Consider the following 329106-nt stretch of genomic DNA (forward strand, 5'->3'; position numbering starts at 1 on the left):
CGCGCGCAAGATGATGGATGGGGGCGAGGCGGCATCCCGGCTGCTCGACGAGATCGAGGCGCATGCCGAAGGCGCCCGCGCGCAACTGCCGGAACTGGCCGGGCCGGTCTGGGAGGCCAGCGAAACCCTGCGTGAGGCCACCGAATGGCTGGTGGGCCAGGGCGACATGACCGAACGCTTTGCCGGTGCGGTACCCTATCTGCGGGCCTTTGCCCGGGTTCTGGGCGCGCATTACCACCTGGCCGCGGCGCTGGCCGACAAGGGCGGCGCGCGCGAGAAGCTGGCGCGGTTCTACATCAACGCGCTGCTGCCCGAGCATGACAGCCTGCTGGTGCAGGCGCGCAACGGCGCGGGCGATCTCTACGCGCTCGACCTCGACGAACTGGCGGCGTGATGGACCGGGCGCCGGGGCTGGCGATGCGTTACCCGTGGGACGAGCCGCCCGCGCACGGTACGGCGATAGAGATCGCCGAGGGCGTGTTGTGGATGCGGTTGCCGCTGCCGATGAAGCTGGACCATGTGAACGTCTATGCGCTGGATGACGGCGATGGCTGGACGGTGATCGACACCGGGTTTTCGTCAAAGAAGACCCGCGCCATCTGGCAGACGCTGATCGACGGGCCGCTGGCGGGCAAACCTGTGCGCCGCGTGGTGGCAACCCATCATCACCCTGATCACATCGGCAATGTGGGCTGGTTCCAGTCGGAACTCGGCGCCGAGTTGGTCACCACCCGCACCGCTTGGCTGTTTGCGCGGATGCTGACGCTTGATGTGCAGGAGACCTGGCCCGAGGAAACGCTCGATTATTACCGCAGCGCAGGCATGGCGCCCGAGGTGCTGGCCAAGCGGATGGCCGAGCGGCCGTTCAACTTTGCCGACATGGTCTATCCGATGCCCCTGGGGTTCACCCGGATCAAGCAGGGTGACGTGTTCCGCATGGGCGGGCGCGATTGGGACGTGCATATGGGCAATGGCCATGCACCCGAACATGCGACCTTCTGGAGCCGAGACGACAATCTGGTGATCACCGGCGACCAGATCCTCAGTTCGATCAGCCCCAATATCGGGGTCTATGCCACCGAGCCGCTGGCCGACCCGCTGGCCGACTGGCTGGAAACCTGCGAGCGGCTGGCGCCGCTGGCCCGGCCTGAGCATCTGGCGCTGGGCGGGCACAAGCTGCCGTTTACCGGTTTGCCGATCCGGATGCGGCAGCTGATCGACAACCACCACGGCGCGCTGACGCGGCTGCTGAACCATCTGGACACGCCCAAGGCGGCGTCCGAATGCTTTGCGCCGCTCTTCAAGCGCACCATCGGCGAGGGCGAATACGGGCTGGCGCTGGTTGAAGCGGTGGCGCATGTGAACCATCTCTACCATACTGGGGACGTGATCCGGACCCGCCGCGCGGACGGGGCCTGGCTCTACCAGCGCAAGGGGTGAGAGATGGAAAACAAGATCGAAACTTCGGCCGAATATGCCGAGGCTGAGGCGATGCCGCGTTGTCACGAGGTGCATGCGGACCCCGACAGCGAGCCATGCGAACCCGTGGTGCCCGAGACGTTGCAGCGCCCCACAACCGGCAAGAGCTCGGCGCAATGGGCTTATGAGCGGCTGATCATCTACATCCAGAACTTTGAAAAGCAGCTCGACGCCACGCAAGAGGTCGCCATGGGCTTTGTCGGTGGTGGGGTCGGTGTGCTCAGGATTCAGGGTATGGGCTATTTCGACCCGGATATGGTGACCTTTTACGGCGTCGACGAGGCCGGCGCGCGCACCCAGTTGGTGCAACATGTCAGCCAGCTGAACGTGACGCTGCGTGCGATGCCGGCGGTGGCGCGGGACGAACCGGCGCATCGCATCGGCTTTCGTTTGGCGGCGGATCTGGAGAGCAAGCCGGAATAAGCTTGCCAGATGGGCAGTTGCGCCGTTCAATACCCGCAATTATTGCGGGAGATTGAGCCGTGTCTCATTTGTCAAATGTCGTTTCAGCCTGGCGCCGGTCATGGTCGCGACGTGCGCTTTTTGTGCCCCTCTACGCGGCCCTACGCCTGTTGGCGCTGGCCCTGATCGCGCCGTCCTTGGCGGGGCTGATCAACCTTGCCGTCGCACTGTCTGACCAGTCTGCGCTGACCGACCAAGACATCGCGCGGTTTATCCTGTCGCCAATGGGATTCGCGGCAACGCTTGGCGTGCTGAGCGTGCTGCTGGTGGCAGAGGTGCTGAGTTTCTCGGTCATGGCGGCGAGCCTGCGCAGTCTTGAGGCTGATGTTTGGCGCACCGGCAGCGCGGCCTTTGCGCTGGTGTTTCGCCGGGTGAGGGCGCTTTTGAGCTTTGCGGTTCTGTTCATCTTGCGGCTGTTGCTACTGATCGCGCCGTTTGCGGCGCTGGCGGGGCTGGTCGCGTGGTGGAAACTGACCGACTATGACATCAACTATTACCTGACCTTTCATCCGCCCGAGTTCTGGGTGGCGGTGGTGCTGATCGGGCTGATCGTGCTGCTGCTGGCCGGTGCGCTGATCCTGCGCCTGTCGGGCTGGGCGCTGGCGCTGCATCTGGTTCTGTTCGACGGGATGCGCCCACGCGAAGTCTTTGCCGAGAGCACCCGCCGGATGGGCGTGCGGCGGACCAGGCTGAAGATCGAACTGGTGATCTGGGCGGCGATCCGTATTGCCATTGCCGCCGGTATCGCCGCTGTGGCCAATCTGGCGATGGCCGTGATCCCGATCCCGGCCGAAGGCGGCTTGCGCCGGGCCCTGATCCTGATCGTACTGGTGCTGGGCCTTTGGGCGCTGGCCGGTCTGGTGCTGTCGGCGATTGGCCTGGGGGCGCTGGCCAAGGTTCTGGACGGGTTTTATGGCGGTGAGGCGACGGTTCCCACGCCCTCGGCGCGCATAGGCCTGCGCGGCCGTCTGATAGGGGCCGCGGGCATTGCGGCGATTGCCTTGGGGATCGGCGCCTGGGTCGGCGACGGGCTCTTGACGCAACTGACAGCCGAGGACGACGTGACCGTCATCGGCCACCGGGGCGCGGCGGGATCGCGGCCGGAAAACACCATGGCCTCGGTCGTGAAGGCGATCGAGGATGGGGCCGATTGGGTCGAGATCGACGTGCAGGAAACGGCCGATGGCGAGATCGTGGTGATGCATGACAGCGATTTCATGAAGCTGGCGGGCGTGCCGACCAAGATCTGGGATGCCACGATGCAGGATCTGGAAGCCATAGACATCGGCGGCTGGTACGCGCCGGAGTATTCGGTCGAGCGGACGCCGACCCTGCGAGCGGCGCTGGAAGCGGCCCGGGACAAGTCCCGGGTACTGATCGAACTGAAGTACTACGGACACGATGTGGATCTGGAAAACCGGGTCATTGCCCTGGTCGAGGAACTGGGGATGCAGGACCAGATCGCCACCATGTCGCTGAAATACCCGGCGGTACAGAAGATGCGGGCGCTGCGCCCGGACTGGCGCACCGGAGTTCTGGCCGCCACTGCGGTGGGCGATCTTGCCGGGCTGGAGGGCGATTTCATCGCCGTCAGCACCGCCAGTCTGCGCCCGTCGCTGGTGCGCGCGGTGCATGCGGTGGGCAAGGACATCTATGTCTGGACCGTCAACGAGCCGCTCTTGATGTCCAAGATGATCTCGCTTGGGGTCGATGGGCTGATCACAGACGAACCGGCCTTGGCGCGCGAGGTGCTGGAGGTGCGGGCGACGCTGAACCCGGCGGAACGGGTGCTGTTGTGGCTGACCCAGGAAATGGGCTGGGAGGCGGATGCGAAGGAGTATCGCGATGAGAGCCCGTAACCTTGTGATCGGCTGCCTGCTGGTCGCGGGGCCCGTGGCGGCGCAGGATATCGGGCGGGTGGTCGAACTGCCCGCGCATCGCTCCTTCATGACCACGCGGAGCGAGGCCGTGCTGGCGCCGTTTACCACCGATGGCTGTTCCGGCGGATTGAGTGCCGGGTGGACGCTGGTTGCCGAGACCTTTCCCGATTTTGCCGCGGCGCAGGGCGATGTCCCGCCGTGGGAGGCCTGCTGCATCATCCATGACCGCGCCTATCACGACGGCGGCGGGGCGGAGGACGCCGAGGCCAGCTATGACGCCCGGGTGCAGGCGGACGAGGAATTGCGGTCCTGCGTGCGCGAGACAGGCGAAAGCCATCTGGAGGCGCTTGCCATCCGCTATGACACCACGCCCGAGACGGTGCGCCGAGCCTATGGCACGATTGCCGACGCGATGTACATGGCGGTGCGGTTCGGTGGCGGTCCCTGTTCCGGGCTGCCGTGGCGCTGGGGCTATGGTTACCCGCAATGCACACCTTTCGATCTTGCCCTGCCTGCGCGCGAATGACGTCGTGACAGGGCGGCGAGAATCCGTTATCCAGCGAAAAACACGCGAATAGGAAGACCGCTATGGCTGATTTCAAACCCGGTTCGATGGACATCACCACCCAGACCCAGACTTTTGAAGGGTTCATCAAGGCCACCATCCGCGTGGCCGTGGTGATTTTCTGCATTCTGCTGTTCATGGCAGTCTTCACCTCCTGATCCGGCGGGAGCCTTCCGTGAAAACCTTGATGCTTGTCTGTGTGCTGGCGGCCGGTACGGCGGCCTGTACGCGCCAGAGTGCGCCCTTTGCCGATGATGCAACCGTGGCGGCCGTGCGCTATCGTGAGCCGGGACCGGCGAAGCTGACGCTTTACACCATGGTCAACAACCGCTCGGGCGCGGGGGCGCATACGTCGCTGATGATCAATGCCAGCGAGCGGGTGATCTTTGATCCGGCGGGATCGTTCTGGGCCGATCTCGTGCCAGAACAAAACGACGTTTTGTACGGGATCACTCCGGCGGTCGAGCGCGCCTATCGCGGATCACATGCCCGCGAGACCCATCACGTGGTTGTGCAAGAGCTGGAAGTGACGCCGGAACAGGCCGAGGTTGCCTATCGGCTGGCCCGCCAGATGGGGCCAGTGCCGGGGGCCTATTGCGCCAACTATACCGCACAGCTTTTGCAGCAAATTCCGGGGTTTGGCGACATCAAGGTGACCTTTCAGCCGACCAAACTGGCCGATCAGTTCGGTTCGCTCTCGGGCGCTGTCACGAACAGGTATTACGAGCAGGACGACGCCGACCTGCAAAAAGGCTTGGCCGCCAACAACGCCAAGCTGAACCAGCCGGGCTGAGCCTCGTCTCAGCCCAGCAGGTAGAGCAGGCCGTAAAGCGTGCCTGCCCCTGAAAAGATCGCGACCAGCACGTTTTTCGACCAGTATCCGGCGGCAAGCGCCACTGCGGCGGCGCTAATCCGGGGCACATCGGGCTGGCCGCCGGTGGCCTGTGGCCAGATGACCAGCGGCGCGATCAGCGCGGGCAGGATGGCCACGGCGGTATAGCGCAGGTGCCGCAGCAGCCAGCCGGGCAGCGGACGGTCGCCCACCAGCCCGATAAAGACAAAGCGCAGGCCAAAGCTGCCAAAGGCAAGCCCGGCGATGACGATCCACATGGTTGTCGGGTCGATCTCGGTCATGTGTTCTTGCTCCGGCGTGCCAGCATCACTTCGGCCTGCGCGCCGGCCATCATGCCGGCGGTGCCCGCGATCAGCAGGCCTAGGTTGAACGGCACACCGGCTGTCAGCAACGCGGTCACGATCGCCACCAGCGCCGCGATCACATGCGGCAGGGTGCGCAGCATCGGTCCGATCATTGCCAGGAAGGTAATGGGCAGGGCGAAATCCAGCGCCCAGCTGTCGGGGGTGCGGGTGCCCAGCACCGCACCCAGATAGGTCGCCAGATACCAGGCGGGCGCCAAGGGTGTGACGGTACCAAAGAAATAGGCCATCCGCTGTGGCACGGTCAGGTCCGGCTCGGTCTCGAACCGCACCATGGACAGGGCATAGGACTGGTCCACCGTGAAATAGGCGGCAACCGCCCGCTGCCACAGCGGTGCGGCGCCCAGATAAGGCGTCAGCGCGGCGGAATACATCGCCACCCGCAGATTGACCGCCAGCGCAGACAACAGGACGATCAGTGTCGGTGTGTCATCGAGCAAGAGTTGCAGCGCGGTGAACTGCGCCGCACCCGCAAAAACGGTGGCGGTAAAGGTCATCACCTGCACCAGGTTCAGCCCGGCCTCGGTCGCGAAAACGCCGAACAGCGTGCCAAAGGGGGCCGCCACCATGATGAAGGGTGCGCCGTCGCGAAAACCCTTCCAGTAGACGGATTTGGATGTGGTGAAGGACATTCCTAGATCCTAAGGTAAGCCCGACCGCTGTACCGAGCCAAGGAAAGGGTTGCAATTGGCTATCTCGGACGACCTGTCAGATTACATCATCGCCCCCGACCCGGGGGCCGCCCGGCTGACCCGCGCAGTCGAGGGTTTGGACCAGACCGGCGCACCCGCGCGCCTCTCGGTGGTCGAGGAACGCCCGCTGACCATCTTCCTCAACAGTCAGGAGATCGTGACCGCCATGACCATCGGGGATTACCCCGAGTATCTGGCGCTGGGCTTCCTGCGCAATCAGGGCATGCTGAAACCGGGCGAAGAGATCACCGGCGTCGATTTCGACGAGGATCTGGAAACCGTCGTGGTGCGTACGGCGGTGGAAACCAGCCACGAGGAAAAGCTGAAGAAAAAGACCCGCACCAGCGGCTGTGCCGTGGGCACCGTGTTCGGCGACATGATGGAGGGGCTGGAGGAGGTGCGCTTGCCTCAAGTGGAGGTGCGTACATCCTGGCTCTATGATCTGGCGGCGCGGATCAACCGCACGCCCTCGCTGTATCTGGAGGCCGGGGCAATTCATGGCACGGTGCTGTGCCGCAAAAGCAGGCCGCTGGTCTATATGGAGGATGTGGGCCGCCATAACGCGGTGGACAAGATCGCGGGCTGGATGCTGTCCACGGGCGAGGGGGCGGGCGACAAGATCCTCTATACCACCGGGCGGCTGACCTCCGAGATGGTGATCAAGACTGCGATGATGGGCATCCCGGTGCTGGCCTCGCGGTCGGGCTTTACCGCCTGGGGGGTCGAGATCGCGCGGCAGGTCGGCCTGACCCTGATCGGCCGGATGCGTGGGCAACGGTTTGTCTGTCTGTCGGGGGCCGAGCGGTTGGTCTGGGATGCCGACCCGGCCAGCGTGCCGGTCGAGGATAGGAAACATCGCAGGAAGAGTGCGGAGGCGGGCGAATGACCGCCGCTCTGGGCGTGATCCTTGCCGGTGGGCTCGCCACTCGGATGGGGGGCGGCGACAAGGGGCTGTTGCCACTGGGCGGGCGGCCTCTGCTGGGCCATGTGATCGACCGGCTGGAGCCGCAGGTCGGAGGGCTGGCGCTCAATGCCAATGGCGATCCGGCGCGGTTTGCGGAATTCGGCCTGCCGGTTCTGCCCGACACGGTCGAGGGGTTTGCCGGGCCGCTGGCGGGCGTGCTCGCCGGGCTTGACTGGGCCGCAGAACAGGGGGCCGACAGCATCGTCACCGCCGCTGCCGATACGCCGTTTTTCCCATGTAATCTGGTGGCGCAGCTGATGGCCTCCGCCGAGGGGCAGGTGCAGCCGCTGGTGCTGGCCACGACCCCGCGTGAGGGCGCGGCGCTGAAATCGGGGGGCAAGGTCAACCGACACCCGACCTTTGGCCTCTGGCCCGTGGCGCTGCGCGACGACCTGCGCGCGGCGCTGAACGACGGCCTGCGCAAGGTGGTGTTGTGGACCGACCGGCATGGCGGGCGCGAGGCGCTGTTTGAGGCAGAGCCGTTCGATCCCTTCTTCAACGTCAACTCGCCCGAGGATCTGGTCCGGGCCGAAACCCTGTTGGAGCGCGCATGAGGGTCTATGGCGTCACCGGCTGGAAGAACGCAGGCAAGACCGGCCTGATGGAGCGGCTGGTGGCCGAGATCACCGCGCGCGGCCTGACGGTGTCGACGGTCAAGCATGCGCATCATTCGTTCGACGTCGATCATCCGGGCCGCGACAGCTGGCGGCACCGTCAGGCGGGCGCGTCCGAGGTGATCCTTGCATCACGCTATCGCGTGGCGCAGATGACCGAGTTGCGCGGCGCGGCGGAACCGCCCCTGGCCGAGCTACTGGGCCGCCTTTCGCCGGTCGATCTGGTGCTGATCGAGGGCTACAAGCGCGAGGGACACCCCAAGGTCGAGGCGTTCCGGGCCGAGGCGGGCACAGCACTGATCGCGCCGGGTGATCCGACCATCCGCGCGGTGGCGAGCGACACGCCCCTGACGCTCGACCGGCCGGTGTTCGATCTGAACGACACAAAGGCGATTGCCGGTTTCATCCTGTCCGAGGTCGGGCTGTGAGGCCCTTTGACACCATTGCCATGGTCGACTGGTCGGGCGGCAACGATACCGGCCCGCGCCCGCGCAAAGATGCGATCTGGGCCTGTGTCGCCGGGGAGGAGCCCGTCTATCTCAGGAACCGGGGGCTGGCCGAAGGCTGGCTGTGCGATGTGATCGAGACCGCTCTGGCCGCCGGTCGGCGGCTGATGCTGGGGTTCGATTTTCCCTTTGGCTACCCGGCGGGCTTTGCCCGGGCGGTGAGCGGGTCGGACGATCCAATGCGCCTGTGGGACTGGTTCGAGGCGCGCGTTGAGGATGCACCAATGGCCAATAATCGGTTCGATCTGGCCGGAGAGATCAACCGGGGGCTGGGCGGCAAGGGACCGTTCTGGGCCAACGGACTAAAACGCGATATCGACGGGTTGCCGCGCACCAAGCGGGTGTACCGCAACCCGTTTCCCGACCGACGCGCGGTGGAGCATCGTGCCCGAGGCGCCTTTACTTGCTGGCAGATGGCCGGGGTGGGCGCGGTCGGCGGTCAGGTGATGATGGGGCTGCCGGTGCTGGCGCGGTTGCGGCGTCATTTTTCCGGGAGGGTGGCTGTCTGGCCGTTCGAGCCGTTGGACAAGCCGGTTGCCTTGGTGGAAATCTGGCCTTCGTTGACTTTGGGCAAGGCGCCTGAGGGCCGGATCAGGGATGCGTGGCAGGTGGAGCGGGTGGCGGATGATCTGGCCGCCCTGCCGCAGGCCGAGCTTTCTCGGCGGCTGGATGTGACCGCGCCCGAGGAAGGCTGGATATTGGGAGTGGACCAGGGATGACCGGGTTGAAACCGCCGCCGCTGCGCAACGATTGTTTCGCTCTGCCTGCCGGGGTCGAATGGACGCCAGTCGATGCCGCGCTCGATATGTTGCGGGACAGGCTGGGGCCGGTGACCGGGGTCGAGCGGCGCCCGCTGGCGCAAGCGCTGGGCGCGGTGCTGGCGGTGGACGCGGTGGCGCGGCGGGCTAGCCCGCCGCAAGCCAACAGCGCGGTCGATGGCTATGGCTTTGCCGGGGCGGTGCCCGAGGGCGCGCATGTGATGCCGCTGGCGGACGGTCGGGCGGCGGCGGGGGTGCCGTTTGATGGCGTCTTGCCCACGGGCCGCGCGTTGCGGGTGCTGACTGGCGCGGCGCTGCCCGAGGGGGTCGAGACCGTGATCCTCGAAGAGGATGTGACGCTGGGCGACGGTGAGATCGCCTTTCGCGGGCCGTTGAAACGCGGCGCCAACACCCGCAAGGCAGGTGAGGACGTGGCAGCGGGCGCGGTTGTGCTGCCCGTAGGGCGGCGGCTGACCCCTGCCGACCTGGCGCTGTTGTCGTCGGTCGGCATCGCCGAGGTGGCAGTAAGGGTCACCCTGCGGGTGGCGATCCTGTCCACCGGCGACGAGTTGACCGAACCGGGGGCAGAGGCCGGGCCAGGCCAGATCTATGACGCGAACCGGCCGATGCTTTGCGCGCTGGCGCAGCGGCTGGGATACCGGGTGTGCGACATGGGGCGGGTTCCGGACGACCGGGCGGCGTTGCGCGCGACCTTGGACCGGGCAGCGCAAGAGGCCGATGTGATCCTGACCAGCGGTGGTGCCTCGGCGGGGGATGAGGACCATGTCTCGGCCCTGTTGCGCGAGGCAGGCGCCATGCAGCAATGGAGGATCGCGCTGAAACCGGGGCGACCGCTGGCGCTGGGCTTATGGCAAGGCAAGCCGGTGTTCGGTCTCCCGGGCAACCCGGTGGCTGCGATGGTCTGCGCCATTATCTTTGCGCGCCCGGCGCTGGCGGTTCTGGCAGGCGAGGCCTGGGCCGAGCCGCAGGGTTTTGACCTGCCCGCGGGCTTTGAGAAGAGAAAGAAACCCGGACGGCGCGAGTACCTGCGTGCCCGTGTGCGGGCTGGCCGGGTGGAGGTCTTTGCCTCCGAAGGGTCGGGCCGGGTGAGCGGGTTGAGTTGGGCCGAGGGGCTGGTGGAGATCGGCGACGATGGCCGCCATATCAGACCCGGCGATCTGGTGCGGTTCATCCCCTATGGCGGGTTCGGATTGTGACCCTGCGCATCACCCGGGGCTTTGACGAAAGCGAGCGGCCAGAGGCCGCGCGCCTGTTCTGGCAGGCCTTCGCGGCCAAGCTGGGCCAGGTGCTGGGGCCAGAGGACAGGGCCTTGCGCTTTCTCCACCCGGCGCTTGATCCGCGCTTCGCACTCGGCGCGCGGGACGGGAAGGGGCAGATGCTGGGGCTTGCCGGGTTCAAGACCGCCGAAGGCGGGCTGGTCGATGCAGGGATGGGCGATCTGGCCCGGGTTTATGGCTGGGTCGGCGCCTTGTGGCGGGGGCCTTTGTTGGAACTCCTGGAGCGACCGCTGCAACCGGGCGTGTTTCAGATGGATGGCATCTTTGTAGATGAGCGTGCGCGGGGCCAAGGGGTTGGCAGCGCCCTGTTGGCGACGATCCGGGCCGAGGCCGAAAGGTCTGGCGCGGGCGAGGTGCAGCTGGATGTCATCGACAGCAACCCGCGCGCAAAGGCGCTGTATGAACGGGTGGGTTTCGTGGCCACCGGCACTGAACACACCGGGCCGCTGGCCTGGGTGTTCGGATTCCGCTCCGCCACCCGGATGCGCCTGCCCTTGACAGGATAGGGCGCGGGGTCAGTCGAAGGTTCCGGCGACGCGCCCCAGCAGCATGAAGGCGCGGGCGGTGCGGGTGTCGCCAAGCGCCGAGATCTCGCTATCGGTCGCCTGGGCCTCGAACCCGGTCAGCATCCGGTCGAAGAGGCGCAGGAAGTGATGCGCGGCATCGCGAAAGATCGGGTCCTGCTTCATGCGGCCAGCGGTCAGTGCCAGCGACGAGCGATCCCGGACGCCGCCGAGACCGGCCACCGCGCGCCCGCGTGCGCCTTGGGCGAACTGGCGCCAGACCTCGGGCCGGGCCATGTCGGGGCGCAGGTCGTCCATATAGATGCCTTCCTGGCTGAGCAGGGTCAGAACATCCTGGGACGCCTGGATCAATTGCGCGGCCTTGCGATCCTTGAGCGCGCGGCGCAGCGCTGCGAAGCCCTCGGTATCCTCGGCGGTTTCCGGGAAATGCAGCGCGCGGATCAGATCCTCGGTCGACAGCGGCGGCGACAGCGCCTCGGCCGGGGTGCCAAGTTCCAGTGACCCCTGGTCGCCTAGAGGCTCGACCGGAACCGAGAGCGGCACCGGGGGCCTGTCGCGGCGGGAGGTGTGGAACGTCGCCAGCGCAGTTTCGGTCTTCTTCGCGGCGGCGGCGATTTCGTCCAGCTTCTTGGTGACAGAGGGTTCGTGGCCCGCCGCATGGCGTTGCTGTTGCGTGATATAGGCCTGCCGGATCGCGTCGATCGCGGCTTGCAGCCGCTGGCTCTCTTCGCGCATGACGCGGCTGGCCCGGGTCGCGGTCGCCGCGACCCAGATCATCGCAACCGGCAGGAAGACGGCCATCATCGACACGATGACGCCAACCCCCTGGCCGGATCCGGCCTCTGCGATGAAAAAGATGTAGACCGACACCAGCAGCCAAACAGCCGTCAGCGCCAGCGCCACGATTTCGACACCCGTGACATTAGGCCGCCTGGGCCGGTCATAGAGCCCAATCGGAGAAGGGCGGGCGGGGTCGCGGTCTGGCGTTTTGCCGGACATGTTCAGGCTCCGTCAGGAGTACTCGATACTCAGGATCTCATAGGCTTTGATGCCGCCGGGGGTGTTCACTTCGACGCTGTCGCCTTCGTCCTTGCCGATCAGGGCACGGGCGATGGGCGATTTGATGTTCAAGAGGCCGTTTTCGATATTGGCCTCGTGCTCGCCCACGATGCGCCAGGTCTTTTCCTCGTCGGTGTCTTCGTCCACCAGCGTCACGCGGGCGCCGAACTTGACCGAGCCGGACAGTTTCGCCGGGTCGATCACATCGGCCAGCGACAATACACCTTCCAGCTCCTTGATGCGGCCTTCGATGAAGGACTGTTTTTCACGGGCGGAATGGTATTCGGCATTTTCCGACAGATCGCCATGCTCGCGCGCCTCGGCGATTGCCTGGATGATGGCCGGACGCTCGACGCTCTTGAGTTGCTTCAGTTCGGCCTCGAGCGCGGCATGGCCCGAAGGCGTCATTGGGATCTTTTCCATCTCTTCTCGTCCACGCAGAAATTGCATCGCCCCGCCGCACGATGCGTCGGGGCGACAGTTGGGTTGCTGTTTACCTGACCCAAACCGGGCGTGGAATGCAAGAGGGGACTAGCGTTGGTTGGGCAGAACCCCGCCTTATGCGTAGCTGATCACCTCGAACTCGATGCCATTGTCATCGTCGAAGTAAAACCGCCGCCCGGGTTCGTAATCGGCGTGGTTATGTGGGGTGAAGCCCGCGGCGCGCACCCGTTCCTCGGTCGCGTCGATATCATCGACCAGAACGCCCACATGGTTCAGCCCGCCGATCACATCATAACTAGTCTCGGCTGAGGCGACCGGCGCGGGTGGGGCGTAAAGCGCCAGATAGGTGTCGGCATCGCCCACATGCACGGTATAGCCGCCGGCGATTGCCGCGCCCTCCCAGCGGGTTTCCCAGCCGAACACCGTGTTCAGCCAGGCGGCGGTTGCCTTGGGATCGGCGACGGTGAAGTTTGCGTGTTCCAGTGTGGCCTTCATGAAAATCTTCCTTTTGCTCTGTTGCCACGGGTGAAGATAATTTCTAAACCTAACTTTAGGTCAAGGTTTTTGCAGGAAAAAATATGCCCGCTTCCGAAGGTCTATCTATCGGCGCATTGGCGCGGCGCACCGGATTGGCGGTGTCGGCGATCCGCTATTACGAAACCCAGGGTCTGATCGCGCCTTGGCGCAATGCGGGCGGGCAGCGGCGCTATCAGCGGGCCGATCTGCGGCGGCTGAGTTTTGTGATGATCGCACAGCAGCTGGGGCTGACCCTGCCAGAGATTCGCGATGTCTTGGCCGGGCTGCCCGGCAACCGGACCCCCACGCGCGCCGACTGGACCCGCATCAGCACTGCGATGCGCGACCGTCTGAACCAGCGAATCGCAACGCTGGAGCGGCTGCGCGACAATCTGGACGGCTGTATCGGTTGCGGCTGTCTCAGCCTGCCCAATTGCGCGCTCTATAACCCCGAGGATCGGGCCGCGAGCAAGGGGCCGGGCCCCCGTCTCGTGCTGGACGAGACCGGGGGCCTCTGACCCCGGATCAGCCAACCACTTCGCCGATCAGCATCTGCGGCGCCTTGTTGTAGAAATTCGGGATATCCGCCACGACGGGTCCGGCGGCGGCCATCGCCGCGTTCATCGCGGCCTGGTCGGCAAAGACGATGGTGGCAATCGCATGAAACGGCGGCGGCGTGTCGGGGCCGCCTGCCAAACCCTTGGTCACAACCGTGTTCTGGATGTGGGCGCCCATGTGTTTGGCGACCAAACCCATATGGGTGGTAAGGTAGTAGTCGTAATCGAAGCTGGTGTCGTCGCGGGCGGGATAGGCGACTTGCAAGGATACGGGCATTCACTCTCTCCAGATAAAGGGGTGTGGACAGAGTAGGGCGATTCCCGAGGATGCGGCAAATTATCCTGAAACGCCCGCAAGAACCCTGATCGGGCGCGGGAATTGCTGCATGTGCGAATAAAACCTCGCGTTTCAATTGACGCTTGACCTGCATAGCCTGTAATCAAGCGCGAAACTTTATTGCGTCCGGCCCGCGACCGGAGAGCCAAACCAAAGCCAAGGAGCGTCACGATGGCCGAGATTGAACGCGAAGCGATGGAATATGACGTGGTGATCGTCGGGGCGGGTCCGGCGGGCCTGTCGGCGGCTATCCGTCTCAAGCAACTTGATGCCGACCTGAACGTCGTTGTGCTGGAAAAGGGCTCGGAAGTGGGCGCGCATATCCTGTCGGGCGCGGTGCTGGATCCCTGTGGTCTGGATGCGCTGATCCCCGACTGGAAGGAGAAGGGCGCCCCCCTGAACGTGCCGGTGAAAGAGGACAACTTCTATGTCCTGGGCGAGGCCGGGCAGATCCGTGTACCGAACTGGCCGATGCCGCCTCTGATGAACAACCACGGCAATTACATCGTGTCGATGGCCAATGTCTGTCGCTGGATGGCCGAACAGGCCGAGGAACTGGGTGTCGAGATCTTCCCGGGCATGTCCTGTTCCGAACTGGTCTATGGCGACAATGGCGAGGTCAAGGGCGTGGTTGCCGGTGTCTTCGGCCTGGAGGCCGACGGCTCTTACGGCCCCAACACCGAGCCGGGGATGGAGCTGCACGGCAAATATGTCTTCCTGTCCGAAGGGGTGCGCGGTTCGCTGGCCAAGGAAGTGATCGCCAAATACGACCTGCAAAAGGGCAAGGAGCCGCAGAAATTCGGCATTGGCATGAAAGAGATCTGGGAGATCGACCCGGCCAAGCACCGCGAAGGCACCGTGACCCATACCATGGGCTGGCCTCTGGGCGGCAATGCGGGCGGTGGCTCGTTCATCTATCACCTGGATAACAATCAGGTCTATGTGGGCTTTGTGGTGCACCTGAACTACAAGAACCCGCACCTGTTCCCCTATATGGAATTCCAGCAGTTCAAGCATCATCCGATGGTGGCCGAGCTGCTGAAGGGCGGCAAGCGCGTCGCCTATGGCGCCCGCGCCATCACCGAGGGCGGATACCAGTCGATGCCCAAGATGGTGGCACCCGGCGTGGCGCTGCTCGGCTGTTCGGTCGGCATGGTCAACGTTCCGCGCATCAAGGGCAACCATAACGCGATGCTGTCGGGCAAGGCTGCGGCAGAGGCCGCGTATGACGCGATCCAGGCGGGCCGCCAGTCGGACGAGCTGAGCGATTACGAGACCGAGGTGCGCACCGGCGCCATCGGCAAGGACCTGAAAAAGGTGCGCAACGTCAAGCCGATGTGGTCCAAATGGGGGCTGGTGCCCTCGCTGGCGCTGGGCGGGCTCGACATGTGGACCAACACGCTGGGCTTCTCGTTGTTCGGCACCCTGGGCCATGGCAAGACCGATGCGGCTGCGACCGAAGAGGCCAGCAAGCACAAACCGATCGACTATCCCAAGCCCGATGGCACGATCAGCTTTGACCGGCTGACCAACGTGTCCTTTGCCGCCACCAACCACGAGGAAAGCCAGCCCTGCCATCTGCGGCTGTCCGACCCGGATGTGCCGGTCAAGGTGAACCTGCCCAAATACGCCGAACCGGCGCAGCGCTATTGCCCGGCGGGTGTCTATGAGGTGGTCGAAGACGATGGCGGCCCGCGATTCGTGGTCAACTTCCAGAACTGCGTGCATTGCAAGACCTGCGATATCAAGGACCCGAGCCAGAACATCACCTGGGTTACCCCGCAGGGCGGCGACGGGCCGAACTATCCCAATATGTGATGGGGCCTCTTCACAGTGGACAGCGCCGGGCCCTGCCCGGCGTTTTCTTTTGCGCACGAGCAGGCAAAGACATGCCGTTGAGCGATTGTGACCAGCCTCCCCGTGCTTCGGCCATTGCACCGGACCCTGCTACGCCCTAGCTTTGGACAAGGCAGCAGGAAAGGTGGACCCTTGGCGATTTCTCTGGTCAGAAAGACGGTGCTGGCGGCACTGCTATCGGCAGTTTCTCTCCCTGCGGTCGCGGATGTGGCCGCCGGGTCCTATTTGGCCGCCCGGCAGGCCGCCTATACCAACGATTTCGAAGCGGCGGCGGAACACTATGTCCGCGCGCTTGCGACCGATCCTAAGAATCCCGCGCTGTTGGAAAATGTGGTGCTGTCGCAACTGGCCCTTGGTCGGATGGATCAGGCAGTGACCATCGCCGAGCAGATGGAGGCGATGGGCCTCAAGAGCCAGGTCGCCAGCATCGCTGTGATCGCGAACCTGCTGGCCGAGGGAAAGTTTCAGGAGGTCCTGGACCGTGACTCCGAAAGCCGCGCGGTGGGCAAGCTGGTCGACGGGCTGATTGCCGGCTGGGCCCATATGGGCACCGGGTCGGTGGCCAAGGCGCTGGCACAGTTCGATGTGGTGGCGGACGAGGCGGGCCTGCGCGGGTTTGCCTATTACCACAAGGCGATGGCCCTAGCCTCGGTCGGCGATTTCGAAGGCGCCGAGGCCCTGTTTTCCGCCGATGATGGCGCCTTGACAACGATCTCGCGCAGGGCCGCCATCGCCCGGGCGGAAATTCTGTCGCAGCTCGACCGTAACGAACAGGCGCTGGAGATGCTACGCGATGTGTTCGCCAGCGGTTTCGATCCGGCGCTGAGTGACATCGCAGACCGTTTGGCAGCCGGGGAAACCCTGCCGTTCTCGCTGGTGCGTTCGGTCGAAGACGGGCTGGCCGAGGTGTTCTTTACCATCGGGGCCGCCCTGAACGGCGAGGCGTCCGACGATTATACGCTGGTCTACATCCGCATCGCCGTTTTCCTGCGCCCCGATCACATCGACGCCCTGTTGATGACGGCCGGGTTGCTTGAGGAAATGGGCCAGTTCGACCTGGCAGAGGCCACGTACAAGAAAATCCCGTCCGACAGTCCCGATTACCATGCCGCCGAACTGGGCCGGGCCGAGGCGCTGCGCCGCGCGGCCAAGCCCGACGCCGCGATCGAGGTGCTGGAAAAGCTCGCCAAGGAATACCCGAACCAGCCCCAGGCCTATATCTCTCTGGGCGACCTGCAACGCCAGCAAGAGAGCTATGACAAGGCCGTGACCGCCTATGACAGGGCGCTTGAACTGACCGAAGGCGAGGCGCCCAACCTCTGGTTCCTGCACTATGCCCGTGGCATCTCTCACGAGCGCCTGGGCAACTGGGACAAGGCCGAAGCCGATTTCCGCGCTGCACTGGCGCTGAACCCGGATCAGCCGCAGGTGCTGAACTACCTTGGTTATTCGCTGGTCGAGAAAGAGCAGAAACTGGACGAGGCGTTGGACCTGATCCAGCGCGCGGTCGCTGCGCGTCCCGACAGTGGTTATATTGTCGATAGCCTTGGTTGGGTGCTGTTCCGCCTCGGTCGCTATGACGAAGCGGTGGGCCATATGGAACGTGCGGTCGAGTTGATGCCGGTGGATCCGGTGGTCAACGACCACCTGGGTGACGTGCTTTGGGCCGTGGGGCGGGTGCGCGAGGCCGAGTTCCAATGGCGGCGCGCGCTGTCTTTCATCAAGCCCGAGGATACCGATGGCGAGGCCGATCCCGACCGGATCCGCCGCAAGCTGGAAACCGGTCTGGACGCCGTTCTGGCCGAGGAAGGATCGCCGCCCCTGAAGGTGGCCAATGGCGATTGAGGCCTTTGCGCCGGCCAAGATCAATCTGACCCTGCATGTGACCGGCCAGCGCGACGATGGCTATCACCTGCTCGATTCGCTGGTGGTCTTTGCTGGTATCGGCGACACGATCCGGGTGGTACCCTCGGATGCGCTGACACTGGAGATCGACGGGCCAGAGGCTGGCGGGCTGTCCGCCGAGCCAGACAACCTGGTGCTGCGCGCGGCGCGGCTGCTGGCGCCCGGGCGCGGCGCCGCGATCACCCTGACGAAACGGTTGCCGGTGGCCTCGGGCATCGGTGGCGGGTCGGCGGATGCCGCCGCCACTTTGGGGGCCATGTCGAAATTGTGGGATCTGCCAATGCCCGGAGCGAAGCAGGTGTTGACGCTTGGCGCCGACGTTCCGGTCTGCTTGTCCACCTCGCCCGCCCGCATGCGCGGGATCGGCGAGCGCCTGGACCCGGTGCCGCCGCTCCCGGAAATGGATATCGTGCTGGTCAACCCGCGCGTCGCGGTTTCGACGCCCGCCGTCTTCAGGGCACTGGAAATCAAGGAAAACCCGCCGATGGAACCGGATCTGCCGTGCTGGCGCGACCTGCCCGCGTTCATTTCCTGGCTCGGCGGTCAGCGCAACGATCTGGCCGCGCCCGCCACCGCGCAGCAGCCGGTGATCGGCGATGTGCTGGACGCCCTGCGCGACGCAGGGGCGCTGTTCGCTAGCATGTCCGGCTCGGGGGCCACCTGTTTCGGTCTCTTCCCGCCCGATGGGCATTCCGCCAAGTCGGTTGCCAAGGCCGTGCTGTTTCTTGAGCATCCAGAGTGGTGGTGTACTCACGGGCGTGTTCTTTAGCCCGCCCAGCCCTTCATTTCGCCCAAAATACTCCGGGGGTGAGGCCCGCGAGGGCCGAGGGGGCAGCGCCCCCTTTGCCTCAGTTCAGCCGTGAGACCACGTAATCGGCCAGGTCGCTCAGCATGGTGCGAATCTCGTGGCTGGGCAGCACTTCCAGCGCCGCGCGCGCCTTGGCCGCCCAAGCCTGAGCATCCGCTCGCGTGGCCGCCAGGGTGCCGTATTTCTCCATCAGCGCCAACGCCTGTTCCAGGTCGCCTTCGGCCTGCTTGCCTTTTTCGATGGTGCGCACCCAGAACGCGCGCTCTTCGTCGGTGGCCTGCGCCACCGCCTTGATCACCGGCAGCGTCAACTTGCGCTCGCGGAAATCGTCGCCCACGTTCTTGCCCGTGGCCTTGGCGTCGCCTTGATAGTCGAGCAGATCGTCGGCGATCTGGAACGCGATCCCGAGCGCGTCGCCATAGTCGAACAGCGCCTTGACCTGCGCTTCGGGCGCGCCCGCGATCACGCCGCCAACCTCGGTTGCCGCCGAAAACAGTGCCGCTGTCTTGCCGCGCACAACCTTCAGATAAACGCTTTCATCCGTTTTCAGGTCGGTCGCCGCAGTCATTTGCAGCACCTCGCCCTCGGCGATGGTCGCGGCGGCATTGGCCAGAATATCGAGCACCCGCAGCGAGTTCGTCTCGACCATCAACTGAAAACTGCGGGCAAACAGGTAGTCACCCACCAGTACCGAGGATTTGTTGTCCCAGAGCAGGTTGGCGGTGGGGCGTCCGCGCCGCTGGGCGCTTTCGTCGACCACATCGTCATGCAGCAGGGTGGCGGTGTGGATGAACTCGACGGTCGCGGCCAGCTTGATGTGATCGCTTCCCTGATAGCCGCAGAGCCGCGCCGCCGCCAGCGTCAGCATCGGGCGCAGGCGCTTGCCGCCCGCCTCGACCAGATGGGCGGTCACCTCGGGGATGCGCGGTGCGTGTTCCGAGGCCATCCGGGTGCGGATCAGCGCGTTCACATCCTGCATTTCCGAGGACAGAATAGCGGCCAGCCGGTCATGCGGTTTCGTGTTCACCTTGGCGTCCATCTTCGTTCTTCTTTACAAGGCTCGACAATGGCGCAGCCTTGCCCTTACATCCATCCCCATGAAAGAGCTAATACGCAGCACCGACCCGACAGTCATGGCCTTTGCCTCCGCCCTTCTACAGGGCGAGGATATAGACTGCTTTCAGATGGACGTAAATATGAGCATTCTTGAAGGCGGGATAGGGATTTTTCCCCGTCGGATGATGGTCAGGGAGGAAGATTACGACCGAGCGGCAAGGGTGATGCAGGACAACGGTATTCCGCTGGGGAAATGACGGATTTCCAGGACGATCAACTGAGTTGCGACGACTTTCTGGGGGGGCGATTGCGACTGTTCCAGCCGGTTGCCGGATATCGGGCTGGGGTCGATCCGGTGTTTCTGGCCGCCTCGGTCCCGGCGCGGCCAGGGCAAACTGTGCTGGAACTGGGCTGCGGCGCAGGCGCAGCGATCCTGTGCCTGGGGCGGCGGGTAAGCGGGCTGGACCTGACCGGAATAGAGTTGCAACCGCCTTATGCGGCGTTGGCGCGGCGCAATTCGGACCTGAACACCATCCCGCTGGACATTGTCGAGGGCGATATCTCGGCGATTCCTGCTGCTCTGCGGCAGCGCCAGTTCGACCACGTGATCGCCAACCCGCCCTATTACCGCCCGGGGGCACATAGTTCGGCCAGTGACGCGGGGCGGGCGATGGCGCTGGGCGAGGGAACGCCGCTTGCTGCCTGGGTGGACGCCGCTGCGCGGCGTCTGATCCATCGCGGCTATCTGCACATGATCGTCAAGGCCGACCGCCTGCCCGACCTGCTGACCGCCTGCGACAGTCGGTTGGGGTCGATCGAGGTGCTGCCGCTGGTGCCGCGCGCCGGGCGCGCGGCGGAATTGGTGATCCTGCGCGCCCGCAAGGGCGGAAAGGCGGCGTTCCGCCTGCACCATGGACTGATTCTGCACGAGGGTGCGCAGCACCCCGGCGACCGGGATCACTATGTGCCGGAGATCTCCTGCGTTCAACGCGAAGCGGCGGCGCTTCCATGGCCTGAGGCTAGGTGAGCCGGCTCCGGCCGATATTTCAGTTTTGTGACAGATTTCCGTCGAGGCCGCGTGACAGGGTGATCGGGATGTGCTCAACTTGATCTATCCACAACTGAGAGGAGGATCGCCATGAGTGTGAGCGCGCATTTGACGGAACTGAAGAAGAAGCATGCAACCCTCAGTATCGAAGTTGAAGAAGCCCAGCGTTCGCCCGGTATCGACGACCTTCAGATCACCCAACTGAAGAAACAGAAGCTCAAGATCAAGGAAGAGATCGAGCGTCTTTCGACCTAATTCGCAAAGCTGGCGCGCGCTGCGAGCAGCGCGCCGCCGGTGATCAGGATCGCGGCCAGGCCCAGTGTCCAGCTGGGCGCCGCGATCCCTGTCAGAACCAGCACAAGCGTAGACAAGAGCGGGGCCGCATATGAACTGGTGCCCAACAGTTGGATGTCTCCACGCTTGACCCCGATATCCCAGACAAAAAACGCAAGGCCTACTGGGCCCAACCCGAGGCCGATTGTGGCCGCCCAGCCGATCGCACCCTGCGGCCAAGATGTTATTTCAAAAGCGAAATGCAAAGGCCACGAGGCCGCAGCAGTGGCCAGGCAAAACACCGCGACCGAACTGGTGGGCGCGTCCCCGATGCGGCGTGACAGGACCGAGTATCCCGACCAGGTCAGGGCACAAAGTAGGGCCAGGCCGTATCCCGGCAGATAAGCGGTGCTGAACCCCGGCCCGCCGCCGCCGGTGATGATCAGCGCGGCCCCGGCAAAGGCCACCAAAGCGCCCAGGAAATGATCGCGTCGTAATTGTTCGCCCGGCAGCAGGCCTGAGAAGAGCACGATCAGCAAGGGCCAGAGATAGGCGATCAACCCGGCCTCGGCCGCAGGGGCCAGCCGCAGGGCCGAGAAATACAGCGCGTGGTAGCCGAAAAGCCCAAGCGTTCCAAAAACATAGACCTGCCACCGCACGCCGCGCAACTGACCAAGGCCGCCGGTTGCAGCCGTCCAGATCAGCCCGAGCGTGCCGCCGATCGTGAAGCAGATCGCGTTCAGCAACAGTGGCGGCGTGGGGCTTGATCCAACCGTGAGCAGGGCCAGCAAGGCCCACAGAAGAACGGCGACAAAGCCGATGGCGGTGGCGCGGATGCGGGTCATTGCGGCGCGATCTCTTCGATAGGTATGATGGTGAAGGCGTCGGAGATATGCGCGGTCTTGTCAATCTCGGCCATGAACCAGTCGCGAAAGGCGGCGATCTGGGGGCGGGTTTCGGCGCCTTTCAGGCAAAGGAAGCGGAAACGCCCCTGTGATTCAATCGCTGTTTTGAAGGGCGCGACCAGGCGACCCTCCTCCAAGTCCTTGATAATCATCGCTCTTCTGGCTAGTGCAACGCCCGCACCCGCAACGGCTGCATCGACGGCGTGGTCGGCGTTGGAAAAATGCGTGCCGTGTGTGGGAGTAAAGGAGATGCCGACCGCGCGGAACCAGACGGGCCAGTCGACGGGCGGGCGGAGGAAAGCGATAGAATCGTCGAAGATGAGGGGAGCTTCGATCAGGCTTTCGGGGGTCGTGTAGCGTTCGGAAAGCTCGGGCGACATCACCGGCGTAAGCCATTCTTTGCGTACCGGAAACGAATAAAGTCCTTCGTCATCAAGGCCATAGCCGAAGCGGATCGCGACATCCACATCCTCGCGCGCGAGGTCCATAACGCGCAGGGTTGCCGAGAAGCGCAGATCGATCGTGGGGTGTTTACGGGCAAAGTCATAGAGACGGGGCGCCAGCCATTTCGCGGTGAGCGCGGGGCCCGCGGTGACGGTCAGGGTGGTATTGTCCTGCATCCGCCGAACACTGCGCCATGTATCTGTAAGTATCTGAAAACCATCACTTATTCCGGGGGATAATGCGCGGCCGATCTCGGTGAGTTCGACCGCACGGTTGAGGCGGCGGAACAGGGGTTGGCCGACGTGCTCCTCCAGCGACTTGATCTGAAACGACAGCGCGGCAGGGGTGACATTCAGCTCTTCGGCAGCCTTGGCAAAGGACATGTGCCGGGCGGCGGCCTCGAAGGCGCGCAGGGCGGTGAGGGGTGGCAGGCGGTCGATCATAGAGTAAGAAAATCTTGACTGAAGTAAGAGAAACTCTCGTTTGTGACTTTGATTTTCTGGAGACATATTGGGGTCAAGTCAAGAGAAACTGAATCAATGAAAAGGAGCCCGAGATGATCGAGATGACGACAAACCCCGCTGCCCGCCGGGCCATGGAGCGCGCGCATCAGGAACGCGCCCGCGCCATCAGGAACGCCTGGAGCTGGCTGTTCGGTTCCCGCTGACCGCTGCGCGCGCGGACTTACGGGATGATCGGGGTCGACCCTGCCGGGTTGGCCCCGATCCTGTTTTGTACCGGAAAATGACCGTTTTGTACCCGCTGCAAACGGGCGATTGACCGTTTTGTACTGGGCGCAGAGGCGCCTCAGCCGCTTGCGAGGCGGAAGATTTCGACCGGTTCGCGAATGCCCTTGAGGGTGACTTCGCCCTTCGATTCGACGGCGTAGTCATCCTCGACCGCGATCGAGGCGCGGGGGCTGAGCAGGATCTCTCCATCCTCGGCCTCGTCGCAGAGACGGGCGGCGAGGTTCACGGCAGTGCCCGAGGCGGTGTAGTCGAACCGTCCCTCGTAGCCGACCATGCCGACGGTCGCATATCCCATAGCGACGCCGACGCCGAACCCCAGCCGGTGCCCCAGCCGTTTCCAGCCGCGGCAGAGATCGGCCATGCGGTCGCGCATGGCCAGCGCCAGCCGCACCGCCTCGCCCGCCGGATCGTCGCAGGGGAGGGGATCGTTGAACAGCACCATGATGCCGTCGCCCATCCGGTGATCGACCCCGGCGCCATGGGCGTTGATCAGCTTGCCCATCTCCTGATGATAGGTTTGCAGCACCTCGATGGTCTCTTCGGGTTCGGCGGTTTCGCAGAAGGCGGTAAAGCCGCGAATGTCGCAGAACAGCACCCCCAACAGGGCGCGGTGGCTGGACAGCATCTTCTCTGACCCCGAAGAGACCACGGTGTCGGCCACGGCGGCGGGCAGGAAGCGTTTCAGGCGGCCCATACGTTCGATCTCGCCCACCTGATCCTCGACCCGGGTCTCCAACTCGGCGTTCAGCGCTTCGAGCGCCTTGAACTGGCGCACGTTCTCGATGGCGATGACGGCCTGGGCGGCGAAGGTTTCGACGAGGGCGATATCACGGTGCTGGAACGAAGCGGCCTCGTGGCGAAACAGGTCGATGCATCCCACCGCCTCGCCGTTGAAAAGCAACGGAACCGACAGCATCGAGCGAATGCCGGTTGTGTCCACGAAACGGCGGGTCAGCGTATCGCCTTTTGTATAGCTTGCTTCTTTGGTCAGATCGCCCACGGCCCGGGACTTGCCGGTTCGGACGGCTTCCGCCGCCAGCGACTCTCCGTCGACATCCAGGAACACCTCGTCAGTTTCCAGGTCGTTTTCCAGCGTGCTCCATTCAGCCCGCAGTTTCAGCAGGTGCCGGTTTTCATTCAGCAGCAACAGCGTCGCCCCCACTGCGTTGCACAAGCGGGCGGCGCGACTGAGGATCGCTTCGAAAACCGGGCTTTCATCGTCCCGGCTCTGGCTGATGATTTCGAGGATTTCGGCCGAGGCGCGTTCGCGTTCCAGCCGCTCCTGCACCTCGCGGAACTGGCGCACGTTTTCGATGGCGATCACCGCCTGCGCGGCGAAGGTTTCGACCAAGGCGATCTGGTCAGGCGTGAACGGGTGGATTTCGCGGCGATAGAGGTTGATGGTTCCGATTGCGCGCGTACCCCGGATCAGCGGGATCACCAGATACGAGCGGATCTTTTCCAGTTCTGCCAGTTGCGCGCGGCGGCCTTCGGCGGTGTCAGGCAGGTCCAGGGCCGACAGATCCTCTATCTGGATGATGCGCCGCTCTGTGATCGCTTGAGAGGTGGTGAGGACCGAACTTTGGATTGGTTCGACCTGTGTGTTCCAGACCCGCGCCATTTCGGGACCGGCACCGCGATGTGCCGGGACGCGGAAATGCGTGCCCTCGTCGTTGACGAGGCTCATGAAAGCCAGCGGTGCATCGCAGAGCCGGCAGGCGTTCGCCAGGATTGCGTCGAACACCGGGGTCTCATCTTCGCGCGACTGGCTGATGACGCCGAGGATCTCGCCGCTGGCCTTTTCGCGCTCCAGCCTTTCCTGCACTTCGCGGAACTGGCGGACGTTCTCGATGGCGATCACAGCCTGGGCGGCGAAGGTTTCGACCAGCGCGATTTCCGATTGGTCGAAAGGTTTCACCTCGCGCCGGAACAGGGTCAGGTTTCCGATCCCCTCGCCGCCTCTGGTCAGGGGAACGAACAGAACGCTGCGGACACCGGATTCGTCCACCATCGCGCGCACAACCGGGCTGTTTGCCTGATAAAGCTCGCTTTGCCCCATGTCCTCGAACGAGATCAGGCGGTTTTCCATGATGGATCTTGCCGCGTAGGACAGGCTGGCATCCATCGGCATCCGGCCCGTGTCGTAGAGTTCGATCGCGGCGGGAAACATGCCTCTGTGTGCGGCCAGTCTCTGGGCCGCATCCTGCCGGGTCCCCAGGATCAGCCCGGCGAGCGGCGCGTTGCACAGGGCACAGGCGTTTTCGAGGATCGCCTCGAAGACCGGTTTCTCGTCCTCGCGGCTCTGGCTGATGACTTCGAGAATTTCGGCCGAGGCGCGCTCGCGCCGCAAACGCTGCTGCACTTCGCGGAACTGGCGGACATTCTCGATGGCGATGACGGCCTGGGCGGCAAAGGCCTGAACCAGGGCGATCTGGTCATCGGAAAACGGCGCCACTTCGCGGCGATAGAGCGAGATGGTTCCGAGGCACGTCTCGCCGCTTGTGAGCGGGACCACAAGCAGGGTTCGCATCCCCTCGGTCTCGACGGCATGCACGCGCAGGGGCTGGCCTGCGGCGTAGAGTGGGCCGGCGGCCAGATCCTCGATATGTACGACGGTCCTTTCCGTGACCGCGCGCGCCGTGTCCGACTGTGTCGGGTCGAGCGGTAGGGGGCTGGACTTCATCACCGCGACGAATTCCAAGGAGGTGCCGTGGAACGCGACCAGTTCCAGAGCGGCCGCATCCGGCGTGATCAGGCGGATGTAGGCCAGCGGTGCATCACAAAGCCGCGCCGCGCCGTCGAGTATGGCGTCGAAGACCGGTGTTTCGTCGTCGCGGGATTGCGAGATGACGCTGAGGATGTTCTTGGTGGTGGTTTCCCGTTCGAGACGGGTCTGGACCTCGCGGAACTGGCGGACATTCTCAATGGCGATGACAGCCTGGGCGGCGAAGGTTTCGACCAGCGCGATTTCACCGGGGGAAAATGGGCGCTTTTCCCGCCGGTAGAGCGTGAAGGCGCCAATGCCGATGCCTTTGCTGACCAAGGGCACGGAGATGAAGCTGCGAAAGCCTTCTTCGTCGACCATCTTGCGCCGGTACATTTCCCCGGCGCGGTACATTTCGGACCCCTGTGCATCCGGAACATGCTGCGCCTTGCACTCGTTGATGGCGCGGGCCACTGCGAGCCGCTCCGGGTCAAGCGGAAACGGGTTCTCGCGCAACCAGTCAATCATGTCGGAGTGCATTCCGCTCCACGCCTTGATCTCAAGATGCGTGCGATCCCGGTTTGGCAGAACCAGAAACCCGAAGGGCGCGTCGCACAGGCTCAGGGCTTTGTCCAGGATCACGTCGAACACGGGCTGATCGTCGTCGCGCGATCGGCTGATGACTTCAAGAACGTCGCGGGTCGCGGTCTCTCGCTCCAGCCGGGTCTGGACCTCGCGGAACTGGCGGACATTCTCGATGGCGATGACAGCCTGGGCGGCGAAAGTTTCGACCAGCGCGATCTCGTCCGGGGCAAAGGGGCGCACCTCTTGCCGAAACAGCACAAGGCAGCCGATGCCCCGGTCGCCCGAGCGCAGCGGCACGGCCAGCAGAGTGCGCATGTTCTCGGTATCCACGGCGGCAAGCGTCATCGGGTTGCCGTAGCGGTAGTTCTCGGATTCGCGCAGGTCGTGGATATGGATGACCTTGCCGGTGCGGACCGCCTCGACGTGATAGTTGGGGGCATCCATCGGCCAGACCCAGCGATCTGACGGGATGACGCGTTTCGAATTGCCGAAGGTCGCGACCTCGCGAAGGTGGGCACCGTCAGGGTCGACGATATCCAGATCCGCCAGGGGCGCATGGCACAGGCGCGCGGCGCTTTTGAGGATGACGTCGAAGACCGGCCATTCGTCATCGCGGCTTTGGCTGATGACCTGAAGGATCTCGGCCAGAGCGGTTTCTCTTTCCAGGCGGGTCTCGACCTCGTGGAACTGGCGCACGTTCTCGATGGCGATGACGGCCTGGGCGGCGAAGGTTTCGATCAACCTGATTTCGTCATCGGTAAAGGCCTGCACTTCGCGGCGGAATAGCGTGATGCAGCCGATGGCCCCAGCCTCGCCGAGGAGTGGGACGCAGAGGATCGTTCGCATGCCTTCCGATTCGACCATCGCCACGCGACCCGGGTCGCCCTGCCGGTAGAGGTCGGTATCGGTCAGGTCCTCGATATGGACCACGCGTGCCGTCCGCATTGTCACCGCTGGAACCAGATGGCTGTCCAGCGGTCTTTCGGCCGTTCCCACGGACAGGTGCCGCAGCCCCTCACCGAAGTGCGCAACAAGGTGCCAACGGCTGCGCGCGGCATTGAGCAGGCACAGATTGGCAAGCGGCGCCCCAGAAAGATGCGCGGCCCTTTCCAGAATTGCTTCGAACACGGGTTGAGCATCCGCGCGCGACCGATGCAGAAGGCCGAGAATGTCGTGCAGGGCCTGTTCGCGCTCCGAGATGGGAGCGTTCGCTGACGACCGATGGGGCGGCGTGTCTGGAGGCGGGTGAAGGGCCAAATCCTGTGCTCCGGTCATGCGGTATGCCTCAGGATAAGGCCGTCATGGTCCCTGCGCCTAATTTTTTCGAGCGATACGCCCGGGTTGAACGAAAAAGGCCGCCCCAGAGGGCGGCCTGTCCTTGCGGCTGGACCGGCGTTTAGCCGAAGAACTGGGCACCGTTGGCCGAAATGGTCGAGCCGTTGATGAACTGGGCGTCGTCGGAGGCCAGGAAGACCACGCAGCGGGCGATTTCCTCGGGCTCGCCCAGGCGGCCTGCGGGGATCTGGGCGATGATCGACTCGCGGACCTTTTCCGGCACCGCCATGACCATTTCGGTCGCGATGTAGCCGGGGCAGACCGCGTTGGCGGTGATGCCGGCGCGGGCGCCTTCCTGGGCCAGGGAGCGGACGATGCCGATGTCGCCTGCCTTGGTCGCGGCATAGTTGACCTGGGCGAACTGGCCTTTCTGACCGTTGACCGACGAGATCACGATGACGCGGCCGAACTTGCGCTCGCGCATGCCGGGCCAGACCGGGTGAACGGTGTTGAACACGCCAGTCAGGTTGGTGTCGATCACTTGCTGCCACTGTTCCGGGGTCATCTTGTGGAAGGGCGCGTCCTTGGTGATGCCTGCGTTGGCGACCACGACGTCGATCGGGCCCAGATCGGCCTCGACCTTGGCGATGCCTGCGGCGCTTTCCTCGTAGCTGGCGACGTTCCACTTGTAGGTCTTGATGCCGGTTTCGGCGGTGAAGGCGGCTGCGGCTTCGTCATTGCCGGCATAGGTGGCGGCGACATTGTAGCCTTCGGCCTTGAGCGCCTTGGAAATCGCGGCGCCGATGCCGCGCGAACCGCCGGTGACGAGTGCTGTACGTGCCATTGAAGAATCCTCCAGATCTGAATTGGCTTGATAATGGTGTTACGCTGCGAGGTTGAAATGCGCAACATTGTTTCGCGGAGAATTTCCGCATTGCAGAGTAACAATATTGTCGCAGGTGCAGCATGTTCTTGGAATGCCACGAAAAAGGGCGCCTGACGGCGCCCTGTTCCTATGGCCGGTTCGGGCGATCAGTCACGCTCCACACAGAGGGCGACGCCCATGCCGCCACCGATGCAGAGGGTCGCGAGACCCTTCTTGGCGTTGCGGCGCTTCATCTCGAACAGCAGGGTGTTCAGGACGCGGCAGCCCGAGGCGCCGATCGGGTGACCGATGGCGATGGCGCCGCCGTTCACGTTGACGATGGCCGGATCCCAGCCCATGTCCTTGTTCACCGCGCAGGCCTGGGCGGCAAAGGCTTCGTTGGCCTCGACCAGGTCCAGATCCTCGACCTTCCATCCGGCCTTGGCCAGCGCCTTGCGGCTGGCGTGGATCGGGCCGACGCCCATGATCGACGGGTCGAGCCCGGCGGTTGCGTAAGAGGCGATGCGGGCCAGAGGCTCGATCCCGCGCTTTTCGGCGTTCTCGGCGGTCATCAGCAGGGTGGCCGCGGCGCCGTCGTTCAGGCCGCTGGCATTGGCGGCGGTGACGCTGCCATCCTTGGTGAAGGCGGGGCGCAGTTTCTGCATCGCCTCGATGGTGGCGCCGTGACGGATGTATTCGTCACTGTCCATCACGATGTCGCCCTTGCGGGTCTTGATCACGAAGGGCACGATCTCGTCGGCGAACTTGCCGGCCTTTTGCGCGGCTTCGGCCTTGTTCTGCGAGGCGACGGCGAATTCATCCTGCATCTCGCGGCTGATCTGCCACTGTTCGGCGACGTTCTCGGCGGTCTGGCCCATGTGATAGCCGTTGAACGCGTCCCACAGCCCGTCGCGGATCATGGTGTCGATGTATTTCATGTCGCCCATCTTGTGACCGGCGCGCAGATGCGCGGCATGGGGCGAGAGGGTCATGTTTTCCTGACCACCGGTGATGACGATGTCGGCGTCGCCGAGCAGGATGTGCTGGGCACCCAGCGCCACGGCGCGCAGGCCCGAGCCGCAGACCTGGTTGATGCCCCAGGCCGAGCTTTCCTTGGGCAGGCCCGCGTTGACATGGGCCTGGCGGGCGGGGTTCTGGCCCTGGGCCGCGGTCAGGACCTGACCGAGGATGGTTTCGCTCACCTCGGACTTGTCGATGCCGGCCCGTGCCACGACCGCTTCGAGCACTGCGGCGCCGAGGTCATGGGCGGGGGTGTTTGCGAAAGATCCGCCAAAGCTGCCGACGCCGGTACGAGCGGCCGATGCAATTACGATGTTGGTCATGTGATCCGATCCTTTGCCGTCATGGTCTGGTGGGAAATCTGACGGCAAACGAGTCATATGTCGACTCTGGAGCGCAGCTTATTCCCCGATGAAGCGCCCTTGACATAGCGTAATGCTGCATGTGCAGCAACGGACAGCTTGTCTCACATTCGCGCGAGATCGGAGGGGGTTTGTCAGGCAGTGGCCTTGGACGTTGGATTCGCACGCTTTTTGCCCCATTTCGGGGTAACGGTGGGGGCTGCGTAGAGATAACCCTGAAGGCAGTTCACGCCGTTTTCGACAAGAAAGGCGGCGTCGGCCTCTGTCTCGACCGATTCCGCGATGATCAGCATCTCGAACTCGCGGGCCAGCGCGATGAGGGCGCGCACGATGGCCTGATTGCCGTGGTCGCCGCTGACCCCGCGCACAAAACGGCCGTCGATCTTGACCGCGTCGAAGAAGAAGTCGCGGAAGGCGTTGACGTCGATGGGGCCGTCGCCGAAATCGTCGAGCGCAAAGGCAATGCCGCGCGGTTGCAGCCGGTCCATCAGGTCGATCACCAGTTCCGGTGTCGCCATGGCCGAGGTCTGGTTGATCTCGAGGATCAGCCGTTCGCCGAGCGACGGGTCGCGGGACAGGTGCTGCTCCAACGTCTGCATCCAGGACTGAAAGCCGATGGAGCGGGCCGACATGTTGATCGACAGGCGGATGTCCTGCTTCTCTCGCAGGAGGCGGAGCCCGGTGTCGAGTGCGATGCGATCCAATTCGCGGCCGATCTCGGTGTTTTCAACCTGGGGTATGAAATCGCGGGCGGGGATCTGGCGGCCGGTCTCGTCAAGCACGCGAATGAAGCCTTCCCAGAAGGCGACGGTGTGCGGCGGACGGGCCTGTAGCACCGGCTGGTAGGCCAGCATGCAATCGCCGTGGCGGACCGCGTCGGTCGCCATTTTGACCGCCGAGCGGTCGCGCCCGGAGATCGCGGCGCTGAGCGGGCTGTCGGTGCCGGGCGGCAAGTCGGCCAGTCGGGTGCGGCGGTTCTGCATGACGGTGGTTCCATCCCATGGGTCGGCGGCGAGCCTGCCCAGAGTTTGTCAAAACCGTGAATCGGGGGTTAAGGCGCGCGTTTTCTTAAAATGCGAGATATCGCCCCTGTGCCCCGGGGCGGATGGAAAAACGCCCCAAGTTCAGCGTGTTGGGTGCCTGCGGAGTGATCGTGTCGCTGCCGTGCGGGTCGGCCGAAATGGCTAAAATCCGAGATTTCTGCCCGGATCAGGTGCGAAATCCCGGCGTGCCGCGGTCCTGCGGGTGGCGGGCGAGGTGCTTGGCCTTGATCTGTTCCGAGGTGTCGCGGCTGCCGTCATGGCTGTATCCCGGCGGCGCAAAGGCATAGGCAAGCCGCTGGCGTAAGGTCAGGCCGGGTTGCGTGATGTCGCGCAAGATCCCCAGCCATTCGTGGAACGCCACCCGCAGCGGGTTGAACGTGCCGAGGTTGTGGACGAGGCCGTAATCGACCTTTTCATCCTCCTGCTCGGGCACAAAAGTGCCGAACATCTTGTCCCAGATGATGAACACGCCCGCATAGTTGCAATCCAGATAGCGGGGGTTGCGGCCGTGATGCACGCGGTGGTGGCTGGGCGTGTTCATCACCGCCTCGAACCAGCGGGGCATCTTGCCGATCGCCTCGGTATGGATCCAGAACTGGTAGATGAGGTTGAGCCCGCCTGCAAAGAGGACCAGCGCGGGGTGAAAGCCCAACAGCACCAGCGGCGCCTTGACCACCATCATGAAGGTGAAGGTGCCGGTCCAGGTCTGCCGCAGTGCGGTGGTCAGGTTGTAGTGCTGGCTGGAATGGTGGTTGACATGGCTGGCCCAGACCCAGCGGATTCTGTGGCCAAAGCGGTGAACCCAGTAGTACCGAAGGTCATCCAGCACGAAACAGGCGATCAGCGCCCAGACCGAAGTGCCGAGGTCGAGCGGCGTCAGCCGCCAGAGGAACATGAAGAAGCCCCAGGCAATGAAGCCCAGGATGATGCCCTCGGCCACCGATCCGGCGCCCATAAGGAGCGAGGTGACGGCATCGCGGGTCTCGTACCGGCCGCCGCGCTTCTTCATCGCGATCCACAGGAACTCGATCAGGATGGCGGCGATGAAGAAGGGAACCGCCAGTTGCGTGGGGTCGGGAAAGCTGAGCGTGTCGGTCATCTGGGGGTCATCCTGGCCTGCCAGTCGCGGCGTTCGTCGGGGGAAAGGTGCAGCGTCACCTGCGGCGCGGTGAAATCGTGGAACAGGACGCGGAGGCCCTGTGGGTGGTCGAATAGGTCGAAATCGCGCAGGTGGCGGCCCACGGTATCGGCCCCGAAGGACCACAGAAGGCCGGGGCCCTGTTCGGTCTCGACCAGGGCGGCGTGGCCGTCATGGGCGACGGTGACGCCGAGGATCATGTCGTCGGGGAAATGCCGGTGCCAGGCGGCGCGCGCATCCTCGGGCAACAGGACCGCCCGGTCCGAGCGACCGGTCAGGTGCAGGATGACGGCGATGGCCGATATGCCGCCGATCACCAGGATCAGCAGGATTTCAAGTGGCATGAGTTCCTCCGTGACACGCAGAGTGGAACCGGAGCGCGGCGCTTGTCAAAGGGTGGCGTGACGTCAGCGCGGGGCGAGGCGGGCCAGACTGTTCCGTGTTTCCGCGATCAGCCGCGCGATCAGGTCGGCGGCGGTGATGTCGCGGCCGAGCGTCAGGGCCTGACCACAGAGGTGGAACGATACCTCCTCATCCGGGGCGGCGTCGAGCAGCGGGGCCGAGAGCGCATACATCTGGATGAAGCCGGGCAGGGGGTCGTGGTGCTGCGCCATCTCCTCGGCGTAGCGCGAGCGGAGCGCGCGGGCGCAGCGCCCAGAGAAGGCGTCGGTGGCCATCGTGTCGGCCTCGGTCGCGGTGCGGAGCCGGTCGCGCCAGGCGGTTGCGGTGGCTGCCTCGGGGCAGCGGAGAAAGGCGGTGCCCATCTGTACGCCGGATGCCCCCAGCGCCAGCGCGGCGGCGATGCCGCGCCCGTCGGCGATGCCGCCCGCCGCGATCACCGGCACCGAGACCGCATCGGCCACCTGCGGCACCAGCGCCATCGTGCCGACGCCCTCGTAAGGTCGGGTCACGCGGTGCGAGCCGCGGTGACCGCCTGCCTCCCAGCCCTGGGCGATGATCGCGTCAAAGCCCGCACGGTCCAGCGCGCGGGCCTCGGCAGCGGTGGTGGCGGTGCCGACGAGGATAATCCCGGCACCCTTGAGCGCGGTCAGCACGGCGGCCTCGGGTATACCGAAATGGAAGCTGACCATGCGCGGGCGGAGCTCCAGCATCAGGTCGAGTTTTTCGGCGTCGAACCCGGGCTTGAGGTCGGGCAACTGCTCGGGCGGGGTGCCGAGGTTGTAGCGGTCATACCAGGGCTTCAGGCGGTCCCGGGTGCGGGCGAGGGTCTGTGGATCGGTGCGGGGCGCATCGACGGTGAAGAAGTTCAGGTTGAAGGGGCGGTCTGTCAGGGCGCGCAGCTCGGCCACTTCGCGCCGGATCCGGTCCAGCGGTTTTTCGGCGCAGCCCAGCGAGCCGAGCCCGCCTGCATTGCACACCGCAGCGGCCAGCGCAGGCGTGCAGGTGCCGGTCATCGGGGCCTGGATGATCGGGTGTTCGATCCCCAGAAGGTCACACAATCTCTGGTCGGGCCACATACTGTTTTCCTCCGGCGTGCAGGCCCAAGCAGGGTAGCATGAAATACTCCGGAGGTCGCGGCCTAGCCGTCGGTGCCGATCACAGCTGAGATGATGGCGCGGGCGCTGTCCGAGTTCCAGTCGGCATCGCCGATCAGGCGGGCTATCTCCATGCCGTCGGCGTCGATCAGCACCGTGATCGGCAGGCCGATCACCGCCATTTCACGCGCCAGCGCCTGTTTGGGGTCCTGGTGGCGGGGCAGGTTGTCGACCCCGATCTCGCCAAAGAACTTCTCGATCCCGGCAGGCGAGTTGCGGCCGGTGGCGATGGTCAGCACCTCGAAACTGTCGCCGCCCAGTTCGGACTGGAGCGCCGAAAGCTGCGGCATTTCCTTGCGGCAGGGGGCGCACCACGTGGCCCAGAAGTTCAGGAGAACCACCTTGCCCTTGTAATCGCCCAAAGTGGCCTCGCCCGCTCCGTCGGCAAGCTGGAACGGCACCTGAGACACGGCGCGACGTTCGGGCAGCACGATCAGTTTCTTCAGGTCGCCGTCGCGCAGCGCCTCGATCTCTGCACGGTCGGCGGCGAGGCCGGCGGATGGGTTTGCGCCCAGCGCGGCGGCGGTATAGACGAGGGCGAGCAACAGTTTCTTCATATCCCCTCCGAAGGGTTTAGCACGATGACCGACAAGACCTCGAACCAGATGTGGGGCGGCCGCTTTGCCGCCGGACCGGACGCGATCATGGAAGCAATTAATGCCTCGATCGGGTTCGACAAGCGGATGGCGGCCCAGGACATCGCGGGCTCGCGGGCCCATGCGGCCATGTTGGCGGCCACGGGCGTCATTACGAATAGTGATGCCGAGGCCATTCGGGAAGGGCTGCTCACCGTTTTGTCAGAGATCGAGGGCGGTTCGTTTACCTTTTCCACCGCGCTGGAGGACATTCACATGAATGTCGAGGCGCGGCTGAAGGACATCATCGGCGAGCCGGCGGGGCGGCTGCACACGGCGCGCTCGCGCAACGACCAGGTGGCGACCGATTTCAAACTGTGGGTGCGCGACCAGTTCGACGCCGCCGAACAGGGGCTGTTGGCGCTGATCCGGGCGCTGCTCGGTCAGGCCGAGGCGGGGGCCGATTGGGTGATGCCGGGGTTCACTCATCTCCAGACGGCACAGCCGGTGACCTGGGGCCATCACATGATGGCCTATGTCGAGATGTTCGGCCGCGATCTGAGCCGGGTGCGCGACGCTCGCGCGCGGATGAACGAATCGCCTCTGGGCTCGGCGGCGCTGGCGGGAACGTCGTTCCCCATCGACCGGCATATGACGGCGACGGCGCTCGGGTTCGACCGGCCTACGGCCAATTCGCTGGACGCGGTCAGCGACCGCGATTTTGCGCTGGAGTTCCTGTCAGTCGCCTCGATCTGCGCCATGCACCTGTCGCGCTTTGCCGAGGAGCTGGTGATCTGGTCCAGCGCGCAGTTCCGGTTCGTGATCCTGTCTGACCGGTTCTCGACCGGGTCGTCGATCATGCCGCAGAAGAAGAACCCCGACGCGGCCGAGCTGATCCGGGCCAAGGTGGGGCGCATCTTTGGCGCCAATACCGCGCTGATGATGGTGATGAAAGGGCTGCCGCTGGCCTATTCCAAGGACATGCAGGAGGACAAGGAACAGGTCTTCGACGCCGCCGACAACTGGATGCTGGCGCTGGCGGCGATGGAGGGGATGGTGCGCGACATGACCGCGAACCGCCCGTCTCTGGTCGCCGCTGCCGGGTCGGGCTTCTCGACGGCGACGGACCTGGCAGACTGGCTGGTGCGGGTGCTGGGCCTGCCGTTCCGCGATGCGCATCATGTGACCGGCAGCCTGGTGGCGCTGGCCGAGAAGAAGGGCTGCGATCTGCCGGACCTGAGCCTCGACGAGATGCAATCGGCGCATGCGGGCATCACGGCGGATGTCTATGGTGTGCTTGGCGTGGAAAACTCGGTAAACTCGCGCCAGAGCTATGGCGGCACGGCGCCCGCGCAGGTGCGCGCGCAGATCGCCCGCTGGAAGGAGATGCTGGCATGAGTGCGATCCGCCTGGGCCTGATCGTTGCGCTGGGCGCGCTGCTGTCGGGCTGCGGCGCCGATGGCGAGCCGGAAACGCCGGTCGCGGGGCTGGGCGGGGCTGAACGGACGATGGTTGCGTCCGCCTGACACCGGCGGGCTGGACCGTACCGGTCCGTGCCCTAGATCGAGGCGCAAGACGAGGAGATGACCTTGACCCCGTTGCGCCTGATCTTTCTCGCCCTCGCGATCTGGGGGGCGATCCATCCCATGTGGTATTTCCTGCAATGGTTCGCCGAAAACGGCGTCGACCTGGGGGCGATGGTTGATGCCTGGCACGCCAATGCCGCCAGTTCCGGGCTGGTCTGGGACCTGACGATCTCGGCCGTGGCGCTGACGGTCTGGGTTCTGGCCGAGACCTGGCGGACCCGCAACTGGACCGGTCTGCTGGCTGTGCCGGCCACATTCGGTATCGGGGTGAGTTGCGGCCTGCCGCTCTACCTGTTCCTGCGGTCGCGGTAGAGGGGGCGCTGCCCCCGTCGCGCTTTGCGCGACTCCCCCGGAGGTATTTTCGACCAGAAAGAAGCAGGGGCGCGTTTGGGCTTCTTTCTGGTCCTAAATACTCAAAATTGCGGGACCGATTGATCTGGATGGGCGTTTCGGGATAAGCGCGCGGTATGGATCATTTTCTCTATCGCGACGGCGCGCTGTACGCCGAGGATGTGCCCCTGACCGACATCGCCGCCGCGGTGGGCACCCCGTTCTATGTGTATTCCACTGCGACGCTGCTCAGGCATTTCCAGCTCTTCGACGAGGCGCTGGAAGGGACCGATCACCTGGTCTGTTACGCGATGAAGGCGGCCAGCAACCAGGCGATCCTGCGGACATTGGCGCAGGCCGGGGCGGGGATGGATGTGGTCTCGATGGGCGAGTATCTGCGGGCGAAGGCCGCTGGTGTGCCGGGCGAGAAGATCGTGTTCTCGGGCGTGGGCAAGACCGCGGAGGAAATCCGGGTCGCGCTGGAAGGCGGTGTTCGCCAGTTCAACGTGGAATCGGAACCCGAGATGGAGGCGATCAACGCCGTGGCCCTGAGCCTGGGCAAGGTGGCACCGATCACCATCCGGGTGAACCCGGATGTGGACGCCAAGACCCATGCCAAGATCGCAACCGGCAAGTCCGAGAACAAGTTCGGCATCCCGATCGCGCGAGCCAGCGCGGTCTATGCCCATGCCGCCGCGCTGCCGGGTCTGGAGGTGGTGGGGATCGACGTGCATATCGGCTCGCAACTGACGGATCTGGCACCGTTCGAGGCCGCCTATCAGAAAGTTGCCGATCTGACCGAGCGGTTACGTGCCGAGGGGCATGACATCCGCCGACTGGATCTGGGCGGGGGCCTGGGCATTCCCTATACCCGCTCGAACGAGGCGCCGCCGCTGCCGCTGGACTATGGCGCGCTGATCAAGCGCACGCTGGGGCATCTGGGCTGCGAGATCGAGATCGAGCCAGGCCGCCTGATCGCGGGCAATGCCGGGCTGATGGTGTCCAAGGTCATCTATGTCAAATCCGGCGAGGGGCGCGATTTCCTGATCCTTGACGGGGCGATGAACGATCTGATCCGCCCGGCCATGTATGACGCGCATCACGATATCGTGCCGGTGATCGAACCCGAGCCGGGGGGCGATCCGCAGCCTTATGACATTGTCGGGCCCGTCTGCGAGACCGGCGACACCTTTGCCAAGGGACGGCTGATGCCGCCGCTTGCCGCCGGTGATCTGGTGGCGTTCCGCAGCGCGGGGGCCTATGGCGCGGTGATGTCGAGCGAGTACAATACCCGGCCGCTGATCCCCGAGGTTCTGGTGAACGGGGATCAATTCGCGGTTATTCGCGCAAGGCCGAGCTTTGACGAAATCATAAACCGCGATACCATTCCCTCGTGGCTTTGACGCGGGTGACCCGCGCGGGCCCCGAAGGAGGCCCGTTTTGAAACGCAACCAGAGCCAGATCCTGCCCTTGCGCCGCCTCGTGCTGACGGCGACAAGCGCGGGCATGATCGCCGAGCGTCTGTTGCGCGCGTTCTGGCCGCTGTTCTCTCTCCTGATGCTGGGGCTGTCGGTGCTGATGCTGGGGCTTCAGGACATGGTCCCGGTCGAATGGACATGGGCGGGCGCGGGCAGTTTGGGTCTTGGCCTGCTGTGGGCGCTGGTCCGGGGCGCGCGGCGGATGCATTGGCCCGACCGGGCCGAGGTGCTGGCGCGGCTTGACGCGACCCTGCCTGGGCGGCCGGTGCAGGCCCTGCTGGATCATCAAGCGATCGGGGCGGGGGATGCCGCGTCGGTCGGGCTGTGGCGGGCGCATCAGGCACGGATGGCGGCGCGGGTGGCCGGGGCGCGGGCGGTGCCGCCCGATCTGGCCCTGCGGTCGCGCGATCCGCTGGGGCTCCGTTACATGGCGGTTCTGTGCCTGGCGGTTGCGGTGGTCTTTGGTTCGGTCCGGCAGGTAAGCTCGGTTGCGGGGCTTGCCCCCGGAGCAGCCGCCGCAGCGGCCGGGCCCAGCTGGGAAGGCTGGATCGAGCCGCCGCGGTATACCGGGTTGCCGACACTGTACCTGAACGATCAGGTGGCGGATGCGCTGGAGGTGCCGCAGGGCACGCGGATCGTTTTGCGGTTCTATGGCGAGCCGGGGCAGCTGAGCCTGGCCGAGACGCTGTCGGACACGCCCTTGGCGCAGCCCGAGAACCCGGAACAGTCGCTGACGGTGGTCCGCAGCGGCACGCTGGAGATCGAGGGGCCGGGAGGTCGCGGATGGCAGGTTGCGATGCAACCGGACCAGCCGCCCGTGGTCGAGATCGCGGGTGAAGCCGAAAGCGGCGCGGGCGGTCAGATGGTCATGCCCTATGCCGCCGCCGACGACTATGGCGTGACGGGCGGGGAGGCGCGGATCACGCTGGACCTGGCGGCGGTCGACCGGCGTCATGGACTGCGCGTGGCGCCTGAGCCGCGCGAGGCGGTCACGATCGATCTGCCTTTGCCGATCTCGGGCGACCGACGCGATTTCACCGAGAACCTGGTCGAGGATTTCTCGCAACACCCCTGGGCGCATCTGCCGGTGACGATTACGCTGGTGGCACAGGATGCCGCCGGGCAGGAGGCCGAGACTATACCCTATGGCGTGGCGCTGCCGGCGCGGCGGTTCTTTGACCCGCTGGCGGCGGCGGTGATCGAGATGCGTCGCGACCTGCTCTGGTCACGCGAGAACGCGGCAAGGGTGGCACTGATCCTGCGGGCGGTTTCGCACCGGCCCGAGGAAGTATTCAAGTCCGAAACCGCCTATCTGCGGCTGCGGGTGATCCTGCGGCGGCTGGAGGCGCTGAACCGCTACGGCTTGCAGGTTTCGCAGCAGGAAGAGATCGCGCAGGCGCTGTGGGATCTGGCGCTGCTTCTGGAGGATGGCACGCTGAGCGACGCGCTGGAGCGGATGCGCCAGGCGCAGGAACGGCTGAGCGAGGCGATGAAGAACGGCGCCAGCGATCAGGAGATCGCCGAGCTGATGCAGGAGCTGCGCGAAGCGACCGAGGATTACCTGCAACAGCTGATGCAGCAGGCGCAGCGCGATGGCGACAGCCAGGAGCGGGATGGCCAGCAGGGCCAGGACCAGCAGAGCCTGCAAATGACGCAGGACGATCTGCAACGGATGATGGACCGGATTCAGGAACTGATGGAACAGGGCCGGATGGCCGAGGCGCAACAGGCGTTGCAGGAGTTCCAGCAGATGATGGAAAACATGCGCGTGACCCAGGGGCAGGGCCAGAACGGCCAGTCCGAGGGACAGCGCGCGATGGAGGGGCTGGCCGAAACGTTGCGCAACCAGCAGGGCCTGTCGGATCAGGCGTTCCGCGATTTGCAGGAACAGTTCAACCCCGGCGCGCAGGCGGGAGAGAACCAGCAGAACGAAGGCCGCAGCGGGGGGCAGGGCAGGGGCCAGAGCCATGAGGGACAGGGCCAAGCAGGGCGCGAGCCGGGCAGTGGTCAGGATGGCCAAGGTGGCCAGCCGGATCAGGGTACGCTGGCCGACCGGCAGCAGGCGCTGCGCGACGAGCTGGGCCGCCAGCAGCAGAACCTGCCGGGGCAGGGTACGCCCGAGGGCGACGCGGCGCGCGAGGCGCTGGGCCGCGCCGGCCGGGCCATGGAGGGCGCCGAAGATGCTTTGCGGCAGGACGACCTGCCCGAGGCGATCGACCGCCAGGCCGAGGCGATGGAGGCGCTGCGCGAGGGCATGCGCTCGCTGGGCGAGGCGCTGGCGCAGGAACAGCAGCCGGGGCAGGGCAGCCAGGAGGGCGACATGCGCGCCCAGAACCGCGACCCGCTGGGTCGAACGCCCGGGTCGCAGGGCGGCATCCACACCGACGAGAACCTGCTGGGCGGCGAGGATGTCTATCGCAGGGCGCGCGAGCTGCTCGATGAGATCCGCCGCCGCTCGGGCGAGAGGGAACGACCGCAGATCGAACTGGACTATCTCAAGCGTCTACTGGACCGGTTCTGACAACAGCCCAGGCTATCACTTTGAGTGAAGTACTCCCGCCGAGAGCCGAGATTCTTCGACGAAAAACCTTATGGGCGCCTACGGACAGGTCGCAGCGGTATCAAGGGCGCGGTGTAAGCGCCACCACCTGTGCATCGAGCCATAGCCGGGCCTGATCGACCAGCGCGACATAAGCGCTGATCATCGGATCGGTTTGCGGCACGCTGCGGGCGATTTGCGGGGCATTGGCATAGAGCAGGAACAACACCGCGCCAAACAGCAGCATCACGGCCAGACCCCGCTTGAACCCACCCGAGCTGCGCTTGCGCGTCCGTTTGGAGGAAACTGGCGCCGGAGCGGCCGGAACGGAGTCTGAGCCGCGCAGAGTGGAGTTGATCTCTTCGATATCGGGCAGCAGTCCGCGCCGAGATCCGGCGGCGTCAGTGTCGTCGTCCTCCGGTTCCTCACCGCGTATCCGAGCCATGCGATCCTGCGCCTCGCGAGCGCGCCGTTTGGGTTCATCGCCCGGATAGGCGTCGAGGCCCAGATCCGGTTGGCTTTCCAGGGCTTCCGCCTCTCGGGCCCGAAGTTGGGCTTCGCGCGCGGCTTCCTGGCGCAGGATATCCGAGATGTCCGGGTCAATGCCGCGTCCGGCTTTCTCGCTTGGGGCCGGTTCCGCAGGAGTCTCGTCATCCTCGTCGTCGTCATCGAACACATCCGATGGGCCGTAGTCCGGTTCGTCTTGGTATTCTGTGCCATCGTCGTTTTCGACGTTGAAGCCGGACGGAAGCGCCTCGTCCTCGCTGTCAGAGGTGTCCGGCATCGGCGTGCCGGCTGGCGGCTGGAACCATGTATGGCCGCAGTTCGAACACTGAACGTCGCGCCCTTCGGTGGGGATCACCTCGTCGGGCACTTCGTATTGTGCGTCACAGTTCGGGCATGTCAGACGCATACTGTCTCCCGGTTTTCATTCTGCCTGAGCTTGTTTTTCCCCGGATCATAGGCGGTTGAACCGATTGCGGAAAGAGCGATTTGGCGCGGAACCGGTGATGTGTCGCCTATTGGACTCAGGCGGGCATTGAAACTGCATTCCCCATCGGGCAAGAAAGGCGGTGAACCGGCAGGGGGCAGTGTTTTGATCGAGTTGGAGAATGTGGGCTACAGCTATGGTGGCGGCGAGCTTCTCGGCGATATTTCGGTCGATCTGTCGCCGGGATCATTCCATTTCCTGACCGGACCGTCGGGATCGGGCAAGACCACGCTGCTGAAGCTGTGTTACGGCGCGTTGCAGGCCACCGCCGGGCAGGTGATGGGCTTTGGCCAGGATCTGCGCAAGCTGGACCGCGACCAGATGGCGTTGTTCCGGCGCCGTATCGGTGTGGTGCATCAGGATTGCCGGTTTCTGGACCACCTGCCGCTGGCTGAGAATATTGCGCTACCGCTGACGGTATCGGGCCGCGGGCTGGCCGGACAGCAGGACAATCTGAACGAGCTGATGGCCTGGGTCGGGCTGACGAAACGGGCTGAGGCCCTGCCACCGGAACTGTCAGGCGGCGAGCGCCAGCGCGCGGCGTTGGCGCGGGCGGTGATCATGTCTCCCGATGTGGTTCTGGCGGACGAGCCCACCGGCAATGTCGACTGGGAGATGTCGCAGCGGCTGTTGCAGCTGCTGATCGAGCTGAACCGGATGGGCAAGACCATCCTTATCGCGACCCATGACCTGAGCCTGATCCGCGCCGCCAAGAGCCAGGTGCAGGCGCGGGTGTTGCGGATTTCGAACCGGCGGTTGCAACTGGCGGGGGCGGACCTGTGAGCGAGGGAACCATCCGCACATTGATCATGGTCGACAAGCAGGCCGACCGGGTGGTGCCACCGTCGGGGTTCACCGCGCAGCTGACCCTGTTCGTGTCGGGTGCGATGGCCTTTCTGGCGGTGTTTGCGCTGGCGCTGTCGCTGGCCTCGGGGCGGTTGGCGGATCGCTGGGCCTCGGAACTGGCGCGGGCGGCGACGCTGCGTATCAACGCGCCGGGCGATCAGGTCGCGGCGCAGACCAAGACGGCGCTGACCATCCTGCGCCAGACGCCGGGCGTGGCCGAGGTGCGGGCGCTGAGCCGCGAGGAGCAGGCGGCGCTGCTGGCGCCCTGGTTCGGGGCGGATCTGCCGCTGGACGCGCTGCCGGTGCCGCAGCTGATCGAGATCCGGGGGGCTGAGCCGGGATATGACGTGCAGGGCCTGCGGCTGCGGTTGGCGGCCGAGGTGCCGGGCGCGGTGCTGGACGACCATACCCGCTGGCGGGAACCGCTGGTGGATGCGGCCAATTCGCTGCGCCGCCTGGCGCTGGTGTCCATCCTGCTGATCGGTGGCGCCACGGCGGCGATGATCACGCTGGCGGCCAATGCGGCGTTGGCGGCCAATGCGCAGGTGGTCGAGGTCCTGCGGCTGGTGGGCGCGCGCGACCGTTACATCGCTGGCGCCTTTGTGCGCCGGTTCACCCTTCGCGCGCTGATTGGCGCGGCGGTGGGTATGGTGCTGGGCATGGCGGGTGTCATGCTGTTGCCCGAAGCCTCGGACGAGGGCGGGTTTCTGACCGGGCTCGGGTTCCAGGGGCTGGGCTGGCTCTTGCCGCTGGTCATTCCGGTGCTGGGCGCGGGGGTGGCCTTTGCCGCCACCTGGGCCGCGGCGCGGCGCACGTTGAAGGAGCTGAGCTGATGGTGCAATGGCTGCGTTCGCTGGTCTTTGTTGTCCTGATCTATCTGTGGATGGCGGTGCTGGGCCTGGTGTTCACCCCTTATGCGCTGGTATCCAAGCGCGGGGCGCTGAAGGCCTGCAAGCTTTATGCCCGGTCGACCATCTGGCTGGCGCGCTGGATGGTGGGCATTCGGGGCGAGGTACGGGGACCGGTACCCACGGGCGAGGTGGTGATCGCGGCCAAGCACCAGTCGTTCCTGGACATCCTGCTGATCTTTGACGCGGTGCCGCATGCCAAGTTCATCATGAAGCGCGAGCTGTTGTGGACACCGATCATCGGGGTCTATGCCAAGCGGCTGGGTTGTATCCCGGTCGATCGCGGCAAGCGCGGCGCGGCGGTGGCCAAGATGGTCAAGGATGTCGCCAAGGAGTTTTCCGAACCTGGCCAGCTGGTGATCTATCCGCAGGGGACGCGGGTGGCGCCGGGAGTCTACAAACCTTACAAGGTGGGCAGCGCGGTTCTGTACGAAGGGTTGCAATATCCCTGCGTGCCGGCGGCGACGAATGTGGGCCTGTTCTGGCCCCGCAAGGGAATCCGGCGCAAGCCGGGACTGGCAGTGGTGGAATTCCTGGAACCGATCCCGCCGGGCATCGCGCGGGGCGAATTCATGGCGCGGCTGGAAGAGGCGGTAGAGCAGCGGTCCAATGCGCTGATGGAAGAGGCCGGACGGGCGGCCGGCTGAGTCGGATCGCGTGGCGACCGGAGGCAGGGGGCGCTGCCCCCTCTTGGCCTGCGGCCAATTCACCCCCGGAGTGTTTTCGACCAGAAAGAAGCTGCATTGGGTCAGGTGGCGCCGAGGCGGTCCCAGAGTGCCGTGAGCGTGGCCGGGTCGAGGTGCAGCCCGAGATCGCGGGTCAGCAGGGTGGTGAGATCCGCGCGGTCGGTGATTTCGCGCCTGTCGAGCCTGCCGTCGCTGTCGCGGGTGCGCATCCGGTTGAAGGCGCCGATGCGGGTTGCGCCATCGAAGCCCGAGAGCAACAGGTTGTTGCGAAACGGCATTTTTTCCCAGGTGGCGCACAGGTGATTGGCGGCCTCGATATCGGCGTCGCTGACATGGGCCTCGTCAAAGCCGTAGAGGATGAAGGGACCTTCGGGTGTGTCGCGTTGCAGCAGGCGCTCGCCGGTAACGGGATCGGTGCGGAAGCGGTAGGTGCCGTTCGGTGCGCTCTGCGCTGCGTCGGTGTCGATCAGCAGCGGAACAAGCGGGCCGGGGCCGCCGAAGCCCGCGTCGGCGAGGTAGCGGCGCCCGTCGAGCGTGACCATCAGCGCCACATGGCTGCGCGGCCCGGCGGTGGGCCTGCCGTTGCGGACCCGGGCTAGCAGGCGGCGGGTTTCGAAGCCGCAGGCCCGGAGTGCCGTGCCGAAGAGTGCGTTCTGCTCGAAACAGTAGCCGCCGCGCCCGGCGTGCAAAAGCTTGGCCGCCAGCGCCCGTGGCGCGAGGTCGGGGGTGCGGCCCAGAAACGGGTCGATGTTCTCGAAGGGAATGCCGCGCAGCTGCGCCTGCTGGAGCTGGTGCAGCCCGGCGGCGGTGACGGGAACGGGGGCGAGACGGATGCGGCTCAGGTAGGCGGGCAGGTCGAAATCAGTCATGGCGGGCACCTCGGGCCGGACGATGCGGCGCGGCGGCGGAACCGTCAATCCAGGACGTGGAATTCGACCGGTTTGTCGAAACCGGCTACCTCGCAGGTGAAGGGGGTGCCGGTGAGGCCGATGGCGATGGTCCGGAACTGCGCCGAGCACAGCGTTCTGGCGTCACGCGACGAGGCCTCGTGCAGCATGCGGGCGCAGAGGTTCACCGCCGGGCCGATGGCGGTGAAGTCGAGCCGGTTGCGGCTGCCGACATTGCCGAAGAACACATCGCCCATGTGAAGCGCCGCGCGAAAGGCGATCTGCGACGGGCCGGTTTGTTCCGCAAGCGTTTCCCGGGCCTCGGTGACGGCGGCCATCGCGCTTTGGGCGGCGGCCTCTTGCGCGGTGAGGTCGTCGGGCGTGGGAAAGATCACCAGCACCCCGTCGCCGAGAAACTTGAGGATCTCGCCATTGTTGCGGGTCACGGCGGTGTCGATCACATCGAAGAAGCGATTGAGCACTTGCAGCACCTCGGCCGAGGCGGTGCGGTTCGACAGCGCGGTGAAGCCCTTGATATCGGCAAAGAGAATGACGGCGGAAATGGTCTCGCCATCGCCGCGGACGATCTGGCCGCTCAGCACCTTGCGACTGGTGGCGTCGCCGACATAGGTGGCGAGCGTGATCTGCTTGTCGAACCGTTCGGTGAAGAACTCCTTCATCCGGGCCAGCGGCGCCTGAACCCGGCGCAGGGCGGTAATGTCTTCTTGGCTGAACCCTTTGGCGGTCCGGGTGGCAAACTCGATGCAGCCGGAGATCGTGCCGTCAAAGTTGATGAGCGGCAACACCAGGATGTCGGTATAGCCCGAGGCCCGGAACGCGGCGGCATAGGCGGTATCGGTCCCGGGGTCCTGGCGCGCGAGTTCGAAGCGCATGGAGCGCCCGGTCGCGATGGTGCGCGAGATCGGGGTCGCGGCGAAATCGCTGCTTTCGAAATAGGCGTGGCGGAAGGTGACCCGGCGCACGCCGTTCCGTGCGGTCCAGCGGATCTGGATGCCACGGATATCGGGGTGGATGAACAGGCCGTTGACGATCAACACGTCAAGCGGCAGACCGGCCGCGCGCAGACGGGCGGCGCTTTCCTCGACAACGGCCTCGATGGGCTTGGGCGGTTGTGCGCCGGCCATCAGCCAGCTTGAAAAGGCGGCGAGCTTGACCTGATCGACCATGACACCCCTTTCCCCTGAGCGGTTCGATCATCCGGTTCGGATCGGGGCATCATGCCTGAAAGTGTCGAAAACTCAAAACCCGTCCGCGCGTGCGGCTCTATGCGGCCATTTCCGGGGCAGGAGCGCGGGGCGGCGGTGGGCGCCGCCCCACTCTTGCGGATCACGAATGGATCGGACCGTCGCCACAGGCAAGCGCTGCCTCGCGCACCGCCTCGGAATAGGTCGGGTGCGCGTGGCAGGTGAGCGCCAGATCCTCGGCCGAAGCGCCGAATTCCATCGCGACGCAGACCTCGTGGATCAGCTCTCCCGCTGCCGGGCCGATGATATGGGCGCCGAGGATGCGGTCGGTGTCCTTGTCGGCGAGGATCTTGACGAAGCCTTCGCCCGCGAAATTGGCCTTGGCGCGGCCATTGCCCATGAACATGAACTTGCCGACCTTGTAGGCGCGGCCCTCGGCCTTGAGGCTTTCCTCGGTGGCGCCGACATTGGCGACCTCGGGCGTTGTGTAGATCACGCCGGGGATGACGCCATAGTTGACATGGCCATGCTTGCCCGCGACCTGTTCGGCGGCGGCCATGCCCTCGTCCTCGGCCTTGTGGGCGAGCATCGGGCCTTCGATCACGTCGCCGATGGCGTAGATGCCGGGCACGTTGGTCTCCCAGTCCTTACCGACCTTGATCTGGCCGCGCTGGGTCATCTCTATGCCCAGCTTGTCGAGGCCCAGACCGGTGGTATAGGGTTTGCGCCCGGTGGCAACCAGCACGGTATCGGCTTCGATCTCGTGCTCGGTGTCCTTCTTCATCAGCTTGTAGGTGACCTTGGCCTTGCCCCTGGCCAATTCGGTCTTTTGCACCGCGGCGCCCATGACAAAGTTCAGGCCCTGCTTTTTCAGGATGCGCTGGAAGGTCTTTTGCACTTCGCCGTCCATGCCGGGGGTGATCACGTCGAGGAATTCGACCACGGTCACCTCGGCACCCAGGCGGGCATAGACAGAGCCCAGTTCCAGTCCGATGACACCGGCGCCGATCACCACCATGGATTTCGGGATCTTGCCCAGTTCCAGCGCGCCGGTGGAGGTCACGACGGTTTTCTCATCCACCTCGACACCCGGCAGCGAGGCGGGCTCGGACCCGGAGGCGATGATGATGTTCCTGGCCTCGTGGGTGTCGTCGCCCACTTGCACCTTGCCCGCGGCGGGGATGGTGGCCCAGCCCTTGATCCAGTCGATCTTGTTCTTCTTGAACAGGAATTCGATGCCCTTGGTGTTGCCCTCGATCACCTCGTCCTTGTAGGCGAGCATCTGTTTCCAGTCGACCGAGGGCGCCTTGCCCTTGAGGCCCATCTTGGCAAAGTTGTGCTGCGCCTCGTGCAGGCTGTGAGAGGCATGCAGCAGCGCCTTGGAGGGGATACAACCCACGTTCAGGCAGGTGCCGCCCAGGGTTTCGCGGCCTTCGACCACGGCGGTTTTCAGGCCCAGCTGGGCGCAGCGGATGGCGCAGACATAGCCGCCGGGGCCGGCGCCGATTACGATAACGTCATAACTAGCCATTTTATCTCTCCTTCGTGTGCGCCGGGCGGGCTGTTGCGGCCCGGTGCCTGAAATGTCGTGCCGTCGCCGGATCAGACCGGTGTCAGCAGTTTCACCGTGATATGGGCGATGCCGCCGCGTTCGTGATGCATGGCCAGTTCCTCGCTGTCGAAGAAGGCCTTGGCCGAGGCGAGGTTGGTGATCTCGAACAGGGCCACGGCATGGTCGGCGCGTTCGGGGTCGCGCCAGACGTGCAGGTCGCGGATGCCCGCGGCCTTGCGCATTGCGCGATCCTCGCGGAATACCTTGAGCCAGGAGTCGAAATCGGCCACGTCGGCCTGCCAGAGGGCATGGGTTGCCATAGCTACTTTACCAAACGCGTAGCGCACATAGAGAAGCAACCAGAGTTCTCTTCATGTACATAGGAGTTCGTCTTGTGGTCCATTTCCCTACTCTGTTTCCTTGGCTTTCTTGTCCTTTTTGGCTGCCGGAGCCTTCGCGAGGTATACGCAGTTTCAACGCGGCTGCCTTGGTTCACTTCGGCTTTCGTTCTTGAAATGCCTTTTCCAAACTCGACCTCAATCGCTCTCTTTCGTCTACCTCGGCTTCGCTGGCGCGCTGTTTGGAAGAGTGCCAAATCGCAAACCACAAAAGGACGAAAAGAGAAACCAATCCAAGCAGCAGATAGGGCCAAGCTACAGCAACCATCTCGAAGGCTGCTGCCACCAGCACAAATGCCCCCAAAGCGGCAAGCCATCCCAGTGGACTAAACGCAAGACCCACGCAAACGAGTGCAAATGCGAAAAGGACTTGTTCTAGTTCCACTGGTCCGTCACTCCACTCCGCTACCCGGATCACAGATCCATCAGCAAGCGGCGGGGATCCTCCAGCGCCTCTTTCACGCGCACCAGGAAGGTCACGGCGCCCTTGCCGTCGACGATGCGGTGATCGTAGCTGAGCGCCAGGTACATCATCGGGCGGATCTTGATCTCGCCGTTGATGACCATCGGGCGGTCCTGGATCTTGTGCATGCCGAGGATGCCCGACTGCGGGGGGTTCAGGATCGGCGAGGACATCAGCGAGCCGTAGACGCCGCCGTTCGAGATGGTGAAGGTGCCGCCCTGCATCTCGGCCATGGAGAGCTTGCCTTCGCGGGCGCGCTTGCCCTTTTCGGCGATGGCTTTTTCGATCTCGGCAAAGGACATCTGGTCTGCGTCGCGGATGACCGGCACCACCAGCCCCTGCGGCGTGCCGGCGGCGACGCCCATGTGGACATAGTTCTTGTAGACGATGTCCTGGCCGTCGATCTCGGCGTTGACCTCGGGTACCTCTTTCAGCGCGTGGCAGCAGGCCTTGGTGAAGAAGGACATGAAGCCCATGCGCACGCCGTGCTTCTTCTCGAACGCGTCCTTGTAGGTGTTGCGCAGCGCCATCACCTCGGTCATGTCCACCTCGTTATAGGTGGTCAGGATCGCGGCGGTGTTCTGGGCGTCCTTCAGGCGCCGGGCGATGGTCTGGCGCAGGCGGGTCATGCGGACGCGTTCCTCGCGGGCGGCATCCTCGGCCAGGGTGGGGGCGCGGGGGGCTGCGGCAGCAGGTGCCGGTGCGGCAGGCGCGGTGGCAGCGGGTGCTGCTGCGGCGGCGGCCACGGCGGCGGCGACGTCCTCTTTCATGATGCGGCCGTCGCGGCCGGTGCCGGTGACCTGGGCCGGGCTGATCCCGGCCTCGGCCATCGCCTTTTCAGCCGAGGGTGCATTGGCCACGTCCTTGGAGGCGGCCAGCGACGGGGTGACGGCGGCCGCAGGCGCCGCAGGCGCGGGAGAGGCGCCCGAGGCGCTGCCCGAGATCACCGCCAGTTTCGCGGCGGCATTCACGGTGGCACCTTCGGGTGCCACGATTTCGGCCAGAACACCGGCAGCGGGTGCGGGGACCTCGACCGAGACCTTGTCGGTTTCCAGCTCGCACAGCATCTCGTCCTGCGCGACGGTATCGCCCACCTTCTTGAACCAGGTCGAGACAGTGGCCTCGGTCACTGATTCACCCAAAGTGGGCACCATCACGTCGACCGACCCGCCGGAGGCGGCGGGGGCGGCGGCAGGGGTCGCAGCGGCGGCGCCTTCGCCCGCGGTGATTGTGGCCAGCAGGGCGTTGACGCCGACGGTCTCGCCTTCCTTGGCCACGATCTCGCCCATCACGCCAGCGGCGGGGGCCGGGACCTCGACGGTCACCTTGTCGGTTTCCAGCTCGCAGAGCATCTCGTCCACGGCCACGGCATCACCGGGTTTCTTGAACCAGGTGGCCACGGTGGCCTCGGTCACGGATTCGCCAAGCGTGGGGACACGAACTTCGATCGTCATCGGTTATTTTCCTTCGATGCTCAGCGCTTCGTTCACGAGCGCCTCTTGTTGGGCTTTGTGTTGGCTGGCCAGACCGGTGGCAGGCGAGGCCGAGGTGGCACGGCCCACATAGGTCGGGCGGGAGTGCTTGGCGCCGATACGGGTCAGCACCCATTCGATATTGGGCTCGATGAAGGACCAGGCGCCCTGGTTCTTGGGCTCTTCCTGGCACCAGACCATCTCGGCCCCCTTGAACCGCTCCAGCTCGGCGATCAGCGAGTGGGCGGGGAACGGATAGTACTGCTCGATCCGGAGCAGGTAGACATCGTCGATGCCGCGCGCGTCGCGCTCTTCGAGCAGGTCGTAATAGACCTTGCCCGAGCACATGACGACGCGCTTGATCTTGTCATCGGCGACCAGCTTGGTGTCCGAGTTGCCCTTTTCCGCGTCATCCCACAGCACCCGGTGGAAGCTGGAGCCGGTGGTGAAATCCTCGGCCGTGCTGATCGCCAGCTTGTGCCGCAGGAGTGACTTGGGCGTGAACATGATCAGCGGTTTGCGGAAGGTGCGGTGGATCTGCCGGCGCAGGATGTGGAAGTAGTTGGCCGGGGTGGTGCAGTTGGCCACGATCCAGTTGTCCTGGCCGCACATTTGCAGGAAGCGTTCCAGGCGGGCGGAACTGTGCTCGGGGCCCTGGCCCTCGAACCCGTGGGGCAGCAGCACCACGAGGCCGGACATGCGCAGCCATTTGCTTTCGCCCGAGCTGATGAACTGGTCGAACATGATCTGGGCGCCGTTGGCGAAGTCGCCGAACTGTGCCTCCCACAGCGTCAGCGCGTTGGGTTCGGCGAGGCTGTAGCCATATTCGAAACCCAGCACCGCGTATTCGCTGAGCATCGAGTCGATGACCTCGTATTGCGCCTGACCGTTGCGGATGTTGTTGAGCGGGTAGTAGCGCTCTTCGGTTTCCTGGTTGATCAAGCCGGAATGGCGCTGGCTGAAGGTGCCGCGCGTGGCGTCCTGGCCCGCCAGGCGGACCGGATAACCCTCGGTCAGGAGCGAGCCATAGGCCAGCGCCTCGCCCGTGGCCCAGTCAAAGCCCTTGCCGGTGTCGAACATTGCCTTCTTGGTGTCGAGCAGGCGTTCGACCGTCTTGTGCATGGCGAAGCCGTCGGGCGCGCGGGTCAGGGCGTTGCCGACCTCGGCCAGGGTTTCCGGCGAGATCGAGGTTTCGCCGCGCACGTATTCCTCTTTGTTCTTGTCCAGATGCGACCAGCGCCCATCTAGCCAGTCGGCTTTGTTGGGCTTGTAATCCTTGCCGGCTTCGAACTCTTCGTTCAGATGCGCCTGGAAGGCAGCCTTCATGTCCTCGATCTCGCCCTCGGGGATCAGCCCGTCGCGGACCAGACGCTCGGTGTAGAGGCTGAGCGTGGTCTTGTGGGTCTTGATCCGCTTGTACATGATCGGGTTGGTGAACATGGGCTCGTCGCCCTCGTTATGGCCGAACCGGCGATAGCAGAAGATGTCGATCACCACATCCTTGCGGAACTTTTGCCGGAACTCGGTGGCAACCTTGGCGGCATGAACCACCGCCTCGGGGTCGTCGCCGTTGACGTGGAAGATCGGTGCCTCGACCATCAGGGCGATATCGGTGGGATAGGGGCTGGAACGGCTGAAATGCGGCGCGGTGGTAAAGCCGATCTGGTTGTTCACCACGATATGCATGGTGCCGCCGGTGCGATGGCCGCGGATGCCGGAAAGCTGGAAGCATTCCGCCACCACGCCTTGACCGGCAAAGGCGGCGTCGCCATGCAGCAGCACCGGCATGACCGAGGTGCGGTCCTTGTCGCCGAACTGGTCCTGCTTGGCGCGGGCCTTGCCCAAAACCACGGGATTGACCGCCTCGAGATGCGAGGGGTTGGCGGTGAGGCTGAGGTGAACCGTGTTGCCGTCGAACGCGCGGTCCGAGGAGGCGCCGAGGTGGTATTTCACGTCGCCCGAGCCGTCGACATCCTCGGGCTTGAAGCTGCCGCCCTGGAATTCGTTGAAGATCGCGCGATAGGGCTTGCCCATCACGTTGGCCAGGATGTTCAGGCGGCCGCGGTGCGGCATGCCGATGACGATCTCGCGGACCCCCAGCGCGCCGCCGCGCTTGATGATCTGTTCCATCGCGGGGATCAGCGCCTCGCCGCCGTCGAGGCCAAAGCGCTTGGTGCCCATGTATTTGACATGCAGGAACTTCTCGAAACCCTCGGCCTCGACCATCTTGTTCAGGATGGCCTTGCGCCCTTCGCGGGTGAAGGAGATCTCCTTGCCGTAGCCTTCGATCCGTTCCTTCAGCCAGGCGGCCTCTTCGGGGTCCGAGATATGCATGTATTGCAGCGCGAAGGTGCCGCAATAGGTGCGTTTGACGATGTCGATGATCTGCCGCATCGAGGCATGGGTCAGGCCCAGCACGTTGTCGATGAAGATCGGCCGGTCCAGATCGGCATCCGAGAACCCGTAGGTGCGCGGGTCAAGCTCGGGGTGCGGGGTGCCCGCGCGCATGCCCAGCGGGTCGAGGTCGGCCACGAGATGGCCCCGGATGCGATAGGCGCGGATGATCATCAGGGCGCGGATCGAATCCAGCACGGCGCGCTTGACCTGCTCTTCGCTGATCTCGACGCCCGCGGTGGCGGCCTTTTCCTTGATCTTCTTGCCGGCAGCCTTGCCATCAACCTCGGCCCATTGGCCTGTCAGCGCACCGGTCAGGTCGTCGGCGGGCATCGGCGGCCAGTCGGCGCGCGCCCAGCTGGGGCCGTCGGCCTCTTTCTTTACATCGGTGTCCGCGTCGCCCATGGCGCGGAAAAATTCGGCCCAGGCGGCATCGACCGACGCGGGGTCGTTGGCGTATCGGGCATAGAGCTGTTCGAGGTATTCCGCATTATGCCCCTGCATGAAAGACGAGGCATGAAACTGGGAGTTGGGCGATTGTTCGGTCATTTTTGTACCTCATAAGGGTTGGGACCGTATTGATTGGTGCCCGGCTGGCTGGGCCGGGTCAGCCACCACAGCACCAAGAGCGGCGAGACGATAAGGACGGCGAGCGTCGGGATCAACAAAAGCAGCGTGGCGCGGGTGAAGAGGAGGTCGAGCGAGCCGCCAGCGGCGAAGCTGGAGGCAATGCCGATGCCGAAGACCAGGATCAATCCGGCGCCGATCATCAGCAAAATGGGAAACAGCGCAAAAAGCCCGCTGCGGCCGGTGTCGTGCATCCGGCGAAAGGCCACGGCCAGATGCGGCAGGAACAGGGCGAGCGAGAACAGCGCGCTGATGGGGCCGGTATTCTCGATACTGGCGCTGGCGCCGGTGTCCGAGGTTTCGACCGTGGTGGTCACGGAATCGAACAGCGCCGCGTCGAGCAGGGTTGCCACCACGTTGCCCAGCACCATGAACAGGAAAAAATACCAGTACTCCGGGCGAGAGGCCCGCCCGGAGAAGGTGAAGTATTTCGAGAAACACGTTCCTATGGATTGACCGAACGTCATGTGTCCTCCCGATTTCAATGCCGCCCCGCGTGGACGCGGGGCTGGCGGGTTACTTGCCGATGGCGGCCAGCACGGCCTCGCCCAGGGTTGCCGGGCTGTCGGCGACGACAATCCCGGCCGAGCGCATGGCTTCGATCTTGTCCTCGGCGCCGCCTTTACCGCCGGCGACGATGGCACCTGCGTGGCCCATGCGGCGGCCCGGAGGGGCGGTGCGGCCCGCGATGAAACCGGCGACCGGCTTCTTGCGGCCCTTCTTGGCCTCGTCCTTGAGGAACTGGGCGGCCTCTTCCTCGGCGCTGCCGCCGATTTCGCCGATCATGATGATGCTTTCGGTTTCATCGTCGGCCAGGAACCATTCCAGCACGTCGATATGCTCGGTCCCCTTGATCGGGTCGCCGCCGATGCCCACGGCGGTGGACTGGCCCAGACCGATATCCGAGGTCTGTTTCACCGCCTCATAGGTCAGGGTGCCCGAGCGGGACACCACGCCGACGCTGCCGCGCTTGTGGATATGGCCGGGCATGATGCCGATCTTGCAGGCGCCGGGGGTGATCACGCCGGGGCAGTTGGGGCCGATGAGGCGCGAGGACGAGCCTTCGAGGGCGCGCTTGACCTTCATCATGTCGAGCACCGGAATGCCCTCGGTGATGCAGACGATCAGCTCCATCTTGGCGTCGATCGCCTCGAGGATCGAGTCGGCGGCAAAGGGCGGCGGGACGTAGATGACGGAGGCGTTGGCCTCGGTCACGGCCTTGGCCTCGTGCACCGAGTTGAAGACGGGCAGGTTCAGGTGGGTGCTGCCGCCTTTGCCGGGGGTGACCCCGCCAACCATCTTGGTGCCATAGGCGATGGCCTGTTCCGAGTGAAAGGTACCCTGCGAGCCGGTGAAGCCCTGGCAGATGACCTTGGTATTTTCGTCGATGAGGACTGCCATCTTGGCGTTCTCCTTTGAAATCTGTCGTAGGGTGGGCAGACTTGCCCACCATTCATTGGGGGATGGTGGGCGGGCCGCCCACCCTACGTTCAGCCCTTGACCGCTTTCACGATCTTCTCGGCACCGTCCGACAGGTTGTCGGCGGCGATGACGTTCAGGCCGGAGGTGTTGATGATCTCCTTGCCCTTTTCGACATTGGTGCCTTCGAGACGGACGACCAGCGGAACCTGAAGGCCCACTTCCTTGACCGCGGCGACCACGCCCTCGGCGATCACGTCACAGCGCATGATGCCGCCGAAGATGTTCACGAGGATGCCTTTGACGTTCGGGTCGGAGGTGATGATCTTGAACGCCTCGGTGACCTTCTCCTTGGTGGCGCCGCCGCCGACGTCGAGGAAGTTGGCGGGCTCGGCGCCGTAGAGCTTGATGATGTCCATGGTGGCCATCGCCAGACCGGCGCCGTTGACCATGCAGCCGATCTCGCCATCGAGTGCGATGTAGTTGAGATCGTATTTGGAGGCTTCGAGTTCCTTGGGGTCTTCCTCGGTCGTGTCGCGCAGTTCGGCAATGTCCGAGTGGCGGTAGATCGCGTTGCCGTCAAAGCCCAGCTTGGCATCGAGCACCTTGAGGTCGCCCTTGTCGGTGACGATCAGCGGGTTGATTTCCAGCATCTCCATGTCCTTCTCGACGAAGGCACGATAGAGCAGGCCCATCAGCGCCACGCACTGTTTCACCTGAGCGCCTTGCAGGCCCAGGGCAAACGCAATGCGGCGGCCGTGATAGGGCATGTATCCGGTCACCGGGTCGACGGCGAAGGACAGGATCTTTTCCGGGGTACTGGCGGCCACTTCCTCGATATCCATGCCGCCCTCGGTCGAGCAGACAAAGGAGATGCGGCTGGTCTGACGGTCGACCAGCAGCGCCAGGTACAGTTCGGTCTCGATGCCCGAGCCAGCCTCGATATAGATGCGGTTCACCTGCTTGCCGGCGGGGCCGGTCTGGTGGGTGACGAGCGTGCGGCCCAGCATCTTCTTGGCTTCCTCGGCGGCCTCTTCGACCGACTTGGTCAGACGGACGCCGCCTTTTTCACCGGCGTCGGCCTCTTTGAACTTGCCCTTGCCGCGACCACCTGCGTGGATCTGGGCCTTGACCACCCAGAGCGGCCCGTCCAGTTCACCGGCCGCGGTCTTGGCATCCTCGGCCCGGAGAACCACGCGGCCGTCGGACACCGGAGCGCCGTAGCTGCGCAGAAGTGCCTTGGCCTGATATTCATGGATATTCATAGAATCTGTCCCGTCTGACTGCGATTACCCAGCATATAGGGTTGTCTAATGCCGATCCTTAAAGGGTTTTTTGACGCCCCCCGGGTTTTTGAGGAAGATTTTCGACATTTGTGATCACACGTTGAAAATGTGTGATCACATATCTGAGCGCCCTTGAGTGCCTTTGATTCGCGGTTGCAGAAAACTTGGTTTCTATAGCCGTTAGAGGGTTTGGGGCTAACGGGTGGCGGCGCTATCCGGACGCAGAGGCGGTTGATCTGCCCCGGGGCTGGAGCTAGCCTGTGGGGCAAGCGCGGCAGATGCGCGGGCAGAGGGGCAGGCATGTATTTTCGCGACGCCGGAACCGAGCGTGTGACCTGGGCGGTGGTGGCCACCTGTCGCGAGAGCCTGGTTCTGACGCTGAGTTTCGTGACCCATCATCTGGCGCAGGGGGCGGCCTATGTCGAGCTTTATCTCGATGCGCCGGACCCTGGGCAAGAGGCGGCACTGGCGCGGATTCCGGGCTGCCGGGTCACTGTCTGCGACGCGGCATATTGGCAGGAAACGCTGGGCGGACCGCGCCCGCCAGCCAATGAGAAACGGCAGTTGCGCAACGCCGGACGGGCCTATGCCCGCGCCGAGGCGGACTGGATCGTGCACCTGGATGCGGATGAGTTCATTGAGGCGGACGTGCCGCTGGCCCGCATTCTGGGCGCCTTGCCGGACACGGTCGACTATCTGCATCTGCCGAACCTCGAGCGCGTTTTTGACGCGACCCGCCCGCAGGCGCAACTGTTCGACGGTTACATGCGGGCGCCGCTGGTGCGGGGGTGGCCAATGCAGGCCGAGGTTCTGGATCCTGAGATGCAACCGATGCTGCATCGGGGGATCGTCGCGCATTCCCAGGGGAAATCGGTGGTGCGCACTGGCCGCGACTGCCTGATGGGCATCCATTCACCCCGTGCCCGGAGCGGACGCGACGCATTGTTGCTCTGGCCTGCGACAATGGCGCGGGTGCTGCATTTCGACGGGCTGACCGGGTTCCACTGGATCATGAAGCTGTTGCGGGGCTGGTCGGATCGTGGCGGTGGTGCGGCCGCGCATGGCGGGCTGGTGCCGTCCCGTCAGGCTCAGATCGGGTATGTGGACGAGAATCGCGGCGATATGTTCGCGCTGCTGCAACTCCACCAGAAACTCAAGGCGCTGCCGCCTGCGGATCTGGCACGCATGGAGGCGCTGGGTCTGGTGCGTCGGCCGCAGATTGACCCGGGCGCGGCGCTGCGCGCCATAGGCCGGGCGGGTGACCTGTCGGTTCGGGCCTTTGACGATGGGCTGGACTTTGATGTGCCCGACCTCGACCGTCATCGTACGCGGTGGCGGCGGCTCTACCGGATGCATTTCGAAGATCAAGGCTCTGTCCCGGCCTGAAAAGGCTGGGATAGGCGGGGTGCGAGTGGGAAGGGTGTTAGTTGGGTGCCAGTACCCGGGCTACGGGTTCGGTTTGACCCCAACGCAGCAGGGCAAGCGCGCCCAGGCCCAGCGCCCATTCCACGCCCGTGACCGCGATCAGCATCGCATCCGGTGCGCCGTCAAAGCCGATACCGAACAGACGGCCCAGCCCGTAGCCCAGGTAGATCAGCGCCGAGAGTTGCAGCGCGGATGTGGTGTGGCGGCCGCGCAGCGCGGCCGCCAGCACGACGAGGCCCGACAAAAGCAGCAACATCCCGCCCGCGCGCAGGTCCGAGCGGATCAACACGACATCGGTAAGGTTTTGCCCGGAACTGGAATACAGAACCTCGGGCGCAAAGCCGAGCAGGGCGCCGATCAGGATCAGGACGGCAGCGGAGACAAGCAGGAAGATCTTGACGAGATTGGACATGGCAGGACTCACTTTACACAATGTAAGATGAGTGATTGAATGGGGTAGATTCTTACATCGAGTCAAGCAAAATCTTACACTATGTCAAGTAAACGGGAACAAACCCGCCTGTTGCTGCTGGAAACGGTTCTGTCGCTGCTGATGGCCCCCGAAGGGTCCCCGATGCGGATGATCGACGTGGCACGGGCCGCCGGTGTCACGCGGCAGACGGTCTATGACCACTTTACCAACCGAACCGACATGCTGATCGCGGCGATCTTGCATTTTGGCGATACGCTGGAGGTCGATGCCCGGCTTGCCCCCAGCCGCGCGGCGCCGGACGGGCGCAGCCGTCTGGCGGCTTATACCACGGCCATGCTGGAGTTCTTCCCGGCGATCTATCCGCTCAAACAGGCGCTGGAGCGGTTGGGACCGGCCGACGAGGAGGCAAGGGCCGCATGGGGCGACCGCATTCGCGCCATGAAGGAGGGCTGTGCCGCGGCGGTTGCGGCCCTGCGCGCCGATGGCGATCTGCTGGTTCACCTTTCCGAGGAGCGGGCGGCGGACTTGTATTTCACGCTGCTCAATATGGATGGCTGGGCGCATTGCGTTCTGGAAAACGGCTGGAGCGCGGCGGATTACCTGGCCGAGATGCAGCGGGTGATCGCCCTGGCGCTCGTCAGGTCGTAGGCCGGGCTGCCAAAGGAAAAGGGCCCGGATTTCCGGGCCCCATCGCAAATCTGTCATTGGAAAAACCGGATTGTGCCGGTGTTTTCCGAACTGCCTCAGGCCAGCGAGTTGTCGATGCCCTTGCAGGCCTCGACCAGGCCTTTGACCGCGTTGACCGAATTTTCGAACATGTCCTGCTCTTCCTTGGTCAGCGACACGTCGATGATACGCTCGATGCCGCCGGCGCCGATCACGGTGGGCACGCCCACATACATGCCCTTGACGCCCAGTTCGCCGTCGCAATAGGCGGCACAGGGCAGAACGCGCTTCTGATCCTTCAGATAGGCCTCGGCCATTTCGATGGCGCTGGTCGCCGGGGCGTAATAGGCCGAACCGGTTTTCAGCAGGCCAACGATCTCGGCGCCGCCGTCACGGGTGCGCTGCACGATGGCGTCAAGTTTCTGTTGGCTGGTCCAGCCCATCTTGACCAGGTCGGGCAGCGGGATACCGGCTACGGTCGAGTAGCGGACCGACGGCACCATGGTGTCGCCATGGCCGCCCAGCACAAAGGCGGTGACGTCTTTCATCGACACGTTGAATTCTTCGGCCAGGAAGTGGCGGAAGCGGGCCGAGTCGAGCACGCCTGCCATGCCGCAGACCTTGTTCGCGGGCAGGCCCGAGAACTGTTGCAGCGCCCAGACCATCGCGTCGAGCGGGTTGGTGATGCAGATGACAAAGGCGTCAGGCGCGTTGTCGCGGATGCCTTCGCCGACCGATTTCATGACCTTGAGGTTGATGCCCAGGAGGTCGTCGCGGCTCATACCCGGCTTGCGCGGCACACCGGCGGTGACGATGCAGACATCGGCGCCCGCGATATCGGCATAGGACTGGGTGCCCTTGAGCTTGGCGTCGAACCCTTCGGAGGGGCCGGATTCCGCGATGTCGAGCGCCTTGCCCTCGGGCGTGCCTTCGGCGATGTCGAAGAGGACGACGTCACCCAGTTCCTTCAGCGCGACGAGGTGGGCGAGCGTGCCGCCGATCTGACCTGCGCCGATGAGCGCGATCTTGGGTCTGGCCATTTGGAGTATCTCCGGTCCGGTTGAAAATCGACGTTGTGCTAGTGCGTAATGCGGCATCGCGCAAGGGTTCTGCGACGCGGCATCACGGCGCATTTACCCTGTCCGGTCGGGGTTGGTTGCGCTAAAGCTGTTTCTGCACAGGGATTTATGGGGCAAAGAGCGTGCCGGAACTGGATATCGGCTTTTTCGCGGTGACCATCCCGGCGGTGATTTTCGCCGGAATATCAAAGGGCGGCTTCGGCTCTGGCGTCGCATTTGCCTCGGCCTCGATTCTGGCGATCTATCTCGATCCGGGGCAGGCGCTGGCGCTGATGTTGCCGTTGTTGATGGTGGTCGACCTGGCCACGCTTGGCCCTTATTGGCGGCGGTGGAGCTGGCCCGATGCCCGTTTGCTGATCCTGGGGGGCATGCCGGGTGTGGCGCTGGGCGCGTGGCTGTATCATGCCACGGACGCCGATCTGCTGCGGCTGCTCATCGGCGGGATCTCGGTGGCGTTTGTGGTCTGGCAGGTGGCGCGGGGGCGCGGCTGGGTGCGGGAGTTCGCCAACCGCCTGCCGCCGTCCGCCGGGCTGCTGGCCGGGGCGGTGGCGGGATTCACCAGTTTCGTGAGCCATGCGGGCGGGCCGCCTGCGGCGGTCTACCTGTTGTCGCAGAAGCTGGGCAAGACCGAGTTCCAGGCCACCACGGTTGTCACCTTCTGGGCGATCAACATCGCCAAGTTCATACCCTATGCCTGGCTGGGAATGTTCACGCTGGAGACCGCCTGGGCCGATGTCCTGCTGACGCCTTTTGCGCTGTTGGGCGCCTGGCTGGGCGTACGGGCGCATCATATGGTGTCCGAGCGGCTGTTCTTTGCGCTGGCGCATGTGATGCTGACGGTCACCGGGGTCAAGCTGATCTGGGACGCGCTGACCTGAGCGGTGGGGCGGGGGCGGCGGGCCCCCGCCGGTTCAGGCGTCGTTGCCGGAGGCGGGCAGCGCCTCGGTCAGTGTTTCATAGGCCTCGCCCGAAGCGACCATGCAGGTCATGCCGTTGGGCAATGTCACGATGATGGTCCAGGTGCGGGTCTCGTCAGAGGCAAACACCTCCATCACCGAGCCTTGTTGCACCAGGCCGATACCGCGGCGCGCCTCGCCGTATTTCTCCGTCAGGTGTTTCAGGACCACGGCGCGCGGGGCGCAGTTCTGCCCTTGGGTCTGAGCGTTCACCTGCTGGGCCGCAAGGGCCATCAGGCCCAGGCCCATCGTCATCTTGAACATGGTATTCTTCATGGGTCTTCCCCTTTCCCCAGGGTCGCCCGGCACGGCCTGCTGTGCCCGGCTCCCCGATCCAGTGGGAAAAAGCCTGCCGATAACCTGCTGCAAACCGGTTAACCCTGCGTGCGGGACCCGCAACGCAGGGCATATGCTGCAATGCGGCGATTTTTGCCTTGAACATTCCGGTAAAAAATGCCCCTCTCCGCGCAACAATATTGCTTTGGGAGAGACTCATGGACCCGCGCCAGCGCCCTTATCGTTCCGTCCTTTACATTCCCGGCTCCAAGGAGCGGGCGCTGGACAAGGCACGCAGCCTGCCGGTGGACGCGATCATCTTTGACCTTGAGGACGCGGTTGCCGCAGACGAAAAGGACAACGCGCGCGAGACGCTGAAGGCGGCGCTGGCGCAAGGCGGATACGGCCAGAAGGTGCGGATCGTGCGGATCAACGGGCTGGACACGCCCTGGGGCCGGGCTGATGCCGAGGCGGTGCGCGAGATGGATGCCGATGTGGTGCTGCTGCCCAAGGTGGGCGAAGCGGCGGATGTGGACGCGCTGGCGGCGATCACTGGCGACCTGCCGATCTGGGCGATGATGGAAACCCCGCGCGGGATGCTGAACGCGGCCCAGATCGCTGCGCATCCGCTGCTGACCGGGTTTGTGATGGGCACCAACGATCTGGCCAAGGAGTTGCAGACCCGGTTCAGGGCCGACCGGCTGCCGATGATGACCTCGCTGGGCCTGTGCCTGCTGGCGGCCAAGGCCGAGGGGCTGATCGCCATCGACGGCGTCTATAACGCGTTCAAGGATGACGAGGGGCTGGCCGCCGAATGCGCGCAGGGCCGCGACTTGGGGTTTGACGGCAAGACGCTGATCCATCCGGCGCAGGTGGATATCGCCAACGCGGCCTTTGCCCCGTCCGAGGCCGAGATCGACCTGGCCCGCCGCCAGATTGCCGCCTTTGCCGAGGTCGAGGCCAGCGGGCAGGGCGTGGCCGTGGTGGATGGGAAGATCGTGGAAAACCTGCACGTTGCAACTGCCCGTGAAATTCTGGCAAAAGCAGAGGCGATATTGTCTTTGCAAGCAGGATAACCGTTATGGGCTTCGTTCTTCTGATCCTTGGTGTGGCACTCTGGTGGGGTGCACATCTGCTCAAGCGGGTCCGGCCTGCGCAGCGCGCCGCGATGGGCGATCGTGGCAAGGGGGTCGTGGCGCTGGTGCTGCTGGCCTCGGTCGTGCTGATGGTGATCGGGTTCAGGATGACGCCCTATGTGCATGTCTGGGCACCGCCCTCTTACTTGACCCATGCCAACAACCTGCTGATGCTGGTGGCGATCTGGATGATGAGCCCGGCCGGTACCAAGGGCAAGCTGCTGCACAAGATGCGGCATCCGCAACTGGCCGGGTTCCGGGCCTGGGCGGCGGCGCACCTGCTGGTCAATGGCGATCTGGCCTCGATCATCCTGTTCGGTGGCCTGTTCGTCTGGGGCATCGTCGAAGTGGCCGTGATCAATGCGGCCGAGCCGGAGTGGACCCCGGGTCCGCAGGGAACCCTGGCAAAGGATGGCATGTTCTTTGTCGCGTCTGTCGTTCTGTTGGGCGTGATCGGATATATCCACGGGCTGGTCGGCCCGTCGCCCTTCCCGATGTAAGGAACCTCAAATGTCGAAACTTTATCGCCTCCTGACCGAGGAGGACACGTCGGCGTTCTGCCACAAGGTGTCGGACGCGCTGGCCAAGGGGTGGGAGCTTTATGGCTCTCCTGCTTATGCCTATGACGCGGCCAATGGCATCATGCGCTGTGCGCAGGCAGTGACCAAGGATGTCCCGGCCGACTACTCCGCTGACATGAAACTGGGACAGCAATGATGGCAAAGACCAATCCGGGCCGTTTCTTTGAAGACTATGCCGTAGGTCAGGTTCTGCACCACGCGGTGCCGCGCACTGTGACCAATGGCGAGCGCGCGTTGTACCATGCGCTTTATCCGGCACGCCATGCACTCTACTCCTCGGATGCGTTTGCGCAGGCATGCGGGTTGCCGGGCAGCCCGATCGACGATCTGGCGGCCTTTCATGTGGTGTTCGGCAAGACGGTGCCGGACGTTTCGCTGAACGCGGTGGCCAACCTGGGTTATGCCGAGGGCCGCTGGCTGAAACCGGTCTATGCGGGGGATACGCTGCGCTCGGTCTCCCAGGTGATCGGGCTCAAGCAGAACTCCAACGGCAAGACCGGGGTGGTCTATGTCCGCACGCGCGGACTGAACCAGCGTGACGAGACCGTCATGGAATACGTCCGCTGGGTGATGGTGCGCAAACGCGACCTGGAGGCGCCCGCGCCGGAAACCGTGGTGCCCGAACTGAAAAAGGCGCTGGCGCCCGCCGATCTGGTGGTGCCCGAGGGGCTGGATTTTTCGACCTATGATTTCGCGCTGGCGGGCGAGCCGCATCGCTGGGGCGACTATGCGGTGGGCGAGACCATCGACCATGTGGATGGTGTCACGGTGGAAGAGGCCGAGCATATGCTGGCCACCCGTCTGTGGCAGAACACGGCCAAGGTGCATTTCGACCTGACCTTCCGCCCCGAGGGGCGGTTGATCTATGGCGGGCACGTGATCTCGATGGCGCGCGCGCTGAGTTTCAACGGGCTGGCCAATGCGCAGATGATCGTGGGGCTGAACGGCGGGGCGCATGCCAATCCCTGTTTTGCGGGCGACACGATCAAGGCGTGGAGCGAGGTGCTGGACAAGGCAGAGACCGGGGTTCCCGGTGTCGGCGCGCTGCGTCTGCGTCTGGTGGCGACCAAGGGCGGTGCGCCGTTCGAGTTGCGCGATGAGGCGGGGAAGTACCGGTCGGACGTGCTGCTGGATCTCGACTATTGGGCGCTGATGCCCGTCTGAGGGCTGGTTCCAAGGCGGATTGAGCGACCTATACGAAAGAACAGAACGGGGTCCGTGCCAACGGATCCCGTTTTTGATATAATTGAGCCTTGAAGTTGACGGACTCGCAACCGAAAGGAATCGACCCGTGACAGAACGTTACAAGGAATATGATTTTCATCGAAAGAATATAGGAACGACGTTGTCTATGGATGCGCCGATGGCTCATTGGCTGTTACGCTTTGCGTTGTCGGCAACGTTTCTTTTTCACGGTGCAAACAAAGCCACACAGATTCCGACCGCCGCCGAGACGTTCGGTTTGTCGACCGGGACGATGACTATGGTAGCCTCTGTGGAATTCGCTGTACCGGCTTTTCTGGCGCTGGGTGGTCTGACAAGTTCCCAGTTGGGCGACGTGCTGACCAGGTTGGCGGGCTTACTGGCAATCGTCATTCTGGTCGGGGCGATCTCGGTGGTGCATTGGGGACAGTGGAGTTTTACACCGAGTGAAACCCATCCCTATGGCGGAATGGAGTTTCAGGTTACACTGATCGCTATCGCGTTGTTTTTTGTGTTCAGAGGCAACAGCGCCTGATTGCACAAGGCCGTGCCGTCGCGCGGAGCCGGTTCCCGAAATCGTGATTGGCTCCTTTATCGCAGGACAGATTGCCCAGCCTGTTGTAGCCTGCTTGCCATGCGTTTTTTGCTTTCGCCGTTGGCGGTTTTGATCTCTGGCCCGGTCGTAGCCTGCGATTTGGCGCTGGCCTTGGCTGTGGACGTGTCGGGTTCGGTCGATGCCGAAGAATACCGCACCCAGATGGATGGGTTAGCGTTTGCCCTGAATGATTCTGTGATCTCCGAGGCGCTGGTGCGGGCCCGGGCGCGGCTGATGCTCGTGCAGTGGACCGGCGTTTCCCGGCAACAGATCACCATCCCCTGGACAACGGTCGATACATTCGAGGCGCTGGACGCGTTTGCCGGGCGTGTCGCGAACGACCCGCGTGTCTGGCGGAACTACTCCACCGCCGTGGGCGAAGCGCTGGAAACCACGATGGAGGCGTTTGCCGAGGTGGGCGATTGCACGCGACATCTGATCGACCTGTCCGGCGACGGGCCATCAAACGAGGGGATAGAGCCGAAAGCGCTCCACCCTTATTTGCGGGCTTTGGGGATCACGGTGAACGCGATTGCCATTGAACAGAGCGAGCCGGACCTGACCGCCTATTATTATGAAAACGTGATTGTAGGAGAGGGCGCTTTTGTCGTCACCGCGTCGGGATTCGCCGATTACCCCGAACGCATCCGGAAGAAGCTGTTGCGCGAAGTCACCCAGCAGAACGCGGCTTTGGAATGAGGTGGGTTGGATTCGTGATCACAAGTCTTCCCGCTGCTATCGCTCACATTCCGGTCGATAGTGGCGAAATGTGATCACGCTGTTTATTTGCGTGATCACAAAAGCGAAATTCTGGGTGGCAAGGACAAAAAACCGCGCCATTTTGCAGTTGCAGCGCGTGACAGATCGAAAAAAACCGGTAAAACCAAGCGCAGCCAACGGAAAGGAGCCACCATGGCCGATGTCAATCGGGGCAACCGCCCGCTTTCGCCGCATCTGTCGATTTATCGTCCGCAGCTGACCTCTGTCACTTCGATCCTGACCCGGATTACCGGCAACGCGCTGATCCTTGCCGCGCTGCTGATTGTCTGGTGGTTTCTCGCGGCCGCGACCTCGCCCGAGTATTTCGCCGTTGCCGACGGGGTCATCACCTCGCTTCTCGGCGATCTGGTCATGGCGGCCTCGCTCTGGGGGCTGTGGTATCACACCCTGGCGGGTATCCGGCACCTGATCTGGGACTATGCTCTGGGTCTGGACCTGCCGACAGCCGAGAAACTGGGTTGGGCTGTTGTGATCGGCTCTTTTGTCCTGACACTCGTGACCCTCTTGGTCATCGCATAACGGAGGCCGAAGATGCGCTATCTTACCGACCGTAAACGCGCCGTTGGCATGGGTTCGGCCAAATCGGGCGTGCACCATTTCTGGATGATGAAGGTACAGGCCGTGGCGCTGCTGCTGCTGATGCCGCTGTTCGTCTTTACCTTTGGTCCGATGCTGGGTGAACCGCACCAGGCGGTGCTGGAATACTTCTCGCGCCCGTTCCCGGCGATTGTGGCCGCCCTGACCCTGGTCGTCGGCTTCAAGCATTTCGCGGACGGCGCCCAGGTGATGATCGAGGACTATGTGCACGGGCTGATGCAGAAGGTTCTCATCATTCTGGTGATCTGCCTTTCCTATGCCGCTGCCGCGACCGGCCTTTTCGCCATCGCGCGCATCGCACTTTAAGACCGGAGCTTGGATAGAATGGCTGCTTACGCATACGAAACGCACGAATATGACGTTGTCGTGGTCGGCGCCGGTGGGGCCGGTCTGCGCGCAACGCTGGGTATGGCCGAACAGGGGCTGCGCACCGCTTGTGTGACCAAGGTGTTCCCGACCCGCTCGCACACCGTGGCCGCGCAGGGCGGGATTGCCGCGTCGCTGTCGAACATGGGTCCAGACCACTGGCAGTGGCACATGTACGACACCGTCAAGGGGTCGGACTGGCTGGGCGATACCGACGCGATGGAATACCTCGCCCGCGAGGCGCCCAAGGCGGTGTATGAGCTGGAACATTACGGTGTGCCGTTCTCGCGCACCGAAGAGGGCAAGATCTATCAGCGCCCGTTCGGCGGGCATACGACCGAGTTCGGCGAAGGACCGGCGGTGCAGCGTACATGTGCGGCGGCTGACCGGACCGGCCACGCGATCCTGCACACGCTCTATGGCCAGTCACTTAAGAACAACGCGGAATTCTACATCGAGTATTTCGCCATCGACCTGATCATGTCCGAGGATGGGCAGTGCCAGGGCGTTGTCTGCTGGAAACTGGATGACGGCACCATGCATGTCTTCAACGCCAAGATGGTGGTGTTGGCGACGGGCGGTTATGGCCGCGCCTACTTCAGCGCCACTTCGGCGCATACCTGCACCGGCGATGGCGGCGGCATGGTGGCCCGTGCGGGCCTTGCGCTGCAAGACATGGAATTCGTGCAGTTCCACCCGACCGGGATTTACGGTTCGGGCTGCCTGATCACCGAAGGCGCACGCGGCGAGGGCGGTTATCTGACCAACTCGGAAGGCGAGCGGTTCATGGAGCGTTATGCGCCCCAGTACAAGGACCTGGCGCCGCGCGACTATGTCAGCCGTTCTATGACCATGGAAATCCGCGAAGGCCGCGGTGTGGGCAAGGATGGCGACCATATCCACCTGAACCTGAGCCACCTGCCGGCCGAGGCGCTGGCGGAACGCCTGCCGGGCATCTCGGAAAGCGCCAAGATCTTTGCCGGCGTGGATGTGACCAAGGAGCCGATCCCGGTTCTGCCGACGGTGCATTACAACATGGGCGGCATTCCGACCAACTATTGGGGTGAGGTTCTGAATCCGACCGCCGCTGACCCGAACGCAGTTGTTCCGGGCCTGATGGCCGTGGGCGAGGCGGGCTGTGCCAGCGTTCACGGGGCGAACCGGCTTGGGTCGAACTCGCTGATCGACCTTGTGGTGTTCGGCCGTGCCGCCGCGATCCGGGCGGGCAAGGTCGTGGACCGCGATGCATCGAACCCGGTGCTGAACATGGCTTCGATCGAAAAGGCGTTCGACCGGTTCGACGGGCTGCGCCATGCCAAGGGCAACATCGCCACCGCCGATCTGCGGCTGGAGATGCAGAAGACGATGCAGGCCGACGCTGCCGTTTTCCGCACTGCCAAGACCATGGCCGAAGGCGTCGAGAAGATGACCGCCATTGCTGCCAAGATGGATGACCTGAGCGTGACCGACCGCAGCCTGGTTTGGAACAGCGACCTGATGGAAACGCTGGAACTGACCAACCTTATGCCGAACGCACTGGCCACCATCGTCGGCGCCGAGGCACGTAAGGAAAGCCGGGGCGCCCATGCGCACGAGGATTTCACCACCCGCGACGACGAAAACTGGCGGGTTCACACCGTGTCCCGTGTCGAGGGCAACAAGGTGGATCTGAGCTATCGTCCGGTTGTTGTCGATCCGCTGACCACCGAAGAGCAAGGTGGCATCAGCCTGAAGAGAATCGCGCCCAAGGCGCGGACGTTCTAAGGAGACGGACCCATGGCTGAATTCAGACTCCCCAAGAACTCTCGCATCACCACGGGCAAGACCTGGCCCAAGCCCGAGGGAAAGAACGTTCGCAAGTTCCAGATCTATCGCTGGAACCCGGACGACGGGCAGAACCCGCGGGTCGATACCTATTTCGTCGACATGGACGATTGCGGACCAATGGTTCTGGATGCGCTGATCTACATCAAGAACAAGATCGACCCGACGCTGACCTTTCGCCGGTCGTGCCGCGAGGGGATCTGTGGCTCTTGTGCGATGAATATCGACGGGATCAACACGCTGGCCTGTATCTATGGCATGGACGAGATCAAGGGTGACGTGAAGATCTATCCTTTGCCGCATATGCCGGTGGTCAAGGACCTGATCCCCGACCTGACGCATTTCTATGCGCAGCACGCCTCGATCATGCCCTGGCTGGAAACCAAGACAAACCGCCCGGCCAAGGAGTGGAAACAGTCCATCGAGGATCGCAAGAAGCTGGATGGCCTTTATGAATGTGTGATGTGCGCGTCCTGTTCGACCTCGTGCCCCAGCTACTGGTGGAACTCTGACCGCTACCTTGGCCCAGCGGCGCTCTTGCATGCCTATCGCTGGATCATCGACAGCCGGGACGAGGCGACGGGCGAGCGTCTGGACGACCTGGAAGACCCGTTCAAGCTGTATCGCTGCCACACGATCATGAACTGCGCCAAGACCTGCCCCAAAGGGCTGAACCCGGCCAAGGCGATTGCCGAGATCAAGAAGATGATGGTCGAGCGCACCGTCTGACCTCCGGTCAGAGAACGTATTAGCGGGCCCGCCTCTGGCGGGCCTGTTTCTTTTTTAGGGCGCGAACAGCCTTGCTTTTTCTGCATGTCGAGCCTGCGCAACTATGCGATGCATTCGATCTATTCCATGCCTAGGTTGGACCGCAGGGAGGGGCCACATCTGAAACAAGGATGACGCCCATGCATATCGCAAGCAAACCCACCGACACGCGCAGCCCGGCGCAAGAGGCGCTCGCCCTGCTGGAGCAGGCCTGGGCCTATTACACACCGGAGAAGCAGCCGGTGCAGCGTGAAGAGCAGTTGGAGTTGTTCCAATACGCCAATGCCGCCTGAGGCAATGTTGCCAGCACGAAGCCAGACCGATAGGACGGGGTCATGCCCGTCCTTCTTCTCATTCTGGCGCTAGGGGTTCTTGGCTACTTCCTGTGGCGCGCGCGTACAACGACCCTGACCCGAAACTGCCGGTGGCGATTGGATCGCGATGCCGGTGAATGGGCTTGTGCATATTGCGGCCGACGTATCAACGGCCCTGTGGATAAGTTCCCAACCTGTTGCGTTCAAACACTGAAACGGGGTCGGTGAAAAAATTTCGGCGAGATGAGAATTTTTTTGAAACGACTCAAAGATGGCCCGATATGCGGTTCTAAGACGCCAACGCACGCGCCTCTGTCGTAAGGGACGCACCCTATGGTTACGCAGCGAAGGTAACGTCTCCACCTTTGCCTCACGGCTTAGCCGTGCTTGTTGAAGATGACCATGAACGCTCTCGCAACCGGGCTGTTGGCCCGCGAAGGCGCGACTCTGTCCCGCGCCGAAGCTATTGCCCTGACCAACCGTTTCGATCGGCCGACCCTTGTGATCGACACCGAGGCTGTCGCCCGCCAGTTCGCCGCTCTGGCGCAGGGCTTGGGCCGCGCGCGCATCCATTATGCGGTCAAGGCCAATCCGCTTCCCGAGATCCTTGAAACGCTGGTTGGGCTGGGCAGCAATTTCGATGCCGCCTCGCGCGCCGAGATCGAGCTGTGCCTTGCCGCCGGTGCTTCGGCAGAGCGGATTTCCTTTGGCAACACGGTCAAGAAACCGACCGATATCGCCTGGGCGCACGCAGTTGGGGTAACGCTTTCTGCCGCGGATGCCGAGGATGAGCTGGACAAGATCGCTGCGCATGCACCGGGTGCGCAGGTATATATCCGGATGATCGTCGAAGCCTGCGAGGCCGACTGGCCGCTGAGCCGCAAGTTTGGCTGTGCGCCTGACAAGGCGATTGCGGTGCTCGACTATGCCCGTACCGCCGGGCTGAAACCGGTTGGCCTGTCGTTCCACGTCGGTTCGCAAACCCGCCGCGCCCAGATGTGGGTGCCGGTACTTGATCAGGTCGCCGCCGTGTGGCATGCGGCCCATGAGGCTGGCCATCGTCTGAGCCTGCTGAACATCGGTGGTGGCTTTCCGGCGTTCTACGGTCAGGAAGTGGATGCGCCCGAGCTGTATGCCGCCGAGGTGATCCGCCTGATGCGCGTTCGATTCGGCGATGTCTCCCATGTTATGGCCGAGCCAGGCCGGGGCATGGTGGCCGAAGCGGGTGCGATTGCCGCCGAGGTATTGCTGGTGTCGCGCAAATCCACCAACGATCTGCATCGCTGGGTCTATCTGAACATCGGCAAGTTCTCGGGTCTGGCCGAAACCATGGACGAGGCGATCCGCTATCAGTTCCTGACCGAGCGTGAGCACGAGGCAACCGGTCCCTGCATTCTGGCCGGTCCGTCGTGCGACAGCGCCGATGTGCTCTACGAAAAGAAGCCGGTGCATTTGCCCTTGGGCCTGCGCGTGGGTGACCGGATCGTGATCCGCAATTGCGGCGCCTATACTTCGACCTATGCCAGCGTCGGTTTCAACGGCTTCCCGCCGCTTGACGTTGTCACGATCTGAAGGCTCCAAGTCGGCGACGGCCTTGCGTCGCCGACTGCGCGGCGGCTTTATGGGGGAACAACTGACAGGTGACCCCCATGACCCAAGCGCCCCCTGACGCCGAAGCCCGCCGCGCGATTTCGCCGGTGATCTGCTATCCCACCGATACGCTACCCGTGCCCGATCTGGGGTTGTACCGTTCTGCGCGGGCAACGGCCGGGAAAGTCGGGGAGGTCCTGGTTCCGCCGCGCGAGGGCCGGTGTTTCGAGGTAAAGGCAGGGCAGTTCTTTCGTATCAGTTCGGTCGAGGGACCGCAGGTGGGAGACTTGAACCTTCACAACCTGCATGACCTGAAAGAGCGGTTCTTTTCGGGCAAAACGCGCGCCTTGCACGGGACACATGTTACGACCGGTGAGCGGCTGTGGTCGAACTTGCCCTATCTGCGCCCAATGGCGACCATTATTGAGGATACGCTGGGCTGGTACGGGATCGACCCATATGGCGGCTCGGTTCACGATGTTATCGGCACCCGGTGTGATCCCTATACCGGCAATCTGCTGGCCGGGGGGCATTATCACCATTGCTGTCATTCGAACCTGACGCGGTCCCTGGCCAGCCATACCGGCCTGCCACTGGGCGAGGCGGAAATGCTGGTGCATGACGTGTTGAACGTCTTTATGTGCACTGGCTTCACCCGCGATACCGGGCAGTACTTCATGAAGGCATCGCCGGTGCGGCCGGGCGATTTCCTGGAGTTCTTTGCCGAGATCGACCTGCTGGGTAATCTGAGCGCCTGCCCTGGGGGCGATTGTTCGTCCGAACACTCGTCAGATACGGCCGCCTGCCATCCCTTGCTGGTGGAGATCTTTTCGCCGGTACAAGGCGCGTTGGGCGGCTGGTCGAGTCCGCCGGTCAACGCCTATGACCGAAGCCACGGACGCTGACAGGTGGGCGCGGCCTGTGGGCCGCGCCCGGTCTGTTGGATGTCAGGACGGGAAAGCCGCGTTCAGCGCGATTTCGACCATGTCTCCAAAGCTGGTCTCGCGGTCGGCGCTGGGGAGCGCCTCGCCCGTGAGCAGATGATCGGAAACGGTCAGAACCGCCAAGGCACGGCATTTGTGACGGGCTGCCAGGATATAGAGTTCGGCTGCTTCCATTTCGACGCCGAGAATGCCGTGCCGAACCATCTGTTCATTGAGGTCGGGCCGCTCGTCGTAGAACACATCGGACGAATAGATCCCGCCGACATGAGTTTTCACCCCGCGTTTTTCGGCCGCTTTGGCCGCGGCGTTGAGCAAAGACCAATCCGCGCAAGGTGCATAGTTCAAGTCGCGGAATATCCCGCGTGACGGGGTGCTGAGGGTCGAGGCTGTCATTGCCAGGATCACATCGCGAACCGCCACGCTGTTCTGCATACCGCCGCATGAACCGATGCGGATCAGGGTCCGAGCGCCGTAGTCGCGAATCAACTCGTTGACATAAATCGAAAGCGACGGCATTCCCATACCGGACCCGTGAAATGTTACACGGTTCCCGTTCCATAAGCCGGTAAAACCGAGCATTCCGCGCACTTGGTTGACCAGTTTAACATCGGTCAGAAAAGTCTCGGCAGCCCATTTAGCCCGAAATGGATCACCTGGAAGCAACACCGTTTCAGCGATGTCTTCTTTTTCAGCGCCAATGTGAATTGTCATTTAGTGGCGGTTTCCAATTTAGATTTCCAGGTCGGAAATATCTGCGCCGGCATGAAGAGCGTCGTGAATCCACTGCGGTTTCCGACCGCGGCCCGACCAGGTCTGCTCCGGGTCTGCAGGGTTACGGTACTTCGCTGTTGCCTTGGTGCCCTTAGTCGATTTGCGCGGTTCGCTGGCTAACTCAGAGAGAGAAAAGCCAAATTCAGCCGCAGCTCTTTCAGCAGCTTTCAGGGCTTCCTGCCGTTCTTTGTTTTCGGCTTCTTTAATAGCAGCATCCAACTTTGACCGAAGTGCTACTAAGTCCTTTCGCGACATTCCGGTAAGATCGATTCCCATCCTGGTCTCCGTTTTTGTGTTTTTAGCGCTAATAACGCAACGTTATTAGCGTCACGTTAAACACAATTTAAGACGCATTACAGCATCAATTTACAGGGAACCTTAGAAATTACTCTGCCGCGATGTCGTTTGATCCGACCAGCGTCACGATATCCATCATTATCGAATTTAATTCGAAATCCTTCGGCGTATAGACTTTCGCAACACCCATCGCTTTCAGTTTCCGGGCGTCATCATCAGGAATAATGCCGCCCACAAGTACAGGGATATGACCCAGTCCAGCTTTTTGCATGCCGTCCATTACATCCTGAACCAGAGGCAGGTGGCTACCAGACAGGATCGAAAGGCCAACCACATGGGCATTCTGATTTTGCGCCGCGCTGACGATTTCCTCAGGTGTCAGGCGGATGCCGTCATAGCTGATATCCATGCCGCAATCGCGGGCGCGGAAAGCAATCTGTTCCGCACCGTTCGAGTGGCCATCGAGACCCGGTTTGCCGACAAGGAACTTCAAGCGCCGGCCGAGGCGGTCGCTAACCCCATCGACCTCGGCGCGGATAGTGTCGAGCCCTTCGGTCTTGTTCGAGACCGAGCCGGAGACACCGGTTGGGCCGCGATAGGTGCCATAGGCCTTGCGCATTTCTTCGGCCCATTCGCCAGTCGTGACACCCGCCTTGGCGGCCGCGATGGACGGCGCCATCACGTTGGATCCAGTTTGGGCGGCCTCGCGCAGCGCTGCTAGCGCCTTCTGCACGACCACGTCGTCCCGGTCGCGGCGCCAGGTATCGAGCCGCGCGATCTGTTCCTGCTCGACCGTGGGATCGACGACCATGATGCCGCCATCCTCGGTTTGCAGGGGCGAAGGTTCGCCTTCGGTCCAGCGGTTGACACCTACAACTACGGTTTCGTTGCGCTCGATCCGGTTCAGGCGCTCGGCATTAGAGTCGACCAGTCGGGATTTCATGTATTCGATCGACGCGACTGCGCCACCCATAGAGTCCAGGTTGGCCAGTTCGGCACGGGCGCCTGCCTTCAACTCTTCGACCTTAGCATCCACGACCGGGTTGCCGTCGAACAGGTCGCCATATTCCAGAAGATCGGTTTCATAGGCCAGGATCTGCTGCATCCGCATCGACCACTGCTGGTCCCAGGGGCGGGGCAGGCCAAGCGCCTCGTTCCAGGCGGGCAACTGCACGGCACGGGCGCGGGCTTTTTTCGACAGGGTCACGGCCAGCATCTCGATCAGGATGCGATAGACGTTGTTTTCTGGCTGCTGCTCGGTCAGGCCCAGGCTGTTGACCTGCACGCCATAGCGGAAGCGGCGGAATTTCTGGTCGGCGATGCCGTAACGGGTTTCGAGGATTTCGTCCCAGAGATCGACAAAGGCGCGCATCTTGCACATCTCGGTGACAAAACGGATGCCTGCGTTCACAAAGAAGGAGATACGGCCGCAGAGCGCCGGGAAATCCTCGGCCGGGACACGCGGTTTCAACTCGTCCAGCACGGCGATGGCGGTGGCCAGCGCATAGGCCAGTTCCTGTTCCGGTGTCGCGCCCGCCTCTTGCAGGTGATAGGAACACACGTTCATCGGGTTCCATTTGGGTACGTTGGTGTAGCAGTATTCGGCCACATCCGCGATCATCTTGAGCGAAGGTTTTGGCGGGCAGATATAGGTGCCGCGGCTGAGGTATTCCTTGATCAGGTCGTTCTGGACGGTGCCTTGCAGTTTCGCGATGTCGGCGCCCTGCTCCTCGGCCACGGCGATGTAGAGCGCCAGGAGCCAGGGGGCGGTGGCGTTGATCGTCATCGAGGTGTTCATCTGCTCCAGCGGGATCTGGTCGAAGAGAACCCGCATGTCGCCCAGATGACAGACCGGAACACCGACCTTGCCCACTTCGCCGCGCGCCAGTACGTGGTCGCTGTCGTAACCGGTCTGGGTCGGCAGGTCGAAAGCCACGGAAAGGCCGGTTTGCCCCTTCGCCAGGTTCGACCGGTAGAGCGCGTTGGATTTCAGGGCGGTCGAATGTCCCGCATAGGTCCGGATCAGCCAGGGACGATCGGCTTTGCGCTCGGCGCTTGCGGTCTGACTGTCTTTCTGCGTCTGCGACATGAGTGACATCCTTGATTCTGGAGCGGCAATAAAATTACTCTGAGAGGTTCTAAATCGTAATTTTTGAGACATGTCAATTCGCTGCGTCGCGGCAAAAGTGGGAAGTGTCAGGCGATTGTGAGACAGGCAGTTTGGTGGCAGGGTGCGCATATGACCGAGACTGTTGAGCTTCCGCTTTGGCTGTTTGCGCTGATCGTGCTGTTCGCAGCGGTCACTTTTGCGTCGCATTTCCTGTTCCCGTCGGTGCGATGGTTTTTCCGTCGCCGGTTGGAGCGCGCGGTCACTCGGCTGAACACGCGATTGGCGCGGCCGATTCAGCCGTTCAAACTGGCGCGGCGGCACGACATGATCCAGCGGTTGATCTATGACCCCGAGGTTGCTCGCGCGGTTCAGGCCCACGCTCAGGAAGAGGGCATTCCCGAGGCGGTCGCCTTTGAACAGGCCCGCAAGTACGCGCGCGAGATCGTCCCCGGCTTTTCCGCGTTTGCCTATTTCAGTTTCGCGATCCGCCTTGCCCGGTTCCTGTCAAACTCGTTTTACCGAGTGCGGTTGGGCCATCTGGACGCCGAGGCGCTGAAAGCGATCGACCCAAACGCGACGGTGGTCTTTGTGATGAACCATCGCAGCAATATGGATTACGTGCTGGTGACCTACCTCGCGGCTGACCAGTCGGCGCTGAGTTACGCGGTGGGGGAATGGGCCCGGGTCTGGCCATTGAGCCGCCTGATCCGGGCGATGGGAGCCTATTTCATTCGGCGCAGATCGCGCAGCGATCTCTATCGCAAGGTGCTGGCCACCTATGTCCGTCACGCGACCAAGGCCGGTGTGACACAGGCGATGTTTCCGGAGGGCGGGTTGAGCCTGAGCGGAGGGCTTGGCCGCCCCAAGCTCGGCCTGTTGAAGTACATCGTGGACGGCGCCGAGGCTGCTGGGCCTGACGTGGTGTTTGTGCCGGTTTCACTAAACTATGACCGGGTGCTAGAGGACACGATCCTGACCGCTGCGGCAAACAGCGGTGAGCGGCGGTTCCGGGCGCGGATTGGGGTCATCTCGATATGGGCGCTGAAACAGTTCTGGCGCAAGCTGACCGGACGGTTCCATCGGTTCGGCTATGCGGCGGTGAGTTTTGGAGCCCCGCTTTCCCTGAGTGCGTTTCGCCAAGACAAGGAAGGCGATATCACCGTGCCTTTGGCGCGGGAGCTAATGCTGCGCATTGGCGCAGTTGTGCCAGTCTTGCCTGTGCCCATGGTCGCCTGGCTTGTTCAGCAGAGCGGGCCAATGACCCGCAGCGCGCTGGCTTCGGCGTTTGACCAGGTTCTGGCGCGGCTTCCGAATGCCCATATCCATTTGCCGCGTGACGACCGCCACTATGCCATTGAAGTGGGGCTGCGCCTGCTGGTCGACCGGCGGATCGTGGTGGAGCGGGACGGGCGTTTCGGGCCGGGGACCGAGCGACAGGAGCTTTTGACGTACTACGCGGCCTCGATTGCGCATCTCATGGATGGGAATGCTGCGTACGCGAAGGAACTTTCTGCAATTGCTGGGTCATAAAATTACAAAAATGGCGCAAATGCTGTTGCAATGTTGCGCGTCCGTTAGTACTTCATCCTCAGGGCCGCGATTCTGCATTGCGGCAATGACTTGATAAAGGAGGCCGAGATGGCTTTGGATACCGACAGCGGCATCGCGTCCTACGAGGCGCCCGAGAAAGACCTCTATGAAATGGGTGAAATCCCCCCGCTGGGGTTTGTTCCCAAGAAGATGTACGCTTGGGCGATCCGCAAGGAACGGCACGGCGAACCCAATACCGCGATGCAGCAGGAAGTCGTGGATATCCCGGTGCTCGACAGCCATGACGTTCTGGTGCTGGTGATGGCCGCAGGCGTCAACTATAACGGCGTCTGGGCAGCCTTGGGCAAACCCATCAGCCCCTTTGACGGCCACAAGCAACCCTATCATATTGCCGGTTCCGATGCCTCGGGCATCGTCTGGGCCGTGGGCGACAAGGTCAAGCGCTGGAAAGTCGGCGACGAGGTTGTGATCCATTGCAACCAGGATGATGGCGACGATGAGGAATGCAACGGCGGCGATCCGATGTATTCGCCCAGCCAGCGGATTTGGGGCTATGAGACCCCCGACGGGTCGTTTGCCCAGTTCACCCGCGTGCAGGCGCAGCAGCTGATGCCGCGCCCCAAGCACCTGACCTGGGAAGAAAGCGCCTGCTACACGCTGACGCTCGCCACCGCCTACCGGATGCTGTTTGGCCACCCGCCGCATGACCTGCAACCGGGTCAGAACGTTCTGGTCTGGGGCGCATCTGGCGGTCTAGGCTCTTATGCGATCCAGCTGATCAATACCGCAGGCGCGAATGCGATCGGCGTGATCTCGGACGAGGACAAGCGCGATTTCGTCATGGGGTTGGGCGCCAAGGGCGTGATCAACCGCAAGGACTTCAAATGCTGGGGTCAGCTGCCGACCGTCAACACGCCGGAATATGCCGAGTGGCTGAAAGAGGCGCGCAAGTTCGGCAAGGCGATCTGGGACATCACCGGCAAGGGTGTGAGTGTCGACATGGTCTTTGAACACCCGGGCGAGGCGACCTTCCCCGTGTCGTCGCTGGTGGTGAAAAAGGGCGGCATGGTGGTGATCTGCGCCGGGACCAGCGGGTTCAACTGTACCTTTGACGTGCGTTACATGTGGATGCACCAGAAGCGTTTGCAGGGTTCGCACTTTGCCCACCTCAAGCAGGCGGCCGCCGCTAACCGGCTGATGCTGGAGCGCCGGCTTGATCCGTGCATGTCCGAGGTGTTCACCTGGGCCGACCTGCCCGAGGCGCATATGAAGATGATGCGCAACGAGCACAAACCCGGCAACATGTCGGTTCTGGTCCAGTCGCCGCGCACCGGCCTGCGGACTTTGGAAGAGGTCCTCGACTCTCGCGGCTGACGCCGCACACGGAATACGCCGACAGGATGGCCCGCGAATCACGTCTGTGGATCGCGGGCTTTTTCATTTTCTGCCCAAGCTTTGCGGTTTCAGAGGCTTGCAAACACCTGCCTCGCTATTTTTGGGGAGTGGAAACCAGTGAATTTCTTAACGGAAGCAGCACATGCTATAGTTGAGTTAACGCTTCGTTAATCATTTCGGGGAGAGTCTGGTGCAACAGAATGAATGGATCCTGGACGTACTATCGGACCTCAAATCTTTCGCGATGGCGAATGGTCTGAACGCGCTTGCAGAACAGCTTGACGACACCAAGCTGATTGCCGCTGCCGAAATCGCGTCCAAGCACGAAGAGGCGCTGGCGCTTGCAAATGGGCGGAAAGGTCGATTTGGAACCTATCTTGGAGGAACTGGACGCTGCCAGCGCGCTTGACGGGCTAGAGCAGACCAACAGGAGGTTGCGAGATACACTTGGTATCAATCACATCGTCTATCACTGGGTGGACAGTGCCGGCGATCAATACGGGTGCACAACCTATCCGCAATCATGGGTGGATCGCTATCTGGCCCAAAACTACCATCGGATTGATCCGGTAATTCTTGGCTGTTTCCAAAGGTTTCACCCGGTCGACTGGAAGCGGTTGGACTGGTCCGGCAAGGCGGCCAAAGCGTTTCTGAAGGACGCGATGGAACATGGGGTCGGCAACCAGGGCTTTTCGATCCCGATCCGTGGGCCGAACGGGCAGTTCGCCCTTTTTACCGTTAACAACTCTTGTGATGATGAGACCTGGGCTGACTTTACAGCGACCTATTCCCGCGACCTGATCCTGATCGCGCATTACTTCAACCGCAAAGCGCTGGAGTTCGAAGCCAACCGTCAGCCGGAGTTTTCGCGTACCCTTTCCCCCAGGGAAGTGGATGCGATGACCCTGTTGGCGTTGGGGTACAATCGGGCCCAGGTCGCGCATTCCCTGTCGATTTCTGAACATACCTTGCGCGTTTACATAGAGAGCGCACGGTTCAAGCTCGGCGCCTTGAACACAACTCATGCGATAGCGACGGCGATGAGTCGAGGGTTGATCGTGGTCTAACTTGGTGAACGGTTTGCTGACCAGATATTAACCAATCGCATGTACCCCTTTTGTTCCATATCGGACGGCAAGGGGACAAAGATATGCTGCGGTATTTGTATGCGGACGAGTTGCACCGGTTTCCCAAGCTGGCGAGGTCGATGTTTCTGGACCGCGCCGATCAGTTCAAGACCCGGTTAGGCTGGGATGTCAATATCAACGAGGCCGGAGAAGAGCGCGATCAATACGACGATCTGAACCCGCTCTACGTGATCTGGGAAGAACCGGATGGCAGCCACGGCGGGTCCATGCGGTTTCTGCCGACGACGGGACCGGTGATGATCAACGATGTGTTTGGCCACTTGACCGGAGGCAGCCCGATTTGCAGCCCGCTGATCTGGGAGGTGACACGGTTCTGCTTATCACGTCGGGCCAGTTCGGTTGTCGCGGGCGCGATCATGCTGAGTGGTGGCGAGGTGATGGAAGGGTTCGGATTGACCCATATTGCCGGCGTGTTCGACGACCGAATGATCCGCATCTACCGTCTGATCGGATCCTCGCCCGAGGTGCTGGGCAGCGAGGGCGAGGGCCGCAATCGGGTCTATGTCGGTTTGTGGCCCTATTCTCCGGCGGATTGCGAGCGTGTGGCGGCGCGCGCGGGTGTATCGCGTGAGCTGTCGCGCATGTGGTTCAATGCGGCGTTTGGGACGGATCGGCAGCGCCGGAAACAGCGGACGGCGTAATCCTGACGTTGCTTTCGGACGGTACTGGTGTGGCGCGCCCCTCGCCTGTAGGGTCGCGCCATGACAATGAACGCGGTCACCTATTCCGACGACCAGGCCAGTGCCTATGACGCTATCGCCGAGCTGCTCCAAGCGGCGGGCGTCGACCTGGATGATGATGCTCTGTTGCGCCCTCCGGAAGGCGGTGCAACGGGCGTGATGGCTGTCATCGGCAAGGCGGGGTCGGGAAAAACGATGCTGCTGGCCGAGCTGTGCAAGGCTTTGGCGCAGGCTGGCGTGCAGGTCGTGTCCGGAGACTACGAAGGCCGCAAGAGCAAGGACCGGCGCACGCTTGCGATACTGGCGCCCACCAACAAGGCCGCCAGCGTGCTGCGTCTGCGTGGAGTTCCGGCAACCACGATTCACCGAATTCTCTATACCCCGGTCTACGACCCCGACTACGAGCGGATCGCCGAATGGCTGGCCGGAAATGGCGAGCGCCCCGAGGTGGAGGGTCTGAGTGAAGAGTCGCTCGACCGGGCGGCCGCGTTTTATGCCCGCAACAGTTCGATTCCCGGCGCGCTTGCGGCCGCTGGGCTGCGGGGGTCTGACTTCATTACCGGGTGGAAGCGGCGAGATGAGCCGTTGGACATCGGGTTCATCGACGAGGCGTCGATGCTGGATGACCGGCAGTTCGAGGACTTAAAAGAGATTTTCCCGACATTGATCCTGTTTGGGGATCCGGCACAGTTGGCGCCGGTGAACCAGTCGGGTTCGATGGTGTTTGACCAGTTGCCCGAACCCCGAAAGCTGAACCTGAGCCGTATTCACCGGCAGGAAGCGGATAGCCCGATCCTGGACCTTGCCCATGCGCTGGCGGATCCGCAGGTCGATTTCGAGACCTTTGAGCATATGGTCGAGGAGAAGGCCCGCCAGGACGAGCGTGTTGTCTGGGGACAAAGGGTCGAAGTCGATCTGATGGCCCGCAGTCCGGTTCTGGTCTGGCGCAACGCGACGCGCATTCGTCTGATCAATGCCTTTCGAACGGTCTATGGCGCCCCCGAGCAAGAGCTGATGGAAGGCGAGCCGCTGATCTGCGATGGAATTGAGCTGCCGCTGAAGCACCGCAAGAAGCGGCTGGATCTTGAGGCGCGCGGGCTGATCAAGGGCGCGCAGGTGATCTATCTCGGGCCGGGGCGCAAACCGGGGTTCTCGCGCCTGCATGTGATGGGCGCTGAGGATCCTCAGGTGTCGGCGGCGTCTATCGTCAAGATCGAAAAACCCGACGAGGAAGAACCCTTTATCCCCTTTGCTGCCCGCATGGGGGCCACGTTTCTGCATGGTGCGGCCGTTACCATACACAAGGCGCAAGGGTCGCAATGGGATACGGTTCAGGTTTTTGCCCCGGATATCTTTGCCGCCGCCCGCGCCGGTCGGGTTGAGGCTGGGCAGCCCTTGTGGAAACGTCTCGCCTATGTGGCGATCACCCGGGCACAGGAACGGTTGATCTGGGTGGTGCGCAACCGGCTGTCGAAACCGACGCAGCCGCTGCGGGTGGATGACCTGCGCCAGACCGAGGCGCCCATCCTGAGATTGGAAGAGGAGATCACGCTGTGAGAAGCATTCTGATTACCGGCGCCAGTTCAGGTATTGGCAGGACAACGGCCGAATTGTTCCTGGCCGAGGGGTGGACGGTCGGAGTGTTGGCGCGGCGCGGCGATCTGTTGGACGTATTGGCCAACGGTCACGAGCGGGCCATTCCCCTGGTCGCGGATGTCACCGATCCAGAGGCCGTTGAGGCGGCGTTTGACCGGTTCTGCGCTCAGGCCGGGCGACTGGATGTCCTGTTCAACAACGCCGGGATCTTTGCGCCGGGCGGAACCATCGACGAGATTGCACTGGAGGACTGGTTCCGTTCGGTGAACGTCAATCTCAACGGGATGTTTTTGTGTGCACGCGCGGCATTTGCCAGGATGCGGCGGCAAGAGCCTCAAGGCGGCCGGATCATCAACAACGGTTCGATCGCCGCGCATGCGCCGCGGCCCAACTCGGTGCACTATACGGCGACCAAACATGCGATCACCGGCCTGACCCGCAGTCTTTCCTTGGACGGTCGGGGATATGGAATTGCGGCGGGTCAGATCGACATAGGCAACGCTCGGACCGAGATGGTCGCGGGCCTGAACAAGACTGCGCTGGAACAGGGGCGCGACCCGGATCCGACAATGGGTGTTGCCGATGCCGCGCGCTCGGTGCTGCACATGGCCAGCCTGCCGGCCGATGCCAACGTTCTGTTCATGACGGTGATGGCGACGACCATGGCCTATGTAGGCCGGGGGTGAGCCCCGCGGGATCAGGTTCCGCGTAGTGCCCGGAAGGCAGCCGAGGCGCCCCAGCCCGCCGCGATTGCGATGGCCAGTGACATCAACCCGTAGACAATGGGCTGCTGCCGCGACAGGTTGAACAGGAACCGTTCCAGCCCGACCTTTTGCACGTCGATCGTGGTTTGATAGGTGGACACGACCTTGCCGCCCCGCGTCAGGAATATCCGGGCCGAATAATTGCCTTCGGTCAGGTTTGCGGGCATGTCGATTTCGGTCCGGAACAAGGTCTGTTCGTCCACGGCCACGGTGTTTTCCCGTATGGAATAGAGCCTTTCGTTCGCCCGGATACGCACTACGGCTTCGGCGAATTCCTGGGCATTCTGGATGTTCATGTCAGCCCCGACCGAGCGGATTGCCCGCTTGATCGAGATCTTGTGGCGCAAGTCCTCGGTGTCGGATATGGCCTCGTGAAACGGGCTGCTGGTCGCCACGGCATAAAAGCTGGGCGCTGAATCAACCAGAACGCTGTCGGCATTCACCCAGATCCCAAGCTTCTTTTCCTTGCGGCGTACGAGCACGGGGGCCGAAGGCCCGGAGACCGAGACGATAACCTGAAGGGGATCACCGTCCGGGATTGGTGTCTCTCGCTTGATCGCGCCAAAGATCAGGATGTCGGAGCCGTCGAAATTGGCTGTGATGGCAACGCGGTCCCGGCTGAGGCCAAGAACGACCTGCTCTTCGGTCGCCTGGGTGGACGCAGGGACGATCAGCGCGGCCAGGAATGCCAGAGAGGTGAGCACGCGCATCTCAATGTCCTCCGGCGGCGCCAAGCGAATAAAGTTCGCTTGGCATCAGAAGAAGGTCCAAGGCCAGTTTTCCGCAGACGGCCAGGACCAGGCCCGCCAGAAGAATGCGCAGCTGTTCCGCCTTCATCTTGCTGCCGATAACTGTGCCAATCTGCGCCCCGATAACCCCGCCAACCAGCAACAGCACGGCCAGAACGACATCCACCGTATAGTTGGTGGTGGCGTGCAGCATGGTCGTGAACGCAGTAACAAAGATGATCTGGAACAGCGAAGTGCCGACAACGACCTTGGTCGGCATTCCAAGCAGGTAGATCATTGCCGGGACCATGATGAACCCGCCCCCGACGCCCATGATGGCCGATAGGACACCGACCAGCAGTCCGACGGCTAGTGGCGGAATGACCGAGATATAGAGGCCCGAAGTGCGAAACCGCATCTTCAGCGGCATGGCATGAATCCAGCCGCGCTGCCGTCTTTTCGGGGGGGCGCCGCCGGGTCTGCGCGATTTGCGGATGGCGTTCAGGCTTTCGACGAACATCAGCCCGCCAATGACGCCCAGAAAGACGACGTAGCAAAGCTTGACCAGCAGATCGACCTGACCCAGGCTCTTGAGGTGGTTGAACAACACAAGCCCCAGAGCGGCCCCGATCAGCCCCCCGATCAGCAGGATCGTCCCCATTTTCAGGTCAACCGTCCGCCTTCGGAAATGCGCCAGAACGCCCGAAAACGAGGACGCGACGATCTGGTTGGCCTCGGTGGCAACGGCTACTGCGGGAGGAATGCCGATAAAGAACAAAAGCGGCGTCATCAGAAAGCCGCCGCCGACCCCGAACATGCCCGACAGTATCCCGACCATCCCACCCAGGCCCAGAAGCAGAAAGGCATTTACTGAAACTTCGGCAATGGGGAGATATATCTGCACGCTCAGAATCCGCCTGGAACAGAAAGATTGAAATGGTCACCCGGTTCGAGCAGCAATTCGAACCCGATCTTGGTTGATACCGACAGTACAAGGAGCGACAGCAGAACGCGAAGTTGTTCCGCCTTGAGATAGGCGCCGATGCGGGTGCCCAACTGCGCGCCCAGCACCCCTCCGATCAGCAGAAACAGGGCCAGCACGATGTCGACAGAATAGTTGGTGGTCGCATGCATCATTGCCGTAAACCCGGCAACGAAGATGATCTGGAACAGCGAGGTGCCGATCACCACCTTGGTGGGCATGCCCAGGACGTAGATCATCGCCGGGACCATGATGAAGCCGCCGCCAACCCCCATGACCGCGGATAGGACACCGACGCCAAAACCCACCAGAACCGGCGGGATCGCGGAAATATAAAGGTTCGACGTGCGAAAGCGCACCTTCAGCGGCAGGGATTGGACCCAACCGCGTTGTCTGCGTTTGTATGGCGCGGTCGGCACCGTGGCACGCGACCGGCGTATCGCGTTGATGCTTTCGATGAACATCAGCCCGCCGATGACACCCAGAAACAGGACATAACAAAGCTGGACCGCCAGATCGACCTGGCCCAGGCTTTTCATCAGATTGAACAAGACCATTCCTGCGGCCGCACCGAACAGCCCCCCCAGCAGCAATACGCCGCCCATTTTCAGGTCAACTGTCCGCTTTCGAAGATGCGCCAGAGCGCCTGAGATTGAAGACGCCACAACCTGATTGGCCGATGTTGCCACGGCGATTGCGGGGGGGATACCGATCATGAACAGCATGGGCGTGATCAGAAAGCCGCCACCAACGCCGAACATGCCTGACAATACCCCCACGAACCCGCCGATCCCAAGCAAGACGACCGGGTTCGCTGACACTTCGGCGATGGGGAGGTATATCTGCATGTTTTTTGTTAAACTGCTCGCCCCCCATAAATCAACGAAGAATGCCGCCATGCAGCGAACAGGACTGAAATTACCTGTCGATCTGGCCCTATCAACGCTCTTTCACGTAGGGTTCGCCGCCTGCGCGGGGCGGAATCGCCTTGCCGACGAAACCGGCCAGGATGACCACGGTCAGAACATAGGGAAGCGCATCCATCACCTGCACCGGGATCACAACGCCGCCGAGGTCGATGTTCTGGAACCGCAGGGCGATTGCCTGCAATAGGCCGAACAGCAAACAGGCCCACATGGCATGCCAGGGCCGCCATTTGGCAAAGATCAGCGCCGCCAGTGCGATAAAGCCTCGCCCGGCGGTCATGTCCTTGACGAATCCAGCCTGGAGCGCCGTGGCCAGATAGGCACCCGCAATGCCGCAGAGCACGCCACAGATCATTACGGCGGCATAGCGCAGGCCCACAACGGAAACCCCCGCGGTGTCCACCGCGGCAGGGTTTTCGCCGACAGCCCGCAGGCGCAGGCCGAACCGGGTGCGGAACAACACCCACCAGGTCGCGGGAACCGCCAGGAAGGCGATGTAGACAAGGATCGAGTGACCGGACAACAGCTCGGAATAGACTGGTCCGACCACGGGAACACCGGCCAGGGTTTCGCTGAGCGGCCAGTCAATCGGACCAAACCGGCCGCCCCCGATCAGAGAAGGTGTGCGGCCGCCCTGCTGAAACCAGTCCTGCGCGATCAGAACGGTCATGCCCGCGGCGAGGAAGTTGATGGCGACGCCGGAAATAAGCTGGTTACCGCGAAAGGTGATCGAGGCGAGCCCATGCAGCCCGGCCAGCACCAGCGACGCCGCGATACCTGCCAGAAGGCCCAACCAGACCGAGCCGGTGACGGCGGCGACGGCTGCGGAAAAGAAGGCGGACATCAGCATCTTGCCCTCGAGCCCGATGTCAAAGATGCCGGCACGTTCCGAAAACAGGCCCGCGAGGCACGCCAGCAGCAGCGGCGTGGCCAGGCGGACGGTGGAATCGAGAACCTGGATGATCGTCAGAAAGTCCATCACGCGTTGCCTTTCCGAAGGGCCAGGAAGATCTTTTCAAGCGGCATCCGCACCATGTTGTCGAGCGCCCCTGTGAACAGGATGACCAGCGCCTGAATGACGACGATCAACTCGCGCGGAATATTGGTCCACAGCGCCAGTTCCGCGCCACCCTGGTAGAGAAACCCGAACAGGATCGCGGCCAGGAACACACCAAACGGGTGGCTGCGCCCCATCAGGGCGACGGCGATGCCGATGAACCCGGCGCCCTCGGTCGAGTTCAGTACCAGCCGCTCGGCCTCTCCCATCACATTGTTGATGGCCATGAGGCCGGCCAGCGCGCCCGAGATCAGCATGGCGATCATGGTGATCTTGTAGGGCGAGATGCCAGCGTAAAGCGCGCCGGTCTCGGAATGGCCATATGCGCGGATCTCATACCCAAGCCGTGTCCGCCAGATCAGCGCCCAGACCACGACACAGGCCAGAACCGCAACCAATAGAGAGACGTTGGCAGGGGCCGCCTTGGAAAAGTTGATACCGATCGGGGCCAAAAGCTCGTGCAGGGTCGGGAGATGGACACTCTCGTTAAACCGCGCGGTCGCTGGGTCCATGGAGCCCACCGGGCGCATCACGTTGACCAGCATATAGTTGAGAAAGGCCGCGGCGATGAAGTTGAACATGATCGTGGTGATCACGATATGGCTTCCCCGCCGGGCTTGCAGATAGGCCGGGATCGCCGCCCAGATCGCACCAAACAGCATCGAGGCCGCGCAGGCCGCCAGCAGCGCGATGGTCCAGTGGGGCCAGGGGACGTAGAGACAGACCAGAGCCACGCCAAGGCCGCCGAGCATCGCCTGCCCCTCGCCGCCGATGTTGAAAAGGCGAGCATGAAAGGCGACGGCCACGGCCAGACCGGTAAACATGAAGTTGGTGGCGTAATAAAGCGTATAGCCCCAGCCATAGGTCGATCCCAGCGCGCCCGATACCATCATTTTGACGGCGGCCACCGGATCTTCGCCAATGCCGAGAATGACCAACGCCGACAGGATCGCGGCCAGGATCAGGCTGATCAGCGGGATCAGCACCACATCGGCCCATTTGGGCATCTTGTCCATCAGGCGGCCTCCCCGTTGACACCGGCCATCAAGAGGCCCAGTTCCTTTTCGTTGGTTTCATGCGGCAGGCGTTCGCCCATGATATGGCCGTCGAACATCACCGCGATCCGGTCGGCGAGACCAAAGATTTCCTCCAGCTCGACCGAGACCAGCAGCACCGCCTTGCCCTGATCACGCAGGGCGACGATCTGCTTGTGAATGAATTCGATGGCGCCGATATCGACGCCACGCGTGGGCTGACCGACCAGCAACAGGTCGGGATTGCGCTCGATCTCGCGCGCCACGACGATCTTTTGCTGGTTGCCGCCCGAGAAGTTCTTGGCCGCGAGCCACCCGTCGGCGGGGCGGACATCGAATTTCTCGATCTTGCGGGCGGTATCGGCGCGCAGGGCGGCGTTGTTCATGAAAATGCCAGACTGATAGGCCGGGTCGTGGTGATAGCCAAATGCCACGTTTTCCCAGGCGTGGAATTCCATGATCAACCCCTCGCTCTGACGGTCTTCGGGGACATGGGCCACATGGGCGGCGCGGCGGGCGCGGGCGTCGGATCCCGGGCCACTCAAGGGCAGGGGGGTGCCGTTCAGCCGGATCGCACCGCTGCCCGGACGCATTCCGCCCAGCACCTCGAGCAGTTCCGACTGCCCGTTGCCCGCGACACCGGCAATGCCCAGGATTTCGCCCGCGCGCACGGTCAGGTCGATGCCCTTGACCCGTTCGACGCCCTTGTCATCGACCACGCGCAGGTTTTCGATCTCCAGGATCGGTTTGCCGGGCTGGGCGGGCACCTTATCGACACGCAGCAGCACCTTGCGGCCCACCATCAGCTCGGCAAGATGCTCGGGGCTGGTCTCGCTCGTCTTGACGGTGGCGGTCATCTCGCCGCGCCGCATCACGCTGACGGTATCGGTTGCCTCCATGATCTCGCGCAGCTTGTGGGTGATCAGGATGATCGTCTTTCCCTCATCCTTGAGCCGGTGAAGGATGCGGAACAGCTGATCTGCCTCGGCCGGGGTCAACACGCCGGTCGGTTCGTCCAGGATCAGGATTTCCGCTTGGCGGTACAAAGCCTTGAGGATTTCAACCCGCTGCTGCTGGCCGACGCCGATCTCTTCGATCACTGCGTCGGGGTTCACGTTCAACTCGTATTCGGCTGCCAGTTCGGCCAGTGTCTTGCGCGCCTTTGCCAGCGAAGGCTTCAGCAGGCCGCCGTCTTCGGCTCCGAGGATGATGTTTTCCAGAACGGTAAAATTCTGCACCAGCTTGAAGTGCTGGAAGACCATGCCGATCCCGGCGGCAATGGCCGCCTGGCTATCGGGGATCTCGGTCTTTTTGCCGTTGATCCAGATCTCGCCCTTGTCGGCCTTGTAGAAGCCGTAAAGGATGCTCATCAGCGTGGATTTTCCAGCGCCGTTTTCTCCGATGATCCCGTGGATCGTGCCGGGGGCAACCCTGATCGAGATATCCTTGTTCGCTTGCACAGGCCCAAAGGCTTTGGATATCCCTTTGAGCTCGATGGCGGGGACTGTCATGTCTTGTCCTCGATGGCCGAAAAGGCGCCTGTCCGAAAGCGGATGTCATCGCGAAGACGATCCGCCGGAGGAAACAAGCGGCAGGTGAGTGCGGGCCGGCGGACCGGCCCGCGTTCAGGATCAGAAGTTCACAGCCGGGCAGCTGTCATTCTCGTAATAGCTGACGACCTTCAGGTTGCCGTCGATGATGTCCTGACGTGCCTTGTCGACCGCAGCCTTCATCTCGTCCGAGATCAGCGGCGCGTTGTTGTCGTCCAGCGCATAGCCGACGCCTTCTTCGGCGAGGCCCATGTTGAACACGCCGGTTTCCAGGTTCTCGCCCGCCTTCATCGCATCATAGACGGCCACGTCCACGCGCTTCAGCATCGAGGTTAGCACCTTGCCCGGATGCAGGTGGTTCTGGTTGCTGTCGACGCCGATCGACAGGATACCTTCATCAGCGGCGGTTTGCAGCACGCCGACACCGGTGCCGCCAGCGGCGGCATAGACAACGTCAGCCCCCTGGCTGATCTGCGCCTTGGTCAGTTCCGAGCCCTTGACTGGGTCGTTCCAGGCCGCAGGCGTGGTGCCGGTCATGTTGGCCACGATCTTTACATCGGGGTTCACGGCCTTGGCGCCCTGGGCATAGCCGCAGCCGAAATGACGGATCAGCGGAATGTCCATGCCACCCACAAAGCCCACGGTGCCCGATTTCGAGGCCATCGCGGCCAGCATGCCGACCAGATAGGAGCCTTCGTGTTCGGCAAAGCCGATCTGACGAATATTGGGTGCGTCAAGCCAGGTGACGTCGACCGCGACAAACTTGGTGTCGGGATAGTCTGCGGCAACGGCGCTCAGCGGATCGGCCATGGCAAAGCCCATGGTGATCACCGGGTTCGCGCCTGCCTCGGCAAAGCGGCGCAGGGCCTGCTCGCGCTGGGCCTCGGATTGCAGTTCGATCTCGCGGAAGCTGCCGCCGGTTTCATCAGCCCAGCGCTTGGCACCGTTAAAGGCGGCTTCGTTGAAGGATTTATCGAACTTGCCGCCCAGATCAAAGATCAGGGCAGGTTCGGCCAGCGCGGCGCCCGCTGTCAGCGCGACGGCTGCGGCGGCGCCCATCAGGGTTTTCATGAGGGTCATTTTGTACTCCCGTTGGTTATTTTTCCGGGGCGGTGGACAAATCCGGACACCCCGCTCATAGCGAGCAGAACTGCTGTGATGACGATAATTAAGGCCGGTTGCAATAGCGCGGGTCAACCGCTTTTTGACCGCATGGTCCGCAATTCGTGATTGCCGTCAGGGCAGAGCGCGTTCCATCATGATCGCATCCACCATTTCTCCGTCTGGCCGTCTGTAGTAACCCTTGCGCCGTCCGCAGGGGGTGAAACCGCATCGGTCATAGAGCGCGATGGCCGCCGGATTGTCGGCGGCAACTTCCAGCAAGGCCCGTGTCGCGCCCATGCGGATGGCACTGGACAGCCAGTCATGAACACAAGCGCTGGCCAGACCTTGGCGGCGTCTTTGCGGCTTCGTGGCGATGGTCAGCATCTCGGTCTCGTCCGTGACCACCTGGAACACCGCGAAACAGTCGGTTGTTCCGATCACACGCACGCGGTCGCAGTTCAAAAGGTCGGCGAACTCACCCTCGGTCCAGGGGCGCGACTGGTCAAAGGCCCGGGCATGGGCAAGGGCCAAATCAGCAGGTGTCATTGATCCAGCAAGACGGGCGCCGTGTCGCGCGACGGCGCGGCGTCGGCCGGCCTGACATAGACCGGAGAGGGCGGGGTGGTGGTTGCACAGGCGCGAGAGGCGGCGAGTACCGCGATGGCCCGGATCAAGTCGAGTGCAGAGACATCTGTGTGCAGCGGCCCCAACAAGGCGGCTTCCGCGTGAGAGACCAGGGCGGGTTCAGCCCCCTCGGGACGGATGTAGTACTGTTCCCGTGGCGCCGGGATTGCAACGATCTGTCCCGCCGGTGTCACCGAAATTCGCGCATCGAACCCGTCAATCCCCACTGCAGGGATACCCAAGGCCAGAGCAAGGCCGCGCGCGGCCGAAACGGAAATCCGGATGCCGGTGAAGTTTCCCGGGCCAACACCCACGCCGATAGCGGTCAGGTCACGCCAGGTCTTGCCAGCCTCTGACAGGATCTCTTCGAGCAACGGGAAAAGGCGTTCTGCCTGTCCACGGCCCATATCCTCGGTCCGTGCGACAACGATCCGCTCGCCCACCAGCAAAGCGGCCGCGCAATGCGCGGCCGATGTGTCGAATGCCAGAACGACCGATTCAGACGGCAACGGGGCGCACCTCGGTCACCTCGGGTATGTAGTGGCGCAGAAGGTTCTCGATCCCCATTTTCAGTGTCAGGGTGGACGAGGGGCACCCGGCGCAGGCGCCTTGCATGTGCAGATAGACCACGCCCCGGTCAAAGCCGTGGAACGTGATGTCGCCGCCATCCTGGGCAACTGCCGGGCGCACCCGGCTGTCAAGCAAGGCCTTGATCTGATTTACGATCTCGGAATCCTCGCCGCTGTGATCGGCATGGCCCGAAGCGGCTTGTGCATTCGCTGCCATAACGGGCTGGCCGGACTGGTAATGCTCCATCACCGCGCCTAGGATTGCCGGTTTGATATGGTCCCAGGCAACCGCGTCAGACTTGGTGACAGTCACGAAATCGTTGCCGAAAAACACACCGGTCACGCCATCCACCGCAAAGATTCGCGCCGCCAGAGGCGATTTTTCAGCGGCCTCGGCCGAAGGGAAATCTGCGGTGCCTGCGTCCAGAACGGTCTGTCCGGGCAGGAATTTCAGCGTTGCCGGATTGGGTGTGGATTCGGTCTGGATGAACATGGTCGGAATTCCTTATCTCTCTGGTCAGATATGAGGCCAGACCCCACCAATGTCAATCTTTGGAACGGTTCTAAAGTGTGGTGGCCAGGGCAATTGCCTGGTCAAGCCGGTCGTCACCCCAGAACAGCTCTTCGCTTACGACAAAGCTGGGGGCGCCAAACAAACCCGCTTGAATGGCTCTTTCCCCCTGAGCAAACAGGGCTTTCTTGGTCTCTTCTGCCCGGGCCTGCTCCATCGCGTGCAGCGGTAATCCGGCTGTTTCCCAGCACTCGGCCAGAACCGCGGGGTTGGATATGTCTTTTCCTCGTCCGAACTCTGCCGAGTAAACAGCGCGGGCGAATGGCGCGATGCGGTCCAGTTCCCGGGACACCAAAGCCAGGCGCGCGGCCGCCAGTCCATTTTGGGGAAAGGGATCCGGCCGGACAAAGGGCAGGCCGCGCATTTCGCAAAGCCGTTCCATGTCCCGCCACATGTAGCGGCCTTTGGACGGGTAGAGGTTGAACGGCGAGCTTGTCCATCCCTGCGCGGCAAAGATCGGCCCCAGCAGGAATGGCTCCCACACCACAGTTAAGCCATGCCGCTGCGCGGCCTCTTCGATCCGCATGGCCGATAGATAGGAATATGTCGACGCGAAATCGAACCAGAAAACGATACGCCGGGCCATTGCTGGGCCTTTATGTGATCGCTTCGAGCTTTTCCTTGCTCAGATCGCCGGGAACGATGGTGATCGGGATCGGCAGGCTGCCCGACGACCGGCTCATCTGCGAGACAAGCGGGCCGGGGCCCTTCTTGTCCGTGCCTGCGCCCAAAACGAGGACACCGATTTCCGGGTCTTCCTGGATATGGGCGATGATCTCGGGGACGGGTTCGCCTTCGCGGATCACCAGTTCGGGCTCGACGCCCTGCTTGTCGCGCATCCATTTGGCAAACACTTCGAAATGCGCGTGGATGCGTTCGCGGGCCTCCTCGCGCATCACTTCGCCAACGCCGATCCAGTGATTGAACTCATCGGGCGGAATAATCGACAGAATGGCAACCCCGCCGCCTGTATGGGCGGCGCGCATCGCTGCGAACCGCATCGCGTTCAAGCATTCGCGGCTGTCATCCAGTACAACTAGGAACTTGCGCATGTCGGTCCTCCACAATCCCGGTCAATCTGCCTCAGGGGTCTGACGCTGTCCATCGCTTTTCCCTGCTGCCCGTCTGGCTACGTCCGTGGCGTAAAGGGTCAGGACCACGGCAAGGACCGACAATCGAAACAGATGCGCGGCTGCGACAAAACTGGGATCGGCACCTAAGGCAACGCCGAGGATGATCATCGTTTCGAGACCGCCGGGAGAAAAACCCAGAAGTACATCCAGCAGCGGCAAGCCGGAAAGAAATGTGGCAGGGAGTGCCGCCAGGACTGCAAGGCCGGTGGCCAGCCCGACAATGGCCAGACCCGCCGCAAGGCTGCGGCGCAGGTCGCACCAGCCCATACCGCCAAATCGGGTTCCGATCAGGCTTCCCATCAGAATCAGGGCAGCTTGTGACGCCCAACCGGGCAGTCCACCCGATGTCCAGCCGCCCAAATGAGTTGTGGCAGCAACCACAATTCCGGCGATCAACACGTGGGCGGGGAGTTTCACGCGTTTCAACAGGGGCGCCAAGACTAGCGCCGCGACAAATTGGCCGAGAATCCAGGTGGCTGGGGTAACGATCTGCGCCTGTGGCAATCCCAGCCCAACCTCGATCCCGGCCAAAGTGGCCGCCAGGGGAACCAGCAAAGTCAATGCCATCAGGCGTATCGAGGCCAGCACCACCGGCCGTGTCAGGGACAGGTGCAGGCTGTCGGCCAGTGCCACCACTAGGCTCAGATGACCGGGGGCCGAGGCCAGAAAGGCCTCGTCCCGGTCGATTGGCAGCAGGCGTGGGATCAACCAGCGCCCGGCCCAGGGGGTTATCAGGGTCAGCGCGGCGAGCAGGCCAAAGGCCACCGGCCAGCGTAGCATCGCGTCGATGCTGTCAGGTCCGACCATCGAGCCGATACTGAGACCGACAATCAGAAAGCCGCCATCACGCAGCACGGGCGAGATCTGCGGGCTTAGTCCAAACAGACCGGCGAGCGATACCGCAATCGCCGGTCCGGCCAACAATGCCATCGGCATGTGGAACAACGCTGCAATCAGGGCCCCGCAGCTGCCCAGTGCCAGTGTCAGCAGGTTCTGGCGTAAGCCAAGTGTCAGCGCGGTCACGCGGTTGTTTTCGCCCAGTCCCAATAGAGCTCGCGCGCGCGACGGGCGACAGGGCCAACCTGATACTGCGTATCGTCCAGCGCAGTGACGGGTGTCACCTTGCTCATGTTGCCGGACATGAAGACTTCATCGGCAGCATGGAAATCAGCGAAAGTCAGCACGGTTTCGTGCACGTTGTAGCCATCCGCGCGCAGGTTCTTCATGTGCCGGGCCCGTGTGATGCCAGCGAGGAAGGTCCCGTTGGCGATGGGGGTAAACACCTCACCATCCTTGACCATGAAGATGTTGGCGGTGGCGGTTTCGGCGACATTGCCCATGGCATCCGCGACCAGAGCATTCGAAAACCCCTTGGACCGGGCCTCTTGCAGCATGCGGGCATTGTTCGGGTAGAGACAGCCAGCCTTTGCATTGACAACCGCGTCTTCCAGCACGGGGCGGCGGAACCGAGTCGTTGTCAGCGTTGCCGAGGCGGTGGCGGGTGCCATCGGGATCTCTTCCAAGCAGATCGCAAAACCGGTGGTGTCCGCATTGGGAACAATCGCGGTGATGTCGCCGTCGATACCCCAGTACATCGGCCGGATGTAGACGGCCTTGTCCTTGCCATAGGTCTTCAGGCCCTCGCGCACGATCTCGACCATGTCTTCGGTCGAGACGGTGGGTGTGACCATCAGCGCCTGGGCCGAACGGTTGACGCGCGCACAATGCGCCTCAAGGTCGGGGGTCATGCCGTCGAAATACCGTGCCCCGTCGAAAACGCCGGAACCCAGCCAGGCACCATGATCCGCAGCGCGCATGATCGGCACGTCGCCGTCATGCCAGGATCCTTCGAAATAGGTGCGGATGTTCTTGCCAGTTGCCATGGTCGCCTCCTTCGGAATGCCGTCACGTTAGGCGCGGTTGGGTCAGAGGTCCAGACCTGTTTAGAGCCCCGTCGCAGGCAAGGCATCGCGCCGCACCATCGTGCGTAGGGCGAAGTTGGAGCGCAGATTTCGAATCCCGGGAATTTTCATCAGTCGGTTTTCCAGGAACCTGTCAAAGGCCGCCAAATCGGCGGCCACGACCCGCAGAAGAATGTCACGCGACCCGGTCATGAGGTAGCATTCCATCACCTCGTCGCAGCGCAGGATCGCCTTTTCAAAGGCGTCCACCGCCGCCCGGTCCTGCTTTTCCAGTTCGACCGAGACGAAGATGGAGACCGATAGCCCCAGTTTCGCGGGGTCTACTGTCGCGCTGTAGCCGGTGATCACCCCATCCCGTTGCAGGCGGTCCAACCGCCGGGCGCAGGGCGTGGGCGACAGGCCGACCTTGTCCGCCAACTCGGTGACGGTCATCCGGCCATCCTTTTGCAGTGCGCGGACGATCCTGTGGTCGATCTGGTCCATTTGGGGAAAATCTCTATTCCGGAGGTGATTCTTATAGTTTTCCTCTAACCTGATCTCACTCACCACGCAATCTTGGTGAAAAACGGCGACCGGTCTGTGGCAGTTTCCGGCCAGGATATTCGGAGGATTCCATGCAGATTACCGCCGTAGAGGCACCCGACCATCAAGAGGTGGTGCGGATCGAGGACCGGGCCAGCGGGTTGGTCGGGTATATTGCCATTCACTCCACCCTGCGCGGCCCGGCTGCGGGCGGGGTGCGGATGCGCCGCTATGCGCAAGAGGTTGACGCGCTGACCGACGCGCTGCGCCTGTCGCGCGGCATGACCTACAAGAACGCCGCGGCCGATCTGGCCCTGGGTGGCGGCAAGGCGGTGATCATCGCCGACTCCGCGACACAGAAGACGCCGGAACTGCTCGAAGCGTTCGGCATGGCAGTCGACTCGCTGGAAGGCCGCTACTGGACGGCCGAAGACATGGGCATGAGCCCCGCCGATATGGCGCGGATCGGTACCCGCACGAGGTTTGTCGCCGGGCTGGCCGATGGGGCATTTGCCAGCGGTGACCCTTCGCCGGTTACCGCGCGCGGAATATTCTATGCGATCCGTACAGCGGCGAAACACCGTCTGAGTTCCATCGACCTGACCGGTCGTACCGTCGCGGTACAGGGGCTGGGTCATGTCGGGCAATATCTGTGTGGCTACCTGCATCAGGCCGGGGCGAAACTGATCGTGACCGATATCGATAGCGCCCAGGTAGCCCGCGTGGCAGAGCTTTATGGTGCGACCGCCGTTGCCCCCGATGCGATCTACGGCGTCGATGCCGACATCTTTGCCCCCTGCGCCATCGGTGCGATCCTGAATGCCGAGACGATCCCGCAGCTGAAGGTTTCCGTTGTGGCTGGTGGCGCGAACAACCAGCTTGCCACACCGGATGATGGCAAGCGGCTGCACGTCCGTGGCATCCTTTATGCGCCCGACTACGTCGCAAACGGCGGCGGCATCATCAATGTGGCGACCGAGATCCAGCAGATTTCGGGGCGCGAGGCATGGGTGGCCGAAAAGCTGACAGCGCTCGACCGGACGATGGACCGGATCCTGACGCGCGCCCGTACTCTGGCCGTCAGCCCGGCAGAAGTCGCCGACGCGATCGTCGACGAGATCTTGCAGCCGAAAGCGGCGTAACTCGAACAGATTGGCCCCTTCTTGGGGGCCGATCTATCCTGCTTCGGCGACGAGGGCGTGAAGGTCCAGCGGGTCGCTGCCCATGGCGAGGCTGCCATCGGGCAGGCGCGGCCATTCGTCAACAGGACGGTCACGGTACAGCTCCACCCCGTTTCCGTCCGGGTCTCTCAGATACACTGCTTCGCTGACCCCGTGGTCGGCCGCGCCATCCAGCGGCACGCCCGCCTCAAGCACCTGGCGCACGGCTGTGCCAAGGGCCTTTCGATCGGGGTACAGGAAGGCCGAATGGTAAAGACCCGTTGCCCGCGCGGGTGGCTGCGGGCCGCCCCGGCTGTGCCAGGTGTTCAGCCCGATATGGTGGTGATATCCGCCAGCCCCGAGAAAGGCGGCGCTGTCACCGAATTTCTGCTGCAACTCGAACCCCAGGACATCGCGATAGAACGCGATGGACCGGTCGAGGTCGGATACTTTCAGATGAACATGGCCGACACAGGTGCCAGCCGGGGCGGTATAGGTCATGGCGCGTCTCCTTTCCCCTGAATATCGGGCGAAGACGCGCCATGCGAAAGGACTAAATCCCGCGCAGATCACCTGCACGGGCGCACATCATCCGCGCGCGGACGAGACCATGCCCACGATGTCGTAGGTCTGCCGCAGGATCGGTTCGGCGATCGCGCGGGCGCGCTCGGCGCCACGGGCCAGGATGCGGTCGATCTCGGCCTGATCGTTCATCAGACGTGCCATCTCGGACGAGATCGGGGACAGTTTCGCAACGGCCAGTTCGGCCAGCATCGGCTTGAACTCGCCAAATTGCTTGCCACCCACATCCGCCAGCACCTGTTCGACGCTCTGGTCGGCAAGGGCGGCATAGATGTTGATCAGGTTGCGAGCGTCCGGCCGCCCCTCCAGCCCGTCGATCTCCGAGGGCAGGGCGTCGGGGTCGGTCTTGGCCTTGCGGATCTTTTGCGCGATGGCGTCGGCATCGTCGGTCATGTTGATCCGGCTCATGTCGGAGGGGTCGGATTTCGACATTTTCTTGGTGCCGTCGCGCAGGCTCATCACCCGGGTTGCGGCGCCCTCGATCACCGGTTCGGTGACCGGAAAGAAATTGACCCCGAAATCGTTGTTGAACTTGATCGCGATGTCGCGGGTCAGTTCCAGATGCTGTTTCTGGTCCTCGCCCACCGGCACATGAGTGGCGTGATAGATCAGAATGTCGGCGGCCATCAGCGACGGATAGGCAAACAGGCCCAGCGAGGCGTTCTGCTGGTTCTTGCCGGCCTTGTCCTTCCATTGCGTCATGCGCTGCATCCAGCCCATGCGCGCGACACAGTTGAAGATCCAGGCCAGTTGCGCATGTTCGGGCACCTGGCTTTGATTGAACAGGATCGACTGTTCCGGGTCGATCCCGGCTGCGATAAAGCCTGCACACAGCTCTCGCGTGGAATGCGCAAGTTCCTTGGGGTCTTGCCAGACGGTAATCGCGTGAAGATCGACCATGCAGTACACGGTCTCCATCTCTGGTCCCTGCATATCCACAAATCGCTTGAGCGCACCAAGGTAGTTACCAAGATGCAGGTTTCCCGAAGGCTGAATGCCGGAAAACACGCGCGGCGTGAATTTGGTTTCGGTCATGATGGGGAACTCCCGTCTGGAAAATTCGGCCCCCGTCGCTTACCCATGAGGCAAAGGGACGTCAACAGCCGGGAAAGGCCCGCCCATGAGCAGTGATAACGATACATCGCCCGTGAACCCCCTGCCGCCAGTCGTGGTGGCGTTGGTGCTGTTCATCATCGGGATAGAACTGGCCTTTTCGCTTGGCGCGCGGGGGATTGTCGGGGGGCCGCAGGCGGTGGGCTGGCGGCTGGCCGCGATGCAGTCTTATGCGTTTTCACCGGATATCCTGGCCTGGATGTGGGACTCCGGACGCTGGCCTGTCGAACATGTGATCCGGTTTGTGACCTATCCGTTCGTCAATGTGTCCTTTACCCAGTCGCTCTTTGTGTGCGTGTTTGTGCTGGCGATGGGCAAGATGGTGGCCGAAAGCTTTGGCAGCGTTGCCATGCTGGTGGTGTTCATCGTTTCGGGTGCCGTGGGCGCGCTGGGCTACGGTGTCCTCACCGACTCGCCGGTGGCGCTGATCGGAGGCTTCCCGCCGGTCTATGGGCTGATCGGCGCTTTTACCTGGCTTTTGTGGCGCAACCTTTCACGGGTGGGGCAGAATCAGGCCCGGGCATTCAGCCTGATAGCGTTCCTGATGGGGGCGCAGCTATTGTTCGGGCTTCTGTTTGGCGGTGGCCTCGACTGGGTGGCCGACCTTGCCGGATTTGCAACCGGTTTCGCGCTGTCCTTCTTTCTGGCGCCCGGTGGCTGGTCCCGTATCCGGGGCCGGATCCGTCACGACTGACGGTCCGGCCATCGGAGGTTACTTCTTCAGCGGGCAGGTGCTGATGCCGAAAATGCTGTACAGCGGGCAACTGCCGACCAGGCCGGTCAGAAGCGGTACAATGCCAATCAGACCCCACATGGTCTGTGGGCCGACGACAGTGAGGGAGAGCAGGATCAGCCCAAGGATGATTCGGGCTGCACGATCAAGGGTGCCTTCGTTACGGGTCATGTCCGGGTTCCTTCCTGGATGATATGGATGCCCCGGTTCTGTACGATCACGCGCCGCGTGTCGGTGACAGAGTCACCGTTCTTCTGCGGCAATCCGTTCCAATCCGGCGCGGTCCCGCAGTTTGACGCGCCCACGGCCGAGCTCGACCAGCCCCTGTCTGGCAAACTCGGCCAGTCGGCGGCTGACAAAGGCCCGGCCCGATGCAGTCTCGGCTGCCAGCGCCTCGTGCGTGGCGGCCACGGTATCTCCCTGCGCAAGCCGCAACAACGCACGGGCCAGGCGGGTGTCGAAGCCTGTCAGCGCGACGTCTTCGACAAGGTGTTCGAAATCGGCAAAGCGGCGGGCGACAGCATGCAGGATCTCTGACCGGAACGCTTCGTCTTCGGCCATTGCGCGGCGAAACTCGGCGTGGCCGATCAGGGTTCCCCGCACGCGGGATTCTGTCACGCCTTCGGCGCTGTAGCCGCGCCCTTCGGTCAGGCAGGCAAAGGTTTGCAGGCATACATCACCAGGACCCACCCGGTAGAGAACCACCTCGCGCCCGTTGACGGCGGTCAGGGTCACGCGGATCGACCCTTCGTCAAGACGTAGAAAGCCCGGGCATTCCTGTCCCGCCCGAAACAGGACTGTGCCGGGAGGGCAGTCGAGCTGGCTCATGACCGCCTCAGTGCGCGGCGGAATTCCGACAGGCGGAACGCGCCAATCAGGTGCCCGACCCCGAAATAGACAATCGCGGCAAGCAGGATAAGCGCCAGCAGTCCGAGATAGCGCCAGCCCGGCAAGGCCAGAACCCAGCCAAACGGGATAAGCACAGCATAAAGCGCCGCGCCCATGATCAGCGAGGCGGCCAGAATTCGGCCAGCCCGGCGATTGAAACGTGCATCGAAACGGGCCACATCGCCCATCCGGCGCGCCCCAGTGGCGAGGAGTGCCACCATGGCCCAGCCTGCCGCGCTGGCGGCAATCGCCGGGGCGATCCAGCCGACGATAGGGTACAGGCCAAAGGCCAGCCCGGCGTTCACCACCATGGCCACCACCGCATAGCGGAACGGGCTTTTGGTGTCTTCGCGGGCGAAGAACAGCGGTTGGTATACTTTTTGCAGCATAAAGGCAGGCAGGCCCAAACCGTAGATCGCAACCGCAATCGCGGTTGCAGCGGTGTCCTCGGGGCCAAAGGCGCCACGTTGAAACAGGACCGAGACCAGGGGAAGCGGTATCACCACTAGGGCCACCGCCGAAGGCAGGGTCAGGATCAGCGAGAACTCTCCGGCCCGCGAATACGCATCGCGCGACCCATCCTTGTCGCCCGCGCGCAGGCGCCGGGACAGGTCGGGCAGTAACACCACACCGACCGCGATACCGACCACGCCCAGCGGCAATTGGTAAAGGCGGTCAGCGGTGAACAGCCAGCTGACCGCGCTTTCGGTGCGCGAGGCCACCAATTGACCGACCACCAGGTTGATCTGCGTAACCCCCATCGCCAGAGCGGCGGGAAAGGCGACACGAACCAGCTGCCGCATCTCGGGGTCAAGGCGGGGCAGGCCGGGGCGCAGACGGATATCCGCCCGCTCGGTTGCGATCCAGACCAGCGCCAGTTGCGCCACACCCGCAGCCGGGATCACCCAGATCAGCCAGTTGATCACAGCGCCACCAAGAATTGAGCCCGCAAGCATTGCCGAACAGGCAAAAACGTTCAGCAGCACAGGTGCGGCGGCGGCGGCGGCAAAACGACCCGTCGCGTTCAGAACGCCCGAGAACAGCGCCGCGAGGGACATGAAGAGAATGTAGGGGAACACGATCTTGCCATAGCCAACGGCGAGATCGAACCGCGCATCCCCCGTAAAACCGCTCGCCGTCAGCCAGATCAGGCCGGGCATGAACACCATCGCCAATCCGACCAGCGTCAGGACAGCCGCTGTCAGCAGGTTCAGCGCCTTTTGCGCAAAAAGAACGGCGTCTTCATCCGCCTCCAGCCGTTTGGAGAACATCGGCACAAAGGCGGCGTTAAAGGCGCCCTCGGCAAAGAAGCGGCGGAAAAGGTTGGGCAGGCGAAATGCGGCGACAAAGGCGTCCATCACCGGGCCGGGGCCGATAAATGCCGCCAGCATCATTTCGCGGACAAAACCGAGAATGCGGCTGGCCAGCGTCCAGAATCCGACCGTGAAGAATCCGGACATGAGACGAATGGGCTTCATGATGCGGCCCGTTTCGCGCCTTCGGAAATCGCCTCGCGCAGTTTTTTCTCAAGTGCGCGCTGCTTGCTCTCTGAATAGTATTTCAGCCCGAACATGTCCTTGACATAGAAGGTATCGACAACCTGTTCGCCATAGGTCGCGATGACCGCATTGGCGATATAGACATTGGCCGCCGCCATCGCGCGCGCCAGATCATATAGCAGGCCGGGCCGGTCGCGGGTGTCGACCTCGATGATGGTATAGATCTCGGACCCGTCGTTGTCGAATGTGACATGGGTCGGGACGTTGAATGCCTTCTCCCGCTTCTTGATCTTGTCGCGGGATTTCAGCGCCTCGCGTGCCACCACTTCGCCCTTGAGTGTCTTGAGGATCATCTGGCGCAGTCGGGGCAGGCGATTGTCTTCGTAGGGATGCCCTTCAGCGTCCTGGATCCAGAAGGCGTCGGTTACATACCCGTCTTTGGTGGTATAGCTGCGGGCGTCGACCACGTTTGCTCCCACCAGCGCCAGCGCGCCTGCCATCCGGGAAAAGATACCTGGGTGGTCGGCCATGGCAAAGCAGGCGCGGGTCGCGTCGCGGTCAAGATCCGGCTCAAGGCGAATCTCGACGGCACCCGGATCGCCGCTTTGCTCCAGCGCGCGCAGCATTTCGGCAAATTCGACATGGGTGGACAGGTTCAGACCCTGCCAATACGGATCGTAATGGCGCCCGGTTTCTGCCTTGAGGTCCTCGCGCGGCCAATCGGCAAGCGCCTCGCGCAGCGCCTTCTTGGCCTCGTTGCCGCGGCCCTCGCGGTTGAGGTCCTCCATCCCGGTTTCCAGCGCGCGCTTGGTTTCGGCATGCAGGGCGCGCAGCAACGTGGCCTTCCAGTTGTTCCAGGTATTGGGTCCCACCCCCCGGATGTCGCAGACCGTCAGCACGGTCAGCAGATCGAGGCGTTTTACGGTCTGCACCGCCTTTGCAAAGTCGCGCACGGTGCGGGGATCCGAGATATCGCGTTTCTGCGCCATGTCGGACATCAGCAGATGATACCGCACCAGCCATTCGACGGTATCGCAGTCCGCCTTGTTGAGGCCGAGCCGTGGCGCCACCTTGCGGGCGATCTTGGCGCCCAGGATGGAGTGATCCTCGGGGCGCCCCTTTGCGATGTCATGCAGCAGTAGGGCGGTGTACAGTACCTTGCGGTTGACGCCCGCTTTCAGGATGGACGAGGCCAGCGGCAGCGCCTCGACCAATTCGCCTTTTTCGATCTGGGCCAGGTTCACGATGGTCTGAATGATGTGCTCGTCCACCGTGTAGCTGTGATACATGTTGAACTGCATCATTGCCACGATCGGCTCGAATTCTGGAATGAAAGCCGACAGAACTCCCAGTTCGTTCATCCGCCTGAGCGCACGTTCCGGATTTCCGTGCTTCAGCAGCAGATCGAGGAACAGGCGTTGCGCTTCCTTGTCGTTGCGCATGTCGTCGTCGATCAGGGCAAGGTTGGCGGTGACCAACCGCATGGCGTCGGGATGAATCAACATTCCGGTGCGCAGGCCCTCTTCGAAAAGGCGCAACAGATTGAGCTTGTCGGACAGGAAAGCCTTAGGATCGACGACGTCCAGCCGTCCGTGCACGACCTTGTATTCGGGCTTGATCTTGGGCCTGCGCCGGAAAATCCGTTCGAGGATAGGCGCGCTTTTCATGTGCTGCGCCTCGAGCTTGGTCAGAAATATCCGGGTCAGCTCGCCTACGCGTGTGGCTTCACGGAAATACTTCTGCATGAAGACTTCGACACCGCGCCGGCCTGCGCGATCCTCGTAGCCCATGCGCTCGGCGACCTCGACCTGGAGGTCAAAGGTCAACTGCTCTGTGGCCCTGCCGGTGACGATGTGTAGATGCGCCCGCACGGCCCAGAGGAAATGTTCGGCCTGCACGAAGGTCTGGTATTCCGCTGGAGTGAAAAGACCCAGAGGCACAAGTTCGGCCGTGTCCGTTACCCCGTAGACGTATTTCGAGATCCAGTAGAGCGATTGCAGATCGCGCAGCCCGCCCTTGCCTTCCTTGACATTGGGCTCGACCATATAGCGTTGCCCCTGCTTGCGGTGCCGGGCATCGCGCTCTTCTAGCTTGGCCTCGATGAACTCGCGCTCGGTATTCTTGAACAGGTCCGATTTCAGCTTCTTGTCCAGCGAATGGGCCAAGGGCCGGTGGCCAGTCAGAAATCGGTGTTCCAGCATGGCAGTGCGGATGGTGAAGTCTTCGCGTCCCAGGCGGACACAATCCGCCACGGTACGCGAGGAATGACCGACCTTCAGCCGCAGATCCCAGAGCATGTAGAGCATCGATTCGATTACGCTCTCGGCCCAGGCGGTGATCTTGTAGGGGGTCAGGAACAGCAGATCGACATCAGAATGGGGGGCCATCTCACCACGCCCGTAACCGCCTACTGCCATAACCGCGATGCGTTCGCCCTGGGTCGGGTTGGCCAAAGGATGAAGCAGGCCAGAGGCCACATACATCGCCGTCTTGACCAGCCCGTCGGTCAAGTAGGTATAGGCGCGGGTCATCGGACGCGCCGCAAAAGGTTGGGCAGCGAACGCATCTGCTATCGCTGCGCGCCCGGACTTTTGTGCCTCCCGAAGGATCGAAACCACCGCCACGCGCAAGGCGGCGTTGTCGGCGGCGTCCATCGCCGCCGCCTGGACCTGTGCGAGAACGGCCTCGGCGTCAAAAACCGAGGCCGGATCGCATACAAGATCTCCCGTCAGGTCCGGGCAGATCGGGTTGACAGCCCGGTCCGGCTCAGAGGCCGGCGCCGGAGAAGCTTTGTGGGGCAGGGTCAATCACAACCACCTGTTTGTTCTGAATCGTGGCAACGGCCAACCCCCGCTCATTAGTCCCATCCGGGCGCAGGCGGAAGATACCTCCAACACCCTGGAAACCGGCGCTTTGCGTCAGGGCGGCGCCTGTGAGAGCGTCCGCCTTTCCAGCGCCGACCAGCGCACCAATGGCTGCAATGCCGTCATAAGCGAGCCCACCGATAGGATGCGGGGATCCACCATAAGCGGCCTGATACCGCGCGTTGAATGACGCCGACTTGGACGGATCAGGCAACGTGAACCAACCGCCCTGTACCCCCGGCAATTCCAATGTCTGAGACGGAATGTCCCAGCGAGTCAGGCCGATGAATTGTTTTTCCGCAGGCGAAACGCCCGCTTCGGGCAGCAATTGCGAAAAGAGCGGCAGAGCGCCCGCGGTAGTCGCTGTGAAGAAGACCGAATCGGCGCCGGCCCCGTCAACCATTGCCTTAACCTGTGGCACGGCGGAGATGACGCCTTGCTGCGACTGTTCGAACGGAACGGATCCAGCCAGTTTCGCCCCAGTCTGGGAAATGGCGTTGATGATCGCGGCTTTTCCTACCTGACCCGCTTCGTCGTTGCTGTGCACGACGACAATGTTCCCCTTGCCTTGACGGGCCGCGAAATTGGCCAACCGGTTCGCCGTGTTGTCGAAGGTCGGTCCAAGCACAAAGACGTTCCCACCGGCAATCTTGGTGTTGTTAGAGAAGGAGAGAACGTTGATGTTTTGGTTCAGCACCGCCAGGCCGGCTGCGTTTGCAGCTTGGGCATAAACCGGGCCAAGAATGATTTTGGCGCCTTCGCTTACGGCCTGTTGAGCAACCGCTGCGGCTGTGTTGGCGTCGCCCGCCGTATCGTAGACGCGCAGGTCGATCTGCACGTTTTGCAGGTCTCCGATGGCCATTCTGGCCGCGTTCTCAAGGCTTTGGGCCAGCACGGCATCGCCGGATTGGACTGACCCACGCGGCACAAGCAATGCTACCGGAACCGGTTTGGAGGTATTGATGCTCGGTCCCCCGCTTCCAATCGTGCCGGTGTCGCATGAGGCCAGCAGCACGGCAGCCGCAACTGCCATAGCGGAACGGGCCAGTTTGCGAGCGGGGTTGAAAATGGCAAACATCTAATAAATAGCTCCCTAATCCGGCGGCGGACCGCCGCGTTGGTCGAGCCGCGATAATAAACGTCACAAAACACGGGTCCAGCGTTGAATTACCAAAAGCTCAGATTGCCCGCAGGTTTGTACTTTGTCGGAACACCGATCGGTGCCGCGCGCGACATCACGCTGAGGGCGCTGGACGTGCTGGCATCGGCCGATGTCATCGCGGCCGAGGATACACGCTCTCTCAGACATTTGCTCGACATTCACGGCGTGCCCCTCGATGGCAGGCGGGTCATTGCCTATCACGACCACTCTGGTGTCGGGGCGCGGGAGAAACTGCTGGAGGCGCTGGCCCAAGGAAGGTCGGTCGCTTATGCGTCCGAGGCCGGGATGCCACTGATCGCGGATCCGGGGTATGAGCTGAGCAAGGCCGCGTCCGAAGCGGGGTACATGGTGACATGCGCCCCGGGGCCGTCAGCGGCCCTGGCCGCGCTGACCCTGGCCGGGTTGCCGACCGATGCGTTCTTTTTTGTCGGTTTCCTGCCCAATTCCACGTCGGCGCGAAAAACACGGCTTGAGGTCCTGCGCGATGTTCCCGGGACACTGGTTTTCTACGAATCGCCCAAACGCGTGGGCGACAGTATTGCCGACATGTGCGCGGTGCTGGGGGGTGAGCGCCCGGCGGCGCTTTGCCGGGAGTTGACGAAAAAGTTCGAAGAAGTACGGCGGGGCAGCTTGGAGAGCATAGGTGTCTCGTTGGCGGATTCCCCGGTGAAAGGTGAAATCGTCCTGCTGGTGGACCGGGCGCGTTCGGATCCAGTTAAGGAAGTCGATATAGAACAGTCCTTGATTGAAGCACTGGAAAGTCATTCGGTGAAGGATGCGGCCGATCTGGTGTCGCGCATGCACGGCGTGCCGCGGCGGCCGGTCTACCAGATGGCGCTGAAGCTGGGAAAACGATGATATGACGTCTCGCACCCGTCGCGGTCTGCGCAATCACCTGACCGGCGACGCGGCGGAAACACGGATTGCGCTGGAATACGAGCGACGGGGCTGCCGCGTGGATCGCCGCCGGTGGCGCGGTCAAGGTGGAGAGATTGACCTGATCGTCCGCGCGGATCACGAATTGATCTTTGTCGAGGTCAAGCAAAGCCGCGACTTCGACAGTGCCGCGGCCAGCCTTGGGGCCCGGCAGATGATCCGGTTGCAAGAGGCGGCCGCAGAATTCCTGGCGGCAGAACCGCTGGGACAATTGACGCCCGTACGCTTCGACGTGGCGCTGGTCGACAGTATGGGCCGGTTTCAAATCCTCGAGAATGCCTTTGGTCATGATGGATGACCATTGAACCCTGCTGCCGGCTGCGCCATGTATCGGACAGCCGCTAGCGAGGGACACAACATGAAGATCGCCTTTCAGATGGACCCGATCGGGGCCGTGAACATCAACGCCGACAGCTCGTTCCGGCTGGCCGAAGAAGCGCAGGCACGGGGGCACGAACTGTTCTACTACGGTCCGGACCAGTTGGCCTATCAGGAAGGGCGGATCACCGCGCGTGGCCATGACATGACCGTGCAGCGGGTGGCGGGAAATCCGGCGGTGCTGGGACCGCTGCGCGAAGTGGATCTGGCCGATTTCGACGTGGTCTGGCTGCGTCAGGATCCGCCGTTTGACATGCACTACATCACCTCGACCCATCTGCTGGACCGGCTCAAGGGCCAGACCCTTGTGGTGAACGACCCGTTCTGGGTGCGCAACTATCCCGAAAAGCTGCTGGTTCTGAATTTCCCGCAGCTGACCCCGCCAACCGCCATTGCCCGCGATCTGGACACGATCCGTGCGTTCAAGGCCCGGCATGGCGACATCATCCTGAAACCGCTTTATGGCAACGGCGGCGCGGGCGTGTTCCGGCTGGACGAAAACGACCGCAACCTGTCGTCGCTGCACGAGCTGTTCACCGGCTTTTCGCGCGAGCCCCTGATTGTACAAAAATACCTGCCCGCCGTCCGAAAGGGCGACAAGCGGGTGATCTTGGTCGATGGCGAGGCGGTCGGCGCGATCAACCGCGTGCCTGCCGAGGGCGAGACGCGGTCGAACATGCATGTGGGCGGGCGCCCGGAGAAGATCGGGCTGACCGAGCGCGATCTGGAAATCTGCGCCACCATCGGGCCGCTTCTGCGCGAAAAAGGGCAGATCTTTGTCGGCATCGACGTCATTGGCGACTATCTGACCGAGATCAACGTGACCTCGCCCACCGGCATCCAGGAACTGGAGCGGTTCGACGGCGTCAACATCGCCGCCCGCATCTGGGAGGCGATCGAGGCCAAGCTCTGACGCTGAAGTGGTGGCTCAGGCAAGCGCCTTTGCTGCCACCCGGAAACTGAGCGCTTCGGCCACATGCGGCCGCCTTACATCTGTTTCCCCTGCAAGGTCCGCGATGGTGCGGGCCACCCGCAGGATGCGGTGATAGGCCCGCGCCGACAGGCCGAACCGATCCGCGGCCTTGAGCAGCAGGTCTCGGCCCTCGGCATCTGGCGTGGCGATTTCGTCCAGAACCTTGCCTTCGGCATCGGCGTTCTGACGCATGCCGGATTGTCCGGTGAATCGCATCGTCTGAATTTCGCGGGCGGCCGCGACCCTGGCCGCGACCTCGGCAGATCCTTCGGCGCTGGGCGGCAGGTCTAGATCGGTAAAGGCAACCGGCGGCACTTCGATGCGCAGATCGAACCGGTCCATCAGCGGGCCCGAGATGCGGCCAAGATATTCCTCGCCACAGCCCGGTGCGCGCGAACAGGCGCGTGCGGGATCGGTCAGATAACCGCATCGGCACGGGTTAGCCGCCGCCACAAGCATGAAGCGGCAGGGGTATTTAACATGCGCGTTGGCACGGGCGACCATCACCTCTCCGGTTTCAATAGGCTGTCGCAGGGTTTCCAGAACGGTCCGGGAGAACTCTGGCAACTCGTCCAGAAACAGCACCCCGTTATGCGCTAGGCTGATCTCGCCGGGTTTGGCCCCCTTGCCGCCACCGACAATGGCCGCCATCGAGGCGGTGTGATGCGGTTCGCGAAAAGGACGTGTTCGGCTTATGCCGCCTTCGTCCAGCAATCCGCACAGCGAATGGATCATCGAGGTTTCCAGCGCCTCGATCGCGGTCAGCGATGGCAGGATGCCGGGAATACGGGCCGCCAGCATGGATTTCCCGGATCCCGGCGTGCCCACCATGATCATGTGATGTCGCCCGGCTGCGGCAATCTCAAGCGCGCGTTTGGCGCGCTCCTGCCCCTTGACGTCGCGCAGGTCGCGCAGGAATGCCGGGGATTGCACTTCGCCCGGTTGCGCCGCGTCGATCGGGGCCTGTCCGGTATAGTGGCGGATGACGGCCGCAAGGGTTTCGGCCCCGATCACCTTTGCCGCATCAACCCAGGCCGCCTCGGCACTCGACCCTTTGGGGCAGAGCAGCACCCGGCCTTCCTCGGCCGCGGTCATTGCTGCGGGCAATGCGCCTGTCACCGGGATCAGGGTCCCGTCGAGCGACAGCTCTCCCAGTGCCAGCGTGCTTTCCGCCGCATCCGCCGGTACGATTTCCAAAGCGGCTAGCAGGGCCAGCGCGATGGGCAGGTCGAAATGGCTGCCCTCCTTGGGCAGGTCGGCTGGCGACAGATTGATGGTGATCCGCTTGGACGGCAGGGCAATGGCCATGCCGCTCAGCGCGCTCCGCACCCGGTCACGCGCCTCGGACACCGCCTTGTCCGGCAGGCCGACGATGGAAAACGCCGGCAAGCCGGGGGTGACGGCACATTGCACTTCGACCGGGCGGGCCTCGACTCCCTGAAAGGCGACAGTATAGGCGCGCGCGACCATTCGTTCCTGCCTTTTGGTTAACACATCGTTGCTACCGCGCGGCAGGTTTAAGAAAGGTTAACCGGCTGCGGTCATCGCGATGAATTTTGGCCAGGCACCGGGGTCGGCAACAGTCTTGTCGCGGCAGAACGGGTTGCAAAAGCCCCAGATCCGGCCGTCCATTTCCAGATAGTCGGTGACCGGCTTGCCGGAATAGGGGCAGTTGGCGTTGATCGATGGGCCGTTTGCCACTGCACGGGCCGAGCCGCTGGTGCCGACCGGCCAGGGCGAGGTCGGCAAGTCCATTGCATAGGGCATCGGATCATAATTTACGGTCGCCCCCATCGCGCGCCATTGCCGCACGCTGGTGTCGCTGAGCAGTTCCAGGCAATAGGCGCGGCTGGCCGCACTGACGGATAGGCCATAGCCCACGATCCGCGCCGCCACCGGCGCATAGAAGACATCGGCCAGAGAGTAGCGACCAAAAAGTGGACCGGTATGCGCGCCGGAGACAGATCGGGCATGTGCCCAAAGGGTTTCAATGCGCTCCAGATCCGCGCGGGTCGCCTCGGAGGGCTCGAACCCCTGGTAGATGTGCAACAACTGCATCGGACACTGACCGCGCAGCGCCGTAAAGCTCGACACCATTTCCGCGCAGAGCCAGCGCGCGGTCGCACGCTGCGCCGGGTCCGAGGGCCAGAGCCCCGCGTCCGGGTGCCGTTCGGCCAGCGTTTCGGCCATGGCAAGGCTTTGGCCGACCACGACCCCTTCGGGGGTACGCAGCGTAGGCACCTGGCGCGCGGGCGCAACCTGGGCCAGATCCTGGGCCATGATCCCGGAATAGAGCCCCACCATATGTGACCGGTAGGGGATGCCGAATTTCTCGAGCATCAGCCAACCGCGCAGCGACCAGCTGGAAAACATTCGGTCGCCCATGAAAAGATCGTATGTCATGGACCTAGGTTAGGCAGCACACTCATGTCGCGTAAAACGCTGTTTCGTGGTCCCACGCATCACACGAGATGATTGATCCGGCCGACGTGCCAACCGTCCGGTATTCGGGCAATCTCGGTGACCGACAGGTTGTCGATCCGGTGCGAAAACGCCTGTTCCGCCGTGATTGCCAAAGCGCGTTGCACCTGGGTCAGGATCATGCCGAAATGGCCCACCACGATCAGATCGGATCCGGGATGCGACGCGATCAGCGCATCGACCTCGGTGTTCACGCGGTTGCAGACCTGGTGCCAGCTTTCGCCGCCGGGCGGGAATATGTCCCCCGGCGTTTCCCAATACGCCCGGGCAAGCACCGGGTCCTCGGCGTCGATCTCGGCATAGCGGCGCAACTCCCATGCGCCAAAGTTGATTTCCCGCAGGCCGGCGCGGTGCGGCAGCCGATGCCGGTCGCCCTGGATGGCACTGGCGGTGTCGGCGGCGCGGATCAGGTCAGACGAAACAACCAGCGCGTCCTGTGGTAAATGTCCCGAGAGGCGCGCCAGCAGGTCGGTGTCGCTCAGGTCAGCGGGCAGATCGGACCAGCCGACCATCGATTTGGCATGTGTGGGTCCGTGCCGGATCAGATGCAGCCGGGTCATGGCAACTGTCCCTTGAGGACCAGAGGCAGGCCCGCCGTCACCAGCACCACAAGATTGGCCTCTGCCGCAAGCGCGATGTTGAGCCGCCCCTGTGCCTCGCGAAACTGCCGGGCCAGCGCATTGTCCGGAACGATGCCATGCCCAACCTCGTTCGTGACCATGACTAGCTGTGCCGGGCAGGTGCGGATTGCCTCGATCAGGCGGCTCTGCGCGGCCTTCAGATCGGCACCGGCCAGCATCTGGTTGCTCAACCACATCGTGGCGCAATCGAAAAGACAGATGTCGTCAGCGGACAGCGCCGACAGGGCCGGTCCGGGTTCAAGCGGCTCCTCGATGGTCTCCCACCCGGTGCCGCGTTGCACCAGATGCCGGTCCACCTTGCTGCGCATCTCCTGATCAAACACTTGTGAAGTCGCGAAATATTTCCGGGATTTCCCAGTCGCTACAACCAGTTCCTCTGCAAAGGCGGATTTGCCGGATGCCGCACCGCCAATAATCAAGGTGTATTTGGGATGCAAATTTCTTACCTTTCAGGTGATCCGCAATCCTGGGTTCTGCGTAAGGACAATACGACCGAGGTAAAAGTCAAGTTTGGCGCCGGACATTGGGGAGTGATGAATGGCACTGGATAATAGCCCAAGAGATACAAGCATGTCCCGGCAGGCGATGAAGGCCGAGTTGCTGGACGCCGAAACGGAATTGAGATTGGCGTATGCTTGGCGAGACCAACGGGACGAACAGGCGCTGCACCGCCTGATCACAGCATATATGCGGTTGGCGATCTCGATGGCGGCGCGGTTCCGCCGCTATGGTGCGCCGATGAACGATCTGATCCAGGAGGCGGGTCTGGGGCTGATGAAGGCCGCTGACAAGTTCGACCCGGATCGTGGCGTCAGGTTTTCGACCTATGCGGTCTGGTGGATCAAGGCCAGCATTCAGGACTACGTTATGCGCAACTGGTCGATGGTCAGGACCGGATCGACCAGCAGCCAGAAATCCCTGTTTTTCAACATGCGACGGGTTCAGGCCCGGCTGGAGCGCGAGGCGGCGTCGGATGGAATTGCGCTCGACCAGCATCAGTTGCACCAGATGATCGCATCGGAAATCGGTGTGCCTTTGCGCGATGTCGAGATGATGGACGGTCGGTTGTCCGGGTCAGACTTTTCGCTGAACGCGACGCAGGCCTCGGACGAGGAAGGGCGCGAATGGATTGAGGCACTTGAGGATGATGGCGCACAGGCGGCCGAACTTGTCGAGCACGCCCATGATAACGCCCAACTGCGTGAATGGTTGCTGACGGCGATGAAGGCGCTGAACGACCGCGAACGGTTCATTGTGCGCGAGCGCAAGTTGCGCGAAGAGCCGCGGACACTCGAAAGCCTGGGTGAGGAACTAGGCCTTAGCAAGGAGCGGGTGCGTCAGCTTGAAGCGGCGGCCTTTGCCAAGATGCGCAAGAGCCTTGAAGCGCAGTCGCGTGAGGTGCAACACTTCCTGGCATGAAAGCCATTGCGATTCCGGGCCTTGCCCTTGTTCTGTTTCTGGTCGCGCCAATAAAGGCGGCCATGTCCAGTGATCTGATCCCGGCGGATGTCTTGAACGACATGCGTCAGGCCGATGTGGTGATATTGGGAGAGACCCACGACAACCCGCAGCATCACCTTGTCCAGGCCGAGGCGGTGACGGCACTCGCCCCATCTGCCGTGGTCTGGGAAATGCTGTCCGAAGAGGGGGCGGCCCGGCTGACACGCAAGGCGGTCGACGATCCCGAGGAACTGGCGCGTATCCTGCAATGGGCTGAACTGGGTTGGCCGCCGCTGGCGATGTATCTGCCGGTGTTCCAGGCCGCCGATGCGCCCGTCTATGGCGCTCTGGTGCCGCGCACGGCGGCGCGCGCGGCGATGGAAACCGGTGCGGCTGCGGCGCTGGGCGCGGATGCCGCGCGATTCGGTCTGGGAGTTCCGCTGCCGGACGAAGAACAGGCGGCCCGCGAGGCGGATCAGCAGGCATCGCATTGCAATGCGATGCCACCCGAAATGCTTCCGAAACTGGTTGCGGTTCAGCGTTTGCGCGACGCAGTTCTGGCCCGCGCGATCCTGCGGGCTTACGAGGAAACCGGCGGCCCGATTGCGGTGATCACCGGCAATGGGCATGCCCGCAGCGATCGCGGCATTCCGGTCTTCCTTTCCCGGGTCCAGCCCGGGCTGCGTGTCTTCACGCTGGGCCAGTCCGAAGAGGGGGCCATCGAAGGGACCTTCGACGCGGTGATCGACAGCCTGGCAGCGCCGCGCGAAGACCCCTGTGCGGCATTCGACAAGAGCTGAGGCCGGGGATTATCCGCTGGCACTTGTGCGCTACCTCTCCTAAGTTCGGGCCGATCCTTGGGGAAAAATGGCGCGGACATGCTAGCATCCAAACGTATCCTTCTGATCATCGGCGGCGGCATCGCCGCCTACAAGACGCTGGACCTGATCCGGCGCTTGCGCGAACGCGGGGCGGCGGTGACGCCCGTTTTGACGCCGGCTGCCGAAGAGTTCGTCACTCCGTTGTCGGTCTCCGCGCTGGCGGGCGAGAAGGCGTATCGCGACCTTTTCGACCTGACGGACGAGGCCGAGATGGGGCATATCCAGCTGTCGCGTTCGGCCGACCTTGTGGTGGTCGCTCCGGCCACTGCCGATCTGATGGGCAAGATGACGGCCGGTCTGGCCAACGACCTTGCCTCTACCCTGCTGATGGCGACAGATACGCCGGTGCTTGTTGCGCCCGCGATGAATGTGCGCATGTGGCAGCACCCGGCGACCCGGCGCAACCGGGATCAGCTGGCCAGGGATGGCATCCGGTTCGTCGGCCCGAATGAGGGCGACATGGCCTGCGGAGAATACGGGCCGGGCCGGATGGCCGAACCGCTGGAGATCGTGGCAGCAGTCGAGAAAGCCCTGGGCGACGGTCCATTGAAGGGGCGGCGTATTCTGGTGACCTCCGGTCCGACGCACGAGCCGATCGATCCGGTGCGCTACATTGCCAATCGGTCTTCGGGTGCCCAAGGGACAGCCGTGGCTAGCGCTCTGGCCGCCTTGGGGGCCGAGGTGATCTTTGTCAGCGGCCCGGCAAGCGTGCCGCCGCCCCAGGGCGTGCATGTGGTGCGGGTGGAAAGCGCGCGCGAAATGGATGCGGCCGTCGATGCGGCCCTGCCCGTGGATGCCGGGGTGTTCGCGGCAGCCGTGGCGGACTGGCGGGTCGCCAGCGCCTCGGACCGCAAGCTGAAGAAATCGAAAGACGGGCTGCCGGTGCTGGAGTTCGCCGAAAACCCGGACATCCTGAAACGCGTGAGCCGGCTCGAGCAAGGCCGCCCGAAACTCGTGGTGGGGTTTGCGGCAGAGACCAACGACGTGGTCGAGAACGCGACGGCCAAACGTCTGCGCAAGGGCTGTGACTGGATCGTTGCCAATGACGTCAGCCCGGCAACCGGCATCATGGGCGGCAGCGAAAACGCGGTCATCCTGATTTCGGATAGCGGGGCCGAAGAATGGCCACGCATGGGCAAGGACCAGGTGGCCGAAAGGCTGGCGCTCCGGATCGCCGAGGCGCTCGGTCGTGCGGGATCATGAGGGAATAAGATGGTTTCGATACGGGTAAGCCGAGACGAGGGCACGGATACGGATATTGCATTGCCCTCGTACGAAACCGCAGGCGCGGCTGGCGCCGATGTGCGGGCCAATCTGCCGGATCGCGGATATGTCGTGCTGGCGCCCGGGGCGCGGGCATTGATCCCGACCGGGCTGCGGGTCGAAATACCGCAGGGATACGAGATACAGGTTCGCCCCCGGTCCGGCCTGGCGTTGAAACATGGAATCACCCTGCCCAATACGCCCGGCACCATCGACAGTGATTACCGTGGCCCGCTGGGGGTGATCCTGCTGAATGCCGGAACCGAACCGTTCACGGTTCAGCACGGTGAGCGAATTGCACAACTGGTGGTCGCCCCCGTGCTGCAAGCTGTGTTCGAGGAGGTGGAAACCCTGGATGAAACCGCCCGGGGCTCAGGTGGGTTCGGATCGACGGGGCGCGGCTGATGCTTCTGGTTCTGGGGATTGCGGCAGTTCTTTGGGGCGTAGGCCTGGCCATGGGCGTATCGCGGCAGGCCCGGATCGGCCTGATGGTGGCGCTGTTTGTGCTGGTGATGCTGGCGCAGTTCGCCCTGCCGGATGGCCATCCCGTTCGCATGGCGACCGGGCAATCACCCGCATTGTGGCTGCTGATCGGCGGCTTTGCCGCCTTGGCCCTGGCGTATGGGCGATTGCTGGCCTGGCTCAAGTCGCGGGCGCAACTAGAGACCGTGGCAACCAAATCCGCCCTGTTCTCCGAAACGGAACTGGACCGGTATGCCCGCCATATCGTGCTGCGCGAATTGGGCGGGCCGGGGCAGAAAAAGCTGAAACAGGCCAAGGTGCTGGTCATTGGCGCGGGCGGGCTGGGTGCGCCTGCGCTTCAATATCTGGCTGCGGCCGGTGTCGGCACTATCGGGGTCATTGACGACGACGTGGTCGAGAATGCCAACCTGCAACGGCAGGTGATCCACCGCGATGCCGATATCGGCATGCCCAAGGTGTTTTCCGCCAAGGCGGCGATGGAGGCGCAGAACCCCAATGTCGTGGTCCGCCCCTATCACAGGCGGCTGACCGAAGAGATCGCGGAGGCACTCTTTTCGGAATACGATCTGATTCTCGACGGCACGGATAATTTTGCGACACGCTATCTGGCGAACCGGGTCGCGGTTGCGCAAGGCAAACCGCTGGTCTCGGGCGCGCTGGCGCAATGGGAGGGGCAACTCAGCGTTTTCCACCCGGCCGACCACGGCCCATGTTACCAGTGCATCTTTCCAGAGGCGCCCGCACCCGGTCTGGCGCCGTCGTGTTCCGAGGCGGGCGTAATCGGCCCGCTGCCCGGCGTGGTGGGCGCGATGATGGCGGTCGAGACGATCAAGCTGATCACCGGGGCCGGAATGGCCCTGAAGGGAGAGATGCTGATCTATGACGCGCTTTACGGGGAAAGCCGCAAGATCCGTCTGACCCGGCGATCAGATTGTCCAATCTGCGGCGGGTCGACGCAAAGCTAGCGTAACACATGCACCGCACATTTGGCGTGTCGCACCACCCGGTCGGCCGTCGACCCCAGCAACAGGTTCTCCAGGCCCGGCTTGTGGGATGCTATGACGATGCAGTCGATGTCATGCGCGGCAGCATGATCGACAATGGCGCGTCCGGCATGTCCTGTCGCCATGACCGCCGAGGCGCCCGGCAGACCGGCTGCCATTTGTGTCAGAGCCTTTTGGGCATCGTCGTGGCTGCGCGCCAGAACTTCGGCGGGAATCTGTGCGGTGACATAGGCTGGTATTGCTTCCATCACGTGGAAAACGGTGAACTTGGCTTTTTCACTGGCCAGTTTGCGGGCGGCCAGAAAGGCCGCCTGCGTGTCGTGACCGTCGTCAAAAGCCACCGGAACAAGAATGTTGCGGTACATCTGGTCCTCCTCCCTTGATCGACCGGATCAGATCGGTTCGGACTTGGCCGAACGGGTCGTCTTTCTGGCCAGTTCCTTGGCCTCGCCAATCGTTTCCTCGACGGCTTCGGCCTCGGTCTTGGTCACGTAGTCCGCGCAGCGCGACACGGTGTCGAACCATTCGCGGGCATCCTCGACCAGCCGCTCGACGGAATGGCGTTGCCATTCGACCATCGCCTCCATCGTCTTGGCCGGGTCTGGCCGCTCTGCCGAGGTTGCCGTCCGGGCGGCATCCAGCGCCGTTCGGATCGCTTCATGCCGGCGTTCGAACCAGTGGCGGGTAAATCGTTCGGATTCGCTCAGCAGTTTCTCCTGGGCATCCCAGAACTGTTCCATCTGAGGTGAGACCAGTGCATTCATCGGTGCCGGAGCTTGCAGGGATTTAAGAATGTCTGCAAAGGCTTCGGGGGTGGGAAAGGCGGAAGTCTTCTTGGCCATGGGTGATTCTCCCGTTGCGGAAAGGCGCACCCACTCTGGCAGAAGCCGCGGATCTCCACCTTAAGCCAGATCAAGTTTCAGTGCGCCTGTCGAAAGATTTCAACCCAATGCTCGGTCGAGGTCGGCAACCAGGTCTTCGGGATCCTCAAGGCCGACCGACAGACGGAAAATGCCATCCCCGGCAAAGGCGCGGTAGGCCTCGCGTTGGCGGCCTTCGAGCCGGAACGAGCTGTCCATCAACCCTTGGGTTCCCATCCAGAAGATCAGGCTGCGGTGATGGCCCAGCGACACTGCATAATGGATGATCTCCATCCGCTCGATCATTTGCCGCGCGATCCGCTCACCGGTTGCGGCATCGCCGACCTGGAACGAGATCATCGCCGACATGTTGGACATCTGCCGCGCCGCCAGATTCGCCTGCGGGTGCGAGGGCAGGCCCGGATAGATGACGCGGGTCACCCTCGGGTCCGCCTCCAGCCACTCGGCTACGGCCTGAGCGCCTGCGGCATGCGCCTTCATTCTCAGCGGCAGGGTCGCCGCGCCGCGTGCGATGAGCCACGCGTTGAAAGGCGAAAGGACCCCGCCATGATGAATGGCGGCTTCGACTCGCATTTTCGAGACCAGATCGGCCCGGCCACAGACCGCACCCGCAACGGCATCGCCATGACCGCAGATGTACTTGGTCACCGAATGCATGGTCAGATCGACCCCCAGCGCCACGGTATCCATCCCGATGGGCGAGGCAAAGGTGGCGTCGCAACTCAGCAACGCGCCCGCTTGCCGTGCCAGCGCGGAAACGGCGGCCAGGTCGGTCAGGCGCCCGATGGGATTGACCGGTGTTTCTGTGTGAATGAGCCGGGTGTTCGGGCTGATCGCCGCTGCCACCGCCTCGAGATCGGTCATGTCCACGGTGCTGACGGATATCCCCATCCGGGGCAGGGTGTCTCGGGCCAGTTCCGCCACGCCAGCATAAGAGACATCCGACACGATCACGTGGTCGCCAGCGGACAGAAAGGTGAAAAAGATAGCAGAGGCCGCAGCCATGCCGGAGGCGGTGCACAAACAGGCCTCTGTCCCCTGCATCGCCGCGATCTTGGCCTCGAGCATTGCCACAGTCGGGTTGGCCCAGCGGGAATAGGCATAGGGGCTGTCGGGGGTCAGGTCATGGGCGGAAAAGCCCGAAACATCCTCGGACACAAAGGTCGATGACATGTGAATGGGCGGCGCCGAGGCCAGTGTGGCCGGATCCGGCGCCTCGCCCGTGTGTATGGCGGTGGTCATCGGGCCTGTCGGGCGATTGGTCTTGTGCATGGGTAGTCCTCCTTGGCCCCGAGGGTGAGGGGCATGAAACCTACATGCAAGCCGGTTTGCGACATTGCCCCTCTGGACCATCCCCGCGCGCGCTCCTAGCTTGAGCCGCAAAGGAGATCCCGATGACCAACCCGCTTCTAGCCGAATGGCAGACACCGTTCGAAATCGCCCCGTTCGACCGGATCAAGGATGAAGATTTTGCCCCCGCGCTGGAGGAGGCGCTGGCCGCCCACCGAGCCGAGATCGCGGCAATTGCCGAGAGTTCGGCATCACCAAGCTTTGCCAATGTGATCGAGGCACTGGAAGCGGCTGGCAAAGCGCTGGACAGGGTGCTGGGCGTGTTCTTTACGGTCGCCGGGGCCGACAGCAATCCGGCCCGCGAGGCCTTGCAGCGCGACTTTTCACCGAAACTGGCCGCGCATTATTCCGAGATCTCGGCCAACAAGGCGCTGTTTGCGCGCGTCGCTGCCGTGTGGGTGGCGCGAGAGACACTGGATCTGACAGACGAGCAGAACCGCGTGCTGATGCTGACCCATCGCGGGTTCGTGCGATCCGGCGCGGCGCTGAGCGGCCCGGAAGAGGCGCGGATGAAGGAGATCAAGGGCCGGCTTGCCACCCTTGGGACTCAGTTCACCCAGAACCTGCTGGCGGATGAGCGCGAGTGGTTCATGACCCTCAGCGAGGCCGATCTCGACGGGTTGCCCGGCTTTGTGGTGGATGCCGCCCGCGCCGCCGGTGCCGAGAAGGGGCTGGGTGGCCCGGTTGTCACCCTGTCGCGCTCGCTGATCGTGCCGTTCCTGCAATTCTCGCCCCGCCGTGACCTGCGCGAACGCGCCTATCGCGCCTGGGTTGCGCGCGGCGCCAATGGCAGTGACACCGACAATAGGGCGATTGCGGCCGAGATCCTACGCCTGCGTGAAGAGCGTGCGCGGCTCTTGGGCTACGACAGCTTTGCGCAGTACAAGCTGGAAACCGAGATGGCGCGCGAACCGGCCCGGGTGCGCGATCTGCTGTTGCAGGTCTGGGATCCCGCCCGTGCCCGCGCCGAGGCGGATGCGCAGGTGCTGACGGCAATGATGCATGCCGATGGCGTTAACGGTGATCTTGAACCATGGGACTGGCATTTCTACGCAGAGAAACGGCGCAAGGCAGACCATGATCTCGATGAGGCTGCGCTGAAACCCTTTCTGCAACTCGACCGCATGATCGAGGCGGCCTTTGCCTGCGCCAACCGCCTGTTCGGTTTGGAGTTCCGGCCGCTGAACGTGCCGCTCTATCATGCCGATTGCCGCGCCTGGGAGGTGATCCGCAATGGCCAGCATGTGGCCGTCTTTATCGGCGACTATTTCGCCCGCGGCTCCAAACGTTCGGGCGCCTGGTGTTCGGCGATGCGGTCGCAGGCGCGGTTCCCGCAGGTGCAGGCACCGGTTGTGATCAATGTCTGCAACTTCGCCAAAGGGGATCCCGCGCTTTTGTCCTATGACGATGCGCGGACATTGTTCCACGAGTTCGGCCATGCCTTGCACCAGATGCTGTCCGACGTGACCTACGAGAGCATATCGGGCACTTCGGTGGCGCGCGATTTCGTGGAACTGCCCAGCCAGCTTTACGAACACTGGCTGGAGGTGCCCGAGGTCCTGCGCGAATTCGCCACCCATGCCGAGACCGGGGAACCGATGCCGCAGGCGATGCTGGAGAAGGTGCTGGGCGCTGCCAATTTCGATCAGGGCTTCCAGACTGTGGAATACGTGTCCTCGGCGCTGGTGGATCTTGCGTTCCACGACGGACCGGCGCCGGTCGATCCGATGGAGAAACAGGCCGAGGTACTGGCGGCGCTGGGCATGCCGCACGCCATCGGCATGCGTCACGCGACCCCGCATTTTGCCCATGTCTTTGCCGGTGACGGCTATAGCTCGGGCTATTACAGCTACATGTGGTCCGAGGTGATGGATGCCGATGCCTTTGCCGCCTTCGAGGAGGCGGGTGGCGCGTTCGATCCCGAACGGGCCGAGGCGCTGGAGCGGCATATCCTGTCGACCGGCGGATCGCGCGAGGCCGAAGAGCTCTATCTTGCCTTTCGGGGCCGCTTGCCGGGGGTCGAGGCCCTGCTGAAGGGCCGCGGTCTGATCGCGGCCTGAGATTTTTCGTCAAAAATCTCGCCTCCGGCGGGAGTATTTTCAGCGAGATGAAGGGGCGGGTTAGGCCCCTTCAATAGCCCTGTTCGCGATCAACCAGATGCAAGAAGGGTTCACCCTGCTCTCCGCGCCGGATGTTCTCGCAGATCACTTGTGCGGCGGTCACGGGGCGGGTTTCCGAGGCAATATGCGGGGTGACCGTGACGTTGGGATGGGTCCAGTAGGGGTCGTCGGATGGCAGCGGCTCGGTCCGGAACACATCGAGCGTCGCGTGCCCGACCTGCCCGCTGTCGAGCGCTGCCAGCAGAGCGGCATCGTCAATCAGCGGCCCACGGCCCGGATTGATGATCCGCGCCCCGCGCGGCAGCAGCGCCAGCGTCTCGGCTCTCAACGTGTTTTCCGTGGCCGGTGTGCTGGGCAGCAGGAGCACCAGTATCTCGGCCGCGGTCAAAACCTGGGTCAGCCCCTCGCTGCCGTGCAGGCAGGTGATGCCGGAGACGTGCCTTGGGGATCGGCTCCACCCCGTGACCTGGAAACCGAGTGCCGACAGCGCCAGCGCCGAGGCCTGTCCCAGGGCCCCCAGTCCCAGAATTGCCACCGACCGTTCGCTGGCCAGCGGCGGCACGTCCTGCCGCCATTCGCCTTTCAGGCCGTGGATATGGGCATCCATTCCCAGATGGTACCGCAGGACATGTCCGACCACCCATTCCGTCATACCCTGGGTCAGGCCATGATCGACCATACGGGCAAGCGGGACGGTCAGTGTCATGTTTCCCGCGATGCTTTCCACCCCGGCCCACAGGCTCAGCACGGCCTTGAGGCGGGTATAGGGTGTAAAGTCGCTAAGGCCGCCATTTGGGGCATAGACGACATAGTCGACCTCTTCGGGCGGGAATTCCGTGCGCAGGTCGAAATCGATACCCAACTCACCAAGATAGGTTGAAAGAAGCGGCTCATAGACCGGCCACAGCGCAGGACGCGCGGAAAAGAGTACGTTTACGGCCATTTGGGATCCTTTTCGGGGTCAGCGTGGTCGGTGAATATGGGCGCTGTGTACAAGACCAAAGGCCACCATCAGCACCAGCATGGCCGAACCGCCGTAACTGACCATGGGCAAGGGCACGCCTACGACTGGGGCCAGTCCCATCACCATCGACATATTGACCGCGAAGAACAGAAAGAAGTTCAGGGCGATCCCCATCGTGACCAGAGACGAGAACCGGTCGCGGGTGGCCAGTGCGGTGACGATGCAGAAAACGATGATCAAGGCATAGAGCGACAAAAGCGAGAAGCCGCCAATGAAACCGAATTCCTCGGCCAGCGTGGTAAAGATGAAATCGGTGTGTTTCTCGGGCAGGAAGTTCAGCCGCGATTGAGTGCCTTGCATGAACCCCCGCCCGGACCAGCCGCCCGAGCCCAAGGCGATCTTGGACTGTGTGATGTGATATCCGGCGCCAAGCGGGTCGGAGGACGGATCCAGGAACGTGTCGATGCGGCGGAACTGATAGTCTTTCAGCAACTGCCAGTCGGTGCCGCGGCTTTTGAAAACAGCGGTGATCAGACCCACGCCAGCCGCGATAACCGCCGCGAAATAGGCCCAGTGGACACCGGCAAGAAACATCAACCCGCCGCCCGCCGCCAGCAGCAGGATCGCTGTACCAAGGTCGGGCTGTTTCAGAACCAGCCCGGTGGGCACAAGGATGATCAGGACCGGGATCAGAACCCACAACGGGCGCGACGTCTTCTTCCCGGGAAGCCAGTCGTAATAGGCCGCCAGCAGCATCACCAGCGTGATCTTCATCAACTCGGACGGTTGCAGGCGCATGAATCCAAGGTCGATCCAGCGCTGGGCGCCCATGCCGACCGCGCCGAAGAGCTCGACGAAGACGAGAAGCAGCAGCGAGATGCTGTAGGCGACAACCGCCATGTTGCGCCAGAACCAGATCGGAACCAGCGCCACGACAGTCATCACCGCAAGTCCCACGGCAAACCGTTTGATCTGGGGTTCCGCCCACGGGCTGAACGACCCGCCGGCCACCGAGTAGAGCATCAGGAAACCAACGGATGCGACCGAGATCAGCAGCAGCGTCAGCGGCCAGTTCATGTAGAGAATTTTGCGCAGGCCCGAGGGCGTGGATTTGACCGAATACTCGAGATAACTCATGCGCGGTCCTTGTCTTCAGGCTTGGCGGCAGGGCGCAACTCGCGTTGCAGCCTCTCCTGCTGGGCGGAAACACGGCTGCGGTCCTTGGCGGGGTAGGCTTCCAGCGGGGGAAAGCCATCGTACAACGCCTGGAGGATGATGTCGCGGGCAATCGGTGCCGCAGCGGCCGAGCCGCCGCCACCATGCTCCACAACAAGCGAGACGGCGTATTTCGGCTTGTCGAACGGGGCAAAACAGACAAACAGCGCGTGGTCGCGGCGCTCCCACGGCAGATCTTCGTTCCGGATCACACCGGCGGCCCGCTCGGCGGCGGTGATGTTTCGCACCTGGCTGGTCCCTGTCTTGCCCGCCATGCGGAATTCGTCGGTCAGGATGCGGCTGCCATAGGCCGTTCCGCGCCGGTCGTTACTGACCGAGTACATCGCGCGCCGGAGCTTGCGCAGGTTGTTCTGGTTCACGGCCATCGGCTCACCGGCGCCCGAGGGCTGTTCGACACCGTCGATCGACTTCACCAGGCGCGGGTCGACCTTGCGCCCTGTGGCGATACGGGCTGTCATCACGGCCAGTTGCAGCGGAGAGGCGAGCATGTAGCCCTGGCCGATAGAAGCGTTGGCTGTGTCGCCGATCAGCCAGTCCTGTTTGTGGACCCTGTTTTTCCAGTCCTTGTCCGGGGTCAGCCCGCGCGCAACTGCGGACATCGGGATATCGTGCCTGATCCCTAGGCCGAATTCCTGTGCCATGGCAGAGATCTTGTCGATGCCCACCTTGAGGGCAACGTCATAATAATAAACGTCACAACTCTGTTTGAGCGAGTTTTCCAGATCCACATGGCCGTGCCCGCCACGTTTCCAACAATGGAACCTGCGACCGCTTACCTCAAGGTACCCCGGGCAATATACCGTATCCTCGGGCCCCAGAAGGCCGGCCTCCAGCGCAGCCATCGCCGTGATCATTTTGAAGGTTGAACCCGGCGGGTAGGTCCCCTGCACAGCTTTGTTGGCCAAGGGTCGGTATGGATCTTCGGTCAACGAGCGATAATCGGCTATCGAAATGCCGCGCACAAAGAGATTTGGGTCGAAACTGGGGGCCGAGGCGATCGCGCGCAGGTCGCCGGTCTCGCAATCAATGACCACTGCTGCGGCGCTCTCACCGCCGAGCCGGGCCTGGACATATGCCTGCAACTGATTGTCCACCGAAAGTTGTAGGTCCGCGCCGGGTTGCCCCTCGCGCCGGTCCAGTTCTCGCATCACGCGCCCGGTGGCATTGACCTCGACCCGCTTTGCGCCGGCCTTTCCGCGCAGCAACTCTTCTTGCTTGGCTTCCAGTCCGACCTTGCCGATCTGGAAACGGGGAATGCGCAGAACCGGCTCTGGGTCCTGTATCTGGCTTAGGTCATAATCACTGACCGGCCCTACATAGCCCACCACATGGGCGAAATCGCCCCCTTGCGGGTAGACGCGAGTCAGTCCGACCTCGGGTGTGATTCCGGGCAACGCGGGGGCGTTGACCGCAACTTTCGAGATGTCTTCCCAGCTGATCTGATCGGCAAGGGTAACCGGAAGGAAGGGCGGCGAGCGGCGCATTTCCGCCCGCGCCCGCTCCAATTCCTCTGGATCCAACGGGATGAGCTTTTGCAGATTGGAGATCACCTGCTCGACATCACCAGCATCCTCGCGCACGATTACAACCCGGTACGAGGGGGTGTTTTCCGCAATGATCCGGCCATTGCGATCGAACAGCTCGCCGCGGGTCGGTGGAATCAGGCGGATGTTGATCCTGTTCTCTTCGGCCAGCAGGCGGAACTGATCGGCTTGATCCACCTGCATGTATCGCATTCGGGCGGCCAGCCCACTGATAAATGCCGCCTGGAGCCCGCCCAGCAACAACGTTCGACGGGTCATGGTGCGGTGCACCTTGTCCAGATCACGAGGAGGACGTCTCATTCTAACGGGCTCCCAGGGCTTCGGCGTCGATCGGTGCCAATCGACGGACACCGAACAGAGTTTGGCTGACCGCAACAACCAAAGGATAAAACCCGATGGTCAGCAGCATCTGAGTGGCAGATAGAAAGAAGGGTGCGCGTTCGACTGCGGTCAGGGTAAGCGCCAGACGGTAAGACAGTGCGAGCCCAACCAGCAACATCGAAACTGAAATCCATTCTCCGACAAATCCGGTTTCTCCCTGTCCGGACATTCGGTTCCGCAGAAACATCGTTGCCGCTACGCTCAGGGCGGATAGCAAGCCGGGAGGACGTAACAACAGCATATCCGCCAAAAGCATGACTAGCGCGATAAGAAGCATAGGCACATAATCGGGGCGTCTCAGCGCCCAGGCCAGTGTCAATGCGATCAAAAGATCGGGACCTGCCCAAAATCGGGGTAATGTATCGAGCGGCAACAGTTGAAAAAACAGGATCGTCAAGCTCAGACCAACGTAGACCACGCGCATGGTCCAGATCCGGGACGGTGACAGGCTATCCATCGGTCCCCTCCCTCGGAGCCTCGGGCGCCTGTTGTGGCGGCAGTTCCGGACCAACGATTCCGCCGTGGTCTTCCACTTTTTCCGTCCCGTGATGGCGCAGAACCCGCAGGAATTCCAGCCGTTCGTAATCGGCCGACAACCGGACACGGAGCCGCCCTGAGGGATCCTCGGCGACCTGCCCGACAAGAAGCCCGGCAGGGAAAACGCCTCCGTCGCCGGATGTGACCACCCGGTCTCCGGGGCGCACCATCTCTCGGTTTTCCAGGAAATCGACCACCGGCGCCGGGCTGTTGTCGCCGACGACCAGCGCGCTCTGGCCGGATGGCTGGATCGTGACGGGGATCGCGCTTGCCGCATCGGTCAACAGTATGACACGCGCGGTGTTCCGGCCAACGCCGGAAATCCGGCCAACCAGCCCGATCCCGTCCATGGCGGCCCAGCCGTCGACGATCCCGTCGCGCGCGCCCACGTTCAACAGCACCGATTGCCGAAACGGCGAGCCGCTGTCGGCCATGACCACGCCGGTGACAAAGGTCAGCCGGGGATCAAGGCGGACATTGTTCAGATCCAGAAGCCGCGCGTTCTCTTGCTCCAATTGCAGGGCGGCTTCTTTCCAGGCCCGCATCTGCCGCAGCTCGCTGCGCAGTTCGCGGTTCTGCTCGCTCAGCCGCTGATAGCTCTGGAAATCGCGAACCAGATTGATCAGGCCGGTAACCGGGGTCATGGCCCAGTCCATCGAGGGCACTACCGTATCGACCACCTGTGCGCGAAAGCGCTCGACCCGGGGGCTGTCAATTCTCCAGACTAGGAAGATCCCGATCAGGCACAACAAGATAACCCCGAGAAACAAGCGGCGCAGGGGGGCGAAATAATCCTCTCGCTGTGAGCGGTCCTTGGCCACGAAGCTCTTCTCCGGTGCGTAAACGGCCGCCTCAAGGCGACCCATGTCCCTGGATCGTGTCCCGGAATCTGCGCGCCTTAGCTGTCGTAGTCAATCGCGTGGCGCAGTTGCTTTTCATACTCCAGCGCCTTGCCGGTGCCGAGTGCGACGCAATTCAGGCTTTCGTCGGCGATCGAAACCGCCAGCCCGGTCTGTTCACGCAGGGCCAGATCCAGATCTCCCAGCAGCGCGCCACCGCCTGTCAGCATGACGCCCCGGTCGACGATATCGGCGGCCAGGTCGGGCGGCGTGGTTTCCAGCGCGGTCATCACCGCCTCGCAGATCTGCTGCACCGGTTCGGCCAGCGCCTCGGCCACCTGGGCCTGGCTGATCTCGATCTCCTTGGGCACGCCGTTTAGCAGGTCGCGACCCCGGATCAGCATCGACTGGCCGCGCCCGTCATCGGGCATGCGCGCGGTGCCGATCGAGGTCTTGATGCGCTCGGCGGTGCTTTCGCCCACCAGCAGGTTCTGCTGACGGCGCAGATAGCTGATGATCGCCTCGTCCATCCGGTCTCCGCCGACGCGGACCGAGCGGGCGTACACGATGTCACCCAGCGACAGCACCGCGACCTCGGTGGTGCCGCCACCGATATCGACAACCATGTTGCCAGTCGGGTCGGTGATCGGCATGCCGGCCCCGATGGCCGCTGCGATCGGTTCTGCGATCAGGCCCGCGCGGCGTGCGCCGGCGCTCAGCACCGATTGACGGATCGCGCGTTTTTCCACCGGGGTGGCACCATGGGGGACGCAGACGATGATCTTGGGTTTCGAGAAGGTCGAGCGTTTGTGCACCTTGCGGATGAAATGCTTGATCATCTCCTCGGCGGTGTCGAAATCGGCGATCACGCCTTCGCGCATCGGCCGGATCGCCTCGATGCTGCCCGGGGTCCGGCCCAGCATCAGCTTGGCATCCTCGCCCACGGCGAGAACCTTCTTGACCCCGTCCTTGACGTGATAGGCCACCACCGAAGGTTCCGACAGGATTATACCACGCCCCTTGACGTAGACCAGCGTATTGGCGGTTCCCAGGTCGATGGCCATGTCCGCAGCGAACAGACCACTCAAATTGTCAAAGAACCCCATTGCGGTTGATCCTGCTCTTCTCGATTGTTGCGATTGCCCGCGACTCGACGGCTCGGGGCCGAATGACTTATAGGGCGCGGACGCAATGTGGAAAAGGGCCGAATCCGGCTCAATCAGCGCCAATCCGCCACGGAACGGCGGGCAAGACCAATTAAAGGGACGAAATGCTGTCGTATCAGCACATTTACCATGCCGGAAACCTGGCCGATGTGCAGAAACACTCTGTTCTGGCGGTGGCGCTCGACTATCTGACCCGCAAAGACAAACCGATGGTCTATCTCGAATCTCATTCGGGCCGCGGGCTTTACCACCTGGATGCGGAAGAGGCGGTCAAGACCGGCGAAGCGGCGGCCGGAATCGCCAGGGTGCAAAATGAGAACTGGTTCGCGCCGGAACATCCCTTGGCCCGTGTCCTGCACAAGGTGCATCAGGCCCATGGGGCCGAGGCATATCCCGGGTCGCCATTGATCGCCGCGCATCTGCTGCGTCCTGGCGACAAGCTGCACCTTGCCGAATTGCATCCGCAGGAACGTAGGGCCCTTGAACACGCAATGGGCCAGTTTCCGGCGCGCATCTATCCGCAGGACGGGTTCGAGATGGCCCAATCGCTGCTGCCGCCCACCCCAAGGCGGGGAATGCTGCTGATTGACCCAAGCTATGAGCTTAAGAACGATTACGAGCGGATGCCCGGAATCATCGGCCGCCTGCACCGCAAATGGAATGTCGGCGTTATCGCGCTTTGGTACCCGATCCTAGCCGATGGTCGCCACAAACCGATGCTTTCCGCGCTTGAACGGCTGGGCCTGCCGGGCGCCCTGCGGCACGAGGTCCGTTTTCCGCCGGTTCGCGAGGGGCACAGGATGGTCGGGTCGGGCATGTTTCTTGTCAATGCGCCCTTTGGGTTGACAGAGGAAACGGCAAGACTTTCGGCGCTGTTCTCGCGACTGTGACACGACACGGGTTTGCAGGGGGTCAAAGGGCGCCTCAATAACCTCATCGCACGGCTGGTCGACACTGTTAAACCACGCGACGGCAACATGCGTTACCTTTCTCGACCGCCATGTCTGTCGGGCCGACACAAGGTTGACCGCCGCCGACCTTTCTTCGGATGCCTCTATTCTGTGTCGACCCCGCGCATTCCAGGCAATGGAAACGTTTGGAAGTGCGGCATCTTCTAGTCTACTATCATTTTCGGGGAGGGACCCGATGGATCGAAAACTGGCAGCTGTTCTGGCGGCGGACATGGTGGGCTATAGCCGACTCATGGAGACCGACGAACAAGGCACACTTGCGCGGTTGCGGACCCACCGTATCGAACTGATCGATCCGTCAATTACTCTTAACCGGGGCAAGATCATCAAGACGACGGGCGACGGGATGCTGGTCGAGTTTTCCAGTGCCCGCGATGCGGTTGCCTGTGCGGTCGAGGTGCAGACACGCATGTGTCGACGCAACATGGATGTCCCCGAGGACCGGCGCATCCGGTTTCGCATCGGCGTCAATCTAGGCGATATCATCTGCGAGGACGGAGACATCTTTGGCAGCGGCGTCAACGTCGCCGCCCGTCTGGAGCAAATGGCAGGCGTAGGCGAAGTGCTGGTCTCCTCGGCGGTGTATGATCAGGTCTGCCGGCAGATGGAACTTCAGTTCCAGGATATGGGCGAATTGTCCCTCAAGAATCTCAGCCATCCCGTGCGCGCCTATCGCGTCGCACTGGAGCTGCCATCTATCCCGTCAACCATGTCCCAGGGATCTGACGCGGAACAGACCAAGGTGGTCAAGCCGACGATCGCCGTTCTGCCCTTTGCCAATATGAGCGGGGATCCGGAACAGGAGTTCTTTGTCGACGGGCTGACCGAAGATGTCCTGACCGAGCTCAGCCGACGACACGAGCTGTTCGTCATCTCCCGCAACTCCAGCTTCGTCTACAAGGGAAAGGCGGTGAACCTGCGCGAAGTGGCCGAAAAACTGGGCGCGCAATACATCGTCGAAGGCAGTGTCAGAAAGGCCGGAAACCGCCTGAGAGTCACCGTGCAGCTGATAGACAGCGACCGTGACACCCATATCTGGGCCGAACGCTATGACCGGGAAATGGACGATATCTTTGCCATTCAGGACGAGATCACAGCCGCGGTGGTTGCGACACTGCCGGGCCGGATCGAGGCGTCGAAGACGGATCAGATAGCGCGCAAGAAGCCATCGAACCTGGCGGCTTATGAATGCGTATTGGCCGCAAAGGTGCTGCACCACCGCAGCACGCCCGCCGACAACGAGGAGGCGATCCGGCTGATCGACCGGGCCATCAGCCTTGATCCCGAATACGCACATGCGCACGCGTGGAGCGGGTGCATTCGGGGCCAGGCCTGGGGCTATGGATGGAGCGACGATCCCGCCGACATGCTGGCACAAGCCGAAGTCGCCATCAGGAAAGCGGCCGAGCTGGACGACAACGATGCCGATGTCCATCGCCTGATGGCCGCCATCCAGATCATGCGCAACGATTTGGGCAAGGCCCGGTACCATCAGGAACGCGCCTTGTCGCTCAATCCCAATTACGACCTTGTTGTTGTGCAGATGGGAGAGCTATTGACCTGGATGGGCCAGCCCGAGGAGGGTGTCGAATGGATCGAAAAGGCCATGCGGCTCAATCCGCACCATCCCGCCCGGTTCTGGAGCCATTTGGGCAAGGCGCATTTCTGCGCCCGCAACTATGATCAGGCGATCGACGCATTCCATCACCTGGGGGCCTTCGACGTCTTGCAGAATGTATTCCTGGCCGCATGCCATGGGTGGCGCGGCGACGAGGCCGAGGCCCGCCGCCATGCCGATCTGGTCCTGGCCTCTCAACCGCAATTCAGCGCCGGGGAATTTCTGTCCATGACCCATTATGGCCGCGACGAAGATCGCGACCATCTGCGCGAGGGAATGGCGCGGGCCGGACTGTCATAAGGTTCGGGCCCGCGCATTGCGGGCCCGGCGCTTCAGGTCAGATCCTTGTAGCTGATTTCCCTCGTATCCGCGCCGGGGCCGGCCTTTTCCCGGCGCACCATCAAGCGGTTGAGCGCGTTGATATAGGCCTTGGCGCTGGCCACCACGGTGTCGGTATTGGCCGACTCGCCGGTGGCGATCATGCCGTCCTCTTCCAGACGCACGCTCACGGTCGCCTGGGCATCCGTGCCTTCGGTCACCGCATGCACCTGATAGAGTTGCAGATGCGCCTCGTTGGGATGCAACGCGCGGATCGCCTTGAAGCTGGCGTCCACCGGCCCGTCGCCATGCGCGGTGGCGCTGACATCCTTGCCGTCGATCTCCATCTCGACCGTGGCTTCGGCCGGGCCGCCAGTGCCGCAGATCACTTTCATCGACACCAGTTGCAGATGGTCCTGTTCGGCATTCTCGCCCGACCGCATCAGCGCGATCACATCGTCGTCGAACACCTCTTTCTTGCGGTCGGCCAATTCCTTGAACCGCACGAAGATGTCCTTGAGCTGGTTATCGCCCACCTCGTACCCAAGGTGTTCCAGCTTGTCGCGCAGCGCGGCGCGCCCCGAATGCTTGCCCAATGGCAGCGAGGTGCCGGAAAGGCCGATATCCTCGGGCCGCATGATCTCGAAATTCTCGCGGTTCTTCAGCATCCCGTCCTGGTGGATGCCGCTTTCATGAGCGAATGCGTTCTTGCCCACGATGGCCTTGTTGAACTGTACCGGAAAGCCCGAAACGGTCGCCACCCGGCGCGAGATTGCCATAATCTTGGTGGTGTCGATTCCGGTGTGCCAGGGCATGATGTCGTGGCGGGTCTTCATCGCCATGACCACTTCCTCCAACGCCGTGTTGCCGGCGCGTTCGCCCAGCCCGTTGATCGTGCATTCGATCTGTCGGGCACCGCCGGCCACGGCGGCCAGGCTGTTGGCCGTCGCCATGCCCAGGTCGTTGTGGCAATGGGTGGCAAAGATCACCTGGTCGGCGCCGGGCACGGTCTCGATCAGGCGGCGGATCAGGCTCGCCGATTCCTCGGGCGCGGTATAGCCGACGGTATCGGGGATGTTGATGGTGCTGGCGCCCGCCTTGATGGCGATCTCGACCACCCGGCACAGGTAATCCCATTCCGTCCGGGTCGCATCCATCGGCGACCACTGCACGTTTTCGCAGAGGTTGCGGGCGTGGCTGACCGTTTCATGGATCTTCTCGGCCATTTCATCCATGGTCAGGTTGGGAATGGCCCGGTGCAGAGGCGAGGTGCCGATGAACGTATGAATGCGGTTCTTCTCGGCGTGTTTCACCGCCTCCCAGCAGCGGTCGATATCGGCAAAATTGGCCCGCGCCAGCCCGCAGATGCGGGCATTCTTGGCGCGGCGGGCGATCTCGCTCACCGCCTTGAAATCACCTTCCGAGGCGATGGGGAATCCGGCCTCGATAATGTCCACGCCCATCTCGTCGAGCATCTCGGCGATCTCGAGCTTTTCGGTATGGGTCATGGTGGCACCGGGGCTCTGTTCGCCGTCGCGGAGCGTGGTGTCGAAAATCAAGACGCGGTCTTGGTCGGTCGCATGTGTCATGGGATGTGTCTTTCCGTATCTGTCCTAAGCCTGATGGCGCGCAAGCCTCCTCCTCTGAGCGGGCGCGCCGAAGGGCACGCTCAGAGGCGGATTAGGATCAGTAGACCACGCAGTTCGCCGCCACGAATGGCGGTACCGGTCTTGGATATGTCTGCGCGGTTGATCATGACGAGAGGTTATACAGGCCGCATCGCGAATGGAAAGAGTGAAAATGCCCGGGCGGAAACTCCGGCCGATCATGTTGATCGCCATTCGTTTCCCGCTAGCTGACGAGGCATGGAAAAAGCGCTTGTCATAGGGGCCTCGGGCGGGATCGGTGCAGCGGTTGTGGCCCAACTCGATCGGCTGGGGGGCATGGTTACCCGGCTATCCCGGTCAGCCGATGGGTTCGACCTCACCGACGACCATGCCGTTGCAACGCGACTGAAGGGGCTGGATGGTCCGTTCGATCTGGTCTTTGTGGCGACGGGGGCATTGGAAATCGACGGAAATCGGCCTGAAAAGTCGCTGCGCGCGATTTCGGCGCGCGCCATGCTCGATCAGTTCGCGCTGAACGCGGTTGGTCCGGCCCTGGTGCTGCGCGAGGCGTCACGGCTCTTGCCGCGAGATCGCCGCGCCGTCTTTGCTGTCCTGTCGGCCCGGGTTGGGTCCATTGAGGACAACCGTCTGGGTGGCTGGGTCAGTTACCGGGCGGCAAAGGCCGCACTGAACCAGATCGTTCGTACCGGCGCCATCGAGCTCGCGCGCAGCCACAAGCAGGCCATATGCGTCGCATTGCATCCCGGCACTGTGGCGACCGCGTTTACCGAGCGTTATCTGGGCCGTCATCCCGCTGTCCCGCCAGATCAGGCGGCATCGAACCTTTTGAGAGTGATTGATGGCCTGACGCCCGAACAGACGGGCGGATTCTTCGATTGGGCGGGAAAGGAAATCCCGTGGTGAACCGTCTTATCCTGGTGTTGGGAGATCAACTGAGCGAAAGCCTGTCGGCGCTTGCGTCGGGGGACAAGGCCAAAGATCTTGTTGTCATGGCCGAGGTGACCGCCGAGACGGAGTATGTCCGCCATCACCCCAAGAAAATCGCTTTGGTGCTGGCCGCCATGCGCAAATTCGCCGACAGGCTGCGCGCCTTGGGATGGACCGTGGCCTATACGCGACTGGATGATCCGGAAAACGGTGGGTCGATACCCGCGGAACTCTTGCGCCGGTCCGACGAGACCGGTTCGAGAGAGGTTCTTGTGACCACGCCGGGGGAGTGGCGTCTGATCACGGCACTACGAGATTTGCCCCTGACCGTGCGGTTCCTGCCGGATGAACGTTTTGTATCCCGCGGTTCCGATTTCCGGGACTGGGCCAGGGGGCGAAAACAGTTGCGCATGGAGTGGTTCTATCGCGACATGAGGCGCAAGACCGGCCTGTTGATGGACGGGGACCAGCCCGCCGGCGGAAAATGGAACTATGACGCGGAAAACCGCAAACAAGCACCGAAAGACCTGGCTTTCCCGGACCCCATGCGGTTTGAACCCGACGCAATAACCCAAGAGGTTCTGGCCCTCGTCGCAGACAGGTTTGGCCAGAACTTCGGCACCTTGCATCCTTTCTGGTTTGCAACCGATCACGCTCAGGCACGCGTGGCGCTGGATCATTTCATATCACAGGCCCTGCCGCTGTTCGGCGACTACCAGGATGCAATGTTGTCGGGGCAGCGGTTTCTCTACCATGCTGCCATTTCACACTATCTGAACATCGGCCTGCTGGAGCCATTGGAGGTTTGCCAGGCCGCCGAGGCGGCCTGGCAGCAGGGCAGGGTTCCGCTGAACTGCGCCGAGGGTTTCATCAGGCAGATTATCGGCTGGCGGGAATTCGTGCGCGGCATCTACTTTCTCGAAGGCCCGGAGTACACCTCGCGCAACCTGCTGGACCATCATCGCGATTTGCCGCCGCTTTATTGGGGGGCGGAAACGCGCATGCATTGCATGGCCGAGGCTATTTTACAGACACGGGAGGAAGCCTATGCCCATCACATCCAGCGCCTGATGGTCACGGGGAACTTTGCCCTGCTTGCGGGCGTGGACCCGCAGAAAGTTCACGAATGGTATCTGGCGGTCTATGCCGATGCTTTCGAATGGGTCGAGGCCCCCAATACGCTGTGCATGAGCCAGTTTGCCGATGGTGGCATCGTTGCCTCCAAACCCTATGTGTCGAGCGGGTCTTACATCAACAGGATGTCAGACTACTGCGGTCAATGTTCCTATGACGTAAAGGCCAAGATCGGCGAGACGGCGTGTCCTTTCAACCTGCTCTACTGGCATTTCCTTGACAGGCATCGCGACCGGTTCTCCGATAATCCCAGAATGGGCAACATGTATCGGACATGGGACCGCATGGAGGATACGCATCGGCAAACGGTTCTTGCCGACGCCGATACGTTTCTCTCGAGACTGGATGCGGGTGAAACGGTCTAGCCGCCTGATGCGGCCGGTGCCGCCTCTTTGCGGTTCAGGGCGCCATTGTCCCAGTCGCCGGTCTCTTCCTGGCCGCTGGCGTATTTCATGGTGCCTTCGCCCTGACGCTTGCCATTGCGGAAATGGCCCTCGTAGACATCGCCATTGGCATAGGTGGCCACGCCCAACCCGCTGATCTTGCCGCCTTCCCACTGGCCCTTGTAGCGGAAGCCATCGGCCATCACGATCTCGCCATCGCCTTCTCGCTGCCCGTTCACATATTGGCCGGTATAGACCGAACCATCCGGATAGGTCGCCTTGCCCTGGCCATGGCGAACACCATCCTGCCAGCCGCCTTCATAGCGATATCCATCGGCATAGGTCATGACACCCTGGCCATGGTTGCGCGCGTTTTTGAACTCGCCCTGATAGACAATTCCATTGGCATAGGTGGCCGTGCCCGTGCCTTCGATCACGCCCGCGACCCAATCGCCCTCATAGCTCGATCCGTCGGGATAGGTGATCTTGCCCTGGCCATCGGCCAGGTCGGCGCGGAAATTGCCTTCGTAGACCGAGCCGTCGGGATAGGTCACACGCCCCTGGCCTTCGATCTGCCCGGCAACCCAGGCACCGGTGTAGACATAGCCGTCGGTGCCGGTAAAGGTGCCCTGTCCCTCGCGTCGGTCTTCAGCGAACTGGCCCTCATAGATATCGCCGTTTGCATAAGTGACCTTGCCCATCCCCTGACGGCGACCGGCCACCAGCTCGCCTTCGTAGACGTCGCCATTGGCTTGCGTCAGCGTTCCAGTCCCGTTGATCTGGCCATCGGCCCAGAGCCCGACATAGACCAGCCCGTCGGGCAGGGTCAGCTTGCCCTCTCCATGACGCTGCCCCGCCAGGATCTGACCCTCGTAGATCGCGCCGTCGGGATAGGTGATTTTGCCCATCCCCTCTTTTTCGCCATCCACCCAGTCGCCGTCATAGACATAGCCGCCGGGGCTTTGCATCACGCCTTTGCCGTGGTGTTTCGCATCGCGAAATCCGCCTTCGTAGCGGACACCGTTGGCATAGGTGGCGACACCCTGGCCATTGATCACGCCGTCGCTCCACTCGCCCTCATAGGTGCCGCCGTCGGAAAAGGTGATCTTGCCCATGCCTTCGGGTTTTCCCTTGGCGAACTGCCCCTCATAGACGGACCCGTTCGGAAACCGCGCGACACCCCGGCCGCGGATTTCTCCATCGACCCAGTCGCCCGCGTATTCATAGCCGTTAGGCAGACGGTATGTGCCGGTGCCATGCTGAAGCCCGCCCCGGAACGTACCCTCGTAGACGCCCCCGATATCATCCTGCGTTGTCAGGACCTGCGCGTCCTGCGCAACTGCAACTTGTGAGACAGCCATTGCCGTAACGAAAGCGATACGTCTGGGGATCTTGGTCATTCCTGTGCCTCTGTCTGCCTTGTCGGCCGTCTGATGCTGTGCGGCACCGCAAAATTACGGCAGGCTTAGGGCAGGAGCAATGTCTTTTGGCGCATTTGGCTTTCCCTCGCGCGTCGATCTGGTAAATCGGCTATCCGAGGGACAGGCTGAGAGGGCAAGATGGCCGGGCGTTTCCGAATAACTTTGGCGCAACTCAACCCGACGGTCGGTGATCTGGCCGGCAATGCGGCCAAGGCCAGACAGGCCTGGGCGCAGGGGCGCGATGCAGGGGCGGACCTGGTTGCGCTGCCTGAAATGTTCATCACCGGGTACAATACCCAGGATCTGGTGTTGAAACCGTCATTTCACGAGGCCGCCATTTCGATGATCGAGACACTGGCCCGCGATTGCGCAGACGGCCCGGCCCTGGCCATCGGCGGCCCCTGGGTCGAGGACGGCAAGCTCTATAACGCCTACCTGATCCTCAAGGGTGGCAAGATCGCCAGCCGCTCGCTCAAGACCCACCTGCCCAATGAAACCGTGTTCGACGAGGTGCGCATCTTTGACGCCGGACCGCTGGGCGGGCCCTATTCGGTGGGCAACACCCGCATCGGCAGCCCGATCTGCGAGGATGCCTGGCACGAGGATGTGGCCGAGACCCTGGCCGAGACCGGGGCCGAGTTTCTGTTGGTCCCCAATGGCTCGCCCTATTTCCGTGACAAATACGACGTGCGGGTCAATCAAATGGTGGCGCGGGTGGTCGAGACCGGGCTGCCGCTCATTTATCTCAACATGGTGGGCGGTCAGGACGATCAGGTGTTCGATGGCGGCACCTTTGGCCTCAACCCCGGCGGCGCGCTGGCGTTCCGCATGCCGGTGTTTGACGAGACCGTGGCCCATGTCGATCTGGAACGCGGGCCCGAAGGCTGGCGCATCGCCAAGGGCGAGATCGCGCCGCTGCCCGATGCCTGGGAGCAGGACTACCGCGTGATGGTCGAAAGCCTGCGCGACTACATGCGCAAGACCGGTTTTTCTAAGGTTTTGCTGGGCCTCTCAGGCGGCGTCGATTCCGCGCTAGTGGCGGCGATCGCCACCGATGCGCTGGGGGCCGAAAACGTGCGCTGCGTTATGCTGCCGTCGGAATACACCAGTGCCGAGTCGCTGGCGGATGCCGAGGCCGTGGCGCAGGCGCTGGGCGTGCGCTACGACTATGTGCCGATCTCGGAAAGCCGGGCGGCAGTGACCAATACGCTGGCGCCGCTCTTTGCCGGGACCGAACCGGGCCTGACCGAAGAGAACATCCAGTCCCGCCTGCGCGGCCTCTTGCTGATGGCGCTCAGCAACAAGTTCGGCGAAATGCTGCTGACCACCGGCAACAAGTCCGAGGTGGCGGTGGGCTATGCCACCATCTATGGCGACATGGCGGGCGGCTACAACCCGATCAAGGATCTCTATAAGACGCGGGTGTTCGAGACCTGCCGCTGGCGTAACGCCAACCACCGGCCCTGGATGATGGGACCGGCGGGCGAGGTGATCCGGCCTTCGGTCATCGACAAGCCCCCCAGCGCCGAACTGCGCGCGGATCAGAAGGACAGCGACAGCCTGCCGGATTATCCCGAGCTGGACGCGATCCTCAACATTCTGGTCGATCAGGACGGCTCGATCGCCGATTGCGTGGCCGCAGGGTTCGACCGCGATGTCGCCCGCCGGGTCGAGCATCTGATCTATATCAGCGAGTACAAGCGGTTCCAATCGGCCCCCGGTGCCCGGCTGACCCCGCGCGCCTTTTGGCTGGACCGGCGCTATCCCATCGTGAATCGCTGGCGCGACCCGAGTTGATGCCACGTTGCGAACAATGAAGCCACAGAGGGCGATATTGTCCCCGGTCTGATTCCGATTTGAGGAGAATTTGACCTAAATATGACATTTTATAGGCAAGGGATCGTAGGCGATGGCAAACTCGCCAGAGTTGCCGCCCTTTGCCTATGAAACAGGCGCAAACCGGGGCGGAGAATACTCGTATCTGGGATGTGTGCCATGTTGAATCCTTTGAATGCCCCCCCGCAAGGGGTGAAAATGCTTAAGTCTCCACCGCTGAAGATTAATGAAGCCGAAATAGATCAGGTCGTTCAGGCGGTAATGCGGGAAGACGCATTTAAGCCAAAGACCAAACCGCGCAAGACCCTTCCGGAGATCGCTCCGGCTGTGCCCATGCGGGAACAGATCGAGGACGGCGCAAAACGCAAACCGCTCTACCAGCCGAGATTTCGGCACTCGGCCGCAACTCTAGCTCTGGCACTGACGATCAGTTGGCCCTGGCTGCTGCCAACCTTGTTGGGGCTTGCGATCGTGCTTCCGGTCATTGCCTGTCTGACGCTCGGTTGTGATCGCATTAGCAGGATCGTCGTGGTCGGCTTTGCCCGGTTATACCGGTTAAGCCCTGTTAAGGCAGAAGCGCTGCGCAGTTGGTCGATGCGGTGTGTCGCCGGACTGGAGAGACTGCTTGCGCGTCTGCCAGATCGTTGGACTGCCGGACTCTATTTACCGGACTTTGGACCCACACCAAACAGTTCTGACTGGATGCAGAAGGACCCGTTCGAAAGAATTCGTCTGGAACAGGCAGAAATCTGACCCGGGCGTAGTTTCGGAACATTTCCCTATGCCGCCACAATTCAGCCCGAATGGTGCCCGATTTGCCTTTTTAAAGTCGATATAGGCAAGCGAAGACCACAGAAATGGCGATTTTGCCCGAGCAGTGAAGACCGTCTGGTATAAACAGACGTGGGGAAGAAACTGAACTCGCTCGGGAACAGTCCAATGAAAGCGCCTAATTCGCTGCACCTGTCCTCTGTCAACTTGACCCAATCCGAGGGGCTTGATGCCGATGATCAGATGATCGACGCAAAGATCCGCGCCCTTTTGGAAAGCGACGTATTGAGTCCGCGACAACAACCAGTCCGGGAATCCGTTCGGGAACAGCGGCAGGCCCCAGATCAGGAGCAATCTGTCCGTCCGGATTCCGGACTGACGTTCCGCTATTTTTTGGACAATCCACCGGGATGGCGGGTTTCACTGGCAATACTTTTCTTGACCATTCTGGTTGGTTGGCCGGTTTTGCTGCTGGGGTCTCTAGGATTGTTAATGGCAGTCCTTGCGATCTCGTACTTCACGCTGGGCCATGATCGCGCGACCGAGATTTGCCTTCAAGGTTATGAGTTGCTCTACCAATACAAACCCGGACATGCCGAATACTTGCGAGACTGGGCCGCAAGGCAAACTACGGCTTTGGAGCGTTTGCTGTCATATTTGCCGGAAAGCTGGATTTCGGGGTTGTACCTACCAGATTTTGAGGCTGAAACCGGTATACCGGAAAAGATGCAAATGGACCCGTTTGATAGGCTTTACGAACGCCTGCGCAGCCCAGATGCCGAGCCGTGAGTGCAGTTTTGCCACAACTGTCCGGGATGTGATCTGGCGCGGCGATTTTCATCCTTCCGTCCGGGTGGGGCGGGCTACATCACGGGCAACGATTGCCTCTGAATGATCGAGCCTAAATGCCCGGACCTCGCCTGACCGATTTCTACTCTGATCTTGCCCTGCCCAAGCAGGTCGAGGTGGTTGTTATTGGTGGCGGCATCGTGGGGGTATCTGCCGCCTTGGAACTGGCTGAGCGGGGCGTATCGGTCCTGCTCTGCGAAAAAGGTCAGATCGGGGCCGAGCAGAGCTCGCGCAATTGGGGGTGGGTGCGGTTGGGTATGCGCGACCCGCGCGAGATTCCGCTGATGCAGGCCGCGCTGGAGATCTGGGGCGGGTTGGATGCCCGGCTGGGCCGCAGCACCGGTTTTGTCCGCTCGGGTATCCTGTTTGCCGCGTCCGGGCGGCGTGACGCGGGAAATCTGGAACGCTGGGCGCGTCATGTGGACGGGCTGAGCACGCAGGCGCGGATGATCGAGGGCGGCGAGATCGCCACCTGCCTGCCGGGCCACCGCAATCCGCCGCGCACGGCGCTGCTGATGCCGCAGGACGGCCGGGCTGAGCCGCAATGGGCAGCCCCGGCGATTGCCGAGGGCGCGCGCGACCGGGGCGCACAGATTCTTACCGCCTGTGCGGTGCGATCTCTGGATGTTGAAGCGGGACGCATCTCGGGTGTCTACACCGAACGGGGCAGGGTGGCCTGTTCCGGTGTCATCCTGGCGGGTGGCGCGTGGTCGCGTCTCTTTGCGGGTAACGCTGGCATCTGCCTGCCGCAACTCAAGGTGCTGAATACGCTCCTTCGCAGCTCACCGGTCAACGGTTTGCCTGACACGGCGTACTGGTCGGACCGCTTCACCATCCGCCGCCGGGCCGATGGCGGCTTTACCATTGCCGACGGGACGCAGAATACGGTTGACCTGGTGCCTGACAGCTTTCGGTTGGCGCGCCGCTTCTTGCCCGCGTTCCGGCAGGAGTGGCGCTCGCTGCGTTTCCGCGTTTCGCGCCGCTGGCTGGAGGAGGCACAATATGCCCGTCACTGGTCGCCGTCTGACGTGACCCAGTTCGAACTGACCCGGATTCTCGACCCCGAGCCGTCGCAGAAACACATCCGTCATGCCTGGGCCGCTGCCCGGCACGCCTTTCCCGCGCTGGAAGGCGCGGAGATCATGCAAAGCTGGGCCGGGATGATCGACGTGACACCGGATGCCATTCCGGTCATCTCGAATGTCGAGCAGATGCCGGGCCTCTACATCGCGACAGGCTTCTCCGGGCATGGATTTGGGATAGGGCCGGGCGCCGGGCGGCTGATCGCCGATCTGGCGACCGGCGAAACTTCGGTGGTCGATCCGTGGGAATTTCGCCTGTCGCGGTTCACCGACGGCAGCCGCATTGCGCCCGACCCGGGCTATTAACCCATCAACTGATAGCTTACCGGAACGAAGCGGAAGCCTTCGCCACGGGTCTCGACATAGCCAATCGCCGGGAACGGCATATGGTATCCGATCATCGGAACGCGGTCGGCAGCCAGCATGCCCAGGATATCGCGGCGCGAGGCGGTGGCCTGGGCCTTGTCCATGTCGAACATGACCTCCCATTCGGGATGCGCGAACGACCAAACATAATGGTTGGCCAGATCCGCCGTCAGCATGAGCCCTTGCCCGTCGCTCTCCAGCATGTATCCCATGTGGCCGGGGGTGTGGCCACGAGCGTCCACTGCAGTAACGCCGGAAACAACCGAGCCGCCCGGCTCGACAAAGGTCATCTTCTCGGCCAGCGGCGTCACGTTGGATTTCACCAGATCGCCAACCCGGTTACCGGCCTCTGCCTTTGACCAGAATTCGTATTCCGTGGTGCCGGTGACATAGCGGGCATTCGAAAAGGTCGGCGCGCCATCGGTCATCATGCCGCCGATATGGTCGGGGTGCATATGGGTGATCACGACCACGTCAATGGCATCTGGGGACACGCCAGCCGCATCCAGCGCCTTGACGATACCGCCCTGGCCGAGGCCGGTATCAAACAGCACCAGTTCCGCACCGGTATCGACCAGCGTCGGCGTGAAAAAGAACTGTGCCATGTCCGCAGGAATGAAATTCTCTGCCGATACCCGGGCGAAATCCTCATCACTTGCGCCACCGCCAAAGATGCCTTTGGGATTGTCCCGGGGCAGGCTGCCGTCCAGCAAGGTGGTGATCCCGAACCCGCCCAGTTTGAACGATCGGGCAATCGGCGCCGCTGCCTTGCCGCCATGCGCGGCAGCAAGCGCCGGTCTGGCGGCGGCCGCCAATGGAAGAGCGGATGCCCCCGCCAAGGCGGCGCGGCGCGTGAACTTGATAGTCATCGAAACACTCCCAGGGTTGAACGAACAGAGAAAAGCTTAGGTCGAACACCCGGTTCGGCAATGTGGGAAAATGCGCGGAGACCTGTGCAAGAATCGCAATGGCCCCTAAGGTGGTGTCATGGTGACGAACAAGACGGTTCCCACAGGCGCGGACGTCGATCTTTTCCTGTCCGCGATTAGTCCGGAGGCGAGGCTTGCGGATGGCGTGCGTCTGGACGCCCTGTTTCGCGAGGTGACAGGTTTTCCGCCGGTGATGTGGGGGCCGTCGATGGTGGGTTACGGGCGATATCACTATCGCTATGCGTCGGGGCGCGAAGGCGATTTCCTGGCCACCGGGTTCTCGCCCCGCAAGGCAGCGTTCAGTATCTATATCTTGCCGGGTTATGCGGACTTCTCCGACATCCTTGCACGGTTGGGAAAACACAGGACCGGCAAATCCTGCCTCTACGTCACAAGACTGTCGGATATCGACCTCGATGCTCTGGCCGAGCTGATCGAGGCGGGGCTCGAAGATCTCGCCCGCCACTGGCCGGTCTTTCCGGCCTGAACACCCGCGCCGCTGGACAAAATGCCGCCTCTGTGACAAGGGACGCGGCAACAGGAGATGTCCATGACCACCACCCGTTTTGCCCCGTCGCCCACCGGCTATATCCATGTCGGCAATCTGCGCACCGCGCTGATGAATTACCTGATCGCCCGCAAGTCGGGCGGCACCTTCATCCTGCGGATCGACGATACCGATCCCGAGCGGTCGAAAGAGGAATATGTCGACGCGATCAAGCAGGACCTGGAATGGCTGGGCCTGCACTGGGACCGGGTCGAGCGGCAGTCCGAGCGGCTGGACCGCTATGCCGATGCGGCTGACAAGCTGCGCCAGATGGGCCGGTTCTATGAGGCGTTCGAAACGCCGACCGAACTGGACCTCAAGCGCAAGAAGCAGCTCAACATGGGCAAGCCGCCGGTCTATGACCGGGCCGCGCTGGACCTGACCGAGGCGCAGAAAGATGCATTGCGCGCCGAGCGCGGCAATGGCGTCTGGCGGTTCAAGCTGGACCAGCAGCGGATCGAGTGGACCGACGGTATCCTGGGTGACATCTCGATCGATGCGGCCAGCGTGTCCGACCCGGTGCTGATCCGTGGCGATGGCCAGGTGCTCTATACGCTCGCCTCGGTGGTCGACGACACCGATATGGGCGTCACCGACGTGGTGCGCGGCGCCGACCACGTGACCAATACCGCCACCCAGATCCAGATCATGGCGGCGCTTGGGTTCGATCACCCGCGTTTCGCCCATCACTCGCTGTTGACCGGCCCGCAGGGCGAGGCGCTGTCCAAGCGCCTCGGCACGCTGGCCCTGCGCGACCTGCGCGAACAGGGGGTGCAGCCGATGGCCCTGCTCAGCCTGATGGCGCGGCTCGGATCGGCCGATCCGGTCGAGATGCGGAACGACATGGCCGAGCTCATCGAAGGGTTCGACGTGACCCGGTTCGGGGCCGCGCCAACCAAGTTCGATGTGCAGGACCTGTTCCCGCTGACCGCCCGCTACCTTCAGGGGCTGCCTTTGTCATCGGTCGCCGATGCCGTGGCCGCTGCCGGTGTTTCCTCGGATCTGGCCGAGGCGTTCTGGTCCATGGCGCGCGAGAACATCACGACGCTGAACGATCTCGAAGGCTGGTGGATCCTGTGCCGCGACGGCGCCGAACCTCTGATCGAGGACGAGGACCGCGCCTTCATCGCCGAGGCCATGGCGCTGCTGCCCGAGGGTCCGTTCGACGGCGGGACCTGGGCGGCCTGGACACAGGCCGTGAAAGAGGCCACGGGCCGCAAGGGAAAATTCCTCTTCATGCCCCTGCGCAAGGCACTGACCGGGATGGAGCGGGGCCCGGAAATGGCAACGCTGCTGCCCTTGCTGCAAGTCATCCGCGCCCGCGGCTAGGTTTGGAGCGAAGAAAAAAAGCGGTGGGCTGTTATGCCCGCCGCGTTCAGGCCATGGTTTCGATGGTCGCCGAAACCGCCGCCAGATGGCTGTCGACAAGCGCCGTCTCGGACGGCTTCAAGACCTGATGCCGGGGATAGCGGGGCGCCGCGCGGTCGTTGATGATCGGCGCCTCCCAACCGTCTGTCGTGGCAAAGAAACGCTCTACCCCGGCCTCTCCGAAATGGCGCAGGTACCCTTGGACCACCACGTCGATGTAACTCAGCAGGATGGGGTGCCGCGTGCTGGGCAGGCTCTGTTTTTCGGTGGCCACCGCATAAACGGCGATGTCGACCGGTCGGGTCAGGTCATGTGACACCGCGCCGGTCACCGGAACCCGGTCATAGGCCCATTCGCGCGCATCCAGCGCCGCCCAGTCGTCATTTGGAACATGGGCGATCATACCTTCGATCTCGCAATCGGGATCGGGGGTGGCCGTCAGAAACGCCACCTGGCGCAGATCGGTGTGCCGCCATCCCCGCCGCCATCCCTTCAGCCGCGCCGGTCGCGGGTCGGGAAAATCATGCGTCGTAAGGTTCACCAGGCTGCCGTAGCCAAAGAAATAAGGGTCTGGCATCGTCCATTCCGGAAAAACAAGCAATTGATGTATGTCAAACAGGTTTTTCCGGGGATGTGCAATAAACCTGCATCGAATATCCCATTGGGGAGGAACCCACATGCGCATCACCAAGCGGACCAACATCGCCGTTCGGCTGTTGATGTATTGCGCCGCCCATCAGGGTCGGCTTGTCACCAAGTCTGAAATCGCCGAAGTCTGCAACATCTCCGAAAACCATCTGGCGCAGGTGATCAACCAGCTCAGCCAGCTTGGCTATCTGAACACGCAGCGTGGCCGCAACGGCGGGATGTGCCTGGGCATGCCCTCGGATGCGATCCGCATTGGCGAGGTCTTTCGCCATGTCGAAGGCAACCTGCCGATGGTCGAATGTTTTGCCGATGCCGACAACAGCTGCCCGCTGACCGATGCCTGCCGCCTGAAACTGGCGCTCAGGGATGCGGCACAGGCGTTCTATGCCTCGCTGGACGAGATCACCCTGGATGCGCTGGTCTGTGACAACACCGACTTGCTGAAGATCCTCAATCCCGTCGTGTGCGCCCGATAATCACTCGCGCGCGCGCAGCACTGCCGCAGAGCGGGCAGCCAGCGGCCGCCAGGCAAAGATCAGCCCGGCAGCCGTTGTCACGATGACTCCACCAGCCACGATCATCAGGGCCGAAGGCCATATGATCGTAAAGCCGGTTTCAAAGACAAACGTACCAACCGCCCAGGCGCCCAGAAGCCCGGCCGACAGGGCAATCGCGCCCGCGACAGCCCCCAGCAGGGCGCTGCGCAGCAGGAAGCTCCACAGGATAAGCCCGCGCGTCGCCCCCAGGGTGCGCAGGACCGCGGCCTCGTAGAGCCGCGCCCCCTGGCCAGCGGCGGCCGCGCCGATCAGGACCAGAAACCCGGTCAGCAGCGATGTGCCGGCCCCGTAAGAGGTCGCTGTCGCCAGCCCCGCCAGCACGTCCGATGCCCGGTCGATGGCATCGCGGACGCGGATTGCGGTGATGTTGGGATAGGCCGATGCCACGTCCCGCAGGATCGCGGCTTCGGCCCGCTCCTCGGCATAGACCGTGGCGATATAGCTGTGTGGGGCACCGGCGACCGAGGCGGGGTTCATGGTCATGACAAACCCCATACCGGCGGTCGAGAAATCCACTTCGCGGAATGACGCGATCGTGGCCTCGATATCCCGGCCCAGGATGTTGACCGTCAGCGTGTCCCCCAGGTGCAGCCCCAGTTCTTCTGCCTCTTCGGCGGCAAAGCTGATCAAGGGCGGGCCTGTGTATCCGGCGGTCCACCACTCCCCGGCGGTCAACCGGGTGGTTTTGGGCAGCGCTTCGGCATAGGTTATCCCCCGGTCGCCGCGCACCACCCAGTGGTTTCCCGCGACCTCTTGCGCCGGTTGGCCGTTGATCCGCGTGATGACGCCGCGCAGCATGGGTGCGCTCTCAACGCGGGTCACAGACGGATCCTCGTCCAGCCGCGCGTTGAACCCGTCGATCTGGTCCTTCTGGATATCGACAAAAAAGTACGATGGCGCCACATCCGGCAGGTTGCCGGAAATGGCAACGCGCAGGTTGCCGTCGATCTGTCCGACGGCGGACAGAACCGACAGCCCCAGACCCAGCGACAGCATGACCGGGAACGCGCCGCCGCGCCCGGTTGAAATGGCCGCCAGAGCCCAGCGCATCGCCGGTTTTCCGCGCACCAACGGGGCCGCGACCCGGGCCAGGAACCGCGCGGCGCCGGCCGCCAGCGACAGCAGGACCAAGGCGCCGCACAAGCCGCCAATGGTCCAGAGCGTCAGCCGGGCCGACCCGCTGAACCACATCGCCAATCCGACGAGCAGACCCAGTGCCGCCAGAATTGTCAGCAGATACGGCCAGCGCGGAAACCATGACGCCTGGCTGAGCGCCTCGCGAAAAAGGGTGGCGGCGCGAATGTCCTCTGTCCGGGCCAGCGGCCAGAGCGTAAAGATGAAAGCCGTCAGCAGACCATAGATCGCGGCCTCTCCCAGCGGGGCGGGGTAGATCGCAAAAACGGCCGGTACCGGTAGCTGCGCCGTGATCAACGGCGCCAGCAGCACCGGCACCAGCCCGCCAAGCACCAGCCCCAGAACGATCCCCAACAGCGAAAGCGCGCCGATTTGCAGGAAATACAGCTGAAAGATCGTCCGCCTGTCCGCCCCCAATGTCCGCAAGGTCGCGATGGTGGCGGTCTTGTCGGCAAGATAGGTCCGCACGGCAACCGACACCCCGACGCCACCGACCGCAAGGCCGGACAGGCCTACGAGGATCAGAAAGGCGCTCAGCCGCCGTGTGAAATCGGCAATCCCCGGGGCGCCGTTCCGGGCGTCGGTCCACCGCATACCGGTTTCGGTGAACTGGCTCTTGGCCTCGTCCGCGGTCTGGCGCAGATCGGCCCCCTCAGGCAGGCGCAACCGGTATTTTGTCGTGAACAACGTGCCCGGTTGCAGCAGGCCCGAACTGCCAAGATCACCCGACAGGACCAGCGTGCGCGGGCCCAGCGCGAACCCGTCCGCCAGTCCGTCGGGAATACTGCGGATTGTTGCGCGCAGGACAAACTCCTGCTCGCCCAACCGGAACCTGTCGCCCGGGTTCAGGTTCAGCCGGTCAGACAGCGCGCGTTCCATCGCCGCGCCAGGCAGCCCGTCGACCGTAGCGAATGCATCGGCGAGCGGCATGGGCGGATCCAGAACCACTTGCCCCAACAAAGGATAGGCCGCGTCAACCGCCTTGACCTGGGTCAGGGCTCGGTCTGCCGCATCGCCCGATCCGACAACGGCCATCGACCGGAAATCCACCAGTTCCGATATCTCGGCGCCCGTGCCTGCCATCCAGTCCCGTTCCGCATCGGTGGCAAAGCGATAGGTGAACCGCATCTCTGCATCGCCACCCAGCAGGGCTGCCCCCTCGCGCGCAAGACCGGTCTGAATCGCACTGCGCACCGAACCGACGATGGCGATGGTGGCCACACCCAGAACAAGGCAGGCCAGAAAGATGCGGAATCCGCGCACGCCGCCACGCAGGTCCCGCCGCGCCAGCCGAGCCGCAAGGCGCAGGCTCATACGCCCGCCTCGGTGGTGGAATCCGCAACAATGCGGCCATCGCGTATGCGCACGATCCGGTCGCACCGGCGGGCGAGCGCATCGCTATGCGTGACCAGAACCAAGGTCGATCCATGCCTGTCGCGCAGGCCAAAGAGCATCTCGATGATCGCGGAGCTGTTGGCCTCGTCCAGGTTGCCTGTCGGTTCGTCGGCCAGAAGGATCGCGGGCCGAGGGGCCGCGGCCCGCGCCAGGGCCACGCGCTGCTGCTCGCCGCCCGAGAGCTGAGCCGGATAGTGCCCCGCCCGGTGCTTGAGCCCCACCGCCTCCAACTCGGCCTCTGCCCGCGAAAACGCATCGCTCCGGCCCGCCAGTTCAAGAGGCGTGGCAATGTTTTCCAGCGCGGTCATCGTCGGAATCAGGTGAAAGTTCTGAAACACGATCCCCATCGACCCCCGGCGAAAACGCGCCAGCGCGTCCTCGTCCGTATCGTTCAGATCCTTGCCCAAGGCCCGGACGCACCCGCCGGTTGCCCGCTCCAAGCCCCCCATCAGCATCAGGATCGAGGATTTGCCGGATCCGGACGGGCCGACAAGGCCCAGAGTCTGCCCTTTTGGCACGCTCAGCGTGATGCCATGGAGAATATCCACGTGACCTGCATTGCCATCGAACGACAAACGGGCATCTTCTAGGGATATGGCGTGGTCATTCATGGGCAGGCCTTCGTTAAGGATCACAATGGGATATGGAGTACAGGCTGGCATGCGCAAGGTTCTTTTTGGGCTTATGTTGGGTGTTGGGGCTGTCCCAGTCGCCGCCGAACCGGTCGTGATCGCGGCATTGGGCGACAGCCTGACCCAGGGTTACGGACTGCCAGTCGATGACGGTTTTGTCCCCCAATTGCAGAACTGGGCACGCGCCAAGGGGGCGGATGTCACCCTGATAAATGCTGGCGTATCCGGCGATACCTCGGCAGGCGGCGCCGCCCGCATCGGCTGGACGCTGACGCCAGAGGTCGACGGGCTGATCGTCACCTTGGGCGGCAATGACCTGTTGCGCGGTCTTGCACCGGACATGACCCGTCGAAATCTGACCGAAATTCTGAACACCGCGCAATCGGCCGACGTTGCCGTGTTGCTGATCGGAATGCAAGCGCCGGGCAATTACGGGGTGGAGTACAAAAACACGTTCGATGCGATCTACCCCGATCTCGCAGATCAGTTCGATACGCTGTACGTGCCCAGTTTCTTTTCGGCTCTGGGTGAGGATCCGACCAGTTTTGTCGGGCTGATGCAGGGTGACGGCATTCACCCGAATGCCGAAGGGGTCAGCCGGATCGTCGAGGCCATAGGGCCTGCGGTGCTGGAGCTCATCGAACGGGCGGAGAACTGACCAAGCCGCCTGCGCCCGCACCATGTGGGCACGTGCAAACGGCAAGAACGGCAACAAGATGGTGCCAAGGGCCCGGTCAGGCGGACCCTTGGTCGTGTGTTCTGCTTAGAGCAGTTTCAGGTCAACTGCCGATTCCCGGCCGTCCCGGCCAGGTTTCAGCTCATAGCTGACCTTCTGATTGTCTGCGAGCCCGGTAAGCCCCGAACGTTCTACGGCCGAGATATGGACGAATACGTCCTTTCCGCCGCCTTCGGGGGCAATGAACCCAAAGCCCTTGGTGGTGTTGAACCATTTGACGGTGCCGGTGGCCATCGTCCTCATCTCCTGTAGTCTATTCTGCCCGCGACGTGCGGCAGGTCGGCTCGGTCAGTGCAACATCGAAAACTGAGCCTGTCAGGGAGCAGTGAGGTCGATAGCGTAACTTTGCAGAAATAAGAAATGCAGCCGGATTCCTCATTTTTCAAGAAAAATCGCACAGTCCCCTCAAGATACGCGGTAACCCGGCACTGCCCGGCGGCCGCCGCCATATCCAGTCACAGCACGTTCACCTTGGTTCCAAGCGGCACCCGGGCGTACAGGTCGATCACGTGTTCGTTCAGCATCCGGATACAACCGTTCGACGCGGCCTGACCGATGGTTTCCGGCTGCGTGGTGCCATGGATACGGAAATAGGTGTCGACACCATTCTGGAAGAGATAGAGCGCCCGGGCGCCCAGCGGGTTTCCCGGCCCTCCGGGTTGCACATAGTCGTTATCGACAAACTTGGCATATGTTCGCGGATCGCGTTCGATCATCTCTTGGGTGGGGCGCCAGGTCGGCCATTCTTTTTTCACGTCGATCGTGGCGCTGCCAGTGAACTCCAGCCCGGCCTTTCCAACGCCGCACCCGTACCGGATCGCCTTTCGCGGTTCGGTCACGAGATACAGGTAGAACGAGCGCGGCAGGATCATCAAAAGCCCTGGTTCGAACTCTTTCTTGATGCGCACTTCCTGTGGGGTCGGATCGAATGCCGCTTGCGCATCAGCCTGAATGGCCCAGTGCACTCCGGCTACCGCCGTTGCTGTCGCAAGGAAATCGCGTCGCGTGAACATCAATACCCTCCTGTTTGCCAAGTTCTGGGGTATTTTCGGGCGATGACGTGACTGGGTCAATGTGTTTGACGGTCGTATCTAAAAAGTGATGCAACAGCGGCTGCGGTCAGGGCACAGGTTGCCAGCCAGCCAAGATACCAGGCCTGTCCGGCCAGCGCGTCTTCGGCGAAGGATGCGGCAAACCGCAGTTTTCCCGCCTTGGCCACGGCAAAGGCAAAGAAGGCAAACAGGGTGAAGCCGATGAACCGGGTGTTCCGTGGGATCCGCAGCACCCAGGCCGTCATCGCAAGGCCAATTCCCAAGGGGATCCCGGCCCAGATCACCTTGTGCGCCCACCAGGGATGCGCGCCCAGCCGCTGTGCCAGCCCGGTCAGTTGGATCGCAAAGGCGGCTCCAACCAGCATGAGCCCGGGGAGAAGGATACGAACAAAAGGTGTCATGTTGCTCATCTGATACCTGACCTGTGTTTTGAAAGTCCTTGTCTCAGCTTCGTGATCTTCATTGTGCAGGATCCGACAAATCGGTTTAGATTGTCTGTAGCCGCATCGCAGCATCTGGAGGGACGGAGAATGTCGGAAAATCAACCCAACGGAGACCTGACACTGCGAACCTTGGCAATGCCACGCGATGTCAACGTGAATGGCGACATTTTTGGCGGCTGGGTGCTCAGCCAGATGGACATTGCTGCCGGAATTACCGCAGGCGCCCGGGCTGCGGGGCGGGTGACGACCGTCGCGGTGGATGCGATGAAATTCATCCGCCCGGTGCGGGTCGGGGATGTCCTGTGCATCTACTGTCAGGTTGCGCGTATCGGGCGCACGTCCCTGGCCATCGAGATCGAAGCCTGGGTCTTGCGCGATCGTTATGGGGTTCGGGAGAAGGTGACCGAGGCCATGTTCACCTTTGTCGCGATCGACGAACAGGGGCGCCCGAGACAGGTCGATGCATGAGGCCGCGGCCGAAATTTGCCAGCCTTTGACTCCGTGCAATATCCCACTTTTCCAAGGGTGGGAAAGCGATATGCTTCACACTCGGGCGCCCGACTCAGTGTGACGGGCCAGAGTGGACCCGACGGGTATCCGGCGCCCTGAGCTTGGAGAATATCATGCAGATTCTGGTGGGCGTTGCCGGTTTGTCGCTGGCGGTGCTTGTCTATGCCTGGGCATATGGTCTTGCGCACGATCCGGACGGGCCCAAGTGGGCGCACAGGCAGTTGTTCGCCTCGGCCGCGTCGCTGCTCTCGACCTCTCTCGCCCCGGTCGGAGCGGGCTATCTGACAGCCGGTCTGTTGTGGCCGGATGCTCTGGGGACGGGTCTGGGGCTGACAGTCGGGGCGGTCATGGTGCCCGTGGTCTGGGTCCTTTCCCGGCGCCTGTTGCAGCGGGCAAGGAAACCCGGCGCCGAGATCGTGCCCTTGCCGGGTGGTCCGGGAAAACCCGTCGTCCCATCGGCGGCACAGCGTCTGGCGGCGTAACGCGCAAGAAGGGTGAGGTCTTGCGGCCTCACCATTCAAAACCTATGTCAATTTTCGAATGTGAACGTCGGAGGCGCGACATGGGTGACAAAACTTTGACCTGCCTGGCCTGCGGGCAATTGAACCGGGTGCCAGAGGAACGGCTGACGGACGGGGCCAAATGCGGCAAATGCGGCCAGGGTCTGGTGACCGGGCAAGCAGTGGATGTTGATCCGGCAATTCTGGAAAAAGCAAAGAAAAACGACGACTTGCCATTGGTTGTCGATTTCTGGGCGCCATGGTGCGGACCGTGCAAGATGATGGGTCCCGAATATGCCAAGGCGGCAGGCACCCTTGCGGGGCAGGCACGGCTGGTCAAGCTTGACACCCAAAAACACCAGTCGACCGGTGGTCGATATGCAATCCGGGGAATTCCGACCATGGTCGCCTTTGAACGCGGCAAGGAAAAGAAGAGGCAGTCGGGCGCGATGCGGGTAGGGCAGATCGTCAGTTGGGTCCAGGGCTGATCTTACATTCTTATACTTGAATGTGATTGGGTTTCGGATTACATTGAGGTCAAGGCCGGGCAGGGTGTCCGGTGGTATTCAGGAGTTGGAAGAATGACCCTCGATCGTGCCGTGATGATGTTTGCTGGTTTCATGGTTCTGCTTAGCGTGTTGCTGACCACGCTGGTGTCGCCGTTGTGGATGTGGTTCACCGTGTTCATTGGTGTGAACCTGATTCAGTCCTCGGTCACGGGCTTTTGCCCAGCGGCTATGATATTGAAAAGGCTTGGTTTTAAACCCGGAACCGCTTTCTAAATCCGCTGTCTGGCGTGTTAGCCTGCAACCGTCCTGGCGTCGCTGATCGGGTCGGCGTCAGGCGTGTGTTCGCCGCGCAAAAACAGCACCAGAATGACAGAGATGGCGACCGATGAGCCGATGGCGGGATACAGCAGCAAGCCTGCCCAGAACGGCAACTCCCAGAAAACACAGGCAGAAATGCTGATAACAAGACCCGCGAGCGTTCCCAGAACAATTCCGACCCAAGCCATTCTGCCTCCTTAGACATTGTCGTGGAGCAGCCTGTTGCAAGCTGCTGAATGCTTTAGGAGTTTACAAAGGAATGTGTTGAAAATGTGTTAATCGCAGGGATTTCGTCGTGGTCTGATCGGATATGATACCTTGTGTTTTGACCGTTTTGTACTGGGTTCCACGGGTGGATTGACCGTTTTGTACAAGATTTCCGAGCGGTAACCGGCGCGCAATGCGACAAGGCTGCGCCATCGCGGGCCGCCGATGACGGTGTTGCGGTACGGTTTCGGCACGGCATGGGGCATCAGACCCAGGGTTTCTGGTGCCCCTTTTTGCCACCGAAGCGCTTGCGAAGCGCGGCTGGTGGAGCGGGTGGACCTCCGGCACGATCGGCCGGTTGGCTGGACCTATTCGTTATCCACCGGGACAATCGGGCCAGGCGGGTCGAAGCGGATTTGTCGGGTGTGATACCCGATGGCAGGTTTGGAGAGCTTTTGTAGGCTGGGTTTTCAACCCACCGTACGTTAGTCGTTAGGGCAGGGGGTGGGTTGAAAACCCACCATGCTCTTGCTCAGAAATCTTGTTCGATGTTTTCGTCGCAATAGGTGAAATTTGGTAGATACGTTTGATTTCCTGGTAGCAATTCGGTGTTTCTTGGCTCAAGTGCCAACACAGTCGGGTGTTTCCAACGTGTATGGCGGATTCTCAAAGCAAAGCGGTATTTTGCATCATCATGGGTATATTTCTTGTTGAAATCCTTGGAGAACAAAATCCTTTCTTTGTATGCCTCTTGAAGTGATTTTATTTCAATTTCCCACTTTCTTGCCGAACCCGGATCAATTTTAATAATATACCCATCTTTTCCATATGCACTTCCAAAATCCATATTCATGGCTTCAGGTTCCAGCAAGCGCGGGTGCAGGAAGTTCCATATTGTAAGGCCGTATCTTGCCGGCGATAGCTGTCCTTCGATCTTTCCATGTCCGACCCACAACTCTCTAATGCTCACAGGTCCTGAGCCATTGTTCATTACCTAAACTTCAAAAACATCGTTTCCATTTTCGTCATTTGTCACGTCAATGGACGTGATCAGAAACTTTTGATCTTTAAAATGTCGATAGATGGTTAGTGCAGCCAACGCTGTTGAAACAATAGCGCCGTAAACAGAAATTAAGATGCTCACGTATCGCCTCGCAAACTACCACCAATTAGAGCGTTCCGCCCACATTCACACCACCCGTCCGACAGGTCACGGCGTAATTTACCTCACAAGCATCTTGTGCTTCAACCGCTTGGGTTCCAGCGCGTTCGGACCTAGAGGACGTAGACGTAGGGTGGGCAATCTAGCCCACCGTGTACGAGTGGGAGTGGTGGGCAGAGCTGCCCACCCTACGGTGTTCCGCGAAAAGCGACTTCCGCGCACGCATCCGATAAGTCAGGACACGACTTACCTCACGAATTTCTTGTGCTTCAATCGCTTGGGCTCCAGCGCGTCCGGTCCCAGGCGGCGTTTCTTGTCCTCTTCGTAATCCTCGAAGTTGCCTTCGAACCATTCAACATGGGCGTCGCCTTCGAATGCGAGGATATGGGTACAGATGCGGTCGAGGAAGAAGCGGTCGTGCGAGATGACCACGGCGCAGCCGGCGAAATCGACCAGCGCGTCTTCGAGCGCGCGCAGGGTTTCGACGTCGAGGTCGTTGGTCGGTTCGTCGAGCAGGAGGACGTTGCCCCCCTCTTTCAAGAGCCGCGCCATGTGGACGCGGTTGCGTTCCCCGCCCGACAAGAGCGAGACCTTTTTCTGCTGGTCACCGCCCTTGAAGTTGAAGGACGAGCAATAGGCGCGGCTGTTGACCTGGGCATCGCCCAGCTGGATCAGCTCGGCACCGCCGGTGATCGCCTCCCACACGGTGTCGTTGTCCTTGAGGTCGTCGCGCGACTGGTCGACATAGGAGAGCTTGACCGTATCGCCGATCTCGATGCTGCCAGCGTCGGGTTTTTCCTGCCCGGTGATCATCTTGAACAGCGTCGATTTACCGGCACCGTTGGGGCCGATGACGCCGACAATGCCGCCAGGAGGCAGCGAGAAGTCGAGACCCTCGATCAGCTGCTTGTCGCCCATGTGTTTACTGAGGCCGTTGACCTCGATCACCCTGGAGCCCAGGCGCGGGCCATTGGGGATGACGATCTGGGCGCGGCCGACTTTTTCCCGCTCAGACTGGCTGGCCATCTCGTTATAGGCCTGGATCCGGGCCTTGGATTTGGCCTGGCGGGCCTTTTGCCCCTGCCGCATCCATTCCAGTTCGCGTTCCAGCGTCTTTTGCTTGGCCTTGTCCTCGCGCGCTTCCTGCTCCAGGCGCTTGGCCTTCTGCTCCAGCCACGAGGAATAGTTGCCCTCGTAGGGGATGCCGCGGCCGCGGTCGAGCTCCAGGATCCAGCCGGTGATGCTGTCCAGGAAGTAGCGGTCGTGAGTGACGATCAGGATGGTGCCCTTGTAGTCGATCAGGTGCTGTTGCAGCCAGGCGATGGTCTCGGCGTCGAGGTGGTTGGTCGGTTCGTCGAGCAGCAGCATGTCGGGCGCTTCGAGCAGGAGCTTGCAGAGCGCGACGCGGCGTTTTTCGCCACCCGAGAGATTGGCAATCTCGGCATCGTCGGGGGGGCAGCGCAGCGCCTCCATCGAAACGTCGATCTGGCTGTCGAGATCCCAGAGGTTCTCGGCGTCGATCTGGTCCTGCAATTGCGCCATCTCGTCGGCGGTCTCATCGCTGTAGTTCATCGCCAGCTCGTTGTAGCGGTCGAGGATGTCCTTCTTGGCCTTGACCCCCAGCATGACGTTCTCGCGCACGGTCAGGGTCTGGTCGAGCTGCGGCTCCTGCGGCAGATAGCCGACCTTGGCGCCTTCGGCGGCCCAGGCTTCGCCGGTGAAATCCTTGTCGAGGCCGGCCATGATCTTCATCAGGGTGGACTTACCGGCGCCGTTGACGCCGACCACGCCGATCTTGACCCCGGGCAGGAAGTTCAGGTGGATGTTCTCGAAGCATTTCTTGCCACCGGGGTAGGTCTTGGAGACACCCTGCATGTGGTAGACATATTGATAGGCGGCCATGTCGTATCCTCTGGGTCGGGGAAATCGGGTTGGCCGGTGTGATAGCGAATGGCGGGGGCGGGGGCAATGCGCCTCGCGGCGTGGCGCAAACGCAATTGTGATTTGGGGTTTTGTGCTGTTGATCCCTTATCGGTGGTCGAAAGGAGACCGCGCCCGTGCCCCACGCAATCCGGCCTGACCGGCGGTTGTTCGCCCTCTCGGTTCTCTCCTGCCTTGTCGCGGGGGCCTGCGGTACCCGGCCCGACCGACTGGCGCGGGTGCCCAATGTCTATGCTGAGGGGCGAAATTATCAAGCGGGGCAGGTGCCTGAGTTCTATCGCTCGGTCACGCCAGAGATTCTTTATGCGACGGATCGCAGCCAGGACCTGAGCGAGAACGGGCGGGTGGAATATCTCTCGGAGCGGTCCGACAGCCTGGCCTTTGGCCGGGCCACGGTGTCCTTTGACGGAGTGGCAAGCTGGCCGGAGCTGGTGGAGCTGACCAAGGCCGGTCCGGGACGGCGGCCGCCGCGGCTGAGCGTGGCGGGGTTTCGCGACGAGATCCGGTTTGCCCGCTCGCCGCTGCCCGCCGAGCGGCGCGAGGGGCGGGTGGTGACCGAGGCGCGGGCACAGCGCGACTACGATGCCTATGCCGCACGGTTCCGCGAGATGATGGGCGCGCAGGTGCGGCGCAGTGGCACCGGTGCGGTGCTGATCTATGTGCATGGGTTTGCGAATGATTTCCCCGAGGCTCTGACGACCTTGGCCAATGTCTGGCATTATGCCGGGTGCCGGTCGATCCCGATGGCGTTTTCCTGGCCTGCGAATAATCCGGGGCTGCTCAAGTACTTCCGTGACAGCGAGTCGGGCGATTTCTCGGTCTATCATTTCAAGGAGGTGCTGGATCTGCTGGCCTCGGTCCCCGAGGTGGAGCAGATCGACATCGTCGCCCATTCGCGGGGCACGGATGTGGCAACCTCGGCCCTGCGTGAATTGGTGATCCGCGAGCGGGCGCGAGGCAATCAGCCCAAGCTGACGATGAAGACGGGCACGCTGATCCTGGCGGCGCCGGATCTGGACGTGGGTACGGTGCGGCAGCGGCTGATATCCGAGCGGTTTTCCGAGGCGTTCGAGCAGGTGAGTGTCTATATCAACCCCAGGGATCAGGCGCTGGCCTATTCGTCGTTCCTGACGCAGGAGGCGCGGTTCGGGCGGCTTGACGCATCCGATTTCGCACCGGGCGAGCTGGCGTCGCTGCGCAAGGTGGGGTTGGTGCATTTTATCCGGGTCGAGGGCGCGGGTGGATTGGGGCATTCGTATTTCCGGGACAATCCGGGGGTGATGTCGGATATGGCGCTGACCCTCAGAACGCGGGCCTTTCCGGGCGGGACCTTGCGGCCGCTGACGCTGGATCAAGAGAATATCTGGACCCTGCATTCCGATTATCCGCTGGACCGGCTGCCGGATCTGGAGCTGCACGAGATGGCGGGAGAGCGCTGATGACGGATCTGAAATCCTTGATCGCGGGCTGGGCGCAGCCGGGGTGGGTGGCGTGGATCGGGCTGCGACCTGAACGGCGAGCGGCACTGGTGGCGGTCGACAAGGCGCAGGTCGAGGTCGGCGGTCTGGCGGGGGATCACGGGCGGCCCGGCAAGCGGGCGGTGACGCTGGTGCAGGGCGAGCATCTGAGCGCGATCGGGTCGTATCTGGGGCGCGGGGCCGTTTCTCCGTTCGATTTGCGGCGCAATATCGTGGTCGAGGGGATCAATCTGGCGGCGCTCAAGGATCGGCCTTTGCGGCTGGGTGGGGCGGTGTTGCGGCTGACGGTGGTCTGCGCGCCCTGTTCTCGGATGGAGGAGACATTTGGTCCCGGCGGCTATTCGGCGGTGCGCGGGCATGGCGGCTGGTGCGCCGAGGTGTTGGAGCCGGGCCTGATCGGGCTGGGCGATGCGGTGCGGCCTGCCGATTGACAAGGCGCTGCACAGGCGCCAAGCAAGGCCTTCATGAGACAAGGGTTTCCATATGCGCGGCCCGGCCAGGTGATCGGGCTGTTCGGCGGGTCGTTTGATCCGCCGCATGCGGGTCATGTGCATGTGACGCGCGAGGCGCTGAAGATGTTCGGGCTGGACCGGGTCTGGTGGCTGGTGACGCCGGGCAACCCGCTGAAGGCGCGGGGACCGGCGCCGCTGGACCGGCGTATGGAGGCCGCGCGGGCGATGATGCGACACCCCCGGGTCGATGTCACCGATATCGAGACGCATCTGGGTACGCGGGCCACGGCGGACACGATCGCGGCGCTACGGAGGCTTTATCCCCGGGTGCGCTTTGTCTGGCTGATGGGGGCGGACAATCTGGCGCAGCTGCACCGCTGGAAGGATTGGCGGCAGATCATTGAGACAGTGCCGGTGGGTGTGCTGGCACGGCCGGGCGACCGGATCTCGGCCAGGATGTCACCGGCGGCGCGGGCCTATGCGCCCTATCGCATCGACGGAGAGGCGCGGCATCTGCTGGGCCGGTCGCAGGCGCCTGCCTGGTGTTTCGTCAATGTGCCGATGGTCGATGTCAGCTCGACCCGGATCCGGGCGGCGGGGGGCTGGTCAGCGGCGCAGGAGCGCCGAGACGAGACCGGCGCCCAGCACCAGTGACAGGCCCGCCCAGGTCCAGAGATCGGGCAGGTCGCCGAACACCGCCCAGCCAAGACCGGCAGCGGCGATAAGCTGGAAATAGACCAGTGGGGCCAGCCGGGTTGCGGGCGCGCGGGCATAGGCCACCAGCAACAGCAGGTTGCCCAGCATCGAGCCCATGGCGCTGGCCAGGGTCAACCCGGCGGTCTCTATGTCGAGCGCGGGCAGGTTGGCGAGACCGAAGGGGGTCAGCACCAGACCGGCGATGGCCAGTTGCGAGAAGCTGAGCGCCAGCGGTGTGCCGAGGTGGCTGAGCCAGCGCGAGGCCGTCAGGAAGGCGCCGTAGAAACAGCCCGCGAGCAGCGCCAGCAGCAGGCCGGGAGAGCCGCCAAACCCGGGACGGACCACCAGCAGCACGCCCAAAAATCCCACCAGCATCAGGGCAGAGCGGGTCCATGTCACCGGTTCACGCAGCCAAAGCGCGGACAGCGCATAGCTGAGGATCGGGCCGACGAAAAAGGCGGCAAAGACATTGGCGAGCGGTTCTGTCTTGAGCGCCGATTGGATCGAGAGGATGCCTCCGGCCAGCAACAGCGCGCGCAGCCAGACGCGCCAGTCCTGCAGCAGCGCAAGCGCCGGGGCGCGGACGAAGGGGAGGATCACGAGCAGCCCCAACGCAAAGCGGGACCAGGCGATAAAGACGGGCGAGACCCCGTGTTGACCGGTCAGGAGCTTGCCCGCCATGTCCCCGGCGGGAATCAGCGACATGGCAAGGAACATGATCAGAACGGCGCGGCCCATGTTTGCCCGGTAACATGCCGGAAACCGGACGAAAAGCCCGCAAAGGATCACTTGTGCGTCTGTCTGCGCTGCGCTTTTATGGGCGTATGGTTGATCGTGTTTCCAGACGTGTATTTCTGGCCGGACTCGGCGCGGCGCTGACCCCGGTTGCCGGGCTTGCGGCGCCGCCCGCCACCTCGCTGCGTCCGCCCTTGCGCCCGTTCGACGCTAGCGGCGTGACCCGGCCCGAGGCGGTGCTGGCGCGGGCGGGATTGTCGGGCCGTGTCGGTTTTGCCGTGGTCAATGCCCGGACCGGCGAAGAGCTGGAGGCGGTCGAGGGCGCGACCGGACTGCCGCCCGCGAGCGTGGCCAAGGCGCTGACCGCGCTTTACGCGCTGGAGGCGCTGGGGCCGTCGCACCGGTTCCGCACGCGGGTGCTGGCGGATGGTCCGGTGGAAAACGGGGTGCTGAAGGGAGACCTGATTCTGGCGGGGGGCGGTGATCCGGTGCTGGATACCGATGCGCTTGCCAGCCTGGCGCGGGCGATGAAGGCCACGGGCCTGCGCGAGGTGCGCGGCGGATTCAAGGTATATGACGGGGCCTTGCCCGAGGTGTTCAGCATCGACCCCGAGCAACCCGATCACGTGGGATACAGCCCGGCGGTGTCGGGGATCGCGCTGAATTTCAACCGGGTGCATTTCGAGTGGAAGCGGGCGGGCAAGGGCTGGTCCGTCGCGATGGATGCGCGCAGCGACAAGATCAGGCCGGCGGTGGCGATGGCCGAGATGAAGGTCGTGAACCGGGCGCTGCCGATCTATACCTACGAGCAGCATCAGCGCGTCGACGCTTGGACGGTTGCAGGCAAGGCGCTGGGCCAGGATGGCTCGCGCTGGTTGCCGGTGCGCAAGCCCGCGCTGTATGCCGGGGACGTGTTCCAGACGCTGGCGCGGTCGAACGGGGTGGTTCTGGGCAAGGTCGAGGTGATCCGCAGCCTGCCCGCAAGCGCGCGGATGCTGGCGCATCATGACAGTGAGCCGCTGAGCGAGATCCTGCGCGACATGCTCAAGTTCTCGACCAACCTGACTGCCGAGATGGTCGGGCTGGCGGCGACGATCGCGCGCGGCGGGCAGCCGCGTACGCTGAGGGAATCGGGGCAGGCGATGAGCGCCTGGGCCACCGAGCGTTACGGCATGGCGGGCACCAGCCTGGTGGACCATTCCGGCTTGGGCGAGGCGTCGCGCATGACACCGCGCGGGCTGGCGGCGGCGCTGGCGCAGGCGGGCAAGGCCGGGACGCTGCCGGGGCTGCTCAAGGATATCCCGATGCGCGATGCCAAGGGACGGGTGGTCCGGGATCATCCGATCCGGGTGGTCGCCAAGACGGGTACGCTGAATTTTGTCTCGGGGCTGGGCGGGTTCATGACGGCGGCGGATGGCACCGTGTTGGCCTTTGCCATTTTCAGCGCCGATTTCGACCGGCGCGCGCGCATCCGCCCCGAGGACCGCGAGCGCCCCGAGGGCGCGCGCGGCTGGAATGTGCGGTCAAAGAAACTGCAACAGGAGCTGATTGAACGCTGGGGCGCGATCTACGGCAGTTGAGGCGCGGATCAGACCACGTGGCGGGCGCGGGCGCCGCGTTCGATCGCGGCGGCGTGCAGGCGGTCGAGGTTCAGCTCGTAACGGATCTCTTCCAGCAGGCGCAGCTCGGTTTCGGCCAGTTGACCGTCGGCGGCGGCCACGTCACAGGCCAGCGCATAGGCGGTTTCGAACAGCCGCTCGGGCAGGTTGTCGCGGATCAGGCCGAAGAGCGCATCAAGTCCGTCTTCCTGTTCGAAGAGGTCGAATACCACCTGGCTGACCTGTTTCATCCGGTCGATGTCGTAATCGGCGAAGACCGGGAGCATGTTCACGGCCGACTGGATCTTGACCAGTTCGGCGGTGCGGATGTTCTCGTCCGAGGCGGAGACGGCCATCATGATCGCGACAAGGCAATCCTGGGGCGTCATCGGGTGGGGGAGTTGGTCGCTCATGGTGGTGTCCTGCCTGCGTTTGTGCTGCGGTGCAGGATAGGGGGCGCGCGTCTTGGGTTCAACCGCTAGCGCGCGGCCCGGTTTGCGGCAATCAGGCGCTGGCGGTAAAGCGGTATTCGATGCTTTCAAACCCGGCGGAGGCGAAGCCATAGGCGAAACGCAGACCTTCAGGGCCGGCGACGGTGCCATGTTCGGCATCACCGGGGATGTAAAGCGCGATGCCGGGCGCGATGTGATGCGGCACGCCGTCTATGGTGACGGTGCCCGAGCCCTGGACGCCCAGATAAAATTCCGCCGGGGTATGACGGTGCGGCAGCAGGCGGTCGCCGGGGCCGAACTCGGCCAGGCCCAGCACCAGATCGCGGGGCGCCTCGGGGGTGCCGTTGATCAGCGTGCGCCAGCGCACCTCTCCATAGGTCGGGTCGGTGCCGCCGGAGAGCGGCACATGGGCAGCATCGACCGCCAGCGGGGCATGCGGCAGGTTGCTGGCCTGATGAAGCGGCGTTGCGGTGCCGATTTCGGCGGCGAAGCTGTCGAGAAGGTCGGTCATGGCGGGCTCCTTGTTCTGGGGCAGCAATACAGCCGCTTGCCGGGCGCAAGCAATCGCGTAAAGATGCACATGATTATACGGTGAGGTTATGATAGATGGAGCGGCTTCCAGGCTTTTCCGGGCTGACGGCATTCTATGCGGCGGCACGCCATGGTACACTGACGGCGGCGGCGGCCGAGTTGAACGTGTCGCAGCCCGCGGTGTCGCGACGGATCGCGGCGCTGGAGGCGGATTTGGGCTGTGCCCTGTTCGACCGCAGTCACAAACCGGTGAGAATGACGCAGCATGGCAAGGACTTGCTGCGGGCCTTGCGCGGCGGGTTCGGGCAGATCGAAACCGCTGCGGCGCAAATCCGGCAGGCGGCACGGGGCAAGGTGGTGACAATCACCGCGCCCTCGGGGCTGGTGGCGTTCTGGCTGATCCCCCGGCTGGGAGAGCTGGAGGACACTTTTGCCGAGGTGACGATCCGCATCATAAGTCAGGAGTATGGTGAGCCGCAGCGCCCCGGCGATATCTCGATCCGGTTCGGGCTGGCGGAGGATGCCGGAGAGGTGCGACTTCTGGGCGATGGCGTGTTCCCGGCGGCAAGCCCGCTCTATCTGGATCGGCGGGGGATGAGCGGCGATGCCTATGATTTTGCCCGCATGACCCTGTTGACGATGGAGGCGGCGCGCAGCCAGTGGCACGACTGGCCGAGCTGGTTCCGCTCGGTCGGGGCAGAGATGCCGGCGGGGGCGCGGGTGCTGGATTTCAACTCTTACGCGATGCTGGTCAATGCGGCGCTCGCCGGGCAGGGGGTGTGCCTGTGCTGGGACGGGGTGCTGAACAGTTTTCTGGACACCGGTGCGCTGGTCCGGCTGGAGGGGCCAGAGGCGGTGTCGGCCCGCGGCTATTTCATGGCGGCGCGCGACGGGCTGGCGGCGGACCCGCAGGTTCGGGGAATCCTGGACTGGACCGCCGAAAATGCCCGGAAATAGGGCAGAAAAGGCACCGGTTTATTGACTCATGCTGCACTGGCACAATAGGACAGCCGGACAGGGCGCATGGGGCGCCCGGATACCCCCCGATGGAGACCGACATGTCCAACTCGCGTGAACTCGCCCTTGCGTCCAAGGCCTGGCCCTTTGAAGAGGCGCGGCGGGTGCTCAAACGCTATGAGAAGGCGCCGCCGGAGAAGGGGTATGTCCTGTTCGAGACCGGCTATGGCCCCTCGGGCCTGCCGCATATCGGGACATTCGGCGAGGTGGCGCGTACCACAATGATCCGTCGTGCGTTCCATGAGATCAGCGATATTCCGACCCGGCTGATCTGTTTCTCGGACGATCTGGACGGCATGCGCAAGGTGCCGGGCAACGTGCCCAACCAGGAAATGCTGCGCGAGCATCTGCAAAAGCCGCTGACCTCGGTGCCCGATCCGTTCGGCACCCATGAAAGCTTTGGCCATCATAACAATGCGATGCTGCGGCGGTTCCTGGATACATTCGGGTTCGAGTACGAGTTCTATTCGGCGACCGAGTTCTACAAGTCGGGCCAGTTCGACGAGATCCTGCTGCGTGCGGCGGAACGCTATGACGACATCATGAAGATCATGCTGAAGTCGCTGCGCGAGGAACGGCAGCAGACCTATTCGATTTTCCTGCCGATCCACCCCGAGACGGGGCGGGTTCTGTATGTGCCGATGAAAGAGGTGAACGCCAAGGATGGCACCATCACCTTTGACGACGAGGACGGGCGCGAATGGACGCTGCCGGTGACAGGCGGCAACGTGAAGCTGCAATGGAAGCCCGATTTTGGCGCGCGCTGGGCGGCGCTGGGCGTCGATTTCGAGATGTACGGCAAGGATCACTCGACCAATACGCCGATCTATGACGGCATCTGCCGGGTTCTGGGCGTGCCCGCGCCCGAGCATTTCACCTATGAGCTGTTTCTGGACGAGAACGGGCAGAAGATTTCCAAGTCGAGCGGCAACGGGGTGAGCATCGACGAATGGCTTACCTATGCCAGTTCGGAAAGCCTTGCCTATTTCATGTACCAGAAGCCGAAGACCGCCAAGCGGATGTATTTCGACGTGATCCCCAAGGCGGTGGACGAGTATCACCAGCAGTTGCGCGCCTATCCGACCCAGGATCTGGCGGCGCAGCTGAACAACCCGGTCTGGCATATCCATGGTGGCGATGTGCCGGCCTCGACCCTGATCGTGCCGTTCGGGATGCTGCTGAACCTGGCCAGCGTGTCGGGGGCCGAGGACAAGGAGGCGCTGTGGGGCTTCATCCGCCGCTATGCGCCCGAGGCCAGCGCCGAAAGCCTTCCCGATCTGGACCAGGCGGCCGGGTTCGCGGTGCGATATTTCAACGATTTCGTCAAGCCGACGCGGGTCTACCGGGCGCCAACCGAGGCCGAGCGCGAGGCGCTGGTTGAGTTGCGCGCGCAACTGGCCGCCTATGACGGACCGGTTGAGGACGAGGCGCTGCAATCCATCGTCTATGCGGTGGGCCGCGACCGGTTCGACCCGCTGCGCGCCTGGTTCGGGGCGCTTTACGAGGTGCTGCTGGGCGCGTCGCAGGGCCCGCGTTTTGGCGGGTTCATCGCGCTTTACGGCATCCCCGAGACCATCGCGCTGATCGACAAGGCGTTGGCGGGCGAGCTGGCCTGAGGCGGTTTGCAGTGAACAGGGCGGCGCCCGCTGGCGGGCGCCGTTTTCTGTGTTAGGCTCCGCAGCATCACAGACGCGGAGGACAGCATGCCAATGTCGGACGAAGACAAATTCGAAGGCCGCGTGCACGGCGAACAGCACGAGCCCGAACAGCGCGACAGCCTTTGGTGGAGGCTGCTGCACATGATCCTGATTGCGATCATGATCAATCTGGCTCAAACCATCCTGGCAGTGGTCACGGTGGTGCAGTTCATCATCATGGCCGTCAGCAAGGGCCAGCCGAATGCACGGCTTGCCGATTTCGGCACTGACCTGGGCATCTGGATCGCCAAGGCGGCGCGGTTCCAGACTGCGGCCAGCGAGGTCAAACCCTGGCCCTGGACCGATCTGGACTGATCCGGACAGCGCCGCGACGCGTAGTACTGGGCAGCGAACCGGGAGAGACGCCATGCGCCAATTGCTGTTCATTCTGACCTTGTGGGCCGGGCTGGCTGGCCCCGCCGCGGCCCAGAGCGACGAGATCGAGGCCGTCATTGGCCGCCAGATCGACGCCTTTCTGGCAGATGATTTTACAACGGCCTTCAGCTTTGCCAGCCCGACAATTCGAGACATCTTTCGCACGCCCGAGAATTTCGGGGCGATGGTGCGGGGCGGCTATCCGATGGTGTGGCGGCCCGCCGATGTGACCTTTCTGGAGCTGCACGAGGAAGACGGCGCGCTGTGGCAGACGGTGCGGATCACCGATGCGTATGGTGCGGTGCATTACCTGGATTACCAGATGATCCAGCTGGAAAGCGGCTGGAAGATCAACGCGGTGCAGGTGTTGAAGGCGCCTGGCCTGTCAGCCTGAGGCAACACCACCGTCACGGTGCCCTGAGCGCCGGTTAATTCCTTTCCTTTAGCGATATGGCGCGTTCGGGGGCGACCCGGACCCGTCACATGCATGCGCCAGGGCAGGTGGTCTGCGGCGCGATTGGGAAAGGGATTTGGATGAACAAAGCAATCACCGAGGGCATCAACTTTATGCCGCCCGCCTTCCAGCTGGGGCTGGATGTCTGGTCGAGCGGCGACGGCACACCGGGATCGGATACCTATGACGGCGCGCCCAATGCCGCATTCGTGCCAGCGGACGCGGATTTCGGCGGTTGTCTGGAGCTGCAAAAGACCAGTTCGGTACAAAAGCTGCGTTACATGGGGCAGACGCCGTTGCAGCCGGGCTGTTACTTGCAGGTCAAGGTGCGCGTCAAGGCGATCAGCGGCAACCTGCCCAGTGTGCGGGTGGCGGGCTGGGCCGGTGGCGCGGGGGGCGCCCATGTGACGGGTGTGACCGAGCTTGCCCCTGCGGTGACGCTGACCACCTATGGTCAGGTGGTCGAGGTGACCGGCATCGTCGGCTCGGGCAATCGCGGCGGCGTCGACATGCCCTGGGGGCGGACGGTGATCTACGGTCATTTCGGGATCAACCTGGAAGGGCCGAGCGGCGGCATCGTGCGGATCGACGATATCGAGATTACCGATGTCACCGGCGTGTTCCTGCGCGACATGCTGAGCCTTGTGGATGTGCGCGACTATGGCGCGGTGGGCGACGGGGTGACCGACAATGCGGCCGCGTTTGAAGCGGCAGACGCGGCGGCGGCCGGGCGGCGGGTGTTTGTGCCCGAAGGCAGCTATTTCCTGGGCGAGACGGTCAACATCCAGTCCGAGATCGAGTTCGAGGGCACGGTGTCGATGCCGGTCGACAAGATGCTGATCCTGACCAAGAACTACAACCTGCCGGCCTATATCACCGCGTTTGGCAACGAGGAGACCGCGTTTCGCAAGGCGTTCCAGGCGCTGTTGAACGGGGTCGATCATGAGTCGCTGGACCTGGGCGGGCGCAAGGTGACGATCACCGCGCCAATCGACATGCAGGCGGCGGTGCCGAACCGAAACAGCTATTCCACGCGGCGGGTGATCCGCAACGGGCAGTTGGAGGCGGTGGGCGGACCGGCCTGGGACACCCAGACCTATACCTCGCTGGCGACCTATAATCCGGCGAACCAGCGCACCCTGATCAATGTTGCCAATGTCGCCAACATTCCGGTCGGCGCACGGGTCACCGGGGCCGGTGTGGGGCGCGAGATCTATGTGCGGTCAAAGAACGTGGGCGCCGGAGAAATCACGCTGAACGCCGGGCTCTACGATGCGGCGGGCACGCAGGTCTTCACCTTTCACGATTACAAATACATGCTGGATTTCAGCGGCTTCAGCTCTCTGTCGAAGTTCAACATGCAGAACATCGAGTTCCAGTGCAACAACACCTGTAGCGGCATCAAGCTGGCCCCGGCGGGCGCGACATTTGCGCTGTTCGACTGTTTCATCAGCCGGCCCAAGGATCGCGGCATCACCTCGATCGGGGGCGGTTGCCAGGGGATGCTGATCGACGGGTGCCAGTTTCTGTCCTCGGAAGAGGGGGCGAATGTTGCCGACCGCACCTCGATCGCGTTCAACGTCAATGCCAACGACGTCAAGCTGCGCCACAACCGCGCGACCAATTTCCTTCATTTTGGCGTCATGGCCGGGCAGAACCACATGATCCTGGGCAATCACTTCTTCCAGGGGGATGCTGTGCCGAACGGGCCGCGCACGGCGGGGATCGTCATCATCGGTACCTATTCCAGCTGCACCTTCGCCGAGAATTATGTCGACAATTGCAGCTTTGAATGGACCAACGAACAGGACGCCAATCCCGATTTCAGCGGCGGGTTCTCGTTCAGTTCGATGAGCATCACCGACAATATCTTTTTGTCGGGAGAGGTAGCGCCCTGGTTCAGTTATGTGGTGATCAAGCCGCATGGTGTGGGCCATTTCATCAACGGCATGACGGTGACCGGTAACAAGTTCCGCTCGATCAACGGCTATATCGACCGGGCTGACCGGGTCGATACCAGTTTCTCGGGGCTGAATTACGACCGGACCAAGAACCTGATTTTCGAGGGCAACATGTATCACGGGGTGAGCGTCCAGTCGGAAAACCCGTTGCGGCTGGAGTATCAGCAGGCAACCGCGTCAGATAACTGGCTGATCGACACCGAGGGCAAGCTGCCCTTTGGCGCCGAAAGCCGGGGTATTCAGGCGGTGGTTGCTCAGGGGGCGCTGACCGATTCCGGCGGTGCGGTGCGGTACCTTGCGCCCTATGCACAGGCGCAGCAGGGGGCGGGGCAGAACATGATCCGGCTGCGCTGGAGCGAGCCGGTCAAGGGCACGGTCATCGCCACGGTCCGCGCCGACAAGTAAGCGCGGGGTGCGTGCCGGGGCTGCGTGCAGGCGCAGCCCCCATTGCCCCGTCGGGGGGTCAGAAACTGCGCCAGAAGCCGAGTTTCAGCCCGATGGTGCCGGGCAGGTCCGATTTCCGTTCCAGCCCGACCACCCAGGTGCCGCCCTTGCCCGCGTCGATCAGCAGCGCGGGCGTGAGGGTCCAGAAAACCGGCAGGCCGGAGACATAGGCGGTTTCCAGTTGCAGCATCGGGTCGATGCTGCGCGGTGTAGAAAGGCCCGCGGTGAAATCGAGCTTGAAAATCTCTGTCGCGGTGCCAAATCGGCGTTCCCACCCGGCGTCGGCGGCGAACCAGCCGTGTCCCCGGCGGGAATCGAGACCTTTGCCATAAGACAGGGTGAGTTTCGTCATCGGGCTCCACGCGCCCAGCCAGTGATGGCCGCCCACGCCTGCCTCGACAGCAATGCGCCCGCGCGAACCCAGGTCCGCCAGTGGATAGCGCAGGAACAGCAGGGCGTGACCGGCCAGTCCGGGCTGTTCGTTCACGTCGAAACCCAGAGTCCAGCGATCGGCCACGCCCCATTCGCCATAGACCGCGGTCTTGTAATCCACGATGCCGTTGAACCGGTAGAGTGTGGCGGTGGCCGAGGTGAACCCGGTGCCGTGCTCGCGCAGCCACGCGCCCGCCGCGGCCTGACCGGCCACGACGAGGTAGATCCATAAGGCAAGCAGCACCCGTCCCATTGCGTCCCTCTGGTCTCAGCCTTGCCGCGATTGGTTAACGAAGCGTTAGGATGGGCTATCGGGCCGCCATGCCGCAGGAGAAAGGGGCGAATCGCCGTTGTGCTCTGCGGTTGGACCTCTATGCTGCAATGCGGCATGATGGAGGGCCCCCATGGGACAGGTGATCACGGTCGCGCAACAGAAGGGCGGGTCGGGCAAGACCACGCTGGCGGTCAATCTGGCCGTTGCCTTTGCTCGCGCGGGCAAACGGGTTGCGCTGATGGATACCGACCCGCAGGGGTCGGCCGGGCGCTGGTTCATGGCGCGGCTCGAGGCGGGCGGCGAGCCGGGGCTGGAGTTTTCTACCGCCTCGGCCTGGGGCGTGAGTTACGAGGTGCGCAAACTGGCCAAGGAGCATGACATCGTCATCATCGACACTCCGCCCAAGGCCGACAGCGATCTGCGCCCTGCGCTGCGCGAGGCCGATCTGGTGCTGATCCCGGTGGCGACCTCGCATCTGGACCTGTGGGCGGTGGAAATGGTGCTGTACCTGGCCGAGCGCGAGGAAAAGCCCGCGCTGATGGTGTTGACCCGCAACCGCCCGGGAACCCGGCTGGCACAGGATGTGGCGGCCAAGGCCGGTGAGATGAAGGCGGAACTGGCGCAGGCGGTGATGGCGAACCGCGTGGTCTATGCCGAGACATTGGGGCAGGGGCGCGCCGCGCTGGAGGCGCCCAAGGGCCCGGCCCATGCCGAAGTGACTGGATTGATGCAGGAAATAGAGCGCGCGCTGGAAAAGCTGTGATAGGCTGAAAGGGCAGGAGAAGGAGACCCCCCATGCCCAAGATCGTCAAGGCCGCCCCGGTGCAAACCGTGATCACCACATTCGAGATGACGCCGGGCACTTGTCAGGATCTGCTCGAGGCGCTGACCGATGCCTATGCCGAGTTCATCTCGAAACAACCCGGGTTCATCGCTGCTGGCCTGCATGTGAACGACGCCCAGACCCGCATCGCCAATTACTCGCAATGGCGGCGGCGCGAGGATTTCCTGGCCATGCTGCGCACCCCCGAGATGCGCGAGAGAAATCGCAAGCTGAACGAGATGTGCAAAAGCTTTGAGCCGGTGATGTACGAGGTGGCCGAGACTTTTGACGCCAGTTGAAACCGCTGAAAAAGGCTGATCTGGATCAAGGCAAAGGCGCGGGCGGCACGGCATTCTGCGCCTATCCCTAACGGAGGCGCGAACCATGTATCACAATATACTCGTCCCCATTTCGTTCGATTCCGAGCGCGACATCTCAGCCCCGCTGAAGCTGGCCAAAATGCTGGCCACGCCTGAGGCGCGGATCACGCTGTTGCATGTGGTCGAGCATATCCCGGCCTATGCGATCTCGTATATGCCGCCCGACTATCTGGCCGAGGCGCGCAAGGCGCTGAAGGGCGAGCTGGACAAGCTGGCCGCCGATCTGCCCAACGCAGCCGGTGTGCTGATCGAGGGGCATTCGGGCCGCTCGATCCTGGACTGGGCCGAGACCAACAAGCCCGATCTGATCATCATTTCGTCGCACCGGCCGGGCATGCAGGATCTGCTGCTGGGATCCACTGCGGCGCAGGTCGTCCGCCATGCGCAATGCGCAGTGCATGTGGTGCGCTGAATTCACCTAGGGTCACTGTCGATATTGCCATAAGAGACTGAATAAGCGATACGATCAACCTATGGTCGTGTCGCTTGTGATTCTTTTGGTTTCCCTCGGTCTGTTCACTTGGTCTGTCCTGAGTAGCGGTCCCGTCTTCTCCCTTGCTTTGCTCTTGTCGGCTGTCGGCTTTGTGGCCAGCTTTCTGCTGCTTGTGCGGATCAGAATGCGGCCCCCGGCGAAATGGATCGTCGTCGATGGGTCCAATGTGATGTTCTGGCGCGAGGATACCCCCCAGTTGCAGACAGTCCAGCAGTGCATCGAGGCGCTGGTCATGCATGGCTGGACCCCGGTCGTGTGGTTCGACGCGAATGTCGGTTACCAGGTCGGGTCGCGCTATATGGGGCCGCGGGCACTGTCGCGGGCGCTGCGCTATCCAGCGGCCCGTATCAAGGTGGCGCCCAAGGGCACGCCGGCCGATCCGCTGCTGATCGCAGAGGCCCGGCAACGGGGCGCGCGCATCGTCACCAACGACCGTTACCGCGACTGGGCCGAGGCCCATCCTCAGGTTCGCAACCCCGACCTGTTCCTGCGCGGCACTGCCTCGTTCGATGGGGTCATCCTGCGGGTCGAGGACGAGCATCTGCGCCGCCGCGCCTGACGGTTACCGCCGCTCGCCCGAAAGGTCGTTGCCCGTCAGCCGCACCGCCTTGCCGAAGCCCGCGTTCAGCAGCCCGTCGAGGATGGCAAAGCGGACAAATCGGAAATCGCCGAAATCGGCATAAAGCCCCGCCTTGGGCCGCAGGTCCAAATAGCGGGCGCGCAGCGCGTCATGCTCGGGCGTGCCGCGCGCGATCGGTTGTGCGAAGCAGTGCAGGGTCAGGCGCGGATGGGTCAACGGGTCGCCCTTGGCGCCCGGCTCCCCGATCAGCAGGGCGCAGGTGGGGGTCGCCTCCAAAGCGGCGGTATGGGCGGCCAGGGATGAGATCAGCGAGACAGGCATGCCCTGCGCATCGGTGGCCAGCGCGATGCGGCTGACCGAAGGGGTCATGCCGCCCGGTTGCAGCACCGCCAGCGCGGCGTGCCGCGCGGCGTCGATCAGGGCGCGGGCCTGGGCGCGGGTTTCGGCATCGGCGGGCAGATAGGGGTCGGTCATAATGGGCTCTGACGCAGATAGGCAAAGCGATAGGCCAGCGCCACACCGCCCGCCCCGCCCAGGATATTGCCCAGCGTGACCCAGAGCAGGTTCGCCAGCGCTGCGCCGAATGTCACCTCGGCCCCGGCCAGCATGCCTTGCGGGATCAGGTACATATTGGCCACCGAGTGTTCCAGTCCCAGCAGGACGAACCCCGAGATCGGCCAGAGGATGGCCAGGATCTTGCCCGCAGCAGTCCGCGCGGCAAAGGTCAGCCAGACCGCAAGGCAGACCAGCGCGTTGCACAGCACCCCGCGCATGAAGGCCGCGCCGGGGTCCAGCGCCGCCTTGCCGTGCGCGATGGCCTGCGCGGTGTCGCCCATCGGCCCGTCCAGGAGGTCCGTCAGGCCAAAAGCCAGCGCCAGCCCCACGGACCCCACCAGATTACCCAGATAGACCAAGCCCCAATTGCGCAACAGTGCGGACAGGGTGATCCGCCGGTCCACCGCCGCCATCACCATCAGCGCGTTGCCGGTGAACAGCTCGGCGCCACCGACGATGACCAGGATCAGCCCCAGTGAGAACACCACCCCGCCCAGGAAGCGTGCCGGACCAAAGCCCGCATCCGCGCCGGTCATCACCATCGTATAGGCCGCGCCGCCAAAGCCGATGAAAACCCCCGCAAGCACCGCAAGCGTCAGGGTCTGGCCGACGCCAAGACCGGCCTTGGCCACGCCTGCGGTTTCCACCAGGCGGGCGATTTCGGCGGGTTTATAGGCGTCGAGCCCGGTGGGGTTGGTTTCGCTCATATCCGGAGCCTAGCCATGGTCGCGCCGTCTGTACATTGATGCCGATCAAAGGGCGGCTCAGTCCTCGCCCACGGTCAGCGTCACCCGGTCACCGGCAAACCAGGTGCGGCCGTATTCCACCGGCCGGCCTTCGGGGTCCACATTCACGCCGGTCGTATGGAGCAGCGGCGCGCCCTCGTTCAGGCGCAGGTGCAATGCCTGTGTCGCGGTGGCGGGCCGGGCGGTGAGTCGGGTCCAGACCCGGGTGAAATCCGCCACCCCCATGCGTTGCAGGGCGGCGGTGACGGATCGGGTCTCGGTCAGCGCCTCGGGCAGGCCCGGAAAACGGTCGGCGGGAAACACGCTCTGGAACACGGCGATGGGCTGGCCGTCGGCCAGCGACAGTCCGTCATAGACATGCACCTGCGCGCCGGGCGGCAGGCCCAGCGCCTCGGCCTCTGTCGCGTCTGCGGTGCGGGTCAGCAGGGTCAGGATGCGTTTGCCCGGAATGCGGCCCCCGGCGGCGATATTCTTGTGAAACCGCACCCGTTTGCCGATGGCGTAATCGGTGGGCCGGGCGGCGACAAAGACACCGGCGCCGCGCCGCGCATGCACCAGCCCCTGTTCGGCGAGATCGGCCAGTGCCCGGCGCACCGTGTGCCGGTTGACGCCATGGGTCGCGGCCAGCTGCGCCTCGGTCGGCAGCTGGTCGCCTTCGCAATAACGCCCCTCGGCGATGTCTTCGGTCAGGCTCAGCGCGATGGTCTTCCAGACGGGGCTGCGGCTCATGTCATCAAAACTTCATCACTGCGTGGATTGCGGGATGGGGGGCAACCCGCTAATATTTGTCTAGTTGTATAGTGAATGTAGACAACCCGGCCAAGAGGCTTTTATGGCAGATCAAGAGAAAGAGACGGCGGCGCGGCAGGGCTGGATGGGCCTCTTGGCCCGCGCGCCCGAGGCGGCGCTGATGGCGCTCTGGGACCGGGTCGAGGAGCGCCCCGCCTATGACTGGCTGCGCGCGCCCGAGACCGGCGGCGTGATGGTACGCGGCCGCGCCGGTGGCACCGGCGCCCCCTTCAACCTGGGCGAGATGACCGTGACGCGCTGCGCCCTCGCATTGGCGGATGGCACGGTGGGGCACGCCTATGTGCAGGGCCGTTCGCGGGCCAAGGCCGAGGCGGCGGCGCTGATCGACGCGCTGATGCAGACCGAGGCCGCCGAACGTATCCGCGCCCTGGTACTGGACCCATTGGCCGCCCAGATGGCCGAGCGCGCCGAAACCCGCGCGGCCCGGGCCGCCGCCACCAAGGTCGAGTTCTTCACGCTGGTCAGGGGAGAGGATTGATGGACGGATCGAGCCTTTATGCCGGTGGCTTTCGCGACGCGCCTGTCGATGCGGCACATGCCTTTCGCGCCGCGATGACCGCCATGGCGCGGCCGGGTGACATCCGCAGGATCGTGGGGGCCACGCCACCCGCGCCTTTGTCTGGAGCGGCAGGTACGCTGTTGCTGACGCTCTGCGACCCGGAAACGCGGGTGCATCTGGGTGGGGCGGCGGACAATGATGCGGTACGCCAGTGGCTGAGCTTTCACACAGGTGCGCCGCTTTGTGACGCCGGTGAGGCCGATTTCGCGCTGGGCAGCTGGGCCGACCTGATGCCGCTGTCGCGCTACCGGATCGGCACGCCGGAATATCCCGACCGTTCAGCGACTTTGATCGTTGAATGCGAAACACTGGAGAACGTGGGCGCGGTGCTGAGCGGTCCGGGTATCCGCGACACGGCGCGCCTGTCGTTGCCGGACGCGGGCGCGTTGCAGGGCAACGCGATGCTTTACCCGCTGGGCTGCGATTTTTTCTTCACCTGTGGCGACCGGGTTGCGGCCCTGCCGCGCAGCACCACCATCCGCGCGGAGGACTAGGCCATGTATGTTGCCGTCAAAGGGGGCGAACGCGCCATCGAGAACGCCCATGCCTGGCTGGCCGAGGAGCGGCGGGGTGACCCTGAGGTCGCCGAGCTGTCCCTCGCCCAGATCCGCGAACAATTGAGCCTGGCGGTCAACCGGGTGATGGCCGAGGGCTCGCTCTATGACCCCGACCTGGCCGCGCTGGCGATCAAGCAGGCGCGCGGCGACCTGATCGAGGCGATCTTTCTGATCCGCGCCTATCGCACCACCCTGCCGCGCTTTGGCGCAAGCCGCGCGGTCGATACCGGCGCGATGGCCTGCGATCGGCGCATCTCGGCGACGTTCAAGGACGCGCCGGGCGGGCAGGTTCTGGGGCCGACCTTCGACTACACCCATCGCCTGTTGGATTTCAAACTGGCCGCCGAGGGCGCGGTGCCGCCCGCACCAAGCGCGCCGCCGCGTCGCGAGCCAACGCCGCATATCACCGAGTTCCTGGGGCAAGAGGGGCTGATCCAGTCCGAACCCGAAAGCGAGGTCGCGCCGCGCGATCTGACCCGCGAACCGCTGGAATTTCCCGCCGACCGCGCCCTGCGCCTGCAATCGCTGGCGCGCGGGGATGAGGGGTTTGTGCTGGGCATGGCCTATTCCACCCAGCGCGGCTATGCCCGCAACCATGCCTTTGTCGGCGAGCTGCGCATCGGGCGGGTCACGGTCGAGATGGAGATCCCTGAACTGGGTTTTGCCATCGAGATCGGCGAGGTCGAGCTGACCGAATGCGAGACGGTCAACCAGTTCAAGGGCTCCAAGACCGAACCGCCGCAGTTCACGCGCGGCTATGGGCTGGTGTTCGGCCAGTCCGAACGCAAGGCAATCTCCATGGCGCTGGTCGACCGCGCCCTGCGCTGGCAGGAGCTGGGCGAGGACAATCTGGGCGCCCCGGCGCAGGACGAGGAATTTGTGCTCAGCCATTGCGACAATATCCAGGCCACCGGGTTTCTGGAGCATATCAAGTTGCCCCATTACGTCGATTTCCAGTCGGAACTGGAACTGGTGCGCAAACTGCGCCGCGAGGCGGAAGAGCGCATCGCGCATCGGGAGGCGGCGGAATGAGCGGTTTTGTCTTTCTGGTGGTGATGCTGGCGGCGCTGCTGCACGCCACATGGAACGCGCTGGTCAAGGGTGGTTCGGACAAGAGCGCCGCGATGACGGCGGTGGTGATGGGGCAGGGCCTGTCGGGGCTGCTGCTCCTGCCCTTTGCGCCGCCGCTCGACTGGTCTTGCTGGCCCTATCTTCTGGCGGGCATCGGGCTGCACCTGGGCTATCAGCTGTTCCTGATCCAGGCCTACAAGATCGGTGACCTGACCCAGGTCTACCCCATTGCGCGCGGCGCTTCGCCTTTGCTGGTGGCGCTGGGAACGGCACTGTTCTTTGGCGTGACGTTCAGCCAGACCGAGATGCTGGCGATGGCGATGATCTCGGTCGGGATCGCCTCGATCGCGCTGGTGCGGCGGGCGGATGGCAATTTCAACATGGCCGCCGCTGGGCTGGCGCTGATCACCGGGCTGTTCATCGCCGCCTATTCCATTGTCGACGGGCAGGGCGCGCGCATCGCGGGAACAGCGCTGGGCTTTTTCGGCACGCTGACAGCGGCGAATGCGCTGGGTTTTGCGCTGGTGGCGCGGGTCGCGCGGCCGGGGCTCTTGCGGCGGGCGGCCAGCCTTTGGCGGCTGGCGATCCTTGGCGGCGCCGCCTCGTTCACCGCATATGTGCTGGTGGTCTGGGCCTTTACCCAGGCGCCCATCGCGCTGGTCACCGCGCTGCGTGAATGTTCCATCGTCTTTGCGCTGATCATCGGCGTTACTTTCCTCAACGAAAGGCTCGACCTGAAAAAGGTCGCCTCGACCGCGCTGACCCTTGCTGGCGCGATCCTTCTGCGCATGAGCCGGAGCTAACCCATGTCTGACTATAACTTCGCCTATCTTGATGAGCAGACCAAGCGGATGATCCGCCGCGCCATCCTCAAGGGGCTGGCGGTACCGGGATATCAGGTGCCCTTTGCCAGCCGCGAGATGCCGATGCCCTATGGCTGGGGCACCGGCGGCGTGCAGGTTTCGGCCGCGACACTGACGCCCGAGGACCGGCTGAAGGTGATCGACCAGGGCGCCGACGACACCACCAACGCGGTGTCGATCCGCAAGTTCTTTGAACGCACGGCCGGGGTGGCCACGACCGAGGCGACGCAGGAGGCAACGGTGATCCAGACCCGGCACCGCATCCCCGAGGCGGGGCTGACCGAGGATCAGATCCTGGTCTATCAGGTGCCGATCCCGGAACCGCTGCGGTTTCTGGAACCGCGCGAGACCGAGACACGCAAGATGCACAGCCTTCAGGAATACGGGCTGATGCATGTGAAGCTTTACGAAGACATCAGCCAGCATGGCGCGATCTCGACCGCCTATGCCTATCCGGTGCGGGTGGCCGATCGCTATGTGATGGATCCCAGCCCGATCCCCAAGTTCGATAATCCAAAGATGGAGATGGCGGCGATCCAGCTCTTTGGCGCCGGGCGCGAACAGCGCATCTATGCGGTACCGCCCTACACCCGCGTCGTCAGCCTAGATTTCGAAGACTACCCGTTCGAGGCCACGAAGGCCGATCACGCCTGCGACCTCTGCGGGGCCGGGGACAGCTATCTGGACGAGGTGATCATGGACGATGCGGGAAACCGGATGTTCGTCTGCTCCGACACCGATTACTGCCGCACACGCAGCGAGGCGGCGGCATGAGCGCATCGGTCGGAACGGGGGAAAAAATTTCCACGAAATTTTTTGGACAGGATTTTTTCAAAATCCTGGGCGCGGGAGGTGAGCGATGAGCCCTTTGTTGCGGGTCGCGGGGATCGAGAAGCGCTATGGCGCGCGGATCGGCTGCACCGATGTGAGCTTCGATCTCTATCCCGGCGAGGTGATGGGGATCGTGGGCGAAAGCGGCTCGGGCAAGTCGACGCTGCTCAACTGTCTGGCCGGGCATCTGGCGCCCGATGCGGGGCGGGTGATTTTTGACACCCGCCATATGGGACCGGTGGATACGGTCACCATGTCGGAACCCGAGCGGCGGATGCTGTCTCGCACCGACTGGGCCTTTGTCCACCAGCATGCCCGCGACGGGCTGCGCATGTCGGTGTCGGCGGGCGGCAATATCGGCGAGCGGCTGATGGCGGTGGGGGATCGGCACTATGGCCGCATCCGCGCGGCCGCGCTCGACTGGCTGGACCGCGTCGAGATCGACGGCGCCCGGATCGACGACCGGCCTTCGGCCTTTTCCGGCGGTATGCAGCAGCGCTTGCAGATTGCGCGCAACCTGGTGACAGGACCGCGGCTGGTGTTCATGGACGAGCCCACCGGAGGCCTTGACGTGAGCGTGCAGGCGCGTCTTCTCGACCTCTTGCGCGGGCTGGTGCGGCGGATGGGGCTGAGCGCCATCATCGTCACCCACGATCTGGCGGTGGTGCGGTTGTTGGCTGACCGGTTGATGGTGATGAAGGATGGGCGTGTGGTCGAGAGCGGGTTGACCGATCAGGTGCTGGACGATCCGCAGCATGGCTATACGCAACTGCTGGTGTCGAGTGTGTTGCAGGTCTGAGGGGGCGCCGCCCCCGCGCCTTTGGCGCTCCCCCGGAGTATTTTGGGCGAAATGAAAGGGATTTGGGATGATCGACATCCGTGACGTGAGCAAGAGTTTCACCCTGCACAATCAGGGCGGCGCGGTGATCCGGGTGATGGAGGGGGCATCGCTGCATGTGGCGCCCGGCGATTGCGTGGCGCTGACCGGTGCGTCAGGGGCGGGTAAATCTACCCTGATGCGGGTGATCTATGGCAATTACCTGGCGGCCTCGGGCTCTGTACTCGTGGGCGGGCTGGATGTGGCCCGGGCCGAGCCGCGCGAGATCCTGCGATTGAGGCGCGAAGTGCTGGGCTATGTCAGCCAGTTCCTGCGGGTGGTGCCACGTGTGCCGACCGTCGAGGTGGTGGCCGAACCGCTTCTGGCGCTGGGGGTCGATCCCGACACGGCGCGGGCGCGGGCCGAGGCCTTGCTGGGCCGCCTCAACATTCCCGAGCGGCTCTGGTCGCTGAGCCCGACCACCTTTTCGGGGGGCGAGCAGCAGCGGGTGAACATCGCGCGCGGCTTTGCCCATGCCTATCCGGCGATGTTGCTGGACGAGCCTACGGCGAGTCTGGACGCAGAAAACCGGACGGTGGTGTTGGAGCTGATCGAGGAGGCCAAGGCGCGCGGCGCCGCCATCGTCGGCATCTTTCACGATGTCGAGGCGCGGATGCGGGTCTGCGACCGGGTGGTCGATGTCTCGGGTTTTACGCCGGGGGCGGCGGCATGAGGCAGGTGCCGGTGATCGCGGTGGTGGGGCCATCCGGCGTGGGCAAGGACAGCGTCATGGCAGCGCTTGCCGCGCGCGACCCGGGGTTGCACCTGATCCGCCGGGTGATCAGCCGACCGGAAGAGGCGGGTGGCGAGCCGTTTACCGGTGTCTCGCAACAAACCTTCGACGCGATGCGCGCGGCGGGCGGTTTTGCCCTGAGCTGGCAGGCGCATGGGCTGAGCTATTGCATTCCGATGCCCTCGGACGTCGAACGGGCACGGGCGCGGGCGTTGCTGGTCAACTTGTCGCGCGGCGTGCTCTTGCGCGCGCAGGAGGTGTTTCGCCCCTTTACAGTGCTGTCCCTGACAGCGCGGCCCGAGGTGCTGGCAGCGCGGCTGGCCGCGCGCGGGCGCGAGGATGCGGCAGGTCAGGCGCAACGGCTGGGGCGCGCCGGCATGGCCCTGCCCGAGGGGCTGCGCCGGGTCGTTACGGTCGACAACTCCGGCCCGCTCGACCGGACGGTCGAGGCGGTTCTGACCCATCTTCAGCGGGAAAGCGCGTAGCGATGGATCAGGTGAAACCGGCCATCGCCGGCCTCGCCCACCAGGGCCAGATCGGCGAGCGTGAAGGGCACCGGCAACAAAGGCCCGAGGCGGTCCTGCAACAGGGCCTGCGCCCGCGCCAGCATGTCCTCGTCCAGCCGTCCGGTCAGGGTGATGTGAAAACGGAACTGGTCGAGCACGTAAGGATAACCCCAGCGGGTCAGATGCGCGTCCTGCGCCGGGGTGAGCCGGGCGGCGCGGCGGCGCGCCAGCTCCTGCGGCGTAGCGGGGGCGCGAAACGGGTCCAGTTCGGTGATACAGGCCGCTGCCAGCGCGTTCAGCTCGGTCAGTTCCCCCACCGGGCGCAGGGCGAGGAAGCGGCCCAGCCGGGCAATCTCCAGCCCCGCCAGCGTCACCGCCGGGCGGCGGGCGGCAAGCGCCGCGCAGGCCCGGTGCAGCGCGTCGGCATCCTGCCCCCCGGTCAGGCGAAACGGCGGTTTCATCGTGGCATGCAGCCCGTATTTGCGCGGCGTTGCGGTCAGTGCGGCCACATTCAGCCCGGTGCTCTCGGGATGCGCCAGCTCCTGCCCGGTCTCGACATCCCAGCCCAGCCAGGCGGCGCCAAACCGTGCCCATGCCTCGGACGCGGGCGGCAGGAAATAGATCGCGTATCGCAGGAATGTCACATTGGCCTCCTATGTCGTGGCCTTCACCCATGCCTCAACCAGATGAAGTTCAGATGACAGATGAAATGATCCTTGCCAATGCCACGCTGGTTCTGCCCGGCGAGACCGTGACCGGCAGCCTGCGGGTGGTGGACGGAACCATCGCCGAAATCGCCCAGGGCGCGCGCGTGCCCGCGGGTGCCGTCGATTGCGGCGGCGATATGCTGGCGCCAGGGCTGGTGGAGCTGCATACAGACAATCTTGAACGCCATATCCAGCCACGCCCCAAGGTCGACTGGCCGCATGCCGCCGCCATCCTGGCCCATGACGCGGAACTGGCCAGTACCGGCATCACCACGGTGTTCGATGCGATGCGGGTGGGCTCGATCCCCTCGGGCGCCGGGCGCTACCTGAGATACGCCCGCAGCCTGTCGCGCGAGCTGTGGCAATTGCGCGAGGCGGAGGCGCTGAAGATCAGCCATTTCCTGCATCTGCGGGCCGAGGTCTGTTCGGAAACCCTGGTCGAGGAGCTGAACGAGTTCACGCCTGGGGACCGGGTTGGTCTGGTCTCGCTGATGGATCACACGCCGGGCCAGCGGCAGTTCCGCGACATGGCCAAGCTTGAAACCTATATGAAGGGCAGGAATGCGATGGATGACGACACGTTCCTGCAACATGTCAGCCATCTCAGGATGCTGCGCGACCGCAATGGCGACCGGCACGAGGCCGAGACGGTCAAGGCCGCCGCGCGGCTGGGGTCGGTGCTGGCCAGCCATGACGACACGACGCCCGAACAGGTGGCGCTGTCGGCGGGTCACGGCATCCGGTTGGCCGAGTTTCCCACCACGATCGAGGCGGCCGAGGCCTGCCATGCCCATGGCATCAAGGTGATCATGGGGGCGCCGAACCTGATCCGGGGCAGGTCGCATTCCGGCAACGTGGCGGCACAGGATCTGGCCGAACGCGGACTGCTCGACATCCTCAGCTCGGATTACGTGCCTTCGGCGTTGCTCTTTTCGGCTGTGCGGCTGGGCGAGATCTGGGGCGATCTGGCCCGGGGACTGGCCACGGTGACACGGACACCCGCCCACGCGGTGGGGCTGCACGACCGGGGCGAGATCGCGCCGGGGCTGCGGGCCGACCTGATCCGGTTCCGGATGCGCGAAGGGGTGCCGGCGCTGCAATCGGTCTGGTCGCGCGGCCAGCGGGTCGCCTGAGCGTTCCGGGCAAAGCGAAGCGGCGCCGACCGATCAGGCAAAGCGAAGCGGCGCCGACCCATCAAGCAAAGCGAAGCGGCGCCAACCGGTCAGGGCCGGACGAATTTCGCGGCACCCGGCTGTTGGCGGGACGGTGTGTCGCTGGCCGGGGTCATAGCCGCCAGGGCAGGCGCGGCATCGCAGGCGATGCCATCCAGATCAGTATCGTTCCGGGCATGATAGCCCGGCCCGCCAACCTGAGACGGCGCAAGGCCGACGGAATGCGCCACCTCGCACCCGGCCAGCGCCGCCAGATGCCGCAACGCAAGCTCGGGCTCATAGGGGCTGGTGCGGATGAAAACCCCCAGCGCGGTGGTCGCGGTCAGCACCGGGATCGAGGCCAGAAGCATCACGATCCGCAGTGGCGACAGCGCCCGCGCCCGGGTCCGTTCGGCGCGTTTCTGGCGACGCGACGGGGCTTGCTGGGCCGGTTCGGCCAACTCGGGATAGAGCGCTTGGCGGAGGGCTTGCAATTCGGACATGGCCCAAGGGTGACGCTTGAATGTGGCGGCGTAATGGCGAACTTTTGGATGAGTCTTGCAAGGTTTGTAATATATTGAAAATAATAATTTTATTTATTTTCAGGAGGCACTTGCGCGCAACCGGAACCTCCCCATTTACCATTCGGTTTCAACCCACGCTCAAAGGAGCACCCCAATGCGCGGCTTTTTCCTTGCTGCAACCCTGCTCGTCGCTACCCCGGCCCTTGCCGACGAGGTCACCGGCACCATTCTGGCCTATGATCGCGTGGACGGTCTGATCGTTCTCGACGACAAGACGGTCTGGTCGCTGGAATTCGTGGCCGAGGTGCCCGAGGGGCTCGTTTCGGGTGACGAGGTACATATCGTCTATGAAACCGCGGGCGAGGACGGGATCACCAAGATCTCGGCGATCCACCGCAAGTAGCCATGGATACATACTCGTCCCATCCCCCTTTCATTGGCGCGGGGGCATGTGAATCTGCTGAATCTGTTGGCTTTGCGCGGGGTACAGCGGTAACCTGAGGCCAGGATAACAGGCTGCCCGGACCGTTTTGGCCGCTGCCTTGGGTGGACAATCGACATGAAGGCAGCCACCGAAGTAACCGAGAGCCTCGCGCGTTTTCCGCGCGCCACGCTGATGTCGGGCGCAACCCCGGTCGAACGGCTCGACCGTTTGTCCAACCTGCTGGACATCGATCTCTGGATGAAGCGCGACGATCTGACCGGGCTGAGCTTCGGGGGCAACAAGACCCGGCAACTGGAATTCTACTTTGGCGACGCGCTGGCCCAAGGGGTCGACACGGTTCTGATCACCGGCGCGGTGCAGTCGAATTTCGTGCGCGCCGCGGCGGCCGCGGCGGCGCGGCTCGGGATGCGGGCGATCCTGCAACTGGAAGAGCGGGTGCCCGGCATGGGCGATCTCTACCACAGCTCCGGCAACGTGCTGCTGGCCCGGATCCTTGGCGCCGAGCATATCCGCTTTCCCGTGGGCGAGGACGAGAGCGGCGCCGATGCCGCCCTGCACCGGCGGGCCGAGACGCTGCGGGCGGAAGGGCACAAACCCTATGTCATCCATCTTGGTTCCGATCATTCGCCGCTGGGCGCGCTGGGCTATGTCGCCGGGGGCGCCGAGCTGCTCGGGCAGATGGATGATTTCGACGCCGCCGTGGTGCCCTCTGGCAGCGGCTCCACCCATGCCGGTTTCCTGACCGGCCTGCGCCTTGCCGGTCACGCGGCGCCGGTTTACGGCATCTGTGTGCGCCGCGACGCCGACCAGCAACACCGGCGTATCGAGACCGTGCTGACCCGACTTGCCGGCCTCATGGAGTTCGCCCCGGCGCGCGTGCTGGGCGGGATTAGCCTGTGGGATGACGCGCTTGCGCCGGGTTACGGTCGTATCGGCGAGACCACGCAAGAGGCGCTGACCCTGATGGCGCGGACCGAAGGCGTGTTCCTCGACCCGGTCTATACCGCCAAGACCTTTGCCGGGCTGCTCGGCCTGCTGCGCCAGGGCATCATCGGCAAAGGGCAAAAGGTCGTGCTGCTGCACACCGGCGGCCAGGCGGCCCTTTTTGCCTATCAGGAAGAGCTGGATACCTTGCTGGATCGCTGAGCACGCACGGCGGACAAGGATGATGGCGATCCCACGAGGACTCGAACCCCGAACCTGCTGATTAGAAGTCAGCTGCTCTATCCAGTTGAGCTATGGGACCGCTTGGCGCCTGTTATGCCACGCGCGGGGCGGGGGTCAAGCGGCGGTGCGCAGGTCCAGGTGCATGAATGTGGACCACGGATCTTCGGCATAGTCGTCGAACGGGCCGCATTCCACGAAACCGTAGCGCTCATAAAGGGTGCGGGCAGGCCGGAAATCCTCGGTTGAGCCTGTTTCCAGATAGACCCCCCGGGCGCCTTGCGCGCGGGCATGGTCCAGCAGAAACTCCAGCATGGCGCGGCCCGCGCCGGTGCCGCGCGCCTCGGCCAACGTATGCATCGATTTCAGCTCCATCGCGCCATCGGGCAGGGTTCTGAGCGCACCCATGCCCACCGGCACGCCGCCGTCGCGGATCAGGAAAAACGCCACATCCGGCGTGTCCAGCCCGCCGCCGTCCAGCACGTGACAGCTCTCCTCGGGCGATTGCGCGGCCATCAGCGCCACGTGGCGCGCGATCAGCGCCGCCGCCTCGGGACGGGCCGGGCTGGTCCGTTCGATCAGGAACTCCGGCAAGATGGCCTCAATGGGTCCAGGGGCCGCGCCGGTCGGTGGCGAAATTCTCGCCATAGCCGCGCGCGCGCAGGTTGGGCTTGCGCTTGTGCGGTTCGGTGACCACGGCGTCAATCCCGTGCGACTTGGCATAATCCAGCGCCGCTTCCTTGCTGTCGAACCGCAGCCGGACCTGGGTCTGGGTGTCATCGGACGAGGTCCAGCCCATCAGCGGATCGACTTCGCGCGCCGAGCCTTGGGCGTATTCCAGAACCCATTGGCGGGTCTTGGCCATGCCCGAGGTCATGGCATTCCGGGCGGGCTGGTAGATCCGTGCGCGCATCGCTGTCTCCGTCGTGTTCGGCTGGTCTCTATATGCGCGGATCGGCGGGATCGGGCAAGACCGTTTTCCGCGACCGGTCGTCGCCCGGCGGCGCAGATTTGACGCCCGTCGCGCCACAGCCTGCTGGACCGGCGGGATGAACTGCCCTACCAATCGAATATGGGCAACGAACAGATATCGCGGCGCCTTTCAGCCATACTGGCCGCTGACATCGTCGGGTATTCCCGCCTGATGGCCGAGGACGAGGCCAGAACGCTCAGCGCGCTGAACCGGCACCGGCGTGAGGTGTTCGACCCCTGCGTGTCCCGTAACAATGGCCGCATCGTCAAGCTGATGGGCGACGGTGCGCTTGTCGAGTTCCTGAGCGTGTCCAATGCGGTGCAATGCGCCACCGAAATCCAGGAAACCATGGCCGGGCTGGACGACGCCGGGGGTATCGCCCTCAGGATCGGGGTCAACCTCGGCGACGTCATCCTTCAGGATGACGACATCTTTGGCGATGGCGTGAACGTCGCCAGCCGGCTGGAGCAGCTGGCGCAACCGGGCGGCGTTTGCGTTTCTTCGGTGGTGCGGGAAAGCGTGGGCAGCCGACTTGGGATCGCGTTTCAGGACGGTGGGCAGGTCTCGGTCAAGAACATCGACCGCGCCTTGCGTGTCTATCACTGGCATCCGCAGGATGCCCCGCCGCCGCCAAAGGGAACGGTAAAACCCGAAAAACCGCACGACCCCGCCTATGCCATCGCCGTTCTGCCGCTGGACAACATGTCGGGCGATCCCGAGCAGGAGTATTTCTCGGACGGGATTAGCGAGGATATCATCACCGACCTGTCCAAGGTGTCGGGCCTGACCGTGATCGCCCGCAATTCCAGCTTTGCCTACAAGGGTAGGTCCATCGACCTGCGGGTGGTCGGGCGCGAGCTGGGTGTCACCCATGTTCTCGAAGGTAGTGTCAGGCGCGCGGGCCAGCGCGTGCGCATCACCGCCCAGCTGATCGACGCCGCCAACGGCAGCCATGTCTGGGCGGACCGCTACGACCGGGACCTGACCGACATCTTCGCGGTGCAGGACGAGGTGACGCTGGAAATCGTCAAGGCGCTCAAGGTCTCGCTGTCGTCTCGCGAACGAGCGAATATCGCCGATGTCGGCACCTCGAACATCGACGCACACGAAGACTACATGCGCATGCGCGGCTTCCTGTTCTTCCCCGGCATGAATGCCGAAGGCTGGCGCAAGGCTGTCGCCTATGGAGAGCGCGCCATCGCCCGCGACCCCGGCTATGCCGACGCTTATGGCATGCTGGCCCTTATGCACCTGCTGGACTTCCACAATCGCTGGTCCGGCGCGCCCTCGGAAGAGGCGATGCAAAAGGCGGATACCCTGGTCCGGCGCAGCCTGGAGCTTGGCCCCGACAATATCTGGTCCAACAACGCCTATGCCGCCATTGCCCGCTGGCAGGGCAAGCTGGACGAAGCCTTGCAGGCGCTCGACACCGCGATGGCCACAAGCGCGGATTACGCGTTGGGCTGGTTCACTCGGGGCGAGATCGAGATTGCCCAGGGCAAGCTGGACGATGCGATCGAACACCTGGAACGCGCGATCCGGCTGGATCCGTCGTTCCGGCACCAGTTCATGCAATTCCTTGCCATGGCCCATTTCCTCAAGGGCAGTTTCGAGACCGCAGCACTGTTTCTGAGAGAGCGGGTCTTTCTGGTCAAGGATACCGATATCGGGCGCGCCTGGCTGGCCTCGGCGCTGGGGCATCTGGGCGAGGGGGCCGAGGCCTGCCGCATCTGGCAGGAGATGCTGGAGATCAACCCGACATTCGACATTCGGACCAGGCTGGCCCGGCTGACCCTGACCGATCCCGCACACGAGCAGTTGGTCTTGCAGGGTCTCGAAAAGGCGGGCCTTTCGATCACCGTCTAGGCTCCGACCCGCCGCCGCCCAGACCAACCACAAAAAAAGCCCCCGCATGCGGGGGCTTTCGGAATAGTCGCCAAGAACCGGCGGCGCGCCGTGGCGCGCCCGCACGGTGCCTGCGCTGGCTTATGCCAGTTGCAGGTTGGTCGCGCTCTCGCGGCCATCACGGCTCGATTCCAGATCGAAGGTCACTTTCTGACCGTCATCCAGCGAACGGATGCCTGCGCGCTCCAGCGCGGTGATGTGGACGAAAACGTCCTTGCTGCCGCCATCGGGCGCGATAAAGCCGAAGCCTTTGGTGGTGTTAAACCATTTCACGGTGCCAGTAGCCATCGTGAGATCTCCTATATGTTTCGCTGCCCGCAACATGCGGCAACCCGGCCAGTCAGTTCGAAATCGAGGGACTGTGGCCGAAGAGGAGAACAGTATGTCGAGATAGAAAGCAGTAGCCCAATAGACATGGGCCTTTGCGGCCCGTAAATCAAGGAAAATCGCCGGAAACTCAAAATATTACTTGGGAAATTGCCGAGATCCCGCGGTTTCGCCCTGTTGGCAGCGTTCCTGGATCAGGTTTCGATCCCGTCCAGTTGGCCCTGTGGGCTGCGGACCGCGCTCGCCAACGCCTCGGCCAGATGTTGGTGTGACGCTGGCAGAACCGGACAGCGCGAACAGATATTGGGCTGGGGCGCAAGGCTCGCCGCCCGCTGCAATGCGTCCCTGGCTGCGTCCTCTTCGCCCGCGGCCCGCAGCGCTTGGCCGCGCAAGACATGCATCGCCCGGTCCTTGGGCCGAGTGTCGGCTGCCAGTCGCGCGTCTTCTGCGGCCAGATCGTAGCGTCCGCCACAGTAATAGGCTGCCGCCCGAAGAAAGCGCCGATAGGGAATCATCGGGTTGTGAACCTGCCGTTGCAACAACAGTCCGTACTTTTCCGCGGCCTTGTCAAAATCGCCTTCGACCATCAGGATATGCGCCTCCAACTCGTGGTTCTCGGAATAGGCCGGGTTCAGGTCGCGACTGCGATGCAGATCGGCCCGGGCGCCTGCCGCATCGGACAGGCAATTGATCCGATAGAGACCGCGGGTCCAGAATACATAGTCGCTCCCCGGGTTCTGTTCGATCGCGGTATCAAGGTCGTCGGCCAGCTGCGCCAGCAGATCCGGGGGCAAGCCCCTGTAGCGCGCGGCATGTGTCATGATCTCGGCCTCGGCGCGCATCGCCAGGGACACGCCGTCGCGCGGGTTCATCCGGATCGCGCGTTTCATCAGCCGCAAACCGTCGATCCAGTCCTCGTAAGTTAGCCGGTAATAGGCATTGGCCGCCCGCGCCCTCAGTTCCGAGACGCTCAGCTCCTCTTCCGGGATATGGGCCAGGCGGTCACCGTCAAAAGCGTTGGTCTGGATGCGCAGATCGGCCTCGGCGCGTTCCAGCACCACGTCGCAGAAATCGAAAATGTCCACCGTTTCGCGGTCATAGCTTTCGGACCAGACCGGCCGGCCTTCGGAACGCAGGACCAGTGACAGGCTCAGCCGTCCGCGCCCGCCCGCGACACGCAGCCTGCTGCGCAGGTCATAGGTGGCGTTCTCGACAGGCCGGTTCGCGGCGTCCAGCACGACGATACCCTGCCGCCGGGACAGGCGGATCACCAGCTGATCGTGCAGGTCGCCCGCCAGTGCTGCGGTTTCGGCATCCAGCGGGGCGTATTCGATGGCGGCGACCGCGATAGATGTGACCTCGTCCGGAACGGCCTTGCGCTTGTGCTTTGGGCGCCACTGATACAGCCGCACCGGCTGGGCGATGTTCTTCAGCCGGAACATCCCCGCATCCCTGAGTTCCCCCGCCAGAGGACCGGACAATTGCCGGAACAGGTCCTCCGACACCATCAAACCGCCGGGGGGTGCCTCTGCCTCGATCCGCTGCGCGATGTTAAGCCCCGACCCATAGAAATCCTCGCCGTCCGACACGATCTCGCCGATATGCGCGCCGATACGCAGCTTCAGCTCGGTTTCGGTCTGAAGCTTCGCCTGAAGGCTCATGGCGCAATCCACGCAGGCCGATACGCTGGTAAAGGAAATGATCCAGCCATCGCCAAGGCGTTTCAGAACGCGGCCCGCATGAGCGCCGGCCGCGGGTTCCAACATATCCAACCGCAGGCTGCGAACCGCGTCGATGGTCTGGTCCTGGTCTGCTTCCATCATCGCGGAGTAGCCGACAATGTCGGCAAACATCAGGACGGCAAGCTGGCTGTGCATCGGCGCTCCCTGTTGTGTGGTTCAAGTCTATGGGATCGTGGCCTCCTGTAAAGCTTTCCCGTCCATGGACCGCGCCAGCTCGCCCAGATGAGAGGAACGTGCACGCAGGAACGCCAGCAGCCGAGCCGGATAGCCCTCGGGCGGGGCGTCGCGGACCGACGGGCGCGCCGCCACCGCCGCGCGCCACCGCGCCATGCCCTCGTCCTCGGGCATCAGGTCGAACGTGCCCAGCGTCTCGAACGTGTCGAGATAGCGGAACACCGTGCCCCAGACCCCGTCGATCATGTGAAAGGCCGACCCGGCAAAGAACGGGCCTTGCACCTCGGGCGCGACCCGCGCCAGCCGGCCGCGCAGGGCCTGCCTGCGCGCCTCAAAGGTCACGGCATCGGGGGCGTTATAGAACCCCGCGATCTCGGCGAGCGTGGCCGAGGCATATTCGATCCACGCCCGGTGCCGCGCCTTTTCCAGCGGGTCGTCGGGATGCAGCGAGCCGGGGGTGATCTCGTCGAGGTATTCGGCGATCACCTGGCTTTCAAACAGCACCCTGCCGCCGGTCTCCAGCACCGGCACCCGGCCCAGCGGCGACAAGGCGCGGAACCAGTCGGGCTTGTCCGACAGGTCGATATAGCTGCGTTTGTGGGGGATGCCCTTTTCGCTCAGCACGATCACCGCGCGCTGCACATAGGGGCACAGGTGATGGCTGATCAGATGCAGGTCGGTCATGGGATCCTCATGTGGATGCAGTTGCATCTACATGATTTGGGCATTCCCGCTTGAAAGTCAATGCACATGCATTTACCTTCCCCGCATGAGCAGACCCACCCCCGATCCCTTTGCCGTCTGGCTGCCGCTCGCCCGTGCGCACAAGGCCATTCTGACCCATGTCGAGGCGGCGCTGAAATCGGCGGGCCTGCCGGGGCTCGACCGTTACGACATCCTGTGGGAGCTGGAACAGGCCGGGCCCGATGGCCTGCGCCCCTTCGAGTTGCAGGGTCGGCTGCTGCTGCCGCAATACGGCGTGTCGCGGCTGGTCGACCGGCTGGCCCGCGCCGGGCACCTGACCCGCAGCGCCTGTGACGGGGACGGGCGCGGGCAGGTTCTGGTGCTGACGCCCGAAGGCGCGCGGGTGCGCGCCGCCATGTGGGCGGTCTATGCCGCCGCCATGCACGAGGCCATCGGCGATCACCTTGCCCCGGGCGAGGCGCGCCGCCTGGCGGAACTGCTGAGCAAGCTCACCCGCCCCAGCGACGCGTCCGAGCCGCACCAAGACACTGGACAGACAGGCCAATCCGCGCCCTAATCCGAATTGGCGCAAGGGGGCGCCGGACCGGGGACCCGCCAGCATGGCAAGACAGATAGCGGCCATACTCTCGCTTGACGTGGTGGGCTTCACCGCCCGCATGGCATCGAATCCGGACACCACAATGGCCGAGCTGAACCAGATCTTCGAGCAGGTCATTCGCCCCTGTGTGAAGATCGGCAACGGCCGCATCTTCAAGCTGATGGGCGATGGCGCGCTGGTGCGCTTCGACACCGCGACCGAGGCGATTGCCACCGCCCACGCGATCCAGAAAGGGATGCTGGGCAAGCCGGTGCAACTGCGCGCCGGGGTGCATGTGGGCGACGTCACCATCAATGGCGAGGATGTGTTCGGTGACGCGGTCAACATCGCCGCGCGGCTTCAGGCGGCCGCCCCGCCCGGTGGCTGCCTCATCAGCCGCGTGACCCGACAGATCGCGGGCGGCACCGTCGGCATTCCCCTGAAAGCCGAAGGCACGATGACCCTGAAAGGGCTCTCTGCCCCGCTCGAAGTCCTCTCGCTCGACCTGTCGGGCGCAGATGACCAAGCCGAACGCGCGCGCCAATCCGCGCGGCAAGTGATCCGCTTTGCCACCTCGCAGGACGGCACCCGCATCGCCTGGACCGAAACCGGCAAGGGCCGGACAGTGGTCAAGGCGCCCAACTGGGTCCAGCATCTGGAATACGACTGGACGCAGAACCCGATGAACGGCTGGTTGCCGCATCTCAGTCACCACTATCGGCTGATCCGCTGCGACGGGCGTAACAACGGCCTGTCCGACAGGGGGGGCGCCGATGTCTCGCCCGATCGGTTCGTTGATGACCTCGCGGCACTGTTCGACGCGGCGGGGGTCGCGCGGGCGCCTGTCTTTGGCATCTCCTTCGGCGCCGCTGTCGCCGCCGCCTATGCCGCGCGGTATCCCGACCGGGTCTCGGGCCTGATCCTGATGAGCGGTTTCGTACAGGGACCGGGCAAACGCAACCGGCCGCAGGATCAGGCACTGGGGCAGGCGATGAGAGAGCTTGTGCGCGACAACTGGGACGATGGCTATCCCTCGGGTAGGCACCTCTTTGCCCAGGCGTTCTTTCCCGAATCCAGCCCACAGGATCAGGACAGCTATGCCCAGTTCATCAAGATGGCGATGACCCATCAGGATTACCTGCGCATCGGCGAATGCGTCGACGTGGTGGATATCGAGCCGCTCTTGCCCGACATCCGCTGCCCGGCGCTGGTGCTGCATTCCGACCGCGAGCGGATGCATTTCAAGGATCAGGGTCAGCGCCTGGCCGCCGGTATCCGCAACGCGCGTTTTGTCAGCCTCGACACCGCCAACAACACCATGCCCGATTACGACCCGGAATGGCCCAAGGCGCTGCGCGAGATCGAGGATTTTCTTGCCACCATTCCCGACGATCAGGGCACCGGCTGACACCGGAACCGCCAAAGGCACGTGGTGTCATTCCGGGTCAGTCGCCGCCCGATCCGGATCGCCCAGCCGGGCCAGCCGCCATTGCCCTGGCACACCTTTCAAATCCCGGATCCCGATGTCGTCAAAGGCCAACCTGGAACCGGCCATCAGATCGCACATGGTGGAAGAGATCAGCGTCTCTCCGGCCCCGGCCGCCTCCATGATCCGGGCGGCAATCACAACGCCCAGCCCGGTCACATCCGCTTGGCCATGCCGCAGACACTCGCCGGTATGCGCGCCCGCGCGCAGCGTCAGGCCGAGCCGCGCGGCCTCGGCGTGCATGTCCCGGGCGCAGGCGATCGCCCGGCTGGGTCCGGCAAAGGTGGCCATGAAACCGTCTCCGGTGGATTTGACCAGGTGCCCGGCATGATGCCGAACCGCGCGGGCCGCTGCGGCGTCATGCGCCGCCAGCTTGTCGCGCCAGGCGGCGTCCCCCAGCCGCGCCGCGATTTCGGTGGACCCCACGATATCGCTCATCAGCACGCTCAGCAAAACGCGATCCTCGCCCCCGGTGCGTTCGTCGTCGATGAAATCGCGGATCCAGCCCAGGCATTCATCCTGGTCTCCTGCCCAGATCGCATGGTCCGCGCCGCCGATCTCGATCAGGCGGCTGTCGGGGATATGCTCGGCCAGATATCGCGTCTGCTCGGCCGGTGTCGTTCGGTCGCCCGGCCTGCGAAAGATCAGCGCGGGGCAGGCGATCGAGGGCAGCACGGCGCGCACGTCCAGCTCGTACCAGATCCTGGCATAGGCGGCGGCCGACGAGGGGCTGGCCGCATGGATCAGCATCCGCGCGTACCACTCCTCCTCCTCCGGAATGCCCGCCAGGCTCGGCGCCTGTTCGCCCAGATGGTCCGGCTTGCCCCAGTTTTCGACCAGATGCGTGGCAAAGGCTTCGAATTCGGCCCGGCGCATTCCCGTCGGCCAGTCGGGTTTCCAGGCATTGCAGGGCCTGCAATCCAGCAGGATGATCGAACGCACCCGTTCCGGATAGCAGGCGGCGAACATTGCCGTCACATGGCCGCCTTCGGAATGCCCAAGGATCGTGGCCCGCTGCGACCCTGCCGCATCCATAACCGCGCGGATATCCTCGGCGCGCTCTTCCAGCGTCGGCGCTCCGGTTTCGCGATCCGACAGCCCGGTGCCCCGCTTGTCGAACAGGATCAGGCGCGAAAAGGAAGCGAGCGTTTCCAGTAACCGGCGATAGGCGGGATGTTCCCAGATGATATCGATGTTGTGCAGCCAGCCGCTGGCATAGACCAGATCGACCGGACCCTCGCCAACCACCTGATAGGCCAGCCAGACATCGCCAGCCTTGGTATATCGCGTCTTTGGCCGCTGCATGTGCGCCTCTTCCCTTTTTGCATGGCGGGACCGTAAGCGTGAAACAACTGTCGCATGGAACAGTGCACCGGCTCAAGGTGGCAGGCAGCGGCGCCTGATGCCAGTTTCCGACATCAGCCGGTCGTGCCCTCTTGAACCGGAACAAAAACAGACCAAGATCGGGGGCGAAAGGAATCCCCCCGATGCCCTATGCCCATTCCGACAAGTCCGAGGCGCTGATGCATGCCCCCGCGCCCGAGGTAAAGGCGCGCCCCAAGCTCGAAGGCGGCCGCCGCTTTGTCATGCAGACCGAGTTCCAGCCGGCCGGCGACCAGCCCACCGCCATCGCGGAACTCTCGCAGGGCGTCAACGAGGGTGAGCGCAACCAGGTCCTCTTGGGCGCCACCGGTACGGGCAAGACCTTCACCATGGCCAAGGTGATCGAGGAGACCCAGCGCCCCGCCATCATCCTTGCCCCCAACAAGACGCTGGCGGCGCAGTTGTATGGCGAATTCAAGGGCTTCTTCCCCGATAACGCGGTCGAATACTTCGTCAGCTATTACGACTATTACCAGCCCGAGGCCTATGTGGCGCGCTCGGACACCTACATAGAAAAGGAAAGCCAGATCAACGAGCAGATCGACCGCATGCGCCACTCGGCCACGCGCGCTCTGCTCGAACGCGACGATGTGATCATCGTCGCCTCGGTGTCCTGCATCTACGGTATCGGCTCGGTCGAGACCTATGGCGCCATGACCCAGGACCTCAAGGTTGGCGGCAATTACGACCAGCGCCACATCATCGCCGATCTGGTGAGCCAGCAATACCGCCGCAACGATCAGGCGTTCCAGCGTGGCAGCTTCCGCGTGCGTGGCGACAGCCTGGAGATCTGGCCCGCCCACCTCGAAGACCGCGCCTGGAAACTCTCCTTCTTCGGCGAGGAGCTGGAGGCGATCACCGAGTTCGACCCCCTCACTGGCCAGAAAACCGACACGTTCGACCAGATCCGCGTCTACGCCAACTCGCACTACGTCACGCCGAAACCGACGATGCAGCAGGCCATCATCGGCATCAAGAAAGAGCTGCGCCAGCGGCTGGACCAGCTGGTGGGCGAGGGCAAGCTCCTGGAGGCGCAACGCCTCGAACAGCGAACCAATTTCGATCTGGAAATGCTCGAGGCCACCGGCGTCTGCAACGGGATCGAGAACTATTCGCGCTACCTCACCGGCCGCGCGCCCGGCGAACCGCCGCCGACACTGTTCGAATTCATCCCCGACCATGCCATCGTCTTTGCCGACGAATCCCACGTCTCCGTGCCGCAGATCGGCGGCATGTACCGGGGCGACTACCGGCGCAAGTTCACGCTGGCCGAACACGGCTTCCGCCTGCCCAGCTGCATGGACAACCGTCCCCTCAAGTTCGAGGAATGGGATGCCATGCGCCCGCAATCGGTCTTTGTCTCGGCCACGCCCGCGTCCTGGGAGATGGAGCAATCGGGCGGCGTCTTTACCGAACAGGTGATCCGCCCCACCGGCCTACTCGACCCGCAGGTCGAAATCCGCCCCGTCAGCATGCAGGTCGACGACCTGCTGGACGAGGTGCGCCGCGTCGCGGCCCAGGGTTACCGCACCCTTGTCACCACGCTGACCAAACGCATGGCCGAGGATCTGACCGAATATCTGCACGAACAGGGCATCCGCGTCCGCTACATGCATTCCGACATCGACACGATCGAACGGATCGAGATCCTGCGCGACCTGCGCCTGGGCGCCTTTGACGTGCTGGTGGGCATCAACCTGCTGCGCGAGGGGCTGGATATCCCCGAATGCGGCCTCGTCGCCATTCTCGACGCGGACAAGGAAGGCTTCCTGCGCTCGGAAACCTCGCTGATCCAGACCATCGGCCGCGCCGCCCGCAACGCCGATGGCCGCGTCATCATGTATGCCGACCGCATCACCGGCAGCATGGAACGCGCGCTGGCCGAAACCGACCGCCGCCGCGCCAAGCAGATCGCCTATAACGAGGAACACGGGATCACCCCCGCCACGGTGAAGAAGAATGTCGAGGACGTGCTGGCCGGGCTCTACAAGGGCGACACCGACATGTCCCGCGTGACGGCCAAGATCGACAAACCGCTGCATGGCGGCAATCTCGAGGCGGTGCTGGACGGTCTGCGCAGCGACATGCGCAAGGCCGCCGAGAACCTCGAATTCGAAGAGGCCGCGCGGTTGCGCGACGAGATCAAGCGTCTGGAAGCGGTCGATCTGGCGGTGTCAGACGACCCCATGGCCCGGCAATGGGCGGTCGAGAAGGCATCAGAGGAGGCGGTCCGGTCCAAGGGACGGAGTACGGCGGGCAGGCCGGGGCAGCGGGGCGGGAATGTGAAGAGGCGGGGGCGGTGAGTGTCAGGAGGAGTGTAGTAGAACGCATTCGAAAAGGAACATACAACGACGGAGATTGCCAAGCGTATTTGGTGGGCAAGCGCGATAGTGCCGTTGGGTTTGCGCGAGAAGTAGGAGACTTTATAGCCCACCCCAAACGCAACCGCGGCACCACATACGATTTGGCGACGAGGATATTCAGCCAGTGCGCCTTCTTCTATTTTTTTAAAAGTGACAATCCCATCAACAAGCCATTTCTGGGACCAATTGGGCCTTGTCCGTGGTGGTTCAAACCCTGGCTCATATCGCAGCCTGACATGTTTTCAGACCATGACCTGAATTCAGCACTGGGCTACTCCAGAAAGGAGCTTAAGAAAAAGGTAAAAAGCTGGTTCGCCGATCCAAATGATAAGTACCCAGAGTGGGTCCAGTGCGTTGATGAAGCTTTCTTTTTTCGAGTCGTCACAAAACTGTCGACTTTGTTGGGGGGAAAGGCAGTTTTTTCCATCGAAGAAGCTTGGCAGAGTATAGAGACTTTGTTTGAAAGTGATAGGATCAACAGTTCCATCGAAGACTTTATGGTTTGCATCGCAGTTGTTCTGTCAAAAACAGAAGTCGAGTTACCGAAAGAGGCGCGCGGCTCGGTGGACTTGTCAGTAACTCCTTATTGTTGTTGGCCTGCCGAACCGAAGCAAAAAGAAAATCTTGGAAGAAAGATGTTTTTCACCTCTCCATTCGGAACCCTGCAAGCTGGAGTAACAGTGACGTCACACGATTTGCCTTTCAGTATCGGAACGGTGCTTATTGACTTTGAAATAGACACTCGGTCGTATTTTGATAATGACACCTCTAAAGTCGATGAGCATGGACGCGTTGTTTTCTACACCACAAAAGAGTTGGCTTTTGATGCAAGGCGAATCCCGCAAGTGCATTCCATTTGAGCATTTTTGGAGTTGCAGCAAGCGTAGGGTGGGCAGTCCTGCCCACCATCCCACCATCGAATACTACCTCCACCCGCTGCATGGGTGGGCAAACTGCCCACCCTACGGTGCCACTCAACCAACGCGCCGGTGGGCAAACTGCCCACCCTACGTTACTCGCCGAACCTGCCTTCGGTCGGGGGACCAACCCATTGCGCATCGACCCGGCCCAACCGGATGTCGCGGTGGATCGTTGAAAACGGCCAATCCACCGCCCGCGCCGCAAGCCCGTGTTTGACCGGATTGCCCCAGCAATATTCCACATGGCGCCGGAAATCGTCCTCGTCGCGGATCACATGTTCCCAGAACCGTCTCTGCCAGACCCCGCATTCCCGTTTTGCGCGCTTGCTGACGGACAGGTTTGTAGGGTGGGCAGTTCTGCCCACCGCCCGCGAGAACCGGTGTTTGATCTTGCGCCAGCGTTCCGAAAACGCGCTGTCGCCCGGCGGCAGGGTCCAGACCGCGTGCAGGTGGTCGGGCAGAACGACGAAGGCTTCGCAGACAATCGGTGCCTCGCGGATGGTCAGGGCATAGGCATGGCGCAGGTCGTCGATCCGCTCGATCAAGAGCGTGGACGACCGGTCGGCCAGGGCGAGGGTGAAGAAGTAGCTGGCCCCGGTGGCCCGGGCGCGGCGGTAATTGGGCATGGGATCAGAATCGGGGAAACCGGTTAACCGATGGTTGATGCGACCGGGCGGTGGGCAGAACTGCCCACCCTACGCGAGGTCCAGCCCCTGTACAAAACGGTCAATTGCCCCTCGGGCCCAGGTACAAAACGGTTAATTCGCGGTGCAATCAGGCCTGGCCCCGCTGCGACCGCATGTTGTCACCCGAGTTGGCGAGACTTTCGTTTTGCGGTCCGCACAGGGATTCAAGGCGGCAGAATGGCGAGAATCTGCACAACTTTCTTTCACAATCGCAAAAATCGAAAGAAAAAGAAAGCAAAGTGAGTGACAATCCACTCTTTGCCTGCTAACCCGGTCAGGCAAGGAGACCCGGTATGGATGCGGAAAGTCGACAAGACCAGATTCTCAGTCAACTCAAAGCCAAGGCGCGCCTCAGTGTCGAGGAACTGACCGCCCATTTTGGTGTCAGCAGCCAGACCATCCGCGCCGATCTGCGAGAGCTCCATGGCCGCGGTCTGCTCAAGCGGACCCATGGCGGAGCAGTGCATGTCGACACTGCCTCCAGCCGCGAATACGGCGCGCGGCGCATGTTGAACCTCCGGCAGAAAGAGGCGATGGGCGCGCTGGCTGCGACCCTGATCCCGGACGAAAGCTCGGTCACACTGAACATCGGAACCTCGACGGAACAGGTCGCTCGGGCGCTGTCCGGGCATAGCGGATTGATGGTTTTGTCGAACAATATCAACATTATAAACGCTCTGATCGGAACGCGGCCAAAAGAACTGGTGCTGGTCGGCGGCGCGGTGCGGCAGAGCGACGGCGCCATCGTGGGCGAGGACGCGGTCGAGTTCATCTCGCGCTACAAGGTCGATTTTGCCGTCATCGGCGCCTCGGCCATGGATGCCGATGGGGCGATCCTCGATTTTGATGCGCGCGAGGTTTCGGTCGCCCGCGCGATCCTGCGCAATGCGCGCACCCGGATCCTGGTCTGTGACGGGTCCAAGTTCGACATCGCCGCGCCGATCCGGATCTGCGATGTGGCCGAGCTGGACTATGTGGTGACGGACCGGCCGCCGCCAGAACAGTTCATCGCACGGGCGCGGCAGGGGCAAACGGAAATTCTTGTTGCGGAACAATCGGATGGCTGAAGGTCAGGGCGAAATCTACGATCTGTTTGTGATCGGGGGCGGCATCAACGGCTGCGGCATCGCGCGCGATGCGGCGGGGCGCGGCCTGTCGGTCGGACTGGCCGAGATGAACGATCTGGCCTCGGCCACCTCCTCGGCTTCGACCAAGCTGTTTCATGGCGGGTTGCGGTATCTGGAGTATTTCGAATTCCGCCTGGTGCGCGAGGCGCTGATCGAGCGCGAGGTGCTGCTGCGCGCGATGCCGCATATCAGCTGGCCGATGCGTTTTGTCCTGCCTTATCATCGTGATATGCGGTTCGAGAATGACACGCCCACCTCGCGCCTGTTGTCCGCGATCATGCCCTGGATGAAGGGGCGGCGACCCGCCTGGCTGATCCGTTTGGGACTGTTCATGTACGACCATCTGGGCGGGCGGCAGATCCTGCCGGGGACGCGGACGCTGGACCTGTCCAGCGATCCCGCGGGCACGGCGTTGCAGGAGCGGTTCCAGAAGGCTTATGAATACTCGGATTGCTGGATCCAGGATGCGCGCCTTGTGGTCCTGAACGCCCGCGACGCCGAGGCGCGCGGCGCGCGGATCATGACCCGAACCCGTGTGGTGTCGGCGGAACGCGCCAGCGATCACTGGACCGTCACGCTGGAGGACCGGGCCAGCGGCGACACATTCCAGGTCAAGGCGCGGATGCTGGTCAACGCGGGCGGGCCATGGGTGGGCGACCTGATCCACGGCGCGCTGCGGCTGAATTCCTCTGAAAAGGTCAGGCTGGTGCGCGGCAGTCATATCGTGACCAAGCGGCTGTTCGACCACGACAAATGCTATTTCTTCCAGGGCACCGACGGGCGGATCATCTTCGCCATTCCCTATGAGGAGGATTTCACCCTGATCGGGACCACCGACCAGGAGCACACCGACGCCGACGCGCGGCCGGTCTGCACCGAGGGTGAGCGGGATTACCTGTTGCGCTTCGCCTCGCAGTATTTCAAGCGCCAACTGAGCGTCGAGGATGTCGTTTGGACCTATTCCGGCGTTCGTCCGCTTTATGACGATGGGGCCACCTCGGCCACGGCGGCAACGCGGGACTATGTGCTGAAGGTGGATCGCTCGGGCGGTGCGCCTGTGCTCAACGTCTTTGGCGGCAAGATCACGACATACCGGCGGCTGGCGGAATCGGCGATGGAGAAGATCGCGCCGTTCTTTCCGGGCCTGTCCGGGGACTGGACGGCGGGCAAACCCCTGCCGGGCGGCGATTTTCCGGTCGATGGCGTGACAGATTTGCGCGATCGGTTGCGACAGCAATACCCGTTTCTGACCGAGGCCTGGGCGATGCGGCTGGTACGGACCTATGGCACCGAGGTGGCGTCCGTGCTGGGCGACGCGGTCACCGCCAATGATCTGGGCGAAGCATTCGGCGCCACCATCACGGCGCGCGAGCTTGACTGGGCAATGGACCACGAATGGGTGCGCGGGGCCGAGGATTTCCTGTGGCGACGCACCAAACTGGGCCTGCGGCTGGAGCCCGGGCAGGTTGCGCGCATCGACGCCTATATCACCGGCCGGCTCGGCCTAGCCGCGTAGTGTCGCGGGCACGCGGGTCGAGATCGAGACACCGCGAATGAATTCCTCGCATTCATCAGGCGCGGTGATCGGCAGCATATGGCCGCGTCCCGGCAGCACCTCGCACCGCAGGCCAAATTTCTTCATCGGCACCCCGTGCTGGGTTGGCAGCAGGATCGGGTCTTCGGCGCCGAACAGGATCGCGCCGGGCACATCCAGCTTGGCATAGCGTTTGGCTTGGGCCACGATTGCTGCGTCTGCGGCGACCACATCCTCGGACGCGGTGATGAAGGCCTGCGGTTTCAGACCCAGCGCGCCTCCGGCTCGGTCCAGGAAATCCTCGGGGCAGGCTTCTGGGGCAAACACCTGTTCCAGCGTCTTGTCAGCGGTCCATTTGGCCATCGGCACTGCAATGGTATGGCCGATCAGACGGCGCAGCCATTCGGTGCGCAGCTCCAGCGGCCGGAATACTGGCGGGGTCGACCCCATGTGATGGGTCAGGGGACAGAGAAGCGCCAGCCCGGCCAGCTTGCGCGGCCGGTCGAGCGCCATGGCCAGCGCCACCGCACCGCCCAGCGAATGACCGATCAGTACCGGGTACTCGACACCCTTGGCATCCAGAAAGGCGCCGATCATCCGCGCCTGTTCGGGCAGGGCGGCAAGCGCGGCACTCTCGCGCGTGGAATAGCCGCAGCCGGGCCGGTCGAGTGCGATCACGTGGTGATCCTGTGCCAGCCGATCCACCAGGCTATAGGTGAAATGCTGCAACTGGCCGGAGAGGCCATGGATCATCACCAGCGTCTGTTTCGATGGGTCGCCTGCCTCGACATAGTGGATCGCGCCGCCGTCGACCTGTTCAATCTGTCCCGTCTGCGGGACCAGGGCCGCGCCCATCCGCGTGAGCCTGCGTGTCTGGATCCATCCCAGGACAAGCCCGACGGCAATCGCGGCAAGGATCAGGCAGACGAGCAAAAGCAGGGTGGACATGGTGGCCTCGGGATCAGCTATGCGACGGGGGCGAGGTTAGATACTGTTCGATCCCGGCGCCAGCCATGCGTTTGCGATATTCGCCAACCGTGCCGGGCCACAGTGTGGTGTTGCGGCCGCTGCTGTCCTGATACCACGAGGAACAGCCGCCTGACTGCCAGACCGAGTCTGTCAATCGCTCCTGCATTTCGGCTTCAAACGCGGCCTGTGCCTGTGGTTTCGGCGAGATCGTGGTCAGATGCCGTTTCTGCATGGCATCCAACAGCCGTCCGATATGTTCGACCTGCGCCTCGATCATCAGCACGACGGAGTTGTGGCCCAACCCGGTGTGCGGCCCGAGCAGGACAAAGAAGTTGGGGAAGCCGGCGACCGAAGTGCCCAGATGCGCGGACATGCCATCTGACCAAGCCTCGCGGATGGTCAGCCCGTCAGGTCCGGTGATGTCCAGCCGCTCGGCGGCGTCGGTGACGTGGAACCCGGTGCCCCAGATCAGAACATCGGCGTGAACCCGGGTGCCGTCGGCGGCGATCAGCGTGTCGCCCTCGATCCGCGCCACGCCGTGGGGGATCACCTGGACATTGTCACGGGCCAGGGTCGGGTACCAGTCGTTGGAACTGAGGATGCGTTTGCAGCCGATGCGATAGGGCGGGGTCAGCCTAGCCTGTTCCTCGGGGTCGGGGATGGCATCGGTCAGCGCCTTTTGCCACATGCGCATGGCAAAATCGACGGCCCTCGGCTTGCCGCGAAACACCGCATGGCGGAATTCGAACACCGCATAGATCAGGGCGCGGCGGATACGTGGCAACAGCGGCAGACGAGCATAAAGCCGCCGCACCCAGGGGGCAATTGGCCCATCAGGTCGGGGCAGGACATAGGGTGGTGTGCGCTGAAAGATGCTGACCTGGGCGGCCTTGGGGGCAATCTCGGGCACGAATTGCACTGCCGAGGCGCCGGTGCCGACAACTGCTATCCGCTTGCCTGTCAGTTCGACAGCATGATCCCACTGGGCCGAGTGGAAGGCCGGGCCGGGAAAGCTGTCGGCGCCGGGCAGCATGGGGATGTTCGGTACATGCAGTGCGCCTATGGCCGAGATCAGGAAGCGCGCCGACCAGTTCTGTCCCTCATTGGTTTCGACCTGCCAGCGTGCGCCGTCCCAGCGGGCCGCGCGCAGGGTCTGACCGAAATGACAGAGGTCGTACAGGTTTTCGTCGCGGGCCACCCTTTGCAGATAGGTCTGTATCTCGCCGCCGCCCGCATAGGCGGTGGACCAGCCCGGGTTCGGGTGGCTTGCCATGGAATAAAGATGCGAGGGGACATCACAGGCCACCCCGGGATAGGTGTTCTCGCGCCAGGTGCCGCCGATATCATCGGCCTTTTCCAGTATGTCGATCCGGGCAAGGCCGCGTTTGCGGGCCTCCATCGCCATGATCAGCCCGGAAAACCCCGCCCCGACAATCAAAATGTCCGTTTCGCGCGTTGTCATCCTGTCCGGCCTCCGGTCGTTGCCTTTGTGAAGCCTAGCGGATTCGCGCCGGATGTGGACAGTCTGCCGTAAGGTCAATCCGCCCGGTTCAGATCGGCCAGCCGGGGCAGGGGCAATGTGTCGAGCAGGGCAAAGACCTGGTCACGACAGGCGGGGCCCATCCATCCGGGGGGCTGGAAAACCGTTGGCAGATCGGGATGCCGCAGCGCCACCCGCCGCCACCGGTGGACCAGCAGCGTGCGCAGGGTCGCGATCTGGAGCGGTGACAGGTGCGGCGGCCGGGCCGACGCATTCACCACCGCACAATCCTGATGCAGACTGGCACAGGCCGCGCCCAGTTCTGCGGGATAGAGCCGGGTCTGCATCCAATCGGGAATGGCGCGCGCGGTCACGTCGAACCCGGCCAGATCCTCGCAATCCCCCGGTACAGGACCCGATCCCAATGCGACAAGACGGCCAAGGCCGATATAGGTATCGGTCAGCAGCATCTCGTTCAGGGTTTGCGCGCCGCTGCCATCCTCGGCGATCAGGATGTGCCATTCCTGTGGCACCTCGGGTGCGCGGGTGTAGATCCGGGGCGTGACCCGGTCAGACTGGGTGCGGCCATAATCGGTGAGGAAATGGACCGAAGTACGCCCCTCGCGGTTGCTGTCGATCCATCCGTCCTTGCGCAGGCGGTGCAGCGCGACCCGGATCGCCTCGGGTTTGATCCCCATGGGTATGATGATCCGGGTCAGCGCGCCGCCGGACAGAAGGTCGCCGGGGCGCCGCGCCAGATCGCCGAAGAGCGAAACGATAATGGACCAGACCCTTTGATTCTGGGGATCGGCGAGCCGCAACGCCGCGGTCTCGAACCAGGAAATCTTGTTCGTCATGATTTCAGTCTAAGCCGTTCTCCCACGGAAGAGAATCGGATTTTGAAGGCCCTGCCGGGGGTCCGGCAGGGCCAGGCGCTCAATAGGCGTTCATGGTCAGCAACTCGTATTCCGCGACCTGCTCGTCATCCTGATTGGTCAGCGTCACGTGCCAGCGCACTTCGCCATATTCATCGGTGCGGCGGGTCTTGGCCTTGACCGAGAGGCGCACCTTGATGCTGTCCCCGGCCGAAACCGGCTTCATGAAGCGCAGACCGTCCAGCCCGGTATTGGCCAGCACCGGGCCTTCGTTCGGCTCGACGAACAGACCGGCGGCAAAGCTGAGCAACAGATAGCCATGTGCGACCCGACCCGGAAAGAACGGGTTCCGCTTGGCGGCGGCGTCATCCATATGGGCATAGAAGGTGTCGCCGGTGAAATGGGCGAAATGTTCGATATCGTCCATGGTTACGGTGCGCGACGCGGTGTTCAGCGTCTCGCCAATCGACAGCTCGGTATAGCGGCGGGTAAAGGGATGTGCGGGGCCTGCGACCTCGGTCGCGCCGGGCACCCATTTGCCGCCGATCCGGGCCAGCATCTCGGGCGAGCCCTGAACGGCGGTGCGCTGCATGTAATGCTTCACGCCGCGCACGCCGCCCATCTCCTCGCCACCGCCGGCGCGGCCGGGGCCGCCATGCACCATATGGGGCAGGGGCGAGCCGTGACCGGTCGACTCCTTCATCGAGTCGCGGTTGTTGATGTAGATGCGCCCGTGAAAGGCGCCCGCGCCCATCACCACATCGCGCGCCACATCGGCGTCATGGGTGATCAGCGAGGTCACCAGCGAGCCGCCGCCGCGATTGGCCAGCGCCACCGCATGATCCATGTCGCGATAACCCATGACGGTCGAGACCGGGCCGAATGCCTCGGTATCGTGCACGCGCTGGGCGCGGTCGGGGTCGGCGCAGTGGAACAGCATCGGCGGCACAAAGGCACCGTTGGCCAGATCGCCCGACAGGCCGGGATCCATGGTGAACACCTGCTCGGCCTCTTGCCCGATGATCGCGGCCTTGGCCAGCACATCGGCCTTTTGCCCGCCCGACACCAGCGCGCCCATGCGGGTGGCCTCGTCGCGCGGGTCGCCGATCACGGTTTTGGACAGGCGCGCGCTCAGCGCCTCGATCACCGCCTCGACACGCGGCTGCGGTGCGATGATGCGGCGGATCGCGGTGCATTTCTGCCCAGCCTTGGTGGTCATCTCGCGCGCGACCTCCTTGATGAACAGGTCGAACTCGGGCGTGCCGGGTTCCGCATCGGGGCCAAGGATCGAGGCATTGAGGCTGTCCTGTTCGGCCACGAAACGCACCGAGTTTTGCAGGATCACCGGGTTCGAGCGCAGTTTCAGCGCGGTATCGGCGGAACCGGTAAAGCTGACCACATCCTGGCAGTCCAGATGGTCGAGCATGTCGCCCAATCCACCAGACACCAGTTGCAGGGCGCCCGCGGGCAGAATGTCGGCCTCCAGCATGATCCTGACCGCCAGTTCGGTGACATAGCAGCTGTTGGTGGCGGGCTTCACGATCGAGGGGACACCGGCCAACAGGGTGGGGGCGAGCTTCTCCAGCATGCCCCAGACAGGGAAGTTGAAGGCGTTGATATGCACCGCCACCCCTTGCAGCGGGGTGCAGACGTGCTGGCCCAGGAAGGTGCCATTGCGGCTCAGCTGTTCCACCTCGCCGTCCAGATAGATCTGCCCGTCCGGCATTTCGCGCCGGCCTTTGGAGGCGAAGACGAACATGGTGCCAATGCCGCCGTCGATGTCGATCAGGTGGTCGGACTGGGTGGCGCCGGTGTCGAAACTGGCGGCGTAAAGCTCTTGCTTGCGGGCAGTCAGCGCCTGACCCAACGCCTTGATCAAGCGGGCGCGGTCATGGAACCCCAGTTTGCGCAGGGCGGGGCCGCCTGTGTTGCGGGCATGATCGAGAATCGCCAGAACATCGAGCGCGTCATTGCCCGCGCTGGCGATCGGTGCACCGGTGATGGCCGAGGCGATGGTGCGGGCGCCTGCGCCGGGCGCGACCCACTGGCCGGCGGCAAAGCTGGAAATCTGTTGAAGGGCCATGGCAGTCTCCTGTTCCTGTCGCCCGCCAGTCTAACCGGTCGGGGGCGTGATTGTGTATGATCGTATTCGTGACCGAACGGTCGGTCAATAAAATTCCACCATAGTAGGGGGCACAAAAGAAAACCGCCGGACCTTTCGGCCCGGCGGATCAGGGGTCAGTGGCCCATCGCGCCCATCTGCTGGGGCAGGTAGAGCACAACCACCGGCACCAGCACGATCAGTGCCAGCCGGAAGATGTCTGCGATCCAGAACGGGGTCACTCCGCGAAAGATCGTGCCGGTCGACACATCGCCCACCACGCCCTTGAGGATGAACACATTGAGGCCCACGGGCGGGGTGATCAGGCTGATCTCTGTCACCACCACAACCACGATGCCGAACCAGATCGGATCATAGCCGAGCGAGGTGACCAGCGGAAAGAAGATCGGCACGGTGAGCAACAGCATCGACAGCGATTCGAACACGCAGCCCAGGATGATGTAGATGCCGAGGATCATCAGGATCACCACGAACGGCGCCACATCGTAGGCGGTGACCATGGCGATCAGCGCCTCGGGCAGGCCGGCGAGGTTGATGAAGTTGGAAAACACCTGCGCCCCGATCAGCACCGAAAAGAGCGACGCGGCGGTGAAACTGGTCTCTTTCAGCACGTCAAAGGTCGACCCAACCGTCAGCCCGCCCCGAAAGAGAGCGATCAGAAAGGCGCCCGCAGCGCCCATGCCTGCGGCCTCGGTCGGCGAAAAAGTCAGGTTCAGCGGGTGAAAGTCGAAGGCGCCATAAAGTCCGCCGATCACCAGGAAGAACAGCAAGAGCACCGCCCAGACCGACCCCAGCGCGCGGATACGCTGGCCCCAGCCCGCGCGCTCGCCCGCGGGACCCGCCGCAGGATTGCGCCAGACGGTCCAGCGCACGGCAAAGAGATAGAACAGGATGCCCAGGATACCCGGAATGATTCCCGCCATGAACAGCTTGCCGATCGAGGTTTCGGTCAACAACCCATAGATCACCAGAATGACCGAAGGCGGGATCAGAATGCCCAGCGTGCCGCCCGCCGCGATGGACGCGGTCGACAGCTCGTCAGTATAGCCGTAACGGCGCATTTCCGGCATCGCGACCTTGGACATGGTGGCCGCAGTTGCCAGCGACGAACCGCAGATGGCCGAGAAGCCACCACAGGCGGCAACCGTTGCCATGGCGATGCCACCCCGGAAATGGCCCATGAAGGCGTTCGACACCGCATAAAGCTCGCGCGCCATGCCGCCCTTGTTGACGAAAAGGCCCATCAGGATGAACAGCGGCACCACGCTCAGGCCGTAATCCTGCGCGGTATCCATCACCTGGCGGCCCACCATGGACATCGCGGCCTTGAGCCCGCGTTCATCCAGGATCGAGCCGCCGCGCTCATAGGCAAAGCCCAGCGTGCCGACCAGACCCATGGCAAAGACGATGGGTAGGCGCAGCAGCACCAGCACCAGGACAAGTGCAAAACCGATCAGTGCGGCAGTCATTTCAGGGCCTCCGAAAGCAGGCGGGGAGCAAAGAGATGCATGAGACCGGTCACGATCAGCGCAACCGCGCTGACACCCACCGAAATGGCGATGAACCAACCCACGATATAGGTGGGGATCGCCAGATACTCGGTCACGTCACCATAGTTGCGCGACCGCTCGGCCAGCACCCAGACGCTGCTCATTGGCCAGTAGAGCATAATGCCGCTGACCAGATGGATCAGCCCGTCGCGGATCCGGTCCAGGCGCAGGCGGTGAAAGATTCCGTCGGTCAGGTCGACGGCGATCTGGCCGTTGTTGACCGAGATGATGGGAAGGACCGAAAACACCAGAACCGCCATCAGGATGCGGGTCAGTTCGGTCGCGGCCTCGATGGGCGCGTTCAGGACGGATCTGAGGATCACGTCGCAGAAGGTCATCACCATCAGGATGAAGAGGGCAAGGCAGGCCACCAGCACAGGCGCAAAGCTGGCGTGGCGGGCAAGCCGGATCAGGGACGTCATGGGTTCCTCCGGCGGGCTGGCTGGGGCGGCGGTGGCCGCCGCCCCGGTGAAAAGGCTCAGTTCGCGGCCATTTCCGATTTGATCAGGTCATAGGCGGCCTGCGCGTCGACGCCGGTGGCGGCGACCTCGGCAATCACCTTTTCGCGCACCTCGGCGGCGATGGCGGCGAACTTCTCAAGATCGGCGGTCGAGGCAGCGTTGATCGCGTTGCCGGCGGTTGCCTCGGTCTCGGCGCGGCCAATGGCGTCGATCTCGTCCCAGATCTTGCCGATCTCACGGCTCAGCGGCTCGCCGAACACCTTTTCCTCCAGCGCCTTCTGGATGTCCTCGGGCAGGTCGGCAAAGGTATCTTCGTTCATGATGAAGGCAAAGGAGCCGCGATAGAGGCCGCCGGGCATCTCATAGACGTTCTGGGCAACCTCGGTCAGCTTGAAACCTTTGCGCGACTCGAACGGCATCACCACGCCATCGGCGGCCTTGGAGGCGAGCGTTTCATAGACCTTTGGGGCCGGAACCTGAATGCCGGTGGCACCCAGGGCGGTGCCCACATCGCCACCGACACCGCCGGGGATACGCACCTTGAGACCTGCGATCTGGCTCATTTCGGTTACCGGAGTGGTCGAGTGCAGCTGTGCGGGACCATGGGTGTGCAGGGCGATCAGCTTGACGCCGCGATGCTCGTCGGCCTTGCCGAGATACTGCTCATGGGCGCGCCAATAGGCGACCGAGGCGGCCTCGGCCGAGCCTTCGTAACCCGGCAACTCGATCAGCTTGTAGCCCACGAACCGGCCCGGCTGGTAGCCGTGGAAGACGATCGACAGATCGGCCGCGCCGTCCTGGATCAGGTCCATCTGAGCGGGCGGTGGGGCGATGCCCAGCTTCAGCTCGGCGGTGACCTGACCGTCGGTGGCTTCTTCGATCATCTCGACGAATTTGGGCCACATCATCGCGTTGATGCCGTGGGTCGGGGGCGCCCAGCTGGAGATGGTCAGCGTGTAATCCGCTGCCATCGCGATGGTGCCGCTGACGGCCATCGCCGCCGAGGCCAGAAGGGTGCTGAGTTTGGTCAGTTTCATGGGTTTTACTCCTCCCTGAAAACGTGAGTCGAGAATGCGTTAATGGTCCTTTTTGTAACCATCAACGGCGGTTAGATTTCTGCTGATGGGTTTCCCCCTGTCGCCAAGACCCACGATCCGGGGCTTTCGGTGGCAACCAACTCCATGATTTCAATTGTTTTTTTCCAGCCCTGCATCCGAGCCAGATGCATCGGCCCGCCCCGGTGCCGGGGAAAACCGTATCCATGCAGTTGCACCATATCGACATCCTCGGCGCGCTCGGCGATGCCTTCGGAAACGATTCGCGCACCTTCGTTGGCAAGCACCGCCAGCAGGCGCTGGGCGATCTCTTCGGCGCTGAACGGGCGACGGGTGATGCCCCGTTTGGCCGAGTAGTCGATGATCAGCGCCTCGACCTCGGGGTCGCGTTCCGGAGAACGCGATCCTTCGGAGTATCGGTACCAGCCCTTGCCGCTGCGCTGACCCTGCCGGTCCTTCTCGCAGAGCGTATCGGCGATGCGCTCGTAGCGCTCGGCGGGGTCGCGGGTGTCGGCCTGCCGCTTGCGGTTGGCCCAGGCAATCTGCAGCCCGGTCAGATCCTGCAACTCGAACGGCCCCATTGGCAGCCCCTGCGCCCGCATCGCGGCGTCCACCTCATGCGGCAGCGCGCCGTCGGCCAGCAGGTACTCCGCCTCGCGCCGATAGGCGGCCAGCATCCGGTTGCCGATGAACCCATCGCAAATGCCCGACAGGACCGAGACCTTGCGCAGCCGCTTGCCCAGGGCAAAGCCGGTGGCCAGCACTTCGGGCGTGGTATCGGGGGTTTTGACGATTTCGAGCAGCTTCATCACATGTGCGGGGCTGAAGAAATGCAGGCCCAGACAGCGCGCGGGGTTGGGGATACCGGCAAAGATCAGTTGCGGATCGAGGTAAGAGGTATTGGTGGCCAGAATGGCATCGGGGCGCATCACGGCGGCCAGATCAGCAAACACCGCGCGCTTGACGTCCAGATCTTCGAACACCGCCTCGATGGCCAGATCGGCACTGGCGGCATCGGCATAGGTGTCGGTGGTGGCGAGCCGGGCCAGCATGTCGGCCTCGGCGGTGGGGCTGATCTTGCCGCGCTTGACGCCCGCCGCGACCAGCCCGGCAACCCGTTCCTGCGCCGCCTGGGCTGCTGCTGCATCACGTTCGATGACGGTAACTGACAGACCGCCGCTCAGGCAGGCCATGGCGATCCCGGCGCCCATCAGCCCGCCGCCAACAATGGCAACGCGGCTCAGATCGCGCGGCGCGACCCCGGCGATGGCATCGGGTCGGGCGACAAGGCGCTCGGCAAAGAAGGCATAGCGCAGGGCGCGGCTTTCGTCGGACTGGCGCAATTTCAGATGCAGGGCGCGTTCGCGCGGCTGGCCCTGGTCAAAGGGCAGGGCGGCCCATTGCAGCGCGTTGAGATTGTGCAGCGGTGCGGCACGGCCTTTGGCCGCATTGGTCAGGGCGCGTTTGGTCTCGGCAAGTGTCTCGGGGTCCAGTGCCTTTACCTGCCGCAGCCGGGTCTTTTCCGGGCGCGGCGGCAGATCATTGGCAAAAGCCTGTGCGGCGGCCCGCAGATCGCCCTCGGCAATCTGGTCGAGCCCTCCCAGCGCCAGCATTTTCTCGGCGCCCAGCATCTTGCCCGAACAGGCCATGTCGATGGCCGCCTGCATCCCGATCAGGCGCGGCGCGCGTTGGGTGCCGCCCGCGCCGGGGATCAGGCCCACATTGACCTCGGGCAGGCCGAATTTGGTGCCGGGCGTGGCGATGCGCCAGGCGCAGACCAGCGCGATCTCGAACCCGCCGCCCAGAACGGTGCCATGCATTGCCGCGACAAAGGGTGTTTCGCTGTCCTCGATCATCTGCACCACGTCGGGCAGATGCGGCTCCTCGGCGGGGCGGTCGAACTCGGTCATGTCGCCACCGGCGACAAAGGTGCGGCCGGCGCAGGTCAGGATCGCGACCCGCGCGCCCTGCACCTCGGCCACCGCACGGGCCAGCCCCGCACGCACCGGGGTCGAGGTTGCGTTGACCGGCGGGCTGTCGATCTCGACCCAGGCGATATCGCCCTCGCGCCTTACCGACACCACCTCGTTCTTGCCCATCGCTCCGCCTCCACCGGTCGAGAATCAATTGCGAAGAATTTATTGACCAACCGTTCGGTTTATGCAAGATGGTTGTTGAAACATTCGCAAAGCGGGGCGGAGATGAGCGATACGATTCTTGCGCAAGATCATGGGAACTGGGTGGAAATCACGCTGAACCGCCCGGATCGGCTGAACAGCTTCACCGACGAGATGCACCTGGCGCTGCGCGCCGCGCTGGAGGCTGCGCGCGACAATGGCGCCCGTGCGGTGCTGCTCACCGGGGCCGGGCGCGGGTTCTGCGCCGGTCAGGACCTGGGCGACCGCGATCCGTCGAAAATGGATGGCCCACCCGATCTGGGCTATACGGTGCGCACCTTTTATGCGCCTTTGGTGCGGCTCATCCGCTCGCTCGATTTCCCGGTGATCTGCGCTGTCAACGGCGTAGCCGCGGGCGCGGGCGCCAATATCGCGCTGGCCTGTGACATCGTGCTGGCGGGCGAAAGCGCCAAGTTCATCCAGTCCTTTGCCAAGGTGGGGCTGATCCCCGATACCGGTGGCTCGTGGCACCTGCCACGCCTGTTGGGCGAGGCGCGCGCCAAGGGGCTGGCGCTGACCGCACAACCCTTGCCCGCGAAACAGGCCGAGGACTGGGGCCTGATCTGGAAGGCGCTGCCTGACGACCAGTTGATGACCGAGGCCCGCGCCATGGCCGAACATTTCGCCAATGGCCCGACGCTGGGCTTTGGCCTGACCAAGCGCTGCATTCAGGCGGCCTGTGTCGACACGCTCGAAGATCATCTTGAACTCGAGGCCGATGCCATGAAAACCTGTGGTGAAAGCGCCGACTATGCCGAGGGCGTCAGTGCCTTTCTGGAAAAGCGCGCGCCAAAGTTTCAGGGTAAGTGAGCATGACACCAAAAGAACGGGCGGAACGGTCGGCTGCGGCCATGTGGTCGGACGACAACGCCTCGAAATGGGCGGGGATGGAGATTACCCGTGTCGACGAGGGGTTGGCGGTGCTCGAGATGACCGTCGCGGCACACCATTGCAACGGGCATGGCATCTGCCACGGCGGCGTGACCTTCATGCTGGCCGACAGCGCCTTTGCCTTTGCCTGCAACAGCCGCAACCAGTCGACCGTCGCCCAGCACAACGTGATCAGCTATATTGCGCCGGGCCAATTGGGCGACCGGCTGACCGCCACCGCGTCTGAGGTCAGCCTGACCGGGCGCAGCGGTATCTACGACGTGAAAGTGACCAACCAGAACGGCCATACCATCGCTGAATTCCGGGGCATGTCCCGGGCGATCAAGGGCCGGCTGTTCGACGAGGATTAAGGCGAGGAGGACGTCATGAAGGACCTGAGCCCCAAGAAAGAAGACCTGGATCCGATCGAGATTGCCTCGATCGACGAGATCCGCGCATTGCAGCTGGACCGCCTGAAATGGTCCTTGCGCCATGCCTATGACAACGTGCCGATGTACAAAAAGCGGTTCGACGAGGCGGGCGTGCACCCCGACGACCTGAACACGCTGGCGGATCTCGCCAAGTTCCCGTTCACCTACAAGAACGACCTGCGCGACAACTATCCGTTTGGCCTCTTTGCCGTGCCGCGCGAGCAGATCATCCGCCTGCATGCCTCTTCGGGCACCACGGGCAAGCCGACGGTGGTGGGTTACACCGCCAATGACATTTCGAACTGGGCCGATCTGGTGGCGCGCTCCTTGCGCGCGGCGGGTCTGCGCAAGGGCGACATGATCCACAACGCTTATGGTTATGGCCTGTTTACCGGGGGCCTTGGCGCCCATTACGGGATCGAGCGGCTGGGCGCCACTGTGGTGCCGATGTCGGGCGGCCAGACCGAGAAACAGGTGGGCCTGATCACCGATTTCAAACCCACCGGCATCATGGTGACCCCGTCCTATATGCTCAACATCCTTGAGCAGTATCACAAGGTCGGCATGGACCCGCGCGAAAGCTCGCTCCAGGTGGGTGTATTCGGTGCCGAACCCTGGACCGACGCCATGCGCAAGGAGGTCGAAGAGGCCTTTGACATGCATGCGGTCGATATCTACGGCCTGTCCGAGATCATGGGCCCGGGTGTCGCCAATGAATGCGTCGAGACCAAGGATGGCCCGGTGATCTGGGAGGATCACTTCCTGCCCGAGATCATCGAACCGGTCACCGGCGAGGTGCTGCCCGATGGCGAGATGGGCGAGCTGGTGTTCACCACGCTGACCAAGGAAGGCCTGCCGATGGTGCGCTATCGCACCCGCGACCTGACCCGGCTGTTGCCGGGCACCGCGCGCAGCATGCGGCGGATGGAAAAGATCACCGGGCGCAGCGACGACATGATCATCCTGCGCGGCGTCAATGTCTTTCCCAGCCAGGTCGAGGAACAGGTGATGGCCACCGGCGGCCTTGCGCCGCACTACCAGATCGAGCTGTACAAGGCCGGTCGCATGGACGCGATGCGCGTCTATGTCGAGGCGCTGCCGACCATGACCGACGAGCTCAGCAAGACCGCCGCCGCGCGGATGCTGACCAAGCGGATCAAGGACATTGTTGGCGTTTCGACCGAGATTGTTGTAGGCAATCCCGGAGATGTCGAACGCAGCCAGGGCAAGGCCAAGCGCGTCGTCGACAACCGCGACAAGGAGTAGGGTTTGGCCCGGACGATTGCCAAGGACCACGATCTGAAGCGCGCCCAGATATTGAAGTCTGCGGCGCGCGTCTTTGCACGCGAGGGGTTTGACCGCGCCTCGATGACCCAGCTTGCGCGCGAATGCGGGATATCGAAGGCCAATATCTATCACTATTACGACAGCAAGGATGCGATCCTGTTCGACATCCTCGAAACTTATCTGCATGACCTGCGCGACCGGATCTGCGGGATCGAAATCGACGGGCTGAGCGGGCCGCAGCGGTTGCATACCGTGGTGCGAGAGATTTTGCTCGCCTATCAGGGTGTGGATGACGAACACCGGGTGCAGACCAGCGGCATGTCGGCCCTGCCGGACGAGCAGCAGAAACAGCTGCGCGGCTACCAGCGCGACATGATCGGGTTTCTCAGCGATATCCTGAACGGCATCGCGCCCGAAACCTTTGCCGGCAACCCCGGCAAGCTGCGCGGCGCCACCATGTCGGTCTTTGGCATGCTGAACTGGTATTACATGTGGAATTCCGGCGCCGACACCGCCGCGCGCGAGGAGTATGCCCGCATGGTCAGCGACCTGACGCTGCACGGGCTCAAGGGTCTCTGATCCCGGGGAAGAGGCGACCGGTACCGCTCTCCACATGCACGCTTGTCCTTTCGGAGGGCGTGCTGCGCAAGAGTTTCCGCGTTGTTATGATGCGCGACACGGTACTTCTCGCTTTCAAAGTCCGGATCGCGGAATGGAGCCGCCGTTCACAGTTTCGCTGCCAATGACGGAACCCAGCCCAGACCGGACCTTGGTTTTCTACCCCTTGGCGGCTTTAATCGCCTCCGTGATGGGTTGTGTTAGGCTCTTGATACTCTCTGGGTCTAGGCCCCGAACCTTTGAAGGCTTTTCCTCAATCACACGATCTTGCCCAAAGAGCTTTTCGCTTAGCTGTTGCTTGAGTTTTTGCTGTTCTTCAATTGGCAGCGACGAAATGAAAGGGTCGATGGCGGCAATTTCAAACGAGAACCAACGCATTCTCTGCTCATTCATTCGGCGCACACGGGACTGCCTTCCCGCAAACTGCGCCGCTACAAATGCAACTGCTGAGACCGAAATGGTAGTGACTATGAGAGGCCAATCCAAGCCGTCAACATTGGCCACACCAAAGCCAAGTTTGCCTTTAAGCAGAACCCAGAGCATGATTAAACCATAGCAGCCCATTGAAACGAGGCTCCACCAGAAGGCGGCCTGTCGCTCGTCATCGGCGCCCTTTTTGTATCCACCAGCAACACTGTCATTGGTCGCCAAGCCATGGAGTTTCTTGATAGAAGCATGCATTTCGGCGATGCTCTTTGATTTGTCTGTGATATTGTCTTTGTAGGTTGTGAAAGACTTTCCCAACTCTTGATCATGTCTATTGGTGGTTTCTATTCGATCTTTCTCAGACGCGGATTTAAACTCGCGGAGGGCTTCATCATACTCTTTCCCACGCTCGATTTGAGCCTCGGAATATTCCTCAGCCCTAGCTGTCTGCGCTTCTGTAAATTCTGATTGCCAAGTTGAAATCTGGCTTTCCGTAGCCTCTTGAAGGTTTTCAAGCGAGGTCGAAATTTCAGATGTTTTGGCTTCTAAATCAGAGATCTCTGTTGCTTTTTCCTCAGAGACTTTCTCAAATTCGTTTTTCGTTTTCTCTATGGTTTCGCGGAATTTATCATAGGCCGCTTCAACTCTTCGAATTATCTTCATGCTTTCTTGAGGTCTGATTGTGCCTGCAATTTGAAAAATGGTCGGAATTTGAGACGTGAATTGGTCGTTTGCTTGCGTTAGATGCTGCACGTTTTTATTTGACACGTAGTTTGAGATTTGAGCCACCACGTGCTGATTGAGGTGGTTGGCCACGTTGTTTAGCAAAGCGTCTGGGGATAGTTCCGGGTCTATCCCATCCAAAATATTCTTGAGAAAATTGAAAGCCTTCACCAAGCGTCGATGTTCGCTAGCGGCATTGCTGTCCATTTCGTCTGTTTCAAAACCGAGTGCTTCCAACGCACTTTCGACTGTCTTGTGAATTGTAAGGCCGTCGAAATTGTCTGCCCAACGCGACATCTGGAAATTCCTGTATCCAAAATCTGTTGCCGTTAGATGTAGTGCAGTCGCGAGCCTTTTGCCAGATGTTGCAATGCCCGCCATCTGCGCACCATCGATATTGGCGCACACTGCAACATCCGATAAAATTGACTCAACCCCGCCATTCGCCCATCCGGTTGTCGTGTCGCACCCGTGGCGATAACCTGGAAAGCCAAGGGCGGAACCATCCGGCGTACTCTGCGGTGCCATTCTCGCAGAGCCAGCGGGCAGCAAACCGGGTGGTTTGAGACCGGCGGATCGGGCCGGTCTCCGAAAGCCATACCGGGGCGCCTAGGCGCCCCGGCGGCAATTCACGGGCGTTTCAGGCCCAGGCTGTCGAGCAGGTTGGCGGCTTCGGCCTCCCAGCGGGTGCGCATCTCGGCATTGCCCGTGCGGCGCAGGCCCATGGCGCGCAGCGCCTCGGTCCGCCCGGCGCTGCCGGTGCCAAAGCTGGCGGCGACGCGCGGCCACCAGTAATCGGCCGAGGCTTGCAGGGCCCCGGCACCGCCGTCTTCGACCAGCTTTGCCGCGCCTTCCAGCGCCAGCTCGCCATGCCGGGTCTCGATCGGGGCGATGGCGCGGAACGCCTCGGCCAGCGGCTGATACGAGATCATGGTGAAATCGGCCAGCTGCACCACCACGGCGCGTGCCATCAACAGGTTCATCATCACCGCGTCGGCCCAGCCCTGGATCGGGTAGTTGAACACCGCCAGTCGCATGTCCTGCTCGGTCCGGGCGGCGCCGATATCGGCGTCGCGCTCCAGCCGTGCGGTCCAGGGGTGGTGGTTGGCATAGCGCTGGGTATCGGCCCCGAACTCACCCATGATCCGCAGCACGCGGTCGGCATTGTCGGTCTTTTCCAGCACGATCTTGGCGGCGGCGATGCGCTCCTTGATGCCCGGCCCCTGGTTGATGATATCGGCAAACCCCGCCGCACCGGCCAGTTCGCTGTCCACGAAGGTGGCCATCAGCTTCATCAGCTCGGCGCGATAGCGCGCGGGCACGTTGGTTGGGTTGGTCAGCATCCCGCCAGCGGCGAGATAGCTGTCGATCGTCATATCTTCGGCCATGTCTCTCTCCTCACTGGTCGTAGTCGACAACGACATTGTCGGTCAGCGGATAGGCCTGACAGCTGAGCACATAGCCCTTCTCGACCTCGTAATCCTCAAGCGCGTGGTTGGCGACCATTTCGACCTCGCCTTCCAGCACCCTACAGCGACATGTTGAACAAACTCCTGCCTTGCAGGCATAAGGCGCATCCAGGCTGTTTTGCAGGGCCGCATCCAGGATCGACAGGTCCTTGGGCATGTCGAAACTCTGGGTCGAGCCGTCCAGCGTGACGGCGGCGCGGGTCTGGTTGGCACCTGTTGCCGCCTCGGTCGAGACCGCCTTGCGCTTGGCCCGGCCCGGCTGGGCACTGGCAAAGAGTTCGAACTTGATCTGCGCATCGTTCAGCCCGTGCGAGCGAAGTGCTGCGGCAATGCCCAGCATCATCGGCTCAGGCCCGCAGATAAACGCGGTGTCGACATGCTGGATGTCGATCCAGTGCTCGAACAGCTGGCCGCATTTCTCTTCGGTCACCAGACCGGTGAACAGCTCGATCTCCTGCGCATCCGTTTCCAGGATATGCAGCACGTTGAACCGGCCCATGTAGAGGTTCTTGAGATCCTCCAGCTCCTCGCGGAACATGATCGTGTTCACGCCCTTGTTGGCATAGACCAGCGTGAACTGCGACCGGGGCTCGCGCGCCAGCGTCGTCTTGATGATCGACAGCACCGGCGTGATGCCCGAGCCGCCGGCAAAGCCCAGATACTGTTTCTCGGCACCGGGATCGAGAGGGGTGTGAAAGCCCCCCATCGGCGGCATCGCCTGAACAGTATCGCCCACCTTCAGCTCTTCGTTGGCCCAGGTCGAGAAGGCGCCGCCATCGACGCGCTTGATCCCGATCTGGAGCACGCCGTCATCCTTGCCCGAACAGATCGAGTAGGAGCGGCGCAGTTCCTCGCCCTCGAACTCGCGACGAAAGGTCAGGTATTGGCCTTGGGTGAAATCGAATTCGCTGGCCGCGCCATTGGCGGGTTTCAGCGTGACCACGACAGCGTCGCGGATCGTCTTGTGGATGTCGGTGACTTCCAGATCGTGAAAGCGTGCCATCCGGTCCTCCTCAGATACATTTGAAATAGTCGAAGGGTTCCAGGCAGTCGGTACAGCGCCAATGGGCCTTGCACGGGGTCGAGCCGAACTGGCTCACCTTTTCGACCGCCTTGCTGCCGCAGCGCGGACAGCGTTCGGGGCCGCCGGCGGGGCGGGGCGGGGCGATGCCGTATTCCTCCAGCTTCACCTTGCCCTTGTCGCTCAGCCAGTCGGTGGTCCAGGCGGGGGATATCTGGGTCTTGACCCGGATATCCCGGATACCCCGGTCGCGCAGCGCGGTCTCGATATCCATCGAGATGATCGAGGTCGCGGGGCAGCCCGAATAGGTGGGGGTGACGGTCACGGTCAGTGTCTCCCCCTCCCAGGCGACATCGCGCACGATGCCCAGATCGACGACCGAGATCACGGGGATCTCGGGGTCTGGAACGGCGTCGAGCCAATCCCAGACCTGCTGTTCCGACGGTTGTGCCATGGGCTTACCAGCGTGCGCCGGGATAGGCGCGTTGCAGCCATTGCATGCTGGTCAAGAGATGGCCCAGATGCTCGGTATGCATGCGTCCGTCGCGGCCGCCCTTGTGGGCGAAACCCGATTTCGGGATGCTCAGTGTCGCCTCGGCCATGACCTCGGCCATGATCGCGTCGTAATCGGCGCGCAGGCTGGCCGGATCGGGAGCAATGCCCGCCGCAACCATCTCTGCATCCACCGCGTCGCCGGTGAACAGCTCGCCCACGTAAGGCCAGAGGTAATCCAGCGCCTCTTGCATGCGCGTATGGCTTTCCTCGGTGCCGTCGCCCAGGCCGATCACCGTGTCGCGCGAGCGTTCCACGTGATAGGTGACCTCTTTCACCGCCTTTTCGGCGATGGCGGCCACACGTTCGTCCGTGGAGCCCTTGAGCCGCTCAAGCATCAGCTTGTGCCAGCTGTCGAACAGGAACTGGCGCATCAGGGTGCGGCCGAAATCGCCGTTCGGCACCTCGACCAGCAGCGCGTTGCGGAAATCCCAGGCGTCGCGGAGAAAGGCCAGGTCGTCGGCGCTCTTGCCTTCGCCCTGAACTTCGCCGGCGAGGGCCAGCCACATCTGCGTCTGGCCGATCAGGTCCAGCGCCGTGTTGGCCAACGCAATATCCTCCTCCAGCACCGGTGCGTGACCGCACCACTCGCTGACCCGGTGGCCAAGGACCAGGGTGTTGTCACCCATCCTGAGCAAGAATTGCAGGAATGCTTCGTCGCGGGTCATTACATGGCCCCCACTTCTTCGGGAATGTCGAAGAAGGTCGGGTGACGATAGACCTTGCTCTCGCTGGGCTCGTAGAGCGGGCCCTTGTCGCTGGGCGAGCTGGCGGCGACATGCTGTGCCTCGACCACCCAGATGCTGACGCCTTCGTTGCGGCGGGTATAGACGTCGCGGGCGTTCTTGATCGCCATTGCCGCGTCGGGGGCGTGCAGGCTGCCCACATGGCGGTGGCTCATGCCGTGCTGGCCGCGGATAAAGATTTCCCACAGTGGCCATTCGTTTTTCATCAGTCGATCTCCTCCTGACTGGGCGCGGGACAAGAACCCGGTGGCAATACCCCGGAGCCGCGCGCTGCGATGCTTTGCGTTTTGTCTTCGGTCTTACTCGGCCGCCATGCGGGCGGCCGCTTTCTTGCGGGAATGGGCCAGCAAGCCGTCGCGCACCCATTGGCCGTCGTCCCAGGCCTTGCGGCGGGCCGCCAGGCGGTCGGTGTTGCAGGGGCCGTTGCCCTTGATCACGTTGAAGAATTCCGACCAGTCCGGGTCCGAGAAATCGTAATGGCCGCGCTCTTCGTTCCATTTGATGCCGGGGTCGGGCAGGTCCAGACCCAGATACAGGATCTGCGGCACCGTCTGATCCACGAACTGCTGGCGCAGCTCGTCGTTAGACTTCACCTTGATCTTCCAGGCCATCGACTGTTCCGAGTGGGTCGACTCGCTGTCATTGGGGCCGAACATCATGATCGCCGGGAACCACAGGCGGTTGACCGCGTCCTGTGCCATCTTCTTCTGCTCGGGCGTGCCAAAGGCCATCGCCATGATCGCGTGATAACCCTGCCGCGCGTGAAAGCTCTCTTCCTTGCAGATGCGGATCATCGCCCGGCTGTAAGGCCCGTAAGAGGTGCGCTGCAACGCCACCTGGTTGACGATGGCGGCGCCATCGACCAGCCAGCCCACCGCACCGATATCGGCCCAGTTCAGCGTCGGATAGTTGAAGATCGAGGAATACTTCATCCGACCTTCGTGCAGCAGGTTGATCAGCTCGTCCCGGCTTTCGCCCAGGGTCTCGGCAGCAGAGTAGAGGTAGAGCCCGTGGCCCGCCTCGTCCTGCACCTTGGCCAGCAGGATCGCCTTGCGCTCCAGCGTCGGCGCGCGGGTGATCCAGTTGCCTTCGGGCAGCTGGCCGACAACCTCGGAATGGGCGTGCTGGCCGATCTGGCGGATCAGGGTGCGGCGGTAATCGTCCGGCATCCAGTCCTTGGGCTCGATCTTGATGTTATTGTCGATCTTGTCCTGGAACGCGCGTTCCTCGTCGGACATGTCCTCGCGGGACTTCACACCATCGCTGGCGGTCTTGATCATCTGCGCATACATTCGGGTTCTCCTCCCTTACACACGTTCCAGGATCAGGGCGGCGCCCTGACCAACTCCGACGCACATGGTGCAGAGCGCATAGCGTCCGCCGGTGCGTTTCAACTGATAGGCCGCGGTCATCACCAGACGCGCGCCCGACATGCCCAGCGGGTGGCCGATGGCGATGGCGCCGCCGTTGGGGTTCACATGCGGCGCATCGTCGGCAACCCCCAGCGCCCGCAGGGTGGCAAGTCCCTGCGAAGCGAAGGCTTCGTTCAACTCTATCACATCCATCTGCTCGATGGTGAGCCCCGCGCGTGCAAGTACCTTGCGGCTGGCGGGAACCGGCCCGATGCCCATCACGCGCGGCTCGACGCCTGCGACCGACATACCCACCACGCGGGCGATGGGGGTCAGGCCGTTCTTGGTGGCCGTAGCCTCGTTGGCCATCAGGATTGCAGCGGCACCGTCATTGACGCCCGAGGCATTGCCTGCGGTCACACTCTTGTCGGGGCCGTTCACACCCTTCAGCTTGCCCAACTGCTCGGCGCTGGTGCCGGGGCGGGGGTGTTCGTCTGTATCCACCACGATGGCATCGCCCTTGCGCTGGGGGATGGTCACGGGAGTGATCTCATCGCTAAAGACACCGGCAGCATGGGCAGCCGCCCAGCGGGCCTGGCTGCGGGCGGCAAATGCGTCCTGATCGGCGCGCGAGATGTCGTAATCCTCGGCCACGTTGTCGGCGGTTTGCGGCATCGAGTCGGTGCCGTACATCTCGTGCATTTTCTTGTTGATGAAACGCCAGCCGATGGTGGTGTCATAGACCGCGTTATCGCGGGTAAAGGCGCTGGTGGCCTTGGGCATCACGAAAGGGGCCCGGCTCATGCTCTCGACACCGCCGGCAACGACCATGTCGTAATCGCCGGCCTTGATGGCGCGCGCGGCCATGCCGACCGCGTCCATGCCGCTGGCGCAGAGGCGGTTCACCGTGGTGCCGGGCACGTCGACCGGAAGCCCGGCCAGCAGAGCGGCCATACGCGCAACGTTGCGGTTGCTTTCACCGGCCTGGTTGGCATCGCCATAGATCACATCGTCAAGGCTGGCCCAGTCCACCTGCGGGTTGCGCGCGACCAGGGCGGCCAGTGGCACGGCGGCCAGATCGTCGGTGCGTACCTGGCTCAGGGCGCCACCATAGCGTCCGATCGGGGTGCGCTGCGCGTCGCAGATGAATGCGTCCATGGTCATGTTCTCTCCGTCTCCTCCGCCACTATTAGGTGACCGCTTGGTCGGGTAATACGTGGGAAAATGATTCGCGGCAAGATAAATGTAACGAAAAACCCATCCCTGGAAAAAAACGGTAACATGAGTGGGCTTGAAAAGGAAAAGGGCCCGGTGACCGGGCCCTTGCGATGAAGTTGCGCCGGATCAGATTTGTCCGGCTTCTTCCAGAACCTTGCGCGCCACCCGGAAACACTCCAGCGCCTGCGGTACCCCGCAGTAGATGCCGACAATATGGATGATGGCCCGGATCTCGTCCTTGCTCACCCCGTTGTTCAGTGCGCCCCGGCAATGGATTTCCCATTCGTGCATCTTGCCGAGAGCGCCTATCATGGCAAGGTTCATCATCGAGCGGGTCTTGGGCTCGATCACATCGTCACCCCAGCCGAACCCCCAGCACCAGGCGGTCATCGCCTCTTGAAACGGGCGGGTGAAATCATCGGCGGCGGCAAGATTGCGTTCGACGTAGTCCGCGCCAAGCGTTCCTTTGCGTTGCGCCAGACCTTTGAGGAACAGGTCCTCATCAAAAATCCCGGACATTCAGTTCCTCCAAACGGTATCTATCAAGCGCCGACCCCAAAATTTTAGAAAATTTTAGGGCAAATTTTTCGAAAAATTTGCCCGCTCAACCCTCGACCGCCTCGCGCATCCAGTGTTGCAGCTTGGCGATCGAATGTTCCGACATTACGCCGCAGGCGGGGTCCAGCACCAGCGGGCCAGGCCGGTAGCCACGCGATTTCAACCCGCGATGCACCGACTCGACCAGCCGGATATCCTCCGCGACCGTGGTCTGCCGGTCCTGTATCGCCAGCCGCCGGATCACCACGTCATCGACGCCGCCGACCGTGTACCAGCCGCGCCAGACAGTGCAGCGGTCCACTTCCGTGGCCCGCCAGTGATAGGTGTTCAGCACATTGCCCGGATAGCATTGGAACGAGAACATCGGCCACAGGAACCACGACCGGTAGTCGCCCGCATGCGGCACGCTCAGGTCGATGGGATAGGTCATCCGGTCCAGGCTCTGGCATTCGGTCACATGGCGCAGGACATAGCCGGTCGGCGAGGGCTGGATGTCATAGGTTTCGGGTTTGACGACGCCGGTGGCAAAGGTCGGGTGGTTGGTCGGGCAATGATAGCATTCCGAGTAGTTCTCGACCGAGACTTTCCAGTTGCAGGCTTCCGGGATCTCGACCCATTCCAGCGGTTCCAGCGTATCCACATGCGGCACAAAATCTGCCAGTTCGTCACGCACGCCGGGATACCATTCGTCCATCGGGGCGGCATCGTCGTCGAGATTAACGAAGATGAACCCGTGGAACAGTTCGGTCCGCACCGGGGTCAGACAGATCTCGGACCGCTCGAACCCTGGAACCGCCTTGGTGTTCGGCCCGGCGCGCAATTCGCCGGTCAGCTCATAGGTCCAGGCGTGATAGGGGCAGACTACCACGCGGGTATTGCCGCTACCGGTGACCATCTCATGCGCCCGGTGCTGGCAGACGTTGTAGAATGTCCGCAGCGCGCCGTCGCGCCCGCGAATGCAGAACAGGTTCTCGCCCGCGATCTCGAAGGCAAAGTAATCTCCAGCGTTCCGAACCTGGCTGACATGACCGGCAAATTGCCACGTCCGCGCCAGAAGCCCCTGCTTCTCCTGAGCATATATCGCCGGGTCGGTGTAATAGCGCGCGTCCAGCGAGCGCGTGAGCGGTGCGGTCATTCACGATCCTCTGCATAAAGGCCAAGCCGGTGGCGGCGCAGGTGAAACTTCTCGACCCGTTCGACGATCTCGTCGCTGGCCGAAGCGATGACGAAGGACAGAAGCGTCTCGAGCAGGGCGATGGTGGAAACCGATGATGGAAAGAACTGTGGCGTATCGGCGGCCACTACAAAGGGGTGATCGGCCATCATGATGACCGGGCTGGCGCGGCTGTCCGAGATGCCGATGATGGTCAGCCCCTGATCTCGGGCCAGTTTCACCGCCTCGATCACCTCGGTTCGGTAAGGTTTGCAGGTCATCGCGATCAGCACGTCCTGGCCATCAGCCCAGGCCAGATCATCGACCGCGTTCGATCCGGGCTGCGGGATGGCGTGAAACTGCTTCATGCCGGTCGAGGCGAGATAGGTGAAATTGCGCGCATTGGCATTCATGACGCCGACACCCAGGGTAAACACCTGCCGGCTGGTCCAGATCACCTCGGCCGCAGCGCGCAGCGCCTCGGCGTCGATCCCGGCAAAGGTCTCCTCGATATTGCGGATCGCGGAACCCACCATATCGGCATAAAGCCCGCCCAACGCGCCGGATCGGCCGATATCCTGCAACCAGCGCGCCCGGTCGGGAAAGCTTGCCGTGCCCCGCCGGATCGCGTCGCGGAAGGGGGCGCGGAAATCCTCGTACCCGTCAAAGCCCACCTGTCGCGCCATGCGGACAAAGGTGTTGGGCTTCACATTGGCCGCCTCGGCAATCTCGCGCACGGTGGACACCCCCACGTCGGCCGGGTTTTCCAGCACATAACGGGCGGCCTTCTGCGCCTCTGGCGTCAGGGCGTCCCATTCTTCGGTCAGGCGGTCCAGAACCGCTGTTGATACATTTGTGTCATTCATGATTGACGATGGTACAAATGTGACATTAGCCTGTCGAGAGAAATCGCGACTCGTGAAGTGGAAAATTCATGTCCCAGCAGAACCTGCCCACCCATGCGCGTGTGGTCATTGTCGGCGGCGGTGTCATGGGGGTGGGCCTGGCCTATCACCTGGCGCATGAAGGGTGGGGCGGTGATACCGTCCTGTTGGAAAAGGCCGAGCTGACCAGCGGCAGCACCTGGCACGCGGCCGGACAGATCACCCATTCCACCAGCTCGTTCGGCCTGGGCAAATGCGTCGATTACAACATCGGCCTCTATTCCGGCAAGCTTGAGGCCGAGACCGGGCAGGCGGTGACCTGGCATGGCTGCGGTTCGTTCCGGCTGGCCTATACGCAAGACGAGATGGACTGGCTGCGCCATACGCTGTCGGTGGGCACCGCGCTGGGCTTCAATATCGAACTGGTCGGGCCGGAGCGGGTAGCGCAACTGCACCCGTTCTACAATCTCGACGGCGTGCTGGGTGCGCTACACACACCAGATGACGGGCATGTGGACCCGACAAACGTGACCATGGCGATGGCGGCGGGGGCGCGGGCCAAGGGCGTGCGCATCTTCCGCCACACCCGCGCCACCAACATCACGCAAGCGCCGAACGGCGAATGGGTGGTCGAGACCGAAAAGGGCACGATCACCTGCGAACACGTGGTCAACGCGGGTGGCACCTATGCCCGCCAGATGGGCGAATGGTCGGGCCTGCAACTTCCGATGACCTCGATGACGCACCACTATTTCGTGACCGAACCGGTGCCCGAGTTCCAGTCGCTGGACCGCGAATTGCCGGTCATCCGCGATGACCGCAAGGTTTCGGGCTATATCCGGATGGAGCAGAAGCGCGGCCTGATCGGCATCTACGAAAAGACCAACCCCAATGCTGTCTGGATCGACGAATGCCCCTGGGATTACGAAAACTGGTTGTTCGATGCCGATTACGACCGCGTCATGCCCTGGCTCGAAGAGAGCCTGAACCGCATGCCGATCTTTGCCAATCTGGGTATCCAGCGCGAGGTGCATGGCGCCATCAGCCACCCGCCCGATGGCAACCCGCTCATTGGCCCGGCGCCGGGGGTGCGCAACTACTGGTGCTGTTGCGGCACTCAGATCGGCATCGGCTGGGGGCCGGGGCTCAGCCGTGAATTGGCGCGCTGGATCGTGCATGGCGCCGCCGACATCTCGATGCGCGAGTTCGACCCGCGCCGGTTTGGCACCTATGCCACTAAGGACTGGCAGGTGGTGAAGGCCAAGGAAGACTATTGCCTGCGCCACGAGATCCCGTTTCCGCATTTCAACCGCCTTGCCGGGCGCCCGGTGAAACCCTCACCGCTTTATGACCGACTCAAGGCCAAGGGCGCGGTGTACGAAGAGGTTTATGGCCACGAACGCCCGCGCTGGTTCGCGAGCGGGATCGAGCAGCGCGATTACTACGGCTTTGGCCGCACGCCAGTGCATGACATGGTCGCGACCGAATGCGCCGCCGTGCGCAGCGCCGCCGGGATCATGGATATCTCGGCCTTTGCCAAGGTCGAGGTCTCGGGCCCGGATGCGGGCGCGCTGCTCGACCGCCTCTGCGCCAACCGCCTGCCGCAAAAGGTGGGCGGCGTCGCGCTCACCCATATGCTGAACCGGCATGGCCGGATCGAGCTGGAAACAACCGTGGTGAAGCTGGCCGAAGACCGGTTCTACCTCGTCTGCGCCGCCTTCTTCGAACAACGCCTGCTGGATCACCTGGCCGCGCATCGCGGCGCGGAGAAGTTCACGGTCCGCAATCTCTCTACCGACTGGGCCGCGCTGGCCCTGAACGGCCCCCGCGCGCGCGATATCCTGGCCACCTGCACCGATGCCGACCTGTCGAACGCGCACTTCAAATGGCTGACCGCGCAGCAGATCACCGTTGCGGGCCACAGCCTCTGGGCCATGCGCATGTCTTATTCCGGTGAACTCGGGTGGGAGTTGCACATCCCCCGCGACCATGCGCTTGCGGTCTATGACGCGGTCTGGGCGGCGGGCGAGGGCCATGGCCTGACCGATTATGGCAGCTTCGCGATGAACGCGCTCCGCATGGAAAAGGCGTTCAAGGGCGCGGGCGAGTTGACCAACGAGGTGACGCTGGCCGAGGCCGACGTGCTGCGCTTTGCCCGCACCGACAAGGAGTATCTGGGCCGGGACAAGACGCTGAACGTGGGCAACCTGCCTTGGGTCTGCGCCTATCTCGAGATCGAACCCGACGACCGCCACGACGGCAACGGCGGCGAGGCGGTACGGCTCCACGGCAAGGTGATAGGCTCCACGGCTTCGGTGGCCTACGGTCACACCGTCGGCAAGATCCTGGCCTTTGCCTATGTCAAACCTCATGCGAATGTGCCGGGAACCGAGGTCGAGGTGATCATTGCCGGATCCCCCCGCAAGGGCCGCATCCTCGGCGCGCCCGCCTATGATCCCGACAGCCTGCGCCCCCGGGCCGATCTCCAGACGGAACCGGCGCAATGATCGGGCCTGATCCTTCATCTCGCTGCAAATACTCCCGCCGGAGGCATCCGACCTTACCGCCCGGCGCTCCCCTTGCGCAAAAGCCGCATCGCCGTCCAACGCGTATTGCTGTGGATCGCGCAACGTCTCTTTTCCAGCAGATGGCGGCGCTGGGAAAACCTGTGGCGGTGTGCCCATGACACGTATCACCCGGATAGCGCTCTGGCATGTGCCGCTGACCAGCCATACCACCTATTACATGGCCGATGGCAAGACCTGTGACACGGTCGAAACAGTGGTTCTGGAGCTTGATACCGATACCGGCCTGACGGGCTGGGGCGAGGTCTGCCCGATCCCGCATTACCTGCCCGCTTACGCGCGCGGCGTCGCGCCCGCGCTGATCGAACTGGCCCCGGTCCTGCTGGGCGCCGACCCGGTTGGCCCCGAGGCGCTGATGGCAACGGCCGACCGGCACCTGCCGGGGCATCCCTATGCCAAATCGGCCATCGACATCGCACTCTGGGACCTGACCGGGCAGGCCGCAAACCTGCCGCTCCATGCCCTGTTTGGCGGGCGGCAGGCCGGGACCATGCCGCTTTACCACTCGATCACCTGCGTCGCGCCCGAGGAGATGGCCCGGATCGCCCGCGAAGCTCTGGCAGAGGGCATCACCCAGTTCCAGGTCAAACTGGGCGCCGATGGCGATTGGCAGGCTGATGTGGCGCGCCTCAGGCTGGTGCGCGAGGCGGTTGGGCCGGGCCCGCTGGTCTATGGAGACTGGAATTGTGGCGCCACCTCGCTGGAGGCCATCCGTGTGGGTCGCGCGGTGGCGCATCTCGACATCATGCTGGAGCAGCCCTGCGCCACGATCGAGGATTGCGCCCGTGTGCGCGCCGCAACCGGCCTGCCCATGAAACTGGACGAAACCGCCCATGACACCGGCAGCCTGCTCAAAGGGTACGCGCTGGGCTGCATGGATGCGGTGGCGCTGAAACTGTCCAAGTTCGGCGGCCTCTCCGCCACTCGCCGGGCGCGCGACCTGTGCCTGTATCTGGGGGCGAAGATGTGCATCGAGGATACCTGGGGCAGCGACATCACCACCGCCGCTCTGCTGCATCTGGGGGCCGCCACCGATCCCGCGCGTCTGCTCAATGTCTGCGACCTGTCAGGCTATGTCGTGCCCCGCCTTGCGCCGGATGCGCCGCTGCGCAGCGCTGGCCGCATCGCCCCGCCCGACGGTGCGGGACTTGGCATCGCGCCCGACCGCGACAGCCTCGGCGCACCCGACCTGATCCTGGACTAGGAGATATTCATGCTCACCACGCTCAGCCAATCCGATTGGGCCGCCCGCGCCCGCGCCGTCCTGCCCGGCGGCGGTTTTGGCAATTTCGACCCCACGCTCTTTATTCGCGAGGGCCAGGGCAGCCGGGTTTGGGACGAGGACGGCAAGGAATATGTCGACCTGCTGATCGGTTCCGGTCCCATGCTGCTGGGCCATGGCCACCCCGAGGTGCTGGAGGCCGTGGCCGAACAGTTGCCGCGCGGCATGACCTTCTTTGCCAACAACGCTGCTGGCGTGGAACTGGCCGAGGAAATCTGTCGCGCCGTGCCTTGCGCCGAGCAGATCCGCTATGTCTCCTCGGGCGGCGAGGCCGACATGTACGCCATCCGCCTGGCCCGCGCCTTTACCGGGCGTGACCGGATCGTCAAGTTCGAGGGCGGTTATCACGGCATGAGTGCCGAGGCGCAGATGAGCCTTGCGCCCGCCCGCATGGTGAACTTTCCGCAAGCGGTGCCCGACAGCGCCGGTATCCCCGAAAGCGTGCGTGCCGAGATGCTGATCGCGCCGTTCAACGACCCCGACTATATCCGCTCGCTGCTGGCCGAGCATGGGCATAAGGTCGCCGCGATCATCGTCGAGCCGTTGCAGCGAATCATCCCGCCCGAACCGGGGTTCCTGCAATTGTTGCGCGAGGAGGCCGACAAATACGGCATCGTGCTGATCTTTGACGAGATCGTCACCGGCTTTCGCTTGGCTTATGGCGGTGCGCAGGAGGTTTATGGCGTGCGTCCCGACATCGCCACATTAGGCAAGATCATCGGCGGCGGCTTTCCCCTGGCGGCCATCGCAGGACGCGCCGACATAATGGCGCATTTCGACAAGGCCGCCGTAGGCGCAGACAAATGGCTGATGCAGCTGGGCACCCTGTCGGGCAATCCTGTGGCAGCGGTCGCGGGGCTGAAAACGATGGAAATCCTGCGCCGCGACGGCCAGTACGACCACCTGCGCGACAATGGTCGGCGGCTGATGGCCATGGCTTCGGCCGCACTGACGTCGCAAGGGGTGGCCCACCGTGTGGTGGGCGATCCTACGCTCTTCGAGGTGGTGTTCACCAGGGGAGGGGTGCGCGACTATCGCGACGTGTTCGGCGCCGATACCGCGCGCGGAACGCAGTTCAACAAGGTGCTGATGCAGGAGGGGCTGTTCAAGTCGCCGGGCAAGACCTATCCGTCATTGGCCCTGACCGAGGATGACTTTGCCGTGGCCGAGGCCGCCTATGCCAAGGCGGCCGCAGCGATTGCTCAAAGCTGAGGGGCGGGTCTGGATCAGACCCACTCACCCATCACACGGCGGATGATGTCCTCGCGGCGCATGCCACGCGCGGCCAGTTCTGCATCGCTGAGCGCGGACAGGGCATTGATCTGGCGCACCTTGGCGTTAGCCTCGCCAACGCGCACCAACGCGTCGAAGATGCCGGTGAAAATGTCGGCGACCACGCCAGGCAGGGCAGTCAGCGAGCGGGAGTGAGTGGTGGAAACGGCCATGGTGTCCTCGAAACGGAAAGATCTGTGTTGGCCAATATTTATGCTGCGTGTGCAGCATGGACCACCGCCGACAGGACATAGCTGCCGTGCAGATTCCGCAAATCTGTATTTTGCAGGCCGCTTTTGCCCACTGCTCCTCACCTGATTTGACAGAATGTCGCACCCGTGCCATGCTGATACTCCAAAACCTCGGAAAATCAAGGTTTTGGACATGGTATAGGCCTGACTAAGGGGAGGGAGGCCGGAATGAAATTCATGATACTCGCGGGTATTCTCGCGGCAGTCGGCGGTATGGCACAGGCAGCGCCAAGCGTTGAGCGGGGGGAATATCTGGTTCAGGGGCCGATGGGCTGCGGCAATTGCCACACGCCACTGGGGCCACAGGGGCTGGACATGAGCATGGATCTTGCGGGGCGCGTCGTCGAGGACAACGAGCATTTCACCGCGATATCCGCCAATATCACACCGGCAGGTCGTGTCTCGGGCTGGAGCGATGCCGAACTTGCCCGCGCCATCCGCGAATGCATCCGGCCGGACGGGTCGCTGATCGGGCCGCCGATGCCCTGCGCCGTCTATCGCGGCATCGGGGACGAGGATCTGGCCTCGGTGGTGATGTATCTGCGCACTGTACCCGGGGTGCAGAACGATCCGGGACAGTCCACCTATAACATCCCGTTGCCACCGGCCTATGGCCCACCCATAGACAGCGTCACCGCGCCCGAGCGGGCGGCGACCGCCGAATACGGTGCCTACCTGGCGGGTCCCATCGCCCATTGCGTCGAATGCCATTCACCGATCGGGCCGCAGGGACCGATGATGGATGCGGCGCATCTTGGCTCGGGCGGCTATGAATTCGTCGGTCCATGGGGCAGTGTCACTGGCCCGAACATCACCAGCCATGCCGACGGGCTGGCCGGTTACACCGATGACGAGATCAAGACCATCGTGACCAAAGGCATGCGCCCCGGCAACGCTCCGATGATGCCGCCGATGCCCTATCCCTATTTCTCGCGGTTCACCGAGACGGATCTGGACGCGCTGGTGGCCTATCTACGGGTGATGCCGCCGCTGCCGGGTAACTGAGCAAACAACAGGACCGCCGTCCACAGGGCGGCTGTCCCCTCAGGCCTTGAACGCGTCGTCCACCGGCACCTGCAATCCGGTGACGATGCCATTGGTCTGCATCGCCATACCGATCACCGACAGCAACTCGCCATGCTGCGCTTGGGTCATGCCCTTGGCGCGGGCGGCGGCCGTGTGGGAATGCACGCAGTATTCACAGCCATTGGCGGTGGAGGCGGCGATATAGATCATCTCCTTGATCAGCGGGTCCAGCGTGCCGGGGCCCATCACCACCTTCAGCCTCTCCCACGTAGCCCGCAGCAGCGCCGGGTCATGCGCCAGGGCACGCCAGAAATTGTTGACGTAATCGGTGCCACGGGTGGCGCGGATGTCGTCGAAGACGGCCAGCGCCTCGGCGCTGGCCTCCTCGTCACTCAGCAGAGGGACAGTCGCCATGGATCAGACCATGGCGAAGATGCGGGCAGGCCCGCCCGAGCCGCCGCGATGATTGGGCGCGCCCACGATCAGCGTCGCACCGCTGGCGGGCACCTTTTCGAGATTGGCGAGATTCTCGATGCCATAACGGTTGGTCGGCAGCCAGGCGTAATGGGTTGCGAAATCGGCCGACGGGCCGTGATCGAGCGACAGCGTATCCACCGCCATGGCCACGGCACCTGTTTCCTCGATCAGCATCTGCGCCGCCTCGACATGGAAGCCGGGGAAATGCATCTTGCCTTCGCTATCGGCATTGCGGAAGCCGGGACCGCCGGTCTTGCCGCCCCAGCCCGAATGCATCGCCACACAGGCACCATCCGGGATCGGGCCATTGGCGCTGATCCAGGCCTTGAGGTCATCCGGCGTCACCTGGGCATCGGCATCGGCCGCCGCCTTCTCGTGAATATGCACCACACAGAGTGGGCAGATCAGGTTGGCCAGCGGGATCTCGTCCACCGACTGGCCATCGGCCGAGAAATGCAGCGGCGCGTCGACATGGGTACCGGTGTGTTCGTTCACACTGAGCGTGAACAGGTTGAACCCGTGTTCCTTGAAATTGAAATTCTGGGTGGCCTCGATCCCGGGCGCCCCGAAATAGGTCGGAAACTCGGCGTCATAGATATGGGTCATGTCGACCACGCCGCCATGGCCGGCCGCCATCGCCGCAGGCGCCGTGGCGGTTCCCAGTGCCGCTCCGGCCGCCACGGCGGCGCTGGCCTTGAACAGGTCCCGGCGGGACAGCATCCGCTCCTTGACCGCGTTCATCACGCAAATGTCACACATTATCGTCTCCCTGATTTGCAGTTTCTGCCGCGATAGGTCCTTCCTGCCTGCGGGCAGCGTAACACAGTTGTGTCGAAATCCAGCCATGTCTTTGGTGCGTATCGCAAAACCGGTTCACATCCGCGCGCGCCGCGGCGTTGCGCGGCCCGCAGGCAGCGCGTAACCTGCGGGCCGATGCGGGAGGCATGAGCGATGGCGGGACAGACGGAGCAGGTGATCAACGGGGTGCTCGAGGATATCGAGCACGGACGGTTGGGCCCCGGCGACGTGCTGGAGGAGCCTGCGCTGATCGACCGACACGGCGTGTCGCGCACCCCGGTGCGCGAGGCCTTCATCCAGCTCGAAACCCTGGGCCTCATTCGGCGGTTGCCGCGCAAGGGGGCAGTGGTGTTCAAGCCGACGCTGGAGGAGTTCCTGGCCATTCTCGAGGTCCATGCCCGGCTCGAAGGGCTGGCGGCGGGGCTTGCGGCGCGGCGGATGAACGCCACGCAGGCGGCAGAGCTGGAGGCGGTGGTCGCCGCCTGCGAGGCGCACGCCCGCGACAAGGGTGATGGCGACCCGTTCGGCTATTACCGGCTGAACCTGAAGTTCCACGAAACCGTCGCGCTGGGGTCGGGCAACCCCTATCTGGTCGAGATGATCAAGACCCATGCGCGCAAGCTGCTGGCCTATTACCGGGCGCGTTACAGCTATCCGGGCTCGATCCCCGCCTCGGCCCGTGAGCATCGCCAGATCGCGACGCTGATCTTCGAGCGGCGGCGGGAAGAGGCCGAAACCGCGATGGCCCGGCATGTGCAGTTCGACCAGGTCACGGTGATGGATCTGCTGGCGGCACTGGGGTGATCCGGCCCTTACCGTCGCGGCGGCCGCGAGGGCAGGATTTGAGTATTTTTTACCAGAAAGAAGCAGCAGGGGTGGCGTGCGTCAGGCCGGGCGCGCCTGTTCGAAAAAGCGCGCGATGCTTTCGGCAAAGGCATCCATGTCCGAGCGTTGGGCGAGCGACGCCACTGCCTGCGCATACACCGCCGCACCCATGTCGCCTGCCAGTTCCTTGGTCAGGGCGGTGATGAAGTCGTGCGTCATCTCGGGGTGGTGCTGGGTGGTGTAGATGCGATTGCCGAGCGCGAAGCCCGAGACCGGGCAATCGGGGCCCTGCATGATCGGGCGGGCGTCCGGGGGCAGGGCGGTCACCTGCTCCACATGACTGCCATAAAGCCTGACCTCGTCGGGCAGGTCGCGGGCCCAGTCGGGCCGGTCCAGCATGCGGTTTCGTGTCAGCCCATGCACCCAGCCGCCCGGGTTGCGCCCGATCTGCCCCCCCAGCGCCAGCGCGATCGCCTGATGCCCGAAACAGGCGCCGAACATCGGGATCCGGCGCGCATACAGATCGCGGATCAGTTCCAGTAGCCGCGCGATCCAGGGCGCCGCGCCTAGCACCGATGACGGACTGCCGGTGATCATCGCGCCGTCGATGCCATCGAGCGTCTCTGGGAACTGCCCGTCCTTGACCGCATAGACCGAAGCCGTCCAACCGGGCCGCACGCGCTGGATCAGGGCGGTGAATTTCTCCCCGTCCTTTGGGTGGGCCTGGGCAAAGGCGCTTTCATCCGTATTGGTCATCAGGATCGCCAAGTGCATGATCTTCCCCAAGAGATTTTCGTTTACATATTTATGGCTTTTTATAATATACACATGTTAACGGAGCGAGGAAAGGTAAAATCATGACGGTCTGGACCCCCACGGACGACGGCTATGCCGATCTGACCAGCCATGACGCCTTTGCCGTGGGGGCGCCGCACAACACCTTTTACCGCCTGCGCCGCGAGGATCCGCTGCACTGGACCGAATATGCCGATGGTCAGGATTTCTGGTCGGTCACCCGCCATGCCGACATTGCCGAGATGAACAAGAACACTGCGGTGTTCTCTTCGGCCCGTGGCATCCGGATGGAGGATCAGAGCTATGAGGAATACCTGGCCCGCCGCACCTTTCAGGAGACCGACCCGCCCGAGCACAGCCAGACCCGGATGAAGCTGATGAAGGCGTTCTCGCGCACCACCATGGCGCAGTACGAGGACGACATCCGGGCGATCTGCGTCGATATTCTGGACGAGGTGCTGGACAAGGGCACGTTCGACGCCACCAAGGAGATCGCCCGGCAATTGCCGATGCGGATGCTGGGCCGCATCGTCGGCCTGCCCGATGCCGATCTGCCCTGGCTGGTGGAAAGGGGTGACGCGCTGATCGCCAATACCGATCCCGATTTCACCACCCATGTGCTCGACAAGCTCGACACCGACGAATTTCGCATGATGCCCTTCAACTCGCCCGCCGGGGCCGAGCTTTATCTCTATGCCAAGAACCTGATGGAGCAGAAGGACAAGGCCGGCGATACCTCGGGCGTGCTGCACATGATTCTGCAACCGTCCAAGGATGGCTCGGTCATCAGCGATACCGAGTTCCGCAACTTCTTTTGCCTGGTGGTGGCGGCGGGCAACGACACCACGCGCTATTCCATCGCCGCCGGGATTCAGGCCATGTGTCACCAGCCCGAGCTGCTGGAACAGATGCGGGCGGGTGGCGACATCTGGGAGACCGCCCCGGACGAGATCATCCGCTGGGCCACGCCTGCGCTCTATTTCCGGCGTACCGCGCTTCGGGATCACGAGATGCATGGCAAGACGATCCGGGCAGGCGACAAGGTGCTTTACTGGTGGGCCTCGGCCAATCGGGACGAGACGGTGCTCGACGATCCGTTCCGGGTGAACCTCTACCGCAATCCGAACCGGCATCTGAGTTTCGGTCAGGGTGGCCCGCATGTCTGCCTGGGCATGTGGCTGGCCCGGCTCGAGGTCAAAGTGCTGTTCCAGGAGCTGGCCAAGCGGTTAAGCTCTATCGAACCGGCCGGACCGCACAAGTTCCTGCGCTCGAACTTCGTGGGCGGGATCAAGGAACTGCCGGTCACCGTCCGCCGCGCCTGACACCGGACCAAACAGGCTCAACAGGGAGGAGCCCCGACATGAAAGACAGATTGCGCGCGATGTTCTGCGACCATCTCAGCGTGATGCGGGGCAAATACCTGCCCAACTCCAAGATCGCCGACAGTTCAACCCGGTTCTGTCGCTCGACCTTTGGCGTGCATTACGACCGCGACCTGCTGGACGCGCCCGGCGCGATGATGAAGCAAGGCCTGCCGGATATGGAGCTGAAATGGGTCCATGACGATATCCGCGACAGCTGGCATACTGGCACCAAGGTGGTGCTGGGCGATCTCTATGACGATCAGGACCAGCCGCTGCCGCTCTGCCCGCGCGGGGCACTGAAACGGGCGGTGGCCGATTGGCAGGCGCGCGGGCTCAACCCCAAGGTGGGGATCGAGCTGGAATGTTTCGCGCTTCAGGCCGATGATAACGGGCGGCTGGTGCCCTATGACGCGCCGGGCGGCGTGGTTTATGGCACCGGTCCCTTTGCCGATCCGCTGCGGTTCAACGACCGGATCTGGGCGATGGCCGAGGAGATGGGATTCTCCCTCGACATGATCACCGCCGAGTTCGACAGCCCGCAGTTCGAGTATACGCTGACCTTTGACGATGCGCTCAAGGCGGTGGACGATATCGTGCTGTTCCGCTTGATGGCGCGCGAGATCGCGCTGGAATACGGCATCGTGCTGACCTTCATGCCGAAACCGATCGCCGAGGCGGGCGGCTCGGGCATGCATATCAACTTCTCCTTCCAGGACGAGACCGGCGCCAATGCGCTGTCCTCCGGCCCGCGCGGCGGGCCCGAGCATATGAACGATCTGGCGCGTGGGTGCCTGGCGGGGCTGTTGCACCATCACAAGGGGCTGGCGGGGCTGATCGCGCCAACCGCCAATTCCTACATGCGGCTGCAACCGGGCTCGCTCTCGGGGTACTGGCAGAACTGGGGCGGCGATCACCGCAACGTCACCACCCGCATCAGCTCCGAAGGTGGCGCCAAGGCGCGGCTGGAGCACCGGATGGCCGATGCCTCCTCGAACCCCTATACCGCCGTGGCCGCCGTGTTGCAGGCGGCAAGGCTGGGGGTCGAGAACGGCCATACGCTGCCGCCGATGGAGACCGGCGATGGGTTCGACAGCACCGATGCCAGGGAGGGCACCGCCATCGACCTGGCCGGCGCGGTGCGCGATCTGGAGCGTGACACCGCGCTGGCCCAGGCCGTTGGCGCCGAGCTGGTCGCCAACCATGTGTTCATGAAAGCCAAGGAAGTGCGCAAGACCCGCGATCTCGAAGGCGATGCGCTGCGCGATTTCTATGTCTACTTCATCTGAGGAGCTTGCCATGCGCGTGACCTGGAAACTGGCCGACGGCCGCGAAATCGCGGCCGAGGTCGCCCCCGGCCTGTCGCTGATGGAGGCGGCGCAGGCCAATAACGTGCCCGGCGTGATCGGCGAATGCGGCGGCTGCCTGAGCTGCGCCACCTGCCACGTGGTGGTGGATCCGGCCTGGGCCGAGCGGACCGGCGTGCCGGGCGAGTTCGAAGACGCGATGCTGGACATCACCGCCGCCGAGCGTCAGCCGCGAAGCCGCCTGAGTTGCCAGATCGAGGCGCATCACGATCTGGACGGGCTGGTGCTGCATGTGCCCGAGGCCTGAGGCCAGGTGGTGAGCGCCGGGGGCGCTGCCCCCGGACCCCCGGAGTATTTTCAACCAGAAAGAAGCAGGAGCGCGCCCGGATCAGTCCAACTGCTCCGCGAAATGGTCGAGGAGCTTGTGCTTGAGGATCTTGCCGGTGGGGGCCGCGGGCAGGTCTGTGGCGATCACGATCTGGCTGGGGCGCTTGTACCCCGCCAACCGTTCGGCGGCAAAGGCGCGCAATTCGTCAGGGTCGGGCGCCGCACCGGGCGCGACCTGGACAAAGGCCACCACCTTTTCGTCCCCCGCCACCATGCGCCCCACCACGGCCGACTGGATCACCTGCGGATGGTCGTTCAGCGCCGCCTCGACCTCGGGCGGGTAGACGTTGAAACCGCCGTGGATGATCAGCTCCTTGCTGCGCCCGGCGATATGCAGGTTGCCTTCGGCATCATAGCGGCCCAGGTCGCCGGTGCGGAACCAGCCGTCTTGTAACGTGGCCTCGGTCGCCTGCGGGTTGCGGTAATAGCCCTTCATCACATGCGGGCCGCGGGTCAGCACCTCGCCCACCCCATCGCCGCCGCCGGGCACAGCCTCGTCCAGCCGTACCTCGACCTGCGGCAGCGGCTTTCCGACCGAGATATCCGGCAGGCCGATCGGGTTGCGTGTGGCCGACACACCGGCGGTGGTCTCGGTCAGGCCATAGCCGTTTTGCAGGGCGACGCCATAGAACGCCTCGGCCTTGCGTTTCCACGCAGGGTCGAGCGGCGCCGCGCCCGAGGAGGTATAGCGCAGCGTGCCGCCCGGCAGGTGATCATACCCCTGTTCGCGGGCGTATTGCATCAACAGCGCATGCATCTGCGGCACGGCGGAAAACAGTGTCACGCCCGAGGTCAGCGCCGCATAGCTGCGCGCGGCGGTGAAGCGCGCATCGAGCCGCACGGGGGCGCCGATACAGGTGGCCGCCGTCACCACCGAGGCGAGGCCAAACACATGGGTGACCGGCAGAACGCCATAGATCACGTCGTCCGGCGTCATGCCGCGCAACTCGGCCGAGCTGCGGCCGCCGAAGCGCAGGTTGCCATGGGTCAACATCACCCCCTTGGGCGTGCCGGTGGTGCCGGTGGTGAACAGCATCACCGCCACATCGCTCAGCACCGGATCGGGGTTGCTGGGGTGGGGGGTCGCCAGATGCATCCGGCCAAAGGCGCCCTCGACCGGGCGCGCGTCCAGACGCGCGGCATGGGCGGCGGCATCCGCCGATATGTCCGAGGCGCAGAGGATCGCGGCGGGTTCGGTATGGGCGATGATCTTGTCCACCTCGGGCCCGGTCTGGCGCGCGTTGATCGGCACCGCGCAGGCCCCCAGCCGCGAGGCGGCAAAGAGCGCGGCCACCACCGCACAGCAATTCTCGGCCAGGATCATCACCCGGTCGTTGGCCTGCACGCCCTGGGCGGCGAGCACATCCACCAGCGCCGAAATGGCGCGGTCCAGATCGCCATAGCGCCAGTCCGCGCCGCCACTGTCGGAAAACGCGGGCGCGTCGGGGCGGCTGGCGATCTGCGCGCCGGGGTAGTCGTGCCATTTCTCCATCGCCTGATCCCCTGTTGCCCGGTCAGAACCGGGGCTTGCGCTTGTCCAGAAAGGCCGCGATCCCTTCGGCAGCCTCGTCCCCGCCCGCCGCGCGCGCCATGGCGTCGCGCTCGGCATCCAGTTGCTGTGCCTCCGAGACCTCATAGGCCTGGGCCACCAGCCGCCGGATCACGCCTTGCGCGCCGCGCGGTCCCTGCGCCAGCGCATCGGCCAGCACATGGGCCTGCGCTTCGGCCTCACCCGGCGCGGCCAATTGATTGACCACGCCCAGATCGGCCATGCGCGCAGCACTGACAGGTCGGGCCAGCAGGCACATCTCCATCGCCAGTTGCCGGGGCAGCATTCGCGCCAAGGCCGAGGTCAGCCCGGCATCGGGCACCAGTCCCGCCTTGACATAGGCGGCGGTGAATTTCGCACCCTCGGCTGCCACCAACAGGTCGCAGGCCAGCGCCAACGAGGCACCGGCGCCCGCGGCGCCGCCCTCGACCGCCGCAATCACCGGCACCGGACAGGCGCGAATGGCGCGGATCAGGTCGTGCAACAGATCGACCTTGCCGCGCCGCTCCGGCTCGCTCAGCTTGCGCCGCTCGATCAGCACGTTCAGGTCGCCGCCCGCGCAAAAGAACCCGCCTTCGGACGACAGGATCACCGCGCGAATGCGCGGTTCCATCGCCTTCTCCATCGCCTGCCCGATCGCGGCATAAAGATCGGGCGACAGCGCGCCGCGCCGGGCGCTGTTCAGGTTGACGACAACCAGCCGGTCGCCCCGGTCATCCACGCGCGCCAGCGTCATGACTTCTTCCTCAGGCTGCCGCGTTTGAACACGCCCGCCGCCGTGGCCAGCAGGCGACCGTCCTCGTCGCGCAACTCGCCGTTCACATAGGCCAGCGTGCGGCCATTGCCCGACGGGATCCCCACCGCCGTCACCCGGCCGCCCCGTGCGGCCGCCACGAACTGCACGTTGAGCGAGACGGTCACCACCGGGATCGGATCTTCGGGCCGGAACATGGCCGATGCGGTCTGGCCACAGGCCACGTCCAACAGCATCGACACCAGCCCGCCATGCAGGATGCCGTGATAGTTCAGATGCTGCGGACCAAGGTCCAGATGACAGGCCCGGCTGACGCCGGCCCGGTCATGGTCCAACTCATAACCCACCATCGACTGGCAGCCGGATTTCTCGCGTGTCCAGGACGCGGGCAGGTCAGGCGGCACTGAGGGCAATGAACCGCTCCAGATGGTAATCGGCATCTCCGAACCGGTGATCTGCCATCACGATGCGCTTGGCGATATGGGCCAGCTCGTATTCCTGCGTCATGGCGATGCCGCCATGCATCTGGATCGCCTCTTCGGCCACCAACCGACCCACCCGCGCGATCAGATTGCGTGCGGCGGCGATCTGGCGGTCGCGGTCGGCACTGTCGAGGTGCCCGCTCGCGTTGATCAGGGCCGAGCGCGCCTGTTCCAGCTCGATCAGCATGTCGGCGAACCGGTGTTGCAGCGCCTGGAAGGTGCCGATGGGGCGACCGAACTGCTTGCGCGTCATCAGATAGCCGCGCGTCAGTTCCACCGCGCTTTGCATCGCACCCACGCATTCGGCACAAAGCGCCACATTGGCGGCGGCAATCGCGTCCATCAGCGGCGCCAGCCCGGCCCCCGCCGCACCCAGCCGCGCCGACTGCGGCAGGCGCACAGTGTCCAGAGTCACCTCGGCGGCGCGTCCCCCGGCCAGCATCGGATAGCCATGCAGCGCCAGCCCCGGCGTGCCTGCAGGCACCAGGAACAGCGAGATTCCATCGAGGTCGAAGATCCCGCCGCTTTCGCGGGCCGAGACGATCAGGTGGCCAGCAGCTTCGGCATTCGCCACGACCGCCTTGCGCCCGTTCAGCACGATCTCGTCGCCATCGGCCCGGGCCGTGGTCTCCACCCGTGTCAGGTCATAGCGGCTGGCCGGTTCGCCATGGGCCAGCGCCAGATGCGCAGCCCCGCCGATGATCTCCTCCAGCAGCCCGCGCTGGGTATCGTCCCCCAGCGCCGCGATCAGCCGCCCGCCCAGAATGGCGGTATCCAGCATCGGCTCGACCACGCCCGCGCGGCCCAACTCCTCGAACACGGTGGCGATGTCGAAACCGGCGCCGCCAAACCCGCCGTCCTCTTCAGAAAACAGCGCCCCGATCACGCCCAGTTCCGCCAGACCGGCCCAGATATCCGCGCTCATGCCGCTGTCGCTGTCCAGAATCGTGTTGCGGACGGATGTTGTGTAACGATCTGCCAGATAGCGGCGCAGGGTGTCCTGCAACATCTGGCGTTCTTCGGTCAGGTTGAAATCCATATCCCTCAGCCCCCCATCTTGACCTTGGCGATGATCCCGCGCTGGATCTCGTTCGACCCGCCAAAGATCGACAGTTTGCGGTTGTTGAAATAATGCGCCGCCACCGGCCCGGCATAGTCGGGGCCAATGGGCGCGTTGTCGCCCTCGACCGCTTCCGAGGCGAAGGGCATCGCATAAGGCCCCACCGCGCGGCGGGTCAGGTCGTTGATCTCCTGCCGGATGATGGTGCCCTTGACCTTGAGCATCGAGCTTTCCACCCCCGGCGCCTGGCCGCTGGCGGCCTGGCTGATGATGCGCATGTTGGTGGTGGCCATCGCCATCAGGTCAATCTCGATCTGGGCCAGACGGGCGGCGAAATGCGGGTTCTCGATCAGCGGGCGGCCGTTGGCCGTCTCGATCCGGGCGATACGCTTGACCGCATCCAGCCCCGCCTGGCTGAACCCCACGCCCGCGATATTGGTGCGCTCATGGGTCAGCAGGTACTTGGCATAGGTCCAGCCCTTGTTCTCTTCACCCACCAGATTTTCCACCGGCACCCGCACGTCGTCAAAGAAGACCTCGTTCACCTCGGGCGTGCCATCCAGCAGCACGATGGGGCGCACGGTGATGCCCGGCGTGGTCATGTCGATCAGCAGGAAACTGATCCCCTCCTGCTGCTTGGCTTCCGGGTCGGTGCGCACCAGGCAAAAGATCCAGTTGGCGTATTGGCCTAGCGTGGTCCATGTCTTCTGCCCGTTGACGACATAGTGGTCACCGTCCCGCACTGCTCGGGTTTTCAGCGAGGCCAGGTCGGACCCGGCGCCGGGCTCGGAATAGCCCTGACACCACCAGTCGTCGCCCGACAGGATGCGCGGCAGGTAATGGTCCTGCTGTTCCTTGGTGCCGAATTTCTGCAACACCGGCGCCAGCATCGACAGGCCAAAGGGGACGATGCGGGGCGCATAGGCGGCGGCGCATTCCTCTTCAAAGATATGCCGCTGCACCGCGTTCCACTCGGCGCCGCCAAATTCGCGCGGCCAGTTATAGGCCAACCACCCCCGTGCATTCAGCGTGGCATGCCATTTCTCATGGCCTTCCTTGCCCAGGCTGATGCCGCGCCGCACCTTGTCCGACACTTCCGCCGGCAGGTTCTCGGCCAGAAAGGAGCGCACCTCGGCGCGAAACGCCTTTTCCTCGTCGCTGTAATTCAGGTCCATTTCTGCTTTCCTCCCTTGCCGCCGGGTTCCGGCGGCTCAGCCCGGCGCCCCGCGCCGGGCCGCGTCCGGGCGGGCCTCGATGGCCCGCGCGGACGCATTCCCCTGCTCAGAAGATCTCGAAAAGCCCGGCCGCGCCCATGCCGCCGCCGATGCACATGCTGACCACGCCCAGCTTGGCGCCGCGCCGCTTGCCTTCCAGCATCAGATGCCCGGTCATCCGCGCCCCGGTCATGCCGAACGGGTGACCGATTGCGATCGAGCCGCCGTTCACATTGTATTTCTCCGGGTCGATGCCCAGCTTGTCGCGGCTATAGAGACACTGGCTGGCAAAGGCCTCGTTCAACTCCCACAGGTCGATATCGTCGACCTTCAGCCCGTGCCGCTCCAGCAGGCGCGGCACCGCAAACACAGGCCCGATGCCCATCTCATCCGGTTCGCAACCCGCGACGCAGAACCCCTTGAACGCACCCAGCGGTTCCAGCCCCCGGCGCTCGGCCTCTTTTGCCTCCATCAGCACCAGTGCCGCGGCGCCGTCGCTCAGTTGCGAGGCATTGCCCGCGGTGACGAAATTGCCCGCGCCCCGCACCGGCTCCAGCCCCGCCAGCCCTTCGAGCGTGGTCGAGGGGCGGTTGCATTCATCGCGGTCCACGGTGACCTCGTGCATCGAGATTTCTCCGCTTTCCTTGTCTTTGACCGCCATCTTGGTAACCATCGGCACGATCTCGTCGGCGAACTTGCCCTCGGCCTGCGCCGCCGCAATGCGCTGCTGGCTGCGCAGCGAATACTCGTCCTGGTATTCGCGGCTGAGGCCATAGCGCTGCGCCACGATATCCGCCGTCTCGATCATCGCCATGTAGATGGCGGGCTTGTGCTCCTGAATCCAGGCTTCCTGGGCAGAGCGCGCCTTGGGCTGCACCATCGAGATGCTCTCGACCCCCCCTGCCACCATCGGGCCGGATCCGCCCTCGGTGATTGCCTGCGCCGCCAGGGCAACGGTTTGCAGGCCAGACGAGCAGAACCGGTTCACCGTCATGCCAGAGGCCGTCACCGGCAGGCCTGCGCGAATGGCGATCTGGCGGCCGATATTGCTGCCGGTCTCGCCCTCGGGGAAACCGCAGCCGATGATGCAATCCTCGATCTCCGAGCCATCCAGCCCGGCGCAGGACACCGCCGCCTGAACCGCATGACCCCCCATGGTGGCCCCGTGGGTCACGTTGAACGACCCGCGAAAGGATTTCGCCAGCCCGGTCCGGGCGGTGGATACGATTACGGCTTGTTTCATTACACGGCTTCCTTGTTCAGATCGTCGAAAGAGCGGCCCTCGGCCACCAGTTGTTCCAAAAGCGGCGCGGGTTGCCAGAAATAGGCATCCTCCGCCGCCCAGCGTTTGATATCGGCCAGCAATTCGGGCAAGCCCTGCAAGTCGGCCCATTTCAGCGGCCCGCCGCGATAGCGCGGAAAGCCGTAGCCGTAGAGCAGGGTCACATCCACGTCGAGCGGCCGGCGCGCGATGCCCTCGCCCACCACCTTGGCCGCCTCGTTGACCATCGCCGCCATGTACCGGCGCACGATTTCGTCCTTGCTGAACGCGCGCGGGGTAATCCCCTGCTGGGCGCGTTCCCCCTCGATCAGCGGCATCACTTCGGGGTTGGGCACCCGCGCCTTGGCACCGGCGGCATAGTCGTAATAGCCCTTGCCGGTCTTCTGACCGAAATGACCTGCCTCGCACAGCTTGTCGGCATAGGCGCTGTCACGGGCGCGCGGGTCCAGCCCTTCGGCCCGCTTGCGCTTGCGCACCGCCCAGCCGATATCCAACCCGGCTAGGTCGGCCACGGCAAAGGGCCCCATGGCAAATCCGAACTCTTCCAGCGCGTCGTCGATTTCATAGGGCGATGCCCCGTCCAGGATCATGTGATCGGCACAGGTGCGATAGACCGACAGGATGCGGTTGCCGATGAACCCGTCACAGACCCCGGCCCGGACCGAGACTTTGCCCAGCCGCTTGCCAAGCGCAAAACCGGTGGCCGCCACATCGGGCGCGGTCTGGTCGGCAATCACGACCTCCAAAAGCTTCATCACATGCGCGGGCGAAAAGAAATGCAGGCCCAGCACATCCTGCGGACGGCTCGTCACCGCCGCGATCTGGTTGATGTCGAGATACGAGGTGTTCGAGGCCAGCACCGCGCCCTGTTTGCACACGGCATCAAGCTTGGTGAACACCTGCTTCTTGACCTCCATGTCCTCGAACACTGCCTCGATCACCAGATCGGCCTCCGAAAGCGCCGCGTAATCGGTGGCCAGCGTCAGCGCCTTGGTGGTCAGGTTGTCGAACTGCTGCGATGTCAGCTTGCCACGCTTCAAGGCGCCCGACAGGTTGCCCTCGATCCGGCCCTTTGCGGCCTCGGCGGCCTCGGGCGTCATCTCCAGCATGGTCACCGTCAGCCCCGACAAGAGCGCGGCGGTGGCGATGCCCGCCCCCATGGTGCCGCCGCCGATGACCCCGATCGCGGCCAGCGGGCGTGGCGCCACGCCGTCCAGTTCCGGCAGCTTGCCCACCGCGCGGTCGGCGAAAAAGGCATGGATCAGCCCCTCGCGCTGGTCCGAGTTCATGAGGTCCATGAACAAGTCACGCTCGCGCTTCAGCCCGGCGGCAAAGCTCTCGGCCTCGCACGCCGCCTGCACCGCGCGCACCGCGGTAGCGGGCGACAACTGGCCACGGCCCTTCTTCAGCACGGCGGCATAGACCGCGTCGAAATCGACCGGCGCGGGCGCGGGCATCTCGCTGACAGGACGGCGCGGCGCGCCTTCGTCCAGGAGCTCGCGCACATAGGCCAGCCCGATCTCGCGCGGATCGCCCTCGACGACCCGGTCGATAACGCCCAGTTTCAGCGCCTCGTCTGCACGCACATGGCGGCCCGTGGTGATCATGTCGAGCGCCGCCTCAACCCCCGCCACACGCGGCAGCCGCTGGGTGCCACCTGCGCCTGGCAGAATGCCCAGATGCACCTCGGGCAGCCCGACCTTTGCCGTGGGAACGGCGATCCGATAATGGGTGCCAAGCGCCACCTCCAACCCGCCACCCAGCGCGGTGCCATGAATGGCCGACACGACAAGCAGCGGCGAGGCTTCGATCCGGTTGCACAGCTCGGGCAGGTGCGGCTCTTTCGGCGGTTTGCCGAATTCGCGGATATCGGCCCCGGCGAAATAGGTCCGTCCGGTGCCATAGATCAGGACCGCGCGGGCGCCCTCGGCCTCGGCGCGCGCCATGCCATCGGCCAGCCCCTGCCGCACCGCATGACCCAGCGCGTTGACCGGCGGGTTGTTGGCGGCCAGAATGGCGATATCTCCATGAAGTTCGTAACCGATGGCCTCGGACATGGGTCCTGCCTCCTCCCTGTTTCAACCTGCGGAACGGCATTCCGCGTTGGCCGCAGGGTGATCCGCCAGCCTGTCGAGATCAAGGGGAAAGGCGCAAAGCGACGCAGGGTCCGATTTGGGTTCGCCGCCACCCGAGGGAGAGAGCGGGCGGCAGCGGCCAGGCTTAGAACAGGTCCTTGAACTTGCTCAGGCGTTTTGCGTGGCGGGCCCGGACCCTCTTGAACCGGTCCTTCAGGAAAATCTGCCTGCGCCGTCCCAGCATGTTGCCGAACCGGTGCGACGATTTCTGCACGCCGCGCTCGGCCGCGCGCAGATCGGCCCGCTCGCGGATCACCCGCCGGAAATGCGAGGCCAGCACCAGCAGGATCGCCACGAACAGCAGGAACGCCACCGGACGGTCGATGAAATCGAGCGGCTCCTTCACCCGCGCCATTCCGGCACGCAGCTTGACCTCCATGATGCCGCCCAGGACCATGCCCAGGATGATCGGGACCGAGGGCAGCGACAGGCGCTTGAGGATATAGCCCAATACCCCGAACAGCGCCGCCATCACGCAGTCGGTCGCCGAATTGCGCAGCGAATAGACCCCCACAAAGCTGAGCGTCAGGATGCAGACCCCCAGGAACCGGTTGGGGATGCGCACCACCTGGATCAGCGACTTGGTGGCAAAGAGCAGAAAGATCAGGACCAGAATGTTCAGGATCAGCAGGGCGATATAAAGCGCCACCACAAACGGCATGTCGTTCTGGAACAGGCCCGGCCCCGGCACCACGTTATGCACGTAGAACACGCTCAGCATCATCGCCGTCAGCGCCTCGCCCGGAATACCCAAGGCCAACAGCGGCACCATCGCGGCGGCGGGCACGGCGTTATTTGCGGTCTCGGCAGCGATCAGCCCCTCGGACGAGCCATTGCCGAAGTCCTGCGGCCGCTTCGAGGTGCGTTGCGCATAGGTATAGGACATGAACTGTGCGGTGAACTCGCCCACGCCGGGGATCATCCCCATCATCACGCCGAAACTGGCCGACACGGTCGCCACGCGCGGGTGGCGGCCCAATTCGCGCAGGCCCTGGAACAGGCCGCCGCGCAGCCGCGTCATGCGGATCTTCTCGTCCTCGGATGTCAGCAGGACAAAGGCCTGGCTCAGCGCGAACAGGCCCAGCACCACCACGATCAGGTTGATGCCGCTCGACAGGAACGGTTGGTCAAAGGTGTAGCGCGAGGTGTATTTCACCGGTTCCAGCCCAATCGACTGGATGAATATGCCAAACGCTGCCAAGGCACCGGCGATCAGCGACTGACCGCGATGGGCTACAATCACCAGGATGATACCTAACAGCGCGGCAAGAAAGATCTCGCGGCTGCCGAACAGCGGCGCCACCTTGGCCAGCACCGGCGCGAACAGGATCAGACAGATGACCGAGAACATGCCGCCAAAGAAACTGGCGGAATAGGCCAGGCTCAGCGCCCGGCGCGGCTCGCCCCGCGCGGTCATCGGATACCCGTCATAGGTGGTCAGCGCGTTCACCGCGGTGCCGGGTGTGTTGATCAGGATCGCCGGTATGGCGCCGCCATACATGGAACTGCCATAGATACCCAGGAGCACGGTCAGCCCCACGATGGGATCCATGGAAAAGGTGGCGGGCAACAGGATGGCGATGGCGACGGCGGGGCCGACACCGGGAATGGCACCGATCAGGACACCGCCGACCGATCCGGCCAGGAGTGCCAGCGCCACGTCCCAGCGCATCAGGATTTCAAGGGCGGATTGAAGGAGTTCCATCAGAGATACAGGATAAAGAAGCTGCGCAGCGCGCCGGGAAGATATTCATAGATCGCGGCACCGGGGATCTTGACGCTCAGGAACCCCTTGAACAGCACCACGACCGCGACGGCAAAGCCCACCGAAAGCCACAGCATCCTGGGTTGCCGATAGCCCATGCGCCAGGTCAGGAGCGGCATGAACGCCATGGTGACAGGCAGGTAGCCGATCAGCGGTACCAGGACGACATAGGCCATGAACCAGACCGCGAATTCCAGCACCTGCGCCCATTTGCGCAGCTCGGTCACGTCACAGCGGGTGATCCGCCGCCAGGGCATCAGGTACAGATGCACGCCCCCCAGCAGCACCATGCCGCCCAGACCCACCGCAGGCCAGAACCGGGGCTGGGCGAACAGCTTGGATTTCTCGACCCATTTCGTCTGGCTGCCGATCTGGCTCAGCAACAGGATCGAGACCGCGACAAAGAACAGGGCAAAGATCAGCTGGCCGCGCCGGGGTCCGACGAAGCGGCGTTCGCGTTCAGTGGGCATGGGGAAGGGTTCCGACGAAAGGGACCGGGGCAGGGCGCCCCGGTCCGGACAGGGTTATTCCAGCAGGCCGCCGATACGGGCCATGGTGGCGATGTCATTCTCGATGCGCGCGGCGCTGTCGCCCGCGTCCTGCCAATAGACCAGCGCGCCGGTCTCCTTGGCGACGGTCTGGGCACGCTCGCTCATCATCGATTCCTTGGCGACGGCGACGATCTTGTCGCGCACGTCCTGCGGCGTGTCCTTGGTCACGAAGAGGCCATTCCACAGCGCGATGTTCAGATCGGCATCCAGTTCGCCGATGGCAGGTGCATCCGGCACCAGCGGGATGCGCTGGTCGGTGATCGAGGTCAGCACCTTGACGCTGTCGAGACAGGGCAGGATCAGCTGCAGCGTGGTGTTGATCACATCTGCGTCGCCCGAGGCCAGCGTGTTGCAGTCGAGCGCGTCAAAGGCCGCGTCCGAGCCCCATTCGAAACCGGCATTCTTGGCGAATGCCTTGGTCACCTGCGTCGGCGTCAGCACATCGCCGAAATGGCCCAGCGCGACTTCGTTGGATTTGGCGTATTCGGCCAGCTCCGCCATGCTGCTATAGGGCGCGTCGCCCGAGGTGGCGATGACAAAGGGATAGGTCAGGAAGATCCCCAGCGGGTCGAATTTCGCGGGCGTCAGCGGCGCGATGTCGATCTGGTGGCCCATCACCGGCACCCCGATCACGAAAGATCCGATGGTATAGCCGTCGGCAGGGGCATTGGCGACCTCGATGGCGCCCGGGAAGGGGCCGCCGCCGCCGCCCGGCTTGTTCACCACCGCCGCCGCGACACCGTATTTGTTCTGGAAATCCTCGGCGATCATGCGGGTCAGCACGTCTTCCAGGTCACCCGGCGGCCAGGGCACGATGAAGTTCACCGGCTTCTCGGGGTATTCGGCCATCGCCGCTCCGGCGGTCAGCGCGACGGCCGCAGTGGCCAGCGCGCCTGAAATCTTGGTCTTGATCGTCATTTGGTCCTCCCAGTTCCTATCTTTATATCTGTCGGTTCATTATGTGAACCTGTGGTTTAAATACAGATTGACAGGCCGGACTACCATCTGTCAACTGTTTCTGCGAAAAGGCGCCCTGAATTTGTGGGGTTGCCCGGATCGCGGGCAGGACAGGGGCGGAAAACGGCGGATGGGTACGGTAACCAAGGCATTGTCACTGTTGGGGTTGTTCAGTCACACCCGGCTCGAAATGGGCCTGAGCGAATTGACCCGCCTGTCCGGCATGAACAAGGCCACCGTCTACCGGATGATGAGTGAATTGCAGGCCGCCGGATTCGTGGAACAGCTCGACGGCGACCGCGCTTACCGACTGGGGGCCGAACTCCTGCGCCTGGCCGCGCTGCGAGAGGCGGCGGTGCCGCTGCTGTCGGTCTCGCGCGAGGTGCTGCGCCACCTTTGCGAGGTGACGGGTGAAACCTCGCATATGTCCTTGCAGCGCGACGGCCGCCTGACCACGCTGACCCATGCCTACAGTAGCCGACACGGCACCCGCGTGGCGATGGAGGATGCCGAGGTCCTGTCGTTCCACGCCACCGGTTCGGGCCTGGCCTATCTCGCCTTCGCCGCGCCGGGCTTCGCCGACGAGGTGCTGGCCGGTCCGCTGACCCGCCATACGCCCGAGACCGAAACCGACCCCGACCGCCTGCGCGCGGCGCTGGACGAGGCGCGCCGAACCGGTATCGCGGAATCGGTGGGCGGGTTCGAGGCGGATGTGCATTCTCATGCAGCGCCGATATTCGGCCCTGACCAGATCCCGATCGGCGCCCTGGCTGTGGCCGCCCCGGTGTCGCGCATGACGCCCGAGCTCAAGGCGCTGATCCGGGCCGAGATCAAGTCCTCGGCTTTGGCGCTGACCCAGCGCATCGGTGGCTTCTGCCCGGCGACTTACCCGGCCTGATTGCGAAGACAGGTCCAGACAGTGCGGGTCGACTTCTCCTCGACCCGCTGAAACCCCGCCTCGGTCAGGATCGCCTTGCATTCCCGCATGCCTTCGACGCCATAGGCCTCGGGGTGAAACTCCAGCACCACGGCGCGGAACTGACCCAGGTCGGCATGGCGCAATAGTTCCAGCTCGCCGCCCTCAATATCCATGATCAGAACGGTCGCGCCGGTCTCGGCGCAAACCGCCGCAAAATCGGCGGTGGGCACCTCGACCAAGGTCGAGGGCCGTCCGGCGGGGTTGAGCAGCGACGAGCCCAGATAGCTGCTGCGCACGTGAAACGGCATGCTCTCGGGCCGGTCCGGCGCGCTGATCAGGATCTGGTTGCGCAGGGAAATCCGGTCGCCCAGACCGTTCAGCGCATAAAGCGCCTCGATCTCGGGCACCAGTTCGGGATTGGCCTCGAACGAGGTCACCGCCTGCGGACCTGCGTTCTGTGCCACCACGGCGCCGACGATACCAAGGCCCGCGCCAATCTCCAGCACCCGGTCCTCGGCGCAGGTGACATGCAGCGCGCCCGCGATCTCCTGCCCCTCATAGCGGGCGGCATTGATCCGATCGATCCTTGTGTCGTTGAGAAATCGGGATGCGGGCACCTTGACCCCCAGACATTCAGCGGCGACGGAAACTTTATCGGGCACTGCCTTGCCTCACTTGTTATCTTGCTCGGCCCGTATCCTGAGCAGCGGGCAGCAAAAAGGCAAGGCCCGACCGGCAGCGCCCGCAGCAAGGCCGGACGCTTCCGGCGGGAGTATTATTGACCAGAAAGAAACCTGACGCGGATAAAAGTGACCGGGAAGGGCGCCTAGCGATAGATCGCGGCATAGCGCGGCGCAAAGAAACGGACGAAAGTCTTGACCTCGGGCCGGGTCCAGGCCTGGGGCGAGACCAGCAACAGATGCGGCAGCGAAAGCTCCTCGATCGGCCCGAAACAGCGGACATAGGCGGGATCGTCGCCCACCAGGCGCAGGTTGACTAGGCCCAGCCCGTGCCCGGCGCGGATCGCGGCATGGACAAGGTCGATCTCGGAATGGGTCTGCACGATCTGTTCCGGCGCGACATGCCGGGCCAGCCAGTCATGCAGGCGCGGTGGTACCCCCTGCCGTTTGAAGCTGATGAAGCGATGTCCGTGCAGCGCCTCGGGCGATGCGGGCAGACCGTGTTTCTCGGCATAGGAGGGGGCGCCGAACAGACCCCATTGCGCGGTGCTGATCCGGCGGCAGATCAGATCCGGGTCAGGGTCGCTAAGCGCCAGCCGCAGCGCGATATCGGCCTCGCCGGTTTTGAGATCCAGCACGCGGACATCCGGCAGGAATTCAAAGGCAATGTCGGGATGCGCCTGCGCATAGGTGCTGAAGATGGCGTGAACGCGCGGCGACAGGTTGCCGCCATAGGCGGTGATCCGGATCGGGCGCGGATGCGCCAGGGCGGCGGCCTGCTCGGCCAGGGTATCGACCGCCGCCTCGACCGCCTCGGCCAGCGACAGGAGTCTTTGGGCTGCCTGGGTCGGGTGAAAGCCGCGCGTGTCGCGGTCGAACAGGATCAGCCCGGTCTCATGTTCCAGCGCATCTATCCGACGCGCCACCGTCGGCTGCGCCAGGCCCAACTGGCGGGCAGCGGCCAGGGTCGATCCCTGCCGCATGACGGCGAGGAAGACAGGCAGGTTGGACCAGTCGCGCAATCCGCTCTTCATTTTTGTAGAACAGCACAAAATCGCGCCGGATACCAGCAGAGGGGCAGGGCGGGCTATCCTGATCCCGTCTTCCGCATCGCAAGGTTCAGGTCCATGATCATCTCCAGCCTTCCCTTCCCCTTTTTCGGAAACCCTCTTTCGGATTGGTTCCGGCGCCCGACGGAAACCGGCCGGTCAAAACCGGACAGCGTTCAGGCGCAGCGGTCCCGCAGGGAGTTTCTTGATGAGATGCTGACCCGGTCGCCGGACTCGTTTTCCAGCGCCTACGATATCGAGGCGGCAATGCTGATGTTCCCCGACCGTTTTTGACGGTTCCGCCCAGGGTGTTCTCCCGCGCCCGCGCAGGCCCGGCTGTGCCGGACCCGCTGGCGGCTTTGGGCCGCGCGCCGCGCGGATGCGCGGCGCCGGGCCCAACGGGAGGAGATGTTTTCGCCAGAAAACTTCGACGACGGGCGGGAGCGCCCGCCGGCCTGAAAGGGTCAGGCCCAGACGCCCTCGGCGGCGGCGCGGATTTCGCGGATGTTCTGTCCATAGACGCCCGGATTGTCGACCGAACCGCCGCGGAACACCGCCGAGCCCGCCACCAGCACATCGGCCCCGGCCTGCGCCACCAGCGGCGCGGTTTTCGGGTCCACACCGCCGTCGATCTCGATATGCACCGGCCGGTCGCCGATCATCTCACGCAGGCGCGCGATCTTGGCGGTCATGTCGATGAACTTCTGGCCGCCAAAGCCGGGGTTCACCGTCATCACGCAGATGAGGTCGGTGAGATCCAGCAGATGTGCCACCGCCTCGGCCGGGGTGCCGGGGTTCAGCGCCACGCCCGCCTTCATCCCCGCGCCGCGGATCGCCTGAAGCGTGCGGTGAATATGTGGTCCGGCCTCGATATGCGCGGTCAGGACATCGGCACCCGCGTCGGCATAGGCGTCGATATAGGGATCGACCGGCGCAATCATCAGATGCACGTCCATCACCGTCTTTACATGCGGGCGGAACGCCTTGACCGCCATGGGGCCAAAGGTCAGGTTCGGCACGAAATGGCCGTCCATCACGTCCACATGCACCCAATCGGCGCCCTCTGCCTCGATGGCGCGGATCTCGGCGCCGAAATTGGCGAAATCGGCGGACAGGATCGACGGGGCGATCTTGATCTTGCGGTCAAAGCTCATGGCGGCCTCACGGTGGAAACAGAGTCGCCCGCCCTATACAGGCTCCCGCCCCCGTTGGGTAGGGTCAGCTCAGACCCGCCTCGGCCCGGCCCTCGGCCGTCTTCAGCGAGAAATCGGCCCCCCGATGCGCATCGCCCCCCAAACCGCAGAGATAGGCCAGCGCGCGCGCGACCCAATCGGCCGGTATATGCGCCGAAGGGTCCAGCCGGCTGACCGGGTTGATCCCCGAGGCGCGGATCTGCACCTGCATCCCGGTCGCAACCGTTCCGGGGCTCAGCCCGATCACCCGGATGCCCCGGTCGCGATACTCACGGTCGGCGCAGCGGGTCAGCGCCAGCACCGCCGCCTTGGTGGCGCAATAATGGCTCCACCCCTCCAGCGCCGAGGTGGCCGCGCCCGAGGACAGGTTCAGCACCGTACCGCCCCCGGCGGCCAGCATCCCCGGCAGCACCGCGCGCAGCCCGTGATAGACGCCCTTGAGGTTCACATCCACCACCCGGTCCCAGTTCTTTGGGTCGCTGTCGGCCAGCCGGGCAATCGGGTCGATCAGCCCGGCATTGTTGACCAGCACGTGGATCGGGCCAAACCGCGCCTCTGTCGCTGCAACCGCCGCCGCGACCGCCGCCCAGTCGCCCATGTCACAGGGCAGGGCCATCGCCTGATCGCCAATATCGCCCACCAGCGCCGCCAGCGCCGCGCCATCGCGCGCCAGCAGCGCCACCCGCGCGCCAAGGCCCGCGAAATGGCGTGCCGTGGCGGCGCCGATACCCCGGCTTGCGCCGGTGATCACCACGGTCTGTCCTGTCAGATCGGTCATGTCTCTTCTCCTGCTATGCCGGACGGACACTAGGCGGGCGAATGATGCGGAAAAATGCTGTCTTTCCCATCATATTCGTGCAAAATCTACATGAATGGACACGGATACCCTGAAAACCCTCCTGCTGATCGCGCGGCATGGCAGTCTTGCCGGTGCCGCCCGCGTGCTCGACACCGACCCCTCGGCGCTCTCGCGCCTGCTTTCCGGGGCCGAGGACAGGTTGGGCTTTCGCCTGTTCCACCGCAGCACAAGGCGGCTGTCGGTCACCGAGGCGGGGCAGGACTACCTGACCCGGATCGAACCGCTGGTCGAGGCGCTTGAGGCCGCCCGCGATGAGGCAGCCGGGGCCGACCGCGCGCCGCGCGGCCCTGTGCGGCTCACCACTTCCACCGCTTTCGGACAGGTCTGCGTACTACCGCATCTGCCCGCCTTGCGCCGGGCCTGTCCCGAGATCACGCTGGAACTCCTGCTCGATGACGCGCCCCGCGATCTGGTGGCCGAGTGCATCGACCTGGCCCTGCGTCTGGCCCCCGCACCACGCGGCGACCTGATCTCGACCCGGCTGATGCGGACCCGTTACCATGTCTGCGCCGCCCCCGGCTATCTGGCGCAGCACGGCACCCCGGACCATCCCACGGGCCTTTCCCGGCACGATTGCCTGCGCATGGCCTTGCCTGAATACCGCACCCGCTGGCTGTTCCGCGACACCCGGGGAGAGACCGAAGAGGTGCCCATCGACGGCACCCTGATCCTGTCCGGAGCGCTGGCGCTGCGCGAGGCGGCGCTCCTCGGTCTCGGGCCCGCGCTCTTGGCCAACTGGCTGGCGGCCGAGGCGTTGGCAAGCGGTGCGCTGGTCGATCTTTTCCCTGGCCATCAGGTCACCGCGACCGGCTTCGACACCGGCGTCTGGGCTCTTTACCCCGACCGGGCACATCTGCCCGCCCGCACCCGCGCGGTTCTGGATTTTTTGCGCCAGAACCTTGGGCGCGGGACGGGGCGCGTTACAAAACTTTCACCCCCCTGACATATCGGCTTCGTCTGGCGGGCTTAGCACGCCCCCTCAACAAGACCGGGGGAAAGACGTGCTGCGGATCGAAAAACTGACCAAGCGTTTCGGCGACAATATAGCGGTGAATGCCGCGACGCTGGACGTGGACAAGCCCTGCATGATCGGCATCATCGGCCGCTCGGGCGCGGGGAAATCGACGCTGTTGCGGATGATCAACCGGCTGAGTGACGCCAGCGACGGCCGCATCCTGTTTCAGGGTCGCGACATCACCCGCCTGCGCGGCGTCGAAAAACGCGCCTGGCAGGCGCAGTGCGCGATGATCTTTCAACAGTTCAACCTGGTGCCGCGCATGGATGTGGTCTCGAACGTGCTGCACGGCACGCTCAACCGCCGCTCGACGCTGGCCACCATGTTCAACCTCTATCCGACCGAGGATATCCACCGCGCCATCGACATTCTCGACCGGCTCGGCATCGCCGCCCATGCGGCCAAGCGGGCCGAGGCGCTGTCGGGCGGCCAGCAACAGCGGGTCGCCATCGCCCGCGCCCTGATGCAGGACCCGGCGATCATCCTGGCCGACGAACCCATCGCCTCGCTCGACCCGATGAACGCGCAGGTGGTCATGCAGTCCCTGCGCCGCATCCACGAGGAGGACGGCCGCACCGTCATCGCCAACCTGCATACGCTCGATACCGCGCGCCGCTATTGCGACCGCGTCGTCGGCATGCGCGACGGGCGCATCGTGTTCGACGGCTTGCCCGAGCAGCTCACCACCGGCGTCGCGCGCGAGATCTATGGCGCCGATGCCAGCTTTTCCGAGGCCGCGACCTCGACCGAGATCGACACGCTCGATGCGGCGCAGGACGCCCTCTATCGGGCCGAGGCCGCGATCTGACCTTATCCACCGCAATCCCGGCCTTGGGATGGGCCGGATCAACCAACCGGAGAGACCAAAGATGAAAAAGCTTGTTGCCGTTCTGGCGGCCACCACCGCCCTTGCCACCCCGGCGCTGGCGCAGGAGATCACCGAATTCCGCATCGGCATTCTCGGCGGTGAAAACGCCCAGGACCGTCTGAATTCGAACGAATGCCTGCGCGAAAAGGCCGAGAATCTGCTGGGCGTCGAGACCAAGCTGTTCGCCCCCGCTGACTATAACGGCGTCATTCAGGGCCTCTTGGGCGGCACCATCGACATGGCCTGGCTGGGCGCCTCGGGCTATGCCAAGACCTATCTCAGCGACCCCGAAGCGGTCGAGCCGATCCTGGTCAAGGTCAACAATGACGGCGGCTACGGCTATTACTCGATCGGGTTCGCCCGCAAGGACAGCGGCATCACCTCGCTGGCGGACATGAAGGGCAAGGTCTTTGGCTTTGGCGATCCCAACTCGACCAGCGGCTTCCTGATCCCCTCGATCGAGATCCCGCAGGAAACCGGCGCCACCATGACCTCGGGCGATTACTTCGCCGAGGTCAAGTTCACCGGTGGCCACGAGCAGACCATCGTCGCGGTCGGCAATGGCGAGGTTGACGGCGGCGTCACCTGGGCCGACGGTTTGGGCGCATGGGAAGACGGGTTCAACTCGGGCGCCCTGCGCAAGGCGGTCGATGCCGGTCTGGTCGACATGAACGACCTGGTGCAGATCTGGCAGTCGAAACCCATCCCCGAAGGCCCGTTTGTCGTCCGCAAGGCGCTGCCTGCCGATGTCAAGGTCAAGATGACCGGCCTCCTGGCCTCGCTCAAGTCGATGGACGAGGAGTGCGCCTATGGCGTGCTCCAGGGCGATGCCAAGGGCTTCATGCCGATCACCCATGAGGCCTACGAGGTGATCATCGAGGCGCGCAAGCTCAAGTCGAACTGATCCGGGTTCATTACTTCAGGCGGGGTCCGCGCCAAGCGGACCCCGTTCCTGCATCGGGAGCATTCCATGACAGACCTGACCGCCGGGCAAGGCGACCTGGCACGCATCCGCGAAGACTACACCGCGCTGACCCGGCGCAAACGGGTCTATGGCGGTATCCTCCTGATCCTCTTCGTGTCCTTGATGGCGGCCGGGTTCCGCACTGCCGACGACCGCAACGCCGGCGGGTTCGTCGACGGCTGGCGGCGCATCCTCGATTACCCGGCCGAGGTGCTGTCCGAGGCGCTGGAGAAATCGGCGCAACTGCCCGCCCATCTGGTGCATTTCCTGCCCGCGCTGGTCGAGACGCTGAACATCGCCGCCGCCGCCACCCTGTTGGGCACCCTGGGCGGCACCGTTCTGGCGCTCCTCTCGACGCGCGGTCTTGCCTATTGGCCGCGCCTCATCCCGCTGTTTCGCCGCATCGCCGATATCTGCCGCGCGGTGCCCGAGATCGTTATCGCGCTGGTGCTGATCTTCGTCCTTGGCGGCGGCCCGGTGCCCGCGATGATCGCCATCGCCATCCACACCGCCGGGGCGCTGGGCAAGCTTTTCTCCGAGGTTGCCGAGAATGTCTCGCTGAAACCGGTCGAGGGGCTGGAATCCACCGGCGCCAACTGGGCGCAGCGGATGTATCTGGGCGTCATCCCGCAGGTCGGCCCCAACTTCGTCAGCTACGCGCTCTTGCGGTTCGAGATCAACATCCGCGCCTCGGCCATCCTCGGCTTTGTCGGGGCGGGCGGCATCGGCTACGAACTGCGCAATGCCATGTCCTGGGGGCAGGGACGCTACGACGAGGCGGCGGCGATCTTCCTTCTTCTTTTTGTCACCATCGTCGCGGTGGATCAGCTCTCGGACCGCCTGCGCGCCCGGCTGACCCATGGCGCCCGGGCAGGAGCCACGACATGAGCACCGCCACCACCGATCTGGACCTGATCCACCTGAAACATCAGGCCGACCGTCTTTTCACTCGCAAGCGGCTGCTGGGCTTTGGCCTGCCTGCGCTGGTGCTGGCCTATCTGGCCTATATCGTTTTCGCCTTCGACGTGCCGGGGCTGGCGGCGCGGGCAAACTGGGAAAACGGCCGCACGCTGATCGCCGACAGCTACAGCTACAAGACCCATGTCACCCGCGACAACCGCACGGGCGCGGTGTCCGTCGCGGTCGAGGGCGAGCGCAAGGGCACATGGCCCGAAGGGCAGGCGCCTGACTGGGTCAGGCTGGGCGAGACCACGGTGATCGACCTCACGGGCGGCCATGTCGTCCGCTTTGGCCCCGAGACGGTGGAATACGACATTCCCGGTTATGGCACCCTGCGCGCCACACCGACCCGCACACAGGGCGTGGTCACCGAACTGCCGCCGGGCGATCTGCCCGACTGGATCAACCAGTCGAAAAACCGCATCACCGTCACCACCGAGGCCGGGCGCCTGACCGTGACCCGCAACCGGTCCGAAGTCTTCCGCTACTTCGCCGGGTGGGAACTGTTCTGGTTCACCCTCGACAGCCCCTATCACGGTCTGTCCCCCGCCGACCTGGCCCGCCGCGCGGCACAGGGCGAGGCGGGCGCGATCTGGCACGATTTCTGGAACAATACCATGTGGCGGCACGGCGACGTGGCCTGGGCCATTGGCGAGACCATCCTGATGGCTTTTCTCGGCACATTTGGTGCCGCCATCATCGCCCTGCCACTGGCCTTTCTTGCCGCGCGCAACTTCAACTCGCTGGCGCCGGTCCGCTTTGCGGTGCGCCGCGTCTTCGACTTCGTGCGCGGAGTTGACGCGCTGATCTGGACCGTGGTGCTGGCCCGCGCCTTCGGCCCCGGCCCGCTGACCGGCGCGCTGGCGATCCTGGTCACCGACAGCGGCACCTTCGGCAAGATCTTCTCCGAGGCGCTGGAAAACGTCGATGCCAAGCAGATCGAGGGCGTGCAATCCACCGGCGCCAATGCCGCGCAGCGCTACCGCTTTGGCGTGATCCCGCAGATCACCCCGGTGCTGCTCAGCCAGGTGCTCTATTTCCTCGAATCCAACACCCGCAGCGCCACCATCATCGGCGCCATCACCGGCGGCGGCATCGGCCTTCTCCTGACCCAGGCGATCATCACCCAGAAGGACTGGGAAGAGGTCGCCTATTACATCCTGCTCATCGTGCTAATGGTCATGCTGATGGACTGGTTTTCGGGCTGGCTGCGCGCCCGCCTGATCCGGGGCCAGACGGCAAAGCCGCGCAAACCGCGCGGCAAACCTGAACCCGAACCGTTCTTCCTGCCGTGAACCGCCGGAGTGCCCGCAACATAGCCCGTCTCAGCGCCGACACCCCCTATCTGCATCCCGGTTGCCAGATCACCGGCAGCCGCTTTGGCGCCTATGTCGAGATCGGCGCCGATACCCGCCTGACCAACACCACATGGGGCGATTACAGCTATTGCGACCGCACCTGCGACATCGCCAATGCCCGCATCGGCAAGTTCGCCAATATCGCCAGCTTCACCCGCATCGGTGCCACCGATCATCCGATGGAAAAGGCCTCGCTGCACCATTTCCTCTATCGCTCGGCCGATTACTGGGACGATGCCGAGCGCGATGCCGACTGGTTCGCCCATCGCGCCGGTCGCATCGCCACCATCGGCCATGATACCTGGATCGGTCATGCCGCGATCATCAAGCCCGAGGTCACCATCGGCCATGGCGCAGTCGTCGGCTCGGGCAGTGTCGTGACCAGGGATGTGGCGCCCTATACGATTGTCGGCGGCAATTCCGCGCGACTGATCCGCCGCCGTTTCCCCGAGGATGTAACCGAACGAATGATGGCGCTGGCCTGGTGGGACTGGGACCATGCCCGCCTGCGCGCCGCGCTGCCCGATTTCCGCAGCCTGCGGGCCGAGGCATTTCTGGAGAAATACGCCTGATCCGCTGACGCGGGCCGCTCTCACAAACGCGTGACCTGCGCCCGCTATTGCGGCACACTCGGATCAACGCCCCGTGCGGCGCGTCCATCCGGGAGAGACATGCTCAGACCCTTCATCTCGTCGCGCACGCTGCATGGCCTTGACGCAGGGCTGGCGCAGAATATCGGTCGCGCCACCGCCCGGCGCGCACTGGCGGAATGCGACCTGCCCGCCGACGCACTCGACAATCCACGCTTTTATGTCTGCCAACTGAAGGTAATGCGTTACCTCGACCGAATTTCCCGGCTATCCGGCGATGACAATGCGCTGTTTGCGCTGGGACCGTTCGCCAGTGTTGGCAGCTACGGGCTTTTCGGCGACTACGTAACCTCAGCTACCACCTTTGGCGAGGCCCTGCGCCTGACCCGCGATCTGATGCAGTATCACGTCTCGCTGGACCGGCTGTCCATGGGGCAAACCTGCGAAGGGTTCCGCATCACCTATCACGCCGCCATCCGAAACGCCGAAAGCTATTGGCACTACGCCCCGCTTGCCTTGGGCGTCGTCCTCAGCATCGCGGCCCCCTACATCGGCAACCGCTACCGCCGGGCCGTGTTGCTGAACCTCCCGAAACCGCGCAAAGTCGCGCCTTACGAGGCGTACTTCGGCTGTGATGTTCTGTTCGATCAGCCCGAACTGGTTCTGCTATTGGAGCCCGAGGCCGAATATGCCCGGCGGCCCCGCCCCTTGACCAGCGCCGTTACGCTGGCCGATGTCGCGCGCGACGCCTTTGGCTCGGCGCCACAGACCCTTGTCGAGACGGTCCGGGCGCTGGTGCGTGCGAATCTGACGGATGACCCCGGTATTGACCGGATAGCGCAACAGCTCGACATGTCCACCCGCACGCTTCGCCGCCGTATCGAGGAACAGGGGACCAGTTTCCGCGATCTTGCCCGCGCGGTGCGGGTGGAAATGGCGCAGGATCTGATCCTGGGTTCGGGGCTGGATCTGGCCGAAATCTCGCAACGGGTCGGCTATTCCCACAGCTCCCATCTGGGTCGCGCCTTTCGCCAGGTCACCGGCATGACCCCATCCGAGGCGCGGGCGGTGCGACCTGACGGGTGATCCGATTGAACTTGGCTGGAAATGGTTACCGGTTGAGGCGCTTTGGTGGCTAGTCTTTCGCCAAACGCAAAGGGAGTACGTTTATGCCGTTTTCCAAACTGGCCATCGCCGCTGCACTGACTTGTATCGGGGCCGCAACAGCGGTGTTTGCCGAAACCGTGCCGGTTACCGTCGACAATTTCGCGCGTGCTGAAACCAACGAGATCATGAAATCTTATGTCGATGCAGTCGGCATCGGAGAATGGGCCCACAACCGGGTGCGGACGCCGCTGGATCAACAGCCGGTGGTGCGGATGAACCGTGACACGCTTTACTCCGCTGCGGTGGTCGACATGAGCACCCCGGTCACCATCGTCAAACCCGACAGCGACCGCTTTCAGTCGATGCTGCTGATCAACGAAGACCATTCGATGATGCCGGCCGTGCACGAGGACGGCACCTTCACCATTCCGCCTTCGCTGGTTGGCACCCGCTATCTGATTGTGGTGATCCGAACCTTTGTCAATCCCAACGACCCCGAGGACGTCAAGGCCGCCAACGCGCTCCAGGACCAGTTGCAGATCGTCCAGCCCGACAAGGGATCATTCGAGATCCCCGACTGGGAACCCGAAAGCCTGGCCCGCGTCCGCGACGCGATCAAGGTGCTGGGCAGCACCCGCACCGACACCAACCCCTATTTCGGGCAAAAGAGGCTCTTGAACCCGCTCTATCACCTGATCGGCACCGCTCTCGGCTGGGGCGGCAACCCGCCCGAAGCCGCAGTCTACAAAACGGTCTTCATCGAGCAAAACGACGGAACGCCCTATACCGTTACGGTCAAGGACGTTCCGGTCGACGGCTTCTGGTCGATCACCGTTTATAATGCCGAGGGCTTCATGGAACCCAACGACCTTGGTGTGAACTCCTATAACAACGTCACCGCAACGCACAACCAGGACGGTGGCTATACGATCAATTTCGGTGGCTGCGAGGACGGGCGCATCAACTGCATCCCGATCATGCCGGGGTGGAACGCGGTAATCCGCCAGTACCAGCCCCGCCCCGAACTCATCGACGGCAGCTGGCAGTTCCCCGATTTCCAGCCTGCGGGCTGATCCGGCGCACCCCGTGGCGCTTGCTTCGGGGTGCCTCATATGCGACGCTTGGAATGGAACGCCATCGCTTCCCCGGAGACGATCATGAAACCACTGCCTTCCACAGCTTTTGCGCTGGCTCTCGCGGCGGCAACGCCGCTCGCGGCCCAACAATCCAACTGGCAATACGAGGCGACGGTCTATCTCTTCACCGCCGAGACCGAGACCGGCGTCACCACGCCGACCGGCACCATCGAGGGCACGCTCAGTTTCAAGGACGCGCTCGACAATCTCGACTTCGCCTTCATGGGCGCGTTCGGCGCCAGCAACGGCCAGTGGAGCTTTCTGGCCGATTACATGATGACTGACATCTCCTTTGGCAATCCGACGCCCGGCGGTGCCTTTTCGGGCATCAATACGGCGGCCAAGACGCAGGTGCTGAACGCCTATGCCGCCTACCGCGTGCACCAGACGCCCGATCTCGCCGTCGACCTTGCCGCCGGTCTGCGCTGGTTCGACACCCGCACCACGCTGACCGCACTGCCAGGGATCCTGCCGGGGCGTACCGTTGTGGCCAATGACAACTGGGTCGATCCGGTGATCGGCCTGCGCGCCCAGGTCCGGATGTCCGACAAGTGGAGCGGCATCGCCTTCTTCGACTATGGCGGCTTCCAGAGCGACAGCGAAAGCTGGCAGGCGCTGCTCACCGCCGACTACCAGTTGAACGACAACTGGCGGCTGCGGTTCGGTTATCGCTATCTGTCGGTCGATCACACGCTGTCGAACGGCAACGACTACTCGTTCACCCAGTCCGGCCCGGTCTTCGGCGCCACCTACCGGTTCTGACCCGGCTTGGCGCCGCCGCCCGGCTGCCGTAAGAACGGTGTTTTCAGCCGGAGACCGACATGACCAGCGACTGGATTGCCCTCGACTGGACCACCACGCGCCGCCGCCTCTGGGTGATGCGCGGCCGCGACGTGCTGGACGAGGCCGTCGATGACGGCCCGCGCCCCGCCGATGCCGCCTCGATCCTCGCACTTGTGGCCGGACGGCACGCGGGGCAGGGGGTGCCGGTCTTAGCCTGTGGTCCGCTTGGCCCGGTGCGCGACACCGTGCCCTGCATCCCGCTTGCGGGCAGCCTCTGGCAGATCGACCTCGGCGACCCGCGCGTGGCGCTGCATGCGGTGCCGGGGCTGAGACAGGCGCAGCCCGCCGACATGATGCAGGGCGACGAAACCCGCGTTGCCGGGTTCCTGGCGCTCAACCCCGGCTGGGACGGGGTGATCTGCCTGGTGGGCGAAACCAGCCGCTGGGTGCATGTCAGCGCCGGCGAAGTCGTCAGTTTCCGCAGCTTCCTGTTCGGCGCGCTGATCTCGGCGGTGACCGCCGGCACCCAGCTCGGCCGCTGGCTCACCACCTCCGATCTCGACGGCGCCGCCTTTACCGACGCGGTCGCCGACGGGCTCTCGCGCCCCGAACAGGTGCTGGCGCGGCTCTGGTCCGCCCATGCCGACGCCACGCTCAGCGCCCTGCCGCCCGAGGTGGCGCGGGCGCGGATCCTCGGTGGCCTGATCGGGGCCGAGCTGGCGGCCACGCGCCCCTTCTGGCTGGGTCAGCAACTGGCGGTGCTGGGTGAAGGAGAGATGCCGCGCCTGCATGCCGACGCGCTGGCCGCCCAAGGGGCGCCCGCCACCCTGGGCGACGCCCCCCGCATGACCCGCGAAGGGCTGATTGCCGCATGGAAGTCGCTGGCGTCTTGAGCCCCGGCAGCGATAGGGGCAAGAGAGACAGATAACCGTCACAAAGGGCGACAGATGAGCTTTACCACCGAAATCGAAGTCCGGTTCAAGCATTGCGATCCGGCGGGCATCGTGTTCTTTCCGCGTTACTTCGAGATGATCAACGACGTGGTCGAAGACTGGTTCGCCACCGATCTGGGTCTGCCGTTTCACGAGTTGGTCAAGGAAAACGGTGCTCCCACGGCGCAGATCCAGGCCACGTTCACCGCGCCCTCGCTGCATGGCGATCTGCTCACTTTTCGGCTGACGCCCACCCGGATCGGCAATTCCAGCCTCGATTACGAGCTGACCGCTCATTGCGGCGACGAGTTGCGCCTGCGGGCCAACGCCACGCTGGTGCATGTGGCCCGGCTGGGCCGCTCGCTGGCCTGGCCCCAGGCCATCCGCGAGCAGGTCTCGGCTCAGATCGCCAGCGCCTGAGCCACCAGCCCCGGCAGGTCGGCAAAGGCGTCAAAGGCGGCCCGGTGCGGCAGCGCCGAGACCGAGCTCTTGCGATAGCCTTCGGTGAAGAGCAGGAACGGTACGCCCGCATTCTGCGCGGTCTCGGCATCCACCTCGCTGTCGCCGACATAAAGACGCGGCAGATTCGGCAGGGCGGCAAAACTGGCGTGTAGCATGCCCGGTTCCGGCTTGCGCGTCGGCAGGCTGTCGCCGCCGATCACCACGTCAAAGAACCGCGCCAGCCCCAGATCGGCCAGCACCTGCCGCGCTGGTCCCTCGGGTTTGTTGGTGCAGATCCCCAGCGCCGCGCCGTCCCCGGCAAGCCGTTCCAGCGCCGCGACCACCCCGGGATAGGGTACTGTCAGGCTGGAGTTCGAGCGGTTGTATTCCTCCAGCGTCGCAGCCGACAACTCTTCATGCCGCCCCATGTCGAGCCCAACATGCCCGATCACCTGCACCACCAGGTTCGGCAACCCCTTACCGACGAACGAGGTCACCGTCGCCAGGTCGAGCGGCCTGTGCCCCTCGGCCGCCAGCATCCGGTTGACGGCGGCGGTGATGTCCGGGGCGCTGTCGATCAGCGTGCCGTCCAGGTCGAAAACGATGGCTGCGGTCATGGCATTCTCCGGCTGGGTTTGCCGATCCCTGCCTGCTTGGTCCGCGTTGCGCAACCCTTATGTGCGATCCTCGCGGGCCGCACATGCCTCCGGCGGGAGTACTTTGGACCAGAAAGAAGCCACAAGCCGTTACTGCTTCTTTCTGGTGGAATATACTCCGGGGGGTCTGGGGGGCGGGCCCCCCAGCGGCCCGTGCGGGATCAGCGGGTGCCCAGCAGGCGGGCCGCCTCGGCTTTCGCGCGCTGGGCCGAGGCGATGCGCACGGGGCCGTAACCGCGGATCTCGTCGGCGGATTCGAGCGCCGCAAGCGCCGTGTCGGGGTCTGTACAAAACGGCACATTCGCCATCAGATCGCTGTACCAAACGGTCAATTCGCGGTGCAATCTGGCCTCGGCGTGATAGCCGAACGGATTGAGCAGCGACCCGCGCAGCCCCTTCATCCGCGCAAGCCCGCGCAAGACAGGCGTCATCCAGGGCCCGAAAGCGCGCTTTGCCGGCCAGCCGCGGGCATCGGTTTTCCGGCTCAGAAGCGGCGGTGCCATGTGGTATTTCACCGTGAATTCGCCCTCGAAATTGTCGGTCAGTTCGCGGGTGAAATCCGTTGAGGTCATCAGCCGGGCCACTTCGAATTCGTCCTTATAGGCCAATAGCTTGAAGAGGTTGCGTGCGGCTGCACGCAGCATCTCGTCGCTGGCCTGCGGCATCGCCGTGCGAAAGCTCTGCAACTGGTCGGTGTAGCGCTTGGCATAGGCCGCGTCCTGATACTCGGCCAGAAACGCGGCGCGGCGGGTAACCATCTGATCATACGTCTCTTTTTGCGGCTCGGCCTCGCGATACCCGTGCAGTCGCGCCGGGTCCGAGGCCATCGCCCGCCCCACCGCAAAGGCCAGACGGTTCTTTTCTACCGCCACGCCATTGAGCAGGATCGCCTGACCCAGCGCGGTCAGGCTGACCGGCACCAACCCCTGCTGCCAGGCGTAGCCCAGCATCATGACATTGGCGAAAACCGCGTCTCCCAGGAGTGTTTCCGCGGCCTCGTTGGCATTGAAACCATTGACATTTTCCAGCCCGACCACGGCGCGGATGGCGGTCTCGCGGGCGTCGATCTTGAGTTGCGCATCGCGATGCAGAACCAGATCTCCGGTGGGCATCTCGGCCCGGTTCAGCACCACCCGCGTGCCGCTCCGATAATGCGCCGAGGCCTTGGGCGCGGAACTGACCACCATGTCACAGCCGATCACCGCATCCGCGCCACCGGCGTCGATGCGCACCTGATGCAACGCGTCCGGGCGGGCGCCAAGGCGTATGTAGCTGAGAACAGTGCCGAATTTCTGCGCAAACCCGGTGAAATCCAGAACCGAGGCGCCCAGCCCCTCGAGATGGGCGGCCATGGTGATCAGCGCGCCCACGGTGACGACGCCAGTGCCGCCGACCCCAGTGACCAGCAGGTCAAAGGGGTCGGAGAGTGCGGGCAGGGTGGGCATGGGCAGGCCGCTTTCCAGCTGCTCCAGATCCAGCTTGACTGCGCGCTTGCGTCGGGTCGCGCCCTCGACGGTGACGAAGCTGGGGCAAAACCCGTTCAGGCAGGAGAAATCCTTGTTGCAGGAGCTGAGGTTGATCTTGCGCTTGCGCCCCAGCGGCGTCTCGCGCGGCTCGACGCTGAGACAGTTCGAAGCGACCGAACAGTCGCCGCAGCCCTCGCAGACCAGATCGTTGATCCAGGCGAACCGGGCCGGGTCCTCGATTTTGCCGCGCTTGCGGCGGCGGCGTTTCTCGGTGGCGCAGGTCTGTTCATAGATCAGCACGGAAACGCCCTTGATCTCGCGCAACTCCTTTTGCACCGGCATCAGCTCGGCCCGATCGTGAAAGGTGGTGCCCGTAGGGAAATCGGCGCGGTCGAATTTTGCGATATCGTCCGAGACCAGCGCAATGCGCGCGACCCCTTCGGCGCGGCAGGTCTGGGCGATTCCCGAGACGCTGACCGGCCCGTCGACCGGCTGCCCGCCGGTCATCGCCACGGCGTCGTTATAGAGGATCTTGTAGGTGATATTGGTGCCCGCCGCGACCGCCTGCCGGATCGCGAGAGAGCCCGAGTGGTACCAGGTGCCTTCGCCCAGGTTCTGGAAAATATGCTTGCCGCCATTGAACTTGCTGGCCACCACATGCGGCACGCCCTCACCGCCCATCTGGGCGTATCCGTCGGTGTCGCGGTTCATCCAACTGGCCATCACGTGGCAGCCGATACCGCTGTTGGCGCGCGAGCCTTCGGGCACCTTGGTCGAGGTATTGTGCGGGCAGCCCGAGCAGAAATAGGGGGTGCGGGTGGCGCCGGGCACCGCGATCACGGGCGGCGGTGTTTCGGTCAGCGCGCGGGCCCGGGCGGGCAGGTTTTCCTCGGGAAAGAACGCATCCAGACGCGCGGCCACCACGGGGGCCAGCATCAGCGGGCTCAGCTCGCCGGTCCAGGGGATCAGGGGCTCGCCCTGTTCGTCGTATTTACCGACCATCCGGTGCGGTTTGTCGCCCGGCCAGTCATAGAAGTACTCCTTGAACTGACTCTCGATGATGCCGCGCTTTTCCTCGACCACAAGCACCTCCTGCTTGCCGCGCACAAAGCGCAGGGCGTTGCGGCGGGCCAGCGGCCAGACCATGCCGACCTTGTAGATGTCGATGCCAAGCGCACGGCATTTGTCCTCGTTCAGACCCAGAAGGCGCAGCGCCTCCATCAGGTCGAGATGCCCCTTGCCGGTGGTGACAAAGCCGAAGCGCGCGTTGGGCAGGTCATAGATGCGCCGGTCGATCGGGTTTTCCTCGGCAAAGGCGCGCACGGCGCGCAGCTTGGCCTGAATGCGGGTCTCGATCTCGGGGCTGGGCAGGTCGGCGCGACGGATGTGCAGGCCACCGGCGGGCAGGTCGATCTGGGGCAGGGTGAACTGACGATCCAGGCGCAACTCGACCGAGCGGCCGCTTTCCACCGTTTCGCTGATCGCCTTGAACCCGACCCAGGTGCCCGAAAAGCGCGACAGCGCCAGGCCGTATTCGCCGAATTCCAGATACTCTTCGACCGAGGCGGGGTTCAGAGTCGGCATGAACCATGCCATGAAGGCGACGTCGGACTGGTGCGGCATCGAGCTGGAGACGCAGCCGTGGTCGTCGCCCGCCACCACCAGCACACCGCCCTTGGGCGCGCTGCCATAGGCGTTGCCGTGTTTCAGCGCATCGCCCGAACGATCCACCCCCGGCCCCTTGCCGTACCACATCGAAAAGATGCCCTCGTACCGGCAATCGGGGTCCAGCACCGCCTGTTGCGCGCCCAGTACGGCGGTGGCGCCCAGATCCTCGTTCACGGCGGGCATGAAGGTGATGCGGTCCTGCTCCAGCCGTGCCTTGGCGCGCCACATCTCCAGATCCAGCCCGCCCAGCGGCGAGCCCCGATAGCCAGACACGAAACCGGCCGTGTTCAGCCCGGCGGCGCGGTCGCGGCGGGCCTGATCCATCATGATCCGCACCAGCGCCTGGGTTCCGGTCAAAAACACCCGGCCGGTGATCCGGTTGTAACGATCATCCAGCGCATAGCTGCGCAGGGCGGGGGCGGGATGGGTCATCGCGAAATCCTGAAAGAGAGAGGCAGGCGGTAGAATAAACCCGTCATTTTGAAAATTCTTGCCAAAATGAACTACATATTCTCGACATGGTGGTTTTTTCTTCCGATTGTTAACAAAATGACGAAAGGAATAACCATTGATGCATCTAGACGACCGGGATCGCCGCATTCTGACTCTGTTGCAACAAGACAGCCGAATCTCGAATTCCGACCTTGCCGAAGCGGTTGGCATGTCAGCCTCGGCGCTTTGGCGCAGGGTTCGGGCATTGGAAGATGCGGGGGTAATCGAACGTTATGGTGCGGTGGTAAACACGACCGAAATGGGTTTGACCTTTGAGGCGATTGTTCACGTTCACCTGACCCGGCACGACCCGGATCGCATTGTAGAGTTCATCCGTGCGATAGACACCTGTCCGGAAGTACAAGATTGTTATGCCACAACCGGACAGGCTGATTACCACCTGCGGGTCCTGTGCCGTGACCTTGCGGCCTACAACGTGTTTCTCGAAGGGTTTTTGTTCCGACTGCCCGCAGTGGCCAGTGCGCAGACCAATGTTGTCTTGCGAACAATCAAACGGAACCGACCGGTTGCGGTTTGACGATTTAACCTTTCCGGTCCCATGACAGGTCTGGGGCACGAATGAGCAAAGGGAATTCTGGCGCCTAGTTTGTGAGCCGGAAAGGGGACCTTAACCTTCGCGAGAAACTTCTTCGGGGCGTGTCGCGTCGAAAAACTGGTGTTGTGCTGGGGGTTGCGCTTCTGGATCTGGTGAAATGGACGGTTTCACGTATGAATACACGCGACGCGGGAACCACAAATTGTCTGCTGGACTGACGAGGGCGCCGATACTTACAAAAAGCCGGAACTGCAATCAGCGTGGAACACTTGGCAACCGCAAGACCACGGCTGCCCGCGTGTCGAAGTGCGTGATCAAAGCGCGAAACCGGTCCAAGCCCATGCCATGGCTATATAGGTCAACTGGTGCAGAAACTGGTCAAATCCCATCGCGTGCCAGTATCTAGCCTGATTGGGTTGCAACGCTTTTCGGTCTGAATAGAAACCCTTGCCAAAATCAATGTGGAAATGCGCCAGCCATTCTAAGACGACGATAAAGCCGATGAAACCTAACGGTGCCCCAAGCAGGACGAAAACAATAATGGAACCTAGGGCATGGACCGAAGCGTGCTGCGCCCGGCCCATATGCCAGTAGCTGCACCGCCCGGCTAGCATCTTGGGTGTTTGAAGGAAGAAGTCGGCAAACATGTGCTTTACCTGCAAAAGGCAAAGCAGCACCAAAACCGTGCCGATCGTCACTGGCAACAGACCGTCCTCCATTTCATCCCCGAGGAGAAGCTTAGCGCAATATTCCCGCGCTGCAAAATGAACTCGTTCACACTTCGCGTCGCTTTTTTCTCGGCGAAATCCGTTGCAAGTCCAATGGCTGGCGCGTTACCCTTAAGGAATGCTCGCGGCGGATGCGCCCTGTCGCGGCAAGTTTTGCGACGCTTTCTGGGGGGCGGAGCCATAGATCGTACATTGTTCCAATTTATTTGGAAGCACTCAAAACGCGACCAATTGATTTTGTTGGCCGTGACGTCAACCTTGTTTCCGCTTTTGTATCTGACGCTGGAACTGCCCAAACGGATCATCAACGATGCTATTGGCGCGGCGTCTTCGACGATCGAGGTCTGGGGCTATACCTTCGATCAGGTTACCTATCTGGCCATCCTCTGCGCGGCATTCCTGATATCTGTGTTGGCCCACGGGCTGATGAAGATGAAGATCAACACGATGAAAGGCGTGATGTCCGAACGGATGCTGCGCCGTTTCCGGTATCTGTTGATCACACGGATTCTAAGGTTCCCTCAGCCCTATTTCGAACGTGTCAGTCAGGGTGAACTGGTGTCGATGGTCACCGCCGAGAGCGAGCCGATGGGCGGGTTGATGGGGGATATGATCAGCCAGCCGGTCCTTCAGGCCGGCCAGATGATCACCATTTTGTCGTTTCTCTTTCTGCAAAGCTTCTGGTTCGGGTTGGCGGCCGTTGCGCTGATCCCGTTGCAGGCCTGGCTGATTCCGCGCATGCAACGACAGATCAACCTGCTCAACAAGAAACGCATACAAGAGGTCCGTATCCTGGCCGCCCAGATCGGTGAAAACGCCTCGGGTGCCGCAACGCTCCGGGCCAATGCCGGTTGGCCGTGGCGGATGAGCATGCTCAGCTATCAGCTGGGTCGTCTCTATCTGATCCGATTCGATATTTACCAAAAGAAGTTCTTCATGAAATTCGTGAACAACTTCATTGGCCAACTCACGCCGTTCTTCTTCTATTCGATCGGCGGCTTTCTTGTTCTCCAGGGGCAAGTGTCGCTTGGGGCTCTCGTCGCCGCGCTGGCCGCCTACAAGGATCTTTCGAGCCCGTGGAAGGAATTGCTGGCCTACTACAATCAGGCGCAGGACATGTCCTTGCGCTGGGATGTCATCCTGGATCGATTTGCCCCGCCGGGAATGGTTGACGAAGACAAGTTCACCGGCTTTCCCGAAGAGCGCCCGCGCCTGACGGGGGATATCGTGCTCGACAAGGTTTCCGTTCGCGATGGGGACGGAAACCTTGTGCTCGACGATCTGGATGTCACCTTGCCGGGGGGCAAGGTCATCGGGATCGCGGCGCCCAGCGAACAGGACCGGCGGGCTTTGTCGGAATTGCTGACACGAGAAGTTCTGCCGGCCAGCGGCAAGGTCCTGATCGGCGAAAACAACCTATCCAATCTTCACCAGATGGTGGTCGCATCGCGCATCGGGCATGCTACGTCGCGTCCGATCCTGTTTCAGGGAACCTTTGGCGACAACGTGATGATGCCCATGCGGGTGCGGCCGCAGAGCGACTCCGAGGATCCTCGGTTCCATGACGAAACCCTGCGGGCGGGTAACAGCCCTGATGCCTATCACAGCGAATGGCTGGAGCCCGGGCTGGCAGGTTTTGACGATGCCGCAAGATTGCGGGAATGGTGGCTGAAACTCGTCGAAGGTCTTGGATCGGGGGCCGCGCTGTTCCGGCGCGGGGCCGAGCAGATATTCTTGGAGAAAGATCATCCAGATCTCGCGGCCCGACTGGTCGCGCTGCGTCCGATTGTGCAAGAGGCCGTCGAAAGGGCGGGATTGGGTGGGCAAGCCTATCTTTTCGATCCCGAGCAGTACAACCCGGCCCTGCCGGTGGCTGAGAACCTGCTGTTTGCCACGCCGCGTGAACCCTTCACGCCCGAGGTTCTGGCGGGGCAGACGGATTTTCTGGCCCAGATCAGGGATCTGGGTCTGGACGAGACACTTGTCGGTCTGACCCAAGATGTCATCGACATGCTGCGTCAGATCTTTGGTATCGACGGGACAGACCATCCGCTGTTCCGCAAGCTGAATCTTGAGGCCCGCACCTATGAGACAGCCTTGGCCCTGGTTGAAAAGACACGCGCAGAAGGCGCCAAGGCGCTGGACGACACTCAGCTCGCCAGTTTGCTGGCGGTTCCATTCAGGATATCGGCCGATCAGATCGGGCCGGCCTTCTCGAACGAGATCAAGGCGCGAATTCTCGAGCTACGCAAGACACATTCTGCCCAATTGATGAACAGCCTTGATGACGTGTTTTCTCCACTGGACCCGGACAGTTTCGCGCCGGGGCTGAACGTGCTGGAGAACGCCCTGTTCGGCAAGGTCAGCGAAGTGGGAGGCGCAAGGGCGGACGAGTTGCGCAAACTGATCGCGGACGTGCTGGCGGACCACGGCGTGCAGCCCTTAGTGATCGAGTTGATTTATGATGTCCCGGTGGCCTTGGGCGGGCAGAATGTACCGGCGATCTTTGCAGAGCCGCTTGCGTTTACCCGCGCGACGATCAAACGCCCCGATATCCTGGTTCTGGATCAGGCCTTGGCAAGTTACGACATGCAGACCCAGATCGCCGTCTATCGTAACCTGCGCGCGCTCTTGCCGGAAACGACGATCATCTATTTGAACGACGGGTTCCAGAATCCTGCAGTCTTCGATTTCTTCATCGAAGTGCAACGGGGCAGGATCGTGACGGAAGAGGTTCCGCAAAAGCAGGAAGAAGACAGTGTCGCCTCGGCCGACCTGACCCGGAAGTTGCGGGCGCTGGAACAGACGCCGCTGTTCTCCGGTCTCGACCGGCGGCAACTTCGGCTGCTGGCCTTTGGTGCGCGCTGGTACAGCGCCAAGGCGGGCGAGGTGGTGTTCCTGAAGGACGATGAACCGACCGATGGCGCCTATATGATGATTGAGGGTGAGGCTGGTCTTTATCTCCCGCGTGAGGGGCAAGAGGATCAGCTGATCGCCACCGTCGGGCCGGGCCGGCTGGTGGGCGAACTCGGCTTGATCCGCAAGGTGCCGCGCGCGCTGAGCATGGTGGCGGAAACCGACATAACCTGTCTGCGCATCGGCGAGGAAGAGTTCTTGGCAGTGGTCGAGAATGACGCCGCGACCGCGTTCAAGCTGTTGCAGGTGGTGGCGGGCTACGTATCGAACTAAGGGCGAAGGGGCGGAGTCACTGCCCGGCCAGCCCCATTTGACGCACGGCGAGGTCCCTCATGATCTCTTCGGAGCCACCGCCTATCGCCATCACCTTGACCTCGCGCCAGACCCGTTCCACCGGGTTGCCCACCAGATACCCGGCGCCACCGAAGATTTGCATGCCCTCAGAGGCCACGAATTCCAGTGCCTTGGTCGATTGTACCTTGGCCTTGGCAATCTCGGCGCTGGGCATCAGACCTTGGTTCATCGTCCAGCAGATGCGCTCCAGATAAGCTTCGGTCATGTCGATGCGCGCTGACATCTCGGCAAACTTGTGGGCAATGACTTGATGTTCGATCAGCCGCTTGGCAAAGGTCTTGCGTTCGCGCGCCCAATCCAGCGCGGCGTCATAGCAGACGCGCATCATGCCCAAGCCGCCGGCGGTCATGGCAAGGCGTTCATAGTTGAAGTTGTTCATGATTGCGATGAAACCCTTGTTCTCCGGTCCGATCAGCGCCTCGGCGGGGACGCGGCAATCGTCGAAATGCAGCATGGCCTGCGTCGAACAGTGCCAGCCCATCTTGCCGCCCAACGGGGTGCGGGTGAAACCGGGCGTACCCGCCTCGATCAGGAAGAGCGAGATACCGCCAAGGCCCGGCCCCCCGGTGCGGGCGCCCACCACGAACCACCGGGCGTCCATGCCCCCGGTGATGTAGGCCTTGGCCCCGTTCAGTACCCATCCATCTGCCACTCGTTCAGCCCGCGTGGTCAGGTTGGCCACGTCCGAGCCGCCTCCCGGTTCGGTAATCGCCAGCGCCGAGTTCATCCGCCCCTGTACGATCTCGGGCAGGATGGTGCGGCGGAACTCTTCGGGCGCGAACCGGACCATCGGGCCGATCGAGATCGACCGCCCGCCTACTGCCGCCGCAACGCCCGAGGCGCCACAGCCAAAAGCCAGTTCGGCATAGTCGGCCCGCATGAAGGCGTCATCGAATCCTAATCCGCCGTATTCCTCGGGCACGCCAAAACCAAACACGCCCATCTCCCCAAGCTTTTGGTGCAAGCTCCAGGGGACGGCCTGCGCGGCCTCCCAATCTTCGACATGGGGTTTCACTTCGGCATCGAAGAAACGTTTGAGCGTGCTGCGATAGGCCTCGCGCTCGGGTGTCATGAAGGGAGAAGGGCAGGTCATGGCATGTCCTTTGCGGGCAGGGGGATCAGTTGGGTTTCCATCAGGCCTGCGAACCGATCCACCATGCGCGCGAGGTAGGCCGGATCCGATACAAACTTGTCATGCAGGACCAGGCCGCGCAGGAAGTTCCGCGTCATGCTCCACAAAAGCTCCGCATCGTCCGGATCTTTGCCCGATCCGCGATAGGCCCGGTTGATCGAGCCGCGGCTTTGTGCGTCCCAATCGTGCAGGCGTTGCTCAAGCAGGTGATAAAGCTCCTTGTCGGTCCGGCAGGCTACAAGGATTTCAACCATCGCGCGCCCGCCGGCCGAGTTCACCACCTGACCCCAGGCGCGGGTGATCAGCGCGCGCACCGGTTCGGGTTGATCGGCGCTGGCGGCGCGGCGTTCGACCGGTCCCAGAGCGTTGGCCAAGAGCTCCATCGCGGTCGCCGCGACCAGCGCCTGCCGGGTCGGAAAGTGGTGGGTGATCGCCCCGCGCGACACGCCCGCCTTGGCCTGGATGCGGGCAAAGGTGGTTTCGGCATAGCCGAGCCGGTCGAGACAAGTGATCGTGGCACGAACAATCCTGGCCTGCATCGCCTTCGAGCGCTGATCTTGGGGGGTGGGTTTGTCGCTGTCGCTCATGTTCCGTCACGTCACGGGTTTTTTCGTTGACCAAAGCTTCGGTCGAAGGCAGCTTAAAAACAGAACGGGCGGTCTGTAAAGAGCCCATCGGGATGACGGGGAAAGGACGTGGCGTGACAGGTGTGTTGAGGATTGGCGGCGCCAGTGGGTTTTGGGGGGAGGCGCCTCATGCCACGGCGCAACTTCTTGATGCCGGGGTTGATGTGCTGGTTTACGACTACCTGGCCGAGATCACCATGTCGATCATGGCGCGGGCACGGCTGAAGGACCCCGCGCAGGGATACGCCAGTGATTTCGTGACCGAGGCGATGGGACGGAACCTGACCGCGATCGCCTTGGGCGGCGTGCGGGTTCTGTCGAACGCCGGGGGCGTCAACCCGGCTGCTTGTGCTGCGGCCCTGAGGGAGAAGATTGCCGCGGCGGGGTTGCCGCTCAAGGTGGCGGTGGTCGAAGGCGACGACCTGATGTCGCGCCTTGCCGAGTTTTCCGACTGTACCGAGATGTTCACCGGGGCGGCGATGCCTCCTGCGGAGCGCATCGCCTCGATGAATGCCTATATCGGCGCAGGCCCGATCGTGGCCGCGCTGCGGGCCGGGGCCGATATCGTCATCACCGGGCGTTGTGCGGACAGCGCGCTGACGCTGGCGGCCTGTATCCATCATTTTGATTGGGACATGCACGCGCACGACCTGTTGGCGGCGGGCTCGCTTGCCGGGCACTTGCTGGAATGCGGCGCGCAGTCCACTGGCGGCAACTTTACCGATTGGGAAGCTGCGGGGGATATTGCGCGGATCGGCTATCCGATCGCCGAGGTTTCGGCGGATGGCGGCTTTGTCGTGACTAAGCCGGACGGAACGACCGGTATCGTTTCGCCCGCGTCGGTGGGCGAACAGATGCTCTATGAAATCGGCGATCCGCGCGCTTACCTGCTGCCGGATGTGGTTTGCGATTTCACCGGCGTGACGCTTGCGCAGGATGGGACCGACCGGGTCCGAGTCTTGGGCGCGCGGGGGCAGGCCCCGACCGGGCGGCTCAAAGTCTCGGTGACTTGGGCCGACGGATATCGCGGCGGCATGGTGTTCCAGATGACCGGGCGTGCCGCGCGTGACAAGGCGCGCGCTTTCGCACAGGCCGGGTTGGACCGCGCGCGGGCGCGGTTGAATGCGCTTGGCGCACCGGAGTATCGCGAGGTCTGTTTCGAAGCTTTCGGTGGAAGACACGGCGATGCCGGTGCCGAAGAAATCGCGTTCAAGGCCGCCGTTCGGCATGACGATGCGCGGGCGGTGGGGTTGTTTCTCAAGGAACTGGTCGGGGCGGCACTGGCCACGCCGCCGGGGCTTCATTTCTTTACCGGAGGCGGGCGCCCGAAACCGTCGCCGGTGGTCGCGCTGTTCTCATGCCTGATCCCTGCGGCGGCGCTCACCTACAAGATCACCCTGGAGGGGACCGAGGTGGTGTATGATGCGCCGGATCTGCCGCTGCGGGATATTGCCTTGGGGGCTCTGCAAGAGCCGGAGCCTGCTGAAGACGGGGTGGAGATGGATTCACGCCCGCTCGAGGACCTGGTCTGGGCGCGATCCGGAGACAAGGGAGACAGCGCCAATATCGGCGTGATCGCCCGCAACCCGGCGTATATGCCCTATATCTGGGCGGCCCTTGCACCCCAGGCGGTGCAGAGATTTTTCGCCGAAAAATCTCCGGCGGATGTCAGCCGTTATTACTTGCCCGGAACCCATTCGATGAACATCGTGATGTCAGCGGTTCTGGGCGGCGGAGGCGTTGCCAGCCTGCGAAATGACCCGCAGGGCAAGGCCTTTGCCCAGGAACTTCTGTCCCTGCCGGTTGCCATCCCGGCCGGGTTGATCCCGAACGCATGAAGCGGAGAAACCAATGGGCTTTGTCAGCCAAGTTGTGAAAGACAGCGAAACCTATGCCCGCAACCGCGCCGATATGCTGGCGCTGGTCGACCAGTTGCGTGCGCTCGAAGCGCGCCCCGTGGCCCTGTCCGAAGAGCGGCGCGAGCGGATGGAGGCGCGCGGCCAGATCACTCCGCGCGACCGGCTGGCGCGCCTGCTCGACCCCGGGTTGCCGTTTTTGCAACTGCACAGCCTTGCGGGCTACATGGTCGACACCTCCAACCCCGAAAAATCGGTGCCTGGCGCCTCGATAATCGTCGGCATCGGTTTCATTGCCGGGGTGCGCTGCATGATCGTGGTCGACGATAGCGGTATCAAGGCAGGTGCCATGGTCGAAATGTCCGGCGCGGCGTTTCTGAGCGCGCAGGAGATCGCGCTGAAGCAAAAGCTGCCCTTTGTCCATCTGGTCGAAAGCGCGGGCGCCAACCTGATGGAATACCGGGTGGAGTTCTGGGCCAATGGTGGCAAGCTCTTTCGCAATCTTGCCCGGTTGTCTGCTGCGGGCATCCCGAACCTCGCCGTGCTGCACGGGCCGTCAACGGCGGGCGGTGCCTATATGCCGGGGCTGGCCGATTATGTGGTCGGTGTAAAGAAAAACGGCATGGCCGCCCTTGCGGGTGCCGCCCTGGTGCATGCGGCGACGGGCGAGGTGGCGAACGACCGTGAGCTGGGCGGTTCCGAGATGCATGCCCAGACCAGCGGTCTGGTCGAATACCTGGCCGAGGACGATGCCCACGGGGTCGAGATGGCCCGCGAGGTGATTGCCGCGATTGACTGGAACAAGACGCTGCCGCCGCGCCCCGACCGCACATTCGCCGCGCCCAGTTATGATATCGAGGATATCGCGGGGCTGGTGCCGACCGACTATCGCCAGCCCTATGACGTGCGCGAGGTGGTGGCGCGGATTGTGGACGGGTCCGAGTTCCGGGATTTCAAACCGCGCTACGGTGTCTCGACCGTGTGTTTGCAGGCGGCAATCAACGGGATCGCCGTGGGGATCATCGGCAACAACGGGCCAATCGACCCGGCGGGCGCCACCAAGGCGGCGCAGTTCATCCAGCTGTGCGGGCAATCCGACACGCCGCTCGTTTTTCTCAACAACACAACTGGTTACATGGTGGGCACCGCATATGAACAGGCGGGCATGATCAAACACGGTGCCAAGATGATCCAGGCGGTGACTTCGGTCGATGTGCCGCGCATCACGCTCTACATTGGGGCGAGCTTCGGGGCGGGCAACTATGGGATGTCGGGTTATGCCTATGAACCCGATTTCCTCTTCGCCTGGCCCAATGCGACCACCGGTGTCATGGGGGGCGAGCAGGCGGCGGGCACCATGGCGATGGTGGCGCGCGCAGGCGCCAATCGCAAAGGCGAGGAGATCGACGAAGACCGTCTGGCCAAGCAATCGGCGCTGATCGCGGCGCATTTCGACCGGCAGGCGGGCGCGTTCCATACCTCGGGCCGGTGTCTGGATCACGGGGTGATCGACCCGCGTGATACACGGCGGGTGCTCGGCTTTTGCCTTGAAACAGTGCGCGAGGCGCGGGCGCGCCGGGTCAAGCCGGGCAGTTATGGCGTGGCGAGGTTCTGATGCTGCCAGTGTCCGAACACTACGAGTTGGAGCAGACGGGATCCTGGCTGACCGTCTGGCTGAACGAACCGCAGGCACGCAACCCGCTGTCGGCGGCGCGGGTGGGTGACCTGCTGACCCTGTGTGCGGCGTTGCAGGGCAGCGACCTGCGCGGCGTAGTTTTCCGCGGACGCGGCGGTGTGTTTTGCGCGGGGGGCGACCTGAAGGCGTTCCAGGCTGTGATGCAGGGCAAGGCCGGCCATGCCGATGTGGTCGCGCTCAGTCTGCAAGCGGCGGACCTGTTCGATGCCGTGTCCGGGTTGCCTCAGTTCACCGTCATGGCGGTCGAAGGCGCGGCGATGGCGGGCGGCCTGGGCCTTGCCTGTTGCGGCGACATGGTACTGGCGGAGGAAACCGCACGCTTTGCCCTGTCCGAGGTGCGGCTGGGGCTGACACCTGCACAGATTGCACCGTTTGTGGTGGCCCGGCTGGGGATGCGGACGGCACGGCGGCTGATGCTGTCGGGCGAAAGCGTCAGCGGAGAGACTGCGCGCGGTATCGGGCTGGTTGACCGGCTGGTTCCCGCAGGAAGCATGGACGTGGCTTTGGGTGATCTGCGCCGGGCCATGGCCCGGGTCGCACCGCAGGCCGTCACCACGATCAAGCGTCAGCTCTCGGGCCTGCCATACCAGTCACGCGATGAACAACGGCAATCGGCGGCCGAGGGGTTCGCCTCGGCACTGCTCTCGGCAGAGGCGCGCGAGGGCATTGCCGCATTCCTCGAAAAACGCAAACCCCTTTGGGCGGAGGGCTAAGACCATGGCATTCGACACGATACTGGTCGCCAACCGGGGAGAGATCGCGGCGCGGGTAATCCGCACGGCGCGCGCGATGGGATTGCGCACGGTGGCCGTCTACACCAGTGCAGACGCCAGTTCCCCGCATGTGGTCCTGGCCGACGAAAGTGTCTGGATCGGAGCAGGCCCGGTCGGGGACAGCTATCTTGATGCAGGGCGCATTCTCGACGCGGCCCGACGGTCTGGCGCAGGCGCCATCCACCCGGGTTATGGCTTTCTGTCCGAAAACGCGGTTTTTGCACAGGCGGTGGCCGAGGCCGGGATGGTCTTTATCGGGCCCGATGCCCGCGCCATCGCGGCGATGGGCAACAAGGCCGGGGCCAAGCGGATGATGATCGCCGCCGGCGTGCCCTGTGTGCCGGGTTACGAAGGGGCGGAGCAGTCCGACGCCGCCATGACCCGCGCGGCTAAACAGATCGGCTTCCCCCTGATGGTCAAAGCGGCGGCGGGCGGAGGCGGGCGTGGTATGCGTCTGGTCGAACGGCCCGAGGTGCTGGAGCAGACATTGATGCGCGCCCGGTCCGAGGCGCTGGGCGCCTTTGGGTCTGACGAGTTGATCCTTGAAAAGGCCATCATCGAGCCGCGCCATGTCGAGTTTCAGGTGTTTGCCGATGCGCATGGCAACGTGATCCACCTGGGCGAGCGGGATTGCTCGGTCCAGCGTCGCCACCAGAAGGTTGTCGAAGAGGCGCCTTGCCCGGTGATGACGCCAGAGTTGCGGGCCAAGATGGGGGCGGCTGCTGTGGCCGCCGCGCGCGCGGTCGACTATCGCGGGGCTGGCACGGTAGAATTCCTGCTCGACGCCTCGGGCGCGTTCTACTTCCTCGAGATGAACACACGGCTCCAGGTCGAACATCCGGTGACCGAGATGGTGACCGGTCTTGATCTGGTGGAATGGCAGATCCGCGTGGCGCAGGGCGAGGCGCTGCCGCTTGGGCAGGACGATGTGCGGCTCGACGGGTACGCGATCGAAGTGCGGCTCTATGCAGAGGATCCGGCCAACGGCTATTTGCCCGCGACAGGCCCGGTGCTGCGCTGGCAACCGGCGACGGGGGCCGGTGTTCGGGTCGATGCGGGGATCAATGAGGGGCAGGACATCTCGCCCCATTACGACCCGATGCTGGCCAAGATCATCGCCCACGGTCCCACGCGCGAGGTGGCGCGGACCAGGCTCATCCGAGCTGTGAAAGAGACCGTTTTGCTGGGCACCGCAACCAACAGTGCCTTTCTGGCCGATGTTCTGGCGCTGGCGGAGTTCGCGGCGGGTGAAGCCACAACCGGACTTCTGGCGCGCTCCTGGCCGGATGGCTATGCCGGTGCAACGAAGGATCCAGAAATGGTGGCGGTGGCGGTGGCCGTTCTGATGCAACATGACCGTGATACCGCCCTCGCGCTGGCTGGCCACATTGCCACCGACCAGCTGGGTTGGTCGAGCGCGCCGGTGTTGCCGCGCGGACTGATGCTTGCGGTTGCAGACGATATCATCTCCTGCTCTGCTGGCGCCTTTGTCGGGGGCTGGCGGATCGGCGTTGCAGGGGAAGTGTTCGACGTTTCGCTGACCACCATGGGCGCCGGATTGCGTGCCCGGGTTGGCGAGGCGACCCATGACGTGATGGCTCATATCGAGGTTGATACCGTGTTCCTCGCAACCGGTGCACTGCGGTTTTCCGCGCGCCGCCTGCGTCCCGGCGCACGGGAGGACAGCGCACAGGTTGGCGGGCGCGTCACCGCGCCCATGCCCGGGTTGGTACAGTCGGTTGCGGTCGAACCCGACACACGGGTCGGCAAGGGCGACATGCTGGCCGTGCTGGAGGCGATGAAGATGCAACACCAGATCGTTGCCCCTGTCGCGGGTTGTATCAGAACCGTGCATGTCAAGACAGGCCAGAGCCTTGCCGCCGGTGACATCATAATCGAGATCGAGGAAGAGGATACCGCCGAATGAACTCCGCACTTTGCCGCGAACTGGGGATCGAGTTCCCTCTCTTCGCCTTCAGCCATTGCCGCGACGTGGTTGCCGCCGTCAGCCGGGCCGGGGGCATGGGCGTGTTCGGGGCGGTGATGTACACGCCCAAGCAGCTCAGGACGGAACTGGAGTGGATCGACGCCAATTGTGGCGGCAAACCCTATGGCGTCGACCTGATCGTGCCAACCTCGATCCAGCGACGCCGTGCCAGCCTGACCGACGACCAACTGCTCGCCGGGTTGCCGGATGAACATCTGGCCTTTGTCGAGGCAACATTGGCCCAGGCTGGAGTTGGCAGCGACGATCTGGACGAACGCCGCCGGGCGATGCTGCATTTCTCGCATAATCTCGACAGCGGCGGGGCCGAGGAGATGCTGGATATCGCGTTCTCCTTTCCGATCCGCCTGATCGCCAATGCACTGGGCACGCCGCCGCAGATCATGCTGGACCGCGCCCGGGCCGCTGGCGTGCCGGTGGCGGCGCTTGTCGGGTCGAAAAAACACGCCGAGCGGCAAGTGGCCGCCGGTGTCGACATCCTCGTGGCTGCGGGCGGCGAGGCCGGCGGCCACTGCGGCGAAATCTCGACCATGGTGCTGGTGCCCGAGGTGGTTTCGGTCGCGGGCAACACCCCGGTGCTGGCGGCGGGCGGCATCGTCACCGGCCGTCAGATGGCGGCGGCCATGGCCATGGGGGCTTCCGGGGCCTGGTGCGGCTCGGTCTGGCTGACCACTGCCGAGGGAGAGCCAAGCCAGGTGGTCAAGGACAAGATGCTTACGGCTACGTCGTCCGACACGGTGCGGTCACGCTCGCGTACCGGCAAGACCTCGCGCCAGCTGAAATCGGCCTGGACCGAGGCATGGGAGGCGCAGGGCCCCAGCCCGCTGCCGATGCCGTTCCAGTCGCTGATCTCGGAACCAGCGCTGGCCCGGATCGAGAAACTGGCGCAAGGCGGACACCAGGGTGCGGCGGAGCTCGCCACCTATTGGGTCGGGCAGGGGGTCGGGTTGATGAACCAGATGACTTCGACCGCCGAGGTGGTGCAGGAGTTCAAGCGCGACTACCTTGAGGCCGCCGAAAGGCTGATGGCGACACTGGAGGATTAGAAATGGAACAAGCAGGCGATTTCCTGGCCGAAAGCGAGGCGCTGGATGCGGTGCTAGCGGATGTCACCGGCTCGCAGTGGGAGGTGGTGACCCAGTTCAAGGGCTGGACCCTGAACGACGTGCTGGTCCATCTGCATTTCTGGAACCAGATGGCGGACCTGTCGCTGACCGATGAGGTGGCGTTCCAGGCCCGATTGGCGGAAACCTTTGCCGGTATTGGCAAGAACGGTTTCCGCGCCACCGAAAACGCGATGATCACTGAGCGCGGTGCAGACCTGCGCACCGCCTGGCGCGCGCTCTACACCGACATGGGTCGCCGCTGGGCGGATCTCGACCCAAAACGCCGGGTGAAATGGGCAGGCCCCGAGATGTCGGTGCGCTCGTCGATCACCGCACGGCAGATGGAAACCTGGGCGCATGGCCAGGAGGTCTTTGATATCCTGGGCGCCCGGCGGCAAGACGCAGACCGGGTCATGAACATCGTGGTTCTCGGCGTCAACACGTTCGGATGGTCATACAAGGTGCATGGCCGGGCTGTGCCGGAAGCCATGCCCCGGCTGGACCTCACCGCACCGTCCGGCGCGCTGTGGAGTTTCGGCGAACCAGGCGAGAACCGGATTTCCGGCCCCGCCGTGGAATTTGCCCAGGTCGTTGCCCAGACCCGCAACATCGCGGACACGTCCTTGCTGGTCCAGGGGTCCGTTGCGGCCGAGTGGATGTCGATCGCGCAATGCTTCGCCGGTGGCGCTGAAACGCCCCCCGCCAAGGGCGCGCGTCACCAGGTGACGCGCTGACGCAAAAGGACGTTGCGTTGGATTCCCGGAACGCCGCGTCACCCCGATTGGCTTGAATCAGGCATGGGCTTAGCCTGAGCACAAATTCAGATCGGAGAATGATATGTCCCTTTTTTCCAGCACGGCGGCCTGGGTCACAGACGAACATCGCATGTTCGCCGAAGCGGCGGGCCGGTTCCTCGATGACGAACTGGTTCCCAATATCGAGACCTGGGTCGACAATGGCGTGGTCGATCGCGACTTCTGGCGCAAGGCAGGCGAGACCGGGCTGATGGCGGGTGCCATCCCCGAGGAATTCGGCGGTGTCGGCGGCGGCATGGGCTTTGACGCGGTCACCATCTATGAACAGACCTCGCGCGGGGATGCGGGCTGGGGCTATGGCATCCAGTCGATCGTCACGCACTACATCACCGCCTATGGCAGCGAGGAGCAAAAGGCCAAATGGCTGCCGAAGCTCGCTTCGGGAGAGATGGTGGGCGCCATCGCGATGACCGAACCGGGCACCGGCTCGGACCTGCAGGCGGTGCGCACCACCGCCGAGAAGGACGGCAATTCGTACCGGATAAACGGCTCCAAGATATTCATCACCAACGGCCAGACCGCCGATCTGATCATCGTGGTGGCCAAGACCGACAAGACGCTGGGGTCCAAGGGCGTGTCGCTGATCGCGCTCGAAACCGAAGGCGCAGAAGGCTTCCGCCGGGGCCGCAACCTCAAGAAACTCGGGATGAAGGCCAACGACACCGCCGAGCTGTTCTTTGAGGACGTCAAGGTGCCGATGACCAACCTGATCGGCGCGGAAGAGGGGCATGGGTTCTACCAGCTGATGAAACAGCTGCCCTGGGAACGCCTGACCATCGGCATCATGGCGCTGGGCGCCATCGACTTTGCCATCGCCGAGACGGTGAAATACGTGCAGGAGCGCAAGGCCTTTGGTCAGCGGGTGATGGATTTCCAGAACACGCGTTTCAAGCTGGCCGAATGCAAGACCAAGGCCGAGGTGCTGCGCAGTTTCGTCAATGACTGCATCGGTCGGCTGGAGGCCGGGCAACTCGATGCCGCCACCGCCTCGATGGTGAAATATTACGGCTCCGAGGTGCAGAACGAGATCATGCATGAATGCCTGCAACTTTTCGGCGGCTATGGGTTCATGATGGAATACCCGATCGCGCGGCTTTATGCCGATGCGCGGGTTCAGATGATCTATGGCGGCACCAACGAGGTGATGAAGGAACTGATCGCCCGTTCCCTGGACGTCTGACCCGTTCGCAATCAAATTGTGCGCCTGCGGCGCGCTCGATCCTTTGTTGAGGGACGCTGTCCCTCAAACTCCCTGGAGTATTTGCAACCAGAAAGAAGCCAGAGCTGGATTTGCGCTTCTTTCTGGTCTGAAATACTCCGGGGTGAATTGCCCGCAGGGCAAGAGGGGCAGCGCCCCTTTTCTTATGTAAATGCCTCTTGCAGCCATGCCCGGAACGAGGCGAGCGGCGGCGCGATCATGCGCTCCTTTGGCCAGACCAGATAATAGCTCCCCAGGCTCACGGCGGGTCCGTCACAGGCAGTGACAAGCCGCCCGCTGACCAGATCATCGGTGACCAGATAGCTGGGCAGCAGGGCAACGCCCAGCCCGTTGGCCACCGCCGGGATCATGGTCGAGAACTGGTCGAACAGCATACCGCGCAGCCCCGGCGCGGCGAGATCGTGCGCTGCAAACCAGCACTCCCAGGCATCCGGGCGGGTGTCGAGATGCAAAAGCGGAGCCGTGCGCAGCCAGCCGGGGTCGTCGGTGGCTTGCCGCAAGTCAGGAGCGCAGACCGGCAAAACCTCCTCGCGCATGATTTTGAGATAGTCGACTCCGGCCCAGTCGCGCCGCCCGAAATGGATGGCGGCATCGAAGGGTTCACTGGCAAAGTCGAAGGGTTTCAGCCGGGTGCTGAGATTGACCGACACTTCCGGGTGGCGGCGGGCGAAATCCTGCAATCGCGGCGCCAACCAGTGCATACCGAAGGCAGGCAGGATCGACAGGCTGAGCGTGCCGCCGCGAGGATTTGCCTTGAGCTTGAGAGAGGCCTGCGCCAGCTGGGTCAGCGCGGCGCGGGCGGTCTGCACATATTCCTGCGCCGCAGGCGTCAGGTGGAGCCGCACCCGATCGCGTTGGACCAGTTCGACGCCCAGCTGCTCCTCCATCGTCTTCAGCTGGCGGCTGATGGCGCTTTGGGTCAGGGCCAGTTCCTCGGCGGCGGCTGAGGCGCTGCCCAGCCGATCGACGGCCTCCAAAGCCAGCAGGGAGGAGATCGAGGGGAGAAAGCGGCGGGGGGCAATCACTTGAGTTTTCCTCATAGCTTTTGACCGGAATATCACTGGTTTTTTGCATGATCTAGCGCGATCTATTGCGGGAAACTCCTGATGGTGGGGAATGGTTATGAATATCTCCGGTGATACTGGTTTTCGGCGGGCGGGCAGGTTCGATGGGATCGAGCTGTCCGAGATCGTGCAGATCTCGGAACGGGCAGCGCAATTGCGGGCCGCTGGCGCCGATATTGTCGCGCTCAGCACCGGAGAGCCGGATTTTCCGACCCCGAATCATGTGATTGAGACCGCCCATCAGGCTGCGCTGGCAGGGCAAACCCGTTATCCTGCCACTGCGGGTACCCCGGCACTACGCGAGGCCATTGCCACCGAGGCCGGGGTGGAACCTGCCAATGTGATCGTTTCTACCGGGGCCAAACAGGTGCTGGCGGGTGCGTTCCTCGCCACGCTCGACCCGGGAGATGAGGTGATCACCACCGCGCCGTTCTGGACCAGCTATGCCGATATGGTGCGGCTGGCGGGGGGCGTGCCGGTGGTGCTGAACTGTCCGGGTGAACAAGGGTTCAAAATCACGTCCGCGCAGTTGGAGGCGGCGATCACCCCGAGTACGCGCTGGCTCTTGCTCAACACGCCATCGAACCCCACCGGCGCCATCTATTCTCAGGCAGAGTTGCATGCGCTGGGCGCGGTGCTGGAGCGTCACCCGCATGTCTGGGTGATCTCGGACGAGATTTACCAGCATCTGGCCTATGTGCCCTTTACCCCCTTTGTGCAGGCGGTTCCGGCGTTAGCGGATCGCACCCTGATCGTGAACGGCGTGTCCAAGGCCTATTCCATGACCGGTTGGCGCATCGGTTGGGGGATCGGCCCGGCGCCGCTGATCAAAGCGATGGTGGCGGTGCAGGGGCAGATCACCTCGGGCGCCTGTTCCATCGCGCAGGCGGCGGCGCTGGCCGCGCTGACCGGGCCGCAGGACCTGCTGGCCGAGCGGCGGGCCGAGATGCGGTCGCGGCGCGACCTGGTGGTTGCCGGGTTGAATGCGGCGGGGCTAGAGTGTGCGCTGCCGGACGGCGCGTTCTATGTGTTCCCCAAGACACCCGCGCGGATGCCGGTCGATCATGAATTCTGCCACTATCTGCTGGACAAGGCCGGGGTGGCACTGGTGCCGGGGCGGGCCTTTGGCATGTCGGGGCATTTGCGCCTCTCCTTCGCTTATGCGAGGCAGAGCCTGGAAGAGGGGCTTGCCCGTATCGCCCGCGCCGTCGCCGTGTTGTAACAAGGGGCATTGACCCCAAGCATTAAAGAAGGCCGAGCCATGGACCGCGCCCAGATCGTACATGAGAACTTCCTGAGCCGGGTGGCTGCGGGCGACCTGCCCAAGGGCGCGCCGCCGCGCCCGGGCTTGACGCAGGCGCAGGCGGTGTCGCTTTACCGCTCGCAGGTGCTCAGCCGGGCGCTCGACCGGACCAGCCGGGCGATGCAGAAGGCGGGGCAGGGGTTTTACACCATTGGTTCCTCGGGCCATGAGGGGATGGCAGCGGTGGCGCAGGCCCTGCGCCCGACCGACATCGCCTTTCTGCATTATCGCGATGCGGCGTTTCAGATCGCGCGGGCGGAACAGGTGCCGGGTCAGCAGATCGCCTGGGACATGCTGCTCAGCTTTGCCTGCTCAAAGGAGGACCCGACCTCGGGGGGGCGGCACAAGGTGCTGGGGTCCAAGGCGCTGATGATCCCGCCGCAGACCTCGACCATCGCCAGTCACCTGCCCAAGGCGGTGGGCGCGGCCTATAGCCTGGGCGCGGCGCGGCGGCACCCGCCCGAACACCGGCAACTGCCCGAGGACGGGATTGCCATGTGCTCCTTTGGCGATGCCTCGGCCAACCATTCCACGGCGCAGGGCGCGATCAACACGGCGGGCTGGACCAGCGTGCAGTCGATCCCGTTGCCGCTCTTGTTTGTCTGCGAGGATAACGGGATCGGTATTTCGACCAAGACGCCACGGGGCTGGATTCAGGCCTCGATGGAGCATCGGCCCGGCATCCGCTATTTACAGGCCAACGGGCTGGATATCTACGAAACCTATGCGGTGGCGCAAGAGGCCGCCGAGTATGTCCGTACCCGCCGCAAGCCTGCGTTCCTGCATCTGAAAACCGTGCGGCTCTATGGCCATGCCGGGGCGGATGTGCCGACCACCTATCTGACCCGCGCCGAGGTCGAGGCCGAGGAGGCCATGGACCCGCTGCTGCACAGCGTGCGGCTGCTCGCCGAGGACGGCGCGCTGTCGCCTTCGGAGGCGCTGGCGATCTATGAACAGACCTGCGCCCGCACCGACCGCATCGCGGCCGAGGCCGCGACCCGTCCGCATCTGGCCAATGCGGGTGAGGTGGCGGCCAGCCTGATCCCGCCGAAGCGGGACTGCAAACCCACCAATGGCCCCGGCGCCGAGGCGCGGGCCGCCACCTTTGGTGGCGACATGCGCGCCCTGGACGAGCCGCAGCCGATGAGCCGCCTGATCAACTGGGCGCTGACCGATCTGATGCTCGAACATAGCGAGATCGTCTGCATGGGCGAGGATGTGGGCCGCAAAGGGGGCGTCTATGGTGTGACCCAGAAGCTGCAACAACGCTTTGGCCCCGACCGGATGATCGACACGCTTCTGGACGAACAGTCCATCCTGGGGCTGGCCATTGGCATGGGGCATAATGGGTTCCTGCCGATCCCCGAGATCCAGTTCCTCGCCTATTTGCACAATGCCGAGGATCAGATCCGGGGTGAGGCCGCGACGCTGCCGTTCTTCTCGAACGGGCAGTTCACCAACCCGATGGTGCTGCGCATCGCGGGGCTGGGGTATCAGAAGGGGTTTGGTGGGCACTTCCACAATGACAACTCGCTGGCGGTGCTGCGCGACATTCCCGGCGTGATCATCGCCTGCCCCTCGACCGGGGCGGATGCGGCGCAGATGCTGCGCGAATGCGTGCGGCTGGCGCGCGAGGAGCAGCGGGTGGTGGTGTTCCTCGAACCCATCGCGCTCTATCCGATGCGCGATCTGCACGGGGCGCAGGATGGCGGCTGGATGACAACCTATCCCTCGCCCGACCGGCGCATCGCCTTGGGCGAGGTCGGCGTGCATGGCGACGGCACCGATCTGGCCATCGTCACCTATGGCAATGGCCACTACCTGTCGCAGCAGGCACTGCCCGAGATCGAGGCGGCAGGGGTCAAGGCGCGGATCATCGACCTGCGCTGGCTGGCGCCACTGCCCGCCGAGGCGCTGCGCGCGGCCACGCGAGGCTGCAAACACGTGCTGATCGTTGACGAATGCCGCCGCACCGGCAGCCAGTCCGAGGCGCTGATGACTTTATTCTGCGAAGAAAGTCGCGCCCCCGCAACCGCCCGCGTGGTAGCCGAGGATTGCTTCATTGCCACCGGCCCGGCCTACGCCGCCCCGCTACCGTCAAAGGACGGCATCGTGGCCGCCGCGCTGTCCCTGACCGGAGCTGCAAAATGACACGTACCGCTGTCGTGATCTGCCCCGGCCGGGGCACCTATAACAAACCGGAACTGGGTTATCTGCACCGCCACCACGGCGCCCGGATGCAGATGTTCCACGCCTTTGACGCCATCCGGGCCGAAGCGGGGCAGGAGGCGGTGACCACGCTGGACGGGGCCGAGCGGTTTACGGTCGGCAAATACTCGCGCGGCGATGTGGCCTCGCCGCTGATCTATGCCGCCGCGCTGGCCGATGCGCAGGCGCTGGCCGAGGATATCGAGGTGGTTGCCGTCACCGGCAATTCGATGGGCTGGTATATTGCGCTGGCCGCCGCCGGGGCACTGCGTCCGGAAAACGGGTTCCGGGTGGTCAACACTATGGGCACGCTGATGCAGGAACGGTTGATCGGCGGGCAGCTGGTCTATCCTTTCACTGGCGAGGATTGGTCGGACGACCCGGCGCGCAAGGCGGCGCTGCTGGCGGATGTGGCGCGGATCGACGCGATGCCGGGGCATGACCTGGCGCTGTCCATCGATCTGGGGGGCATGCTGGTTCTGGCCGGAAACGAGGCCGGCCTGTCGGCATTCGAGGCTTTGCTACCGGTGGTACAGGAACGCTTTCCGATGCGGCTGGCCAATCACGCGGCTTTTCACACCCGGTTGCAGGCGCCGGTTGCCGCCGAAGGTCGGCAACGGTTGGGCGCCGACCTTTTCATCCAGCCCAGCCGCCCGATGATAGACGGGCGCGGCAAGATCTGGTGGCCCGGCGCCACCGACACCGGGGCGCTGTGGGACTATACGCTGGGCCATCAGGTGACCAAACCTTATGATTTCACCCGCGCCGTGCAGACCGCCGCGCGCGAGTTCGCCCCCGATCTATTCATCGTCACCGGCCCCGGTGCCACTCTCGGCGGTGCTGTGGCGCAATCGCTGGTGCTGGCAAATTGGCGTGGCATGGGCGACAAGGAAGCGTTTCAGGCGCGGCAGGCCGAGGCGCCCTTGCTGGTGGCGATGGGGCGCGACGACCAGCGCGGGCTGGTTTGCGCGGGCTGAGATTTCAAGACCAACATCCCGGCGAACCGGGAAACACGCGGTGAATTATGGCGAAGGTTTCGGAAAACGACAGCAATCTCTGGCACAAGACCTGCACCGAACGTGTCTCGGCGCCGCCGCTGAAAACCGACACAACCGTCGATCTGGTCATTGTCGGGGGTGGGTTCACCGGTGTCTCGGCCGCCCTGCATGCAGCAGAAGCCGGGGCCAGCGTTTGCCTGCTTGAGGCAAGTGAGATCGGATATGGTGGCTCTGGCCGCAATGTCGGGTTGGCCAATGCCGGCCTTTGGCTGCCGCCGGATGACATTTGCGCGCATCTGGGGCAGCAGGCCGGCGACCGGCTGATCGCTTTGCTGGCCGGTGCTCCGGCCTATGTCTATGACCTGATCGCGAGACATGACATCGCGTGTGAACCGATGCGCAATGGCACCCTGCACTGCGCCCATTCCGCTGCCGGTCTGGCCGACTTGCGGAAACGGCACGCGCAGCTTGCCGCGACGGGCGCACCGGTCGCGTTGATTTCGGCTGGGGAAACCGCGAAGCGCACCGGGTCGGATGCGTTCCACGGCGCGCTTTTCGATCCCCGGGCCGGAACCATCCAGCCCTTGGGTTATGTCCGGGGTCTGGCGCGCGCGGCTCAGGCGGCTGGTGCTCAGGTGCACGGCAATAGTCCGGTGGTCGAACTCAGCTATCAAAACGGTACCTGGTCAGCGCGAACCCCGGGGGGCACGGTTCGGGCGCGGGCATTGATCCAGGCCACGAATGCCTATCACCTGGGATTGAACACCCATGTACCGGCCTATGTGCCGGTCCACTACTTCCAGTACGCCACCGCGCCCTTGCCTGACAAGTTGCGGGCAACCATCCTGCCGGGCGGCGAGGGGTGCTGGGATTCAGCTCTGGTCATGTCTTCGTTCCGGATGGACGCGGCGGGGCGCATGATCATCGGGGCCATGGGCGATCTGGGGCACGCCGCGAGTGGCATTCATACCGCCTGGGTGCGCCGCAAGCTGGCGCAGCTGTTCCCGGTGCTGTCGGATCAGCCGTTACAGATGGGCTGGCACGGGCGGATCGCCATGACCTCGGACCATATCCCCAAGATTACACGACCGGGCCCCAATGCGCTGGCGGCGCATGGCTATTCCGGCCGGGGCATCGGCCCCGGAACGCTGTTCGGCAAGGGCATGGCCGAGGCCTTGATCAGCGGCGACGAAGGCAAACTGCCCCTCGCCGCCGTCGAAGACCATGCCGAGCGTATGACGGGCTTGCAGCAGGCTTACTTCGAGACCGGCGCCACGCTGATGCATCTGATCAAGGCGCGGATCGGGTATTGACCGAAGCGTCAGACCGAACGGGTTATGCCGCCATCGACGCGGATGTTCTGCCCGGTGATGTACCCACCGCCCTCTGATGCCAGCAAGGCGATGACCGAGGCGATCTCGTCATAGCTGCGGCCGTAACGCCCCATCGGGATTCGGCTGCGGAACTCTTCCTTTTCCGGAAGGCTGTCGATGAAGCCGGGCAGGATATTGTTCATGCGGATGTTCTGGGCGGCATATCGGTCGGCGTAAAGCTTGCAGAATGCGGCCAGACCGGCCCTGAACACGCCCGAGGTGGGAAAGACCGGATCGGGTTCGAACGCGGCGAAGGTCGAGATATTGATGATCGAGCCGCCCCCCTGCGCCTGCATGACCGGGGTAACCAGCCGGGTCGGGCGCACGGCGTTGAGGAAATAGACCTCCATCCCCCGGTGCCAGTCTTCGTCCGAGAGATCCAGAATGGGTGCGCGTGGCCCGTGTCCGGCCGAGTTCACCAGAACGTCTATCCTGCCCCAGCGCTCCATCGCCGTGTCGACCAGCCGCTGCAAATCGTCGTTCGACTGGTTGGAACCGGTCACGCCCAGCCCTCCCAGGTCGGCCGCCAAGGCCTCACCCTTGCCGGACGAGGACAGGATGCCGACGCGGAAACCGTCGGCGGCCAATCGGCGTGCGGCGTCCGCGCCCATGCCGCTGCCGCCGGCGGTGATCAACGCAACTTTGTCTGTCATAGCCAAACTCCATTTGGACGATGATCCAGCATAGCCAGTTGGACCCCAATGGGCCAAGACTGTTCCGGGTTCCTGGGTCGCGCCTTCTAGCTCTGAAGCCGTGCCGCGATTTCCTCGACCCGGGCACGTAGCCAAAGGTGCGCCGGATCCGAGGCTGAGCGCTGGTGCCAGACCATGTAGATCGACACCGGGGGGCACTGAAACGGCAGCGGGGCGCAGTCCAGGGTCGCCAACGGCCCGCGCTTCATCAGCGCGGTGTCGGTTGAGATCAGAGTGCTGCCTTTGACAAAGGCCGGGATGGCATTGAAATGCGGCAGGATGACTGTTGGGGGGCGGATCTGACTCTGATCCACACCCTGCATGACCGCGCGCGCGGTGCGTCCGTCGGGAAAGCGCACCTCGACATGGTCGGCAGCACAGTACTCTTCCCAACTCCTGGGCGGTTGCCCTTGGGTGGCGTCGTGGAACATCATAAGTGGGCTTGAAAACAGCCGTTTCTGAAAGATGTCTGGCCCGTCCGGCGGCAGAGGTGTCAGCATCAATTGACAGCGGTCGCTGCGCAACAGGGCCGGATCGGGCACGCCCGAAGGGACGAAGCCAAGGCTCAGCCGCACCCCTTCGGCGCGGGCATGGTGCAGCAGTTCGGGAAAAATCAGCTCGCGTTGCAGATCGTTGGCGGCGATGTCGAAATGCATCGCTTCGCCCAGCGGGTCAAAGGGGCGGGCATCGGTCAGCGATTTGATCCCGTCCAGGACCCGCTGCACCGGCTCGCGCAGGGACAGCGCCCGTTCGGTGGGCGTCAGCCCCTGGCCCGAGCGCACGAACAGCGGATCACCCAGCACGACACGCAGCTTGGCCAGCGTATGGCTGACCGCCGATTGAGTCACCCCCAGCCGGTCTGCCGCGCGCGAGACCGAGCTTTCTTCGAGGATGACAAGAAAGCACCGCAGCACCTTGCCGTCGAGATCGGTGAAATCGAAATTTCTCATGAGGTTTATGACTAAACATGAATGGTTTTGCTGTCCATTCCGCGCTACGTCGAAAAGGCAGTCAGGAGGCGCAGGATGGGTATTCGCTTTTTCGCGGACCGGGACCGGCCCGTGCATATGGGTCCCTATCCGCTGGAGCGGCTGGCCCGGCGCGACGGCGCGGCGGAATTGGCTGACGTTCCCGGCATGCCCGCGCTCAACTTTCACCGGCCCGAGCGGCCCGAGTGCATCGTCAACGCGATGGGCGAGTTTCAGGCGATGCTGGATGCGATCCGCAACGGGATCGTTAATCCGGCGCGGGCGGACATCCCAACCGATCCACAAGAGCGCGCCAACCATCTGAAAGCATTCGGGTATTTCAACGACGCTTCAATGATCGGCTGCGGCCCGCTCCCGGCCGAGGCGCTGTTGCCGGTGCCTCGGCGCAACACTGATATCGACCGGCTGGCCGAGGCGCTGCGGACGCGCCAGACCAAGACACTGGCCTCGGGCATCGACGTGATCATGGCGGACCTGAAAGAGAGCATGGAGGCAGATCCCACCGGTATCGACAGCCACCGCCATGCCATAGTGTTTCTCTATGAACACAACCGCGATCCTGCACCGGAGGAGCCGGGAAGCGATTGGATCCTTGATGCGCAGGATCATCGCGCCTGTTTGCTGGCCACAGAAAATGCGGTGGTAATTGCAAATTATATCAGACTGTTAGGGTTCGATGCGCGAGCGCATTCGATGACCTCTACGGATGTGGATCTTGGTCGGCTGGCGGTGGCGGCGGGGTTGGTGACAGCCGAGGAAGGTCAGTTGGTCGCGCCCTGGCTGGGGACTCGTTTCGGTCTGGCGGCGGTGACAACCGAAATGGAGATCACCCACGATGTGGCCCTTGCGCCGATGGGTGCACAACCCTGGTTCAAAACCCGGGGTCCGGCCTGGTGGCTGGGTGCTGGATTCGCAAAAAATGCAATGAACCGAGATGTTTATGCGAAACGGCGCTATGTCGACGGGGAGCATCCCTTCGAAAAGCTGAAGCGCGTCGAAACTCCGACGACCTATATCGACGAGGCCAATGTTGCCCGTGTCCCAAAGCGCGCGGATATGTTCGCGCGGGCGCAATTCGGCGACATGGGCAAGGCGTTGCAAGAGGGGGCGAAGGGCGGCCATTATGTGCGCAAGGCAGCGCCCAGTTTTGCCCAAAGACGCGCACTTGGCGCTTTTGTACTGCTTCAGGATGGCGAAAGTGCCGTTTTGTACAAACAGGAAAGCGCCGCCCGCAACGCCGCCAACCTGAAAGCGGCGAGTTATTTCCTGGGGGTCGATGCGGTCGGGCTCAGCCGCTGCCCGGAGTGGGCGTGGTACAGCCATGACGCTACTGGCGAGGTGATCACCCCGCCGCATGATCAGGCGGTCAGCATGATCATCGACCAGGGATACGAGACGATGGAGGGGTCGAGTGGCGACGACTGGATCGCGGTGGCGCAATCCATGCGCGCCTATCTGCGCTTCTCGCTGCTGGGCGGCGTGATCGCGCAGCAGATCCGCAACCTTGGCTACAAGGCCAAGGCGCATACGGTGATGGATGGCGAGGTGTTGCAGCCGCCCCTTCTACTGCTTTCTGGCCTAGGCGAGGTCAGCCGTATCGGCGAGGTGATCCTGAACCCCTACCTTGGCCCGCGCCTGAAATCCGGCGTGGTGACGACCGACATGCCGATCACCCACGACAAACCCATCGACTTTGGTCTGCAAAAGTTCTGCGAGAGCTGCAACAAATGCGCCCGCGAATGCCCGTCGGGCGCGATCACCGCCGGGCCGAAGCTGATGTTCAACGGCTACGAGATCTGGAAATCCGACAGCCAGAAATGCGCCACCTACCGCATCACCACCCAGGGCGGCGCGATGTGTGGGCGCTGCATGAAGACCTGTCCCTGGAATCTGGAGGGGATATTCGCCGAACGCCCGTTCCGCTGGGCGGCGATGACCATTCCGGCGGCGGCCCCTGCGCTGGCGCGGCTGGACGATGCGGTGGGCCATGGTGGCCTGAATGACGTCAAGAAATGGTGGTGGGACATCGAGTTGCAGGCGGACGGGGCCTATCGGCCCTCGACCCATCCGCTGAACAGGCGCGGCCTGCAAAAGGATCTGGACCTGAAATACGAGGATCAGACGCTGGCCGTCTATCCCGCACCGCTTGCACCGCATCCCTGGCCTTATCCGTTTCCGATGGATCGCGAGGCGGGGATTGCCGCCTATGAGGCGATGGTGACGGCAGACGAATACAGGTCGCGCATGTCGGCAGGGGATATGTCGGTGGTGCACCGCTATTCCGTGCCGGATGCCGAGAGCGCCCCGGTGATCCGCGTGGCGGTCAAGCGGGCCGAGAAGATGACCGGCGATGTGACGAAATACGAGTTCTCGGCGCTCGATGGTGCGCCCTTGCCGGAATGGACGGCAGGGGCGCATCTGGACGTGCTGGTCGCGCCCGAGTTCCTGCGGCAATATTCGATGTCGGGCGATCCGGCTGACCGGACGAAGTATCAGATCGGTGTCTTGCGCGAGGATGAGGGGCGCGGCGGGTCTAAGTTGATGCACCGGATCTTTGCCGAAGGGCGCAAGGTGTTCATCTCGAAACCGATCAACCATTTCGAGCTGGAGGAGGGCGCGACTCGCACCTTCCTGATGGGCGGCGGCATCGGCATCACGCCGATGATCGCCTTTGCCCATCGGTTGCACGCGCTGGGCGCGGAGTTCGAGCTGCATTATTCCGCCTCGACCCGGGCCGGGGCGGGATATCTGGCGGACCTTGCCGACATGCCGTGGGTCGGCCGGGTGCATCTGCATTTCTCGGACGAGGGCACGCGCGCCGATCTCGACACGGTGTTATCAGGCTATCAGCCCGGCTGGCATGTCTATACCTGCGGGCCGGATCGCTACATGGACGGGGTGATGCAAGCCGCCGAGCGGCAGGGGTTCCCCGAAGAGGCGCGGCATCTGGAGTATTTCTCGGTCCCCGAGCAGCCGGATTATGAGAACCATCCCTTTACCCTGAAACTTGCCCGGTCCGGTCGGGTGCTGGAGGTGCCGGCGGACAAGGACGCGGCGCAGGTGCTGAACGAGAGCGGGTTCCATGTCGACGTGAAATGTTCCGACGGGATCTGTGGCGTTTGCAAATGCGGGCTGGTCGCGGGCGAGGTGGAGCATCGCGATTTTGTGCTGTCGAAGAAACAGCGCGAAGAGGCGATCATCCTGTGCCAGTCGCGCGCGGCGGAACCAGATGGGGTGGTCGAAATCGACCTCTGAAGCTCAGGCCGGGTCCGCGATCTTATCGATGAGGTCGAGAAGGTCGGGCGCCGCGGGCCAGTCTAGCAGGGTATCGGCGAGGCCTGCGAGGCGTGGCGCGATATTGGCGGCCAGTTTGGCCTTGATCCGGTCCGCTGCAAGTGGGTTCTGCGGTGCACCAAGCGGATAGGTGCAGGTCGAGGTGAGGATCTGTCCGTCATCCAGGGTGATCACGGCCCGGTCGGGTTCCTCAGGGTCGAAGTTGAGATCCGGCCGCCGGGGGCGGAATGGGTGCACATGGGTGCGGCTGATCAGGGTGACGATCTGGGGGTCGGTCCAGGCGTCGCGCGCGGTATCGGACAGCGTCAGGTCGCCGTGAACCAGGGCCATGGCGCAGGCGAAAGGCAGGCTGAACAGGGCCTCGCCATGGTCGCGGGGCTGGTGGAACGGCAGGATCGCTGCATGCACATCGGGCAAGTGCAGGTCGAGGCGGGCGATACTCTCGGGCCGCAGACCGTCGCGCAGGCCCAGTAAGGCGGTCATCAGGCGGTGCGTGTAGCTGCAATTTGGCCAGGGCTTGAGCGCGATCCCATGTTCGCTCAGCGCCAGCGGCTGGCCAAGCCGGTCGAGCGCGTCGCGCAGGCGCTGCGGGTCGGCACCGCCGGTCAGCGCCGCAAAGCCGCGCGGGTGGTCGAGCGCATGCAACTGGCCTTCGGCCCCGGCCGCAGCCAGATAGGCGCATTCCACGGCGGCTTGCGCTGCAAAACCGGCCTGCAACGGTTTGGCGTTGCTGCCGAACTGGCAGGTGTATCCGGTGGCGCGGCTGATCGCCAGCGCCATCGCATGGGCGCTCTGCCGGGCGTCTAGGCGCATCACGCGGGCGACAGCCGCCGTAGCCCCAAGGGTGCCCAGCGTTGCGGTTGTGTGCCAACCGGCCCCGTAATGTTCAAGGTTCAGCGCTTCGCCAAGCCGGGCGATCACCTCGAACCCGGCAATGTAGGGCGCGATCAGGTCGGCACCCGTCGTCCCGGAGGGGATGCAGGCCAGCAGCGCGGGCAGGACCACCACCGTTGGATGTGTATTCCCTGGCGCTTCCCAATCGTCGAAGTCGAGTGCGTGGCCGGCGGTGGCGTTCAGGAAGGCCGCTTGCGCAGGTGCCGTGCGCTGGCCCGTGCCCAGCACCGCAACACCGCCACCGATTCCCATGGCACGAACCGCAAAGCGGGCCTTTGCGGAGACTGGCATTTCGACGCCTGCGAGGATGCAGCCGAGGCAGTCGGCCACCGCGGCGCGCAGCTGATCGTGCGAGCGGTCGTCTACCGTCAATGCCGCCTCGGCGACAAATGTGCCGAGGCGCGAGAGCGCGGGAAATGATGCATTATTCATGAGCAGCCCCGGTCAGCGATGTGATCCGAGCCTAGGCTAGGCGCTTTGTCCCTTGCGGGGAACGCAGAAAAAGGGAATGCTAATCATTTGTTTTCGGAATGACCGGCGTTCTTTTTCACTCGGTGCAGGCGGCCATCAGGCGATAGACGATCTGAGCCGTGGTGAAATCCCAGGCGGCATTGCCGTCGGGCGCCAGTTCCACCACGTCGAGCCCGACACATCTGCGGCCCTTGAGCGCGTGCTCGACCAGGTGCAGCGCCTGGTAGTAGCCGAGGCCGCCGGGCACTGGTGTGCCGGTGGCGGGCATCTGGCTGGGGTCCAGCCCATCGACATCAAAGCTGACATAGACCAGCTCGGGGAAGTCCTCGGGCAGGTCTATGGTGTGGATGTTGGTGGTGACCAGTTCCTCGGCATCCTTGTAAAACACGCCGTGTCTGGCGCGTTCTTCCATTTCCTGCTGGCAGAGGGCGCGGACGCCGAATTGCGCCAGCCGAATACCCTCCTCGGCGAGCAGGTGCATGACCGAGGCATGGCTGTGTTTCTCGCCCTGATAGGCGATGCGCAGGTCGGCATGGGCGTCGATCTGCACCAGCCCCAGTGGTTGCCCCAGAGCGCGCGCCACGCCTATCACCGCCCCGTAGCTCAGCGAATGTTCGCCCCCCAGCGTGACCGGTACGCGGCCCCCGCGGATGGCGGCCTCAGTCCGCTGTGCCAGACGCTCCATCACCTCGGGCAGCGGACCGTCGCAGTCGAGCGGGGCTTCGGTGAAGATACCCCGTGCGCAGGGCTCGGCGCCGTTGGTGATGCGCTCCAGCTCGTTACTGGCCTCGATGATCGCGGCCGGACCGGCGGCGGTGCCCGAGCCATAAGAGACGGTGCGTTCCAACGGAACGGGGATGATCCGGAAACGAGCGTCCTCGCCGCGCTCGGACGCGGTCAGTTCGCTGTCGAGGAAGATGCTCATGAGAGACGGTCCTTGAAGTCGGAATAGTCGAATTGGCGGATGATGCGCAGCGCGTCGGTCTTGCTGTTCCACAGCGCGATGGTGGGCAGGGGCACACCGTTGAACGTGTTGGTCTTGACCATCGAGTAATGCGCCTGATCGAGAAAGGCAAAGCGCTGGCCGATGGCCAGCGGCTGATCCCAAGTGTAGTCGCCGATCACGTCGCCCGCCAGGCAGGAGGGGCCGCCCAGGCGATAGGTATGGCCGCTCTCGGCCTCGTCCATCAGGGCGGGGCGATAAGGCGCCTCGATCACATCGGGCATGTGGCAGGTGGCCGAGATATCGGTGATGGCGAGGTCCATGCCATTGGTCGGCAGGTCGAGGATTTCACCCACGAGGATACCGGCATCCAGCGCCACCGCCTCGCCGGGTTCGAGATAGACGTCGAGGCCGTGTTTTTCCCGGATGCCCTTGATGAATTGCACCAGCGCGTCGCGGTCGTAATCGGCGCGGGTGATGTGATGACCGCCGCCGAAATTGAGCCATTTGAAGCCGGGCAGATAGTGGGCGAGTTTTGGCTCGACCGCCGCCCAGGTGCGCAGCAAAGGCTGGAACCCCTGTTCACAGAGCGTGTGCATGTGCAGCCCGTCGACCCCTGTTAGCGCCTCGGGCGTCAGCAAACTGACCGGGGTGCCGAGCCGCGAGCAGGGCGCGCAGGGGTCGTATTTGGCGATCTCGCCTTCGGAATGTTCGGGGTTGAACCTGAGACCCACCTGAACGCCCGCCGCCTGGGCGCGGTTCAGGAAACGGTCCTTTTGGGCCGGGCTGTTGAAGATGATGTGGTCGCTGAGCGAGAGGATCTCGTCGATATCCTGCTCCTTGTAGCCAGCGCAGAACGTGGCGACTTCGCCGCCGTATTCCTCGCGCCCCAACCGCGCTTCGTAGATGCCGCTGGCGCAGGTGCCGCCGAGATATTGGCGCACCAGCGGGGCGAGGGCGAACATGGAAAACGCCTTGAGCGCCGAGAGCACATGCGCGCCGGAGCGGTCGGAGATATCCTTGAGTATAGCAAGATTGCGCTCGATGGCGACCTCGTCCACCACGAAACAGGGCGTGGGAACGCGGGACATGTCGAAACGGCGGAAGGCGCCAGCGTCGCCGGCCTGAGTTTGCATCACATCTGCCATATCCGGCGTCTCCCTGAGGCGGAGAGGCCGGGGGGCGCTACCCCCCGGACCCCCCGGGATATTTGAAGCAAGAGGAAAGAGTGGTCTTGCGTTTGCTCAGAACTCGACCGGACCGTCGAGTTCATGGACCTGCCAGGGCAGGCCGTGATTGTTGAGCATGTCCATGAAATCGTCCGGGTCGAGCTGTTCCATGTTCCACACGCCCGGTTCCACCCAGTTGCCCTTGAGCACTTGCGCCGCACCGATCATCGCGGGGACACCGGTGGTGTAGGAAACCGCTTGGCTGCCCACCTCGCGGAAGCATTCCTCGTGGTCGCAGATGTTGTAGATGTAGTAGGTCTTCTCTCCCGAGCCGTCCCTGGCCTGACCCGTGGCGATATCGCCGATGCAGGCCTTGCCCTTGGTTTCCTCGGCCAGCGTGCCGGGATCGGGCAGCAGGGTTTTCAGGAACTGGATCGGGATGATTTCCTTGCCGTCATGCATGACCGGGTCGATGCGGGTCATGCCGACGTTTTCCAGCACGCGTGCATGCATGATGTAAGCGTCGCCAAAGGTCATCCAGAAGCGGGCGCGCTCGATCTCGGGGAAGTGGGTCGAGAGGCTCTCCAGTTCCTCGTGATACATCAGGTACATGTTCTTGGGCCCGATGCCGGGGAAATCGAACTCGACCTTGTGGGTCATGGCGGGCGTGACCTGCCAGGCGCCATTTTCCCAGTGCCGTGCCTCGGCCAGAACCTCGCGCAGGTTGATCTCGGGGTTGAAATTGGTGGCGAATGCCTGATCGTTCGAGCCGCCATTGGCGTCCAGCACGTCGATCTGGCGGATGGTGGCAAGCTTGTGCTTTTTCAGCCAGGTGGCAAAGACCGAGGTCACGCCCGGATCGAAGCCCGAGCCGAGGATGGCGGTAAGGCCCGCTTTCTTGAACTTGTCCTGATAGGCCCATTGCCAGTGGTATTCGAACTTGGCCACATCCTCGGGCTCATAGTTCGCGGTATCGAGGTAATGGCACCCGGCCTCGAGGCAGGCATCCATCAGCTTGAGGTCCTGGTAGGGCAGGGCGAGATTGACGAGGATTTCGGCGCCGGTCTCCTTGATGAGCGCAACGGTGGCGGCCACGTCCATCGCATCGAGCGCGGCGGTCTTGATCGTCACGCCGGTGCGCTCCTTGACCGAGGCGGCGATGGCGTCGCATTTCGCCTTGGTCCGGCTGGCCAGAGTGATTTCGGTGAAGATGTCGGAATTCATGGCCATCTTGTGAACGGCGGCGTGGCTGACGCCACCTGCGCCGACAACGAGTGTTTTGCCCATGGGAAAGTCTCCTCTGGCTGGTGGGTTATTCGTAATAGGTATAGCCGTTGATGCTGTCGCGGTAGGCGCCGATGATCAACTTGCGTTCGCTGGCCTTGAGGCTGCCGTTTGAGATTGCGCCATCGACGAGCTTGCGAAAGGCGGCGACGCAATCGGCAGGGTCGTATTCGACGTATGACAGCACCTCGGAAATGGTATCGCCCTCCTGCTCGTGCAGCAGGTCGAACCCGCCATCAGCGCGCAGGTCGATGGTGACCACGTTGGTATCGCCAAAGAGGTTGTGCAGATCGCCCAAAGTCTCCTGGTAGGCGCCGACGAAGAAGACGCCGAGGTAATAGTCCTGATCATCGGGCAGCGAATGCACTGGCAGTGAGGGCGACACGCCATCGGCGAGGATAAAACGGTCTACCTTGCCGTCGCTGTCGCAAGTGATGTCGGACAGGACCGCGCGGCGGTCGGGTGTCTGGTTCAGCATCTGGAGCGGCACGATCGGGTGCAGCTGGTCGATGGCCCAGACATCGGGCAACGACTGGAACAGTGAAAAGTTGCAGTGGTAGATATCGGCGATCTTTTCCATCTGCGCGTCGAGATCGGTCTCGGCCTCGACCTCGGCCACCATGGTCTTGATCCGGGCCATCAGCGACAGATAGATGCGTTCGGCCCGGGCCATCTGACGCAGGTCCACATAGCCGCGGCGGAAGAGGGCCCGCAATTCGTTGCGATAGAAGGTGGCGTCGTTCCAGCATTCCTGAAGCCGCGCGGGTGTCAGATAGCCGTTCACCGCGGCCAGATCGGCCACCAGATGGTGATCGTCGGGTTCCACACCAGGCGCGGTGGGCGCGTCGTACAGCGTGCTTTCGAGCACGTTGAACACCAGCAATGACGAGGTCGCCACCACTGCTCGGCCGCTTTCGGTGACGATGGTGGGATGCGCGATAACGGCCTCGTCCATCGCATAGGCGACGGTTTCCACCACGTTGGCGCAGTATTCCTCGACCGTGTAGTTGATCGAGTTCTCGGTGGCGCGTTTTTCGCCGGTGTAATCGACACCCATGCCTCCGCCCAGATCCAGGTGGCTGAGCGGCACGCCTTCGGCGCTGAGTTCGGTGAAATAGCGGCAGGCCTCGCCCACGGCGCGGCGCACGTCGTTGACGTCGGGCACCTGGCTGCCCAGATGTGAGTGTTGCAGTTTCAGGCAATGGATCAGCCCGGCATCGCGCAGCTTGTCGACCACGCGCACAAGCTGGTCGGTGTTCATGCCAAAGGACGAGCGGTCGCCCGAGCTTTCCTCCCATTTGCCGCTGATCTGGTTGGTCAGTTTCACCCGCACGCCCAGAAGCGGCTCGATCCCGAGTTCTTTGTAGACCTCGATGACGGTCTCGGCCTCTTTCGGGCTTTCCAACACGATAACGGTGTTGAAGCCCAGTTTGCGGCTGAGGATGGCCAGCCGGATGAACTCGGCATCCTTGACCCCGTTGCAGACGATCAGCGCCTCGGGCGCCAGCTTGTGCGCCAGGGCGATCACCAGTTCGGGTTTCGAGCCGGCCTCAAGCCCGTAATTGTAGCGGTGGCCAAACTCGACAATGCGGTCGATCACCTGCGCCTGCTGGTTCACCTTGATCGGGAACACGCCGCGATAAGCGCCCTTGTAACCCGAGCGGGCGATGGCGTCGGCGAAGCTGTCGTTGATATGGCAGATCTCGTTTTCGAGATAGGAACTGATCCGCAGCAGCATCGGCGCGCGGATTCCGCGCTGTTCGAGGTCGCGCAGAATGTCGGGGAGGCTGACAGTAGCGGCCTCGGGCCGGAGTGGATTGCGGAGCCCGATTTCACCCTCTTCTGTCACCACAATCAGACCCTTGCCCCATTTGTCCACGCCATAGATGGAATGCGGTGCGTCGAGAAGATGTTTCAATCGGGTCGGCCTTTCCTGCGGCTGGGGTCCGGTAACGGGTCGCCGTTTAACGGCGGGGTTCGATTCGTCCAAGGCCAAACTTGCGGCGGTGGCAAAGGGGGCGAGAAACGGGCTTTGGGTCGTTTGCGCCCGAGGCCTTGGTCGGTAGTCGGGCCAGCATAACCAAGGATCGCAACAACTTGAAACCGTTTGTGGTGATTTTCCGGCAAACGGATGGCTGCGGTTTGCGGGCTTACCGGCTGCCTGGTCCCATATGTTCGGCCAGCGAGTCCCGGGCGCCCCGGATATGCTCGGCGGTCAGGGTGGCGGCGCGTTCGGCTTCCCCCTTGGCGCAGGCGTCGAGAATGACCAGATGCTCGCGCCGGGCGCGGTCCATGCCATCGCTCAGCACCAGTTGCGCGCGCAAATAGCGGTCGATCCGGTCCATCGCGTTTTCGATGACCCCCAGGTGATAGGGCAGGGCCGAGGCGCGGTAGAGCGTTTCGTGAAACTCGCGGTTCAGTTCACCATATTGCATCGGGTCGCCGGCGGCGGCGAAGCGTTCCAGACAGGCGCGGGCGGTGTCCAGCACTTCGGTCGTCATATTGGGCACCGCGCGGCGCACCACCTCGGCCTCGACCAGCGCGCGGAAATCGAAGATTTCGGCGGCCTCGGCCATCGATAGGCCCGCCACCACGGCGCCCTTGTAGCGTTCGGTCTTCACCAGACCCTGTTGCTCCAGCATGGTCAGCGCCTCGCGCACGGGAATGCGGCTGGTGTTGAAGCTGCGCGCGATCTCGTCCTGGCGCAGCGGTTCGCCATCGGTCAGGTCGCCTTCGACAATCGCGCGGCGCAGGGCGGCAAAGATGATACTGGCCGCCGAGGCCGAGCGCCCGATGTCAACCGTCTGAAACTTTGCCATTTTCCACGCTGCCCGTTGCTGCCTTGCCCATAGGCTATCGTAAGGGGGTAGAGATGTAAAAATTTTATATTGAATATTGGATCCAATATCCGATACCAAGAGAATATCTCGACTCAGGGCGGGTCCGGTGATCCGCGATGAAAGGACATTCCATGACCCAAACCGTTTTCTCCGGCACGATGCCGGCGCTGATGACCCCCTGCACCCCCGACCGCCGCCCCGATTTCGATGCGCTTGTGCGCAAGGGGCGCGAGATGATTGCCGCGGGCATGTCGGCGGTGGTCTATTGCGGCTCGATGGGGGACTGGCCGCTGTTGACCGATGCCGAGCGGATGGAGGGCGTGGCGCGCCTGACCGGTGCCGGGGTGCCGGTGATCGTTGGTACCGGCGCGGTCAACACCGCCTCGGCCGTCGCCCATGCCCGCCACGCGGCCGAGGTGGGCGCGCGCGGTCTGATGGTGATTCCGCGCGTGTTGTCGCGCGGCAGCTCGATGGCGGCGCAGCGCGCCCATTTCGCGGCGATCCTGTCGGCGGCGCCCGACCTGCCGGCGGTGATCTACAACAGCCCCTATTACGGCTTTGCCACCCGCGCCGACCTGTTCTTTGACCTGCGCCGGGCGCATCCCAACCTGATCGGATTCAAGGAGTTCGGCGGCAAGGCCGACCTGCGTTACGCGGCTGAGGCGATCACCTCGCAGGACGACGGTGTGACGTTGATGGTCGGGGTCGATACCGCCGTCTTTCATGGTTTCGTCAATTGCGGGGCCGAGGGGGCGATCACTGGCATCGGCAACGCGCTGCCGCGCGAGGTGCTGCATCTGGTTGCGCTCTGCCGCCGGGCGGCGACAGGCGATCCGGTGGCGCGGATGCGCGCGCAGGAGCTGGAAGAGGCGCTGGGGGTGCTCTCGTCCTTTGACGAGGGGCCGGACCTGGTCCTTTACTACAAGCACCTGATGGTGCTGAACGGCCAGCCGGAATACAGCCTCCATTTCAACGAGACCGACGTGCTGAGCGACAGCCAGCGCGGCTATGTCGAGCGGCAGTACGCCCTGTTCCGCACCTGGTATGCCGACTGGTCGCGGCAGTTGGACCTGGCGGCCTGAGGCGACGGGAATGGAGTATCGCAATCTTATCGGTGGCGACTGGTTTGCCTGCGGCACGGGCCGCGCAAATGTGAACCCCTCGGATGTGACCGATATCATCGGTCACGCCGCTCAGGCCGGGGAAGGAGAGTTGGACGCTGCCATTGCCGCCGCCCATGCGGCCGCACCGCTTTGGGCCGCATCGACCCCACAACAGCGGTTCGATGCGCTCGATTTCACGGGCGCCGAGCTGTTGGCGCGCAAGGAGGAACTGGGGCGGCTCTTGTCGCGGGAAGAGGGCAAGACGCTGGCCGAAGGGATCGGCGAGGTGGCGCGCGCTGGGCAGATTTTTAAGTTCTTCGCCGGTGAGGCGCTGCGTCAGACCGGCGATAGACTGGCCTCGGTCAGGCCCGGGGTCGAGGTCGAGGTCACCCGCACGCCGGTGGGCGTGGTGGGCCTGATCACCCCCTGGAACTTTCCCATCGCCATCCCGGCCTGGAAAATCGCCCCGGCGCTGGCGCATGGCAATGCGGTGGTGCTGAAACCCGCCGACCTGGTGCCGGGATGCGCCCATGCGCTGGTCGAGATCCTGTCGTGCGCGGGTCTGCCCGCGGGGGTGGTGAACCTGGTGATGGGGCGCGGGTCCGAAATTGGGCCGCGTCTGGTATCGGATGCGCGGGTGGACGCGATTTCCTTTACCGGGTCGGTGCCCACCGGGCGTGGTATCGCGGCGGCCTGTGGTGCGGCGATGAAGAAGGTGCAGCTGGAGATGGGCGGCAAGAACCCGATGGTGGTTCTGGACGATGCCGATCTGGATCTGGCGGTGGCCGCCTGTCTCAATGGCGCGTTCTTTTCGACCGGTCAGCGCTGCACTGCCTCTTCGCGGCTGATCGTGACCGAGGGCGTGCATGACCGTTTCGTGGCGGCGCTGACGGCGGCGATGCGCGATCTGCCGGTGGGCGATGCGCTGGACCCGGCAACCCAGATGGGGCCGGTGGTGGATGCGCGGCAGCTGGAGCAGAACCTAGACTATGTAGAAATCGCGCGGGCCGAGGGCGGTACTGTCACCGGCGGCGAACGGTTGGTTTTGGACAAGGACGGGTTCTATATGGCCCCGGCCCTGATAACCGAAACCACGCCCGACATGCGCATCAACCGCGAAGAGGTGTTCGGCCCCGTCGCCTCGGTCCTCCGCGTGCGGGATTATGACGAGGCTTTGGCGGTGGCAAATGACACCGAATTTGGCCTGTCGGCGGGGATCTGCTCCACCTCGCTGAAACATGCGAGCCATTTCAAGGCCAATGCGCGCGCGGGCATGGTGATGGTCAACCTGCCTACGGCGGGGGTGGACTATCACGTGCCCTTTGGCGGCACCAAGGGGTCGAGCTATGGGGCGCGCGAACAGGGGACCTATGCCGCCGAGTTCTACACCACCGTCAAGACCGCCTATACGCTGCCATGACGCGCGGTGCCGAGGTCGTCGTCATCGGGGCTGGCGTGGTCGGCATCACCTGCGCGCTGGCCCTGCAAGGGGCCGGGTGTGCGGTCACGGTGCTGGACCGCAAGGGGGTCGCGGCCGAGGCGTCGGCGGGCAATGCCGGGGCTTTTGCCTTTGCCGATGTGATCCCGCTGGCGACGCCGGGGATCATGCGCAAGGCGCCGAAATGGCTGCTCGATCCGCTGGGGCCGCTGTCGGTTCCGCCGGGTTACGCCGCGCAGATCGCGCCCTGGATGGTCCGGTTCTGGCGGGCCAGTTGGCGCGACCGCTATGCCAGTGCGCTGGCAGCGCAGGCGGCGCTGATGCGGCTGAGCGCCGAGGCGCTGGATGCACTGATTGTCGAGACCGGCGCGCGGGCGCTGGTGCGCGACGAGGGGCAGTTGCAGCTCTACGAAGGGCAGCGCGCCTTTGAGGCCAGCCTGCCCGGCTGGGAGACCCGCGCCGCCCATGGGGTCGCGTTCCGCCTGCTCGACCGGCCCGAGGCGATTGCCGAGATTCAGCCCGGCCTGTCGCCGCGTTTCACCCATGCCGGGTTCACCCCCGGCTGGCGCAATCTAACCGATCCGGCGCATTGGGTCGCGCATCTGGCGGATGTGTTCCGGGCGCGAGGCGGGCGGATCGAGATCGCCGAGGTCCGCGCGTTGCGGCAAGAGGGCGAGACGGTGACGCTCGACTGTGCCGATCGTGCCCGCCGGGCGGACCGGGCGGTGATCTGCGCCGGGGCCTGGTCGCATCACCTGGCGCGCACGCTGGGCGACCGTATCCCGCTGGAAACCGAGCGCGGCTATAACACCACCCTGCCTGCGGGCGCTTTCGATCTGCGCACGCATCTTACCTTTCCCGATCACGGTTTTGTCGTCTCGCGCATCGGGCAGGGTGTGCGTGTCGGCGGCGCGGTCGAACTGGGCGGGTTGAAACGCCCGCCCAACTGGCGGAGGGCCGCGGTGCTGCTGGACAAGGCGCGCGATTTCCTGCCCGGTCTGCGGGCCGAGGGCGGGACACATTGGATGGGGTTCCGCCCCTCGCTGCCCGACAGCCTGCCGGTGATCGGCACGGCCCCGCGCGCGGATCGCGTCACCTATGCCTTTGGCCACGGCCATCTAGGCTTGACCCAGTCGGCGGGCACGGCGGCGCTGGTCGCAGCGCTTGTCACTGGGGCTGCTCCCCGGATCGACCTTTCCCCCTACGCTGCAACCCGTTTCTGAGGTATCATGACCCAGTTCACCTTTTCCTGTATCGACGGCCATACCTGCGGCAATCCGGTGCGCGTGGTTACCGGCGGCGCGCCACGCCTGGAGGGCGCCACCATGCTGGAGCGCCGGGCGCATTTCCAGGCCGAGTTCGACTGGATCCGCACCGGTCTGATGTTCGAGCCGCGCGGCCATGACCAGATGTCGGGCAGCATCCTCTATCCGCCGACGCGCGAGGATTGCGATGTGGGGGTTCTCTATATCGAGACCTCGGGCTGTCTGCCGATGTGCGGGCATGGCACCATCGGCACGGTGACAACCGCCATCGAACACGGGCTGGTCGCGCCCCGTGTGCCGGGTGTGCTGCGGCTCGACACGCCCGCCGGGCTGGTGGTGGCGGAATACCGGCAAGAGGGGCGGTTTGTCGAAGAGGTGCGGCTGACCAATGTGCCCGCCTATCTGCATGCCTCGGGTCTGAGCGCCCATGTCGAGGGACTGGGCGAGGTCACGGTCGATGTCGCCTATGGCGGCAATTTCTATGCAATCGTCGAGCCGCAGGCGGTGTTCCGCGACATTGCCGATCACCGGGCGCTGGATCTGGTTGGGTGGAGCCCGCGCCTGCGCGCGGCGCTGAACGAGAAGTATGCGTTTGTTCACCCCGAGAAATCCGAGATCCGGGGGCTGTCGCATATCCTGTGGACCGGGCAGCCGACCCAGCCCGGCGCCGATGCCCGCAACGCGGTGTTTTATGGCGACAAGGCGATTGACCGGTCGCCCTGCGGCACCGGAACCTCGGCCCGGATGGCGCAGCTTGCGGCGCGGGGCGCGTTGCGTCCCGGTGATGATTTCGTGCACGAGTCCATCATCGGCTCACTGTTTCATGGCCGGGTCGAGGCCTTGGCAGAGGTGGGCGGCAGGCCGGGTATCATCCCCTCGATTGGCGGCTGGGCGCGGGTGACGGGCTTCAACACCATCTTCATTGACGCGCGCGACCCCTATGCCCATGGTTTCGTCGTGGCCTGAACAGGGAGGCGGGATGGCACACTGCATCGTGGCGGCCGAGGCGTCGGGGCCGGTTCTGGTCTTTGACGAGGGGCTGAGTTTCTGGGGCGGGGTCGATCCCGAGACGGGCCGGGTGATCGATGCACATCACCCGCAACACGGCGCCGCATTGGCCGGTGCAGTGGTGATGATGCCGACAAGCCGGGGCTCCTGCTCGGGCAGTGGCGTGCTGCTGGCGCTGGCGTTGAACGGTCACGCTCCGGCGGCGCTGGTGTTCCGCGAGGGTGAGGATATCTTGACCCTTGGTGCGCTGGTCGCGGCCTGGATGTATGACCGTCCGGTCGCGGTGCTGCGCCTGTCGGCGGCGGAATACGAGGCGCTTGCGAGGGAGCCTTTGGCCGAGGTGACGCCCGAGCGGCTGACGGCAGGGGCGCTGTCGCTGACGCTGGAACCGCTGTCGGGCGAAGCACTGAACCTGAGCGATGCGGATCGCACCATGCTCTCCGAGGCGGCCACGCCGCCGGTGCGGCTGGCGATGCGGATCATCTGCGCCATGGCGGCGGCGCAGGGGGCGGAACGGCTGACCGATGTCAGCCGCGCCCATATCGACGGTTGCATCTATCACAGCGAGGCCAATCTGCGCTTTGCCGAGGATATGGCCGCGATGGGCGGGCGGGTCTGTATTCCCACCACGATGAACGCGATCTCGGTCGATCATGCCAACTGGCGCGCGCAGGGCGTGCCGCCCGCGTTCGGCGGGCCGGCCAGTCGGCTGGCCGATGCCTATCTGCGGATGGGCGCGCGCCCCAGTTTCACCTGCGCGCCCTATCTGCTGGAGGACATACCACAGGCGGGCGAGGCCATCGCCTGGGCCGAGTCGAACGCGGTTGTCTACGCCAACAGCGTTCTGGCCGCGCGGAGCGTGAAACATCCCGATTACCTCGACCTGTGCATGGCGTTGACCGGGCGCGCGCCGCTGGCGGGGGTCTACCTGGATGCCAACCGCAAGGCGCAGGTGGAAATCCGGGTCGAGCGGCCCGAAGGCGCAGACGACGCGTTCTGGCCGCTCCTGGGTTATCTGGCCGGGCGGCGGGCGCCGGACCGTATCCCGCTCTTGACCGGGCTGGAGGACAGCGCGCCGTCCGAGGACGACCTCAAGGCGCTTTGCGCCGCCTTTGGCACCACCTCGGCGGCGGCGATGCTGCATGTGGCGGGGGTGACGCCCGAGGCAGAAGGGGCCCTGGCCGAAGGCGCGGCGTGTATGGCAATCGAACCGGGCGACTTCGCCCGCGCCTGGGCACAGTTCAATCCCGGACCTGGGCGGGTGGAACTGGTCGCCATCGGCAGCCCGCATGCCTCGGCCCATGAATGCCGGATATTGGCCGACCTTCTGGACGGGCGCCGGATCGCCGCAGGGACCGCCGCCATTGTCACGATCGGCCGGGGCGAGCGTGACAAGCTGGCGCGTGACGGGGTACTGGCGCGCCTGCAAACCTCGGGCGTGCAGGTGATTCCGGACCTCTGCTGGTGTTCGGTGACCGAGCCGGTACTGCCACCCGCCACCCGCACCATCATGACCAATTCGGGCAAATACGCCCATTACGGGCCGGGCCTGTCGGGCCGCGCCATGCGGTTCGGCAGCCTTGCGCACTGCGCCGAGGCGGCGCTGACTGGACACGCGCCGGGGCGGCCCGGCTGGATCAACGAACTGGGCAGGACATAATGCGCAGCAGCAAGACCATCCATGTGATCTCGGCCCATGCCGAGGGCGAGGTGGGCGATGTCATCGTTGGCGGTGTCGCGCCGCCGCCGGGCGAGACCCTGTGGGAGCAGCGCAACTGGATCGCGCGCGACGGGCGGCTCAGGAACTTCATGCTGAACGAGCCGCGCGGCGGCGTGTTCCGGCATGTCAACCTGCTGGTGCCGCCCAAGGACCAACGCGCCGCTGCGGCCTTTATCATCATGGAGCCCGAGGACACGCCTCCGATGTCGGGGTCGAACTCGATCTGCGTGGCAACCGTGCTGCTCGACAGCGGGCTGGTCGAGATGGACGAGCCGGTGACCAAACTGGTGCTCGAAGCCCCCGGCGGGCTGGTGCATGTGCGCGCTGAATGCCGGGATGGCAAGGCCGAGCGCATATTCGTGCGCAACCTGCCCTCCTTTGCAGCGCAGCTCGACGTTGCGCTGGATGTGCCCGGTGTTGGGCGGGTGACAGTGGATACGGCCTTTGGCGGTGACAGTTTCGTTGTGGTGCGACCGAAGGATGTGGGGGTCGAGATTGCCCGAGACCGGGCGCGCGACCTGGCCGAGATGGGCATCGCGATCACCAATGCGGCCAATGCGCAGCTGGGCTTTCATCACCCGGAAAACCCGGAATGGCGGCATATCTCCTTTTGCCTCTTCGCGGGCGAGATCGAGCGGCGGGACGGGATCTTGCGCGCCGCCTCTGCCGTGGCGATCCAGCCCGGCAAGATCGACCGTTCGCCCACCGGCACCGCCGTGTCAGCGCGTATGGCGATCCTGCATGCGCGGGGCGAGATGGCCGAGGGGGAACAGTTTGTCGCGACCTCGATCATTGGGTCCGAATTCTCCGGTCGCATTGCCGGGCTGACAAGCGTCGGCGACCGCCCGGCAATCCTTCCCGAGATTTCGGGCCGGGGCTGGATCACCGGGATTCACCAGCACATGCTGGACCCCGGCGACCCCTGGCCTGAAGGGTACCGCTTGCGGGATACCTGGGGTGTGTGATTCTTGTTTTCATTCTGATTTATAAAATTTCATTTAAAATCAATATTAAGAAGGATACTAATAACTTTGTTTTACAAAATGCACGCCCATGTGAAAGCTAAATGACAGTCAGGTGCCGCAGAGCATTTCTGGCATTGCAGACATCAGGGAGGAAAAGATGCGTAGGTATCTTTTGTCCGCAGCCGCGGTTTGCGCCGTGGTCGCGGGGCAGGCAGCCTATGCCGACGAGGCCGCTGCCAAGAAATGGATTGACGAAGAGTTCCAGCCCTCGGTCCTGTCCAAGGACGAACAAATGGCCGAGATGTAATGGTTCATCAAGGCGGCCGAGCCCTATAAGGGCATGGAGATCAACGTGCTGTCCGAGGGTATTCCCACGCACAGCTACGAATCCGAAGTGCTGACCAAGGCCTTCGAGGAAATCACCGGCATCAAGGTGAACCACCAGATCCTGGGCGAGGGCGAGGTCGTTCAGGCCGTGCAGACCCAGATGCAGACCAAGCGGAACCTGTATGACGCCTATGTCAACGATTCCGACCTGATCGGCACCCATTCGCGCCTGCAACTGGCCTATAACCTGACCGGCATGATGGCGGGTGATTTCAAGGACGTGACCAACCCCGGTCTCGACCTGGCTGATTTCATGGGCACGCAGTTCACCACCGGCCCCGATGGTGACCTGTACCAGCTGCCCGATCAGCAGTTCGCCAACCTCTACTGGTTCCGCAAGGACTGGTTCGACCGTGAGGATCTGAAGGCGGCGTTCAAGGCCAAATACGGCTATGAACTGGGCGTTCCGGTCAACTGGTGGGCCTCTGAGGATATCGCCGAGTTCTTCAGCGAGGACGTCAAGGAAATCGACGGCACCGCGATCTATGGCCACATGGATTACGGCAAGCGCGCGCCTGACCTCGGCTGGCGGATGACTGATGCCTGGCTGTCGATGGCCGGTGCCGGATCCAAGGGCGAACCCAACGGTGTGCCGATCGACGAATGGGGTATCCGCATGGAAGCGGGGTCTTGCAACCCGGCGGGCGCCAGCGTGACCCGTGGTGGTGCCGCCAACGGCCCGGCGGCGGTCTATGCGATCCGCAAGTGGGATGAATGGCTGCGCAAATACGCGCCTCCGGGTACGGCGTCCTATGACTTCTAACAGTCGCTGCCGGCGCTAGCACAAGGCAATGTGGCCCAGCAGATCTTCTGGTACACCGCCTTTACCGCCGACATGGTCAAGCCGCAGTCCGAAGGCAACAACACCGTGGATGGCGACGGCAACCCGCTGTGGCGGATGGCACCCAGCCCGCATGGTCCCTATTGGGAAGACGGCCAGAAGGTAGGCTATCAGGACGTGGGATCGTGGACCATCCTCAACTCCTCCCCGCTGGATCGTGCACAGGCGGCCTGGCTCTATGCCCAGTTCGTGGTCTCCAAGACCGTCGACGTGAAGAAAAGCCATGTTGGCCTGACCTTCATCCGGGACAGCTCGGTCAATCACGAGAGCTTCTCGGAACGTGCGTCGAAACTGGGTGGTCTGGTGGAATTCTACCGCTCGCCCGACCGGTTACGCTGGTCGCCCACCGGCATCAACGTTCCGGATTATCCCAAGCTGGCCCAGATCTGGTGGCAGCAGATCGGTGACGTGAACTCGGGTGCCTTTACCCCGCAAGAGGCGATGGACCGTCTGGCGTTCGAAATGGACACCGTGATGGCCCGGATGCAGGCAGCGGACGAGGCGGCGAATGTCTATGGCGGCTGCGGCCCGCGCCTGAACGAAGAGAAGGACGCGGAATGGTGGTTCGCCAATGGCGGCGCCAAGCCCAAGCTGGACAAAGAAAAGCCGCAGGGCGAGACCGTCAACTATGACGAACTGGTCGCCCGCTGGGCCAAGAACTGATCTGGCTTCCTGATGGGCGGGGTCGTGAGTGAACCTGCCCTTCCAGCCCCGGGGAACCTTCCGGTCTCCGGGGCCTCACTGACCGCAAGAACCGGCCGAAAGCTTTGGGACGATGGCACTCGAACTCAGAAACGTAACCAAGCGCGTCGGCGCCGACCTGCATATCAAGGAGACCTCGCTGGTCCTTGAGACGGGTCATTTCAACGTCCTGCTCGGTGCGACCGGCGCGGGCAAGACCTCGCTGATCAAGATGATGGCCGGGCTCGATCCGGTGGCCAGCGGCCAGATCCTGATGGATGGTCAGGACGTGACCGGGCAGAGCACGCAGAAACGCAATATCAGCCTGGTGCACCAGTTTTTCATCAACTATCCGCATATGACGGTGTTCGACAACATCGCCTCGCCGCTCAAGGTGGCGGGGCTGGCGAAATCCGAGATTCAGGGCCGGGTCGAACATGCGGCCGATATCCTGAAGCTGCGCCCGATGTTGCACCGGCGCCCGCACGAGCTGTCGGGCGGCCAGCAGCAGCGCACAGTGCTGGCCCGCGCCATTGCCAAGGAAAGCCGCGCCGTGTTCCTGGACGAGCCGCTGGCCAATCTTGACTATAAATTACGCGAGGAGTTGCGCGACCAGCTGCCCGATCTGTTTGCCGAGCGCGGCGCGGTGGTGGTCTATGCACCTCGGAACCCGAAGAGGCGCTCTTGTTGGGCGGGCAGACCGCACTGATGGAGGATGGCCGGGTAACCCAGTTCGGCCGCACCGCCGAGATCTATCGGGATCCGGCCAATGTGCTGGCGGCAAAGGTGTTTTCGGACCCGCCCATCAACACGGCCGAAATCGTCAAGCAGGGCGGTACCGCCCTCATGGGCGCCGATGTTACCCGGACTCTGACCGGCGCTGCCGCTGGTCTGGCGGACGGGCCATACATGATTGCGATCCGGCCCCATCACGTGTCGCCGGTCGCCTCGTCCGAGGCCACCGTGACCCTGTCGGGCCGGGTACAGGTGACTGAGCTGTCCGGCTCGGAAAGCTCGGCACATTTCGACATGGGGAACGGCAGCTGGGTGTCGCTTGCTCCGGGCATTCACCCCTACCAGGTGGGCGAAATGCATGATTTCCATATGGATCCATCGGCGGCCTATGTGTTCGCGCCCGATGGTTCCCGCGTGGCGTGAGGCGCAGATGGCGAAAATTACTCTCTCCAAGCTGCGTCACAGCTATTATCCGAACCCGAAAACGCCTGCCGATTATGCGTTGAAGGAGATCGACCTCGACTGGACTGGTGGCGCCTATGCGCTGCTTGGTCCATCGGGCTGCGGCAAGTCCACGCTTCTCAACATCATCTCGGGCCTGCTGGTCCCGTCCGAGGGGCGGATCCTGTTCGACGGCAAGGATGTGACGGAACTGCCGCCAGACAAGCGCAACATCGCGCAGGTGTTCCAGTTTCCGGTAATCTACGACACGATGACCGTCTACGACAACCTGGCCTTTCCCCTGCGCAACCGGGGCCGGGATGAGGCCACGGTGCGCGAGCGGGTCACTGCGATTGCCGAGATGCTGGAGCTGTCCGACCTGCTTGACCGCAAGGCGGCGCATCTGAGCCCGGACAACAAGCAGAAGATCTCGATGGGGCGCGGGCTGGTGCGGCAGGACGCCAATGTAGTGATGTTCGACGAACCGCTCACCGTGATCGACCCGCATCTGAAATGGAAACTGCGCTCCAAGCTCAAGGAACTGCACAGCGGGTGCGCGCGACGATGATCTATGTCACCCATGACCAGCCCGAGGCGCTGACATTCGCCGATCAGGTGGTGGTGATGCAAGAGGGAGAGGTGGTGCAGATCGGCACCCCGGTCGAACTGTTCGACCGGCCCGCGCATACCTTTGTCGGCCATTTCATCGGCTCGCCCGGCATGAACATCCTGCCCGCCGAAGTGTCGGACGGCGTGGCGCGGTTCACCGGTCAGGCGAGCCCGCTCGAAGGGTCGATCACCGCCGGACCCGGCGCTCGGACCGAGATCGGCATCCGCCCGGAATTCGTGTCACTGGGCCAGTTCGGCTTGCCCGCCACCATCGCCAAGGTCTCGGATGTGGGGCGCCACACGGTGGTCGAATGCGAGGTCGCGGGCAGCCACGTCAACGCCATCGTCAGCGGACCCGGCCCCGAAAAGGGTGCAATGGTGCAACTGGAATTCCGTCGTGACCAGACCCGGCTTTATGCCGATGGCTGGCTGGCGAGTGAGGCCGCGGAGGGCGCCGCATGAAGACCGAAAATCAAAAGGCCTGGTTCTTTGTCCTGCCGGTTTTGCTGCTGGTGGCCTTCAATGCGCTGATCCCGATGATGACGGTGGTCAACTATTCGGTGCAGGAGACCTTTGGTGGCAACGTTTTCTTCTGGCAGGGACTCGACTGGTTTGAACAAATTCTGAGGTCAGACCGGTTCCACGCAGCGCTTGGACGGCAGTTTCTGTTCACTTTCCTGATATTGATCATCGAAGTGCCCCTTGGTATCGCGATTGCGCTGTCGATGCCGCGCAAGGGGATCTGGGTGCCGGTGTGCTTGGTTCTTATGGCCCTGCCGATGCTGATCCCGTGGAACGTGGTGGGCGCGATGTGGAATATTTTCGCACTGCCCGATATCGGCCTCTTGGGCAATTTCCTGAACCGTGTCATGGGAATAGACTGTGACATGACACAGGATCCACTGGCGGCGTGGATCACCATCGTCACCATGGATGTCTGGCACTGGACCTCGCTGGTGGTGCTTCTGAGCTATGCGGGCCTCGTCTCGATCCCGGACGCATATTACCAGGCGGCAAAGATCGACGGCGCGTCGAACTGGGCGGTGTTCCGTTTTATCCAGCTGCCCAAGATGAAGACGGTGCTGACCATCGCGATCCTGCTGCGGTTCATGGACAGCTTCAACATCTATACCGAACCCTTTGTTTTGACGGGGGGCGGTCCCGGCAATTCGACCACGCTTCTGTCGATCGACATGGTCAAGATCGCGCTGGGGCAGTTCGACCTGGGGCCTGCCGCCGCGATGAGCCTGATCTATTTCGCAATCACCCTGCTGGTCAGCTGGCTTTTCTATACGCTGATGACCAAGGACGACCTGAACTGAGGACGACAGATATGCAGAAAAGAACCATCGTCCCCATCGTCTACATCCTGTTCCTGATGCTGCCGATCTATTGGCTGGTGGCGATGAGCTTCAAGACGACGAACGAGATCCTGGCGGGATTCTCATTGTTCCCGCAGACTTTTACGCTGGAGAATCATCAGACCATCTTCACTGATCCGACCTGGTATTGGGGATACATCAACTCGATCCTCTATGTCACGATGAACACGGTGATTTCGGTAGCGGTCTCGCTGCCGGCGGCCTATGCGTTCAGCCGGTATCGGTTCCTGGGCGACAAACAGCTGTTCTTCTGGCTGCTTACCAACCGGATGGCGCCGGCGGCGGTGTTCGCGTTGCCGTTCTTCCAGCTCTATTCGGCGGTGGGCCTGTTTGACACCCATCTAGCGGTGGCACTGGCGCATTGCCTGTTCAACATCCCGCTGGCGGTCTGGATCCTCGAAGGCTTCATGCGGGGAATTCCCAAGGAGCTGGACGAGACCGCCTTTGTCGACGGCTATTCCTTTCCCCGCTTCTTTGCCACCATCTTTGTCCCATCGATCAAGGCGGGCGTGGGGGTGGCGGTGTTCTTCTGCTTCATGTTCTCCTGGGTCGAGATGCTGCTGGCCAAGACGCTGACCGCGGTCGAGGCGAAACCCATTGCCGCCACCATGACCAAGACCGCTTCAAGCGCGGGCTATGAACTGGGGCTGTTGGCGGCGGCGGGGACATTGACGATCATTCCGGGCGCGATCGTGATCTGGTTCGTCCGCAACTACATTGCCAAGGGTTTTGCGACGGGGAGGGTGTGATGTTTTCTTGGATGGTCTGGACCTGGCCCACAGCCCTGTTGTTCATCGGCATCTTCAGCGCCATCGGGGTGTTGGTGGTGTTGGAAATCCGGCACCCGGGCGGCGCGATGCGCAAGGGTGTACTGGGTCTGACCACGACCCGGGGCGACCGGTTGTTCATCTGCCTCTTGGGAACCTCTTATATCTTCCTGGCCTGGCTGGGGCTGTTCGGCCTGCCGCTGTGGGGGCCGCTGGCGCTGTCGATCTGCTGGGGCGTGTTCTGCTTCTGGAAGGTGTGACAGGTCTCTTAAAAAGTAGTTTTCAACGGCTTCGTCTGTCCCTAGCATGGATCGGAATTCAAGGATGAAGCGGACAACCCACCCGATGGCGCGCAAACAGGAACGTTCCCTGCTGACCGAGGTCGAACTAGAATTCATGACCGTGGTCTGGGACATCGGCGGCGGCACCGTACGTGACATCCTGGCCGAGCTGAACAAGGCACAGACTCGCGCCTATACCTCGGTTGCGACCGTGCTGAAGATCATGGAGCAAAAGGGTTTTCTAACCTCCGAGCGGCATGACCGCTCACTGGTCTATCGCCCGGCCGTTCCCAAGGATGAGTACCAACGAACAACACTCAAGGACCTTTCGAGCAAACTTTTCGATGGCGCACCGGCGGCTCTGGTTGCCCGCCTGGTGGACGACGAAGAGGTGACGGACGACATGCTCGAAAGCATGCGGGCCTTGCTGAATGAAAGGTTGGGAGACAATGGACGGTGAAGCGCTTCTGAATGCCTATCTCGATCTGAACCTTCTGTTTGTGGCCGGGGTCGCGATTTGGTCCCTGCTGCGATGGGGTTTGGCACGCGGACGGTTGGGCCGCGCCTAACGCCAGCAACTGCGGCTCATGAAGGTCTGACGGTTCTGCTGGTCGCCTCGCCCCTGCTGGCGTTGGGGCTGACCACTTGGGTCGTCGCGCAACCACCCAATATTCCGGACATGCTGGTGCGTCAGTACCTGCATGGCAACGTCGGGCTGTCCGCGACCCAGTTCGAGGCCCTGTTGGGCCTGCGCGAGGATCTGGTGCGCGACCTGATGGCCCAGCGCGAGGTCTGGGCACAGGTTGTCGCCGTGACCTTTGTTGCGGGCTTTCTGGCCTGTGTTCTCCACGTGCTGTTGTCGGTGCTGCGGTTGAAACGCAGCCTGTCGAATGCCTTTGCCTGGAAAAGCATCGGCCGGGTTCACATCCTGCTCAGCGACACGGCGCGTGTCGCCTATTCGACCCGAGGATTGCGCAACCGTTACGTGGTGCTGCCGCTGGCGCTGCTGGATCATCCGCAGGATCTGAAAATAACCGTCGCGCACGAGGTGCAGCATTTCCGCCAGGCTGACATCGAATGCGAGTTCCTGCTGGAACTGCTGCGCCCACTGGTGTTCTGGAACCCCGCCTTCTTCATGTGGCGCCGCCAGGTCCGGATGCTGCGGGAGTATGCCTGTGATCAGGCCTTGATCGGGCGGCCGCATTTCGATGTCCGCGCCTATTGCGAATGCCTGATCCGCGCCTGTGCCGCCGCAGCCGGGAACCGGACGTTCTTTGCCCGTACGACACCGACCGTGGCGCTGGTCGACCGGCGCGAAACACGCCACCCCTCGAGCCTGAGGAACCGAATTGTCGCCGCGACCGCCAGTGGCAAGGCGCAGGCTGGTGCGGTGGTCTGGATGATGATCTCGGGCCTGCTGGTGGCGGCCGTGCTGGCCACGATGCTGATCATGCAGCGGTCGGGCGACTGGAGCCATGACCGCATCATGCTATCGGCCATCGTCAATCTCGAACGGATGGCAGAGCGCAACGCAACCGTGGCCAGCCCGTTCCAGGGTGGTTTCGTCAGCGCCTCCCGCTGATCGTCCAAGCACCTGCGGCTTAGGCATTGCCGAAGCAATGCGTAATCAAATCGTATTTCCAGCATTTCGGATGCGTCATTACTGTCGGCCCAACGCAAACGCGATTGGTCCAACCGTGACCGGCGCAGACGAAGGGTCAGGGGACGATGGTCGAACGCATAGATACGCTGGTGGTCGGCGCAGGTCAGGCCGGGATCGCGATGAGCGAACATCTCGGCAAGCAGGGCGTGCCTCATCTGGTGCTGGAGAAAAACCGGGTGGCCGAAGCCTGGCGTTCGGGCCGCTGGGATGCGCTGGTGGCCAATGGTCCGGCCTGGCACGACCGGTTCCCGAACCTTGAACATGACAGTTGCGGGCCGGATGCCTTTCCGACCAAGGAAAAAGTGGCCGATTACCTCTGTGCCTATGCCGAGATGGTGAATGCCCCGATCCACACCGGTGTTGAGGTTCGCCGCGCCAGCCGGTTGCCCGGTCGGTCTGGTTTTCGGGTGGAAACCTCGGATGGCGTGATCGAGGCGCAGCGGATCGTTGCCGCAACCGGCGCCTTTCAACACCCGGTGGTGCCAAGGCTGGTGCCCGAGGACAGCGGCGTGACCCAGATGCATTCCTTTGACTACCGCAATCCTGGTCAGTTGCCCGAGGGCGCGGTGCTGGTTGTCGGCGGCGGGTCCTCCGGCGCGCAGATCGCCGACGAATTGAACCGCGCCGGGCGACGTGTGTATCTGTCTATCGGTGCGCATGACCGGCCGCCACGGGCCTATCGGGGGCGCGATTATTGCTGGTGGCTGGGGGTTCTGGGCCTTTGGGATCAGGCGGCGCTGGAGCCCGGACGCGAACATGTCGCCATCGCGGTCAGCGGCGCCTATGGCGGGGCCACGATGGATTTCCGGCGGCTGGCGAGCGAGGGCGTCACCCTGATGGGTGTGACGAAGTCCTATGGCAATGGAGCCCTGTATTTCGCCGATGATCTTGCCGCCAACATCGCCGATGGTGACGCCAACTACCTGTCGGTGCTGGATGCCGCAGACGCCTATGCCGAACGCATGGGGCTCGACCTGCCCGAAGAGCCCGAGGCGCGCGTCGCCTGGCCCGATCCTGAGTGCCTGACTCATCCGATCCTGGAGTTGGATCTGGTACGGGAGGGGGTTTCCACCATCATCTGGGCCACCGGGTTCCGGCAGGATTTCGGCTGGCTGGAGGTGGATGCCTTTGACAAGGTAGGCGGACCCGTTCACCAGCGCGGCGTCTCACAAGAGCCGGGGGTCTATTTCCTGGGATTGCCGTGGCAGTCACGACGCGGCTCGACATTCATCTGGGGTGTCTGGCACGATGCCAAGCACGTGGCCGACCAGATCGCGATCCAGCGCAACTACGAAGCCTACAGCCCCGCCGGGGCGCAAGCCTGACCATCTGACGACCGCAAGCAAAGAGACGTATCATGGCAAAAGACCAGATCGACCCGGTAAAGGCGCTGAGCGAGAATGTGGCGCAACCTTTCGAGAGCGCCCGTGCGATGCCGCCCGAGGTCTACACCTCGCAGGCGTTCCTGAACGAAGAGCTTGAGCATATCTTCCGCAAGGACTGGTATTGCATCGGCCGCGCCGATGCACTGGCGAAGCCGGGCGACTATGCCACCTGTGACCTGGCGGGCCAGCCGATCGCTGTCTTGCGTGACAAGGACGGCGCGCTGCGCGCGGTCAGCAACGTCTGCCTGCACCGGATGTCGACCCTGCTGCACGGGCGCGGCAATACCCGCGCCATAGTCTGCCCCTATCACGCCTGGACGTATAATCTGGACGGCTCGCTGCGCGGCGCCCCGGCAATGACCCTGAACCAGGGGTTCTGCAAGGAGGATTACACGCTGCCCGCCATCCGCTGCGAGGAATGGCTGGGTTGGGTCTTTGTCACCCTGAACCCCGATGCGGCGCAGGTCGCGGAGACCTTGCACGAGGTGGCGGCCATGGTCGCGGGCTATGACATGACCAACTATACCGAGGCCTTCTATGAAGAGCATGTCTGGGACACCAACTGGAAGGTGCTGGCCGAGAACTTCATGGAAAGCTACCATCTGCCGGTCTGCCATGCGGGCACCATCGGTGGCCTGTCCAAGCTGGAAGAGATGGTCTGTCCGCCGGGCCTGCCGGCGTTCAACTATCATACCATCCTCAAGGACGACTCGCTGCGTATCGCCATGGCGCATCCGTCGAACGACCGGCTGCATGGCGTCGAGCGGCGCAAGACCTTCCTGTTGGCCCTCTATCCCAGCCTGCTGATCACCCTGACGCCGGGCTATTTCTGGTACCTGTCGCTGCACCCCAAGGGGCCGGGGCAGGTCCATATCCGCTTTGGCGGTGGCATGTCGGACGACTACAAGGACGATGCCGACGCACAGCAGAACTTTGCCGATCTCAAGGAGCTGCTCGACCGGGTGAACGTCGAGGATCGCGGTTGCACCGAAAAGGTGTTCCGCGGGCTGTCGTCGGGTTTGGCCCGACCCGGACATCTGTCACATCTGGAGCGGCCCAATTACGATTTCGCCACCTATCTCTCCTCGCGGGTCTCGCAGTGAGCGCCTTTGCCTTGTCCGGCGGGGCCGGGCGGTTGCAGGGGCTTCTCGACGGTTTGCAACAGACGGCATCCTCGCCCGCTGACCGGCCGATGGGGCTGCATGGGGCCTATTACACCTCGCCCGATCTGTTCGAGATGGAAAAGGCAACGGTTCTGCGCGCGGGCTGGCATTGCCTGGGCCGGGCGGATGAAATCCCGCAGGCGGGGGACTATTTCGCGGCCCGGCTTCTGGGCGAGCCGCTGATCGTGATCCGGGGCGATGATGCGGTGATCCGGGTGTTCGCCAATGTCTGCCGCCACCGGGGCATGCTGCTGGCCGAGGGGCGCGGCAACGTCAAGCGGCTGGTCTGTTCCTATCACGCCTGGAGCTATGGCCGTGACGGCGCCCTGTTGCGGGCGGCACATATGGAGAATGCCGGATTTGACCGGGCCAATTGCCGGCTCGCGGGCTTCGCCTGCGAGATCTGGCAGGGGTTTATCTATGTGAACCTTGCTGAAAACCCCGAACCGCTTGCCGCAGGACTGGAACAGCTGGCCGAGGTGCTGGCGCCTTACGAGACCGGCAGTTTCCGCATCGTGCATTCGGCTGAGGAAGACTGGCAGTGCAACTGGAAATGTCTCGTCGAGAATTTCATGGAAGGCTATCACCTGTCGGTCGTGCACCCGAAGACCCTGCGCGGCTATACCCCGACCGAGCTTTGCACCAAGGGGCCGTCGGCGGCAGCCTTCACCAGCTACAACGCCAACTATCCCGAAGGCATCCCCAGCCGGGGCAAAGGCGCACCGGGTCTGGATGCGGGGCAGCGGCAACGCTCGTTCCTGTTCAACGTCTTTCCAACCCAGGTCGCCAGTCAGGCCGCGAGCCTTCTGGCCTCACTCAGCCTGCAACCGGTCAGCGTGGGGTGCGTTCACGTCCGCTGGACGCTGTCGGTCTATGGCGACGATCTGGACGACGAGACCATTGCGCAGCGCATCGCGCTCTGGACCGAGGTCAATCGCGAGGATCGGGAGAAGCTGGAGAAGCTGCAACTGGCGCTGGCGTCGTCCCGCGCCGATGCCGGGCCGCTGGCGGCGGGGAACTTCGAAGGAACAATCCGCGACTTTCACCTTTATCTTGCCGGGGCGCTGGCCCCGGTTGCGGCGGCCTGACCGCGACCCATCCGACCTGACAAGGAGCCCTCCATGGCGCATTACCGCCACCGCCCGTTCAACACCAAGGACACTTATCCCGAGCAGAAGCTGGACAATGACCTGGCGCAGGCCGTCGTGACACGCGGCGGGCGCACCGTCTGGATGCGCGGCCAGTGTCCCCAGAATCTGGACGACGCCAGGAACATCGACAGCCACGATCCGGTCGAGCAGACCCACAAGGTGATGCAGAACATCCGCCAACTGATCGAGGAATGCGGCGGCCAGATGGAACATCTGGTCAAGGTCGTGGTCTATATCACCGACGTGCGCCACCGCGAGGCGGTCTATCGCACCATGGGCGAGTATATCCGGGGCGTGCATCCGGTTTCGACCGGCCTGGTGGTGTCGGCGCTGGCGCGGCCCGAGTGGCTGGTGGAGATCGACGCCACCGCCGTCATCCCCGATTGAGAGGGCGGGAGCGAGGGGGCTGTCTGCCCCCTCGCGCTCCCCCGAGAGTATTTTCGACCAGAAAGAAACAGGAGACTGTCATGACCTTTTCGCTGGTGGCGCGCTGCGCACAGACGGGCATGTTCGGGGTGGCGATTTCATCTTCTTCCCCGGCGGTGGCGGCACGTTGCAGCCATGCGCGGGCGGGGGTGGGGGCTGTCGCCACCCAGAATGTCACCGATCCGGCGCTGGGGCCGCTGGCCCTCGACCTGATGGCAGGCGGTTTGACGGCTGTCGAAGCAATCGCCGAGGTGCAGCGGCGGGGGCGGTTCATCGAGTATCGGCAGGTGCTTGCCGTCGACGGGCAGGGGCGCACGGCGATCCATTCCGGCGCCAATGCGCTGGGCATCTGGACGCAGGCGCAGGCGCAGGACGTGGCGGCGGGTGGCAACCTGCTGGCCAATGACGGTGTGCCGCAGGCGATGGTCGATGCCTTTCTGGCAAGTAGCGGTCATCTGGGCGACCGGCTGATCGGGGCGCTGCGGGCCGGGTTGGCGGCGGGCGGCGAGGCGGGGCCGGTGCATTCGGCGGGCATGATGCTGGTGCACAAGGTCAGCTGGCCGGTGGCCGATCTGCGCTGTGACTGGACCGAAGACTGCCCCATCGAGGCGGTGGCCACCGCATGGCAGGTCTACAAGCCGCAGCTCGACGCCTATATCCAGCGGGCGCTCGACCCGCGGGTGGCGCCATCTTATGGTGTGCCTGGCGACGAGTAGGCCGGAGTTGATCTTGCCCCGGGCGCGGCATTCTGTTTCGGTCTGACTGCTGCCTTTGCCGGAGGACCGCCGTGCCAACCCGATACACGCTGCGCCAGCTGGAATACTTCGTCGCCGTGGGCGAGGCGGGGTCCATCGCGCTGGCTTCGGCGCGCGTGAATGTCTCATCTCCCTCGATTTCGGCGTCGATCTCGCAGTTGGAGCGGGAGTTTGGCGTGCCGCTGTTTGTGCGTCAGCACGCGCAGGGCCTGTCGTTGACGCAGGCGGGGCGCGTGATGCTGGAACAGGCGCGAGTGGTCCTGCGCGAGGCTGACCGCCTGACCGATCTGGCGGGCGATATCACCGGGCAGGTGCGCGGGCCGCTGTCGATCGGCTGCCTCCTGACCTTTGCCCAGATCGTGCTGCCGACGGTTCGCCGCAGTTTCGAGGCGACCTATCCCGAGGTGCAGATCCGGCAGGTCGAGATGAACCAAGCCGAGATCTATAGCGGCTTGCGGCGCGCGGATATCGACATTGCGCTGACCTATGATCTGGATATCCCCACCGATCTGCGGTTCGTCACACTGGCGGAGTTGCCACCCTATGTTATGCTGGGCGAGGGGCATCCGCTGGCAGGCCGCGACGATGTCAGCGTTGATGACCTGACGGGATTGCCGATGGTGCTGCTCGACCTGCCGTTCAGCTCCGATTATTTTCTGTCCTTCTTCCAGCGTCAGGGAACCAAGCCGCTGATCGCGGAACGGACCCGCGACATGGCGGTGATGCGCAGTCTGGTGGCAAACGGCTATGGTTACGCGATTGCCAATATCCGGCCGCAGCATGACCGCGCCCCGGATGGCAAGCCGTTGATCATCGTGCCGCTCAGGGGGGAGGTACGACCGATGCGGCTGGGTCTGCTCATGGCACAGGACGGAGAAGGCGCCAGCACCGTCCGCGCCTTTATCGACCATTGCACGACATTGGTCCGGACGCAGGTGCTGCCCGGGATCGGGCGCTGAACGCGGCGGCTTAGCGGCAGGCTAAGCGGTGGTTAAGCTCGGCCAACTTTTCTGCCTGGCGAAATTCTGTATCGTCGGTGCAGATTTGACCGATGGAGACGGCCTTGCGCGACCCACGTTATGACATCCTGTTCGAACCGGTGCAGATCGGTCCCCTGACTGCCAAGAACCGGTTCTATCAGGTGCCGCATTGCAATGGCGGCGGGTATCGCGACCCCTCGGCTGCTGCCGCGATGCGTGGGATCAAGGCCGAGGGCGGCTGGGGTGTAATCTTTACCGAACAGTGCGAGATGCACCACACAAGCGAGATCACCCCTTTCATCGAATTGCGCCTGTGGGAGGACAAGGACATCCCGCAATTGCGCCGGATGTCGGAGCGGATGAAGGAACACGGTGCGCTGGCGGGCATTCAGCTGGCCTATTCAGGGATCAACGGGCCGAACCTTTACACCAAGGAGGTGCCGCTGGCCCCGACAGCGCTACCGATCCGGACCTTTACCAATGATCCGGTGCAGGCGCGGGCATTGTCGAAATCCGACATTCGTGACCTCAGGCGCTGGTTCGTGACCGCCACCAAACGGTCGCGCGCGGCGGGGTTCGACCTGATCTGTCTTTATGGCGCGCATGGGTTCGGAATTTTTCAGCATTTCCTGAGCCGGGCCACCAACCAGCGATCGGACGAATATGGCGGTTCGCTGGAGAACCGGGCCCGGTTCAGCCAGGAGGTCATTGCCGATATCCGTGAGGCAGTGGGCGACAGCATGGCCATCACCCTGCGGGTCAGCCTGGATGAAAGCATTGGTGCGCTTGGTTTTTCCAATGCCGAACTGCGCGACTATATAGAGATGAACCGCAACCTGCCTGATCTCTGGGATCTGGCACAAGGCACGTGGGAGGACTGCTCCGGCCCCTCACGGTTCAAGGATGAGGCGGCGCAGGAACAGCTGGTGCGCGGTATCCGCGAACTGACCGATCAGCCGGTGGTGGGCGTGGGCCGCTTCACCTCGCCCGATGTGATGGTGCGGATGGTGAAGTCGGGGACGCTCGATTTCATCGGCTGCGCACGGCCGTCGATTGCCGATCCGTTCTTGCCGAAAAAGGTCGAAAAGGGAAGGATAGAGGATATCCGCGAATGCATCGGCTGCAACATCTGCATCACCGGCGACATGACCATGTCGATCAGCCGTTGTACCCAGAACCCGACCTTTATGGAGGAATGGCGCAAGGGCTGGCACCCGGAGCGGATGAACCCCAAGGGCGACAGCTCCAACGTGCTGGTTGTGGGGTCCGGTCCGGCGGGGCTAGAGGCCGCCTGGGCGCTCTGCCGGCGCGGCTATGACGTGGCGATTGCCGAGGCGCGCAAGGTGATCGGTGGGCGGGTGACGCGGGAACGCGCCTTGCCGGGGTTGTCCGCTTGGGGCCGAGTGGTGGATTACCGCGAGTACCAACTGGGCCAGCGCGCCAATGTCGAGATCTATCGGCAAAGCGAACTGGATGCCGCGGCGATCCTGGAGTTCGGGTTTCAGAACATCTGTATCGCCACCGGATCCACCTGGCGGCGCGACGGGGTCGCACGTCAGCATGTGGTGCCAATGCCCATCGCGCCGGGCGCGCAGGTGTTCACGCCCGACGATCTGATGGAGGGCAGGTTGCCCAAGGGGCGCGTGGTGATCTTTGACGATGATCATTACTACATGGGTGGGGTTCTGGCCGAATTGCTGACCAAGACCGGGGCACAGGTGACCCTGATTACCCCCGCGCCCTTTGTCAGCGACTGGACCCGCAACACGCTGGAGCAGGGGGCCATTCATGCCCGGCTGGTTGAAGCAGGGGTGGAGATCGTGCTGAACCGGGGCGTGACCGCGATCTGGGCCGATCATGTGGTTACGAATTGCGTCTATACAGGCCGGACCCGGCCGATGGAGATGGACTCGGTGGTTGTTGTCGCTGCGCGGCTTGGCAATGACCAATTATATCAGGACCTGGTGGGGCGAGAGGCGGATTGGGCCGAAGCGGGCATCCGCTCGGTCCGGCTGATCGGCGATGCCAACGCGCCGGGGCCGATTGCCTGGGCCACCTATGCCGGGCATCGCTATGCCCGCGAACTGGACGCGCCAGAGACAGGCGATGCGCCATCCTTCCGCCGGGAAATCACCGAATTGGCGGCGGATTGGCCGGGATGAACGCGACGCTGGAGATATTGGACAGGCTCGTAGGCTTCGATACGGTCAGTGCCCGGTCGAACCTTGAACTGGTCGAGTATGCCGAGGCGCATCTGAACGCCTGCGGCTTCCGGGTGCGGCGGCTACCGGACCTGGATGGGGGCAAGGCCGGGCTTTATGCCGAGATCGGGCCGCCGGGGGCGGGCGCGTTGCTGTCGGGCCATACCGATGTGGTACCCGTTGAAGGCCAGGTCTGGAGCCGAGACCCCTTCCGGCTGACGCTGGAGGGCAACCGCGCCTATGGTCGTGGCACAACGGATATGAAAGGTTTCGTCGCCTCAGCGTTGGCACTGGCGCAGCGGGCCGCAGCCATCGAACTGGCAGAGCCTTTGAAAATCGTGCTGTCCTATGACGAAGAGGTCGGCTGTGTTGGCATCGCCCGCATGCTGGACCGTCTGGTACCGGTGCTGGGCGCGCCGCGCGCCTGCATCGTGGGCGAGCCAACCCGGATGCAGGTGGCGACGGGTCACAAGGGCAAGGTGGCGCTGCGGGCAGTCTGCACCGGACAGGCCGGCCATTCTGCGCTGGCCCCGAGGTTTGTCAACGCGCTGCATCTGGCAGCCGATTTCGTGACCGCCCTTCGCGGGGTACAGGACGAGCTTTCCGTCTCTGGTGCACGGGATCCGGCCTATGACGTACCCTGTTCGACGGTGCATGTTGGCACGCTGCACGGGGGACGTGCGCTCAACATCGTGCCGGACCGGGCCGAAATGATGCTGGAGTTCCGGCACCTTGCCGCCGACCGGGCCAACGATCTGATGGCGCGCATCCGAACAGAGGCGCACCGGATCGGCAGAGTCTATGGCGACGCCGGAAGTATCTCGGTCGAGCAGATCAACGCCTATCCCGGACTGGATGTCGATCCAGCCGATCCGGTCGTGGCATACGTGCGTAAACTTTCCGGGCAGCCACACACGACCAAGGTCGCCTTCGGCACCGAGGCGGGGTTCTTTCACGGTCTGGGCATCCCGACCATTGTCTGCGGCCCCGGCTCGATGGAGGGGCAGGGCCACAAGCCCGACGAATTTGTCACGCTGGACCAACTGGCCGCCTGCGACGCGATGATGGACCGGCTGCTTGACGACCTGCGGGCCTGATCCCGGTAGTTTCGAGGACCCGCCGTGTTTTGGAGAAGCCCCAAGTGCTCGTTTTGGCCATTTCGCGTGCGGAAGAACCGGGGTTCTCCGGTCTCAGGCTGAGTGACGAAGGAGCGGATTTCAAGAACCATCGATATATTCGAAGACCGCCATTTCAGCTTGTCGCCGTGTTCCCGTTGTTTGCCGCCAAATCAATCCTGCTTTGATGGTTTTGAAGAAAGTCTCGACGACAGCATTGTCGAAACAATTGCCTTTCCCGCTCATCGGCACCCGGAACCTTTGTTGGCGCAGGGGGTCTTGGTAGCCGTTCGAACAGTATTGGCTGCCTCGATCCGTGTGATGGGCGCAGCCGTTGGGTGACTTTCGCAGGGCAGCGGGACGTCAACGTGCGTTTCAAGGCCATGCACTGCCCGGCAAGCGCATGCAGAGCATGCTGCCGAGAGGGGCCAGCCACTACGTTTTCGAGCCCGAGTTCTGCAACCCGGCCGCCGGATGGGAGAAAGGACAGGTCGAAAAGAACTTCCAGGATGCTCGTAGCCGCCTGTGGCAGGTCAACCGCGCTCTGTGATCGGCTCACTCACCGCTGCCACATCTTGGAAACCGGCAACGAGAGCTACCGCTTCAAGGTCAGTTCCGAGGCCGCCAAAAAGACAAGAAGAGAGACCTCTAAATTGACCAGGTCATGAACAAAAACGCATACTGAGGGTGGGTCAAATCTAGGTGAAAATACCTGGTCACTTCTCAGCGTAAATCAACAATTCGTTGCAAAATGCCCAAACTTACACTTTGCCGGACACACCCGGCATCATTCCGCAAGAAACCGACGACAGGTTTTCGAGCGTTGCGGCAGGTCGTCTTACCGAAAAGCAAAGGTAATCGAGAGAAAATCGCGGCACGGCTACTTCGTTCAAGCTCCTAAAGAATAGGTCATCTAGGTACTCCGTTGTCCTCATTCAGATCGTTTGGACATTCCTGCGCAAGCTGCGTGTCAGGGTCGTTGCATTCGCAAATCCGCAACGCAAGGCGATTTGGTTTGGCGCAAGGTCGCTGTAGCGACGCAGTTCACGGGCTCGCGCCAGACGAAGGAGAAGGTAGTATCGTCCCGGCGTCATCTGCAATTCCTTCCAGAACAGGCGGCGCAAGGACCGTTCGGAAAAATGGGCCTGCCGCGCGAGGTCCGGGATCGGCAGTGGTGTTTCAATCGTCTCGGACATCAATACGACGACCTGTTTGAGTTTTGGCGACACCGTTTGCGACAGCGCATGATCGGGATAGGAGGCGCCGTGCCGTTTTGCATTGTCATGCAGGAACATTGCGCCTGCATCGAAGGCGACCGAAGCGCCGAAACGGTCTCGAATGAACTGAAGCATCAAGTCCAAGGCGGCCGCCGCACTGCCGCATGTCCAGAAACGGCCATCCTGCACGTGGCGATCGGGGCGAACCTGCGTTCCGGGGAACTCCTCGGCGAACTCTTCAAGCAACTGCCAGTGTAACGTGGCCTTTCGACCATTCAGGAACCCGCCGCGCGCCAGCACCCAGGCGCCTGTATCAGCCGCGATCACTGTCGCCCCCTGCATCAACTGCCGAAGGTCGCGCACGGGCGTTGCTGCTTCCTTGCGGAAGGCGTCGCCTCCGATGAGGATGACCAGATCAGACCCGGGCGCGTACGCTATCGGCATTTCCGGAGAAATGCTCAGTCCGCTGGAACTGGTCACGGCACGGTCGCCGTCGGTCAGGATGCTCCAGCGTATGTCGGCGCCGGTTTGATCGCGGACCACTCGCAACGGCTCGAGCAGGCAGGCGAGGACCATGTTGGAAAACGCCTCGCACAGGAAAACAGAGACACTGATGGAGCTCATTGGCAGGATGAATCCAAAAATATGGCAGGACAAGTATGAGCGATGCCGGGACAGGTTTCTAGACTGGAGTGAGTTTTCAGTCAGAGCGGGATGAGATGACCATGCAAAAAAACCGCCCACTTTCCCACGTTCGCGTGCTTGATTTCGGGCATTACCTGGCCGGTCCGCTGGCCGGCATGATGCTTGCCGATTTCGGGGCAGAGGTGATCCGGATCGACCCACCAGGTGGCCCTAAGTGGAAGGACCCTGCTTTCGACATGCTGTCGCGCGGCAAGCATGCATTGACGCTTGACCTGAAGTCGGCCGCCGGGCGTGAGATGGCGTTAGAGCTAGTGCGTCGCACCGACGTCGTGATTGAGAACTTCCGCCCTGGCGTGATGGAACGGTTGGGGCTCGGGCCAGCAGCGCTGAGGCAGGTGAACCCAGATATCATCTCGCTTTCGCTGCCCGGTTTTGCCTCAACGGACCCTGAGTTTGCTGGTCTTGCTGCATGGGAGGCCGTGATCGCGGCGCGTACAGGACAGTTTACCGATATGGGTCTGAACCGCCGGCTGATGGGGATCAACCCCTCCTTTACACCGCTGGGGTTGGCCTCGGCCTATGGTGCCGCGTTCGGGACAATGTCAGTGCTTTTTGCTCTGAATGCGCGGGGCCGGATGGGCGGCGATCATATCGAAGTTCCGCTCGCCTCTGCCCTGCTTGAGGGGCTCGTATACAATTGCGAGAAGGTCGAGGATTACCCCGACCGCTACAAATCCCCGCGCGAGCAAGAACTCGAAAGACGGGCGCGTGAAGGGCTGCCCAACGACCTGAGTTTTGACGAGCTTTCGGAATTCCTCGATCCGTTCTACCGGACTTACACCTGCGCTGACGGGCGCGGGTTCTACATCGTGTCCTGTTCAGTCGTGAACCATCCCCAAAGGGTGCTCGAAGTGCTGGGGCTTGGCGATCTTCTCAAGGAGTTGCCGGATTTCGACGTCTATGTGGACCAGGCCGATTGGCCTGCCGACTGGGCTCTGCGCAGCTATCCGGTTGGCGCGAGCGACCGCCGCCGTCTGTCGGATGCGATGAAGGCGGCCTTCCTGACACGCCCTTCGCATGAGTGGGAAGCGCTCTTCGGCGCCGCCAAGGCCCCTGCCACGGCACAGCGCAGCACGGCCGAGTGGCTGACAGCCTCTCATGCGCTGGCCGCTGGTTTGGTGGTCGAGATTGACGACCCCCGCTATGGTCGAATGCGGCAGATGGGCAATTTAGCCTGGCTTGCAGATGATCCAGGGACCATGGACAAGAATGCGGGACCGGAGGCGGATGACTTCCAAGATGACCTTAGCCGCATTCTAAAGGAAACTCCGCGTACAAGCTCGGGTGACAAAGGCAAGGGCGGTTGGCTTGATGGACTGAAGGTTTTAGATTTGACCAATGTCATCGCCGGGCCGACCATCGGATCGACGCTGGCACGCTTTGGTGCACAGGTTACGCTGGTGCAACCTGTGCGGCCCTCGGTTGATCCATGGAATGCGGTGGTGTTCGGATTGCATGCTCAGCGCGGAAAGGAGAGCATACTGCTCGACCTACGCTCTGGCGCTGGCCAAGAGGCGTTCTGGCGGATGGTGGCCGAAGCAGATGTGATCACCATGAACGGCACTGATCAACAGCGGGCTTCACTAAGGCTCACCGAAAACCGTCTTAAGGAGGTCAACCCGCGCCTCATTCTGGTTCAACTTGATGCATGGGGTGGCCCTCGTCGCGGGCCAAAATCTGATCACCTTGGGTATGACGATCTTGCACAGGCGGCGACGGGTGTGATGACCCGCTTTGGCGGCGGACCAAAAACGCCCGAGGAACACGCCCACTTCGGCACGATCGACGCGCTCACCGGATATTGCGCCTGCGTGGCGCTCGGCGCGGCTTTGGAGCGGCTCAAGGTGACGGGCCAGGGCGGCATTGCCAGGGCTGCCCTGGCCGCCGCAGGTGAGATGATCCAGGCCCAGTTCATGTATGATTTCGACGGCCGCCGGGAGTTTGACGAACCCTCGGGGCGCACGGCGCGTGGTTGGGGACCGTTCTATCGCTGCTATGCCGCGTTGGATGGCTGGCTGTTCTTTGCCGCACCGACGGGGCGTGACACAGCCCTTGGCCGCGTACCGGACCTGTCCGATCTCGTCGGGTGCGAAGCCGATCTGGAAGAAAAACTTTCCGAGAGGTTTGCGCAAAAGCCGGTAGCCCACTGGACGCGCGCCTTTGCCGGAAGTTCGGTGGGTGTAACGGTACTCGGCTCGCTGCATGGCACCCGCGACGCCGGTCTCCAGTTGGAAAGCAAAGGCAAAATCGACATTTGCAAGGCGACCTTTCGCGCCGTGCGCCATGATCAGCATCCGATGGGACGCTGGGTCGACCTCGTCGCGCCCAATGCAGTGCGCCCAAGCCAAGCCGGAATCACCATCCCCGGCCCTGCGCCAAAGTACGGGCAGGATACGCGGAAAATCCTATTGCGCCTGGGCTATAACAACGCCGAAATCCAACACATGATCGACACTGGCGCGGCAGCCGAGTGCTGGTCGCAAAAATACTTGCCGGAGTAGATACATGACCCAGAACCTGATTGAACCGGCGATCACGCCCCGCACTCGAGCCAAGGCGCGCCATATTCTCGATCACTATTACATCGGACCGGCGCGCGACAGTTCGGCGCTGGAAATCTGGGGCTACACGCCCGAGATGAGCTATGCACCCGGAGATCGCGTGGCACTGCACGTATCGACCACTGCGGCGGAATGGGATCTCGAGATCGGTCGCGACGGTCTGACTTATCACCCCCTGCTGACGGTGACCGGCTTACCAGGTGTACATCACCCGACGCCCGAGGATTGCTCGGTCAAAGGCTGTGGCTGGCCCGAAGCCCATGCCTTTACTATTCCCGAAGAGTGGGTGCCCGGTGGCTATCTGATCACTTTTCGCGCCCGAAGCGGCCAGGATTTGGTCGAAGAACACCACATAATTCTGGTCAGAAGCGCACCTGATGCCTCCCCCCCACCCTATGTGCTCGTCTGCGCAACGGGGACCTGGCTGGCCTATAATTGTTGGGGCGGATCGAACCATTACGAGGGCATCACGGGGCCGAACGGCAACGCGTTTTCGCCGGTGCTCTCGACTCAGCGACCCTGGACGCGCGGGTTTTGCAGGCTGCCCGAGGGCGCCCCGCGGGCGCTGCGCGAACAGCCGGCACGTCCAGGCGAGATGGTCCGCTATCCTTACATGGAATGGGCCTATGCCTATGGCTATTCCAAGAAATACGCCTCGGCAGGCTGGGCCACGTATGAACGCCATTTCGCGCGCTGGGCCGAGGGCGAGGGTTACGCCTTGGATGTGATCGCGCTGCACGATCTGCATCGAGACCCCGGACTGCTTGATCAGTATGCCTGTGCCGTTTTCGTCGGTCACGACGAATACTGGAGCGCTGAGATGCGTGACGCGGTCGATGCCTATGTTGACGGTGGCGGCAATGTTGCTCGGTTTGCCGGGAACTTCCTGTGGCAGACCCGAATCGAGGACGAGGGCCGCACACAGGTTTGCTACAAGTACATCGCCGATCAGGACCCATTGATGGGGACGGACCGGGAACATCTTGTCTCCGGCGCCTTCGACATACCGCCAGTGGGGCGCCCTGGCGCGCTGACATTCGGCGTCAACGCCCTGAGCGGCGTCTATGCAGGTCTCGGCAATTGTGTGGGCGGCGGTGCGGGCGGGTTCACGATCTATCGACCCAACCACTGGGTTTTCCGCGGCGCCGGAGTTGGCTATGGCGATGTTCTGGGCGCGCGCTCAAGGATTTTTGGTTATGAGGTCGACGGGCTCGACTACCGTTTCGAGGACGGGTTGCCCTTTCCCACCTGTGCCGACGGCGCAGTGCCGGAAATCGAGATCCTCGCCATGGGGCTCGCCACCAATATCGAGGCCGATCATGGCACCTGGGGCGAAACGCTTTACATCGGCACGGCCGATGCCGCGTTTAACGCGCAGGTGCTGTTCGGCGAAGTCACGCCGGAAACGCTCGACGCCTGCATGCGCGGCAACGGACTGATCATTTCCTGGCATCGTGGCAAAGGCGAGATCTTCACCGCTGCAACCTGCGAATGGGTCGCCGGTCTTATCCGGCGAGACAGCCAAGTCGAGCAAATCACGCGCAATGTGCTCAATAAGCTCGGGAAAGGGCAAGCCTGACTGCGTCGGAGCAGTTGGGTGTTGATTGCCACTGAGATTTGACCCGGCAACCGCCAAAATTGTCACCGAGATCTGACCCACGCTGTTGTTATGT

Annotated in this window: 319 protein-coding genes, 1 tRNA gene and 5 pseudogenes (1 of these 325 cut by a window edge); 174 read left to right on the forward strand and 151 right to left on the reverse strand. The window is 63.5% G+C overall.

Features of this window, described 5'->3' with window-relative positions:
• The 7 genes from OEZ49_RS02145 to OEZ49_RS02175 all read left to right on the forward strand — a co-directional run.
• A protein-coding gene (locus OEZ49_RS02145; RefSeq protein ID WP_263386789.1) for an acyl-CoA dehydrogenase crosses the window boundary here: on the forward strand, nucleotides 1-394 show its final stretch. The gene continues 1310 nt to the left of window position 1, outside the view; 394 of the gene's 1704 nt are visible here — the last part of the coding sequence; its start codon lies off the left edge, out of view; the stop codon is at nucleotides 392-394.
• Entirely contained in the window at nucleotides 394-1440 is a 1047-nt protein-coding gene (locus OEZ49_RS02150) for an MBL fold metallo-hydrolase (RefSeq protein WP_263386790.1), read from the forward strand. Before OEZ49_RS02145 ends, OEZ49_RS02150 begins: the two co-directional genes overlap by 1 nt.
• 3 nt (nucleotides 1441-1443) lie before the next feature.
• Nucleotides 1444-1902, forward strand: coding sequence for a DUF6173 family protein (locus OEZ49_RS02155; RefSeq protein WP_263386791.1), 459 nt, complete (start codon nucleotides 1444-1446; stop codon nucleotides 1900-1902).
• Between the two features lie 122 nt (nucleotides 1903-2024).
• On the forward strand, nucleotides 2025-3800 hold the full coding sequence (locus OEZ49_RS02160; RefSeq protein WP_263386792.1) for a glycerophosphodiester phosphodiesterase: 1776 nt from the start codon (nucleotides 2025-2027) through the stop codon (nucleotides 3798-3800).
• Nucleotides 3787-4347: a hypothetical protein gene (locus tag OEZ49_RS02165; RefSeq protein WP_263386793.1), complete on the forward strand. Its 561-nt coding sequence runs from the start codon at nucleotides 3787-3789 to the stop codon at nucleotides 4345-4347. The genes OEZ49_RS02160 and OEZ49_RS02165 overlap by 14 nt, the downstream gene beginning before the upstream one ends.
• Before the next feature lie 62 nt (nucleotides 4348-4409).
• A complete protein-coding gene (locus OEZ49_RS02170) occupies nucleotides 4410-4544 on the forward strand; it encodes an aa3-type cytochrome c oxidase subunit IV (protein WP_263386794.1) in 135 nt (44 codons plus the stop codon).
• Nucleotides 4545-4573: 29 nt separating this feature from the next.
• On the forward strand, nucleotides 4574-5179 hold the full coding sequence (locus OEZ49_RS02175) for a hypothetical protein (RefSeq protein ID WP_263387067.1): 606 nt from the start codon (nucleotides 4574-4576) through the stop codon (nucleotides 5177-5179).
• 8 nt (nucleotides 5180-5187) lie between these two features.
• Here OEZ49_RS02175 and OEZ49_RS02180 read toward each other — a convergent pair whose 3' ends face one another.
• Both OEZ49_RS02180 and OEZ49_RS02185 read right to left on the reverse strand, forming a co-directional pair.
• A complete protein-coding gene (locus OEZ49_RS02180; protein WP_263386795.1) occupies nucleotides 5188-5520 on the reverse strand; it encodes an AzlD domain-containing protein in 333 nt (110 codons plus the stop codon).
• Complete coding sequence (locus OEZ49_RS02185; protein ID WP_263386796.1) at nucleotides 5517-6233, reverse strand: AzlC family ABC transporter permease; 717 nt, start codon at nucleotides 6231-6233, stop codon at nucleotides 5517-5519. The genes OEZ49_RS02180 and OEZ49_RS02185 overlap by 4 nt, the downstream gene beginning before the upstream one ends.
• Nucleotides 6234-6282: 49 nt before the next feature.
• Between OEZ49_RS02185 and OEZ49_RS02190 the strand changes: the two genes are divergently transcribed.
• Genes OEZ49_RS02190 through OEZ49_RS02215 form a run of 6 tightly spaced genes read left to right on the forward strand, consistent with a single transcriptional unit; the run spans nucleotide 6283 to nucleotide 10939 of the window.
• Entirely contained in the window at nucleotides 6283-7179 is an 897-nt protein-coding gene (locus tag OEZ49_RS02190; protein ID WP_263386797.1) for a formate dehydrogenase accessory sulfurtransferase FdhD, read from the forward strand.
• Nucleotides 7176-7811: a molybdenum cofactor guanylyltransferase MobA gene (mobA, locus tag OEZ49_RS02195; protein WP_263386798.1), complete on the forward strand. Its 636-nt coding sequence runs from the start codon at nucleotides 7176-7178 to the stop codon at nucleotides 7809-7811. The genes OEZ49_RS02190 and mobA overlap by 4 nt, the downstream gene beginning before the upstream one ends.
• On the forward strand, nucleotides 7808-8299 hold the full coding sequence (gene mobB, locus OEZ49_RS02200; RefSeq protein ID WP_263386799.1) for a molybdopterin-guanine dinucleotide biosynthesis protein B: 492 nt from the start codon (nucleotides 7808-7810) through the stop codon (nucleotides 8297-8299). Before mobA ends, mobB begins: the two co-directional genes overlap by 4 nt.
• Complete coding sequence (locus tag OEZ49_RS02205; protein WP_263386800.1) at nucleotides 8296-9096, forward strand: molybdopterin guanine dinucleotide synthesis; 801 nt, start codon at nucleotides 8296-8298, stop codon at nucleotides 9094-9096. Before mobB ends, OEZ49_RS02205 begins: the two co-directional genes overlap by 4 nt.
• Nucleotides 9093-10352, forward strand: a complete 1260-nt coding sequence (locus OEZ49_RS02210; RefSeq protein ID WP_263386801.1) for a molybdopterin-binding protein — start codon at nucleotides 9093-9095, stop codon at nucleotides 10350-10352. The genes OEZ49_RS02205 and OEZ49_RS02210 overlap by 4 nt, the downstream gene beginning before the upstream one ends.
• Entirely contained in the window at nucleotides 10349-10939 is a 591-nt protein-coding gene (locus OEZ49_RS02215) for a GNAT family N-acetyltransferase (RefSeq protein ID WP_317853156.1), read from the forward strand. The genes OEZ49_RS02210 and OEZ49_RS02215 overlap by 4 nt, the downstream gene beginning before the upstream one ends.
• Before the next feature lie 9 nt (nucleotides 10940-10948).
• On the opposite strand, the gene OEZ49_RS02220 is transcribed toward OEZ49_RS02215, so the two are convergent.
• From OEZ49_RS02220 to OEZ49_RS02230, 3 genes are all read right to left on the reverse strand, one after another.
• The gene (locus OEZ49_RS02220; RefSeq protein ID WP_263386802.1) at nucleotides 10949-11956 is read right to left on the reverse strand and encodes a hypothetical protein; all 1008 of its coding nucleotides are present in this window, start codon (nucleotides 11954-11956) and stop codon (nucleotides 10949-10951) included.
• Nucleotides 11957-11968: 12 nt separating this feature from the next.
• Nucleotides 11969-12439 carry a transcription elongation factor GreA gene (gene greA, locus OEZ49_RS02225; RefSeq protein WP_164129178.1) on the reverse strand — a complete coding sequence of 157 codons (471 nt, stop codon included), beginning with the start codon at nucleotides 12437-12439 and terminating at the stop codon, nucleotides 11969-11971.
• Between the two features lie 135 nt (nucleotides 12440-12574).
• Complete coding sequence (locus tag OEZ49_RS02230; protein WP_263386803.1) at nucleotides 12575-12955, reverse strand: VOC family protein; 381 nt, start codon at nucleotides 12953-12955, stop codon at nucleotides 12575-12577.
• Between the two features lie 83 nt (nucleotides 12956-13038).
• On the opposite strand from OEZ49_RS02230, the gene soxR reads away from it, so the two are divergent.
• Nucleotides 13039-13494, forward strand: a complete 456-nt coding sequence (gene soxR / locus OEZ49_RS02235) for a redox-sensitive transcriptional activator SoxR (RefSeq protein WP_263386804.1) — start codon at nucleotides 13039-13041, stop codon at nucleotides 13492-13494.
• A gap of 7 nt (nucleotides 13495-13501) precedes the next feature.
• On the opposite strand, the gene OEZ49_RS02240 is transcribed toward soxR, so the two are convergent.
• Nucleotides 13502-13810, reverse strand: coding sequence for an EthD family reductase (locus OEZ49_RS02240; RefSeq protein ID WP_263386805.1), 309 nt, complete (start codon nucleotides 13808-13810; stop codon nucleotides 13502-13504).
• A gap of 231 nt (nucleotides 13811-14041) precedes the next feature.
• On the opposite strand from OEZ49_RS02240, the gene OEZ49_RS02245 reads away from it, so the two are divergent.
• The 3 genes from OEZ49_RS02245 to OEZ49_RS02255 all read left to right on the forward strand — a co-directional run bounded on the left by OEZ49_RS02245 (nucleotide 14042) and on the right by OEZ49_RS02255 (nucleotide 18401).
• Nucleotides 14042-15688: an electron transfer flavoprotein-ubiquinone oxidoreductase gene (locus OEZ49_RS02245; protein WP_263386806.1), complete on the forward strand. Its 1647-nt coding sequence runs from the start codon at nucleotides 14042-14044 to the stop codon at nucleotides 15686-15688.
• A gap of 171 nt (nucleotides 15689-15859) precedes the next feature.
• On the forward strand, nucleotides 15860-17572 hold the full coding sequence (locus OEZ49_RS02250) for a tetratricopeptide repeat protein (protein ID WP_263386807.1): 1713 nt from the start codon (nucleotides 15860-15862) through the stop codon (nucleotides 17570-17572).
• Nucleotides 17562-18401 (forward strand): 4-(cytidine 5'-diphospho)-2-C-methyl-D-erythritol kinase, encoded by an 840-nt coding sequence (locus OEZ49_RS02255; RefSeq protein ID WP_263386808.1) that lies wholly within the window; start codon nucleotides 17562-17564, stop codon nucleotides 18399-18401. Before OEZ49_RS02250 ends, OEZ49_RS02255 begins: the two co-directional genes overlap by 11 nt.
• A 79-nt stretch (nucleotides 18402-18480) precedes the next feature.
• Here the strand turns inward: OEZ49_RS02255 and OEZ49_RS02260 are convergent, their stop codons facing one another.
• The gene (locus OEZ49_RS02260; RefSeq protein WP_263386809.1) at nucleotides 18481-19479 is read right to left on the reverse strand and encodes a polyprenyl synthetase family protein; all 999 of its coding nucleotides are present in this window, start codon (nucleotides 19477-19479) and stop codon (nucleotides 18481-18483) included.
• A 58-nt stretch (nucleotides 19480-19537) separates the two neighbouring features.
• Between OEZ49_RS02260 and OEZ49_RS02265 the strand changes: the two genes are divergently transcribed.
• The 3 genes from OEZ49_RS02265 to OEZ49_RS02275 all read left to right on the forward strand — a co-directional run bounded on the left by OEZ49_RS02265 (nucleotide 19538) and on the right by OEZ49_RS02275 (nucleotide 20799).
• Nucleotides 19538-19753 (forward strand): putative signal transducing protein, encoded by a 216-nt coding sequence (locus OEZ49_RS02265; RefSeq protein WP_263387069.1) that lies wholly within the window; start codon nucleotides 19538-19540, stop codon nucleotides 19751-19753.
• A complete protein-coding gene (locus OEZ49_RS02270) occupies nucleotides 19750-20523 on the forward strand; it encodes a tRNA1(Val) (adenine(37)-N6)-methyltransferase (protein ID WP_263386810.1) in 774 nt (257 codons plus the stop codon). Before OEZ49_RS02265 ends, OEZ49_RS02270 begins: the two co-directional genes overlap by 4 nt.
• 111 nt (nucleotides 20524-20634) lie before the next feature.
• Nucleotides 20635-20799 carry a YdcH family protein gene (locus OEZ49_RS02275; RefSeq protein ID WP_164129169.1) on the forward strand — a complete coding sequence of 55 codons (165 nt, stop codon included), beginning with the start codon at nucleotides 20635-20637 and terminating at the stop codon, nucleotides 20797-20799.
• On the opposite strand, the gene yddG is transcribed toward OEZ49_RS02275, so the two are convergent.
• The 10 genes from yddG to OEZ49_RS02325 form a co-directional block, all read right to left on the reverse strand.
• Nucleotides 20796-21662: an aromatic amino acid exporter YddG gene (gene yddG / locus OEZ49_RS02280; RefSeq protein WP_263386811.1), complete on the reverse strand. Its 867-nt coding sequence runs from the start codon at nucleotides 21660-21662 to the stop codon at nucleotides 20796-20798. The genes OEZ49_RS02275 and yddG overlap by 4 nt on opposite strands.
• Nucleotides 21659-22609: a transcriptional regulator GcvA gene (gene gcvA, locus OEZ49_RS02285; RefSeq protein WP_263386812.1), complete on the reverse strand. Its 951-nt coding sequence runs from the start codon at nucleotides 22607-22609 to the stop codon at nucleotides 21659-21661. Before gcvA ends, yddG begins: the two co-directional genes overlap by 4 nt.
• A gap of 364 nt (nucleotides 22610-22973) precedes the next feature.
• Complete coding sequence (locus OEZ49_RS02290; RefSeq protein WP_263386813.1) at nucleotides 22974-27332, reverse strand: GAF domain-containing protein; 4359 nt, start codon at nucleotides 27330-27332, stop codon at nucleotides 22974-22976.
• 268 nt (nucleotides 27333-27600) lie between these two features.
• Nucleotides 27601-28323, reverse strand: a complete 723-nt coding sequence (gene phbB, locus OEZ49_RS02295; RefSeq protein WP_164129165.1) for an acetoacetyl-CoA reductase — start codon at nucleotides 28321-28323, stop codon at nucleotides 27601-27603.
• A 188-nt stretch (nucleotides 28324-28511) separates the two neighbouring features.
• The gene (locus tag OEZ49_RS02300; protein WP_263386814.1) at nucleotides 28512-29687 is read right to left on the reverse strand and encodes an acetyl-CoA C-acetyltransferase; all 1176 of its coding nucleotides are present in this window, start codon (nucleotides 29685-29687) and stop codon (nucleotides 28512-28514) included.
• Nucleotides 29688-29860: 173 nt separating this feature from the next.
• A complete protein-coding gene (locus OEZ49_RS02305; RefSeq protein ID WP_263386815.1) occupies nucleotides 29861-30709 on the reverse strand; it encodes an EAL domain-containing protein in 849 nt (282 codons plus the stop codon).
• Nucleotides 30710-30935: 226 nt separating this feature from the next.
• Nucleotides 30936-31868 (reverse strand): sterol desaturase family protein, encoded by a 933-nt coding sequence (locus OEZ49_RS02310; RefSeq protein WP_263386816.1) that lies wholly within the window; start codon nucleotides 31866-31868, stop codon nucleotides 30936-30938.
• Nucleotides 31865-32251, reverse strand: a complete 387-nt coding sequence (locus tag OEZ49_RS02315) for a hypothetical protein (RefSeq protein WP_263386817.1) — start codon at nucleotides 32249-32251, stop codon at nucleotides 31865-31867. Before OEZ49_RS02315 ends, OEZ49_RS02310 begins: the two co-directional genes overlap by 4 nt.
• A 63-nt stretch (nucleotides 32252-32314) precedes the next feature.
• Nucleotides 32315-33385, reverse strand: a complete 1071-nt coding sequence (locus OEZ49_RS02320; protein ID WP_263386818.1) for an NAD(P)H-dependent flavin oxidoreductase — start codon at nucleotides 33383-33385, stop codon at nucleotides 32315-32317.
• Between the two features lie 62 nt (nucleotides 33386-33447).
• Nucleotides 33448-34020 (reverse strand): TlpA disulfide reductase family protein, encoded by a 573-nt coding sequence (locus tag OEZ49_RS02325; RefSeq protein ID WP_263386819.1) that lies wholly within the window; start codon nucleotides 34018-34020, stop codon nucleotides 33448-33450.
• Between the two features lie 24 nt (nucleotides 34021-34044).
• On the opposite strand from OEZ49_RS02325, the gene argH reads away from it, so the two are divergent.
• From argH to OEZ49_RS02350, 5 genes are all read left to right on the forward strand, one after another.
• Nucleotides 34045-35436 (forward strand): argininosuccinate lyase, encoded by a 1392-nt coding sequence (argH, locus tag OEZ49_RS02330; RefSeq protein ID WP_263386820.1) that lies wholly within the window; start codon nucleotides 34045-34047, stop codon nucleotides 35434-35436.
• Complete coding sequence (locus OEZ49_RS02335; RefSeq protein WP_263386821.1) at nucleotides 35433-35564, forward strand: hypothetical protein; 132 nt, start codon at nucleotides 35433-35435, stop codon at nucleotides 35562-35564. The genes argH and OEZ49_RS02335 overlap by 4 nt, the downstream gene beginning before the upstream one ends.
• Nucleotides 35565-35621: 57 nt before the next feature.
• Nucleotides 35622-35936, forward strand: a complete 315-nt coding sequence (locus OEZ49_RS02340) for a DUF2834 domain-containing protein (protein WP_263386822.1) — start codon at nucleotides 35622-35624, stop codon at nucleotides 35934-35936.
• A gap of 155 nt (nucleotides 35937-36091) precedes the next feature.
• The gene (gene lysA / locus OEZ49_RS02345) at nucleotides 36092-37357 is read left to right on the forward strand and encodes a diaminopimelate decarboxylase (RefSeq protein WP_263386823.1); all 1266 of its coding nucleotides are present in this window, start codon (nucleotides 36092-36094) and stop codon (nucleotides 37355-37357) included.
• A gap of 37 nt (nucleotides 37358-37394) precedes the next feature.
• A complete protein-coding gene (locus OEZ49_RS02350) occupies nucleotides 37395-39953 on the forward strand; it encodes a TIGR02302 family protein (protein ID WP_263386824.1) in 2559 nt (852 codons plus the stop codon).
• Between the two features lie 100 nt (nucleotides 39954-40053).
• On the opposite strand, the gene OEZ49_RS02355 is transcribed toward OEZ49_RS02350, so the two are convergent.
• A complete protein-coding gene (locus OEZ49_RS02355) occupies nucleotides 40054-40884 on the reverse strand; it encodes a zinc-ribbon domain-containing protein (RefSeq protein ID WP_263386825.1) in 831 nt (276 codons plus the stop codon).
• A gap of 183 nt (nucleotides 40885-41067) precedes the next feature.
• Here OEZ49_RS02355 and OEZ49_RS02360 point away from each other — a divergent pair, with 183 nt between their 5' ends.
• Genes OEZ49_RS02360 through OEZ49_RS02370 form a run of 3 tightly spaced genes read left to right on the forward strand, consistent with a single transcriptional unit; the run spans nucleotide 41068 to nucleotide 43363 of the window.
• Nucleotides 41068-41745: a cell division ATP-binding protein FtsE gene (locus OEZ49_RS02360; RefSeq protein WP_263387070.1), complete on the forward strand. Its 678-nt coding sequence runs from the start codon at nucleotides 41068-41070 to the stop codon at nucleotides 41743-41745.
• Complete coding sequence (locus OEZ49_RS02365; RefSeq protein WP_263386826.1) at nucleotides 41742-42641, forward strand: cell division protein FtsX; 900 nt, start codon at nucleotides 41742-41744, stop codon at nucleotides 42639-42641. Before OEZ49_RS02360 ends, OEZ49_RS02365 begins: the two co-directional genes overlap by 4 nt.
• Nucleotides 42641-43363 carry a lysophospholipid acyltransferase family protein gene (locus OEZ49_RS02370; protein WP_263386827.1) on the forward strand — a complete coding sequence of 241 codons (723 nt, stop codon included), beginning with the start codon at nucleotides 42641-42643 and terminating at the stop codon, nucleotides 43361-43363. The genes OEZ49_RS02365 and OEZ49_RS02370 overlap by 1 nt, the downstream gene beginning before the upstream one ends.
• A 101-nt stretch (nucleotides 43364-43464) precedes the next feature.
• Here OEZ49_RS02370 and OEZ49_RS02375 read toward each other — a convergent pair whose 3' ends face one another.
• The 10 genes from OEZ49_RS02375 to sucC form a co-directional block, all read right to left on the reverse strand.
• Nucleotides 43465-44271: an arylamine N-acetyltransferase family protein gene (locus OEZ49_RS02375; RefSeq protein WP_263386828.1), complete on the reverse strand. Its 807-nt coding sequence runs from the start codon at nucleotides 44269-44271 to the stop codon at nucleotides 43465-43467.
• A 44-nt stretch (nucleotides 44272-44315) separates the two neighbouring features.
• On the reverse strand, nucleotides 44316-45476 hold the full coding sequence (locus OEZ49_RS02380; protein ID WP_263386829.1) for an adenylate/guanylate cyclase domain-containing protein: 1161 nt from the start codon (nucleotides 45474-45476) through the stop codon (nucleotides 44316-44318).
• A 160-nt stretch (nucleotides 45477-45636) separates the two neighbouring features.
• A complete protein-coding gene (lpdA, locus tag OEZ49_RS02385) occupies nucleotides 45637-47025 on the reverse strand; it encodes a dihydrolipoyl dehydrogenase (RefSeq protein ID WP_263386830.1) in 1389 nt (462 codons plus the stop codon).
• Between the two features lie 71 nt (nucleotides 47026-47096).
• Nucleotides 47097-47366, reverse strand: a complete 270-nt coding sequence (locus OEZ49_RS02390) for a hypothetical protein (RefSeq protein WP_164129150.1) — start codon at nucleotides 47364-47366, stop codon at nucleotides 47097-47099.
• Nucleotides 47367-47538: 172 nt separating this feature from the next.
• Nucleotides 47539-47829 (reverse strand): hypothetical protein, encoded by a 291-nt coding sequence (locus OEZ49_RS02395; protein WP_263386831.1) that lies wholly within the window; start codon nucleotides 47827-47829, stop codon nucleotides 47539-47541.
• Between the two features lie 29 nt (nucleotides 47830-47858).
• On the reverse strand, nucleotides 47859-49361 hold the full coding sequence (gene odhB / locus OEZ49_RS02400) for a 2-oxoglutarate dehydrogenase complex dihydrolipoyllysine-residue succinyltransferase (protein ID WP_263386832.1): 1503 nt from the start codon (nucleotides 49359-49361) through the stop codon (nucleotides 47859-47861).
• Between the two features lie 3 nt (nucleotides 49362-49364).
• Entirely contained in the window at nucleotides 49365-52322 is a 2958-nt protein-coding gene (locus tag OEZ49_RS02405; protein WP_263386833.1) for a 2-oxoglutarate dehydrogenase E1 component, read from the reverse strand.
• A complete protein-coding gene (locus OEZ49_RS02410; RefSeq protein ID WP_263386834.1) occupies nucleotides 52319-52867 on the reverse strand; it encodes a DUF805 domain-containing protein in 549 nt (182 codons plus the stop codon). Before OEZ49_RS02410 ends, OEZ49_RS02405 begins: the two co-directional genes overlap by 4 nt.
• Before the next feature lie 49 nt (nucleotides 52868-52916).
• Complete coding sequence (gene sucD, locus OEZ49_RS02415) at nucleotides 52917-53801, reverse strand: succinate--CoA ligase subunit alpha (RefSeq protein WP_164129146.1); 885 nt, start codon at nucleotides 53799-53801, stop codon at nucleotides 52917-52919.
• An 89-nt stretch (nucleotides 53802-53890) separates the two neighbouring features.
• Complete coding sequence (sucC, locus tag OEZ49_RS02420; RefSeq protein WP_263386835.1) at nucleotides 53891-55084, reverse strand: ADP-forming succinate--CoA ligase subunit beta; 1194 nt, start codon at nucleotides 55082-55084, stop codon at nucleotides 53891-53893.
• A 321-nt stretch (nucleotides 55085-55405) separates the two neighbouring features.
• Between sucC and OEZ49_RS02425 the strand changes: the two genes are divergently transcribed.
• Nucleotides 55406-56491, forward strand: coding sequence for a glycosyltransferase family 2 protein (locus tag OEZ49_RS02425; RefSeq protein WP_263386836.1), 1086 nt, complete (start codon nucleotides 55406-55408; stop codon nucleotides 56489-56491).
• 37 nt (nucleotides 56492-56528) lie between these two features.
• Here OEZ49_RS02425 and OEZ49_RS02430 read toward each other — a convergent pair whose 3' ends face one another.
• A complete protein-coding gene (locus OEZ49_RS02430) occupies nucleotides 56529-56942 on the reverse strand; it encodes a DUF4345 domain-containing protein (RefSeq protein WP_263386837.1) in 414 nt (137 codons plus the stop codon).
• A gap of 81 nt (nucleotides 56943-57023) precedes the next feature.
• Between OEZ49_RS02430 and OEZ49_RS02435 the strand changes: the two genes are divergently transcribed.
• Nucleotides 57024-57611, forward strand: coding sequence for a TetR/AcrR family transcriptional regulator (locus tag OEZ49_RS02435; RefSeq protein WP_263386838.1), 588 nt, complete (start codon nucleotides 57024-57026; stop codon nucleotides 57609-57611).
• A gap of 95 nt (nucleotides 57612-57706) precedes the next feature.
• Here OEZ49_RS02435 and mdh read toward each other — a convergent pair whose 3' ends face one another.
• Nucleotides 57707-58669, reverse strand: a complete 963-nt coding sequence (gene mdh, locus OEZ49_RS02440) for a malate dehydrogenase (RefSeq protein ID WP_263386839.1) — start codon at nucleotides 58667-58669, stop codon at nucleotides 57707-57709.
• Between the two features lie 161 nt (nucleotides 58670-58830).
• On the opposite strand from mdh, the gene OEZ49_RS02445 reads away from it, so the two are divergent.
• A complete protein-coding gene (locus OEZ49_RS02445) occupies nucleotides 58831-59586 on the forward strand; it encodes a sulfite exporter TauE/SafE family protein (RefSeq protein ID WP_263386840.1) in 756 nt (251 codons plus the stop codon).
• 33 nt (nucleotides 59587-59619) lie between these two features.
• Here the strand turns inward: OEZ49_RS02445 and OEZ49_RS02450 are convergent, their stop codons facing one another.
• Nucleotides 59620-59940 carry a hypothetical protein gene (locus OEZ49_RS02450; protein WP_263386841.1) on the reverse strand — a complete coding sequence of 107 codons (321 nt, stop codon included), beginning with the start codon at nucleotides 59938-59940 and terminating at the stop codon, nucleotides 59620-59622.
• Nucleotides 59941-60158: 218 nt separating this feature from the next.
• Between OEZ49_RS02450 and OEZ49_RS02455 the strand changes: the two genes are divergently transcribed.
• From OEZ49_RS02455 to OEZ49_RS02515, 13 genes are all read left to right on the forward strand, one after another.
• Nucleotides 60159-61016: an HpcH/HpaI aldolase/citrate lyase family protein gene (locus OEZ49_RS02455; RefSeq protein WP_263386842.1), complete on the forward strand. Its 858-nt coding sequence runs from the start codon at nucleotides 60159-60161 to the stop codon at nucleotides 61014-61016.
• 5 nt (nucleotides 61017-61021) lie between these two features.
• Nucleotides 61022-61576 carry an NnrU family protein gene (locus OEZ49_RS02460; RefSeq protein WP_263386843.1) on the forward strand — a complete coding sequence of 185 codons (555 nt, stop codon included), beginning with the start codon at nucleotides 61022-61024 and terminating at the stop codon, nucleotides 61574-61576.
• Nucleotides 61577-61586: 10 nt separating this feature from the next.
• Nucleotides 61587-61793 (forward strand): DUF1737 domain-containing protein, encoded by a 207-nt coding sequence (locus OEZ49_RS02465; protein ID WP_164129137.1) that lies wholly within the window; start codon nucleotides 61587-61589, stop codon nucleotides 61791-61793.
• Nucleotides 61793-62821, forward strand: coding sequence for a MaoC family dehydratase (locus OEZ49_RS02470; RefSeq protein ID WP_263386844.1), 1029 nt, complete (start codon nucleotides 61793-61795; stop codon nucleotides 62819-62821). Before OEZ49_RS02465 ends, OEZ49_RS02470 begins: the two co-directional genes overlap by 1 nt.
• Nucleotides 62822-62948: 127 nt before the next feature.
• Entirely contained in the window at nucleotides 62949-63395 is a 447-nt protein-coding gene (locus tag OEZ49_RS02475) for a DoxX family protein (protein ID WP_263386845.1), read from the forward strand.
• 99 nt (nucleotides 63396-63494) lie between these two features.
• Nucleotides 63495-64154 (forward strand): DUF1194 domain-containing protein, encoded by a 660-nt coding sequence (locus OEZ49_RS02480; protein WP_263386846.1) that lies wholly within the window; start codon nucleotides 63495-63497, stop codon nucleotides 64152-64154.
• 213 nt (nucleotides 64155-64367) lie between these two features.
• A complete protein-coding gene (gene sdhC / locus OEZ49_RS02485) occupies nucleotides 64368-64754 on the forward strand; it encodes a succinate dehydrogenase, cytochrome b556 subunit (protein WP_164129133.1) in 387 nt (128 codons plus the stop codon).
• A 12-nt stretch (nucleotides 64755-64766) separates the two neighbouring features.
• Entirely contained in the window at nucleotides 64767-65138 is a 372-nt protein-coding gene (sdhD, locus tag OEZ49_RS02490) for a succinate dehydrogenase, hydrophobic membrane anchor protein (RefSeq protein ID WP_164129132.1), read from the forward strand.
• A gap of 18 nt (nucleotides 65139-65156) precedes the next feature.
• Entirely contained in the window at nucleotides 65157-66962 is a 1806-nt protein-coding gene (gene sdhA, locus OEZ49_RS02495; protein ID WP_263386847.1) for a succinate dehydrogenase flavoprotein subunit, read from the forward strand.
• 12 nt (nucleotides 66963-66974) lie between these two features.
• On the forward strand, nucleotides 66975-67751 hold the full coding sequence (locus OEZ49_RS02500) for a succinate dehydrogenase iron-sulfur subunit (RefSeq protein WP_263386848.1): 777 nt from the start codon (nucleotides 66975-66977) through the stop codon (nucleotides 67749-67751).
• A 179-nt stretch (nucleotides 67752-67930) separates the two neighbouring features.
• Nucleotides 67931-68083 (forward strand): hypothetical protein, encoded by a 153-nt coding sequence (locus tag OEZ49_RS02505; RefSeq protein ID WP_263386849.1) that lies wholly within the window; start codon nucleotides 67931-67933, stop codon nucleotides 68081-68083.
• A 423-nt stretch (nucleotides 68084-68506) separates the two neighbouring features.
• The gene (locus tag OEZ49_RS02510) at nucleotides 68507-69676 is read left to right on the forward strand and encodes a type III PLP-dependent enzyme (protein WP_263386850.1); all 1170 of its coding nucleotides are present in this window, start codon (nucleotides 68507-68509) and stop codon (nucleotides 69674-69676) included.
• Between the two features lie 77 nt (nucleotides 69677-69753).
• Nucleotides 69754-70599 carry an urea carboxylase-associated family protein gene (locus OEZ49_RS02515; protein ID WP_263386851.1) on the forward strand — a complete coding sequence of 282 codons (846 nt, stop codon included), beginning with the start codon at nucleotides 69754-69756 and terminating at the stop codon, nucleotides 70597-70599.
• 42 nt (nucleotides 70600-70641) lie between these two features.
• Here OEZ49_RS02515 and deoD read toward each other — a convergent pair whose 3' ends face one another.
• The 3 genes from deoD to OEZ49_RS02530 form a co-directional block, all read right to left on the reverse strand.
• Nucleotides 70642-71349, reverse strand: coding sequence for a purine-nucleoside phosphorylase (gene deoD, locus OEZ49_RS02520; protein ID WP_263386852.1), 708 nt, complete (start codon nucleotides 71347-71349; stop codon nucleotides 70642-70644).
• 18 nt (nucleotides 71350-71367) lie between these two features.
• Nucleotides 71368-71685, reverse strand: a complete 318-nt coding sequence (locus OEZ49_RS02525) for an H-NS histone family protein (RefSeq protein ID WP_263386853.1) — start codon at nucleotides 71683-71685, stop codon at nucleotides 71368-71370.
• 109 nt (nucleotides 71686-71794) lie between these two features.
• Nucleotides 71795-73795, reverse strand: coding sequence for a protein meaA (locus OEZ49_RS02530; RefSeq protein WP_263386854.1), 2001 nt, complete (start codon nucleotides 73793-73795; stop codon nucleotides 71795-71797).
• A 150-nt stretch (nucleotides 73796-73945) separates the two neighbouring features.
• On the opposite strand from OEZ49_RS02530, the gene OEZ49_RS02535 reads away from it, so the two are divergent.
• The 7 genes from OEZ49_RS02535 (at nucleotide 73946) to OEZ49_RS02565 (ending at nucleotide 80872) form a co-directional block, all read left to right on the forward strand.
• Entirely contained in the window at nucleotides 73946-75346 is a 1401-nt protein-coding gene (locus tag OEZ49_RS02535) for a 1-acyl-sn-glycerol-3-phosphate acyltransferase (RefSeq protein ID WP_263386855.1), read from the forward strand.
• 108 nt (nucleotides 75347-75454) lie between these two features.
• On the forward strand, nucleotides 75455-76741 hold the full coding sequence (gene ccrA / locus OEZ49_RS02540; protein WP_263386856.1) for a crotonyl-CoA carboxylase/reductase: 1287 nt from the start codon (nucleotides 75455-75457) through the stop codon (nucleotides 76739-76741).
• Nucleotides 76742-76952: 211 nt separating this feature from the next.
• Nucleotides 76953-77171 carry a hypothetical protein gene (locus OEZ49_RS02545; RefSeq protein ID WP_263386857.1) on the forward strand — a complete coding sequence of 73 codons (219 nt, stop codon included), beginning with the start codon at nucleotides 76953-76955 and terminating at the stop codon, nucleotides 77169-77171.
• Nucleotides 77110-77829 carry a helix-turn-helix transcriptional regulator gene (locus tag OEZ49_RS02550; protein ID WP_263386858.1) on the forward strand — a complete coding sequence of 240 codons (720 nt, stop codon included), beginning with the start codon at nucleotides 77110-77112 and terminating at the stop codon, nucleotides 77827-77829. The genes OEZ49_RS02545 and OEZ49_RS02550 overlap by 62 nt, the downstream gene beginning before the upstream one ends.
• 83 nt (nucleotides 77830-77912) lie before the next feature.
• Nucleotides 77913-78551, forward strand: a complete 639-nt coding sequence (locus OEZ49_RS02555; RefSeq protein ID WP_263386859.1) for an acyl-homoserine-lactone synthase — start codon at nucleotides 77913-77915, stop codon at nucleotides 78549-78551.
• Between the two features lie 60 nt (nucleotides 78552-78611).
• Nucleotides 78612-80147 carry an ATP-dependent DNA helicase gene (locus OEZ49_RS02560; RefSeq protein ID WP_263386860.1) on the forward strand — a complete coding sequence of 512 codons (1536 nt, stop codon included), beginning with the start codon at nucleotides 78612-78614 and terminating at the stop codon, nucleotides 80145-80147.
• Nucleotides 80144-80872: an SDR family oxidoreductase gene (locus OEZ49_RS02565; RefSeq protein WP_263386861.1), complete on the forward strand. Its 729-nt coding sequence runs from the start codon at nucleotides 80144-80146 to the stop codon at nucleotides 80870-80872. Before OEZ49_RS02560 ends, OEZ49_RS02565 begins: the two co-directional genes overlap by 4 nt.
• Nucleotides 80873-80883: 11 nt before the next feature.
• Here OEZ49_RS02565 and OEZ49_RS02570 read toward each other — a convergent pair whose 3' ends face one another.
• From OEZ49_RS02570 to OEZ49_RS02640, 15 genes are all read right to left on the reverse strand, one after another.
• Entirely contained in the window at nucleotides 80884-81660 is a 777-nt protein-coding gene (locus OEZ49_RS02570) for a TIGR02186 family protein (protein WP_164129118.1), read from the reverse strand.
• Nucleotide 81661: 1 nt separating this feature from the next.
• The gene (locus OEZ49_RS02575; protein WP_263386862.1) at nucleotides 81662-82582 is read right to left on the reverse strand and encodes a sulfite exporter TauE/SafE family protein; all 921 of its coding nucleotides are present in this window, start codon (nucleotides 82580-82582) and stop codon (nucleotides 81662-81664) included.
• Nucleotides 82583-82584: 2 nt separating this feature from the next.
• Nucleotides 82585-83508, reverse strand: a complete 924-nt coding sequence (locus tag OEZ49_RS02580) for a sulfite exporter TauE/SafE family protein (protein WP_263386863.1) — start codon at nucleotides 83506-83508, stop codon at nucleotides 82585-82587.
• Between the two features lie 91 nt (nucleotides 83509-83599).
• Nucleotides 83600-84565, reverse strand: a complete 966-nt coding sequence (locus OEZ49_RS02585; protein ID WP_164129115.1) for an ABC transporter permease — start codon at nucleotides 84563-84565, stop codon at nucleotides 83600-83602.
• Nucleotides 84565-85659, reverse strand: a complete 1095-nt coding sequence (locus OEZ49_RS02590; RefSeq protein WP_263386864.1) for an ABC transporter permease — start codon at nucleotides 85657-85659, stop codon at nucleotides 84565-84567. The genes OEZ49_RS02585 and OEZ49_RS02590 overlap by 1 nt, the downstream gene beginning before the upstream one ends.
• Complete coding sequence (locus OEZ49_RS02595) at nucleotides 85659-87188, reverse strand: ABC transporter ATP-binding protein (protein WP_263386865.1); 1530 nt, start codon at nucleotides 87186-87188, stop codon at nucleotides 85659-85661. The genes OEZ49_RS02590 and OEZ49_RS02595 overlap by 1 nt, the downstream gene beginning before the upstream one ends.
• 120 nt (nucleotides 87189-87308) lie before the next feature.
• Entirely contained in the window at nucleotides 87309-88307 is a 999-nt protein-coding gene (locus tag OEZ49_RS02600; protein WP_263386866.1) for a BMP family lipoprotein, read from the reverse strand.
• A 156-nt stretch (nucleotides 88308-88463) separates the two neighbouring features.
• The gene (locus OEZ49_RS02605) at nucleotides 88464-88877 is read right to left on the reverse strand and encodes a GNAT family N-acetyltransferase (protein WP_263386867.1); all 414 of its coding nucleotides are present in this window, start codon (nucleotides 88875-88877) and stop codon (nucleotides 88464-88466) included.
• Nucleotides 88874-89464, reverse strand: a complete 591-nt coding sequence (tsaB, locus tag OEZ49_RS02610; RefSeq protein ID WP_263386868.1) for a tRNA (adenosine(37)-N6)-threonylcarbamoyltransferase complex dimerization subunit type 1 TsaB — start codon at nucleotides 89462-89464, stop codon at nucleotides 88874-88876. The genes OEZ49_RS02605 and tsaB overlap by 4 nt, the downstream gene beginning before the upstream one ends.
• Nucleotides 89454-90017, reverse strand: coding sequence for a NifU family protein (locus OEZ49_RS02615; RefSeq protein WP_263386869.1), 564 nt, complete (start codon nucleotides 90015-90017; stop codon nucleotides 89454-89456). Before OEZ49_RS02615 ends, tsaB begins: the two co-directional genes overlap by 11 nt.
• A gap of 70 nt (nucleotides 90018-90087) precedes the next feature.
• Nucleotides 90088-90681 (reverse strand): 2-hydroxychromene-2-carboxylate isomerase, encoded by a 594-nt coding sequence (locus OEZ49_RS02620; protein ID WP_263386870.1) that lies wholly within the window; start codon nucleotides 90679-90681, stop codon nucleotides 90088-90090.
• 10 nt (nucleotides 90682-90691) lie between these two features.
• On the reverse strand, nucleotides 90692-91147 hold the full coding sequence (locus tag OEZ49_RS02625; protein WP_164129107.1) for a universal stress protein: 456 nt from the start codon (nucleotides 91145-91147) through the stop codon (nucleotides 90692-90694).
• Between the two features lie 21 nt (nucleotides 91148-91168).
• Nucleotides 91169-92251 (reverse strand): AbrB family transcriptional regulator, encoded by a 1083-nt coding sequence (locus OEZ49_RS02630; RefSeq protein ID WP_263386871.1) that lies wholly within the window; start codon nucleotides 92249-92251, stop codon nucleotides 91169-91171.
• The gene (locus OEZ49_RS02635; RefSeq protein ID WP_263386872.1) at nucleotides 92248-93111 is read right to left on the reverse strand and encodes a branched-chain amino acid aminotransferase; all 864 of its coding nucleotides are present in this window, start codon (nucleotides 93109-93111) and stop codon (nucleotides 92248-92250) included. The genes OEZ49_RS02630 and OEZ49_RS02635 overlap by 4 nt, the downstream gene beginning before the upstream one ends.
• Nucleotides 93112-93171: 60 nt before the next feature.
• Nucleotides 93172-93633 carry an Lrp/AsnC family transcriptional regulator gene (locus OEZ49_RS02640; protein WP_263386873.1) on the reverse strand — a complete coding sequence of 154 codons (462 nt, stop codon included), beginning with the start codon at nucleotides 93631-93633 and terminating at the stop codon, nucleotides 93172-93174.
• 131 nt (nucleotides 93634-93764) lie between these two features.
• Here OEZ49_RS02640 and OEZ49_RS02645 point away from each other — a divergent pair, with 131 nt between their 5' ends.
• A complete protein-coding gene (locus tag OEZ49_RS02645) occupies nucleotides 93765-94814 on the forward strand; it encodes a Glu/Leu/Phe/Val family dehydrogenase (RefSeq protein WP_263386874.1) in 1050 nt (349 codons plus the stop codon).
• Between the two features lie 33 nt (nucleotides 94815-94847).
• On the opposite strand, the gene OEZ49_RS02650 is transcribed toward OEZ49_RS02645, so the two are convergent.
• Nucleotides 94848-95333 carry a VOC family protein gene (locus tag OEZ49_RS02650; RefSeq protein WP_263386875.1) on the reverse strand — a complete coding sequence of 162 codons (486 nt, stop codon included), beginning with the start codon at nucleotides 95331-95333 and terminating at the stop codon, nucleotides 94848-94850.
• Nucleotides 95334-95420: 87 nt separating this feature from the next.
• Nucleotides 95421-96449, reverse strand: a complete 1029-nt coding sequence (trpS, locus tag OEZ49_RS02655) for a tryptophan--tRNA ligase (RefSeq protein WP_263386876.1) — start codon at nucleotides 96447-96449, stop codon at nucleotides 95421-95423.
• 85 nt (nucleotides 96450-96534) lie between these two features.
• On the opposite strand from trpS, the gene OEZ49_RS02660 reads away from it, so the two are divergent.
• Nucleotides 96535-97221 carry a rhomboid family intramembrane serine protease gene (locus OEZ49_RS02660; RefSeq protein WP_263386877.1) on the forward strand — a complete coding sequence of 229 codons (687 nt, stop codon included), beginning with the start codon at nucleotides 96535-96537 and terminating at the stop codon, nucleotides 97219-97221.
• An 18-nt stretch (nucleotides 97222-97239) separates the two neighbouring features.
• On the opposite strand, the gene OEZ49_RS02665 is transcribed toward OEZ49_RS02660, so the two are convergent.
• The 5 genes from OEZ49_RS02665 to OEZ49_RS02685 all read right to left on the reverse strand — a co-directional run bounded on the left by OEZ49_RS02665 (nucleotide 97240) and on the right by OEZ49_RS02685 (nucleotide 103589).
• Nucleotides 97240-97431 (reverse strand): YgaP family membrane protein, encoded by a 192-nt coding sequence (locus OEZ49_RS02665; RefSeq protein ID WP_164129099.1) that lies wholly within the window; start codon nucleotides 97429-97431, stop codon nucleotides 97240-97242.
• A gap of 72 nt (nucleotides 97432-97503) precedes the next feature.
• A complete protein-coding gene (locus OEZ49_RS02670; RefSeq protein WP_263386878.1) occupies nucleotides 97504-98088 on the reverse strand; it encodes a Crp/Fnr family transcriptional regulator in 585 nt (194 codons plus the stop codon).
• Nucleotides 98085-99626, reverse strand: a complete 1542-nt coding sequence (murJ, locus tag OEZ49_RS02675) for a murein biosynthesis integral membrane protein MurJ (RefSeq protein ID WP_263386879.1) — start codon at nucleotides 99624-99626, stop codon at nucleotides 98085-98087. Before murJ ends, OEZ49_RS02670 begins: the two co-directional genes overlap by 4 nt.
• On the reverse strand, nucleotides 99623-102454 hold the full coding sequence (locus OEZ49_RS02680) for a [protein-PII] uridylyltransferase (RefSeq protein ID WP_263386880.1): 2832 nt from the start codon (nucleotides 102452-102454) through the stop codon (nucleotides 99623-99625). The genes murJ and OEZ49_RS02680 overlap by 4 nt, the downstream gene beginning before the upstream one ends.
• Complete coding sequence (locus tag OEZ49_RS02685; protein ID WP_263386881.1) at nucleotides 102414-103589, reverse strand: penicillin-binding protein activator; 1176 nt, start codon at nucleotides 103587-103589, stop codon at nucleotides 102414-102416. The genes OEZ49_RS02680 and OEZ49_RS02685 overlap by 41 nt, the downstream gene beginning before the upstream one ends.
• Before the next feature lie 84 nt (nucleotides 103590-103673).
• Here OEZ49_RS02685 and rsmI point away from each other — a divergent pair, with 84 nt between their 5' ends.
• The 3 genes from rsmI to gshB are packed head-to-tail and all read left to right on the forward strand — an operon-like array spanning nucleotide 103674 to nucleotide 105900.
• Complete coding sequence (gene rsmI / locus OEZ49_RS02690) at nucleotides 103674-104531, forward strand: 16S rRNA (cytidine(1402)-2'-O)-methyltransferase (protein WP_263386882.1); 858 nt, start codon at nucleotides 103674-103676, stop codon at nucleotides 104529-104531.
• A gap of 1 nt (nucleotide 104532) precedes the next feature.
• Nucleotides 104533-104907 (forward strand): YraN family protein, encoded by a 375-nt coding sequence (locus tag OEZ49_RS02695; RefSeq protein WP_263386883.1) that lies wholly within the window; start codon nucleotides 104533-104535, stop codon nucleotides 104905-104907.
• Between the two features lie 60 nt (nucleotides 104908-104967).
• A complete protein-coding gene (gshB, locus tag OEZ49_RS02700; RefSeq protein WP_263386884.1) occupies nucleotides 104968-105900 on the forward strand; it encodes a glutathione synthase in 933 nt (310 codons plus the stop codon).
• 15 nt (nucleotides 105901-105915) lie between these two features.
• Here gshB and OEZ49_RS02705 read toward each other — a convergent pair whose 3' ends face one another.
• Genes OEZ49_RS02705 through cobU form a run of 4 tightly spaced genes read right to left on the reverse strand, consistent with a single transcriptional unit; the run spans nucleotide 105916 to nucleotide 109519 of the window.
• A complete protein-coding gene (locus tag OEZ49_RS02705) occupies nucleotides 105916-107430 on the reverse strand; it encodes a YifB family Mg chelatase-like AAA ATPase (RefSeq protein ID WP_263386885.1) in 1515 nt (504 codons plus the stop codon).
• A 57-nt stretch (nucleotides 107431-107487) separates the two neighbouring features.
• Nucleotides 107488-108363 (reverse strand): glutathione S-transferase, encoded by an 876-nt coding sequence (locus OEZ49_RS02710; RefSeq protein WP_263386886.1) that lies wholly within the window; start codon nucleotides 108361-108363, stop codon nucleotides 107488-107490.
• A gap of 59 nt (nucleotides 108364-108422) precedes the next feature.
• The gene (locus OEZ49_RS02715; RefSeq protein WP_263386887.1) at nucleotides 108423-109001 is read right to left on the reverse strand and encodes a histidine phosphatase family protein; all 579 of its coding nucleotides are present in this window, start codon (nucleotides 108999-109001) and stop codon (nucleotides 108423-108425) included.
• Nucleotides 108998-109519 carry a bifunctional adenosylcobinamide kinase/adenosylcobinamide-phosphate guanylyltransferase gene (gene cobU, locus OEZ49_RS02720; protein ID WP_263386888.1) on the reverse strand — a complete coding sequence of 174 codons (522 nt, stop codon included), beginning with the start codon at nucleotides 109517-109519 and terminating at the stop codon, nucleotides 108998-109000. Before cobU ends, OEZ49_RS02715 begins: the two co-directional genes overlap by 4 nt.
• Before the next feature lie 100 nt (nucleotides 109520-109619).
• Between cobU and OEZ49_RS02725 the strand changes: the two genes are divergently transcribed.
• The 5 genes from OEZ49_RS02725 to OEZ49_RS02745 all read left to right on the forward strand — a co-directional run bounded on the left by OEZ49_RS02725 (nucleotide 109620) and on the right by OEZ49_RS02745 (nucleotide 114114).
• Entirely contained in the window at nucleotides 109620-110501 is an 882-nt protein-coding gene (locus OEZ49_RS02725; protein ID WP_263386889.1) for an RNA polymerase factor sigma-32, read from the forward strand.
• Nucleotides 110498-111322, forward strand: a complete 825-nt coding sequence (locus OEZ49_RS02730; RefSeq protein ID WP_263386890.1) for a ChaN family lipoprotein — start codon at nucleotides 110498-110500, stop codon at nucleotides 111320-111322. The genes OEZ49_RS02725 and OEZ49_RS02730 overlap by 4 nt, the downstream gene beginning before the upstream one ends.
• Before the next feature lie 78 nt (nucleotides 111323-111400).
• A complete protein-coding gene (gene coaBC, locus OEZ49_RS02735; protein WP_263386891.1) occupies nucleotides 111401-112606 on the forward strand; it encodes a bifunctional phosphopantothenoylcysteine decarboxylase/phosphopantothenate--cysteine ligase CoaBC in 1206 nt (401 codons plus the stop codon).
• Between the two features lie 9 nt (nucleotides 112607-112615).
• Entirely contained in the window at nucleotides 112616-113071 is a 456-nt protein-coding gene (gene dut / locus OEZ49_RS02740; RefSeq protein ID WP_263386892.1) for a dUTP diphosphatase, read from the forward strand.
• A complete protein-coding gene (locus OEZ49_RS02745; RefSeq protein ID WP_263386893.1) occupies nucleotides 113071-114114 on the forward strand; it encodes a HesA/MoeB/ThiF family protein in 1044 nt (347 codons plus the stop codon). Before dut ends, OEZ49_RS02745 begins: the two co-directional genes overlap by 1 nt.
• Here OEZ49_RS02745 and OEZ49_RS02750 read toward each other — a convergent pair.
• The 3 genes from OEZ49_RS02750 to OEZ49_RS02760 all read right to left on the reverse strand — a co-directional run bounded on the left by OEZ49_RS02750 (nucleotide 114111) and on the right by OEZ49_RS02760 (nucleotide 116306).
• Nucleotides 114111-114518, reverse strand: a complete 408-nt coding sequence (locus OEZ49_RS02750) for a universal stress protein (protein WP_263386894.1) — start codon at nucleotides 114516-114518, stop codon at nucleotides 114111-114113. The genes OEZ49_RS02745 and OEZ49_RS02750 overlap by 4 nt on opposite strands.
• Before the next feature lie 27 nt (nucleotides 114519-114545).
• Nucleotides 114546-114995: a phasin family protein gene (locus OEZ49_RS02755; RefSeq protein ID WP_164129081.1), complete on the reverse strand. Its 450-nt coding sequence runs from the start codon at nucleotides 114993-114995 to the stop codon at nucleotides 114546-114548.
• A gap of 99 nt (nucleotides 114996-115094) precedes the next feature.
• Nucleotides 115095-116306, reverse strand: coding sequence for a trans-sulfuration enzyme family protein (locus tag OEZ49_RS02760; RefSeq protein ID WP_263386895.1), 1212 nt, complete (start codon nucleotides 116304-116306; stop codon nucleotides 115095-115097).
• A gap of 122 nt (nucleotides 116307-116428) precedes the next feature.
• On the opposite strand from OEZ49_RS02760, the gene OEZ49_RS02765 reads away from it, so the two are divergent.
• Nucleotides 116429-118444 carry a M3 family metallopeptidase gene (locus OEZ49_RS02765; RefSeq protein ID WP_263386896.1) on the forward strand — a complete coding sequence of 672 codons (2016 nt, stop codon included), beginning with the start codon at nucleotides 116429-116431 and terminating at the stop codon, nucleotides 118442-118444.
• 70 nt (nucleotides 118445-118514) lie between these two features.
• On the opposite strand, the gene OEZ49_RS02770 is transcribed toward OEZ49_RS02765, so the two are convergent.
• From OEZ49_RS02770 to OEZ49_RS02795, 6 genes are all read right to left on the reverse strand, one after another.
• On the reverse strand, nucleotides 118515-119447 hold the full coding sequence (locus OEZ49_RS02770) for a 2-hydroxyacid dehydrogenase (RefSeq protein WP_164129078.1): 933 nt from the start codon (nucleotides 119445-119447) through the stop codon (nucleotides 118515-118517).
• Nucleotides 119448-119465: 18 nt separating this feature from the next.
• Nucleotides 119466-120605 carry a rod shape-determining protein RodA gene (gene rodA, locus OEZ49_RS02775; RefSeq protein ID WP_164129077.1) on the reverse strand — a complete coding sequence of 380 codons (1140 nt, stop codon included), beginning with the start codon at nucleotides 120603-120605 and terminating at the stop codon, nucleotides 119466-119468.
• The gene (mrdA, locus tag OEZ49_RS02780; protein ID WP_263386897.1) at nucleotides 120602-122548 is read right to left on the reverse strand and encodes a penicillin-binding protein 2; all 1947 of its coding nucleotides are present in this window, start codon (nucleotides 122546-122548) and stop codon (nucleotides 120602-120604) included. The genes rodA and mrdA overlap by 4 nt, the downstream gene beginning before the upstream one ends.
• A gap of 1 nt (nucleotide 122549) precedes the next feature.
• Entirely contained in the window at nucleotides 122550-123086 is a 537-nt protein-coding gene (locus OEZ49_RS02785; RefSeq protein ID WP_263386898.1) for a rod shape-determining protein MreD, read from the reverse strand.
• Nucleotides 123079-123987 (reverse strand): rod shape-determining protein MreC, encoded by a 909-nt coding sequence (gene mreC, locus OEZ49_RS02790; protein WP_263387071.1) that lies wholly within the window; start codon nucleotides 123985-123987, stop codon nucleotides 123079-123081. Before mreC ends, OEZ49_RS02785 begins: the two co-directional genes overlap by 8 nt.
• Nucleotides 123988-124064: 77 nt before the next feature.
• Entirely contained in the window at nucleotides 124065-125111 is a 1047-nt protein-coding gene (locus OEZ49_RS02795; RefSeq protein ID WP_011046181.1) for a rod shape-determining protein, read from the reverse strand.
• A gap of 164 nt (nucleotides 125112-125275) precedes the next feature.
• Here OEZ49_RS02795 and OEZ49_RS02800 point away from each other — a divergent pair, with 164 nt between their 5' ends.
• Nucleotides 125276-126061: a 23S rRNA (adenine(2030)-N(6))-methyltransferase RlmJ gene (locus OEZ49_RS02800; protein WP_164129074.1), complete on the forward strand. Its 786-nt coding sequence runs from the start codon at nucleotides 125276-125278 to the stop codon at nucleotides 126059-126061.
• Nucleotides 126062-126317: 256 nt separating this feature from the next.
• Nucleotides 126318-128060 (forward strand): adenylate/guanylate cyclase domain-containing protein, encoded by a 1743-nt coding sequence (locus tag OEZ49_RS02805; RefSeq protein WP_263386899.1) that lies wholly within the window; start codon nucleotides 126318-126320, stop codon nucleotides 128058-128060.
• Between the two features lie 32 nt (nucleotides 128061-128092).
• Here the strand turns inward: OEZ49_RS02805 and OEZ49_RS02810 are convergent, their stop codons facing one another.
• Nucleotides 128093-129667, reverse strand: a complete 1575-nt coding sequence (locus OEZ49_RS02810; RefSeq protein ID WP_164129072.1) for a 2-isopropylmalate synthase — start codon at nucleotides 129665-129667, stop codon at nucleotides 128093-128095.
• A gap of 276 nt (nucleotides 129668-129943) precedes the next feature.
• Here OEZ49_RS02810 and OEZ49_RS02815 point away from each other — a divergent pair, with 276 nt between their 5' ends.
• Nucleotides 129944-130609 (forward strand): SDR family NAD(P)-dependent oxidoreductase, encoded by a 666-nt coding sequence (locus tag OEZ49_RS02815; protein WP_263386900.1) that lies wholly within the window; start codon nucleotides 129944-129946, stop codon nucleotides 130607-130609.
• Nucleotides 130606-132132 (forward strand): cryptochrome/photolyase family protein, encoded by a 1527-nt coding sequence (locus OEZ49_RS02820; protein WP_263386901.1) that lies wholly within the window; start codon nucleotides 130606-130608, stop codon nucleotides 132130-132132. Before OEZ49_RS02815 ends, OEZ49_RS02820 begins: the two co-directional genes overlap by 4 nt.
• On the opposite strand, the gene OEZ49_RS02825 is transcribed toward OEZ49_RS02820, so the two are convergent.
• Entirely contained in the window at nucleotides 132129-133550 is a 1422-nt protein-coding gene (locus tag OEZ49_RS02825) for an MORN repeat-containing protein (protein ID WP_263386902.1), read from the reverse strand. The two genes, OEZ49_RS02820 and OEZ49_RS02825, sit on opposite strands and share 4 nt — an antisense overlap.
• 159 nt (nucleotides 133551-133709) lie before the next feature.
• Here OEZ49_RS02825 and OEZ49_RS02830 point away from each other — a divergent pair, with 159 nt between their 5' ends.
• The 4 genes from OEZ49_RS02830 to OEZ49_RS02845 all read left to right on the forward strand — a co-directional run bounded on the left by OEZ49_RS02830 (nucleotide 133710) and on the right by OEZ49_RS02845 (nucleotide 138415).
• Nucleotides 133710-135368, forward strand: a complete 1659-nt coding sequence (locus OEZ49_RS02830) for an NAD+ synthase (protein WP_263386903.1) — start codon at nucleotides 133710-133712, stop codon at nucleotides 135366-135368.
• A gap of 198 nt (nucleotides 135369-135566) precedes the next feature.
• The gene (locus tag OEZ49_RS02835) at nucleotides 135567-136160 is read left to right on the forward strand and encodes a hypothetical protein (protein WP_263386904.1); all 594 of its coding nucleotides are present in this window, start codon (nucleotides 135567-135569) and stop codon (nucleotides 136158-136160) included.
• 186 nt (nucleotides 136161-136346) lie between these two features.
• Nucleotides 136347-136967 carry a hypothetical protein gene (locus OEZ49_RS02840; RefSeq protein WP_263386905.1) on the forward strand — a complete coding sequence of 207 codons (621 nt, stop codon included), beginning with the start codon at nucleotides 136347-136349 and terminating at the stop codon, nucleotides 136965-136967.
• 116 nt (nucleotides 136968-137083) lie between these two features.
• Entirely contained in the window at nucleotides 137084-138415 is a 1332-nt protein-coding gene (locus OEZ49_RS02845; protein WP_263386906.1) for an NAD(P)/FAD-dependent oxidoreductase, read from the forward strand.
• On the opposite strand, the gene OEZ49_RS02850 is transcribed toward OEZ49_RS02845, so the two are convergent.
• Nucleotides 138412-139344, reverse strand: a complete 933-nt coding sequence (locus OEZ49_RS02850) for an MBL fold metallo-hydrolase (protein WP_263386907.1) — start codon at nucleotides 139342-139344, stop codon at nucleotides 138412-138414. The two genes, OEZ49_RS02845 and OEZ49_RS02850, sit on opposite strands and share 4 nt — an antisense overlap.
• Nucleotides 139345-139462: 118 nt before the next feature.
• Between OEZ49_RS02850 and OEZ49_RS02855 the strand changes: the two genes are divergently transcribed.
• Both OEZ49_RS02855 and gltX read left to right on the forward strand, forming a co-directional pair.
• Complete coding sequence (locus tag OEZ49_RS02855) at nucleotides 139463-139891, forward strand: DUF1801 domain-containing protein (RefSeq protein ID WP_263386908.1); 429 nt, start codon at nucleotides 139463-139465, stop codon at nucleotides 139889-139891.
• Nucleotides 139892-139954: 63 nt separating this feature from the next.
• A complete protein-coding gene (gene gltX / locus OEZ49_RS02860; protein ID WP_263386909.1) occupies nucleotides 139955-141280 on the forward strand; it encodes a glutamate--tRNA ligase in 1326 nt (441 codons plus the stop codon).
• Nucleotides 141281-141326: 46 nt separating this feature from the next.
• Here gltX and OEZ49_RS02865 read toward each other — a convergent pair whose 3' ends face one another.
• Nucleotides 141327-141896, reverse strand: a complete 570-nt coding sequence (locus tag OEZ49_RS02865) for a gamma-glutamylcyclotransferase family protein (RefSeq protein ID WP_263386910.1) — start codon at nucleotides 141894-141896, stop codon at nucleotides 141327-141329.
• A gap of 100 nt (nucleotides 141897-141996) precedes the next feature.
• On the opposite strand from OEZ49_RS02865, the gene OEZ49_RS02870 reads away from it, so the two are divergent.
• Complete coding sequence (locus OEZ49_RS02870) at nucleotides 141997-142443, forward strand: RrF2 family transcriptional regulator (RefSeq protein WP_263386911.1); 447 nt, start codon at nucleotides 141997-141999, stop codon at nucleotides 142441-142443.
• Here OEZ49_RS02870 and OEZ49_RS02875 read toward each other — a convergent pair whose 3' ends face one another.
• Together OEZ49_RS02875 and OEZ49_RS02880 are read right to left on the reverse strand one after the other, a co-directional pair.
• Nucleotides 142444-144972 carry an ABC transporter permease gene (locus OEZ49_RS02875; RefSeq protein WP_263386912.1) on the reverse strand — a complete coding sequence of 843 codons (2529 nt, stop codon included), beginning with the start codon at nucleotides 144970-144972 and terminating at the stop codon, nucleotides 142444-142446.
• Nucleotides 144969-145664: an ABC transporter ATP-binding protein gene (locus OEZ49_RS02880; RefSeq protein WP_263386913.1), complete on the reverse strand. Its 696-nt coding sequence runs from the start codon at nucleotides 145662-145664 to the stop codon at nucleotides 144969-144971. Before OEZ49_RS02880 ends, OEZ49_RS02875 begins: the two co-directional genes overlap by 4 nt.
• Nucleotides 145665-145713: 49 nt before the next feature.
• Here OEZ49_RS02880 and OEZ49_RS02885 point away from each other — a divergent pair, with 49 nt between their 5' ends.
• The gene (locus tag OEZ49_RS02885; RefSeq protein ID WP_263386914.1) at nucleotides 145714-146343 is read left to right on the forward strand and encodes an arylesterase; all 630 of its coding nucleotides are present in this window, start codon (nucleotides 145714-145716) and stop codon (nucleotides 146341-146343) included.
• Nucleotides 146344-146448: 105 nt separating this feature from the next.
• On the opposite strand, the gene OEZ49_RS02890 is transcribed toward OEZ49_RS02885, so the two are convergent.
• The 3 genes from OEZ49_RS02890 to OEZ49_RS02900 all read right to left on the reverse strand — a co-directional run bounded on the left by OEZ49_RS02890 (nucleotide 146449) and on the right by OEZ49_RS02900 (nucleotide 147874).
• Nucleotides 146449-146655 (reverse strand): cold-shock protein, encoded by a 207-nt coding sequence (locus OEZ49_RS02890; RefSeq protein WP_164129056.1) that lies wholly within the window; start codon nucleotides 146653-146655, stop codon nucleotides 146449-146451.
• Nucleotides 146656-146876: 221 nt separating this feature from the next.
• A complete protein-coding gene (locus tag OEZ49_RS02895) occupies nucleotides 146877-147434 on the reverse strand; it encodes a L,D-transpeptidase (protein ID WP_263386915.1) in 558 nt (185 codons plus the stop codon).
• Nucleotides 147435-147490: 56 nt separating this feature from the next.
• The gene (locus tag OEZ49_RS02900; RefSeq protein ID WP_164129054.1) at nucleotides 147491-147874 is read right to left on the reverse strand and encodes a hypothetical protein; all 384 of its coding nucleotides are present in this window, start codon (nucleotides 147872-147874) and stop codon (nucleotides 147491-147493) included.
• 129 nt (nucleotides 147875-148003) lie between these two features.
• Here OEZ49_RS02900 and OEZ49_RS02905 point away from each other — a divergent pair, with 129 nt between their 5' ends.
• From OEZ49_RS02905 to OEZ49_RS02920, 4 genes are all read left to right on the forward strand, one after another.
• Nucleotides 148004-148384: an acyl-CoA thioesterase gene (locus OEZ49_RS02905; protein ID WP_164129053.1), complete on the forward strand. Its 381-nt coding sequence runs from the start codon at nucleotides 148004-148006 to the stop codon at nucleotides 148382-148384.
• Nucleotides 148385-148539: 155 nt separating this feature from the next.
• The gene (locus OEZ49_RS02910) at nucleotides 148540-148908 is read left to right on the forward strand and encodes a hypothetical protein (protein WP_263386916.1); all 369 of its coding nucleotides are present in this window, start codon (nucleotides 148540-148542) and stop codon (nucleotides 148906-148908) included.
• An 80-nt stretch (nucleotides 148909-148988) separates the two neighbouring features.
• Entirely contained in the window at nucleotides 148989-149414 is a 426-nt protein-coding gene (gene trxC, locus OEZ49_RS02915; protein WP_263386917.1) for a thioredoxin TrxC, read from the forward strand.
• Nucleotides 149415-149507: 93 nt separating this feature from the next.
• Entirely contained in the window at nucleotides 149508-149708 is a 201-nt protein-coding gene (locus OEZ49_RS02920) for a YgaP family membrane protein (RefSeq protein WP_263386918.1), read from the forward strand.
• A gap of 17 nt (nucleotides 149709-149725) precedes the next feature.
• Here the strand turns inward: OEZ49_RS02920 and OEZ49_RS02925 are convergent, their stop codons facing one another.
• The 3 genes from OEZ49_RS02925 to ettA all read right to left on the reverse strand — a co-directional run bounded on the left by OEZ49_RS02925 (nucleotide 149726) and on the right by ettA (nucleotide 153024).
• Nucleotides 149726-149941, reverse strand: a complete 216-nt coding sequence (locus OEZ49_RS02925; protein WP_263386919.1) for a hypothetical protein — start codon at nucleotides 149939-149941, stop codon at nucleotides 149726-149728.
• A gap of 551 nt (nucleotides 149942-150492) precedes the next feature.
• Nucleotides 150493-150951, reverse strand: coding sequence for a hypothetical protein (locus tag OEZ49_RS02930; protein WP_263386920.1), 459 nt, complete (start codon nucleotides 150949-150951; stop codon nucleotides 150493-150495).
• Between the two features lie 417 nt (nucleotides 150952-151368).
• Nucleotides 151369-153024, reverse strand: a complete 1656-nt coding sequence (gene ettA / locus OEZ49_RS02935; RefSeq protein ID WP_263386921.1) for an energy-dependent translational throttle protein EttA — start codon at nucleotides 153022-153024, stop codon at nucleotides 151369-151371.
• A gap of 155 nt (nucleotides 153025-153179) precedes the next feature.
• Between ettA and OEZ49_RS02940 the strand changes: the two genes are divergently transcribed.
• From OEZ49_RS02940 to OEZ49_RS02950, 3 genes are read left to right on the forward strand one after another with little or no spacing between them, the layout of a single operon-like run.
• Complete coding sequence (locus OEZ49_RS02940) at nucleotides 153180-154502, forward strand: alpha/beta hydrolase (protein WP_263386922.1); 1323 nt, start codon at nucleotides 153180-153182, stop codon at nucleotides 154500-154502.
• Nucleotides 154502-154972 carry an MOSC domain-containing protein gene (locus tag OEZ49_RS02945; protein WP_263386923.1) on the forward strand — a complete coding sequence of 157 codons (471 nt, stop codon included), beginning with the start codon at nucleotides 154502-154504 and terminating at the stop codon, nucleotides 154970-154972. Before OEZ49_RS02940 ends, OEZ49_RS02945 begins: the two co-directional genes overlap by 1 nt.
• A 33-nt stretch (nucleotides 154973-155005) precedes the next feature.
• The gene (locus OEZ49_RS02950; RefSeq protein ID WP_263386924.1) at nucleotides 155006-155647 is read left to right on the forward strand and encodes a nicotinate-nucleotide adenylyltransferase; all 642 of its coding nucleotides are present in this window, start codon (nucleotides 155006-155008) and stop codon (nucleotides 155645-155647) included.
• Here the strand turns inward: OEZ49_RS02950 and OEZ49_RS02955 are convergent.
• Nucleotides 155600-156427: a DMT family transporter gene (locus OEZ49_RS02955; protein WP_263386925.1), complete on the reverse strand. Its 828-nt coding sequence runs from the start codon at nucleotides 156425-156427 to the stop codon at nucleotides 155600-155602. The two genes, OEZ49_RS02950 and OEZ49_RS02955, sit on opposite strands and share 48 nt — an antisense overlap.
• Nucleotides 156428-156513: 86 nt before the next feature.
• Between OEZ49_RS02955 and dacB the strand changes: the two genes are divergently transcribed.
• Nucleotides 156514-158004 carry a D-alanyl-D-alanine carboxypeptidase/D-alanyl-D-alanine endopeptidase gene (dacB, locus tag OEZ49_RS02960; protein WP_263387072.1) on the forward strand — a complete coding sequence of 497 codons (1491 nt, stop codon included), beginning with the start codon at nucleotides 156514-156516 and terminating at the stop codon, nucleotides 158002-158004.
• Nucleotides 158005-158012: 8 nt separating this feature from the next.
• Here dacB and OEZ49_RS02965 read toward each other — a convergent pair whose 3' ends face one another.
• Together OEZ49_RS02965 and OEZ49_RS02970 are read right to left on the reverse strand one after the other, a co-directional pair.
• Entirely contained in the window at nucleotides 158013-158435 is a 423-nt protein-coding gene (locus tag OEZ49_RS02965; RefSeq protein ID WP_263386926.1) for a tellurite resistance TerB family protein, read from the reverse strand.
• A gap of 91 nt (nucleotides 158436-158526) precedes the next feature.
• Complete coding sequence (locus tag OEZ49_RS02970) at nucleotides 158527-158985, reverse strand: cupin domain-containing protein (protein ID WP_263386927.1); 459 nt, start codon at nucleotides 158983-158985, stop codon at nucleotides 158527-158529.
• Between the two features lie 95 nt (nucleotides 158986-159080).
• Between OEZ49_RS02970 and OEZ49_RS02975 the strand changes: the two genes are divergently transcribed.
• The 5 genes from OEZ49_RS02975 (at nucleotide 159081) to OEZ49_RS02995 (ending at nucleotide 164914) form a co-directional block, all read left to right on the forward strand.
• Nucleotides 159081-159962 carry a LysR family transcriptional regulator gene (locus OEZ49_RS02975; protein ID WP_263386928.1) on the forward strand — a complete coding sequence of 294 codons (882 nt, stop codon included), beginning with the start codon at nucleotides 159081-159083 and terminating at the stop codon, nucleotides 159960-159962.
• Between the two features lie 101 nt (nucleotides 159963-160063).
• The gene (locus OEZ49_RS02980) at nucleotides 160064-161638 is read left to right on the forward strand and encodes a lysine--tRNA ligase (RefSeq protein WP_263386929.1); all 1575 of its coding nucleotides are present in this window, start codon (nucleotides 160064-160066) and stop codon (nucleotides 161636-161638) included.
• Between the two features lie 93 nt (nucleotides 161639-161731).
• Nucleotides 161732-162034: a DUF4389 domain-containing protein gene (locus OEZ49_RS02985; RefSeq protein ID WP_263386930.1), complete on the forward strand. Its 303-nt coding sequence runs from the start codon at nucleotides 161732-161734 to the stop codon at nucleotides 162032-162034.
• A 52-nt stretch (nucleotides 162035-162086) separates the two neighbouring features.
• A complete protein-coding gene (locus OEZ49_RS02990; RefSeq protein WP_263386931.1) occupies nucleotides 162087-162488 on the forward strand; it encodes a DUF4864 domain-containing protein in 402 nt (133 codons plus the stop codon).
• 140 nt (nucleotides 162489-162628) lie between these two features.
• The gene (locus OEZ49_RS02995; RefSeq protein ID WP_263386932.1) at nucleotides 162629-164914 is read left to right on the forward strand and encodes a glycosyl hydrolase family 28-related protein; all 2286 of its coding nucleotides are present in this window, start codon (nucleotides 162629-162631) and stop codon (nucleotides 164912-164914) included.
• 58 nt (nucleotides 164915-164972) lie between these two features.
• Here OEZ49_RS02995 and OEZ49_RS03000 read toward each other — a convergent pair whose 3' ends face one another.
• Nucleotides 164973-165638 carry a hypothetical protein gene (locus tag OEZ49_RS03000; protein WP_263386933.1) on the reverse strand — a complete coding sequence of 222 codons (666 nt, stop codon included), beginning with the start codon at nucleotides 165636-165638 and terminating at the stop codon, nucleotides 164973-164975.
• 151 nt (nucleotides 165639-165789) lie between these two features.
• Between OEZ49_RS03000 and parA the strand changes: the two genes are divergently transcribed.
• From parA to OEZ49_RS03020, 4 genes are all read left to right on the forward strand, one after another.
• Entirely contained in the window at nucleotides 165790-166422 is a 633-nt protein-coding gene (parA, locus tag OEZ49_RS03005) for a ParA family partition ATPase (protein ID WP_263386934.1), read from the forward strand.
• A gap of 32 nt (nucleotides 166423-166454) precedes the next feature.
• Nucleotides 166455-166781 carry an antibiotic biosynthesis monooxygenase family protein gene (locus OEZ49_RS03010; RefSeq protein WP_164132742.1) on the forward strand — a complete coding sequence of 109 codons (327 nt, stop codon included), beginning with the start codon at nucleotides 166455-166457 and terminating at the stop codon, nucleotides 166779-166781.
• Nucleotides 166782-166866: 85 nt separating this feature from the next.
• Complete coding sequence (locus OEZ49_RS03015) at nucleotides 166867-167274, forward strand: universal stress protein (RefSeq protein WP_263386935.1); 408 nt, start codon at nucleotides 166867-166869, stop codon at nucleotides 167272-167274.
• Nucleotides 167275-167479: 205 nt separating this feature from the next.
• Complete coding sequence (locus tag OEZ49_RS03020) at nucleotides 167480-167914, forward strand: NYN domain-containing protein (RefSeq protein ID WP_263386936.1); 435 nt, start codon at nucleotides 167480-167482, stop codon at nucleotides 167912-167914.
• Between the two features lie 3 nt (nucleotides 167915-167917).
• Here OEZ49_RS03020 and OEZ49_RS03025 read toward each other — a convergent pair whose 3' ends face one another.
• Genes OEZ49_RS03025 through phnF form a run of 3 tightly spaced genes read right to left on the reverse strand, consistent with a single transcriptional unit; the run spans nucleotide 167918 to nucleotide 169965 of the window.
• Complete coding sequence (locus OEZ49_RS03025) at nucleotides 167918-168409, reverse strand: HugZ family pyridoxamine 5'-phosphate oxidase (protein ID WP_263386937.1); 492 nt, start codon at nucleotides 168407-168409, stop codon at nucleotides 167918-167920.
• Nucleotides 168406-169197, reverse strand: a complete 792-nt coding sequence (locus tag OEZ49_RS03030; protein WP_263386938.1) for a formate/nitrite transporter family protein — start codon at nucleotides 169195-169197, stop codon at nucleotides 168406-168408. Before OEZ49_RS03030 ends, OEZ49_RS03025 begins: the two co-directional genes overlap by 4 nt.
• A 57-nt stretch (nucleotides 169198-169254) precedes the next feature.
• Nucleotides 169255-169965, reverse strand: a complete 711-nt coding sequence (gene phnF / locus OEZ49_RS03035) for a phosphonate metabolism transcriptional regulator PhnF (protein ID WP_263386939.1) — start codon at nucleotides 169963-169965, stop codon at nucleotides 169255-169257.
• A gap of 103 nt (nucleotides 169966-170068) precedes the next feature.
• Between phnF and phnG the strand changes: the two genes are divergently transcribed.
• From phnG to OEZ49_RS03075, 8 genes are all read left to right on the forward strand, one after another.
• Nucleotides 170069-170524, forward strand: coding sequence for a phosphonate C-P lyase system protein PhnG (phnG, locus tag OEZ49_RS03040; protein WP_263386940.1), 456 nt, complete (start codon nucleotides 170069-170071; stop codon nucleotides 170522-170524).
• Entirely contained in the window at nucleotides 170524-171099 is a 576-nt protein-coding gene (gene phnH / locus OEZ49_RS03045; protein WP_263386941.1) for a phosphonate C-P lyase system protein PhnH, read from the forward strand. Before phnG ends, phnH begins: the two co-directional genes overlap by 1 nt.
• Nucleotides 171100-171102: 3 nt before the next feature.
• Complete coding sequence (locus OEZ49_RS03050; protein ID WP_263386942.1) at nucleotides 171103-172194, forward strand: carbon-phosphorus lyase complex subunit PhnI; 1092 nt, start codon at nucleotides 171103-171105, stop codon at nucleotides 172192-172194.
• Nucleotides 172191-173036 carry an EamA family transporter gene (locus OEZ49_RS03055; RefSeq protein WP_263386943.1) on the forward strand — a complete coding sequence of 282 codons (846 nt, stop codon included), beginning with the start codon at nucleotides 172191-172193 and terminating at the stop codon, nucleotides 173034-173036. Before OEZ49_RS03050 ends, OEZ49_RS03055 begins: the two co-directional genes overlap by 4 nt.
• Before the next feature lie 3 nt (nucleotides 173037-173039).
• Complete coding sequence (locus OEZ49_RS03060) at nucleotides 173040-173870, forward strand: alpha-D-ribose 1-methylphosphonate 5-phosphate C-P-lyase PhnJ (RefSeq protein ID WP_263386944.1); 831 nt, start codon at nucleotides 173040-173042, stop codon at nucleotides 173868-173870.
• Between the two features lie 85 nt (nucleotides 173871-173955).
• Nucleotides 173956-174726, forward strand: coding sequence for a phosphonate C-P lyase system protein PhnK (phnK, locus tag OEZ49_RS03065; protein WP_263386945.1), 771 nt, complete (start codon nucleotides 173956-173958; stop codon nucleotides 174724-174726).
• Nucleotides 174727-174793: 67 nt separating this feature from the next.
• Entirely contained in the window at nucleotides 174794-175477 is a 684-nt protein-coding gene (gene phnL, locus OEZ49_RS03070) for a phosphonate C-P lyase system protein PhnL (protein ID WP_263386946.1), read from the forward strand.
• A complete protein-coding gene (locus OEZ49_RS03075; RefSeq protein WP_263386947.1) occupies nucleotides 175474-176022 on the forward strand; it encodes a phosphonate metabolism protein/1,5-bisphosphokinase (PRPP-forming) PhnN in 549 nt (182 codons plus the stop codon). The genes phnL and OEZ49_RS03075 overlap by 4 nt, the downstream gene beginning before the upstream one ends.
• On the opposite strand, the gene OEZ49_RS03080 is transcribed toward OEZ49_RS03075, so the two are convergent.
• Nucleotides 176004-176687, reverse strand: coding sequence for a DUF1045 domain-containing protein (locus OEZ49_RS03080; protein WP_263386948.1), 684 nt, complete (start codon nucleotides 176685-176687; stop codon nucleotides 176004-176006). The genes OEZ49_RS03075 and OEZ49_RS03080 overlap by 19 nt on opposite strands.
• Nucleotides 176688-176740: 53 nt before the next feature.
• Between OEZ49_RS03080 and OEZ49_RS03085 the strand changes: the two genes are divergently transcribed.
• Entirely contained in the window at nucleotides 176741-177883 is a 1143-nt protein-coding gene (locus OEZ49_RS03085; protein ID WP_263386949.1) for an alpha-D-ribose 1-methylphosphonate 5-triphosphate diphosphatase, read from the forward strand.
• 89 nt (nucleotides 177884-177972) lie between these two features.
• Here the strand turns inward: OEZ49_RS03085 and OEZ49_RS03090 are convergent, their stop codons facing one another.
• The gene (locus OEZ49_RS03090) at nucleotides 177973-178404 is read right to left on the reverse strand and encodes an excalibur calcium-binding domain-containing protein (protein ID WP_263386950.1); all 432 of its coding nucleotides are present in this window, start codon (nucleotides 178402-178404) and stop codon (nucleotides 177973-177975) included.
• 175 nt (nucleotides 178405-178579) lie between these two features.
• On the opposite strand from OEZ49_RS03090, the gene OEZ49_RS03095 reads away from it, so the two are divergent.
• Both OEZ49_RS03095 and OEZ49_RS03100 read left to right on the forward strand, forming a co-directional pair.
• Nucleotides 178580-178828 carry a hypothetical protein gene (locus OEZ49_RS03095; protein WP_263386951.1) on the forward strand — a complete coding sequence of 83 codons (249 nt, stop codon included), beginning with the start codon at nucleotides 178580-178582 and terminating at the stop codon, nucleotides 178826-178828.
• Nucleotides 178829-178984: 156 nt separating this feature from the next.
• Nucleotides 178985-180016 (forward strand): D-cysteine desulfhydrase family protein, encoded by a 1032-nt coding sequence (locus OEZ49_RS03100; protein ID WP_263386952.1) that lies wholly within the window; start codon nucleotides 178985-178987, stop codon nucleotides 180014-180016.
• A gap of 23 nt (nucleotides 180017-180039) precedes the next feature.
• On the opposite strand, the gene OEZ49_RS03105 is transcribed toward OEZ49_RS03100, so the two are convergent.
• From OEZ49_RS03105 to OEZ49_RS03115, 3 genes are all read right to left on the reverse strand, one after another.
• Nucleotides 180040-180116, reverse strand: a tRNA-Arg gene (locus OEZ49_RS03105).
• 35 nt (nucleotides 180117-180151) lie between these two features.
• On the reverse strand, nucleotides 180152-180628 hold the full coding sequence (locus OEZ49_RS03110; RefSeq protein ID WP_263386953.1) for a GNAT family N-acetyltransferase: 477 nt from the start codon (nucleotides 180626-180628) through the stop codon (nucleotides 180152-180154).
• A 7-nt stretch (nucleotides 180629-180635) separates the two neighbouring features.
• The gene (locus tag OEZ49_RS03115; RefSeq protein ID WP_164132762.1) at nucleotides 180636-180947 is read right to left on the reverse strand and encodes an ETC complex I subunit; all 312 of its coding nucleotides are present in this window, start codon (nucleotides 180945-180947) and stop codon (nucleotides 180636-180638) included.
• Between the two features lie 159 nt (nucleotides 180948-181106).
• Here OEZ49_RS03115 and OEZ49_RS03120 point away from each other — a divergent pair, with 159 nt between their 5' ends.
• Nucleotides 181107-182873, forward strand: coding sequence for an adenylate/guanylate cyclase domain-containing protein (locus tag OEZ49_RS03120; RefSeq protein ID WP_263386954.1), 1767 nt, complete (start codon nucleotides 181107-181109; stop codon nucleotides 182871-182873).
• A gap of 120 nt (nucleotides 182874-182993) precedes the next feature.
• Here OEZ49_RS03120 and OEZ49_RS03125 read toward each other — a convergent pair whose 3' ends face one another.
• The 3 genes from OEZ49_RS03125 to OEZ49_RS03135 form a co-directional block, all read right to left on the reverse strand.
• Nucleotides 182994-183200 (reverse strand): cold-shock protein, encoded by a 207-nt coding sequence (locus OEZ49_RS03125; protein ID WP_263386955.1) that lies wholly within the window; start codon nucleotides 183198-183200, stop codon nucleotides 182994-182996.
• Nucleotides 183201-183433: 233 nt separating this feature from the next.
• The gene (locus OEZ49_RS03130) at nucleotides 183434-185116 is read right to left on the reverse strand and encodes an adenylate/guanylate cyclase domain-containing protein (protein WP_263386956.1); all 1683 of its coding nucleotides are present in this window, start codon (nucleotides 185114-185116) and stop codon (nucleotides 183434-183436) included.
• A gap of 27 nt (nucleotides 185117-185143) precedes the next feature.
• Nucleotides 185144-185839, reverse strand: coding sequence for a glutathione S-transferase family protein (locus tag OEZ49_RS03135; RefSeq protein ID WP_263386957.1), 696 nt, complete (start codon nucleotides 185837-185839; stop codon nucleotides 185144-185146).
• Nucleotides 185840-185924: 85 nt separating this feature from the next.
• Between OEZ49_RS03135 and OEZ49_RS03140 the strand changes: the two genes are divergently transcribed.
• Nucleotides 185925-186416 (forward strand): MarR family winged helix-turn-helix transcriptional regulator, encoded by a 492-nt coding sequence (locus tag OEZ49_RS03140; RefSeq protein WP_263386958.1) that lies wholly within the window; start codon nucleotides 185925-185927, stop codon nucleotides 186414-186416.
• Nucleotides 186417-186459: 43 nt separating this feature from the next.
• On the forward strand, nucleotides 186460-187845 hold the full coding sequence (locus OEZ49_RS03145) for an alpha/beta fold hydrolase (RefSeq protein ID WP_263386959.1): 1386 nt from the start codon (nucleotides 186460-186462) through the stop codon (nucleotides 187843-187845).
• Nucleotides 187846-187872: 27 nt separating this feature from the next.
• Here OEZ49_RS03145 and OEZ49_RS03150 read toward each other — a convergent pair whose 3' ends face one another.
• Nucleotides 187873-189228 carry an adenylate/guanylate cyclase domain-containing protein gene (locus OEZ49_RS03150; RefSeq protein WP_263386960.1) on the reverse strand — a complete coding sequence of 452 codons (1356 nt, stop codon included), beginning with the start codon at nucleotides 189226-189228 and terminating at the stop codon, nucleotides 187873-187875.
• A 182-nt stretch (nucleotides 189229-189410) separates the two neighbouring features.
• Here OEZ49_RS03150 and uvrB point away from each other — a divergent pair, with 182 nt between their 5' ends.
• Together uvrB and OEZ49_RS03160 are read left to right on the forward strand one after the other, a co-directional pair.
• Nucleotides 189411-191609 (forward strand): excinuclease ABC subunit UvrB, encoded by a 2199-nt coding sequence (gene uvrB / locus OEZ49_RS03155; RefSeq protein ID WP_317853157.1) that lies wholly within the window; start codon nucleotides 189411-189413, stop codon nucleotides 191607-191609.
• Between the two features lie 71 nt (nucleotides 191610-191680).
• Nucleotides 191681-192529: a hypothetical protein gene (locus OEZ49_RS03160; RefSeq protein WP_263386961.1), complete on the forward strand. Its 849-nt coding sequence runs from the start codon at nucleotides 191681-191683 to the stop codon at nucleotides 192527-192529.
• A 152-nt stretch (nucleotides 192530-192681) separates the two neighbouring features.
• On the opposite strand, the gene OEZ49_RS03165 is transcribed toward OEZ49_RS03160, so the two are convergent.
• On the reverse strand, nucleotides 192682-193215 hold the full coding sequence (locus OEZ49_RS03165) for an REP-associated tyrosine transposase (protein ID WP_263386962.1): 534 nt from the start codon (nucleotides 193213-193215) through the stop codon (nucleotides 192682-192684).
• A 353-nt stretch (nucleotides 193216-193568) separates the two neighbouring features.
• Here OEZ49_RS03165 and OEZ49_RS03170 point away from each other — a divergent pair, with 353 nt between their 5' ends.
• A complete protein-coding gene (locus OEZ49_RS03170) occupies nucleotides 193569-194342 on the forward strand; it encodes a DeoR/GlpR family DNA-binding transcription regulator (protein WP_263386963.1) in 774 nt (257 codons plus the stop codon).
• A complete protein-coding gene (gene glpD, locus OEZ49_RS03175; protein WP_263386964.1) occupies nucleotides 194335-195918 on the forward strand; it encodes a glycerol-3-phosphate dehydrogenase in 1584 nt (527 codons plus the stop codon). The genes OEZ49_RS03170 and glpD overlap by 8 nt, the downstream gene beginning before the upstream one ends.
• Here glpD and OEZ49_RS03180 read toward each other — a convergent pair.
• The 8 genes from OEZ49_RS03180 to OEZ49_RS03215 all read right to left on the reverse strand — a co-directional run bounded on the left by OEZ49_RS03180 (nucleotide 195907) and on the right by OEZ49_RS03215 (nucleotide 206547).
• A complete protein-coding gene (locus tag OEZ49_RS03180) occupies nucleotides 195907-196884 on the reverse strand; it encodes an alpha/beta fold hydrolase (protein WP_263386965.1) in 978 nt (325 codons plus the stop codon). The two genes, glpD and OEZ49_RS03180, sit on opposite strands and share 12 nt — an antisense overlap.
• A gap of 13 nt (nucleotides 196885-196897) precedes the next feature.
• The gene (locus OEZ49_RS03185; RefSeq protein WP_263386966.1) at nucleotides 196898-198367 is read right to left on the reverse strand and encodes a flavin-containing monooxygenase; all 1470 of its coding nucleotides are present in this window, start codon (nucleotides 198365-198367) and stop codon (nucleotides 196898-196900) included.
• A gap of 74 nt (nucleotides 198368-198441) precedes the next feature.
• On the reverse strand, nucleotides 198442-199242 hold the full coding sequence (locus OEZ49_RS03190; RefSeq protein WP_263386967.1) for a PaaX family transcriptional regulator C-terminal domain-containing protein: 801 nt from the start codon (nucleotides 199240-199242) through the stop codon (nucleotides 198442-198444).
• A 79-nt stretch (nucleotides 199243-199321) separates the two neighbouring features.
• Nucleotides 199322-201343, reverse strand: coding sequence for a phenylacetic acid degradation bifunctional protein PaaZ (gene paaZ, locus OEZ49_RS03195; protein ID WP_263386968.1), 2022 nt, complete (start codon nucleotides 201341-201343; stop codon nucleotides 199322-199324).
• 155 nt (nucleotides 201344-201498) lie between these two features.
• Complete coding sequence (locus OEZ49_RS03200) at nucleotides 201499-202851, reverse strand: TRAP transporter large permease (RefSeq protein ID WP_263386969.1); 1353 nt, start codon at nucleotides 202849-202851, stop codon at nucleotides 201499-201501.
• A complete protein-coding gene (locus OEZ49_RS03205; protein ID WP_164132781.1) occupies nucleotides 202848-203354 on the reverse strand; it encodes a TRAP transporter small permease in 507 nt (168 codons plus the stop codon). The genes OEZ49_RS03200 and OEZ49_RS03205 overlap by 4 nt, the downstream gene beginning before the upstream one ends.
• A gap of 56 nt (nucleotides 203355-203410) precedes the next feature.
• Complete coding sequence (locus OEZ49_RS03210; RefSeq protein ID WP_263386970.1) at nucleotides 203411-204430, reverse strand: TRAP transporter substrate-binding protein; 1020 nt, start codon at nucleotides 204428-204430, stop codon at nucleotides 203411-203413.
• A gap of 71 nt (nucleotides 204431-204501) precedes the next feature.
• Nucleotides 204502-206547 (reverse strand): FAD-dependent oxidoreductase, encoded by a 2046-nt coding sequence (locus OEZ49_RS03215; protein ID WP_263386971.1) that lies wholly within the window; start codon nucleotides 206545-206547, stop codon nucleotides 204502-204504.
• 102 nt (nucleotides 206548-206649) lie between these two features.
• Here OEZ49_RS03215 and paaG point away from each other — a divergent pair, with 102 nt between their 5' ends.
• Genes paaG through OEZ49_RS03235 form a run of 4 tightly spaced genes read left to right on the forward strand, consistent with a single transcriptional unit; the run spans nucleotide 206650 to nucleotide 209792 of the window.
• Nucleotides 206650-207435 (forward strand): 2-(1,2-epoxy-1,2-dihydrophenyl)acetyl-CoA isomerase PaaG, encoded by a 786-nt coding sequence (gene paaG / locus OEZ49_RS03220; protein WP_164132784.1) that lies wholly within the window; start codon nucleotides 206650-206652, stop codon nucleotides 207433-207435.
• Nucleotides 207436-207437: 2 nt separating this feature from the next.
• A complete protein-coding gene (gene paaI, locus OEZ49_RS03225) occupies nucleotides 207438-207866 on the forward strand; it encodes a hydroxyphenylacetyl-CoA thioesterase PaaI (RefSeq protein WP_164132785.1) in 429 nt (142 codons plus the stop codon).
• A 15-nt stretch (nucleotides 207867-207881) separates the two neighbouring features.
• Nucleotides 207882-209192: a phenylacetate--CoA ligase PaaK gene (gene paaK / locus OEZ49_RS03230; protein WP_263386972.1), complete on the forward strand. Its 1311-nt coding sequence runs from the start codon at nucleotides 207882-207884 to the stop codon at nucleotides 209190-209192.
• Nucleotides 209193-209195: 3 nt separating this feature from the next.
• Complete coding sequence (locus tag OEZ49_RS03235) at nucleotides 209196-209792, forward strand: TetR/AcrR family transcriptional regulator (RefSeq protein WP_263386973.1); 597 nt, start codon at nucleotides 209196-209198, stop codon at nucleotides 209790-209792.
• A 198-nt stretch (nucleotides 209793-209990) separates the two neighbouring features.
• Here OEZ49_RS03235 and OEZ49_RS03240 read toward each other — a convergent pair whose 3' ends face one another.
• From OEZ49_RS03240 to OEZ49_RS03290, 11 genes are all read right to left on the reverse strand, one after another.
• Complete coding sequence (locus tag OEZ49_RS03240; RefSeq protein WP_263386974.1) at nucleotides 209991-211508, reverse strand: hypothetical protein; 1518 nt, start codon at nucleotides 211506-211508, stop codon at nucleotides 209991-209993.
• Between the two features lie 101 nt (nucleotides 211509-211609).
• Nucleotides 211610-212368 (reverse strand): Phenylacetic acid catabolic protein, encoded by a 759-nt coding sequence (locus tag OEZ49_RS03245; RefSeq protein WP_234221616.1) that lies wholly within the window; start codon nucleotides 212366-212368, stop codon nucleotides 211610-211612.
• Nucleotides 212369-212378: 10 nt separating this feature from the next.
• Nucleotides 212379-213452, reverse strand: a complete 1074-nt coding sequence (paaE, locus tag OEZ49_RS03250) for a 1,2-phenylacetyl-CoA epoxidase subunit PaaE (protein ID WP_263386975.1) — start codon at nucleotides 213450-213452, stop codon at nucleotides 212379-212381.
• 10 nt (nucleotides 213453-213462) lie between these two features.
• The gene (gene paaD, locus OEZ49_RS03255) at nucleotides 213463-213924 is read right to left on the reverse strand and encodes a 1,2-phenylacetyl-CoA epoxidase subunit PaaD (protein ID WP_164132791.1); all 462 of its coding nucleotides are present in this window, start codon (nucleotides 213922-213924) and stop codon (nucleotides 213463-213465) included.
• 4 nt (nucleotides 213925-213928) lie between these two features.
• Nucleotides 213929-214690: a 1,2-phenylacetyl-CoA epoxidase subunit PaaC gene (gene paaC / locus OEZ49_RS03260; RefSeq protein WP_263386976.1), complete on the reverse strand. Its 762-nt coding sequence runs from the start codon at nucleotides 214688-214690 to the stop codon at nucleotides 213929-213931.
• On the reverse strand, nucleotides 214690-214974 hold the full coding sequence (paaB, locus tag OEZ49_RS03265) for a 1,2-phenylacetyl-CoA epoxidase subunit PaaB (RefSeq protein ID WP_011046505.1): 285 nt from the start codon (nucleotides 214972-214974) through the stop codon (nucleotides 214690-214692). Before paaB ends, paaC begins: the two co-directional genes overlap by 1 nt.
• A gap of 93 nt (nucleotides 214975-215067) precedes the next feature.
• On the reverse strand, nucleotides 215068-216060 hold the full coding sequence (paaA, locus tag OEZ49_RS03270; RefSeq protein ID WP_263386977.1) for a 1,2-phenylacetyl-CoA epoxidase subunit PaaA: 993 nt from the start codon (nucleotides 216058-216060) through the stop codon (nucleotides 215068-215070).
• A gap of 15 nt (nucleotides 216061-216075) precedes the next feature.
• Entirely contained in the window at nucleotides 216076-217278 is a 1203-nt protein-coding gene (gene pcaF / locus OEZ49_RS03275) for a 3-oxoadipyl-CoA thiolase (protein ID WP_263387074.1), read from the reverse strand.
• 186 nt (nucleotides 217279-217464) lie between these two features.
• Nucleotides 217465-217857, reverse strand: a complete 393-nt coding sequence (locus OEZ49_RS03280; RefSeq protein ID WP_263386978.1) for a carboxymuconolactone decarboxylase family protein — start codon at nucleotides 217855-217857, stop codon at nucleotides 217465-217467.
• Between the two features lie 85 nt (nucleotides 217858-217942).
• Entirely contained in the window at nucleotides 217943-219031 is a 1089-nt protein-coding gene (locus tag OEZ49_RS03285; protein ID WP_263386979.1) for an aromatic ring-hydroxylating oxygenase subunit alpha, read from the reverse strand.
• Nucleotides 219028-219915, reverse strand: coding sequence for a MurR/RpiR family transcriptional regulator (locus OEZ49_RS03290; protein WP_263386980.1), 888 nt, complete (start codon nucleotides 219913-219915; stop codon nucleotides 219028-219030). The genes OEZ49_RS03285 and OEZ49_RS03290 overlap by 4 nt, the downstream gene beginning before the upstream one ends.
• A 68-nt stretch (nucleotides 219916-219983) precedes the next feature.
• Between OEZ49_RS03290 and OEZ49_RS03295 the strand changes: the two genes are divergently transcribed.
• The 3 genes from OEZ49_RS03295 to OEZ49_RS03305 all read left to right on the forward strand — a co-directional run bounded on the left by OEZ49_RS03295 (nucleotide 219984) and on the right by OEZ49_RS03305 (nucleotide 225012).
• Complete coding sequence (locus OEZ49_RS03295; protein WP_263386981.1) at nucleotides 219984-222440, forward strand: FAD-dependent oxidoreductase; 2457 nt, start codon at nucleotides 219984-219986, stop codon at nucleotides 222438-222440.
• Between the two features lie 175 nt (nucleotides 222441-222615).
• Nucleotides 222616-223722 carry a mandelate racemase/muconate lactonizing enzyme family protein gene (locus OEZ49_RS03300; RefSeq protein WP_263386982.1) on the forward strand — a complete coding sequence of 369 codons (1107 nt, stop codon included), beginning with the start codon at nucleotides 222616-222618 and terminating at the stop codon, nucleotides 223720-223722.
• 9 nt (nucleotides 223723-223731) lie between these two features.
• Nucleotides 223732-225012: an aspartate aminotransferase family protein gene (locus OEZ49_RS03305; protein WP_263386983.1), complete on the forward strand. Its 1281-nt coding sequence runs from the start codon at nucleotides 223732-223734 to the stop codon at nucleotides 225010-225012.
• Nucleotides 225013-225026: 14 nt separating this feature from the next.
• On the opposite strand, the gene OEZ49_RS03310 is transcribed toward OEZ49_RS03305, so the two are convergent.
• The gene (locus tag OEZ49_RS03310) at nucleotides 225027-225245 is read right to left on the reverse strand and encodes a DUF1127 domain-containing protein (protein WP_164132800.1); all 219 of its coding nucleotides are present in this window, start codon (nucleotides 225243-225245) and stop codon (nucleotides 225027-225029) included.
• 246 nt (nucleotides 225246-225491) lie between these two features.
• Here OEZ49_RS03310 and OEZ49_RS03315 point away from each other — a divergent pair, with 246 nt between their 5' ends.
• The gene (locus tag OEZ49_RS03315) at nucleotides 225492-226328 is read left to right on the forward strand and encodes a c-type cytochrome (RefSeq protein WP_263386984.1); all 837 of its coding nucleotides are present in this window, start codon (nucleotides 225492-225494) and stop codon (nucleotides 226326-226328) included.
• 39 nt (nucleotides 226329-226367) lie between these two features.
• Here the strand turns inward: OEZ49_RS03315 and OEZ49_RS03320 are convergent, their stop codons facing one another.
• Together OEZ49_RS03320 and OEZ49_RS03325 are read right to left on the reverse strand one after the other, a co-directional pair.
• A complete protein-coding gene (locus OEZ49_RS03320) occupies nucleotides 226368-226763 on the reverse strand; it encodes a carboxymuconolactone decarboxylase family protein (protein WP_263386985.1) in 396 nt (131 codons plus the stop codon).
• Nucleotides 226764-226766: 3 nt separating this feature from the next.
• Nucleotides 226767-227585: a cyclase family protein gene (locus OEZ49_RS03325; RefSeq protein ID WP_263386986.1), complete on the reverse strand. Its 819-nt coding sequence runs from the start codon at nucleotides 227583-227585 to the stop codon at nucleotides 226767-226769.
• A 192-nt stretch (nucleotides 227586-227777) separates the two neighbouring features.
• Between OEZ49_RS03325 and OEZ49_RS03330 the strand changes: the two genes are divergently transcribed.
• Complete coding sequence (locus OEZ49_RS03330; protein WP_164132804.1) at nucleotides 227778-228428, forward strand: GntR family transcriptional regulator; 651 nt, start codon at nucleotides 227778-227780, stop codon at nucleotides 228426-228428.
• An 81-nt stretch (nucleotides 228429-228509) separates the two neighbouring features.
• Here the strand turns inward: OEZ49_RS03330 and OEZ49_RS03335 are convergent, their stop codons facing one another.
• Nucleotides 228510-229223 carry a type 1 glutamine amidotransferase gene (locus OEZ49_RS03335; protein ID WP_263386987.1) on the reverse strand — a complete coding sequence of 238 codons (714 nt, stop codon included), beginning with the start codon at nucleotides 229221-229223 and terminating at the stop codon, nucleotides 228510-228512.
• A gap of 83 nt (nucleotides 229224-229306) precedes the next feature.
• On the opposite strand from OEZ49_RS03335, the gene OEZ49_RS03340 reads away from it, so the two are divergent.
• The 3 genes from OEZ49_RS03340 to OEZ49_RS03350 are packed head-to-tail and all read left to right on the forward strand — an operon-like array spanning nucleotide 229307 to nucleotide 232219.
• Nucleotides 229307-230566, forward strand: coding sequence for a cytochrome P450 (locus OEZ49_RS03340; RefSeq protein ID WP_263386988.1), 1260 nt, complete (start codon nucleotides 229307-229309; stop codon nucleotides 230564-230566).
• Nucleotides 230567-230604: 38 nt separating this feature from the next.
• The gene (locus OEZ49_RS03345; RefSeq protein ID WP_263386989.1) at nucleotides 230605-231894 is read left to right on the forward strand and encodes a type I glutamate--ammonia ligase; all 1290 of its coding nucleotides are present in this window, start codon (nucleotides 230605-230607) and stop codon (nucleotides 231892-231894) included.
• A gap of 10 nt (nucleotides 231895-231904) precedes the next feature.
• Nucleotides 231905-232219 carry a 2Fe-2S iron-sulfur cluster-binding protein gene (locus OEZ49_RS03350; RefSeq protein ID WP_263386990.1) on the forward strand — a complete coding sequence of 105 codons (315 nt, stop codon included), beginning with the start codon at nucleotides 231905-231907 and terminating at the stop codon, nucleotides 232217-232219.
• Between the two features lie 81 nt (nucleotides 232220-232300).
• Here the strand turns inward: OEZ49_RS03350 and OEZ49_RS03355 are convergent, their stop codons facing one another.
• The 10 genes from OEZ49_RS03355 to OEZ49_RS03400 form a co-directional block, all read right to left on the reverse strand.
• Entirely contained in the window at nucleotides 232301-233791 is a 1491-nt protein-coding gene (locus tag OEZ49_RS03355) for a class I adenylate-forming enzyme family protein (RefSeq protein WP_263386991.1), read from the reverse strand.
• Nucleotides 233792-233813: 22 nt separating this feature from the next.
• Nucleotides 233814-234584 carry an oxepin-CoA hydrolase, alternative type gene (locus tag OEZ49_RS03360; protein WP_263386992.1) on the reverse strand — a complete coding sequence of 257 codons (771 nt, stop codon included), beginning with the start codon at nucleotides 234582-234584 and terminating at the stop codon, nucleotides 233814-233816.
• Nucleotides 234581-235042, reverse strand: coding sequence for a PaaI family thioesterase (locus tag OEZ49_RS03365; RefSeq protein ID WP_263386993.1), 462 nt, complete (start codon nucleotides 235040-235042; stop codon nucleotides 234581-234583). The genes OEZ49_RS03360 and OEZ49_RS03365 overlap by 4 nt, the downstream gene beginning before the upstream one ends.
• Nucleotides 234996-236123 carry an acyl-CoA dehydrogenase family protein gene (locus OEZ49_RS03370; RefSeq protein ID WP_263386994.1) on the reverse strand — a complete coding sequence of 376 codons (1128 nt, stop codon included), beginning with the start codon at nucleotides 236121-236123 and terminating at the stop codon, nucleotides 234996-234998. Before OEZ49_RS03370 ends, OEZ49_RS03365 begins: the two co-directional genes overlap by 47 nt.
• 5 nt (nucleotides 236124-236128) lie before the next feature.
• The gene (locus tag OEZ49_RS03375) at nucleotides 236129-237319 is read right to left on the reverse strand and encodes an acyl-CoA dehydrogenase family protein (protein WP_263386995.1); all 1191 of its coding nucleotides are present in this window, start codon (nucleotides 237317-237319) and stop codon (nucleotides 236129-236131) included.
• A gap of 106 nt (nucleotides 237320-237425) precedes the next feature.
• Complete coding sequence (locus OEZ49_RS03380) at nucleotides 237426-238601, reverse strand: acetyl-CoA C-acyltransferase (protein WP_263386996.1); 1176 nt, start codon at nucleotides 238599-238601, stop codon at nucleotides 237426-237428.
• The gene (locus OEZ49_RS03385; protein WP_263386997.1) at nucleotides 238601-240697 is read right to left on the reverse strand and encodes a 3-hydroxyacyl-CoA dehydrogenase NAD-binding domain-containing protein; all 2097 of its coding nucleotides are present in this window, start codon (nucleotides 240695-240697) and stop codon (nucleotides 238601-238603) included. The genes OEZ49_RS03380 and OEZ49_RS03385 overlap by 1 nt, the downstream gene beginning before the upstream one ends.
• Nucleotides 240698-240860: 163 nt before the next feature.
• Entirely contained in the window at nucleotides 240861-242480 is a 1620-nt protein-coding gene (locus OEZ49_RS03390) for a tripartite tricarboxylate transporter permease (RefSeq protein WP_263386998.1), read from the reverse strand.
• Nucleotides 242480-243010, reverse strand: a complete 531-nt coding sequence (locus OEZ49_RS03395; RefSeq protein WP_263386999.1) for a tripartite tricarboxylate transporter TctB family protein — start codon at nucleotides 243008-243010, stop codon at nucleotides 242480-242482. Before OEZ49_RS03395 ends, OEZ49_RS03390 begins: the two co-directional genes overlap by 1 nt.
• A gap of 54 nt (nucleotides 243011-243064) precedes the next feature.
• Complete coding sequence (locus tag OEZ49_RS03400; RefSeq protein WP_263387000.1) at nucleotides 243065-244009, reverse strand: tripartite tricarboxylate transporter substrate binding protein; 945 nt, start codon at nucleotides 244007-244009, stop codon at nucleotides 243065-243067.
• 169 nt (nucleotides 244010-244178) lie between these two features.
• Between OEZ49_RS03400 and OEZ49_RS03405 the strand changes: the two genes are divergently transcribed.
• Nucleotides 244179-244946 carry an IclR family transcriptional regulator gene (locus OEZ49_RS03405; RefSeq protein ID WP_263387001.1) on the forward strand — a complete coding sequence of 256 codons (768 nt, stop codon included), beginning with the start codon at nucleotides 244179-244181 and terminating at the stop codon, nucleotides 244944-244946.
• Here OEZ49_RS03405 and OEZ49_RS03410 read toward each other — a convergent pair.
• On the reverse strand, nucleotides 244934-245629 hold the full coding sequence (locus tag OEZ49_RS03410; RefSeq protein ID WP_263387002.1) for an FkbM family methyltransferase: 696 nt from the start codon (nucleotides 245627-245629) through the stop codon (nucleotides 244934-244936). The two genes, OEZ49_RS03405 and OEZ49_RS03410, sit on opposite strands and share 13 nt — an antisense overlap.
• 164 nt (nucleotides 245630-245793) lie before the next feature.
• Nucleotides 245794-246669, reverse strand: a complete 876-nt coding sequence (locus OEZ49_RS03415) for a LysR family transcriptional regulator (protein ID WP_263387003.1) — start codon at nucleotides 246667-246669, stop codon at nucleotides 245794-245796.
• 105 nt (nucleotides 246670-246774) lie between these two features.
• Between OEZ49_RS03415 and OEZ49_RS03420 the strand changes: the two genes are divergently transcribed.
• The gene (locus tag OEZ49_RS03420) at nucleotides 246775-246990 is read left to right on the forward strand and encodes a hypothetical protein (protein ID WP_263387004.1); all 216 of its coding nucleotides are present in this window, start codon (nucleotides 246775-246777) and stop codon (nucleotides 246988-246990) included.
• A gap of 170 nt (nucleotides 246991-247160) precedes the next feature.
• Here the strand turns inward: OEZ49_RS03420 and rpe are convergent, their stop codons facing one another.
• Both rpe and OEZ49_RS03430 read right to left on the reverse strand, forming a co-directional pair.
• Nucleotides 247161-247850: a ribulose-phosphate 3-epimerase gene (gene rpe / locus OEZ49_RS03425; RefSeq protein ID WP_263387005.1), complete on the reverse strand. Its 690-nt coding sequence runs from the start codon at nucleotides 247848-247850 to the stop codon at nucleotides 247161-247163.
• A 64-nt stretch (nucleotides 247851-247914) separates the two neighbouring features.
• Nucleotides 247915-248667, reverse strand: a complete 753-nt coding sequence (locus OEZ49_RS03430; RefSeq protein ID WP_263387006.1) for an SDR family oxidoreductase — start codon at nucleotides 248665-248667, stop codon at nucleotides 247915-247917.
• A 94-nt stretch (nucleotides 248668-248761) separates the two neighbouring features.
• On the opposite strand from OEZ49_RS03430, the gene OEZ49_RS03435 reads away from it, so the two are divergent.
• The 11 genes from OEZ49_RS03435 (at nucleotide 248762) to OEZ49_RS03485 (ending at nucleotide 258881) form a co-directional block, all read left to right on the forward strand.
• On the forward strand, nucleotides 248762-249691 hold the full coding sequence (locus OEZ49_RS03435) for a LysR family transcriptional regulator (RefSeq protein WP_263387007.1): 930 nt from the start codon (nucleotides 248762-248764) through the stop codon (nucleotides 249689-249691).
• A 58-nt stretch (nucleotides 249692-249749) separates the two neighbouring features.
• Nucleotides 249750-250571, forward strand: a complete 822-nt coding sequence (gene phnC, locus OEZ49_RS03440) for a phosphonate ABC transporter ATP-binding protein (RefSeq protein ID WP_263387008.1) — start codon at nucleotides 249750-249752, stop codon at nucleotides 250569-250571.
• A 61-nt stretch (nucleotides 250572-250632) separates the two neighbouring features.
• Nucleotides 250633-251535, forward strand: a complete 903-nt coding sequence (gene phnD / locus OEZ49_RS03445) for a phosphonate ABC transporter substrate-binding protein (protein ID WP_263387009.1) — start codon at nucleotides 250633-250635, stop codon at nucleotides 251533-251535.
• A 66-nt stretch (nucleotides 251536-251601) separates the two neighbouring features.
• The gene (phnE, locus tag OEZ49_RS03450; RefSeq protein WP_263387010.1) at nucleotides 251602-252483 is read left to right on the forward strand and encodes a phosphonate ABC transporter, permease protein PhnE; all 882 of its coding nucleotides are present in this window, start codon (nucleotides 251602-251604) and stop codon (nucleotides 252481-252483) included.
• On the forward strand, nucleotides 252480-253850 hold the full coding sequence (gene phnE / locus OEZ49_RS03455) for a phosphonate ABC transporter, permease protein PhnE (RefSeq protein WP_263387011.1): 1371 nt from the start codon (nucleotides 252480-252482) through the stop codon (nucleotides 253848-253850). The genes phnE (OEZ49_RS03450) and phnE (OEZ49_RS03455) overlap by 4 nt, the downstream gene beginning before the upstream one ends.
• A 20-nt stretch (nucleotides 253851-253870) precedes the next feature.
• The gene (locus OEZ49_RS03460; protein WP_263387075.1) at nucleotides 253871-254485 is read left to right on the forward strand and encodes an LbetaH domain-containing protein; all 615 of its coding nucleotides are present in this window, start codon (nucleotides 253871-253873) and stop codon (nucleotides 254483-254485) included.
• A gap of 99 nt (nucleotides 254486-254584) precedes the next feature.
• The gene (locus OEZ49_RS03465; RefSeq protein ID WP_263387012.1) at nucleotides 254585-255589 is read left to right on the forward strand and encodes a helix-turn-helix transcriptional regulator; all 1005 of its coding nucleotides are present in this window, start codon (nucleotides 254585-254587) and stop codon (nucleotides 255587-255589) included.
• A gap of 83 nt (nucleotides 255590-255672) precedes the next feature.
• Nucleotides 255673-256683 carry a DUF1214 domain-containing protein gene (locus OEZ49_RS03470; protein ID WP_263387013.1) on the forward strand — a complete coding sequence of 337 codons (1011 nt, stop codon included), beginning with the start codon at nucleotides 255673-255675 and terminating at the stop codon, nucleotides 256681-256683.
• A gap of 84 nt (nucleotides 256684-256767) precedes the next feature.
• Complete coding sequence (locus OEZ49_RS03475; protein WP_263387014.1) at nucleotides 256768-257508, forward strand: porin family protein; 741 nt, start codon at nucleotides 256768-256770, stop codon at nucleotides 257506-257508.
• 59 nt (nucleotides 257509-257567) lie between these two features.
• The gene (locus OEZ49_RS03480) at nucleotides 257568-258422 is read left to right on the forward strand and encodes a 2-dehydro-3-deoxygalactonokinase (protein WP_263387015.1); all 855 of its coding nucleotides are present in this window, start codon (nucleotides 257568-257570) and stop codon (nucleotides 258420-258422) included.
• Between the two features lie 54 nt (nucleotides 258423-258476).
• Nucleotides 258477-258881, forward strand: coding sequence for an acyl-CoA thioesterase (locus OEZ49_RS03485; RefSeq protein ID WP_263387016.1), 405 nt, complete (start codon nucleotides 258477-258479; stop codon nucleotides 258879-258881).
• Here OEZ49_RS03485 and gph read toward each other — a convergent pair.
• Nucleotides 258863-259519 (reverse strand): phosphoglycolate phosphatase, encoded by a 657-nt coding sequence (gph, locus tag OEZ49_RS03490; protein WP_263387017.1) that lies wholly within the window; start codon nucleotides 259517-259519, stop codon nucleotides 258863-258865. The two genes, OEZ49_RS03485 and gph, sit on opposite strands and share 19 nt — an antisense overlap.
• Nucleotides 259520-259719: 200 nt before the next feature.
• Complete coding sequence (locus tag OEZ49_RS03495; protein ID WP_263387018.1) at nucleotides 259720-263124, reverse strand: indolepyruvate ferredoxin oxidoreductase family protein; 3405 nt, start codon at nucleotides 263122-263124, stop codon at nucleotides 259720-259722.
• Nucleotides 263125-263263: 139 nt separating this feature from the next.
• On the opposite strand from OEZ49_RS03495, the gene OEZ49_RS03500 reads away from it, so the two are divergent.
• Entirely contained in the window at nucleotides 263264-263722 is a 459-nt protein-coding gene (locus tag OEZ49_RS03500) for an Lrp/AsnC family transcriptional regulator (RefSeq protein WP_263387019.1), read from the forward strand.
• Nucleotides 263723-264054: 332 nt separating this feature from the next.
• Here OEZ49_RS03500 and OEZ49_RS03505 read toward each other — a convergent pair whose 3' ends face one another.
• Nucleotides 264055-264459 (reverse strand): DUF3307 domain-containing protein, encoded by a 405-nt coding sequence (locus OEZ49_RS03505; RefSeq protein WP_263387020.1) that lies wholly within the window; start codon nucleotides 264457-264459, stop codon nucleotides 264055-264057.
• Between the two features lie 102 nt (nucleotides 264460-264561).
• Here OEZ49_RS03505 and OEZ49_RS03510 point away from each other — a divergent pair, with 102 nt between their 5' ends.
• A complete protein-coding gene (locus OEZ49_RS03510) occupies nucleotides 264562-267657 on the forward strand; it encodes a cyclic nucleotide-binding domain-containing protein (RefSeq protein ID WP_397545644.1) in 3096 nt (1031 codons plus the stop codon).
• 16 nt (nucleotides 267658-267673) lie between these two features.
• Here OEZ49_RS03510 and OEZ49_RS03515 read toward each other — a convergent pair whose 3' ends face one another.
• Together OEZ49_RS03515 and OEZ49_RS03520 are read right to left on the reverse strand one after the other, a co-directional pair.
• On the reverse strand, nucleotides 267674-268831 hold the full coding sequence (locus tag OEZ49_RS03515) for an acyl-CoA dehydrogenase family protein (protein ID WP_263387022.1): 1158 nt from the start codon (nucleotides 268829-268831) through the stop codon (nucleotides 267674-267676).
• Nucleotides 268828-269457 (reverse strand): TetR/AcrR family transcriptional regulator, encoded by a 630-nt coding sequence (locus tag OEZ49_RS03520; RefSeq protein ID WP_263387023.1) that lies wholly within the window; start codon nucleotides 269455-269457, stop codon nucleotides 268828-268830. Before OEZ49_RS03520 ends, OEZ49_RS03515 begins: the two co-directional genes overlap by 4 nt.
• A gap of 92 nt (nucleotides 269458-269549) precedes the next feature.
• Here OEZ49_RS03520 and OEZ49_RS03525 point away from each other — a divergent pair, with 92 nt between their 5' ends.
• The 7 genes from OEZ49_RS03525 (at nucleotide 269550) to OEZ49_RS03555 (ending at nucleotide 278927) form a co-directional block, all read left to right on the forward strand.
• Complete coding sequence (locus tag OEZ49_RS03525) at nucleotides 269550-271334, forward strand: acyclic terpene utilization AtuA family protein (RefSeq protein ID WP_263387024.1); 1785 nt, start codon at nucleotides 269550-269552, stop codon at nucleotides 271332-271334.
• A gap of 13 nt (nucleotides 271335-271347) precedes the next feature.
• A complete protein-coding gene (locus OEZ49_RS03530; protein ID WP_263387025.1) occupies nucleotides 271348-272967 on the forward strand; it encodes an acyl-CoA carboxylase subunit beta in 1620 nt (539 codons plus the stop codon).
• Nucleotides 272967-273761: an enoyl-CoA hydratase/isomerase family protein gene (locus tag OEZ49_RS03535; protein ID WP_263387026.1), complete on the forward strand. Its 795-nt coding sequence runs from the start codon at nucleotides 272967-272969 to the stop codon at nucleotides 273759-273761. The genes OEZ49_RS03530 and OEZ49_RS03535 overlap by 1 nt, the downstream gene beginning before the upstream one ends.
• Before the next feature lie 4 nt (nucleotides 273762-273765).
• Nucleotides 273766-275748 carry an acetyl/propionyl/methylcrotonyl-CoA carboxylase subunit alpha gene (locus OEZ49_RS03540; protein ID WP_263387027.1) on the forward strand — a complete coding sequence of 661 codons (1983 nt, stop codon included), beginning with the start codon at nucleotides 273766-273768 and terminating at the stop codon, nucleotides 275746-275748.
• On the forward strand, nucleotides 275745-276872 hold the full coding sequence (locus OEZ49_RS03545; protein WP_263387028.1) for an NAD(P)H-dependent flavin oxidoreductase: 1128 nt from the start codon (nucleotides 275745-275747) through the stop codon (nucleotides 276870-276872). Before OEZ49_RS03540 ends, OEZ49_RS03545 begins: the two co-directional genes overlap by 4 nt.
• A gap of 2 nt (nucleotides 276873-276874) precedes the next feature.
• Nucleotides 276875-277666 (forward strand): TIGR03084 family metal-binding protein, encoded by a 792-nt coding sequence (locus OEZ49_RS03550; protein ID WP_263387029.1) that lies wholly within the window; start codon nucleotides 276875-276877, stop codon nucleotides 277664-277666.
• Between the two features lie 103 nt (nucleotides 277667-277769).
• A complete protein-coding gene (locus tag OEZ49_RS03555) occupies nucleotides 277770-278927 on the forward strand; it encodes an acyl-CoA dehydrogenase family protein (protein WP_263387030.1) in 1158 nt (385 codons plus the stop codon).
• 182 nt (nucleotides 278928-279109) lie between these two features.
• Here OEZ49_RS03555 and OEZ49_RS03560 read toward each other — a convergent pair whose 3' ends face one another.
• Nucleotides 279110-279991: a LysR substrate-binding domain-containing protein gene (locus OEZ49_RS03560; protein WP_263387031.1), complete on the reverse strand. Its 882-nt coding sequence runs from the start codon at nucleotides 279989-279991 to the stop codon at nucleotides 279110-279112.
• 97 nt (nucleotides 279992-280088) lie between these two features.
• Here OEZ49_RS03560 and OEZ49_RS03565 point away from each other — a divergent pair, with 97 nt between their 5' ends.
• The 4 genes from OEZ49_RS03565 to OEZ49_RS03580 are packed head-to-tail and all read left to right on the forward strand — an operon-like array spanning nucleotide 280089 to nucleotide 285852.
• The gene (locus OEZ49_RS03565; protein WP_263387032.1) at nucleotides 280089-281252 is read left to right on the forward strand and encodes a pyridoxal phosphate-dependent aminotransferase; all 1164 of its coding nucleotides are present in this window, start codon (nucleotides 280089-280091) and stop codon (nucleotides 281250-281252) included.
• A 39-nt stretch (nucleotides 281253-281291) separates the two neighbouring features.
• Complete coding sequence (locus OEZ49_RS03570; RefSeq protein ID WP_263387033.1) at nucleotides 281292-283484, forward strand: dehydrogenase E1 component subunit alpha/beta; 2193 nt, start codon at nucleotides 281292-281294, stop codon at nucleotides 283482-283484.
• On the forward strand, nucleotides 283481-284518 hold the full coding sequence (locus OEZ49_RS03575; RefSeq protein ID WP_263387034.1) for an ACP S-malonyltransferase: 1038 nt from the start codon (nucleotides 283481-283483) through the stop codon (nucleotides 284516-284518). Before OEZ49_RS03570 ends, OEZ49_RS03575 begins: the two co-directional genes overlap by 4 nt.
• Before the next feature lie 47 nt (nucleotides 284519-284565).
• On the forward strand, nucleotides 284566-285852 hold the full coding sequence (locus tag OEZ49_RS03580) for an NAD(P)/FAD-dependent oxidoreductase (protein ID WP_263387035.1): 1287 nt from the start codon (nucleotides 284566-284568) through the stop codon (nucleotides 285850-285852).
• 8 nt (nucleotides 285853-285860) lie between these two features.
• On the opposite strand, the gene OEZ49_RS03585 is transcribed toward OEZ49_RS03580, so the two are convergent.
• Together OEZ49_RS03585 and OEZ49_RS03590 are read right to left on the reverse strand one after the other, a co-directional pair.
• Entirely contained in the window at nucleotides 285861-286565 is a 705-nt protein-coding gene (locus tag OEZ49_RS03585; protein WP_263387036.1) for an SDR family oxidoreductase, read from the reverse strand.
• Nucleotides 286566-286651: 86 nt separating this feature from the next.
• Nucleotides 286652-287554: a LysR family transcriptional regulator gene (locus OEZ49_RS03590; protein ID WP_263387037.1), complete on the reverse strand. Its 903-nt coding sequence runs from the start codon at nucleotides 287552-287554 to the stop codon at nucleotides 286652-286654.
• A gap of 75 nt (nucleotides 287555-287629) precedes the next feature.
• On the opposite strand from OEZ49_RS03590, the gene OEZ49_RS03595 reads away from it, so the two are divergent.
• Nucleotides 287630-290848 carry a reductive dehalogenase gene (locus OEZ49_RS03595; RefSeq protein ID WP_263387038.1) on the forward strand — a complete coding sequence of 1073 codons (3219 nt, stop codon included), beginning with the start codon at nucleotides 287630-287632 and terminating at the stop codon, nucleotides 290846-290848.
• Nucleotides 290849-290851: 3 nt separating this feature from the next.
• On the opposite strand, the gene OEZ49_RS03600 is transcribed toward OEZ49_RS03595, so the two are convergent.
• The 6 genes from OEZ49_RS03600 to OEZ49_RS03625 all read right to left on the reverse strand — a co-directional run bounded on the left by OEZ49_RS03600 (nucleotide 290852) and on the right by OEZ49_RS03625 (nucleotide 298467).
• A complete protein-coding gene (locus OEZ49_RS03600) occupies nucleotides 290852-292213 on the reverse strand; it encodes an MmgE/PrpD family protein (protein ID WP_263387039.1) in 1362 nt (453 codons plus the stop codon).
• Between the two features lie 115 nt (nucleotides 292214-292328).
• Nucleotides 292329-293177: an agmatinase gene (speB, locus tag OEZ49_RS03605; protein WP_263387040.1), complete on the reverse strand. Its 849-nt coding sequence runs from the start codon at nucleotides 293175-293177 to the stop codon at nucleotides 292329-292331.
• On the reverse strand, nucleotides 293174-294343 hold the full coding sequence (nspC, locus tag OEZ49_RS03610; protein WP_263387041.1) for a carboxynorspermidine decarboxylase: 1170 nt from the start codon (nucleotides 294341-294343) through the stop codon (nucleotides 293174-293176). Before nspC ends, speB begins: the two co-directional genes overlap by 4 nt.
• Nucleotides 294344-294439: 96 nt before the next feature.
• The gene (locus OEZ49_RS03615; RefSeq protein WP_263387042.1) at nucleotides 294440-295651 is read right to left on the reverse strand and encodes a saccharopine dehydrogenase family protein; all 1212 of its coding nucleotides are present in this window, start codon (nucleotides 295649-295651) and stop codon (nucleotides 294440-294442) included.
• A gap of 25 nt (nucleotides 295652-295676) precedes the next feature.
• Entirely contained in the window at nucleotides 295677-297566 is a 1890-nt protein-coding gene (speA, locus tag OEZ49_RS03620; protein ID WP_263387043.1) for a biosynthetic arginine decarboxylase, read from the reverse strand.
• 232 nt (nucleotides 297567-297798) lie between these two features.
• Complete coding sequence (locus OEZ49_RS03625) at nucleotides 297799-298467, reverse strand: GntR family transcriptional regulator (protein ID WP_263387044.1); 669 nt, start codon at nucleotides 298465-298467, stop codon at nucleotides 297799-297801.
• A gap of 152 nt (nucleotides 298468-298619) precedes the next feature.
• On the opposite strand from OEZ49_RS03625, the gene OEZ49_RS03630 reads away from it, so the two are divergent.
• The 22 genes and pseudogenes from OEZ49_RS03630 (at nucleotide 298620) to argE (ending at nucleotide 322932) form a co-directional block, all read left to right on the forward strand.
• The gene (locus OEZ49_RS03630; protein ID WP_263387045.1) at nucleotides 298620-299570 is read left to right on the forward strand and encodes a dihydrodipicolinate synthase family protein; all 951 of its coding nucleotides are present in this window, start codon (nucleotides 298620-298622) and stop codon (nucleotides 299568-299570) included.
• A gap of 10 nt (nucleotides 299571-299580) precedes the next feature.
• A complete protein-coding gene (locus OEZ49_RS03635) occupies nucleotides 299581-301011 on the forward strand; it encodes an aldehyde dehydrogenase family protein (protein ID WP_263387046.1) in 1431 nt (476 codons plus the stop codon).
• The gene (locus OEZ49_RS03640; RefSeq protein ID WP_263387047.1) at nucleotides 301008-302252 is read left to right on the forward strand and encodes an NAD(P)/FAD-dependent oxidoreductase; all 1245 of its coding nucleotides are present in this window, start codon (nucleotides 301008-301010) and stop codon (nucleotides 302250-302252) included. The genes OEZ49_RS03635 and OEZ49_RS03640 overlap by 4 nt, the downstream gene beginning before the upstream one ends.
• 6 nt (nucleotides 302253-302258) lie before the next feature.
• Nucleotides 302259-303260 carry a 4-hydroxyproline epimerase gene (locus OEZ49_RS03645; protein WP_263387048.1) on the forward strand — a complete coding sequence of 334 codons (1002 nt, stop codon included), beginning with the start codon at nucleotides 302259-302261 and terminating at the stop codon, nucleotides 303258-303260.
• A gap of 13 nt (nucleotides 303261-303273) precedes the next feature.
• Nucleotides 303274-304962, forward strand: coding sequence for a cis-3-hydroxy-L-proline dehydratase (lhpI, locus tag OEZ49_RS03650; protein WP_263387049.1), 1689 nt, complete (start codon nucleotides 303274-303276; stop codon nucleotides 304960-304962).
• Nucleotides 304962-305987 (forward strand): trans-3-hydroxy-L-proline dehydratase, encoded by a 1026-nt coding sequence (locus tag OEZ49_RS03655; protein ID WP_263387050.1) that lies wholly within the window; start codon nucleotides 304962-304964, stop codon nucleotides 305985-305987. The genes lhpI and OEZ49_RS03655 overlap by 1 nt, the downstream gene beginning before the upstream one ends.
• A 157-nt stretch (nucleotides 305988-306144) precedes the next feature.
• A pseudogene (locus OEZ49_RS03660) lies at nucleotides 306145-307878 on the forward strand (ABC transporter substrate-binding protein).
• A 112-nt stretch (nucleotides 307879-307990) separates the two neighbouring features.
• Nucleotides 307991-309054, forward strand: a pseudogene (locus OEZ49_RS03665) (ABC transporter ATP-binding protein).
• Nucleotides 309055-309061: 7 nt separating this feature from the next.
• Nucleotides 309062-310143, forward strand: a pseudogene (locus tag OEZ49_RS03670) (ABC transporter ATP-binding protein).
• The gene (locus OEZ49_RS03675; RefSeq protein ID WP_263387051.1) at nucleotides 310140-311003 is read left to right on the forward strand and encodes a carbohydrate ABC transporter permease; all 864 of its coding nucleotides are present in this window, start codon (nucleotides 310140-310142) and stop codon (nucleotides 311001-311003) included. The pseudogene OEZ49_RS03670 and the gene OEZ49_RS03675 overlap by 4 nt, the downstream one beginning before the upstream one ends.
• Nucleotides 311004-311014: 11 nt before the next feature.
• Nucleotides 311015-311812 carry a carbohydrate ABC transporter permease gene (locus OEZ49_RS03680; RefSeq protein WP_263387052.1) on the forward strand — a complete coding sequence of 266 codons (798 nt, stop codon included), beginning with the start codon at nucleotides 311015-311017 and terminating at the stop codon, nucleotides 311810-311812.
• Entirely contained in the window at nucleotides 311812-312090 is a 279-nt protein-coding gene (locus OEZ49_RS03685) for a DUF2160 domain-containing protein (protein WP_263387053.1), read from the forward strand. The genes OEZ49_RS03680 and OEZ49_RS03685 overlap by 1 nt, the downstream gene beginning before the upstream one ends.
• An 85-nt stretch (nucleotides 312091-312175) precedes the next feature.
• Entirely contained in the window at nucleotides 312176-312571 is a 396-nt protein-coding gene (locus OEZ49_RS03690) for a BlaI/MecI/CopY family transcriptional regulator (RefSeq protein WP_263387076.1), read from the forward strand.
• 57 nt (nucleotides 312572-312628) lie between these two features.
• On the forward strand, nucleotides 312629-313693 hold the full coding sequence (locus OEZ49_RS03695; RefSeq protein ID WP_263387054.1) for a M56 family metallopeptidase: 1065 nt from the start codon (nucleotides 312629-312631) through the stop codon (nucleotides 313691-313693).
• A 146-nt stretch (nucleotides 313694-313839) separates the two neighbouring features.
• Nucleotides 313840-315099, forward strand: a complete 1260-nt coding sequence (locus OEZ49_RS03700) for a flavin-containing monooxygenase (RefSeq protein WP_263387055.1) — start codon at nucleotides 313840-313842, stop codon at nucleotides 315097-315099.
• A gap of 32 nt (nucleotides 315100-315131) precedes the next feature.
• The gene (locus OEZ49_RS03705; protein WP_263387056.1) at nucleotides 315132-316262 is read left to right on the forward strand and encodes an aromatic ring-hydroxylating oxygenase subunit alpha; all 1131 of its coding nucleotides are present in this window, start codon (nucleotides 315132-315134) and stop codon (nucleotides 316260-316262) included.
• Nucleotides 316259-317410, forward strand: a complete 1152-nt coding sequence (locus tag OEZ49_RS03710) for an aromatic ring-hydroxylating oxygenase subunit alpha (protein ID WP_263387057.1) — start codon at nucleotides 316259-316261, stop codon at nucleotides 317408-317410. Before OEZ49_RS03705 ends, OEZ49_RS03710 begins: the two co-directional genes overlap by 4 nt.
• Before the next feature lie 33 nt (nucleotides 317411-317443).
• Nucleotides 317444-317860 carry a RidA family protein gene (locus OEZ49_RS03715; RefSeq protein ID WP_263387058.1) on the forward strand — a complete coding sequence of 139 codons (417 nt, stop codon included), beginning with the start codon at nucleotides 317444-317446 and terminating at the stop codon, nucleotides 317858-317860.
• 80 nt (nucleotides 317861-317940) lie between these two features.
• A complete protein-coding gene (locus OEZ49_RS03720) occupies nucleotides 317941-318615 on the forward strand; it encodes a DUF1028 domain-containing protein (RefSeq protein WP_263387059.1) in 675 nt (224 codons plus the stop codon).
• 71 nt (nucleotides 318616-318686) lie between these two features.
• Nucleotides 318687-319613 (forward strand): LysR substrate-binding domain-containing protein, encoded by a 927-nt coding sequence (locus OEZ49_RS03725; RefSeq protein ID WP_263387060.1) that lies wholly within the window; start codon nucleotides 318687-318689, stop codon nucleotides 319611-319613.
• A 104-nt stretch (nucleotides 319614-319717) separates the two neighbouring features.
• Nucleotides 319718-321796, forward strand: a complete 2079-nt coding sequence (locus tag OEZ49_RS03730) for an oxidoreductase (RefSeq protein WP_263387061.1) — start codon at nucleotides 319718-319720, stop codon at nucleotides 321794-321796.
• Nucleotides 321793-322932: an acetylornithine deacetylase gene (argE, locus tag OEZ49_RS03735; protein ID WP_263387062.1), complete on the forward strand. Its 1140-nt coding sequence runs from the start codon at nucleotides 321793-321795 to the stop codon at nucleotides 322930-322932. Before OEZ49_RS03730 ends, argE begins: the two co-directional genes overlap by 4 nt.
• A gap of 123 nt (nucleotides 322933-323055) precedes the next feature.
• Here the strand turns inward: argE and OEZ49_RS03740 are convergent.
• A pseudogene (locus OEZ49_RS03740) lies at nucleotides 323056-323304 on the reverse strand (IS3 family transposase); the annotation flags it as partial.
• Between the two features lie 58 nt (nucleotides 323305-323362).
• Here OEZ49_RS03740 and OEZ49_RS03745 point away from each other — a divergent pair.
• Together OEZ49_RS03745 and OEZ49_RS03750 are read left to right on the forward strand one after the other, a co-directional pair.
• Nucleotides 323363-323500 (forward strand): hypothetical protein, encoded by a 138-nt coding sequence (locus OEZ49_RS03745; RefSeq protein ID WP_263387077.1) that lies wholly within the window; start codon nucleotides 323363-323365, stop codon nucleotides 323498-323500.
• Nucleotides 323484-323618: pseudogene (locus OEZ49_RS03750) on the forward strand (ATP-binding protein); the annotation flags it as partial. The gene OEZ49_RS03745 and the pseudogene OEZ49_RS03750, both read left to right, overlap by 17 nt.
• 267 nt (nucleotides 323619-323885) lie before the next feature.
• On the opposite strand, the gene OEZ49_RS03755 reads toward OEZ49_RS03750, so the two are convergent.
• Entirely contained in the window at nucleotides 323886-324824 is a 939-nt protein-coding gene (locus OEZ49_RS03755) for a GlxA family transcriptional regulator (protein ID WP_263387063.1), read from the reverse strand.
• 68 nt (nucleotides 324825-324892) lie between these two features.
• Between OEZ49_RS03755 and OEZ49_RS03760 the strand changes: the two genes are divergently transcribed.
• Both OEZ49_RS03760 and OEZ49_RS03765 read left to right on the forward strand, forming a co-directional pair.
• Entirely contained in the window at nucleotides 324893-327373 is a 2481-nt protein-coding gene (locus tag OEZ49_RS03760) for a CoA transferase (protein ID WP_263387064.1), read from the forward strand.
• A gap of 4 nt (nucleotides 327374-327377) precedes the next feature.
• Nucleotides 327378-329012, forward strand: coding sequence for a N,N-dimethylformamidase beta subunit family domain-containing protein (locus OEZ49_RS03765; protein ID WP_263387065.1), 1635 nt, complete (start codon nucleotides 327378-327380; stop codon nucleotides 329010-329012).
• Nucleotides 329013-329106: the final 94 nt, after the last annotated feature.

It is taken from the genome of Ruegeria marisflavi, assembly GCF_025673445.1.
Classification (GTDB): Bacteria; Pseudomonadota; Alphaproteobacteria; order Rhodobacterales; family Rhodobacteraceae; genus Ruegeria_B; species Ruegeria_B marisflavi.

What these genes read in the sequence shown, in the direction of transcription:
- OEZ49_RS03190 (WP_263386967.1), bottom strand. Translation starts at nt 199,242, where the DNA reads ATGACGAACAAGATTTCCTGGTTCGAGACCGCGGCGTTGCGGCTCGCC.
- OEZ49_RS02715 (WP_263386887.1), bottom strand. Translation starts at nt 109,001, where the DNA reads ATGACCCGGCTGCATCTGATCCGGCACGGACCCACACATGCCAAATCG.
- OEZ49_RS02615 (WP_263386869.1), bottom strand. Translation starts at nt 90,017, where the DNA reads ATGTTCATCCAGACCGAATCCACACCCAATCCGGCAACGCTGAAATTC.
- OEZ49_RS03355 (WP_263386991.1), bottom strand. Translation starts at nt 233,791, where the DNA reads ATGGAGAAATGGCACGACTACCCCGGCGCGCAGATCGCCAGCCGCCCC.
- paaI (WP_164132785.1), top strand. Translation starts at nt 207,438, where the DNA reads ATGACACCAAAAGAACGGGCGGAACGGTCGGCTGCGGCCATGTGGTCG.
- OEZ49_RS03400 (WP_263387000.1), bottom strand. Translation starts at nt 244,009, where the DNA reads ATGACGATCAAGACCAAGATTTCAGGCGCGCTGGCCACTGCGGCCGTC.
- OEZ49_RS02600 (WP_263386866.1), bottom strand. Translation starts at nt 88,307, where the DNA reads ATGACCCTCATGAAAACCCTGATGGGCGCCGCCGCAGCCGTCGCGCTG.
- ccrA (WP_263386856.1), top strand. Translation starts at nt 75,455, where the DNA reads ATGGCTTTGGATACCGACAGCGGCATCGCGTCCTACGAGGCGCCCGAG.
- gshB (WP_263386884.1), top strand. Translation starts at nt 104,968, where the DNA reads ATGAAGATCGCCTTTCAGATGGACCCGATCGGGGCCGTGAACATCAAC.
- OEZ49_RS03420 (WP_263387004.1), top strand. Translation starts at nt 246,775, where the DNA reads ATGATCATCTCCAGCCTTCCCTTCCCCTTTTTCGGAAACCCTCTTTCG.
- OEZ49_RS03020 (WP_263386936.1), top strand. Translation starts at nt 167,480, where the DNA reads ATGCGGCCCCCGGCGAAATGGATCGTCGTCGATGGGTCCAATGTGATG.
- OEZ49_RS02515 (WP_263386851.1), top strand. Translation starts at nt 69,754, where the DNA reads ATGACCCAAGCGCCCCCTGACGCCGAAGCCCGCCGCGCGATTTCGCCG.
- OEZ49_RS02390 (WP_164129150.1), bottom strand. Translation starts at nt 47,366, where the DNA reads ATGGCAACCCATGCCCTCTGGCAGGCCGACGTGGCCGATTTCGACTCC.
- OEZ49_RS02470 (WP_263386844.1), top strand. Translation starts at nt 61,793, where the DNA reads ATGGCAAAGACCAATCCGGGCCGTTTCTTTGAAGACTATGCCGTAGGT.
- deoD (WP_263386852.1), bottom strand. Translation starts at nt 71,349, where the DNA reads ATGACAATTCACATTGGCGCTGAAAAAGAAGACATCGCTGAAACGGTG.
- OEZ49_RS03675 (WP_263387051.1), top strand. Translation starts at nt 310,140, where the DNA reads ATGAAGACCGAAAATCAAAAGGCCTGGTTCTTTGTCCTGCCGGTTTTG.
- OEZ49_RS03525 (WP_263387024.1), top strand. Translation starts at nt 269,550, where the DNA reads ATGACGGGGAAAGGACGTGGCGTGACAGGTGTGTTGAGGATTGGCGGC.
- OEZ49_RS02310 (WP_263386816.1), bottom strand. Translation starts at nt 31,868, where the DNA reads ATGACCGACACGCTCAGCTTTCCCGACCCCACGCAACTGGCGGTTCCC.
- OEZ49_RS03540 (WP_263387027.1), top strand. Translation starts at nt 273,766, where the DNA reads ATGGCATTCGACACGATACTGGTCGCCAACCGGGGAGAGATCGCGGCG.
- paaE (WP_263386975.1), bottom strand. Translation starts at nt 213,452, where the DNA reads ATGGCACGCTTTCACGATCTGGAAGTCACCGACATCCACAAGACGATC.
- OEZ49_RS02570 (WP_164129118.1), bottom strand. Translation starts at nt 81,660, where the DNA reads ATGCGCGTGCTCACCTCTCTGGCATTCCTGGCCGCGCTGATCGTCCCT.
- OEZ49_RS03325 (WP_263386986.1), bottom strand. Translation starts at nt 227,585, where the DNA reads ATGTGTGACATTTGCGTGATGAACGCGGTCAAGGAGCGGATGCTGTCC.
- mobB (WP_263386799.1), top strand. Translation starts at nt 7,808, where the DNA reads ATGAGGGTCTATGGCGTCACCGGCTGGAAGAACGCAGGCAAGACCGGC.
- paaC (WP_263386976.1), bottom strand. Translation starts at nt 214,690, where the DNA reads ATGACCCGCGACGAAGCATTCCTGCAATTCTTGCTCAGGATGGGTGAC.
- OEZ49_RS02375 (WP_263386828.1), bottom strand. Translation starts at nt 44,271, where the DNA reads ATGACTGATTTCGACCTGCCCGCCTACCTGAGCCGCATCCGTCTCGCC.
- phnF (WP_263386939.1), bottom strand. Translation starts at nt 169,965, where the DNA reads ATGAGCCGCAGCCCCGTCTGGAAGACCATCGCGCTGAGCCTGACCGAA.
- OEZ49_RS02640 (WP_263386873.1), bottom strand. Translation starts at nt 93,633, where the DNA reads ATGGACCAGATCGACCACAGGATCGTCCGCGCACTGCAAAAGGATGGC.
- OEZ49_RS03280 (WP_263386978.1), bottom strand. Translation starts at nt 217,857, where the DNA reads ATGTCCGGGATTTTTGATGAGGACCTGTTCCTCAAAGGTCTGGCGCAA.
- OEZ49_RS03150 (WP_263386960.1), bottom strand. Translation starts at nt 189,228, where the DNA reads ATGCAGCGGCCAAAGACGCGATATACCAAGGCTGGCGATGTCTGGCTG.
- OEZ49_RS03300 (WP_263386982.1), top strand. Translation starts at nt 222,616, where the DNA reads ATGACACGTATCACCCGGATAGCGCTCTGGCATGTGCCGCTGACCAGC.
- OEZ49_RS02340 (WP_263386822.1), top strand. Translation starts at nt 35,622, where the DNA reads ATGACCTTGACCCCGTTGCGCCTGATCTTTCTCGCCCTCGCGATCTGG.
- OEZ49_RS02795 (WP_011046181.1), bottom strand. Translation starts at nt 125,111, where the DNA reads ATGGGGTTCTTTGACAATTTGAGTGGTCTGTTCGCTGCGGACATGGCC.
- OEZ49_RS02240 (WP_263386805.1), bottom strand. Translation starts at nt 13,810, where the DNA reads ATGCCCGTATCCTTGCAAGTCGCCTATCCCGCCCGCGACGACACCAGC.
- OEZ49_RS03365 (WP_263386993.1), bottom strand. Translation starts at nt 235,042, where the DNA reads ATGCCGATTACCATCTGGAGCGGTTCATTGCCCTCAGTGCCGCCTGAC.
- OEZ49_RS02480 (WP_263386846.1), top strand. Translation starts at nt 63,495, where the DNA reads ATGCGTTTTTTGCTTTCGCCGTTGGCGGTTTTGATCTCTGGCCCGGTC.
- OEZ49_RS02975 (WP_263386928.1), top strand. Translation starts at nt 159,081, where the DNA reads ATGGAGCGGCTTCCAGGCTTTTCCGGGCTGACGGCATTCTATGCGGCG.
- OEZ49_RS02875 (WP_263386912.1), bottom strand. Translation starts at nt 144,972, where the DNA reads ATGAGCCTGCGCCTTGCGGCTCGGCTGGCGCGGCGGGACCTGCGTGGC.
- OEZ49_RS02835 (WP_263386904.1), top strand. Translation starts at nt 135,567, where the DNA reads ATGTTGAATCCTTTGAATGCCCCCCCGCAAGGGGTGAAAATGCTTAAG.
- OEZ49_RS02970 (WP_263386927.1), bottom strand. Translation starts at nt 158,985, where the DNA reads ATGACCGACCTTCTCGACAGCTTCGCCGCCGAAATCGGCACCGCAACG.
- OEZ49_RS02370 (WP_263386827.1), top strand. Translation starts at nt 42,641, where the DNA reads ATGGTGCAATGGCTGCGTTCGCTGGTCTTTGTTGTCCTGATCTATCTG.
- OEZ49_RS02315 (WP_263386817.1), bottom strand. Translation starts at nt 32,251, where the DNA reads ATGCCACTTGAAATCCTGCTGATCCTGGTGATCGGCGGCATATCGGCC.
- OEZ49_RS03745 (WP_263387077.1), top strand. Translation starts at nt 323,363, where the DNA reads ATGCTGCCGAGAGGGGCCAGCCACTACGTTTTCGAGCCCGAGTTCTGC.
- OEZ49_RS02890 (WP_164129056.1), bottom strand. Translation starts at nt 146,655, where the DNA reads ATGGCCACCGGCACCGTCAAATGGTTCAACACCACCAAGGGCTTTGGG.
- OEZ49_RS02220 (WP_263386802.1), bottom strand. Translation starts at nt 11,956, where the DNA reads ATGTCCGGCAAAACGCCAGACCGCGACCCCGCCCGCCCTTCTCCGATT.
- OEZ49_RS02945 (WP_263386923.1), top strand. Translation starts at nt 154,502, where the DNA reads ATGACGGATCTGAAATCCTTGATCGCGGGCTGGGCGCAGCCGGGGTGG.
- phbB (WP_164129165.1), bottom strand. Translation starts at nt 28,323, where the DNA reads ATGGCACGTACAGCACTCGTCACCGGCGGTTCGCGCGGCATCGGCGCC.
- OEZ49_RS02685 (WP_263386881.1), bottom strand. Translation starts at nt 103,589, where the DNA reads ATGTTTGCCATTTTCAACCCCGCTCGCAAACTGGCCCGTTCCGCTATG.
- argE (WP_263387062.1), top strand. Translation starts at nt 321,793, where the DNA reads ATGAACGCGACGCTGGAGATATTGGACAGGCTCGTAGGCTTCGATACG.
- OEZ49_RS03370 (WP_263386994.1), bottom strand. Translation starts at nt 236,123, where the DNA reads ATGGATTTCAACCTGACCGAAGAACGCCAGATGTTGCAGGACACCCTG.
- OEZ49_RS03130 (WP_263386956.1), bottom strand. Translation starts at nt 185,116, where the DNA reads ATGCACAGCCAGCTTGCCGTCCTGATGTTTGCCGACATTGTCGGCTAC.
- sdhA (WP_263386847.1), top strand. Translation starts at nt 65,157, where the DNA reads ATGGCTGCTTACGCATACGAAACGCACGAATATGACGTTGTCGTGGTC.
- OEZ49_RS03320 (WP_263386985.1), bottom strand. Translation starts at nt 226,763, where the DNA reads ATGGCGACTGTCCCTCTGCTGAGTGACGAGGAGGCCAGCGCCGAGGCG.
- lysA (WP_263386823.1), top strand. Translation starts at nt 36,092, where the DNA reads ATGGATCATTTTCTCTATCGCGACGGCGCGCTGTACGCCGAGGATGTG.
- sucC (WP_263386835.1), bottom strand. Translation starts at nt 55,084, where the DNA reads ATGAATATCCATGAATATCAGGCCAAGGCACTTCTGCGCAGCTACGGC.
- OEZ49_RS03680 (WP_263387052.1), top strand. Translation starts at nt 311,015, where the DNA reads ATGCAGAAAAGAACCATCGTCCCCATCGTCTACATCCTGTTCCTGATG.
- OEZ49_RS02930 (WP_263386920.1), bottom strand. Translation starts at nt 150,951, where the DNA reads ATGAACAATGGCTCAGGACCTGTGAGCATTAGAGAGTTGTGGGTCGGA.
- OEZ49_RS02590 (WP_263386864.1), bottom strand. Translation starts at nt 85,659, where the DNA reads ATGGACAAGATGCCCAAATGGGCCGATGTGGTGCTGATCCCGCTGATC.
- OEZ49_RS02895 (WP_263386915.1), bottom strand. Translation starts at nt 147,434, where the DNA reads ATGTTCACGCGACGCGATTTCCTTGCGACAGCAACGGCGGTAGCCGGA.
- OEZ49_RS03580 (WP_263387035.1), top strand. Translation starts at nt 284,566, where the DNA reads ATGGCGAAGGTTTCGGAAAACGACAGCAATCTCTGGCACAAGACCTGC.
- OEZ49_RS03345 (WP_263386989.1), top strand. Translation starts at nt 230,605, where the DNA reads ATGAAAGACAGATTGCGCGCGATGTTCTGCGACCATCTCAGCGTGATG.
- murJ (WP_263386879.1), bottom strand. Translation starts at nt 99,626, where the DNA reads ATGAAGCCCATTCGTCTCATGTCCGGATTCTTCACGGTCGGATTCTGG.
- OEZ49_RS02270 (WP_263386810.1), top strand. Translation starts at nt 19,750, where the DNA reads ATGACGGATTTCCAGGACGATCAACTGAGTTGCGACGACTTTCTGGGG.
- OEZ49_RS03140 (WP_263386958.1), top strand. Translation starts at nt 185,925, where the DNA reads ATGAGCAGACCCACCCCCGATCCCTTTGCCGTCTGGCTGCCGCTCGCC.
- pcaF (WP_263387074.1), bottom strand. Translation starts at nt 217,278, where the DNA reads ATGGACGCATTCATCTGCGACGCGCAGCGCACCCCGATCGGACGCTAT.
- OEZ49_RS03435 (WP_263387007.1), top strand. Translation starts at nt 248,762, where the DNA reads ATGGACACGGATACCCTGAAAACCCTCCTGCTGATCGCGCGGCATGGC.
- OEZ49_RS03145 (WP_263386959.1), top strand. Translation starts at nt 186,460, where the DNA reads ATGGCAAGACAGATAGCGGCCATACTCTCGCTTGACGTGGTGGGCTTC.
- OEZ49_RS03350 (WP_263386990.1), top strand. Translation starts at nt 231,905, where the DNA reads ATGCGCGTGACCTGGAAACTGGCCGACGGCCGCGAAATCGCGGCCGAG.
- OEZ49_RS02585 (WP_164129115.1), bottom strand. Translation starts at nt 84,565, where the DNA reads ATGGACTTTCTGACGATCATCCAGGTTCTCGATTCCACCGTCCGCCTG.
- OEZ49_RS02660 (WP_263386877.1), top strand. Translation starts at nt 96,535, where the DNA reads ATGAGCAGTGATAACGATACATCGCCCGTGAACCCCCTGCCGCCAGTC.
- OEZ49_RS03565 (WP_263387032.1), top strand. Translation starts at nt 280,089, where the DNA reads ATGAATATCTCCGGTGATACTGGTTTTCGGCGGGCGGGCAGGTTCGAT.
- gph (WP_263387017.1), bottom strand. Translation starts at nt 259,519, where the DNA reads ATGACCGCAGCCATCGTTTTCGACCTGGACGGCACGCTGATCGACAGC.
- OEZ49_RS02840 (WP_263386905.1), top strand. Translation starts at nt 136,347, where the DNA reads ATGAAAGCGCCTAATTCGCTGCACCTGTCCTCTGTCAACTTGACCCAA.
- OEZ49_RS03765 (WP_263387065.1), top strand. Translation starts at nt 327,378, where the DNA reads ATGACCCAGAACCTGATTGAACCGGCGATCACGCCCCGCACTCGAGCC.
- OEZ49_RS02620 (WP_263386870.1), bottom strand. Translation starts at nt 90,681, where the DNA reads ATGGCCCGGCGTATCGTTTTCTGGTTCGATTTCGCGTCGACATATTCC.
- OEZ49_RS03475 (WP_263387014.1), top strand. Translation starts at nt 256,768, where the DNA reads ATGAAACCACTGCCTTCCACAGCTTTTGCGCTGGCTCTCGCGGCGGCA.
- OEZ49_RS03135 (WP_263386957.1), bottom strand. Translation starts at nt 185,839, where the DNA reads ATGACCGACCTGCATCTGATCAGCCATCACCTGTGCCCCTATGTGCAG.
- OEZ49_RS02635 (WP_263386872.1), bottom strand. Translation starts at nt 93,111, where the DNA reads ATGGCAACTGGCAAGAACATCCGCACCTATTTCGAAGGATCCTGGCAT.
- OEZ49_RS03430 (WP_263387006.1), bottom strand. Translation starts at nt 248,667, where the DNA reads ATGACCGATCTGACAGGACAGACCGTGGTGATCACCGGCGCAAGCCGG.
- trxC (WP_263386917.1), top strand. Translation starts at nt 148,989, where the DNA reads ATGGGTGACAAAACTTTGACCTGCCTGGCCTGCGGGCAATTGAACCGG.
- OEZ49_RS03290 (WP_263386980.1), bottom strand. Translation starts at nt 219,915, where the DNA reads ATGAATGACACAAATGTATCAACAGCGGTTCTGGACCGCCTGACCGAA.
- OEZ49_RS02745 (WP_263386893.1), top strand. Translation starts at nt 113,071, where the DNA reads ATGCTTCTGGTTCTGGGGATTGCGGCAGTTCTTTGGGGCGTAGGCCTG.
- OEZ49_RS02525 (WP_263386853.1), bottom strand. Translation starts at nt 71,685, where the DNA reads ATGGGAATCGATCTTACCGGAATGTCGCGAAAGGACTTAGTAGCACTT.
- OEZ49_RS03655 (WP_263387050.1), top strand. Translation starts at nt 304,962, where the DNA reads ATGCGCAGCAGCAAGACCATCCATGTGATCTCGGCCCATGCCGAGGGC.
- OEZ49_RS03245 (WP_234221616.1), bottom strand. Translation starts at nt 212,368, where the DNA reads ATGGCCGAAGATATGACGATCGACAGCTATCTCGCCGCTGGCGGGATG.
- OEZ49_RS03050 (WP_263386942.1), top strand. Translation starts at nt 171,103, where the DNA reads ATGTATGTTGCCGTCAAAGGGGGCGAACGCGCCATCGAGAACGCCCAT.
- OEZ49_RS03625 (WP_263387044.1), bottom strand. Translation starts at nt 298,467, where the DNA reads ATGGCAAAGTTTCAGACGGTTGACATCGGGCGCTCGGCCTCGGCGGCC.
- OEZ49_RS03170 (WP_263386963.1), top strand. Translation starts at nt 193,569, where the DNA reads ATGGATGCGGAAAGTCGACAAGACCAGATTCTCAGTCAACTCAAAGCC.
- OEZ49_RS03520 (WP_263387023.1), bottom strand. Translation starts at nt 269,457, where the DNA reads ATGAGCGACAGCGACAAACCCACCCCCCAAGATCAGCGCTCGAAGGCG.
- OEZ49_RS02910 (WP_263386916.1), top strand. Translation starts at nt 148,540, where the DNA reads ATGCAGATTCTGGTGGGCGTTGCCGGTTTGTCGCTGGCGGTGCTTGTC.
- OEZ49_RS03465 (WP_263387012.1), top strand. Translation starts at nt 254,585, where the DNA reads ATGCTCAGACCCTTCATCTCGTCGCGCACGCTGCATGGCCTTGACGCA.
- OEZ49_RS02785 (WP_263386898.1), bottom strand. Translation starts at nt 123,086, where the DNA reads ATGGATAGCCTGTCACCGTCCCGGATCTGGACCATGCGCGTGGTCTAC.
- OEZ49_RS02530 (WP_263386854.1), bottom strand. Translation starts at nt 73,795, where the DNA reads ATGTCGCAGACGCAGAAAGACAGTCAGACCGCAAGCGCCGAGCGCAAA.
- phnD (WP_263387009.1), top strand. Translation starts at nt 250,633, where the DNA reads ATGAAAAAGCTTGTTGCCGTTCTGGCGGCCACCACCGCCCTTGCCACC.
- OEZ49_RS02845 (WP_263386906.1), top strand. Translation starts at nt 137,084, where the DNA reads ATGCCCGGACCTCGCCTGACCGATTTCTACTCTGATCTTGCCCTGCCC.
- OEZ49_RS02165 (WP_263386793.1), top strand. Translation starts at nt 3,787, where the DNA reads ATGAGAGCCCGTAACCTTGTGATCGGCTGCCTGCTGGTCGCGGGGCCC.
- OEZ49_RS03515 (WP_263387022.1), bottom strand. Translation starts at nt 268,831, where the DNA reads ATGACCTGCCCTTCTCCCTTCATGACACCCGAGCGCGAGGCCTATCGC.
- OEZ49_RS03395 (WP_263386999.1), bottom strand. Translation starts at nt 243,010, where the DNA reads ATGCCCACTGAACGCGAACGCCGCTTCGTCGGACCCCGGCGCGGCCAG.
- phnH (WP_263386941.1), top strand. Translation starts at nt 170,524, where the DNA reads ATGGACGGATCGAGCCTTTATGCCGGTGGCTTTCGCGACGCGCCTGTC.
- sdhD (WP_164129132.1), top strand. Translation starts at nt 64,767, where the DNA reads ATGCGCTATCTTACCGACCGTAAACGCGCCGTTGGCATGGGTTCGGCC.
- OEZ49_RS03380 (WP_263386996.1), bottom strand. Translation starts at nt 238,601, where the DNA reads ATGAAACAAGCCGTAATCGTATCCACCGCCCGGACCGGGCTGGCGAAA.
- odhB (WP_263386832.1), bottom strand. Translation starts at nt 49,361, where the DNA reads ATGACGATCGAAGTTCGTGTCCCCACGCTTGGCGAATCCGTGACCGAG.
- OEZ49_RS03010 (WP_164132742.1), top strand. Translation starts at nt 166,455, where the DNA reads ATGCCCAAGATCGTCAAGGCCGCCCCGGTGCAAACCGTGATCACCACA.
- lhpI (WP_263387049.1), top strand. Translation starts at nt 303,274, where the DNA reads ATGGCACACTGCATCGTGGCGGCCGAGGCGTCGGGGCCGGTTCTGGTC.
- OEZ49_RS02210 (WP_263386801.1), top strand. Translation starts at nt 9,093, where the DNA reads ATGACCGGGTTGAAACCGCCGCCGCTGCGCAACGATTGTTTCGCTCTG.
- OEZ49_RS03635 (WP_263387046.1), top strand. Translation starts at nt 299,581, where the DNA reads ATGGAGTATCGCAATCTTATCGGTGGCGACTGGTTTGCCTGCGGCACG.
- OEZ49_RS02505 (WP_263386849.1), top strand. Translation starts at nt 67,931, where the DNA reads ATGCATATCGCAAGCAAACCCACCGACACGCGCAGCCCGGCGCAAGAG.
- lpdA (WP_263386830.1), bottom strand. Translation starts at nt 47,025, where the DNA reads ATGGCTAGTTATGACGTTATCGTAATCGGCGCCGGCCCCGGCGGCTAT.
- OEZ49_RS02150 (WP_263386790.1), top strand. Translation starts at nt 394, where the DNA reads ATGGACCGGGCGCCGGGGCTGGCGATGCGTTACCCGTGGGACGAGCCG.
- OEZ49_RS02855 (WP_263386908.1), top strand. Translation starts at nt 139,463, where the DNA reads ATGGTGACGAACAAGACGGTTCCCACAGGCGCGGACGTCGATCTTTTC.
- OEZ49_RS03715 (WP_263387058.1), top strand. Translation starts at nt 317,444, where the DNA reads ATGGCGCATTACCGCCACCGCCCGTTCAACACCAAGGACACTTATCCC.
- OEZ49_RS02325 (WP_263386819.1), bottom strand. Translation starts at nt 34,020, where the DNA reads ATGAAGAAACTGTTGCTCGCCCTCGTCTATACCGCCGCCGCGCTGGGC.
- OEZ49_RS03595 (WP_263387038.1), top strand. Translation starts at nt 287,630, where the DNA reads ATGGGTATTCGCTTTTTCGCGGACCGGGACCGGCCCGTGCATATGGGT.
- OEZ49_RS03200 (WP_263386969.1), bottom strand. Translation starts at nt 202,851, where the DNA reads ATGACTGCCGCACTGATCGGTTTTGCACTTGTCCTGGTGCTGGTGCTG.
- OEZ49_RS02180 (WP_263386795.1), bottom strand. Translation starts at nt 5,520, where the DNA reads ATGACCGAGATCGACCCGACAACCATGTGGATCGTCATCGCCGGGCTT.
- OEZ49_RS03570 (WP_263387033.1), top strand. Translation starts at nt 281,292, where the DNA reads ATGGACCGCGCCCAGATCGTACATGAGAACTTCCTGAGCCGGGTGGCT.
- OEZ49_RS02645 (WP_263386874.1), top strand. Translation starts at nt 93,765, where the DNA reads ATGCAGATTACCGCCGTAGAGGCACCCGACCATCAAGAGGTGGTGCGG.
- OEZ49_RS02750 (WP_263386894.1), bottom strand. Translation starts at nt 114,518, where the DNA reads ATGTACCGCAACATTCTTGTTCCGGTGGCTTTTGACGACGGTCACGAC.
- dut (WP_263386892.1), top strand. Translation starts at nt 112,616, where the DNA reads ATGGTTTCGATACGGGTAAGCCGAGACGAGGGCACGGATACGGATATT.
- OEZ49_RS03545 (WP_263387028.1), top strand. Translation starts at nt 275,745, where the DNA reads ATGAACTCCGCACTTTGCCGCGAACTGGGGATCGAGTTCCCTCTCTTC.
- greA (WP_164129178.1), bottom strand. Translation starts at nt 12,439, where the DNA reads ATGGAAAAGATCCCAATGACGCCTTCGGGCCATGCCGCGCTCGAGGCC.
- OEZ49_RS03075 (WP_263386947.1), top strand. Translation starts at nt 175,474, where the DNA reads ATGAGGCAGGTGCCGGTGATCGCGGTGGTGGGGCCATCCGGCGTGGGC.
- OEZ49_RS03690 (WP_263387076.1), top strand. Translation starts at nt 312,176, where the DNA reads ATGGCGCGCAAACAGGAACGTTCCCTGCTGACCGAGGTCGAACTAGAA.
- OEZ49_RS02435 (WP_263386838.1), top strand. Translation starts at nt 57,024, where the DNA reads ATGTCAAGTAAACGGGAACAAACCCGCCTGTTGCTGCTGGAAACGGTT.
- OEZ49_RS02410 (WP_263386834.1), bottom strand. Translation starts at nt 52,867, where the DNA reads ATGACGTTCGGTCAATCCATAGGAACGTGTTTCTCGAAATACTTCACC.
- OEZ49_RS02995 (WP_263386932.1), top strand. Translation starts at nt 162,629, where the DNA reads ATGAACAAAGCAATCACCGAGGGCATCAACTTTATGCCGCCCGCCTTC.
- phnL (WP_263386946.1), top strand. Translation starts at nt 174,794, where the DNA reads ATGATCGACATCCGTGACGTGAGCAAGAGTTTCACCCTGCACAATCAG.
- OEZ49_RS02925 (WP_263386919.1), bottom strand. Translation starts at nt 149,941, where the DNA reads ATGGCTTGGGTCGGAATTGTTCTGGGAACGCTCGCGGGTCTTGTTATC.
- paaD (WP_164132791.1), bottom strand. Translation starts at nt 213,924, where the DNA reads ATGGCACAACCGTCGGAACAGCAGGTCTGGGATTGGCTCGACGCCGTT.
- OEZ49_RS02990 (WP_263386931.1), top strand. Translation starts at nt 162,087, where the DNA reads ATGCGCCAATTGCTGTTCATTCTGACCTTGTGGGCCGGGCTGGCTGGC.
- OEZ49_RS02900 (WP_164129054.1), bottom strand. Translation starts at nt 147,874, where the DNA reads ATGACACCTTTTGTTCGTATCCTTCTCCCCGGGCTCATGCTGGTTGGA.
- OEZ49_RS03590 (WP_263387037.1), bottom strand. Translation starts at nt 287,554, where the DNA reads ATGAGAAATTTCGATTTCACCGATCTCGACGGCAAGGTGCTGCGGTGC.
- OEZ49_RS02765 (WP_263386896.1), top strand. Translation starts at nt 116,429, where the DNA reads ATGACCAACCCGCTTCTAGCCGAATGGCAGACACCGTTCGAAATCGCC.
- OEZ49_RS03500 (WP_263387019.1), top strand. Translation starts at nt 263,264, where the DNA reads ATGCATCTAGACGACCGGGATCGCCGCATTCTGACTCTGTTGCAACAA.
- OEZ49_RS02245 (WP_263386806.1), top strand. Translation starts at nt 14,042, where the DNA reads ATGGCCGAGATTGAACGCGAAGCGATGGAATATGACGTGGTGATCGTC.
- paaK (WP_263386972.1), top strand. Translation starts at nt 207,882, where the DNA reads ATGAAGGACCTGAGCCCCAAGAAAGAAGACCTGGATCCGATCGAGATT.
- OEZ49_RS03095 (WP_263386951.1), top strand. Translation starts at nt 178,580, where the DNA reads ATGCGCGGCTTTTTCCTTGCTGCAACCCTGCTCGTCGCTACCCCGGCC.
- OEZ49_RS02460 (WP_263386843.1), top strand. Translation starts at nt 61,022, where the DNA reads ATGGGCTTCGTTCTTCTGATCCTTGGTGTGGCACTCTGGTGGGGTGCA.
- gcvA (WP_263386812.1), bottom strand. Translation starts at nt 22,609, where the DNA reads ATGATCGACCGCCTGCCACCCCTCACCGCCCTGCGCGCCTTCGAGGCC.
- OEZ49_RS02510 (WP_263386850.1), top strand. Translation starts at nt 68,507, where the DNA reads ATGAACGCTCTCGCAACCGGGCTGTTGGCCCGCGAAGGCGCGACTCTG.
- parA (WP_263386934.1), top strand. Translation starts at nt 165,790, where the DNA reads ATGGGACAGGTGATCACGGTCGCGCAACAGAAGGGCGGGTCGGGCAAG.
- OEZ49_RS03640 (WP_263387047.1), top strand. Translation starts at nt 301,008, where the DNA reads ATGACGCGCGGTGCCGAGGTCGTCGTCATCGGGGCTGGCGTGGTCGGC.
- OEZ49_RS03240 (WP_263386974.1), bottom strand. Translation starts at nt 211,508, where the DNA reads ATGGCACCGCAGAGTACGCCGGATGGTTCCGCCCTTGGCTTTCCAGGT.
- argH (WP_263386820.1), top strand. Translation starts at nt 34,045, where the DNA reads ATGACCGACAAGACCTCGAACCAGATGTGGGGCGGCCGCTTTGCCGCC.
- OEZ49_RS02810 (WP_164129072.1), bottom strand. Translation starts at nt 129,667, where the DNA reads ATGACACATGCGACCGACCAAGACCGCGTCTTGATTTTCGACACCACG.
- OEZ49_RS02885 (WP_263386914.1), top strand. Translation starts at nt 145,714, where the DNA reads ATGCGCAAGGTTCTTTTTGGGCTTATGTTGGGTGTTGGGGCTGTCCCA.
- OEZ49_RS02405 (WP_263386833.1), bottom strand. Translation starts at nt 52,322, where the DNA reads ATGACCGAACAATCGCCCAACTCCCAGTTTCATGCCTCGTCTTTCATG.
- OEZ49_RS03585 (WP_263387036.1), bottom strand. Translation starts at nt 286,565, where the DNA reads ATGACAGACAAAGTTGCGTTGATCACCGCCGGCGGCAGCGGCATGGGC.
- OEZ49_RS03100 (WP_263386952.1), top strand. Translation starts at nt 178,985, where the DNA reads ATGAAGGCAGCCACCGAAGTAACCGAGAGCCTCGCGCGTTTTCCGCGC.
- OEZ49_RS03630 (WP_263387045.1), top strand. Translation starts at nt 298,620, where the DNA reads ATGACCCAAACCGTTTTCTCCGGCACGATGCCGGCGCTGATGACCCCC.
- OEZ49_RS03120 (WP_263386954.1), top strand. Translation starts at nt 181,107, where the DNA reads ATGGGCAACGAACAGATATCGCGGCGCCTTTCAGCCATACTGGCCGCT.
- OEZ49_RS03185 (WP_263386966.1), bottom strand. Translation starts at nt 198,367, where the DNA reads ATGACAACGCGCGAAACGGACATTTTGATTGTCGGGGCGGGGTTTTCC.
- OEZ49_RS02870 (WP_263386911.1), top strand. Translation starts at nt 141,997, where the DNA reads ATGCGCATCACCAAGCGGACCAACATCGCCGTTCGGCTGTTGATGTAT.
- OEZ49_RS02555 (WP_263386859.1), top strand. Translation starts at nt 77,913, where the DNA reads ATGCTGCGGTATTTGTATGCGGACGAGTTGCACCGGTTTCCCAAGCTG.
- OEZ49_RS02595 (WP_263386865.1), bottom strand. Translation starts at nt 87,188, where the DNA reads ATGACAGTCCCCGCCATCGAGCTCAAAGGGATATCCAAAGCCTTTGGG.
- OEZ49_RS02800 (WP_164129074.1), top strand. Translation starts at nt 125,276, where the DNA reads ATGCTGTCGTATCAGCACATTTACCATGCCGGAAACCTGGCCGATGTG.
- OEZ49_RS02920 (WP_263386918.1), top strand. Translation starts at nt 149,508, where the DNA reads ATGACCCTCGATCGTGCCGTGATGATGTTTGCTGGTTTCATGGTTCTG.
- OEZ49_RS03390 (WP_263386998.1), bottom strand. Translation starts at nt 242,480, where the DNA reads ATGGAACTCCTTCAATCCGCCCTTGAAATCCTGATGCGCTGGGACGTG.
- OEZ49_RS03505 (WP_263387020.1), bottom strand. Translation starts at nt 264,459, where the DNA reads ATGGAGGACGGTCTGTTGCCAGTGACGATCGGCACGGTTTTGGTGCTG.
- OEZ49_RS02710 (WP_263386886.1), bottom strand. Translation starts at nt 108,363, where the DNA reads ATGACATACGATCTTTTCATGGGCGACCGAATGTTTTCCAGCTGGTCG.
- nspC (WP_263387041.1), bottom strand. Translation starts at nt 294,343, where the DNA reads ATGGCAGATGTGATGCAAACTCAGGCCGGCGACGCTGGCGCCTTCCGC.
- OEZ49_RS02185 (WP_263386796.1), bottom strand. Translation starts at nt 6,233, where the DNA reads ATGTCCTTCACCACATCCAAATCCGTCTACTGGAAGGGTTTTCGCGAC.
- rodA (WP_164129077.1), bottom strand. Translation starts at nt 120,605, where the DNA reads ATGAGTTATCTCGAGTATTCGGTCAAATCCACGCCCTCGGGCCTGCGC.
- OEZ49_RS02430 (WP_263386837.1), bottom strand. Translation starts at nt 56,942, where the DNA reads ATGTCCAATCTCGTCAAGATCTTCCTGCTTGTCTCCGCTGCCGTCCTG.
- yddG (WP_263386811.1), bottom strand. Translation starts at nt 21,662, where the DNA reads ATGACCCGCATCCGCGCCACCGCCATCGGCTTTGTCGCCGTTCTTCTG.
- OEZ49_RS02730 (WP_263386890.1), top strand. Translation starts at nt 110,498, where the DNA reads ATGAAAGCCATTGCGATTCCGGGCCTTGCCCTTGTTCTGTTTCTGGTC.
- OEZ49_RS02760 (WP_263386895.1), bottom strand. Translation starts at nt 116,306, where the DNA reads ATGCACAAGACCAATCGCCCGACAGGCCCGATGACCACCGCCATACAC.
- uvrB (WP_317853157.1), top strand. Translation starts at nt 189,411, where the DNA reads ATGCCCTATGCCCATTCCGACAAGTCCGAGGCGCTGATGCATGCCCCC.
- OEZ49_RS03335 (WP_263386987.1), bottom strand. Translation starts at nt 229,223, where the DNA reads ATGCACTTGGCGATCCTGATGACCAATACGGATGAAAGCGCCTTTGCC.
- OEZ49_RS03330 (WP_164132804.1), top strand. Translation starts at nt 227,778, where the DNA reads ATGGCGGGACAGACGGAGCAGGTGATCAACGGGGTGCTCGAGGATATC.
- rpe (WP_263387005.1), bottom strand. Translation starts at nt 247,850, where the DNA reads ATGAGCTTTGACCGCAAGATCAAGATCGCCCCGTCGATCCTGTCCGCC.
- OEZ49_RS02755 (WP_164129081.1), bottom strand. Translation starts at nt 114,995, where the DNA reads ATGGCCAAGAAGACTTCCGCCTTTCCCACCCCCGAAGCCTTTGCAGAC.
- mobA (WP_263386798.1), top strand. Translation starts at nt 7,176, where the DNA reads ATGACCGCCGCTCTGGGCGTGATCCTTGCCGGTGGGCTCGCCACTCGG.
- OEZ49_RS03285 (WP_263386979.1), bottom strand. Translation starts at nt 219,031, where the DNA reads ATGACCGCACCGCTCACGCGCTCGCTGGACGCGCGCTATTACACCGAC.
- coaBC (WP_263386891.1), top strand. Translation starts at nt 111,401, where the DNA reads ATGCTAGCATCCAAACGTATCCTTCTGATCATCGGCGGCGGCATCGCC.
- OEZ49_RS02155 (WP_263386791.1), top strand. Translation starts at nt 1,444, where the DNA reads ATGGAAAACAAGATCGAAACTTCGGCCGAATATGCCGAGGCTGAGGCG.
- OEZ49_RS03485 (WP_263387016.1), top strand. Translation starts at nt 258,477, where the DNA reads ATGAGCTTTACCACCGAAATCGAAGTCCGGTTCAAGCATTGCGATCCG.
- OEZ49_RS02170 (WP_263386794.1), top strand. Translation starts at nt 4,410, where the DNA reads ATGGCTGATTTCAAACCCGGTTCGATGGACATCACCACCCAGACCCAG.
- OEZ49_RS03385 (WP_263386997.1), bottom strand. Translation starts at nt 240,697, where the DNA reads ATGTCCGAGGCCATCGGTTACGAACTTCATGGAGATATCGCCATTCTG.
- OEZ49_RS03000 (WP_263386933.1), bottom strand. Translation starts at nt 165,638, where the DNA reads ATGGGACGGGTGCTGCTTGCCTTATGGATCTACCTCGTCGTGGCCGGT.
- OEZ49_RS03085 (WP_263386949.1), top strand. Translation starts at nt 176,741, where the DNA reads ATGACAGATGAAATGATCCTTGCCAATGCCACGCTGGTTCTGCCCGGC.
- OEZ49_RS03700 (WP_263387055.1), top strand. Translation starts at nt 313,840, where the DNA reads ATGGTCGAACGCATAGATACGCTGGTGGTCGGCGCAGGTCAGGCCGGG.
- OEZ49_RS02865 (WP_263386910.1), bottom strand. Translation starts at nt 141,896, where the DNA reads ATGCCAGACCCTTATTTCTTTGGCTACGGCAGCCTGGTGAACCTTACG.
- OEZ49_RS02830 (WP_263386903.1), top strand. Translation starts at nt 133,710, where the DNA reads ATGGCCGGGCGTTTCCGAATAACTTTGGCGCAACTCAACCCGACGGTC.
- OEZ49_RS02550 (WP_263386858.1), top strand. Translation starts at nt 77,110, where the DNA reads ATGGGCGGAAAGGTCGATTTGGAACCTATCTTGGAGGAACTGGACGCT.
- OEZ49_RS02815 (WP_263386900.1), top strand. Translation starts at nt 129,944, where the DNA reads ATGGAAAAAGCGCTTGTCATAGGGGCCTCGGGCGGGATCGGTGCAGCG.
- OEZ49_RS03645 (WP_263387048.1), top strand. Translation starts at nt 302,259, where the DNA reads ATGACCCAGTTCACCTTTTCCTGTATCGACGGCCATACCTGCGGCAAT.
- OEZ49_RS03360 (WP_263386992.1), bottom strand. Translation starts at nt 234,584, where the DNA reads ATGACGCTGGCGCGCGTGGATGACCGGGGCGACCGGCTGGTTGTCGTC.
- OEZ49_RS03310 (WP_164132800.1), bottom strand. Translation starts at nt 225,245, where the DNA reads ATGGCCGTTTCCACCACTCACTCCCGCTCGCTGACTGCCCTGCCTGGC.
- OEZ49_RS02770 (WP_164129078.1), bottom strand. Translation starts at nt 119,447, where the DNA reads ATGGCCGTAAACGTACTCTTTTCCGCGCGTCCTGCGCTGTGGCCGGTC.
- OEZ49_RS02355 (WP_263386825.1), bottom strand. Translation starts at nt 40,884, where the DNA reads ATGCGTCTGACATGCCCGAACTGTGACGCACAATACGAAGTGCCCGAC.
- OEZ49_RS02905 (WP_164129053.1), top strand. Translation starts at nt 148,004, where the DNA reads ATGTCGGAAAATCAACCCAACGGAGACCTGACACTGCGAACCTTGGCA.
- OEZ49_RS03575 (WP_263387034.1), top strand. Translation starts at nt 283,481, where the DNA reads ATGACACGTACCGCTGTCGTGATCTGCCCCGGCCGGGGCACCTATAAC.
- OEZ49_RS03025 (WP_263386937.1), bottom strand. Translation starts at nt 168,409, where the DNA reads ATGACCGACCCCTATCTGCCCGCCGATGCCGAAACCCGCGCCCAGGCC.
- OEZ49_RS03705 (WP_263387056.1), top strand. Translation starts at nt 315,132, where the DNA reads ATGGCAAAAGACCAGATCGACCCGGTAAAGGCGCTGAGCGAGAATGTG.
- OEZ49_RS03205 (WP_164132781.1), bottom strand. Translation starts at nt 203,354, where the DNA reads ATGACGTCCCTGATCCGGCTTGCCCGCCACGCCAGCTTTGCGCCTGTG.
- OEZ49_RS03760 (WP_263387064.1), top strand. Translation starts at nt 324,893, where the DNA reads ATGCAAAAAAACCGCCCACTTTCCCACGTTCGCGTGCTTGATTTCGGG.
- OEZ49_RS03060 (WP_263386944.1), top strand. Translation starts at nt 173,040, where the DNA reads ATGTCTGACTATAACTTCGCCTATCTTGATGAGCAGACCAAGCGGATG.
- trpS (WP_263386876.1), bottom strand. Translation starts at nt 96,449, where the DNA reads ATGACCGAAACCAAATTCACGCCGCGCGTGTTTTCCGGCATTCAGCCT.
- OEZ49_RS02255 (WP_263386808.1), top strand. Translation starts at nt 17,562, where the DNA reads ATGGCGATTGAGGCCTTTGCGCCGGCCAAGATCAATCTGACCCTGCAT.
- OEZ49_RS03375 (WP_263386995.1), bottom strand. Translation starts at nt 237,319, where the DNA reads ATGGACCTGAATTACAGCGACGAGGAAAAGGCGTTTCGCGCCGAGGTG.
- phnG (WP_263386940.1), top strand. Translation starts at nt 170,069, where the DNA reads ATGGCAGATCAAGAGAAAGAGACGGCGGCGCGGCAGGGCTGGATGGGC.
- OEZ49_RS02665 (WP_164129099.1), bottom strand. Translation starts at nt 97,431, where the DNA reads ATGACCCGTAACGAAGGCACCCTTGATCGTGCAGCCCGAATCATCCTT.
- OEZ49_RS03495 (WP_263387018.1), bottom strand. Translation starts at nt 263,124, where the DNA reads ATGACCCATCCCGCCCCCGCCCTGCGCAGCTATGCGCTGGATGATCGT.
- OEZ49_RS03305 (WP_263386983.1), top strand. Translation starts at nt 223,732, where the DNA reads ATGCTCACCACGCTCAGCCAATCCGATTGGGCCGCCCGCGCCCGCGCC.
- OEZ49_RS02825 (WP_263386902.1), bottom strand. Translation starts at nt 133,550, where the DNA reads ATGACCAAGATCCCCAGACGTATCGCTTTCGTTACGGCAATGGCTGTC.
- OEZ49_RS02955 (WP_263386925.1), bottom strand. Translation starts at nt 156,427, where the DNA reads ATGGGCCGCGCCGTTCTGATCATGTTCCTTGCCATGTCGCTGATTCCC.
- OEZ49_RS02500 (WP_263386848.1), top strand. Translation starts at nt 66,975, where the DNA reads ATGGCTGAATTCAGACTCCCCAAGAACTCTCGCATCACCACGGGCAAG.
- OEZ49_RS02805 (WP_263386899.1), top strand. Translation starts at nt 126,318, where the DNA reads ATGGATCGAAAACTGGCAGCTGTTCTGGCGGCGGACATGGTGGGCTAT.
- mrdA (WP_263386897.1), bottom strand. Translation starts at nt 122,548, where the DNA reads ATGAGACGTCCTCCTCGTGATCTGGACAAGGTGCACCGCACCATGACC.
- OEZ49_RS03685 (WP_263387053.1), top strand. Translation starts at nt 311,812, where the DNA reads ATGTTTTCTTGGATGGTCTGGACCTGGCCCACAGCCCTGTTGTTCATC.
- OEZ49_RS03215 (WP_263386971.1), bottom strand. Translation starts at nt 206,547, where the DNA reads ATGGGCAAGAACGAGGTGGTGTCGGTAAGGCGCGAGGGCGATATCGCC.
- OEZ49_RS02260 (WP_263386809.1), bottom strand. Translation starts at nt 19,479, where the DNA reads ATGGACGCCAAGGTGAACACGAAACCGCATGACCGGCTGGCCGCTATT.
- dacB (WP_263387072.1), top strand. Translation starts at nt 156,514, where the DNA reads ATGGTTGATCGTGTTTCCAGACGTGTATTTCTGGCCGGACTCGGCGCG.
- OEZ49_RS02980 (WP_263386929.1), top strand. Translation starts at nt 160,064, where the DNA reads ATGTCCAACTCGCGTGAACTCGCCCTTGCGTCCAAGGCCTGGCCCTTT.
- phnE (WP_263387010.1), top strand. Translation starts at nt 251,602, where the DNA reads ATGACAGACCTGACCGCCGGGCAAGGCGACCTGGCACGCATCCGCGAA.
- sdhC (WP_164129133.1), top strand. Translation starts at nt 64,368, where the DNA reads ATGGCCGATGTCAATCGGGGCAACCGCCCGCTTTCGCCGCATCTGTCG.
- OEZ49_RS03550 (WP_263387029.1), top strand. Translation starts at nt 276,875, where the DNA reads ATGGAACAAGCAGGCGATTTCCTGGCCGAAAGCGAGGCGCTGGATGCG.
- OEZ49_RS03055 (WP_263386943.1), top strand. Translation starts at nt 172,191, where the DNA reads ATGAGCGGTTTTGTCTTTCTGGTGGTGATGCTGGCGGCGCTGCTGCAC.
- gltX (WP_263386909.1), top strand. Translation starts at nt 139,955, where the DNA reads ATGACCACCACCCGTTTTGCCCCGTCGCCCACCGGCTATATCCATGTC.
- mdh (WP_263386839.1), bottom strand. Translation starts at nt 58,669, where the DNA reads ATGGCCAGACCCAAGATCGCGCTCATCGGCGCAGGTCAGATCGGCGGC.
- OEZ49_RS03090 (WP_263386950.1), bottom strand. Translation starts at nt 178,404, where the DNA reads ATGTCCGAATTGCAAGCCCTCCGCCAAGCGCTCTATCCCGAGTTGGCC.
- OEZ49_RS02335 (WP_263386821.1), top strand. Translation starts at nt 35,433, where the DNA reads ATGAGTGCGATCCGCCTGGGCCTGATCGTTGCGCTGGGCGCGCTGCTG.
- OEZ49_RS03115 (WP_164132762.1), bottom strand. Translation starts at nt 180,947, where the DNA reads ATGCGCGCACGGATCTACCAGCCCGCCCGGAATGCCATGACCTCGGGC.
- OEZ49_RS03125 (WP_263386955.1), bottom strand. Translation starts at nt 183,200, where the DNA reads ATGGCTACTGGCACCGTGAAATGGTTTAACACCACCAAAGGCTTCGGC.
- OEZ49_RS02535 (WP_263386855.1), top strand. Translation starts at nt 73,946, where the DNA reads ATGACCGAGACTGTTGAGCTTCCGCTTTGGCTGTTTGCGCTGATCGTG.
- OEZ49_RS02580 (WP_263386863.1), bottom strand. Translation starts at nt 83,508, where the DNA reads ATGCAGATATACCTCCCCATCGCCGAAGTGTCAGCGAACCCGGTCGTC.
- OEZ49_RS03405 (WP_263387001.1), top strand. Translation starts at nt 244,179, where the DNA reads ATGGGTACGGTAACCAAGGCATTGTCACTGTTGGGGTTGTTCAGTCAC.
- OEZ49_RS02425 (WP_263386836.1), top strand. Translation starts at nt 55,406, where the DNA reads ATGTATTTTCGCGACGCCGGAACCGAGCGTGTGACCTGGGCGGTGGTG.
- soxR (WP_263386804.1), top strand. Translation starts at nt 13,039, where the DNA reads ATGCCCGCTTCCGAAGGTCTATCTATCGGCGCATTGGCGCGGCGCACC.
- OEZ49_RS03480 (WP_263387015.1), top strand. Translation starts at nt 257,568, where the DNA reads ATGACCAGCGACTGGATTGCCCTCGACTGGACCACCACGCGCCGCCGC.
- OEZ49_RS02950 (WP_263386924.1), top strand. Translation starts at nt 155,006, where the DNA reads ATGAGACAAGGGTTTCCATATGCGCGGCCCGGCCAGGTGATCGGGCTG.
- OEZ49_RS02605 (WP_263386867.1), bottom strand. Translation starts at nt 88,877, where the DNA reads ATGACACCTGCTGATTTGGCCCTTGCCCATGCCCGGGCCTTTGACCAG.
- OEZ49_RS03030 (WP_263386938.1), bottom strand. Translation starts at nt 169,197, where the DNA reads ATGAGCGAAACCAACCCCACCGGGCTCGACGCCTATAAACCCGCCGAA.
- OEZ49_RS02965 (WP_263386926.1), bottom strand. Translation starts at nt 158,435, where the DNA reads ATGAGCGACCAACTCCCCCACCCGATGACGCCCCAGGATTGCCTTGTC.
- OEZ49_RS02230 (WP_263386803.1), bottom strand. Translation starts at nt 12,955, where the DNA reads ATGAAGGCCACACTGGAACACGCAAACTTCACCGTCGCCGATCCCAAG.
- OEZ49_RS02265 (WP_263387069.1), top strand. Translation starts at nt 19,538, where the DNA reads ATGAAAGAGCTAATACGCAGCACCGACCCGACAGTCATGGCCTTTGCC.
- OEZ49_RS03615 (WP_263387042.1), bottom strand. Translation starts at nt 295,651, where the DNA reads ATGGGCAAAACACTCGTTGTCGGCGCAGGTGGCGTCAGCCACGCCGCC.
- OEZ49_RS02695 (WP_263386883.1), top strand. Translation starts at nt 104,533, where the DNA reads ATGACGTCTCGCACCCGTCGCGGTCTGCGCAATCACCTGACCGGCGAC.
- OEZ49_RS02300 (WP_263386814.1), bottom strand. Translation starts at nt 29,687, where the DNA reads ATGACCAACATCGTAATTGCATCGGCCGCTCGTACCGGCGTCGGCAGC.
- OEZ49_RS03530 (WP_263387025.1), top strand. Translation starts at nt 271,348, where the DNA reads ATGGGCTTTGTCAGCCAAGTTGTGAAAGACAGCGAAACCTATGCCCGC.
- OEZ49_RS02305 (WP_263386815.1), bottom strand. Translation starts at nt 30,709, where the DNA reads ATGCAGAACCGCCGCACCCGACTGGCCGACTTGCCGCCCGGCACCGAC.
- glpD (WP_263386964.1), top strand. Translation starts at nt 194,335, where the DNA reads ATGGCTGAAGGTCAGGGCGAAATCTACGATCTGTTTGTGATCGGGGGC.
- OEZ49_RS02175 (WP_263387067.1), top strand. Translation starts at nt 4,574, where the DNA reads ATGCTTGTCTGTGTGCTGGCGGCCGGTACGGCGGCCTGTACGCGCCAG.
- phnK (WP_263386945.1), top strand. Translation starts at nt 173,956, where the DNA reads ATGAGCCCTTTGTTGCGGGTCGCGGGGATCGAGAAGCGCTATGGCGCG.
- OEZ49_RS03535 (WP_263387026.1), top strand. Translation starts at nt 272,967, where the DNA reads ATGCTGCCAGTGTCCGAACACTACGAGTTGGAGCAGACGGGATCCTGG.
- speB (WP_263387040.1), bottom strand. Translation starts at nt 293,177, where the DNA reads ATGAGCATCTTCCTCGACAGCGAACTGACCGCGTCCGAGCGCGGCGAG.
- OEZ49_RS03210 (WP_263386970.1), bottom strand. Translation starts at nt 204,430, where the DNA reads ATGAAACTGACCAAACTCAGCACCCTTCTGGCCTCGGCGGCGATGGCC.
- OEZ49_RS03340 (WP_263386988.1), top strand. Translation starts at nt 229,307, where the DNA reads ATGACGGTCTGGACCCCCACGGACGACGGCTATGCCGATCTGACCAGC.
- OEZ49_RS03315 (WP_263386984.1), top strand. Translation starts at nt 225,492, where the DNA reads ATGAAATTCATGATACTCGCGGGTATTCTCGCGGCAGTCGGCGGTATG.
- OEZ49_RS03720 (WP_263387059.1), top strand. Translation starts at nt 317,941, where the DNA reads ATGACCTTTTCGCTGGTGGCGCGCTGCGCACAGACGGGCATGTTCGGG.
- OEZ49_RS03295 (WP_263386981.1), top strand. Translation starts at nt 219,984, where the DNA reads ATGTCCCAGCAGAACCTGCCCACCCATGCGCGTGTGGTCATTGTCGGC.
- OEZ49_RS02650 (WP_263386875.1), bottom strand. Translation starts at nt 95,333, where the DNA reads ATGACCTATACCGCCCCGGCTGGCACCTGTGTCGGCCATGTTCATCTG.
- OEZ49_RS02705 (WP_263386885.1), bottom strand. Translation starts at nt 107,430, where the DNA reads ATGGTCGCGCGCGCCTATACTGTCGCCTTTCAGGGAGTCGAGGCCCGC.
- OEZ49_RS03180 (WP_263386965.1), bottom strand. Translation starts at nt 196,884, where the DNA reads ATGTCCACCCTGCTTTTGCTCGTCTGCCTGATCCTTGCCGCGATTGCC.
- OEZ49_RS03555 (WP_263387030.1), top strand. Translation starts at nt 277,770, where the DNA reads ATGTCCCTTTTTTCCAGCACGGCGGCCTGGGTCACAGACGAACATCGC.
- OEZ49_RS03015 (WP_263386935.1), top strand. Translation starts at nt 166,867, where the DNA reads ATGTATCACAATATACTCGTCCCCATTTCGTTCGATTCCGAGCGCGAC.
- OEZ49_RS02465 (WP_164129137.1), top strand. Translation starts at nt 61,587, where the DNA reads ATGTCGAAACTTTATCGCCTCCTGACCGAGGAGGACACGTCGGCGTTC.
- paaB (WP_011046505.1), bottom strand. Translation starts at nt 214,974, where the DNA reads ATGAAAAACGAATGGCCACTGTGGGAAATCTTTATCCGCGGCCAGCAC.
- OEZ49_RS02880 (WP_263386913.1), bottom strand. Translation starts at nt 145,664, where the DNA reads ATGAATGACCACGCCATATCCCTAGAAGATGCCCGTTTGTCGTTCGAT.
- ettA (WP_263386921.1), bottom strand. Translation starts at nt 153,024, where the DNA reads ATGGCCGCCTATCAATATGTCTACCACATGCAGGGTGTCTCCAAGACC.
- paaZ (WP_263386968.1), bottom strand. Translation starts at nt 201,343, where the DNA reads ATGGCCCTTCAACAGATTTCCAGCTTTGCCGCCGGCCAGTGGGTCGCG.
- OEZ49_RS02450 (WP_263386841.1), bottom strand. Translation starts at nt 59,940, where the DNA reads ATGAAGAATACCATGTTCAAGATGACGATGGGCCTGGGCCTGATGGCC.
- OEZ49_RS02380 (WP_263386829.1), bottom strand. Translation starts at nt 45,476, where the DNA reads ATGGTCGATCAGGTCAAGCTCGCCGCCTTTTCAAGCTGGCTGATGGCC.
- phnE (WP_263387011.1), top strand. Translation starts at nt 252,480, where the DNA reads ATGAGCACCGCCACCACCGATCTGGACCTGATCCACCTGAAACATCAG.
- paaG (WP_164132784.1), top strand. Translation starts at nt 206,650, where the DNA reads ATGAGCGATACGATTCTTGCGCAAGATCATGGGAACTGGGTGGAAATC.
- OEZ49_RS02625 (WP_164129107.1), bottom strand. Translation starts at nt 91,147, where the DNA reads ATGCGCAAGTTCCTAGTTGTACTGGATGACAGCCGCGAATGCTTGAAC.
- OEZ49_RS02560 (WP_263386860.1), top strand. Translation starts at nt 78,612, where the DNA reads ATGACAATGAACGCGGTCACCTATTCCGACGACCAGGCCAGTGCCTAT.
- OEZ49_RS02275 (WP_164129169.1), top strand. Translation starts at nt 20,635, where the DNA reads ATGAGTGTGAGCGCGCATTTGACGGAACTGAAGAAGAAGCATGCAACC.
- OEZ49_RS03600 (WP_263387039.1), bottom strand. Translation starts at nt 292,213, where the DNA reads ATGAATAATGCATCATTTCCCGCGCTCTCGCGCCTCGGCACATTTGTC.
- OEZ49_RS02725 (WP_263386889.1), top strand. Translation starts at nt 109,620, where the DNA reads ATGGCACTGGATAATAGCCCAAGAGATACAAGCATGTCCCGGCAGGCG.
- OEZ49_RS02455 (WP_263386842.1), top strand. Translation starts at nt 60,159, where the DNA reads ATGGACCCGCGCCAGCGCCCTTATCGTTCCGTCCTTTACATTCCCGGC.
- OEZ49_RS03165 (WP_263386962.1), bottom strand. Translation starts at nt 193,215, where the DNA reads ATGCCCAATTACCGCCGCGCCCGGGCCACCGGGGCCAGCTACTTCTTC.
- OEZ49_RS02320 (WP_263386818.1), bottom strand. Translation starts at nt 33,385, where the DNA reads ATGTGGCCCGACCAGAGATTGTGTGACCTTCTGGGGATCGAACACCCG.
- sucD (WP_164129146.1), bottom strand. Translation starts at nt 53,801, where the DNA reads ATGGCAGTCCTCATCGACGAAAATACCAAGGTCATCTGCCAGGGCTTC.
- OEZ49_RS02670 (WP_263386878.1), bottom strand. Translation starts at nt 98,088, where the DNA reads ATGAGCCAGCTCGACTGCCCTCCCGGCACAGTCCTGTTTCGGGCGGGA.
- OEZ49_RS02985 (WP_263386930.1), top strand. Translation starts at nt 161,732, where the DNA reads ATGTCGGACGAAGACAAATTCGAAGGCCGCGTGCACGGCGAACAGCAC.
- OEZ49_RS03470 (WP_263387013.1), top strand. Translation starts at nt 255,673, where the DNA reads ATGCCGTTTTCCAAACTGGCCATCGCCGCTGCACTGACTTGTATCGGG.
- OEZ49_RS02850 (WP_263386907.1), bottom strand. Translation starts at nt 139,344, where the DNA reads ATGACTATCAAGTTCACGCGCCGCGCCGCCTTGGCGGGGGCATCCGCT.
- OEZ49_RS03510 (WP_397545644.1), top strand. Translation starts at nt 264,562, where the DNA reads ATGGCTGGCGCGTTACCCTTAAGGAATGCTCGCGGCGGATGCGCCCTG.
- paaA (WP_263386977.1), bottom strand. Translation starts at nt 216,060, where the DNA reads ATGTATGCGCAGATGATCAAGACCGCCAGCGATGGTGTGAAGTCCCGC.